Source organism: Streptomyces sp. NBC_00859, from assembly GCF_045161865.1.
Classification (GTDB): domain Bacteria; phylum Actinomycetota; class Actinomycetes; order Streptomycetales; family Streptomycetaceae; genus Streptomyces.
On sequence record NZ_CP108826.1, the window covers coordinates 5554045 to 6015417 of the forward strand.

The window sequence follows — 461373 nt, forward strand, 5'->3', positions numbered from 1 at the left end:
CTCCTCCGCCGTCCACGCCTTCGCGCCCGAGATCGCCGCAGCCTTCTTCACCGCCCTGCGCACGGGCGACCACGCCCGCCTGGACGCCCTGCTGCGCGGCTTCTACGTCCCGCTCGTCGAACTGCGCGACCGGGTACCCGGCTACGCCGTATCCCTGGTCAAGGCCGCGGCCCGGCTGCGGGGCCATCCGGTCGGCCCGGTACGCGCACCACTGACCGACCCTGGACCCGACGACCTCGCGGACCTGGACACCCTGCTGACTGCCGGACTCGACCTCGTAGGAGCCACCCGATGACCCCGAACCCGACCGGGCCGGATCCGCAGAGCACGACCATCGCCGAAGTCCGCCTCACCCCGGTGCTCATAGCGGACCCTCCGCTGCTCAACGTGCACGGTGTGCACCAGCCGTACACCCCGCGCCTCATCGTCGAGGTCGTCACCGACGGCGGCGTCACCGGCATCGGCGAGACCTACGGCGACACGCGCTACCTGGACATCGCCCGCCCGTACGCGGACCTGCTCCCCGGCCACGCCCTCCACGACCTCAACACCATCGCGGCCCTCGCCCAACAGGTCGGCGTGGACGGGACGGAGGTGGCCGGCGCGGTCGACGTGGGCGGACTGCGCGGAGTACAGACCGCCGACAAGCTGCGGCTCTCCGTCTACTCGGCCTTCGAGGTCGCCTGCCTGGACGCACTGGGCAAGATCCGCGGCCTGCCGGTCCACGCCCTGCTCGGCGGGAAGGTACGGGACACGGTCGAGTACAGCGCGTACCTCTTCTACCGCTGGGCCGCACACCCCGCGGGCGCGGGCGAATCCGACACCTGGGGCGAGGCCGTCGACCCGGCCGGCATCGTCGCACAGGCGCGCCGCTTCGCCGACGACTACGGCTTCACCTCCTTCAAGCTCAAGGGCGGGGTCTTCCCGCCCGACGAGGAGGTCGCCGCGGTCCGGGCACTGGCCGAAGCGTTCCCCGGCCTGCCGCTGCGCCTCGACCCCAACGGCGGCTGGACGCCAAGCACCTCGCTGAAGGTCGCCGCCGAGCTCGCCGACGTACTCGAATACCTGGAGGACCCGGCAGCCGGCACCGCCGACATGGCCGAGGTGTCCGCGGGCACCGGCGTCCCGCTCGCCACCAACATGTGCGTGACGACGATCCCCGAGATCCGCGAGGCCTTCCTCACGGACGCGGTCCAGGTCGTGCTCTCCGACCACCACTACTGGGGCGGACTGCGCGCGACCCGCGAACTGGCCGCGATCTGCCGCACGTTCGGAGTCGGGCTCTCCATGCACTCCAACACGCACCTCGGTATCAGTCTCGCCGCGATGACCCACGTCGCGGCGACCGTCCCCAACCTGGACTACGCCTGTGACAGCCACTACCCCTGGCAGACCGACGACGTGATCACCACCCGCCATGTCTTCCGCGACGGCCGCCTCCCGGTCTGCGACGCTCCCGGGCTCGGCGTCACGCTCGACCGGGACCGGCTCGCGGCGCTGCACCGCCGCTGGCTCGACGACGACGGGACCATGCGCGACCGCGACGACGCCGCCGCGATGCGCAAGGCCGACGGCTACGAGAACTGGGCGGCTCCCGCTCTGCCGCGCTGGTAGCGGCGGACCGGGTGCGACATCGTGCAGACTGGCCTGATTGCACCGCAACCGGGGAGCGCAGGGTGGTTCACGACAACAAAGCACTCGACCCGCTGGACGGGCTCCGCGCCCCCCAGGATCCGGCCTGCGACGTCTTCCTCACCGGCACGGTCTTCCTGGACATCATCTTCACCGGCCTCGACAGCGCACCCGTACGCGGTACCGAGTCCTGGGCGCGCGGCATGGGTTCGAGTCCCGGCGGGGTGGCCAACATGGCCACCGCGCTGGCCCGGCTCGGGCTGCACACCTCGCTCGCCGCGGCCTTCGGCGACGACCACTACGGCGAGTACTGCTGGGACGCCCTGGAGCAGGGCGAGCAGATCGACCTCTCGCGCTCCCACACCGTGCCGGGCTGGCACTCCCCGGTCACGGTCTCCATGGCGTACGAGGGCGAGCGCACCATGGTCTCGCACGGCCACGAGGCGCCGCCGCCCTCCGGCAGCACGTACCCCAACTGCCCGCCGCGCGCACGGGCCGCCATCGCCTCGCTGGGCCCCGGCAGCCGCGAGGAATGGGTCCTGCACGCAGCCAAACGCGGCACGAAGGTCTTCGCCGACGTCGGATGGGACGAGACGGGCCGCTGGGACCTGGCGGGCCTCGCCGACCTGGAGCACTGCGAGGCGTTCCTGCCCAACGCCGAGGAGGCGATGCGCTACACCCGCACCGACTGCCCGCGCGCCGCGGCCCACGCGCTCGCCGAGAAGGTCCCGCTGGCCGTCGTCACGCTGGGGGCCGAAGGGGCCTACGCGGTCGACGGATCGACCGGCGAAGCCGCGTCGGTGCCCGCCATCGGCGTCGAGGCGCTCGACCCGACCGGCGCGGGCGATGTCTTCGTCGCGGGCTTCGTCACCGGGACACTGGCGGGCTGGCCGCTCGCCGACCGGCTCGCCTTCGCGGGGCTCACGGCCGCGCTCTCGGTCCAGGAGTTCGGCGGCTCGCTCTCGGCGCCCGGCTGGGCCGAGATCGCCGCCTGGTGGCAGCAGGTACGCACCTGCCAGGGCCAGGACCCGGCCGCGCTGCGCCGGTACGCCTTCCTTGAGGAGCTGCTGCCCGCGAGTGCCCGTTCCTGGCCGCTGCGCAGGGCCGTACCGACCATCGGCTTCCGCGCGCCGTGACGCCCCCGGCGCGCGGCGGCCGGCGTCCGCCCGGTCCGCGGGGACGCCGCCCGCCGCACACCCGGCCGTAAAAGCCGTGGCGTTGTCGGTGCGGCGTCGTAGGCTGGGTGGTCCAGAGGTTGTCGAGCAGCGAGAACCCCGCAACGGGAGGTATGCGCAGGCCCGAGGGCCGGCCCATGACTCAGACACCAACACAGCCCCCGGCGCGCGCCCACATCACGATCCCCGCCGCACACCCCATGGTGATGCTGCTCGGTTCGGGCGACTCGCTGCTGCGCGTGATCGAAACGGCGTTCCCGGCGGCCGACATCCATGTCCGGGGCAATGAGATCAGTGCCACAGGCGCGGCGGCCGATGTCGCCCTCATCCAGCGCCTGTTCGACGAGATGATGCTGGTGCTCCGCACTGGGCAGCCGATGACGGAGGACGCTGTGGAACGCTCGATCGCCATGCTCCGGGCCAGCGAGAACGGCGAAGGGTCCCCCGGGGGCGAGACGCCCGCCGACGTCCTCACGCAGAACATCCTCTCCAGCCGCGGCCGTACGATCCGCCCCAAGACGCTCAACCAGAAGCGGTACGTCGACGCCATCGACAAGAACACCATCGTCTTCGGCATCGGCCCCGCGGGCACCGGAAAGACCTACCTCGCGATGGCCAAGGCGGTCCAGGCGCTGCAGTCCAAGCAGGTCAGCCGGATCATCCTGACCCGCCCCGCCGTCGAGGCGGGGGAGCGGCTCGGCTTTCTGCCCGGCACGCTCTTCGACAAGATCGACCCGTATCTGCGGCCGCTCTACGACGCGCTCCACGACATGCTGGACCCGGACTCGATCCCCCGGCTGATGGCGGCCGGAACGATCGAGGTGGCGCCGCTGGCGTACATGCGGGGCCGGGCGCAGCCTGTCTTCACCAATGTTCTGACGCCGGACGGCTGGCGTCCGATCGGCGAGCTGAAGGTGGGCGACCTGGTCGTCGGTTCGAACGGCGAGCCGACCCCGGTTCTCGGCGTGTACCCGCAGGGCGAGAAGGACGTCTACCGTGTGACCGCCCAGGACGGCTCCTGGACCCTCTGCTGCGGCGAGCACCTGTGGACGGTCCGCACGGCCTCGGACAAGCGTCGCGACAAGCCGTGGCGGGTCCTGGAGACCACGGACATGATCGGCAACCTTGGTGCCGCGCACGCCCGCCGCTACGAACTTCCGATGCTGACCGCCCCCGTCAGCTTTCCTCGCCGTGACGTTCCTATGGACCCGTACGCCCTCGGACTGCTTCTCGGTGACGGTTGCCTGACAGGTCGTACCACCCCGTCCTTCGCCACCGCTGACCCGGAACTTGTTTCCGCGCTGGAGCCGGCAGCGCCCGGCATCACGGTGCGTCACAAGGACCGGTGTGATTACGTCCCCAATCGCACGAGCGCCCCCGGCGATGTGATCACGCTGGAGAATCCGGTGACCGGAGCACTCCGCGCTCTCGATCTCCTCGGCTCCAGGTCCCATTCGAAGTCCGTCCCGGACGGCTACCTCCGCAACGCGGCGGACGTCCGGCTGGCTCTGCTCCAGGGGCTGCTGGATTCCGACGGCGAGCCGGTGACTCAGTCCGACCGGACATGCCGCGTTCAGTACACGACGACATCGATCCTGCTCCGGGACGACGTCATCGAGCTGGTCCAGTCGCTGGGTGGAGTGGCCTGCACACGTCACAGGGCTGCCGAAGGGCGTAAGCCCGGCAGGGCGAACGGGCGTGATGTCCCGTACCGCTACGACGCGCATATCGTCGACATCAGGCTCCCGGACGGCGTCGAACCCTTCAGGCTCAAAAGGAAGCTGGAGAAGTACGAGGCCGCCGGCGGTGGGGGCCGCCCGATGCGCTTCATCGACAGCATCGAGCCGGCGGGCAGCGAAGAGACGGTCTGCATCCAGGTCGCAGCGGAGGACTCGCTCTACGTCACCCAGGACTACCTGCTGACACACAACACGCTCAATGAGGCGTTCATCATCCTGGACGAGGCGCAGAACACCAGCGCCGAGCAGATGAAGATGTTCCTCACCCGCCTCGGCTTCGACTCGAAGATCGTCGTCACCGGCGACGTCACCCAGGTCGACCTCCCGAGCGGTACCAAGAGCGGGCTGCGCCAGGTGCAGGACATCCTGGAGGGCATCGACGACGTGCACTTCTCCCGGCTCACCTCCCAGGATGTCGTCCGGCACAAGCTCGTCGGCCGTATCGTCGACGCATACGAGAAGCACGACAGCCAGAAACAGCTGTGAGCACAGCAGCTGCAGGCACAGACCGAAAGAGTCAGCAGGCCCCATGTCGATCGACGTCAACAACGAGTCCGGAACCGAGGTCGACGAGCAGGCGATCCTCGACATCGCCCGCTACGCCCTCGCACGGATGCGGATCCACCCGCTCTCCGAACTGTCCGTGATCGTCGTGGACACCGAGGCCATGGAGCAGCTGCACATCCAGTGGATGGACCTGCCGGGCCCCACGGATGTCATGTCCTTCCCGATGGACGAACTGCGTCCGCCGGCCAAGGACGACGAGGAGCCCCCGCAGGGACTCCTCGGTGACATCGTGCTCTGCCCCGAGGTCGCCAAGCAGCAGGGCGCGGACGCCCCGACGCAGCACTCCATGGACGAGGAGCTCCAGCTGCTGACCGTCCACGGGGTGCTGCACCTGCTGGGCTACGACCACGAGGAACCCGACGAGAAGGCCGAGATGTTCGGTCTCCAGGCCGCGATCGTCGACGGCTGGCGGGCGGAGAAGGGACACACCGGACCCTCCCCGGCGCCGACCGTCTCATGACCGCGCAGCTCATCGTCGGTGCTGTCGCGCTGGTCGTGGTGGCCTGGCTGGCCGCCTGCGCCGAGACGGGCATCGCCCGTACGTCGAGTTTCCGGGCCGCCGAGGCCGTACGGTCGGGGCGGCGCGGCAGCGAGAAGCTGGCGCAGATCGCCGCCGATCCCACCCGGTACCTCAATGTGGCGCTGCTCGTGCGGGTCGCCTGTGAAATGGCGTCCGGAGTCCTCGTCACCTATGTCTGCCTCCGGGAACTGTCCGAGACCTGGCAGGCGCTGGCCCTGGCCATCGGCCTGATGGTGCTGGTGAGTTATGTGGCGGTCGGCGTCTCACCGCGCACCATCGGCCGCCAGCACCCGCTCAACACGGCGACAGCGGCGGCCTATGTGCTGCTGCCGCTCGCCCGGGTGATGGGTCCCGTCCCGCAGCTGCTGATCCTCATCGGCAACGCGCTGACCCCCGGAAAAGGCTTCCGCAAGGGCCCGTTCGCATCCGAGGCCGAGCTGCGCGCGATGGTGGACCTCGCCGAGCAGGAGTCGCTGATCGAGGACGACGAGCGCCGGATGGTGCACTCCGTCTTCGAGCTGGGCGACACCCTGGTCCGCGAGGTGATGGTCCCGCGCACGGACCTGGTCTGCATCGAACGCTCCAAGACGGTCCGCCAGGCCACCACGCTGGCCCTGCGCTCGGGTTTCTCGCGGATCCCGGTGACCGGGGAGAACGAGGACGACATCGTCGGCATCGTCTACCTCAAGGACCTGGTCAGGAAGACCCACATCAGCCGCGACGCGGAGACCGACCTCGTCTCCACGGTGATGCGTCCCGCCGCCTTCGTGCCCGACACCAAGAACGCCGGTGACCTCCTCCGCGAGATGCAGCAGGAGCGCAGCCACGTCGCCGTCGTCATCGACGAGTACGGCGGCACGGCGGGAATCGTCACCATCGAGGACATCCTCGAAGAGATCGTCGGCGAGATCACCGACGAGTACGACCGTGAAGTGCCGCAGGTGGAGGAGGTGGGCGAGGGCAGTTTCCGGGTCACCGCGCGCCTCGACATCGACGACCTGGGCGAGCTCTACGGCCTCGACGAATACGACGACGAGGACGTGGAGACAGTCGGCGGCCTGCTGGCCAAGGCCCTCGGCCGGGTGCCGATCGCGGGCGCGTCCGCGATCGTCGACCTGCCGGACGGCAGGCGGCTGCGGCTCACCGCCGAGTCCCCTGCGGGCCGCCGGAACAAGATCGTGACCGTACTTGCCGAGCCGGTGGCCGAAGTGGAGGAGGCGGCGGGATGACACCGCAGGAGCTCAGGGCGTTCTGTCTGGAATTCAACGCGGCGGCCGAGGAGTTCCCGTTCGGGCCGGAGACCTCGGTCTTCAAGGTGTGCGGAAAGGTCTTCGGCCTGAGTCACCTGGACGGCGACCCCCTGCAGATCTCACTCAAGTGCGACCCGGACGAAGCGGTCCGGCTGCGCGCCGAGCACGAGGCGATCGTCCCCGGCTGGCACCTCAACAAACGCCACTGGAACACGGTGACGGTCGGGCCGCTGCCCGACCGTCAGGTCCGTGAACTCATCGAGGATTCGTACGATCTGGTGGTGGCCGGTCTGCCGAAGGCGGAGCGGCTGCGGCTCGACCGGGCCTGACCGCACAGGGATCAGAGGTCCCGGCCGCGGTCCCGGCCGCCCCTCCTGAGGGCCGCGGCCACCAGCACCGCCGTCCCGACGAGGACCGCCGCGCTGATGCCCAGCACGGCGCGTACCCCGCTGAAGAGGTCGGCCGGGGTGGTGGCCAGCACGCCGAGCAGCGGGATGCCTACAGTCATACCGACCTGCTGGGTCGTGGTGACGAGCCCGGTGGCCAGGCCCTGTTCGGCGTCGGGCACACCGGATGTGACGGTCAGTCCGTACGAGATGATCGCGCCCAGGTGCGCCATGCTGGCCACCGACACGGCGACCGTGGCCAGCCAGATACCCGAGTCGGCGCCCAGCCCCAGCATCGCGGCGATGAACAGCCCCTGGGCGAGCAGCGAACCGACCAGCACCCGGCGGGCACCGAACCTGCCGATGACCTTCGGGGCGGCCATTCCGGCGACGACCGACGCCAGGCCCTGGACGCCGAAGATCAGGCCGGTGCGGAAGCTGGACAGGTGCAGGACCTCCTGGAAGTACAGAGTCAGGACGAAGACCACGGTCGACATCATCGAGAAGGTGACGAGTCCGCCGAGGTTGCCCCAGGCCACGGTGCGCCGCTTCAGCATCGGCAGGGACACCAGGGGAGCGTCGGAGCGGGACTCGACGAAGACGAAGGCCGCCAGCAGCGCGATGCCCAGTACCAGCGACACCACGACGTCCGCGTGACCGAAGCCGCGCTGGGCCGCTGTCGAGAGGGCGTAGATCATCGCGAGCAGTCCGCCGGTGACGGTCACCGCTCCGGGGATGTCGAGGCGCGGCCGCTCCGGGTGGCGTGACTCGGTGAGCAGCCCCGGCGCCAGGGCGATGACGACCACCGCTGCCCCGCCCAGCAGGCCCATGGTGGAGCGCCAGCCCAGTGTGTCGGTCATGACCCCGCCGAGCACCATGCCGACGGTGAAGCCGAGCGAGAGCAGGGTTCCGCTGATGCCCAGAGCCCGGTCACGCTGCGGGCCCTCGGGGAACGTGGTGGTCAGCAGGGACATACCGGTCGGCACGATGACCGCAGCGCCCAGCCCCTGGAGCGCCCGGCCGGTGAGGAAGACCTCCTGGTTCCATGCGAAGGTCGCGACCAGTGAGGCCGCGCCGAAGACGGCGAGCCCGGTGAGGAACAGCTTGCGCCGGCCGACGAGGTCGGCGATCCGGCCGAAGAGCAGCAGGAAGCCGCCGGAGGGCAGGGCGAAAGCGGTGACGGCCCACTGCAGCCCGGAACGGGTCATGCCCAGGTCCTTGCCGAGGACGGGGAGCGCCACATTCAGTACGGAGAAGTCCAGCGCCACCATGAACTGGGCCGCGCACAGGACGAGAAGGACGAGCCTGGCCCGGCCGGTGAGCCGTTCGGCTGCGGGCGGGGCGGGAGCGGGGGCAGGTGTGGTGGAGACGTCGATCGCCATGACAAGAGCTTCGGGCGCCGGGAACAATCGTGGGGAGCGGCAACTTATGCTGGTGGCCGCACCACCAGGCAGCCGGACAGGGGGAGATGGCGTGGCGAGTCCGATCGAGGCGGGGGCGGACGGGCCGAGGCCCGGCACGAAGGCACACCGGCTCAGTGAGCTGCGGGAGTTCCTGATGAGCCGGCGGGCCAGGATCAGCCCGGCCGATGCGGGCCTGCCCGACGGCGGCGCCCGGCGCCGTACACCGGGGCTGCGCCGTGAGGAGGTCGCCGTCCTCGCGGGGGTGGGCGTCTCCTGGTACCAGTGGCTGGAGCAGGGCCGGGACATCACGGTGTCGCCGCAGGTGCTGGACTCGGTGGGCCGGGTGCTGAAGCTGAGCAGTGCCGAGCGCCGCCATCTGTATGTGCTGGCCGGGCTGAACCCGCCGCCGCCGGAGGTCGATCCGGCCAACAGCGACATGTGCGAGGGGCTCAAGCGGCTGATCGACGCCTGGATGCCTTTCCCGGCGCACATCATGGACCAGTACTGGAACACGATCGTCTACAACGACGCGGCGGCGATGACGCTGGGGATGCGTCCGGGGATCGTGCAGAACTGTCTGATCGCGTTCTTCACCGACCCCGTCTACCGGGCCCGCACGAAGGGCTGGGAGGCGATCGCGCACAAGGTGGTCGCGCAGTTCCGCGCCGCCTGCTCGGAGCGGACCGACGACGAGGGCTACCAGGCGATCGTCGATGAAGTGCGGGACCTCAGTCCGGAGTTCGCCGAGCTGTGGGCCCGTCGTGACATCGCGCCCGGTGGGCAGATCCGCAAGGAACTCGCACACCCGGTGGTCGGCGCGCTGTTCGTCGAGTCCACTCAGCTGAGGGTGCCGGCCCGGCCCGATCTGGCGATCGTGCTGCACACTCCGCTGCCCGACACCGGGACGGAGGCCAAGCTCCAGTGGCTGGCATCGCCCGAGGGCCGCAGGGGCTCGATGTACCCGGTCGCCAACTGACCGTTCCCGCCTCTTTATGCTCTGCCCATGAGCGACGACGCAGCGAACAGCGCAGACAGCGGCAAGGACAGCGGTACGGGCGGCGGCACCGCAGCCGGGTCCGCGGTCCCCGATGCCGAGGACCGCAAGATCATCACGCTGGCCCGCAGCGCCCGTGCCCGTAACGGGGTGCCCGAGGGCGCCGCCGTCCGCGACGAGACGGGGCGTACGTACGTCGCGGGCACCGTCGCCCTCGACTCGCTGAAACTCTCCGCGCTGCGGACCGCCGTCGCGATGGCGGTGGCGAGCGGCGCGGAGTCCCTGGAGGCCGCCGCCGTGGTCAGCGCCGCCGGAGACGTGTCCGACGAGGACCGTGCCGCGGTCCGGGACCTGGGCGGTCCCGGCACACCGGTGCTGCTCGCCGGTCCCGACGGCGCGCTGCGCACTACGGTGACGGCCGGCTGAAGCGGGAGGGCGGTCCGGCCGGCACCGGCCGGCCGGTCAACGGGACGCAGGCGTTGCGGGGCTGTCGCGTTCGCGTCCGGCACACCTGTTCCGCCCGAGCGATGAGTTCGGGCCGCCGAACTGGTCTGCCCTGGTATGACTCGAATCATCGCTGACATCTCGGTCTCCCTCGACGGCTTCGTCACCGGGCCCGGCCCAGGCCCTGACAGTGGTCTGGGCGCCGGCGGCGAGGCCCTGCACACCTGGGCGTTCTCCGATGACCCCGAGGAGCGCAGGCTCCTGCGCGAGGGGACCGCGCGCTCGGGTGCCGTCGTTCTCGGCCGCCGGCTCTTCGACATCGTCGACGGGCCGAACGGCTGGGGCGACGAGCGCGGCTACGGCGCGGGTGAGGTCGGCAAGCCCGCGTTCATCGTCGTGACGAGCTCGCCGCCGGAGTCGGTGCGGCTCACCGGCCTCGACTGGACGTTCGTCACCACCGGTCTGTCCGACGCGGTCACCGCTGCGCGCGAGCGCGCCGAGACGGCGTCGTCGGAAAGCGGCAAGGACCTCGACGTCGTTCTCATGGGCGGCGGCGCGACGGTCGGCTCGGCGCTGGACGCCGGGCTGGTCGACGAGCTGACACTGCACCTGGCACCCGTCGTGCTGGGTGCCGGGACGCGCCTGTTCACCGGCGGGGTGCCGCGCACTCTGGTGCAGCGGAGCGTGACCTCGACATCCTCGGCGACACATCTGACCTACGACGTCCTGACGTTGCCGTAGTGGACCCGGCAGGAACAAGCGGTTCCCGGCCCGGCGCACGCCACGGCCGGGCGGCTGCCGCAGGCGAACCGGTTTCCGCTGCCCACCGGCCGTTCAGAGAGCGTCGGGGCCCCGCTCGCCCGTCCTGACGCGTACGACCGACTCGACCGGTACGGCCCAGACCTTGCCGTCACCGATCTTGCCGGTCTGGGCGGCCCGTACGACCGCGTCGATGACGACCTCGCTCTCCGCGTCGTCGACGACCACTTCGATCCGGACCTTCGGGACGAGGTCGATGCGGTACTCGGCGCCCCGGTAGACCTCGGTGTGCCCGCGCTGTCTGCCGTATCCGCTCGCCTCGGTGACCGTGAGCCCGTTGACGCCGAGTTCCTGGAGTGCCGTCTTCACGTCGTCCAGCTTGTGCGGCTTGACGACCGCGGTGATCAGCTTCATGGCCTGGCCTTCTGCGTCGCTGAGGCGGAGAGCGGGGCTCCGTGGCCCAGCACGCCGTGATCGTAGGCGCTCTCGGCGTGCACCGTCAGGTCCAGCCCCCGCTGCTCGTGCTCCTCCTCGGCCCGGAATCCGGTCAGCCGGTCGATGGCCCTGCCGATGCCGTACGTGACGGCGAACGCGTAGACGGCGACCACCAGCACACCGAGGGTCTGCCGGCCCAGCTGCCCGAAACCGCCGCCGTACAGCAGTCCCCGCGCCCCGCCCGTCATCGCCGATGTGGCGAACAGCCCGATCAGCAGGGTTCCGACGACCCCGCCCACGAGGTGCACTCCGACGACATCCAGCGAGTCGTCGTAGTTGAGCCGGAACTTCCAGCCGACCGCGTACGAGCAGAGCACCCCGGCGACGAGCCCCACGGCCAGCGCCCCGACCAGCCCGACCGCACCGCAGGCAGGGGTGATCGCGACGAGCCCGGCCACGGCGCCGGACGCCGCGCCCAGGGTGGTCGGATGACCGTCGCGCTTCTGCTCGACGAAGAGCCAGCCGAGGAGACCGGTGCAGCCCGCGGCGAGTGTGTTGAGGAAGGCGGCCGCCGCCATCCCGTTGGCGCCGAGGGCGGAGCCCGCGTTGAAGCCGAACCAGCCGAACCAGAGCAGTCCGGCGCCCATCACCACCATCGGAAGGTTGTGCGGGCGCATCGAGTCCTTCTTGAAGCCGAGCCGCGGCCCGAGGACCAGACAGAGCGCGAGCCCGGAGGAGCCCGAGACGATCTCGACGGGCATACCGCCCGCGAAGTCCAGCGCCTTCAGACCAGTGAGGATCCAGCCGCCCGGCCCCCACACCCAGTGCGCCACGGGGACGTATACGAGCAGCGTCCACACGGGAACGAATACCAGCCACGCGCCGAATCTCGCCCGGTCCGCGATGGCCCCGCTGATCAGGGCGGCCGTGATGATCGCGAAGGTGAGCTGGAAGGTGGCGAAGAGCAGCGTCGGGACGGAGCCCCGCACACTGCCGGGGCCGATACCGGCCATTCCGGCGTGACCGAGCCCGCCGATCAGCCCGCCGAACGAGTCGGGGCCGTAGACCAGCGAGTAGCCCGCAAGCAGCCAGACCACGGTGACGAGCGCGATCGACACGAAGCTCATCATCAGCATGTTCAGCACGCTCTTGGTGCGGACCATGCCTCCGTAGAAGAGCGCGAGGCCCGGCGTCATCAGCAGCACCAGCGCGGTCGCGGCGAGCAGCCAGGCGGTGTCGCCGGTGTCGATACGGGCGGCCAGGGTGGTCAGTGGTGCGTGGGGTATCGCAGGCGTCACTGCGGGGGTCACCTTCTCCCGGTACGGTCCGTAGAGGTTGCCGTCTCCGCGTTTCCGGTCGGCTGCACCCGTGTTTCGTCCGTATTTCGTATTGCGGGACGGTTACCGGGAACTCACCGTGGGGCCACCTGGTCGGCGCCCAGCGGCCGATCGGGGAGAATGGGCGCCATGAGCGTTCACACCCAGTCATCCGAAGCCGCCCACCGGGCTGGTTTCGCCTGCTTCGTCGGCCGTCCCAACGCGGGCAAGTCCACTCTCACGAACGCTCTCGTCGGCAAGAAGGTGGCAATCACCTCCAGCCGGCCGCAGACCACCCGCCACACCGTGCGCGGCATCGTGCACCGCCCCGACGCGCAGCTGATCCTCGTGGACACTCCGGGCCTCCACAAGCCGCGCACGCTGCTGGGCGAGCGGCTCAACGACGTCGTACGGACCACCTGGGCCGAGGTCGACGTCATCGGCTTCTGCGTCCCCGCCGACCAGAAGCTCGGTCCGGGCGACAAGTTCATCGCCAAGGAACTCGCCGGGATCAAGAAGACCCCGAAGATCGCCGTGGTCACCAAGACCGACCTCGTCGACAGCAAGCAGCTCGCCGAGCAGCTCATCGCCATCGACCAGCTCGCCACGGAGCTCGGCTTCGAGTGGGCGGAGATCATCCCGGTCTCCGCCGTCGGCGACCAGCAGGTCTCGCTCCTCGCCGACCTGATCGCCCCGCTGCTCCCGCTGAGTCCGCCGCTCTACCCGGAGGGCGACCTCACGGACGAGCCCGAGATGGTGATGGTCGCGGAGCTGATCCGGGAGGCCGCGCTGGAGGGTGTACGGGACGAGCTGCCGCACTCCATCGCCGTCGTCGTCGAGGAGATGCTGCCCCGCGAGAACCGGCCCGCCGACAAGCCTCTCCTCGACATCCACGCGAACGTGTACATCGAGCGGCCGAGCCAGAAGGGCATCATCATCGGCCCCAAGGGTGCCCGGCTGAAGGATGTCGGGATGAAGTCGCGCAAGCAGATCGAGGCGCTGCTGGGCACGCCGGTCTTCCTGGACCTGCATGTGAAGGTGGCGAAGGACTGGCAGCGGGACCCGAAGCAGCTGCGCAAGCTCGGGTTCTGACTCCGGGCCACCCGGCCTCTGCCCCTGAGCAGACAGGCCCCGGGGGACGCCAGGACGGCTCCCGGGGTTCCCGCGGCGGGAGTTGCCGCCGCCGCCCGGTCGGTTCCCGGTCCCTGGCGCGTCAGACGCTGATGAGCCGGACCGGCCGCCGCGGAGCCCCGCGATGCCGTCGATGCCGGACGTCAGGAGCGCGACGGGGGCCGGGCTCCCGCAGAGGGCTTCGGCGACCGTGGCGGCGATGGCGTACTTCTGCCCGTGCAGTCCGGCCGCCGCCACGCGTCGACCGTACTTGCGGTACAGCCGTCACAGGCTGTGGCAGTGCGCGGCTTCCTGCCCCGTGGCCAGGACAGAGGCCGTCGGGCGCCCAAGCCGGACGCGTCAGTTCACGCGCCTTCCTTCAGCACCCGCGAGATGAGCGTCCGCTGCGCGTCGCTCAGCCGCGGATCGGTGCAGAACACCGTGCGGCTGTCCACCGTGATGCGGTAGTTGAATCCGTCGGGCACCCCCGGGGGAGGGGCGTCGTGGCCCGACGCGACCGCCTGTTCGGCCAGCTCGTGCCACTCACCCGCATCGGGCCGGGCCGAGGTGTCCACCTCGGCCCGGCGCTCGATGCCGGCGAAACCTCCCGTGCGCCTTACCTGGATACGCATGGGACCTGTCTACCCCCTACGCGCCCGTAGGGACACCGACCGTGGACCAGGCCTTGGTCACGGCCTCCTCCTCGTCCCCGCTGCCGAAGCGGGAGCGCGCGGATGCGACCGTCAGCCGGGCGAAGTCGGCGAAGCTCGCACCGGCCGCCAGCTCGCCGCCGGTCAGGGTGTCGTACCAGACCTGCCCGGCCCGCTCCCAGGCCTTGCCGCCCAGGGCGGTCGCCAGCAGGTAGAAGGCGTGGTTGGGGATACCGGAGTTGAGGTGGACGCCGCCGTTGTCGTCGGTGGTCCTGACGTAGCCCTTCATCGTGGCGGGCTGGGGGTCCTTCCCGAGCACATCGTCGTCGTACGCGGTGCCGGGCGCCTTCATCGAGCGCAGCGCGACCCCGGATACGCGCGGCGCGAGCAGCCCGGCGCCGATGAGCCAGTCGGCCTGGTCCGCGGTCTGTCCCAGGGCGTACTGCTTGATGAGCGAGCCGAATACGTCCGAGACGGACTCGTTGAGCGCGCCGGACTGGCCGGAGTACGCCAGGTTCGCGGTGTACTGCGTGACGCCGTGGGTGAGCTCGTGGCCGATGACGTCCACCGGGATCGTGAAGTCGAGGAACACCTCGCCGTCCCCGTCGCCGAAGACCATCTGGCTGCCGTCCCAGAAGGCGTTGTTGTACTTCCGGTCGTAGTGGACGCTCGCATCGAGGGCCAGCCCCTTGCCGTCGATCGAGTGCCGCCCGTACGCCTTCAGGTACAGGTCGAAGGTGGCGCCGAGCCCCGCGTACGCCCGGTTGACCGTCGCATCCTTGCCGGGCTGCCCGCCCTCCGCGCGCACCTCGGTACCGGGCAGCTGCGTGCCGTGCCCGGCGTCGTAGATGGTGCGCTTCGGTGTCTTCCCGGCCGCGTCCGCCTGCGCGGGTCCGGCGGCCCCGCGCACGGTGGCGGCCGCGGCCGTCCGGCGGGTGCGGTGCGAGGAGTCCGCTTCGATGGTGCGGCGGGCGGGCCCGGAGAGCACCGGGTCCTCGGCACCGGCCAGCTTGTCGAGGATGTGCGGCGGGACGATGGTGCAGAAGACGGAGTGAGCAGTCGTGCCAGAGGTATCAGTCATGTCTTCGAATGTGGCACTGAGTAAGGGAGTTGTCACTGGTTGCGACGATTATTGATGAGAATGAGTGACCCGGCACATCGTGGACCTGACATCCGGGGTGTCCCGCATACTGATACGGGGGCGGCGTTCCCGGTGCCGCTGGGCTAGGCTGCGGAACATCATGCGTTTCGGGCTGCTTCTCCTTAGCTGCCGCGGCGAGGGCCTGTAGTCGTAGGTCGACCCCCTCCCCGCGGAGTCTGGTGCTGCAGCGGCACAGTCGGCCTTCCCCCGCTGGATTCCGAGGAGCCCCACGCAGATGTCGCACCCCACGCCGATCACCAATGCCACCCGGACGCAGAAGCCCTCCGGAATGCCGGTGCACAAGTACGGCCAGTACGAAGCCGTCGAGATCCCCGACCGCACCTGGCCCGACAACCGGATCACCAGGGCCCCCCGCTGGCTGTCCACCGATCTGCGCGACGGCAATCAGGCCCTGATCGACCCGATGTCACCCGCCCGCAAGCGCGAGATGTTCGACCTGCTGGTGAAGATGGGCTACAAGGAGATCGAGGTCGGCTTCCCGGCCTCCGGCGAGACCGACTTCAACTTCGTACGCTCGATCATCGAGGAAGAGGGCGCGATCCCCGAGGACGTGACCATCTCCGTCCTGACCCAGGCCCGTGAGGACCTGATCGAGCGCACTGTCGAGTCGCTGCGCGGCGCGCACCGGGCGAGCGTGCACCTGTACAACGCGACCGCGCCGACCTTCCGCAGGGTCGTCTTCCGCGGCTCCAAGGACGACATCAAGCAGATCGCCGTGGACGGCACCCGCCTGGTGATGGAGTACGCCGAGAAGATCCTCGGCCCGGAGACGACCTTCGGCTACCAGTACAGCCCGGAGATCTTCACCGACACCGAGCTGGACTTCGCCCTGGAGGTCTGCGAGGCCGTCATGGACGTCTGGCAGCCCGAGGCCGGGCGCGAGATCATCCTCAACCTGCCGGCCACCGTGGAGCGTTCGACGCCTTCCACGCACGCGGACCGCTTCGAGTGGATGTCGCGCAACCTGTCGCGCCGCGAGTACGTATGCCTGTCGGCGCACCCGCACAACGACCGCGGCACCGCCGTCGCAGCCGCCGAGCTGGCCGTCATGGCGGGCGCCGACCGCATCGAGGGCTGCCTGTTCGGGCAGGGCGAGCGCACCGGCAACGTCGACCTGGTCACCCTGGGCATGAACCTCTTCAGCCAGGGCGTCGACCCGCAGATCGACTTCTCGCAGATCGACGAGGTGCGCCGCACCGCCGAGTACTGCAATCAGATGGAGATCCACCCCCGCCACCCCTACGCGGGCGACCTGGTCTACACGTCCTTCTCCGGCTCCCACCAGGACGCCATCAAGAAGGGCTTCGACGCCATGGAGGCCGACGCGGCCGCGCAGGGCAGGACGGTCGACGACATCGAGTGGGCCGTCCCGTACCTGCCGATCGACCCGAAGGACGTGGGCCGCTCGTACGAGGCCGTGATCCGGGTCAACTCGCAGTCCGGCAAGGGCGGTATCGCCTACGTCCTGAAGAACGAGCACAAGCTGGACCTGCCGCGCCGGATGCAGATCGAGTTCTCGAAGATCATCCAGACGAAGACCGACGCGGACGGCGGCGAGGTCACACCGAAGGACATCTGGGCGATCTTCCAGGACGAGTACCTGCCCAGCTCCGTCGACGGTGACGCCCGCTGGGGCCGCATCCAGCTGCGCTCCGGTCAGACCACCACGGACACCGACGGCAGGGACACCCTGACCGTTGAGGCCGTCGTCGACGGTGTCGAGACGGCGCTGTCGGGCACCGGCAACGGTCCGATCTCGGCCTTCTTCGCCGCTCTGTCCGAGACCGGCGTGGACGCCCGGCTGCTGGACTACCAGGAGCACACGATGAGCGAGGGCGCCAGCGCGCTGGCCGCCTCGTACATCGAGTGCGCGATCGACGGCAAGGTCATGTGGGGCATCGGAATCGACGCCAACACCACCCGGGCCTCGCTGAAGGCGGTCGTCTCCGCGGTCAACCGGGCCGCCCGCTGACCCTGCGCGTCCCCACGTGAGCGGGGTCGTACCCGAGGCGTTCTTACGGGTACGGCCCCGCTTGCGGAATTTCGGCGTTCTCGGCCGCACGGACCCCATTTGACCTCATCGTTTCCCGTCCACGGCCGTACTCGGCGAGGGTCGGGACCCAGCCATCTCCTGTCAGGGTGCTGACGCCACATCATCGATGTGGCTAACATCACGTCCACATGGCGGCCCTGTGTCCGGCGGATCAACCGCGGGACGCAGGCGTGGTGGAGCGCAACGCAACGGAGCGTTGCCGGTGTTACGGAGGTGAGCCGTGCTGTCAGTCCGTGGACGAAACGGCAAGAAGTCGATCATCTGGGCCGTCCGCACCTCCTGGGACACGGTCGGCGACGGCGAGTTCTTCTGCGCGGACTGCGGGGGAGACCGCAACTACCGCCGGCTGACCGGTCGCCGCAGACTCACCGTGCTGGGCCTGCCGCTCGTCTCACGCGGCAGCACCGGCCCGGTGGTCGAATGCGCCGCCTGCTGGACACAGTTCTCCACCGACACCCTCGACCGCCCCACCACGACGCGTTTCTCGGCGATGCTGCGCGACGCCGTCCACACGGTGACGCTCGCCGTCCTCACGGCAGGGGGCACCAGCTCCCACGCGGTCATCGAGACCGCCGTCTCCACGGTCCGGGCCGCCGGATTCGACGAGTGCGGCGAGGAGCAGCTGACCGCCCTGGTCGACGCGCTCGCGGCGGACACCGGCCGCTTCGTCACCGACGCCGAACCGTGCGGCGCGGCGCTCACCATCGAGCTGCACGAGTCACTGCAGCCGCTGGCTCCGCACCTGGCCCCGGCGGGCCGGGAGTCGATCCTGTTGCAGGGCGCCCGGATCGCGCTCGCCGACGGCCCCTACAGCCCTGCGGAGCGGGAGGTGCTCGCGACGGTCGGCGGCGCACTCCAGCTCTGCACCGAGGACACGGCCCGGCTGCTGGCGGCAGCGGCACGGATGCCTTCCTGACCGGATGCCTTCCTCACCGGGCGCTCCCGGCCGGAGCCCGGCCGGGTCCGGAGGCCCTGCTCGCACACGGGGCAAGCGGGACATCGGCGCGGGCTCCTGAAGGCCGGGCCCCCTCGGGTGCCCGGCCGGCCTCGCGCGTACGGGACAATGGGGCCCATGAGTCTTTTCCGTGACGACGGGGTCGTCCTGCGGACTCAGAAGCTGGGTGAGGCCGACCGCATCATCACGCTGCTGACCCGGGGCCACGGGCGGGTGCGCGCCGTCGCGCGGGGCGTACGGCGCACCAAGTCCAAATTCGGGGCGCGGCTCGAACCGTTCTCGCACGTCGACGTGCAGTTCTTCGCCCGCGGCAGCGAGCTGATCGGCCGCGGACTCCCGCTGTGCACCCAGAGTGAGACCATCGCTCCGTACGGTGGCGGGATCGTCAGTGACTACGCCCGTTACACGGCGGGCACGGCCATGCTGGAGACGGCGGAGCGCTTCACCGACCACGAGGGCGAGCCGTCCGTCCAGCAGTACCTGCTGCTCGTCGGCGGGCTGCGGACCCTGGCCCGCGGTGAACACGCCCCGAATCTGATCCTCGACGCCTTCCTGCTGCGCTCGCTCGCCGTCAACGGGTACGCGCCCAGCTTCGAGGACTGCGCGAAGTGCGGCATGGAAGGGCCGAACCGGTTCTTCTCCGTGGCGGGCGGCGGGGCGGTATGCGGCGACTGCCGGGTCCCCGGCAGCGTCGTACCCTCTGCGGAGGCCGTCGGGCTGCTCAGCGCACTGCTGACGGGGGACTGGACGACGGCCGACGCGGCCGAGCCGCGGCACGTCAGGGAGGGCAGCGGGCTCGTATCGGCCTACCTGCACTGGCACTTGGAGCGCGGGCTGCGCTCGTTGCGGTACGTAGAGAAGTAGCGAGAGGGAGACGAGCACATGGCACGACGCGGGATTCTGGGGCGTAACAAGCCGGAGTACAAAACCCCCGAACTGCACCCGTCGGGCGCCCGGCCGCCGAAGATCCCCGGCGAGCTGGTGCCGAACCACGTGGCGATTGTCATGGACGGCAACGGCCGGTGGGCCAAGGACCGGGGCCTGCCGCGCACCGAGGGGCACAAGATCGGCGAGTCCACCGTCCTCGAAGTGCTCAACGGCTGCATCGAGATGGGCGTCAAGAACCTGTCGCTGTACGCCTTCTCGACCGAGAACTGGAAGCGCTCGCCCGAAGAGGTGCGCTTCCTGATGAACTTCAACCGCGACGTCATCAGGCGCCGCCGTGACGAGATGGACGAGCTCGGGATCCGGATCCGCTGGGTGGGCCGGATGCCCAAGCTGTGGAAGTCGGTCGTCGAGGAGCTCCAGGTCGCGCAGGAGCAGACCAAGGACAACGACGCCATGACGCTGTACTTCTGCGTCAACTACGGCGGGCGCGCGGAGATCGCCGACGCGGCGCAGGCCATCGCCCGCGATGTGGCCGCGGGCAAGCTGGACCCGGCGAAGGTCAACGAGAAGACCTTCGCGAAATACATCTACTACCCGGACATGCCGGACGTCGATCTCTTCCTGCGCCCCAGCGGCGAGCAGCGCACGTCCAACTACCTGATCTGGCAGAGCGCCTACGCCGAGATGGTGTTCCAGGACGTCCTCTGGCCGGACTTCGACCGCCGGGACCTGTGGCGCGCCTGCCTCGAATTCGCCCAGCGGGACCGGCGGTTCGGCGGCGCGATCGAGGAGGCGTCCGGCTGAGCCGCCGGCGGTACGCCGCGTCAGCCCGCCGGGGGCGGGCGTACGGCGTACCCGGCCGGGCCTCCGCCGGGCAGCCCGGCCGATCCACCGCACCATCGGGTCCGGCCCCCCGGCGGGGGGCCGGACGCCTCAGCTCTCCTTGGTGGTGGCCGCACACTCCGAGCAGGTCCCGAAGACCTCCACCGTGTGCGCCACGTTCACATACCCGTGCTGCGCCGCGATCGACTCCGCCCACTTCTCCACCGCGGGCCCCTCGACCTCGACGGCCTTGCCGCACGTGCGGCAGACCAGGTGGTGGTGGTGCTCCCCGGTCGAGCAGCGCCGGTACACCGACTCGCCGTCGCCCGTGCGCAGCACATCGACCTCGCCCGCGTCGGCCAGCGACTGGAGCGTCCGGTAGACCGTCGTGAGACCGACCGAGTCGCCGCGGTGCTTGAGCACGTCGTGCAGCTCCTGGGCGCTGCGGAACTCGTCCACCTCGTCGAGCGCCGCAGCCACCGCGGCCCGCTGCCGGGTCGACCGGCCTCGTACTGGTGCTCCCGCAGCCACAGGTGCCTCCTCGCCGTCGCCCGCCCGTGTGTCGGGCCATTGTGCCAGCTCCGTCAGGTCCTGGCTGATTCCACCGGCCGCCGTGCCGCCGGGACCCCGGCGCCGCACTCGGCCTCCGCCGCCTCGGCGGCCCGCGCCCGCCGCTTCGCCAGGGGAGCGGCGAGTGCGGTCAGGGCGACGAAGACCGCGATGGCCAGCAGCACAATTGTCGCTCCCGGCGGAACGTCCTGGTAGTACGACGTGATGGTGCCGGAGAGCGTCACCGCGGTGCCGATCACCACGGCCAGCGTGAAGGTGACAGCGAACGACTTCGTCAGCTGCTGTGCCGCCGCCACCGGGACGACCATCAGCGCGCTCACCAGCAGCAGCCCGACCACCCGCATCGCGACGGTGACGGTGACGGCCGCTGTGACCGCGATGAGCAGGTTCAGCACCCGTACGGGCAGCCCGGTGACCCGGGCGAACTCCTCGTCCTGGCTGACCGCGAAGAGCTGCCTGCGCAGCCCGAGCGTCACGAGGATCACGAACGCGGCCAGTACGCAGATCGCGGTGACATCGCTCTGCGACACGGTGGCGAGCGAGCCGAAGAGATACGAGGAGAGGTTGGCGTTCGAGCCGGTCGGGGACAGGTTGATCAGCAGCACTCCGCCCGACATGCCTCCGTAGAAGAGCATGGCCAGCGCGACGTCGCCGCGCATGCGGCCGTAGCTGCGGATCAGCTCCATCGAGACGGCGCCGACGACCGAGACCAGCGTCGCCATCCACACCGGACTCGAATTGAGCAGGAAGCCGAGTCCGACCCCGGTCATCGCGATGTGGCCGATGCCGTCGCCCATCAGGGCCTGGCGGCGCTGGACGAGGTAGATGCCGATGGCGGGGGCGGTGATGCCGACCAGTACTGCGGCGAGCAAGGCCCGCTGCATCAGGGGGCTCTGGAGAAGTTCCATGATCAGCTCAGCAGTCCTGTCCTGGCCGGCTCGGCCGCCGCGTGCGGATGTACGTGGTCGTGGCCGGGCGTGGGGGCCCCTCCCTGCTCGAACGCAGTTGAGAGCTTGGGGGAATGCTGGCCCAGGGCCTCGGGCGGGGGGCCGTCGTGGGTGACGCAGCCGTCCCGCAGGACGACGGCGCGGTCGATCAGCGGCTCCAGGGGCCCCAGCTCGTGCAGGACCAGCAGCACCGTCGTCCGCGCCGCTACCTGCTCGCGCAGGGTCGAGGCGAGGATCTCCTGGCTGGCCAGGTCGACCCCGGCCATCGGCTCGTCCATGATCAGCAGCTCGGGTTCGGAGGCCAGCGCCCTGGCGATCAGCACCCGCTGGTGCTGACCCCCGGAGAGTGCGCCCACGGAGTCGCCCGCGCGGTCTCCGAGCCCCACCAGGTCGATGGCGCGGGAAACGGCCGCCCGGTCGGCCTTCGAGGGCCACCGCAGCTTCGTACGGGCGAGGCGGCCGGACGAGACGATCTCGCGCACCGTCGCGGGCACCCCGCCAGCCGCTGTGGTGCGCTGCGGCACGTATCCGATGCGCGCCCACTGCCTGAACCGGCCCAGCGGGGTGCCGAAGAGTTCGATCGAGCCGCCGGTGAGGGGGACCTGCCCGATCACCGCGCGTACGGCGGTCGACTTGCCCGAACCGTTGGCGCCGAGCAGGGCGACGACCTCGCCCCGGCCCACACGCAGATCGATGCCGCGCAGTACGGGGCGGGCGCCGAGCGCGGCGGTGGCGCCGCGCACCGAGATGACGGGTTCGTGTTCCATGTTCATGGCGCTGCCTCCGGTGCGGTCGCAGATGCGTACGGGCCTGTGCGGGGAGTGGTCACTTCGCGCCGAGCGCCCTCTGGAGCGCGGCGAGGTTGGACTGCATGACCTGGATGTAGTCGCGGCCCCTCGACTTGTCCGTGATCCCCTCCAGCGGGTCCAGCACGCCGGTCTTCACGTGCAGGTCCCCGGCGAGGGTCCTGGCGGTGTCCGGGTTCGCGATGGTCTCGAAGAAGACCGTGGAGACGTGGTGCTTCGCGGCCAGGCTGTGCAGGTCCTTCATGCGCGAGACGCTGGGCTCGCTCTCCGGGTCGATGCCGCTGATGGCCTCCTCGGTGAGGCCGTAGCGCTCGGCGAGGTAGCCGAAGGCGGCGTGCGTGGTGACGAAGGTGTCGGACGTGCGGCTCTTGAGGCCCTCCGCGTACTGCTTGTTGAGGGCGTCCAGCTTCTTCACCAGGGCGTCGGTGTTCTTGCGGTAGTCGGCCTTGTGCGCCGGGTCCGCGGCGGCGAGCGTCCTGTCCACGCCCCTGGCGACCTGGGCGTAGCGCACCGGGTCGAGCCAGATGTGCGGGTCGAGCCCGGCTTCGCTCTCCGAGTGCGAGGCGTTGTCGCCGGTCGTGTGGTGGTGGCCGTCGACCTCGGTGCCGTGCTTTTCGAGCGTGGTCATCGCGGCGGCGTCCGCGGTGTGCTTCACACCGGACTGCTTGATCGCCTCGTCCACGGCGGGCTGGAGGCCCTTGAGGTAGATGATCGCGTCCTCGCGGGACAGGGCGACGGTCTGCCTCGGGCTGAGCTCGAGGTCGTGCGGCTCGACGCCCGGCTTCGTCAGGTTGGTGACCGAGACGTGGTCGCCGCCTATCTGCTGCGTCAGGTACTGGAGCGGGTAGAACGACGCCACGACGTGCAGCTTGCCGTCGTTGTGGCCGGCGGTGGAGGAACCGGAGCAGGCGGCGAGGGCGATCAGTCCGGCGGCGACCGCCGCGGAGACGGCTGTGAGGGGTATGAGGCGGCGTACGTTCATGACAGTCATTTTCAACAAAAGTGGAAACGATTGTCAACAAGGGGTCCCTGCGGGGGGCGGCGGAGGGCTGGTCCCGGACCGGTGCCCGGTCCGCTCCTGGCGTGATCTCCACCGGAACAGGTAACCGATTTGATCCTGGGGGTGCAGCCGCCGGTAACCTGAGGCATTCCGCTGTTCGCAATCGTCGTAATGAAGAGAGCACCGTGGCCGCCGACAAGATCGAGACCATCGTCAGCCTGAGCAAGCGCCGTGGCTTCGTCTACCCCTCCAGCGAGATCTACGGCGGTCAGCGTGCCGCCTGGGACTACGGGCCGCTGGGTGTCGAGCTGAAGGAGAACCTCAAGCGCCAGTGGTGGCGTTACATGGTCACCGCGCGCGAGGACGTGGTCGGTCTCGACTCGTCGGTCATCCTGGCCTCCGAGACCTGGGAGGCGTCCGGTCACGTCGCGACCTTCTCCGACCCGCTGACCGAATGCACCTCCTGCCACAAGCGTTTCCGCGCGGACCACCTGGAGGAGGCGTACGAGGAGAAGCACGGCCACGCCCCCGCGAACGGCCTCGCCGACCTCAACTGCCCGAACTGCGGCAACAAGGGCACCTTCACCGAGCCCAAGAACTTCTCGGGCCTGCTCTCCACCCACCTCGGCCCGACCCAGGACAGCGGCTCCGTCGCCTACCTGCGCCCCGAGACGGCCCAGGGCATCTTCACCAACTTCGGCCAGGTGCTGCAGACTTCGCGCAAGAAGCCGCCGTTCGGCATCGCGCAGATGGGCAAGTCCTTCCGGAACGAGATCACGCCGGGCAACTTCATCTTCCGCACCCGCGAGTTCGAGCAGATGGAGATGGAGTTCTTCGTCAAGCCGGGCGAGGACGAGCAGTGGCAGGAATACTGGATGGAGCAGCGCTGGAACTGGTACCGCGACCTCGGTATGCGCGAGGAGAACATGCGCTGGTACGAGCACCCGAAGGAGAAGCTCTCCCACTACTCGAAGCGCACCGCCGACATCGAGTACCGCTTCCGCTTCGGCGGCAGTGAGTGGGGCGAGCTGGAAGGCGTCGCCAACCGCACCGACTACGACCTGGGCGCGCACTCCAAGGCGTCGGGCACCGACCTCTCCTACTTCGACCAGGAGAAGGGCGAGCGCTGGACCCCGTACGTCATCGAGCCCGCGGCGGGTGTCGGCCGCGCGATGCTGGCCTTCATGCTCGACGCGTACATCGAGGACGAGGCGCCCAACGCCAAGGGCGTCATGGAGAAGCGCACCGTGATGCGCCTCGACCCGCGCCTCGCGCCGGTCAAGGTCGCGGTCCTGCCGCTCTCCCGCAACCCGCAGCTCTCGCCGAAGGCCAAGGGCCTGGCGACCGACCTGCGCCGCAACTGGAACATCGAGTTCGACGACGCGGGCGCCATCGGCCGCCGCTACCGCCGCCAGGACGAGATCGGTACGCCGTTCTGCGTCACGGTGGACTTCGACACCCTCGACGACAACGCGGTGACGGTCCGCGAGCGCGACACGATGAAGCAGGAGCGTGTCTCACTGGACCAGATCCAGTCCTACCTGGGCGGCCGCCTGCTGGGCTGCTGACCTGGCGTGACGCGTGCGTCACCCGTCACTCGTGCATGACCGAGGGCCCCGGTCCCGCTTCGGCGGGGGTGGGGCCCTCGGTCATGACGCGGCCCGAGCCGATGCGGTGGAGGGGGCGAGAACGCCCACGGGTGTGACCACCTGGGAGTGGATGACCGCGTCGAACCAGTCCGCGAGTGATCCGCCGGAAAGGCGGTGGGCGTCGTCGTGCTCCGGGTCGTAGGCGGTGCCGATCACCCGGGTCCTGGACGGGGCGTCGAGCCATGCCCGTACGGGGCGGGGCCGTCGGCACGAGGGATTCCGGCGTCCGGGAGATGCCGAGATCCTCGACGAAACGGACCGGGTCGTCCTGGTTCCGCTGGTTGCAGGAGCGCATCCAGCGGATGACGTCCAGGATCTCCTGGGTCCGCCAGAACGACCGGGCGCCGGACAGCAGTTCCTCCGGGTCTCCCGTGCCGGTTCGGATGTAGGCGCCGAGTCCGAGCCGCATGGCATCGTCGCCTTCCAGGGGCAGCGAACGGAATCCCTGTCGCTCGACGAGGAACCGGAGCACCCTGTGCGCGGCGGTGGACAGTTCATGGGCCTGGCGGGTCGAGGCGCCCGTGGTGACGACCTTGGCATCGCGTACGAGGCCGGCCAGCGGCAGGAGGCCGGTCAGCGGGGTCTGCGGGTCCAAGGTGTCGATCGGGTGGGCGTGTTGCCTGATCCACTGGGTCACTGCCTCCGTCGCCATGCGCGCTCCCTCCATCTGCTTGTCGTGATCGGCTCGCTCGGCGTGATGCGTTGCGAACGCGGCCCAGGCCCTCTGGCATGGAGCCTCGTACATGAACCGCGGTTGAGGTCAATCAGCTTCGGCGGCAGTCCGTCCGACGGGCGGTCGCGGCGCAGTGCGGACGCGCCCAGGTGCCTCCAACTCCGTCTGGTTCGAGGACTGTTGCGGGAATCCCGTGCCGGACTGAGCTGGGTCTGCATTGTCACTGGCTCCTTGTACGGTGACTGCGGCGCGGCACTGATCAAGAGGAGGGGGGCGGCAGTGCTCAGGCACTACTACCGTCTTGTGTACTGGAAGCGAAGACTCACCCGGGCGATACCCGGGGCAGGCCCTCCGGCGCGCGCCCAGAAGCGGCGGCTGCGCCGGGCGGCCGGACGGTTCCGGCCGCTCATGGTGTTCGCCGCGATCGTCGCGGTGGTGCTCGCCGTCTCGTACGGCATCGGCACGTGGGAGAGCAGCGGCCCGACGCAGCAGCCCCGTTCGGCGGACCTCCGGGCGGTCTGCGAGCAACAGCTCACGCACGACTGCCCCGGGACCGCGCACGACACCCGCCGGCAGTTCCTCGCGCAGGCCCAGGAGTCCCGCTCCGTCATCGACGGGCCGCAGGGACAGTCGCTCACGCTGGTCAGGGGCCACGACCACGACTGACGATCCCGACCGGCCGTCCGGCGACACCGCCCCTGCGCGAGCCCCGGTCCCACGAGTCACCCGCATCTTCCTGGCGACGGCCCTGGTCCTGACGGCACCAGGAGGGTGGTGGCCTGCGCCGCACTGATCGGCCGCCGCTGACATCGGCCCGGGGCGCGGCGGGATCAGGGCACGACGGGATCAGGGCGGGAGCCGGGGCGGGGCCGGATCAGGGGGTGACCATGGGGAAATCCGGGTCGGGGGCGTCCAGCAGGCTGCTGAACTCCGCGAGGGCCATGGCGTCGCCGTCGATGGCGACGGTGCCTGCGGTGATCTCGTCGGCGAAGGTCGTCAGCCTGCCCAGGACGGCGTTCAGCGTGGTGCGCGCCAGTCGCAGCCCCGCTTGCGGCCGTTCACCGCGCGGTGCGTCCCCCGCCATGGCGGTGAGGGCACCGTTGGAGAGCAGCAGTGTCCAGGCCTCACCCGTGTCGGTGAACTCCCAGCGCAGCACCAGCCGTCCTGCTGCGGCCGCGCGCGGCCCGTTGATCCGTACGGCCATGGACTGGAAGACCTGCTCGGCGGTCAGGGCGGCGAGGACGTCGGGAGCGCTGCGGGTGGGGGTGGCGATGATGCCGCCGCGGAGTTCGGCCGCTCCCATCAGGTAGAAGTTGCGCCAGGGGCCCGACTCGGAAGCCCTGCCCAGCAGTTCGAAGGTGTCCGCCTGCAGGGATCGGGCCTCGGCGTTGGCCGGGTCGGCGAACAGCACATGGTTCACGACCTCGGCGACCCAGCGGAGGTCTCCGTCCTCGAAGGACTTCCTCGCCTTGGCGAGTACGGCGTCGGCCCCGCCCATGAACTCCACGTACCGGCCTGCGGCTTCGACCGGCGGGTGCGGCCACAGGTGGGCCGGGTTGCCGTCGAACCAGCCCATGTACCGCTGGTAGACGGCCTTGGCGTTGTGGCTGAGGGTGCCGTAGTAGCCGCGGGCGTGCCAGGCGCGGTCGAGGGCTTCGGGGAAGCGGAGTTCCTCGGCTATCTCGGCCCCGGTCAGACCGGCGTTGATGAGCCGTACGGACTGATCGTGCAGATAGGCGTACGTGTCCCGCTGCTCCTCCAGGAAGCGCACTGCCCGCTCCTGCCCCCAGGTCGGCCAGTGGTGGGAGGCGAAGACGGTGTCGAAATCGCCGGCGAAGAGCCGCAGGGTCTCCGTCAGATAGCGCGCCCAGGCGCTGGGGTCGCGGACGAGCGCACCGCGCAGGGTAAGCACATTGTGCAGGGTGTGGCACGCGTTCTCGGCGACACACAGCGTCCGCAAGTCGGGGAAGTGGAAGTTCATCTCCGACGGGGCCTCGGTGCCGGGCGTGAGCTGGAAGACCATACGGACCCCGTCGACGGTCTCCTCCTGGCCGGTCCTCGTGATGCCGAGCGTCGGTGCGATCAGCCCGACGCTGCCCAGTGAGGTCGTCATGCCCAGCCCGCAGCCGATCTGCCCTGCCGGCCCCTTGGGCAGTGCGGCTCCGTACATGTAGGAGGAGCGGCGGCTCATCGCCGGCCCCGTGAACACGTTCTCGCTCACGGCGTGCTCCATGAACCCCGCCGGTGCGAGCACCGGCACCGCGCCGGATGCCACGTCGGCGGCGTCCACCACACCCCGTACCCCGCCGAAATGGTCGACGTGCGAGTGGCTGTAGATCACGGCCGTCACCGGCCGTTCCCCCCGGTGCTCGCGGTAGAGCCCGAGTGCGGCTGCGGCGACCTCCTTGCTGATGAGCGGGTCGACGACGATGACGCCGCGCTCGCCCTCGACGAAAGTGATGTTGGACAGGTCGAGTCCGCGCACCTGATAGATGCCGGGCACCACCTCGTACAGGCCCTGCTTCACCGTCAGCCGGCTCTGGCGCCACAGGGACGGATGGGCTGTCGGCGGTGCGTCCTGCTCCAGTGCGAGGAAGGCGTAGGCGTCGTTGTCCCAGATGAGCCGCCCGTCCGCGTCCCGCACGACGCAGGGGTCCAGGCGTCCGAGGAAACCACGGTCGGCGTCGGCGAAGTCCTGGTCGTCGTCCCAGGGGAGATGATCGGTGCTGCTGGTGGTCATCGGGCTCACATCTCTTTCCGTACGGGGGCGGGGCGGCCGGAATGCCGGGCAGGGTGCCGGGCCGGGACGCTTCGGGAGATCGTGTTCAACTGCCGCTGGTGGAAGGCCGGACCGCCCAGGGCGACGGCGACCAGGAGCCCGGCGGCGGTGATCGTGGCGGGTTCGGGGACCCTTGTCCTGAGCAGCCAGTCGCAGCACAGCGCGGCCCCGACGAGTACCACTTTCAGCGCCACCAGACGACGCAACGGCACCTGATGCGACGCTGCCGCGCCGAAGCGCCGCTCGCGCCGGCGGCGTACGAGGTGGATGACCGGCGGGATCACCAGGACCACCACGAGCACCCGCAGTGCGTGCTCCCACGCCGGTGACCCGGCGCCGCGGAGCCACATGCCCGCCATCACCAGCCCGGCGATCGGATACCCGGCACGCACCGCGCGTCCCGGCCGTCCGGACCTCGGGACACCGGCCGGGCCGGCGTCGGGGGGACCTCCCCGGCCGGGCCCGGGGGTCTCTCCCCGCCCGGTTCCGCGCCCGGCTCCGCGAGGCTCACCGGCTGGCTCGGTGCTCTGCATGCGTGACTCCTCAGGGGACGGCTCACGAAGAAAACTCACGAAGACGGTCCACGTGGGGGCGGTTCACGTGGGGATGGTTCGCGGGGCGGTTCGCAGGGGCAGTTGGCAGCGGTGGACCGTGGGGACGGATCGCAGTCGGGGCAGCTCACGAAGGCAGCTCACGAAGGCAGCTCACGAAGACAACTCAGGAGGATGGCTCGTGAGGACAGCCAGGGACGCTGGCAACCGTAAAGTGTCAGTACTGACTTTTTCTAGTGCCCGAGAGCTTTCCCCGGCAGAAGTGTCATGAATGACAGACGGCGGCCCGCGTGCCACAATCGCTCAACGTGAGCACGATGAATCCCCCGGAGCCGGAGCCGGAGCCGGGGCTGCGCGAGCAGAAGAAGGCGGCCACCCGGCTGGCCCTCCAGCGCGCGGCTCTGCGCATGTTCGAGGAGAACGGCTACGGAAGGACGACCGTCCGGGACATCGCCGCCGCCGCGAACGTCACCGAGCGCACCTTCTTCCGGTACTTCCCCTCCAAGGAACACCTGGTCTTCAGCGAGATCACCGACTTGCTGCCCCCGCTGTGCGCCGAGATCCGAGCCCGCCCTGCCGGGGAACCCCCGTTGACCGCTGTACTGAACGCCCTGCTCGCGCTCGGCGAGAAGCGCCCCGAGACCGGGTTGGTACTTCTCTTCAGCGGCCCCCCGGCCCGTTTCGCCCCGCGCGCCTCCCGCCCCGCGCTCGCCGTCCTGTTCGACTTCGAGATCGGCGTCGCCGCCGCACTCGCGGAACGCCTGGGCGAGCACACGGGGGTCTCTGACGGTTCCCCGCCGTCCCTGCGGTCTGCGGTACTCGCTCGTGCCGCTGTCGCCGCCGTCCGCAGTGCGGTGATCGCGCACAGCGACCTGGGCGACGTTCAGCCCGTCCCCGGGTCGGTCAACCCGCTGCTTCGTGAGGCGTTCGCCGTCCTCGGCCCGTGAGCCCTGCCTCCGGCGCTGGAGCCGGTGGACCCGGTCGGGTTCCAGCTGACAGCGCAGGATCACGGGTGTTGCCGCCACTGGGCCCGGGTGAGTGCGTACTCGACCTCGCCCTGATCGGAGCCCTCGATGGCGTCGGGCCAGTCTCCGGTGAAGCTGCGGAGGAGCGTTAGGCCCGCTTTCTCCATCACGCGCCGGGAACGGGTGTTGACCGCCATGGTGTTGGCGGTCACCCGCTCCACACCGAAATCCGTGAACCCCTTGCGGATCAGCGCCCGTGATCCCTCTGTGGCGTAACCAGTGCCCCAGGCAGCCTTGTTCAGCCGGTAACCGAGCTCGACCACTGCGGCACTGCGGCCGTCCAGGGGACGGAACTCGAACCAGCCCAGAAAGACCCCGGTGGCCTTCTCCTCCGCGGCCCAGTAGCCGCGCGTCCCGAAGCACATGTGATCGTGGAGGAGCCGCGGCAGGACCTGCGACCGGACCGTCCCGCGGTTCGCCGGCCGGCCGCCGTTGATGAAGCGCATCACGTCGGGGTCGTTGTCCAGGGCGAAGAGGTGGTCGGCGTCGGCCTCGGTGAACGGGCGCAGCGCGAGCCGACCGGTCTCCAGGAAGATGTCCATGCCCGGATCCTCACCGCGGACGTCCGGGACTGCCACCGGATATTCGCTTCGCGGCGGGTCCGGTGCGGGGCTCCTCGCCCCGTCCTCTCGCCTCGTCCTCTCGCCCCGTGGCTGCCCCTCGCTCCGTCTCCCCTCGCTCCGGTGTCCCGGCCCGCACCCGTGCGACGCCCGTCGCGCGAGGGCCGAAGCGGGCTTGCGGGGCTGAGGCGGCGGCGGGTTCACGTGCCCAATGGCTGCCCCTACGGGTCCAGGCCGCTGCCGCTGCCTCGGCCCAGGCCCCTGCTCCGGCTCCGGTACGGAGCGTTGTTCGCCGCCAGGCCGGTGTCAGCCGTGGACCAGATCCAGCTCTCCGACCGTCTGGCCGCCGCTGATCTCTCCCGTGAGCCGGAACCCGAGCCCCAGGTAGAAGCCCTCGGGGCCGGCCGCGCCCGGGTGCCAGGTGGCCGTGAGGCGGGTGCCGCCCCGTCGGCGGATCTCGGCTGCCACGGACTGGACCGCGAACCGGCCGTAGCCGCGCCCCTGTTCGCCCGCCGCGATGTTGAGGCGCCAGAGCCCGGAACGGATGTCCGGGCCCGCCCCCGCTCCCGTGAATTCGGTGTCGAGAAAGGCCATGAGGAAGCCGACGGGGCGGTCCCCGTCGAGGATCAGGCGTGGCCAGGCGGTACCGGGGTGGACGTACGCCTCAGCGAGGGACTTCACCACCGGTGCGACCAAGTGCTCCTGATCGGCTCGTACTTTCAGGCTGATCGCGGCGTCGAGGTTGCCGGCGGTGATGCGCTCCAGGCGCAGGGTGTTCGTCGTACGGAGACGCTGGAACGACGGGTCCACCGTGGTCCGTGCCGCGACACCGGACCAGTCGATCTCGTAGTACGTGACCCGCTCGTCCTCCCCGACAGGTGTCATGCCCACGGAGGCCATCACGCGATGGGACGCGGCGTTTTCGTGGTCGGCATCTCCCTTCACCCGGGCGAAACCCCGCTCACGTGCCGAAGCGAGCAGTGCGCGGACCGCTTCGGACGCGTAGCCGTTGCCCTGCGCAGCCGGGACCAGGCCGTAGCCGATCGTGACGCTGCCCTGGGCATCCGGCGGGCCGTGGAAGTCCACACCACCGATCGCGTATCCGTCCTCGCGTCGGCGGATCTCGTACGCACCGGGGTGCGCCGCGCCAAGACCCACCGCGCAGGCATCCAGGAACCGCCGCGCTGCGGAGACGTCCCCGTCCAGGGGATATCCGTCCGCCCAGAGGTCGTTCCTGCCCGGCCGGCGCGCCACCAGCCGCGCCGATTCGCCCGCGGTCAGAGGGTGGAGCACGAGCCGCGCTGTCACAAGGTCGCCCATGACACTGCTGACTATCACGCGGGCCCGGAGGAAGGCACTCGCATTTGCGCGCCGTGCGGGTCGCGTGCGGACCCGGGCGGAGGCGGTCCGATTGTTTCCGCGTCCCCGCCCGCCGGCCGCGGCCCGGGGCGGGCGCCCATCACGGACGAGTAAGGTAACCCTAACTATGCTTGGTCAGCGTCCCGCTGTGGCAGCCTCTCACGGTACGGAGCACCCCTTGTCGCCGGGCGATTGCCCTCAACAGCGTTGATTTTCCGCTGCCGTTCGGGCCGATGAGTGCGGTGACCCGCCCTCGTGGAAGGCGGAGGTCCGCCTCGTGCACGACATCGACACCGTCGTAGGCGACCGTGATCCCCGTGGCGGCGAGACCGTACGGAACGTCGGCTTCCGCAGCGCTCTCGGCGCTCACGGCAGATGTGCCGGGGTCGTCGGACGTGGTGTGGCGGGGTCGGGTGGTGTCTTCTCGGGTGGGTGCAGTCGCGATCACTCGACAAAGGTTAGCCTAACCTAAGTCGCGATCGATGGTCGGCTCCGATGTGGAGCCATTGACTGAAAAATAAACCCGGCCGATGCGCTGTGCTGTGGGACGACCACTGTGCTGCGAGCCGATCGTGGCTTCCGTCGCGTCCGGCACCGGCTTCCTCCCGAACGGGAGGAAGCCGGTCGGTGGGGCGTCTGGTGAGCCTGATCGTCCGGGATCAGAGCGCGGGCTCCGCCTTCGGCTGGTCTGCCGGAGCGGCCGGAGACCTGGTCGGCAGGTCGCGGGCGCGGCGGATCGGCGAGAAGAAGAGGAGTGACGCGGCTGCGGGGAGTGCTGCGATGGTGATCCACAGGGCCGTGCGGGTGCCCAGTGCCTCGCCGAGTGCGCCCCCGAGGACTGCGCCGAGCGGGATGGTGCCGTAGTTGAGGAACGCAGCCGATGCGGAGATCCGGCCGAGCATGTCCTTGGGGCAGTACTGCTGACGGAAGGTCGAGGAGAGTATGTTCCCCGCGATCACACCGAAGGACACCGAGGTGTAGCCGATCACGAACAGCACCAGGCCGAACCCCGCTGTGGTCAGCGGAATCAGCAGAGCCAGTGAGGGCACCGCCAGCTCGAAGAAGATCAGGGCGCGGGCGCTGCCGATCCGGGCAGCGACCCGGCGGGCGGCGAATGCGCCGACGATGCCTCCGATGCCACCGCCGGTCATCAGCACACCGATGGTCCCTGAGGACAGATGGACTTCGCGGACCAGGAAAACCACCAGGATCGACTGGTACGCCATCAGTGCCAGGTTGGCCGCACCGCCCGACACCGCCATGGCGCGCAGATACGGGTCACCGAAGGTCAGCCGCAGCCCCGCGCCGATCTCCCGGCCGAGAGCCCCGCGAGAACGCTCGGCCATCGCACCGCGCGGCTCCCGGTGCTTGATGCGCAGGACGCAGAGGAAGGACACCGCGAACGTCGCGGCGTTCACGAACAGGCCGTTCGCGGCACCGACCATCTGGACCAGGAAGCCACCGGAACCGTAGCCGGCGAGCTGGGCCGCCGACTCGCTGCCGTGCAGTTTCGAGTTGCCCTCCGCCTGGTCCTCGGACGCGACGAGGTGGGGGAGCAGCGCGGTGTACGCGGTCTGGAAGAAGACGGTCGCTGTGCCGACCAGTACGGCCGTGGCGAGCAGGTAGCCCATCGAGAGTACTTGCAGCCAGGCGGCCACGGGTATCGCGGCAAAGAGCAGCATCGCGGCGGCGTCGGCGATGAGCATGACCGGTCGGCGCGGCAGTCTGTCGACCCAGGCCCCGGCCGGCAGCCCGATCAGCAGCCAGGGAAGCCAGGTTGCCGCGGTGAGCAGGCCCACCTGGAAGGTGGAGGCGTGCAGCAGGGTGACGGCGACCAGCGGCAGCGCGACCGAAGTGACTGACGCGCCGTACTTGCCGGTGGTCGAGCCCGTCCAGAGGCGGCGGAAGTCGCGGTTGCGCAGCAGCAGGCTGCGTGAGGTGGCGCGCGCTGTCGTACCCGTAGTCGGCATGTGTATGAAGATAGCTTGCAGAGAACTCTCTGCAAAGGGGTTTGCAGAGAGTTCTCTGCATTGTTGGGGAGGGGGTTTGCCTCAGCCCCTGCCGTCGTGGCGCGCGAACGACTGGAGCTGGACGCTGACCGGCAGTGATCCGGGTGCGGCAGGTTCCCCCTCCGCCGGGTAGTACTTGTCGACCACGGCCATCAGCTCGTCGTTCAGTTCCCGTAGCCGGGTCGGGGTCAGCCGGAGGTCGTCCCAGTTGGCGATGGTGCCCGCGCTCTCCCACTCGGCGGGCCACTTCTCCGCCGCATACGCGGAAGCCCGTTGGAAGTACAGCTGGATGAGCTCCTGGACGTACGCGTCCACGACTACGCCCGCCGAGGGATCCTCCTTGCTCAACTGCGCGGGGCGCAGCACCTGTCGGTCCTCCACCGCCCGCCACCAGCGCTCCCGCTTGGTGCCCCGCTCCACGTCCTCCTCGATGAAGTGGTGCTCGGCCAGCTGTCGCAGATGCCAGCTCACCGTGCCGGTGCTCTCGCCGAACTCCTCGGCGAGAGTGGTCGACGTCGCGGGGCCGTCGCGGCGCAGGGACTCCATGATGCGCACCCGCAGTGGATGTGCCAGGGCGCGCAGGCTTCGTGCATCTATCGTCCGTACCGGCTTGTGGCTGGGCATACCGGCAGCGTAGCGGGGTCGGTGCCCCGCTCTGCCCGCCCCCGCCCTGACTCACGACTGCCGTCGTGGCCGCGATCGCAACTGCGTGGTCCATGCGGCCCGGGTGCATACCAGGCCCTCCTTCTGCGCCGTTGAGTGTTGCCCGTCCTTACGCACACCGTGCGGAGCCCCGCCGCACAGCCAGTGCCGCGCATATCGCGGCCAGCGGAAGCTCCGCGCAGACCGCGAGTGTGACTGCGCCGGTCAGCTGCGGTCCGGGCGCAGACGTCGTCACGTCGAACCAGGCGTCCATCAGCAGGAGCGCCCCGGTGGCCCCCGCAGCACTCGCGGCGCGTGGGTCCTTCCGCTTGAGCAGATAGCCCGTGCCGCCGAGCCCGACCGCGAGAAGGGCGTCGAGACCGACCCAGGCCGTTGACCAGTTGGACACCTCCGTTGTGCGGGGGAGGGTCTTGGCGAGGACGAACATCCAGGGGACCAGGGCCGCGCCGCAGCAGGTGAGCACCGTCGAGAGGTGCGGTCTACGCAGTGCGCGGGGAAACCGGGCGGCGGGGGCGGTGCCGATGGCCGGGGCGATCTTGGTGGGTGGGGCAAACGGAGACATGAGCGCTGAACTCCTTCCGGGGCCCGCCTGATCGGGCACGTCAACAAGGTTCGTCGCCGGAGCACTCCAGGTCAGTAACGCGTGGGTCCGTCCTTGGGTGGTGCCAGTACCACCCCGGATTCGGGCAGCAGCGTGATGGAGCCGTCAGGAGCCGTCCCTCTACGGTGTCCCCATGTCAATGCGCCCTACTTCCTGGGCAGCCGGGCATGCACCCTGGTCGGCCTGGGCCTGGCGTAACACCGCCTTCGCCGCCGCCGGGCTGCCGCTCGCGCTGCCGGCCGTACTAGCCGTAGCCACCGTGATCATGCTGCCTGGGCACCTTCCCGGCGGGCCGGTCGTCCTGCTCGCACTGTGCCCGTTTCTGACCGGGCTGCAGCGCAGCCGGTTCTGGTCGCTGGTCGGGCTCGATGTGCCCGGAATCGTCTGGCGGGAGAGACAGTTCCACTGGAAGGGGCTGGCGGAGCGCCTGCGTTCCGACGCGACCTGGCGGCAGTTCGGTTACCACCTGCTGGCATCGCCTCTGGCCGCGGCCGGAGGGGCGCTGGTGGTCTGCGCCTGGGGTGCCGGGTTCGCCGGCGTGTTTGTCTTCTCCTGGATCTGGGCGCTGCCGCTCGACGCACGGTTGCCCGGCTGGACCGGGCAGTACGTCCTGCTCACGGTCTTCGGTGTACTGCTGCTCCTGCTCACGCCCTGGCTGGCCGCCGCTGTGGCCAGGCTGGACGTGAGTGCGGCCGCGGCGCTCCTCGGCCCCAACCGGGCCAAGGAACTGGAGCGCCGGGTGGAGAACCTCGCCGAGAGCAGAGCGGGCGTCGTGGACGCGGCCGATGCCGAACGGCGGCGCATCGAAAGGGACTTGCACGACGGCGCTCAGCAGCGTCTGGTCTCGCTCGCCATGAACCTCGGCATAGCGCGAGCGGCTCTCACCGATCTCCCACCAGAGGCACGGCAGGTCATCGACGAGGCCCACCGGGAGGCCAAGGAAGCGATCGAGGAGCTCAACAACCTGGTGCGGGGCCTGCACCCTGCCGTACTCGACGACCGCGGTCTGGACGCCGCGCTCTCCGGGATCGCCGCGCGGGCGCCGCTGCCCGTCGACCTGACCGTCGAGATCGGGCGCCGGCCGACGCCCACGGTGGAAGCCGTTGCCTACTTCGTCGTCTCCGAGGCACTCGCCAACGTCGCGAAACACGCCCGCGCCCGCTGGGTTTCCGTGGAGCTGCGAAGCCGCGGTGACCTGCTCCGTATAAACGTCGTTGACGACGGCCGAGGGGGCGCCGATCCCTCGGGCGGCACCGGCCTCGCCGGGCTTGCGCAACGCGTAGGGTCGGTCGACGGAACGTTTTCGATCAACAGCCCCGCCGGGGGCCCGACTGTCATCACTGTGGAGCTGCCGTGCGGGCCGTGATCGCCGAGGACTCGGTGCTGCTCAGAATCGGCCTGGTCAAGGTCCTGGAGATGGCGGGCTTCGAAGTGGCCGCCGAGACGGCCGACGCGGAAGCGCTGTTGGCGGCGGTCGGCGAACACAGGCCGCAACTGGCCCTCGTCGACGTCCGGATGCCGCCCGGCTTCAGCGACGAGGGGGTGAAGGCAGCGCTGATGATCCGGCGGCAGTGGCCCGAGACCGCGGTGCTGCTCCTCTCCCAGTACGTCGAGGAGCGGTATGCGGCCGATCTGCTGTCCGCGCAGACGGGCGGCATCGGCTACCTGCTGAAGCAACGTGTCGCGGACGTAGAGGAGTTCATGGATGCCCTGAAGCGGGTGGCTGCGGGCGGAACCGCGCTCGACCCGCAGGTGGTCGCACAGCTGCTGCTCCGCCGTCGAGGGGCTGACCCGCTGGACCGGCTGACCCCGCGGGAGCGTGAGGTTCTCGCGCTGATGGCCGAAGGCCGTTCCAACGCGGGTATCGCCGAGCAACTCGTGGTCAGTGAGAGTGCCGTGGCGAAGCACATCAACAACATCTTCGCCAAACTCGATCTGGGCCAGGCGGATGGCGACCACCGGCGGGTACTCGCGGTGCTGCGATTCCTGGACGGCTCATGACCACCGGCGACGGCCTCCGCCGCCGTCGCGGAACCTGGATCGGCGTTGCGGTGCTGAGCGCGCTGCTTCTTGTCATTCCGGTCGGAGCCGAAGCGTGGGCGCAACTCGCCCGCCAGACCCGGTCATTCACCAGCACGGAGACGGTCGAGCAGCACGCGGTGCGGGCCGTCGATGTGGACTCCGGCAGCTCCGATGTGTCGATCAGCGCGGGAACGGGCCGCGAGGTACGCATTCATCAGGAGCTGAACTGGTCGCTGCGCAGGCCTGTCGTCGACCGGTACTGGGACGGCACCACGCTGCGTGTACGCACCCGTTGCGACGGCACGTTGGCGCTGACCAGCCTCGGCTGCTCGGTGCGGCTCGACCTGGCGGTGCCCCCGGGAGTAGCGGTACGCGTGGTCTCCGGATCGGGCCAGGTCAGGGTGAGCGGGCTCATCGGGTCCGTGGATCTGAGGTCGGGCTCCGGCGGGTTGCAGCTGTACGGGGTGGCGGGGCCGGTGAAGGTCCGTACCGGATCGGGTGCGGTCGAGGGGATCGCCCTCACGTCGAAAACCGTCGATGCCGGGACGGGATCGGGTGACGCGAGGCTTGAATTCGCCGCCCCGCCCGAGAAGCTGACCGGTTCGGTGGGGGCCGGGGTGTTCTCCGCGACCGTGCCGCTGGGCTCGCACTACCGGGTGCGAGGTGGTACGCGCTCGGGGACCTGGTCGGTCGAGAAGGGCGTTGACGACCCGGCTGCGGACCATCGCGTCGATGTCTCGTCCCGCGCCGGGACGGTCCATATCGGATACCCCGGCTGGTGACCGATGGCATACGCGACACTGACCGCACTCGTCCAGATGAGGGTCGTACGCGGTCCACCACCAGCACGGTCGGCAGACGACGTGACTCCGATGGCCTGGAACATGGCGTACGGATGCAGAAGGCAGCGGCGCAGAGGCCGTTGCTCTGCGACACGTGTGGCCTGCGCCAGGAGGCCCGGTTCCTTCCCCGGCTCAAGGCCGAGGAACATCTGGCCGAAGCCCGCGGGGCGACCGCGCAAACCGCGGCGCGTCCCGGCCGGGGCTCCGGCCCGTCGGCCCCCGGAGTCCAGCCACCGCCCGATCAGCGAGCCCTGAGCCCGCTCAGCAACAGATTCCGTACGGCGGCGAAGTCGTCCTCGATGCCGGGGCGGCCCCACTCCGCCGCGTAGACCGGGTCGTGGAAGCGGTTGGTGGCGTCGAAGACCGCACGGGCCGACACCGTGAAGTCCACGCCGGAAGCGGTGAACTCGCCCTGCGAGCAGCCGTCCTCGATGATCCGGGCCAGCTGGCCGACCAGCGTTCCGATGTGGCGGTCGACGACCCCGCTGTTCTCTTCGGTCAGCACCCCGAAGGTCGCGAACAGCTCGGGATCGCCGCCCGCTTTGTGTCGCTTCGCCGCGAAAAGGCTCGCCAGCCAGTTCTCCAGCCGGGCCGGTGCGGAGGTCGCACGGTCGTCCGCGAACTGGGCCAGCGCCGCCTCCGACTTGTGCAGCCAGCGCTCGGTGACCGCCTCGCGCAGCGCCGCCTTGGTCCGGAAGTGGCGGTAGACGCTGCCGTGGCTCACCCCGAGCACCCGCGCCACATCGACCACCGTCGCCTTGGCCGGGCCGTATCGGCGCAGCACGTCCTCGGTCGCCTCAAGAATGCGCTCAGGTGTCAGAGCTTCGGGGGTCATCGCGCCTGCGCTGCCTTTCGGTGCTGCGCCGCCTTGCGGGGGGACGCGCTGCCGGCGGTCGGGAGAGTGGGACGCTGCCGGCGGGTCGGAAGTCGTACGCTCCCGACCGTACCGGGGCCTCAGCGTTCGCTGTCCAGGTGGGCCATCTGACCGGCCGGGTAGCGCTCACCCGCGGCGGATCCGGCCGGGACGGCGTCCTCGATGGCGGTGATGTCCGCTGCGTCCAGCGTGATGTCCAACGAGCCGAGGGCCTCGGTCAGCCGGTCGCGTGTCCGGGCGCCGATCAGCGGGACGATGTCCTCGCCGCGGGCCGAGACCCAGGCGATGGCGGTCTGGGCGACGGAGACGCCCTTCTGCTCGGCGACCTTCCGCAGCGCGTCGACCAGGTCGAGGTTGTGCTGGAGGTTCTCACCCTGGAAGCGGGGGCTCGTGCTGCGGAAGTCGCCCGGGGTCAGCTCGCGGTCGCGGGTGAAGTGGCCGCTGATCAGACCGCGGGAGAGCACGCCGTACGCGGTGATGCCGATGCCCAGCTCACGGGTGGTGGGCAGGATCTCCGCCTCGATGCCACGGGAGAGCAGCGAGTACTCGATCTGGAGGTCCGCGATCGGTGCGGTCGCCGCGGCCCGGCGGATCGTGTCGGCGCCGACCTCGGAGAGCCCCACGTACCGCACATGGCCCGCTTCGATCAGCTCCGCGATGGCGCCGACGGTCTCCTCGATCGGCACGTCCGGGTCGACGCGCGCGATGCGGTAGATGTCGATGTGGTCGGTGCCGAGCCGCTGGAGCGAGTAGGCGGCGAAGTTCTTGACCGCGTTCGGCCGGCCGTCATAGCCGGTGAACGCGCCTTCGACGGTGCGCAGAGCGCCGAACTTGACGCTGGTGAGCGCCTGTTCGCGGCGGGTGGCCGGCGCGGTGCGCAGGGCCTCGCCGATCAGCAGCTCATTGTGGCCCATGCCGTAGAAGTCGCCCGTGTCGAGCAGCGTCACCCCCGCGTCGAGCGCGGCGTGGACGGTGGCGATCGATTCGGCACGGTCGGCGGTGCCGTACAGCGCTGACATTCCCATGCAGCCGAGACCAAGGGTGGAGGTCAACGGTCCTGCCGTGCCGAGGGTGCGGGTGGGTACGGGGGCGGTCGCCATGTGGAGCTCCTAGCTGGAGTCGGACGCTGGTTGTCGGACGCTGGTTCTCGGACCTGGAATCGGGCCGGACATCGGGACGGACATCGGGACGGGAGCCGGACCTGAAAGCGGACCTGAAAAAATCGGATCGTGAGTTCCGGGATCAGCCCTGGGCGCACGGCTGGGCTGGGCTGGGATCGGATCGGATCGGCAGCTGCCGGAAACCGGCGCAGAGCGACTATGGCATGACGGGTGACAGATTTCAATATCTGTCACCCGTCATGCCGGGGTGGAGGCGTCCCGCCGGCCCGGCTCCCCGGCGGGGTGGGCGCTACGCCGGGGTGGGCGCTACGCCGGGGAGCCGGAGCTGAAACGGCGGACCAGCGGGGACAGCACAAGGACGGACTTGGTGCGCTCCACGAACGGTTCGCCCGCGATGCGTTCCAGGACCCGCTCGAAATGGCGCACGTCCTCGGCGTAGATCTGCACCACGGCGTCCGCCTCACCGGTGACGGTCGAGGCGGACGCCACCTCCGGATAGCGGGACATGCCGCGCCGGATGTCCTCGGGCGACGTGTTGTGGCGGCAGTGGATCTCGACGAACGCCTCGGTCTCCCACCCCAGTGCGGCGGGGTCCACCCGCACGGTGAATCCGGTGATGGCGCCGGAGGCGAGGAGCCGGTCGACCCTGCGCTTGACGGCGGGTGCGGACAGGCCGACCCGGTCGCCGATGTCGGCGTAGGAGCGGCGCGCGTCCTCGGCGAGGGCGTGGACGATGCGTTCGTCGAGATCGTTCAGTCGCAAGGCGGGTGGATCACACTTCTTCTCGGGCGGTCGCGCCGTCGCGGCCGGGCGCGTCTTCGCGGGCGAGCTGGGAGCGGCGCATGCCGTATCCGAAGTACAGCACGAGACCGGCGGCCATCCAGATTCCGAACCACACCCAGGTCTTGGCGCCGAGGCTCGTCATCATCCACAGGCAGAGCGCGAAACCGATGGCCGGGGTGACCGGCGAGAACGCCACCCGGAAGGTCCGCGGCATATCGGGGCGGGTCCTGCGGAGCACGATGACGGCCACGTTGACCAGAGCGAAGGCGAAGAGCGTGCCGATGCTGGTGGCGTTGGCCAGCTCGCCCAGCGGGACGACGGCGGCGAGGACGCCGCAGAACAGCGAGACGATCACCGTGTTGGCGACGGGCGCCCCGGTCCGCGGCCCGACCTTGGCGAAGACCTTGGGCACCAGACCGTCGCGGGCCATGGAGAAGAGGATGCGGGTCTGCCCGTAGAGAACGGTCAGCACCACGCTGGCGATGGCGATGACCGCCCCGGCGGCGAGCAGCACGGCCCAGAAGCTCTGGCCCGTGACGTCACGCATGATCTGGGCTAGGGCGGCGTCCGCGTTGTGGAAGTGCTGCCACGGCATGGCGCCGACGGCGATCAGGGCCACCAGGCAGTACAGCGCGGTGACGATCAGCAGCGAGAGCATGATCGCGCGCGGCATGTCGCGCTTTGGGTTGCGGGCCTCCTCGCCGGCGGTGGAGGCGGCGTCGAAGCCGATGTACGAGAAGAAGAGGCTGGCACCCGCCGCGCTGACGCCGGTCATACCGAGCGGCATGAAGGGCTTGTAGTTGCCCGCCTTGATGCCCGATGCGGCGACCGCGCAGAAGAGGATCAGTGAGGCGATCTTCACGACCACCATGATCGTGTTGGCGCGGGCGCTCTCCCGGGCACCGCCGAGCAGGAAGGCCATCGCCAGCAGGACGACGAGCAGGGCGGGGATGTTGACGATGCCACCGTCCCCGGGCGGGGCCGACAGGGCGGTGGGGATCGTGACCCCGATGGTGCCGTCCAGGAACTCGTTGAGGTACTGGCCCCAGCCGACGGCCACGGCCGCGACGGACACCCCGTACTCCAGCATCAGACACCAGCCGCAGATCCAGGCGATGAACTCGCCCATCGTGGCGTAGGTGTACGAGTACGACGATCCGGAGACCGGGATGGTGCCGGCCAGCTCGGCGTACGACAGCGCGGAGAAGAGGGCGGTGAGTCCTGCGATCACGAAGGAGATGACGACGGCGGGCCCGGCCTTGGGGACCGCCTCGCCGAGGACCACGAAGATTCCGGTGCCCAGGGTGGCCCCGATGCTGATCATGGTGAGTTGCCACATGCCGAGCGAGCGCCTGAGCTGCCCGCCCTCGCCCTGGCCGCCCTCGGCGATCAGGCGCTCCACGGGCTTGCGCCGTACCAGCCGGGCGCCGATGCCACCACCGCCCGGCCTGGGACCGGGGCCACCGGGGGCCGACCGGTCCCGGGTGGTCGGCGCTGCGTCAGGTCGTGCCACGGTGAGGCTCCTTCATCGCTGCCTGCTCTGACGACGGGGACCTCCTGCGCAGACGGCACCGTCTGCGGGTGCGCGTCCCGGCGCACAGCAGGTGGGACCGCCGAGCCTGGGGTCTCCACCGCTCCACGTACAGGGCAGAACCTTACGAGGCGTGCGTAGTGCCCCGTAATGCAGGTTCCTTGTGCATCTGCGGCGATTCGTTGCGCACATCCGCGGGGAACGGTTGATCGTGTACGCCTCAGGTGGAACCGGTGCGGCCGAAAATGCGGTAGGGCCGCCGCGGGTGCGCCCGGTACTCTGACCAGCATGGCAAAGAGTCGCAACAACCTTCTTGGCGTGGGCGGGCAGCGCAAGAAGATGCCCCGTTCCGGAGCACAGAGCTCGGCCGCCGCCGGCGCCGAGGACCGCAGGTCAGCTGCTGATCAGAAGCACGAACTGCTCCAGAAGATGCGTGAGCGGGCCGAGGGGGCCGGGGTCACTGAAGGCCCCGAAGCCCAGGGCTGACATACGGCCGGGGGTGACATCACCCGGCAGCCCCGGAACAGCGTGAGAGCAGCACACTGGACGGCCCGGCAACATGACGGTGGGGTCCGGTCGTCACCACGACCGGACCCCACCGTCATGTCCGGGCCGGGCGGCGCCGCGGCAGACCGGTGCGCCGGGGCAACGCCGACGCGCTCTTCCGCCTCCCGGGTGCCCGTCGCCGCGAACGCCCGCGCCCCCTGCGAGAGAGACCCCCGCAGGCCGCCAGCGGTGGGCGCCGGTCTGCCGCGGCGCCCACCGAGGCCGGGCCCACCGCGGCGGGCCTCTCTGGGGGCAGCAGTCCGTCGGCGCTCTGTCGGCAGCCTGTCGGTGCGATGTCGGCCGGCAGATGCAGACTTGTCCGCATGACTGAGCCTCTCGCATCGGCCGATGACGTAGCGCCCATCACCACTCTCGACGACGGATCAGGGCCGACCCTGCTGGTGGTCCATCCCGGCGGCGGAGACGCGACAACGTGGGACGGTGTCACCCGCCATCTGACCGACGACTTCCGTGTCGTAAGGATGCACCGGCGCATCTACGCTCCCGGGGCAGTCATCGCACTTCCCCACTCGATGGCGGCTGAGGCGGCGGACATCCTTGCCGTCGCCGGACTCCTCGAATCCCCTGTGCTTCTCGTGGGACATTCCTCAGGAGCCGTCGCCGCGCTGGAAGCCGCATTGCTCGACCCGTCGGCGTTCGCGGGACTCTTCCTCTACGAGCCTCCTCTGCCCACCCGCGAGCTGATCGCCGGTGCGGCGGGCGTGCGTGCCCGTGCGGCGCTCGACGCGGGCGACCCGGTCGAGGCGATGCGGATCCATATGCGCGACATCGTCCGTATGCCCGCGAGCACGGTCGACGCGATGTTCGCCGACCAGTCCGTACGAGCGCTCTTCGCGGCCTACGCGGCGGCGCAGATCGCGGAGGACGAGGCGATCGACGCGCTCGGTGTGGGCATCGGCCGTTTCGCGGGCCTCGAGACGCCGACGACCCTGATCGAGGGAGACCTCAGCCCGGCCCACTTGCGCGGACGCCTGACCGACCTGGCGGCAACCCTGCCGAACGCGCGGATCGTCACGCTCTCCGGCCAGGGACACATCGCCCACCTCAGCGCCCCGGACATCCTGGCCGACGCGGTCCGGGACATGGCCGAGCACGTCCTCCACAGGTGAGCGTCCGGTGAGTCCACTGCGCCCGGCCCGCACGGACATCGTCCGCTCCGCACGGAAAACCGTCCGCCCCGCACGGGAAGTGCCGCCGGCCCGCGGAGGGAGCTTCGCCGGCCGCGGTGTCACCGCACCGTGCGTGGCAGCCGCAGGCTGAGCAGTGCGGTGACGGCGACCGTGGCCAGCTGCAGCAGCAGCGTCACCGTCAGCGCCTCCCGCATCCCCAGCGACGGGGTCAGGGAAAGGAAGAGTGAGCCGAGCGTGGCCACTCCCAGTGCGAGCGAGGCCTGTTGCGTCGTTGTCATCACGCCGCCACCCACCCCGGCCCGCTCGGCCGGTACGTCGGAGAGCACGATCCGGAACAGCACCGGCAGCTGGAGCCCCTGGCCGAATCCGGCCAGGGCGGTACCCGGGGCCAGGGCGGCGATGCCGAGGCCGGACCAGCCCCACCACACGGTCGCCGCGATGACCGCGACGCCCACGGCCTGGATGATCCCGCCGGCGGTCACGACCCGGCTGGCGTACCTGCCGACGAGCCGGGGGCCCGCCAGCGACGCGGCGAAGAAGGCCGCAGCCATCGGCGCGAGTGCGAGTCCCGCCGTCACCGGTCCCATCCGCAGCCCCTGCTGGAGGGCGACCGCGATGACGAACATGAAGCCGCCGAAACCGATCGAGAACGGCACCACCAGCGTGAGCCCGCGCCGCAGTGAATCGAGGCGCAGCAGGCTGGGCGGCACCAGAGGCACCTCGCCCCTGCGGTCCGCCGCCCGCTCGGTGAGGTAGAAGGCGGCAGCTGCGAAGGGGAAGACCCCCAGTGACACCCAGGTCCACAGGGGCCACCCGGCGGCCCGGCCCTCCGTCAGCGGAGCGAGGAGCGTCACCAGCGAGAGCCCGAGCAGCAGGGTGCCCGGTATGTCGACGGGCGCGGGCTTCTCGGACCGGGTCTCCGGGACGGAGCGGACTGCCAGCACCAGACCGAGGACCGCCACCGGCACATTGACCAGGAAGATCGACCGCCAGCCGGTGCCCGCCACGTCCGCCGCGACCAGTACGCCGCCGACGATCTGCCCGGCCACCATGGAGAGCCCGGCCGTGGCTCCGTACAGCCCCATCGCCTTCGCCCGGCGCGGGCCCGCCGTCGTCGCCTGGATGGTGGCGAGCACCTGCGGCAGCATCAGCGCCGACGAGGCCCCCTGCGCGACCCGCGCGCCGACCAGTGTCCAGGCGTTGGGCGAGAGGCCGCAGGCGAGCGAGGTGAGGCCGAAGAGGGCCATCCCGAGCAGGAAGAGCCTGCGCCGGCCGGCCATGTCACCGAGCCGGCCGCCGAGTACGAGCAGAACCGCGTAGGCGACGCCGTATCCGGCGACGACCAGCTCCAGCATCGCGGGACCCGCGTCCAGATCGTGGTCGATGGTGGGCAGGGCGACATTGACGATGAAGAAGTCGATCAGCGGCAGCGCCGCCCCGAGCAGCACCGTGAACAGGCCCAGCGTGCCGAGTACCGGGGTGGGGTGGTCGTGCAGGGAACCGGTCCGGGGGAGGGTGGATGAGGTTCGTACCGTCGTATTGCTCACGGAGACGAGCATCCGCCCTCGCTCAACCTGGTACCAGAGTCTCCTTATCCTGGTATCAGGAGTACCTGGCAATGGGCTGCGCGGTGCTGCAGTCTGGATCCATGACCACCATGGCACCGGAGACCGATGTCCGCAGGCATGAGCTCGCCGGCTTTCTGCGCAGCCGCCGGGAGCGCATCACCCCCGAGCAGGTCGGGCTGGCCCCCGGCTCCCGCAGGCGGACACCGGGTCTGCGCCGCGAGGAGGTCGCCCAGCTCTCCGCGGTCGGGGTCACCTGGTACACGTGGCTGGAGCAGGCACGGGACATCCAGGTCTCGCCGCAGGTCCTCGACGCCATCGCCCGCTCCCTGCTGCTCGACCCCAGCGAGCGGACGCATCTCTTCGCACTCGCCGGAGCGGTCGACCCGGCGCCCGGCGCGACCTGCGCGGGCATCACGCCCGCACTGTCGGCGTTGCTCGAACAGCTCGACCCGATTCCCGCCTGTATCCAGAACAGCCGCTACGACATCCTCGCGTACAACCGCACCTATGGCCGGCTGCTCTGCGACCTCGACGCGGTCGCGCCCGAGGACCGCAACTGCCTGCTGCTCGCCTTCACCAACGAGGCGTGGCGGTCCTCCATCGTCGACCTCGACGGGGCGCACCGGGTGATGGCAGCCAAGTTCCGGGCCTCGATGGCCGGGCACCTCGCGGAGCCGCCGTGGAAGGCGCTGCTCAAACGGCTGGAGACCGCGTCTCCGGAGTTCCGCGAGATCTGGGCCCGGCACGAGGTCGTGGGCGTCGGCGACAAGACCAAGTGGTTCCACAACCGCGAGGTCGGGCCGCTGAAGGTGGACCACACCAGCCTCTGGCTCGGGCCGCTGTCGGGGCCGCGCCTGGTGACCTACGTACCGGCCGACACGGAGTCCCGTGAACGCCTGGAGCGGCTCTACACCTTGGCGTCGACCGCCGCCTGAGCCGTCTCGGGGGCGTCCAGCCGCTCCGCGGTCCGGCGGGCCGAGCGCTGAGCCCACTTCCCGCTGGTCAGCAGACCGAAGACCAGGACGGCCAGACCGCACCCGGTGATGATCCACCAGGCAGTTCTGCTGGCTGCGGCGAAGCCCTCGGTGTGTGACGCACCGCTCACGCCCGAGGCCAGCACGGCCCCGATGACGGCGACCCCCAGCGTCGAACCGATCTGCCGGCTGGTCGACGCGACGGCCGCCGCGACGCCGGCCTGCGCGCGGGGCATTCCGGAGACTGCGGTGTTGGTGATCGGGGCGTTCACCATGCCGAAGCCGATCCCGAACAGTACGTATCCGGTGAAGAGCAGCGCCGTGTTCGTCTCCGCGTCGAGAACCGCGAAAACCAGACCGCTCAGCGCCATCGCCACCCCGGCGGCGAGCAGCGAGATACGGGGCCCCCGGTTGCCCACCAGGCGTCCCGACAGCGGGGCGCAGACAAAGGTCAGCACGGCCATCGGCAGCATGTAGAGGCCGGCGTGCAGGGCGGACAGACCGCGGACGTTCTGGAGATAGAGCGTGTTGAGGAAGAGGAAACCGCCGAGCGCGGCGAAGCCGCAGACCGCGATGACCGTGGCCCCGCTGAACGGAGCGCTGCGGAAGAAGCGCAGATCGATCAGGGGCTCGGGGCGCCTCGGCTCGTACAGCACGAGTCCCACCAGCGCGAGAAGTGCCACACCCGCGAAGGACAGGATCAGCGGTGACGTCCACCCCGCCGACGGCGCCTCGATGATCGCGTAGGTCACCGAGCCCAGCAGCGCGATGACGAACAGCTGGCCCACCGGGTCCGGCCTGCGGCCCTTCGGAGCCCGCGACTCGGGCACGTAGCGCCAGGTGAGCACCAGAGCGGCCAGGCCCACCGGAAGGTTGATCCAGAAGATCGAACGCCAGCCGACCGAGTCCACCAGGAGGCCGCCCACGATCGGGCCTGCCGCCATCGAGATCCCCACGACGCCGCCCCAGACGCCGATGGCGCGAGCGCGTTCGCGTGGCTCGGTGAAGGTGTTGGTGATGATCGACATCGCGACAGGGTTGAGCATGGAGCCGCCGATGGCCTGCACCATCCGGAAGATGATCAGTGATTCCAGATTCGGTGCGACCGAGCAGAGGGCGGAGCCGAGGGTGAATATCACCAGGCCCGCCTTGAAGACCCTGCGGCGGCCGATCCGGTCGGCCGTCGAGCCGGCGAGCATCAGCAGCGAGGCCAGGACCAGTGTGTATGCGTCGATCGTCCACTGGAGTCCGGAGACCGACGAGTGCAGCTCCTTCTGCATCGAGGGGAGGGCGACGTTCAGGACGGTGTTGTCGAGGCTGACGATCAGCAGGCTCATGCAGCAGATCGCGAGCACCAGCATCCGCCGGCGGTGGTTGAGCTCGGGCATGCATGAATAGTACGGCTAACTAACGACTTTCGTGTACGCGACAATGGATGCATGACCACGCTCTCCATCGGCCCGCACTCCGTGCAGCCGCCCGTCGTGCTCGCCCCCATGGCGGGTATCACCAACGCCCCCTTCCGCACGCTCTGCCGTGAATTCAGCGGCGGCAAGGGCCTGTTCGTCAGCGAAATGATCACGACGCGGGCGCTGGTGGAGCGCAACGCCAAGACCATGCAGCTGATCCACTTCGACAAGACCGAGACGCCGCGCTCGATCCAGCTGTACGGAGTGGATCCGGTCACGGTCGGCAAGGCGGTCCGCATGATCGTCGATGAGGATCTCGCCGACCACATCGACCTGAACTTCGGCTGCCCGGTCCCCAAGGTCACCCGCAAGGGCGGCGGCTCCGCGCTCCCGTTCAAGCGGCCGCTGCTGCGCGCGATCCTGAACGAAGCGGTCTCCAACGCGGGCGCGGTCCCGGTCACCATCAAGATGCGCAAGGGCATCAACGACGACCACCTCACCTATCTCGACGCGGGGCGGATCGCGGTGGAGGAGGGCGTCACCGCCGTCGCGCTGCACGGCAGGACGGCCGCCCAGCACTACGGCGGCACCGCCGACTGGGACGCCATCGCCCGGCTCAAGGAGCATGTCCCGGAGATTCCCGTCCTCGGCAACGGCGACATCTGGTGCGCGGACGACGCGCTGCGGATGATGCGCGAGACAGGCTGCGACGGTGTGGTCGTGGGGCGTGGCTGCCTGGGGCGGCCCTGGCTCTTCGCCGACCTGGTGAGCGGCTTCGAGGGGACGCCGACCCGGCAGGCGCCGACGCTGCGCGAGGTCGCCGCTGTCATGCTGCGCCACGCGACGCTGCTGGGGGAGTGGATCGGTGACGAGACGCACGGCGTGATCGACTTCCGCAAGCATGTGGCCTGGTACCTGAAGGGGTTCTCGGTCGGCTCCGAGATGCGCAAGAAGCTCGCCGTCACTTCGTCGCTCGACGAGCTGGGCACGCAGCTGCACGAGCTGAACCTGGATCAGCCGTGGCCGGACGGCGCCGACGGGCCGCGAGGGCGTACGTCGGGCAACAACCGGGTCGTCCTCCCCGACGGCTGGCTGAAGGATCCGTACGACTGCGCCGGCGTGGGCGCCGATGCCGAACTCGACACGTCGGGCGGCTGAACCCGGCCCGTCGCCTTCCTGGCCTCCGGTCACTTCCCCCACCCCCGGCCGCCGCTCATAAGAGCGGCGGCCGGGGGTGGGGCCGTCAGTCATGGGAAACGGCTGGAAAATGGGCCTCACCAGCCCTGGGGATGCGCCATCGCCGCGGCACTGAGTGCAGGTTGCCCATTAATCGCCATGAACTGTCCGTTTATCGAACAGGCGGAGTCCGAATAGTGGCATCAGGGCCGAGTAGGTGGCGTGATTCTCGCCACCTCTGATCGCAAGGCTGCTCAGATGAGCGATTAAACCTGGGGTGTACTTCTCAAAGGCTGGCACTGGGTGCCAGGCGTGAACCGTTCCTTCTGTGAAGCCGACATCGCCCTGTGTGGCTGAAACTGGACCCACGTCACTACGTACAGCTGTGAAGCCTTCAAGAGTTGAACTCATGGGTGGGTGGCCCCCGGTCTTCCGATCGCTTTCGATCTGCTGGCAGACGAGTGGTTACGGCCGTACGACGCACAGGTGGACGTACCCAGGGGCCTTCGATCTGGGTATGTTCCTCGCCGTCAGGGCAGCCAGTCCGCGAGGAGTCGAGTCCCGTGCCGGAATCGAAGAACGCAGAACCCCACGTAACTCAGGCGCAAGCGCCGCAGAAGTTCGTTTATGACTTCACAGAAGGCAACCGCAACCTCAAGGACCTGCTCGGTGGGAAGGGTGCCAACCTCGCCGAGATGACCAACCTCGGTCTTCCCGTCCCTCCGGGTTTCACCATTACGACCGAGGCGTGCAAGACCTACCTCGACAGCGGCGACGAGCCCGTGGAACTCCGCGACGAGGTGAGTGCACACCTCGCTGCCCTGGAGAAGACGATGGGCAAGGAGCTCGGCCAGGCCGGCAACCCGCTTCTCGTCTCGGTCCGTTCGGGTGCCAAGTTCTCCATGCCGGGCATGATGGACACCGTCCTGAACATCGGCCTCTCGGACAAGTCCGTGGTCGGCCTCACCAAGCAGTCCGGTGACGAGCGGTTCGCCTGGGACTCCTACCGCCGGCTCATCCAGATGTTCGGCAAGACCGTCCTCGACGTCGACGGCGACCTCTTCGAGGAGGCCCTGGAGGCCGCGAAGAAGGCCAAGAAGGTCAGCGTCGACACCGATCTGGAAGCGTCCGACCTGAAGAAGCTGGTCGGACGGTTCAAGAAGATCGTCAAGCAGGCCGCGGGCCGGGACTTCCCGCAGGACCCGCGCGAGCAGATGGACCTCGCCATAAGGGCCGTCTTCGAGTCGTGGAACACCGACCGCGCCAAGCTCTACCGGCGCCAGGAGCGCATTCCCGGTGACCTCGGTACCGCGGTCAACATCTGCTCGATGGTCTTCGGGAACCTGGGCCCCGACTCCGGTACGGGCGTCGCCTTCACCCGCGACCCCGCCAGCGGTCACCAGGGCGTCTACGGCGACTACTTGCAGAACGCGCAGGGCGAGGACGTCGTCGCGGGTATCCGCAACACCGTTGCCCTCGCCGATCTCGAAAAGATCGACAAGAAGTCGTACGACCAGCTCATGCAGATCATGGAGACCCTGGAGACCCACTACAAGGATCTCTGCGACATCGAATTCACCATCGAGCGCGGCCAGTTGTGGATGCTCCAGACCCGCGTCGGCAAGCGCACCGCCGGTGCCGCGTTCCGGATCGCCACCCAGCTCGTCGACCAGGGGCTGATCGACGAGGCCGAGGCGCTCCAGCGGGTGAACGGGGCGCAGCTCGCGCAGCTGATGTTCCCGCGCTTCGACGGCCAGGCCAAGGCGGACCTGCTCGGGCGCGGCATCGCCGCTTCGCCGGGCGCAGCCGTGGGCAAGGCGGTCTTCGACTCGTACACCGCGATCAAGTGGTCGCGTTCGGGCGAGAAGGTCATCCTGATCCGCCGCGAGACCAACCCGGACGACCTGGACGGCATGATCGCCGCCGAGGGCATCCTCACCTCACGCGGTGGCAAGACCTCGCACGCGGCCGTGGTCGCCCGGGGCATGGGCAAGACCTGTGTCTGCGGCGCCGAGGAGATCGAGGTCGACACCAAGCGCCGCCGGATGACCGCACCGAACGGGGTGGTCATCGAGGAGGGCGACGTCGTCTCGATCGACGGTTCGTCCGGCAAGGTGTACGCGGGCGAGGTGCCGGTCGTCCCGTCGCCGGTCGTCGAGTACTTCGAGGGCCGGATGCACGCGGGCGCCGACGACGCGGACGAACTGGTCGAGGCGGTCCACCGGATCATGGCGTACGCGGACCGGCGCCGCCGCCTGCGGGTGCGGGCCAACGCGGACAACGCCGAGGACGCCTTGCGCGCCCGGCGGTTCGGCGCCCAGGGCATCGGGCTCTGCCGTACCGAGCACATGTTCCTCGGCGAGCGCCGCGAGCTGGTCGAGCGGCTGATCCTGGCCGACACGGACGACGAGCGCGACAAGGCACTGGGAGCGCTGCTGCCGCTCCAGAAGAAGGACTTCATCGAGCTGTTCGAGGCGATGGACGGGCTTCCCGTCACGGTCCGTCTCCTCGACCCGCCGCTGCACGAGTTCCTTCCGGACATCACCGAGCTCTCGGTGCGCGTCGCTCTCGCCGAGTCCCGCAAGGACGCCAACGAGAACGATCTGCGTCTCCTCCAGGCCGTGCACAAGCTCCACGAGCAGAACCCGATGCTGGGCCTGCGCGGGGTGCGCCTCGGGCTGGTCATCCCCGGCCTGTTCGCCATGCAGGTCAAGGCCATCGCCGAGGCGGCGGCCGCCCGCAAGGCCGCCAAGGGCGACCCGCGTGCGGAGATCATGATCCCGCTGGTGGGCACCGTCCAGGAGCTGGAGATCGTCCGCGAGGAGGCGGACCGGGTCATCGCGGAGGTGGAGGCGGCCACCGGCACGGATCTGATACTGACCATCGGCACCATGATCGAACTGCCGCGCGCCGCCCTCACGGCGGGCCAGATCGCCGAGGCGGCGCAGTTCTTCTCCTTCGGCACCAACGACCTCACGCAGACGGTCTGGGGCTTCTCCCGCGACGACGTGGAGGCGTCGTTCTTCACCGCGTACCTGGAGAAGGGCATCTTCGGGGTCTCCCCGTTCGAGACGATCGACCGTGACGGGGTCGGCGCTCTGGTCCGCAGCGCCTGTGAGGCGGGCCGCGCGACGCGCCCCGACCTCAAGCTGGGCGTCTGCGGCGAACACGGCGGCGACCCGGAGTCGGTGCACTTCTTCCACCAGGTGGGCCTGGACTACGTCTCGTGCTCCCCGTTCCGCATCCCGGTGGCCAGGCTCGAAGCCGGCCGGGCGGCGGCCCAGTCGGACGGCAGCGACAGCCGCTGACAGACCCCCGGAGCCGCCGTCGGGTTCACCCCGACCCTCACCGACCCCGCCGGTGGCTCCGGTGCACCAGCCAGGAGGGGCGGCACCCGTGCGGGGATGCCGCCCCTCCTGCTGCGTGGGGCGTTGGGGCCCAGGGGGAGTCGGCCCCGGCGGCCGCTTCTCCGCAGGCGCGGAGCCCGCGGCCCCGGCTCTCGGCGGCCCGGAGCATGTCGCGGAGCGGTTCGGCCGGCCGGGCGGCCGGACAGCGGAACTCGACGGCGGGCACCCCCTGTTCGGCCGTCAAGACACGTGCCTGGCGCGGGAGTCGAGCGGCCGTGCGCAGCTGCATCGCCTCCGCACTGTCGGCCAAGGAGGCCATGGACCGGCCGCCGTCGGTCGACAGGCAGCACGGCCCTCCTTCCGGCCCTGTCCGCGGGAGCGATCGATGTCCGGGAACCCGGGAGGCGTTGAGAGAGGAATCCGGCACCGGATGGCTCTCCCGGTGCCTGGACGAAGGAGGCGGATTCCGCCCTGGATGATCGGTTCCAAGGGGTTCGGTGGTTGCGGGTGGTCAGGGCTCGCACGACCGGTTGGCCGGTGCGATCGCGCCTTATCCACCGCACCCGCGTCATCGCCCGATCGAGCCGTCGATCTGCTCGCGCAGGATGTCCGCGTGACCGGCGTGCCGGGCGGTCTCCTCGATCATGTGGACCAGTACCCAGCGCATCGACGGCGGCGGGGTCTCGCGCAGCGAACGGGCGCCGGGGCGGTCCAGTTCGGTGCAGGTGAGGACGGTCTCATTGGCCCGAGCAACCGCCTCGCGATAGGCGTCCGCCAAGTCCGATGCGGTGTCGTCGGCGGACACCGGACCCTCGTCGTCCCATTGCTCGTGGTCGGCGCCGGCGTAGGCCCAGATGAACCAGTTGAGCTCGACGGCCGTCAGGTGCTTGAGCAGTTGGAGCAGGCTGGTCCCGGAGGGGACGCCGGCCGTGCGGACCGCAGGCTCCGCGACGTCGGCCACCTTCGCGAGGACGGACTGGCGCAGGTAGTCCAGGAAGGTCAGCAGGGTGGTCTTCTCGTCCGCGTTCAGGCCGGGGGGCCGAAGATCGGGGCGGGGCTTCACGGTTGTCATGGCGGAACCGTAGATGATCGGTGGAAGCCGTCAGCGGTCGTATGCGGTCAGCGATCGTATGGCGGGGTGGCCGGTGTGCTGGTTGTGCCGCACGGCGGCGGTCGGCGCGAGGGGGCACCCAGGTCTGCCCACCCTGACTCCCGCCCCCGGTCGGCCGGAATGTCGTGGGAACTTCCCTTCGCCACGATCTGCTTCCGGTTGCCCCGGCCTTCGGCGGGTTCTGGTGAACGCGTTCAGTCTTCTCCGGCCCCGGTCGCCGGGCGATGGTGCTGCCGGGTGAGTACCGGTGTACCTGAGCTCCGGGTCGCTGGTGGAGCTGCCTCCACCTCACGGGGGTTTGAACCGCCCATCAGTCGTCGATCCCCGACCGCTCCACCCCCGCCACGATGTGCCGTTGCAGCAGCAGGAACACCACCAGCAGCGGCAGGATCGACACCGCCGCCGCGATGAACAGCTCGTGGATATTGACCACTTGACCCGTCGTGAAGGTCGAGAGCGCCACCTGGACCGTCCATGCGTTCCGGTCCTGGCCGATCACCAGGGGCCAGAGGAAGGCGTTCCACGCGCCGATGAAGACGATCGTGCCGACCGCCGCGAAGACCGGGCGGGAGTTGGGCACCACGATGCGCCAGTACGTGCGCCAGTAACCCAGGCCGTCGACCTTGGCCGCGTCCTCCAGCTCCTGCGGGAAGCCCAGGAAGTACTGCCGGAAGATGAAGCAGGCGAACGCCGAGAACAGCGTCGGGACGATCAGCCCGCGCAGCGTGGAGATCCAGCCGAGTGTGGACACCAGGACGAAGCTCGGTACGAAGGTCACCGCGGCCGGGACCATCAGGGTGCCGAGGATCGCGTAGAACACCTTGTTCGCGTGGCGGTACGGGATACGGGCCAGACCGTATCCGGCCAGCGAGGCGAGCAGGACCGTGCCGAGAGTCGTCGCCACCGCGATCAGGGCCGAGTTGAGCAGGGAGCGGGCCATCGGCACCGCCGGGTCGTCGAACAACTCGCGGATGTTCGACCACTGCAGGCTGGAGGGGAAGAACGTCCACTGCGGTGAGGTGATGTCCTGCTCGGTCGAGAGACCGTTCCGCAGGAGCAGATAGAAGGGGATCAGGAAGAGCGCCGCCAGTGCGATCAGCAGGACGGTCCGCAGAGCGCGCCCCGCCCGTACGATGCCGTCGTCACGGCGGACGGTGCCGGTGTTGCGACGCATGTCAGTCCTCCCTCCTGCCGAGCCCGAACCAGCGGGCCTGGACGATCGTCACCACCGCGATGATCAGGGCGAGGATGACCGCTCCCGCACTGCCGAGACCGAGATTCTGCCCCTGTCCGAGCGCCGTGTAGTAGAGGTACACGAGCGGTGGACGCGCGTAGGGCGGATAGCCGCGGGCGTCGCTCAGCAGGTTGTAGAACTCGTCGAACGCCTGGAACGCGTTGATCACCAGGAGCAGCACCACGGCGACCGAGGTCGCCCGCAACTGCGGGAACGTGATGTGCCGGAACACCTGCCAGCCGGGCCGCGCGCCGTCGACTGCGGCCGCCTCGTACAGCTGCGGCGGGATCCGCTGGAGCCCGGCGAGGAACAGCACCATGTAGAACCCCGCCTGGAGCCAGAGCCGCAGGGTCACGATCACCAGCCAGTACCAGGGCGGATGGGTCGTCGACAGCCACGCGGTCTGGTCCTCGCCGAACCAGCCGAGCACGGTGTTCGCCAGCCCGAACCGGACCCCGTTGAAGACCGAGAGCTTCCAGATCAGGGAGGCGACCACGTAGGAGCAGGCCGCGGGGAGGAAGAAGACCGACCGGAAGAAGGACTGCGCGAACCGCAGCCGGTTCACCATCAGCGCCAGGGCGAGCGAGAGCGCGTACGTCGCCGGGACGATGAACAGCGAGAAGACCGCGAAGGTCCACAGACTGGAGGTGAACGCGCCGTCGCTCAGCATCGATGTGTAGTTGTCGAGCCCGACGAACTTCGTCGGCGAGACCGTGTTGTGGGCGTCGAAGAAACTCAGGTACAGACTCCACAGCAGCGGTACGTACGTGAAGAGCGCGAGGCCGGCGGCGAAGGGGCCGACGAAGACCCAGAACCAGAGCGTGCGGTGTCTCACTGGTCCCTCACGACTTCTTCTGTACCCGCTGGAGCTCACTGTTGGTCTTGCGGACGACCGCCTTCAGCTCGGTCTCCGGGTTGGCGCCGTCCTTGATGATCCGGTTGAGGGCGTCCTGGTACGCCGTCTGGCAGGCGGTTGTCCACAGCAGTGGCTGGGCCCAGCCGCTCTCGGTCGCGTACCGGACCGCGTCCGCCGCCGCGCCGTCGCGCAGCTTCGCCGCCTTCTTCGCGAGGGAGATCCGCGCCGGGATGTGGAACCCGTAGGCGAGTGCGAAGTCCTCCTGGTACGCGGTCCGGTCGATCCACAGCCACTTGGCGAACGCCTTGGCCTCCGCGCGGTGCTTGCTGCGCGCGCTGACCGCCGAGCTGTACGCGCCGACCGGAACCGATGGCTTTCCGGCGGCGCCGTCCGCGGGGAAGGGCAGCACCCCGAAGTCGTCCCCCAGGGCCTTCTTGACCGCAGGCAGCGCCCACAGCCCCGACCACTGCATGGCGGTGAGGCCCTGGATGAACGCCGAGGGGTCGGACCAGTCGGCCGGGGCACCGAGCAGCAGTGACTTGTCGGCGTACAGCCGGTGGAACTTGCCGAGGGTGCGGGCCGCCGCGGGATCGTCGAAGCCGGTCCTCCCCTCGTCGGTGACAAGGCTCAGCCCGGCCGAGTAGAGCGGGGTGCCGCCGAGGACTCCGGCGCCGCCGTCATTGCCGAGGAACAGCCCCTTGACCTTCTTGTCGGTCAACTCCTTGGCAGCGTCCACGAGTTCGTCGAGCGTGCGCGGCGGCCGCACATTCGCGTCCTTGAGCAGGCTCTTGCGGTAGTAGAGCAACTGCGTGTCGATGGTCTGCGGGATGCCCCAGATCTTCCCGTCGTGGGTCTTCGGCGCGAGTACGGCCGGATTGAAGTCGTCCTTGACCCCGTCGAAGAGGGCGGTCAGATCGATGACCTGGCCGCCCTGGATCTGGTCGAGGGTGGGGCCGTTCACCTCGAAGACGTCGGGGCCCGACGAGGTCAGCAGCGCGGCCGCGGTCTGCTGGTCGTAGTTGCCGGGCCGCCACTGGATCTTGACGTCCGCCCGGTGGTAGGCGGCGGCGTACCGGCGCACGGCCTGCTCGGTGCCCGCTTCGCCGTACTGGTGGTACCACTGCTGGAGCGTGGGCCCGCCACTCCCGCCGGACGAAGAGTCTTTGTCCCGGCCTGTGTTGGACCCGCACGCGGCGGCGAGTGCCCCGGTCAGTGCGAGGCTGCCACTGGTGGCGAGCAGTCGCCTGCGGCTGATGGTCATGGTGCGTCCCCCTGGATCCGTCGGCGTCAGTCGTCGTCGCACGCCCCAACGATCAACCATGGTGCGGAATTACGACAGGGGTGTTGCACGCGTATGTCGGCCCCGGCGGACTGTCTTCCGTGGGACCGATGAGTTTCGGGGCGCCCTGCCGTCTACCTTCTCGAACGGCGCGCCGCGGGGCGGGCCGCGGCAGCCTTTACACGGAAGAAGGACTCGCAATGCCCCAGATGATCTTCGTCAATCTGCCGGTCAAGGACCTGGATGTCTCCAAGGCCTTCTTCACCGCACTCGGATACACGATCAATCCGCAGTTCACGGATGAGAACGCGGCGTGCGTCGTCATCAGTGACTCGATCTTCACGATGCTGATCACGGAACCGTTCTTCAAGCAGTTCACCAAGAAGGAGATCGCCGACGCGACCAGGACCACCGAGGTGCTGGTCTGTCTCAGCGAGGAGAGCAGAGAGGCGGTCGACCGGCTGGTCGAAACCGCCCTGGCCTCCGGCGGCTCGCCCGCGAACGACACGCAGGATCACGGGCCGATGTACGGGCGTTCCTTCCAGGACCCGGACGGTCACATCTGGGAGGTCATGTGGATGGACCCCGCCGCAGTTCAGGGCTGACCGGTCCAGGGCCCGGCCGGTCCGGGGCTGACCGGTCCGGGGCGGGGAGCGGGAGCGGGCCGAGCCGACGTGGGGCGGGCGGCGGCGCCCCCGCCCGCCCCCTCGCGGGCCGCCGCGCTCCCCGTCGTACCTCATCGGGCCCGATCAGGCCCCGCGCGGCCCCTGCCCGCCGGGGGTGTCGAGTCCCTCGTACGTCACCCCCGTGAGCTGCTCGGACGCCGTCCAGAGCAGCTCGCCCGCCAGATCGTTCGTCGTCCACTTCGTCCGCCCGGACGGGCCGGGCTCCCCGCGCCAGCCCAGGAACCTGGGGCCGGTGAAGGAGTCGGGACGTACGTCCGGCGCGGTGGCCGCGTACAGCGAGGGCAGCGCACCGGCCTCGGCGGGCTGGGCGAACACGCGGTTGCCCAGCTCCACCAGCCGCTCGGCGCCCTTGCGGCCCTCCATCCTCACTCCGGCCGTCTGGAGGTTCGTGGACGCGTAGCCGGGGTGCGAGGCTGCCGCGACGAGCCCGGACCCGGCGGCGGCGATACGCCGCGCCAGCTCGTGCACGAAGAGCAGATTCGCCGTCTTGGAACGGCCGTAGGCGATCCAGCGGCGGTAGTTCCGCTCACTGTTGAGATCGTTGATGTCGATGTTGGCGATCGCGTGGAGGCCACTGGAGACACTCACCACCCGGGCGCCCGGAGTGTCCAGCAGCTTCGGGAGCAGCAGCCCGGTGAGTGCGAAGTGCCCGAGATGGTTCACACCGAACTGCGTCTCGAAACCGTCGGCAGTCGTGCCTTGCGGCAGGGCCATCACGCCGGCGTTGTTGATGAGCAGATCGAGCCGCTCGGCCCGGAACGCGGACGCGAACGCTCTGACGGACGACAGGTCCGCGAGATCCAGAGGTACGAACTCGGTGTCCGCGTCCGGCACGTCGCGCCGGATCACGGCCTCCGCCTCCTTGCCGCGTGTCTCACTGCGACAGGCGAGCACGACCCGTGCGCCGCGCCGGGCCAGCTCTCGTGCGGTGACGAGACCGATCCCGCTGTTGGCCCCGGTGACGACCGCGGTGCGCCCGCTCTGGTCGGGGATGTCGTTCGCGTTCCAGCCCTTGGTCATGGCTCCAGCGTACGGCCGGGGCCGCCGCCGGGGGGCCGCGCCACGGTCTCCCGCCGGCTCGGTCCCCGCCGTGCCGCCTTCGCAGCCGTGTCCTGTTCCGCGGTCCGGACGGTGAAAGCCGGTACGGAGACCGTCGCGTCGTCGAGGCAGACCCCCGTCTCCAGGTCGAAGCGCTGCTTGAGCAGCGGCGACGCGACGAATGTCCGGCCGCCGTGGGTGCCGATGAGCCCGCGCGAGAGCACCTGCGCCCCGCTGAAGGGGTCGCGGTTGCCGATGGCGTACGGCCGGGCGGCGCGGTCCAGGAACAGTGCCGCCTGGCGGCCGTCGGGGAGCAGCGCGGCCACCCCGCGCCCCGGTGTCAGATCGGCGCGGTCGCAGAGCGTCAGCCAGTCGTCGTGCCAGAGCAGCTGGAGCGTCATCGTGTCGTCGTCCCTTCCAGGGTGAGGAGTGCCAGGTCCGGTTTGATCTGGTCGCGCTCCGGTACGAAGGCGATGGTCGGGTCCGGGGCGCCGGGGGCGTTGACGAAGGAGACGAAGCGCCGCAGCCGCTCGGGATCGCCGAGGGTCTCGGCCCACTCGTCGCGGTAGCCGGACACGTGCGCGGCCATCAGCGCCTCCAGCTCGTCGCACAGGCCCAGCGAATCGCGGACGACCACGTCACGCAGGTGCTCCAGGCCGCCGTCCAGCCGTTCCAGCCAGGCCGCCGTGCGTTCGAGCCGGTCGGCGGTTCGGATGTAGAACATCAGGAACCGGTCGGTCAGGCGCACCAGTTCGGCGTCCGAGAGGTCCTGGGCCAGCAGGTCCGCGTGGCGTGGCGAGGCTCCGCCGTTGCCGCCGACGTACAGGTTCCAGCCACTGGCCGTCGCGATCACCCCGAAGTCCTTGGACTGTGCCTCGGCGCACTCCCGCGCGCACCCCGAGACCGCCGACTTGAGCTTGTGCGGGGCTCGCAGGCCCCGGTAGCGCAGCTCGAGGCCGATGGCCATCCGTACCGAGTCCTGCACGCCGTAACGGCACCAGGTCTGCCCCACGCAGGACTTCACCGTGCGCAGCGCCTTGCCGTAGGCGTGGCCCGACTCGAAGCCCGCGTCGACCAGCCGTGTCCAGATCAGCGGCAGCTGCTCGACCCGCGCGCCGAAGAGGTCGATGCGCTGACCGCCGGTGATCTTGGTGTAGAGGTTGAAGTCGCGGGCCACCTCGCCGATCACGATCAGTTTCTCCGGGGTGACCTCACCGCCGGGGATGCGTGGCACGACCGAGTAGGAACCGTTCCGCTGCAGGTTCGCCAGGAAGTGGTCGTTCGTGTCCTGGAGGGCGGCCTGCTCGCCGTCCAGGACGTAACCGCTCGCTCCGGTGACCGGGGCCAGGCTCGCCAGGACCGAGCCGACCGCCGGTTTGCAGATCTCGCAGCCGTCACCCCCGCGTGCCTGCTCGCGGCCGTGGCTGTCGAGGAGCGCGCCGAACGAGGTGGTCCCCAGGGTGCGGGCGATCTCGTACAGCTCGCTGCGGCTGTGCGGGAAGCAGCCGCACAGCCCGCCGTCCCCGGTCTCCGGCAGCAGCTGCCCGATCAGCTTGACGCAACTGCCGCAGCCCGTACCGGCCTTGGTGCACCGTTTGACCTCGGGCAGTGTGGCGCAGGCGGTGACGGCCGCCTTGGTGACGTTGTGACAGTTGCAGACCACCGCGTCGTCCGGCAGGGCGGACGGGCCGAGCACCACCGCGGCCCCGGCCGGCGCGATCAGCTGCTCGGGGGCGACGGGCGGTACGGTCCCGGTCAGCGGGCGCAGCATCGCATAGGCGTCCGCGTCGCCCACCAGGATGCCGCCGAGCAGTTCTCCGCCGGAGGAGACCACCAGCTTCTTGTAGACGCCCGAGCGGGAGTCGGAGTAGACGACGTCCAGCGCACCGTCGGTGTGGCCGTGCGCGTCGCCGAACGACGCCACATCCACCCCGAGCAGCTTCAGCTTGGTGGAGAGATCAGCGCCGGAGAACGACATGGGCTCCGCTCCGGCTGCCGCACCGGGCCTCGTCGCGTGAGCTGTCGCGACGGCTGCCGCCGCAGTCTCGGCCATCTCGTATCCCGGCGCCACCAGGCCGTACACCCGGCCGTCCGATGCCTGCGCGCATTCACCGATCGCGAACACGGCCGGGTCGGACGTGCGGCACTGCCCGTCGACCGTGACGCCGCCGCGCTCGCCCACCGCCAGACCGCACTCTCGGGCCAGCTGGTCGCGGGGCCGCACCCCGGCGGAGAAGACCACCAGGTCGGTGCCGAGCGTGGAGCCGTCCGACAGCACCGCGCCGTCCACCGCGCCGTCCGCACGCGTCGTCACCTGTTGCGTTCCGACACCGGTGTGGACGGTGAGCCCCATGGAGCTGATGGTGCGCAGCAGCGCCGCCCCACCGCCCTCGTCGATCTGCACGGGCATGAGTCGTGGTGCGAACTCCACGATGTGGGTGTCCAGTCCGATCCCGCTCAGCGCTCCCGCGGCCTCGAGGCCGAGCAGACCGCCGCCGACCACCACCCCGGTCCGCGCGCCCCTCGCGTACTCCTCGATGGCCAGCAGGTCGTCGATGGTGCGGTAGACGAAGCAGCCGGGCGCGTCCCGGCCGGGGACGGGAGGCACGAAGGGGTACGAGCCGGTCGCGAGGACGAGAGTGTCGTACGGGAGGACCCCGCCGGAGCGGGACGTCACCGTACGGGCGGCGCGGTCGATGCCCGTGGCCGGGTCGCCCAGCCGCAGCTCGATGCCGTTGCGCTCCATGAAACCGTCCTCGACCAGCGAGAGTTTGTCGGGCGTCCGGCCGGAGAAGTACGAGGTGAGCCCGACCCGGTCGTAGGCGGGGCGGGACTCCTCGCAGAACACCACCACCCGGGCGCGGCCGGTGACGCCGTGATCGGCGAGTGCTTCGAGGAATCGCTGGCCGACCATCCCGTGGCCGACGACCACGATCGTGGGTGTGGACATCTCAGTAGCCTCCAAGGAGATGGAACAGCGGTGTGGAGGGGAGCGGTTCGTCGCCCTCCCAGGTACGGGCGAGCTCACCGACAGCGCTGAGGTCACCGAGCAGCACACCCCCGACGAGCCGGTCACCGCGGACGACGGCCGTGCGGTACGCGCCACGCGTGGCGTCCGCGAGGCGCACCACGTCGTCACCGGGAAGCGGGGTCGGCTCACCGAAGGCGGCCAGGTCGAGAGGGGCCGCGCCGGGGAGCGTCAGCCGGGTCAGGGCCCGGGTCCCGGTGTACGCGGCCGGGGACCCGGTCAACTGGGCCGCCAGTACGTCGGCCTGCTCGACGGCCGGGCCCGCGAGGCCGTACACCTGGCCGCGGTGCTCAGCGCAGTCGCCGATGGCGCGGATGGCCGGGTCCGACGTGCGGAGGCCGTCGTCGACGACGATGCCGTGCCGTACGGCGAGTCCGGCCGCCCGCGCCAGTCCGGTCCTCGGGCGCACCCCGCAGGCCAGCACCGTGAGGTCGGACTCCAGTACGTATCCGTCGGCCAGTTCTACATCCCGTCCGCGCAGACCACGCATCCGGCAGCCGGTGTGCACCTCGACACCGAGCGCCTCCAGATGGCCGCACAGCAATTCGCCTGCGCGAGCGTCGAGATGGCGGGCCATCAAGTATTCGCCCTGCTGGACGAGGACGACCCGGGCGCCGCGTCCGGCCAGCGCGCGCGCCGCCGACACGCCGAGCAGTCCGCCGCCGACGACGACCGCGCGGGTGGAGCCGCACACCGCGGAGCCGAGCGCCAGCGCGTCATCCAGCGTGCGGAACGGGTGCACCCCGTCGGGCAGTTCCCCGTCGAACCCGCGCAGTGGCGGCATTACCGGATTCGACCCGGTGGCGAGCACCAGCGTCCCGTACGGGACCGCCCCGCCGTCGTCGCAGCGCACCACCCGTTCGGCCCGGTCGATCCGGACGGCGCGCACCCCGCGCCGCTCCCCGGCCGAGGGGAGCGCGATGTCCCCGGGGTCGCAGCGCCCGGCGAGCACGTCGGTCAGAAGGACCCGGTTGTACGGGGCGTGAACTTCCTCCCCGAGCACGGTGACCCGGGCACCGGCGCCCAGTTGCCGGGCCAGCCGGGAGCCGGCCGTGCCGCAGCCGATCACCACGATGTCCTCGTCCTTGTGCATGGCTCCAGGCTGCGGGGCCGCTGTTACCCGGCCGGATCCCGGCTGTTTCCCCGGTGGCACTTCGGGCTCAGCACGGGCGCGCCCCCGCTGTGAGGGGCCGAGGCAGGCCCTCCTGAATCTCCTCCGCCGGTGCCGACGCGTAGACCTCCGACACCCTCCGCGTCAGCTCTTCGTCGACCGTGAACTCCGTGGTGTCGATCCGGCAGACCGGTGCAATGCCGCGTGCGTTGGTCACGAAGGCCGACCTGTACGCCCCCAGACCGTCCAGGGTCACCCGGCGGCGGACCGATGGCAGGCCCGGTTCGAGCAGCGCCATGGTGGTCCCGGCCAGTGCGGGCGAGTCCGGCCAGACGAGCGAAGTTCCGTCCCAGAAGCCGATGTTGCTGCTCGCTCCTTCCGTGACCACGCCGCCGGGACCGGTCAGCAGCGCATCGTCGAAGCCCGCCCGCACGGCGGCCCTGCTGTAGTGGATCTGCGCGAAACTGCCCAGATGCTTGATGTGGGGGACCGGCCGTTGGTACGGGACGGACATCAGGCTCCGTGGTTCCCCCGACGGCTCGGCGGGCGGCCCCACCGTGACCGTTACGGTGGGGGCCTCGTTCCCGTCGGGCCAGTGCACGTACACCCGCGTCGAGGCGTCCCGTACCCCTGCCCCGTCCAGTGCGTGCAGGATCAGACGGCGTACGTGCCCCGCGTCGAGCCCCGTGCCGAACAGCTCGCGGGTCGCCGAGTCCAGCCTGGCGAGGTGCAGTACGAGACCGCGCACCCGGCGGTCGTCGACCTGCATGGCGGTGTAGTGACCGTAGTTGAGGAAGGCTGGTGCGCTGAGGGAGTCGTCGCTGACGGCCCGGCCGTCGATTTCCATGTGCATGAGATCACGGTAGGAGGCTGTGCCGGTGTGTCTCTTGCGCATCTCCTTTCTCGATGGCGCTTGACCTCAACCGTGCTTGATATATGACGCTCCCGTCATGGACCTCATCACGCGCCCCTTGAATCTGACCGTCGTCGTCGCCAGCAACCGCGCCGGCCGCTTCGGACCCACCGTCGCCGACTGGTTCCTCTCCCACGTCCGGCCCCGTGCCGACCTCACCCTCGATGTCGTCGACCTCGCCGAGGTCGATTTGCCCACCGCGCTCTCCCGCAACCCCCCGCCCGAGGTGCGCGACGTGCTCGCCCGGGTCGGTCCGCAGCTGGACTCCGCCGACGCCTTCGTCGTCCTGACCCCCGAGTACAACCACTCATTCCCCGCCTCCCTCAAGAACCTCATCGACTGGCACTTCGGCCAGTGGCAGGCCAAGCCGGTCGGGTTCGTCTCGTACGGCGGCGTATCCGGCGGTCTGCGCGCGGTCGAGCAGCTGCGGCAGGTCTTCGCCGAGCTGCACGCGGTCACCGTCCGCGACACGGTGAGCTTCCACCACGCGCACGGCCACTTCGACGAGGACGGCACGCACAAGGACCCCCAGGCCGCTGAGGCCGCAGCCAAGGTCATGCTCGACCAGCTCGTCTGGTGGGGGCTGGCGCTGCGGGACGCGAAGGAGGCGCGGCCGTACGGAGGCTGACGGCCGGACCGGGCGACCGGCTCAGATGTCCGGCGCCGCTTCCACCCGTACCGCGCACACCTTGAACTCAGGCATGCGGGACGCCGGGTCCAGTGCGGGGTTGGTGACCGTGTTGGCGCGGCCGGCGCCCGGCCAGTGGAAGGGCATGAAGACGGTGTCCGGCCGGATCGCACGGGTGATCCGGGCCGGAGCCACCGCCCGTCCGCGCCGCGAGACCACGGCCAGCCGCTGCCCCTCCACCACCCCGATCCGGTCGGCGAGCCTCGGGTGCAGCTCCACGAAGGGACCGGGCGCCGCCGCGTTCAGCTCGTCCACCCGCCGGGTCTGCGCGCCCGACTGGTACTGGGACACGACGCGGCCCGTCGTGAGGAACACCGGGTATTGGGCGTCCGGTTCCTCGGCTGACGGGCGGTGCGAGACGGGTACGAAGCGCGCCCGCCCGTCGTCGGTGGCGAACCGGTCGAGGAAGAGCCGTGGAGTGCCGGGGTGCGCCGGGTCCGGGCACGGCCAGAAGACACCGTCCGCCTCGGCGATACGGCGGTAGCTGATCCCCGCGTAGTCGGCGGGGCCCCCGGCCGACGCCCTGCGCAGCTCGTCGAAGACCTCCTCCGGCTCGGTGGGGAAACCCTTCTCGTGCCCGAGGAGACCGGCGAGGCCGTGGAGCACATCGAGGTCGCTGCGGACACCGGCCGGAGCCCGCACCGCCGCACGCCGCAGGAGAACCCGTCCCTCCAGGCTGGTCGTCGTCCCTGTCTCCTCGGCCCACTGCGTCACAGGCAGGACCACATCGGCGAGTGCCGCCGTCTCGGACAGCACCACATCGGCCACGGCCAGGAAGTCCAGCGAGCGGATCCTGCCCTCGACATGAGCTGCCCGCGGCGCCGAGACGACCGGATTGGACCCCATCAGCAGCAGAGACCTGACCTCCCCTCCCAGCGCGTCGAGCAGCTCGTAGGCGCTGCGCCCGGGACCCGGCAGCGTATCGGGGCCGACGCCCCACACTCCGGCCACATGCCGGCGGGCGGCAGGGTCCGTGATCTTCCGGTAGCCGGGCAACTGGTCCGCCTTCTGGCCGTGTTCGCGCCCGCCCTGACCGTTTCCCTGTCCGGTGAGACAGCCGTAACCGGAGAACGGGCGCCCGGCCCTCCCGGCCGCCAGACAGAGGTTGATCCACGCGCCGACCGTGTCGGTCCCCTTGGAGTGCTGCTCCGGGCCGCGCGCCGTGAGCACCATCGCCGACTCAGCGTCGCCGAACATGGAGACCGCCGAGCGCAGTTGGGGGAGCGGTACCCCGGTGATCCGCTCCACCAGTTCGGGCCAGTGCGCCATCGCGGCCGCCCGCGCCTCCTCCCAGCCCGACGTCCTGGCCGCGATGAAGGCGTCGTCGGTCCGGCCCTCCGCGACCAGTATCTGCAGCATCCCGAGCGCGAGGGCCAGATCCGTCCCCGGCCGGGGCGCCAGATGCAGGTCCGCCTGCTCGGCGGTCCTGGTGCGGCGCGGGTCGACGACGATGAGCCTGCCGCCGTTCTCCCGCAGCGCGGTGAGGTGGCGGAGCGCGGGAGGCATGGTCTCCGCGATGTTGGAGCCGACGAGGATCAGGCACCCCGTACGCCCGACGTCCTCCAGCGGGAACGGGAGCCCCCGGTCGAGGCCGAACGCCCGCTGATGCGCGGTGGCCGCGGAGGACATGCAGAACCGGCCGTTGTAGTCGATCTGCGAGGTCCCGAGCACGACCCGGGCGAACTTCCCCAGGGCGTAGGCCTTCTCATTGGTGAGCCCACCGCCCCCGAAGACCCCGACAGCGTCCGCGCCGTGAGCGGTACGGGTGCGCCGCAGTCCGTCGGCGACGAGCCCCAGCGCCTCGTCCCAGCCGGCCGGTTCGAGCCGTCCGGTGGCGCGGCGCCGTACGAGGGGCTCGGTCAGCCGCACCCGTGACGAGAGCACCGCGGGCGCCGAACGCCCCTTCCCGCACAGGGCGCCGCGGTTGACCGGGAAGTCCGCGCGTTCGACGACCTCCACCACGGCCGGGCCGCCGGGCGTGGGCCGGAGCCCCATCCCGCACTGGAGAGCGCAGTAGGGGCAGTGGGTCGGGACGGCCGCGGGGCCGCGCGGGGTTCCGGCGGCCGGCTCGTCGGGGCGGGCAGTCGCTGAAGGCATGGGCCCAGCGTGGTCCGGCCGTGTTACGGCGCCGGCCGCGGCGCATTACGCACCGGGTACGCCCGCCTCCGCCCGCCCCGGCCCGCGGTGTGAGCGGGGGCGGGCCGGGGCACGGCGCCGCGGCCGGGCGCGCCGGCGGCAGTCGGCGGGCCGGTCCGGCGGTCAGCCGTCCAGAGCCCGTGCGACACCCTTCTCGCGGTGGCCGAGGAAGTGCGGGTCCGGTTTGAAAACCGCGTCCAGGGCGGCTTTCCCCGCTGCCAGGACCTCACGGGCGCCGCCGTAGTACCAGGTCACGTCGTGGGCGTCGGCCACCGCGACCCCGTACGACTCGATACCGGCCGACTGGCAGAGCGCGATGGCTCTGCGGATGTGGAAGCCCTGGCTGACCAGGACGGCCCGGTGGACCCCGAATATCCTCCTGGCCCGCGCACAGGAGTCCCAGGTGTCGAACCCGGCGAAGTCCCTGACCACCTTGCGGCCCGGCACCCCGTGCCGTACGAGATAGGTGCGCATAGCGTCCGGTTCGTCGTACGCGGTCCGGCTGTTGTCACCGGTGACCAGCACCACCTTCACGGTTCCCGCCCGGTACAGGCCGGCGGCGGCGTCGAGCCGGTGGGCGAGGTACGGCGAAGGACTGCCCTGCCGCAGGCCCGCGCCGAATACCACGGCGACATCGGCGGCCGGGACGTCGGCCGCTGTCCGCACCCGGCCGTCCGCGGCGGCGAACATCCAGGTGGCGGGCGTGAGCGCCAGCACACAGCCGAGCACCACGGCCTGCACGGCCCGGCGCCGGCCGCGCCTGCTCCTCGGTAGCCGCAGCCGCAGCCGCAGCAGTCGTAGCCCGCCCGGCCGCGGGCGCGGGCGTCGTACGCGGGGCAGCGCGGGTCTGTGCATGGGTGGCCTTCCGACGCCGGACGTGTCGGACGGACGGACGCGCGGGAGGGGGCGTTCGGTTCGCCCCGGCCCGGCCGGGGCGCCGGAGCCCGGCCGTTCGGCGTCACCGCAGGGTGTACGTCAGATGAGTCACGCCCGTCCCCTCGATCACCGTGGGGCCCTGCAACGCACGGGGCGAGTCCCGCAGGTTGTCGAGGAAACGCACGCCCGAACCGAGCAGCAGCGGCACCAGATCGATGACCAGTTCGTCCAGCAGCCCGCCGTTGATGCACTGCTGGGTGACATCGGCGCTGCCGACAGAGACGGTCTTCTCTCCCGCCGTCGCCCTGGCCTGGGCGATCGCACTCTCGACGCCGTCGGTGACGAAGGTCAGCGGAGTGTCCGCCCGCGGCCAGCCGTCCGGGATGCTGTGGCTGACGACGATGACGGGCTTGCCCAGGGGGTGCCCGCCGATCCACCCGCCCGCGTCGTCGAACGTACGCCTCCCGTAGACCATCGCACCGATCTCCGCCAGCCCGTGCTCCAGCCGCCGGGCGCTGGCCTCGGACACCTGGAAGGTCATGCCGGGGTCCGCCGTCCTGACGGTGACGTCCCCGTTGCCGTACCACCGGAACAGCTGGTCGATACCGTCGGTGGGGTGGGAGACGAACCCGTCCAGCGACATGGACATGTTGGCGCTCACCTTGGCCATCGGCTCTCTCCGCTCTGTTCGGCCGTCCCTCCGTCCACGTTCCTCCGGTGCGGGCGGTCCGGCGACCCGGAGACACACCCCGGCCTCCAGGTCGGCCCCTGAACCGCCGCCCTGGCGGGCCAGGCCGCGTCCACGGCGCGGAACTCAGTACTGTCGGAGCATGGAAGGCACCGCGTACACCCCGACCGACCTCGAACGCTGGGACACCGAACCGGACAAGAGGCCGGGCCGTACCGCCTTCCAGCGCGACCGCGCACGTGTGCTGCACTCCGGTGCGCTGCGCAGGCTCGCGGGAAAGACCCAGGTGGTCACGCCGGGCTCGCTCCCGCAGGCGCGCGGTGCCGTCAGGGCGGGGGAGACCCCGTTCCAGATCTGGGACTCCAGCCCGCGTACCCGCCTCACGCACTCCCTGGAGTGCGCCCAGGTCGGACGGGAACTCGGCGCCGCGCTCGGCTGCGACCCCGACCTTGTCGAGACCGCCTGCCTCGCCCACGACCTGGGCCATCCGCCGTTCGGCCACAACGGCGAACTGGCACTCAACGACTTCGCCGGGGACTGCGGCGGTTTCGAGGGCAATGCCCAGTCGCTGCGCCTGCTGACCCGCATCGAACCCAAGCGGTTCGTCACGTTGCGGGCCACCGGCGAGCCGGTCAGCGTCGGTCTCAACCTCACCCGGGCCGCCCTCGACGCGGCCACCAAGTACCCCTGGCCGCGTGGCGCCCACCCCACCGAACCCGGCTCGGTGAAGTTCGGGGTGTACGAGGACGACCTGCCCGTCTTCGCCTGGGCCAGGCTCGGCGCCCCGGCCGACCGCAAGTGCTTCGAGGCCCAGGTGATGGACTGGTCCGACGACGTCGCCTACTCGGTGCACGACGTCGAGGACGGTCTGCACGCCGGGCACATCGACCCCGCCGTTCTGACCTCCGGGCCCGAGCGGGACGCCATCATGGCGGTGGCCGTCGGCCGTTACGTACCCGGTGACACCGATCCCGCTGAACTCACCGACGCACTCGACGGGCTCCTCGCCCAGGAGTGGTGGCCGCACGGCTACGACGGGACCGCCGTCGCGCAGGCCCGGCTGAAGGACGCCACCAGCCAGCTCATCGGCCGGTTCTGTCTGGCGGCCGAGAGCGCGACCCGCGCGTCGTACGGCGCGGGCCCGCTCACCAGATACGCGGCGGAACTGGTCGTTCCACACCGGGCGCGCCTGGAGTGTGCCGTCCTCAAGGCCGTCGCCGACCGCTATGTGATGCAGCGGGAGGAGCAGGAACGGCTCCGCATCGACCAGCGCATCGTCCTCGCCGAGCTGGCCGGCGCACTCACGGCCCGCGCGCCCGAAGGCCTCGACCCGCAGTTCCGGGCGCTCTTCGACGCGGCGGCCTCGGATCGTGACCGCAAACGTGTGATCGTCGACCAGATCGCCTCGCTCACGGACACCTCGGCGCGCTCGCTGCACGCGCGGCTGACCCTCCGTCACTGAAGGTGACCACTCGCCCGGCATCCCGTACAACTGTCCGGCCGGACGGGCGCCCGTCCGGCCGGACATGCCATCATGACCGGCCATTCCTGACCGTGAGTGAGCCTCAACACCTCACACCTCTTCCCCCATCACACTCCGTGCGGGACGCTCGCTAGTGGCGCCAGCACTACAAGGAGGCATCAAGTGGTCGACGCACATCTGACGTTCGTCATCATCGGCGGAGGGCTCGCGGGGGCGAAGGCCGCCGAAACGCTCCGCACCGAAGGGTTCGCGGGCCGCGTGATCCTCATCGGGGACGAACGCGACCACCCCTATGAACGCCCGCCGCTGTCCAAGGGGTATCTGTCGGGCAAGGACGAGCGCGACACCGTCTACGTCCATGAGACGGCGTGGTACGCACAGGCCGACATCGAGCTCCACCTGGGCCAGACCGTCGTCTCCATCGACCGGGACGTCAAGGTCGTACGCCTCGGTGACGACACCGCCATCCACTACGACAAGCTGCTGCTGGCCACCGGCGCCGAGCCGCGCCGCCTGGACGTCCCCGGCACCGGGCTCGCGGGCGTGCACCACCTGCGTCGCCTCGCCCACGCCGACCGGTTGCGGAACGTGCTGGCCGCACTCGGCCGGGACAACGGTCACCTGGTGATCGCGGGAGCCGGCTGGATCGGCCTGGAGGTGGCCGCCGCCGCACGCGGCTACGGCGCCGAGGTCACCGTCGTCGAAGCACACCGGACCCCGCTGCACTCCGTCATCGGGCCGGAGCTCGGCCAGATCTTCACCGATCTGCACGCCGAGCACGGTGTCCGCTTCCACTTCGGCGCGCGCCTCACCGAGATCACCGGCCAGGACGGCATGGTCCTCGCCGTCCAGACCGACGACGGCGAGGAGCACCCGGCCCACGACGTCCTCGCCGCGATCGGCGCGGCCCCCCGCGTCTCGCTCGCCGAGGCGGCGGGGCTGGAGCTCGTCGACCGGGCGGACGGCGGCGGCATCGCCGTCGACTCCTCGCTGCGGACCTCCGACCCGGACATCTACGCGGCGGGCGACGTCGCGGCGGCCCGGCACCCGCTGCTCGGCACCCGGCTGCGCGTCGAGCACTGGGCGAACGCGCTCAACGGCGGCCCGGCGGCAGCCCGCGCGATGCTCGGCCAGGGCGTGGCGTACGACCGGATCCCGTACTTCTTCTCCGACCAGTACGACCTGGGCCTGGAGTATTCGGGATGGGCGCCGCCCGGCTCCTACGACCAGGTGCTGATCCGGGGAGACGCGGGGAAGCGGCAGTTCATCGCCTTCTGGATGAAGGACGGCCGGATGCTGGCCGGGATGAACGTCAATGTGTGGGACGTCACCGAACAGATCCAGCGGCTGATCCGCTCCGGGGCGGTCCTGGACCCCGAGGCGCTGTCGGACCCGTCGGTCGACCTGGCGACGCTGGGGACCTGAGGCGGCTGGGGCGGCTCCGGCCGGACGGGGGCGGGCCCGCCGACGGGCCGGGGCCCGGCTCCGGTGCCCGGCCGGCAGGCCGCCGCCCGCACAGCGGCCCGGACAGGCCGTACGGAGTGTCCGAGCCGGACCGTAGACTTCACCCGTGGCAGGCAGGATCAACGATGACGACGTGAAGGCGGTCCGGGACGCGGTCCCGATCGACGCCGTCGTTTCCGAGTACCTCCAGCTGAGGAACGCGGGCGGCGGAAACCTGAAGGGCCTCTGCCCCTTCCACGACGAGAAGTCCCCCTCCTTCCAGGTGAGCCCGGCCAAGGGCCTCTTCCACTGCTTCGGCTGCCAGGAGGGCGGGGACACCCTCGCCTTCATCATGAAGATCGACCACCTCTCGTTCACCGAGGCCGTCGAGCGGCTCGCGGGCACGGGGGGCATCACCCTCCGGTACGAGGAGGGCGGCTACACCCCCAACAGCCAGCGCGGCGAGCGCATCCGGCTGGTGGAGGCGCACAAGGCCGCCGCGCAGTTCTACGTCGAGCAGCTGGACAGCGCCGAGGCGGAGATCGGCCGGAAGTTCCTGGCCGAGCGCGGATTCGACCAGGCGGCGGCCACCCACTTCAGCGTCGGTTACAGCCCGGCCGGATGGGACCACCTGACCCGCTACCTGCGCGGCAAGGGGTTCTCCGACAAGGAGCTCATCACCTCCGGGCTCTCCCAGGAGGCCCGCGGCGGCAAGCCGATCGACCGCTTCCGGGGCAGGCTGATGTGGCCGATCCGCGACATCAGCGGCGAGGTCGTCGGCTTCGGCGCGCGCAAGCTGCGCGACGACGACAACGGACCGAAGTACCTCAACACCCCCGAGACGTCGATCTACAAGAAGTCCCAGGTCCTCTACGGGATCGACCTGGCCAAGAAGGACATCGCGAAGTCCAGCAGGGCCGTCGTCGTCGAGGGGTACACCGACGTCATGGCCTGCCACCTGGCCGGGGTGACCACTGCCGTCGCCACCTGCGGCACGGCCTTCGGCACCGACCACATCAAGATCCTCCGCCGTCTGCTGATGGACAACGGCAGCGCCCGCGTGATCTTCACGTTCGACGGCGACGCGGCCGGCCAGAAGGCCGCCCTGCGTGCCTTCGAGGACGACCAGAAGTTCGCCGCCGAGACCTACATCGCCATCGCCCCCGACGGGATGGACCCCTGCGACCTGCGGCTCGCCCAGGGCGACGAATCGGTGCGCAGCCTGGTCGAACCCCGAACGCCGCTCTTCGAGTTCGCGCTCCGCCAGATCGTCTCGCGCTACGACCTGGAGACCCCGGCCGGCCGGGCGACAGCGCTCGACGAGGCGGCGCCCGTGGTCGCCCGGATCAAGAACACCGCCTCGCAGCACGAGGTCGCCGTGCAGCTGGCCGGCATGGTCGGCATTCTCGACACCCAGTTCGTGGTGAAGCGCATCAGCCAGCTCGCCCAGTGGGCCCGCGGCCGGGGTAGCGCGCCGGCGCCCTCACGCGGCGGCCGCACCCCGCAGCAGGCCGATGCGCCCCGCCCCGCGGTGGGCGGCCCGGCGCTCCACCTCCGCAGCCCCGCCCACCGCACCGAGCGCGAGCTGCTGAAGCTGGCCCTCCAGCGGCCCGAGCTGGTCTCGCCGGCCTTCGACGCCTACGGCGCCGACGAGTTCACCGCCCCGCCGTACGCCGCCGTACGCGAAGCCATCATGGAGGCGGGCGGCGCCGAAGAGGGCATCACCGACTCCTTCGAGTACCTCACCCGGGTCCGCGCCGCGGCGCCGGACGACACGGTCCGCTCCGTGGTCACCGAGCTGGCCGTTGAGCCGATCATGCGCCGCACGGTCGACGAGCTGTACGCGGGTGAGCAGCTGGTCCACGTCCGGCTGCGTGCGGTCGACCGGCGGATCACGGACGTCCAGGGCACGCTGGCCCGAGCCTCCACCCAGGGCGACGCCGCCAAGTACGCCGCGGTCCAGAGCGAGTTGTGGACCCTTCAGCAGTACGGCCGGTCCCTGCGCAACCACGGCGCCGAAGCGCTCTGAGGGGTCCTGAGGCGGGCCGCGCGCCCCCTCTTCCGGCCGGAGCCCCCCCGGCCGTCCGGTGGCGTTCCCATAACCTCCGGGTCACGAACCGGACTCAGAAAGTCACCGCACACCCCTCGTGGCCGCACTGTGTCGTGCCCCACACTGGACTGCGGTGCCTGGTACCCCGGAGCGCGGCCGGCCCACCGACAGTGGGCCACGCACCCCCGCGGATCCGATCACCGTGTACGGGACGGAAGGCGGCCCGGCCGCCGGTGTCCCGCTGCCGCACGCCCCCGATCCGGCAGTCATCCTGGAGGCCGCCCCCGTGCAGACCCGGACCCTGACCGAAACCGACGTGGCCCCGGCAGCCCCCTCGCAGGGCCCGGCACCCGGCCATCCCGAGACCGGAGGGCGGGGAACCGGACGGGCCGCCCCCGAGGCCGTCATGGAGGACCCGGACGCCGGGCCCGCGCCGTCGCGCAGCAGGGCCGGGGAGACCGGCGGCCCCTCGTCGGACCTCTTCCGCCAGTACTTACGGGAGATCGGACGCATACCGCTGCTCACCGCGGCCGACGAGGTGGACCTCGCACGCCGGGTCGAGGCGGGCCTCTTCGCCGAGGAGCGGCTGGGAAATCCGTCCGGTCTCGACACCCGGCTCGCCCTGGACCTGGACCGGCTCGTGGTGCTCGGCCGGATGGCCAAACGCCGCCTCATCGAAGCCAATCTCCGCCTCGTGGTCTCGGTGGCCAAGCGGTACGTGGGCCGCGGGCTGACCATGCTCGACCTGGTCCAGGAGGGGAACCTCGGCCTGATCAGGGCAGTGGAGAAGTTCGACTACGCGCGCGGCTTCAAGTTCTCCACGTACGCGACCTGGTGGATCCGGCAGGCGATGTCCCGGGCCCTGGCCGACCAGGCACGGACGATACGAGTCCCCGTCCACGTGGTCGAGTTGATCAACCGGGTGGTCCGGGCGCAGCGCCGGATGCTCCAGGAGCGCGGATACGAACCAACGGCCGAGGAGGTCGCGGCCCAGCTCGAACTCACCCCCGAACGCGTCGGCGAGGTACTGCGGCTGGCCCAGGAACCGGTATCGCTGCACGCCCCCGTGGGGGAGGAGGACGAGGTGTCGCTGGGTGATCTGATCGAGGACGGCGACGCCGCGTCCCCCGTGGAGTCCGCGGCCTTCCTGCTGCTGCGGCAGCACCTGGAAACGGTGCTCTCGACGCTCGGCGAACGGGAGCGCAAGGTCGTACAGCTGCGGTACGGGCTGGTGGACGGGCGGGCCCGCACGCTGGAGGAGATCGGGCGGATCTTCGGGGTGACGCGGGAGCGCATCCGGCAGATCGAGTCCAAGACACTGAACAAACTGCGCGACCACGCGTTCGCCGACCAGCTGCGGGGCTACCTGGACTGAGCGCGAGCGCAGCCGGGGGTGCCGCCGGTGTGACGGGCGGGCAGCGCGAGAGAGGGGGCGGGGAGCAGGTCGTCTCCACCGCCTGCCGTGCCCCGCCCCCTCCACCCGCGCACCCTGGTCGGCCCGCGCCAAGGGTTCCTCGCTCTATGCCCCGTCCGGCCCACGCGACCTCATCGGACGCTCACAGTGCAAGGACCCCTAATCCACTTCCACCACCGCCTGGGCGAACTGCGCCGCGTACAGCCGCGCGTACGCCCCGTCGGCGGCCAGCAGCTCCTCGTGCGAACCCTGTTCCACGATCGCCCCGTTCTCCATCACCAGAATCACGTCGGCGTCCCGGATGGTGGAGAGCCGGTGCGCGATGACGAAGCTCGTGCGGCCGTGCGCCAGGCGGGCCATCGCCTTCTGGATCAGGACCTCGGTACGGGTGTCGACCGAGCTCGTCGCCTCGTCGAGCACCAGGATCACCGGGTCGGAAAGGAAGGCGCGCGCGATCGTGATCAGCTGCTTCTCACCCGCGCTCACCCCTGTGCCCTCGTCGTCGATCACCGTGTCGTAGCCCTCGGGGAGCGTGCGGATGAAGCGGTCGGCGTGCGCCGCGCGGGCCGCCTCCTCGATCTCCTCGCGGGTGACGGCGTGCGCGGAGCCGTACGCGATGTTGTCCGCGATCGTGCCGCCGAAGAGCCAGGTGTCCTGCAGCACCATGCCGATCCCGGAGCGCAGGTCCTCGCGGGTCATCCTGGCGATGTCGGTTCCGTCGAGCGTGATCTGCCCGCCGGTCACCTCGTAGAACCGCATGATCAGATTGACCAGCGTCGTCTTGCCAGCACCGGTGGGCCCGACGATCGCGACCGTGTGTCCCGGTTCGACCGAGAGCGACAGACCGTCGATGAGCGGCTTGTCCGCCTCGTACCTGAAGGCGACCTTGTCCAGCGAGATGCTGCCGCGCAGCGCCTCCGGGCGCTCGGGGGTGGCCGAGTCGGGCTCCTGCTCCTCCGCGTCGAGCAGTTCGAAGATCCGCTCCGCGGACGCCACACCGGACTGCACCAGGTTGGCCATCGATGCGACCTGGGTCAGCGGCTGCGAGAACTGCCGCGAGTACTGGATGAAGGCCTGCACGTCACCGATCGACAGCGAACCGGAAGCGACCCGCAGCCCGCCGATGACCGCCACCAGCACATAGTTGAGGTTGGAGACGAACATCATCAGCGGCTGCATGACACCGCTGTTGAACTGGGCCTTGAACCCCGCTTCGTACAGCGCGTCGTTCTGCTCGCGGAAGGCCTCGGCCGACTCCGCCTGCCGCCCGAAGATCTTTACCAGGGCGTGCCCGGTGTACATCTCCTCGATATGGGCGTTGAGCTTGCCCGTGACCTTCCACTGCTGCACGAACTGCGGCTGGGACCGCTTCCCGACGCGGGTCGCCACCAGCACCGAGAGCGGTACGGTCACCAGCGCGACCAGCGCCAGGATCCAGGAGATCCAGAACATCATCGCCAGCACGCCGATGATGGTGAGCAGCGAGTTCAGCAGCTGTCCCATCGTCTGCTGCATCGTCTGGCCGATGTTGTCGACGTCGTTGGTCGTCCGGCTGAGCACCTCGCCGCGCTTCGCCTTGTCGAAGTACGACAGCGGCAGCCGAGAGAGCTTCGCCTGGATGTCCTCACGCATCCGGTACATGGCCTGGTTGATGATCCGGGCCGCGAGCCGGGTGGTGACGAGCATCAGCAGACCCGCGCAGGCGAAGGCCACGAGCGCGAGCAGCAGGATCTGCCCCACCTGGGAGAAGTCGATGCCCTTGCCCGGAGTGAAGTCCACACCCGAGAGCATGTCGGCCATCGCGCCCTGGCCCTTGGCGTGCAGAGCCTTCAGGGCCTGCGCCTTGGTCGTGCCGGCGGGCAGCTGCTGCCCGATGATCCCGGCGAAGATCAGGTCGGTCGCCCGGCCCAGGATCTTCGGTCCCACGACCGAGAGAGCGACGCTGCAGACCACGGATATCAGCATCGAGAGCAGCGCGGGACGGTCTTGCGCGAGCATCCGCAGCAGTCGTTTGCCCGACCCCTTGAAGTCCATGGACTTCTGGGTCGGTCCCGCCATCATGCGTCCACCAGGACCGGCCATCAGGCTGCCTCCGCCTCGGTCAGCTGGGAGAGCACGATCTCCCGGTATGTCTCATTGCCGTCCATCAGCTCGTGATGGCGGCCGGTTCCGACGACCCGGCCTTCGTCCATGACGACGATCCGGTCCGCGTCGCGGATGGTCGAGACGCGCTGGGCGACGATCACCACCGTGGCCTCCGCCGTCTCGCGCCGCAGAGCAGTCCGCAGTGCCGCGTCGGTCGCGTAGTCCAGAGCCGAGAACGAGTCGTCGAAGAGATAGATCTCCGGCTGCTGCACGAGCGTCCTGGCGATCGCCAGCCGCTGACGCTGACCGCCGGAGACGTTGGTACCGCCCTGGGCGATCGGTGCGTTCAGCCTGCCTTCGAGCTTCTCGACGAACCCCTTGGCCTGCGCCACCTCCAGCGCGTGCCACAGCTCCTCGTCGGTCGCGTCCGGGTTCCCGTAACGCAGGTTCGTCGCGACGGTCCCGGAGAACAGATACGGCTTCTGCGGCACCAGGGACACCGTTTTCGCCAGCAGCACGGGGTCGAGCGTGCGTACGTCGGTGCCGTCCACCAGCACCTCCCCGCCCGTGGCGTCGAACAGCCGGGGTACGAGCCCGAGCAGCGTCGACTTCCCGCTGCCGGTCGACCCGATCACCGCGGTCGTCTCACCGGGCAGCGCCTCCAGAGCGACCTCCTGCAGCACCGAGGCCTCGGCGCCGGGGTACTTGAACCCGGCCCCGCGGATTTCCAGATGGCCGTGCCTGGCCAGCTCCGTGACCGGCTCCAGCGGCGGCACCACGCTGGAGTCGGTGCCGAGGACCTCCTGGATCCGTTCGGCGCAGACCTCCGCGCGCGGCACCATCATGAACATGAAGGTGGCCATCATCACGGACATCACGATCTGCATCAGATAGGAGAGGAACGCGGTGAGGGCCCCGATCTGCATCGCGCCGCTGTCGATGCGGTGCGCGCCGAACCAGACCACCGCGATCGACGACACGTTCACCACGGTCATGACCGTCGGGAACATCAGGGCCATCAGCCGCGCGGTCCCCAGGGACACTTCGGTCAGATCGCTGTTGGCGCCCTCGAAGCGCTCCTTCTCGTACGCGTCCTTCACGAAGGCGCGGATGACGCGGTTACCGGTGATCTGCTCACGCAGCACCCGGTTCACCGCGTCGAGCCGGACCTGCATCTTGCGGAACAGCGGACGCATCCGCCGGACGATCAGGGAAACGAGCACGAGCATGACCGGGACCACCGCGATCAGCACGAGCGAGAGCGGCACGTCCTGCCCGAGCGCCAGCACGATGGCGCCCACGCACATGATCGGCGCCGAGGCCATCAGGGTGAACGACATCAGGACCAGCATCTGGATCTGCTGGACGTCATTGGTCGTGCGGGTGATGAGTGAGGGTGCGCCGAAGTGCCCGACCTCACGGGCGGAGAAGGACTGCACCCGGTCGAAGACTCCGGCGCGGATGTCCCGGCCGAGCGCGGCGGCCGTACGGGCCCCGAAGTAGACGGCGCCCATGTTGCAGATCACCTGGACCACGCTGATGGCGATCATGAGACCGCCGAAGCTCAGGATGTAACCCGAGTCGCCCTTCACGACACCGTTGTCAATGATGTCCGCGTTGAGCGTCGGCAGATAGAGGGTGGCGCAGGTCTGGAACAGCTGAAGCAGCGCCAGCAGAGCCATGGGTTTCTTGTACGGGCGCAAATAGGCCCGCAGAAGTGAAATGAGCACGTGCAGTCTCTCGGGTCGGCGGTCCGGCGGGGCTTCCGGCATGGGAGGACGGTGAGCGGTCCACCCAGTTTCCGGCACCGCGCGACCCGATACGAACCGTTTTCCTCAAACCGCGGTCAAGAACCCTGCCATCAGGACGGGTCTCCGAAAGCTCCTGGATGGATCTGGTCACGCGTCGCCGCGTACTGCTTACGCACCGCTTGCCCCACCGCGAGCCCGTCGCCCGGTTCGAATACCTGTGCGGCGGCGCCCTGCCAGGCGGGCGGTGTCTCCGCGTCCAGGGTGCCTTCGGACACCCCGAGTGCCCACGCCGCCTGCCGGGCCGCACCGACAGCCGCGTAGTCGGCGGGCTGCGGTACGACGACCTGCGCCCCGAAGATGCCGGGTGCCGCGGCCTGGACGGCCGGCAGCTCGGCGGCCGCCCCCAGCATGAACACGCGGCGGACCTCGACCCCGCGGTCCCGCAGCACGTCCATCGCGTCCGCCAGTGAGCAGAGCATGCCCTCGAAGGCCGCCCGCGCCAGATGCTCGCGCTTCATCGACTCGCGCCGCAGCCCCGACAGGGTGCCCGCGGTGTGCGGAAGCTGCGGGGTGCGCTCACCCTCCAGGTACGGCAGGAGCACGAGCCCGGAAGCACCCGGTGTGGAGGTCAGCGCGAGCGCGGACAGGGCGTCCAGATCCTCCACGCCCAGCAGTTCGGCGGTGCCGCGCAGAGCCCGTACGGCGTTGAGCGTGTGCACCACCGGCAGGTGCATCCCGGTGGCGTCGGCGAAGGAGGTGATCATGCCCGACGGATCGGACAGCGCCTCGTGATGTACGGCCATCACCGACCCCGAGGCGCCGAGCGACACGACGACGTCGCCCGCCGAGACCCCCAGACCGAAGGCCGCGGCCATCGTCTCGCCGGTACCCGCCGAGATCAGCAGACCCTCCGGCGTGGTCCCCGCGGCGTCGGAAGGACCGAGCACCTCCGGCAGTGCCGCCGGATGGCCGAGGGCCAGCTCCACCAGATCGGGCCGGTAGGCGCCGGTCGCGGCCGACCAGTAGCCGGTGCCCGAAGCGGCGCCCCGGTCGGTGATCCGCCGCGCAGGCCGCCCCAGCAGCTGCCACACGAGCCAGTCGTGCGGCTGGAGCAGCGCGGCGATCTTCGCGGCGGCCTCCGGCTCCTGCCGCACGAGCCACCGCAGCTTCGCCACCGGCTGCGCCGCGTGCGGAACCGAGCCGACGGCCTCGGCCCACGCGGTACGGCCGCCGAGCGAATCCACGAGATCCGCTGCGGCGACCTGCGCCCGCTTGTCGTTGCCCACCAGTGCCGGCCGCACGAGATTGCCCTGCCGGTCCAGTGGCACCAGGCCGTGCTGCTGGGCCGACACGCCGATGGCCTGCACACCTTCCAGCAGACCGCCGGACGCCGCCTCGCCGAGCGAGAGCAGCCAGCTCTGCGGATCGGCTTCGTGCTTGCTGGCTGTGTTGTCCTTGCTGGCCTCAGCCGCCTGCGGGTGCGGCGCATACCCCTGGCGCAGCACGGCACCTGTGTCCGTGTCGCACACGACGATGCGCGTGAAGGCGGCTGAGCTGTCAAGACCGGCGACTATCCCCATGCGGCCCGATTGTGCCGCACGCGGCGTCCTCAGGTGTTGGTGGTGCCCCAGTCGTCCTCGACAGTGCCGTTCCGCTCCCGCATCGACCTGACCCGGTGGGCCATCGCGTCGGGCATCCTGTCGCCCATCTTCTCGCTCACCGAGTGGAGCGCCTTGCCCGCGACATCCCGCCCGTTCTGCGCCGCGGCCTCGGCCGCGTTGCGCACGGCGGGGTTCTCCGCGACCTGGCGTGCGCCCTTCTTCAACTGCTCGTAACGCTCCCGTCCGGCACGTGTGCCGATCACATAACCGAGAGCGAGTCCTACGACGAACGTCAGCTTGTACCGCATGGCTGCCTTCCCTTGTGCCGGTGCTGCCCGCCTACCCGGCAAGCGCGTGATCACCCGGGGCGGAACCGATTGGCGGAGCACCCCCCTGCTTGCGCTAATGTATGTGTCGCAGCGAGCACACGCCCCCCGGGAACGCTTCGGTGGGTACGTTCGGTGCACAGCAGCAATCCCCTGTAGCTCAATTGGCAGAGCAGCCGGCTGTTAACCGGCAGGTTACTGGTTCGAGTCCAGTCGGGGGAGCGCGGTCCCCTGTAGCTCAATTGGCAGAGCATTCGGCTGTTAACCGGAGGGTTACTGGTTCGAGTCCAGTCGGGGGAGCACATGACGGAAGAGGGCCCTACGGGGCCCTTTTTCGTGCTCTTTTCCACCGGGGTGGAACCGTCCCGGCCACGGCGCAGTCCTCATGATCGAGCGATGCCGACCATCCGAGGCAGGAGATCGTATGAGCGGCTATGCTGCGGCAGACGGCGCGCACACATGTACGCGCCACGCCGTAAAGGGGCGGTAGCTCAGCCGGTTAGAGCAGCGGACTCATAATCCGTCGGCCGTGGGTTCGAGTCCCACCCGCCCCACCGAGTATCCCCAGGCAGAATCGTTCTGACCTGGGGAAACGTGTTTTTCGGGGGCTGTTTTGTGTGTGGCGGACGCCTAACGGGGGTGTGGCGAATGGGCGTCTTCGCGTGCCGAAGAGAGTCTTTGGCTGCTGTGACCTGGGGTTTTGTCGTGGCGCCTCCATGGGATGCGTGAAGGGGCGTCCCACCCGCCCGTTTCGATAGTTGGGTGGTTGGGCTGTCGCCCCCGCGCTGCCTGAGGGTTGCTCCGAAGGGCGCCGGTTCTGCGTCGGCAGATTGGGGTGGACCGGGTGTCCCGTGGGCGAACTGCGCCCGCGGGGATGCTCCGCACAGTGCGAACCTGCCCATCGTTGCCTCGCGGTCGGCCCCGTGCTGTCGGGGTGTTGGCCTGATGGATCGTCGGTAGTGATCAAGACGGCGTGTGGTGCGGTGGGGGTGGCAATATTCCGAGCGAATGAAAACGGCCCTGCCGCCGGACAACGCCCCAGGTCAAGAAGTGTTGACCCGCGCCTGCGGGGATGGTCCGTCAGCTCCAGCGCGACGCGGGCCGACGGTCCCGTTGACCCCGCGCCTGCGGGGATGGTCCGGTGCGCGGTCGCTGACTCACGCACCACCGACCGTTGACCCCGCGCCTGCGGGGATGGTCCGTGGGTGTCCTTGGGCGCCTACAAGTTCACCTCCACCCCGAGCTTGAGCCTGTCAAACTTCACCCCCGACGGCACCGCCGATTCCGACGTAGCCTTCGGCGCCATCGCCTTCCAGCCGGTAACTGGTACGTTCGTCAACCGCACCATGACCGCGGCCTCGGTCTTCGACCCGAACCAGGAGCTCAACTCCAACTGGCCCGTCACCGACCTCAACACTCCCATTCGGTCAGAGAAATCACTCTACGACTGGGCGATCTAACAGTCCCACGGCACGGACAGCGGCCCGCTGTGGGACGGCTCCCCCCAGCGACTCCGTATCATCCGCGGGCCTCACCGGTTGGGATCGCTGCACGAGCACGGTAACGGAGACATGCACGGGCCAGCGGACCTACGACGCGGCCGAGCAGTGGTACCAGAACGTCAAGCAGGGTGGCTACAAGCCGACCGCTGACGGATCGGCGCCCGCGATGTCCGTTCCTGTATGGATGGGTATGTCCAACCATCGCCCGAGCCCGTCGGAAACGCCCTCCCAGGCGTATCAGGACGCGAACAGCTACAAGATCAAGAGCGATGTCAGCGTGACGTTCGTGAAGGATTCCACTGGCCATATCATCGCGGGCAGCGAAGGTGCGAACTACCAGGTCAAGGTCGGAAACGCTCACTTGCCCACCTTCGTCACCACGCTGATCAAGGCGATCTCGGCGGACTATAAAATTCCGGCTCCCGACCTGACCTATACCACGCCCGACGCCCTGGAATACGGACGCACCTACACCGCTGACCCCCTCAAGGGCGGGGACACCCCGGGGCAAGCCTACTTTCCGCACTTCCGGGGCGCGCGACTGAACTCCGACCAGACGTGCGTGGAATTCGCGCGGTAGGAGGCGGTGTTCATGGATACCGCGCCATGATCGGCCATCGCTCCATCAACGACAACGTCAAAGCATGGCTCGACAAAATCAACGCCAGCCCCGATACCAACTGCGCGGTGCGCCGTTCTGCGGGAGATATCTACTCGATGTTCTTCCACAACTCGGGCGACTGGAACAACAACATGTGGGGCACCATGATCGGCAATGCTCCGCCAATCTGGCACGACATCGCCGCCGCCTTCTGTGCGGACGGCGGGGTGAAGCCAACGCACGAAGAGGATAACGGGGACGCCACGCCGGACAACGGCATCATGTTCCAGAGCTATATGCCTGACCTCTACGTCTACATCGACGGGAAGATGACCGACGACCTCGGCCGTCCCTCCAGCGCGAAGGTGCACGGCGGTGACTGGAAGAACTTCTCCAACTTCCCAGCCACCGCTCCCTACGGCAACGCGTTCGGAAGCTGCGACGCCTTCAACCGAGGAAGCGGAGGCAACCCATGGAGCGTCGCACCACCCGTCCCGGTCCTTGGCGACGGCCCGGGAATCGACCGTCGAGTGTCGTTCACTGTGACGAGCCAGCGACCAAGTTCACCACCACGTGACGTCGTGACGTCAGATGGTTGAATAATCGGGGGCCGGGTGACAGCTCGGCCCCCGATCTAGGTGAGAGGAAGCGACATGGGCGCAGGATTCATATTCATCTTCGTCCCGCTGTTCTTGTACTTGACTCCCGTGACTCTGCTGTGCGTGAAAATCGCCGACAGGACATCGTGGAAGATGGGTCTCGTCTTCGCGAGCGGTCTCATATTCCTTCCCGCTGTATTTGTCGGGAGCTGGATCCTCACTGAATCCGGCATCTGGTAAATCGAAGGACTGAAGAGCCGTGACAGTTATTTCCCTCGCCCTGGCATTGGCAATTATCGTTACTTCCTATGTCTGGCCTATCGTGCCGTTGATCGTCTACCCGATGCGTAGACGGCGTGGACTATTGGCCGCACTGTACTGCGGCGCTCTCGGCCTGGTATGTGCAGTGGAGTTCCGTGACTTCCATTACATGGTCGGCGACTTTTTCAAAGCTTCCGTCTTCACCGCCGTTACAAGGGTGGTCGTTGAAATCACCGGGGTCGCGGAACCGGCGCGCAGAAGTCGGGAAGCAGCGCGCCGTTCGCAGTCGTAGTGACCCTGGGGATGCCGCGTACTGGCGCTTGTAGATCTCTGAGCCGAAGCAGACGGGCCGGCTGCCGCCGCTGCCGCGGCGTTTGCGGTTGGCCCGCTGGGCCTTTGGCTCGCGGGAATCGTGTGCTTGATCCGGTCAAGCCGCCCCGGGACCGTCTGGGCCCCTCGTCGGGCCGGTGTTCTCGGGCATCGATCTTTCTTCGGGACGTGTAGTGCCTTCTTTTGGGCCCCGGCGGCCACCGGCATGCGGATGGGCTCGGCAGGAAGTGGAGTCGACGCTGACCGTCGACCAGTCGAGCCTGCCTGCCAGTTCAGCGTCGGCTTGGACGGCACACAGGATCCGGCCCCACGTGCCTTTCGACCAGCGGCGGTGACGTTCGTTAGCGGTCTTCCAACTGCCGAGACGCTCAGGAAAATCCCGCCACAGTATGCTGGTCCGCACCCGAAAAGGAATCCCGTTGACCACCCTTCGGTGGTCGCACCAGCGACTACCGCGTCGTCCAACCAACGACGGAAGCGGCTCCAGTCGGACCCGCTCCGCATTCGTCGAATCGCCCCGCCCCATGCCGAGCACAACTACCCGCCAGCCAGACAGTCACATGGTCCGCCGGACGGGATCTAGACGAGACGGCGCCGGAGTTGATGCCGCGCCCGCGGGGGACAGCCCGAACTGCGACGCGTCATGCTGCCCGCCCAACTGGTTGACCCTGTGCCCGCGTAGATGGACCGAACGATACTGAACTTGATCGGGTGATGTCGGGCTGCTCGCCAGACAGCGTGAAGGTGACCTCGGTAGTCCTCGTTCGGTGAGATATCCGCAGGGCGGCGGCTTGACCGACGTCGAGAGAGACGCGCGGGAGCGGGTCCGGAGCCAGGCCGTGACGTGCTTCGAGGCTGGTGGGAAGAACCGGGAGATCGCTGTCATGCTGCGGGTCTCGGAACGGTCGGTGGAACGTTGGCGACGCCAGTGGCGCGAGGGCGGCCACGCCGGAGTGGCCTCCAAGGGGTCGCCTGGTCGAACCCGACTGTCTGACGCGCAGATGGCCAGGTTGGAGCGGGAGTTGGAGCGCGGTCCGCTGGCACATGGGTGGGCCGACCAGCGGTGGACGCTGGCCCGCGTGAAGACGGTGATCGGCCGGCTGTTCCACGTCTCGTACATTGTGGAGGGCAGGTGGCGACCGCTGCGGCGCTATGGCTGATCCTGGCAGCAGCCGACCCGGCGTGCGATCGACCGTGACGATGACGCAGTGGAGTTATGGAAACGAGAGGTGTGGCCGCGGGTAAGAGCACCGCGGCGGCGAACAGCGGTTGGGTGGTCTTTGAAGACGAGGCCGGCCAGTCGATGACGCCGCCGCGTGCCAGGACCTGGGGCCGCAGGGGCCGCACTCCAGTCGTCCGCGTGCGCGGGCGGGGATCGGGCCGAGTCTCCATGGCGGGGATGATCTGCTACAAGCCGGGTGAGCGATCCCGTTTGTTCTACCCGATTCGTGAGTGCCGGGGCCGCAAGAGCGAGCCGAAGGGCTTCGGCTGGAAGCACTACCGCGACCTCGTCATCCGCGCCCACGCACAGCTCGGCGGCCCGATCGTGCTGGTGTGGGACAACCTGCGCATGTGGTCTGGCGTATGAGCGAGGCTCGGACCATTGCGAGTTGCCGACCGACTCGACGGATCCGCCGCGCAGTCGTCCGCTACGGAACGTAGCGGTGTTCGTCGGGGAAACTGGTGCGGCGAACGCCTAACCGAATCCGATCGAGCTGGATCGAGGAGGGTGTAGCCGGATGGAAACGGGTGTCTATGTCCGTTGTCTCGGCATCGTCGCAGGTGAGAAGCGTCACCGGTTTGGGTTCGAGTCCCACCCGCCCCACCGAGTATCCCCAGGCAGAATCGTTCTGACCTGGTGAGACGTGTTTTCCGGGGGCGTTTTTGTGTGCAGCGTTCGCCGCACGGAGGTGCGGTGAACATGGGTCCCCGCGCATCACAGACGAGCTCTGCATGGCTTTGAACTGGCCTTTTGCGGCGACGCCTCGGTGGGAGCGTCATTGAACGGTCCCATGGCCGTTGAGGGAGGCTTCGCGCTCCGTCAACGGCCGCCATACCCGCATGATGTCCTGCTGTTCCTGCTGTTCCTGCTGTTCCTGCTGTTCCTGCCGTGCCCGGTCTGCTCCGTGCAGGCCGAGCCGACGCCGTCCGGCTTTCTGAACGGCCCGCGGAACCGTGATCAACGCGGGGTGACGCCGTGGTTCTGCGCTGGGGCGTCCGACCCATCGTTCGGTGCCAGGCCGACGTGGCGCCGCAGGTGTTTCCTCAGCGTGGTGGCGTCCGCGAACCCCGACGCCGACGCGATCACGCCGACCAGACCGGTCGACTCCAGCAGCAGCCGGGCTCCGGGTCGGGATCACCGATCCGCGCGACCCAACACTCCCGTACCTGGCACGAGCACCGGCATTCGGCCCTGACCGGTCTCGGTGAACAGGGCGCCTCGCCGTTGATGCTGACGGCGAAGTCCGACACAAGGAGCCGGAGAGTGTTCGCCTCTGTCGAACCGTCTCCCGCATCGATCGCCGGGCTCACGCGCCGGCTCCCGCCGGGCGGCGGTAATCGCTGGGCCGCGTTCCTCGATCCCTCTCGGTGGCGACGGCGGAGGCGGAAAGGAGAGTCGCGGCTGCGAGGCTGCCCCAGAGGGCGGCCGAGCCGCGGGAGGCGAGAGCAGTGACGATCGCCGGGGAGACGGCGAGGCCGAAGCCCGTGGAGAGTTGGAAGCGGGCGAGGGAACGTCCCAGGCCATGGGCCGGGGCGAGGGCAGTGACGAGCGCGGTGGCGCTGCCGGCGTAGATGATCTCGCCGATGGTGCAGACCACGGACACCACGGCGACGGCCGGGGCACCCCAGCCGTGTCCCAGGGAGGTGGCCGCGAGGAAGCCGAGGTAGGACGCGGCCAGCACCACGCCGGAGAGGGCCAGCACGGTCCGCCGGGCGAAGCGGGACATGAAGACGGTGACCGGAACCTGCAGGGTGACCACCAGCACAGTGTTTGCCACGAAAATGGCCCCCGACCACACCGGGGACGCGTACAACTGTGTCACCAGGACCAGGGGAAGGGCGATTTCGGGGATGTTGAGGCAGAAGACGTAGATCACGTTGGCAGCCAGCAGCACGCGCATCCGGGGTGCGGGCTCGTCCTCCCGGTCCTTGGCCGCGGCAACGGCCGGATACGCGCGCAGATGGACCGACCATGCCAAGGCCGCCGCGGCGAGGTAGGCGAGGCCGGTGACGGCTGCCAGCGCCTGCAACGCGGTCGTGCCACCCGTCAGGCACGCGGTGGCCAACAGTCCACCGGCGCCCAGGCCCGCGTTGCGCAGCGCACGGCCCCCTGCGAGGGCGGCGTCGCGTTCGCGGCCGTGGGCGACCGTGGCCACCAGGGCCGCATGGGCGGCCGGCCAGGACTGGTTGCCGATGCCGAGGAAGAGCGCAGCCGCCATGAACAGCCACGGGCGCCCCGCCGGGGCGGCCAGCAGTAGCGCCACTCCCAGCACCCGTACCAGCATCGACGCTGCCACGACCGTGCTGCGTGCGCCCCGGTCCAGCCATCGCCCCACCGCGGGCATGCACACCAGAGCCACGACGCTGCTTGCCGTCATGGCGATGCCGGTGGCCGACACGGACAGCTTCAGCACCGCCACCCCGTAGAGCAGCAGGAAGGGACGCAGCAAGCCGGTGCCGAGCGCGTCCACGGCCAGGGCGACGGCATAGCGGGGGCCTCCGGAGGCACGGACGAGAGCGCGCGGCTGGATCTTGGTAGTGGTTGCCATGGCGTCAAGGGTGTGTTCGGTCGCCGGGCCGGGGCGCGTCGGTTGACGGACACCGTCAATCGACGCGGTCGTCGCCATGTGACCGTCGATGATGAGGGGATGACGTTGAGAATCGACATCGGCGGTCCGCCGTCGGGGCAACTGCGGTTCGCCGCCTCCCCGCTGGCCGAGCTGACCGCGATGCTGCACGTGCTGGCCGAGCCCGCGCATCACCCGCAACTCGCCGGCTGGGCCGGGGACGTCTGGGCCGGGCTGCGGCCGGAACTGGCCGAGCGGCTCAGGGAAGCGGAGTTCCTCTGGCGTTCCTCACGAGCCGACTTCCTGGTTCCCGCCCGTCCCCGGCCGACCCTCGCCGAGGAGTTGGACGACGTGGACCGGATCGACGACGAAACCTACGTGAGCGCAGCGCTCATCACTACGTGCGGCAGCAACCGGGTCCACTTCGCCGGACCGTCGCCGCTCGCCGACGCGACGGCGCGCGAGCGCGCCCTGGACCTGGCCCAGGCCCGCGGCGCACTCCAGGAGGCCTTCGCGGAACGGCTGCTCGCGGACCCGGCCGCTGTGCGGGCACGGGTGCGTCACACCCTCGAACAGTGCGCCGAGGCATTCTTCGACGCCGCCTGGACGGGCGTCGCCGTGCAACTCGCCACCGATCTGCGCCTGAAGAACGACCTGTTGAAGCGCCAGGGCGTCGGGGCGGCGCTCGCATCGGTCTCCGGCGCCGTCACCCTGGCACCGGACGGCGACTGCATCATCGTGGACAAGCTCCAGGACAGAGCGACCACCGCCCACGGCACCGGGGTCACGTTCGTCCCCAGCGTCTTCGGCCGCCCGCACCTGGTAGCGGTCCACGCGCCCGGGTGGCACCCGGTGGTGCAGTACCCCGTGACCGAGCCGACCCCCTCGGAGCCGGTGCCGCTGGAAACAGTCACGCTACGACTGGAAGCACTCGCGCATCCGGTACGGCTGCGGCTGCTGCGCACCCTGGCCCGCGGCCCGCACACCACCGGTGAACTGGCGCATGCCTGGGAACTCTCGCCCCCGGAGGTCTCCCGCCACCTCGCTGTCCTGCGCCGCGCGGGCCTGCTCGCGACCCGGCGACACGGGCGCTACGTCCAGTACACCCTCAACCTGCCCGAGATGACGACGCTGGGCACGGACCTGCTGGCGGCCGTCCTGCGCTGAGCAGTTGCGTTCTGCCAGAACGCGAGCGACCGCCTCTTTCGTGACATCGTCCTACTCGGCAGGGCGCCGAGCCGCCCGTCGCGACCGCCGGCCGCCCCCGGGCAGCCGGGCAGCGCACCGGCTGCATCCGCCCCGGCCGTATCGCGCCGGGCCATGACTCACGACCTTGCCTACCGCTGAACTTCACGGCCTCGGCTTCACCTTCGGCTTCCTGCTGGGCGAGACGATCCGCCACTCCGACGGCCGCGGTGTGGACCGGCTGGTGCGCGAGGAGATCGCCGGACCACTCGGAATTCCCCCGGAGGAGCTGGCTCTCGGTCTGCCGCCCGAATTCCTGAACCGGGTGGCCACGCACGCCGACGGGGACGACACCGACGACACGGCAGCGGCCGGAACACCGGACGGCCCGGACGTACCCCTGACCGGCATGCGCCTGACATCGCTTCCGGACCACCCGAGGTACCTCACGGCATGCGCTCCCGGCACCGGCACGGGCACCGCTCGCGGCCTGGGCCGCCTGTACGGCGCGCTGGCCTGCGGAGGAGCGCTCGACGGCGCACGGCTGATGTCCGCCGAGCGGTTACGGACAGCGGCTGTTCGCAGAGTCGGCGGCATGGATACGATCCTGCACAAGCGCGTCGACCGGTCCCTCGGCTACTCGCAGGGCTCCCCGGATCGGCCATGGGGCCGGGCACCTTCGGCCACGAAGGAATGGGCGGCTCCATGGGATTCGCCGACTCGCCGACTCGCCGACCCGGCGAGCCGCTTCTCCTTCGCCCTGACCAAGAACAGGCTGGTGGAGGATTTCTCGGAGACCGGCGCCGCCGGCCGCATCTTGCACGTTCTGCGGCAGGCCCTCAACCTGGGGCTGTGACCCGTGTACGGCGACTTGTTGCAGCGTCTGGTGCTGTGAGCGGAAACGGTCACTGGCTTGGCCGCAGGACTCGTACTCGCCCCATGGGGACCATGGAGGCTCTACCGCTGTCCGGCGAAGTCAAGGCTGGGCGGGGCCGATATCGCCATGAGGGCGGCCTCATGGGCGGACCGGGTTTCACGTCGGATCACCCGGGCGAGCCGACGTCAGTAAGTGTGCGCGACGGTCGAGGGAGGGAGTTGTCCCGGTGACGGACAACGGCTTGGCGTGGATCGGGGAGCACTGGTACAGCGGTGCGATCGTCAAGGACGGGATGCTCTCGGACATCAGCCTCACAGCGGTGCGTGGCGTGGACCCGGTGGACTTTGTGGTGCGCCTCGGCGCCGACCGGGGCATGGCCGAACGGCCGCCACATTTCAAGGACTTCGACAGGCTGAGCGTGAGACCGGGCGACAGCGTGGCGATGTTCGGCCGGAGCGGCGAGTGGACGTATGTCCTGGAGGCCGAGCGGTCCACCTGGCACCTCGTCCTCCTCGACCGGCTGGGCCAGGACACCTTGGTGGAGGAGGGTGTCGAACTCGTTTGCCTGGACCGCTTTCTGCACGAGTCCCCATGGGTGTGTCACGTCGACGCAGCCGGCGAAGTGAGTTCCGGCGAGCCCGGCGACAGTCTGCTGGAGACCGCTGTCCCGCCCGTGGACCGGTTCGGGACGTTCGCCGCGCTGGACGCGGCCGTGCGCCGGGCCGGGGCGGTACGGGACACCTTCCCCGGCTGCGACGACCCCGATGACGAGGACGAGGGGTTGACGAAGCGGCTGTTCGCGGCGGTGGGTGAGCATCTCGGGCTGTCGCTGCCGCGCCGGGAGATCGAGCTGGGGATGCTGCCCGCGGTGCACCTGCCCTCGCCGGTGTGAACCGGTAGCAAGCCGAGGGCGCGCCGCGCCCTCCCGGCGCGGCGCCCCCTGTGAGCGGGGTGGTGCTACTGGGTCTTCGCGGCCGTGACGCGCCGCACTTCACCGTCGTGCCGTCGAGGGCGCTGGTGCCACCGCCGACCGCGCCCATCCGGCGGGGCGGACCACTGTGCGGTCGCCGCTGATGTCTCCGGCGGGCAGGAGACGCAGCGGCTGCTGCCGTGACGGCTGGCCGGCCGGTGCTGGATCAGCCGGGCGTGCGGTGAGACTTGCCGGTACTTCGCCGCGTTCAAGGTGCAGGGCCGACTCGTGGTTGTGGAACACACAGCCGGTCGTCCGGACCGCCGGACCCCGGCATCTTCGGGTTACCCCGCAGCGCGACCGCGACGCCGAACTTCATCACCTGGGGACTGGTGATGTCCGGCCCGTGGCCTCCGGTCCGTGGCCTCCGGCCCCGGAGACGTCCGCGGCCGCGCTGTGGCTGTCGCCGGGCACTCATGAGGCCATGCCCGTCCAGCCGCTGACGTTCTGGACGCCGTGGTTCCCCGAGGGGGTTTTCGTCAGGGGCGGACGGTGCAGACAGCCAGCAGACAGAAGTTCGCCCCCTGTGTGTTGCTGGGGCCGCCGGAGCTGCTCCCGCGGCCTTGGTCGCCGACGGTGCAACGAGCCAGGAGACAGAAGTTGACCCCCTGTATGCCGCGGTAGGCGTCCGAGAGTGACGGCTTGGCCGGTGCCTGCCGCGCCGTGCTGTGTGCTGGGACTGTGCTCGCCCGCCCCGTGGCAGGGGCGGACGCCGCGGCTCCGCCCGCGGACGCCAGCAACAGCAGACCGGCGACCGCGGTGGCGGTCCCCCAACGGGGCCTGGAAAAACGGGGCCTGGAAATGGGAATCCTCAAGGGGGTTCTCCAACTCTCATAGGTCTATATGTCTTTCGCGGTCATTCGGTGCGGGCACCGGCCTGGTTTGGTGGCCGGTGCGTGCGGTTGTGACCCGGCTCGGCCCCGTCGTGCCCAAGTGACCCGCCCGGTGGTGCATAAGTCCGATTGGTTCACCGTGCGGCATGAAAATGTGATCTAAGGCACAGCTCCAGTCCATGGCGCTCGCAGCTCCGAACGGTTTGTCGATAGCGCATGTGAGGCGATGTCGGCATCGGAGGCAGAAGCTGTGGTTCGTCGTGAAGGGGCTGGAGTGCCGACCGGGCGAAAGATCCGGCGACGCTCATTTCGAAGGCGGCGCGAATAGCCGCGCACGTATCGGGCCGGTCCACCGGATGAGCCCGCTACCGCCTGTTCCCCCCTCCGCAGCCGGCACTTGTACGCCCTCGTCGGCCGTCCGGCGTCCCCCCAGCCCGAGGTGAGTTGCGCGTGACCCATGCACAGATCGACGACAGCCGTGCCGACGGCAGCCGCGGAGTTGTCCTTCCGCTGACTGCCGCTCAGCGGGGGCTCTGGTTCGCGCAGAAACTCGACCCGGGCAATCCGTCGTACAACGTGGCGGAGTACGCGGCCATCCCCGGCAGGGTCGATGCCGTGCTCCTCCGGGAAGCCGTCCGGCACGTCGCCGACGAGACGGAGGCGATGCGGCTGACCTTCGGTGAGCGCGACGGAGTCCCCCACCAACGGGTCGGCCCGCACAGCGGTATCGAGGTCCCGCTGGTGGACCTCTCCGGTCACCCGGAGCCGGAGGGTGAAGCGCGGCGCCTGATGGCCGCCGACCTGGCGACCGCGGCCGACCCGGCCGAGGGGCCGCTGGTGCGGATGACGCTCTACCGGCTGGCCGACGACCGTCACTTCTTCCACCAGCAGGTGCATCACCTCGCCCTGGACGGCTACAGCGCGGTGCTCGCACTGGGCCGTATCGCCGACGCATACACGCACTTGGCCCAGCCGGACGCGGAACCCCCCGAGTCGCTGCCTGCGCCGCTGGGGCCGCTGATCGCCGAGGACCGGGACTACGAGTCGTCCGGACTCCGTTCAGCCGACAAGGAGTTCTGGTCCGGGTACCTCGACGGAGCCCCCGCTGCTGCGGGCCTCGCCGGGGAGGAGACGGCCACCCCCGGGCACGGGTTCCGCGCCGCGAGCGGGGAGATCGGCCCGGCCGGGGCCGAGCGGCTGCGCGTGGCTGCCCGTGCCTCCGGTGTCGCCTGGCCCACCTTCTTCATGGCAGCCGTGGCGGCCTACCTCCAGCGGAGCCGGGGCGTGCGCGAGGTCGTGCTCGGGCTACCGGTCACGGGCCGGCGGACCGCCGTGTCCCGTACGACGCCGGGCATGCTCTCCAACATCCTGCCGATGCGGCTGCCGGTGTCCCCGTCCGACCGGGTGAGCGACGTGGCGAAGCGCGCGTCGGCCGAGGCCCGCAAGGTGCTGCGGCACCAGCGCTACCCCGCCGAGGATCTCCGCCACGACCGCGGGCTCTCCGGCGTGGGCGGCCGTCTGGCCGGTCCCTCGGTCAATGTGCTGGCATTCGACGACACGCTCCGCTTCGGGCCGCACACGGCCACCCTGCACAACCTCTCCGTCGGCCCGGTCGACGACATGGTGGTGGCCGTGCACGCCTCGTACGGGGGCGGGGGGCTGCGGATCGATCTGCTGGGCAACCCCCGGCTGTACACCCAGCGGGAGCTGGAGGATCATCACGACCGCCTGCTGCGTCTGATCGGGCGCTTCACCGATGACCCCACCCGGCAGATCGGCACGCTGCGGACCGTCGGAGATCCGGAGCAGCGGCGCCTCATCGGCCTGGGCTCGGGGGACACCGCGGAGCCCGGCCCCGTCCCGGCCGCATCCGCCACCGGGACGCTGCCCGAGCAGTTCGCCGCTCGGGCCCGCGAGCGGCCGCAGGACACGGCTGTGGTCTCCGGTGCCGTCCAGCTGACCTTCGGCGCACTCGACGCACGGGTGAACGCCCTCGCCGCGCGGCTCACGGACAGTGGCGCGGGGCCGGGTACCCGGGTCGCGGTCGGACTCTCCCGTTCGGCGGAGCTGGTGGTCGCGATGCTGGCGGTCATGCGGACCGGCGCCGCCTATCTGCCGCTCGACCCGACCTATCCGGCCGACCGGCTCGCCTACATGATCGAGGACTCCCGCCCGGTCGCGCTGGTCGCGACGCGGGAGTCGGCGGACCGCACCGACCCGGCGGGCGTGCTGCCGCTGGTGGAGCCGGACCCGGTGGAACCCGCCGTACCGCTGCCCGCCCCGGCCCGCTCGACGCTGCCCGGACCGCGCGACCCCGCGTACGTCATCTACACCTCGGGCTCCACGGGCCGCCCCAAGGGGGTGGTCGTCGAACACCGTTCCCTGACCAACCTGCTGGCGCACCACCGCAGGGAGGCCCACACCCTGGCGGAACGCGCGCTCGGCCGCAGACTGCGGGTCGCCCTCACGGCCGCCACCTCGTTCGACGCGTCCTGGGACCCGGTCCTGTGGATGCTGGCCGGACACGAACTGCACGTCGTGGACGACGACACCCGCAGGGACCCCGAGGCGCTGGTCGCGTTCCTGGTGGACCGGCGTATCGACGCCATCGAGACCACGCCCAGCTACCTCCGCCAGATGATCACGGCCGGACTGCTCCGTTCTTCCGTGCACCGCCCCAGGGTCGTCGCGCTCGGCGGGGAAGCGGTCGATGACGAACTCTGGAGCCAACTCGCCTCTCACAAGGACCTGTTGGTCTTCAACTTCTATGGCCCCACCGAGACGACGGTCGACGCGGTCACCACCCGGATCTCCGGCGGCACCCCGACCATCGGCCGCCCGGTGTCCGGTGCGCTCGCCTACGTCCTGGACTCGGCGCTCCACCCGCTGCCCGTCGGAATGACCGGTGAGCTCTACCTCGCGGGTGAGGGTGTCGCCCGCGGCTACTCCGGCCGGCCCGGCCTGACGGCGGACCGCTTCCTGCCCGACCCGTTCGGCGCGCCCGGCAGCCGGATGTACCGCACCGGGGACCTGGCGAGCTGGAGCGACGACGGCACTCTGGAGTTCGCGGGCCGCAGCGATCAGCAGATCAAGGTGCGCGGTTACCGCGTCGAGACCGGCGAGATCGAGTCCGCGCTGCGCTCGCTGCCGGGAATCGACGGGGCGGCGGTCACGCTCTCCGCTCCCGAGGGCGGGGGAGTGGAGCGGCTCGCCGCCTACCTGGTGAGCCACGCGGACCCCGGCCCGGTCCTCTCCGAGGTGCGCGACGCGCTCGCGGACGTACTGCCCGAGCACATGGTGCCCACCGCCTATGCCGCCGTCGAACGGCTGCCGCTCACCCCGAACGGCAAGCTGGACGCCGCCCGGCTCCCGCACGCCGCACCCGTGGCGGGCCAGGCCGGCGGCGAACCGCGCACGCCCGACGAGGCCGCCATGTGCGTTCTCTTCGCGGAGTGCCTGGAACTGCCCCGGGCGGGCCGCGACGACAACTTCTTCGCGCTGGGCGGCCACTCCCTCCTCGCCACCCGGCTGATCAGCCGGGTGCGTGCGCACTTCGGTGCCGAGCTTCCGATCCGCTCGCTGTTCGAAGCGCCCACCCCGGCCGGTCTTGCCGCGCTGCTGGACACCGCGCACGGAGCGCGCCCCGCCGTGGCGCCCGCGGTGCCGCGACCCGGGCGGATTCCGCTGTCCTTCGGCCAGCAGCGGCTGTGGCTGCTGGAGCGGATGGGCGAGGGCGGCCGCGCCTACCACCTGCCGATCGCGCTGCGGCTGACCGGCTCGCTCGACCGGGACGCGCTGGCCGGTGCGCTGCACGACGTCGTGCGGCGGCACGAGAGCCTGCGCACCGTGTTCGCCGAGGACGCCGACGGGCCTCATCAGCGGGTCCTCGCCCCTGAGGACATCGGGGTCCCCCTGCTGACGCCGGGTGCGGCCACCGGGAACGGCCGCACCGGCTTCGCCCTGGACCGGGACATCCCGCTGCGGGCGGAGTTGACCGCCACCGGCGCCGACAGCTTTCTCCTGGTCCTGACGTTGCATCACATCGCCGCCGACGGCTGGTCGATGGGCCCGCTGCTCCGCGATCTGTCGGACGCCTACGCGGCGCGGTGCGACGGTACGGAGCCGGACTGGGCTCCGCTGCCGGTGCAGTACGCCGACTACGCGCTCTGGCAGCGCGCGCTGCTCGGCGACCCCGCCGACCCGCAGAGCCTGGCGGGAAGTCAGCTGGAGCACTGGTCAGCAGCCCTGGACGGACTGCCCGCCGAGATTTCCTTCCCGGCCGACCGCCCCCGCCCGGCGCGTCCCTCAGGGCGCGGTGCCACCGTTCCGCTGCGGATCGACGCCGCCACCCACCGGGCTCTCACCGAGCTGGCGGCGCACGACGGCGCGAGCAGCTTCATGGCGCTGCACACGGTGCTCGCCGCCCTGATGGCACGGCTGGGTGCCGGGGACGACATCGCGGTGGGCACCCCGGTCGCCGGCCGCACCGACGAGAGCCTCGCCGAACTGGTCGGGTTCTTCGTCAACACCCTCGTCCTGCGGACCGACACCTCGGGCTCGCCCGGCTTCCGCGAACTGCTGGGGCGTACCAGAGGCGCCGACCTGAGCGCCTACGCCCATCAGGACCTGCCCTTCGAGCGGCTGGTCGAAGAGCTCAACCCGCCGCGCACCCCGGCACGGCACCCGCTCTTCCAGGTCATGATCAGCCTCAACAACGCTCCGGCGCCGGTGGTGTCCCTGCCGGGACTCCGGGCCCGGCACGACGCGGCGGTCGGACGCACCGGCGCGAAGTTCGACCTGACCTGGGACCTGGCCGAGCAGTACGACTCGACCGGCGCGCCGGCCGGAATCAGCGGTGAACTGGAGTACAGCGAGGACCTCTTCGACCGCGAGAGCGCCGAACGCTTCGCGGACCACTACGCCCGCTTCCTGACCGCCCTGCTGCGCGACCCGGACCGGCCCGTCACCGACGTGGACTTCCTGACGGACGCCGAGCGCACGGCCGCACTCGGCGACCCGGTGGACGGAGCGGTGCCCGCACGGGACCGGGGCTCCGACCCCGAGGACACGTTCGGCACCGTCGTCGACGTGCTGACCACCCGGGCCGTCGTCACCCCCGGCCGCACAGCCGTGGTGGACGGCGGCGGCGCCCTCAGCTTCGGCGACCTGCGCGACCGTACGGAACAACTGGCCCTGCTGCTGCACGAGTCGGGCATCCGGCACGGAGACCGGGTCGCCGTCGCACTGCCGCGGACCGTGCTGCACATCGTGGCGCTGTTCGGAGTGCTGCGCGCCGGCGCGGTCTATGTGCCGCTCGACCCCTCGCACCCGCACGCCCGCAACCAGCTGATCCTGGACACCGCCGAACCCGCCCTGGTCCTCACGTCCGGCACGACGGCCGGTGACCTCCCCGAAACCGGTCACCCCAGGCTCCTCATCGGCGACCGCGTCCCGCAGCCCCGCACGGCCGGACCGGTGCCGCAGCCGCCCCGGCCCCGTGATGCCGCGTACGTGCTGTACACCTCGGGGTCCACCGGGCTCCCCAAGGGCGTAGTGGTCGAACACCGGGCGCTCGCCAGTCTGCTCGCCAGCCACCAGGAGCGGCTCATCGGGCCGGCGGAGCGCGCCAACAACGGACTCGCGCTGCGTGTCGCGCTCACCGCGGCAGCCACCTTCGACGCGTCGTGGGACCCGCTGCTGTGGATGGCCGCGGGGCATGAACTCCACCTGGTGGACGACGCGGCACGGCGCGACCCCGAAGCACTCACCGCGTATCTGCACAACCGCGCGATCGACGTATTGGAGACCACCCCCTCCTTCCTCGAACAGCTCCGCGCCTGCGGCCTGTTCGCACCGGGACGTGCCCGCCCGCGGGTGCTGGCCCTGGGCGGCGAAGCGGTCAACGAGGCGCTCTGGAACGACCTGGCGGAGCTGGAGGATGTCGCCGTCTGGAATCTGTACGGGCCCACCGAGACCACCGTCGACAGCGTCATGGGACAGATCACCGCCGGAACCCGGCCGCACATCGGACGGCCTGTCGACCGGATGCGCGCCAGGGTACTCGACGCCCGTCTGCGCCCCGCAGCGCCGGGCGTGACCGGTGAGCTGTATCTGTCCGGCGCCGGGGTCGCCCGTGGATACGAGAACCGGGCGGCTGCCACCGCCGCACGCTTCCTGCCCGATCCCTACGGCCGGCCCGGAGCGCGCATGTACCGGACCGGCGATCTGGTGCGCCGCTGTTCGGGATATCTGGAGTACGTCGGCCGGGCCGACGGCCAGGTCAAGGTCCGAGGATTCCGCGTCGAGACGGGTGAGGTCGAGGCGGCGCTCCTGCGGCACGCCGGGGTGGCCCAGGCCGCCGTGGCCGTGCGCCCCGACGCGTCCGGCGCGGGTCGGCTCGTGGCGTGGGCCGTCCCCTGCGACGGCCAGGACCTCTCACCGCGCACCCTGCGCACCTTCGTGGCCGGGCGGCTCCCGTCGTACATGGTGCCCTCCTCGGTCGTCCCCGTCGCGGGGTTGCCGCTGACCGTGCACGGCAAGGTCGACTTCGACTCCCTGCCGGACGGGGCAGCCGAGTGCGACGAGACGGCGGACCCGCCGCACTCGGCGCAGGAGGAGATCCTGTGCGCCCTGTTCGCCGAGACACTCGGACACACACGAGTGGCCCGCACCGCCGACTTCTTCGACCTCGGCGGTCACTCCCTGCTGGCCACCCGCCTCGTCGGCCGGATCCGCTCCGCCTTCGGCGTCGAACTTCCCGTCCGTACCCTCTTCGAGGCCACCACCCCCGCCGCACTGGCGGAGCGGCTCGGCGATGCCGGCGCCGCGCGGCCCGCGCTGCGCAGGGCGGCCCGCCCCGACCGGCTGCCGCTCTCACCGGCCCAGCAACGGCTGTGGTTCCTGCACCGCATGGACCCGGACGACGCCGCCTACCACATCCCCGTCGCCGTCCGGCTGACCGGAGCACTGGACCGCGAAGCCCTGCGCTGTGCGCTGGCCGACGTGGTGGCCCGGCACGAGAGCCTGCGCACCCTCATCCAGGAGACCGGCGGCGAGCCCCACCAGACCGTGCTGGCCCCCGGCGGCGCCCGCCCCGAACTCCCGGTGACGGCGGCCGACCGGACCGGGATCGAGGACGCACTCCGCGCGTCCTCGGTGCGGAGCTTCGACCTGGCGCATGAACTGCCCCTGCGGGCCGAGCTGTTCGCGCTCGCCGACGACCAGCACGTGCTGCTGCTGACGGTGCACCACATCGCCGCGGACGGCTGGTCGATGGGCCCGCTCGCCCAGGACCTGGCCGGTGCCTACAGCGCCCGGATGGCGGGCCGCGCCCCCGCCTGGACACCGCTCCCCGTGCAGTACGCCGACTACGCGCTGTGGCAGCGCGCCGTACTCGGCGCCGCCGATCGGTCCGACAGCCTCGCGGCGCGCCAGCTCGCCCACTGGCGCAAGCAGCTGGAATCGGCACCGGCGGAGATCGCGCTGCCTGCCGACCGGCCCCGGCCAGTACGTCCCAGTGGCCGGGGCGGCACCGTCGCCCTGCGGTTCTCGCCGGAGACCACCGAAGCGGTCTCCCGCCTCGCCCGCTCATCGGGCACCAGCACCTTCATGGTGCTGCACGCCGCGCTGACCGCCCTGCTGCACCGGGTCGGCGGGGGCGACGACATCGTGGTGGGGACACCGGTCGCCGGACGCACCGACGAGGCGCTGGACGGACTCGTCGGGTTCTTCGTCAACACCCTCGCCCTGCGTGTCCGCACCGAAGGCGCGCCCACCTTCCGGGAGCTGCTGGGGCGGGTGCGCGAGACCGATCTGGCGGCCTACGCCCATCAGGACATCCCCTTCGAGCGCCTCGTCGAAGAGCTCAAACCCGACCGCTCGCTCAGCAGGCACCCGCTCTTCCAGGTCATGCTCACACTCAACAACACGGCCCAGCCCCAGCTGGAACTCCCCGGCCTCCAGGCGCAAATGAGCGGAATCGGCACCGGGGGAGCCAAGTTCGACCTGTCCCTGAGCCTGACCGAGCAGCGCGAGGCCGGCGTCCACCGGCTCGAAGGAACCCTCGAGTTCAGCCGGGACCTCTTCGACACCGGGACCGCCCGCGACCTCGCGGACTGGTTCACCCGGCTCGTGGCGGACGCGGCCGCCGCACCGGACACCTCCGTCCGCGACCTCGCCCTGATCCCCGCCGCCGAGCAGACCCGGCTGACCGCCCTCGGCGAAGGGCGGCCCGCTCCGGACGGAGCCGGCACCGTACTCGACCGGTTCGCCAGGACCGTCGCCGCCGCGCGCACCAGCGACATCGCTGTCACCGCCCCCGACGGCAGCCTCTCCTTCACCGAGCTCGACTCCCGCTCCGACCGCATCGCGGCCCTCCTCACCGACAGCGGGGTACTCCCGGGCGAGCCGGTCGCCGTCCTGCTGCCCCGCTCCACCGACTCCCTCGCCACGCTCATCGGCGTACTCAAAGCGGGCGCCGTGCACGCGCCGGTGGACGAGAGCCTGCCCACGGCGCGCATCACCGCGATCCTCGACGACGCCCGGCCGCGCACCGTCGTCACCGTTGCGGACACCGAGGAGCGGATACCCGGGCAGTGGCCCCGGACGGTCCTCGACAGCGACCGGTCGGCGCGCGCCCTGGCCCTGCCCGCCCCGGCCCCCGCACACCGCCCCGCACCGGACGACCCCGCCTACCTGATCCACACCTCGGGTACGACGGGCCGCCCCAAGGGGGTGCTCGTCGCGCACCGCTCCCTGGCCAGCCTGCTGGAACACCACCGCGACCAGGTTTTCGCTCCTGCCGCGCGCGCGGCGGGCCGGCCTCGCCTGACCGCCGCGCTCACCGCGACGCTCTCCTTCGACGCGGCCTGGGACCCGGTGCTCTGGATGTTCGACGGGCACCGTCTGCACCTCGTGGACGACCTCACACGCCGTGACCCCGAAGCCCTGGTCGCGAGCGTGCGGGCGGACCGGCTCGACGTCCTGGAGACCACGCCCACCCATGCCCGGCAGCTCCTGGACAGCGGACTGCTCGCCGATGGAGCGCACCACCCCGCCGTGCTGATCCTGGGCGGCGAAGCCGTTCCGCAGGAACTCTGGGGCGAGCTGCGCTCCGCCCCCAGAACACAGTGCTGGAACTTCTACGGGCCGACCGAGGCCACCGTCGACACCCTGGAGACCCGGTTGACGGCAGCGGCCCGCCCGGTGCTCGGCGCACCCGTGACCGGTACCCGGGTCCACGTCCTGGACGACGCGCTGCGCCCCGCACCCGCCGGAATCGCCGGCGACCTCTACCTCGCGGGCGACAGCCTCGCCCTGGGGTACCTGGGCCGCCCGGCGGAAACCGCCCGCACATTCCTGCCCGACCCGTACGGGCCGCCCGGCAGCCGGATGTACCGCACCGGCGACCGGGCACGCCGTACCCGCGACGGTGAGCTGGAGTTCGCGGGACGCTCAGACAACCAGGCCAAGATCCGCGGCTTCCGCGTCGAACCGGACGAGATCGCCGCCGTACTCGCGGCGCACCCGCAGGTCGAGGCGGCGGCAGTGGCCGTGCACGGGGGTGATGGCGCCGGGGCCGCACTGGCCGCCTACGTGGTACCGGCGGACCGCGCCGCACCGGCCGACTCCGCTCTGCTCCGGGACCACGCGGCGCGCCAACTGCCCTCGTACATGGTGCCGTCCAGCTGGCTCACGCTGGACCGGCTGCCGCTGACCCCGAGCGGCAAGCTCGACCGTGGAGCGCTGCCGACGCCGACGCCGCGCATCCGGGACGGAGAGAGCGGCCGGGTGCCGCGCACCCCGCGCGAGGACGTGCTCTGCCAGCTCTTCGCCGAAGTGCTCGGACTCGACCAGGTCCTGATCGACGACGACTTCTTCGCGCTCGGCGGGCACTCCCTGCTGGCCACCCGCCTCATCGGCCGGATCCGGACGGCGCTCGGCGTGGAACTCGGCATCCGGGCCCTGTTCGAGGCCCCGACCCCGGCCGGGCTCGCGGAGCGGCTCGACAGCGCGGCCGGCAACCCGCTGGCCACCCTGCTGCCGCTGCGCACGGCGGGCAGCCTTCCCCCACTGTTCTGCGTCCACCCCGCGGGCGGCCTCGCCTGGTCGTACGCGGGCCTGCTGCCGCACCTGGACGAGGGCCGGCCGCTGTACGGACTCCAGACCCCGAACCTGGACGGTGAGGCCCCGTTCCCCGAAAGCATCGAGGCCATGGCCGCCGTCTACGTGACGGAGCTGCGGACGGTCCAGCCGCACGGCCCCTACCACCTGTTCGGCTGGTCCTTCGGCGGGAACGTCGTCCAGGAAGTCGCGGTCCAGCTCCAGGAGGCGGGGGAGCGCGTCGCCCTGCTCACCATCCTCGACGCGTTCCCGGTCGCGCCCCTCGACGACCTGGACAGCGCCGACCGGGACACCGTCTTCCGGGCACTGCTCGGGAACCTCGGCGTGGACGGCGCGGCGCTCGACGGGGCAGCCGCTGTGGACGCCACGACGGTACGCGACGAGTTCCGGCGCACCGGCAGTCCACTGGGGGCACTCGAACCGGCCACGATCGATCACATGGTGGACAACTTCGCGGGCCAGGCGCGGCTGATGCGGGTCTACACCCCCCGTACCTTCCACGGCCCCGCGCTCTTCTTCACCGCCGCGGAAGGCCGCCCCGCCGGCACCTTCGGCACGGACCTCTGGGCGCCGTACATCACAGGCCCGGTCGTGAACCACGACGTGGCCTGCGCCCACGCCCGGATGATGCAGCCCGCAGCCCGCGAGCAGATCGGAACCACGGTGGCCGCAGCCCTGCGCGCCACTCACCGCACCGCACAAGGAGACCTGCCATGACCAACCCCTTCGACGACCCGCAGACCCAGCACCGCGTCGTGGTCAACGACGAGGGACAGCACGCGCTCTGGCCCTCGTTCGCAGTGGTGCCCGCCGGGTGGGACGCGGTGTACGGACCCGCCGAGCACGGTGCCTGCCTGACCTACGTCGACCAGAACTGGACCGACCTGACACCGCGCAGCGCGCGTATCCCCGTCGGCTGACGCCGCGCGCCGGGGAAGCCCGGCCTGCGGGACCCGCGCGATACATCCGACGAGAGGCAGTTGATGACGGCTCAGCCGACGTCCCCAGCGATCCACGCGGAAGGGATCACCAAGAGATTCGGTGCCAAACAGGCCCTGGGGGGTGTCGATCTGGAGGCCCCCGCCGGGACCGTACTCGGCGTACTCGGTCCGAACGGGGCGGGCAAGACCACCATGGTCCGGATCCTGTCGACCCTGCTGAGACCGGACGCGGGGCATGCCCGGATAGCCGGGCGCGATGTGGTCGGGGACCCCGAGGGGGTGCGCCGCAGGCTCGGCCTCTCCGGCCAGTACGCCGCCGTGGACGAGAAACTCACCGGACGCGAGAACCTGTATCTGGTGGCCCGCCTCTACGGAATGCGCCGGGCCGCCGCACGGCGCCGGGCGGCCGAGCTCCTCGACGGTTTCCGCCTCGAGGAGGCGGCCGACCGGCCGAGCGGAACGTACTCCGGCGGCATGCGCCGGCGCCTCGACCTGGCGGGCGCCCTGGTGGCCCGGCCGCCGGTGGTCGTCCTGGACGAGCCCACCACCGGGCTCGACCCCCGTGGCCGGGCCGACACCTGGCACTCCATCCGGGAACTGGTCGGGGCGGGCACCACCGTGCTGCTCACCACCCAGTACCTCGAAGAGGCCGACCAACTGGCCGACAGCATCCTGGTCATCGACCGGGGCACCGCCATCGCACGCGGCTCGGCTGCCCAACTCAAGGCGGCGGTCGGCGGCGAACGCCTCGCGCTGACCGTCACCGACCCGGACGCCAGATCACAGGCGTACGTGATACTCGATTCGCTCGGCGCCCATGAACCCGAACTGGACCGGCGCACCGGCCGGTTCACGGTCACGACCGATTACGGGGCGCAGACCCTGGAGTACGCGCTGGGGTGTCTGCGGCTCGCTTGCATCGGGGTGCAGGACGTGGAACTGGCACCGCCGACCCTCGACGACGTCTTTCTCGCGCTGACCGGCGGCCCGTCGCGCGAGGCCGCCGGGGGCGGCGCGCGGACCGCGCGGGCGGATCCGACGGCTGGCGGCGGGCCGGCGACCGAGCCGATGGCCGCGGTCGTACCCGCCGGGGGAGTACCCGGCCGGGCAACAGATGAGGAGCAGCCGTGGCAGCGTTGAACCGGGTGGCGCGCGACGCCACGATCATCGCCTGGCGCAATCTGCTCAACCTGCGCCGGACACCGGGGTCGGTGATCGCCGCACTGGTCCAGCCGGTGATGTTCGTCCTGCTGCTGGCCTATGTGTTCGGCGGGAGCCTCGGAGGCGCGCACTACCGCACCTTCCTGATGGGCGGGATCTTCGCGCAGGCCGTCACCTTCAACGCGGCCTTCACCGCGCTCGGACTCGCCCACGACATGGACAAGGGCATCATCGACCGGTTCCGCTCGCTGCCGATGCCCAGAATGGCGGTGATCCTGGGCCGTACCCTGTCCGACCTGACCATGAGCGTCGTCACGCTCACCGTCACCTCGCTCTGCGGCCTGCTCGTCGGATGGCGCATCGCCAACTCGGTCGGCGAGGCGGCTCTCGCCTATCTGCTCGTGCTGCTCTTCGCGTTCGCCATGTCCTGGGTCGGCGCCACCATCGGGCTGATGGCCCGCAGCGTGGAGGTGGCACAGAGCGCCGGGCTGATCTGGCTCTTCCCGGTGACCTTCATTTCGTCGGCCTTCGTCTCCACGGACACCATGCCGGGGCCGCTCAGGACCGTCGCGGAGTGGAATCCGGTGTCGGCTACCGCCACAGCGGTCCGCGCGCTCTTCGGCAACCCGCCGCCGGGCGGACTGCCGGCGGACGGAGCGTGGCCGGTCGTGCACGCGCTGCCGTACGCGCTGCTGTGCGCCTGCGCGATCACCGGCGCCTTCATGGCGCTGGCACTGCGGCGCTTCCACCGGATCACGCTGCGCTGACCACGACTTCCGTGGGCAGGATTCCGACGCCGGCCGATGGGGGGCTGTTCAGGCAGCGGCCTTCTCATGCTCCCACCGCCGCACCTCGTGGGAGGAGCCGACCGAGTGGAGCGGCGTGACATCCGCTCGCACAAACAGGTTCAGTTCCCGCCGCCTGGGGTTGCTGTGGTGGGAAGAACGCGACGGCCTCACTACCGGGGGCGATTGATGCGGCCTGCGCACCGGGCGCTACCGCCCGGCACTGGGCCGCACGGTCATGCGGAGCCTTTCAGCGTGGCGAGGGCTGTGCGGGCCTCGGTCGCGTACAGCGGGCTGAAGTGGGGGTTGATGACCAGGGCCCGGGTCAGGTCCTTGCGAGCCGCTGCGCTGTCGCCGAGCGCCTTTTCGATCATCCCCCGGTGGTAGTGGAAGAGGGCGTTGCGCATTCCGGGTGCGAGTGCCTGGTTGGCTTCACCAAGTGCTTCCTGGTCGCGGCCGTTGGCGTGCAGGGCCCAGGCGAGTGCGTCGTGAGTCTCGAGGAAGGGGCGGGTGCGGAGGCCTTTGCGGGCGATGGCCAGGGCTTGCTCCGGGTTGCCGTGGTCGGCTTCGAAGAGCGCCGCGTCGGAGTCGAGGGCGACGCCGTTGGTGGTGAAGAGCTGCTGCTCGGCGCGGAAGATCCGGTACTGCTCATCGGCTTGCTTGGTGCGCCCCAGGGACTGGTAGAGCTCGCCGAGTTGGAGGATGTACTCGGGTTGGGGTACGCGCTGTACCGCCCGGCTGAGGTCGGCGATGGCCGCGCCGGTCTTCCCGAGCGCGGCTTCGGCCCTCGCTTTCGCCTGGAACAGGGCGGTGTAGGAGGGCGCGACCCGCAGCCCCGCTGCGGCCTCCTTCAGCTCGGTGGCCGGGTCCCCGTTGTTGAAGGCGAGTTCGCCCAGGTAGTAGTGGGCGAACGCCTGGTCCGCCGGGCCCGCCGAGTCGTTCAGGGCCCGCCGCATGTCGGTCCTGGCCGTGGGGACGTCTCCCCGCAGCTCCGCCACGTAGGACGCACGGGACAGGGAGGGCGCTCCGGGCTTGAGGTCGACCATCCGCTGGGTCGCGTGGGCTGCCTCGGAGTAGCGGCCGAGCTGGGTGTAGGCGTCGGCGAGCGTCCCGTACAGAGGGGAGCTGTACGGATTGACCGCGACGGCTTGTTCGGCCCAGTCCAGCGCCTGGGTGAAGCGGTGGCGGCCGGCCTCCAGTGCGGCCATCCCGCCCATGGCGGTGAAGTTGTCCTTCCTCTGGCTCGCCAGTGAGCGTTTGAGGACGCCTTCGGCCTTGGGGTAATAGGTCGGGTCGGCCGTGGATTTGGCCTGCTGGACGTAGTCCAGTCCGAGAGTGGCCAGGGCCACTGCGTCTTGCGGGCTCGTGCGGAGGTGGCGTTGAAGTCCGGTGATGTCCGCCGCCAGCGGGTCGGCGCCGGCGGCGGGGCCGCTCGCGGTGCTGGACGACCCCGTGCTCCGGTCGCTCTGCGTTTCGTTCCAGGGGGCGAGTGCCAGTCCGCCGCCGAGGAAGAGTCCCACGCCGAGGACGGTGGCAGTACCTGCTGCCAGGAGGGTGCGGCGGCGCGAGGGGTGTCGGGGGTCGGACGTGTTCAATTCCCGCTCCGGGTGGGGGTGGTGTGGCTCGGTGTGGAGAGAGCGGCGAAGACGACCACGTTGTCGCGGTATCCGCCGTGGTCCCGGTCGTAGGTGCCACCGCAGGTGATCAGCCGCAGTGCCGGTGCTCCGGTGGTGACGTAGACCTGGTCGTCCGGGAAGTCGTTCTTGTCGTACTGGCGCAGGGCCCGGACGGTGAATGTGACGTGGGAGTGGTCGGCGCGGTCGACGGTTATCTCGTCACCGGGGCGCAGAGCGGAGATGTTGTAGAACGCGGCGGGGCCGGTCGCCGAATCGACATGGCCGACGAACACCGCTGCTCCTGGGTCGCCGGGGCGGGGGCCGTCGCTCCACCAGCCGACCTGGCCGGGATCCTCGGGGGCGTCGAGGTGTCCGTCCTGGCCCACGTCGAGACCGGTGAGGGAGTGGTCCAGGCTGATGCCCGGTATTCGTATGCGCTCGGGAACCGACGCGGGCGACGCGGGTGAGGCCGGTGCGGTCTGCGGCATCGGGAGGGCCCCGATGTCGGCCGCGGTGCGGTGGGGTGCCGGCCGGGCGCCGACGAGCGCGGAGGTGCCGGCGCCGGCCAGGCCCATGCCGGCGGCGACAGCGATGGCCGCGACCAGCCGCCGGGGGCGGACCGGGTGGAAGCGGCGGACGCGCCGCGGCCGCCCGCCCTCCGGAGAGGAGGACGGGCGGCCCGGTGCGGCGGGGGTGCTCACATGCGGCTCGCACGCCGGCGGCGCAGGACCAGCGCTCCGGCCACTGCCAGCATGGCGCCACCGGTCAGAGCCGTCACGGCTACGACGGGGAAGCCGCCCGTGAGCGCGGTGCCGCCCAGGCCTGCTCCGACGCCACCGTCGGGGTGGAGGGAGTCGGCCTGGTTGACGGCTGCCGTGTTGGGGAGCGCCACGTACGGGAAGGAGGAAGTCGGCTGACGGTACGGGGCGTTGACGGCGTCACCGGCGGCGAGCGCCGGCACGATCTTTCCGGTCTGAGCGGCGCCTTCCAGGGCCTGGAGCTCGATGTCGACGACGTCGTCGTTCAGCCGGCGGCCGTTGGGGAAGCCGGCCAGGTCCTTGCCGAGAACGCCGAGCCGGTTGGGGTCGGCCGAGGTGGGCACTGCCATGTTCAGCCGCAGTTCCTCGGACGGCACGAACCCGCTCTTCTTCACATCGGCGTTCAACTGCTGCGAGTTCAGGTCGGCCTGGATGGGGCCGCACGCCTTGCAGATGCCGGAGAGGAAGATCTCGGACAGGTCCTTGCGGGGCGTCGCGGGGGCGGGGACGCCGTAGATGTTCTGGATGAGCTTGGGCACGATCGGATCGAGGACCGCGTTGACCACCGGTGTGACCGTGTGGTCGACGTCAGGGGCGATCGAGTTGAACGCGTCCTTGTACTTCAGCGGCACGACCACCTCGTTGACCAGGGGGTTGCCGAGCCGCGAGACCTGATGCCAGTCCGCCCGCATGCTGGGTCCGCCCTTGGCGGATGCGGGCTCGCTGCCCTTGGTCTGCCCGCTGTCGGCTTCCTGGTCCGCGACCGCCGCGCCCTTTCGGTCGGTGGTGGACCACACACCGATGACGGGGTTGCGGGTGGCGTCGCCGTTGAGCGCCAGGTCCTTCTTCGGGACCTGCAGAGCAATGGTGTTGACGTTGTACCCGGCGAGCGTGTTGTGGCCGCTCTCCTTGAGGTTCCCGCCGTACAGCAGGTCGAAGACCCGCAGGTCGAGGAAGAACGGGTCGGACGCCTGCCCGGCGTAGGTCAGGCCGCCGTTCGGCAGTGACCTGGTGGCCTGCTTGCGCAGGGACGCGTAGTCCGGCATCGAGGCCTTGCCCACGTTCGAGGGGGCCGCGGGCGCGTCCTTGAGGAGCGTCTTGGTGTGACCCCCGGCGTCGGTGGCGGTCAGCGTGTAGGTCTGGCGGAAGTTCAGGGTCTCGTCGTCGAGGGTCTTCACGACGCCCGTGTTGTACAGGAACTGATTCGCGGAGTCGCGGATGTGGTCGGTGAACGCCCAGGTGTACGTGGTGTCGGGCTTGCCGTTCCCGTCGCTGTCGATCTTGATGTTGTAGCGAGCGTCATTGGCGAACGGGTAGAAGTTCGGGCCGCCGTTGGGCTCCTCGAACGGGATCCAGTTCGCCACCAGCGTCACCGTGTCCGCGTTGTCCGGGCTGGTGAAGGCGTACACGTCGGTGTTGTCCGCCTTCGGGTCGCCCGCGGTCAGCGGAGCCTCACGGTGGCTGGACGCGGAACTGACGCCGGGCGCCAGTCCCGCCACGGTGCCGGCTGTGACCAGAGCGAGTATGCCGACGGACGCGAGTACGCCCTCGGCACGGCGGACCGTAGGCCTTCGGAGAGGCAGACGGAAGGGCTGCATGATTGATCCGTTTCCGGTGGAGCCGTGCCTCCGGTGACGGGGGTCGCGGCAGCGTGCGGGAGGATGCTCGAAACCCCACACGGACCACCTCGGGCGAGCCCGACTCGGCGCCGGCCGCTCAGTAAATGTGTCCGCAATGCGGCTTAAGCTATGAATAAATCACCATGGATGGCGCCGGGCCGCCACGCTCGGGAGCCGAACGGGGGCAGTCCGAAGCCCAAATGGACCCAGTTCGCTGCCGATGCCACGGGAGCGGGGCGGGGATGGGGTTATCGGCGCTCGTCCTGCGCACGCAGAGCCAGGCCCGGCTTCCTTATTGCGAGTCTTGCGCAATAAGGAAGCCGGTGCACCTCTTCATCGGCTGCGAGGGTGGCATGAGGGCCGACCGGGTGCTTGAAGTGCGCCAAGCGAGTGGAGGAACTCCCCCTGGCGGCGCGCGCCCGGCGGAACCGGTAAGGAGTCAGGTCGTTGTGCCCGGCTGCCCGCCAGGTGTCCGGCAGCCATGAGTGACGCCTCGCGCGCCCGGCTCCTTGCTGCCGTAGCAGCCCCGGGACCGGCATGGCCCCCACCGACGTCCCAGGAGGCAGCCCATGACCTACCGCCGGCTCACGTGGCGAGTGGCGGCTGCGGTCGGCGGTGTCCTGTGGCTGCTCGGCGTAACGGCCCCCGCCGCGCAGGCTCACCCGCTCGGTAACTTCTCCGTCAACCACTACACCGGATTCACCCTGCACCCGGACCACCTCGACGTCCTGGCCGTCACCGACACCGCGGAGATCCCCACCCTCCAGGCGGCGCCGCGCGTCGACAGCAACGGCGACGGCACCCCGAGCCCCGCCGAGCGCGCCGCGTGGGCGTCGGCGCGCTGTGCCGAGGCAGCCGTAGGGCTCCAGGTCACCACCCCGCGCCGCCTGCACTGGAAGGTCGCTTCCGCCACCTTCGAGTACCGGCCCGGACAGGCCCGCCTGCGTACGAGTCGCCTCGAATGCCGCCTCAAGGCGCCGCTGGACCTCACCGGCAACCCAGTGAGCCTGCGGGTCCAGACCGGCGCGGACCGGACCAGGGTCGGCTGGAACGAGATCACGGCAAAGGGCCAGGGAGTGCAGCTCAAGCACTCCTCCGTCGCCCAGTCGTCCTCCTCCGACGAACTCCGCAACTACCCCCGCGACCTGCTCCAGACACCGCGCGGAGACTTCCACGCACAGATCACAGCCGTCGCGGGCAGCGGGCCGTCACTCACCGCTGGGGCTGGATCAGGAGCCGCACAGGACCGCGGGCTCACCGGGCGCGTCGAGGCGCTGTCGCGGCACCTGACATCACTCGCCGGAGCCGAGCACCTGACCGTACCGGTCGGGCTGCTGGCAGTCCTGCTCTCCGTGATCCTGGGTGCCGGACACGCGATGCTGCCCGGCCACGGCAAGACCGTCATGGCCGCCTATCTGGCCGGGCGCCGGGGCAGCACCCGCGACGCCATCACCGTCGGCGCCACCGTCACCATCACCCACACCGCCGGAGTCCTGGTGATCGGCCTCTGCCTGACCACGTTCTCCTCGCTCGCAGGCGACACCGTACTGGGCTGGCTCGGCGTCATCAGCGGTGCACTCGTGGCCCTCGTCGGGGCGGGACTGCTGGCCGACGCCGTACGGCGCGCACGGCCAACCGTGCCGTCCGGTCCCATGGTTGATGCCCCGTCACCCGCCGGGCCGGGACCCGTACTGGTCGGCGTGCACGGTCAGGCGGAAGCGGCCCTCACCGCCGGCCTCCCGCACGCCCACGGCCATCACCACACCGATCACCACCACGGCCCCGCACCCGAGCCGGACCACACCCACGTGCACGAACCGCATCCCGCACCCGCCCACTCCCACCCGCATCGCGGCAACGCGCACAGCGACAGACACAGCCACGATCATGCGGCGCCGCACCGCCACGGTCTGCTCGGGCGGCCGCACACCCACGCGCCCGTCAACGCCGACGCCCAGCCCTTCAGCCTCCGCGGGCTGATCGGCCTCGGAATCGCCGGCGGCCTGGTCCCCAGCCCCTCCGCGCTGGTCGTACTCCTGGGCGCCGTCGCCCTGGGCCGCACCGCATTCGGCGCCACCCTCGTATTGGCGTACGGGCTCGGCATGGCAGCCACACTCACCGCGGTCGGCCTGCTGCTCGTCAAGCTCGGCAGCAGAGCGGGCGGCCTTGCCGACCGCCCGCTGTTCGCACTCGTCCGACGGCTGGCTCCGCACATGGCGATCCTGACCGCCCTCCTCGTCCTCATCGTCGGACTCGGCCTGATGGTCCGCAGCCTGCCCCCCGTCCTGTGACATCTGGAGCCCCCGTGGAAACTCCCCGCCGCGCGCGCCTCGCCGCGCTGCTCGCCGCGCTGGTCCTGACCGGCTGCTCGTCCACGCACGGCGGTTCGCTGGACGCCCAGTCCGGCACACCGTCCCCCACCTGTCTGGTGCACCAGACGAAAGTACCCGCGAGCCGCTACACCGCGGGCTCCCGCTCCGACCCGCGCTCCGTCCTTGAGCTGATGCACTACTTCACGGCCAACGGCACCAAGACCTACTGCGACGGCAAACCGCCCACCCGCACCGACCGGCACTGGATGGACCTCTACGGCAAACTCGGCGGCGCACCCGGCCACCTGGCCGCGAAGGGTCACCGAGCACGCTGAGGTCCGTGCCCCGTGCGTTGGCACAGAGCCGCTCAAGCACGGCCAGGCCCCGGGGGCCTGCGCCGACGATGCAAACGACGTGCTGTCCGGCGATCATGTGCTCTGTCCATCCTGGGTTTCGGTTCGGGTGGCGGGTGCACCGTCACCAAGGCGAATCCGGACGGGACCAGCAGCTGCACGACGCCGTAAAGGCGCCTGCCCGGGTTCCTGCCGGGAGCAGGCGCGTTCGTCGTTCTGCTGTGCGGCGGCCGGGGCCGCGGCTGTCCGGCCGGGTGGTGCTACCGCTCGCGGGCGTCCCGGATCGCGGTCGCCAGTCCGGTGACGAGGTTCGCCCGCTCCGCCATGGAGCCGACGACCAGATACTCGTGGTCGGCATGGGCGCCACCACCGACGGCCCCCAGGCCGTCGAGTGTCGGCACCCCCAACGCGGCCGTGAAATTACCGTCGCTGCCGCCACCGACCGCTTTGCCCTCGATGCCGGGCAGCAGCCTCCGCGCCATCTCGAACAACCCGGCCGCCGCCGTCTCCGGCATCGGGGGCCGGCCGACGGCGCCCGTCACCACGATCTCGGCCTCGTCCAGATACGGAACCAGCGCCGCGAACGCCGACTCGATCCGTTCCTTCTCCGCGGCCGACTCGACGCGTACGTCGACGATCACCGTGGCCTGAGCCGGGACCACATTGTCCAGCGTGCCCGCCGATGCCACCGTCGGTGTCACGGTCGTCCCGATGTCCGGCCGGCTCAGCGCCGCGATGTCGAGGACCTGACGCGCCGACTCGATCAACGCGTTGACCCCGGCCGCCGGTTCGAGTCCTGCGTGCGAGGCCCGGCCCGTGATGGACACCTGGAAGGTGCCGCAGCCCTTGCGGCCCGTCTTCAGGCCCCCGCCGTCGGCCGCGCCCTCGAACACGAGCACAGCACCACAGGCACGGGCCCGCTCCTCGATCAGGGTCCGGGAGGAAGCCGAACCGACCTCCTCGTCGCACGTCACCAGGATTTCCACACCGGACCGATCGTCCAGCGCCGCCAGACCGTGAACGGCCTGGACCAGACCGCCGAGCATGTCGAAGACACCGGGCCCCGTCGCGTGGCCGTCCGCCACCCGGAACGGGCGCCGCTCCAGGGTGCCGAGCGGGAAGACCGTGTCGTGGTGGCCGAGGACCAGCACGCGTGGTTCACCGCCACCGGACCAGTGCACGTGCGGCCCGGCCTCGCCGGTCACCAGGGCGGCCTTCCCGCCCAGCCGGTCCTCGATGAACGCGGCCACGGTCTTCGCGGACGCGTTCAGCGCTTCGAGATCACGCGAGGGGGACTCGACCTCGACGAGGATCCGCAGGTCCTCGAGCATCGCCTCAACACTGACCTCGGTGCGCTTGTCCATCGTCATCTCCCAAGGTTAGAGCGGCCTGTCCCGGTCACGGACGCCAGGACCGGCACCCCTCACGGTGAGGCCGCCCTCCGAGTGGCACCGCCGGCACCGGCAGAGGCTGGAAGACCGTGCCGCAACTCTGTTCAAGTTTCATACCTGCTGGTAATTTTCGTCGCTGTTACCGCTAGGTAACACGCGTCTGTCATCCCTGTGATCCATGAGTCGAATCCGAGGGAACCCATGCACCGAATCGCCATCGGGAAGCTGGCAACTGCCGCCGTCGTCAGCGTCCTGACCGCTACGGCCGTCCCAGCGGCCACGGCTGTGGCCGCCCCTTCCGCCTCGTCGGCAGTCGCGGCGGAAGACTCCTTCTACACCTACGACGGCAGCAAGCCCTTGTCCTCGTACGCGCCGGGCGCCGTGCTCAAGACGCGGACGCTGCAGTACCACGTCCTGGGCATTCCTACGCCGGTCAAAGCGATCCAGCTGCTGTTCCGCACCGTCGATGCCCAGGGCCGCCCGTCCGCCGGGGTGACTTCGATCGTGCGCAGCCCCAACGGCGATGGCGGCAAAGCCGTTTCGTACCAGTCGTTCTACGATTCCCTCAATCCCGCGGACTCGCCGTCCCGGGCGATCGCGGGTGACGTCTCGCTCGGCGGCCTGATCGCGAACGGCGAGTCCCTCCTCCTGGCGCCGCTGCTGCTGGCGGGCTACAACGTCGTCGTCCCGGACAGCGAGGGGCAGACCGCCGACTTCGCGGCCGGCCCGGAGTACGGAACGAACACGCTGGACTCGATCCGGGCCGCGAGCCAGTCCCCGGAGACCGGTCTGAACTCCGCGACCCGGGTCGGTCTGGCCGGCTACTCGGGCGGAGCCATCGCCACGCACTGGGCGGCAGCCCTCGCACCGAGCTACGCACCGGACGTCGACAAGAGACTGGTGGGCTTCACCGAAGGGGGGCTGCTCGTCGACCCTGCGCACAACCTCAAGTACATCGGCGGCAGTTCCACCTGGGCGGGCGTCGCGCCGATGGCCGTCATCGGGGCCGCGCGCTCCTACGACATCGACTTCAAGCCCTATCTGAACGACTACGGCACGCAGGTGTTCAAGAAGCTGGAGCACGCGTCGATCATCAACGCCCTGGGCCAGTACCCGGGACTGACGTGGAAGAAGATGGTGAAGCCGCAGTACGCGGACCCGAATTCGGTACCTCCCTTCGTCGAGGCGGTGAACAAGCTCAACCTCGGCTCGGCCCCCACCCCGGACGCGCCGGGGTTCATCGTGCAGGGCAGCGGGGGCGTCCTGGAGGGCACCCTCAGCAACCTCCCGGGCATCGGCAGGGGCGACGGGGTCATGGTCGCGGGAGACGTGCGCGCGCTGGCCCGGCAGTACTGCGACAAGGGCAGCACATCGATCAAGTACCAGCAGTACGACCTGCTCAGCCATGTCGGTGCCGCCGTGCCGTGGGCGCCCGCCGCTCTCGGCTGGCTCAATGACAGGTTCGCGGGCAAGACACCCCCGTCGGACTGCGGCCGTATCCCCGCGGGCAACTCACTCGCGCCGGAGGTGCCGACGACGGGGAACTGACGACCTGCGCGCCCCGATGGGGAGGCCCCCGGGGCGCGCAGACGAAATCCCGGCCCGCAGCGAAGCCCGGCCGGACGGACCGGCCGGACGGTACGAGCCCGTCATGTGCCCCGCACCCGGCCAGGGCGGGCCGTCGCCGGTCCGCCCTGGCCGGGTGCCGGGCAACCCGGGCCGATGACCGGGGGCGGATCATCCCGGTGCGGGCCGCTCCGCGAGGCCACGTGTCCGGGCGTAGTGGACGGCGGCGGCCCTGTCCCGGCCTCCGGTCTTGGCGAAGATGCGGTTGATGTGCGTCTGCACGGTGGCTTCTGTGACCAGCAAGGTGCGTGCGATCTCCTGGTTGGTCTGCCCCTGCACGATCAGCCGCAGCACGTGATTCTCGCGCGCGGTCAGGCCGTCGGGACCCCGTGGCACCAGCGGGACCTGGGGCGGTGGCGCGGACGCTGTCTTCACGCACGACCTGCCTGCCCATCGCGGCGAGTAGGTCACCGCGCAGGTGCTCGACGGGGACCGGTCGATCGCCTTCGAACAGGTGGAGAACAAGATGCACAGTGCCATGGCGGTCCTGGAGTGGGTCCGTTCCGAACGGCGGTGAGGTCGGCGCCGTCCCTTCGGCAGAGGACGCGGACAAGGCGGGGGAGTGCTTCCCAGGTGCGGAGGCACTGACGCTCCACGGCCCTCGTGAGGGCCCGTGGACGAGGCCACTTCCCGGGCCCGCAGCAACCCTCTCGCGGACAGAGGGTGACCGGATGGAAGCAGGGCGTCGGTCTCGTTCCGATCCGCGGACGGCTTCGGGGCCCCGCGACTGTGAGCCCGCCCATAGGACCTATGTCATGTACGAAGCACGGCAGTAGGGGCTGTGGAAAGCGCGTCGATCGCGCAGCGGGCTCGTTCCCGCCACTCCGGGCCCACGCTACGTACACGGGTAGTAAGGGGCCTCGTTGCCTCTGCCTTCCAGCGGGGCTAACCATGGCTCGAGTCCCGGGGAGCCGAGTGCCGGACCGGGCGGGCGCCGCCCGCTCCCGCTGCTCCGGCCCACGACGCGTAGCTCCGCTCCGCTGTCGCCGGACCCCGCGACTTCCCAAGACACCCCGAAGGAAGAGGTACGTCCGTATGCCCGCCAGTACCCATGGCGCCACCGGCCGAACCGCCAGCATCCGTAAGGCCTCCGTCACCGGTATCGCCGTCCTCGGCGCCGCCGCTGCGGCTCTGAGCGTCGCGCCGTCCGCCCACGCCGCGGAACCGGCGTCGCACAGCGCCTCGTCCTCACACGTACCGGCAGCCGCCGTCTCCGCGCAGGCCCACGCCGCCACCGAGAAGGCGGGCAAGGCGCCGTCCTACCCCGACAACCTGGACGGCTGGATCCGGCATTCGCTGGCCATCATGAAGGCCAAGGGCATCCCCGGCAGCTACGACGGACTGCACCGCAACATCATCCGTGAGTCCGGCGGCAACCCGCAGGCCAGCAACAACTGGGACATCAACGCCCAGAACGGCACGCCGTCCAAGGGTCTGCTCCAGGTCATCCAGCCGGTCTTCGAGCAGTACCACGTGGCCGGCACCTCGCACGACCTGACCGACCCGGTCGCCAACATCACCGCGGCCGCGGACTACGCCGCCCACAAGTACGGCTCCATCGACAACGTCGACTCCGCCTACTGAGCGCCCGCGCACAGCTGACAGAGCACACACACGACAGCGAGCCGAAGGACTGATGACTGATGTCGTACGAGAGCGGCAACACGACACCCGGGCCCGTCGGCCCCGAGCCGGACGGCGGGGGTGTGCCCGAAAGGCGGCCCCCGCGCCGCAGAGCGCTGCGGATAACCGCCTGGGCCGCCCTCGGCGTACTGGCGGTGGGAGGAGCGGGTGCGGCTTATCTCTGGTCGCACCTCAACGGCAACGTCAAGGGTGTCGACATCAACTCCGCCCTCGGACACGACCGGCCCAGTGACGCGCACAACGGCGCGATGAACATTCTCCTCCTCGGGTCCGACTCGCGGGCGGGGACGCACGGCGAGTACGGAACGGGCGTCAGCGGAGCCCGGTCCGACACGACGATGGTTCTGCACGTCGACAAGTCCCACCGCAAGGCGAGCGTCGTCAGCATCCCGCGGGACACGATGGTGGACCGTCCCTCGTGCCCGAAGCCGCACGGCGGCACCGTACCGGGCGCGCATCAGGCGATGTTCAACGAGTCCTACGCGGTGGGTGGTCCGGGCTGCACCGTGAAGACGGTCGAGAAGATGTCCGGTGTCCGCATGGACCACTACCTCGAAGTCGACTTCAACGGTTTCAAGAAGCTGATCGACCAGCTGGGCGGTGTCGACATCACCACCCGTCAGGCGGTGAGTGACAACGACAGCCACCTCAGCCTGCCCGCGGGCAAGCACACTCTCAAGGGCGAGCAGGCACTCAGCCTGGTGCGGACCCGCCACGGTGTGGGTGACGGCAGTGACCTCGGCCGCATCCAGCTCCAGCAGGCGTTCATCAAGGCGCTGACCCAACGGGTCGACAACGTCGGCATGTTCAGTAATCCGGCCAAGCTCTACGGCCTCGCCAACACCGCGACCCGGACCGTCAGCGCGGACTCCGGGCTGGCTTCGGCGGGCAAGCTGCTGGGCCTGGCCAAGGACCTCAAGGGCCTCAACCCCAAGAACATGGACATGGTCACCATGCCGGTCACCTACGACCGTCAGGCTCCGGACCGGGTGCTGCCACTCACCAAGGATTCCCAGCAGGTGTGGCAGGCACTTCGGAACGACCGGCCGATACCGAAGTCCGCGGTGCAGAACTCGGTGGGCGACAAGGGCAGGACGCCGGTCACCGCGAGCTCTTGAACGGTGCCGCCCGCGGGAGCCGGAGCCTGTGGCTCCTCTCCGCGAGGTGGCACCGCTCCCGCTCACCCGGACGGGCGGAGCTGCTCGCGCACCCACGCAGCATCGGGGTTCACGTGCGGCCGGCCCGCCACGAGGACAGTCGGCACGGTCTCATTGCCGTCGTTGGCCGACCTCACCACCGCTGCTGCCACGGGGTCACGCCATATGTCGACCCAGTGTGCCCGGCGTGCGTCACGGCCCAGCCGCATGCGCAGTCGCAGGCAGTACGTACAGCCCGACCGCCAGAAGACGACTGGCATGCCGTCGGCCGCGCTGCGGCGTCGCGCCTCCTCCGTGCTGATGGACCTCGGGAAGACCAGAGGCGAGTTCACCGCTCCGGCCAGCACGAACGCCAGCAGGAGCGCTGCCGCCGCGACAGGAATCCCTCTGCGGAACAGACCATTCGCAGCGACCGAGCCGCAGAGCACGATCAGTATCGGCGGGAACCAGGTGCGCGTCATGATGAAGCAGGCTACCGACGAGCCGTCGTACTCCCGAACCCGCCTGCTGATCCGGGCGTTCGCCGGACGCGGGAACGGCCCCTTCATCCGGGCCGCTTCGTCGCCCCGCGGGTCACGCAGCCGCCCGGTGCCATGCAGTGCCCGGTCGCTACTGAAGTCCCGCGTTGTGCTCCGAAGCCCGGGACACCTCCGCGTCGGTGAGCGTCGCGGGGGCAATCGCGTGAGTCATGCACCAGTGCTTGCCGACCGGGCAGCGGGCGTACCTGCGTGTCGGTCCCAGACGTACGGATCGCAGACCGACCAGGGGGACCCATTTCGCGGTGAAGAGGTGGCCGTCGGAGCAGCGGACGAGGGTGTCGGAGGACATGGAGGCTGTCCCTGCCTTTCCTGGCGGTCGGCCTTCCGGGCGGGCACAGGGCCAGAGGGCCCCGTGTCCCCCAGTGTGCGCCCGGCGCAAGGCAGTCGCTGCGGAAGAGGCTCAAGGAAATCGGACGCCCGGAGCCTGTGACGGACCGGTCTGAGCCGTAGGGTCTCGGGCATGCTGCATGCAGGCAGCCCTCCGGAACCCAGTGCCCTTCTGATCAACGGGACCGTCGGGGTCGGCAAGACATCGGTGGCCGAAGCCGTGGGCGGACTTCTCAGCGATGCCAGGATGCGCGTGCGGCTCGGAACGCCGGGACGTACGACTGCCCGGACGCGCCGCGCATCCGGCGCCCCGGATGTGTTCGAACCATCCGACGAGCCGGCGGCCCGCGCTTCCAGATCACCGGCGCAGGGCAGCCGTCATGTCTTCCTGATGTCCTTGAGATGGGCGAACGCGACCACGTTGGCGCCGTACCCGGTCTTCTTGTTGAAGGTGCCGCCGCAGGTCAGCAGCCTGAGCTCGGGGCGGCCCGTGTTCCCGTAGACCTTGGAGTTCGGGAAGTCCTTCCTCTTGTACGTCTTCACCGAGTCGACGCTGAAGACCGCCGTCCGGTGGTCGGCTCGCGAGATGTTGACGAGATCGCCGGAGTGCAGGGCGTTGAGGTTCAAGAAGATGGCGGGTCCGGTACGGGTGTCCCGGTGCCCGACGATGACCGCTGTTCCCGCCGCGCCGGGGACCGAGCCCCCTCGGTACCAGCCGACTTCGTGGGGTCTGCTCATCGGGGGCGTGTTCAGCCGGCCCTGCCGGTCGAGTCTCAGGCCGATGACCGGAGCTTCGATCACCAGCGAGGGAATGGCCAGCTTCACCGGCGCTGCCGGCGGGCCCGGCGCACGCGCCGCGGCAGCAGGCCGCCCGGGGCGTGGTGTGCGTGCTGCGCGGGTGACCCGTGCGGCAGGGGGTCCAGGGTGCGGCGCGCTCGCCGCGCGGGTGACCGGCGCAGCGGGCGGCCCGGGGTGCGGCGCGCTCGCTGCGCTGGTGACCGGCGGTTCGTCGGGTGAGTCGCCGCACGCCCAGACGATGCCGGTCACCAGGGAGAACGTCACGCTTGCCGTGATGGAGAGACGGCAGGCGCGACTCGGTCCCCGTCGGCGGCGGTAGGGCGGATTACGCCGCACCATGGGCGCGACGGCGAGCGCGGCGGACGAAGATCAGACCTGCTGCTCCGAGCGCACCCGTGACGAGCAGCGGACCGACGGGCGAGCCGGTGTCTGCTGCGGCGTTCTGGACGTCGGGGACCCCGCCGCCTCCGGCGTGGACCGCGCCGAGCGGAGTCCGGTGGTGGCTGACCGTGTGGCTGCTGCCGGGGTGTCCTTGCTGGGGGCACTCGACCTTGAAGCTCTTGGACTTGGCCCCGGGTGCGGTCCAGGTGAGCTGGTACTGGCCGTTGGGGAGCGCGAGGTTCGTGGTGGCCCCGGTGCCGTTCAGCACCGGCAGGCTGCTCACCAGGGACGGCAGGTTCGGATTCGGCGGGGCCGGCTTGATCGTCCAGGGGATCGTCGCCAGGTCCGGCCCGAAGTTGGAGGCCGCAAGGTTGAACTTGCAGACCGTGGTCGCGTCGCGGGTGTCGGTCGCGCTGGTTCCCGGCTTGTGGATGCGTACGTCTCCGCTGTCGCCGGGGGCGGCAGTGGCGGACGAGGCTCCCACCAGAGAGACACCCGTCAGCGCCAGGGCGCCGAGAGCGGCCATGCCCGTGCGGACGGCAGAGGGGCGGGAGGAGGGGCTGGTGGTGGTCATGCGGGGCTCCTTCAAGCCGAGACGATTGTCATACAAATAACTGACACCTGACTAGATGTCATAGCTCGGGCCAAAAAGAAGCGATGCCACGTGAATAACGCATAAATAGCCCCCGTTCGGCGCAAAGGAGCCCGCTGCCGCGCAGTCCGCGGACCGTCAACGCCTCGTGGCGAGCCTCCGGGGGAGGCCGTCCGCAGGTACGTCCGGAGCGGCGATTACGGCTGCTCCGGGGCCCGGCGGGTCGGCCCTCCTGGCGTGGCCGTCTCTGCCGTCTCCACCCGTCAGGGGGTGGAGACGGCAGAGACGGCGCTGTCCACGCTCGCGGCTCCCAGGGGTTGCGGACTGCCCGGAGACGGCTGATGCGGCCGCCGGTGACCGTCACCGCGGCGGCCTTGGTCACGACGGCGCCGGTGTGCTGGGCGACCGGACCGGGCCGGCTGTGGACCGTAGGCTCCAGGAGGGCCGGTCCGGGCCTGTCGGCGATGTCGGTCAGGTACCGCGCGATGCTCCTGCCGCCCGCGGGGTCTGCGGTGCTGCCTCGTGCGGACGTACGCCGCGAGGCGGACCTGTATCGAGTCCGGCCCGGACGGAGGCCGCGCCGGAAGGAGGAGGTGCCTGGCGGAGGCAGGGTGCAACAGGGGCCGCTGCCGGGGTGTTTGGCCGGCCGGGCTGAAGGAATCCTTCCGCTTGATCGGCACGGCGAGCGGCCGTTGTCGGCAGGTATGGTCCTCACCCGGACCACAACAGGCAGCAGGGCAGGGGCCGGTGACATCCGCAGGGCCCGACCCCTGCCGTGCGCCTCTTGTCCCGTTTCACTCAGGGTATGCGCCACGACATGAGGAGAGCTGAACGTGAGCGACCGATCAGACTTCGAGAAAGAGATCCGTTCCGGTGTGCCGCATTCCGCCCGCGTATGGAACTACTGGATCGGTGGCAAGGACCACTACCCGGTGGACCAGAAACTCGGTGACCAGGTCATCGCCAGCTACCCGCAGATGCGGGAACTCGCCCGCGCGTCAAGGGCGTTCCAGGCCCGTGCCGTGCGGTACCTGGCTACCGAGGCCGGCATCACGCAGTTCCTCGACATCGGGACCGGGCTGCCGGTGCAGAACAGCACCCACGAGGTCGCCCAGCAGTGCGCACCGGCGGCACGTGTCGTCTACGTGGACAACGATCCCCTGGTGCTGGCGCACGCCCGCGCCCTGCTGACCAGTGCGCCGGGCGGGACGACCGATTACGTGCACGCCGATCTGCTCGACGCCGGACAGGTGCTGAAGGACGCGTCGCGGACGCTGGACCTGGCGCAGCCCGTCGCGGTGATGCTGCTTTCCACCCTGGGGCACGTGGCGCCCGACGACGGGATCGAACTCGTCCGCCGGTACATGGCCGGTACGGCCGCAGGCAGCTACCTGGTGTTGTGCGACACGGTCGCCACACCCGCGACGCTGGCCGCGCAGGAGGCTTACGCCGACAGTGAGACTCAGCCCTACCTGGTGCGCAGGCCCGAGCAGATCCTGGCGTCGGCAGAGGGGATGGAGCTGGTCGAGCCCGGATTCGGCTCGATCACCCTGTGGCGTGCGGGCGAGGACCACGACGAGCCCGTGGACCAGTGGGGATTCGTCGCCCGCAAGCCGTAACCGGCCGGGAGGGCATCCGCTGCGCCGTTCGCAGTACCGCTCGGGCTGTCGGATCGCGGAGCGTACGCCCGTCTCCGAGGGTGGGAGGCACCGCATCCGCTCACCGTAGGGGTAGGAACATGATTCGTCGTGCCGCCATCGTTCTCACCGGTCTCGCCGTCGCGGGACTTCTCGCCACCGGGTCCGCCGCCGCCGCGCCCGCAGACGGCGGGCACCGGCTCACGGAGAAGGAAAAGGCCGGTCTCCACTTCGCGGGCGATGTTCTCGGCTCTCTTTTCGGAGGCGCGAACCAGTCCCTGGGCCGCGGTCTCTGAACCGCAGCCGGGCGCCGGCCGGAAGCCGGTGCCCGGCAACAGCCCTCGCTCCTGTGGACGGGAGACCGCCGGTGTGGCGCGTCCCGCTCGTATCCCGTTCCCGCCCTGGGCCGGACGGCAGCCGCGGTGCCGGGCAACTAGAGTGCCGGAATGCCGTCGTACAGCATTGGCCAGGCCGCAGGGCTGCTGGCTGTGAGTCCCGAGACCGTCCGCCGCTGGGCCGACGGAGGCCAGATCGCCATGGCCCGGGACGGCTCGGGGAACCGCGTCATCGACGGTGCCAGCCTCGCGGCGTTCGCCAAGGGCCGCGCCCAGGGGCTGCATCCCGTACCGGGGGAGGTGCACACCTCCGTACGGAACTCGTTCGCCGGGATCGTCACTCGGGTCACCGTGGACGATGTGGTCGCCCAGGTCGAAATCCAGTCGGGGCCGCACCGGCTCGTCTCCCTCGTCAGCAGGGAGGCCGTCGACGAGCTGGGCATCGTGGTCGGGGTGACCGCGACGGCACGCGTGAAGTCGACGAACGTGCATATCGACAGGCAGTGACGGGCCCGCGGCAGCCGCAGGGGACAGGGCGGCAGCCAGTGGGCGGGCCGGCGGCGGACAGGCCGGAGCGACGCGCCCGGCGGGGCGTGTTCCAGGCGTGCTTCAGCGGCACTTCAGCGCGGCGTGCAGATCCAGTTTGTGGTCGAGGCGGGAGAGTTCGCGGCCGGTGAGTGCCTCCACGCGCTGGATGCGGTAGTGGACCGTGTTGACGTGCAGGTGCAGGGCCTCCGCCGTGCGGGTCCAGGAGCAGTTGTGCGCCAGGAAGGCCTCCAGCGTCTCCAGGAGCACGCGGTACGAACCGTTCGAGTCGTCGGCAAGCGGGCCCAGGGTGTTGGAGCTGAAGGCCGCGCGCACGTCGGTGGGTATGCCTGCCAGCAGTGCGTCCAGTGAGGTCAGGTCGTCGACCGCGGTGACCCGGGAGGCTCCTGCCGCCGTGGTGGCGGACGCGGCCAGGGCGTAACGCGCCTGCGCGAGAGCGGAGTTGAGGCCGCCGGGCCCCTGGGTGCTGTCGCTGATGCCGGCGTGCAGCGGCGTTTCCGGGGCGCGGGCGTGCAGCAGGGCCCAGACCTCGTCGATGGCAGGCCGCCCCGAGTCCCCGTCCCGGCCGGTGTGCAGGACGGCCACCGCCGAGCCGCCGGGGCGCAGCCCGACGGCGAACGGGCCGGCCGGGGAGTGGCTCAGCGCCTCGGTGAGGGCGGCCGCCGCGCCCGCCGCCTCGGCGTTCTGCGTGCCGCAGACGCCCAGTGCCGCGACGATCACCCGGTAGTGACCGCGCGCCGGGAGACCGCAGGCGGCCAGTGCGGCGTCCAGGGCCGTAGCGTCGGACACCGGGGAGTCGACGAGGGCCAGCAGTGCGTCGGCCGCCCGCCGCTCTGCCGCCCGGTGCCGGTCCCGGGCATGGCGGTACTGGGCCATCACGTCGGCGATTTCGTGGAGTACGCGCGGCGGGGCCTCCGCCGGGTCCGGCAGATACAGGTACCACGTGTCGTAGGGGCCCGACTCCGCCTCGATGCGCAGGGAGATCCGGGTGGGGTCACGCGCGGTGTCCCTGAGCAGCGTCGCGGCGCGCTCGACCGGCAGTTCGGCGGCGGACGGCGTACGGCCCAGGGTGCGGCCCCCGGCCGTCAGGAGGTAGCAGGGCAGCCGGCCGAGATGGGCGAAGGCGCGGTCCAGCAGTTCGGCCGGGCCCGCGCCGTCCGAGAGCAGGCGGGCCAGCTCGGTCCGCACATTCTCGGGCAGTGCGTAGTGGTGCGCCGGGCGGCGGCTGAGGTCCCCCCACTGGCGCAGATAGACCGCCTCGGTGATGGCCCGGAAGCTGGTCCGCGCGGGCACGGCGAGCAGGGGGACGCCGTGCTCACGGCAGGAGTCGATCAGGGCGCCGGGGATGGCGCCATGGGTCTCCTCGCCCGCGAGGAGCGCGGTCGCTCCGGCCGAGCGGAGCGCGGAGACGAAGCGGTCGGTCTTCGCCGGGCCGTCGTCCGGGCTCCACCAGACCAGCCCGCTCAGCACGATCTCGCCCTGCTGGAGAAAGCGCGCGGGGTCCTCCAGGTCGGTGGCGGTGACCCCGCTGATCTCCCGGGCGAGGAGCGGGCGCTCCCCCCAGAGGAGGGTCAGGTCGAGTGATTCGAGCTGGAGAAGGTGGTCCACGTGCATGGTCTGGCTCCTAGTACGGCGCCGGACCCCTGAGGATCCGGCATCTCACATTCACGAGGCGAGTGCGAGTGAAGACATCGTAAATGCCAGGGCGCTGCGCCGGAATGTCTCTTGGTTGATCAACCAAGCATCGGGCCGGGGGAGCGGCGGTTTTCCGTGGCTGGAACCAGTCGTGCCGGAGCTCGGCGCGTTGCTTCACTGGCGGTGCACGTGACAGCGGGGCGAGCGCCGGCCGCAGCGGCGGCCCGCAGCCGGAGCCCGGCGGCGGGTGCGGCTGCCGGAGAGAAGGAAGGGGAGCGGAATGGACCTCAACACGGTGGCCGATGTGTGCGACGCACGTACCCGGCCGGCCTGGCGGCCGGGCGACTACTGGCTGGGTGGCGGCACCTACCTCTTCTCCGAGCCCCAGCCTCTGCTGCGGCGCCTGGTCGATCTCAGCCGGATGGGCTGGGAACCGTTGCAGGTGCTGCCGAACGGTGATCTGGAGATCGCTGCGACCTGCACGATCGCGCAGCTCTCCCGTTTCGGGAAGACCTGGCCCGCCACCGCGGCGCCGCTCGTCGAACAGTGCTGCCGGGCGTTCCTCGCCTCGTTCAAGATCTGGAACATGGCGACCCTCGGGGGGAACCTCTGCAACGGGCTGCCCGCCGGTCCGATGATCTCGCTCACCGCCGCACTCGACGGCGTGTGTCTGCTCCGGGCACAGGACGGGTCGCTGCGCCGGCTGCCGGTCACGGAGTTCGTCATCGGTGCCGGGCGCAAGAACCTGGGGCAGGGGGAGCTGCTGCGCTCGGTCACCCTGCCCGCCCGTGCGCTCACCTGCCGTACGGCGTACCGGCAGGCCTCCCTCTACGGACTCGGCCGCTCCGGCGCCCTGATCGTCGGAACCCTTGACCCGCTGGACGGATCGCTGGCGATCACGGTCACGGCGGCGACCGTACGGCCCTTCCGGTTCTGGTTCCCGCTGCCGCCCACGGCGGCGGAACTGCGCGCTGAGATCCTGCGCGCCGTCGGGGACGACGAATGGTTCGACGACATTCACGGGCTCCCCGAGTGGCGCCGCCACATGGCGCTCCGGCTGGCCGAGGAGATCCGTTCCGAACTCACCGAGGGCGGTGTGCGATGACATTCGAGATCGAAGTGAACGAGCAGCGGTTCGACGCGGACCCCCGCCCCGGACAGTGTCTGCGTACCTATCTGCGCGACCGCGGCTGGTTCGGTGTGAAGAAGGGGTGCGACGCGGGCGACTGCGGGGCCTGCACGGTGCATGTCGACGGCGAGCCCGTGCACAGCTGTCTCTACCCCGCTGTACGGGCCGAAGGCCGCTCCGTCACCACGGTGGAGGGGCTCGCCAAGGACGGCGAACTCCACCCCGTGCAGCAGAAGTTCCTCGACGCGCAGGGCTTCCAGTGCGGGTTCTGCACCGCCGGGTTCCTGATGACCACGTCGAAGCTCGACGAGGACCAGCTGACCGATCTGCCCAGGGCGCTCAAGGGAAACCTGTGCCGTTGCACGGGCTACCGGGCGATCGAGGACTCCATCCGGGGCGTCAAACACGCGGAGGCGCCCTGCGCGGGCAAGGCCGTCGGCCGCAACCTGCCCGCTCCGGCGGGGCCGCAGGTGGTCACCGGCACCGCGCGCTACACCTTCGACATCGCGGTGCCGGGGCTGCTGCACATGAAGCTGCTGCGCTCCCCGCACGCACACGCCCGGATCGTCTCCATCGACACCTCGGCCGCCCTGCGGGTGCCCGGTGTGCACCTGGTCCTGACCCACTACGACGCGCCGGAGCAGCTCTACTCCACGGGGCGTCACGAACACCCGGAGGAGGACCCGGACGACACCCGGCTGCTCGACGACACGGTGCGCTACGTCGGCCAGCGCGTCGCGGCTGTCGTCGCGGACAGCGAAGGCGCGGCCGAGGAGGGCTGCCGCCGGATCGAGGTCACGTACGACGTCCTGCCCGCCGTGTTCGACCCGGAGGAGGCGATGCTGCCCGGCGCCCCCGTAGTCCACGCCAAGGACGCGCAGCGGGCCCGGATCAGCCGCCCGCAGGACAACGTGGTCGGTGAGACGCACGGCGAGATCGGCGATGTGGAGGCCGGCTTCGCCGAGGCCGACCTGGTGTACGAGCAGGACTTCCGGACCCAGCGGGTGCAGCACGCCAGCCTGGAGACGCACGGCGCGGTCGCCTGGTTCGAGGACATGGACGAGAGCGGGCGCGGCGAGACGGGCTCCGCGGTGGGGGTCGACAGGATCAGCAGGACCGGCGGCACGGACGAGGCGGCCCGCCCCGACGGCGCCGAAGAGCAGACCGGCAGCACTGAGGCAGAGGCGTCCGGCGCGGAAGCGGAAGCAGGGGAAGGGGGCCCCGTCCGCACGGCCGGGCTGCCCGCTCCGCCCGAAGGGCAGCGGCTGCTCGTACGGACCAGCAGCCAGACCCCGTTCCTGACCCGGCGCGCGCTCTGCGTCCTCTTCGAACTGCCGTTGGAGAAGGTGCGCGTGGTCGCGGGCCGGGTAGGCGGCGGGTTCGGCGGCAAGCAGGAGATGATCGTCGAGGACATCGTCGCGCTCGCCGCGATGCGCACGGGCCGCCCGGTCAAACTGGAGTACACCCGCGCCGAGCAGTTCTACGGCGCCACCACCCGCCACCCGTTCCGCATCCGCATCAAGGCCGGGGCCAAGCGGGACGGCACCCTCACCGCCCTCCAGCTGCGGGTGGTGTCCAACACGGGGGCGTACGGGAACCACGGCCCGTCGGTGATGTTCCACGCCTGCGGCGAGTCCCTCGCGGTGTACCGCTGCCCCAACAAGAGGGCGGACGGCTACTCGGTCTACACCCACACCGTTCCGGCGGGTGCGTTCCGGGGGTACGGGCTCGGACAGGTCGTCTTCGGCATGGAGTCCGTACTCGACGAGCTGGCCAGGCAGCTGGACATGGACCCGCTGGAGCTGAAGGCGCGGAACATCATCAAGGCGGGCGATCCCATGATCACTGCCGACGGTGAGGAGGAGGACCTGCACATCGCGAGCTACGGGCTCGACCAGTGCCTCGCCGTCGTCCGCGCGGCACAGGAGCAGGAGAGGAAGAAGGAGCAGGGCAGGGAGTGGGGGCGGGACGCTCCGGGCGGATCCGTGCCCGACGGGTGGCTCGTCGGTGAGGGCTCGGCGCTCTCGATGATCGCCACAGCGCCGCCCGGCGGCCACTTCGCGGACGTGCGCGTCAAGCTGCTCGCCGACGGCACCTTCGATCTCGCCGTCGGTACGGCCGAGTTCGGCAACGGCACGACCACCGTGCACCGGCAGATCGCCGCGGGGGAGCTGGGCACCACTGTCGAGCAGATCGCCGTCCGTCAGTCGGACACGGACGTGGTGCGCCACGACACGGGCGCCTTCGGCTCGGCCGGCACCGTGGTGGCGGGCAAGGCGACCCTGCTGGCCTCGCAGGCCCTCGCGGCGTCGCTGCTGAGCTTCGCCGCCGAGCGGCTGGGCGCGGCCCCTGGCGACTGCCGGCTGGTCGAGGAGGCCGTGGAGTGCGGTGACAGCCGGCTGCTGCTCAAGGAGCTGTACGCCGAAGCCCAGTCCGTGGGGCGCGAACTGGCCGAGGACGGGCACTTCGGCGGCACGCCCCGTTCGGTGGCCTTCGACGCCCAGTGGTTCCGGATCGCCGTCGATCCGGGCAGCGGTGAGATCCGTATCCTGCGCAGCGTGCACGCGGCGGACGCGGGCAAGGTGATGAACCCGATGCAGTGCCGCGGCCAGGTCGAGGGAGGGGTGGCCCAGGCGCTGGGTGCCACGCTCTTCGAGAACGTGCGGATCGGCGACCGGGGCCAGGTCACCACGCCTGCCTTCCGTATGTACCGGCTGCCCGCCTACGCCGACGTACCGCGCACCGAGGTGCACTTCACGGAGACCGACGACGCGATCGGCCCGCTGGGTGCGAAGTCCATGAGCGAGAGCCCCTTCAACCCGGTCGCCCCGGCCCTGGCGAACGCGCTGCGGGACGCCACCGGTATCCGCTTCACCGAACTCCCGGTCACCCGTGACCGGGTATGGCTCGCCATGGACCGGCGGGCGAGGGGCCTGGATGAGTAGCGCCGACGCGCGGCAATTCCCGCTTCTGCTGCCTATTCCGGCTCTTTCCTCTCCTATCAGCGAGGCCGATAAGGCGAACCGAGCCGCACATGTGGTTCACCCGCCGATGCGCTGGGCATCATGGGCATCAGATGAAGGCAGATGCCGACCGGCCGGCCCGGAGGGGAAACCTGATGAGCGGAATCAGTTCACCGTCACGCCCTGCCCGTGCTGTTTCCGTGGCGCCCAAGCCCCTCGTGCTCACGGGCGAGTTGATACGGCCTGCCGCTCTGACGGTCGCGGATCTGCGGACCCGGTGGGGGCAGCGCCGGGCGGAAGTGGTCTTCGAATGCGCCAAGCGGGGCCCACAGCGTCACACCTTCGAAGGGCCGCTGCTGCGCGACGTGGTCGGCGACGCGCGGCCGTCCTTCGACGCCACGCGGCGCAAGGACCGCTCCCGCTTCCTGCTGGCCGTCACCGGCGGGGACGGGCACCGCACCGTGCTCTCCTGGGCGGAGATCGACGCGGATTTCGCCGACTCGCCGATCCTGCTGGCCACCGCCATGGACGGGCGCGGTCTGGATCTTTCGGGCAGCCAGCTGGTGGTGCCGTCCGACCGTTGCGGGGCGCGCTACATCAGCGCGATCACGAGTGTGTGGGTCGGCGCCTGCGCCTTTCCGCAGACCTAGCCGGAGCTGTGCCCGCAGCTGTGGCCGGAGCCGGAGCGGCGGCCCCGCGTGGGCGGAGCCGTATGTCCTCCTTGTGGTATATCGTCCTGCGCGGCGCGGGTGTGTTTCCCGTCGCCGGAGGCCGCTTCGGGTCTTCCTCCAAGGTGGGTAGCATCTGCCATATAGGTTCGCCCTATGAATTGCAAATGCTAGCCAACTGGGCATATCTTTCCGCATATGCAGTCCTACACGATCGGTCAGGCGGCGCGTCTGCTCGGCGTCAGCCCAGACACCGCTCGGCGCTGGGCGGATGCCGGCAGAGTCGCGACCCACCGCGATGAAGTCGGCCGCCGTCTCATCGACGGACGTGCTCTGGCCGCCTTCTCCATCGAGATCGGGCAGAGCGCCGCGGGGGAGGACGACGCGTCCTACACCTCGGCGCGCAACGCCTTCCCCGGCATCGTCACCGCTGTGAAACTCGGCGATGTGGCAGCCCAGGTGGAGATCCAGGCCGGCCCGCACCGACTGGTGTCCCTGCTGACCCGCGAGGCCGTCGAGGAGCTCGGCCTGGAAGTCGGAATGCAGGCAACCGCACGCGTCAAATCGACCAGCGTGCACATTGACCGCACCTGAGCCCCGTCCGGCTCGGGTGCCCCACTTGCCCAACAGCTCCCCAACCCAGCGGCGTCGCCCTTCCCCGCACTCTCGGGTCAGCCCGAGCCGGGAGGCCCCCCATCCGGCGTGGCTCATCCCCATCCGCTCGGGCAGCAGCACTGCCGCCCGTCCCCCAAGGAGTTCCACCCTCATGTCCCGTACCTTCACCCGCCGCCGCACCGCCGCCGCGATAGTGACCGCTGCCGTGCTGCTGCCACTGGCCGCCTGCGGCGGTAACGACGACAGCAAGGACGACAGCAAGAAGGACACCGGCGCCAAGTCCTCCGCGACCGGTACGCCGAAGGCCGACCTGACCGTCCTCGCGGCCTCGTCGCTGACCGACGTGTTCGCCACCGCGAAGAAGACGTACGAGAAGGAGCACCCCGGCACGAAGATCACCTACTCCTTCGCCGGCTCCCAGGAGCTGGCGACCCAGGTGAAGCAGGGCGCTCCGGCCGACGCGCTGGTCACGGCGGACACCAAGACCATGGACGGTCTGAAGTCCGACGTCGGCACGCCGAAGATCATCGCCAAGAACCGTCTGGTCATAGCCACCGGCAAGGGCAACCCGGACAAGGTCGAGAACCTGAAGGACCTCTCCGACAGCAAGCTGAAGGTCGTCCTCGCCGCTCCCGAGGTGCCCGTCGGCCGCTACAGCAAGCAGGTGCTCGACGCTCAGAAGATCAAGGTGAAGCCGGTCTCGCAGGAGGTGAACGTCCGCGCCGTCCTGTCCAAGGTCGAACTGGGCGAGGCCGACGCGGGCATCGTCTACAAGACGGACGCCGCCACGGCGCCCGGCAAGGTCCAGGCGGTCGACATTCCCGACGCCCAGAACGCCGTCGCCTCCTACCCGGCGGCGACCCTGAAGACGTCGAAGCACTCGGCCGCGGCCGCCGCGTTCGTCGCCTGGCTCTCCACCCCCGAGGCGCAGAAGATCCTCCAGGGCGCGGGCTTCCAGAAGCCGTAGTACGCACACGCCGCAGCACGGGGCTGTCCTCACCGCACAAACGGTGGACAGCCCCGTCCGCGCTCGCCTTGTATGGACCCCTGCTCCGGTGCTCCCGCCACCGGTGTCCCGGCCCCAGGTACCCCGGCATCCGATCTCAGGAACCCCGATGAGAAGCATCCGCGTCCGCGCCCGCACACCGCGCACCGGTACCCCCGTGGCGCTCGCCGTGCCCGCGCTGATCGCGATCGCGTTCCTCCTCATGCCGCTGATCGGCATCCTGGCACGCACCTCATGGAGCGACCTCGGTACCCATCTGACCAGCCCGGACGTGACCCTGGCGCTACGGCTTTCGCTGCTGGTCTCCTTCTGGGCCCTGGGCCTTTCGCTGCTCCTGGGGGTGCCGCTGGCCTGGCTGCTCGCGCGGGTCGACTTCCCGGGCAAGACGTTCGTACGCTCACTCGTCCTGCTGCCGATGGTGCTGCCGCCGACCGTCGGCGGAGTGGCACTGCTGCTCGGATTCGGCCGCCGGGGACTGCTCGGCCCCTGGCTGGAGAACACCTTCGGCATCACACTGCCCTTCCACACATCGGGGGCGGTGGTCGCGGCGACCTTCGTGGCGATGCCGTTCCTGGTCATCAGCCTGGAGGGCACGCTCGCCGGGCTGCGCCCCAGCTACGAGGAGACCGCCGCCTCGCTCGGAGCCTCACCGGTCCGGGTGTTCTGCACCGTCACCCTGCCCATGGTCGCGCCGGGACTCGCCGCGGGCGCCGCGCTGACCTGGGCGCGGGCGCTCGGCGAGTTCGGGGCGACCATCACCTTCGCCGGGAACCTCCCCGGCACCACGCAGACCCTGCCGCTGCAGGTGTATCTGCTGCTGCAGGACTCTCCCGAGGCCGCGACCTCGGTATCGCTCCTGCTGCTCGTCATCGCGATGGCCGTCCTGGTGGCCCTGCGCGGGCGGTGGACCGGCGCGACGGCCGAGCGGACCAGGAAGCCCGCACCGGTGGACGAAACCGAGCAGCCGCCGCCGGGATTCGCGCAGCCCGCTTCCGCACCGTCCGCCGCCGAACCGGCGGGCGGGCTCTCCAAGTCCCGTACGGCGCAGGAGCGGTGGCCGCTGCACGCGGTCGTCACCGGCTTCAACGAGCTGACCCTCGAAGCGGATCCGGGCACCACCATCGCCGTAGTCGGCCCCAACGGCGCCGGCAAGACCACCCTGCTGCGTGCCCTCCTCGGTCTCACCCCGCGCGCCCGCGCTGAACTGCGGCTCGGCGACACCGACGTCAGCCCGCTGCCGCCGCACCGCCGCGGGGTTGCCTGGGTCCCTCAGGACGGGGCGCTCTTCCCGCACTTGAGCGCGCTCACCAACACCGCCTACGGCCTCCGGTCCCACCGGGTGCCGCGCGCCGAGGCACGCCGGGAGGCCGCCCTGTGGCTGGAGCGGCTCGGCGTCGGCCACCTCGCGGCCCGCAAGCCCTCGCAGCTCTCCGGCGGCCAGGCACAGCGCGTCGCACTCGCCAGGGCGCTCGCCGCCCGCCCCCGCCTGCTGCTCCTCGACGAACCGCTCGCCGCGCTCGACCAGACGACCCGGGCCCACGTCCGGCACACGCTGCGCACCCACCTCAGCGGCTTCGGCGGTGTCTGCCTGATCGTCACCCACGACCCGGTGGAGGCGGTCTCGCTGGCCGACCGGGTCCTCGTCCTCGACGACGGGCGCGCGCTCCAGGACGCACCGCCCGCCGAGGTCACCCGCCACCCGCGGTCGCCGTGGGTGGCCCGGATGCTCGGCCGCAACGCCTGGCCCGGCACCGCGTCCGGCGACGGCCTCTCGCTCACCGGCGGCGGCCGGCTCGTCGTCGCCGACGGGCTCGGCGAGGGCGTCAGGGCGCTGGCGATCATCGCGCCCGAAGCGGTGTCCGTCCACCGCGACAGGCCGACGGGCAGCCCGCGCAACGTCTGGCCCGGCACCGTACGGGAGATCACATCGGCCGGCAGCCGGCTGCGCGTCCTCATCACGTCGGCCGAGGCGCCCGATCTGGTGGCGGAGATCACCCCGCAGGCCGCCGTCGAACTCGGCCTGGCGGACGGCGTACCGGTGTGGACCAGCGTCAAGGCCACCGAGATCACCCTGGTCGAGGTCTGAGGGAGCCCCGCGGTACGCGCGGCCCCCGCGCCGGCCGCGGCACGAGGACGGTTAGCATCCCCTGTGACCCAGATACGCCCGCCCAAGGAGGCGCCGATACGTCGGCGCATACTCGCCGACCTCACCCCGCTGCGCACATCCCCCGACTTCCGGCGGCTCTGGTTCGGCAACACCGTCTCCTGGGTCGGGCAGGGCATGACCGCCCTCGCGATCTCGCTCCAGGTCTACGACCTCACCCGCTCCAGCTTCTCCGTCGGCCTCGTCGGCCTCTTCTCGCTGGTGCCGCTGGTCGTGTTCGGTCTCTACGGCGGGGCTGTCGCCGACACACTCGACCGCCGCAAACTCGGGCTCTACAGCGCCCTCGGCTCCGCGGCCCTCTCGGTGGGGCTCTCGTCGGCCGCGTTCGCCGGATTCCACCATGTCTGGTTCCTGTACGGCATCGTGGCCCTCCAGTCCGTCTGCGCCGCGCTCAACGCCCCCGCCAGGTCCGCCATGATCCCCCGGCTGCTGCCCGCCGGACAGCTGCCCGCGGCCAACGCACTGTCCTCGATGACCAGCACCTTCGGGACACTGATCGGCCCGATGCTCGGCGGCCTCATCGTCGGCTTCTGGGGCTACCAGGCCGCGTATCTGATCGACGCGATCTCCTTCCTGGCCGCCCTGTACGCGATGTGGCGGCTGCCCTCGATGCTTCCCGACCGGGCCCCCGGATCGAAGAGCCGCGCCTCGGTCCTGGACGGGCTGCGCTTCCTGGCGACCCGGCCCAACCTGCGGATGACGTTCTTCTCCGACTTCTGCGCGATGATCCTGGCCCAGCCGCGGGCGCTGTTCCCCGCGGTGGCCGTCCTCTGGTACGGGGGCGACGCCCGCACCACGGGACTGCTGGTGGCGGCGCCCGCGGTGGGCGCGCTGCTCGGCGGGGTCTTCTCCGGCTGGCTGGGCGGCATCCACCGGCACGGGCTTGCGATCGTGCTCGCGGTGGCCGGGTGGGGCCTGGCCATCGCGGTGTTCGGCCTGACCAGGAACCTCTGGCTCGGGCTGGGCTTCCTCGCCCTGGCCGGTGCGGCGGACACCGTGTCCATGGTCTTCCGCAACACGATGATGCAGGTCGCCGCGCCGGACGAGATGCGCGGCAGGCTCCAGGGGGTCTTCATCGTGGTCGTGGCGGGCGGCCCGCGTCTGGGCGACTTCCTCGCGGGCTCGGCGGGCGACCTGGCGACGCCGGGCGTGGCCGTGGTCGGCGGCGGTATCGCCTGTGTCCTCGCGGTCACCGCGCTCGGCCTGACCCGGCGCGGTTTCCTCCGCTACGACGCACGGTCGCCGGTGCCTTAGGGGTCCTTGCGCTATGCCCGTCCGGCCCGGGTCGGACGCTCATAGTGCAAGGCCCCTCAGCGGGGCAGGCGGGTGCCCGCCGGGACCGCGGCTACCGCGCCTCCCACTCCAGGGTGTTCCCCGCCTCGCCCTCCGGCGTCCCGTCGTGGGTGACGGTCAGCCGTACCGGGTCCTCCCGCGCGTCGACCACCACCGAGACCTGCGAGACGCCGCGCACCCGGTGTGCGCGGGCGAGGGCCCGGCGCAGGGCGGCCAGCAGTTCCTCGCCCGCCTGGTCGGTGACCCGCGAGTCCACCGGACCGAGGAAGTGCACCGACGGGGCGAAGCCCAGCAGCACCCGAGCGCCGTCCGTGTCCCGCAGCACCCGGCCGCGCAGCGTCGACGGCGCGTCCGCGGGCTGCTGCTGGAGAGCGAAGATCGCGGTCCTGACATCCTGGATCGTCGAGTCGAGTTCGTCGACCGCCCGGCCGAGCAGCTCGCCGAGCTCGGTGCCGGCCGCCCGCCGCTTGGCCGACTCCAGCATCATCTCCGTCGCGAAGAGCCGCTGGACGACGAGGTCGTGGAGATCGCGGGCGATCCGGTCGCGGTCCTCGTACACCGCGAGCCGCTCGCGATTCTGCTGCGCGTCGGCCAGTACCAGCGCGAGCGCGGCCTGTGAGGCGAACTGCAGAGCCAGCGTCCGGTCCGCCGCGTTGTAGGGGCGGCCGCTGCGCCGCCGCGGCAGCGCGAGCGTGCCGATCAGCTTGCCGCCGCTCTGCAGCGGCAGCATCATGCTCGGCCCGAAACGGGCCCGCACCAGGGTGGTCATCCGGGGATCGGTCGACGAGTCCTCGATGTACACCGGGTCCCCGTTGAGCAGCTGTACGAGTACGGGGGAGCCCGGCGCGATCGTGGTCCCGATGAGGTCGCCCGGGTCCTCGAAGGTGGAGGCGGCGACGATCTCCATGCCGCCGGCATCGGTGGGCAGCAGCACCACACCGGCGACCGCGTCGGCGAGGCCCCGGGCCTGTTCGGCGACCGTGGTCAGCGCGTCGGTCGCGCTCTCACCGGTGAGCAGCGCGTTGGTGACGGCCGCCGCGCCCTTGATCCAGCGCTCCCGGAGCCTGGCCGTGTCGTACAGCCGGGTGTTGCCGATCGCGATGCCCGCCTGTGCGGCGAGCACCCGGAGCAGCCCCTCGTCGTCCTCGTCGAAGTCCCCCTCGCGCTTCCCGGCCAGATGCAGGGTCCCGACGGTCTGATGGTGCACACGGACGGAGAGCCGCAGCAGCCCGCGGGTGCCGTCGGGAAGACCGATCAGGGCGTCCCCGTCGTCGCCGGTCGTGAACAGCTCGGCCAGCCGGTCGCGCTCGGGGTCGACGACCCCGAGCGCCCCGCTCCGCGCGCCCGTCAGCCGGATCGCTGAGTCCACGATGTGCTGGAGCGTGCCGCGCAGTTCGAGATCGGTGCCGACGCCCAGTACCGCTTCGAGGAGCAGCGGCAGCCGTGTGTCGTCGGTCATCGTGTCCCCCGGTCCGGTTGTCGCAGGCCCTGCGGTGCCGCTCGGAGGTGGGCGCGGCAGCCCGTCCGCCGAACGCTCACCCGGCCGGTCAGCTGGTCAGCGGGGCCAGCGTCATGGGTTCGATCTTCCCCTCGAGCATCGCGCCGAGACCGAGGACCGTGCAGATGTCGGGCCGCTCGGCGACGTTCACGGGCATCCCCGTCGCGTTGCGCAGCATCTGTTCGAGGCCCGGGAGCAGTGCGCTCCCGCCGACCATCATGATGCCTCGGTCCGACAGGTCGGCCACCAGATCCGGCGGGCAGCCGCGCAGTACCCGGCCGATGCCGTCGAGTACGGCGGTCAGCGGGGTGTTGATGGCCTCCCGTACCGCCGCTGTCTCGACCCGGACCGAACGGGCGAGGCCGGTGGCCACGTCCCTGCCGTGGATCTCGGTGGACTCGGGCCCGTCCAGGAAGAGCCCGTTGCCGCTGAGCGCCAGCTGCAGGGGGCGTACGGACTGGCTCGGCAGCAGCAGCTCGTGGTGCTGGCGCAGGTGCTGCACGACGGCGCGGTCGATGGCCTCGCCGCCGACCGGGATCCGCTCCGCGGTGACGATCGAACCGAGCGAGAGCACGGCGATCTGGGTGGTCGCCGCACCGCAGACCATGATCATGGTGGCCGTCGGCTGCTCGACGGGGAGCCCGCAGCCGACGGCCGCGGCGATCAGGGTGTCGACCAGCTCGACCCGCCGGGCACCGAGACCGACGAGGGTCTCGACCGTGGCGCGCTGTGCCAGCGGGTCGGACTCGTGCGGGGTGCACGCGGCGGCGCGCAGGTTCGGGGTGCGCCGCAGCCTGCGCCGCAGCTTGTCGCCGAGCAGCTGGCCCAGCATGCGCCGGGCCATGTCGATGTCGACGACGGTGCCGCCCGATACGGGGCGCACCACCCGGATGTAGCCGGGGGTGCGGCCGGTCATCTGCTCGGCGAAGGTTCCGACGGCGAGCAGGGAGCCCGTCCGGGTGTTCACCGCGGCGACACTCGGCTCGTCCACGACGAGACCCATGCCCTTGACGAACACCCGGGTCCGCGCGGCCCCGAGATCGACGGCTACCTGGCAACGGCGCAACTGCTCAAGACTGACGGTCACGGCACGATCTCCCGAGAAATGCAGAGGTGGAGCACCGGCGGAGGCCGGTCCTCATCGCATCGTGCGGCGGCCGTGCAAGGTGCGCGCGCTGGGATGAGCCGGTCGGGTGCCGGGCTGGGCCGGCCGGGTGGTGTGCTGACGTCACTGCCGGAGGGCTGGGGCCGCTGGGCCGCGTCCGTGAAAAGTCTCGTCGTCGCCCGGCGGGCGGGCGCGCGGCGTTGCGGACACGGTCTAACGGGTTGTGCCGGCCGGTTGTACGTCCTGTAGCAGCCCCCAGGTGAAGTCGGCGACGGCGGGGCGTCCGCCGGGCGGTGTGAAGGCGAGCCGCCACCGGGTCGGTGCGGTGCCCTCCATCGGCCGCGCGGGGGCGAAGGCGCGGGCGACCTCGTCCACCGTGCACGACCAGGGCCGCAGGTCATCCGCTGTCCGCAGGACGGGTGCGGGGGCGCCCGGAGCGCGGACCAGCCACTCGTTCCACACCGCGCCGCCGCTCGCGGTCAGCACCTCGAAGCGCAGATCGGGCCAGAGCGGCACCGGCCACTGGAGGGCGTCGCACTCCAGGTCGCCGATCCGCCTGCGGGCGGTTGCCGACGGCTCGCCGAGCACCGAGCGGTAGCGCTGTGCGGCCCCGCGGGACCGGGGGGAGCGGACCATCGCCTGCCAGCGCTTGTTGGCCTCGCGCATCGCGGCGAGCGGGACGCCGAGCTCCTGACGGGCGTCGTAGACGAGGACCGGCTGGTGGTCGGCCATGCGGCGCAGCAGCACCAGCTGGAAGTCGAGCGGCCCGAACGGGGTCTGTGATGGTGCCATGCACCCATCCTGCCCGTACGGCGCGCGCGGCTGCCCCGGTGGTGGGCGACGGCCTGGCCGGACCCCGCGTCCGGGATCTGATGCGCGCGGACGGCCCCTACTCCTGCGGGCGGCCCAGCATCCGCTTCAGCAGGTCCCGCAGCACGGTGCGCTCCCCGGCCGACAGCTCGCCCAGCGGTTCGCGCGCGAAGTCCATCGAGGCGCGCAGCTCCCGGGAGGTCCGCCTGCCGGCGTCGGTGGCGGCCGCGAGCTTGACCCGGCGGTCGGCGGGGTCGGGGCGCCGCTCGGCCAGGCCGCGCGCTTCGAGCCGGTCGACGATCCCCGTGACGTTCGACGGCTCGCACTTCAGATGTCCGGCGAGCCGGCGCATGGGCATCGCCTCGATGGACAGCAGACCCAGTACCCGTGCCTGGGCCCCCGTGAGGGAGTGCAGGGCCGCGGCTTCGTCGTACTCCTCGTAGTACCGGGCGACGACGTCACCGATCAGCTCGACGACTTCCAGGGTCAGCGGGTCTGTACGAGTGGCCATGCCCACCATCGTACCTGCATGCTTGACAATCTAAAATATCCAGGCGCATGGTTGTTTCAGACGGTAGATATTTCACGTCATGAAGCTTTGCTCAGGAGGTTGTACCCGATGTCCGCACTCCCCGCGACCGGTCGCGAATGGCACCTCGTCGCCCGTCCGAACGGCTGGCCCACCCCGGCGGACTTCGCCCTGCGCGAGGCCCCGGTGTCCGAACCGGCCGAGGGCCGGATCCTGGTCCGCAACCTCTACTTCTCGGTCGACCCGTACATGCGCGGCCGGATGAACGACGTGAAGTCGTACACGCCGCCCTTCCAGCTCGACAAGCCGATGGAGGGCGGCGCGGTCGGCGAGGTCGTCGCGTCGAACGCCGACGGCTTCGCGGTGGGCGACCACGTCCTGCACGGGCTCGGCTGGCGTGAGTACGCGCACGTGCCCGCCAAGCACGCCACCAAGGTCGACCCCTCGGCCGCCCCGCTCTCCGCCTACCTCGGAGTGCTCGGCATGACGGGCCTCACGGCCTACGCCGGCCTCTTCGACGTCGCCTCCTTCAAGGAGGGCGAGACGGTCTTCGTCTCCGGCGCCGCGGGAGCCGTCGGCAGCCAGGTCGGCCAGATGGCCCGCATCAAGGGCGCCGCGCGCGTCATCGGCTCGGCGGGGTCCGACGAGAAGGTCAAGCACCTCGTCGACGACCTCGGCTTCGACGCGGCGTTCAACTACAAGAGCGGCCCTGTGTCGGACCAGCTGCGGAAGGCCGCACCGGACGGCATCGACGTCTACTTCGACAACGTCGGCGGCGAGCACCTCGAAGCGGCCCTCACCTCGTTCAACGTGCACGGCCGCGCCACGATCTGCGGAATGATCTCGCAGTACAACAACACCGAGGCGGCCCCGGCCCCGCGCAACCTCGCGCTGGTCATCGGCAAGCGGCTGCGGCTGCAGGGGATGCTCGTCGGGGACCACGCCGCGCTCCAGCCGCAGTTCGTCAAGGACGTCGCCGGGTGGATCGCCTCCGGTGAGCTGAAGTACCAGGAAACGGTCGTCGAAGGGGTCGAGCAGGGCGTCGAGGCGTTTCTCGGTCTGCTCCGCGGTGAGAACACCGGGAAGATGATCGTCGCCGTCAACCAGTAGGCTCGGCTCCAGGCCGCCGCGGTCGTGGGCGCGAGTCGCGGCGTACACAACAGAAGGAACTCTCATGGCTATCCAGAAGATCGATGTCGCGTACACCGCTGTCGCCACCGCCGAGAACGGCCGTGACGGCCGGGTCTCGTCCAACGACGGCAACCTCGACGTCGTCGTCAACCCGCCGAAGGAGATGGGCGGAAGCGGTGCGGGCACCAACCCGGAGCAGCTCTTCGCCGCCGGTTACAGCGCCTGCTTCCAGGGTGCGCTCGGTGTCGTCGCCCGCCAGGAGAAGGCCGACATCTCCGGCTCGACCGTGACCGCGGCCGTCTCCATCGGCAAGACCGAGGCGGGCGGCTTCGGCCTGGAGGTCACCATCACGGCCTCCATCCCGAACGTCGACACCGCCACCGCGCAGTCGCTGATCGAGAAGGCCCACCAGGTGTGCCCCTACTCGAACGCGACCCGCGGCAACATCAAGGTCGACCTGGCCGTCGCCTGACCAGGACCGCTTGATCCCGGCTCCGGCCGGGACGCGAAGGGCCGCACCCGCTCCGGCGGGGGCGGCCCTTTGTCCGTACAGCGGGTGGTTCGGGCGTATTCCGTCGCCGGGCCCGGCCCTCTGCGGCCATTGCCCGCCGAACTGGGCTGTGCGTACCGTGTGTTCGTGATCCCGACCATCGGCCGGAGTTTCGAACGGTGCAGTACCGAACAGAAGGGTTGGGTGGACCACCATGGGACGACTGGTCCCGGCGGTGACCAGGGCGCTGGACATACTGGAGCTCTTCCTCGAGGGGGACGGCTCGCTGTCCGCGCCCGATGTGACCCGCAGGCTTCAGCTGCCGCGCACCACCGTGCACGAACTGCTCACCACCCTCGCGGCCCGCGCCTACCTGGTGCCGGTCCCCGAGCAGCCCGGCCACTACCGGCTCGGCGTACGCACGTACCAGCTCGGCAGCCGGTACGCGGAACAGCTCGACCTCGCCGCGGAAGGGCAGCAGGTCGCGCGTGAGGTCGCCCAGACCTGCGACGAGACCGTCCATGTCGCCGTCCTGGAGGACGCCGACGTCATCTACATCGCGAAGGTCGACTCCACCCACGCCGTCCGGATGGTCTCGGGCGCCGGACGGCGGCTGCCCGCGCACTGCACCTCCGTCGGCAAGATGCTGCTCGCCTCGCTGCCCGACGCCGAGCTGACCGCGCGGATATCGGGGCGGGAGCTCACCGCGATGACGCCCGACAGCGTGACCGACCCCGCCGTCCTGCGGGAGGCGCTCGCCGTGGTCCGCGAGCGCGGTGTCGCGGTCGAACACCGCGAGTCCAACCCGGATGTGAACTGCGTGGCCGCACCGGTGCGCGACAGCGCCGGGACGGTCGTCGCCGCACTCTCCATCTCGGTACCGGTGATCCGCTGGAGCGAGGAGCGCGAGAGCGAGCTGGAAAAGCTGGCTCTGGGGGGAGCCGCCGAACTCTCCACCCGCCTCGGCCACCGGGGGCCCGCGTGAGGCAGGCCGATGTGGCGGTACGCGAGCGGGCCGTGCTGGGCGAGGGCCCGACCTGGGACGCGGCGGCCGGCCGGCTGATCTGGGTGGACATCCTCTCCGCGCGCATCCACACCTACGATCCGGCTACCGGCCGCCGCACGGTCATGGCGACCGAACAGCACGTCGGGGCCGCGAAGCCGCGCGCAACCGGAGGCCTGGTGGCGAACCTCAGGGACGGTGTGGGGCTCTACGCGGCCGACGGCGCCTTCTCCTGGCTGGTGCACGACCCGGTGCCGGGGCGGCGGGCCAACGACGCGGCGGTCGCTCCGGACGGCGCGCTCTGGGCCGGGACCATGCGCTACGCGGAGGGGGGAACCGGCGGCGGAACACTGAGCCGGATCGCACCGGACGGCGCGGTCTCCGGGACACTGCCGGTCAGTGTCTCCAACGGCACGGGCTGGAGCCCCGACGGCTCCCTCATGTACTACGTCGACACCCCGACCCGGCGCATCGACGTCTTCGACTTCGACGGTGAACTCCCGCACAGCCGGCGCGAGTTCGTCTCGTTCGAGCCTGCTGCCGGTTTCCCGGACGGGCTCACCGTCGACGCGGAGGGCTGCGTCTGGGTGGCGCTCTGGGACGGCTCGGCCGTCCGCCGCTACACCCCGGCCGGTGCCCTGGACCGTACGGTCGCACTGCCCGTGCGGCGCCCCACCGCCTGCGCGTTCGGCGGACGGGACCTTCGCGACCTCTACATCAGTACGGCCCGCGGCGGACTTCCCGCCCCGCACCCGCTCTCCGGCTCGCTGCTGGTCGTCCCCGGCGCGGGACAGGGCCTGCCGCAGCCGTCCTTCGCGGGCTGAGGAGAGGAAAGCGCTGTGCCCCGCAGGCCTTCTGCGGGGCACAGCGGCGAAAGCCCTTGCCGGGCAACGGAGCTACGAGCCGACCCGGCGCTTGTTGTAGACGTCGAAGCCGACCGCTGCCAGCAGCACCAGGCCCTTGATGACCTGCTGGTAGTCGCTGCCGATACCGACCAGGGACATGCCGTTGTTCAGCACTCCGAGCACCAGGCCGCCGATGATGGCACCGAAGACCGTGCCGACACCGCCGCTCATCGACGCGCCGCCGATGAACGAGGCGGCGATGGCTTCCAGTTCGAAGTTCACGCCGGCATTGGGCGTACCCGCGTTGAGGCGGGCCGCGAAGACGATGCCGGCGAGCGCGGCCAGCACGCCCATGTTCACGAAGACCAGGAAGGTCACCCGCTTGTCCTTGACGCCGGACAGCTTGGCCGCGGGCTGGTTGCCGCCGAGTGCGTACACATGGCGTCCGACGACCGCGTTGCGCATCACGAAGCCGAGGCCGATGAGCAGGGCCGCCAGCAGCAGCAGTACCACCGGCACGCCGCGGTAGCTCGCGAGTGTCATGGTGAAGGCCACCACGGCCGCCACCATGGCCGTGCACTTGGTGAGGAAGACGCCGCGCGGGAGGACGTCGAGCTCGTACTCCTTCTCCCGGCGCCGTGAGCGGACCTCCTGCACCAGCACGACCACGATCAGTACGAGTCCCAGCAGGAGCGTGAGGTTGTGGTAGTTCGTGTCCGGGCCCACCGCGGGCAGGTATCCGGTGGAGATCTTCTGGAACCCCTCGGGGAACGGACTCAGCGACTGTGAACCGAGCAGGATCTGGGTGGCGCCCCGGAAGATCAGCATCCCCGCGAGTGTGACGATGAAGGAGGGTATCCCCACATACGCGATCCAGAAGCCCTGCCAGGCCCCGGCGACCGCGCCGATGAGCAGCGCCACGACCAGCGCGAGCACCCAGGGGACCTTGTGCTCGACCATCATCACGGCACAGGCCGCGGAGACGAAGGCAGCCAGGGAGCCGACGGAGAGGTCGATGTGGCCCGCGATGATGACGATCATCATCCCGATGGCAAGAACCAGGATGTAGCTGTTCTGGAGGACCAGGTTGGTGACGTTGTTCGGCTTGAGCAGCACGCCTCCGGTCCAGATCTGGAAGAGGACGACGATCAGGCCGAGCGCGATCAGCATCCCGTACTGACGCATGTTGCGGCGCGCGGCGTCCAGCAGGAGGGCTCCGGTGGTGGAGCGCGGGGAGGGCGGCGCCGGCGGAGCGCCCTTCGGGGTGTCGGTGGCGACGGGACCCATGGCGGCTACCTCTTGTCCGTGGTCATGTGGCGCATCAGCACTTCCTGGTTCGCTTCCGCCCGCGCGACCTCACCGGTGAGCCGGCCGGCCGCCATCGTGTAGATGCGGTCGCACATGCCGAGCAGTTCGGGGAGTTCGGACGAGATGAAGACGACGGCTCTGCCCTCTGCGGCGAGCTGGTCGATGACGGTGTAGATCTCGTACTTGGCGCCGACGTCGATACCGCGCGTCGGCTCGTCGAGGATGAGCACATCCGGCCCCGCGAAGATCCACTTGCTGAGGACGACCTTCTGCTGATTGCCGCCGGACAGCCGCCCGACCTGCTCGAAGACGGTCGGGGCCTTGATGTTCATGGAGCGGCGGTACGACTCGGCGACCCGGGTCTCCTCGTGCTCGTCGACCACACCGCGCCGGGAGACCTTCGACAGGGCGCTCATGGTGATGTTGCGGCTGATGGTGTCGATGAGATTGAGGCCGTACTGCTTGCGGTCCTCGGTGACATAGGCGATGCCGTGCCGGACCGCCTCGGGCACGGTTCTGGTGCGGATCTCCCGGCCGTCCTTGAGTACGGTGCCGCTGATGCTGCGCCCGTACGAACGGCCGAAGAGACTCATCGCGAGTTCGGTACGGCCGGCGCCCATCAGCCCGGCGATGCCGACGATCTCGCCCCTGCGCACGTGCAGCGAGACGTCGTCCACCACCTTGCGCTGCTGGTCGATGGGGTGGTGGGCGGTCCAGCCCCGCACTTCGAGCGCGGGGTGCGCGCCCGGATCACCTGTGTATGGGGTGCGTTCGGGGAAGCGGTGGTCGAGGTCGCGGCCGACCATGCCCCTGATGATCCGGTCCTCGGTCGTCTCGGGGGCCTTCACGTCGAGGGTCGCGATGGTGCGGCCGTCCCGGATGATGGTGACGGAGTCAGCGACCGCCGAGATCTCGTTGAGCTTGTGCGAGATGATGATCGAGGTGATGCCCTGCTGCTTCAACTCGATGATGAGGCGGAGCAGTTGCGCGGAGTCGTCGTCGTTCAGGGCCGCGGTCGGCTCGTCCAGGATGAGGAGCTTCACCTCCTTGGACAGTGCCTTGGCGATCTCCACCAGCTGCTGTTTGCCGACCCCGATGTCCGCGACCCTGGTCTGCGGATGCTCGCGGAGACCGACCCGTTTGAGCAGCCTCGCGGCGTGCTTCAGCGTCTCGTTCCAGCTGATGACACCCCGGGTGGCGTGCTCGTTGCCGAGGAAGATGTTCTCGGCGATCGACAGATAGGGGATGAGCGCCAGCTCCTGGTGGATGATGACGATCCCGCGCTCCTCACTGCCCCGGATGTCCCGGAAAGCGCAGTCCTCGCCCCGGAAGAGGATGTCCCCCTCGTAACTCCCGTGCGGATGAACACCGCTGAGCACCTTCATCAGCGTCGACTTGCCCGCGCCGTTCTCCCCGCAGATGGCGTGCACCTCACCCTCCGCGACGGTCAGCGACACATCGGAGAGGGCCCGGACACCCGAAAACGTCTTGACGATCGAGCGCATCTCCAGGACCGGCGTGGCGCTCACCGCGGGCTTCGCGGTGCCTTCCGGGGCCCGCGTGCCGCCGCTCACTTCAGCTCACTCGCCTTGATGTAGCCGGAATCGACCAGCTGCGCGCGGTAGTTGGACTTGTCGACGCTGACGGGCCTGAGGAGATAGGCGGGGACGATCTTCTTCTCGTTGTTGTAGGTGGTTGTGTCGTTCACCTGCGGCTTCTTCTTGTTGAGCATCGCGTCGGCCATCTGTACGGCCTGCTTGGCGAGCGCCCTGGTGTCCTTGTAGACGGTCTGGGTCTGCTGGCCCGCGATGATCGACTTCACCGATGCCACCTCGGCGTCCGACCCGGTGACGACCGGATACGGCTTGGCGGGCGTCCCGTAGCCGTCCGACTTCAGCGAGGACAGGATGCCGATGGATATCCCGTCGTACGGCGAGAGGACCGCGTCCACCCGGGCCGACGCGTACGACTTGGTGAGCAGGTCGTCCATCCGCTTCTGCGCGGTGGCGCCGTCCCAGCGCAGCGTGGTGAGCTGGTCGAGCCTGGTCTGCCCGCTCCGCACGACGAGCTGCTTCTTGTCGATGTAGGGCTTGAGCGTCTTCATCGCGCCGTTGAAGAAGTAGCGGGTGTTGTTGTCGTCGGGGGAGCCCGCGAACAGCTCGATGTTGAACGGGCCCTTCTTGCCCTTCCTGAGCCCCAGTTTGTCGATGAGGTACGTCGCCTGCAGGACACCCACCTTCTCGTTGTCGAAGGAGGCGTAGTAGTCGACGTTCGGGGTGCCGAGGATCAGACGGTCGTAGGAGACCACCTTGATGTGCTGGTCGGCGGCCTGCTGGAGGACATCGGTGAGGGCCTTGCCGTCGATGGCCGCGATCACCAGGACGTCGGCCCCCTTGGTGATCATGTTCTCGATCTGCGACACCTGGTGGTCGACGTCGTCCTCGCCGTACTGGAGATCCGTCTTGTAGCCCAGGGCCTTGAACTGCTTGACCATGTTGGTTCCGTCGGCGATCCAGCGCTCGGACGACTTGGTCGGCATGGCGATCCCGATGGTGGAGCCCTTGCCACCGCTCTTGGTCTCCTTGCTGCCGCCCTCGCTGCTCTGCCCGCAGGCGGTGAGAGCGAGGACCAGGGATCCGGCGACGAGGGTGAACGCGGCTCGGCGGGTGTGGCGCATGGCGGTCATCAGTCCTTCTCGGGGGAGGGGCGGGAGGGTGCAGCCGGGGCGGTGAAACGGGTGAGGGGTCCCGGCAGCCGTGAGCCGAGCGGCGACATACCGCCGTCGGCGCCGTGCCTGGCGAGCAGATCGAGGGCGAGCCTGCCGCGCCTGACCCGCTCACGCGCGGTGCTGAGGGCGAGGTCGCGCAGCTGCCCGCCGTACGGGTAGATACCGGGCGATTTCGAGAGGCCGAACTTCAGATAGATCGGGGCGCCGCGCCGGATCAGCTCGGCGGTCTCGTACATCCGGACGTAGCCGCCGAGGTCGTCGGGTGCCTCGATGTAGAGGTCCATCGGGGCGGCGCAGACCCGCCGGATCTCGGTGAAGTGGGCCAGGGTGAGATCGGAGGGGATATTGACGGAGTCGGCGCCCAGCTGCTCGAAGACCGCGTACGACGCCGGGTTGACCGGGCCGATCAGCGCCGAGACCTTGAACGTGGTGTCGGCCGGGAGGATGCCCGCGACGCGGAGCCTGTGCAGTGACCAGAGCACCCCTTCGTCCGCGACGAGCAGGCACTTGACCCCGAGGTCCGTGGCGCGCACGGCGTCTTCCAGCGCACCTGCCACCGCGTCGTGGCCCCGGGCGCGGAGCCCGCCGCCGCCCGAGTCCGTGCGGGTGGACGCACCGATGTCCCAGGTGCCGCGCGGCCCGGTGAACAGGCAGAGCTCGACGGACGCCTCCGCGCAGGCGTCCACCATCTCGGTGATCTCGGTGTCCGTCAGCATCCAGACACCGCTTCCCTGGCTGACGCGGTGGACCGGCACACCGAGCCGGGCCGCTTCCGCCAGTACGGCAGCGAGTGCCTCCGGGCCCTCCACGGACGGGACTTCGGTGCGCCAGGAGCCGCCGTCGGGGAAGCGGTACGCAGAGGCGTCGGCGGGGTCGGGCGCCGGTGCGGCGAGGCCGAGCGCGGCGAGTGCCGGTTCGCCGGGGCGGCGGGGGACGGGGGCGGAGGCGTCGGTCACGGGCGGGTTCCTCGCAGGTTCGGGGTCGGGGTCGGGTGCGGGTCCGCGTTCGATCTGTTCGGGATATCGAACGAGGTTCGGTTCATTGGGCATGGGTCAGGGCCGGAGGCAGGCGTGGCTCAGGGCCGCAGCAGCACCTTCCCGGTAGACGGATCGCCACCGCCGACGAGCGCGACGGCTTCGGCGTACCGCTCCAGCGGGAACTCGTGCGTGATCAGCGGCGCGGGATCGAGGATGCCGGCGGTGAACGCGCGCACCGCGAAGGACCAGGCGGCGGACGGTGCGCCGAAGACGCTCCGCAGGGTGAGCTGGTTCAGCGCCAGATGTACCGGGTCGATGCCGGTGGCGCCGGGGGTGAACATCCCGGTGAGCAGCACCCGGCCGCCGCGCCGCGCGAGGAGGCAGGAGTCTGCCGCGGTGGTGGGTGCGCCCGCGGTCTCGATCACCAGGTCGTAGCTGCCGCGCTCCGCTTCCGATTCCCCGGGGGAGCAGGCGGCGCTCGCCCCGAAGTCCAGGGCCAGGCGGGCCCGTTCGGTGCGCGGGTCGATGACCGTGAGTGCCGAGGGCGACGCCGCGGCGATGAGCTGTACGGCGAGCAGGCCGAGCGTTCCGGCGCCGACCACGGCGACCCGCTCGCCGGGCTCGGGCCGCCCGGCCCGCACCGCGGCAGCCACCACGGCGGCCGGCTCGATCAGTGCGGCGGCGCGCAGGTCCGCCCCGTCCGCGAGCGGGTGCAACAGCCGTGCGGGCAGCACGAGATGGTCGGCGAATGCTCCGGGGCAGGTGAACCCGGTCTCCGCGTATCCGGCGTCGCAGAGCGAGGTCTCGCCCGCCCGGCAGCGCTCGCACGCCCCGCAGGACCGGAAGCCCTCGGCCACCACCGGGCGCCCGGTGAGTACGGGATCCACCCCGTCGCCCACCGCGTCGACGGTCCCCGCCCACTCGTGGCCGGGAGTGACCGGGTAGCGCACATGGGCCGGATCGCGCCGGCCGTCGTACACCTCGCGGTCGCTCATGCAGATCCCGGCGGCGGCCACCCGGATCCGGACCTCGCCGGGGCCCGGTTCCGGCCGGGCACCACTGACCAGCCGTGCGGCGCCCGGCGCGTCGACGACGACGGCGCGGCTGCCGGTCATCCGGCGGCCCCGGGCGAGCGCTTCTCCCAGCCGTCCGCCCACAGGTCGAACCGGGCCTGCTGCTGCGGGAACTCGGCGGCGGCGTCCACATCCAGCTCGACCCCGAGACCGGGGGCGTCCGGCAGTTCGAAGTAGCCGTCGACGACCTGCGGGGCCCCCTTCACGACCGTCTTGATGGCGGCGTCCGCGAAGTCGTTGAAGTGTTCAAGGATCTTGAAGTTGGGTGTGCAGCCCGCCACTTGGAGCGAAGCGGCGGTCAGTACCGAGCCGCCCACGTTGTGCGGGGCGACCAGCATGTAGTGCGTCTCGGCCGTGGCGGCGAGCTTGCGGGTCTCCAGGATGCCGCCGAGGTGGCCGACGTCCGGCTGGATGATGTCGGCCGCCTGGGATTCGAAGAGCTCCCGGAACTCGATCCGGTCATGGATGCGTTCGCCGGTGGCGACCGGGATGTCCACCTTCGCCGCGACCTTCTCCAGCGCCCTGAGGTTCTCCGGCGGGACCGGCTCCTCCAGCCAGGCGGGGCGGAAGGGGGCGAGGTCGCGGGCCAGGCGCACCGCGGTGGACGGTGAGAACCGCCCGTGCATCTCCAGCATCAGCTCGGTGTCGGGGCCGATCGCGTCGCGTACCGCCTCGATGAGCGACACCGAGTAGTTCGTCTGTGCCTGGTCCAGCTCGAAGTGCCCGGTTCCGAACGGGTCGATCTTCAGGGCGCGGTAGCCCCGCTCCATCACGCCCAGGGCGGCCTCGTGGTACGCCTCGGGGGTGCGCTCGGTGGTGTACCAGCCGTTCGCGTACGCCTTCACCCGGTCGGTGACCCGGCCGCCGAGCAGCTGCCAGACGGGGACGCCCAGTGCTTTGCCCTTGATGTCCCAGCAGGCCATCTCCACGACGGCGATGCCGGACATGACGATCTCGCCGGCCCGCCCGTAGTCGCCGTACTTCATCCGCCTGACCAGGTCTTCGAGCGCGAACGGGTCCGAGCCCTTGATGTGGTTGGCCTCGGCCTCCCGCAGATACCCGACGAGGGCGTCGGTACGGCCGAGCATCCGGGTCTCGCCGACGCCGGTGAGACCTTCGTCGGTGTGGACCTGGACGTAGGTGAGATTGCGCCAGGGTGTTCCGACGACGTGGGTGCTGATTCCTGTGATGCGCAAGGCAGTTGCCCCCGGTGTGTTCGATATTTCGTCATGCGTTCGAAATCCTGGCGTGACCGTAATGGGGTGACGCACGCCACGTCAATGGCCCGGCGGCGGTTGCGGTTCTGCTCCCTCCCCGGCCGCGGCGGGACCCGCCTGCGTGGAGCACGGCGGCACGGGGCCCCGATAGGCTGCGCCGCATGGGTGATCTCGGCGCGGGCTTCGGCTATCTGGTGAAGGGGCAGCGCTGGGTCGGCCGGCGCGGCAGGCAGTACGGTTTCGGACTGCTGCCGGGGCTGATCACCCTGGTCCTCTACGCGGCGGCGCTGGTCGCGCTCGCGTTCTGGGCGGACGACGCCGTCAGCTGGGCGACACCGTTCGCCGACACCTGGAGCACGCTCTGGGCCGACGTCCTGCGGGGCTTTCTGACCGTGCTGCTCTGGGCGCTCGCCCTGCTGCTCGCCGTCGTCTCGTTCACCGCGACGACCCTGCTGGTCGGCCAGCCCTTCTACGAAGCCATCTCTGAGCGGGTCGACGCCTCGGAGGGCCCCGACGTCCCCGAATCCGGCCTTCCCCTGTGGCGGGAGCTCTGGATCTCCGCACGCGACAGCCTCCGCGTCCTGGTGCGGGTCGCCTTCTACGGCCTCCTGCTCTTCGCGGCCGGTTTCCTCCCGGTCGTCGGCCAGACCGTGGTGCCGGTGATCGGCTTCTGCGTGTCCGGCTTCTTCCTGGCGGAGGAGCTGACAGCGGTCGCGCTGCAGCGCCGAGGCATGGACTTCCGGGAGCGGCTGGCGCTGCTGAGGAGCCGGCGGCTGCTCGCTCTCGGCTTCGGGGTCCCGCTGACGCTCTGCTTCCTGGTACCGCTCGTGGCGGTCTTCCTCATGCCGGGCGCGGTGGCGGGGGCGACGCTGCTGGCGCGCGACCTGACGGGCGAGGCGGAACCGGACCCTGCGCCGGCCGCCTCCGGGGACGGGGCGGCGGGCCCGCGTGGCGCGGACGACGTGAACGGTGCGTCCGCGGGGGCCGTGCCGCCGCCGTCCGCACCGTCCACCACGCCTCCGCCCACCCGGTCCTGGACCGCGTGAGGGCTGATCCCACGGCGGAGCAGCGGGCCGCCGGCGCGGCACCGGGCCGCTCCCGGGTCACTCGGGGGTGCTGCCTCCGAGCAGCGCCGTGAAGGCCCGGAAGGCGGTCGGCATGTCCACCGACTCCGGGTCGAGCAGCCACTGGTACTGCAAGCCGTCCATCACCGCCACCAGCAGCGGCGCCACCTCCTCCGGGGTCAGCCCACCCGGCAGCCGGTCCCCGAACTCGCCGCGCAGCGTGGCCGCCATCGACCCCCGTACCTGCACATAGCGGCGGGTGAAGAACTCGCGCGCCGGGTGTCCGTCCGTGACGCTCTCGCCGAGCAGGGCGGCGAAGGTCTGCACGATTCCCGGCCGCATCGCGTTGTACTCCACCAGGGAGCCGAGCAGTTCGAGCGGCCACGCCTCACCGGAGCGTGCGGAGGCGCCCGGGTCCCAGCGGTCGCGCGCTTCCAGTACGGCGACGAGCAGCGCCTCCTTGCTCGGGAAGTAGTGCAGCAGCCCCTGCTGGGTGAGGCCCACGCGCTCGGCGACCGCGCCGAGCGTCGTCCCGCGGTAACCGCGCTCCGCGATGACCTCCAGGGCCGCACGGAGGATCTCCGCGCGCCGCCCCTCGCCTCTGGCGCTGCCCATCCACCGGCTCCTTTCCCGTACGTGTTCTCCGAGGACCGTACGACATCCGCCATCACGAAGAGGTAACGAAACCTACCGCTCTACCGGTAGGAGCGTCAGGATGGAGACATCACGCACGGGACTTCAGCACTTCAGCGCTTCTACGCAGCAGCATTTCGACGCGGAGGTACGACGGTGGCAGCCACCCCCATCAACGACGCGGACTCGGTCCGCGAGGCCGCGGTCGAGGCCGCGCTCGGCGGACTCGACCTCGACACCAAGGCCCGGCTTCTCTCCGGGCAGGACTTCTGGACCCTCCCGGCCGTCCCGGAGATCGGACTGAAGTCCCTCGTCATGTCGGACGGCCCGATCGGGGTCCGCGGCGTGCGCTGGACCGCCGACGACCCGTCGATCGCTCTGCCGTCACCCACCGCGCTCGCCGCCACCTGGGACCCCGGACTCGCGCACAGGGCCGGCGTACTCCTCGCCCAGGAAGCCCGGCGCAAGGGTGTGCACGTGCTGCTCGCGCCGACCGTCAACCTGCACCGCTCGCCCCTCGGCGGCCGGCACTTCGAGTGCTACTCGGAGGACCCGTACCTGACCGGGGAGATCGGCGCCGGTTATGTCCGGGGCGTGCAGAGCGGCGGCGTCGGCACCACGGTCAAGCACTTCGTCGGCAACGACGCGGAGACCGACCGGTTCACCGTCGACAACCTCATCGCACCGCGACCGCTGCGCGAGCTGTACCTGGCGCCCTTCGAGGCGATCGTCAGGAACGCCCACCCCTGGGGGATCATGACCGCGTACAACACGGTCAACGGCACGACCATGACCGAACACCGCTACCTGGTCAACGAAGTCCTGCGCGGCGCCTGGGGCTTCGACGGATTCAACGTGTCCGACTGGACGGCCGCCCGCTCCACCGCCGGCGACATCCTCGGCGGTCTCGACGTCGCGATGCCGGGACCGGTCACCCCGTACGGCGAGCCGCTGGCCGCCGCCGTCAGGTCCGGCGAGGTCCCGGAGAGCGCGGTCGACGACGCCGTACGGAACGTCCTGCGGCTCGCCGCCCGGGTCGGCATCCTCGACGGCGCCCCGCCGGCCGTCACGGACCTGCCCGCCGAGACCGACGGGCGTGAGCTGTCCCGTGAGATCGCCCGCCGTGCCTTCGTGCTCGTGAGGAACGAGGGCGGGGCGCTGCCGCTCGACGCGTCCCGAATCCGCAAGGTGGCGCTCATCGGCGCCGCCGCCCGCGATGCCCGCATCCTCGGCGGGGGCTCCGCGACCGTCTTCCCGACCAGGGTGGTGTCCCCGCTCGACGGGCTGGCCGCGGCGCTGCCCGAAGGCGCCGTCAGCTACACGGTCGGCGCGGACCCTAGCGGCCAACTGGCCGCAGCCGGGAAGGGGTTCGCCCTGCACGCGGTCTGCCGTGACAAGGCCGGGCGGATCATCGGCACCGCATCGGTCCCCGGCGGACGCATCCAGTGGGTCGGCAGTGACCTGCCCGACGGAGTGACGCACGAGGCGCTGCACACCATCGAGGTCAAGGGGACGTTCACGCCCCGGGAGAGCGGCGAGCACACCTTCGGCACCCGGGGACTCGGCGGTTTCCGGCTGACCGTGGATGAGCGGGTCCTCTTCGACGGGGACGAGCTGCCCGACGACGTGACGGACCCGTTCGCCGCGGTCTTCGGGGCCCCGGCCGAGCGCGGCACCGTCCCGCTCACCGCCGGTGAGTCGGTCGCCATCGGTCTCGAATACACCGTGTTCAAGAGCCCGGGAGCCCGGCTCCAGGCCATCGGCTTCTCCCTCATGCACCGCGACCCGCAGCGTGACGCCGACGAAATGATCGCCGAGGCGGTGGCCGCGGCGCGCGAGGCCGACACCGCCGTCGTGGTCGTCGCCACCACCGAGGAGGTCGAGTCCGAGGGCTTCGACCGCAAGGACCTCAGGCTGCCCGGCCGGCAGGACGACCTGGTGCGCGCGGTGGCCGCGGCCAACCCGAACACGGTCGTGGTCGTCAACGCGGGCTCCCCGGTGGAGCTGCCCTGGCGCGAGGACGTGGCGGCGGTGCTGCTCAGCTGGTTCCCGGGCCAGGAGGGCGGCTCGGCGCTCGCCGACGTCCTCACCGGAGACGCGGAGCCCGGCGGCCGGCTGCCCACCACCTGGCCCGCGGTGCTGGCGGACGCCCCGGTCAGCAGGGTCGAACCGGAGGACGGTGAACTCCCGTACGAGGAAGGTGTGTTCATCGGTTACCGGGCCTGGGACAGGGCGGGCACCACACCCGCTTACGCCTTCGGCCACGGCCTCGGCTACACGCAGTGGAGCTACGAGTCCCTGGACGCGACCACCGCCACCGCCACCGTCCGTATCCGTAACACCGGTGCCCGTACCGGGCGCGAGACGGTCCAGGTCTATGCCGCCCCTGCCGATCCGGGCACGGACCGTGCCACCCGCCAGCTGGCCGGTTTCGCCGGCGTCGAAGCGGCGCCGGGAGAGACGGTGGAGGTGACCGTCGAGCTCTCCCCCCGGGCCTTCGGGACCTGGGACGAGGAAGCCGGAGCCTGGACACACCGGGCCGGCAGCTACGAGATCCAGGCCGGCCGCTCCGTCACCGACACCCGGCTGACCACCACGGCAAAGGCCTGACAGGCGGCCTGCGGCGCCGCTCACCCGCACCGGACGCACGCTCGTGCCCCGCGGGGGAGCGCCGCACCGGCGTCCACCGGGCGGAGAGCTACCGCTCGGAGAAAACTACCGCGCGGAGAACCCGTACACCGTCTCGGAGACGAAAGCGCAGTCCGGCCGGAGCACCGCACCAGGAAACTCCGGCCGGTTCGGCGTGTCGGGGAAGCGCTGGGTCTCCAGCGCGATCCCGTCACCCGGCCCGTACGGCCCGTCGTCGATGTGGTCACCGGTGTAGAGCTGTACACCCGGCTCGCTCGTCGTGATGGTCAGGACCCGTCCGGACGCCGGATCGGACAGCTCGGCCGCATCCGGCCCGTCGAGCACGTAGTTGTGGTCGTAGCCGGAGCCCACCTTCCGGGACTGCCGGAAGTCGAAGCGCGTTCCCGCTACCGGGGCCAGCTCGCCGGTCGGGATGAGATCCGCGTCCACGGGCGTCACGCGCGAGGCCGCGATACGCAGTTCGTGCCCGGCGGCGCTGCCGGAGCCCGCGCCGGCCAGGTTCCAGTACGAGTGGTTGGTGAGGCTCACCACGGTCGGCGCGTCCGTCGTCGCCTCGTACGCGATCCGCAGCGCGCCGTTCTCCGTCAGGCTGTAGGTCGCGGTGACGGCCAGCCGCCCCGGAAAGCCCTCCTCGCCGTCCGGACTGACCCGGGAGAGCCGCACCCCGTGCCCGGTGGCCTCCGCGTCCCACACCCGCTTGTCGAACCCCCGGCTGCCGCCGTGCAGGCTGTTGGGCGGATTGTTGCGGGCCAGCCGGTACGTCCGTCCGTCGAGCTCGAAGGCCCCGCCCGCGATGCGGTTCGCGTACCGTCCGATCAGCGCCCCGAAGTAGGGCCCGGGGGAGGCCAGATACCCGGCCAGGTCCGGGAACCCCAGAGCCACCCCGGCCACCGTGCCCGCCCGGTCGGGCACCTCGACCGACTGCAGGATGCCGCCGTACGTGAGGACGCGCACCCGCGTGCCGCCACGCTCCAGGGTCCAGCGATGGACTGGGGTGCCGTCACCGAGACGGCCGAAGGTCTCCGGCTGCGCGCTGCTCATGAACGGACCCTACGCCGGGGGCCGTGCGGCTGTGATGGTGCGGTACGCGATCTCCGCCAGGTGCTCCTGCCCGTCCCTGCCCGGATGGAACCAGTCCCAGTGGCTCAGCTGCGCCCCGGTGAAACGGAAGTCGAACACCGCCCCGCCGTCGTAGCGGCAGTGCCGGTCCGACGCGCACCCGTCCTTGAGGACCTCGTTGTACGCGACGACCCGCTCCCGCACGGCTGCCCGTCGCCGCACGGCTGCCGGATCCATCGCGTCGGCGTCCCGCAGCATCGAGCCGCAGAACCCCAGTTTCCAGATCTCCTTGCCCAGCGGGTTGCCGCGCCCCTGCGACCACAGGCGCTTCAGGTCCGGCACGCTCGACACGTAGACCTCGCTCTTGGGCAGCGTCGTGCGCAAACGTTTCAGCGCCGTCTCAAAAGATGTTCGGAATTCATCCACCGGTGTCATGTGCGATACCGAGTCCCGGCATGCGTCATTGGCACCTGCCATGATCGTCACCAGTTCGGGTCTGTGCGCCGCCGCCGCGGCGATCTGACCCGGCACATCGGCCATCAGGGCGCCGGTCCTGGCGACGTTCCAGCCCTTCTTCACCCCGAGCCGGGACACCAGACTGCGGACCCGGGCGTCCGATCCGGTCGCCCAGGACGCCGTGGGGCAGTCGGCGAGCACCGAACACGCATCGAAGGCGCGGGTGATGGAATCACCGACTGCGGCGACCGACCTGGGGGACCTGTCCCAGGTGGGAGTAGGTGAGGGGGAAGCACCCCGATGCCCCGTCGCGGCCTTCGAGCCGCTGTCGGAAGAGTCACAGCCGGCCAGTGCGCCCAACGGGATGAGGAGCGCGGCCGCCAGCGCCGCGGCAGCGGTGGCACGGCCGCGGCGGCTCCGGGCGGATTCCGGCATCCTCTGCACCGTCTGCACCCTCCAAGTGGCCGACCCGGACGTCCTGCCGAGTGAAAGCTGTGTGTTCAACGGGGTCACGACCGACAGTACGTCACACGAGTGCGGCCGCCGCGCGGTAGTTTTTCCCCGTCGAACCAGTGGCAACTTCGCCCACCAGCGGCTCCGGTAAATTACATCACGTCACATACTGTCCCATTTCAGGAGATTAACTCCCGATGCTGTTTACTGTTGCACCCCGGGGCAGAACGGGCGAGAGGCCGCTGGGGAAGGCGAACCTCGAACCGCACTGGAGGTCCCGGTGACGACACGTGGAGTTCTGTACCTGCACTCCGCACCGCGCGCGCTGTGCCCGCACGTTGAGTGGGCTGTGGCGGGCGTTCTGGGTGCGCGGGTGAATCTCGACTGGATCAGGCAGCCTGCCTCTCCCGGCACCTGGAGATCCGAATTCTCCTGGAAGGGCGGAGCGGGCACCGCGTCCCAGCTCGCCTCCGCGCTGCGGGGCTGGAACCTGCTGCGTTTCGAAGTGACGTCGGAGCCGTGCCCCGCGGCCGAGGGCGAGCGCTACAGCGCCACGCCCGAGCTGGGCATCTTCCACGCCGTCACCGGAATCCACGGCGACATCCTGATCCCCGAGGACCGGCTGCGGGCCGCACTGGCCCGTTCGCTGGGCGGCGAGAGCGACCTCGAAGCCGAGATCGCCCGCCTGCTCGGCAAGCCGTGGGACGACGAGCTGGAGCCGTTCAGGTACGCGGGCGAAGGAGCGCCGGTGCGCTGGCTGCATCAGGTCGTGTAATCCGCTTTACGGTGGAGTCATGGCTGACAACACCTCAGTAGCTGTCCTCGGTACCGGCATCATGGGCGCCGCGATGGCGCGCAACCTCTGCCGCGCCGGACTCGACGTCCGTGTCTGGAACCGGACCCGCTCCAAGGCCGAGCCGCTCGCCGGGGCCGGGGCCCGTGTCACCGGCACGCCCGGCGAGGCGGTCGAGGGCGCGGACGTGATCATCACCATGCTGTACGACGGTCCCGCGGCCCTCGACGCGATGACCGCTGCCGCGCCCTCGCTGAGTCAGGGCGCCGTCTGGCTCCAGTCCACGACGGCCGGCACCGAGGGACTCCTCCCGCTGGCAGCGCTGGCCAGGAAGCACGGGCTGGTCTTCGTGGACGCGCCGGTGCTCGGCACCAAGGCGCCTGCGGAGAAGGGGCAGCTCACGATCCTGGCGGCCGGTCCCGGCTCCGTACGCGACGACGTGGCGCCCGTTCTGGACGCGATCGGCTCCCGCACGGTCTGGGTCGCGGACGACGGCTCGACGGCGGCTGCCACCCGGCTCAAACTCGTCTGCAACAGCTGGGTCCTGGCCCTGACGAACGGCACGGCGGAGGCCATGGCCCTGGCAGCGGGGCTCGGTGTGGATCCCGCGAGTTTCCTGGACGCGGTGGGCGGCGGCTCGCTGGACTGCGGCTATCTGCACCTCAAGGCGCAGACGATCCTCACCGAGGACTACACCCCGAGCTTCTCGGTCACCACAGCGGCCAAGGACGCCCGGCTGATCGTCGAGGCGGGGCGTGCGGCGGGCGTGCGGCTGGACGTGGCCGCTGCGGGAGGCGAGCGGTTCCGCCGGGCGGAGGCGCTGGGGCACGGGGACGACGACATGGCCGCGTCGTACTTCGCGAGCTTCGAGGCCTGAACGCGCAGGCCCGCCCCTCCCGGACGGGGGAGGGGCGGGCCCGGTACCGGCGCGCCGCGTGATCAGACCGAGCGGAACGCCAGCATCACGTTGTGACCGCCGAACCCGAACGAGTTGTTGACCGCAGAGATCGGACCCTGCGGCAGCGTCCGCGGCTTGTCCCGCACGATGTCCGCGTCGACCTCGTCGTCGAGGTCGTCGATGTTGATGGTCGGCGGCGCCGTGCGGTGGTACAGCGCCAGCACCGTGGCGACGGTCTCGATACCGCCGGCGCCGCCGAGCAGATGCCCGGTCATCGACTTCGTCGCGGAGATCGCGACATGGTCGAGATCGTCGCCCAGCACCTGGCGGAGCGCCTTGATCTCGGCGATGTCGCCCTGCGGGGTCGATGTGGCGTGCGCGTTGACGTGCACGACCTCGGCCGGCTTCACATCGGTCGTCTCCAGCATGTGCCGCAGCGCCGCCGCGATGCCCCGGCCGGTCGGCTCGGGCTGCGCGATGTGGTGCGCGTCCGACGACAGGCCCTGGCCCACGAGTTCGCAGTAGACCTTGGCGCCCCGCGCGGCGGCGTGTTCGGCGGACTCCAGGACCACGATGCCGGCGCCCTCGCCGAGCACGAAGCCGTCGCGGCCCTTGTCGTACGGGCGGGAGGCCGTCTCGGGGTTCTCGTTGTTCTTGGACATCGCCATCATGTTGGCGAAGGCCGCGATGGGCAGCGGGTGGATGGTCGCCTCGGTGCCACCGGCGACGACGACGTCGGCGCGGCCCGAACGGATCATCTCAGCCGCGTAGCCGACCGCCTCGGCGCCGGACGCACACGCGCTGACCAGCGCGTGGACACCCGCCTGCGCACCGAGTTCGAGCCCGACGTTGGCGGACGGGCCGTTCGGCATGAGCATGGGGACGGTGTGCGGGGAGACGCGGCGTACGCCCTTCTCCTTCAGCACGTCGTACTGGTCGAGCAGGGTCGTGATGCCGCCGATACCGGAGGCGACGACCGTGCCCAGCCGCTCGGGGCGGATGGCGTCGTCCTCGCCGGCCTTCGCGGTGAAGCCCGCGTCGGCCCACGCCTCACGGGCCGCGATCACGGCGAACTGGGCCGAACGGTCCAGCTTGCGGGCGAGAGGACGCGCGAGGACCTCACTCGGGTCGACAGCCACCGGGGCGGCGATGCGGACCGGGAGCTCGGCAAAGCGCTCTTCGGTGAGCGGCTTGACACCGGAACGGCCTGCGAGCAGTCCGTCCCAGGTCGATGCGCTGTCGCCACCCAGCGGTGTGGTTGCGCCGATACCGGTGACGACCACGGTGCGATTGGTCGGGCTCACTGGAATTTCTTCTCCACGTGTAGAGGGATCTGAATCACGGCGCCACCGCCGGGTGGCGTCAGCCGCGGGCCTGGGTCAGGCCTGGTGCTTCGAGATGTAGTCGGCAGCGTCGCCGACCGTCTTGAGGTTCTTGACGTCGTCGTCGGGGATCTTGACGTCGAAGCGCTCTTCGGCGGCGACGACGACCTCGACCATGGACAGCGAGTCGACGTCCAGGTCGTCGGTGAAGGACTTGTCCAGCTGGACGTCCTCGACCGGGATACCGGCGATCTCGTTGACGATCTCGGCGAGACCGGTGACGATCTCTTCCTGAGTGGCGGCCATGATGGCGCTCCTTCGGTGTGTAGCGGTGTGTGTCGGGGACTGCTCGGGGTGTTCGAACGAACCGGATTCCTCCGGAATGCCCTAGGGGAGGGTAACGACAGTCGCGGCGTAGACGAGACCCGCCCCGAAGCCGATGACCAGCGCTGTGTCGCCGCTCTTCGCCTGCCCGGTCGCCAGGAGCCGCTCCATCGCGAGCGGAATCGAGGCTGCGGAGGTGTTGCCGGTGGTCTCGACGTCACGGGCGACCGTGACGTGGTCCGGCAGTTTGAGGGTCTTCACCATCGAGTCGATGATCCGCATATTCGCCTGGTGCGGGATGAAGACGTCCAGGTCGGCCGCGGCGATACCGGCGGCGTCCAGCGCCTGCTGGGCGACCTTCGCCATCTCGAACACGGCCCAGCGGAAGACCGCCTGGCCCTCCTGTGTGATCGCGGGGAACTTGGCGCGGCCCTTGCCGTCGCGGTAGTCCGACCACGGCACGGTCTGCTTGATCGTCTCGGACTTGTCGCCTTCGGAGCCCCATACCGTGGGCCCTATGTGCGGCTCCTTGGAGGGGCCGACCACGACCGCGCCCGCGCCGTCGCCGAAGAGGAACGCCGTCGCGCGGTCCTCCAGGTCGGTGAGGTCGCTGAGCCGCTCGACGCCGATGACCAGTACGTACTCGGCGGAACCCTCGACGACCATGCCCTTGGCGAGCGTCAGGCCGTAGCCGAAGCCGGCGCAGCCCGCCGAGATGTCGAAGGCCGGGGCCTTGTCCGTGCCGAGCTTGTACGCGATCTCCGTCGCGATGGCCGGCGTCTGGGAGAAGTGCGAGACCGTCGACACGACCACGGCGCCGATCCGGTCCGCGGTGATTCCCGCGTCCGCGATGGCCTTGCCGGAGGCCTCGATCGACATCGCGGCCACAGTCTCCTCGTCGGAGGCCCAGTGGCGGGTCGCGATGCCGGAGCGGGAGCGGATCCACTCGTCGGACGAGTCGATCGTCTCCAGGATCACCTCGTTCGGCACCACCCGGGTCGGGCGGTAACCGCCGACACCCATGATGCGCGCGTACGGGGAGCCCTGGCTGGGCTTGATCTTCGCCATGCTCTCTCGGGCTCCTTAGGCGCCCGCCGCGTCAGCGGCAGGTGATTGGGTCTCGGCGATGAGGGCGCGAGCCGCGTCGAGGTCGTCGGGTGTCTTCAGCGCCAGCGTCCGCACGCCGGGCATGGCGCGCTTGGCGATGCCCACCAGCGTCCCACCGGGGCAGACCTCGATGAGTGCGGTGGCGCCCAGTCCCGCTGCGGTCTCCATGCACAGGTCCCAGCGGACCGGGTTGGAGACCTGGTTGACGAGCCGGGCGACGACGTCGGCGCCGGTCGTGACGACCTTGCCGTCCGCGTTCGAGAGGTACGGGACGGCCGGGTCGGCGACGACCAGGTCCTGCGCCGCCCTGCCGAGCCCGGCGACCGCCGGAGCCATGTGGTGCGTGTGGAAGGCGCCGGCCACCTTGAGCGGCATGACCCGGCGTACGCCTTCGGGCTTGTCGTCGACGAGTGCGGCGATCTGCTCGGCTGTACCCGCGGCGACGATCTGACCGGCACCGTTCACGTTCGCCGGGGTCAGCCCCAGCTTCTCCAGATGCGGCAGGACGATCTCGGGGTCGCCGCCGAGGAGCGCGGCCATCCCGGTCTCCGTGACAGCGGCGGCCTCGGCCATGGCCAGTCCACGGGTCCGTACGAAACCGAGCGCGGCGGCGTCGTCGAGAACGCCCGCGAAAGCGGCGGCCGTGATCTCACCGACGCTGTGCCCGGCGACGGCGCCGGGCACGAAGTCACCCAGCGCGGCGGCGGACAGCAGGCCCGCCGCGACCAGCAGCGGCTGTGCCACCGCGGTGTCACGGATGGCGTCGGCGTCGGCCTTCGTGCCGTAGTGGGCAAGGTCGAGCCCGATGGCGTCCGACCACGCGGCGACGCGGTCGGCCGCACCGGGGAGGTCGAGCCAGGGAGTCAGGAAGCCGGGCGACTGAGCGCCTTGGCCGGGAGCGACGAGTACGAGCACCCTCACACTCTCTCTTGTGGACGGCTCCGTGCGCCCGTGGGGACAGGGACCAAGAACCGTCGGGGTAATTGTTGGTGTCCGACAAAAGTCTAGAGCTGCGTATCCCCGTCGGCCAGGCGCCCCAGGATCAGAGCGATGCGCAGAGTGAATGCGGAGCGCACATCGGAGGGTGACCAGCCGGTGACGTCCGTCACACGTCGCAGCCGGTAGCGGACGGTGTTGGGGTGTACGAAGAGCATCCTGGCCGCGCCCTCCAGGCTGCTCGCCTGCTCCAGATAGACACTCAGCGTTTCCAGGAGCGCCGACCCCGCTTCCTCCAGGGGCCTGTAGATCTCCTCCACCAACTGCTCTCGCGCCGCAGGGTCCGAAGCGATGGCGCGCTCCGGCAGCAGGTCGTCGGCGAGCACCGGGCGCGGGGCGTCCTGCCAGGCGTAACCGGCCTTCAGCCCCGCTGCCGCCGCCTGCGCGGACCGGGTGGCCGCGAGCAGGTCGGGCACGATCGGCCCGGCGACCACCGGCCCCGCCGCGTACGGTCCGATCAGGGCCTTGGCCACCTGGAGCGGGTTGTCGTTGCCGCCCGCGATGACGACGAGCCGGTTGCCGAGCACGCCGGTCAGCACCTGGACCTTGGCGTGCCGCGCGGCGCGGCGGATCGCCTCGACCGTCAGCTCGCTGTCGCCTTCGGGCGCGGTGCCGAGAATCACACAGACATGGTCGGGAGAGTTCCAGCCGAGTGCGGCGGCACGGGACACCGCGCCCTCGTCGGCCTCGCCGGACAGCACCGCGTTGACCACCAGGGATTCGAGGCGGGCGTCCCAGGCCCCGCGGGCCTCGGCCGCCTGTGCGTACACCTGTGCGGTCGCGAAGGCGATCTCCCTGGCGTAGACGAGCAGCGCCTCGCGGAGGATCGACTCGTCGCCCGGTGCGGCGACTTCCTCGATCGCGGTCTCCATGACCTCGATCGTGGTGCGCACCATCTCCACCGTCTGCCGCAGGGTGATGGCGCGGGTCAGTTCGCGCGGGGCGGTGCCGAAGACGTCGGTGGAGATCGCCTGGGGGGCCTCCGGGTGCCGGAACCACTCGGTGAACGCCGCGATACCGGCCTGGGCCACCAGGCCGATCCAGGACCTGTTCTCCGGTGGCATCGCCCGGTACCACGGCAGCGTCTCGTCCATACGGGCGATGGCGTTCGCGGAGAGCCGGCCGGAGGACTGCTCCAGCCGCTTCAGGGTCGCGGCATGCGGATGTGCGGGAGGGGGTCCGGGCTGTGCGTTATCGGATGGGGGCACGTGGACAAGACTGCCTTATCGGGACTCCGGCATGGCGTGGCGGGGCTACGGTGGACGGCGTGATGGATGTCGTGATGGACGTACGGCGCTCCGGCGAGCGCTACCGCGGGGGCGACCCCGCAGCCGGTATCGACTCCCGCCACGCCTTTTCGTTCGGTACGTTCTACGACCCGGACAACCTGCGTTTCGGGCCGGTCCTGGCCTGCAATGAGGAGCGGCTCGCGCCGGGGGCGGGTTTCGACGAACACCCGCACAGCCACACCGAGATCGTCACCTGGGTGGTCGAGGGCGAACTGACCCACCGCGACTCGACGGGCCGCGCCACGGTCGTACGGGCCGGGGACGTCCAGCACCTCTCGTCGGCGGGCGGGGTGCGCCACGAGGAGCGCAACGAGGGCGCGGACCCGCTGGTCTTCGTCCAGATGTGGCTGGCGCCGCTGGAGCCGGGCGGCGAGCCCGCGTACGGGATCGTGCACGGCATCGCGGACGCCACGCCCTACGCGGTCCCGGCGGCGGGCGCGCTGCTCTCCGTCCGCAGGCCGTCCCCTGGCGAGCGGGTGGCGGTGCCGGATGGGGCGGGGGTGTACCTGCATGTCGTCCGGGGTGAAGTGCGTCTGGGGAGTACGGAGTTGGAACCGGGCGACTCGGTGCGGATCACGGGGGGCGAGGGGCTGGAGCTGGTGGCGGCGACGGCCGCCGAGGTGTTGATCTGGGAGTTCTAGCGGAGCCCGGCCACGAAGGTCTGCCAGGCTGCGGCGTGGACGAACAGGGTGGGTCCGGCCGGGTTCTTGCTGTCGCGGACCGGCACGGTACCGGGGAGGCCGGCGGCTACCTCGACGCAGTCGCCGCCGTTGGTGCCGCTGTAGGACGACTTCCGCCAGGCCGCGCCGTCGGTCACCGTGCACTCGACGCATTCGCCGCCGGTGCTGCCGCTGTAACTGGACTTACGCCACCGCGCGTTCTTCAGGTCGCGACCGGTCTCCATAACGCTCCTCCATCACGCGGTTGATCAGCGCTGCCGAATCCTCGACGGAGAGTGCGGCGGCCTGCAAGTGAGCGTAACGGCGGGAGGCTTCACGGATGGTCTCGGGGCTAGCAGTCATGTGGCCGGAGATGAGGTCCTCGGTGTAGATGATGTCCGGGTCCTCGTTGAAACGCATGACGGTGAACGACCCGTCCAGGCTGGCGTGTTCACCTGCCGTGAAGGGCAACACCTGGACGCGTGTCCATCGGTGACCGGGGCAGTCCAACAACCGGCCCAGTTGGTTCCGCATGACATCCCGGCCGCCGATCGGCCGGTACAGTGCCGCCTCGTCGAGGATCACCCAGGCGAGCGGTGGCCGTTCCCGTTCCAGGATGCGCTGCCGCTCCAGCCTGGCAGCCACCAGGCCTTCGAGGTCGTCCGGCTGACCGGTGGCCAGCACCGCCCGCGCGTACTCCTCCGTCTGCAACAGCCCGTACACCAACTGCGCCTGGTACGTGGAGATGTACGCCGCCCGCGCCTCCATCTCCGCGTACGGCTGGAACCAGGTAGGCAGCTGGCTGCGCAGGACCAGGCCGACCAGGCGGGAGAACACCCCGTCCGTGCCGAGCGCCGCGTCCACCCGTTCGGCGAAGTCGCGGGTGGGGATCTTCTTCGTGGTCTCGATCTGGCCGACCAGGGAGCCGGTGCAGAAGATGATGTCGCCGAGCTGCCCCTGCTTCAGGTCGTTGGCCTCTCGCTGCCGGCGCAGCTCCCAGCCGAAGTAGTCCAGCGGGGAAGCGCTCGGGTCGAGCGAGTGGATGTTGGCCACGTGGGCACCTCCGGCCTGCAACGCCGCGCGGCGTTCGGTTCAGTACGTAGCCGAGCGTAATCGGCGCACTGCACGCTGGTGGCATGAATGACGTAACCGGTTCCCTGGCGGACGCCGCGCAGGGCCGCTACCGTGCGGCCTTCGCGGTGAGCGAGCACTCCGCCCGGCATCTGCGCCGCATCCTGCGCATGTACCTCACCCGCTGGGGCCTCCTCGACGTGGCCGAAGCCGCCGAACTGGCGCTCACCGAGCTGATCGCGAACGTCGTACGGCATGTCCCCGGCCGCCGCTGCCAGACGTACATCGTGCTGCTCCCGGCCGGGGGTGTGCGAGTCGAGGTCGCGGACGACTGCCCCCTGCTGCCCTGCGCGGTCACGGGTGATGAACTCGACGAGGGCGGAAGAGGGCTGCTCCTGGTCGGCGCGCTCACCGACGGCTGGGGCGTGGAGCCGCGCCGTGACGGGTGCGGCAAGACGGTGTGGTTCGAGTGCCTGGCCGCGAAGCCGGCCGACGTGCCGGTGCCGACCGGGCCGTGATGTGTCACCGCCCGGCGGAGGCGATCTCCGCCAGCACCGCCTCGGTGAACGGCGGCCAGGCGTCGACCGCCCACGGCCCGAAGTCCCGGTCGGTCAGTGCCACGCAGGCGACCCCCGCCTCCGGGTCGACCCAGAGGAACGTCCCCGACTGGCCGAAGTGGCCGAAGGTGCGCGGGGACGACGAACTGCCCGTCCAGTGCGGGGACTTGGTTCCCCTGATCTCGAAGCCGAGGCCCCAGTCGTTCGGGTTCTGCAGACCGTATCCGGGCAGCACGCCCTTGAGACCCGGGTGCACCACCGAGGTGGCCTCGGCCACGGTGCGCGGGTCGAGCAGCCGGGGCGCCTGGAGCTCGGCTGCGAACCGGGCCAGGTCGTCGGCGGTGGAGACGCCGTCCTTGGCGGGGGAGCCCTCCAGCGAGGTGTCCGCCATCCCGAGCGGTTCGAGCACCCCTTCGCGGAGGTACTCGGGGAAGGGGATACCGGTGGCAGCGGCGATGTGGTCACCGAGCGCCTCGAACCCCGCGTTGGAGTAGATCCGGCGCTCGCCGGGGGCGGCCATCACCCGGTCCTCGTCGAAGGCGAGACCGCTGGTGTGGGCGAGCAGATGGCGGACCGTGGAGCCGGGCGGCCCGGCGGGCTCGTCCAGCTCGACCGCGCCCTCCTCGTACGCCATGAGTGCGGCGTACGCGGCGAGCGGCTTGGTGACCGAGGCGAGTGGGAAGCGCTGCCCGGTCGGGCCGTGCGTACCGGCGACGCTGCCGTCCGCTCGTACGACAGCGGCGGCCACCGTGGGTACCGGCCAGTTCTCGGTCATCGCCAGGCTCTTCATGAGGGACGAGCCTAACTACAGCGTCAGCCGCATCGCCGGATCGGGGGTCCTGGCGAAGCCGAGGGACGCGTAGAGGGGCTCGGCACCGGCCGACGCGCGCAGGTCGACCCTGGTGACACCGCGCTCCCGGAACCAGCCGAGCAGTGCCTCCATACAGGCCCGCGAGTACCCCCGGCGGCGCATGTCCGGGTCGGTCGCGACGCTGAAGACGTAACCGCTCGTACCGTGCGGATTGCCGGGGCCGCCCAGCCGGTACTCGACGGTGCCGACCACGCAGGCCGCGAGACCGCCGTCCGGCCTGTCCACGACGAACGCGGTGAGATCGGCCCCGGGGTCCTTGAGCTTCCGGCGGAGCGTCTCCACGGCCGCGGGCTGCCAACCGGTGTCCGAGTGTGGCCGCCCGGCCATGGAGTCCTGCATCACCTTGCGCAGGCGGACGAGTTCGACGGCGTCATCGGGGGTCGCGCGACGGGCTGTACTCATGATCCGGGAGGGTACGGGAACCGCATCGGAAGTTCCGCCCTGTTTCGCTTGCCTGGAGTGCACTCCAAGGATCTAGTTTTGGTGGTGTCGCGAGGACGAAGGAGCTGGGACCGCATGACTGTGACCGAGACCGTGCCCGTGTCGGACCCCTTGCAGAGCTGTGCGGCGCCGCCGGTCCCGGGCAGGCGCCCCGACGGCCGTGATCAGTACACGATCAGCGAAGTCGTCGCCTTCACCGGTCTCACCGCGCACACCTTGCGCTGGTACGAGAGGATCGGGCTGATGCCGCATGTCGACCGGTCGCACACCGGCCAGCGCCGTTTCTCCAACCGCGACCTGGACTGGCTCGCCCTCGTCGGCAAACTGCGGCTGACCGGAATGCCGGTGGCGAAGATGGTCCGCTACGCCGAACTCGTACGCGAGGGTGTGGAGACCCTGGAGGAGCGGCAGGAACTCCTGGAGGAGACCCGCAGGGATGTGCGAACCCGCATCGCGGAACTCCAGGACACGCTCTCCGTACTCGATTTCAAGATTGACTCCTATGCGGACGCCCGGCGGGCGTCGGAGAGGTTCTGAACCTGATGAGCATCGAAAAGATCGACAGGGTACGGCTCGGCCAGGACGGCCCCGAGGCCGGCGTGCAGGGCTTCGGCGCCATGGGCATCAGCGAGTTCTACGGAGACACCGACGAGGTGGCGGCCAGGGACACCCTGGAGGCCGCCGTCGATGCGGGCGTCACTCTGATCGACACGGCCGACATCTACGGCCAGGGCGCCAACGAGACCTTCCTGGCGCCGTTCGTCAGCGCGCACCGCGACGAGATCACGCTGGCCACCAAGTTCTCCATCGAGCGGCGTGCCGACGACCCGCACTACCGGGGGGTGCGCAACGACGCCCCGTACATCCGGCAGGCCGTCGAGGAGAGCCTGCGCCGGCTGAAGGTCGATGTCATCGACCTCTACTACATGCACCGCCGCAACCCCGATGTGCCGCTGGCCGAGTCCATCGGCGCCATGGGCGAGCTGGTGGCGGCGGGCAAGGTCAAGTACCTGGGTCTGAGCGAGGTGACCGGCCCCGAACTGCGCGAGGCGCACGCCGTGCACCCCATCACCGCCGTGCAGTCCGAGTGGTCGCTGTTCAGCCGCGATGTGGAGCTGAGCCTGGTCGGCGCGGCCGCCGAACTCGGGGTGGGCATCGTGCCGTACTCCCCGCTAGGCCGGGGCTTCCTCACCGGTTCCTTCGCTGACGCGTCCAAGGACCTCGGGGGCGGCGACTTCCGGCAGTTCCAGCCGCGCTTCACCGGTGACAACGCCAAGGCCAACGCGGCGCTCCTGGAGCCGGTGCACAAGATCGCGGCGGCGCACGGCGCGACGGCCGCGCAGGTGGCCCTCGCCTGGGTGCAGCAGCGGGCCGAGGTGCATGGCCTCTCCGCGGTGGTGCCGATCCCCGGCACCCGCAAGCGGGCCCGGCTCCTTGAGAACACCGGCGCCACCCGGCTGAGGCTGACGGCCGAGGAGCTGGCGCTCCTCGAACCGATCGCGGGCGAGGTCAAGGGCGACCGTTACCCGGACATGTCGTCGACGTCGAAGGCCCGCGAGTAACCGCGCCGTCGTCGCGACAACCGGAGGGGGCCCGCGGTGCGGGCCCCCTCCGGACGCGGCCTAGAGTTCCGCGAGCAGTTCGGCCTTCTTCGCGCTGAACTCGTCGTCCGTGACCAGGCCGGAGTGGTGCAGCTCGCCCAGGTGCCGTATTCGTTCGGCGATGTCCGCAGGGTCACGCCGCCCGGTGGCGACGGCGGGCACCGGCACCGTCCTGGAGTGACGGGCCGCGCCCAGGACGGCGGCGGCGAAGGGCAGCGACTCGTGGACCGGCCCGTAACCGAGTCCGAAGACGACAGCAGAGGGGTCCTGGTCCGCCTGGTCCGCACCCGGCTCGCCCTGCCGCAGTACGCGCAGATACCCGTCGAACGCCTCGGGGGAGCGCCAGTCCACGCCGGTCAGTTCGGCCACCGGGAAGTTCTGGTCGCCGCATTTCCATTTGGCCGACGACGCACCGGTCCGTGACCACCTGAAGGAGACCCGGGCTCCGTCGAAGGAGGCCTTGCCGTCGTACGCCTTGAAGTGGAGCGGTCCCTCGGGCGCCGCGACCAGGAACCGCTCGGCCGGCTCGGCCGCGTCAGCTGCCAGCCGGGCCGTCAGCTCGTCCGCGTAGTACTCCGCGAGCGTCCGCTGCGATGCGGGCAGCACCAGCCGGTACGGATCGCACCCTTCCTTCAGCTGCCCGGACGCCGCCTCCATCAGCGGATCGGCGCCCGCGCGCGGCGCCGCGCGCAGCACGACCGTTCCCCGTCTGCCCTCGGCCACCGTCACCGACCCCAGCGCCTCGTGGGGGATACGCCGCTGTCGCAGCGCCTGGAAGAGCTTCGGCGTGCGAATCCCCCGTTCGAAGCGGATGAGCACGGAGTCGGTCGCGAACTCCCAGGTGGCTTGAATTCCCGCCAGCACATCACCCATGTGCCACATCGTAGGCGGCGGGCGCCCGCTCGTCGCCCCTCTGCGGGGGACCTCATGACGGGCTTCTACGCGCGTGAACCTCCCCGGTCACCGCAAAATCAGCTGTGACAGGTGTCCCCGCCGTTGGCACACGACACCGAACCGAACTCGCCGGTGCCGACCGCCGCGAAGTTGTGCAGGCTCTCGGTCCCCGGCGCGAAATAGCCGGTGTGGCCCTGGGCCGCGCCCGCCGCTACGACGCGTGCGCCGAACTGCGGTGAGACGGGGTCGGCGCCGTGGCCGAGACCGCCGACGTCCAGATGCGGCACGTCCTGGATCCAGTCGTCGCTGTCGCGCATCGCCCACACCCGGGCGTCCGTGCCCAGTTGCGCGGCGTTCTCGACGCGCATCCCCGGGCTTCCCGCGACCGCGATGTCGCTGACCCGCGACGGGAGGTTGCGGGCGGCGACACCGCAGAGCACCGAACCGTAGCTGTGGCAGAACAGCGCCACGGGCGCCCGGCCCGGCAGCGCGTCGACGAGTGAGTGCAGCCTCAGCGAGCCCTCGGCGGCGAGCCTGCCGATGGCGGCGTCCACGCCGAGACCGGCAGGCGCGGTGTAGTCGGCCCAGGCGATGACGGCGTTGTGCGATCCGGGGGCCGCCGTGTGCTCGGCGCCGTACAGCGATGTGGCCATGCCGACGGGCGCGGTGTAGGAGCGATCAGTCTTCTGAAAGGTCATCAGATTGGTGTCGACGCCCGGTACCACGATGGAGATGTGCTGGGCGCGCTGGAGATCGCCCATCACCTCGGCGACCCGGCCGGTGCCGGTCGGGTCGAAGGCGAGGATCTGCCTGCCGGGCTGCGCCAGTGTGTTGTAGCGGTCATAGGTCTGGCGCGCGTCCTGCTGGCCCAGCTTGTTCAGCGTGGGGTCGGTCAGCCGCTCGTGCTCCTGCCCGGCGGCCTGCTCCAGGGCGCGCTGGTTGGCCTGGTACCGCAGCGTCACCGGGGCGCCGTTGAGGTTTCCGACGACCAGCGGGTAGTGGTCGGCGAGACGGTCACGGTCGGCCGCGCTGAGCGAGGCGAAGAACCGCGCCAGCAGGTGCGGCGACGCGTTGGCCGAGGGAAGGTGGTGGCCCGCGACGGAGCCCCTGCCCCAGGCGGCCAGCGCGGCTTGGCGCGGTCCGTCGGTTCTCTGGTGGTGAACGGCGGTCCAGCCGGTCGTGGCCAGCATGACGAAAACCACCGCGAGCGCGAGCAGCGTGCGCCAGACGGTGAGAGTGGGGGAGGAGTCGAAGGAAGTCACTGACCGCCACCCTAGGAGACGGGGGCGGATGCTTGCGAAGTCAGTGAGGCACATCACGTTTCAGGTACGAAATGTAGCCGTATGACTACTCCTGGTGTGCGCCTGTCGTACGCCAGTTCCCGGCCAATGCCGGTCCGATCTGGTCGAGATGAGTCAGCGTCAGTGCCCGCATGGACGCGATGCTCAGATCCTGGCCCTTTCCCCAGATCCGGCCGGTCGCCCGCATCACACCGTCGAACGCGGCGACGGCCACGCGCGGCCGCGGATCGGTCTCCGGGTCGAGCCCCTCGCGCTCCGCGATGAGGTGGGCGATCCTGTCCTCCAGCTCGGCGGAGCGGCGCAGGTGGATCGCGAGCAGGGCCGGGGACGACTCGATGACCTGGCAGATCCGCATGTACAGATCCACCGGGACCACGTCCTCGATGGTCAGGCTGATGCCGTCCCAGGAGGCCAGTACCGCGTTGCGCATCGCGTCGAACGGGCTCTCCTGCGGCGGGCGGGCCTCAAGCGCGGTGAAGAACTGTGACTCCACCAGATCATGCACCGCGAAGGCCGCATCCTCCTTGCCGGCGAAGTACCGGAAGAAGGTGCGCTGGGAGACCTCGACGGCGTCGGCGATCTCGTCGACGGTGGTCTGCTCGTACCCCTTCGCCGTGAAGAGTTCGAGCGCTACGCGCAGCAGGGCCTCGCGGGTGCGCTGCTTCTTGCGCTCCCGCAGTCCGGCCGGCGTGCCCGGCGTCGACGGCTCCGTCTGCTCCAGCGTCACGTTCGGGTCCTCTTTCGGTGTGCGGTGTGCGGTGTGCGGTGTGCGGTGTGCGAGGCGATGTGGCCTGCACGGCTTCCGGTTTGGGTGCTTTGTCGCTCCAGGTTACCTGTGAGCTACGTGACAGCTACCGACTTGTGAAATGGTTTGTCAACTGTCAGCGGCTGACACTAATCTGACTCGTATGACTAGTCAGACCACTGTCGACCAGGCGCCGCAGGACGTTGCGGCACCGCCGGCCAAGGGGCTCCGCGGCCACCCTTGGCTGACGCTCTTCTCCGTGGCCATCGGCGTGATGATGGTCGCGCTCGACGGCACGATCGTCGCGATCGCCAACCCGGCCATCCAGAAGGATCTCGGAGCCACCTTCGCCCAGATCCAGTGGATCACGAATGGCTACTTCCTCGCCCTCGCGGTGGCACTGATCACCGCGGGCAAGCTCGGTGACCGCTTCGGCCACCGCCAGACGTTCCTGATCGGGGTCGTCGGCTTCGCCGCCGCGTCCGGCGCCATCGGCTTCTCCAACAGCGTCAGCCTGGTCGTGACCTTCCGCGTCCTCCAGGGGCTGTTCGGCGCACTGCTGATGCCTGCCGCGCTCGGCCTGCTGCGCGCCACCTTCCCCGCCGAGAAGCTCAACATGGCCATCGGCCTCTGGGGCATGGTCATCGGCGCATCCACCGCCGGCGGTCCCATCATCGGCGGCCTGCTCGTCCAGCACGTCAGCTGGCAGTCAGTCTTCTTCATCAATGTGCCGGTCGGTGTGATCGCGCTCGTCGTCGGTGCGTTCATCCTCAAGGACCACCGCGCGGCGAACGCCCCGAAGTCCTTCGACATCCTGGGCATCCTGCTGCTCTCGGCGGCCATGTTCTGTCTGGTCTGGGCGCTCATCAAGGCCCCGGCGTGGGGCTGGGGCGACGGCAAGGTCTGGGCGTTCCTGGCTGTCTCGGTGGTCTGTTTCGCCGCCTTCGCGTTCTGGGAGACGAAGGTCAGGGAGCCCCTCATCCCGATGGCGCTCTTCCGCTCGGTACCGCTCTCCGCGGGTGTGGTGCTGATGGTCCTCATGGCCATCGCCTTCATGGGCGGTCTCTTCTTCGTCACCTTCTATCTCCAGAACGTGCACGGCATGAGCCCGGTCGACGCCGGGCTCCACCTGCTGCCGCTCACCGGCATGATGATCGTCGCCTCCCCGATCGCGGGCGCGCTGATCACCAAGGTGGGGCCGCGTATCCCGCTGGCCGGCGGCATGCTCTGCACGGCGGTCGCCATGTACGGCATGTCCACACTGGAGACCGACACCGGCAGCGTCCCGATGTCGATCTGGTTCGCACTGCTGGGCATGGGCCTCGCCCCGGTCATGGTCGGCGCGACCGAGGTCATCGTCGGCAACGCCCCGATGGAGCTCTCCGGCGTCGCTGGCGGTCTCCAGCAGGCCGCCATGCAGATCGGCGGCAGCCTCGGTACTGCGGTGCTCGGCGCGGTCATGGCCTCCAAGGTCGACAGCGCCCTGCCGGACAACTGGGCCGGTGCCAAACTTCCTCCGTTCGGGCCCGGTCAGCTGGATCAGGCGTCGCAGGCCGTCCAGGTCGGCATGGCCCCGGTCCCGCCCCACGCGCCGGCCGGACTCGCAGCGAAGATCACCGGTGTCGCGCACGACACCTTCATGTCGGGCATGGGCCTGGCCTGCCTGGTCGCCGCCGGTGTCGCCGTCGTGGCCATCTTCGTGGCCCTGCTCACCAAGCGCGGTGACAACCCGGAAGCCGCCGCGGGAGCGGCCCACATCTGACGCTTCAGCGTCAACTCTGCGCCACCACAGCCCCGCCGGACCCTTCCGGCGGGGCTGTCGCCTATCAGGGTGGTGCGGGCAGCTGGCTCTTCCGGCGGCAGGTGATCACGGGCCATCCTGCGTCCATCGATCCGTACGACGCTCTGCACGGGGGACCACCATGAACACCACGCTCACCAAGAACGCCCTGCCCGCGAAGAACACAGCGCCCAGGAAGAACACGGCGCCCGCGAAGCCCCCGGCGCCCACCGGCGCCGTGCGCAAGGCGCTGCTGCGCACGACCGTCACGGCCGGGATCGTCACCGCCACCGTGTTCGCCGCGCCCCAGGCACTCGCACCGCGCACCGCGCTGGCCGCGTCGCAGCCCCGGATGGGGGACTGCGCGACCGGTGAGCTGTGTCTCTGGGAAAAGGGTGACTTCAAGGGCGCCCGCAGGACCTACGACCTCGCCGGCACCGGCATCGAAAGCTGCACGCCGCTCCCCGCCGGAGCGACCGCCCAGTCCGTGGCCAACCGCACCGGCCGCCCGGTCACCACGTACCAGTCGGTGGAGTGCGAGGAGACCGGAGAGTTCGAGACGTACCCCGGAGGCGGCACCTGGCTGCCGCGCTCCCCTTACCAGGTGAGGGCGTTCAAGATCTGGGAGAACTGAGTACGCGGGAGGGCGGCGGGACCACAGTGGTCCCGCCGCCCTCCCGCTTCCGCCGTTACCGGCCGCGCTGCTACGCGTCGCCGCCCGCCGCGCCCGGGTCGGCCGAGGCCACGTCCAGGAGCTGGTAGCGGTCGATGGCCTGCTTGAGCGCCGAGCGGTCCACCTTGCCCTGCTTGGCCAGCTCGGTCAGGACCGTGACCACGATCGACTGCGCGTCGATGTGGAAGAAGCGGCGCGCCGCGCCGCGGGTGTCCGCGAAGCCGAAGCCGTCGGCGCCCAGCGACTGGTACGGGCCCGGGACCCAGCGCGAGATCTGGTCCGGCACCGAGCGCATCCAGTCCGACACGGCCACGAACGGGCCCTCGGACCCGGAGAGCTTGCGTGTGACGTACGGGACGCGCTGCTCCTCCTCGGGGTGGAGCAGGTTGTGCCGCTCCACCTCCACGGCCTCACGGCGCAGCTCGTTCCAGGAGGTCGCCGACCAGACATCGGCCTTCACGTTCCACTCCTCGGCGAGGATGCGCTGGGCCTCCACCGCCCATGGAACCGCGACGCCCGACGCCATGATCTGTGCCGGGATCTGCCCCTGCTCGCCCGGCTTGAAGCGGTGGATGCCCTGGAGGATGCCCTCGACGTCGACATCGGCGGGTTCCGCCGGGTGCTGGATGGGCTCGTTGTAAACGGTGAGGTAGTAGAAGACGTCCTCGCCCGCCCTGCCGTCCGCCGTCTCGCCGTACATCCTGCGCATACCGTCCTGGACGATGTACGCGATCTCAAAACCGAACGCCGGGTCGTAGGCGACACAGGCCGGGTTGGTCGAGGCGAGCAGCTGCGAATGGCCGTCCGCGTGCTGGAGGCCCTCACCCGTCAGTGTCGTGCGCCCGGCGGTCGCGCCGAGCACGAACCCGCGCGCCAGCTGGTCGGCCATCTGCCAGAACTGGTCGCCGGTGCGCTGGAACCCGAACATCGAGTAGAAGACGTAGACCGGGATCAGCGGCTCGCCGTGCGTGGCGTACGCGGAACCGGCCGCGATCAGCGACGCCGTGCAGCCGGCCTCGGAGATGCCGTCGTGCAGCATCTGGCCGGTCGGCGACTCCTTGTACGCGAGCAGCAGCTCGCGGTCCACCGACTCGTACTGCTGGCCGAGCGGGTTGTAGATCTTCGCACTCGGGAAGAACGCGTCCATACCGAAGGTGCGGTACTCGTCGGGGGCGATCAGCACGAAACGCTTGCCGATCTCCTTGTCCCGCATGAGGTCCTTCAGGACACGGACGAAGGCCATGGTGGTGGCGATCGACTGGTGCCCCGAACCCTTCTTCGCGATGGCGTACGTCTTGTCGGCGGGCAGCGGCAGTGGCTTGGCCCGCACCACCCTGGTCGGTACGTAACCGCCGCAGGACTTGCGGTGGTCATGCATGTACTGGATCTCTTCGGAGTCCCGGCCCGGGTGGTAGTACGGCGGGTTGCCGTCCTCCAGCTCCTTGTCCGCGATCGGCAGGTGCAGCCGGTCCCGGAAGCGCTTGAGGTCGTCGGCCGTCAGCTTCTTCATCTGGTGGGTCGCGTTGCGGCCCTCGAAGTTCGGCCCCAGGGTCCAGCCCTTGATGGTCTGGGCGAGGATCACCGTCGGCTGGCCCTTGTGCGCCTTGGCCGCCGTGTAAGCCGCGAAGACCTTCCGGTGGTCGTGCCCGCCGCGTCCGAGGTGCAGGACCTGCTCGTCGGACATGTTCTCGACCATCTTGCGCAGCCGCTGGTCGGTGCCGAAGAAGTGCTCACGGATGTACGCGCCGCTCTCGGTCGCGTACGTCTGGAACTGGCCGTCCGGCGTGGTGTTCATCTTGTTGACCAGGGTGCCGTCCCGGTCCTGGGCCAGCAGCGGGTCCCAGCTCCGGTCCCAGACCAGTTTGATGACGTTCCAGCCGGCGCCGCGGAACTGCGACTCCAGCTCCTGGATGATCTTGCCGTTGCCGCGCACCGGGCCGTCGAGGCGCTGGAGGTTGCAGTTGACGACGAAGGTCAGGTTGTCCAGGCCCTCGCGGGCGGCGATGGAGAGCTGGCCGAGCGACTCGGGCTCGTCCATCTCGCCGTCGCCGAGGTAGGCCCACACATGGGACTTGGAGGTGTCCGCGATCCCGCGCGCCTCCATGTAGCGGTTCATCCGTGCCTGGTAGATCGCGCCGAGCGGGCCGAGACCCATCGAGACGGTCGGGAACTCCCAGAAGTCCGGCATCAGCCGCGGGTGCGGGTAGCTGGACAGACCGTGCGGAGCCTTCGACTTCTCCTGGCGGAACCCGTCGAGCTGCTGCTCGGTGAGCCTGTCGAGCAGGAAGGCGCGGGCGTAGATACCGGGGGACGCGTGCCCCTGGAAGAAGACCTGGTCCCCGCCGAGACCGTCGTCCTTGCCGCGGAAGAAGTGGTTGAAGCCCACGTCGTAGAGCGAGGCGGACGAGGCGAAGGTGGCGATGTGGCCGCCGACCCCGATACCGGGGCGCTGGGCGCGCGAGACCATCACGGCCGCGTTCCAGCGGGTGGCGTTCAGGACCTTGCGCTCGATCTCCTCGTTGCCCGGGAAGAACGGCTCGTCCCGGGTGGCGATCGTGTTGACGTAGTCGGTGCTGCGCATCTCGGGCACGGCCACACGCTTCTCGCGCGCGCGCTCGATCAGGCGGAGCATCAGATAACGGGCACGCTCACGGCCACGCTCGTCGACGGCGGCGTCGAGGGAGTCGAGCCATTCCTGGGTCTCTTCTGGATCGAAGTCCGGGACCTGGCTCGGAAGGCCGCCAATGATGATCGGGTTGCGATCGGATCCGGAAACCACGCTGTTCCTTCGCTGTTCGGTCATGCGGTATCGGGACGTACGCCGCCACCATCGTGTACCGCGAAGCCACAAACGTCATCTCTACCCAGGGGTAACCGCCACTCGGCGAGACGTCCCCTGCGCGGGCCGCGGCTGGGTCCGGCGAAATCGCAACCTTACGCCCGGCCCGCTCAGGCATTCCCGAAGCGAGACGGGGCACAATTGACGTATCCGGAGTGCGGAACCCCGCAAATACGGATGAACGGTGTGGGATGAATCACCGGATGCCGCCAGAACCTGCCTGAGGTTGGGATGAGGTGCCAGGAAACGTCACCGTTTCGGCTGTCTCGACCGCTGGGTACTTGCGCGATCGGTCCCGCCCGTGTGGACTACGGCCAACGCCCCGCGCACGCGCGTGGCTGGTGCATTTCCAAAAACGATCAGGAGGCAAACCGTGAGCGCGACCGCGGACCACGCGGAGGAGCGGACCAATCAGGCAGCACGCCTGGGGTTCGAGCCCGGACAAGTGGTCCAGGAGATCGGCTACGACGACGACGTCGAGCAGGAACTCCGTGAGGGTATTGAGAGCGTCATCGGCCAGGAACTCGTCGACGAGGACTACGACGACGTGGCTGACGCTGTCGTGTTGTGGTTCCGCGACGAGGACGGCGACCTTACGGACGCGCTGGTGGACGCGATCGGTCTGGTCGACGACGGCGGCGCGGTCTGGCTGCTGACCCCCAAGACCGGCCGTGACGGTTACGTCGAGCCGAGCGACATCAACGAGGCATCTCAGACAGCCGGTCTGGCACAGACCAAGAGCATCAATGCCGGCAAGGACTGGACGGGGAGCCGTCTGGTCACACCGGCGAGGTCCGGCAAGCGCTGAGTCGCCACAAGCCCCGAGAAGCCCCCGTCGGCAGTCCTGCCGGCGGGGGCTTCTCCCTGTCCCGCCCCGCGCCGGCCCGGCGGGATCCCGCTCAGGCCGCCGGGAATCTGCCCCGCTCCGCGTCCGGCCCGCGCCCGGTGGGCCGGACAGCGAGGCCATAGGGTGGGCATCATTCGAATGGCCCCACCGAAGGGAAGCGTTTTCATGGCGATCGAGGTCGGCACCGAGGCCCCGGATTTCGAGCTGAAGGACAACCACGGCCGGACCGTCCGCCTCTCGGACCTCCGCGGCGAGAAGAACGTGGTGCTGCTCTTCTACCCCTTCGCTTTCACCGGCGTGTGCACCGGTGAGCTCTGCGCCCTCCGTGACGAGCTGCCGAAGTTCGTCAACGACGATGTGCAGCTGCTCGCCGTCTCCAACGACTCCATCCACACGCTGCGCGTCTTCGCCGAGCAGGAGGGCCTCGAATACCCGCTGCTCTCGGACTTCTGGCCGCACGGCGAGGCCTCGCGGGCCTACGGCGTCTTCGACGAGGACAAGGGGTGCGCGGTGCGCGGGACCTTCATCATCGACAAGGAGGGCGTCGTCCGCTGGACGGTCGTCAACGGCCTGCCCGACGCTCGTGACCTGAACGAGTACGTCAAGGCGCTCGACACCCTCTGACCCGGTCGGCCAAGAGCCTGCCGTGTCCGGGAACCGGTCACTAGGATCGATTCGTTGATCCGATGCCACGTAAAACGGGGGCAGGGCCCTCCTCGGCCCCTCGAAACCAATTGGGAGGACTCGTGGGAGTCAGCCTCAGCAAGGGCGGCAACGTCTCGCTGACCAAGGCCGCACCCAATCTGACCGCGGTAATCGTCGGTCTCGGATGGGATGCACGCACCACCACAGGTGGTGACTTCGACCTCGACGCCAGCGCGCTGCTGACGAACGAAGAGGGCAAGGTCGCCAACGACTCGAACTTCGTCTTTTTCAACAATCTCAAGAGCCCCGACGGTTCGGTCGAGCACACCGGGGACAACCTCACCGGTGAGGGTGAGGGCGACGACGAGGTCATCAAGGTGAACCTCGCCGGCGTTCCCGCCGATGTCGCGAAGATCGTCTTCCCGGTCTCGATCTACGAGGCCGAGAGCCGCCAGCAGAGCTTCGGCCAGGTCCGCAACGCGTACATCCGCGTGGTGAACGAGGCCGACAACTCCGAGCTGGCGCGCTACGACCTCAGCGAGGACGCGTCGACGGAGACCGCCATGGTCTTCGGCGAGCTCTACCGCAACGGCACGGAGTGGAAGTTCCGCGCCATCGGCCAGGGGTACGCCTCCGGGCTGCGCGGCATCGCGCAGGACTTCGGCGTCAACGTCTGAGGCTTCGGCGTCAGCGATCGAGCAGGAGTACTCCGTCCGGCGCCGCACCTGTGTGCGGCGCCGGACGCGCTAGTCAACGTTCACACCTCGGGGAGGACCAGCGATCATGGGCGTCACGCTCGCCAAGGGAGGCAATGTCTCCCTCTCGAAGGCCGCACCCAACCTCACGCAAGTACTGGTCGGGCTCGGCTGGGACGCACGCTCCACCACCGGAGCGGACTTCGACCTCGACGCCAGCGCGCTGCTGTGCCAGTCGGGCCGGGTTCTCGGCGACGAGTGGTTCATCTTTTACAACCAGCTGACCAGTCCGGACGGCTCCGTGGAGCACACCGGGGACAACCTCACGGGTGAGGGCGAGGGCGACGACGAGTCGATCATCGTCGACCTCTCCAAGGTGCCCGCCCACTGCGACAAGATCGTGTTCCCGGTCTCGATCCACGACGCGGACAGCCGTGGACAGACGTTCGGGCAGGTCGCCAACGCTTTCATCCGTGTGGTGAACCAGGCGGACGGGCAGGAGCTTGCGCGGTACGACCTCAGCGAGGACGCGTCGACGGAGACCGCGATGATCTTCGGCGAGCTCTACCGGTACGGCGGCGAATGGAAGTTCCGGGCCGTGGGCCAGGGGTACGCGTCGGGGCTGCGGGGCATCGCTCTAGACTTCGGGGTCAATGTTTCCTAAAGCATTTCTCCGGCATGGTTCAAGTCCGGGACGCCTCCCGGGTTTCGTGTGGGGAGTCCAGGGTTCGCACCCCCGGGGAATGCAGTGCCAGACCGCGCCCGGCGCGGGGGAACCCGTTACACACACGATGGGGTAGCCAGTGCTTCTGAAAACCTTCGGGTGGTCATTCGTGATCACCGTGATCGGTCTTGCCGTGGCGGTGATCTACGACGGATGGACCGCCCTCGGCATTGTGGCGATCCTGGGCGTCCTGGAGATCTCGCTGTCCTTCGACAACGCGGTGATCAACGCCGGCATCCTGAAGAAGATGAGCGCCTTCTGGCAGAAGATCTTCCTCACGGTCGGCGTGCTCATCGCCGTCTTCGGCATGCGGCTGATCTTCCCCGTCGTGATCGTCGCCATCAGCGCCAAGATCAACCCGGTCGAGGCGGTGAAGCTGGCCTTCAACGAGAAGGACCACTATCAGCAGCTGGTCACCGACGCCCACCCGTCGATCGCCGCCTTCGGTGGCATGTTCCTGATGATGATCTTCCTGGACTTCATCTTCGAGGACCGCGACATCCAGTGGCTGCGCTGGATCGAGCGCCCGCTCGCCAAGCTCGGCAAGGTCGACATGCTGTCGGTCTGCATCGCGCTCGCCGTGCTGCTGATCTCCTCCTTCACCTTCGCCACCCACGCCCACCAGCACGGTGGCGCGCACGCCGACAAGGCGCAGACGGTCCTCATCTCCGGTATCGCCGGGCTCATCACCTACCTCGTGGTGGGCGGGCTCTCCGGTTACTTCGAGAACCGGCTGGAGGAGGACGAGGAGCGCGAGCAGGAGGCCGAGGAAGAGGCCAGGAAGTCCGGCTCGAACGTCCCGGCGGTCATGATGGCCGGCAAGGCCGCGTTCTTCATGTTCCTCTACCTGGAAGTCCTCGACGCCTCCTTCTCCTTCGACGGGGTCATCGGCGCCTTCGCCATCACGAACGACATCGTGCTGATGGCGCTCGGCCTCGGTATCGGCGCCATGTACGTCAGGTCACTCACCGTCTACCTGGTCCGCCAGGGCACGCTGGACGACTACGTCTACCTGGAGCACGGCGCGCACTACGCGATCGGCGCGCTCTCGGTGATCCTCCTCGTCACCATCCAGTACGAGATCAACGAGGTCGTCACCGGCCTCGTCGGAGTCGTGCTGATCGCCTGGTCCTTCTGGTCGTCGGTCCGCAGGAACAAGCGGATCGCGGCGGAGGGCGGGGACAGCGCCGACGGCCAGAGAGAAGTCCCGTCCGGGGTGTGACCCGTACCGGATTGCGGAACGCTCTGAACGGGGCGGTCAGGATGCGAAAGCCTCCTGACCGCCCCGTGCGCGTGGGGGAAGAAGAAGCCCGGCAGGAAAACCGGGGAAGAGTCACCGAGCGAGCTGGGGGTGGGACATGGCCTTCTGGGACAGTCTCCGACAGAACAAGTCGCCGCACTTCGATTCCGGGAGCGCGGCGTCCAACTCGATCGAGCTGACCAAACGGCACCCGGTCGTCTCACTGACCAAACAGGGCGCCACCACCGGAAATCTGCGCGTCAACCTGTCCTGGCGGATGCGCTCCTCGGACTTCGGGGGCAGATCACAGCGCGGCAGCCTGCTGCGCCATCCGTCCAAGATGTTCCAGCCGGACGTCGTCCAGGCGCACACCCAGGGCGTCGTCAACGTCGACCTCGACCTCGGGTGCCTCTACGAGCTGGAGGACGGCACCAAAGGGGTGGTGCAGCCACTCGGCCATTTCCTCGGCGGGCTCAACGAAGCGCCATACGTACAGCTCAGCGGCGACGACCGGTTCGGGTCACCGTCAGGCGAGACCCTCTTCGTCAACCTCGACCACCGCGACGAGATCAAGCGGCTGCTGGTCTTCGTCTACATCTACGACCAGACACCCGCGTTCGACCGTACGCACGCCGTGGTGACGCTGTACCCCAGCAACGGCCCGCGCATCGAGATCCAGCTGGACGAGCGCCATCCGCAGGCCCGCTCGTGCGCGGTCTTCTCCATCGAGAAGGTCAAGGGCGACATGGTGGTGCGCCGCGAAGTCAAGTTCGTCTACGGCTTCCAGGCGGAGCTGGACCGGCTGTACGGCTGGGGGCTCCAGTGGGGCCGCGGCTACAAGAGCAAGATCTGAGACCGGCCTGCCCGGCGTCTCCCGCTCCGGTCACCCGGGCAGGAACTGCGGCCCCATGGGCGGCATCCTGAAGTACGGGTCGGGGGCAGGGGCCGCCGCGGCGGCAGCCGGCTGGGCCGCGGGATGTGCGGGGACGGCCTGCGGGTAGCCGTAGCCGGGCGGCGGTGACTGCGGAGGCGGCGGGAAGGCGGCCGGAGCCGGGGGAGCCGCACCGGTTGCCGGAACGGGCTGCGTGGGAGGTTCGGGCCCGGTGCCCTCGGCTTCCGCGGCCCCGGCTGCTTCGGCGTTCTCGTCCACCGAGATGCCGTACGCCGTGGCCAGCCCGACCAGACCGGTCGGGTACCCCTGCCCCACCGCCCGGAACTTCCAGCCGTCCCCGCGGCGGTACAGCTCGCCGCAGATCATCGCCGTCTCCTCGCCGGTCTCCGGCTGTACGTCGAACACGGCCAGGGCCGGTGCCCCGTCCCCGGCCGCCGCGTCGTACAGCAGGATGCGCAGATCACGCACGGACCGGAAGGACGCGTCGTCGGAGGACGCCGCCAGCACCACCTGCTCGACCGAGGGGTCCAGGGCGGCGAGATCGGCCTCGACGGTGTCGGTGAGCCCCTCGGCCACCCGCTTCTTCGGCAGCCGCCGCACCAGGCCCGACGGATGGCGCGGCTGGTTGTAGAAGACGAAGTCCTCGTCGGAGCGCACACGGCCGCCGGGCCCGAGGAGCAGGGCCGAAGCGTCGATGTCGGGGACGTCGGGGCCCGGGGTCCAGCGCAGGACGGCCCGTACCGCCAAGGCGTCCAGCGGGACGTTCGAACCCTTCATCATCGCGTGCGTCATGCCGGTCATCCTGCCTTCCCCGCGCGGCCGCGGACAACGTGGGGGCGCTTTGCGGCGAGTTCGGTACATCCCAGCGGAACGGGTGGCCGGCTGTTGTCCAGGGTCTGAATTTCCTCCCCGTGGGAACTAGCGGCATACGTCCCTACGTACTATTACCGGCCACGCGTCATCAGGACGGTCTGGCACTATGGGGGGAACTTTATGCATCATTTCGGGCATATATCGCCCCAGGTCCGGGCGGAGCTCTTCCACCAGGAGCCCGCCGACTTCACATCGGATTCCCCGGCACCCGTCCTCTCCGCCGCCCTCGGAGCCACGCTCTACAGCCCGGCGACGCGCCCGCAGCTCGCCGACGACGTGCGGAAACAGGCGGCGCGCGGGGTGGTCTCCATGGTGCTGTGCCTGGAGGACTCCATCGACGACGCCGACGTGACGGCGGGCGAGGCCAATCTGGTGCGTCAGTTCGCCGCGCTGGACGCCGGATACTCCGGGCGCTCCGGAGAGCCGGACGACGTGCCGCTGCTCTTCATCCGGGTCCGCCGGCCGCATCAGATACCCGACCTGGTCCACAGGCTGGGCGCCACATCGCGGCTGCTGTCCGGATTCGTACTGCCGAAATTCACCGAGGAACGCGGCACGGCCTTCCTGGAGGCCCTCGCCGAGGCGGAGGCCGCAGCCGGCCGGAGGCTGTTCGCCATGCCGGTCCTCGAATCGCCCGAGCTGCTGCACCTGGAGACGCGGGCGGAGAGCCTTGCCGGGGTGGCCCGTACGGTCGACAAGTACCGGGAGCGCATCCTCGCACTCCGGCTGGGCGTCACCGACTTCTGCTCCGCCTACGGGCTGCGCAGGGCACCGGACATGACCGCGTACGACGTCCAGATCGTCGCCGCAGTCATCGCTGACGTGGTGAACGTCCTGGGCCGCTCGGACGGTACCGGCTTCACGATCACCGGCCCGGTCTGGGAGTACTTCCGTGTCCAGGAACGCATGTTCAAGCCGCAGCTGCGCCGCAGCCCCTTCATGGAGGGCAGCGCCGACCAGCTCCGCACGGCTCTGATCGAGCACGACCTGGACGGCCTGCTGCGCGAGATCGGACTCGACCGTGCCAACGGCCTGCTCGGAAAGACCTGCATCCACCCCTCGCACGTGATGCCGGTGCACGCGCTCTCGGTCGTCAGCCATGAGGAGTTCAGCGACGCCCGCGACATCCTCAGGACGGACCGGGACGGCGGCGGAGTGCTGCGTTCCGCCTATACGAACAAGATGAACGAGGTGAAACCGCACCGGGCCTGGGCCGAGCGGACCCTGCTGCGCGCCGAGGTCTTCGGCGTGGCCAGGGAAGACATCGGCTTTGTCGAGCTGCTCACGGCCGGACTCTCCGGCTGATGGGAACACGGACGCGGACACCGGCGCCGGCGGCGAAGCCCGCGCCGGTGCCAACCGGAGGAGAGACGGACGAAGTGGTCTGGTCGGGAACATGGGTCGCGGACCGGCTCGGTGTGCGGCTCGCCGGGGACGACGGCCTCCGGGAACTGCTGGGCCTCGCTTTGCGGCGCAATCCGAAACGTGCCCATCTGCTGGTGTCGAACGTACTGGGCAAGCATGTGCCGCAGCGCCCGTCGACGGTGTACGGCCACGGCCACCGGCTCGGTGTCGAGGTACGGCGGCTGCTGGGCGACGAGGCAGCGAGCCGGGCCGTCGTCCTCGGCTACGCGGAGACCGCGACCGGGCTCGGTCACTCGGTCGCCGACGGGGTGGTACTCGCCCCGTATCTCCACTCCACCCGCCGCGAGGTCGCAGGAGTGGCGCGGGCGGGCGGCTTCGAGGAGTCGCACTCGCACGCCACCTCGCATCTGCTGCTGCCGGAGGACCCGGCCCTGCTGGCGGGCAACGGCCCCCTCGTCCTCGTCGACGACGAGTTCTCCACCGGCAACACCGTGCTCAACACCATTCGTGACCTGCACGAACGGTATCCGCGTCAGTGGTACGTGGTCGTCGCGCTGGTGGACATGCGCTCGGCCGCCGACCGGGAGCGGCTGGCGGAATTCGCCCGGGAGATTGACGCCCGGGTCGACCTCCTGACCTCGGTGCGCGGAGTGGTGGAACTGCCCGACGGCGTACTGGAGAAGGGCCGCCGCCTCGTCGAGGAGCACGAGGGGCACGAGGCACAGCGGAAGCACGCGGAACACGGCAAGCACCAGGCGCACGGGAAGGGCGGGCCCGCCGCTCCCGCCGTGCACGACGACCAGCCGCACCCGGAAGGGCCCGGAGGCGCCGGTCCGGTCCGGGTGGAGCTCGGCTGGCCCCTCGGGCTGCCGGACGGCGGCCGGCACGGCTTCACTCCCCGCCACCGCACCGCGCTGGAGGCCGCCCTGCCGGACATGGCGGCGCGGCTCGCGGACGCACTGGCGCGCGGCGCCGGTGTACCCGGTCCCGGCCTGCCGGCCGCCGGCACCGCGCGCGTTCTCGTCCTCGGCTTCGAGGAGCTGATGTACGCGCCGCTCCGGCTCGCGCTGGAGCTGGAGCAGGCCGGGTACGACGTGCGCTCATCGACCACCACCCGCTCACCCGTACTCGCCGTGGACGACCCCGGCTACGCGATCCGGACCGGACTGGCCTTCCCCGCACACGACGACCCGGGCGACGGGCCGGGCGAGCGCTACGCGTACAACGTGGCGGGCGGTGGTTTCGACGCCGTGGTCCTGGTCGTCGACTCCGCCGGGGACACCCCCGGACTGCACGCACCGGACGGTCTCCTGGCACAACTCGCCGCCCACGTCCCGCGAGTGCTGCTCGCGGTCGTCCCGTCGTACGTCCCCGAACAGCAGGAAGCAGCCCCCATGCCCGAGCCGTTGCGCGGCCCCGCCTTCTCCTCCTACGCCGCCCAGGACGTCGGCTGGCTGCTCCAGGACCTCTCCGACGTCGAGCTCGAGGCGCCCACCGAGGAGCGGGAGGAGGCGATACAGACGGGCGGCGCGCACTACGCCGAGTCGCTGCCCGTCGAGTACCAGCCGAGCGAGCAGTACCAGGAACTGTTCAGGGCGGCGCTCGAAACCTCGGCGCCCCGCATCGCACAGGCCGTGGGCACCGTGACCGAGACCGTGCTCGCCGAGCGTTCCGCACGGCCGGTCCTGGTCTCCCTCGCTCGCGCCGGGACGCCCGTCGGTGTGCTGATGCGCCGCTGGGCGCAGCACCGCCACGGCCTGGACCTGCCGCACTACGCGGTGTCCATCGTGCGCGGCCGGGGCATCGACGCCAACGCGCTGCGCTGGCTGGCCGCGCACCACGACCCTGCCGACATCGTCTTCGTCGACGGCTGGACCGGCAAGGGCGCCATCACCCGTGAACTGGCCGAAGCGCTGGCGGAGTTCCCCGGCTTCGACCCGGAGATCGCCGTCCTCGCCGACCCGGGCGGCTGCGTCCGCACATACGGCACCAGGGAGGACTTCCTCATCCCGTCCGCCTGCCTCAACTCCACGGTTTCCGGACTGATCTCGCGCACCGTCCTGCGCGCCGATCTGGTCGGTCCCGACGACTTCCACGGCGCGAAGTTCTACCGGGAACTGGCGGCCTCCGACGTCTCGGCCGACTTCACCGACGCCGTCGCCGCCCGCTTCGACGAGGTGTCCGGCGCGGTGGACAGGGAGACGAAGGAGCAACTGGCCGCGGACCGCCGGCCGACCTGGGAGGGGTGGGCGGCCGTCGAGCGGATCAGCGAGGAGTACGGCATCCACGACGTCAACCTCGTCAAGCCGGGCGTCGGCGAGACCACCCGCGTCCTGCTCCGCCGCGTCCCGTGGAAGATCCTGGCCAGGAGCGGGGCGGGCGCCGATCTGGACCACGTACGGCTCCTCGCGGAGCAGCGCGGCGTCCCGGTCGAGGAGGTCGAAGGCCTGCCCTACACCTGTGTCGGCCTGATCCACCCGCGCTTCACACGCGGCGCGACCGGCGCCGACGGTACAGCGGCGGTGACCGGATGAGCCGGACAGCGCCCGTAGTCGTCGCCAGCGACCTCGACCGCACCCTCATCTACTCGGCGCCCGCGCTGGATCTGGGTATGCCGGACGCCGAAGCTCCGAGGCTGCTGTGTGTCGAGGTGTACGAGAGCAGGCCGCTCTCGTACCTCACGGAGACAGCGGCCGGGCTGCTCGCGGAACTCGCGGCCGGGACCGTCCTCGTGCCGACGACCACACGGACGCGAGAGCAGTACCACCGCATCCGGCTTCCCTGCCCGCCGCCGCGGTTCGCGATCTGTGCCAACGGCGGCCATCTGCTGGTGGACGGCGTCTCCGACCCGGACTGGCAGTGCGCCGTGGCCCGGCGGCTGGCCGCGGAGTGCGCGCCGCTGGCCGAGGTGCGCGCCCACCTGGTGGCCGCCGCGAGCCCCGACTGGCTGCTCAAGGAACGGGTGGCCGAGGACCTCTTCGCGTATCTGGTCGTCGACCGGGCCCTGCTGCCCGACGGCTGGGTGAAGGAACTGTCCGCCTGGGCCGGTGCGCGCGGCTGGACGGTCTCGCTCCAGGGCCGCAAGCTCTACGCGGTGCCGAAGCCGCTCACCAAGAGTGCGGCGATGCGGGAGGTGGTCCGCCGCACAGGTGCCGGACTCGCCCTGGCGGCAGGCGATTCACTCCTCGACGCGGATCTCCTGCTGGCCGCCGACCGGGGCTGGCGCCCCGCCCACGGTGAGCTCGCCGACGCGGGCTGGAACGCGCCGCACGTCGCGGTGACGGCCGCGCGCGGGGTCGCGGCCGGCGAGGAGATCCTGCGGGAGTTCACCCGCGCCGCACACGGTCACGGGCGCTGACCGGGGGCGGCGCGGCCGCGGTCACCCGCAGCAGCCCCCGCCGCAGCAACCGCCTCCGCCCCCACCACCGCCGCCGGACGGGGCGCCCGCCGAGGTCCCTCCGACGGCTACCGCGGACAGCAGTTTGACCGTGTCCTGGTGGCCGTCGGGGCAGGTGGCGGGTGCCGAGGACTCGGCCATCGGACGGCTGACTTCGAATGTGTCGCCGCAGGAGCGGCAGCGGAACTCGTAACGGGGCATGGGGCCAGATTAGAGGGGCCTGGCCCCGCGGCGCATCACCTCAGCGCACCACGGTGCCCGGCTCCGCCGCAAGCAGCCCCAGCTCGGCCCGCGTCGGCGCGCCCTCCCAGTCGCCGGAGGCGGCCACCGCGAACGCCCCGGTGGTCACCGCACGGTCGAGCCGTGCCGCCGTGTCCGATCCGTCGAGCAGCGCGGAGAGATACCCGGCGACGAACGCGTCGCCCGCACCGACCGGGTCCACGGCCGGCACTGTGCGGGCGGGCACATGCAGCTCGCCCTGCAGGGTGTACGCCGTGGCACCCGCCGCACCGAGCTTGACCACGACCTCACCCGCCCCGGCCTCCAGGAGCGCCTCCGCGCGCAGGGCGGGGTCCTCAGCGGCGCCTTCCGCGAAGCCCTCCGGGAGACACAGGGGCAGCTCGTCGTCGGAGGCGATCAGTACGTCGGCGCGCGGCGCCCAGTCCCGCATGACCGCCGATGCCTCATCCGTACTCCACAGCCGGGAGCGATAGTTGACGTCGAGGCTGATCAGCACGTCGTGCTCGGAGGCCAGTTCCATGGCGCGCACGGCCGCGGAACGGGCCGCGGACGAGAGGGCCGCGGTGATGCCCGTCAGATGCAGCACGCGCACCGGATCGCCGCCGGCGCCTTCTCCGGCCCCGGCCCGCAGGAACGCGGTGAAGGCCCGTTCGACGTCGTCGGCCGCGACCCTCGAACCGGCCGATCCCGCACGGTAGTAGTGGACCCGGGTGACACCGGGCAGCCGCGGCTCGAAGAGCACCAGGCCGGTGGGCGCGGCATCGTCACGCGTGGCACCCTCCACACCGACGCCCTCGGCGCGCAGCGTCCGCACCACGAGTTCACCGGCTTCGTCGGCGCCGACCGCGCCCGCCCAGCACACCGGGTGCCCCAGCCGGGCCAGGCCGATGGCCACATTCGACTCGGCGCCCGCGACCGAGACGGCCATCGTGCCGCCCAGCTTCAGCTGGCCGTCGCCGCGCAGCGAGACCATCGTCTCGCCGAAGGTGAACACGCTCATGACCGGACCGCCCGGCCCACTGCCGCCCGCGCCGTCTCCACGACGTTCAGGAACTCCGCAGCCCGCTTCCGCAGCGCGCCCAGGTCTCCGCCGTCCGCGGCGTCACCGATCAGCGGCGAGCCGACGCCCACGGCAACCGCGCCCAGCGCCAGGTACTCGGCGGCGGCCGCCGCGTCCACCCCGCCCACCGGTACGAACGGGACGTCGGGGAAGGGGGCCCGCAGAGCCTTCAGGTAGGAGGGGCCGCCGACCGAGGCCGGGAAGAGCTTCAGCGCGGCGGCGCCCGCCGCGACACCGGCGATGACCTCGGTGGGGGTGACTACTCCGGACAGCACCGGGAGCCCCAGCCGTACCGACTCGTCGACGCCCGCTCCGAGCCCCGGTGTCACGATGAAACCGGCGCCGGCGTCCGCCGCCCGCCGTGCGTCGTCGGCGGTGAGCACGGTGCCCGCCCCCAGCCACGCGCCGTCCCCGAGGGCGGCCCGCGCCCGGCGGATGACCCCGGGGGCGTCCGCGCCGCTGAGCGAGACCTCGACCAGGGGTATCCCGCTCTCGACGAGCGTCATGACCGTCCTGAGGGACGCCTCGGGGTCCGAGCCGCGGACGATGGCGACCAGCCGCTCGTCCCCGAGGCTCGCGGTGAAGTCCGTGCGGTCCATGCTGTTCTCTTCCTGTGCTGGTGCTGGTGCTGGTGCTGGTGCTGGTACTGCGCTGCTTCTGTCCTGGGTCCGTCCTGGGACGACGGGCCCGGAGCTCACCATTCCGCGAACGCCCCGTCCGCATGCCGCCACACCGGGTTGCGCCACGCATGGCCCGACCTGTCGGCGGCCCGTACCGCCGCCTCGTCGATCTCCACACCGAGCCCGGGGCGCTCCGTCCGCACCAGCGAACCCTCGCGGAAGCGGAAGGGTTCGGGGTCGGCGACATAGTCCAGCAGTTCGGCGCCCCGGTTGTAGTGGATGCCGATCGACTGCTCCTGGATCAGGAAGTTGGGTGTGGTGAAGGCGACTTGGAGGCTCGCGGCCAGAGCGACCGGGCCCAGCGGGCAGTGCGGAGCGATCTGGGCCCCGTACACCTCGGCGAGCGCGGCGATCCGGCGCAGCTCCGATATGCCGCCCGCGTGCGAGATGTCGGGCTGTACGACGGCCACCCCTGCCTGGAGGGCGCGCAGGAACTCGTGGCGCGCGAAGAGGCGCTCGCCGAGCGCGACCGGGATGTTGGAGGCGTTCACCAGGTCGGGTACGGCGTGCAGCTGCTCCGAGAGCACCGGCTCCTCGACGAACAGCGGCGCGGCCTCGGTGAGCAGCGGCAGCAGCCGTCGTGCGTTGGCGGCGGAGACCCGTCCATGGAAGTCGAGGGCGAAGTCCCGTTCCTCTCCCAGTACTTCCCGTGCGGTCTCGGCGCGCCGTACGGCGGCCCGGATCTCGCCCCGGGTGGCGATGGCGGTCATCCGGCCACTGCCGTTCATCTTGACCGCCGTGAAACCGGCCTCGACCTGCTCCGTTATCGCCTCGCGGAGCGCGCTCGGCTCGTCGCCGCCCACCCAGGCGTACGCCCTGATGCTGTCCCGGACGGGGCCGCCCAGCAACTGGTGCACGGGCTGTCCGTACGCCTTGCCCTTGATGTCCCACAGGGCCTGGTCGAGGCCCGCGACGGCGCTGGAGAGCACGGGGCCGCCCCGGTAGAAGCCGCCCTTGGTCATGACCTGCCAGTGGTCCTCGGTCCGCATCGGATCCTCGCCGACGAGATACTCCGCGAGCACGTCGACGGCCGCGCGCACCGGCTCGGCCCGCCCCTCGACGACAGGTTCACCCCAGCCGACGACGCCCTCGTCGGTCTCCACCCGGACGAACATCCAGCGTGGCGGGGCCATGAACGTCTCGATACGGCTGATCTTCACGGCGTACTTCCTCCCGCTGGTGCCACCGGTGTGGCCGCTGTCGCTGTCGTGTCTGCCCTGGCGGCTGCCATGGCTGCGGCGGGTTCCCCTGCCGCAGTGGTGTGGTGGTCGTGTCTGCCGGCGTCGAGCAGCCGGACCATCGCGAGGGACGCGCCGTCCTGGTCCCGGGCGCGTACCCGGTCCGCCACGGCCACGTGGGTGGGGAGCGGGTGTTCGGGACTGCCCGCGTGCACGACGCGGTCACGTTCGATGAGAGCCGGGATCATCACGCGCTGCATCTGTACGAAGAAACGGTTGTGGGATGCGGCGAGCAACGCCGTGTGGAACGCCGCGTCGGCGGGCACGAGCCCCACCGGATCGCTGCCGGCCCGCTCCATCGCGCCGAGCGCCGTGGTGAGAGCGGCGAGATCGTCGTCGGTGCGGTGCTGGGCCGCGAGCGCGGCGGCGGCCGGTTCGACGGAGCGGCGCAGCTCGAAGAGCTCGTCGAAGAGCCGCTCGTCGCGGGCGCCGGAAGCCACGCGCCAGCGCAGTACGTCGCTGTCGAGGAGGTTCCAGTTCTCCCTGGCGCGGACGAACGTGCCGCGCCGTTGCCGGGCGTCGAGCAGCCCCTTGACGGTGAGGACCTTGATCGCCTCACGCAGCACGGTCTGGCTGACGTCCAGCTCGGCCATCAGCTGCGGCAGATCGACAGTGGCGCCCTCGGCGTAGGTCCCGTCGAAGATCCGCAGCGCCAGGGCTTCCACGGCGAACCGGTGGACGCCGCGGCCGATGTACGACGGGTCGGGCGCGGCTGCGGATGTGGGGCCCGGTGCGGCCATGTCGGGCCCTTTCGGTCGTGCCGGTGATCCGGGGCAAGACTCGCACGGGTGCTGGTTAATTATCAATTATTGCGGCAGGCGGCAGGCGGCAGGCGGCAGGCGGTGTGGGGTGTGGCGTATGCGGCTGCGGCCGGTGGTGCGGCGAGGTGATGGTGCGGCGGCCAGCGGCGTGGCGGGCAGCGGCGTGGCGGGCGGCAGACATCACGGCTGGCCCTCCCCGTCCGTGCCCACCCGCCCGTCCGTGTCCGCCCACCTGCCCGTGCCCCACCCGGCCGGGGTGGGAACGCGCCGCTCCCTGTCCGGACCGTCCCGGGGTCGCCCGCTCAGTGCCCGGCGCCGCGCTCCTCGCGGATCTGCTCGACCACATGCGTGGCGGTCTTCCGTACGTCCTCGGTCTCCGTGAGGAAGTGCCAGTAATCGGGGTGCCGTCCCTCCAGGCCCGCCACCGCCCGGTCCAGCCGCTCCACCGCGAGGTCCAGCGGGCGGGCGTGCCGGGGATCCGGGGTGTTGCGGCCCGCCATCGCCAGCCGCTGGGCGTCCCGGATCGCGAACCTGGTCCGCTCGATCTCCTGCTGCGGATCCTTCGCCACGGAGTTCAGCCTGTCGAGCCGCGCGCCGGCGGCCGAGACCGCCTCGTCGGTACTGTTGAGCAGCGCTCTGACCGTCGTGAGCAGGGACGTCGCGTCCGGCCAGCGCTGCTGTTCGCGCGCCGCGGTAGCTTCCCTGAGTTTCTCCTCGGCCTGCTGCACGGATGCGGCGGCCTGTTCGGGTACGTGCTGCAGGTCCTGCCAGCACGGCGCGGTGAACCGCCGCCGCAGCTCGCTCAGGACCGGGGCGACCGTCCCGGCCCGGGTGGTGAGCGCCTGGGCGCGGGTGCGCAGCGACACCAGGCGCCGATCGATCTCGGAGGCCCGCTCCGGCAACCGGACGGCCTCGGCCCGTACGGCCTCAGCGTCACGCAGTACCTGGTCGGCGCGTTGCAGGGTGGCTGTCACGCCGTGCCGGCCCGCCCCCTGGTTGAGCTTGGTCAGCTCGGGCCCCAGCTGCGCGAGGCGGGTGGCCAGGTCATCGGCCTTCAGGCCGGAGTCCCGCACCGCGTCGAGTGCGTTGCTCGCGGAGAGCAGCGCCTGCCGCGCCCGCTCCACCGCGGGCGCGAGCCGGGCGAGCTGCGTCTCCGCCTTGCCGAGCAGTGGGCCCAGCCCCTGCCCGAACCGGTCGAGCTCGCCCTTCACACGTACGAGGTTGTCCTTGGCCCGGGTCAGTTCCGTACGCGCCTGGGACAGAGCGGAACCTTCCAGGTCGTCCCGGTCCAGGTCATGGGCGTCGACCGCGGTGATGTACTCCGTGCTGACCTCGTCGATCCGCCGGCCCAGAGACTCGAAATCGGACACGGCCTTGCGCGCTTCGGGCGCGTTGTCCACCGCGGAGATCGTCTCGATCGAGATCCGCAGATCGCGCTGAGCGGTGTCCAGATCGTAGAAGGCCGCCGCCGCAGCGTCCTTGGCGGCCTGCGCGTCGGCCCGCTGGCTCTCGCCCCGCCCCCCGAACCAGCGCCGGGTGCCCCCGCCCGCGAAGGCCCCGGCCAGACCGGCCAGCAAAGGCACCGGAAGGACCATGAGCGTCAGGACATCCCGAACGGCACTCGATCGCGCATACGGCTGCCCGTCTCTTGCCGTCACATCCCTCTCCCGTGCTGGTCCACCCTGCCCCGGCCATTCTCCCACCAGGTAAGGACGAACACACGGGCCGGTCAGTTCGCGCTTCGAACGGTGACCTTTCCGTTGTCACTGCGCGCACTCACCCGGTGACCGCTGGCATCGTCGGTGGGCACGCTGACCTTGGTGCTCCCATTACCGCTCCGGGTCTCCACCTTGTACGCGAGCCCCGGCTTCTTCGGCAGTGTCACATCGATCGAGCCGTTGTCGCTGACGCTCTCCACCTGGTCGGGAACCGCAGCGAGCGACAGCCGTACCGAACCGTTGTCGGAGTCCGCCCTGACCTGCCGGGACGAGACCCCGTACGCGTTGACGGACCCGTTGTTGCTGCTCAGGTCCAGTGCCCCACTGGAGTCGTGGACGGTGACCTTGCCGTTGGAGGAGCGGAGCTTCAGCGCGCTGTGGAAGCCGGAGGCGGACACGGACCCGTTGTCGTCCGTCAGCACCACGGAGACCCCGCGCGGCACCTTGATCTGGTGCCGGGCCTCGCAGTCACTGATGATGGCGGTGCACTTCAGTTTCAGACTGAGCGTGTCGTCCCGCATGGACCAGGTGGCATGCGGCCCGTTGCCCAGAAAGACCCATCCGTCGACGCGCCGGGTGACCTGCACGGACTTCACATCGGCCGGCACCAGCTCGATGGCGGAGTTCCCCGCGTCGATGGTCAGCGTCTTCCCGCTCAGCGCGAACGACTTGTGGTCGGCGGGCGCGTCCGAAGGGTCGGCGCCGCAGCCGGTGAGCGCGAGGGACACCAGAGCGGCCCCTCCGGCCATGACGAGCGTACGGGTGCGGAGCGCCACGATGATCATTCCCCCAGATCGAACCGAACCAACCGAACGAGCACCACGCTACGGACCGTTCCCGGCACGCACGATCCAGTGACCCACCGGACCCGGGGTGGGGTTAACCCCCGGCCCGCCGGCTGTCTGCCGGTCTTCCCCGGCCCTCTTCCAGCCCCTCGCCGCCTCCGCCCTTCGCCCCTCTGCCGGCTTCACACCTCCGCCCTCCCCGGCTGCTCCCGGGGCCGTGCGACAGATTGCGAGCGGAGGCCTGGGGCCATGTACCCTGTTGCTTCATCCACGGGTGCGTAGCTCAGGGGTAGAGCGCTGCTCTTACAAAGCAGATGTCGGCAGTTCGAAACTGCCCGCGCCCACCAGTGCAGAGGCCCCCAACCGATCATGGTTGGGGGCCTCTGGTGTCCCGGGCGTCATGCTGACGGTCTCCAGGCACGCTGCTTTCTGCTCGGCAGGCTCGTTCTCGCCAGTCATCGTCCAGCTTCCAGCCGGCGTCGAGGATCGCGGCGTGCACGGCGGCGACAATCATTGTGATGGCGAGAACGCCACCCATCCACTTCTTCGGGTTGCCGAGAGTCGGCCCAAGGGCACTGGAGCCGTGGACGAGCACTGCGTAGACCACAGGTACAACCGTGCTGACGACGCGCTTCTTGGCTGCGATGAAGAACAGGGGTGGCGCCAGGAGGCCGACCGACACCACTACCACTACCACTGCTACCCGAAGGCTGTAAGCGGCGCGGACGCCCTCCGATCGGATGCCTGAGGCACGGGCCCGGCGTAGCTGCGGTGTCATGCCGCTCGCGGTCCGTCGGTGTGAGCCGGCGGCTCCGATCGGGAACGGGACCCCAGGCGGCCGTACGTTCCCCCACAACCCCGCAACCCCGCAACCCCGCAACGCCGCACTGGCTACGTGGCCAGTTTTGGTATGCCGTGGGGCGAGGCGGAGCTGCTAGCTTCCCAGCCGTTCGGCCGCGACAACTGCGGTCCAGCAACGGGGGATTCAGAAAAAGTAGTTCGGTCCGGTGCGCTATGACGGCAGGCGCGCGGTTCTCAATCGCTGGACGCCGTCCTGATTTCCCCCAGGGAGTGCGCGTACGCCTCCGGCGGTGTGCGCGCACCTGACGACGGAACACCTGAAGGTCCCGCAGCGAAGGGACGTTCGGCCCTGCCCGCGAGGGTTGGGTCCGGTTCAGGAACCCGAAGGGAGACGGACGAATGAAGACCTCACGGCGTACGCATTTTGACGCACGCCTCTCATTGTCGTCGAGCGGGAAGCGCTCGACGCGTATCCGGGGGCTGCTGGCGAGGTTCGTGGTCCTGGTGCTTGCCGCCGCGTCCTCGCTGGTCGTCCTGGCAGGCAGCGCGGATGCCACGCCGTACCAGTGCCGCTACCAGGGCGGCGAGTACCGCTCGCAGTGCGCCGATGTCACCGGGCTCGGCAGTGGGACATCGCTGCCGCTCCAACTCGGTCCGGGCTACGGCAACACGGTCCCCGCGACCGCCTACCACAACGGCGACTCGCTGGCCCTGTCGTGCTGGACGACCGGGCCGGGGGACGCAGGCGGGCATGGGGACACCTACTGGTTCGAGGTCTTCGACGTCAACGACACCTCGATCCTTGGCTACGTCAACGACTACAGCCTGACCACCGGGCAGCCCGCTGACTGGAAGTCGCACGTCACACAGTGCACCAGCCCGCCACCAGCCACGGGAAAGCCATACAAGTGCCGTAGGCAGGGCGGGGAATACCGCTCGTGGTGCGCGAATGTCACCGCCGTCGCCGAGGACTCCTATCTGCCCCTGGACAAGCAGCCGGACTACGGCCACGGCGTCGTCGGTGGAACCGCTTACCACAACGGCGACTCGCTCGCTCTGTCGTGCTGGACGACGGGCCCACAGGACAGCGGCCATCACGGTGACACGTACTGGTTCCAGGTCTTCGACCCCGACGACCCGTCAATAGAGGGTTACGTCAACGACTACCAGCTGGCCACCGGCGGTCCGGCCGACTGGAAGCCGGTGGTCGACCCGTGCACGACTACGCCACCGCCGCCGCCCACGCACAAGGGCCCGCAGCTGGTGGGTGATCACAGCGAAGAGGGGCCTGCTGCTGTGCTGGCAAAGCGCCTCGGGCACGTTTCGGTCGCGGGTATGTTCCGCCGAGCTCCTGGCGAGTTCCCGCGAGCGGTCCAGCCCCTGCGACGACCTTCCTGCGCCTACGAACACTTGTGGTCCGGCGAGATGGTGACACCCCGCAGTGGCGTGTCCGACGGCTTCTGCTGGCCTGCGTCCGATGAGTACACCGAATCGTGGTCGGACCACGAAGGGGTCAAGTCCATCAAGTGGGCCCCGCAAGGGATCTCGTCAAGCGTGGACGCGGCTCCCGGTGGAACCTATGAGGGGCATCGGTACCTGGCGGTCAGCTGGCACGGAGACAAGGGCTCGGCCAAGAAGGATGCCAACTATCGGTCCAAGGTGACCTTCGTGAGCATGGACGGTGTCCGGGTCCTCCAGCATGTGCTCCTGGTCGAGCCGAACGAGAGCGGCACCGGGTGCACGCCTGTCCACCTCCACGCAGGCAGCTTGGTCTGGTACGGCAACAAGCTCCTCGTGGGCGACGACGGGGCCCACGGCATCAGTGTCTTCGACCTCGGCAACCTGGCCAGGGCCCAGGCGGGCAAGGGCTGTGACGGTGGCAATTACGGTTATGTGCTGCCGCAGAGCGGGACGTACAAGCCCCCGAAATTCCCCGGTTCCATGCGGCTGAACTCCATGTCGCTGGACCGGGAGGGGGCAGGCGCACCCACACTGACCGTAGGCGAGTACGCCGTCAGCGGCACCGCGAACACCAGCCTGGCCCGGTACCGGATGGACAGCGGCACGCACCTGCCGGCCGAGGGGAGCGATCACCGGGCGTCCCCCACGAAGGTGCTGCACACCGGGATCGCGGGCATGCAGGGTGTGCTGTACCACGGGGGCCGCTACTACTTTTCCACCTCCAACGGCGACGACTACGGCACCCTCTACAGCTGGGACGGGAATCCCAGTCACAAGAAGAAGCGCACGCCATGGGCCAAGGACGCCGAGAACCTGACCTATTGGGGTGGTGGCTCAATGTGGAGTCTGACTGAACTCCAGGGCCACCGGACGGTGTTCAAGGTTCCTCTGTCGCACTTCTCGTAACAGATCGCAACCCGGCGGACGGTGCGCGCGCCTTCTCCTTTGGCCCGCGCGCCGTGTCGGTCGGCGGGCAACAGGGGCCGGCATCATTACGGGGACCCCAGCCGGGCCCGCTCCATGAGGTCGATAACGTAGTGCACGACCTCCACGGGGGAGGCCGTGGCCGCGAACGCCCGTCGGTCCACGCCCCGCTCCTGGTCTACGTGCGCAGCATGGATCACTACGGGCAGATCAATGTTCCGGCGTTCGAGTTCCCTCAGCATGGTGATGCCTGCCTGCGGGTCGTCCGCCCGGCCCATGTCGCTGAGGATGACGTCGTACGACTGACGCCGCAGAGCGGCAAGGGCTTCGGCGGTCGACCGCGCGGTGTCGACGGCCATGCCGACGGACCGGAAGAGCCGGGTCAGCGTGGTGTTGTTCTCCGGATGGTCGTCCACCCAGAGGATCCTTCCGCCCCGCAGCACGTCCGCAGCGTGCTCCATTCTGCCCAGGGCGCCACTTCTGTCCTGAGGTGTGACGTCCACGTGTGCTTCGTCGGCAGCCTGCGCGAGCAGCGCACCCGCCATCTCGAACTCGAAGCCCAGCGCTCGGAACACCGTTAATCGAGGAATCACGGACCGGACGAGGGGGCCACGTAATGCGAGGAACACGATGGTCGCGAAGGCTGCCCACAGAACACTTGGCAGAGTGCCGATGAGTTGGATCCAGATCGACTCAGACATCTGTACATTCTCACCGGAATCGGGGCCCGAGCGATGCGGCGCGTGAATTTTCCGAGGCGGGAGCTGACCCCCGAAGACGCCGAACTCATCGAGTTCGCCCGGAAGATGGTCAGACCGTACCGGTGTCCCGTCCCGGCCCATGGGGGCTGAGCCCGGCCGTCCACTTCTCCTCGATGCGGCCGAACTTCCAGATCGCCATGGCCACCAGCCACGTCACGAAGAACAGCCCGACGATGACGAAGCCGACGATGTTCAGATCCAGTCCGCCGACCCAGTCCCAGAAGAAGCCGTGCAGGCCGAGCTTCTCGGTGAGCAGGCCTAGCAGTTCGACGGTGCCGATGATGAAGGCGACCGCGACCGAGAGGCCGGTGATCGTGAGGTTGTAGTAGACCTTCCGGACAGGCTTCGAGAACGCCCAGCCGTACGCGAAGTTCATGAACGATCCGTCGATGGTGTCCAGCAGGCACATCCCGGCGGCGAACAGCACCGGCAGGCAGAGGATCGCGTACCAGGGCAGCCCGGACGCGGCACCGGAGCCCGCAAGGACGAGCAGGGCGATCTCCGTGGCGGTGTCGAAGCCGAGCCCGAAGAGCAGCCCGAGCGGGTACATCTGCCAGGGCCTGGTGATCGACTTCATCAGACGCCCCAGGAGCCTGTTCATCAGGCCCCGGTTGTTCAGGTGCTCCTCCAGCGCGGCCTCGTCGAAGTCGCCCGAGCGCATCTTCCGGAAGACCTTCCAGATACCCACGAGGATCAGGACGTTGATGCCGGCGATCAGGTAGAGGAAGAACCCCGAGACGGTCGTACCGATGAGGCCCGTCACGTTGTGCAGCTGGGAGCTGTCGTCGCGTACCGGTCCCGCGATCGCCTTGACGCCCATGGACAGCAGGAACGCCAGGGCGAACACGATGCTGGAGTGCCCGAGCGAGAACCAGAAGCCCACGGACAGGGGCCGCTGCTTCTCGTTCATCAGCTTGCGGGTGGTGTTGTCGATCGCGGCGATGTGATCCGCGTCGAAGGCGTGCCGCATGCCCAGGGTGTACGCGGTCACGCCGATCCCGATGCCGAACGACTTCGTGCCGAGGCTGTAGTGCTCGGGGGCCACGATCGTCACCAGCGTGAGCCACCCCACGACGTGCAGCGCCAGGATGAAGGCACCCATACCGCCCAGCCGGATCCACTCCTGGCGCGTCATCGACATCCGCAGACGCCGGACCCGGGAGGGGGCCGCGGGTGGTGAGGTGGATGTGGTGGTCACGGGTACTGCCTTCCGGTCGATGAACCGTAGACAGCTAATTGCATGGCTGTCGCAATTGCAATCAAGGGGCAGTAAAGGCAGGTCAGAGGGGTGCCGGAGCAGCGGCACGGCGGCGTCGTCCTGGCGCGGGCCCGCCGGGGATGCTGCCCCGGTTCCTTGCGCCGGGACTCCAGCGCGGTCTCGGGAGCGCCGTCGCCCGGCGGCTGGTGCGGCACCCCGGTCCTTCCAGGACCTGCGGGGGACCTGTGCGCGACCCTGGTGTGAAGCAGCGCGCCGCCCTTCCGGGGCCTGTACGCGACCCGTGTGTGAAACCGAACACCCCCATGGGGCAGTCTCTGTTGACGTGTACTCACTCCCGCATCAGAGCCAACAGGACGCACCCGAGGGCCACATGATCGTCTGTGGCGACGACGGCCTGGCCCACCGGCTCGCCGTCGAACTGCGGGGTGTGTACCGGGAGACGGTGACCCTCGTCGTACCGCCCGCCGGTACCGCGGGCACCCCGGAACATACCCAGCTCACCCCGGCCGGGCGGGCCTCCGCCCTGTTCGGGCGGATGTCACGCGTCGTCGCGGGGCCGGCGTCCGGCGACCGTGACCCGGTGGCCGACCGGCTGCTCGAAACGCCGGGTCTTGACGATGATGTGCTGATGCGCGCCGGGGTGGACCAGGCGTCCGCACTGGCGCTCGTCCACCAGGACGACGAGGTGAACATCCGGGCCGCACTCGCCGCCCGGCGTCTCAACCCCCGGCTCCGGCTGGTGATCCGCCTCTACAACCGCAAGCTCGGCCAGCATCTGGAGGAGCTGCTCGACCAGGCGGCAGCCGTCAGCGCGCCCGACCTGGACCGGGACGAGGTCGACGCATCCACAACGGTGCTGTCGGACGCGGACACCGCGGCGCCCTCGCTCGCCGCGACCGCCGTCGCGGGTACGAGCAAGGTCGTACAGGCCGACGGGCTGCTGCTGCGCGCCGTGGAGCGGCCGCCCGCCCGTGGTTCCGGCCGGGCAGCCGACCCCGGCCTGTGCACCCTGGCGCTGCTCTCGTGCACCACGGGTGACCCGGCCGGAGCCGACGGTTCGGACAGCGGCGACACGGGGCCCCGGCTTCTGCCCGACGAGGCCACTGTCCGGGCGGCGACCGGGCGCGGCACGGTCGTACTGGAGGCGGTCACCTACGGCGGCCCCGATCTCTCCCCGAGCCGGCTGGCCGGGCGCGGCGCCCCCCTCGCGCAGCTGTTCTCGCGGCGGCTGCGCTGGTCCCTCCTCGGGATCCTCGCCTCGGTGCTGGGCCTGACCGTCGCCTCATCGCTGACTACGGGGGAGTCCGCCAGGCATGCCGCGTATCTGACCATCCTCGACATCTTCGCGATCGGTGATCCCGCGGTCGGGCAGCCCACCAGCCGCCAGGTCATCCAGATGCTGTCCGGGCTGACCGGTCTGCTGCTGCTGCCGGTGCTGGTCGCCGCCGTGCTGGAAGGGCTCGGTACGTTCCGCACCGCCGCCACGCTGCGCCGTCCGCCGCGCGGGCTCTCCGGGCATGTCGTCCTGCTCGGCCTCGGCAAGATCGGCTCACGGGTGCTGTCGAGGCTGCGGGAGCTGGACATCCCCGTGGTGTGCGTGGAGGCCGACCCGGACGCGCGCGGCATCGCCCTGGCGCGGCGGCTGCGGGTGCCGATCGTGATCGGTGACGTGACCACGGAGGGTGTGCTGGAAGCCGCCAAGATCGAGCGGGCCCGCGCTCTTCTCGCGCTCACCAGCGCGGACATCACCAATCTGGAAGCCGCCCTGTACGCCCGCACGGTGAAGCCCGATCTGCGGGTGGCGATGCGGCTCTTCGACGACGCGTTCGCCTCCGCGGTCTTCCGTACGCTGCGGGCCGCCCACCCGCAGGCCGTCACCCGGAGCCGGAGCGTCTCCACGCTGGCCGCGCCCGCCTTCGCCGCAGCGATGATGGGCCGCCAGATCCTCGGCGCCATGCCGGTCGAGCGCCAAGTGCTGCTCTTCGCGGCGGTGGATGTCGCGGGGCACCCCCTGCTGGAGGGCCGTACCCTCGGCGAGGTGTTCCGCGAGGGAGCCTGGCGGATACTCGCGCTGGACCTCGCGGCGCCCGGCGAGCGCCGCGCCGATCTGTCGGCGCCCCGCTCCCCGTACGGCGACGACCGCCGGGCCGAGCTGGTCTGGAACCTACCGCAGAGCTATGTCCTGGGCCCCGATGACCGGGTCGTCATCGCGGGAACCCGGCAGGGTCTGGCCGATCTGCTGGGCAGGCGGCGGCCGGGAGTCCCGGCCACGCCGTAGGGCTGGGGTCATGGGCCCCAGCTTGGGCGGGGGCCCGCAGTGGGGCAGGAGCGGCCCGCAGTGGGCCGGAGCGGGGTCCGGCGGAGGCGGCCCTATCTGCCGTCCCGGCGCCCGTCAGCCGTCACCCGAACGGCCGCGCTCCGGTGGTTGCGCGGACTCCGCTCGCGGAGGCTCGGAACTCACCGGGAGAGCAGTGGCACGGCGCTCACCACGGCCGGGACACCTCACCGGACTGCGGCGGAAGCGTGGAGCCCGAGGGGCCCCGCATCCGCCTCCGCGCTCCCGCGCTCTCCGCGCGGCCGAGAGGAGTCCGAAGTGACCGATCGAGCCGACCGCCCCGGTCACGCCGACCAGCCGGAACACCCGGACCAGCCGGAACACCCGGACCGGGCTGATCGCGCCGGTCTCTCGGGACCTGCCGATCGCGCAGGTCATGACAGTACGGCCGCCCCCTCGGATCTCGCCGGGCTGGCAGCCGACGCGTATGTCTACGGCTATCCGCTGGTCTTCGACCTGTCGATGGTCCAGGCCGCGCTCCACGAGGGTTTCGGTTCGCTGCCGTCCGCCTCCTTCAACGAATTCGCGCACTCGTCGCAGCTCGCCACGCCGGACGCGCGGTTCGTGTCCGTGAACAACGACACGGTGTACTCGATCGCCCAGCTCGACCTCTCCGGCGGCCCCCTGCTGCTGCACGTGCCCGACACGCTGGGCGCGTACTTCGTGCTGCAGTTCGTCGACGCGTGGACCAACAACTTCGCCTATGTTGGCCGCCGGGCCACCGGCACGGCCGAGACCAAGTGGCTGATCGTGCCGCCGGGCTGGGCCGGTGAGACCCCCGAAGGGATGACCGGCGTGATCGACGCGCCGACCGCCGTCGTCTCCGTCGTCGGACGCTTCGCCTGCGCGGGCCCCGCCGACCTGCCGCGGGTGCACGGACTCCAGAAGCGGCTCACGCTCAAGGTGCTCGAAGCCGTCATGCACCACACCTGGCTGCCCTCCACGGACCCCGATGTGCCGGAGCCGCTGCACTTCTTCGAGAAGCTCAGGGTCTGGATGGCGGCCTTCCCGCCGGCGGCCGACGACTGCGCGTACCAGGACCGCTTCCAGCCGCTGCAGCTCCTGGAGGAGGGGCCTTCGCCGTACGCCCACGCCGCCCCGGAGCTCGTACAGGCGCTCACCGAAGGCCTGAGGCGCGGTGCGGCACGGGTCGAGAAGGCGAGCCGGACAGGGGAGGGCGGCGGCCGGGCGCCCGGTGCCTGGGACATGAACCCGCACCTCTTCGACTACAACCTCGACTGGTTCGGAGCCGGGACCGTCGACTCCCCGGAGTGGCGGATCGCGGACCGTACCTCGTCGTACCTGACCCGGGCGGTGGCCGCGCGGATCGGCCTGTGGGGCAACCACGGCTACGAAGCGGTGTACGCACACACCTCCGAGGACGCGGACGGCCACTGGCTCAACGGTTCCAGGAGCTACACCCTCCGCTTCGACAGCCCGCCGCCCGTGCAGTCGTTCTGGTCTGTGACCATGTACGACTCACCGGACTACTACCTCGTCGCCAACCCCGCGGACCGCTACTCCGTCGGCGACCGGACACCGGGCCTGGTGTACGGCGACGACGGGTCGCTGACACTGCACATCCAGAAGGACCGGCCGGCCGACCCGGCGGAGGCCGCCAACTGGCTGCCCGCACCTGACGGCGACTTCCGGCCGATGCTGCGCCTGTACACGCCGGAGCAGGCGGTACTGGACGGGAGTTACGTCATTCCGCCCATCACCCCGAAACGGGAGCCGGGAACTGCGTGACACTGGAGGTATGTGCCGCAGTATCAAGACCCTCCGTCCGCCCGTCCTCCCCGGAGAAGCGACCGATGAGGACATCAGGGCCGCCGCGCTTCAGTACGTGAGGAAGGTGTCCGGATTCCGGGCCCCGGCCGCGCACAACCGGGCGGTGTTCGACAGTGCGGTGGACGAGATCGCCCGTGCGACGCAGACACTGCTCGACGGGCTGGAGGTCCGGGGAGGCGGGTCGGGGACGGCGAAGGAACCCGCGAGGGGGGCCGCCGAGAAGACGGGGTGAAGCCGCTGGTCAGAGGGGTGCACGGACGGTGCGAATGACACGTGTGCGTGCAGGCGGGACGCGTGGCCTGCCGGGAGATGTGTGCAGGCGTGCTGAGTGACCGGCGGGGTCACGGAGCCGGGGCCGCCACCGGTGCCGGACGCCGTATCAGCAGCGCGGCAACCGAGCCCGCGCCGAACAGCGCGAAGAGCGAGACCGCCGTGCCCAGCCAGCTCGTGCCCAGCCACTGCCCGCCGAAGTAGCCGAGCCCCACGCTGTAACCCGCCCAGGCCACGCCCGCCAGCGCCGACCAGGGCAGGAACTCCTTGGCCCTGCGGTGTGCGGCGCCCGCCCCCAGCGAGACGATCGAGCGTCCCGCCGGCGCGAACCGCGCTATCACGACCAGCAGACCGCCTCCCCGCGCCAGCGCCGTGCCGAGACGCTCCTGCGCCGAGGTCAGACGCCGGGAGCGCGCGATGGCCCGGTCCAGCCGTTCGCCGCCACGCCAGGCGAGCCGGTACGCCACCAGGTCGCCCACGACCGACGCGGCAGCGGCGCAGGCGGTGAGGACCAGCAGATCCGGGACGTTGTGCGGGACTTCACCGGCCACAGTGGTCGAGCCGGCGGCGGCGCCGGTGGCCGCCGTGATCACCAGAACCCCGCTGGGAAGCAGTGGTACGAAGACGTCGAGGACGACGGAGAGCGCGACCACGGCATAGATCCATGGACTGTCGGTCAGCGACCGCACACTCTCGAACACCCGGACTCCCCGTTTCTGAACAGCGCCGCGGCGTCGCAGGGGAGCGGCAGGTGCGGCAGTACAGCCATACAGCGTACGCGGGCGGGTTCCCCGCGGATCCGCCGGGGCCGGTGACGTTCGAAAGGGCCGTGTTCACCCGTATGGCTGCTCCCGTGCGGGGGTTCGGCCGTGAGGGACACAGGCTGGGGCCGTACAGCTGCGGAGCAGCAGGGAACGAGCACGAGGAGCGGACGATGGTGGTGGCAGGCGTACTGGCCGGAGCGGCGGCGCTGGCGATGCTGACGGGTGGTGGAGGGGCGACCGCCGCGGGGGCTGCGCCCGGCGGGCCGGGGCCCACGGGGAGCGCGCCCGCCGGGGTGTACTGGCAGCGGGTCCATGCGCGGTTCGCGCCGCCCACGGCGTTCATCCCGTCGTCCGCGGTGACCTACGACATGCAGCTGGTGCCCGCGGCCTCCGAGATCGAGGTCGAGCAGACCACGGATCCCTCGGGCACCCGGGTGACGGCACGGCTGACCGGGCTGAAGCCCGGCCACGCGTACGGCATGGGGGTGCACACCCAACCCTGCGGCAGTACCCCCGCCGCGGCGGGCCTGCGGTACTCCAGTGGCAGTGCGGACGGCCGGACGCCGGGCCCCGACGCCGAGATGCTGCTGGACTTCACCACCGACACGAAGGGCGCGGCCTCGGTGACCGAACGCCGCAGCTGGAACTTCCGCCCCGGCGGCGCCCGGTCCGTGGTGATCGACGGGGTCCGGCGCGGTGCGGCGAACCCCGTCGCGTGTTTCACGGTCCCGTTCGGACCGGTGGCCGGCCCCGCCACGTGAGACACGCGGGCGGGGCCGGGCCGTGAGTATCAGGCCACGACGGCCGGGGCGGGCCCGGTGCGCCGGCGTGTGACGAGCACGGAGTCCAGCGCCAGCGCACCGGGGCCGGTGAAGACGAGCAGCAGGAAGGCCCAGCAGAACATCGCCGACGCTTCACCGCCGTTCTGGATCGGCCACAGGGCGTTGGGCTGGTGCACGTGGAAGTACGCGAAGGCCATCGAGCCGGACGCGATGAATGCGGCCGGGCGCGTCAGCAGCCCGGTCAGCACCAGCACGCCGCCCACGAGTTGGATGACGGCCGCGTATCCGGCGGGCCAGCTGCCCGCCGGCACCGTGCCGCCGCCCGAGGCGCCGCCGAGCACACCGAAGAGAGCTGCGGCGCCGTGGCAGGCGAAGAGCAGGCCGACCACGGCGCGGAAGAGTGCCAGGGCGTAGGGGCGTGCCCGGTCGGTCTGTTGGTCGAGCGCGGAGAACGCGCTGGATATGGCTGAAGGCATGACAGGGGAACTCCTTCGGTGGGGGACCGAGAGCAGCCTTAGATTAGGTATGCCTGACTAGAACTTGCAAGTTCAACATTCGGTCAGCTTTTCCGGTCCCCGCCCGGCCGGTGCCCCTCATTTCCTCCCTTTGTCCTCGTGACTGCCGGTCAGCGCTTCACCGGCCCGTCGCCGGGTCCGGCCCGGCCCCGGTCAGTTCCCGGTCCAGTACGGTCTCCAGCCGGCCGGTCTCACCGTCGTGCCGCGCCTGCACCATCCGCAGCCGGGAGGAGCGGCCCTGCAGATCGAGTGTCATCAGCTGGTTGCCGAACCACGGTCCGCCGCCGTCCTTGGCCCAGCTGACCGGCGTCTTCTCCAGCCGCCCGTGCCTGCGCAGGACCTGGCCGAGCGCCCGGCCCGCGCGGCTCCAGCCGAACCGGAAGACGAAACGCATGTACGCCGGAACGCTGTTGTGCACGGGGGAGCAGGTCAGCTGGAGTACCAGGGAGTCCGGCGCGGGCGAGGTGCCGTCCGGCCAGCGCGCTTCGGCGGCGTACGCGTGGTGGACGTCGCCCGACAGCACACAGATCGTCGCGGGGGCCCCCTCGCCCGTGCCCGCTTCGGCGATCAGCCGGGTCAACTCGCCGAAGGAGTCGGGGAAGGCCGCCCAGTGCTCCAGGTCCGCCGCCCTGCGCAGTTTCTCGCCCCGCCGTGCCCAGCGGTGACCGCGGACCCCCGCGCAGAGCGCCGCGTCCCAGTTCTCGGCGTCATGGACGAGTGGCGGGAGCAGCCAGGGCAGCGATGTCCCGATCAGGAGGTGGTCGTACGCGGCCCGGCCGTCCAGCGCCTGTTCGCGCAGCCACCGCGTCCCGGCGGAGTCGAGCATCGCCCGGTTCTGTTCGTCCAGGACGCGGGCGGCGCGGGAGTCGACCATCAGCAGCCGGGTGCGGCCGAAGTCGCGGCGGTAGCTCCAGCGGGTGAAGGCGTGATCGGCGTCGGCCGCCGCGGCGAACTTCCGCAGCGCCTCGGTGCCGTCCGGCTCCGCGCGCACCGTCGCGTACAGCTCGTCCGCCGCGAGTTCGGCGGGGGACAGGTTGCCGAGGTGCTGGTGGACCCAGTACGACATCAGCGCGCTGAGGATCCGCTCCTGCCACCAGGGCGTGGCGCGCATCTCCCGCTGCCAGGCGGCGCTGGTGTTCCAGTCGTCGATGACATCGTGGTCGTCGAAGATCATGCAGCTGGGGACGGTGGAGAGCAGCCAGCGCACCTCGGGGTCGAGCCAGGACTCGTAGTAGAGCCGGGTGTACTCCTCGTAGTCCGCGACCTCGGCACCCGGGGGTTCGCGCAGATCGCGGCGGGCCGCGAGCCAGTCGCGCGTGTCCGCCGACACCTCGTCCGCGTACACCTGGTCCCCGAGGAGCAGCAGTACGTCGGGCCGTTCGGCCGGGTCACCACCGGCCAGGGAGGCGGCGAGCGTGTCCAGTGCGTCGGGGCCGACCGGATCGGGCTCGCCCTGGGCGGGTGCGGCCCAGCGGCAGGACCCGAAGGAGACCCGTACATCCGGCGCTCCTGCCGGGCCCGCTGCCTCCGCACCGGGGTCCGGGGTCCGGATGGTGCTCGGGGGGAAGTGCGAGTCCGGTGGCGGCCACACCTGCTCGCCGTCGAGCCATATCCCGTACGGGGTTTCCGTTCCCGGGGAGAGTCCGGTCACCGGGACGAGCGCGTAGTGGTGTCCGGCGATCCGGAACGTGGGTGACTCGCCGCCCGCCCCGTCCGGACACCGGACCTCGACCGTGCGGGGCCCGTCGGCCTCGACCCAGACGGTGGCCGACTCCCCCCGGTCCCAGTCGACGTACCTCAGCAGTGGCCCCAGGCGCAGACCGGCCATGAATGTCCTCCTCCGTCGTTCCGTACCGTACGGACGTCGCCCAGTACCGTACGGAACAAGGCGGCGGAGGGGCATGGACGGGTGTCCGGCCCGCGGGCCGGGGGCGGCCGCGGCACAGTCGCACCGCGGCCGTTTCGGGGTGGGCCGGGAGTCCCTCCCGGTGCGGGCCCGGCACGCGGGGAGGGATTCCCGGCCCGCCCGGCAGCCGTTCAGCCGTCGGGCAGTACCACTGCTCAGCAGCCGTTCAGCACCCCCTGGAGTGCCGTCTTCTCGGCGGAGTCGACCGTGAGCTTGTAGTAGTGCTTCACCTCCACCCAGGCCCGGACGTAGGTGCACTGGTAGGCGGTGCGTGAGGGCAGCCACTCGGCCGGGTCCTTGTCGCCCTTGGACTGGTTGACGTTGTCCGTCACCGCGATGAGCTGCGGCCTGGTCAGGTCGTTCGCGTACGCCTGCCGCTGAGCGGTGGTCCAGCTGCTGGCGCCCGAGCGCCAGGCTTCGGCGAGCGGGACCATGTGGTCGATGTCCACGTCGGACGACGCCGTCCAGGTGGCGCCGTCGTACTCGGAGTACCAACTGCCGCTCGTCGCGGCGCAGGTGGAGCTCTGGACGACGTTCGTGCCGTCCCGCTTGAGTACGTCCTCGCGGGTGTCGCAGGATCCGGACTGGGTGATCCAGTGCGGGAACTTGTCCCGGCTGTAGCCGCTGGACGAGCCTTCGGCGGCGACGGTGAGGGAGCCGAGGTAGGTCCGTGCGGTGGCCGCGGACACCGGGGTGGGCAGGGCGGCCTGGGCGGCAGGTGCGGTGACGAGGCCGGCGAGGGTGATCCCGGCGGTCGTGGCGAGTACGGCTATTCGACGCGCGTAGACACCTGTGACTCGTGACATGCGAACTCCCGTGGGGTGGAGGGGCTTTGCCGGTCCGGCTCGCCCATTGTGGTGGCGCCCGATTGCCGTGGGGTGGGCGCTGGGTAACAGCCTGGCGACATGGGCACGTCACATTCAAGAGGGGCGTCGAGGTTTGACGTCCCGGCAGATTCCTCGTACGGGTGTGCGGTTGGGGTCGCAGGCGCACCGTGGGTGCGGACTCCGGGCCGTCCGCGGAGTGCTTCCGCTGGTCGCGGGCCCGGTGGCCGCCCCCGCCCGGACGGGCCGCGCCCGCGGAGCCCCTTGGCCCGGGGCGCGTGAGGCGGTTCCACGGGTGGCTGTCGGACTTTTGCTCGGCCGGGTCGTTCGTTCGGGTATTTCGCCGGATTTATGGCGTTGTGAGCGCCTTTCGGGTGGTGCGCCGGATGCGGATTCCCGCCGTGCGGTCCGACCGGTGCCCGCCTGTGGATCCGGTCACTCTCCCCGGCGCTCCAGCCGGCCGGCGAGTGTGCGACGTCCGCCGTAAGAGGCCGCTGTGGCGGGGCTGTTACGGCGGTCCTGCCCGGTGAGGCGCGGGCGGCCGTGACCGCTCCGGGGCTGGAGTGGGCGGTCGTCGGACGGATATGCCCCCGGTCGGTGCCGTATCGTGTACGGAGCAGAAGGGGAGTAGCTCTTCGCCGGAACGTCGACATACTGCCGAACCTCGGTTCGGCCGGCGCCCGGAGGCGGATCTTCTTGGAGACCCGCCAGCGAGACCTTCGGCAGCAGTGTCCTGTTGACGCTGCCGTGCCGAAGCGATCCCTTTTCTCTCTGAGTCAGGTCCTCTCGGTGCGGTCGGCTCGAACCGATTGAGGAACCATCCCATGATCAGCTTTACGATCCTGGCGATCACCTTCGGCGTGGTCTTTCTCGCCGAACTCCCCGACAAGACCGCGCTCGCCGGGCTGATGCTGGGCACCCGGTACCGGGCCTCGTACGTCTTCGTGGGGGTCGCGGCGGCGTTCGCCGTCCATGTCGCGCTGGCCATCGCCGCGGGCAGCGTGCTGACCCTCATCCCGCACCGGCTGCTCCAGGCGATCGTCGGTGCGCTCTTCCTCGCCGGCGCGGCGATGCTGCTCTTCAAGAAGGACGAGGAGGAGGAAGAGGTGAAGGCCCCCGCCGACCAGTCCTTCTGGAAGGTGGCGGGCGCCGGCTTCACGCTGATTCTCGTCGCGGAGTTCGGTGACCTGACCCAGATCATGACGGCCAACCTGGCCGCCCGCTACGACAGCCCCGTATCGGTGGGCATCGGCGCGGTGCTCGCGCTGTGGGCGGTGGGAGGCCTGGGAATCCTCGGTGGCCGCAAGCTGATGAAGCATGTGCCGCTGAAGCTGATCACGAAGATCGCCGCCGCGCTGATGCTGCTGCTCGCCGGATTCAGCCTGTACGAGGCCATCGCGGGCTGAGCCCGGACCGGGCGGGGCCGTGTCGTGGCTCCCCGGTGAGGGTCCCGGTGCGGGCCCGCACCGGGCCGGCAGTCCTCGCGCCCGTCAGCCCGCGACGTGGATCAGCAGCGAGCCGTCGTCCGCCCGCTCGACGCGAATGTGCGTCAGGTCGGGCACCTGAGCCGTCGGCCGGTGGGCGGCGGCCCGCGGGCCCACGCCCACGACCCGCATCCCCGCGGCCCTGCCCGCGGCGATTCCCGCCTCCGAGTCCTCCAGGACAACGCACTCCGCGGGGGTGAAGCCCAGTTCGGCCGCGCCCTTGAGGAAGCCCTCCGGGTCCGGCTTGCTGGCGCCGACGTTCTCCGCGGTGACCCGGACCTCCGGCATCGACAGACCGGCGGCCGTCATCCGGGCCCGCGCGAGCGCCGCGTCGGCCGACGTGACGAGGGCGTGCGGCAGGCCCGCGAGGGACGCCATGAAGGCCGGAGCGCCGGGGATCGGTACGACGCCCTCGGTGTCGGCCGTCTCCAGGGCGAGCATCTCGCGGTTGTCGGCGTAGTTCTCCTCGACGGGCCTTTCCGGGAGGAGGATGGCCATCGTCGCGTAGCCCTGGCGGCCGTGCACCACCTTGAGCGCCTCGTGCGGGTCCAGGCCGTGGGAGACGGCCCAGCGGTGCCAGATGCGCTCGACCACGGCGTCCGAGTTCACCAGCGTCCCGTCCATGTCGAGGAGCAGTGCGCGTGCGGGCAGGACGGTCATCAGGAACTCCAGAGGTGCGGGAGCGGGAACAAGGCGGTCCCGCCCGCCGGTCAGGGTGTACGGGCGGAACCACTTTGTTTCAGTAGGGTACAAAACAAAGTGTGCCGTACGCCAGCTGTCCTGGTCACGCCCACCGGTCGTACCCCGGCAGCACCGGCCCTACGGCTGTCGCGTCGTCGCCTCCAGCGCGCGTCGGGTCCGTGTCCCGTAGACGCCCGGCGGATCGTCCTTGAGGCCCATCCAGGACTGATAGGTGCGTACCGCCTCCACGACGTCCTGGTCGAACAGGCCGTCGGCGGGGTCGCGGTACAGGTAGAGCTGCGTCAGCCGCTGCTGGAGCTCCACGACATCGGGGCCGCTGTCGCCCTGGCGCAGTACGGCGGCGGGTGGCGCGACGGACCGGGGCGGGCGCGCGCCGGCGGTCCCGTCGGACCCCGGCGCGGGGGAGCGCGAGGGCGTCGGGGCCGTAGCGGAAGCCTGCCCCGACGTGGCCGTGGGCGAGGGACCACCGGAGGGAGTGCCGGTGGCGGACGGGGCCGGCAGCGCCGGCGTGGTCGGCGTGGACGCCGTGCCGGTGCGGGACCTGGGCGTCGCGGACGCCGACGGCGGGGCGGACGGCCCGGCCGGTATGTGCGGGGCGCTCGTCACCACGTCGGGCAGGGCCTCGTCCCGGGGCGGACCCTGCGGAGAGAACAGCCCGGCGGCGAACGCCGCGCCGCCCAGTACCGCTACCGCCGCCACCCCGCCCGCGATCACGGTGAAGGGTCTTCGCCGCCCTGCCGGCGGCTCCGGTGTCCCGCCGGGACCCGTGACCGTGTCCGGTTCCGCGCCCCGCCCGGCGCCGGGCTCCGTCACCCGCACGGCGGCGAGCGGCACGGTCGGGTACGCGGCCCCCACCACATCGTCCGCCGGATCCGGCGGCGGATCCGGCAGCCGCACATACGGTCGTATGCGCAGCGGATCAAATTCCTCGTGCTCCTCATGGCTCACTTGGCCACCCCCTTGAACTCGCGGCGATTATGCCGCAGCACCAGGATGGGAGACATGGCTCAGGAAACCCCGGCACCCCCGGCGGCGCCGGCGGCGGCCGACGGTCAGCCCCAGCGGTCGGTCCTCGTGGCGATCGGCGCCCTGCTGCTCGGAATGCTTCTCGCCGCCCTCGACCAGACGATCGTCTCCACCGCGCTGCCCACGATCGTCAGCGACCTCGGCGGCATGGAGCACCTGTCCTGGGTGGTCACGGCGTACATGCTGGCCTCGACGGCGGCCACGCCGCTCTGGGGGAAGCTCGGCGACCAGTACGGCCGCAAAAAGCTCTTCCAGACAGCCATTGTCATCTTCCTGATCGGCTCCGTCCTGTGCGGCGTCGCGCAGAACATGCCGCAGCTCATCGGCTTCCGGGCCCTTCAGGGCCTCGGCGGCGGCGGCCTGATGGTGCTGTCGATGGCCGTTGTCGGCGACATCGTCCCGCCTCGCGAACGCGGCAAGTACCAGGGGCTGTTCGGCGCCGTGTTCGGTGCGACGAGCGTCCTCGGGCCGCTGCTCGGCGGGGTCTTCACCGAGCACCTCACCTGGCGCTGGGTGTTCTACATCAACCTCCCCATCGGCGTGATCGCCCTCGGGGTCATCGCCGCCGTGCTGCACATCCCGGTCCGCTCCACGAAGCACACCATCGACTACCTCGGTACGTTCCTCATCGCCTCCGTCGCGACCTGCCTGGTGCTCGTCGCCTCGCTCGGCGGGTCCACCTGGGCCTGGGACTCGGCGCAGATCATCGGGCTCGCGGTGCTCGCGGTGGTGCTGCTCGCGGCTTTCCTGCGCGTGGAGCGCGCCGCCGCCGAGCCCGTACTGCCCCTGAAGCTCTTCCGTATCAGGACGTTCGTGCTCTGCTCGCTCATCAGCTTCATCGTCGGCTTCTCGATGTTCGGTGCGATGACCTATCTGCCGACCTTCCTCCAGGTCGTCCAGGGCGTATCGCCCACCATGTCCGGCGTGCACATGCTGCCGATGGTGTTCGGTCTGCTGCTCTCGTCGACCGTTTCGGGGCAGATCGTCAGCCGCACCGGCCGCTGGAAGGTCTTCCCGATCGCGGGGACAGGCATCACCGCGATCGGGCTCGCGCTCCTGCACCGGCTGACCGAACACAGCTCCACCTGGTCGATGAGCGCCAGCTTCTTCGTGTTCGGGCTCGGGCTGGGGCTTGTGATGCAGGTGCTGGTCCTCGTCGTGCAGAACGCGGTGAGCTACCAGGACCTCGGTGTCGCCACCTCGGGAGCGACCTTCTTCCGTTCGATCGGCGCTTCCTTCGGCGTCGCCATCTTCGGCACCATCTTCACCACCCGGCTGCACGGAAAACTCAGCGACGCCCTGGCCGGCCGGCCGCTGCCGCCGGGGGTGAGCACGGACAGTCTGCAGGCCGACCCGCGTGCCATCGCCGCGCTCCCGCCGAGTCTGCGCCCGCAGGTGCTGCACGCCTACGCCTCGTCCATCACCGACGTCTTCCTGTACGCGGTCCCCGTGGTGCTCCTCGCCTTCGTCGTCGCCTGGTTCCTCAAGGAGGACAAGCTGCGCGGCTCGGTGACCACCCCGGAGGCCAGCGAGACGCTCGCGTCCAACCCCGTCCAGCGGTCGTCCTACGACGAGGTGATGCGGGCCCTGTCGGTGCTCGGCAGCCGGGAGGGCCGCCGGGAGATCTACGAGACCATCACCGCGAAGGCCGGCTACGACCTGCTTCCCGCCACGAGCTGGCTGCTGCTGCGCATCAAGCGCCACGGTCTGGTCGAGCCCGGCCAGCTGGCCGAGATGGCGCCGGTCCCGCTGCGGGTCATCACCGAGGCGGCCCGGCAGGCCGAGGAGCGGGGCCTCGCGGTACGCGAGGGGGTGCAGCTCGCCCTGACCGATCCGGGCGTGAACGCCGCTGCCCGGCTCGCCAAGGCACGCGAGGATTCCCTCTCCGAGCTGCTCGGCGACTGGTGGGGCCCTGAAAGGCCGACCGACCTGGTCGTCCTGGTCGAGGAGCTGAACAGCGAACTGTGCGGCTCGGACGCCGAATGGCCCCGCGAGCACCGGACGGTCTGAGGGTCCGGCCCGGCCTCCTCCGCCCTCCACGGACCGGTCCGCGCGACCCTGAAGGGGCGTCGTGCAAGGACCCCTTGCAGGTCAGCCAGGTCCCTTACAGGTCAGTCAGGTCCTTGCCGTACCAGATCTCCATGTACGGGCCCGTCGTGTACGCCGGTATCTCCCGGTATCCGTGGCGTACGTAGAGTCCGCGCGCCTCGACGAGATCGAGCCGGGTGTTCAGCACCATCCTGGTCGCCCCGAGCTTCCGCGCCGCGTCCTCCAGCCCGGCGAGCAGCAGCGCGCCGCCGCCCGTGCCGCGCTTTCCGGGGCGGGTGTAGACGCGGGTGAGCTCGGCGGTCGTGGCGTCGAGCAGGAGCACCCCGCCGCAGGAAGCGGGCCCGCCCCCGTGCCGTCCGACGAGGAACTCCCCGGTAGGGAAGGACAGTTGCTCGACGCCGTCGTCCGCCAGGCCCTCGTCGATCTCCTGCTCGGTGGCGGCCCGCCGCCAGTAACGGCTCGCCACCTCGTCGTAGTAGGAGCGGCGCAGGGCGTACGCGTCGGCGCTGTCGAAGGGCTCAGGGGCCACGATCCAGGTCACCGGAGACAGTGTGGCCGGTGTGCGGCTGTTTGACACTCGAATTCCGGGCAACTCGAACGACGTACGAATTACCGCACGTCCGCGAGGAGGAAGGCACCCATGTCCACAGTCCTGATCGTCGCAGTGATCGTGGTGTTCGTCGCCGTTGTCGCCGCTTTTCTGCACTTCGGGCCCGGCCGGGGGACCGGCCGTGGCAGCCTGAGACGACGTTTCGGCCCGGAGTACGACCGGGTGCTGGCACGTCATGACGGAGACACCAAAGCCACCGAGGCCGAGCTCGGCGCGCGGGTCGAACGGCACGGTTCGCTGACGGTGAGCCGGCTGACCCCGGAGACGCGTGAACGGTATGTGGCCCGGTGGACCGGGCTCCAGGAGCAGTTCGTCGACGCGCCGCAGCAGGCGGCCTACGAGGCCGAGCGACTGGTCGGCGCACTGGCCCACGAGCGGGGTTTTCCGGCCGCCGATGACCAGGAGAACCATCTCGACGCGCTGTCGGTCCACCACCCCCATCACGTCAACGGCTACCGCACGCTGCACAGTTCGGTACGGGACGGCGGGGGGACCGAGGAGCTGCGCGCCGCGTTCCTCGAGGCGCGCGGACTCTTCGGTGAACTGGTGTCCACGAGGGACCACGATCCGGACCGCGGGCCCGGCCGGGCCCCCGGCAGGCAGAAGGTGCTGCCGGTGCGGCATCACGCGAAAGGAGAGGGTGCGTAATGGCGTACGAACAGGAGAGGCCTGAGCGGTTCGATCTGCCGGAGCGGCCGGAAACGCCGCCGGCGCGGGCCGGGGACAGGCGTGCCGGGCAGGTGCCCGATCCGACGGCCGGTGTCCACTACCCGGCCGACGCGAGCGGCCCCGACGGCGGCGCGCCCGCTTCCAGGGCCGGTTCGGGCGGGCCCGCCTCGGGCCTGCGCACCCCGGACGTACGCGGCGACGGCTTCGAAGCGGCTGCGCCCGGCGGGCACGGGACCCCGCACGTGCCGGACTCCGTCGCGGAGTCGGGCGCGGACCCCAGCGCGGATGTGCGGGGGAGCGGGTATGCGACCGAGGACGCCGGCCGGCACGCGACCGGACATACCGGCGGGCACGCCAGGGGGCCGGCCGACCCGGCGGTCGCCGCAGCCCCGGTGGGCGCCGGACTCCTGCCCGCCGGTGAACGCGAGAAGCTGGAGCACCGTCTGCACGGAGCTGTCAGTGGCTTCGTCGACACCCCGCGCGAGGCCGTCGAGGAGGCCGACCGGGTCCTCGACGAGACGGTGACGAGAGTGACCGGCCTCCTCGCCGAGCGCGTCGGCGCCCTGCGGACGTCCTGGCACGACGCGGGCCGGGAGTCGCAGACGGAAGAGCTGAGGCTCGCGCTCCGCACCTACCGTGAGGTGACGGAGCATCTGCTGAAGCTGTGATCAGCCGTTCTTCGGGGCGGCCTGCTGGACGACCTCGAAGGACCACAGGGATGAGCCGGAGGCGGCGGGCTTTGGACGCTCGCCGCCTTCGCCGTTCCCGGCGTGGGCGCCGCGCATGGACGTCGCCATCCACTTCTCGAAGTCGGCCTCGCTGGCCCAGCGGGTGTAGACGAGGTACTGGTCGGTGCCCTCGACCGGGCGCAGCAGCTCGAACCACTCGAAGCCGTCGGAGTTCTCGACGGATCCCGCGCGGGAAGCGAACCGCTTCTCCAGGATCTCGCGCTGCTCGTCGGGCACGGACAGGACATTGATCTTCACGATGCTCATATCGCCCATCCTGCCGTACCGGCCGGACGCCGTGCCGGACGGGTCAGGCGAGCACCTGCGCCAGGACGAAACCGTCGTAGCCCTTGCTGCCCACCGTCTGGAGCGCGGTCGCGCTGAGCTTCGGGTGCTCGGCGATCATCTCGATCAGCGCCCGGGTGCCCTGGACCCGCGGGTCCGTGCTCCCCGGGTCGACGACCGCGCCGTCGCGCACCACGTTGTCCCCGATGATCACGCTCCCCGGCCGGGTCAGCTTCAGGGCCCATTCGAGGTAGTGCGGGTTGTTCGGCTTGTCGGCGTCGATGAAGACCAGGTCGAACGGGCCGGCGCCCTCGGCGGCGAGCTGCGGCAGGGTGTCGAGGGCCGCGCCCGTCCTGACTTCGGCGATGGCGTCGAGCCCGGCGCGCGCCAGATTGGCACGGGCCACATCGGCAGCCGCCGGGTCCGCCTCCAGGGAGACGAGGCGGCCGTCGGACGGGAGCGCCCTGGCCAGCCAGATGGTGCTGTAGCCGCCGAGCGTGCCGAATTCGAGGATGGTGCGCGCGCCCTGGATGCGGGCCAGCAGATGCAGCAGCTTTCCCTGGTTCGGGGCGACGTTGATCGGGAGCAGTCCGGCGGCGTCACTGGAGGCCAGGGCTGCGTCCAGGGCGTCGTCGGCGGGGGCCAGGTGGTCGGTGAAGTAGCGGTCGACCTCGGTCCACTGGTCCTGGTCCTGGTGCTGGGGCATGGATTCCTCTCGGACGGTCCAGGTGGGTTCCTGTTGGGAACTCACTCCTAATCTACTGGTGGACCGAACACGCGGCCGGAGGGGGGCGGTTCAGGAGACCGGCGGTGGCGCATGCACCGGCGCCGGGGGTGCCACCGGGCGGCGGCGCGCGGCGGATACGAGGAGCAGCGCCGCCACCACGAGTACCACCAGGACACCGCCGGCGGTCAGGAGCCAGACGGGCACCCCGCCCGCGGTCAGCAGCTTCTCGTCGTGGATGACCCGTTGGTACGGCCGGTCGGACGCGGTCCGCCGCAGTTCGTGGTCGCCGTCGATCCGGGACGGCACGGGGAAGCTCTGCTCCAGCGCGGTCAGATACCGCTCGCCACCCGCGAACCGGCCCAGCGCACCCCCGGACGGGACCTTCCCCGCGTAGGTCACATCGGGCGGCAGTCCGCCGATAGCGCTCCGGGGCTCCATGCGGTGGGCGGCCAGCACATACAGCCCCAGCGTCTGGGGCGTCCGCGCGCGCCGGGACAGCCGCATCGGATAGACCAGCCGGTCGCTGGCGAAGTCCAGCCGCAGCGGGTCGAGGACGCCCGCCAGTGCCGCGCCCTTGCGGTCGGGGGCCAGCCGCACCGCGACGTACTCCCACTTCTGGGCGACATACGGCTGGAGGTCCTTCGGCATGCCGCCGGGCAGCCGGAAGCCGTTCAGCCGCAGCCAGCTGTCCAGAGCTCCGGGGTCCGTCGCTGTCAGCCTGGCGACATCGAAGGGCCCCAGCCGTTCGCGGCCGACGACTCCGACGGCGGGGGCGCCCGCGGCCCGGTGCGGAGCGCCGTACGAACCGTCCCCGGACCCGGTGCCGAAGGGCCAGTCGCCGCTCCGCGGCCAGAAGTGGTCACGGGTGCGGTGCACCGGGGCCGTGACCGAATCCAGCGCGTCGAAGAGTGCGTTGTCACCGAGCGAGACAGTGGCCCGGTGCGGGACCGGCATGATCCAGGCGGCCTGCGCCGCGTCTCCCGAGACCGTCAGGCTCATCACGATCTGTTCGCTGTGGCCGTCCCAGCGCACGGCCGAGGTTTCCCGGTCCACATTCAGCCGGGACGACGGGTCGTGCACCAGCGCCCCGCAACCGCAGGCGTACGCCGGTGCCATCAGCGACCCGAGCTGTACCCCCAGCAGCGCGAGCACCACCAGCAGCGTGCGGCTCCGGAGCCGCCGTGCCGGCCGCCGTGTCCGCGAGGGCTGCAGGCTCCACCCCCGTGCGCCTGCGCCCCGTGTTCGTATCCGCCGCACCAGTGCCCCCTGTACCCGCGTCCCCCGCGGCCCTCCGCGCCGTGCCGCGGTGCCGTCGTCCGACACGAGCACAGACGGCGCCCGCAGCAGGTCGGTTCCGGACAACCCGGCGCCCCTCGCGCGGCTGTGAGCGTACGGCGAACCGGGGGGTCCACGGACCGGCGCCCTCAGCGGGCGGAGCCGGGCAGTGCTTGAATGGCCCGGCGAGGGGGGCCGGTCGCCGACCGGCCGGGGCGGCGAGCCCCGCGGCGGGTATCTCCGCACTCCCAACGGTTCTCGTCACCGCGATCCTTGGCCGGAAACGACCGGGCCGGGTCAGGTGAACAGGGGGTTGCCTGCGTCCCTACCCCGGAGCAGTGCGAGTCTCTATCAGACACAGGGACCGGGTATTTCCGGGTATGAGGACGGGTGGAGGGCCGACGCGGCGTGGCGAACGACGGGCACAGCGGTACGCGGACTGCGGTGGACGCAGGCGCGGGAATCGAGCGGGCACGGGCGGTGCTCTGGCTGGTCGTCGCCGCACTGGCGGTCCGGCAGGTGACAGCCATACTGCGGTTGCCGCCCAGCAGGCGTCTCACCGACCTGGAGACGTGGACGGGCGCGGACGGCGTGCTGCACCTCGGCGGCCCGCTCTACGCGACCGGGAAGTTCACCGGTACCCCGTTCGCCGGTCTCGTGCTGAAACCGCTCACCCGCTCCGCGGAGCAGAGCCTCGGCGTCGCCTGGACGTTCGGGTCCCTGCTGCTCGTCGTCATCCTCGGTATGGTCGCCTCGCGTGCGCTGCCGGGCGGCGCCTCCCGGCGCACTTCGCTGCTCGCCGCCCCCGTCGCGATCAGTCTGCTGATGCTCTCGCTGCCGGTGCGCAACGCGTTCCACCTCGGCCAGACCAGCATCATCCCGGTCCTGCTCGTCCTGCTGGGGTGCTTCACCGTGCGGGACGAGCGGGGCTCCGGACTGCTCATCGGGCTCGGAGCGGCGCTCCAGCCCACCGTCCTGCTCTTCGTACCGCTCCTCTGGCTGACCGGCCGCAGACGCGCGGCCCTCACCGCGGCCGCCTCGTTCGCCGTCTGCACGGGGCTCGCCTGGGCCGTGATGGCGCGAGACTCCTGGACGTACTGGATCCACCACGTCGCGGGAGCCGGTCTCGGTTCGCATCCGGACGGTCTCGCCAACCAGTCCATGCACGGCGCGCTGCTCCGCTTCGGGCTGCACGGCCCGCTGGAGATCGTGGTCTTCCTGGTCCTCGCCGTCGTCGTCTCGGTACTCGCGCTGCGGCGCGCGGTGCGGTACGCGAACGACGGACAGCTGCTGCTCGCCGTCGCGGTGACCGGCTGCGCCGCGGTCGCCGTCTCGCCGACCGCCTGGCAGCACCAGCTGCTGTGGGTGCTGCTTGCGGTCGTCGGCCGGGTCGGCCGGCGCGCCGCCGACCGGATGGTCTGGCCCGTGGTCGTCGTGCTGGTGAGCACCCTGCCGGGCACCATGCTGCTGCCCAACATGGCGGCTCTGTACCCGGTGCGGGACAACGTGGTGCTGCTGACCGCACTGGCGGCGGCCTGCGCGGTGCCGTTCATGGAGCGCACCGCGCAGGGCTGGAACGCCGCGGTGCCCACCGTGTACGCCACGCCTGTCCCGGCCCGCTGGAGCCGGGTCCCGCTGGTGCCGTTCTGGCGCCGGGTGCTGGCCCGTCCCAATCTCCTGCTCGAACTTCTCGCGATCCGCGTCGGCTACTCGGTGTACTCGCACATCAGGGCGGCCGCGACCGGCGGCCGGCCCACTGCCGAGGCGCACGGCCGCACGGTCGTGTCGATCGAGAAGGCCCTGCACATCAACATCGAGCACTGGGCCAACCACTCGGTGGCGAAGGTCCACTGGCTCGAATCGTTCTTCAACTTCTACTACGAGTCGTTCCACTTCGTGGTGCCGCTGGCGATCCTCGCCGTGCTGTACGTCCGCCGTCCCAGTGACTACCGCTGGGCGCGTACCTCGCTCTCGTTCGCCACCCTGCTCGGTCTGGTCGGGTTCTACTTCTTCCCGCTGGCTCCGCCGCGGCTGATGCCGGGCCTGGGATTCATCGACTCGGTCCACGGGGTGCAGGACCTGGCGCACCCGGACTACGGTGCGATGACCGCGATGACCAACCAGTACGCGGCGATGCCCTCACTGCACTTCGGCTGGGCGCTGTGGTGCGGGATCACCGTTGCGGTCCTGGTCCCGAAGCGCTGGATGAAGGCGGTCGCGCTGCTGCACCCGCTCTTCACCGTCAGCGCGATCATCGCCACCGCCAACCACTGGGTGCTCGACGCGATCGGCGGAGCGACAGTGGTGGCACTCGGCTTCGGACTCACCTACCTCCTGGCCGGCCCGCGCAGCCTGCAGGTGCCGGCGGAAGCGGCCGACGGCGGGACGGCGGGCGGGGCGAAGGCCGATACCAAGGCGGGCATCAGCGACAAGGCTGACCTCGGCAGCAAGAGCGACGAGGCCGGCGAGGCCGGCGAGGCCGACAAGGCAGAGGTCAAGGGCGGACGCGGAGCCCGCGGCCCGGCCGGCGAGGGGCCGGTGCGCGGGAGCGGCGCCGGACGCACTCGGCCCGTCCCCGCTCCGTCGCCGGAAACGGGCGGGCGGCCCGAGGCGGAACCCGAGGCGGCCGGCGCCGGCTGACCGTCAGCCCAGTTCGGTGTCGCCGAGTGAGACGAGGAGCCGGCGCAGCCCGGCGCCGAGAGCGTCCCGCTCGGCCGGGGCCAGGCCGGACAGCATCCGGTCCTCGTTCTCCACATGCGTCACGACCGCGGCTTCCACCAGGTCGAAACCCTCGGTGGTGAGCCGTACGTTGACCGCGCGCCGGTCGGTGGGGTGGGCGCCGCGGGTGCACAGGCCGCTACCGGCTGGGCACCGACGAACTGGTCGTCGGCCCCGACGGTGGCTCGTCGATCTCGATGGAGGACCTGGCGGTCGTGCTGCTCGACGAGGCCGAGCAGCCCCGGCACCACCGGGTCAGGTTCACCGCCGGGTACTGAGGCCCCCGCAGGGGTCCGTCCCGACGGCCGCAGCCCGGACCGGCGGCCGCTCCCGCGTTGCGGTCAGCCGCGGTTCACCTGGAGCTCTTTGATCCCGTTCAGCCAGGCCGAGCGCAGCCGGCGTGGGTCGCCGGTCAGTCTCAGGTCCGGCAGTACGTCGGCGATGGCGTTGAAGATCAGGTTGATCTCCAGTACCGCGAGCGACTTGCCCAGGCAGAAGTGCGGGCCCCCGCCGCCGAAGCCGAGGTGCGGGTTGGGGTCGCGGGTGATGTCGAACTGCTCCGGGTTCTCGAAGACTTCGGGGTCGTTGTTGGCCGACGAGTAGAAGATGCCCACCCGCTCACCGGCCTTGATCCGCTGCCCGCCCAGTTCCAGGTCCTGGGTCGCGGTGCGCTGGAAGGAGACCACCGGAGTGGCCCACCGCACGATCTCCTCGGCCGTCGTGTCGGGTCGTTCGGCCTTGTAGCGCTCCCACTGCTCGGGGTGGGTGAGGAAGGCGTGCATACCGTGGCTGATCGCGTTGCGGGTGGTCTCGTTGCCCGCGACGGCGAGCAGGATGACGAAGAAGCCGAACTCGTCCGAGGAGAGGTTCCCCTCGCCCTCGGCGGCGACCAGTGTGGAGACGATGTCCTTGGCCGGGCACTCCTTGCGGTCCGCCGCGAGGTTCATCGCGTACGAGACGATCTCCATCGCCGCCTCGGTTCCGACCTCCTCCGTGATCGCGTACTCCGGATCGTCGTACGAAGCCATCTTGTTGGACCAGTCGAAGATCTTGGAGCGGTCCTGCTGCGGTACGCCGATGAGTTCCGCGATGGCCTGCAGCGGCAGCTCCACCGCGATGTTGGTCACGAAGTCGAAGGACCCGTCGTCCGCCGCGCCCGCCAGCGCGGTCTCGACGATGGAGCGGGCCCGGTCGCGCAGCGCGTCCTCCAGTGAACGGATGGCGCGCGGGGTGAAGCCGCGCTGGACGATCTGGCGGACCCGGGTGTGCTCAGGCGGGTCCATATTGAGCATGATCAGCCGCTGGACGTCGATCTGGTCGCGGCTGATCGACTCGTTGAACCGGATGACCGCCGTGTTGGTGTTCGACGAGAACAGCTCCGGGTGTGTGGAGACGTATTTGACGTCGGCGTGCCGGGTGACCGCCCAGTACCCCTCATCGCTGAAGCCCGCGATCCCGGCCGGCTGGGCGCACCACCAGACCGGTGCGGTCTGCCGGAGCTGTGTGAACTCCGGGTGCGGGACCCGGGCCTGGAGAAGGTCCGGATCCGTGAAGTCGAACCCTTCGGGCAGATGGGGGCAGTGCATCGGCTCCTCCAACTCCAGGCCTGGCTGACTGTGTCTGACCGCTGACTGTCTGACGACCCATCAGAATCTGCCCGAAAGATAGTAACGAGTTCTACAAGGAGCAAGGGGTCCGGGCCGAGTTGTTGCGCGCGAAGCCGGTGCCCGGAGCCGCAAGACCCGTGCAAGGCCCTTGCGTACCGGGGGTAGCACTCATAAGACTGAACGGAGAACTAGAACGCGTATCAGTTCTTCCGTGCGGGCGCCGGGACGCCCCAGCGGATGTGGAGGAGAGGACGAGCTCATGGCCGCGGAACCCGTCATCGTCGAAGCCGTACGTACCCCGATCGGGAGGCGCGGAGGCGCCCTCGCCAATCTCCATCCCGCCTACCTGCTGGGCGAGACCTACCGTGAACTCCTGGGCCGTACCGGCATCCACGCCGACTGCGTCGAGCAGATCGTCGGCGGCACGGTGACCCACGCGGGGGAGCAGTCCATGAATCCGGCACGCAACGCGTGGCTGGCGATGGGGCTGCCGTACGAGACGGCCGCGACCACCGTCGACTGCCAGTGCGGGTCCTCGCAGCAGGCCAGCCACATGGTGGCCAACATGATCGCGGGCGGGGTCGTGGACGTCGGCATCAGCTGCGGTGTCGAGGCGATGTCCCGGGTGCCGCTGGGCAGCGGCTCCAAGCACGGCCCGGGGAAGCCCTTTCCCGATGAGTGGAACGTCGACCTGCCGAACCAGTTCGAGGCCGCCGAGCGGATCGCGCGCCGCCGGAACCTCACCCGTGAGAACGTCGACTCGCTCGGGCTCATCTCGCAGGAGCGAGCCGCCGCGGCCTGGGCCGAGGAGCGTTTCAAACGGGAGACGTTCGCCGTCCAGGTGCCCACGACCGAGGACGAACAGGCCGCAGGGCAGGGCATGTGGCGGCTCGTCGACCGCGACGAGGGGCTGCGCGACACCACCATGGAAGGGCTCGCCGGGCTCAAGCCGGTGATGCCGGTCGCCGTGCACACCGCGGGCAACTCCTCGCAGATATCCGACGGCGCCTGCGCGATCATGTGGGCGTCCAAGCGGATGGCGCGCGCGCTCAAGCTCAGGCCGCGGGCACGGATCGTCGCCCAGGCACTGGTGGGTTCGGACCCGCACTTCCATCTGGACGGCCCGGTCGACGCGACGCGTGCGGTACTCGGGAAGGCGGGCATGTCGCTCAAGGACATCGACATCGTCGAGATCAACGAGGCCTTCGCGTCGGTGGTGCTGAGCTGGGCGCAGGTCTTCGAGCAGGACCTGGAGAAGGTCAATGTGAACGGCGGGGCGATCGCGCTGGGACACCCGGTGGGGGCGACGGGGGCGCGGCTGATCACCACCGCGCTGCACGAGCTGGAGCGCAGGGACAAGGAGTTCGCGCTGATCACGATGTGCGCGGGCGGCGCACTGGCCACGGGCACGATCATCCAGCGGCTCTAGGCTGCGCCCGCGGAGTCGCGCCTGGCGTGCGACGCCCGGTACGCGCTTTCGCCGCACCGGGCGAAAGCGCCGAGTACGCTCCGTACGAGGGCTTCCGCCCGGCCCGCCCAGAGCACGCACCGGTCGCCGCGCGCCCGCCCCGTGCGACGGCGCGACGTCGCGGACACGGCCTGGTCCGAGGCGAGCGGCCAGGGGCCCGCCGGTGGCCGCAGTGGGTTCTGCCCGCCTCGGGTCCTGTTGATCCCTGTGCAAGGACCCCTGAGGGAGACGGTCTGTGTGAACAGTGCTCCGCGGCGATCTTCGGTCCGGTGTCCCCTGGCCGTGGCGATGGTGCTCGTCCTGGCGTCCGCTGCGGGCTGTGGCTCCGGTGGGCCTGGGGCCGCATCCTGTGCGGCGGCGATCAAATTCGACGAACGGACCTATCTGGGAATGGGGGTGGGCATAAAATTTCACATCGGGAGGCGATTGGGCACAGCTCCCACGGTGACCTGCAACGACACCGGGCGAAAGTCTGGGCGTAGTGAAGAGTCGTATCTCGCTGTGTACGAAATCAATGAGCTGGACAGGGCGGACGCTGTGGGAGTCGGAGAGAAGGAGAATCCCGCTCTGTACGTTGCTCAGGACGGCGGTCACCTTCCGCCCGAAGTGAGCAGACTGTTGAAAGGCTCGCGGAACTGATCGTCAGGCGTCGCACGGGTGATGTCTTCCCGGCGGTGATCGCTGGTGTGCGACATCGGGCGCGGCCACGTAGGCGATCAGGCGAAGTCCCCGCTTCGGAGGTATCGGCGGCGGTGGAGCCGGCGACGAAGCCATGGCTTGCGGCAGTGGGGCGAAACAGAACCTCTTCACCCCGAGGAGTCGCACTCGGAGATGGCCGACCGCCGGCAGGGGCGTCCCTTGCGTGCGCTGGAGGTCTACTCCGCTGACGGGCAGCGACTCGGCGCCGACGACACCACCGTCCGCAAAATCGGCCGACCGGGACTCCTGAAGGGCCTGATCGTGGGTTGTCTGCCACCGGCGGAAACCCAGGTGGCCTCGGCGCGCGATCCGGGTAGAGTCGCGCCATGCCCGAGCTGAAGCGGCTGCACACCGGCCACGCCCCGGCGGTCCTGGCCTTCGAGCTGGCGAACCGCGCCTACTTCGCTGTCTCGATCTCCGACCGCGGCGACGACTACTTCGACCGGTTCACCGACCGGTACAACGCCGCGCTGGCCGAGCAGGAGGCGGGCATCTGCGCCTTCTACGTACTCCTCGCCGAGGACGGCTCGGTACTCGGCAGGTTCAACCTGTACGACTTGGAGGACGGCGCTGCCCGACTCGGCTACCGGGTCGCGGAGCGGGTCGCGGGCCGCGGCGTGGCGACCGCGGCCGTCCGGGAACTGTGCCGGATCGCGCCGGCGACGCACGGTCTGCGCACGCTGCGGGCAGCCACCTCTCACGACAACGCCGCGTCCCGGAACGTCTTGGCCAAGGCCGGGTTCGTCCCGGTCGGCCCTGCCGCCCCGTCCGATCTCGGCGGTGAGTCGGGCACTTGGTACCAGCGCGACCTCCAGCCATAGCCCCGTTCTTCCGGCTGAAGGCAGTCGCGCCGGTCTCGGGGCCGTACGACCTCGAAGGCGCCGAGGTGCCCGGCATGTTCAACGGCAGCGTCAACAACACCAGTGCGGTCTTCTGCATGGCGTACTTCGTGACCGCGCAGAACCGGGTCCACCCGCTCTGCAAGACCCCCGCCGATGCCTTCCGCCGACCCTACGACAGGACGGCCGAGTCGCTCTTCGACGGCCTTCACGAGGACGAGGACATCGTCAAGGACGAGGACATCGTCAGGGCGCTGCCCTCCACCCTGAAGGACCTGTTCACACCGGAGTTCTACGCGCGGATCAAGCAGCCCGCCGGCGCTTTCAAGGACGTCCTGCGGGCCAACGACGGTACCTGTGACTGGAAGCCCGCCGTGCCCGTGCACCTCTTCAGCGCGAGCGGCGACACCGACGTGCCGATCGCCAACGCCCGTAACTGCGCCGGCCGGCTCGCCGCGCACGGCACGCACGCCCCGGTGACCGACCAGGGTGCGGTCGACCACAACCGCACCTTCATGAAGTCGGCGCCGCAGACAGTCAGCTTCTTCGACCGGGTGGCCGGCCGGGACTGACACCGGCTCCGGGCGTGGCCGGCGGCCAGGAGCCCTCCTCCGCCCCGGCGGCCTCATTCGCGCCGGAGTCCGCCTCCGCTTCGAAGGAGGCCCCGGCTTCGAAGGCCGCACGCCGGGTCGCCCTGCGCAGCGCCTTGAGCACGGTCGGGCCGATGGCAAGAGTCAGCACCACCGTGACCGCCGCACGACCCAGGTCCCAGCCGAGGGAGGTCGCCGCGCAGTACGCGAAGAAGCGCGTCAGGTTCGCTCCGACCGCGTCACCGGGATGGAAGGAGATACCCGTGGAGAGTCCGCCGATGTACGTCCAGCCCTGCAGGTTCATGACGGTGCCGTACGCGAACGCCGCCGCGCAGCCGTACCCGGCGAGCATCAGCAACTCGGCGCGCCCGCGCAGCCGCCGTGCACCGGGCAGCAGCCCGGCGCACATCGTGAACCAGCCCATCGCCAGCATCTGGAAAGGCATCCAGGGCCCGACACCACCGGTCAGCAGTGCGGAGGCGAACATCGTCACCGAGCCCAGCACGAAGCCGAATCCGGGGCCGAGCACCCGACCGCTCAGCACCATCAGGAAGAACATCGGCTCAAGGCCCGCCGTGCCCGCGCCGAGTGGACGCAGGGCGGCGCCGACGGCCGCCAGCACTCCGAGCATCGCCACCGCCTTCGCGTCGATACCGGCGTCGGCGATGGTCGCCACGACCACGCCCACCAGGAGCGGGAGCAGAGCGGCGAACAGCCACGGGGCGTCCTGCGAGTGCGCGAGCCCGGAAGCGGAGTCGGCGAGCAGCGGCCAGCCGAACGCGAACACTCCGATCACCGTGATCAGCACAAGCGCGGCAACCGAGCGGGGCCCGAGCCCGATGGCCCTCACAGCGCCTCCCGGACCTGGGCCACCGTCAGCCAGTCCTGCGGCGCGAGGATCTTCGATACCTGCGGTGCGAAGGACGGGGAGGAAACCACGACCTCCGGAGTCGGCCCGTCCGCGACGATCTCGCCGTCGGCCAGGATGACGACCCGGTCGGCGAGTTCGGCTGCCAGCTCCACGTCATGGGTGGCGAGGACGATGGCATGCCCGTCCCGCGCCAGTGCGCGCAGTACTCCGACCAGCCTGCCCTTCGCCGCGTAGTCCAGGCCCCGTGTCGGCTCGTCGAGCAGCAGGAGCGGAGGGCGGCCGGTCAGCACGATCGCGAGGGCCAGCGCGAGCCGCTGGCCTTCGGAGAGGTCACGCGGATGGGTGGAGTCCGGTACTCCGGGAAGCAGCTCGCAGACGAGCGTCCGGCAACTGCCCGGATCGGCGCCGGCGTCGGCGTCGGCCGCCGCGCACTCGGCGGCGACCGTGTCCGCGTACAACAGGTCGCGCGGCTCCTGCGGTACCAGCCCCACTCGGCGGATCATCTCGCGCGGAGGCGTCCGGTGCGGGGTCCTGCCCCCGACCCGCACCGCCCCGGACGACGGCTCGTGCATCCCGACGAGGGTGCCGAGCAGTGTCGACTTGCCCGCCCCGTTGCGGCCCATCAGGGCGACGGTCTCGCCGGGCCGCACCGAGAGGGAGATCTGCCGCAGCGCCTCGACCCGGCCGCGCCGCAGCCCCAGCCGCTCGGTGGTGGCGACAGGACCGGCGGGCGGGGGAGCGGGCGGGTCGGTGCGGGTGCGGCCGTCCAGCCGTTCGCGCAGTGCGCCCGCCCGGCGCCGTGCGTCCCGCACGGACAGCGGCAGCGGGTCCCAGCCCGCCAGCCTGCCCAGTGCCACGACCGGCGGGAACACCGGGGACGCCGCCATCACCTCGGCCGGAGCGCCGATGACCGGAGCCTCGCCGGGGCCGGGCAGCAGGATCACCTGGTCCGCGTACTGCACCACCCGCTCCAGCCTGTGCTCGGCCATCAGCACGGTGGTGCCGAGGTCGTGCACCAGCCGCTGCAGGACGGCCAGTACCTCCTCGGCGGCGGCGGGGTCCAGCGCGGACGTGGGTTCGTCGAGCACCAGCACCTTGGGGTGCGGGGTGAGCACGGAGCCGATCGCCACCCGCTGCTGCTGACCGCCGGAGAGCGTCGCGATCGGGCGGTCACGCAGCTCGGTGAGGCCCAGCAGATCGAGGGTCTCCTCCACCCGCCTGCGCATCACGTCCGGTGCGACACCCAGCGACTCCATGCCGTACGCCAGCTCGTCCTCGACGGTGTCCGTCACGAAGTGGGCGAGCGGATCCTGCCCCACCGTCCCCACCAGATCGGCGAGTTCACGTGGCTTGTGGGTGCGGGTGTCCCGCCCGTCGACGGTGACCCGGCCGCGCAGTACCCCACCTGTGAAGTGCGGCACCAGACCGGACACCGCACCGAGCAGCGTCGACTTGCCGACGCCCGACGGGCCGACGAGCAGCACCAGTTCGCCCTCGGGCACGGTGAGATCGACCCCCCGGACGGCGGGCTCCGCGGCATCGGCGTAGGTGACCGACACCTGCTCGAAGCGGATCACTTACATCCCCTCCTTCGGTGTGGGGTCCTGCGCTACTGGGTCCCTCTGCGCCGGGCCCCTCGGCACGGGCCCCGTCGGTACGGGCGTCTTCGGCATGGGCGTCTTCGGCACGGGCGCCTCCGGTGTGGGGGCAACGAAGGCGGGAAGCAGGCCGATCAGTACGGCGGCCGCCGGCCACAGCGGCAGTCCGGGGGCGACCAGCGGCACCACCCCGGGGTGCAGAGCCACCGCATCACCGGAGCCCGCCCAGATCATCAGCGCGGCCACCGCGGCCCCCGAGCCAGCGACCAGCCAGGCGCGTGGCCCCCACCGGTCGGGCCGGTAGCGCGTACGCACGGACCTGCGGCCGCCCAGCCTGAGCCCGGCGAGCGCGGCCAGGAGCCCCACGCCGAGTACCGGCAGACCGTACGAAGCGCCCTCCGCGGCCAGCAGCCCGTACGTCCCCGCACAGACCCCCAGCAGCCCGCCCAGGGTCAGCACGGTCGTGGTGTGCCGTACCGCACGCGGCACCTGCGCGGTACGGCCGTAGCCGCGCGCGTCCATCGAGGCCGCGACGGCGACCGACCGCTCCAGAGCCCCCTCCAGGACCGGCAGCCCGATCTGCAGCACGGCCTTCACGCCGCCGGTGGGACGGCCGCGCAGCCGCCGCGCGGTCCGCAGCCGCACCACGTCCGCGACCATGTTCGGCGCGAAGGTCATGGCGACGACGACGGCCACCCCGACCTCGTACAGGGCGCCGGGCAGGGACTTGAGGAGCCGGGCCGGATTGGCGAGCGCGTTGGCGGCGCCCACACAGATCAGCAGTGTGGCCAGCTTGGCACCGTCGTACAGCGCGAAGACCAGCTGCTCCGCCGTCACCCGGCCACCGACCCGCACCCCCTGCGCCCAGTGCGGGAGCGGGAGTTCGGGCAGGGTGAACAGCGTGTGCGAGCCGGGTACCGGGGAGCCGAGCACCACGGAGAACACCAGCCGGACACCGATGACGAACAGCCCGAGCCGCACGAACGTGCCGTACGAGCGGGCCCACGGCGCGTCCGTGCGCCGGGCCGCCACCACATAGCCCGCGACGCCCACGAGCAGACCCAGCAGCAGCGGATTGGTCGTGCGGGACGCGGCGGTGGCCAGCCCCAGCGCCCACAGCCACCAGGCCCCCGCATGGAGGCTGTTACTGCGGCCGACGGCAGGGGCGCGGAGCGATACCGTCATCCGCTGTTTCGCCTGCGGCGTGCCTGCCACGCACCGGCCGCGCCCAGCACGACCACCGCGGCGATCCCGCCGACGAGCCCCGCGGACGGCCCGCCGCTGTCACCGCCGCCGTCGGCGTGACCCTGCGCGGCGCCGTCCGCCGGCTTACCGCTGCTGTCCGGGTGGGTCCGCGACACCTGCTCGCCGCAGCCGGTCCTGGGGTAGCCCGCGATCGAGCAGAGCAGCGCGTCACTGTTGTAGCGCAGTGGCCTGGCGACGGCGGCGAGCGCCTCGGCGCTGGTCGCGTCCCCGCCGACCCGGGCACACACGGTGCGCTCGGCAGGCGGCTTCCCGCTGTCCGGGGCGTCGGCCGCCGTACCGAAGTCGATGACCAGCGCGACCCGCTTGGAACCGCCCTTCGCCGGGGTTTTCGCGCAGATGCCGTCGAAGGTGAGGGCGCCGCTCCGCGCGGGGACGCGTGGCTTGGTCGCGTCCTGGGAGTCGGCACTGACGGCGAACCGGAACCCCTGTACGTCCCCGTCGGCGGGCCGGGCCGTCGACGGGCCCTGCGTGGCGTACTGCCAGCCGTTGCCCGACCGGTCCCAGAACGACCAGTACCGGTACCCGGCGGCCTGCGCGGGAGCCGCCCCGAGCACGGTGAGTGCGGCGAGCGAGGCCAGCGCGAGGACGGCCGTGCCGGTCAGCAGGGCCGGGCCCCTCCCTCCGTCGTGTGTACGGGGCATCGGGCGGCGTATCCGGCGGCGCATCAGACCTGCCGCTTCCTGCCGCGCTTGCTGAGCAGGAAACCGATACCGACCCCGGCGACCAGCCCGATGCCGACGATCCACCAGATGCTGATGGACGTACTGTCGCTGTCCTGCTTCGAGTCGGGGGCCTTCGCCGAAGCGGCGGGGGCCGGGCCGGTCGCGTTGAGCTGCTTGACCAGGTCCGCTCCGCCGAAGTCGTGCGGGTCGGCCCCGTTGGCACGGGCCGCGAAGATCAGCTGGGCGTACGCGGCGGGGCCGCTCTGTCTGGCCCAGGCGGCCGTGTGCTGCTCCAGCCAGGCAAGTGGCTGCTTCGCCTGCGCGGTCAGGCCGTCGGCGCCGAGTGCCGTCACCGCGTCGGCGGTGTTGCCGTAGTCGGGCTGGTCGTCGGCGCCCGGCATCGCGGACTTCAGGTAGGCCTTGCCCGCGGTCGCACCGGCGAGGTACGTGGCGCCGTTGTGCGCGGTCTGCGCGGGAGTGGAGGCGTTCAGACAGCCGGTGCCGCCGGCGTCCTTGCCGCCCGGTCGCGGTGCCAGGCCCGCGCCCAGGGTGCCCAGCACGGCGGCGCCTGTCGCGTCGGCGTTGGCGTACAGCTTCCCGGACTTCTTGTCGGGCTGGTACGCGAAGCCGCCTCCGCCCTCCTTGGCGTCGCACGGGATCGAGAGCGAGACCAGCACCTTCTTGGCTTTCGCCGTCGGCTCCCCGGCCGCTGCGAGGGCGCCGATCACCACGGATGTGGAGTTCGCGTCACTCGCGCCGCCCGGGTTGTAGCTCCAGCCGCCGTCCTTGCCCGCCACGGACTTCAGCCACCCGGCGCCCTTCTTCACGGCGGCGTCGTGGCCGCCGAGCGCGGACAGCGCCTGTACGGCGGCCGCCGTGGCGTTGGTGTCCATGAGGTCCTTCTCGCCGCACGGCTTCGTCGCGTCGGCGCGGAAGGAGGCGAAGCCGCCGTCGGCGCACTGCTGCCCGGTCAGCCAGTCGACCGCCTTCGCGGCGGGGCGCACCCCGTTGGCGTCCTGCGCGATCAGCGCGAGCGACTGCCGCCAGACACCGTCGTACTTGGGGTCCGTCTTGCCGTAGAGACCGGAGGGGAGCGCGGCGGCCGACGGTGCGGGGGAGTCGGCGAATGCCGTCGGGGCAGCGGCCGCGCAGAGTACGGCGGATGCGGCGAGCGCGGTGGCGCTGCGGCGAAGGGTCATGGCGGGCGGGGCCTCTCCTGCGGGGAAGCCGGGGGACACGGGCCCCACTGGGGCACCGGGCTCCGGCTCCGTGTACCTCGACGGTGCCGGCCACCGGAGGCTTCCGGTGGCGCGAGCCGGTCACTTCCGTGCGGGACGGTCCGGCTCACCGCCGGGAGGGGCGGCTGCCGATCGGGGTCTCCCCTGGCCGAGCGGGCCCGAGAGCCCGGGAAGGGGCCGACGCCGGATTTGCACCGGCTTCCCCCTGCGCGGGTGTGATGACGACCTTCCTACTGTACCGGCCGCCCTGGGCCCTCCCCGGGGGTGGTCCCGGCCCGCTCCCGCCCCGGGAAGCGCTCCGCGCCGACACGAACGGGGACGGCGGGGCGGACATCGGAACCGCGGGTGGAACCGGCGGCGGGGGCGCGTACGCAGACGGACGGCGGCGCACCGCTGGATCCGGTGCGCCGCCGTCCGTTGCTGCCCTGTGCGGCCCGTCGGCAGACCGGGCCGCCCGTGCCTACTTGATGTCGATCGGCCCGTTGTCGCCGTTGCCGTCCCCGGTCTTCCCGCCGAGGTAGCGCTGGATCTCGGCACCCCGGCCACCCTGGTGACCTTCGGCGTCCCGCGCGCCCAGGTTCTTCCGCACCGAGTCGAGGATCGTCAGACCCTGGCCCACGAGCCCGGCCGCGATCTCGCCCAGGCCGTCCGCGCCGTTGAGCACGTTCACATTGGCGCCCGCGAGACCGGATGCGGCCTCCTTGACGATCTGCGGAAGCTGGTCGATCAGCATCCGGTCGAGGGCGACCCGGTCGTACGACGCGGCAGCAGCGGCCTGGATCTTCATCCGCTCGGCCTCGGCCACGGCCAGTACCCTGATGCGCTCGGCGTCCGCCTCGGCGGGCTTCACGATCTCGGCGACGAGCTGCTGCTGACGCAACTGGGCGGCGCGCTCGGCCAGTTCGGTCTGGGCCGCGAGCACCTCCTGCTGGGCGTGCGCCTGGGCGAGCGGGCCGGCCTGGGCGGCCTCCGCCTGCGCCCGGTCCACCTCGGCCGAGTACTGGGCCTGCACGACGGCGGTCTGCCGCTGGTACTCGGCCTGGTTACGGGTGGCTTCCTGCTGCGCCTCGACGGAGGCCTGGGTGGCCTGCGCCTGGGCGATCTGCGCCTGACGCTGGATGGCCGCCGTGTGCGGGGCGGACATGGCCGAGATGTAGCCCGTCTCGCCGTCGTCGATCGACTGGATCTGGAGCGAGTCCACGATGAGGCCGATCTTGGCCATCTCCGTCTTCGAGGTCTCCAGTACCTCGGTGGCGAGCTTCTGCCGCTCGGTGACGATCTCCTCGACGGTCATCGAGCCGATGATCGACCGGAGGTGACCGGAGAAGATCCGGCCCGTCAGCACCGACATCTGGTCCTGGTCGGAGAGGAAGCGCTGACCGGCGTTGACGATGCTCTCGGTGTCGTTGCCGACCTTGAACGCGATGACGGCCCGCACGGTCAGCACGATGCCCTGGCGCGTCACACAGGTCTCGGCGACCTCCGCCTCGCACATCGCGAGCGTCAGGAAGCGGGTCTTGCGGAAGACCGGAAGCACGAACTTGCCGTGGCCGGTCACGACCCTGAAGGGCGCACCGCCCAGACCACGCCTGCCTCCGGAGATGAGCATGGCCTCGTCCGGCGCTGGAACGCGATAACCCAACATCCTTGGTCTCCTTAGTCGGTGTCGCCGGGGTCGAGGGTCAGCGCATCCAGCGGATCCACGGGATCGGCCCACTCGATGACGTCGACCTGGCGAGTACCACGGGATTCGATCACGAGCACTGTCGCCCCGTACGACAAGGGCTCTTCGGACCAGGCGAGGAAGGCCTCCCAGCCGCCCCTGACCTGGACCAGAACCTCACCTGGGCCGGCGGGTCCGCGCGTGGCCAGGACCAGCTTCCCCGTGCAGCCGATCACAGCCTCGTCCGGCGCCATTCGGCGGCCGCCCCCCTCGTGATGTGCGGTACTGAGAGCATGACCCTAACGCTACTCCGACCAGCGGACTATCCTCCGCTGGTCCCGAGTTCGGCGGTGGCTGACGGGCGGGCCGCCGCATGGCCGCCGGCGCCGGGCGCGGGCGTCCGCGACCCCGGACCCCGTTTCCGGCTATACCGCCGCATAGGTGACGGGGTCGCCGCCGGGCAGGGCCTCCACCCGCCCCAGCTTCACCAGCCGGCGCAGATGGGCCTCGGCCTCCGAGACCGCGATGTTGCGTGAGCCGTGCGGAATCTGCTCCCAGGGGCGGTTCCACTCCATCCGCTCGGCGATCTGCCAGAGGGTGAACGGCCGGGCCAGCAGGGCCAGCAGGTCCCGGAGCCGGTCCTCGTGGTGGGCGAGCAACTCCCGTACCCGCGCCGGTGCGTCGGTGAACGCGTACTGATGGGCGGGCAGTACCTCGGCCGGTGCCAGCCGGCCGATCCGCTCCAGCGAGTCCAGGTAGTCGCCAAGGGGGTCCCCCCGCTCGGACGGAGCTGAGAGCGGGGGCGGGCCCCCCGGCCCGGCCGCGGCCGGGAACGGGCCGCCGGAGACCGTGGCGTCGTCGGGATCCTCGTAGAGGCCGATGTGCGGGGTGATGCCCGGCAGCAGATGGTCGCCCGAGAAGAGCCGCCCGTTGCCCGGCCGGTTCGCCGGGTGCTCCTCGTCCAGATGGAGGCAGACGTGGCCGGGTGTGTGTCCTGGTGTCCAGACGGCGCGCAGTCTGCGGCCGGGCAGCGGCAGCAGGTCGCCGGGGATGATCTCGCGGTCGGGGACGGCGGGTCGCAGCCCCGGCAGCGTCCGGGTCCGGCCGGCCGCGCGCAGCGGTGCGAGGTGTTCCTCGGGCGCCCCGGCGGCGGTGAGTTTGCGGTGGAGATATTCCAGCCAGGCCGCCGGTTCGGAGCCGCGGGCGCGCTTGACGATCTCGGTGTCGGCCGCGTGCATCGCCAGCCACGCCCCCGAGGCCTCGCGCACCTGCCCGGAGAGGCCGTGGTGGTCGGGGTGGTGGTGGGTGATGAGGACGCCGTGGATGTCCGTGACCGGGATCGAGAGGGCTGCGAGGCCCGCGGTCAGGGCGTCCCAGGACGTGGGGTCGTCCCAGCCCGTGTCGATCAGTACGGGGCCGCTGTCCGTCTCGACGACGTGGACCAGGGTGTGGCCCAGGGGGTTGTCCGGAATGGGGACCTCGATGGACCAGACGCCCCCGCCGTGCTCGGTCACCTGCGCCATGGCGTCCTCAACTCTCGTCCGGGGCACGTCCCGAGGACCGGCGCACCGTCCGGTCCCGCTCGCGGCTCACTATAACTAGAACTGGTTTCAATGAACCTGTGGGCCACCCCGTGCTCCCTGGGGGTTCCGGATGCGAAGTAGAACTGGTATCAGTTTCTGATACAGCGTCAGAAAGCGTTCCCCGGGAGGCAGTCAGTCATGACCGAGCTTGTGGAACACCGGCAGCTCTTCATCGGCGGGGAGTGGGTGGAACCGCTCGGCACCGAAGTCATCGAAGTCGTCTCGCCCCACACCGAGCAGGTCATCGGGCGCGTGCCGCACGCCTCCGAGGCCGACGTGGACCGCGCCGTCGCCGTGGCGAGGCAGGCCTTCGACGACGGGCCCTGGCCCCGGATGCCACTCGACGAGCGCATCGAGGTGATCACCCGGATCAAGGACGCGTTCGCCGTACGGTACGAGGAGATCGCCCGGGTCGTCAGTTCGCAGAACGGCACCCCGTACACCTCCAGCGTGATGGTGCAGGCGCTCGCGGCGATGATGGTGTGGGAAGCGGCGATCACGACCGCCCGCGCCTTCCCGTACGAGGAGCGGCGGGACGGCGCACTCGGCAAGCTGCTCGTACGGCGCGAACCGGTCGGGGTGGTGGCCGCGGTCGTGCCGTGGAACGTCCCGCAGTTCACGGCCGCGGCCAAGCTCGCCCCCGCGCTGCTCGCGGGCTGCCCCGCGATCCTGAAGGTCTCGCCCGAGACCCCGCTGGACGCCTATGTGCTCGCCGGCATCGTCAGCGAGGCCGGGCTGCCGCAGGGGGTCCTCTCGATCCTCCCGGCCGATCGCGAGGTGAGCGAGTACCTCGTCGGACACCCCGGCGTCGACAAGGTGTCGTTCACCGGATCGGTCGCCGCGGGCAAGCGCGTGATGGAGGTCGCGGCGCGCAATCTCACCCGGGTGACACTGGAGCTGGGCGGGAAGTCGGCGGCGATCATCCTGCCGGACGCGGACCTGGAGTCGACGGTGGCGGGCATTGTGCCGTTCGCCTGGATGATCAACGGGCAGGCGTGCGTGGCCCAGACCCGGATCCTGGTCCCGCGCAGCCGGTACGACGAGATCTCCGAGGCGTTCGCCGCCGCGGCGGGTGCGCTGAAGGTCGGCGACCCGCTCGACCCGGCGACCGAGGTCGGCCCGCTGGTGGCGCGCCGCCAGCAGCAGCGCTCACTGGACTACATCCGCATCGGCCAGGAGGAAGGCGCCAAGATCCTCACCGGTGGCGGCCGTCCTGCGGGCCTCGACAGCGGCTGGTACGTCGAGCCGACGCTCTTCGGGGACGTCGACAACTCGATGCGCGTAGCCCGCGAGGAGATCTTCGGCCCGGTGATCTGCCTGCTGCCCTACGGGGACGAGGCGGAGGCCGTGAAGATCGCCAACGACTCCGAATACGGCCTGAGCGGCAGTGTGTGGACGGCGGACGTGGAGCACGGCATCGAGATCGCGCGTCAGGTCAGGACCGGCACTTACAGCGTGAACACCTTCAGCCTGGACATGCTCGGGCCGTTCGGCGGCTACAAGAACTCCGGGGTGGGGCGGGAGTTCGGGCCCGAGGGGTACGGCGAGTACTTCGAGCACAAGATGATCCACCTCCCCGCCGGGTACGAACCGGCGGCGGGCGAGGGGGAGTAATGGGGGACCGCTGGCACGTGGAGGTCGACCGGTCGGTCTGCATCGGCTCCGGGATGTGTGTGAACCACGCCCCGGACGGCTTCACGCTCGACTCGGCCCGCCAGTCCCACCCGTGTTCGCCGGACACCGACGCCGGCGAGAAGGTGCTGGCCGCGGCGGAGGGCTGCCCGGTCGAGGCCATCGTGATCACGCTGCTCGGCAGCGGCGAGGCGGTTTTCCCGCCCGACGAATAGCCGCCGCCGGGGCCTGCGGAGACCGGCCGGGCATGTCCGCGAGGTCGCGTCGCCGCGGGCGTGGCGAGAGTGCGTATCGGGCGTCGCGCGCCAGGCGCGACGCTGCGGACGCGGCCTAGCGCTGTTCGTTCACGTCCGGCCGGTCAGGGCTGCCGTCCTGGCCGGTCAGGTCGATGAGGCGGCAGACCGTCTCGATGTCGATCTTCACCTGGGCGATCGAGGCCCGCCCCGAGAGCCAGGTGATCAGCGCGGAGTGCCAGGTGTGCTCGATGACCCGGACGGCCGAGAGCTGCTCCGGGGTCGGGTGCTCCAGGCCCATGGCGTCCAGGATGATCGCCGTCGTCAGCCGGGAGACCGTGTCCACCTCGGGGCTGACGCTCCGGTCGGCGAAGGTCAGCGCCCTGACCATGGCGTCCGCCAGGTGGGGCTCGCGCTGCAGCGCACGGAAGGCGCCCATCAGAGTCGACGCGACACGCTCTGCGGGGGTGTCGCCGGCGGGGGGCCGTTTGCGGAGGGCGGTGTGCAGATGCTGGAGCTGGTCCTGCATGGTGGCGACCAGCAGGTGGATCTTCGAGGGGAAGTACCGGTAGAGCGTGCCGAGCGCCACCGACGAGGACTCGGCCACCTCGCGCATCTGCACCGCGTCGAAGCCGCCGCGGCTGGCCAGCTGCGCGCTCGCGTGCAGAATCCGGCGGCGGCGCGCCTCCTGCCGCTCCGTCAGGGGTGGCGACGCCGGCTTGGCTTCCACAGTCATCTGTCCCATCCGCTCCCGCCGTGGCGCGAATCACCTGATCCGGCTGTTACGACGGTGCTACCTGCCGGTAGATTCGAAGCTCATCGAACGATCAAAGTCTGGCCGGGTTCTACCCGGGTTCTTCCGGGGCGCCCTCGGGGCACCGGGCTTGCAAGAACTTGTTCTAGATTAGCGTGGGCGACTACGCTCCGCCGAAACTGCAGTGAGAAGGGGGCCGAGTGTGACCGCTGAGGCCATAGAAGCGGACCCCCTTGCCGGCGGAGCCGCCGCCGGCGCCCGGGGCCCGCTGCGTATCGCGCTCCTCACGTACAAGGGCAACCCGTACTGCGGAGGCCAGGGCGTCTACGTCCGGCATCTCTCGCGGGAGCTGGCCCGGCTCGGGCACAGCGTCGAGGTGATCGGTGCCCAGCCCTTCCCCGTGCTCGACGAGGGCGTCCCGCTCACCGAGCTGCCCAGTCTCGACCTCTACCGCAGCCCGGACCCCTTCCGCACCCCCGGGCGTGACGAGTACCGCGACTGGATCGACGCCGTCGAGGTGGCCACCATGTGGACCGGCGGCTTCCCCGAGCCGCTGACGTTCTCGCTGCGGGCCCGGCGTCATCTCCTCGCCAGGCGGGGCGAGTTCGACGTCATCCACGACAACCAGACACTCGGGTACGGACTGCTCGGCGACCTCGGAGCGCCGCTGGTCACCACCGTCCACCACCCCATCACCGTCGACCGGCGGCTCGACCTGGCGGCCGCCGGCGGCCGGCGCCGCCGCGCCTCAGTACGCCGCTGGTACGGCTTCACGCGCATGCAGAAGCGGGTCGCCCGCAGGCTGCCGTCCGTCCTCACCGTCTCCGGCTCCTCGCAGCTGGAGATCATCGAGGACCTCGGAGTGCGCAGGGACCGTATCCACGTCGTGCACATCGGCGCCGACACCGAACTCTGGTCGCCCGACCCGGCCGTGGCCGAAGTGCCCGGCCGCATCGTGACGACGTCGAGCGCCGACGTACCGCTCAAGGGCCTCGTCCATCTCGTCGAGGCGCTCGCCAAGCTCCGTACCGAGTACCCGGCAGCCCATCTCGTCGTCGTCGGCAGACGCGCCGAGGACGGACCGGTCGCGCAGGCCATCGAGAGGTACGGACTCGACGGCGCCGTCCGGTTCGTCAAGGGCATCAGCGACGAGGAGCTCGTCGATCTGGTGCGCGGCGCGCAGATCGCCTGCGTGCCCTCGCTCTACGAAGGCTTCTCGCTGCCCGCCGCCGAGGCGATGGCCACCGGCACCCCGCTGGTCGCGACGACCGGCGGAGCCATCCCCGAGGTCACCGGCGCCGACGGCGAGACCTGTCTGGCGGTGCCCCCCGGCGACGCCGGTGCTCTGGCCGGCGCTCTCTCCCGGCTGCTCGCCGATCCCCTGCTCCGCACCCGCCTCGGCACGGCGGGACGGGAGCGCGTCCTGGCCCGCTTCACCTGGAAGCAGGCCGCCATCGGCACCGCGGAGCGCTACCGCGAAGCCATCGCGGCCCGTCGCGCAGGCGCCCCGGCACAGGCCGTACCCCCTCTCTCATCCCCCTCCTAGCGAAGAAGGCAGACCCCCGTGCTGACCGTGGACTTCTCCCGCTTCCCGCTCGCTCCGGGCGACCGTGTGCTCGACCTCGGCTGCGGCGCGGGCCGGCATGCCTTCGAGTGCTACCGGCGCGGTGCGCAGGTGGTGGCGCTCGACCAGAACGGCGAGGAGATCCGCGAGGTCGCCAAGTGGTTCGCCGCCATGAAGGAGGAGGGCGAGGCCCCCGCCGGCGCCACGGCCACCGCCATGGAGGGCGACGCGCTCAACCTGCCGTTCCCCGACGCCTCCTTCGACGTCGTGATCATCTCCGAGGTCATGGAGCACATCCCGGACGACAAGGGAGTGCTCGCCGAGATGGTGCGGGTGCTGAAGCCGGGCGGCCGGATCGCGATCACGGTCCCCCGGTACGGGCCCGAGAAGGTCTGCTGGGCACTCTCCGACGCGTACCACGAGGTCGAGGGCGGTCACATCCGCATCTACAAGGCGGACGAGCTGCTCGGCAAGATCCGTGAGGCCGGGCTGCGCCCGTACGGCAGCCACCACGCGCACGCGCTGCACGCGCCGTACTGGTGGCTGAAGTGTGCCTTCGGCGTCGACAACGACAAGGCGCTGCCGGTACGCGCCTACCACCAGCTGCTGGTCTGGGACATCATGAAGAAGCCGCTCGCCACCCGGCTCGCCGAGCGCGCGCTGAACCCGGTGGTCGGCAAGAGCTTCGTGGCGTACGCGACCAAGCCGCACACTCCGCGGGTGGGCGCGTGACCTCACCGGGCCGTACGGAGCATCTGGTCCTGCCCGGAGTCCTCACGGCAGAGCAGGCCGCGCTGACGGTCGCAGGGATCCTCGCCGTCCAGCGCGAGGACGGCGCCATCCCGTGGTTCCGCGGGCACCACCTCGACCCGTGGGACCACACCGAGGCGGCCATGGCGCTGGACGCCGCGGGCGAGCACGAGGCCGCGGAGCGTGCGTACGGCTGGCTCGCCCGGCACCAGAACGAGGACGGCTCCTGGTACGCCGCCTACCAGGACGGTGACGCGGACCGGATCACCGACCGCAGCCGGGAGACCAACTTCTGCGCGTACGTCGCGGTGGGCGTCTGGCACCACTATCTCGCCACCGGCGACGACATGTTCGCCGACCGGATGTGGCCCGTGGTGCACGGCGCGGTCGAGTTCGTACTGCAACTCCAGCAGCCGGGCGGCGAGATCGGCTGGAAGCGGGAACCCGCCGAAGAGGGCGGAGCGGCTGTCGCGGACGCCCTGCTGACCGGTTCCTCGTCGGTCTACCAGGCGCTGCGCTGTGCGCTCGCGCTAGCTGACGCGCGTGAGGAGCCGCAGCCCGACTGGGAGTTGGCCACCGGCGCGCTGGGGCACGCGATCCGCAGCCACCCCGAGCGTTTCCTGGACAAGAGCCGCTACTCGATGGACTGGTACTACCCGGTGCTCGGCGGCGCGGTCGGCGGAGCGGCGGCGAAGCAGCGCATCGACGCCGGGTGGGACCGCTTCGTCGTTCCCGGCCTCGGGGTGCGCTGCGTGCTGCCCAACAACTGGGTGACCGGTGGCGAGAGCTGTGAACTCGCCCTGACGCTCTGGGCGATGGGGGAGTCGGACCGTGCGCTGGAGATCCTCCAGTCCATCCGGCACCTGCGCGCGGACGACGGCCTGTACTGGACGGGGTACGTCTTCGACGACCGGGCGCTGTGGCCGCTGGAGCGCACCAGCTGGACGGCGGGATCGCTGCTGCTCGCGGTGGCCGCCCTCGGCGGGGACGAGGCGACCACCGCGGTCTTCGGTGCGGAGCGGCTGCCGGCGGGGCTCGAACCGGACTGCTGCCGCTGACGGTGCACCGCGGTCGCTGCCGCCGGCCGCGGTGCTCGCCCCGCAGGCCGGCGGCTCAGTGCCGGCGTACCCGGCCCGCGACCAGGTGGCCGATGAAGAGGTACACGACCGCCGCGAGACCGTAGCCCGCGACGACGCGGGCCCACGCCTTGTCGAAGGTGAACAGGTCGCGGGACCAGCCGGCCAGCCAGTCGGCCGTGTTGTGGACGAAGGTCACCAGGTCATTGGCCCGGTTCGCGTCCAGCAGATACATCAGGATCCACAGGCCCAGGATGAAGGCCATGACATCGGCGATCACCATGATGACGTTCGCCGCCGGACTGCTGCCGTTCGAATATCTGGACATGGTCGAACGTGTTGCCGCTTGTGCGTGCGTGAAACCCGTGGCTCGAAAACCCGTACGGCCCTTCCCGGCTCGCGGTGGGTGCACGGCCGGGTGACGCTGCGGCAGTACGGGGTCGCGCGCCGCGCGTCCCGCCCAGTCCCGGTCCCCGGAGGTCCCGTGGTCACCCCAGCCCCGCTCCGTCGCTCCGTCGTCGCCGTGGCCCTGTCCGGTGCGCTGCTGGCCGGAGGTACGGCCTGCTCCAGCACCGGCGCCAGGAACACCGCCGCGCCGCAGGCGGCCCATGCGTCACCGACCAGCACGGCCCAGAAGCAGAAGCTCGCCAAGACGCGCTTCATCGCCAACGCGGGACTCGCGGCCGGTGCGACCTACCAGTGGATCGTGAAGCCGTACAAGAAGGGGAAGTTCAAGAAGGGTGCGAACGGCAGGACCTTCACGGTCATCAAGGCGGGGCTGGCCGGTACGTTCGCGTACAACAGGCTCAAGGCCGCGCTGAAGAACGCCAAGGGCGACCCGCTCCTGTCCAAGGCGGTCGCGCCGCTGACGGCCGGTGTCGCGTCGCTGAAGAGCCTGCCGAGCAAGCTGCGCAAGGGCGACGGCAACGCGGCGAGCACGTTCGACGGGGTGATCAACTCGGTGAAGGACGCGGGGAAGAGCGCGGGCGCCGACGTCAAGGACAAGGTGCCGTCCACCGGCCAGCTGTCCGGGGGCTGACCAACTCCTGGGGGCCGCCCCGGAGCCGCGGTACGCGGACCTGTCTGCCCGCGGTTCCGGCGGGGCCCCGGGAACGACTTCGCGCGCCCGCCGTGGAACGGCGGGCGCGCGAAGTCGGAAAGGGAGTCGCTAGGCGACCGGGGCGTGGCCGAGGTCGATGTCGAAGCCCGCCTGGTCGGCGCCGTTGACCCGCAGAGACGTGGCGACAGGCGCGAACCCGCTGGCGATCACGGTGTACTCGCCCTCGTCCAGATCGGTGAAGCCGTAGGTGCCGTCCGAGCCGGTGGTGACCGTGTCGATCACGTTCCCGGCCAGATCGATCAGCGTGACGTTGGCCTCCTCCAGCGCCTGACCGCCGGGGTTGCGCACGGTACCGCTGATCCGGGCGCCGGGTGAGAGCGCCACCTCGTACCAGTTCGACGCGCCGCTGGCGACCTCGGCGGGCATTGCCGCCGGGCGGTACCCGGCAGAGCTGACCGCCAGGGTGTAGCTGCCCGCGACGAGCTCGCGCAGTTCGAAGCCGCCGTCGGCACCGGTCGGGCCGGAGGCGATGACCTCGCCCCGGTGATCGGTGGCCACCACGAGGGCGCCGGTCAGTGTCCCGCCGCGCGCCGCGTCCCGGACCACGCCGGAGAGCGCCGCAGCGCCGCTGAGCAGCAGGTCGAAGCTGAGGGGCTCGGCCCCCACAGCCACGGTGGCCGCCTGCGGCTGACGGGCTCCCGCGGAACCGATCAGGATGTAGGTCCCGCTGCCGGGCGTACCGAGTGCGTAGCGCCCGTCGTCACCGGTCACCGTGCGGCCGAGCTGACGGCCGCCGACGTCGATGAGGGTGACCACCGCCTCCCGGACCACGCCGCCGTCGCTGTCGCGGACCAGGCCGTGCACCGGAGGCCCCGTGAGGTCCGGCCCCGCGTCCTGGAGGAGCAGTGTGTCGTCGGGGCGGCGGTGGTGGCCGTGGCCCGTACCGCCGAGCCCGGCGACCGCCGCCGGGTCCGCCCCGGTGACCCCGGCGAGCGCTGCCGTCGCGGTCTCGTCGGGTGCCGGTGCAGCCGGGGCGGCCCCGGCACTCTCGCCCGCCTTCGCGGCGTCCTCCGCCGCGCGTGCCTCAAGACCGGAGACCTGGCGCAGCGGCACCTCCTTGATGAACAGCACCAGCAGGAAGGCCAGCACGATGACGCCGGCACCCAGCAGGAAGACGACGTGCATGGAGTCGGCGAAGCCCTGCTTGAACGGCATGGCCAGGCGCGGGTCCAGCTTCTGGATGAACGAGGAGTCGCTGAGGACGCTCGAACCGCCGCCCCCGCCCGGGTTCTTCAGCATGTCGAACACCGGCTTGTTGGCCGGGTTCGACACTACGGACGGGTCGTGCAGCGCAGCCTGGAACTGCTGCGTGTGCGAGGCGGCCCTGAACGCCGAGGAGATCTTGTCGCCGACGTTGCTGAACAGCACCGACAGGAAGATCGCGGTACCTGCCGTGGCGCCCATCTGCCGGAAGAAGGTGGACGAGGCGGTCGCGACGCCCATGTCCTTCGGCGGCACCGCGTTCTGCACCGCGAGTACCAGCGTCTGCATGCAGCAGCCCAGGCCGAGCCCGAAGACCAGCATGTAGATCATGGTCTGCCACAGCGGCGTGTCCCACTGCACCTGGAAGTGGAACAGCAGCATCGCTGCGACCATCAGCACCGTGCCGATGACCGGGAAGATCTTGTAGCGGCCGGTCTTCGAAGTGACCTGGCCTGCCGCGATCGAGCTGATGATCATGCCCAGCATCAACGGCAGCATTTCCAGGCCGGACTTGGTCGGACTGGCGCCCTTCACGATCTGGAGGTACTGCGGGATCATCAGCATCCCGCCGAACATGCCCATACCGATGAGCACGGCGAGCACGCTGGTCTTGCTGAACGTCCCGTTGCGGAACAGCCGCATCGGGATCAGCGCGTCGTCCCCCATCCAGCGTTCCACGAAGATCCAGGCGATGATGCCGACGGCGCCGATCCCGTAACAGGCGAGCGACCGCGTCGCACCCCAGCCCCAGTCCCGGCCCTGCTCGGCGACGAGCAGCAGCGGAACCACACCGATGGCGATGGTCACCGCACCCCACCAGTCGATCCGGTGGTTGCGGCGGACATGGGGGATGTTCAGCACCTTCGCGACGACGAACAGCGCGATGATGCCGATCGGCACGTTCACCAGGAAGACCCAGCGCCATCCGGTGATGCCCAGGATGGTGTCCTGACCGGCCAGGAAGCCGCCGATCAGCGGGCCCGCCACGCTGGACGTGGCGAAGGTGGCGAGCATGTAGCCCTGGTAGCGCGCCCGTTCGCGCGGCGGCACGATGTCACCGATGATCGCCAGCGCGAGCGACATCAGGCCACCCGCACCGATGCCCTGGAAGGCACGGAACGCGGCCAGCTCGTTCATCGAGGTGGAGAAGGTGCACATCGCCGAACCGACGATGAAGATGGTGATCGCGGCCAGGAAGTACGGCTTGCGCCCGTGAAGGTCGGACAGCTTGCCGTACAGCGGCGTGGTGATCGTCGAGGTGATCAGGTAGGCGGTGGTCGCCCAGGCCTGCGCACTCAGTCCGTGCAGGTCGTCAGCGATCGTCCTGATCGAGGTGCTGACGATGGTCTGGTCCAGAGCGGCCAGGAACATGCCCAGCATCAGACCGCTCAGGATGGTCAGGATCTGCCGGTGGCTCAGTCCGCCCGGCGTCGGTATCGCCTTCGCCTCCACGGCGGGCGGGGATGTGGTGCTACTCATTCGTGCTTTCTCCCTGCTGTGCAGCTCTGCCCGAGTCCCCTCCGGTCCCCAGCTGCATGTGTTGATGTCTCACCAAGTCGTCGGTCAAGCGGGCCAGCAGCCGCATCAGCTGATAGCGGTCCTCGCCGGGCCAGGCCTGCAGGAACGTGGCAAGCTCGGCGTCCCGCTGGCTGCGGTACTCCTCGAACCTCGTGCGCCCGGCTTCGGTCGCGGAGAGCAGCGAGCCCCGGCGGTCCTCCGGATCGGTGTGGCGCTCCACCAGGCCGCGCTCCACCAGGGAGCGCACCTGCCGGCTGACCGTCGACAGGTCGAGGAACGCGTCCGCGGCCAGGTCGGTCGCCCTGCGTGAGCCGTCGTTCACCAGCCGGGCGAGCAACACCCGGTCGGCAGCGCCCGCCTCGGTCCTGGCGCGGTGCTTCCACGCCGTGATCAGGCGGGTCATCCGGACCAGTTCCGCGCCCAGCACGGAAGCGGTCTCCTCGGCACTCGCGGTGCCCTCGGCGGCGACTGGCCGCGCCGTCCGCGCACCGCTCTCAGCCGTACTTTTGATCATCGCAGTCCATTTAATTGCTTGTACCTAGCAAGTTATCGTAATGCATGCCTGAGGTAACTGTCTCCGGGCTTGCACGGGGGACAGGTGTACGGCTGAGCCCCCGGTGCGGCCGGCCGTCCGCACCGCCCGGTCACGTGCTCCCGGGGTCATTAGGGTGGTGCCATGACGTCACTGGGACATGACCGCTACTGCGGCGAACTGCTCCGGCAGACCGACCTGTTCAGGGAAGCGCTCGCGGGCGCCGACCTGACGGCGAAGGTGCCGACGTGCCCGGAGTGGAGCCTGGGCGAGCTGGCCCGTCATGTCGGCCGGGCGCACCGCTGGGCCGGGACCATTGTACGGACCCGGGCCACCGAGGTCGTACCGGACCAGCAGGTGCCGGACAGGGCGGGCCCCGCCGACGACGAGCCGGCCGCCCTGGACGCATGGCTGGCAGCAGGTGCCGCGGAGCTGGGGGCGGCGCTGCGGGAGTCCGGCCCCGACGCCCGGGTGTGGACGTGGGCGGCCGAGCAGCGCGCCGGTTTCTGGGCGCGCCGGATGGTTCACGAGACGGTGATCCACCGGGCGGACGCGGCCCTGGCGGCCGGTGTGCCCTTCGAGGTGGAGGCGGAGGTCGCCGCGGACACCGTCGACGAGTGGCTGGAGATCCTGGCCTTCGCCCAGGCGTCCGGCGACGAGGACGTCGCGGAACTGCGGGGAGCGGGCCGCTCGCTCCATCTGCACGCCACGGACGTGGCCGGGGCGGAGTGGCTGATCGAGTTCGCCGATGACGGGTTCAGCTGGCGCCGGGCACACGAGAAGGCCACGGTGGCGCTGCGGGGACCCCTGGTAGAGGTGGTCCAGGTCTTCTACCGGCGGCTGCCTGCGGACAGCGCCGGGGTGGAGGTGCTGGGGGACAGGGAGCTGCTGGACTTCTGGCTGGAGCGGGCTTCGTTCTAGTCGCCGCTCCAGGTCCATTCACGAACGCATCACTCGGGGAGCCGTTCCCTGTCTCGTCCGTCCCAAGAGATCTGAGCCGGGTCAGGGTGACGGGTCACCCTGAACTGCCCACGGTCTGACGGGGACGGGCCCAGGCGGTACGGGTTGTAAACCACGCCGCGACAATGAGCAGAAGCAGCCCGACGGTCGCCGCGGTGGCAATCCAGAGGCCAGGCAGCGCGTGAAGCGCGACCAGGCCGTTGGCCTGCTGCAGGGCATCTTCGGTCGTGTGCATCCTGGTCGCGGCCTGCGCCAGGGTGTATGGATCCCTGAATAGTTCAGCCACCGGTCCGAGAGCCGTATACGCACAAGCACCCGAGAGCATCCCCACAGCGCTGTCAGTGGAGCAGGCCCAAGCCGCGAGAAGCCCAATCCCCGCGATGAGGACGGTGAGCACAATCACTTGCGCCGCCCATTGCGCGGGGTAGTCGGACACGAGACAGCAGGAATCGAGTCGGGTGGTTCTGGTGGCGCCGTTCTCCGCCAACCTCACCGTCACGATGTCTTCCTGCCAAGGCAGCCATCTTCCGATGATCCAGGCACCTGCACAGATCACACTCAGGCCCGCCCAGCCGGCACTTGCCCAGGTAACCCGAAAGCGCAGGTCCCCGGTCCGCTTCAGGGACATCACGGCCACCACCGCTCCGGCGGTGGTGAGCACGGCCGAGGCGATCCCCCAGTAGAACCCCGGTGCGGGTGCGTAGAAATCCTGGGCCCCGGACGGCCCGGAACGGAGCGCGGACACCCAGTCCTGAATGTACGTGGCGGGATAGAGGAGCCCACTGACCGCGCAGATCCAGAGGCCGAGTCGGGCACTGCGCCTCATCGCCACGAGCAGGCTCCCGGCGATCACAATCGTGATCAGGGAAATGTTGAACGCCAAGTCGGAGCCATTGTCATGGAGCTTGTAGGACCCTCCCGACACGCCGACAAGCGCGTAGGTCGTGCGCACCTGGATCACCGCGCACAGAGCCGCTGCCGGCCCTGCTCCGACCGCTCCATGGCGCAGTCCGGGACGAGGCTTCTCCGAAGGTCCACGTCTGGTGGCCGGCGAAGTGTCCGGGCGCGATGCCGCCGTTACGGTCCTGGTCGGTGCTGACGCCTTGGGCGTACGCGGCGTGAGTTCGGCCAGGGCGGCTTGAGCGGTGGGCCGGTCGGCGAGGTCCTTGGCCAGCAGCCGGACGATGAGGTCGGCCAGCTCCTCGGCGTGCTGCGGAGGCTCGGGGTGGTGGGCGACGACGGCAGCGAGGGATGCCTTGGGGGTGTCGCGCTGGAATGGAGAGAAGCCCTCCACCGCGTGGTAGAGCGTCACTCCGAGGGAAAACAGATCACCGGCGGGGCCGTCACTGCCGCGTTCGATGCGCTCAGGGGCTACGTAGTCCAGCGAACCGATCAGCACGCCGCTGCTGGTGATCCTCGTGTCGCTCTCGTGCACGGCGAGGCCGAAATCGGCGAGCAGGATCCGGCCGTCGTCGGCCAGCAGCACATTGGATGGCTTGACATCCCGGTGCACGATGTCCGCCGAGTGCGCAGCCTCCAGTGCCGACAGCACCCCTGCCGCGATCGTCCGCACGCGTCCGACCGGAAGGCGGCCGTGGGCGCGTATCTCATCAGCGAGTGTGTGCCCGGAGACGAGTTCCATGACGATCCACGGGACATTTCCCTCGACTACCACGTCGTGGACGGCAACGATGTTGGGTCGAGTGCGCAGTTGGGCGGCGTTACGCGCCTCTCGCATGGCCCGAGCTGCCCGTTGCGCCCGTTCCTGATCGGATCCGTCCGCGGGAAGCGAGACCGCTTTGACCGCGACGTCGACGCGTAAGTTTTCGTCCCGAGCCTTCCATACGCGCCCGAACCCGCCCGATCCCAGTTCGCATATGAGCCGGTAGCGCCCGGCGACAAGCACACCCGGCTCACCCTCGTCCGCCACTCTTGCCCCCGCTGATCGCCAACCCCAGGACCAGCGCACAGCATGGCACAGCCCAACAAGAGCCCTGGCGCGGTCCGTGCCGACCTGGTGCCTTCCAGATCGCGCGCCATCACGGGGCGAACGTTGCCCGCCGCGGGCCCAGCGGCGCCGCGGCAGGCTCCCCTCGGCTGATGGACCTGGCCCGCACTGGATTCCGGCAGCCGCTCCGGACACCCGTGGGCGAGCTGTCCGTGCCCCGGGCCTGCGTTGTCCGGCCCGGCCCCGGACTCAGCTGTTCAGCTCCGCCAGTACCCGTAGCGTCGTGAGGTCGGGTGCTGTCACCAGCAGGTCCGTCACCGGGCCCTTGCGCCACAACTCCAGTCGCTCCGCGATACGTTGGCGCGGGCCCACCAAGGAGATCTCGTCGGCGAACGCGTCCGGGACCGCCATGACCGCCTCCTCCTTGCGGCCCGCCAGGAACAGCTCCTGGATCCGGTGGGCCTCCGCCTCGAACCCCATCCGCGCCATCAGGTCGGCGTGGAAGTTGCGGGCAGCGTGGCCCATGCCGCCGATGTAGAAGCCGAGCATCGCCTTCACCGGGAGCAGGCCGTCCGCCACGCTGTCGCACACATGGGCACGGGCCATCGGGGCGATCATGAAGTCCTCCGGGAGCCCGGTGAGCGCCGCCTCGTAGACGTCGGCGCGGGTCGGCGACCAGTACAGGGGGAGCCAGCCGTCCGCGATGCGGGTGGTCTGGGCGATGTTCTTCGGGCCCTCCGCGCCCAGCAGGACGGGGAGCCCGGCCCGCAGCGGGTGGGTGATCGGCTTGAGGGGCTTGCCGGTCCCGGTGCCGTCGGCCCCCCGGTACGGGTGCGAGTGGAAACGGCCGTCCAGCGCCACGGGAGCCTCGCGCCTGAAGACCTGGCGGATGACGTCGACGTACTCGCGGGTGGCGGTGAGCGGACTGCTGGGGAACGGGCGGCCGTACCAGCCTTCCACCACCTGTGGCCCCGAAAGCCCCAGCCCCAGCATCATCCGGCCGCCGGAGAGGTGGTCGAGGGTCAGTGCGTGCATCGCGGTGGCCGTGGGGGTGCGGGCTGCCATCTGCGCGATCGCGGTGCCCAGCTTGATGCGGGAGGTGTGAGCCGCTATCCAGGCCAGGGGGGTGAAGGCGTCGGACCCCCAGGCCTCGGCGGTCCAGACGGAGGCGTAGCCGAGGCGTTCGGCCTCCTGGGCCAGTTCGAGATGACCGGGGTCGGGGCCGCGGCCCCAGTAGCCGAGGGCGAGTCCTAGACGCATCGTGAAGCCTCCCGGTCGCAAGGTATCTGACGGGTCGTCAGGCGACTGTAAGGGCAACGGCCCCCGCCCGGAAGGGGCGAGGGCCGTGAGGCGCAGGACCGGTCGGACCGTCCTGATCCGGAGGGAAGAGGCTATCCGCGCTGGATGCCCGTGGTGTCCTGCAGTACGCCGCGGCGGCCGTCCTGCGTCTGCGCGATCAGACCAGGACCGCGCTGCTCGACCGCGAGGTACCAGGTGCCCGGTGCCAGCTCCGCGATGGGTGTCGGCGAACCGTCCTCCGCGTACAGCGGGCGGGCCACCGGAACCGCGAACCAGAACGGTGCGAACTCCCCGGCGGGAGCGTCACCGGCGGGCTGCGCCTGCTGTGCGGCCGGGGGCTGCTGGGTGTCCTGCGGCTGGCCGGGCTGACCGCCGAACGCGGCGGGCTGAGGCTGGCCGGGCTGCGGCTGGGCGCCGTAGGGGTGCTGGGCCTGCGCGCCCGGGTATCCGTAGCCCTGGCCCGGCGCGCCGGCTGCCTGCACGCCGTACGGGGACGGGGTCACGGCGGCCGGACGCGGGGCGCTCATCAGCGGGGCCTTGAGGGCGGGGAGGAGCGGTCCGGCGACAGCCGCACCCGCGAGCACCAGGGCCGCGATGAACCCGAGGATGAGGCCGGCCCCCCGGCTCGAAGCGTCGATCAGGGTCCAGAAACCGGTCCAGGCGGCGAAGATGGTGAACGCGACGCCGAACTGGGCCATGTCCAGACCGGCGACCTTGCGCGGCTGGGGCAGGGAGCGGGCCACGGTGATCAGGGCTGCCCCGATGACGCCTGCCACGTAGATGGCCATCAGTGTGCCCAGCGAGTCCCATGCGGTGGGGTTGCTGAGGTTCGAGCAGTAGGAACCGCTGCACTGGTTGCCGTAGGAGGTGAGGTCGAGGAACGAGGCGATGAACAGCACCACCGCTGCTCCGATCACCACGCCGTCGCCTCGTGTGAGGGAGCGGATGTTCACGTAGGAATCCTTTGTAGTCGGCTCGTCGGGGCGGCGTGGAGCTCGGGGGCGGCTCCCCGTCGTAGGGGTGAATCTATCGTCTGCCCCGGTGGGTCGTGTGCCGGGTCTCGTCACTCCGCGTGGAGAAAGCTGCTGATGCCGTCCGCGATCCCCTGGGCGGCCTTCTGGCGCCAGCTTCCACTGGTCAGCAGAGCGGCATCCTTGGGGTCACGCATATTGCCGCATTCGATGAACACTTTGGGGACGGTTGAGAGATTGAGCCCCCCGAGATCGCCACGGGTGTCCAACCCCGTACCTCCGCCGATGTAGTTGGAGGGCGCACTTCCGGTTTCCCGGACGAAGTTCCCGGCGATGCGGGAGCCGAGGTCGTGAGACGGGGCCACGATGCGCGCGGTGTTGGCCCCGCCCGCCTTCACTCGCGCGGGAAGGATCACGTGGAAGCCGCGGTGGCCGACCGCTGAGCCGTCGGCGTGCACGGAGACGGCGGCGTCCGCTTTCGCCGTATTGCCGACCGCGGCCCGTTCGGTCACACAGGGGCCGAAACTGTGGTCGTCGTCCTGGGTCAGTCTGACCTTGGCTCCCTGCTTTTCGAGCAGGGAGCGCAGCCGGTGCGAAACGTCGAGCGTGAAACGGGCCTCGGCATAACCGTTATTGGTCGAAGTGCCGGTGGTGTCGCACTCTGTTGTGCCATTACCGATATTTACCCGTCGATTGATTTCGGTCGGGTGGCGGTAGTTGTTCGGGTTGTGCCCCGGGTCGATCACGACCACTTTCCCGGCGAGGGGCCGGTGCCCGGCGGGCTCGCCGTTGCCGGGCTTGGCGTCGCCGCCCGCCGCGTGCGAGCGGGCGGGCTGCGCGGGGGTGGTGCCCGCACCGTGGCCGGGTGCGCCGTCCCCGGCCTGTCCGGCTCCGGCGGGCGGCCGGCCCGACTCCTTCGCCGACGTGCTGTCGGCGGGCCCGTCCACGGCGTGCCAGATCAGCCAGCCCGCGAGACAGGCGGTCACGAGGGCGGCGACCGTGATCACCGCCGGGGATCTGCCGAGGCGGCGCGAGAGGGAGGGACGGTTGTCGTCATCGTCGTACAGCACGGCGCGAGCTTAGACCCACCGGCAGTTGAGGGTGCGGCGTCGCAGGCCTCGCGCGCGCTCAGATTCCCTTACCGGTGCGGCGCAGGACGCGGAGCGAGCCGGTCACCGAGACCTCCGCGAAAGCGCCGGACGCGAGGGCCCTGAGGTAGATGCGGTACGGGGCCTGGCCGCCGTCCGCCGGGTCCGGAAAGACATCGTGGATGAGCAGGAGCCCGCCGTCCGCGAGGTGCGGGGCCCAGCCCTCGTAGTCGCCGCTCGCGTGCTCGTCGGTGTGGCCGCCGTCCACGAAGACCAGACCGAGCGGACCGCTCCACGCCTTCGCGACCTGCGGGGACCGGCCGACCATGGCGATCACATGGTCTTCGAGCCCGGCCTTGTGCAGGGTGCGGCGGAATGTGGGGAGCGTGTCCATGAGGCCGGTCTCGGGGTCCACGACGGAGGGGTCGTGGTACTCCCAGCCGGGCTGCTGCTCCTCGCTGCCGCGATGGTGGTCGACGGTGATCGCGGTGACCCCGGCCGCCCGCGCGGCGTCGGCGATGAGCAGGGTGGAGCGGCCGCAGTAGGTGCCCACCTCCAGGAGCGGGAGGCCGAGCCCCGCGGCCTGCCCGGCCGCTTCGTACAGCGCCAGCCCTTCGTGCGTGGGCATGAACCCCTTGGCGGCCTCGAATGCGGCCAGGGTCGCCGGCGTGGGGGCGGCCATGGGGAACCTCCTGTGGGGGTGGGGCGGATGAGGTACGGCTGGACTGGGCTGGGCAATGGTAGTGCGGGTGCCCCGGGGGCCCTGTGCGTGCCCCCGGTCTCCCGCCGCCGTTCGTTCCGCGGGCCGTTCCGGCCCGCCCCGCCCGTCTCTCCTACCGGGTCGCGCTCGCCGGCACGGCCGAGCCCAGCCGCAGGTCCACCGCCACCAGTTCGTCCACGCTCGTGTACGCGACATGGGTGGCCAGCGGCGGACGTCCGGGCGCCGTGACGGCCAGGATGTACGCCCCGGCCGAGCGCGCGGCGAGGGCGAAAGCGCCCGCTCCGTCCGCCACCACGATGCCCGCCTGCCGGCCGCGGTGGTCGATCAGGGTGACCGTGGCGCGCGGTACCGGGGAGCTGTCGGCGTCGAGCACCCTGCCCCGGAACCCGCGGAAGTCCTGGCCGGCGGGGAGGGTCCGGATGTCGGAGAAGCTCTGCTCGCCGGGCACCGCGATGTCGGAGACGGGGGCCGTGCCGGTCGCACTCGTGGAGACGGGCTGCTGCGCGGTGGCCGCGCGCTTGCGTGAGGGCAGGAACGCCGCGAACACCAGGCCCACGGCCACCGCGACGGTCGCGATCAGGAACGAGGTGCGGAAGCCGCTCATGCTCGGTACGGAGACCGGGCCGATCGCGACCGAGGAGTGGGCGAGCACCATGCCGATCACCGCGCTCGACACCGAGGTGCCGATGGAACGCATCAGGGTGTTCAGGCCGGTTGCCGCGCCCGTCTCGGAGGGGTCGACCGCACCGATGATCAGCGCGGGGAGCGAGGAGTAGGCGAGGCCGATGCCCGCGCCGACGACGACCGAGATGATGATGGTCTGCCAGGGCGCGCTCATCAGACCGAGCCCCGCCCCGTAGCCGATCGCGATGATCAGCATGCCGATCATCAGCGAGACCTTGGCGCCGTACTTCGCGGCGATCCGGGCGTAGATCGGTGCGGTGAGCATCATGGTGAGCCCGAGCGGCGCCACGCACAGGCCGGCGACCACCATTGACTGGCCGAGGCCGTAGCCGGTCGACTCCGGCAGCTGGAGCAGCTGCGGCAGGACCAGGGATATGGCGTAGAAGGCGACACCGACCATGATCGACGCCAGGTTGGTGAGCAGCACCTCGCGGCGGGCGGTGGTGCGCAGGTCGACCAGCGGGGCCGCCACCCGCAGCTCCATCACGCCCCACAGCAGCAGGATGGCGATCGCCGCGGCGAAGAGGCCGAGTGTGGTGCCCGAGGTCCAGCCCCAGTCGGAGCCCTTGGTGACGGGCAGCAGCAGGCAGACCAGACCTGCCGAGAGGCCCAGCGCGCCGAAGGTGTCGAAGCTGCCACGGGCGCGGGTCGAGGACTCCGGTACGAAGATGAGGGTGAGTGCCATCGATACGACGCCGAGTCCCGCGGCGCCGAAGAACAGGGCGTGCCAGTCGGCGTGCTGCGCCACGAGAGCGGCGGCCGGCAGGGCGAGCCCGCCGCCGACGCCGATGGAGGAGCTCATCAGCGCCATGGCCGAGCCGAGCTTCTCGCGGGGCAGCTCGTCACGCATGATGCCGATGCCGAGCGGGATGGCGCCCATGGCGAATCCCTGGAGGGCGCGCCCGACGATCATGACCAGCAGGTTGTCGGTGAACCCGCAGATCAGCGAGCCGATCACCATGACGGAGAGACTGGCGAGAAGCATCCGCCGCTTGCCGTAGAGGTCCCCGAGCCGTCCCATGATCGGGGTGGATATCGCACCCGCGAGCAGCGTGGCGGTCATGACCCAGGTGGCGTTCGACGGGGCGGTGTCCAGCAGCGTCGGCAGGTCCTTGATGACCGGGACGAGCAGCGTCTGCATGACTGCCACGACGATGCCTGCGAAGGCGAGGACGGGCACGATGCCGCCCCTGCCGCGGGGTGCGCGCGGTTCCTCGGTGGTTGTCTCGGGCAGCGAGGGAGCGGCCTGTGTCATGCGTGAAGCCTCCGGGGGCGTGAGAGCGACCGGTCTGCGACCGGTCGTTGCATGGTGAAAGCTTCTGGAGGGGTCGTGTATTCCGGTAAACGCCGGATAAGTGTCGCGTGATCTGTGTCACCCGCCCCGGTCCCGGTATCTGACCTTCCGTCAGAATGGAACGTGTTCTAGTCTCCCTGGGTATGGGCATCGGAATCACGCAGGAGCACAGGGAGTTGGCCGACGCCGTGCGCGGGCTTCTGGCGCGGGAGGCTCCGCCAGGGAAGGTCCGCGAACTGCTCGACGCGCCCCCCGGCAGCGTCGGGCGGCCCGCCCACTGGACCGCACTGGCCGGGCAGGGGCTGCTGGGCGCCCATCTGCCCGAGGCGTACGGGGGCGGGGGCGGAGGTCTGCCGGAGCAGGCGGTCATCCTGGAGGAGGCGGGCCGCGCGGCGCTGCCCGGCCCGTATCTGCCGACCGTACTGGCCTCCGCCGTCCTGCACCGGGCGGGCCGCCCCGATCTCGCGGCGCCGCTCGCGGACGGACGGCGGACCGGCGCGGTGGCGTTCGGCGACGTGAGTGACCCCGTGCTCGGCGGTGCGGAGGCCGATCTGGTCCTGCTGCGCCACGAGGGGGGCTGGGCCGCCGTGGACGCCGGCGGTCTCGAGGTGCGCGCCCAGGAGAGCGTGGACCCGACCAGACCGACCGCGCGGGTGCGGCTGCGGGCGGATGTCCCCGCAGGCCGGCTGCTGACGCTCGACGCCACGCTCGTCACCGACCTGGCAGCCGTCCTGTTCGCCGCCGACGCCTGCGGCACGGCCGCCTGGGCGCTGCACACAGCGACCGAACACGCCAAGGTGCGCGAACAGTTCGGGCGGCCCATCGGCCAGTTCCAGGCCGTCAAGCACCTCTGCGCCGACATGCTCCTGCGGGTCGAGCAGGCCAGGGCGCTGACCTGGGACGCGGCGCGCGCCGCCGACGAAGGAACGACCACCGGCGAAGTGCGCGGGCTCGTCGCCTCACTCGCGGCCGCCACCGCGCTGGACGCCGCCCACAGCTGTGCCAAGGACTGCATCCAGATCCTCGGCGGCACCGGCTTCACGTGGGAACACGACGCGCACCTCCATCTGCGCCGCGCCATGGTCGCCCGGCAGCTGCTCGGGCCCGGTGACACCCACCGGGCCCGTGCGGTACGGCTCGCGGGCGCAGGCGCGCGCAGGGAACTGCGCCTGGAGCTCCCCGCCGAAGCCGCGCCGTACCGGGAGCGGGCCCGCCAGGTGATCGGCGCCGCACGCGGCCTGGACCCCGCAGCGGCCCGCCGCGCCCTCGCCCCCACCGGATACGCGGCGCCCCATCTCGCCGAGCCGTACGGGCTCGGCGCGGGCCCGGTGCAACAGCTCGCCGTGCAGCAGGAGCTGGCGGACGCCGGGGTGAAGGTCAGTGAGCTGGGAATCGCGACCTGGGTGGTGCCCTCGCTGCTCGCGTACGGGACGGACGAGCAGCGCGCACGCCATCTGGCCCCGACGCTCAGCGGCGAAGCGCTCTGGTGCCAGCTCTTCTCGGAGCCCGGGGCCGGATCCGACCTCGCCTCGCTGCGCACCCGCGCGGACCGGGTCGAAGGCGGCTGGCTGGTCAACGGCCAGAAGCTCTGGACCTCGGCCGCCCAGTGGGCCGACTACGGAATCCTCCTCGCCCGGACCGACCAGGAGGCACCCCGGCACAAGGGGCTCACCTACTTCCTGGTGGACATGAAGCGGGCCTCCGGGATCGACATCAGGCCACTCAAGGAGATCACCGGCGACTCGCTCTTCAACGAGGTGTACTTCGACGATGTACTGCTGCCCGACGACGCGGTCCTCGGCGAGGTCCACGACGGCTGGCGGGTCGCCCGTAACACCCTGGGCAACGAACGGGTCCACATGGCCGACCAGTTGACGTTTCCCACCGGCCTCGAAGCGCTGATCGCGCGGTCGGAAGCGCTGGACGGCGCCCATCGCGCCCGGATCGGCGCGCTCGCCGCCGAGGCGCACGCCCTCGCCTGCATCGGGCTGCGCACCACGCTCCAGCAGGTGTCCGGCATCGAACCGGGAGCGGGCGCCTCCGTGCGGAAGCTGGTGCAGACCCCGCACCAGCAGAAGGTCGCCGAACTCACCCTGGAACTGCTCGGCCCGGCCGGAGCGGTCCGCGAAGGCGAGGGGGAGCGGGCGGTCCACGGCTTCCTCATGTCGCGGTGCCTGACCATCGCGGGCGGAACCACCCAGGTGCAGCTCAACGTCGTCGCCGAGCGTCTGCTCGGCCTGCCGCGCGACCCGTGAGACGGGGCCGGCAGGCTGCGGGCCCGGCGTACGACCGGCGCCGGCCGGGAGGGAAGCACTGCCCGGCGCGGAGCGGGCACGGTCCTGTCAGGACATGCTCCAGGCCCAGAACTTCCCCTTCGCGATGTACTTGAGGAGGGTGTTGAAATCGTCCTTGACGTCCTGCGGTGTCTTGTCCTGCGGAAACAGGGGCACGATCCGCTGCCGGTCGAGTGCGTCGGCCGCCAGCCGCTGCTTGTACCGGTTGTAGACCTTCGCGATGTCGCTGCGCACCGTTTCGCCCCTGGCGGTGCCGGGCACGGGGAGGCCGCGTGTGCGGTCGTCATTGGTGGCGGCGATGGAGGCGATGTCCATCAGGAAGCAGTCGATGAGGTCGGTGACGTCCTGTTCCCGGGCGCCGGGCTGCTTGTTCTGCACGTCCTTGAGCAGCAGATCCGCCATTTCCAGTGTGACATCGCGGTAGACGGTGAAGCGCGGGCTGCCGGGAATCGCCCCGAGCACATGGTCCGCCTGCTTGGCCTTGTCCGAGTTCATCGAAGCGAACCCGTCCGGCCCTCCCCTCTCCTCGCCCTCCAGCCCCGGCACGGGGAAGGGCATGCCCCGGAAGCCCGCCTCCTCCCCCCGCAGGCCGGACTTGCTCTCCGCCAGCGGGTGGATACCGAACTCGTGGCAGAGCATGCCGGCGATGTGTCCCATGCCGTAGTTCTCGAAGTAGTAGGAGGCGAGAGTGACGAAGACACCCTTGTCCCCCTTGTCGGTCACATCGGCCGGGGAGTCCGTGGTGCGCTGCTCCAGGGTGATTTCGCAGGTACGGCCGTTGATGTACTGCATGATGGCGGTGTGCGACGTGAGGAGCTGGATGATCCGGCTGGCCTTCTCGTGGTACTCCGGGTATTTGGCCGACACGTTGGTGAACGCGACAGTGCCACTGGCCACCCGCATCCGCTGCACGGCGGGCACGGCCCGCTGCACACCGCCCGCGCCGCCTCCAGGGGCAGGCTCCGGCCGGCTCTCCTGCGGTACGGGGGCCGACATGACCCGCGACGCGTTGGCTTCCGCCTCCCGCTCGAACCTGTCCGAGGGGTCCGAGACGTGCAGACCGCTGCCGTTGTCGCTGCCGGCGACCGGTCCCTGGCGCTGCTGGATGACGTGGGTGAGCTCGTGGGCGAGTGTGTGCTGATCGGACCCGCCCTCGCCGATGACGACGTGATGGCCGGAGGTGTAGGCGCGGGCACCGACCTCGGCGGCCGACGTGCGGGCCGCGCTGTCGGTGTGGACACGGACCTCCGAGAAGTCGGCGCCCAGCCGGGCCTCCATGTCGGTGCGGACGCCGTCGTCGAGGGGCCGGCCGCCGGAGCGCAGGACCTCGTGGACGGCGGAGCGCTGGACGGAGGCCGGCCCGGCCGGCAGATGACCGCAGCCCGCGCCGTGCCGGTGCGCCTCCTGGGCCGCGGCCGGGCCGCTCTGCTCGGTCCGGCGCAGCATCTGGACGACGGCGGCGTTGCCCGCGGTGCGCTGCAGGGCGGAGAGGGTCAGTGGTGACCCGTCCCCGCCGCGGGACGCGGCCGGCCGGCCTGCGGGGACGTGGCCCGGTGCCCGCTCGGTGTTCGTGCCGTCGGGTGTCCTGGCAGTGTCTCGGGCGTGCATGGGGAACTCTTCCGACAGCGGGAGGCGACCCTCCCTGGATACCGCGTGCGCGCCCTGTTGCGCCAGGGACGCAAGGGCAGCGGACACCGTCTGAAGAGGCAGAGTCCGGCGCCCGGCCGCCCGCAGCCGCCGCTGCGGCCGGGCGCTTCGGTATCCGTCGCCGCGGGGGGGGGGGCTCCTGGCCGCAGGGGCGCCGGACCCTGCTTCCCGGAACGGCACCCGCCGTACGACAGGCTGAGGGACGGTACGCGAACGAGCAGACCCGCACAGGAGGCACTCCATGGCCGAACACCCCGCCCCGCACCCCGGCATCACGCCGGGAGCCGACCCCGGTGCGCCCGCCGCGTCCCCGCTTTCCGGCCTGCGCGTCGTCGACCTGTCGAAGATCCTCGCCGGTCCCTACGTCACCATGTCGCTCGCCGATCTCGGCGCCGAGGTCATCAAGGTCGAGCACCCCGAAGGCGGCGATCCGACACGGCGGTGGGGGCCGCCCTTCAACGGTCCGGACGCCACCTACTTCCTCGCGGCCAACCGCAACAAGCGCTCCATCGCCCTCGACCTCAAGTCCCCGGCCGGGCAGGAGGCGGTGCACCGGCTGCTGGCGAGCGCCGATGTCCTCGTGGAGAACTTCCGGCCCGGCAGCTCCCTCGCCGCAATCTTCGACTACGAGCTGCTGAGCGCCCGCTATCCGCGCCTGGTGCTGCTGCACATCTCCGCGTTCGGCGAGACCGGCCCGCTGCGCGACGACCCCGGCTACGACATGGTCGCGCAGGCGTCCGCCGGACTGATGTCGCTGACCGGCGAGCCCGACGGGCCGCCGCTCAAGGCCGGTTACGCGATGGGTGACCTCGGCGCCGCCCTCTTCGGTCTGATCGGTGTCACATCGGCGCTGGTGGAGCGGGAACGCACCGGCCGCGGCCAGTACGTGACCACCTCGCTCTACGAGTCGCAGCTCGCCCTGCACATCAACTGGGCAACCGGGTACTTCGCCACCGGCGAGCGCCCGGCACGGCTCGGCTCCGGGCACCCCAGCCTCGTTCCGTACCAGGCATATCCGGCCGCCGACGGGCATTTCGTGATCGCCGTCGGCAGTGACGGGCTGTTCCGCAGGCTCTGCGCCGCGCTCGACCGCCCCGACCTGGCGGACGACCCGCGCTTCAGTACCAACCGTGACCGCGTCGCCCACCGCGGCGAACTCAACGCCGAGCTGGAACGGATCCTGGGCACGGCCGATGTCGCGCACTGGTGCGAGACCCTCAAGGCGGCCGGCGTACCCGCAGCCGCGATCCGCACCCTCGACGAGGTGTACGACTGCCCGCAGACCGCGGCCCTCGGCATGGTCCAGGAGGTCGACCGCCCGGACGCCGGCCCGCTCCAGCAGGTCGCCTTCCCCGTCAGCTTCCGGGGCGAGCGGCCCTCCGTACGCACCGCGCCGCCGGCCCTCGGGCAGCACAGCCGCGAGATCCTCGCCGAACTCGGCTACGGAGAGGCCGAGATCGACCTGCTCACCCGGGGCCCGTCGGACTGAGCCCGCGCTGCCCGCGCACACGTCGGCCGTCAGGGCGGACACACCGCGGACCGCACGGCACCCCACCGCAATGCCGCACACCGTCACGCCCGCGCCGGGCGCCCACCGCACACACGGCCTTCCGCTGAGCGCCTGCCGCTGTCACTATCTATGAATCTGACGGAGCGTCAGAAATCACCGCCCGCGCCGGGCACCGGACGGCGCGGGCGCGCCCGGAAGGCGGGACAGGACCATGAAGGCGTACATCGTCGGCGTCGGGATGACCAAGTTCGAGAAGCCGGAGAGCCGGGACTGGCAGTACTGGGACATGGCGAAGGAGGCGGGCACCCAGGCACTCGCCGACGCCGGGGTCGGCTACGAACAGGTGGAGCAGGTGCCCGTCGGATACTGCTTCCAGGCCTCCACGGCCGGACAGCGCGCCGCCTACGAACTGGGGCTCACCGGGATACCCGTCTACAACGTCAGCAACAACTGCGCCACCGGATCGACGGCGCTGATGATGGCGCGCCAGTTCGTCGAGGGCGGGATCTCGGACTGTGTGCTCGCGCTGGGCTTCGAGAAGATGAAGCGCGGCGCGCTCGGGGGCGGCGCGGACAGCGGCGACTTCAAGACCTCGCCGGTCGCCAGGCACTACGGGATCATGGCCGCCGGACACGGCTTCGAGATGTCGCCGCCCACCGCGCAGATCTTCGGCAACGCGGCGCGGGAGCACATGGAGCGGTACGGGACGACCGCCGCGCAGCTGGCCGCCGTCGGCGCCAAGAACCACCGGCACTCGGCGGGCAACCCGCGCGCCCAGTTCCAGGACGTCTACACGGTCGACGAGGTGCTGGCGGCGAAGACCATCCACCGGCCGCTCACCAGACTCCAGTGCTCACCGACCTCGGACGGCTCGGCCGCCGCGGTCGTCGTGTCCGAGCGGTTCGTCGTCGAGCACGGACTGCACGACAAGGCGGTCGAGATCGCCGGGCAGGCGATGACGACGGACACCGGTGAGAGCTTCGCGTCCGGTTCGTGCATCGACGCGGTGGGGCGGCCGATGTCACGCGATGCGGCACGGCAGGCGTACGAGCGGTCCGGGCTCGGCATCGAGGACGTGGACGTCGTCGAGCTGCACGACTGCTTCTCGGTGAATGAACTGCTGACCTACGAGGCGCTGGGCATGTGCGCCGACGGGGAGTCCGGCAAGCTCGTGGAGAGCGGCGCCACGACGTACGGCGGCCGGTGGGTGGTGAACCCGTCGGGCGGCCTCATCTCCAAGGGCCACCCACTCGGAGCGACGGGCCTGGCCCAGGCGGCGGAGCTCGTCTGGCAGCTGCGTGGCGAGGCGGGCGCCCGGCAGGTGGCGGGCGCCAGGACCGGGCTCGCGCACAACATCGGTCTCGGCGGAGCGGCGGTGGTGACGCTGTTGCGGCGGGGATGACGGCGCCGTGACGGCCGGGGAGGCGGTGCGGCCCTGCGGTGCTCCGCCCCACGGGAGCGGGCACGAGGCCGGTCCGCACCCCAGGACCTGCCGACCAGGGGCGCTGCGCCACTGCGCCACTGCGCCGCTGCACCGATATACGGATGCACCCTGCAACGAATGGGTGTCACGATGGCACTCATGCTGCGAACATCACCGGACGCCCGCACCGCCGTGCCACGGCCCGCCCCCACCCGTACCTGGCTGGTGGTGCTCGCCGCCTGCGCGGGGCAGTTCCTCGTTGTTCTGGATGTCTCCGTCGTCAACGTCGCCCTGCCCTCGATGCGTACCGGTCTGGGCCTCAGCGGCCCCGGCCTGCAGTGGGTGGTGAATGCCTACGCCATCGCCTTCGCCGGTTTCATGCTGCTGGGCGGACGCGCCGGTGATCTCTTCGGCCGCAAGCGGATGTTCCTCGTCGGGCTCGGGCTCTTCACGCTCGCCTCACTGGCCGGGGGACTCGCCCAGGAAGGGTGGCAACTGCTCGCCGCGCGCGCGGTGCAGGGCCTCGGCGCGGCCGTGCTGGCCCCCTCGACCCTCACCATCCTCACGTCGGCCGTCCCGGAGGGCGCGGCCCGTGCGCGGGCCATCGCCACCTGGACCGCTGTCGGTGCGGGCGGTGGCGCGGCGGGCGGCCTGGTCGGCGGGGCGCTGACCGACGCGCTGTCCTGGCGCTGGGTCCTGCTGATCAACGTGCCGGTCGGCGTACTCGTCCTGGCGGGCGCGGCCCGCTGGATCACCGAGAGCCGGGCGGGCGGCGCCCGGCGGCTCGACCTGCCCGGCGCGGTGCTCGTCACCGCGGGTACGGCCACCCTCGCGTACGGGATCGTGCAGACCGAGGCCAAGGGGTGGACGGCCGCTGCGACGCTGGTGCCGCTGCTCGCAGGACTGGCGTTCCTCGGCCTGTTCCTGGTTGTCGAGGCGCGCACCCCGAAGCCCCTGATGCCGCTGAAGCTGTTCAGGGTGCGCTCGGTGGCCGCCGCCAACGCGGCGATGTTCGTGTGCGGCGCGGGCAGCTTCGGCATGTGGTTCTTCATGACGCTGTACGCCCAGAACGTGCTCGGCTACACACCGTTCGGCGCCGGACTCGCCCTCATACCCAGCTCCCTGAGCGTCGTCGCCGGGTCCAAGTCCGCACCGCGGCTGATGCCGCGCTTCGGGGCGAAGAACGTGGCGGTCACCGGCATCCTGATCACCGCGGCCGGATTCGGCTGGCAGTCCACGATGACCGCGCACGGCGCGTACCTCACGTCGATCATGCTGCCGGGCATGCTGATGATGGCGGGCGCCGGTCTCGCCATGACGCCGCTCGCCTCGCTCGCCACGTCGGGTGCGGCGCCCGGCGATGCGGGCCTGGTCTCCGGGCTGGTCAACACGTCCCGCACACTGGGCGGTTCACTCGGCCTCGCGGTCCTCTCCACCGTGGCCGCGTCCCGCACCGGGGGACACGCCGGGACGGAGGCGCTCACCGCGGGGTACGCCCTGGCGTTCCGGTGGGGCGGGTTCATCCTGCTCGCCGGCGTGGTGCTGATGCTGCTGTGGATGCCCGGGGACCGCAGGCCGGTCATCGGCCGCCCGGCCTCCTCGCCTGAACCGTCCGGCGACTGACCGGGCCGCACCCGTGCCTCCGGCTACAGCCAGCCCTGCCGGCGGGCCGACCGTACGGCCTCCATCCGGTTGCGGGTGCCGGTCTTGCCGATCGCCGACGAGAGGTAGTTGCGGACCGTCGACTCCGAGAGATGCAGCTTCCCGGCGATGTCGGAGACGGTCGCCCCGTCCACCGAGGCGTTCAGCACATCGCACTCCCGCGCGGTGAGCGGACTGGGCCCCGCGCTGAGTGCGGCCGCGGCCAGGGCGGGGTCGATGACCGTCTCACCGGCCAGCACGCGGCGGATCGCGGCGGCAAGCTCCTCCACCGGCCCGTCCTTGACCAGGAAGCCCGCCGCGCCCGCCTCCATCGCTCGGCGCAGATAGCCGGGCCTGCCGAACGTGGTGAGGATCAGGACCCGGCACCCCGGGGCCCGGGTACGCAGATCGGCGGCGGCGTCGAGCCCACTGCGGCCCGGCAGTTCGATGTCGAGCAGAGCCACATCGGGCTTCGCGTCGAGGACCGCGGGCACGATCGCGTCGCCGGTGGCCACCTGGGCGACCACCTCGATGTCCTCCTCGAGGCCGAGGAGCAGAGCGAGTGCGCCCCGCATCATGCCCTGGTCCTCGGCGAGGAGGACTCGTACACACTTCGCGGGGCGCTGGTCCTGCGGCATCTCGTTCACGGGGTACAGGGTAGGGGCGGCCGGTCATTCGCCTCTCTCCCGTGCACGGCCCTCCCCGCAGGCCTCAGCCGGCGCCGTGCACCGCGCCCGGAGCCGTGTCCGGTGCGGTGGTCTCCACCGGCAGCTCGGCCACCAGACGGAAGCCGGACCGCGGTCCGGGGCCCGCCTCCAGCGAGCCGCCCGCCGCCGCGAGACGTTCGGTCAGGCCCTTCAGCCCGCTGCCGGGCTTCGCCTCGCCCACGCCGCGGCCGTTGTCACTGACCACCAGCCGGACGCGTTCGGGGTCACCGCCGTCCACGGTGATCTCGCACCGGGTGGCCTTGCTGTGCCGCACGGCGTTGGTGACGGCCTCTCTGACCACCCAGCCGAGCAGCGAGGCGCTCTGGGGTTCCAGCGGCGGCCCCGACTGCCGTACGACGGGTTCGATGGCGGCGGCGGTCAACGCGGAGCGCGCGCTGTCCAGTTCACTGGCCAGGCTGGCGTCCCGGTATCCGGTGACGGCCTCCCGGATCTCCGTGAGGGCCTGCCTGCCGACGGTCTCGATGTCGGAGATCTGGCCGAGGGCCGCGTCGATGTCGCGCGGTGCGAGCCGCCGGGCCGCTTCCGACTTCACCACGATCACCGAGAGAGTGTGGCCGAGCAGATCGTGCAGGTCGCGGGAGAAGCGCAGCCGCTCCTTCTCGACGGCCGAACGGGCCAGCTCCTGACGGGTGGAGTGCAGCTCCATGACTGTCTCGGACAGCGTCAGGATCGCGGCGGTCACCGCCCCCGAGATGAAGGTGCCGTACCCGAGCGTCCAGGGGTCCCACGGGCTGTGCCCCTCGCGGCCGGAGATGTAACCGGCGGAGGCGGAGAGGACCATCAGGGTGAAGCCCAGCCGCCGGTCGCGCAGGGTGGTGCCGACGGCCAGCGAGAGCAGCGGGAAGAACAGCAGCCAGCTGCCCCCGTAGCTGATGGCCAGGCCGTAGGTGATGGCGGCCAGGGTGCCGAGCAGCCAGAGCGTCGTACGGCTCTGGCGCTTCTTCTTGTCGAACGCCCGGAACGCGATCGAGATGTAGAGGGAGTTGAAGGCCAGCAGCCCGGCCCCGCCGATCCACGGGTTCGGCCCCTCGCCGCCGATCAGATTGGAGAAACTGCCCAGCCCGAGCAGCAGCCACGGCAGCAGCGAGAACGCGTTCGGCGGGCCCGGCCGTCTCCGCGCCCTGATGTCCTTGCGCCGCTGCGCGCAGTTTCTGTGGTGCCGCCGCAGCCGGTCCAGCTTCGCGTGCATGATCTCTCCCGTCACACGGTCCTCGCGGACCGACGGTACGAGATCACCGCGTACGTACCGAACACCAGCAGCCAGGCGGCCAGCACGGCCACCGTGCCGAGGGCCGGGGCGCTGCCCTGTGTGGTGGACCAGCCGAGGTCGGCGAAGCGGTTGGTCGGGGTGTAGCGGGCGACGGACCGCAGCCAGCCGGGGAAGGCGTCGACCGGGAACCACAGGCCGCCCACGATCGCGAGCCCCATCAGGCAGGCCACGTTCACCACACCCGTGGTCTGGGCGGTGAGCCGGTACCCGTTGCCGATCCCGAGCAGCGTGAACGGCAGCGCGCCGATCCACAGCAGCAGGGTGAGGACGGCCCACTGCCAGGCGTCGATCCTCACGCCGTTGACCAGCGCCCCGGCCAGCAGCACCGCCAGAATGCCCGGGAGCACGGTCACGGAACCGGAGATCGCCCGGCCCAGCACCACCTGCGACGGCGGCAGCGGAGTCACCCGCAACTGGCGCAGCCACCCGAGGGACTTGTCCGACGCGACTCCGGTACCGACACCGAGGGCCGCGCCCAGCGCGCCGTACGCGGCCATGCCGACCATCGAGGTGACCCGCCAGGCCGCCGAGTCGGAGTCGCTCGGGCCGATATTGGTGAACAGCAGATACATCACCACCGGCATGCCGATGCCGAAGATGACGAACCCGGCGTCGCGCAGCGTCCGCCGCACTTCGAGCTTCACGTATTCCAGCATCAGACCGCTGCTTCCTGTGTCGTGCGGGGCGGGTTCCCGGCGGTTCCCGCGATGGGCGAGCCGCCGTCGGCCGGGCTGTCCTGCGAGGTGAGGGCGAGGAAGGCGTCCTCCAGCGTCGCCGGTGCCACCGCGAGGCCGCGGATCGCGTTCCGCTCCGCCAGCGCGAGGACGGTGGCGTCCGAGTCGTCCGTACGCAGTGAGGCCCGGTCCCCGCGGATCTCCACGGATGTGACGCCGGGCAGCCCCTGGAGCCCCTCCGTGCCGGTGCCCGCGAGGTCGAAGGAGACCAGGCTGCCGCCCGCCGAGCGCTTGAGCAGCTCGGAGCTGCCGTCGGCGACGATGCGGCCCTGGTGGATGACCACGATGCGGTCGGCGTTGCTGTCGGCCTCCTCCAGGTAGTGGGTGGAGAAGAGCACCGTGTTCCCGCGGCGTGCGTACGCCCGCATCGAGTCCCAGAACGCCCGCCTGGCCTCCACGTCGAGCGCCGCGGTCGGCTCGTCGAGGACGATCAGCTCCGGATTCCCGGAGAGCGCGACGGCGAACCTGACCCGCTGCATCTGGCCGCCGGAGAGCTTGTCGACCCGGCGCGCCCCGTACTCACCGAGCCCGGCCATGTCCAGCGCCTCGGCGACCGGGAGCGGGTGCGGATACGTACTGGCCACGAAGGCCACCAGCTCCCGCACCGTCACGCGGGGTATCGGCTGTCCCGCCTGGAGCATCGCACCCACCCGACCGGCCCTGACCGCCTGCTCGGGTGTCCGGCCGAAGAGCCGCACCGTCCCGCTGTCGGGCTGGTCGAGGCCGAGCAGCAGACTGATCGTGGTGGACTTCCCGGCGCCGTTGCGGCCCAGGAGCGCGACGGTCTCGCCGCGGTGGATCTCCAGGTCGGCGCCGTCCACGGCGCGCACCGCCCCGAAGGTCTTGACCGCTCCCGTGAAGCTCACCGCGGGCCCGGTGTCTGCTGTCTGCGTCATGCGCCCCACGGTACGGAGCGGGGCGGCCCCCGGGGCAGATGCGGTTGTACCGAACCGCCCGGGACAAATGTCACGGGCCGCCACGGGCGTGGCCGTGGCCGGATGCCGTGGGCCACGCCGACGGCCCGTATCTGACGTAGCGTCAGCGGACTTCACAACTCATGAGGGGTGCGTTATACATGGGGCCATCGGCCTAGAACGCGTTCTACAAAGGGCGCGGGGGGCCGGTCCCGTACGACCTCGGTGCGCCTGACGGTGCGGACGGTCGCACCGAGGTCTTTCCACCGTCAAGGAGCGCCTGCCCCATGCCCATTGATGCCGCAGAGGCCATCGCAGCGGAGCCCCGCTCCGGCGAGATCGCCTGGGACCACAAGGACATCCAGCTCTACCACCTGGGCATCGGCGCGGGCCGGCCGGCCACCGGCGCCGACGAGCTGCGCTACACGCTGGAGTCCAGGCTCCACGTCCTGCCCAGCTTCGCCACCGTCGCGGGCGCCCGCATGGCCCTGATGGGAGGGCTCGCCGCGCCCGGTATCGACGTGAACCTGGCGGCGGTCCTGCACGGCGGGCAGACCGTCGTCCTGCACCGGCCGATCCCCGTCGATGGGACCGCGGTGTCCACCTCCCGGGTCCAGGCGGTGTACGACAAGGGCAAGGCGGCCGTCATCGTGCTGCGCTCCGAAGTCTCCGACGAGCAGGGCCCGTTGTGGACCAATGACTCGCAGATCTTCGTACGGGGCGAGGGCGGCTTCGGCGGCGAGCGCGGACCCTCGAACCGGCTCGGCCTCCCGGACCGGGCTCCCGACCGCACCGAGGACCGCCCGATCAGGGAGGACCAGGCGCTGCTCTACCGGCTGTCGGGCGACTGGAACCCACTGCACGCAGACCCGGAGTTCGCCGAACTCGCCGGTTTCGACCGGCCGATCCTGCACGGGCTCTGCTCGTACGGGATGACGCTCAAGGCGGTGGTCGACACGGCGCTGGGCGGCGATGTGGCGCGCGTCGACTCGTACACCACCCGGTTCGCCGGTGTCGTGTTCCCCGGTGAGACCCTCCGGATCCGGATGTGGCAGTCGCCCGGCCGGGTCCAGGTGGCGGTCTCGGCCGTGGAGCGGGACGAGGCGCCCGTCCTCGCCGACACCGTCGTCACCCACCACTGAACCCCGCCGTCACCCACTGACCTCACCCACCACGCACCCCACCCAGCACACACCCCGCCCGCCAACGACGCCGCTCACCGTTGCCGTCGTCCGACCCGGATCCACCCGACCCAGCCGTATGTGAGGAGCCGCACCATGCGCGCAGCCGTACTGCACGAGATTGGCCAGGACAAGCTCGAAGTCCTCGACGACATCGAGGCGGTGGGCTTCGGGCCCGGCAAGGTCAGGATCAGGGTCCGGGCCACCGGCCTCTGTCACTCGGACGTCTCGGCGATGAACGGGGTGCTGCCGCAGCCCGCGCCGTTCGTGCCCGGCCACGAGGGGGCCGGCGAGATCCTCGACGTCGGCGACGGCGTGACGGGCGTCGAGCAGGGCGACCGGGTGGTGATCTGCTGGCTGCCCGCCTGTGGAGCCTGCCCGGCCTGCAAGCGCGGCCAGACCGAGCTCTGTCTCGCCGGGTTCATGAACGCCGGCACCCCCAACTTCAAGCGCCCCGGCGGCGATGTCTTCGGCTTCGCCGGAACCGGCACCTTCACCGAGGAGGTCGTCGTGGGCGCCGGGTGCGCGGTGCCGATCCCGGACGACGTGCCCTTCGAGATCGCGGCGCTCATCGGCTGCGGAGTGACCACCGGCCTGGGCGCCGCCATCAACACGGCGGATGTGGAGGCCGGTTCGTCGGTCGTCGTGATCGGCTGCGGGGGCGTCGGCATCTCCGCCATCCAGGGTGCCCGGCTCAGGGGCGCGTCGCAGATCGTCGCCGTGGACCCGGTGGCCTCCCGCCGGGAGGCCGCACTCAGGTTCGGCGCTACGGAGGCGGTCGCGCCGGACGCACTGAACGACGCGAAGCAGCGCATCACGGCGGGGGAGGGCTTCGACTACGTCTTCGAGGTGGTCGGCAAGTCGGCCACCGCCCGCACGGCGTACGAGACGACCCGGCGCGGCGGCACCCTCTGCATCGTCGGCGCGGGCGCCATGGACGACTTCCTGCAGCTCAACATGTTCGAGCTGTTCTTCGACGAGAAGCGGATCCTGCCCTCCATGTACGGCGGCGGAGACGTGGTCCGTTCGTACGAGCGGGCCATCTCGCTCTGGCGCTCGGGCCGTATCGACCTCGAAGGCCTGATCACCCACCGGGTGAAACTCGCCGGGATCAACGACGCCCTGGCCCAGATGCGCTCCGGTGAGGCGCTGCGCACCTGCATCGAGATCTGACCACTTCCTGCGGACCGGACCGGACCGGCAGTCGCTGTCGCGCGCCGCATCGCACACGGCGCTGCCCCGCAGACCGTACGGAGACCTGTAAGGAGAGCTCGTCCATGTCCTTGCCACTTGATGGCCTGTCCGCGATCGTCACTGGGGCCGGCCGCGGCCTCGGCCGGGCCGAGGCCCTCGAACTCGCCCGGCTCGGTGCGAGTGTCGTCGTCAACGACTTCGGCCGTCCCGGCCGCGACGGCTCCGGTGAGGCGTCCGCCGCACCCGCCGACGAGGTCGTCACCGAGATCCGCGCGGCCGGCGGACACGCGGTCGCCCACTTCGGTGATGTCGCGGACCACGAACAGGCCCGCTCACTCGTCCGGTTGGCCGTCGACACCTACGGAAAGCTCGACATCCTGGTCAACAACGCGGGCATCCTGCGGGACCGGATGGTCTTCTCGATGAGTGAGCACGAGTGGGACTCGGTGATCCGGGTCCACCTCAAGGGGCACTTCAACACCACCCACTTCGCTTCGGTGCACTGGCGCGAGCGGTCGAAGGCGGCCGGCGGACCGGTGTACGGGCGGATCGTCAACACCTCGTCGGAAGCGTTCCTCGCGGGCTCGGCGGGACAGCCGAACTACGCGGCGGCCAAGGGTGGCATCGTGGGGCTCACCACGTCGACTGCGCTGGCCCTCGCCAAGTACGGCGTCACGGCCAATGTGATCTGCCCGCGCGCCAGGACCCGCATGACCGAGGACGTGTTCGCGGGCTTCGGCGAGCCGGAAGCGGGGGAGCTGGACCCACTGGCACCCGAACACGTCTCGCCGCTCGTCGGCTATCTCGCGTCCCCGGCGGCCGCCAGGGTCAACGGTCAGCTGCTGGTGGTGCACGGTGGCATGGTCGCCGTGGTGGAGCGCCCCAGGGTCGCGGCGAAGTTCGACACGGCGAAGACGGTGTTCTCGTACGAGGAGCTGGACGAGGTGATCTCGCCGTACTACGCGGACCGGCCTGCGAACGAGACCTTCGCTGCGGCAGAGGTCCTGGGGCTCAAGCACGGCTGACCGCGGGGCAAGGCGTCCTTGCGCCACGCCCGCCCGGGTCGCTCCTGGTTGCAAGGCCCCCAAGGCCCAGGGACCGCCTGACGGACCGGACAGTGGAAGGGCCGGCCCCGCGTGAGCGGGAACCGGCCCTTCCGGCGGTGCCTACGGCGCCGCTGTGTGCTGTGCGGTCAGTCAGGCCGCGTTCCGGTGCTGCTCCGCCGCGCGGCGATGGCGGCCGTTTGTCTCCGCCTCGGACGCCTCGGTGGACGCGGCACCCCCTCGGTGCTTTCCGGAGCCTCCGGCTTCGCCCCGGTCGGCGGCCGCAGGCTGCGGGCGCGACTGGGCGGTGTCGGTCCTGGCTTCAGACATGATGGGAAATCTCCCCCGTCAAATCGCTTGATCACTACCTGTCATGACGTGCCGTGACGAGCCGTGACCACCCAGAAGTGATCACTGCTGCGTGTGCAGGCCCGCGATTCTAACCAGGCTGGGAGCGGCTCGTCAGAGGCGCCTGCTGCAACGGTACGGGCCGGCACACTTCAGGAGTCACCAGGGCCCCGCACGGTCCCTGACCAGCGGCTTCCGTTTGTGCGGGTTCTGTGATCACGTCTCCCGAAGGCGTCATCCGCGGGTCGAGCGGAAGCCCGCCGAGCGGCTCCAGGTCCACCACGCCGGCCGGCGCCGAACCGCCGGCCCGGGGCAGCCGCAGGACCCCCTCCGCGCTCCACAGTCCCGCGCCCGCCAACCACCCCTCGGGGGCGGCCAGTTGCAGCAGTCTCCGGCTGGCGGGACGCCACACCCCGAGCCAGCTGCCCGATGCGCCGGCCGGGTGCTCCGCGCTCCTGATCCGCAGCGCGACCCCGCAGCTCTCCGGCATGAGCACCTGGCCCGGCTGTACGGCGAAGGGCGTCACCACCGCGTCCTCCAGCCGCAGGCACTCCGGGAACCGGATGGGCCGCCGGCTCCCCAGCACCCCCCAGCCCAGCCGCTCCTGCCCCGGCGCGTCCGACCGTACGAGCAGCAGACCGCTGTCCGGGTCGGCGAGAAGCAGCCGGTCGTCGCTGCCGTCGGCGATCTGGAGCAGCGGAGTGACCTCGCCGCCCCGCTCCAGGTCGACCGCGACCGTCTTGGTGACCCCGTCCGCCTCCCGGTCCAGTGCCAGCATCCGCCCCGACCGGTCCAGCCACACCCCGCCGGTGCAGCGCCCCGGCACATCGGCGACGTACTCGGGCCCGAAGGAGCCCCCCGCCACCAGCCAGACCGCGGTCGTGCGGGCGCCGGGGGCCAGTGCGTACGCGCGGCTCCCGCCCGGTGCCGGCGGCAGCAGCGTCAGCCGCTCGCACTCGACGGCGCCGAGGGCCAGTTCCCCGGTGCCGGGTCCGGTCGGGTACAGCAGCGAGAACACGTGCCGGTCCTCCACGGAGCGCCGGATCAGCACCCGCCCGTCGGCCATCGGCAGTACGTCGGAGCCGGGTTCCTCGGGCTGATGGCCGGGCAGCTCCACCACATACGGCTCGGGGCCGTCCAGCGTCCAGCGCTCGGGGAACCAGGAGTCCCCGGAGCGGCGCGCCAGGCGTGCCGCGTAGGACCCGTCGCGGGCGATGGTGAAGCCGCCCTGTGAGAGCGTTCCGCCCTCTTCGGCGTGCTCCGCGGCGTGCTCCTCCTCCGCCGGGTCGTCCGGTGCGGTCTCCGTCGTGGTTTCCGTCGCGGTCTTCGTGGCCGGGGCCATCATGAATCGGTCACCTCCGGACACCGAAGCTAGTTTTCGTACGTCCTGCCGAGCCGGTCGAGGCCCGTCGCTTCATTCGTAAGGGTGGCTGTCCCGGGGTTCGCCTGAGGGGGAGGGGGCGGGTGTGCTCGCCGTAACGGGTGATGGTTAAGGTAAGGCACACCTAAGTGGTCCCTGTCAGGAGCTCCGCCATGTCCGTACGTCGCCGCAGCGCCGCTGCCGCCGCCCTCGCGCTCACCGGCGCCCTCGCCCTCACCGCCTGTGGAAGCAGCGGTGACGGCGGACCGGGCTCGGGCAAGGACGGCTCGGCGGCGAAGAAGGACGTCGCCACCGGAGGCAAGGACTTCGGTGACGCTGCGAAGAAGACCGCAGCGCTCGGCACGGACGCGAAGCCCGGCCGGTTCCCGCGCACCGTCACCCAGGCCATGGGCAAGACCGTGATCAAGGCGAAGCCGAAGCGCGTCGTGGTGCTCGACGTCGGCGAGCTGGACAACGTCGTCTCGCTCGGCATCAAGCCGGTCGGCTACGCGCCCACCGAGGGCAGCGAGGGCATCCCCGGCTACCTGAAGAAGAACGCGGGCAACCCGAAGAACGTCGGCACCATCAACAGCCTGAACCTGGAGGCCATCGCCAACCTCCACCCGGACCTGATCCTCGGCAGCCAGCTGCGCGCGGCGGACAAGTACGACCAGCTCAAGAAGATCGCCCCGACCGTCTTCTCCATCCGCCCCGGTTTCACCTGGAAGCAGAACTATCTGCTGAACGCCGCGGCGCTGGACCGGACCGACCGGGCCGAGGCCGAGCTCGGCGCGTACGAGAAGCGCGCGCGGAAGCTGGGCTCCGACGTCGGCGCCCACAAGCCGGTCATCTCGATGGTCCGCTACATGCCGGACCGGATCCGGCTGTACGCCGAGGACTCCTTCATCGGCACGATCCTCAAGGACGCCGGGCTGCCGCGGCCCAGGAGCCAGCAGGTCGAGGACCTCGCGGTGGAGGTCAGCCCCGAGAAGATCGACTCGGCCGACGCGGACTGGATCTTCACCGGCGTGTACGGCGACCCCAAGGCCACCAAGCGCGACACCGTCCAGGCCAACCCGCTCTGGAAGAACCTCAGGGCGGTCAAGGACGGGCAGGCGAAGAACGTCCCGGACGAGACCTGGTACCTCGGTCTCGGTGTGACCGCGGCCAACAGGGTCCTCGACGACCTCCAGGGCTACCTCGTCAAGTAGGTCAGCAGGTCCCCCGGGACCGACCGGCAGCCGGGGTACGGAGCGCGGGTAACCTGTAACCGTGCCCCGTCTGTCTGAAGTCCTCTCCGCCCTCGACGCCCTGTGGCCGCCCGAGCGCGCCGAATCCTGGGACGCCGTCGGCACGGTCTGCGGCGACCCCGGTGACACCGTCGACCGTGTCCTGTTCGCCGTCGACCCCGTACAGGAGATCGCCGACGAGGCCGTGAGGCTCGGCGCCCAGCTGATCGTGACGCACCACCCGCTGTACCTGCGCGGTACGACGACGGTCGCCGCCGGCACCTTCAAGGGCCGGGTCGTCCACACCCTGATCAGGCACGGCATTGCCCTGCACGTCGCGCACACCAACGCCGACACCGCCGACCCCGGTGTCTCCGACGCGCTCGCGGGCGCGCTGGACCTGCGGGTCGTGGGCCCGCTCGTGCCCGACCCCACCGATCCGCTCGGCCGCCGCGGTCTCGGCCGGATCTGTGAGCTGGACCACCCGCTGCCGCTGCGGGAGTTCGCCGCGCTGGCCGCGGCCCGGCTCCCCGCCACCGCGCAGGGCGTCCGCGCCGCGGGCGACCCCGACAGCCTCGTGCACACCGTCGCGGTGAGCGGCGGCTCCGGCGACAGCCTCTTCGACCAGGTACGCGCTGCCGGAGTCGACGCCTTCCTCACCGCGGACCTGCGCCACCACCCGGTGTCGGAGGCCGTGCAGCAGTCGCCGCTCGGGCTGCTCGACGCGGCGCACTGGGCCACCGAGTGGCCCTGGTGCACCCAGGCCGCCGCCCAGCTCGACGAGATTTCCGACCGCAACGGATGGGGTCTGCGCACCCACGTGTCCCGTACGGTCACAGACCCCTGGACCGCCCACGCGGCGTCCACCGCAACCGATCATTCTGGAGCCCCCAACTGAACGCCGCGCACGCCGACCAGATCCGACTCCTCGACGTCCAGTCCCTCGACGTACGCCTGTCGCAGCTCGCGCACAAGCGCAAGTCGCTGCCGGAGCACGCCGAGATCGACTCCCTGACCAAGGACCTCACCCAGCTCCGTGACCTGCGCGTCGCCGTGCAGACCGAGGAGAGCGACACCGCCCGCGAGCAGACCAAGGCCGAGCAGGACGTCGACCAGGTCCGCCAGCGCTCGCTCCGCGACCAGCAGCGTCTCGACTCCGGTGCGGTCAGCTCGCCCAAGGACCTGGAGAACCTCCAGCGCGAGATCACCTCACTGGCCAAGCGCCAGGGTGACCTGGAGGACGTGGTCCTGGAGGTCATGGAGCGCCGCGAGTCCGCCCAGGAGCGGGCCACCGAGCTCACCGAGCGCGTCGCGTCCGTCGAGACCAAGGCGGCCGACGCCACCGAGCGCCGGGACGTGGCCGCCACCGAGATCGACCGGGAGGTCGCCTCGCTCTCCAAGGAGCGCGAGATCGTGGCCGGTTCGGTCCCCGCCGACCTGATGAAGCTCTACGAGAAGCTGCGGGAGCAGCAGGGCGGCGTCGGAGCCGCCTTGCTCTACCAGCGCCGCTGCGAGGGCTGCCGCCTCGAGCTCAACATCACCGAGGTGAACGAGGTCAAGGCCGCGTCCCCCGACACGGTGCTGCGGTGCGAGAACTGCCGCCGCATCCTGGTGCGTACGGCCGACTCGGGTATCTGATGCGGGAGTTCGTCGTCGAGGCGGACGGCGGCTCCCGGGGCAATCCGGGGCCGGCGGGCTACGGCGCTGTCGTACTCGACCCGGCCACCGGGGAGACCCTCGCCGAGGCCGCGGAGTACCTCGGCGTCGCCACGAACAACGTGGCCGAGTACCGGGGCCTGATCGCCGGCCTGCGCGCAGCCGCCGCGCTGGACCCGTCGGCCCGGGTCCGGGTGCGGATGGACTCCAAGCTCGTCGTCGAGCAGATGTCGGGGCGCTGGCAGATCAAGCACCCCGACATGAAACCGCTGGCCGCCGAGGCGGCCACGGTGCTGCCCCGGGAGCAGGTGACGTACGAGTGGATCCCCCGCGCGCAGAACAAGCACGCGGACAGGCTCGCCAACGAGGCGATGGACGCGGGCCGGGACGGCAGGCAGTGGGAGGCGTCCGGCTCGACGGCGGAACTCGCCGGCCGCGAGGGGTCCGCGGCGGCCGCCGGGCGGACGCCCGCCGGAACCGGCGCGGCGCCCTCCGTCGGCTGGGCGGCCCCCGCCGACCTGGGCGCCCCCGCGACCTTCGTCCTGCTGCGCCACGGCGAGACGCTGCTCACGCCGCAGAAGCGGTTCTCCGGCAGCGGGGGTACGGATCCCGAGCTGTCCGCCGTCGGCCGCGGGCAGGCGGCCGACGCCGCCACCGCCTTCGCGGCCCGCTCCACGATCGGGGCGGTCGTCTCCTCGCCCCTGCGCCGCTGCCGCGAGACAGCCCGGACGGTCGCCGACCGGCTGGGCCTTGAGGTACGGATCGAAGACGGCCTGCGCGAGACGGACTTCGGGGCCTGGGAGGGGCTGACCTTCGGCGAGGTGCGCGAACAGTACCCGGCCGATCTGGACGCCTGGCTGGCCTCACCGGAGGCGGCGCCGACGGGCGGCGGCGAGAGCTTCGCGACGGTGACCCGCCGGGTCGCCGCGGCACGCGACCGCCTGATCGAAGGCCACCGCGGCACCACAGTTCTGGTGGTCACGCACGTCACACCGATCAAGACGCTGGTACGGCTCGCGCTGGGCGCACCTCCGGAGTCCCTTTTCAGGATGGAACTCTCGGCGGCATCGGTGTCGACGGTCGCCTACTACGCGGACGGCAACGCGTCGGTACGGCTGCTGAACGACACCTCGCACCTGCGCTGAGCCACTGGCGGGCCGGGGGACGGCCGTGCGGGACCGGCCCCCGGCGGTTCAGCCGCGCAGTGCCGCGGCGCCCCGGGCCAGCTGCTCCACCCGGTCCCAGTCCCGCGCGGCCAGCGCATCGGCCGGCAGCATCCAGGTGCCGCCCACGCACGCCACGTTCGGCAGTGCCAGGTACGAGGGCGCCGACGCCAGTGAGATGCCGCCGGTGGGGCAGAACCGCGCCTGCGGGAGGGGCCCGCCGAGGGACTTCAGATAGGCCGTGCCACCCGCGGCCTCCGCGGGGAAGAACTTCATCCCGGTGATCCCGCGCTCCAGGAGCTCCACGACCTCCGACGTCGTGGACACCCCCGGCAGGAACGGCACGCCGGATTCGGTCATCGCACCGAGCAGCCGGTCCGACCAGCCGGGGCTGACCAGGAACCTGGACCCCGCGGACACGGCCTGCGCGACGCCGTCGGGGGAGATCACGGTGCCGGCACCGACCACGGCCTCCGGTACTTCGGCGGCGATGGCACGGATCGCGTCCAGCGCTGCGGGTGTCCGCAACGTCACCTCGATCGCGGGCAGCCCGCCCGAGACCAGGGCCCGCGCCAGCGGTACGGCATCGGCGGCATCGTCGATGACGACAACAGGGACGACAGGGGCAAGGTCAAGCACGGAAGTCATACCGGCATCCTGCCCCGTCGCACACGCCCTGCGCAACGCGCGTTGCACACCGCGCAACGGGCAGCCGGGCCGGTCAGTGAATCTCGTCCACCAGCACATCCAGCTGCAGGGGCTTCCCCGGCTTCACCGGACCGGGGATCTCCACCTCGTAACCCAGCTCCCGCAACGCCTCCACCAGCTCGTCGGGCCCGGCCGGAACGCCGCCCGTGAGCAGCAGATCCCGCACGATCCGCCCTTTCGTCGCTTTGTTGAAGTGGCTGACGACCTTCCGGGTCGGTGCGTGGAGCACGCGTACCGACGCCGTACGGTCGGCGACCTCGCCCTTCGGCTTCCAGGCCGCGGTGTAGGCGGCCGACCGGAGATCGAGTACCAGGCCCTCGCCCGCGGCCTCCGGCATGACGTCGGCCATCGGCCCGCGCCAGTAGGAGCCCAGTGCCCCGAGCCCCGGGAGCTTCACGCCCATCGAGCAGCGGTACGAGGGAATCCGGTCGGTGATCCGTACCGCGCCCCACAGCCCCGAGAAGACCAGCAGCGACGCCTCGGCCCGCCGCCGCGCCGCTGCGTCCAGCGAGGCGAGGTCCAGTGCGTCGTACAGCACCCCGGTGTAGATCTGCCCGGCGGGCCGGGCGCCCGTCGTCCGCAGCCCCGCGTTCTTGGCGACCTCGCCGCGCAGCCCCTCGCTCAGCCCGAGAACCTCGCGCGCCTTCTCCTCGTCGGCCGCGCACAGCTCGACGAGCTCGTCCAGTACCGCGGCCCGTGCGTCCGCCAGTCCGGGCAGCGAGAGGGACTCCGGCTTCAGCGGAGTACCGGAGCCGCTCGCGGCCTTTCCCTCGGACGGCGGCAAGAGCACGAGCACGGCGGGTCTCCTTCGTACGTACAACAGCGACTGCCAGGGTAATCGGGCCTCGCAGCCGAGCCGGGCCCCGGCTGCGGCGGCCCGCGGCGGCCCGCCGTCCGTCATTTCCGACGCCTCCGGGACCGGAACTCCCGGCAGCCCTCCGCCGGTGTCGACGTGTGCCACGATCGGGGGAAGATCTCCCATCTCACGGACGGTGGAGCAGCCGATGTCCCACTCTGGCGAGCGACCGAGGAAGGGGCGTGACATGACTGCCATGCCGCATGAACCGCTCACGCAGGCAGAGGTCCTGCTGGAGGGCTTCCTGGCGCTGGAGACGCCGGAGGGCTTCCGCGCGGAGCTGATCGAGGGGGAGATTGTCGTGACGCCGCCGCCGGACGGGGATCATGAGGACTACATCAACCTGGTGGTGAAGCAGGTGACCAGACGTTCGCGAACGGACATGGACTTCTCCGGGAACAAGGGTCTTAAGCTGAAGAGCGGCGGAGCCTGCCCCAAGAACCATGCCATCCCCGACGCCACGTTCGCCCCCACCGCTCAGCGGCTGTTCCGGGGAGCCGAGCCGTGGATGCCCTGCGACGGCGTGGCCCTGGTGGTCGAGGTCACCTCCAGCAAGCCGCGGGCCGACCGGGAGGGCAAGCGCCGCTGCTACGCACGCGGGGCCATCCCTATCCATCTTCTGGTCGACCGCGAGCAGTCCTCGGTGACGCTGTTCAGCGATCCGGAGGCCGACGACTACCGGCAGCTCCGCACCATCCCGTTCGGCAAGTCCCTGGCCCTCCCGGAGCCCTTCGGTTTCGAGCTGGAGACCGCCGACTTCGTCTGACGTCCTGGTCCGGGCGGCCCCTGCCCGGCGGGTAGCATGACCCACACGGCAGACGAGTCGGCCGGACGGCCGCGTGAGGATCTTCTGGACCCTCCCGAGGAACGTCCGGGCTCCACAGAGCAAGGTGGTGGCTAACGGCCACCCGGGGTGACCCGCGGGACAGTGCCACAGAAAACAGACCGCCGGGGTCCGCAAGGCCCCCGGTAAGGGTGAAACGGTGGTGTAAGAGACCACCAGCGCCTGAGGTGACTCAGGCGGCTAGGTAAACCCCACCTGGAGCAAGGTCAAGAGAGGCCGTCGCGAGACGGCTTTGCGCGGACGTCCGAGGGCTGCTCGCCCGAGTTCGCGGGTAGACCGCAGGAGGCCGGCAGCAATGCCGGTCGTAGATGGATGGCCGTCTCCCCGGCGACCGCGAGGTCTCCGGGCGACAGAACCCGGCGTACAGGCCGGCTCGTCTGCCCCTGAAGCCTCTGACCAGGTGTTTTTTTGGTTGGGCCCTATTGCTTGCCTTCTCACGGGGTTCCCTACAACCCGACACACGGGCAGAAACGGGTTCGTGTGGCTACGTACGTAGCCATGAAAGTAGCCATGAGAAGAGGGGTTGGGTCCGGGCGTAGGCAGGGCCTGATCGGGTCAACATGGCCGCTGTTCTGGGCCGCTGCTTCGAGGTCCACCATGTGGGTCGAAAGGCGGCTCGGCGGCTTCAGGCGTGAACCTCCCCGACAGCCCTGCTCGGCGGAATCCGTGAACGCGCTGGCGTACCGCGGGGATGGGCTTGGCGGAGCCGCGGGGCCGAGAACGCGAAGCGGGGCTGAGGCCGGTCATCGGCCTCAGCCCCGCTGAGAGACGGCAGGTCGTTGAGGGCTACGCCGCGTCGCGCACGATGGTCAACTTCGGTCGACGGTCAACTGCATACACAACTCTCGCTGTACCTCATTAGGTAAAACGGTGCCCGTCAGCCGATATCGAATTCAGTTCCCGTGCCGACGAAGGCTCCGGCTCCGTCAGACGCCGTTTTCCCATCGTGCGCGATGACATTGACACTTCCTTTCGCCTTGGCCACACTCAGGGCCGAAGTCAATGCGATCCGAAGGCGGATGTTCCTCGTCTTATTTGCCGGAAGAGGGAGGGTCGAGATAACTGGAATACTACTCACAGTCCTATCGGACCCTTCTCCCCACCCCGTTACGCTGGATTGCACATCCGTCCATTTTGTGCCATTCCGCCATTGTAGCCGGTAGACCGAATCCAGATCAGCTTCGCCCTTCGCGCACCGGGTAACATTACTACCGGTGCAGGTCTCATCCACGCGTACCGTTACAGCGGGATAAGAAATATCCGAAACATTCTTTAGAGAGAAATTGAGTTCAGTCCAAGCGTCTTTTTTTCGAACGCTAGTCGGAACCTTTCCTGTTTCGAATGAGGCAAACCTGATTGGGGAGGAAGCCTTCCCCTCCGCCAAGGATTTCCCGTTTTCCCTCAGTGTCGCCCGCGCCGATAGCGTTCCTGTCGAGACTTTCGGCGTGACGCGGAGCTGTTGTTTGCTAGTACCCGACGGAATAACGCTAGAATACGCACCCTCTATTTTGGTTCCCGGCGCATCAGCCTGCTGGGTCATTGGGATCTTAACCCACCTTTTACTGGTTGCCTCGTGCTGCTCTACGGAAATGTGTGGCTCATCGAACTGAAGCATGACTTTCACGTTCCGGGCCTTCCCGCGATTTTTAATCGTTAGGCTAACAATGCTTCGCGAGGCTCCGGGAACGACTGAAGGGAGAGACACAGCAACAGACACGCCACTGGGTGCGTCAGATTTCGTGGGGGTAGCCGGGGAACGACTGGCGTGGCTACGCGAAGAGGTTCCGCCGCCACTGCAAGCGCTTGCAAATATTGCCAGGACAGCGACGGCTGAGCCAAGCGCGAACCGCAAGTTTCCCATTCGGTCAACCCTCTCATTTATTGCGCATTAAGTAGATTCTCTATATCTGCCGCCAACGGGACGAATCGAGCCAGTAGGCGAACGGGAGTAAATCTCCAGAAAACCATAACCGTATCCCGCATTCATCGCGCGCGTGAAATTCGTGAATACATGAGGCGAGTCACGATATGTGTCCACATGTTGGCCGCGTGGTCGGGTGCTTGTCCGCCACCGCGCACCCCAAGCGTCAGTCCCCGCAGCTGCGGCGACACTCCCCGGCGTACAGGCCGGCTCGTCTGCCCCTGAAGCCTCTGACCCATATCCCCGGACCGGTGGACCCATGAGGCAGAGTAGGTGCATGGCTACGTACGGGACGATGCCGTTCCACCTAGAGACCGAGCGGCTGATACTGCGGCCGTGGGCCCAGTCGGACGCCGCTGAGTTCAGCGCCCTTCTCGGCGAACGCGGCAAGGGGACGCCCACGGTCGAGCACACCCGGGGGTCCATCGCGGAGCTGCTCGGCGCGACGGCGACGACCGGGTTCGCCCTGCTGCCCATCCAGCGCCGCGACGAAGGCGACTTCATCGGCTACTGCGGGTTGATCATCGGCCGCTCCACCGTGGAGGAGCCCGAAATCGCGTATGAGCTGTTCGAGCGTGTGCATGGGAACGGCTATGCCACCGAGGCGGCCGGTGCGGTGCTCGAAGCCGCTGCCGCGACCGGGCGCAAACGTCTCTGGTCGACCGTCGGCGCGTGGAACACGCCGTCGCTCCGGGTCCTGGAGAAGGTCGGGTTCGAGCGGGATCACGTTTCCACGGAGGACAGCGGCGAAGTGGTGTGGCTCACACGCTCATTGCCGTGACACGGGGGGCTGCCCCGCGGCCTGCCGTCCTTGTGCCCCGGTCCTTCACTTGTGCTTGAGGCGGCTCGCGCCGATGTCCGTCAGAGCCCCCACCAGCGCGGCGACCACGAAGGCGACCGACACGATCAGGCCGTGGTCGTACGCAGTCGGCCAGCCGTCCGCCACCTGGGCGAAGAAGACGGAGCCCACCGCCGCGATGCCGACGGCCGAGCCCACCCGCTGGCCGGTCTGGAGCGTGCCTCCCGCGCTGCCGCCCATCGCCACCGGTACCTCGGAGAGCGTCAGCGTCTGGTTGGGGGCGATCACCAGGCCGCTCCCCAGCCCCGCCAGCAGCAGCGGCGCTGCCATCGCCCAGCCCGCTCCGCGGCCGGGCACCATGTGCACCGCCAGGGCCGTGCCCCCCAGCCCGATCACCACCATGGTCAGCCCGGTGGCGATGAGGGGCCGGCCGAAACGGCTCACCAGCCGGCCCCCCAGGATCGCCGTGGCTCCCGAGCCGAGCGCGAAGGGGGTGATGGCCAGCCCGGCGAGCAGCGCGCTGTAGTGCAGTCCGCTCTGCAGGTAGAGCGTGCTGATGAAGAAGATGGACGTGAACCCGGCGAAGTACAGCAGGATCAGCAGACATCCCAGCCAGTACGAACGCACCCGGAAGAGCTCCAGATTCAGTACGGGCTGGATGCCACGCGAAGAGCAGCGGGACTCCCACCACGCGAAAGCGCCGAGCAGCAGCAGTGCGACCGGGAGCAGCAGCCACTTCTGCCATCCGTGCCACTGCTGGGCCTGTACGAACGGCAGCAGCAGCGCCAGTACGCCGGCGCCGAGCAGGAACACCCCGAGCGGGTCGAGGTCGCGCAGCCGCACATGGCCGGCTTCCGGGGTGTCGGGCAGAAGCCGTCGGGCCAGCGGGAGGCAGACCGCGCCCAGCGGAAGGTTGACGTAGAAGACCCATCGCCAGCCCTCGTCCGGGCCCGCCGCCTGGATCAGCAGACCGCCGAGGAGCGGTCCCACAGCTGTCGAAATACCCACCACCGTGCCGAACATCCCGAAGGCCCTGCCGCGCTCACGGCCCGAGAACATCTGCTGGATCAGTGCGGAGACCTGGGGTGAGATCAGGCCGCCGGCCAGGCCCTGCACCAGCCGTGCGACCACCAGCCACGTACTCGACTGCGCCGCGCCACAGGCCGCCGACGCGACGGTGAAGAGGGCGAGGCCCGCCATGAACACCGCCCGCCGGCCCCTCGCGTCGCCCAGCCGTCCTGCCGGGATGAGGAACAGGCCGAAAGAGAGCGCGTAACCGGACAGCACCCACTGCAGATCGGATTCCGGGGTGTGCAGGCCTTCGCGGATCGAGGGCAGGGCGACGTTGACGATGGATACATCCAGGAGCGTCATGAAGCCGGCGATCAGGCACACCCCGAGCGCCTTCCAGCGCCGCGGGTCGGGGTCCGCCGGGCTTCCGGATGTGCCGTGCTGTTCCGGACCTGAACCGCTCAGGGACTGCGAAGCCACAGCATTCAACCTTTCCTCGGTGGTCTCCCCTCCAGGCTGACGCCGAGAGCCGTCGCTCCCCGGCCGGAGGACCGGGCGCCGGGCCGGGCCGCAGGCCGGTCCGGCCCGGCTTCCATGATCTTGGCGCCTGTTCCGTCCTGCCACCCGCACGCCGGCTCACCGGCGTGGCCCCGCCCCCGGCGCCTCCTGTGCCCGCGTACGGGGTGCCGAAGCGCCGGCGGCGACCACGTCATGCGGGCAGGCCGTCCTTCGCCTGTGCTTCAGGGGCCGCATCGCTCACCGTGCCGCGCGACACCGCCGAGACGGCGAACATCACGAGAGTGTTGGCCACGAGCGCGATGACGCCGACGTTCAGGTCCTTGACGGCCTGTGGCAGCCCCGGAAGCAGGCTGCCGACGGTGGCGCCGGTGACGGTCACCGCGCCGACGATCAGGACACCCACGACGATGCCCGCGGCCGCGCCCTGTTTGCTGACCACCTTGCGCGGCGCCAGGCTGAGCAGCAGCGCCGGGAAGAGCTGGGTCACCAGGGAGTAGCCCATGAGCATCAGATTCACGATGCTGCTGCCGCCGTTGAAGGTGAAGAAGAGCGCGATCAGGGCCAGTACGGGCACCAGCAGCCTGGCCAGCCGGCCCACCGACTGATCCGTCGTGGCGGGCCGGGCGAGCTTGTAGACGTTCTTGGCCAGGCAGGTCGCCGAGGTCAGCAGGAGCAGGGACCCGGGGACGAGCGCGGTGAGCACACCGGCACCGCCGACGACCCCCACGAACCAGGGATCGAACGACTTGACCGTGATCCGCAGCAGCGACAGGTCGGCGTCGGCTCCCTTGAGGCCGGGAACGGCGATGAGCGCGGCGAAACCGGCCAGGAAGACGAAGAGCAGGACGAGTTGGTAGAGCGGCATGAAGATGGCGTTCCGGCGGAACACGCGCTCGTTCTGCGCGCTGTAGGAGGCGCTGAACGAGTGCGGCCACATGTAGAACCCCAGAGTGGACAGCAGGACCGTCGAGATGAACCAGGACGGACTGAGTCCGCTGTGCTGGAGGGTCAGGAACCCGGGCTTCGCCGAGTCGATGGTGTGGAACATGCGGCCCGCCCCGCCGGAGTAGTGCAACGGCAGATAGATGCCGAGGAACAGGACGACCGACAGGATCAGGACGTCCTTGAGGACCGCGGTCCAGGCCGAGCCGTGGATGCCGGAGATGGTCACGTACACGGTCAGGGCGACAGTGCCGATGATAACCGCGAGGGTCTTGGAGATATGACCGTACGAGGCCTCCGAGACGATGATGCCCATGCCGGTCAGCTGGAGGACCAGGTACGGGACCATCGCCACGACACCGACCAGGGCGACCAGCGCGCCGAGCAGGGGGCTGTCGAACTTCCTGGCGAAGAAGTCGGACTGCGAGACGAGCCGGTGCTCCTTGGCGTAGCGCCAGATCGTCGGGAGCAGCCAGTACGACATCACGTAGGCCAGTGCGGCGTAGCACAGGATGTAGAGGGCGGGGCCGCCCTTCCCGTACGCCCAGCCCGAGGCGCCGAGGAAGGTGAAGGTCGTGTAGATCTCGCCGGCGAGCAGCAGGAAGACGAAGGTCGTCCCGAAGCTGCGCCCGCCGACGGACCACTCTTCGAGATTCATGTCCTTGCCGCGGCGCGCCTGCAGGCCGAGGCAGATGGCGACCAGGAGGAAGCCGAGGATGACGACGAGTGCGGTCATGCCTGGTGCTCCTCGCGGTTGCGGGGGTCGAGCTTGTAGATCACGGCCATGACCACCGAGATCAGGGCCACCCACAGAACGATCCAGAACAGGATGAAAGGCATTCCGAGGACGTAGGGCGTGACGCGGTTGGCGAACCGGATTCCGCCGAGGATTCCGATGAACGGGACCGCCGCGAGCATGGGGAGAAGGATGCTGCCGGCCGGACGGGGCTTGCGCGCAGGGGGCATGTGTCGTCCCGGGGTAGTGGTGAGCGCTGTTATTCCACTATGCGGAATCGTGTTTCCGATTCGAGACTAGCGTCCGATGACGGAACACTGTCAACCCTCAGGCAGGGTGTCATGATCCCGACGGAAAATCCCGCATCCCGCATCCCGCATCGCGGCGGGAGCGGGTCGGCCGGGGGAGCCGACCCGTTCGGACCGCGGAGCCCGAACGGCTCCGGGCCCCGCCGGAGATGAGTCGGAGGGGCCCGTGACGCGTGGTGAGGTCCGGTGCGCGCCGCTGGGCGGGCTACGGATCAGGCGGCGAGGACGACATCGCTGTCCTTGCTGTTCAGCAGCAGCGAACTCACCCGCACCACTGCGTCCAGCAGGGCCTGGGTGCCGAGAACCAGCTGATTGTCGGGGGTGTGTTCCCGGTTGGAGTGGGAGAACCCTCCCGTGGAGGGGACGAACAGCATCGCCGTCGGCAGCCGGGTGCTGATGACGCTCGCGTCGTGACCCGCGTACGAAAGCAGCGGCTCGCACGCCGTCGTACGGCTCCGGCACACGTCGTCCACGGTGTCCACCAGCCGCTTGTCGAACCGTGCGGCGGGCTTCGCGGATGTGCGCTCCAGGGCCGCGGTGCAGGACTCCTCCACGGCGACCTGTGCGAGCCGGTCCCGGAGCTCCGCCTCGATGAGGTCGAGGATGCTCTCCTCGCCGGCCCGGATCTCGATCTCGGTCCGCGCCGTACCGGGCACCACGTTCGCCGCTCCGGGGCCGAACTCGATGACCCCGGCGTTGCCGATGGAGAACGGGTCCGCCTCGGTGCAGATGTCCCGCAGGGCCGCCGCCATACGGGAGGCGACGCGCCCCGCGTCGGACCGCAGATGGAACGGTGTGGTCCCCGCGTGGTTCTCCTGGCCGCGGGCGGTGAGGGTGTAGCGGCGCACGCCGACGATGCCGGTCACCGGGGACAGTTCGAGTCCGGACGCCTCCATCCGCGGGCCCTGTTCCACATGGAGTTCCAGATAGCCGATCAGTTCCTCGGCGTGCGGGTCCCGGGTGAGCGCGGTCGAGCCGACGAGCCCGCCGTTCGAGGCCGGTGTCACGCCCTCCTCGTCGAACCAGGCGACGGTCTCCACGTGGTCGGCCATGGGGTGGCCCGTCTCGTGCAGGGTGCGCAGTACCTCCATCGCCGCGATCACCCCGTACGCGCCGTCGAGATGACCGCCTCCCGGCACGGTGTCGGCGTGGGAGCCGATCAGCAGCCAGGGGCCGCCGCTGGTCTTCCTTCTGGCGAAGACATTGCCGGTGTCGTCGTAGTACGAGTGAAGCCCCTCCACCCGCATGGTCTTGTCGATCCAGTCACGTCCGGCCCAGTCGGCCTTGTTCCCGGCGATGCGGTGGATCGAGCCGTCGGGGCCGGCTCCGATCTGGGAGAGGTGGGTGAGGTCGGTGAGCAGCCGCTGGGCGTTGATGCCGGGTACAGGTGCGTTGTCCATGGTGCGTGATGTCCTTGCGGGTCTGGGAAGTCGGTTCGGGGCCGGTTCGGGAGCCGTTGCGCTGGTGTGTGTCCGACGGGTCGCGTGGTCGGCACGGTGCGGTGCGGCGCTCCTCAGTTCTTCTTGCCGGTTTTCTTGCCGGCGCCGAGCGCGATGCCGGTGATGATCAGCGCCATGCAGACGACCTGCATCCCGCTGGTGGCCTCCCCCAGGGCGAGGTAGGAGACGATCGCGACGAAGACGGGCTGGAGGTAGTAGATGATTCCGGCCCGCGCCGCACCGATCAGGTCGATTGCCTTGTTCCAGGTGAAGTACGCGACGGCCGAAGAGGCGACACCGATGTAGAGCAGCGCGCCGACCGTGCCGCCCGTCGGTGTGAAACCGCCCTGGACGACCAGGCTCACCACATAGACGGGGGCGAGGATCGCCGTACCCAGCACGAAGGTCGTGAACAGGAACGAGATGCCGGTGATCCCGTCGGGCCTGCGCCGCAGGAGAGCGGTGTACCCGGCGAAGGTGGCGGTCGCGGCAAGCATCCACAGGTCGCCGACGGCGAAGTCCATGTGCAGCAGGACCGAGAGCGAACCCTTGGACACCAGCGCGACGACACCGACGAGCGCCACCACCATGCCGACGGCACGCCGGCCCGTGACCTTCTCGCCACCGCGGCCGATCATTCCGAACAACACGATCAGCACGGGTGAGGCGGCGGCGATCAACGCGAGGTTCGTGGCGCTGGTGGACCGTCCTGCCTGGTAGATCAGGGTGTTGAACAAGGTGACGCCCAGCAGTGCGGCGGCGACGAGATAGCGCAAGTGGGTGCGGATCAGATGGCGTTGCTGCCACACGGCCTTCGCGGCGAAGGGCAGCACCGCCAGCATCGCGATGATCCACCGCCAGAACGCGGTCTGTACGGGGGCCACGTCCTCGTGCAGCGCGCGGGCGATGACGAAGTTCCCGGACCAGATGAGTGTGGCGACGGTCGCAAGGACCGGGCCGAGCCACACCATCGTGCGGGCCGCCCGCGTCCCGGCCGCCTCGGCCGGGACGGTCGCCCCGGGCGCCGGTGCGGTCCGGGCCTGCGCGGTCTCCGGGGGCGGTGCGGACTCCTCGGCCGGGACCGGCTCCACGGGCGTTTCCAACTGCTGCATCACAAATCTCTCTTTACGTGGTCTCTGTATTCGGATGGCGGGGCTTTCCCGGGTGCCCCCACGGGTCAGTCCCAGCCGATGCTGCTCTTGTTCTCCTGAGGAGTGGCGCTGTCCCAGCCGATGCCCGTGGCGCCGGCCGCTGCCACTGTGTGCGCGGCCCGGAGGTGACCGGGCGCGGTCCCCTGGTCCGCCGCCGCTCCACCGGTGAGTCCGGTGAGTCCGGTGAGTCCGGTGAGTCCGGTGAAGGCGAGAGCGGCGACAGCGGAAACGGCGGAAACAGTGGCAATGCGGCGTGTGGCGGACATAGTGGTACCCCAAGTCGAGAGCAGTGATCGTTCCGGGAAGTTCTCCCAGAGGGGCGCCGGTTGCGTCGTTTCCGGTCCGGCGCGCCGCCCTGGTGATGAACAGACTTCCCGATCCGCTCGGGCGGGGACAGGGGTTCCGGGTGGCAGCTACTGCACTCGGCACGCTCATGCCGTCATTGCCGCAGGTCACCGTCCGATGCGGGACACGGGTGGCAGAACCCGGCCAGGGCCGCGGGCCCGGCGCCGGACCGGCCGGCCCGCGAACTCGGCGCACACGGCCTACTGCTCCTCGTCGAGCCAGCCCCGCTGCACCGCCCGCGCACCCGCCTCGAAGCGTGAACGGGCGTCCAGACGGCTCATCAGGTCGGCCATCATGCGCCGCACGGTCCGCAGTCCGATGCCGAGCCGGCGGGCCGCGATCTCGTCGGTCAGCCCCTGCGAGAGCAGCCGCAGGAGCTGGGCTTCCTGCCCGGTGAGCCCCTCGTCGTTGAGCTCACGGTCGCGGTCGGTACCGAAGGGCGCGGCGCGCTGCCACACCGCGTCGAACAAGGACACCAGGGCCACGATCACCCCCGGACCGCCCAACTGGACAGCTCCGCGTCGGGTGTTGTCGGGATCGACCGGCAGCAGGGCGGCCCGGTCGTCGAAGAGCACCATACGGACCGGCAGGACCGGGGCGGTGCGGACCTGCCCGCCGAGCTGCGTCAGCCACTGCGCGTACGCGAGCGAGGCCGGGTCGTTGCGGACGCTGTCCTGGTAGACGGTGAGGAGCTCGACGCCTCTCTCCAGGGCGGACCGGTCCAGCGGTCTGCTCGCCTTCAGGCTCGCCGCCGACTGCGCGCCACCGGGCATGAACGAGATGACCCGTGAGGTGCAGGAGTGGGCGAGCTGTTCGAGACGGTCTTGGATGGCGTCGATGCCGACCAGCTGCTCCATGTCATGACGGGCCGCCCCGCGGTCGGCGTACTCCTCCAGCAGCCGCATGGCCGCGGCCTGGGTCTCGGCGAACTGCTGCTGTGTACGCAGCACTTGGCGCTCCTGCTCGGCGAGCAGGAGCGGAATACCCACAGCGGGGTTGATCGGGCGGAGCGAACCCTCGGTCAGGAGCGATGAACGCAGCAGATTCAGCTCGGCCAGCCGGTCGAGGGCGACGCGGACCTCGGTCTCGGGCAGCCCCAGATGTGCGGCGATCTCGGCGACGCCCCAGTCGGACCGGTCGAGCATGAGCCGGTAGACGGCCTCGGCACGCTCGTCGATGCCCAGCGCGGACAGCAAGACAAACCCCCTCGTACTGCACATAGTGGGATGTCCTGTCCGCCCCCGGAACACATTGATCTTCGCAGTTGCCTGCCGGGTCGGGCAACCTCTTGCCGCGAGCACTTCATGCCAGCTCCCACCCCTACCGACCCGCATCGCACGGCCGGAGGATCGCCGGAGCAGACCGATTTCACCTCCTCTCTGCTTCCTCATCCTTTGCATGTGCTTCTTGTTTCCTTCTCGTCCCCGATCGCCCATGCCCATGCTGCTCCCCTCCCGACGGAGGTCGGTCGATGCACATCGTCACAGTCACCCTCACACCCCACGGGAACCCGCCGCCGCGCACCGTGCTCTCGCCGGGCGACGTGGACCTCTTCTGGGTGTCCGCCCTCCCGGGGGACGGCCTGGAACATCTCCATCTGCACCCCGGAGCGGCCCGCGCCCACCTCACCTTCTTCATCAAGGCATCCGACGCGGGGGCGGCCACCGATGCCGCTCGGAACATCGCCCGGCGGGCGACCGAGACCTCGCCCGCTCTCCGGGGATGGCAGGCCGCACGGGTGTGAGACACAGCCGGACCGGGCTTGGGTACATCCGTACGATCCGCCCCCCGGCGCACACGGGCCCGGCTCCGGTTCGTACGATCCCTCAGTGACCAGCGACGCTTCGCCCTCCCGGCGCGCAGTGCTCGGCCTCGCCGCCGCTGCCGTGCCCGCCGCGCTCCTCGCCACCGGGGCCACCCCTGCCTCGGCCGCCACCACCGTGGGTGGTGAGCGGCTCGGCCTCGACGGCATACAGGTACGGCGAGCCGCCGGAGCGCCCCCGGTTCCGCATGCCGCGGCCCGGTCGTGGCTCGTCGCCGACTACGAGAGCGGGGACATCCTGGCGGCCTACCGGGCGCACCACCGGCTGCCGCCCGCCTCCACGCTGAAGATGCTCTTCGCGGACACCGTGCTCCCCAAGTTCGACAAGGCACGCAAGCACCGGGTCACCGCGGCCGATCTGGCGGGCATACCGGAGGGCAGCAGCCTGGTGGGCGTCGAGGCCGGAACCTCGTACACCGTCGACCAGCTGTGGCACGGGGTCTTCCTGCGCTCCGGCAACGACGCCGTCCATGTGCTGAGCGCCATGAACGGCGGTGTGGCCTCCACCGTGCGCGAGATGGCGGCCAAGGCCGTGGACCTGCAGGCCCTCGACACGCATGTGGTCAGCCCGGACGGATACGACCACGCCGGGCAGGTGTCATCGGCGTACGACCTGTCGCTATTCGCCCGGCACGGGCTGCGGAACACCGACTTCCGGGGCTACTGCGCCACCCGGACCGCGGAGTTCCCCGCGAGGGGCGGCAAGAAGTTCCAGATCCAGAACACCGACCGGCTGCTCGGTGTGTACCAGGGGATGATCGGCGTCAAGAACGGATACACCACGCACGCCGGGAACACCTTCACCGGCGCCGCCACCCGGGACGGCCGCACCCTGCTGGTCACCGTCATGCACCCGGTGAACGGGTACGACCTGGTGTACAAGGACACCTCGGCGCTCCTCGACTGGGGTTTCCGGGCCGCCGGCCGGGTGGCCCCGGTCGGGACCCTTGTCGCCCCGGTCAGTGAGGGCGGCCGCCCGTCGGCATCCGCGGCCGCCCCGGCGCCCGGCCCGAACGGGGCGCCGTCCGGCTCCGGTGGCTCCGGCGACTCCTCCTGGCCGCTGCTCGGCGCGGGCGGTGGGATGGCCGCGCTGCTCGCCGCCGGCGCGGTGACCCTGCGCAACCGCAAGCCTCGCCGCGTCCGCAAGCACTGACCTGGCCGCCGGGCGCCCCGTCAGCTGCTCTCCGGGATGCGGGCGCCGGTGCCGCTCACCCGTACCCGGGCGTCGTCCGCCCGCAGTGTGACGGTCAGTTCGCCGGGGCGGCCCATGTCCGCGCCCTGGCGGAGCGTGAGCACGGCGTCCGCCGCGACGATGCCCAGCTCGCGGGCGTACGCACCGAACGCGGCGGCGGCGGCTCCGGTCGCCGGGTCCTCGACCACCCCGCCCACCGGGAACGGATCCCGCACGTGGAAGACGGTCCCCGACTCTCGCCACACCAGCTGGAGGGTGGTCAGGTCCAGGGTGCGCATGAAGGCGGCCAGCCGGTCGAAGTCGTACGAGAGTTCCGCCAGCCTGGACCGGGCCGAGGCGGCCAGCACCAGGTGGCGCGCGCCCGCGTAGGCGATCCGGGGCGGGAAGGCCGGGTCGAGTTCGGACCGCTGCCAGCCGAGCGCCCGAAGCGCCTCGTCGATGTCGTCGTCACCCACATCGAGGACAGCGGGCTCGACGCTCGTCAGCGTCGCACGCAGCGCGCCGCCCTCCTCGGCCACCGTGACCGGCACGGTGCCCGCACGGGTGGCGAGGAGGAGATCACCGGGGCCGTGCCGTTCGGCGAACGCGATGGCGGTGGCGACCGTCGCGTGCCCGCAGAACGGGACCTCGGCCTGCGGGCTGAAGTACCGGACGGTGAACGCGCGCCCCGGCTCCCCGCCGAGCCCTTCCGGCGGCGCCGTCAGGAAGGCGGTCTCGCTGTAGCCGAGCTCCGCCGCGATCGCGAGCTGCGCCGCGTCGTCGAGACCGGTGGCGTCCAGAACGACCCCGGCGGGGTTGCCGCCTGCCGGGTCGGTGGAGAAGGCGGTGTAGCGGAGGATCTCGGGACGCGGGTGAGGGTGTGACGTCATGTCCGTCGCCAACCGCCGCGCCACCCCGCTCATTCCCGGCGGCCGTCGCCCTCGCGGGGGAGCTGCCCCGGCCGCCCCAGGGAGCGGTCCGCGACCCGCTCCAGATGTCCGGCGAAGACCCCGGCCGCGTCCGGGGTCAGCGTGCGCAGGGCCACCATCGCCGTCACGATCACGTCGCACAGCTCGGCCTCCACGTCCTGCCAGCTGTGCGACGCGCCCTTGCGGGGGTTCTGGCCGGTGGCGCCGATGAGCGCCTGGGCGACCTCGCCGACCTCCTCCGACAGCTTGAGGACCCGGAACAGGGCCTCCTCCCGAGGGGGAAGCGGCGCGGACTCGGCCAGCCAGGCGTGGAGTTGAGCGACGGTGGTCCAGGCTTGTTCGTCCATGCGCGGAACCCTGCCACGCCCCGGCCCCTGCCGGTGGACTCAGCCCCCGGCCCCTGCCGGTGGGCTCAGCCGGTCAGCTGGTGACGTACCCCTTGCCTGGGTGCGACCACGAGACGCTGTCCTTCTTCTTGCCCTTGGAGTCCGCCAGCGTCGCGGTGTCGCGGTCGTTGTTCCACACATACGCGCCGCGTCCCTGGTACTTGGACGCCGTCGTGTTCTTGCCCTTGCCGGTGTACACGGTGACCGACTGATTCCGCTTCAGCGTGACGCTGCCGAAGGTGTAGGTGTGCCGGCTCGCGTCGGTCACCTTCCAGCCCTTGATGCTGACGGTGCCCTTGCTCCGGTTCTGGAGCCGTACCCACTCGCCGTTGAGGCTCTTGGTGGTACGGGTGTCCTTGCCCGGCGAGTCGTACTGGACCTTGCTGATCTGCACGGGCGATGTGGCCGCCGAGGCGCTCGGCGCGGCAGCGAGCAGCGCTCCCGCGAGGGCGGCGACGATCAGTGCGGCGGGAGCCGTGGAACGTATGCGCAAGGTGCGCTCCTGGTGAGGGAAATGTGAAGAAAGCTTGAAGTAATGGAGTGTAAAGGGCGGGAGTGACGGCCGTGGCTCTTTCCGCCAACTCCCTCCGCCAACTCCCTCCGCCAACTCCCCTCGCCCTCAGCGGATCCCGCCGCCCGCACCTCACGCGCGCACCCGGCGGAGCCGCCGGTCAGCCGCGCCCCACGTACGGCATCGCCGTCGCCAGCACGGTCGCGAACTGCACGTTCGCCTCCAGCGGCAGCTCCGCCATGTGCAGCACCGTGCGTGCGACGTCCGCCGTGTCCATTACCGGTTCGGCCAGCAGCTCACCGTTCGCCTGCTTGATTCCGCTGCGCATCCGCTCGGTCATCTCGGTGGCCGCGTTGCCGATGTCGATCTGCCCGCAGGCGATGCGGTACGGACGTCCGTCCAGGGAAAGGGACTTGGTGAGACCTGTCAGGGCGTGCTTCGTGGCGGTGTACGCGATCGAGTCCGGGCGCGGGGCGTGCGCCGAGATGGAGCCGTTGTTGATGATCCGGCCGCCCTGGGGGTGCTGTTCCTTCATCAGGCGGAAGGCCGCCTGCGCGCACAGGAACGAACCCGTCAGATTGGTGTCGACGACCTGCCGCCACGCCTCGTAGGGGAGGTCCTCGACCGGTACCCCGCCGGGGCCCGACGTGCCCGCGTTGTTGAAGAGCAGACCCAGCCGCCCCCATCGTTCCCGCACCGCGCCGAAGAGCGCGCCCACCTCGTCCGGGGATGTGACGTCCGTCGGTACGGTGAAGGTCTCGCCGGTGGTGAGCGCCGCGGTCGCGGCCAGTTTGTCCGCACGGCGGCCGGCCAGCGCCACCGACCAGCCGGCCTCCGCCAGGGCGAGCGCGACGGCGCGGCCGATGCCGGAGCCCGCGCCGGTGACGACCGCTGTCTTCCGAGAAGTGTTCATGGTGGCGCAGATTACGACAGGGCCGGCCCGGCGGTGGCGACTGCCCGCCGGCGCGGTCGCACGCACCCGCGGGCAGCCCTGCCGCAGCTGCCGCTTCAGCCCGGTGCGACGTCCGCCGGGTACCGCACCCCGGTCAGCTCCCGTACCGCGTCGAGCGTCCGCATCACGGCGATGGTGCCCGCCAGCGGCACCAGCGGGGACTCGGTCTCACCCGCGCGCAGGGCGCGCATCACCTCGGCGGCCTCGTGCTGCATCCCGTGCAGCCCGCTTCCGTGCTGCCCTGCGGTGAATTCCTCCGGCTCCCGGCCGGTCCTGTGCAGGACGAACCGCTGCGGCTGGAAGAAGCCCCGCGGGATCTCGATGCGGCCCGCGGTCCCCGTCACGGCCGCGGTCCGGGGGGTGTCCGCCGTCACGGAGCAGCTCAGCAGCGCGGTCGCCCCGCTCTCCCAGCCGAGCAGTACCGAGGTGTCCAGGTCGACTCCCTCCGGCGAGAGCAGCGCGTCGGCCCGCACCCGGTCGGGCTCGCCGAGCAGCAGCTGCGCGAACGACACCGGATAGACACCGAGGTCCAGCAGCGCGCCGCCGCCCTGCGCCGGGTCGCGCAGCCGGTGGCCCGCGGCGAAGGGTCCCTCCAGGCCGAAGTCGGCCTGCACGGTGCGGATCTGGCCGACCGCCCCATCCCGTACGAGCTCCGTCAGGCGGCGGACCAGCGGGTCGCAGTACATCCACATCGCTTCCATCAGGAAGCTGCCGCCGGAGCGGGCGATACCGGCGAGTTCAGCGGCCTCCCGCGCGTTCAGCGTGAACGCCTTCTCGCACAGCACCGCACGCCCCGCCTCCAGGAAGAGCCCGGCCGCTGCCCGGTGCGCGGAGTGCGGGGTGGCCACGTACACCACGTCGATGTCCGGGTCGGCCGCCAGCTCGTCCCAGCTGCCGCAGGCGCGCGGGATGCCGAAGCGCCCGGCGAACGCCTTCGCGGACCCGAGTGTGCGGGACGCCACTGCGGCCACCTCGGCACCCGGAAGTCCTTGCAGGTCAGCGGTGAACGCGGCGGCTATACCACCCGTGCCGACCACGCCCCAGCGCACATTTCTTTCCATCCGCGCTCCCAGATTGTCCATACCACACCATGTGAGCTGAGAGCATAGGGGGCATGCCGAAGACCGCTGCCCCGGCGCACATACGCGCCGGGCTCCCCGCCCCTGCCCCCACCCGGACCACCGGAATCCTCGTCACCCTCGTCCTCGGCGGGCTCACCGCGCTGCCCGCGCTCTCGATGGACATGTATCTCCCCGCGCTGCCCGAGGTCACGGACGCGCTGCACTCGCCCGCCGCCACCGTCCAGCTCACGCTCACCGCCTGCCTGATCGGCATGGCGCTCGGCCAGCTCGTCGTCGGCCCGATGAGCGACAAGTGGGGGCGGAGGCGGCCGCTGCTCGCCGGCATGGTGGTGTACGTCGCGGCCACCGCGGTCTGCGCCCTCGCGTCCAGCGTCGAACTGCTCATCGCCTTCCGGCTCTTGCAGGGGCTCGCGGGCTCCGCCGGTATCGTCATCGCCCGCGCGGTGGTGCGTGATCTCTACGACGGCATGGAGATGGCGCGGTTCTTCTCCACCCTGATGCTGATCTCGGGGGTCGCCCCGATCGTCGCCCCGCTCATCGGCGGCCAGATCCTCCAGATCACCGACTGGCGTGGAGTCTTCGTCCTGCTCACCGTGGTCGGCACGCTGCTGACCCTCGTGGTGTGGAAGTGGCTGCACGAGACGCTGCCGCCCGAGCGGCGGCACACCGGAGGTGTCGGTCACGCGCTCCGGACGATGCGCTCGCTGCTCGCCGACCGGGTCTTCACCGGTTATCTGCTCGCGGGCGGTCTCGCCTTCGGGGCGCTCTTCGCCTATATCAGCGCGTCGCCGTTCGTCGTACAGGACATCTACGGCGCGTCGCCGCAGACGTTCAGCCTGCTCTTCGGGATCAACTCGGTCGGCCTCGTCGCGGTCGGCCAGATCAACGGCAAGCTGCTCGTCGGCCGGGTCAGCCTCGACAAGGCGCTCGGATTCGGGCTGACGGTCATCACGCTCGCCGCCACGGCGCTGCTGCTGATGACGGCCGGGGTCTTCGGCCACGTCGGCCTCTTCCCGATCGCCGCGGCGCTCTTCGTCCTGATGTCGGCGATGGGCCTCGCCATGCCGAACACCAACGCGCAGGCGCTGATGCGCACCCCGCACGCCGCGGGGTCGGCCTCGGCCCTGATCGGCTCCTCCACGTTCCTGCTCGGCGCGGTGGCGTCCCCGCTGGTCGGTATCGCGGGCGAGGCGACGGCCGCTCCGATGGCCGTGGTCCAGCTGGCGTGCGGGGTGGGCGCCATGACCTGCTTCCTGGTGCTGTGCCGGCCGTGGCAGCGCAGGGCGCACGCGGTTCCCGCCGGGCTGTAGGCGGCTCGGCGCGCGGGACCGGGGCCGCTTTCGGCCGTGGTCCGGTCCCGGCCGCCGTGTCCCAGGTCCCGGCCGCTGCGTTGCAGGTCATGACGGTGCGGGCACGCCTGTCGAACGGATGAACAAGGGCCACCCGTTCGGCCCCGTCCTGCGAAACCCTTCCCCACCCGATGCCGTTCTGCTGCCGCAGACAGCGGACGATCGAGGGGGGACGGGGTGGCTCTGGTCGAGTCGGTGGCCGGTTGGGCGCCGCCGAGGCGGGTGACCGACGACGACTTACCCGCGCACGGGGGCGTGGACGACACCTGGGGGAGGGCCCGTACGGGGATCGTGGCCCGCCGCCGGGGCGGTCCCGGCGTGTCCACCGGCGACCTGGCCCACGAGGCGGCCCGGCCGGTCGTGGAGCGGGCCGGAGAACTGCTCGGCTTCGACCTGGGCAGCGACGGCACCGGACACGACCTGATGACCGTGGTGGGCGGCGGCTCCCGGACACGGGCCTCGCAGAAGGCCGCGGAGCCGCAGGACGGCTGCTTCCGGAGGCGCGGCCGGGCCGTCCGCCGGCGGGCCGTCGAGCGCATGACCGGCTCCTGCCGGAGCCTGCTCGCCGAGTTGCGCCGGGACCCCGGGCGGGCCGACCGCTTCGTGGGGCACCAGGCGAACGGCCGGATCCCGAGCGCGGTCGCCGAACCGCTGGGGACCGGCCCCGCGCGGTGTGTGACCCACCCGGACCGTGTCGGCAACACCGGCGCCGCCTCCATCCCGCCCGCGCTCGCCGACGCGGATGCCAGAGGCACCCTGCGGACCGGCGAACGCGTGCTGCTGACGGCCTTCGGCGGCGGTCCGACCAGGGGACCGGCGGCGCTGCGCTGGGGCGGTCCGTCCGCGGCCCCCGCCTCGTCCGGCTCCGCCCGCTCTTCCGCTTCCCGCACCGCCGCGGCGCGGGAAGCCGCGACCGCACTCTCCGAGGAGCTCTCATGAGGACACCCGACATCGCTGTGACCGGCCTTGGGATGATCACCCCGGGTGGCGCCGGTGCGGCCGAGACGTGGGAAACGGTCTGCGCGGGCCGGCCGGTCGCCCGCCGGCTGCCCGGACTGCGCGGCCTGCCGGTCGACTTCGGCTGTCCGGTGGAAGGTGTCGATCTCGACGCCGCGGTCGGCGGACGCAAGACCTGGCGCATGCACCGGTTCGTCAAACTGGCGCTGATCGCCGCCCGGCAGGCCGTCGCGGACGCCGGCCTCGATCCCGAGCGCTGGGACGCCTGCCGGGTGGGTGTCGTCATCGGTGTCGGGGTCGGCGGGGTCTCCGTACTCACCGACAACGCCCTTCGGCTGCACACCGAGGGCCCGGAGGCGGTGTCTCCGCTGCTGGTGCCGATGATGATCCCCAACGCGGCCGCGGGCGAGGTCGCCATCGCGCTGCAGGCCCGGGGCCCGAGTCTGGCGCCCGCCACCGCCTGCGCCTCCGGAGCCACGGCCATCGCGGTCGCCCGCGACCTGCTCGTCTCCGGGCAGTGCGACGTGGTGGTGGCCGGGGGAGCGGAGTCGGTCCTGGAGCCGCTGGTGATGTCCGGCTTCGCGAAGATGGGCGCGCTGTCGAGGCGCTGCGACAACCCGGCCGGCGCCTCCCGGCCGTTCGCGGCCGACCGGGACGGGTTCGTCATCGCCGAGGGCGCCGGCGTGCTGGTCCTGGAGCGGGCCGCCGACGCGGCCGCCCGCGGACGGCACCCGAGGGCGCTGCTCGCCGGAGTGGGCGCCACCACCGACGCCCTCCACCCCACAGCCCCCGATCCGCAGGGGCGCTACGCGCAGGCCGCTGTCGAGGGGGCGCTGCGGGACGCCGGCTGGAGTCCGTACGACGTCGGGCATGTGAACGCGCACGGGACCTCCACCCCGCTGAACGACGCGATGGAGGCCGCCGTGATCTCGCGCGTCTTCCCGCACTGGCCGCCGGTGACCTCGGCGAAGGGCGTCCTGGGGCACTCGCTCGCCGCGGCGGGCGCGATCGAGGCCGCGCTGACCGTACTGACCCTGGAGGAGGGCATCGTCCCGCCCGTCGGCAACCTGGACGCCCCCGCTGCCGAGTTCGACCTGAACTGCGTGACCAAGCAGGCGCGCAGTGAGGACGTGGAGCGGGCCGTCAGCCACTCCTTCGGCTTCGGCGGGCACAACGTGGTGCTGGCCTTCCAGCGCGGAGCGTGAGGCATGACCGCGGCCACCACAACCAGGAACACGGACATTGACACCACGGCGGAGCACACCACAGCGCGGAACGCCGCCGCCGAGGACCCCGGGGCCGCCGTGCGTGGTGAGCTCGTCCGGGTGCTGTTCGGCGACGAGCACCGGGCCACCCACGGCCCCTGGCGGGCGCTCCTCACCACGGAGCCCTTCCGGCGCAGGTCCGATCCGGCTCCGGCGGAGCGGCTCCAGCTGGCGTACGGGCGGCTGCGCACCCTCAACTCCACGCTGGACAGCGCCTTCCGGCTGGCCGCCGACCCGGTGGCCCTGGCGAACATGCACGAGTGGCTCAGCCCGGTCGACACCGCGCTGACCACGGTCGCCGGCATCCACTACAACCTGTTCCTCGGCACCCTGCTGGACCACGACGGCGACGTACTGCGGGACCTGTCCGCCTTCGCGGACCTCAGCCGTGTCGGGACCTTCCTGTGCACCGAACTCGCCCACGGCAACGACGCGACGGCGCTGGAGACGACCGCGGACTACGACCGCGCCAGGGACGGATTCCTGCTGCGCACACCGCACGCGGGCGCCCAGAAGTTCATGCCCAACACCAGTACCGCGGGCGGCCCGAAGAGCGGAGTGGTGGCGGCCCGGCTGCTGGTCGACGGCCGGGACCTCGGCGTCTTCCTGTTCCTGACCCCGCTGACCACGGCCGGAGGGCCGCTGCCCGGCGTACGCGTGAGGCTGCTGCCCCGACGCCTGGGCAGCGCCGTCGACCACTGTCTGACCTCGTTCGACGACGTATTCGTCCCGCGGGACGCGCTGCTCTCCGGCTCCCAGGGCCGGCTCGATGCCGAGGGCGTCTTCACCAGCGATGTGGTCAACCGGCGCAGCCGCTTCCTGCTGTCGATCGGCAGGGTCACCGCGGGAAAGCTGAGCATGAGTGCCTGTGCCGTGGGGTCCGTACGGGCGGCCCTGGCGGTGGCCGTCCGGTACAGCGCGCACCGGCTGATCGGCGGGGTACGGGCGGCCGAGCGGGTGCCCGTCATGGCCCACCGCAGCCACTACGCCCCCCTCGCGGGCGGGCTGGCCACGGCGTACGCGATGACGCTGCTGCACCGCGCGGTCCTGCGCGCCTGGACGGAGCACGGAGCGGCGGGCCGGGCGGACGCGGAGAGACTGGTCGCCGTCGCCAAGGCGTGGATCACCTGGGAGGCGCGCGCTGTCATCACCGAGTGCCGCGAACGGTGCGGCGCCCAGGGGCTGTTGGAGAACAACGGGCTGGCCGCGCTGGTGACCGGCATCGAGGGTGCGATCACCGCCGAGGGCGACAACCTCGCCATCCACGCCAAGGCGGCGGCCGGCATGGTGGCGGGCCACCGCCCGCCGCGCCCAGCAGCGGCCCCCGCGGGGCGTGAACTGACCGACCCGGTGTTCCTCCGTGAGCTGCTGGCCGCAGTCGAGTGCGTCGAACTCGACCGGGCCCGCGCAGGTATGCGCGACGCCGCGCCCGGGGACGCGCTCGGCAGGTGGAACGCGGGCGCGACCGCCGCACTGCGGGCTGCCACCGCGCACGCCCAGCTGCGGGCCGCCGAGGCTGTCGCCGAAGCGGCGGACGCACTTGTACCGGGCTCCGCCGCCCGGGAACTGCTGGACACCCTGGGCCGGCTCTTCGCCCTGGAGCGCATCGCACCCCGGAGCGGGGATCTGCTGAACGGGGGTTTCGTCGACGGCCGTCACATCGTCGGACTCCCGGCCGAGGTGGACCGGCTCACCGCCGTGGTCGCGGGGCAGGCGCAGACGCTGGCCGGTGCGTTCGACCTGCCGGACGAGTGGCTGGCGGACGTACCGGTCACGGACGCCGGGTACGCCGCCGCGTACGACGACCCCGGAGGGCCCTGGCACCGTACGGCCGGGCAGGCGCAGCGGTGAGCCGGCTCCTGCTGCGGACGGTTCTGATCGCGTACTGGGGCACGACCCACGTACTGTCCCGCTTCTGCCGCCAGGACCTGGTGCCCGGCGCGGCTTCAGGCGCTGCTCCAGGTGGTCGCACGGGCGGCTGTCCATGACGGGGCGGCTGCCCGCGGGCGGGGCGGGAGCGGACGTCCCGGGGGCCCGCTGGTGCGGCGACCTGCGGTGTTCCCGTCGCGGAACATCGTCAGGGGCTGTGAAAAAACCTTCCCTCATCGCGTAACCGGAAGATCGTTCAGCCGTTGGACCGACGTCCATGGTGTGCGATTCATGCGCATTCATACGTTTTGTGTGAAGGGGAATGTCATGTCCGAGCTGCACCCGACCCTCGTCGATGTCCTGACCAACACCTTCAAGGTCCCCGCCGTCGAACTCCGCCCCGAGGCCACCATGGACGACCTGGAGATGGACTCCCTCGCCGTCGCCGAGCTCGGTGTCATCGTCAAGGAGACCCTCGGTGTCGACGCCGACGCGGACGCCGCCTACAAGGGAGCCACGCTGGGCCGGATCAGCGACTTCCTGGCGGCTTCCACCGCTTCCACCGCGCCGACCGCGGCCGGCTCCCGATGACGCTCCCTCCCGTCGCCGTCACCGGCCTGGGGATGATCACCCCGGCCGGCCACGACACGGAATCCACCTGGCGGGGTGTGTGCACCGGCACCTCCATGGCCCGTACGGTCCCCGAACTGGGCGGCTGTGCGATCGACTTCGCCTGTCAGGTGACCGGGATCGATCTGTCGGACGCCGTGGGCGGGCGGACGGCCTACCGGATGGGGCGCTATGTCAGGCTCGCGGTGCTGGCCGCCGCCGAAGCCGTCGCCGATGCCGGACTCGTGCCGGAAGCCTGGGACGGCACGCGGGTCGCCGTCGTCATCGGGACCAGCAGCGCGGGCTCGACCGGACTGTACGAGCAGTCGGTCGCGCTGGAACTGCGGGGGCCCGATTCGACCTCGCCGCTGGGAACCCTGCTCACTATCCCCAATATGGCGGCCGCCGAGGTCGCCATCCGGCTGCGGACCACCGGTCCGAGCCTGGCGCCCTGCACGGCCTGCTCGTCCGGTGCCACGGCGATCTCGGTGGCCCGTGATCTGCTGGTCACGGGCCAGTGCGACATCGCCGTCGCGGGAGCCACCGAGTCGATCGTCGACAAGCTGGCACTGACCGGCTTCGCACGGTCCGGGGCCGGAGCGGTGCGGGCCGGGGAGGAGCCTTCGGCCGTGAGCCGGCCGTTCGCGGCCGACCGGCGGGGTCTTGTGATGGGGGAGGGGGCCGCCGTCATGGTCCTGGAGCGCGAGGCCGATGCCCTGGCCCGGGGGGTGGCCCCGCGGGCTCTGCTGGCCGGAACCGGTGCCACCACCGACGCGTACCACCCCACCCGCCCCCGTCCCGACGGGGCCGTCGCCGAGGCGGCGGTGGACGCGGCGCTGCGCGACGCCGGCTGGCGCGCCACGGATGTCGGACACGTCAACGCCCACGGCACCTCGACCCTGCTCAACGACGCCACCGAGGCCGGGCTGATCGCCCGTGCCTACCCGCACCGTCCCCCGGTGACCGCGCCCAAGGGTGTGCTCGGTCACTGCATGGGAGCTGCGGGTGCCATCGAGGCGGGGCTGACCGTCCTCACCATCCAGCACGGACTCGTGCCGCCGGTCGCCAATCTGACGGCCCCCGCGCCCGAGTTCGACATCGACTGCGTGACCAAACAGCCCCGCCGGGTGCGGGTGTCGCGCGCGGTCAGCCACTCCTTCGGCTTCGGCGGCCACAACGCCGTACTCGCCTTCCAGCGGGCCTGACGGCCAGGGCGGGCCCGGTGCCCGCGGCGGGCGGCGTCCGTCCCGCCGCGGGCACCGGGCCGTGTCCGCGAAGGAGCGCCTGGCGTGCGACGCCCTCCGGGCGGCGACGCGACTTCGCGGACACGGCCTAGACTCCTTCGGTGAACGACTCCCTCCGCACCGCCGAAGCCCTGCGCACCGCCCTCGCCGGGCTCCTCGACGGGCTGCCGTCCAAACAGGCCGCCCAGGCCGTCGAGCGGCTGATCGCCAACTACCGCGGGACCACTCCCACCGGCACGCCGATCCTGCGCGACCGCTCGGACGTCGCCGCGTACGCCGCGTACCGGATGCCCGCCACCTTCGAAGCGGTACGGTCCGCGCTCGACGCCTTCCGCGCCGCGGTGCCGGGGTGGGTGCCGTCCCGGCACACCGACGTCGGTGGGGGCACCGGTGCGGCGAGCTGGGCGGTGGCCGGGGCCTGGGACGGGGCAGAGGGAGCGGGCGGGGACGGGGCCGGCGCGGCAGCGGACCGCCGTACCACCGTGCTGGACTGGGCGGAGCCGGCGCTCGCGCTCGGCCGTGAACTCGCCGCGCAGTCGGGCTCGTCCGCGCTGCGCGGTGCCGAATGGCGCAGCGCGCGTATCGGGCCTGGGCTCACTCTGGAGAGCACTGACCTGGTGACGGTCTCCTATGTCCTGGGGGAGCTGACCGAGGCCGGACGCACCGCAGTCGTGGACGCCGCGGCCCAGGCGGCCCAGGCGGTAGTCGTCGTCGAACCCGGCACACCCGACGGCTATCTGCGGATCATGGCGGCCCGGGACCGGCTGACCGCGGCGGGGCTGCGGACCGCCGCACCGTGCCCGCACAGCGACGCCTGCCCCATCGAGCGCGGCACCGACTGGTGCCATTTCTCCACGCGGGTCAGCAGGTCCTCGCTGCACCGGCAGATCAAGGGCGGCTCGCTGGCGTACGAGGACGAGAAGTTCAGCTACGTCGCCGCGTTCCGGGGCGGAACGGAGACCGTCCCGGCCCGGGTCGTGCGCAAGCCCCAGATCCGCAAGGGCCTGGTCCAGTTGGAACTGTGCACGGACGCGGGCGAGCTCGCCCGCCGGACCGTCTCCAAGCGCCAGGGCGACCTCTACCGCGCGGCACGGGACACCGCGTGGGGCGACGGATGGCCGCAGCCCCACGCGTAGGCCCTGCCCGGCCGGACCTCACCTACCGCCGGCCGGCAGCGCTGGACACCGCCGGGCTACGAACGCAGCTCCTGCGTACAGCACTTGACGCTTCCGCCACCCTTGAGCAGTTCGCTCAGGTCCATGCCGAGCGGTTCGAAACCGCGGGCACGCAGCGGAGCGAAGAGGCCGACAGCCGTCTGCGGCAGCAGCACGTTGCGGCCGTCGCTCACCGCGTTCAGTCCCAGCGCGGCGGCGTCCTCAGGAGCCGCGGTCAGCGCGTCGGGAAACAGCCGTTCCAGGACCGAGCGGCTGCCGGGGGAGAACGCGTCCGGGTAGTACATGACCTCGTCCGCCTCGTCGTCCAGGACGCTCAGCGCCGTATCGAGGTGGTAGTAGCGCGGATCGACCAGATCCAGGCCGATCACCGGGCGGCCGAAGAACTCCTGGGCCTCGTCGTGCGAGAGGGTGCTGGAGCGGAATCCCCGCCCGGCCAGGATGTACGAGGCGGTGACGGCGAAGTCGCCCTCTCCCTCGTTGACATGGGACGGCCGGTGGATTCCGGTGAAGCCGTGGGCGCGGAACCACTCCAGGTGCGCCTCGGCCTCCGGGACGCGTTCCGCATGGGCGAAGCGGGCGCCGAGCACGCGCCCGTCGATCACCGTCGCGCCGTTGGCCGCGAAGACCATGTCGGGCAGGCCGGGCCCGGGGTCCAGGATCTCGACCGTGTGGCCGAGTGCGCGGTACCGGTCGCGCAGGTCCTCCCACTGGGCGAGGGCCAGGGGCAGGTCGACCGGTTTTGAAGGGTCCATCCACGGGTTGATGGAGTACGTCACCCTGAAGTGTGCTGGTGGGCACATCAGATAGCGCCGGGGTCTGGCGTCACGAGGCAATGAGGGCTCCTCACGGCGGACATGAGCTGCGGGTGTGCAGCCGACTGCTGCCCATGGTCCGCCCCGCGGGGCCTGCGCGCTGTGCACCGATCGGGTGGTTCACGCACCGTGGCCGGGGGCCCCGGTGCGGGCGGTGCGGTGGTACGGAGCGTCACATCACACGGATACCGAGACGATACGTATCGGATCAGGCGATGTTAGATTCCCGTCCATGGCCGACTCCCCGTCTCCCGCCCTGCCGCCCGAAACGAAGCCGCCCGGCAGGGCGCCGGACTCCACCCGCCGCAGCGAACGCTCGCACCGGGCGATCCTCGACGCGGCACTCGCCCTGGTCGCGGAGGTCGGCTACAACAAGCTGACCGTCGAGGCCATCGCCGCCCGCGCGGGAGTCGGAAAGCAGACGATCTACCGCTGGTGGCCGTCGAAGGCGGCCGTCCTGCTCGACGCCTGCGTCGCGCTCACCGGGGACGCCGAGGCCGAGGGCGAGTGGAGCGGCTTCCCCGACACCGGGGACATCGCCGCCGACCTCAAGCATGTGCTGCGGCTCACTGTCGACCAGTTCAACGACGAGAAGTACGACGCTCCGGCCCGCGCACTGACCGCTGCCGGGTCGACCGACCCGGAACTCGGCAGACGTTTCACGCGCGAGCTGCTCGAACCCGCACTCGGGCTGTACGAGGAGCGGCTGCGGGCCGGTGTGGCCGCCGGGCACATCGGCGCTGACGTGGACATCCGGATCGCCGTGGAGATGCTGGTCGGGCCCCTCACCCATCGCTGGCTCCAGCGCACGAACCCGCTCACCCACGCCTTCGCGGACACCTGCGTGGACCAGGTGCTCCGCGGGATCGGGGCCCGCCCGGACAGTGGCTGAACCACCCCGGCCGGTAAGTGTGGTCACCCGGGGCGCAGGATGGTGGCAGCATGGAGGGTCCGTGGAGCATGAGCGGAAGCGGCGAGGTGAGGGGATAGATGGGAACAGAGTTCGGCCGAGACCGTGGCCCGGCGAGCAGGATGCCCCAGTGGCTGCGCCGCCGCCCCAGACAGTCCCCCGACGACAACCTCAACCGCGAGAAGCTCTTCGTCGCCGCCGCCGAAGCCGGGCTGCCCCTCTCGCCTGCCGCCCACCCCGTCGGATACCGGTGTTCCTGCGACCGTGTGGGCTGTCCCACCCCGGCCAGGCACCCCCTCTCCTTCGCCTGGCAGACACAGTCCACGACCGACCGCGCCCAGGTCGAGCGCTGGGTCCGTAACCAGCCCGACGCCAACTTCATCACCGCGACCGGCATGGTCCTCGACTGCCTCGATGTGCCGCTCGACGCGGGGCGCAGCGCGCTGGAGCGGCTGCTCGCCGACGGGATCGAAGTGGGGCCCGTCGCCCAGTCCGGCAACGACCGGATGCTCTTCTTCACCGCCACTCGCGGCACCCCCGAGGACGAGGACGAGTGGTGGCCGTGTGAGCTGGACTGCCACCCGGAGACGATGGACGAGCACCCGGGGCTGCGCTGGCACTGCCGGGGCAGCTATGTGCTCGTACCGCCCGCGCGGCTGCCCGGCGGGGCCGGGGTGGACTGGGTCCGCGGACTCGAACACCCGCTGCCCGACCCGCTGACCCTGCTGGAGACGCTCACCGACGCCTGCGCGCGCTTCGCCGGCGACGACCAGGACGCCCATGCGGTGGCCTGGCCACTAGGCCGCTGAACCGCACCCGGCCCGCCGCATGGCGGGCCGGAGCACGTCCCGCGTCCACGGGTACCGCGCAGGCCCTGCGAACGGCCCCGAGCCCAGCCCGCTCCGGGTGCCCTACGAACCCTTCGCGGCCGTCAGCCCCGCCAGCCGGTTGAGGATGACGACCTGGCCCTTCGCCGGTACCAGCGCGACCTGGCTGGATATGCGCTCCTTGGTGATGGTGGTCTTCGCGTCACCGGTCGTCAGCGCCTTCACATCCGCCGGCACCGTCAGATGCAGACCCTTCGCCGCGGTCTGCTGCTCGTAGTGCCGGGTGGAGAAGAAGACCAGAGCCCCGCCACCCCGGATCGTGAGAGCCAGCGGCCGGTAGTCGCCGTCGGTCAGCGCACGGTCCACGTACTGCGTGGAGAGGCCCAGCCGATTCGCGTCCTTCTGCCGCGACTGCCGCCAGACGGTGGTGTCCGCACCAGGGGCGAAGTGGTCCGGCTTCCCGCTCTTCAGATACGCGGCGTACTGCCCGCTGAGTCTCTCCGGAGCCACCGCGAGCGAGGAGTCGGCGGGCTCGGCGGCCCGCGCCCAGCCGTCCTTGTCCGTGACGAAGCCGGGGACCGCCGACGGGGCGAGGACCGAGAGATAGGCGGCCTTCCACGGCTGACCGGCCGCGTCCCGTACGAACACCACGAGCCAGCGGGTGTCCCCACGGCCGCCGTCCCGGTCCCGGTTGGAGTCCGTGTCGGCGACGAACCACCGGGGCCATCCGGCCTTCTTGGGGATGACGAACTTCGCGTCGGTGAGTTTCAGGTCCGAGTGCTGTGCGTTCCCGGCGGGGGTGGTGACGTGATGTGCCTTCAGGCCCGCCTGGTTGATGGCCCCGAGCGGACCGGTGACCCGGCCCTCGTCGAGAGCCGGGTCGTACGCCTTGTCCGCCTTGTTGTACGCGACGGTGAAGGCGGCGAGTGCTCGGGCCGCGTCAGCCCTCGTCGCTGACGGTACGACCTCCAGCTCGCCGTGCACCGTCATGCACCCGCTCGCCGTCAGCGATATCGCCGCTGTCGTCGCGAGCCCCGCCGTCAGCCGCCCCAGCCTGCCCATGAGTTGCCTTCTGCTCCTGCGATCCCGCTGCCTTCGAGGACGTGGTGAACCCTACCGGGGCGAAGAAGAGCGCGAGCGTGGGGACCAGATACAGCACCCATACCGTTGCCTGGAGCACCGTCGGGTCGGGCTGGAAGTTGAACACGCCCTTCAGGAGCGTGCCGTACCAGCTGTCCGGCGGGACGGCCGAGCTGATGTCGAACGCCAGGCTCTGCAGACCGGGGATGAAATCGGCCTCCTGCAGATCGTGGACGCCGTACGCCAGCACACCCGCGGCCACGATCACCAGCATCCCGCCGGTCCACGTGAAGAACTTCGACAGGTTGATGCGGACCGCACCCCGGTAGAAGAGCCACCCGAGCACCACGGCGCTGAGGATGCCGAGCAGCGCGCCGATCATCGGCCCCTGGGCGCCGTCGGTCGAGGTGTGCACCGAGGACCAGATGAACAGCGCAGTCTCCAGACCCTCCCGGCCCACGGCCAGGAACGCCGTCGCGACCAGCGCGCCCGTGCCCATCTGCAGCGCGGTGTCGAGCTTGCCGTGGAGTTCGGCCTTCAGATGCCGTGCGGTGCGCCGCATCCAGAAGACCATCCAGGTCACCAGACCGACGGCGACGATCGACAGTGAACCGCCCAGCGCCTCCTGGGCCTTGAACGTCAGCTCCTGCGAACCGAATTCGAGCGCGAAGCCGAAGGCGAGCGCCACCACGACCGCTGTGACGATGCCGGTCCACACCGGCCGCAGCGCGTCGCGCCGCCCGGTCTTGACCAGATAGGCGATGAGGATGCACACGACCAGGCTGGCTTCGAGGCCTTCGCGCAGACCGATCAGATAGTTGCCGAACACGTCGGGTCCTTTCTGGTTGCAGGAACCGGGTTACGAGGACGACGGCAGGGAAACGGACGGGCGCCGGGGCGGGACGTGTCAGGCGAACAGGCCACGGCCCCACCAGTCGCCCTTGCCGCGGACACCCGGCGGAACGGCGAAATGCGCCGAACCCACGTGCTGGATGTATTCGTTGAGTGCGTCATGCCGGGCCAGACCGCGCTGGAGCGGGATGAATCCCTGTCGCGTGTCCCGCTGGTACGCAAGGAAGAAGAGCCCCGCGTCCAGCCGTCCAAGGCCGTCCGTGCCGTCGGTGAAGGAGTAGCCGCGGCGCAGGATGCGAATCCCGTGGTTGCTGTCCGGATGGGCGAGACGTACGTGCGACGTCGGCAGCATCGCCTTCAGGAAGGGTGCGTCACGCTCCTTGGCCTTGCCGACCGGGGCGCCCTCGCCCTTGTCGCGGCCGAAGACGTCCTCCTGCTCCTGGAGCGAGGCTCGGTCCCAGGTCTCGATGTGCATCCGGATGCGGCGGGCCACCAGATAGGAGCCGCCGGTCATCCAGGCCGCCCGGCCCTTCTCCGCCGCCCATACGTGCTGTTTCAGCGCGGCCGCGTCGGTGCCCGCGATGTTCCGGGTGCCGTCCTTGAACCCCATCATGTTGCGCGGGGTCTGGGCGTCGGGGGTGGTCGACGAGGTCTTGCCGAACCCCAGCTGCGACCAGCGGATCGCGATCTTCCCGAAGCCGATCCTGGCCAGGTTGCGGATCGCGTGCACCGCCACCTGCGGGTCGTCCGCGCACGCCTGGACACACAGGTCCCCGCCGCTGCGCGTCGCTTCGAGGTTGTCACCGGGGAACTCCGGCAGGTCGACCAGAGCTTCGGGGCGCCTGTCCTCCAGGCCGAACCGGCCCTTCTCGAACAGCTTGGGGCCGAAGCCCACCGTCAGCGTCAGCCGGGACGGCTTCAGCCCGAGTGCCTCGCCGGTGTCGTCGGGCGGGGCCTCGGCGAGACCGCCGTACGCCCCGTCGCCCACGGTGTGCCCCTGCGTCATCAGGGCCGCGGCCGCCGTCCAGTCCTTGAGCAGCTGGATCAGCTCGGCCCGGTCGTCGGTCGTCACGTCGAACGAGGCGAAGTGCAGCCGGTCCTGGACCGCGGTGGCGATACCGGCCTGGTGCGCGCCGTGGAACGGCACGGCGGCCCCCGACTCCGCGACGGGCGCGGCGTCGTCACCGGTGCGCAGCGCGGCGGCGGCGCCGCCCGCCGCGACCGCTCCGATCGCGAGTCCGGCGCCGCCCCAGCCGATCAGGGACCGCCGGGAGGGGGCCGTGGCACCGGACTCGTCGGCCATGACAGGCTCCTGGCTCTCCGGCTCCGCCGCCTTGCCTTCGGCCTTGCCTGCAGCCTTCTCCGGGCGGGCCATTACTTGGAGACCACGGCCGCTGCGAGCTTCGACAGCGGTTCGGCCAGCGCGTTGACGGCGTCCGACAGCTTCTTGCGGTCGGCCTCGGAGACCTTGTCGTACGACGTGAAGTCGTACGAGGTCTTGTCGCTGCGGTAGTGGTCGAGCAGTGAGTTCAGCGCTGTGAACTGCTTGTCCAGTTCCTTGGTCAGCGCGGGCTCGTTCTTCGCCGCGACCGGCTTCAGCAGCTCGTACGCCTGCTGCGCGCCCTCGACGTTCGCCTTGAAGTCCACCAGGTCGGTGTGGCTGTAGCGGTCCTCCTCACCGGTGATCTTCCCGGTGGCGACCTCGTCGAGGAGTTCCTTGGCGCCGTTGGCCATCGAGGTCGGGGTGATCGCGGCGGTGCCCACGCGCTTCTGCCAGTCGGCCAGGTCGGTGTCCAGCTCGGTCGCCAGCGACTTCTCGGTGGCGCCGATCTTCTTGTCCTGCCAGAGCGACTTCTCCAGGCGGTGCCAGCCGGTCCACTTCTGGCCCTTCTCCAGGCCGTCCGCGCGGGTGTCGGTCTTCGGGTCGATGTCACCGAAGGACTCGGCGACCGGCTCGGTGCGCTCCCAGCCGATGCGTGAGGGGGCGTACGCCTTCTTGGCCGCCGCCAGGTCGCCCTTGCGGATGGCGTCGGTGAAGGTCTTCACCTTCGGCAGCGTCTCGTCCGCCTGCTCCTGCGCGTACTTGCGGTACGCGGCGACCGCGGCGTCCAGCTTCGGGTCGCGCTTCGCGGCCTGGCCGCCGGTGACGGTGACCTTCTGGCGGATGCCGTTGCCCTTCATCCCGGGCTTGCAGGCGACTTCGTACGAGCCGGCCTTGACCTCTGCGGTCAGGGTCTGCTTCAGGCCGGGACCTATGTTCTCGCGCTCCGCGACGATACGGTCGTCGGGGAAGAGCAGGTAGACCTCGGTGACCTTGGAGCCCTTGTTCTCCAGGGCGAACTGCACGTGCCCCGCGGGGAAGCGGGTCCTGGAGACCTTGCAGGAGGAATCGCTCGCGGTGACGGCGACGGCGCCGCTGCCCCCCGCCTTGGCATCGCTCTTCTCGGCACAGCCCGTGACGGCGGTCAGAGCGGCCAGGGCCGTGACGGCGGTGACGACGGAGAGTCGGACGGGTCGCATACGGGCTCCACGCTGGGTGAATGGTCGAGTGAGGCAGCCCTAACTTAACCGAGGCTTACCTCAGTGATACCCACTCGTGCAGTGATTCAGATCTCATTCCGCGGGCCTGGTCACAACCCCGTCACGGCAGGGCCATATCCGGGTCAAGCCGCTCACGGCGGCGGCCGTTCCGGGACGATCGGGGCGCTCGGCTGCCCGGGTGCCGGGATGCGTCCGCCCCGGGCGACCTTGGCAGGGCAGCGGCAGTCGCCCCCGGCCCCGACGTCTCCGCGCGGGTGCCAACTCGGTTCTGTCCCCAGGCGAGATGGCCATGATCATGGACGGGGCCGCGGTACCGGGCGACGAGCGGGGTCCGGCGGCGCGGCCGGGGCGCCGGGGCTCACTCCATCGGGCCGTCTGGAGTGGCAGGTCCGCCGGGCTCTCGTAGCGTCGAAAGCGCGGCCTTCGCCGTGCCCGACTCCACTCATGATCTGCCCGAACTGCCGAAACGAGGCGTCCATGGTCGGCCAGCCCGTGTCCCTGTACGGAGATGAACGCCTGGCCGCCCCACCTGCCGACGCCTCGGCCGGCGCCGGCGCGGGGCGCCTCGCTCCGCTCTTCCGGCCCTTCCCCCGAATCCGGTGACGCCCGCATCCACGGCCGTCCCCGGCGTGCGGATGTCCCCGCAGCTGTCCCTGGTGATCGGTCTGCAGCTGATGGACCCCGGGTTTCCGGGTGGCGGGTGCCACCCGGCCTACCAGTGGGACTGCCTGGTCCAGCCGGAGCGGGTCGGCCCGGACGGCCTGGGGCCCCTGCTCCACGCCCTGCTGCGCCGGGGCATCGGGCCCTCCGACGCCACGGCCGTCGCGCTCGCCCACGCCGCCGCGTCGGAGCGCTGCTGGGGCGAGGTGGCCGAGATCGACGAACGGCTGTACGCGGCGACGCTCAGTCAGGAGCAGCGGGCGGCCGCGGTCCGGACCGGGCGGCGGATGCTCGACACGGGCCGAGCCGTCTTTCCCTGCGAGGCCGTGGAGGAGTACGCGGCTCTGGTCGCACGGCGGGAGGCACCGGGCAACCGGGCGGTGGTCTCCGCGGTCATCCAGGCCGGAGCGGGGGTGCCCGTCCAACAGGCGGTGGCCGCTGAGCTGTTCGCGTTCTGCGCCGCCTTCGCCGGAGCGGCCCGGCGGACAGGTGCGGCCGGCCACCGCGCGTCGCAACTGCTGCTGCGTGGCGCCGCGCCGGTGGTCGAGGAGGTGACGGTGGACGCGCTCCGCCGTGGACTCGCCGATCTGGGCGGCTGCGTGCCTGCGGCCGACGCGCTGTACGGGCGTCCCGGCCGCGCGACCGCGTGAGTGAGTGCGGCTGAGCGGCCACGAGCGCACGACCTGCCGGCCCACCGGCCGCGGGAGACCCGGGAAATCCGGAGAGGAATCACCATGAACGACAAGGTGGCGACCACGGCCGGCGGCCGAGCCGAACTCTCTGTGCCGGACGTCCGGCACGGGGCGGTGGCCTGATATGGCGCTTGTGACGGACGAGGGGCCCGAAGCGTCGGGGACGGGGCGGTCGCAGACCCGGTCGCGGCTCTCCGCGGCGCACCACACCCCGGGCCGCGTACCTCCCGAGGTGGCACGTCACGCCCGGGACGCCGACGGCGCGGCCGGTGCGGACCCGCCCGCCAGGGTCGGCCTGCTGGAGATGGGTTTCGAGCGGATCAGCGGACGCACCGAGCTGGTCCGCCGCTACGGCAGGATGCCGCTGCGGACCGGCCGGGCCCAGTACGCGGACCCGTTGAGGCCGCAGATGGCGTTCGTGCGGCTGATGCCCGCCGAGGGCGGCATGCTCCAGGAGGACCGCCAGCGCGTCGACGTCTGCTGCGGCGCCGAGAGCGAGGTGCATCTCACGACGGGGGCGGTGACCGAGGTCCGCGGCATGGAGAGCGGCTACGCGACCCGGCTGGTCAATCTCTCGGCAGGCCCCGACGCGTATCTGGAGTACCTGCCCGAGCCGTTGCTCCCCTTTCCCGGCGCCCGGCTCTACCAGCGCACCGTGATCACGGCCGACCCCACCGCCACTGTCGTCATCGGCGAGACGGTGGCCAAAGGACGGACGGGATCCGGCGCACGCCACGCGTACGACGTCCTCGGCCTGGACCTGGAGGTCCGGCGGCCCGACGGCAGGCTGCTCGCACTCGACGCGCTAAGGCTGTGCCCGGACCGGGACGACGTGACGGGGCCGGGTGTGCCGGCCGGGAGCACCCACCTGGCATCGCTCTTCGTCGTGACCGGCCGGTGCGCGGCGACCGAGGTGGCCGATGCCCTGCACGGCGCACTCGGCGGTCGCGGACTGGCGTACGGAGTGAGCGTGCTGCCGCACGGCTGCGGCGCCTGGCTGCGGGTACTCGGCGACGACGGGACAGCGGTCGCGGCCGCCCGGTACGCGGGCTGGGACGCCGCGCGCCGGCTGCTCACCGGCTCGCGCGCGCCCCGGCCCGCCTGAGCCGCACGGAACGGCTCAGGCGCTGAGCGGGGTGAACTCCCGGCCCAGCTCGCGAAGGACCTGGATGTTCAGCGCGAAGGCCTGCTTGCACTCGTCCACGATCCGCCGCTTCTCCAGCTCGTCCGCGTCCACCGCGTCCAGCATTTCCCGGTAACCACGCTTGAACTCGGCCGGGTTGGGGATCCCGTCGAAGACGTAGAACCGCACGCCGTCGCCCTTGCGCGTGAAGCCCCAGGTCTTCTCCGCCGCGTCGCGGACGATCTGACCGCCGGACAGGTCACCCATGTAACGCGTGTAGTGGTGCGCGACATAGCCGCCGGGCCAGCTCCGCGCGCAGTGCGCCACCCGCTCCGTATAGGCGGTGGTGGCGGGCAGCGGCGTCAGCCCGGTGCGCCAGCCGGGGCCCCGCAGATGTGCCAGGTCCTGCTCCAGTGCGGCCGTGCGCATCAGCTCCGGGAGGATGAACGGACCGGCCACGGGGTCCGCAGCGAGCCGCTCGGCGCCCTCCTCCAGCGCCCGGTAGACGAACCACAGTTGCTCGGTGTAGCGGGCGTAGGCGTCCACCCCGAGCGTGCCGCCGAGCATGTCGCCGATGAACGTCGCGGAGTTGGCCTCGGTGTGCTGGTCGTGCGAGGCGGTGCGGATGAGCGTCGAAAAGGCGTCCATGGCGGACCTCCGGGGCCGAGGGGGACGGAAACCTGGGTCGAGCTCCCGTGCTCAGGGTTACCTGAGTCAATGGGTTCCCGACGTCCTGTCGGCAAAACACGTACCCGCCCCGGCCCCTGGCCAATCCGGATCAGGGCAGCGTCAGGACCTCCGCCCCCGTCTCCGTCACCACGAGCGTGTGCTCGAACTGCGCCGTCCGCCTGCGGTCCTTGGTGACCACGGTCCAGCCGTCGTCCCACATGTCGTACTCGTGCGTGCCGAGGGTGAGCATCGGCTCGATCGTGAACGTCATGCCGGGCCGGATCAGCTCCGTGGCGTACGGGCTGTCGTAGTGCGGCACGATCAGCCCGGAGTGGAACGAGGTGCTGATGCCGTGCCCGGTGAAGTCCTTGACGACGCCGTAACCGAAGCGCTTGGCGTACGACTCGATGACCCGCCCGATGACATTGATCTGGCGGCCGGGCCTCACCGCCTTGATGGCCCGGTCGAGCGATTCGCGGGTCCGCTCGACCAGGAGCCGGGACTCCTCGTCGACGTCCCCGCAGAGATAGGTGGCGTTGTTGTCCCCGTGCACGCCGTTGATGTACGCCGTGACGTCGAGGTTCACGATGTCGCCGTCCCGGAGCACCGTGGAGTCCGGAATCCCGTGGCAGATGACTTCGTTGACGGAGGTGCAGAGCGACTTCTTGAACCCGCGGTAGCCGAGGGTCGACGGGTAGGCCCCGTGGTCGCACATGAAGGTGTGGGCGACCCGGTCGAGTTCATCCGTCGTCACACCGGGCACGATGTGCTTGGCGGCCTCCGCCATCGCCTGCGCGGCGATACGGCCTGCGACGCGCATGCGCTCGACGGTGTCGTCATCCTGGACTTCCGGTCCGGTGTACGGCGTCGGCGCGGGCTTGCCCACGTACTCGGGACGCCGGATGTTTCCGGGTACGGAACGGGTGGGAGAGAGCTCCCCTGGTACGAGCAGTGACTGGCCAGACATGCCAGCGAGTGTATGAGAGAGGAGCCGACCATGGCTTTGTTCAAGAAGCGCGCGGCCGCGAAACCGGGCGAGTGGTACTACTGCCTCCAGCACAAGAAGGCCGAAGAGGGGCCCGAGTGCCCCTCCAAGAACCGTTTCGGCCCGTACGCCACCCGCGAGGAGGCGACCCACGCCATGGAGACGGCGGCCGAGCGCAACGTGGAGTGGGACACCGACCCCAAGTGGCACGACAGGAGCGCGACCGACGAGGAGAAGTGACCGGCCGCCCGGCCGCCGTCCCGGCCGGACCGCGCTGATCAGACCGCCGCCGCAGCCGTCGCCGCCTCCTTCTGGGCGCGGCGCTGCTGTGCGTCGGCGTCCGTGCCCGCGTCGTACGTCAGCAGCTTCGGCAGGACAGCGGCGAGTACCCCCACCGAAGCGACGCAGGCCAGCCCCCCGCTCCAGATCGCGGTCCGTGTCCCCGTCCAGCCGGCCAGCGTTCCCGCCCTCACCTGGCCCAGCTGCGGACCGACGCTGTACGAGAGCACTTCGATGCCTGCCAGCCGGCCGCGCAGCTCCTCCGGGATGGTCTGGTTCCAGATGGTGGAGCGGCCGAGCCCGCTGAGCATGTCGCCCGCGCCCGCGAAGGCCAGGCACAGGAGCACCAGCCAGATGTTGGTGAACCAGCCGGCCGCCGTGATCGCCAGGCCCCAGCCCGCCGCTCCGAAGACGACGAAGAGCCCGTGCCGCCTGACCCGCGACGTCCAGCCGCTGGTCAGGCTGAGGAGCACCGACCCCACCGATCCGGCCGCATACATCAGGCCGAGTGCCCACGTGGCATGCAGATCGTCGGCGAGGAAGGGGAAGACCGTGTTCGGATACGCGAAGAACATCGCGGCCAGGTCGACCGCGTACGTCCCGAGCAGCACCGGGCGGCTCCAGGCGTACCGCGCGCCCTCCGCGATCCCGCGCAGCGACGGTCTCGCGGCACCGTGCGAGGGCGGGGCGGGCGACAGCCGGGAGCACATGGCGACCGACACGGCGAAACCGAGCACCGTGACGCTGTACGCGGTGGGGTACCCGGCGTACGCCACCACCACCCCGGCCAGCGCAGGACCCGCGATCGCACCGGTCTGCCAGCGCAGGGCGTTCAGCGCGGCGGCCGCGGTGAGCTGGTCGTGCGGCACGATCCGCGCCATCAGCGAGTCGAGTGCGGGCCGCTGCAGCCCGGCGAGGGCCGACACCCCCGCGGCCACGACGTACAGCGGCCAGAGCATCGGCGTGGCCAGCAGCGAATTCACCAGCAGCAGGGAGGCCAGCAGACCGAGCCCCGCCTCGGTGGCCAGAATGACCTTTCGCCGGTCCGCGGCGTCGGCGAGCGCACCGCCGTACAGGCCGAAGACGACGAGCGGCACCAGTTCGACCGCGCCCATCGCACCGACTGCGGCCGGTGACTCGGTGAGTTCCTTGATCTGGAGCGGCAGCGCGATGAGCGCCATGGAGCTGCCGAAGAAGGCGATCAGGCCTTGTATCCACAGCAGCCGGAACTCCCGGGAGGAGCGCCAGGGGGTGAGATCGGGGAGTATCGCGCCGAGCCGCGTGCCAGGGGCCACGAGAGGTCATGCTCGGTCGCGCCGCCCCCGCGCGCAAGCCGATTACCAGCGGCTCGGCGGAGGAGCTGTCAGCTGCTCGGCGAGGCGCGACAGGCGGTCCCGGAACCGCGGCCTGCCTCGCTGCGCGGGGAGGCCGTTCTCCCCGGCTGCGGCGCTGACCAGGTGCTGCACGGTGTCCAGATCCACCTCGTCGCCGTCCGTCACGGTGAGCGCCTCATGGGCCAGACCGTGCACCTCCGGGTGCCCGCCGTCCAGCGCCAGCACGGTGGCCCCCGCCCGCCGCGCCCCGTGCACCCGCTCCAGGAGCCCGTCGCCCGGCAGCTCCGGGGCGACGACCAGCAGCGTCGCCCCGCGCCCCGCCGCCTCGATCCGCCCGAGCCCCACGGAGAGGTGCGCGGGCTCACCGCCCGCGATCCGGTGGCGTACCAGCGTGGGCGCCAGCTCGGGCAGTCCCGACCAGGCGGCCTCGTCGACGAGGTGCGCGGCCAGGTGCCACGGCTCGTACGTCCGGGTCCCTACCAGGAGCAGCCCCCCGCCACGCGGCACGACGGACGAGCGCAGCGCGGTGGCGAACCGGCGGGTGGCGCGAGGCCACTCCGTCCCCGCGAGTACCTCCCGCAGCAGAGCTACGCGTACGGCGTCCATGGCCCGGCATCCTGCCGTAAAGGGCCCGCGACCGGGGGTCCGTCGGGCCCCTGTCATCCGTACGAGTGCCGGGTACCAGCGAGTAGGGTCGGCCCATGACTTCCTCCGACAGTGCACAGCAGCCCGCAGCCAGGGACCCCTGGGACCTTCCCGACGTCTCGGACCTGGTCGTCGGCGTCCTCGGCGGCACCGGTGACCAGGGGCGCGGGCTCGCCTACCGGCTGGCCAGGGCGGGCCAGAAAGTGATCATCGGCTCGCGTGCGGCCGAGCGGGCACAGGCCGCGGCAGAGGAGCTCGGGCACGGTGTCGAGGGCGCCGCGAACGCCGAGTGCGCGCGCCGCAGCGACGTGGTGATCGTGGCCGTGCCCTGGGACGGGCACGCCAAGACGCTGGAGTCGCTGCGCACGGAGCTGGCAGGCAAGCTCGTCGTCGACTGCGTCAACCCGCTCGGCTTCGACAAGAAGGGCGCGTACGCCCTGAAGCCCGAGGAGGGCAGCGCCGCCGAGCAGGCCGCCGCCCTGCTCCCGGAAGCCCGGGTGACCGCCGCCTTCCACCACCTGTCGGCCGTCCTGCTGCAGGACCCGGAGATCGAAGAGATCGACACCGATGTGATGGTGCTGGGCGAGGAGCGCGCCGACGTCGAGACCGTGCAGGCGCTCGCCGGGCGGATCGCCGGGATGCGCGGAGTCTTCGCCGGACGGCTGCGCAACGCCCACCAGGTCGAGTCGCTGGTCGCCAACCTGATCTCGGTCAACCGCCGCTACAAGGCCCACGCGGGGCTGCGCGTCACCGACGTGTGAGTGCGTCCGGGGCATGGGGGACACTGGGGAACAGAAATCTTCGCCCCCGGACAGGAGCCGCACCCATGCCCCGCCTCGCTCTGTACGCCCTCGTCGTCTGTGCCCTCGCCGTGGCAGCGGCCGTGGTCTCCTTCGTCCAGGGCAGCTTCATCGGGATCGTCTGGATCCTGCTGGCGGGACTCTCGTCGAACATGGCCTGGTACTACCTGCGCAGGAACCGCGCGGCGAAGCCGGCGAGCACCCCCGCCACCGACTGACCGCCACCGACCGACCGCCACCGACCGACCGCAGCCGGATCCGGCCTCCGCGGGTTACCCGGCCGGGCAGAAGAACCCGTCGGGCCTGCCCTGCCAGAAGCGGTAGAAGTTCTGCCCGCAGTACGTGTCCTGGTCGCTGACCCCGACACCGCGCAGGATCGCGTCGATCAGGTCGAAGAAGGCGTGGTTCACGGACGGGATCCACAGCAGCGCGAAGACCGCCACCATCCCGATCTGCCCGAACGGCTCGACCTGGCGGCGGACGCTGTTCGGCAGCCAGGGCTCGACCACGCCGTACCCGTCGAGACCCGGCACCGGCAGGAAGTTCAGGATCGCCGCCGTGAACTGCAGCAGCCCGATGAAGCCCAGCGCGTAGCGGAACAGCGCAGGTACGCCGTCCAGTGCGTGCAGCCAGAACGGCGCCGTGCAGACGAACGCGAACAGGACGTTCGTCAGCGGACCCGCCGCCGAGATCAGACTGTGCCGCCAGCGGCCCCTGATCCGGCCCCGCTCGATGAAGACGGCGCCACCGGGCAGACCGATCCCGCCCAGGACCAGGAAGACCAGCGGAAGCACGATGGAGAGCATCGCGTGGGTGTACTTCATCGGGTTGAGGGTGAGATAGCCCTTCGCGCCGATCGAGATGTCACCGCTGTGCAGAGCGCTGCGTGCGTGCGCGTACTCGTGCAGACAGAGCGAGACCACCCATGCCGACGTCACGAAGAGGAACAGGGCGAAGCCGGGGACCTTCGCGGCGTTCGCCCACACCGCCCAGCCGGTGACCGCCATGACGGCCACGATCCCCAGGAAGACCGGGCTGATCCGCCGTTCGCTGCGGCGGGTGGGGACGGTGGTCATCGAGGGAGCTCCTGATACGTGGGGGCCGGGCATCGAGAGCCCGACCGTACAGGTGACACGCGGTAAACGTCTCGCGGCCGGACGGGAGTTCCGGGCAGGGTGGGGTCATGACCGTATGGCAGGTGGTTTACGCGGACTGGGAGATGGAGTGCTGCGGCACACCGTTCTCGGTGGGTGACGAGGTCACCTGGACCGTGGGGCCGCACGGGGGCGTCGGCCCCGATGTGCCGGAAGGGGCGCTGTGCGTCTCGAACCACAGCATGGGCGGCTCGGAGGCGGAGCAGGTGACGGCGTACGTCCGGTCGATCCAGGTGATGACGGTGGAGTTCGCGCAGGCCTCGGGCACATCGGTGTACGAGCCCGTGCCGGGCCGGCTGAGGCTGCGCCCCGTGCGGCGCTGCCCGAAGTGGTTCAGCCGTGAGGCGGACCGGACGGGCGGCCCGGACCGGCCGGGCCACGAGAGCCGCGCGACCGGCGTGCTCGTCGAGCTGGAGGGACCGGGCGGCTGAAGTGTGCGCGGTAACGGACAATGGGCCCGTGCGCTACCGGATCCTCTCGACCACACAGGCGTTCCGCCCCGACGGCTCGGCCGTCGCCATCGGCGGGGCGCGGCTGCGTGCCCTGCTGACCGTGCTGGCGCTGCGCGTCGGGCGGACCGTGCCCGCAGCCGTCCTCGTCGCCGAGGTGTGGGACGGCGAACCGCCCGCTGACGCCACCGGCGCGCTCCAGGCGCTCGTGGCCCGGCTGCGGCGGGCGCTCGGCCACGCGGCCGTCGGCTCGGTCGACGGCGGGTACCGGCTGTGCGCCGATCCGGACGACATCGACCTGTACCGGTTCGAGCGGCTCGTGGGGGAGGGCACGCGGGCCCTCGACGAGGGCGACCCCGCCAAGGCCGCCGCCCTCCTGGAGGACGCGCTGGCGCTGTGGCGGGGCATGGTGCTCGCCGACCTCCCCGACCGCGCGGCCGTGGCGGCCCGCTGGGAGGCCCGGCGGCTGGACGCGCGCCGGGCGGCGCTCGCCGCCGCGCTGGCTCTCGGCCGGGCCGAGGAGACGCTGCCCGAGCTGGCCGCGCTCTGCGGCGACCATCCGATCGACGAACCGCTCCAGGCCCTGCGGATCCGGGCGCTGCGGGACGCGGGGCGGACGGCGGAGGCGCTCGCGGCGTACGAGGAGGTGCGACGCGGTCTCGTCGAGCGGCTCGGCGCCGACCCCGGCCCCGGACTGCGCTCGCTGTACGCCGAGTTGCTCTCGCCCGACGGGCCGTCGGCGGCCCGGAACGGCCAGGACCCGTCCTTCGCCGGCCGTTTCGCCCCGGAGCGGGACACCGCAGCTCCGTACACATCGGCGCCGGACATCCCGGCGCCCGGTACCGAGGAGCGCGGGCCCGGCAACCTCCGGGCCCGGCTGACCAGCTTCGTCGGACGCGAGAGCGACATCGACGCGCTGCGAGGAGACCTCGGAGCGGCCCGGCTCGTCACGCTGCTCGGTCCCGGCGGGGCCGGGAAGACCCGGCTCTCGCAGGAGGCGGCCGAGACCGCGGCCGCCTCCTGGCCCGACGGGGTGTGGCTGGCCGAACTGGCTCCGGTGGACGACCCGGAGACCGTGCCCGAAGTGGTGCTCGGCGCACTCGGCGCCCGCCAGACGGTGCTGCGCGGCGCGGGGGCCGAGGAGATACGGGCCGCCGACCGGCAAGCGGACGACCCGCTCGTCCGGCTGGCCGAGCACTGCTCCGGGCGCCGGATGCTGATCCTGCTCGACAACTGCGAGCACGTCGTCGCGGCAGCAGCCGCCCTGGTGGAGGAACTCCTGGCCCGCTGCCCCGGGTTGACGGTCATCGCCACCAGCAGGGAGCCGCTCGGGGTGCCCGGCGAAGTCGTACGCCCGGTCGAGCCGCTGCCCGAGCCGTCGGCGCTGCGGCTGTTCGCCGAGCGCGGGAGCGCCGCACGGCCCGGCTTCCGGATCGACGACGATCCGGAAGCCGCCACCGAGATCTGCCGACGCCTCGACGGACTGCCGCTCGCCATCGAACTCGCGGCGGCCCGGCTGAGGATGCTCTCGCCGCGGCAGATCGCCGACCGGCTGGACGACCGGTTCAGGCTGCTGACCGGAGGCGCCCGTACGAACCTGCCGCGCCAGCAGACGCTGCGTGCGGTCGTCGACTGGTCCTGGGACCTGCTGGACGGGCCGGAGCGCACCGTGCTGCGCAGGCTCTCCGTCTTCTCCGGCGGCTGCGGGCTCCCGGCGGTGGAGGCGGTGTGCGGCGCCGACGCGCTGGACGTGCTGGGGTCGCTGGTCGACAAGTCCCTTGTGGTGGCCGCCCCTTCGGACGGCGGCGACATGCGCTACCGCCTCCTCGAAACCGTCGGCGAGTACGCGGCCGAGCGGCTCGACGAGGCCGGGGACCGGGCCGACGCCGAACACCGCCACCTGGTGCACTACCGCGAGGTGGCCCGGCTGACCGACCCCGAACTGCGCGGACACGGGCAGCGCGCCGCGATCGATCTGCTGGTGCGCGAGTACGAGAACCTGCGCACCGCGCTGCGCCGGGCCGTCTCGGCGGGCGAGGAGCACGAAGCGCTGATCCTGGTGCACGCCCTCTCCTGGTTCTGGCAGATGCGTGATCTGCGCAGCGACGCGCGGCACTGGGCGGGTGCGACAGCGGAGATGGGCCCCGACCCGTTCGAGCCGCCGGTCGCCCAGGCGCCGCCGCTGCCCGAGCGGTGCACGGACGCCCCGCCGCCGATGGGCCCCGAGCTGCTCGAAGAGGCGCGGCGCGGGGTACGGCTGATCCATCTGGCCTCCGCCGACCACGAGTTCGAGGACTGGACCACACCGTCGAGCAGGGAGCGGCTCAGCCGGGTGGTGGACGCCTACCGGCCGGGGCTCCCGCAGACCTGCCGGGCCCCGGCCTCGCTCTGGTTCTTCGCCATCATGCTCACCGGCGACCCCGGGCGGCTGCGTGAGGTACTCGACGAGACCGTACGGGCCTGCCGGGAGTTCGGGTACGACTGGGAGCTGGCCTCCGCCCTGCAGATGCGGGCCAACGTCCTGGCCAACCGCAGCGACTGGGCGGGCGACGCGGCCAGGGACGCCGACGAGGCCCTGGAGATCTTCATCCGGCTCGGTGACGCCTGGGGCGCCGCCGAGGCGCTCTCGGCCAGGGGCGAGGCGCGCGAGCGGCGCGGTGACTTCCTGCGCGCCGGCGAGGACTACCGGATGGCGTTCGGCTACGCCGCTCGGCTCGGCGCGCGGACGCAGGTCGCGGTGTTGCGGGCGAGATACGCGGGAGTGCTCCTCGAAGCGGGCCGTGGCGAGGAGGGCGAGACGATCCTGCGGCAGCTCCTGGCGGGCGAGAAGGGGCCCGACATCGGGCACGAGGTCTGGCCGGTGGCCCGGATGTTCCTCGCCACCTGGCTCGGCCGCACCGGCCGGCTGGCCGAGGCGCGGGCCGAACTGGATTTGCTGCAGGAGAAGTTCAAACTGGGCCCGCTCGCCATCTTCCAGGGCATCCTGCTCGGCCTGGTGGCCTGGCTGGACAACGAGGAGGGTCTCTACGAGGAGGGCCGCGAGAAGGCACGGCACGCGCTGTCCAGGACCCGTGACCCGCTGTCGCTGATGGTGGCCCCGCAGATGCCCGCAACGCATCTGGTGACGTACGCCTGGTCGCTGGCGGGCCCCGGCGACCCCGAGGACGCACGGTTCGCGGTGAGCCTGCTGGCCGCGTCGGACGCACAGCTGCCGCCGGGCTACTTCAGCGCGTACATGGAGCGCTCCAACCGGGAGAAGGCCGAGTCGGCCGCCCGCGCCGTCCTGGGGGACGCGGAGTACGAGCGCGCGTACGCCGAGGGCGGCGGCCTCACCCCGGAGGAGGCCGCCGCCCTGGTGGAACGACGCGAGCGCTGAACGGGACCGCCGGGCCACCTGGCCCGGCTGCCGGATCAGGTCTTCTTGCGGAACTTCCGGATCGCCAGTGGCGCGGTGACCGCGGTGATCGCCACCGACCAGCCCAGCGTCATCAGGACCGAGTGGGCGACCGGGCCGCCGTTCACCAGGTTCCGCGCGGCGTCCGCGAGGTTGGAGAGCGGGTTGTAGTCGGTGAACGCCTGGAGCCAGCCGGGCATCGTGGTCGGCGGGGCGAAGATCGACGATCCGAACTGGAGCGGCATCAGGACCAGCATGGCCATCCCCTGGACGGCCTGAGCCGTCTTCATGGTCAGTCCGAGCAGGATGAAGATCCACATCAGTGAGGCGCCGAACGCGAGCGCGAGGCCGATCGCCGCGAAGAGCGAGAGTACCGACGTGTGGATGGTGAGGCCCAGGATGAAGCCGACGGTCAGCAGGATCGCGATGGCGACCATCATCCGGCCGATCTCCACCACGATCTTCGCGATGAGGACGGACGACCGGGCGATGGGCATACTGCGGAACCGGTCCATCACCCCCTTCTTGAAGTCGTCGTTGACCCCGGAGCCGACGGCCATGGCGATGTTCATGCCCATCATCGCCATCAGCCCGGGGACCACGTAGTCCACGTACTGCGTCTGGTTGCCCTTGCCCGCGATGGCGCCGCCGAAGACGAACACGAACAGCAGGGTGAAGATGATCGGCATCAGCAGGACGTCGAACATCGACTCCGGGTCCGCCTTGATCTGCAGCGCGTTGCGCCGGGCCAGGGCTCCGATGTGCCGGAGGTTGCCCCGCAGCCCGATCCGCCCCTCGGCGGCTCCGGCCGCCGCGGTCACCGCGGGTGCCGGCTTCTCGATCGTTGCCGTGCTCATACCGCGGCCTCCTGAACCTGCGCTGTGCTGGTGTCGAACCCGTCCTGCACCGTGGGCTTCTGGCCGGTGATGGCCAGGAACACCTCGTCCAGGCTGGGCAGATGGGTGCCGATGTTGGTGATCCCGAAGCCGCGCGACGCCAGCAGGCCGACCACAGCTGTCAGCTGCTCGTCGCTGAGGATCGGCACGTTGAGCAGGCCTGCGTCGGGCACCGCCTGCGAGCCGGCCGCACCGTCGAGCCCGGCCTCGGCCAGGGCGCGCGCCATGGCGGGCAGCTGTCCGGGGTCGCTCGGCTGGATCTGCAGGGTGCGGCCGCCGACCTTCGCCTTCAGCTCGTTCACCTTGCCGTTGGCGATGACCTTGCCCTTGTCGATGACCGTCAGCTCGTTGGCGAGCTGCTCGGCCTCCTCCATGTACTGGGTGGTGATGAGCACGGTCGCCCCCTCCGCGACCATCCTCTGCACCTCGTCCCAGACCTCGTTGCGGGTGCGGGGGTCGAGACCGGTCGTCGGCTCGTCGAGGAAGAGCACCGACGGCCTGCCGATCATGGAAGCGGCCAGGTCGAGCCTGCGGCGCATCCCGCCCGAGTAGTTCATCGCGGCCTTCTTGGCCGCCTCGGTCAGCGAGAACCGTTCCAGCAGCTCGTCCGCGCGGCGCCTGGCGTCCTTGCGGGGGAGGTCGAGCAGCCTGCCGATCATGTAGAGGTTCTCCCAGCCGGAGAGCTTCTCGTCGACCGATGCGTACTGACCGGTGAGACCGATGACCCGGCGCAGCTGGCGGGGCTGGGTCAGCACGTTGTAGCCGGCCACGGTGGCGGTGCCCGAGTCGGGCTGCAGCAGGGTGGAGAGGACTCGTACGAGGGTGGTCTTGCCGGCTCCGTTCGGCCCGAGGACACCGAGGACGGTGCCCTCTCGGACGTCCAGGTCCACCCCGTCCAGGGCCCTGGTCTCCCCGTAGTGTTTCAGCAGCCCCCGCACCTGTACGGCGCTCGCGCCGTTTCCGGGGTTCTTGTCGATTCGCGTCATGCAGGACATCAGACCAGCCGCCACTGACAGCTCACCGACAGAATGCCGACAGCCCGCCGGCGGTGGATGCCGGCGGGCTGTCGGTCCGGCCGCTGGAGGGGGCCGGCCGGCGATTGCTGCTGCGCAGAGGTCTGTGGAGCGGCAACGGCTACGACGAGATCGTCCGCCTTGCCACAGCCCCCTCGCCCACCACTCTTCTTCGGTGACGGCAGATCACGAGGGTGATCGCCGCGATGAGGAGCACTGTCCAGATCCCCAGCTCCGGCGCCCCCACCATGCCGCCGAGCAAGAGCAGAAGCAGAAAGAAGACCGCCACTACTCCGACGATCTTCAAGGCGAGACTCCGCTTGATGATCAGGGCGAAACCGCTCATATCTGTCAGTCCCCTCCACCCGGGCCGGTGTATGAGTATCCACCGCTTCCCTTGACCCTAATCTTGATCCAGGGGTGCACGGTCGCGCAGCAGCCATATATGGCCACACGCGGATTCAGGCTGCACTTCATGAATGACGTTGAGGCGCTGGAGGGCACTCCGGTCTTCTCGTTCACTCACGCGATGGACTCTCCTTGTCCGCGTGGGGGCTTTCCACGCCTCCGGGTATCGCCAGTGGCAGAGTGCCGACAGCCCGCCGACGGTGGATGTCGGCGGGCTGTCGGTGCGTACGGCACTGGTCCGGGAGCCGCCCGGTGCGGCGGCCGCGGCTCAGTGGAAGGTGTGCTGCTCCAGCGGGAACGTTCCGCCGACGACCTCGTCCGCGAACTCCTTCGCGGCGTCGCCGAGGGTCCGGCGGAGGTCCGCGTACTGCTTGGTGAAGCGCGGCACCTTGCCCCCAGTCAGTCCGACCATGTCGGTGTAGACGAGTACCTGCGCGTCGCACTCGGGGCCGGCGCCGATTCCGACCGTGGGAATGTGCAGGATGCGGGTGACCTCGGCGGCCAGCTCCGCGGGTACGAGTTCGAGGACGACGGCGAAGGCGCCCGCGTCCTGCACGGCCTTGGCGTCACGCAGCAGCTGCTGCGCGGCCTCCTCGCCGCGGCCCTGCACCCGGTAGCCCATCGAGTTGACCGACTGCGGGGTCAGACCGATGTGCGCCATGACCGGGATGCCGGACTGCACGAGCAGCTCGATCTGCTGGTGGGAGCGCTCGCCGCCCTCCAGTTTCACGGCGCCCACGCCGGCGTCCTTGACCAGGCGCATCGCGCTGCGCAGGGCCTGCACGGGGCCCTCCTGGTAGGTGCCGAAGGGCAGGTCGCCGACGATGAGGGCCCGCGAGGTGCCCCGGACGACGGCAGCCGAGAGCATCGTCATCTCGTCGAGGGTGACCGGGACGGTGGTGTCGTAACCGAGGTGGCAGTTGCCCATCGAGTCACCGACGAGCATCACCGGGATGCCCGCCTCGTCGAATACGGACGCGGTCATCGCGTCGTACGCGGTGAGCATGGGCCACTTCTCGCCCCGCTCCTTGGCGCCGCCGATGTCGTGGACGGTGATGCGCCTGCTGCTCCGGCCGCCGTACAGCGCCTTGCTGTCGGCGGGCTGCTGCGGGGAAGCACCGGGTGCGGAGGGACAGCCCTGAGGGTTCAGAGGGTTCGGCGGGTTCGACGCGCGCGTCATCGCAACGCTCCTGTTCGTCATCTCGAGGCGCCCTGACGGCGTCCCCGGACCGCCTCCATCGTCGCACCACATCGGCGCCGCACGGAAGTGGGCCCCGCACCGGCTGCGGGCCGCCGGGTAAAATCTTTTCGATACGAGACGGTCTCGTATCGAAAATGCTCTAGCCTGTCCGTCATGACCAACTCCACGGGGCCAGTCGCAGCGCCCCGCATACCCGAAGCCGTGCACCGGCGCCGCTGGGCGATCCTGGCCGCGTTGATGCTGAGCCTGCTGATCGTGGTGCTCGACAACTCGATCCTGAATGTGGCGGTCAAGACGATCGCCGCCCCCGCGCCGAGCGGCCTCGGCGCCACCCAGAGCCAGCTGGAATGGGCGATCAACTCCTACACGCTGGTCTTCGCCGGGCTCCTCTTCACCGCCGGCCTCCTCGGTGACCGCCTGGGCCGCAAGAAGATCCTGCTCTTCGGACTCGCGGTCTTCGGCGTCGGCTCGGTGCTCGCCGCCATCTCGACCTCACCGGCCGAACTCATCGCCTTCCGGGCCGTGATGGGTCTGGGCGGGGCCTTCGTGATGCCCGCGACCCTCGCCGTGCTCATGAACGTCTTCGAGCGGGACGAGCAGCCCAAGGCCATCGGCATCTGGGCGGGCGGTGTCGGGCTCGCCATCGCCATCGGCCCGATCACCGGCGGGGTGCTCCTCGAACACTTCTGGTGGGGCTCGGTCTTCCTGGTCAACGTCCCCGTGGTGGTGGTCGCGCTGATCGCGATGGTGCTGCTGGTCCCCGACTCCAGGGACCCCGCCCCCGGCCACATCGACCCGGTGGGCGTGAGCCTGTCCGTCATCGGTCTGGTGCTGCTGGTGTACGGGATCATCCGCGGCGGTGAACTGGCCGACTTCACCGCGCCGTCCGTGCTGCTGACCACGCTCGGCGGCCTGGCCGTACTGATCGGCTTCGTGGTCTACGAGAAGCGCAGCAGCCACCCCGCCATCGACGTCACCTACTTCAAGAACCCGGCGTTCTCCGCGGCTGTCGCGGCCATCGCGCTGGTCTTCTTCGCGCTGATGGGCGTCACGTTCTTCTCCGCCTTCTACATGCAGAGCGTCCGCGGCTACAGCGCCCTGGAGTCCGGCGTCCTGCTGCTCCCGCTCGCCGCGGCCCAGATGATCTTCTCGCCCAGGGCCAGGCTCGTCGTCGAGCGCTTCGGCGCCCGCGCCGTGTGCACGACCGGCATGGTGCTGGTCGCCGCGGGCCTCGGCTGTTTCGCGTTCTTCGGGACCGGTACGCCCATCTGGGTGATGGAGGTCGTCTTCTTCGTCATGGGCACGGGAATGGCGCACATCATGCCGCCGGTCACCGTCTCGATCATGCAGTCGCTGCCACGCGAGAAGGCCGGTTCCGGTTCCGCGATCAACAACACCTTCCGTCAGGTCGGCGGTGCGCTCGGAGTCGCGGTCCTCGGGTCGGTGCTCTCCGCCTCGTACCGCGGCGACATCGAGGGCCACCTGGGCGCCGTGCCGCCCGGCGCCCGCAAGGCGGCGGGGGAGTCGATCGAGGCCACCCTGGGTATCGCGGAGAAGCTCGGTCCCGCGGGCCGGGCGCTCGCGGGCCAGGCGGACAACGCGTTCCTGCACGCCATGCACGTGACGGCCCTCGGCTCGGCGGGCGTCGCGCTCCTCGGCGCCGTCGTGGTCGTGCTCTTCCTTCCGGGCAGGACCAGGACAGGTGCGACCGGGGAAGCGGCGGCGGAGGCCGTGCCTGTGTCGGCGACAATCAGCACGGACTGAATCAGCGCGGACTGAACGCACAGGGAACGGCGAGAGGCGGAGCGGGAGTGCCCCCGACAGATCAGCAGAACAGGCCGCACGAACACCGGCGCGGCCGGCCGCGCTCGGAGGCGGTCGAGCGGTCGATCGTCGAGGCCGTGGTGAAGCTGCTGGAGGAGGGTGCTCCGCTCGCCGCGGTGTCGATCGAGCGCGTCGCCCGTACCGCGGGGGTCGGCAAGGCGACGATCTACCGCCGCTGGAAGGGCAAGGAGGAGCTCTTCATCGACGTACTGAAGAGCATCGAGCCCCTGGACCCCGAGCTGCCCGGCACCTCGGCCCGCGACGACCTGGTCGCCATGCTCGAATCGCTGCGCCTGCGGGGCCTGGCCAAGCGCTCGTCGGCGCTGCTGTACAACGTCTTCGCGCAGATGCAGAACTATCCCGAACTCTGGCGGGCCTACCACGACACGGTCGTCGAGGCCCGGCGCCGCAGGGGTCTGGAGATCGTGAGCCGGGGCATGGCCAGGGGCGAGATCCGCTCCGACCTGGCCCCGGAACTGGTCAACGACCTCTTCGTCGGGCCCATGCTGCTCCGTACCGTGCTGCGGCCCGAGGCACAGCTCGACGACGACCTGGCCGCGCAGGTCGTGGACACCGTCCTGGAAGGGCTCACACCGCCCGGCGATCGGGGCCGGCGGAGCTGAAGTCTGCGTGATCCGTCACAACCGGAACTCCCTGCGGTACTTGCCACGTCCTCGTGTCAGTACGGCCGTGTCACCACGGCGCGGAAGTGCGGGCCGATCGCTTAGTGTCAAGGGCGGGACGGCGTGCACGGCAAGGCAGCGAGGGCAACGGTATGGCGCAGGCGCACTTCACGGAGACGGAACACGGCAGCTCGGAGCCCGGTCCCTCCGATTCCGGCGCCCGGGGCCTGTTCGGCGGGCGCTGGCGGGGTGACCGCGGCATCTGGCGCCGCGGCATCGTGCTCGCCTGCGTCGCCGTTCTGCTCACGCTGACGATGCTCTTCCACGCCCAGATCCCCAACGACATCGGCAACCTCGGCAGCCTCACCGAGACCTTCCTGCCCTGGCTGGGCATCGTCCTCATCCCGGTCCTGCTCGTCCTCGCGCTGCTGCGCCGGTCGGCCACCGCCCTGGTCGTCCTGCTGCTGCCGGTCATCGTGTGGTTCAACGTCTTCGGCGGCCTGCTCACCGACAAGTCGGCCACCGGCGGCGACCTGGTGGTCGCCACCCACAACGTGAACGCGGAGAACCCCGACCCGGTGGGCACCGCGAAGAAGGTCGCCGCTTCGGGCGCCGACGTGGTCGCCCTGGAGGAACTGGCCGCGGGCAAGGTCTCGACGTACACGAGCGCCCTCGCCGCCACCTATCCGTACCACTCGGTCCAGGGCACGGTCGGCCTGTGGAGCAAGTACCCGATGACCAGCACCGCCCCCGTCGACATAAGGCTCGGCTGGGTCCGCGCCATGCGGTCCACGATCGCCACACCCAAGGGCAAGGTCGCCGTCTACGTCGCGCACCTCCCCTCGGTACGCGTGAAGCTCGACGCCGGGTTCACCGCCTCCCAGCGCGACGAGAGCGCGGACGCGCTGGGTGCGGCCATCCGCAGGGAACCGCTGCACGACGTGGTGCTCCTCGGCGACCTCAACGGCACGATGAACGACCGTTCACTGAACGCGGTGACCGCGCAGATGCGCTCGACGCAGGGCGCCGCGGGCAATGGCTTCGGCTTCAGCTGGCCCGCGGGTTTCCCGATGGCGCGGATCGACCAGATCATGGTCAAGGGCGCCGACCCGGTCTCCTCCTGGACGCTGCCCAGGACCGGCAGCGACCATCTGCCGATCGCGGCCCGCATCAGGCTCTGAGCGGCGGCCACGGGCGGCGGGCAGGGCCGCAGGAGCCGGAGAACAGGGTCATCCGGAGAGATACGCGTCACGTAACTCCACGTTCACCTGCCGGAACAAGGCGGCTGGGAGACTTTGTTCACCAGGAGAACTTAAGCTGGTCTCCCGTCCCCGTTTCCGCTCTCGTAAGAGAAGGTCCCCCTCCATGCCCCTGGCCCTGCTCGCGCTGGCCATCTCCGCGTTCGGCATCGGCACCACCGAGTTCGTGATGATGGGCCTGCTGCCCAACGTCGCCGACGACCTGGGCACATCCGTGCCCACCGCGGGCTACCTCGTCTCGGCCTACGCGGTCGGCGTCGTCGTAGGAGCCCCGCTCCTCACCGCCCTCGGCTCGCGCATCCCGCGCAAGCGGATGCTGCTGCTCCTGATGGGCCTGTTCACCGTCGGCAACCTGGCGTCCGCCTTCGCCCCCGGCTTCGGCTGGCTGCTGGCCGGGCGGGTACTCGCGGGCCTGCCGCACGGCGCCTTCTTCGGGGTCGGCGCCGTCGTCGCCTCAGGACTGGTCGAGGAGGGCAGGCGCGGTCGCGCCGTCGCCACCATGTTCCTCGGCCTGACCATCGCCAACATCGTCGGAGTGCCCGCGGCGACCCTGCTCGGCCAGCACCTCGGCTGGCGCGCCACCTTCGTCGTGGTCGGCGTGATCGGCCTGGTGGCGCTGGCCGCACTGGCCAGGCTGATTCCGTACGTACCCGTCGACGCGCACCAGAGCCTGCGCCGTGAGGTGCGGGCCCTCGGCAACCGCCAGGTGATCCTCGGGCTGCTCACCGCGGTCTTCGGCTTCGCCGGTGTCTTCGCCGTGTACAGCTACCTCGCCTCGATCACCACCGAGGTCATGGGGTTCTCGGAGTCCTCGGTGACCCTGGTGCTCGCGCTCTTCGGTATCGGGATGACGCTGGGCGCGCTGGCCGCGGGGCCGCTGAGCGACCGGGCGCTGCGGCCCACGGTGTACGGCTCGCTGGGCGCCCTCGCCGTCGTACTGATCACCTTCGACTTCACCGTCCACGTCAAGTGGGCCGCGCTGGTCAGCGTGGTCCTCCTGGGCGCGGTCGGTTTCATGACCACGACACCGCTGCAGATGCTGGTGATGAAGAAGGCCAGTTCCGCGCCGACGCTGGCGTCGGCCTCCAACCACTCCGCGTTCAACCTGGCCAACGCCGGCGGCGCCTGGCTCGGCGGGGTCGCCATCGCGGCCGGCTGGGGCTGGATGTCCCCGACCCTGGTGGGCGCGGGGCTCGCCGTGATCGGCCTCGCCATCGCGGTGACCGCGGGCGTACTCGACCGCAGTACGCCGAAGGGGACCTCCCGCGTGGTCGCGGAAGGCCCCCGTACGGAGCGGGCGCTCAGCTCGTCTCGCGCCAGCGGTTCGTGATCGGCAGCCGCCGGTCCTTGCCGAACCCCTTCGCCGAGATCTTGGTGCCCGGCGGATACTGACGGCGCTTGTACTCCGCGGTGTCCACCATCCGGAGTGTCTTCGCCACCAGCTCCGCGTCGAACCCGGCCGCGACAATGGTGTCGAGGCCCTGGTCCGCGTCGACGTACCGCGACAGGATCGCGTCGAGCACCTCGTAGTCGGGGAGCGAGTCCGTGTCGACCTGGCCGGGGCGCAGCTCGGCGCTGGGCGGCTTGGAGATCGAGTTCTCCGGGATCGGCGGTGCCTGGCCCCGCTCGGCCGCCGCCCGGTTGCGCCACCCGGCGAGCCGGAAGATCGACGTCTTGTAGACGTCCTTGATCGGTCCGTACGCGCCGACCGAGTCGCCGTAGAGCGTCGAATACCCCACCGCCAGCTCGGACTTGTTGCCCGGCGCGAGCACGATCTGGCCCTCCTGGTTGGAGATGGCCATCAGCGTGGTGCCGCGCAGCCGCGACTGGAGGTTCTCCTCGGCGAGACCGGTGAGCGAGAGGGACTCCATGTACGCGTCGAACATCGGCGCGATCTCCACGGTCCGGTAGTTCAGCCCGGTGCGCCTCGCCAGCTCGGCCGCGTCGCCCCTGGAGTGGTCCGACGAGTACTTGGACGGCATGGAGACGCCGTACACGTTCTTCGCGCCGAGCGCGTCGCAGGCGATGGCCGCGACGAGCGCCGAGTCGATACCGCCGGACAGGCCGATCAGGACCGATGAGAAGCCGTTCTTCGCGGCGTACGCCCGCAGGCCCACGACCAGCGCGGTGTACAGCTCCTCGTCGTCGTCGAGCCGGTCGGCGTAGCCGCCGGGCAGCTCGGCCTCGTACGCCGGGACCGGCTCGGTGGAGAGCGTGACGTGCTCGATGCGCAGCCCGTCGGCCACCACACCCGACGGCACCTGCCCCGCGGCCGGCAGCTCCAGGTCGACGACCACACAGCCCTCGGTGAACTGCGGGGCCCGCGCGACGACCTCGCCGTCCTTGTCGACCACGATCGAGTCGCCGTCGTAGACCAGCTCGTCCTGGCCGCCCGTCATCGCGACGTACGCGGTGGTGCAGCCGGCCTCCTTGGCCCGCCTGCGGACCAGCTCCAGCCGCTGGTCGTCCTTCTTCAGCTCGTACGGCGAGGCGTTGATGGAGACCAGCAGCCCGGCGCCCGCGGACCGCGTCGCGGGGACCCGGCCGCCGTCCTGCCACAGGTCCTCGCAGATCGCGAGCGCGACGTCGACGCCGCGCACCCGGATCACCGGGAGGGTCTCGCCGGGTACGAAGTAGCGGAACTCGTCGAAGACGCCGTAGTTCGGCAGGTGGTGTTTGGAGAAGGTCAGCGCGACCTCCCCGCGGTGCAGCACGGCCCCGGCGTCACGGGGGGCTCCCGCCGGCTGCCCGTAGCGGGGCTGGGCCTTCTCGGTGCGGTCGAGATAGCCGACGACGACGGGGGTCTCCCCGAACCCCTCGGCGGCCAGCCGCGCGGCGAGCGCGCGCAGGGCGGCCCGGGACGCGTCGACGAAGGACGACCGCAGGGCCAGGTCCTCGACGGGGTATCCGGTCAGCATCATCTCGGGGAACGCCACCAGGTGAGCGCCCTGCTCGATGGAGCGCCGGGTCCAGTGGACGACCGCCTCGGCGTTGCCGGCGAGGTCACCGACGGTCGAGTCGATCTGATTCAGTGCGAGGCGTAGTTGAGGCACGGGGCCAGTGTAATCGTCTCTCTGACGCGATGTCCTGCCGGGAGGGGTGCGCCGTATGTCACTGCGCGCCTCACAGCGAAGCCGCCCCCGCTCCCGCCCGGGAGACGGGCGGGAGCGGGGGCGGCAGACACGTCACCGCGTGCCGCTACGCGCGAGCGTGGCGGCAGGGGCCGGTGGTCAGCGCCGTGCGAACGAGCTGATGTAGGTGCGTCCCGGACTGCCGACACCCGTCACGTCGTCGTAACCGACGGTCGCGACCAGCGAGGAGTCCGCGCCGAGCGTACGCAGCGAGGTCAGCAGGCCGCCGCTCGCGTCGACACTGTTGGCGAAGTCGACCCGGACGACCGACTGGGTGTGACCCGCGCCCAGCGGGTGGTCGGTGACGTCGTGGTACGCCGCCGTGCCGTAGCGGGAGTAGATCGACGGGTTCGCGAACCCGATCGGAACCCCGTGCTGCGCCTGCTGCGCCAGCGCCTGGACACCCGCGATGACCGGAGCCGCCAGCGAGGTGCCGCCGATGCGGTACTCGCTGTACTGCTGCGAGTTGTCGGGGAAGGTCTGCGTCTGCCCCACCAGGAAACCGGTGTTGGGGTCGGCGACCGCCGAGATGTCGGGAATGGTGCGCATGGGGGTCTTGCCGCCGTTGAACTTGGCGAGTTTACCGGGCACCACGCCGCGCTGGTAGAACGGCTGCGCCACGGTCTTGCTGGTGCCGCCGCCCGCGCCGCCGTTGTAAGTGCCGGGGAAGCCCGCCCAGTTGCTGTTGTCGGCCGAGAGGGTCGACTTCAGCGTGCCCCAGCCGGTCTCCCACTGGTACTTGTCGCCCTTGCCGACGGCGAGCGAGGTACCGCCGACCGCCGTCACCCAGGCGGAGTTGGCGGGCGTGTCGACCTGCTTCGTACCGGTGTTGGCGACCTCGTCACCGTTGTCGCCGGTGGAGAAGTAGAAGCCGATGCCCTCGACGGCGCCCAGCTGGAACACCTGGTCGTAGGCCGCGGCCGAGGCCGGCGTCTGGTTGCCCTCGATGTCGCCCCACGAGTTCGAGACGATGTCGGCGAGGTGGTTGTCGACGACCTTGCCGAGCGAGTCGAGCAGGGCGTTGTCGTCGCAGGACGCGGCGCCGACGTACACGATGTCGGACTTGGGCGCCACCGCGTGCACGGCCTGGACGTCGAGGGTCTCCTCGCCGTACCAGCCGGCCGCGCCGCACTCGTCGATGTCGGTGTAGTCGCTCGGCAGCACCTGGGACAGCTGGCCCTTGGCGTACTTGGCGTCGCCGTTGCGCTGCGCGTACTTGGCCGAGTCCTCGGCGATGGTCGGCGAGGCGTAGGCGTCGGTGATGGCGACCGTGACGCCCTTGCCGGTCTTGTCGCCCGCGCCGTAGACGGCGCGCAGCTGCTTGCCCGTGTAGCCCTTGATCGCGTAGGGGGCCTTCTCGCCGTACGCGTTCGGCAGCTTCTTGTTGACCTTCGAGCCGTAGTACGACGACATCGGCCCGGCGTTCTTGAAGACGGCGCTCGGCGGCGGCAGCGTGGTCGTGTCGTGCTTGACCACGTGCGGGGCGTTGTCGAGGCCCACGACCGTCAGCACCGCGCCCTGGAGCGAAGCCGGCGCGGAGGCCGTCGCCGTCGGGGCCCGGTAGGTCTTGCTGCCCTTGCGGTAGTTGTGCAGCTGGGTGGAGAACGCCTTCTCGGCCGCGCTGACGTCACCGCTGACCGAGACGTAGTGCTCGTTCGACCCGGTGACCTTCAGGCCCGCCGACTTCAGCCAGGCCGTGACCTGCTTGATCTGCGCGGGCGTCGCGCCGAAGCGGGTCTTGGCCTGCTTCGCGCTCAGGTACTTGCCGTAGGAGGCGGACTGCGGGTCCGACACCTCCTTCGCGTACGCCGCCAGGCCCTGGGCGTCGCGCCCGGCCAGATAGACGCGTGCGTTCACCTGGCTCGAGTCGGCGCTGGCTCCACGGTCGGCGGAGGCCTTCGCCCACAACGGCTTGGTGCCCTGGATCGCGTGGCGGCTGCCCGTACCGGAGTCGGCGTTGGCGCTGGGTATGGACAGAGCCAGCGCGCCGGCGAGCAGTGGCAGTGTCGCTGCCACGCTCAGCCCGGCGCGCATTTTCGAGCGGCTGGATCTCATGGAACCCCCTGTTGTGCGGTTCGTCGCAGATACGCGTGTACGCGACACCCTGCCCGATGAACTGCTCACGCCAGGGGCATGCGATGACCAAGAAGATCTCAAGGAACGGTCATGAACCGGCAGTTGATCCCGATGTGGCCGAAGCGCCCCTTTCCTTCAGCAGATCGGCCATGAGCTGCACTTCGGACTGCTGCGCCGCCACCATGCCCTGCGCCAGCTTCTTCTCCGCGCCGACCTTGCAGAGCTGCACACAGCCCTCCGCCATGTGGATGCCGCCCTTGTGATGGGCCGTCATCAGCTGCAGATAGAGGATCTCCGCCTTCTTGCCGCTCAGCTTCCGCAGGGTGCCGAGCTGGGCCGTGGTGGCCATACCGGGCATCAGCGCCCCGTCGGTCGAGGGCTGCTGGCCCATCCCCATCCACTGCATCGGCTCCCGGGCCGCGTCGCTCACCGGCAGCCCCCAGAGGTTCAGCCAGCCCATCATCATGCCGCGCTGGTTGGCCTGGGTGTTGGCGATGTCGTACGCGAGGCGGCGCACGTCGGCGTTCCGCGTGCGGTCCCGCACGATGAACGACATCTCCACGGCCTGCTGGTGGTGGACCGACATGTCACGGGCGAAGCCGGCGTCGGCGGAGGCCTCGGTGGGCGTGTGCGCGGCCGGAGCGGTGTGCGTGCCACCGTCGCGGGTGGTGAAGGCCATGGTCGCGGCGGCCGCGCAGAGCAGTACGAGTACGGCGGCGGCGGCGGTCAGCAGCCGGGTGCTCCTGGTCACTGGCCGTCCAGTCCGCCCGTGCACGCCGCACCCGGTTCCGGGGTCTGCGGGCCCTGCACGTACTTCGTGAAGAACTGGTTCACCCTCGGGTCGTCGGCGCCGTTCACCGTCACCTGCTTGCCCCAGGCGCTGAGCATGATCGTGCCCGACTGGCCGGGGTAGGGGCTCATCAGCGAGTACGGGGTCCTGGCCACCTTCGCGCCGAGCTTCTTCACGTCGGCCGCCGGAGCCTTGTCCGTGTAGGTGACCCAGACCGAGCCGTGCTCCAGGGAGTGGACCGCGTTCATGTCGGGGAGCGGCTTGGTGTAGACGTTCCCGTTGCAGTTCATCCAGACCTGGTTGTGGTTCCCGCCCACCGGCGGTGTCATCGGGTAGTTCACCTTCGTGGTGACGTGCGTGCGGCCGAGCTTCTTGATGTCCCAGTCCTTCTCGCCCTTGATCGGCCCGGCTGTCGTACCGCCGTCCGCCTTGCTGTCGGACGCGCTGCTGCTCTTGTCCGAGCTGTTGCTGACGAGATACGTGCCGAAGCCGACCAGGCCCGCCACGGCGACCGCCGCCACCGTGATCACGGCTATGCGTACACGCCGCTCGCGCGACTTCTGGGCGCGGCGCATCTCCTCTATACGGGTCTTGCGATCGTTCTTCGAGCTCTGGGTCGAAGCCATCGATGAGTCCTCAAGTCCTTGTGGGTACGGACGGGCCGGGGGCTCAGATCGTAATGGCGGGGCAGGCGGCACGGCAGAGGGGCCGGCGACCCTGACTCGTTCACGGTCCCCGGGTGACCCACAATGGAATCCGCGGTACACCCGAGCGGGGTGAGATGTTCGGACGAGGGTTCGCAACATGCCGGAAATCGTGTGGTGGGATGCTCATGAGCCCCGGTGTCTCCGGAGGCGTGGGAGCAGGTGGCTGACCAGCAAGGATAGGTAGGAACGGTATGGATAAACAGCAGGAATTCGTGCTCCGTACGCTGGAGGAGCGCGACATCCGCTTTGTGCGCCTGTGGTTCACCGACGTCCTCGGGTTCCTGAAGTCGGTCGCCGTGGCACCCGCCGAGCTGGAGCAGGCCTTCGACGAGGGCATCGGTTTCGACGGGTCGGCCATCGAGGGCTTCGCGCGGGTCTACGAGTCCGACATGATCGCCAAGCCGGACCCCAGCACCTTCCAGATCCTGCCCTGGCGCGCGGAGGCCCCCGGTACCGCTCGGATGTTCTGCGACATCCTGATGCCGGACGGCTCTCCGTCCTTCGCCGACCCCCGCTATGTACTGAAGCGGATCCTGGCCAAGACCTCCGACCTGGGCTTCACGTTCTACACGCACCCGGAGATCGAGTTCTATCTCCTGAAGGACAAGCCGCTCGACGGGACCCGCCCCACCCCCGCCGACAACTCCGGCTACTTCGACCACACCCCGCAGAACGTCGGGATGGACTTCCGCCGCCAGGCGATCACCATGCTCGAATCCATGGGCATCTCGGTCGAGTTCAGCCACCACGAGGGCGCCCCGGGCCAGCAGGAGATCGACCTGCGGTACGCGGACGCGCTGTCGACAGCCGACAACATCATGACCTTCCGGCTGGTCATGAAGCAGGTGGCGCTGGAGCAGGGGGTGCAGGCCACCTTCATGCCGAAGCCGTTCAGCGAGTACCCCGGCTCGGGCATGCACACCCACCTCTCCCTCTTCGAGGGCGACCGCAACGCCTTCTACGAGTCGGGCTCCGAGTACCAGCTCTCCAAAGTCGGGCGCTCCTTCATCGCGGGCCTGCTGAAGCACGCCGCTGAGGTCTGCGCGGTCACCAACCAGTGGGTCAACTCGTACAAGCGCATCTGGGGCGGCTCGGCTCGCAGCGCGGGAGCGGGCGGCGAGGCGCCCTCGTACATCTGCTGGGGGCACAACAACCGCTCGGCGCTGATCCGCGTCCCCATGTACAAGCCGGGCAAGACCGGCTCGGCGCGGGTCGAGGTCCGCTCCATCGACTCCGGCGCCAACCCGTATCTGACCTACGCGCTGCTGCTCGCGGCCGGTCTGAAGGGCATCGAGGAGAGCTACGAGCTCCCGGCCGGTGCCGACGACGACGTCTGGGCGCTCTCCGACTCCGAGCGGCGTGCGATGGGCATCGAGCCGCTGCCGCAGAACCTGGGCGAGGCGATCGAGCTGATGGAGCGCAGCGAGCTGGTCGCCGAGACGCTCGGCGAGCATGTCTTCGACTTCTTCCTCCGCAACAAGAAGCAGGAGTGGGAGGAGTACCGCAGCGAGGTCACCGCCTTCGAGCTGCGGAAGAACCTGCCGGTGCTGTAGGGGGCCTTGCACGATGAGCGTCCGATGAGGTCGCGTGGCCTGGTGCGCCGTGTATCGCAGGGCGCACGAGAAATCCCGCCCGGTCGTCCGACCGGGCGGGATTTCCGTTGTCCGGACGTCGCTCAGTCGCTCTTGGACTTTGGCGGTGCAGCACTTGTCTTTTCGTCACCAGCCGTTGACGCGACGTCAGTTGATGCATGAACGTGCTTGTTCAACGGCATCGGTGGACAGAACCGCTCACCGGCCTGCACGTCGTGAACGCCATCAGTGAACGCCATCAGTGAACTCCACCCCACGTAGGAGACACACATGCGGATGCGGCACCTGCTCACCACAGGAACACTGGCCACGGCGGCGGGCGCCGCCGTGCTGCTCATGGGGCCCGCGGCCTCCGTCCAGGCCGCCGACACCGGCCAGACACCGGGCACGTACGCCTACTGGAGCGCGCCGTCGGACGTCACATCGGTCTCCATCCCGATGACGCTCCAGCACTCACCCGGCAACTACAACGCGTACTGGTCGACCCAGTTCGACTTCACCGGCAGCGGGGCCTCCGGTTACATGGGCTTCCAGACGCACGCGGACGGCGGCGGGATGTTCCTCGTCTCGGTCTGGAACGGCACGGAGGCCACCGCCGGCGGCTCCGGCACCTACTGCCAGGACTTCGACGAGGGAGGCACCGGCAAGACCTGCCGTCTCGACCAGCGCCCGGTCGAAGGGCATCAGTACGCGATGGAGGCCGCCCAGCAGTCCGGCTCGTACTGGAAGTACTCCATCGTCGACAAGACCGCGGGGACCACCACGGTCCTCGGGAACATCAAGATCGACGGGGACCACCCGATGGCCGGGTCCGGCTTCAACAGCTGGACCGAGTACTTCGACTGGAACAACCCCGCGACCGTGTGCGCCGACGCCAAGTACTCCAAGCTGCTGTTCGGGATTCCCACCACCAGTGCGGGCAAGGGCACCTTCAACTCGTCCAGCCTCAGCGACACCTGCCAGTCCATCGCCAAGGTGACCCTGGACGGCTCCGGAGCGACGGAGGAGAACGGCATCGGGCAGTAGCGGGCGGGCGGCTCCCGGCAGGCGTGATCGCCCACTCGCCCGCCGGGGCCGTCCGGCCCGCCGCCCCCCTGCTCGTGCCGCGCCGCGTGAGGCGACGCGGCGGCGCCGCCGCGGCCCGCTGCGACTACGCTCGGAACCGGATTTCGATCAACCGTTGTTCCGATGAGCAGGGTGTGACGTGACGAAAGGCGGCAGCATGAGCGTGCCGGGACGCAGGGGCAGTACGTTCACCCGGCTGCTCCGGCACGGTTTCACCGACCCGTCGGCCGCCGAGCGGCTCCTGGGCGCGCCGGAGCTCGCCTCCGTGCGTGCCGACCCCGTCATCCTCGACGCGCTCGGTGCCACCGCCGACCCCGACCTCGGCCTTCTCGGCCTTGTCCGCATGGCCGAGGCCCAGCAGCCCGACGAGCTGCGGACCCTGCTGGACACGCTGATCGCGGCGAAGCCGCTGCGCGACCGGCTGCTCGGGGTGCTCGGGGCCTCCGAGGCGCTCGGCGACCACCTGGCACGCCACCCGCACGACTGGCACGCCCTCGTCACGTACGAGACGGCCGACCTGCACCCCGGAGTCCCCGAATTCGAGCTGGGTCTCGCCGAGGCGAGAGACGCGGTCTCCCTGCGGATCGCCTACCGGCGGTGTCTGCTGGCCATCGCGGCCCGGGACGTCTGCGGGACGACCGATGTCAGGGAGGCCGCCGCCGAGCTGGCCGACCTGGCCACCGCCACCCTGCGCGCCGCCCTCGCGATCGCATCGGCCGAGGCCCCCGAGGACGCCGCGCTCTGCCGGCTCGCTGTCGTCGCGATGGGCAAATGCGGCGGACACGAGCTCAACTACGTGTCCGATGTGGACGTCATCTTCGTCGCCGAGCCCGTCGAGTCCGCCGGGGAAAACGGCGACAACGGGAACGCCGACGAGACCCGGGCGATGCAGGCCGCCACCAGGCTCGCCGCGCGCATGATGCGGGTCTGCTCGGACACCAACATCGAAGGCACCATCTGGCCCGTCGACGCGAACCTGCGCCCCGAGGGGCGTAACGGACCGCTGGTCCGTACGCTCTCCAGCCACCTTGCGTACTACGACCGCTGGGCCAAGACGTGGGAGTTCCAGGCGCTGCTCAAGGCGCGTGCCGTCGCCGGTGACGCGGCGCTCGGCGCCCAGTACACCGAAGCGGTCGGCCCCCTGGTGTGGCAGGCGTCCGAGCGCGAGAACTTCGTCGCCGACGCCCAGAAGATGCGCCGTCGTGTCATCGACAACATTCCCCCTGCCATCGTCGACCGCGAGCTGAAACTGGGGCCCGGCGGGCTGCGGGACGTCGAGTTCGCCGTCCAGCTGCTCCAGCTCGTGCACGGCCGCAACGACGCGACCCTGCGCAGCGGGAACACCCTGGACGCCCTGGCCGCGCTGGCGGCCGGCGGCTATGTGGGCCGCACCGACGCCGCCCAGTTCGACGAGGCCTACCGCTTCCTGCGGGCCATGGAGCACCGGATCCAGCTGTACCGGCTCCGGCGCACCCACCTGATGCCGGACGACCCGGCCGAGCTGCGCAGGCTCGGGCGTTCACTGGGACTGCGGACCGAGCCCGTAGCGGAACTCACCAAGGCGTGGAAGCGCCACGCGGCGGTCGTCAGGCGGCTCCACGAGAAGCTCTTCTACCGGCCGCTCCTCGACGCCGTCGCCCAGCTGGCGCCCGGCGAGACCCGGCTCAGCCCGCGGGCGGCAGGACAGCGTCTGGAAGCGCTCGGCTACGCCGACCCGGCCGGGGCCCTGCGGCATCTGGAGGCGCTGGCCTCCGGGGTCTCCAGGAAAGCCGCCATCCAGCGCACCCTGCTGCCCGTGCTGCTCGGCTGGTTCGCGGACTCCGCCGACCCGGACGCGGGGCTTCTCGGCTTCCGCAAGGTCTCCGACGCGCTGGGCAAGACCCCCTGGTACCTGCGGCTGCTGCGCGACGAAGGCGCCGCGGCCGAGAACCTCGCCCGGGTCCTCTCGGCCGGCCGGCTCGCCCCAGACCTGCTGCTCCGCGCCCCCGAAGCCGTCTCGCTGCTCGGTGCGCGCGGCGGGCTCGAACCGCGCGGCCGGGACATCCTGGAGCAGGAGGTGCTGTCGGCCGTGGGCCGCGCCGAGACCGCCGAAGGCGCCGTCGCGTCGGCGCGCGGGGTGCGCCGGCGCGAGCTGTTCCGCACCGCCGCAGCCGATCTCATCGGCTCGTACGGAACCGAGGAGAACCCGGCGGAATCGGACCCGGGAGCCCTGGTCGACCGGGTCGGCAACGCCGTCACCGACCTGAACGCCGCCACCCTCGCCGGCGCGTTGCGGGCCGCCGTACGGGCGCACTGGGGCGACACCCTGCCCACCCGGTTCGCGGTCATCGGCATGGGCCGCTTCGGCGGCCACGAGCTGAGCTACGGCTCGGACGCCGACGTGCTCTTCCTGCACGCGCCGCGCGAGGGCGTGGACGACCAGGAAGCGGCCAGGGCGGCGAACGCCGTCGTCGCGGAGATGCGCAGGCTCCTCCAGCTGCCGACCGCGGACCCGCCCCTGCTGATCGACGCGGATCTGCGCCCCGAGGGCAAGAGCGGCCCGCTGGTGCGGACGCTGGCCTCCTACGCCGCTTACTACCGGCGCTGGTCGGGCGTCTGGGAGAGCCAGGCGCTGCTGCGGGCCGAGCCGATGGCGGGTGACGCGGACCTGGGCCGCGACTTCATCGAGCTGGTCGACCCGCTGCGCTATCCCGCTGACGGGCTCGGCGAGGACGCCGTACGTGAGATCCGCCGTCTCAAGGCGCGGATGGAGTCCGAACGCATGCCGCGCGGAGCCGACCCCACACTCCACGCGAAGCTGGGCCGGGGCGGGCTCAGCGACGTGGAGTGGACCGTGCAGCTGCTGCAGATGCAGCACGGCTGGGAGGTTCCGGGGCTGCGGACCACCCGCACACGCGCCGCCCTTGCCGCGGCCCGAACCGCGGACCTGCTCTCCGCCGAGGACGTGCAGACGCTGGACGAGGCGTGGGTGCTGGCCTCGCGGGTGCGCAACGCGGTGATGCTGGTGCGGGGGAGGGCCGGCGACACGTTTCCGTCGGACGGGCGGGAGCTCGCAGCGATGGCGCGGTACCTCGGGTACGAGACGGGGCACGTGGGGGACATGCTGGACGACTACCGCAGGGCGACGAGGCGGGCGCGCGGAGTGATGGAGGAGCGGTTCTACGGGGGGTAGGGCACGCGGTGCCTGTGTGCGGTGCCCGCGGGCTGTCCGCGCGGAGCCCCGCCCCGGCCCTGGTCGCCGGAGCCCCGGGTTTCGCCGGGAGACGCCCCCGGGCGGGCTTGTGCCGGGGCTCAGCGCCGCGCGGGCTGGATTTCCGGCTTCAGGGCCGGGTTCGCGGGGTCCTGAGCTTCGCAGGGGCTCGCATGCGGCCCTCAGCGGTCCGACTGGGCCGACTTCGCCGGGACCGGTTTCAGCGTGCCGTGGATGCCCGGGGTGAAGGTGCCGCCCGCTCTGACCTTCTCAGGTACCCGCGGCAGCCGGTGCGGAAGCGCTCCGTACCAGGTGTACGAGAGCCCCGCCCCGAAGGCCAGGCAGAGCACTCCGCCGACCGCGTCCAGCCAGAAGTGGTTGGCCGTCGAGACGATCACCAGGAGGGTCACCGCGGGGTACAGGAGGCCCAGGATCCGCACCCACGGGGCGGAGGCGAGCGCGAAGATGATCAGGCCGCACCAGAGGGACCAGCCGATGTGCATCGACGGCATCGCCGCGTACTGGTTCGACATGTTCTTGAGGTTCCCCGAGGCCATCGAGCCCCAGGTCTGGTGCACCAGCACGGTGTCGACGAAGTGGCTGCCGTTCATCAGGCGCGGTGGGGCCAGCGGGAACAGGTAGTAGCCGGCCAGCGCCACGGCTGTCGTCGCGAAGAGCGCGAGACGGGCCGCCGCGTAGCGTCCTGGATGGAAGTGGAACAGCCAGATCAGGACGCCGATGGTCATGATGAAGTGCAGTGTCGCGTAGTAGTAGTTCATCGAGACGATCAGCCATGTCACCGCGTTGACGGCGTGGTTGATGTTCTGCTCGACCGAGATACCGAGAAGGTGCTCGGCGCGCCAGATCCAGTCCGCGTTGCGCAGCGCCTCCGCCTTCTGTTCCGGTACCGCGTTGCGGATCAGGGAGTAACCCCAGTAACTCACCGCGATCAGCAGTACTTCGAACCAGATGCGGGGGCGGCGCGGCGCACGCAGTCGCCCGATGAATGAGCTGCGATGCTCCTTGGCCACGACGGGTGACGCGGTGGCCGTTTGGCCGTCCAGTGTCTTCACGGTCGTTTCACCCATAGGGGAAGAGTCTGCCAGAAACTCGGCTTCCCCCAGATCATCCCTCGGGAGGGCCGTGCGCGCACCCGCTACGCCTTGTTGACGTCCCCGGCCCGCGATACCGGGCCGGGAGCGGTTCCCGGCCCGGACGCGGTGGAACCACGGACCACCAGCTCGGTCATAAAGACGAATTCGCTGTGCGGTGCGGGAGTGCCGCCGATCTCCTCGAGCAGGGTGCGGACGGCTGCCTGCCCCATGGCGGTGACCGGCTGCCTGATCGTGGTCATCGGCGGATCCGTGAACGCTATGAGCGGGGAGTCGTCGAAACCGACCACCGAGATGTCGCGCGGAACCTCGTACCCCAGCTGACGGGCAGCCCGGATGGCACCGAGTGCCATCATGTCGCTGGCGCAGACCACAGCCGTGCAGCCCGACGCGATGAGCTCGGACGCGGCCGCCTGGCCGCCCTCCAGCGTGTACAGCGAGTGCTGGATCAGTTTCCCGCTCTCGGCCGGGGACAGTCCGAACCTTGCCTGCATCTCGGCCTGGAAGCCCTCCGTCTTGCGCAGCACGGGCACGAAGCGCCGCGGCCCCAGCGCGAGCCCGATCCGGGTGTGCCCGAGCGACGCGAGGTGGGTGACTGCCAGCCGCATCGCCGCGCGGTCGTCGGGCGAGATGAAGGGCGCCTGCACCTTCGGCGAGAAACCGTTGACCAGGACGTACGGGACGCCCTGGGCGCGCAGCTGTTCGTAGCGCCGCATATCGGCCGTGGTGTCCGCGTGCAGACCGGACACGAAGATGATGCCCGCGACCCCGCGCTCCACCAGCATCTCGGTGAGCTCGTCCTCGGTGGAGCCCCCGGGAGTCTGGGTGGCAAGCACCGGGGTGTAACCCTGGCGGGTCAGGGCCTGGCCGATGACCTGGGCCAGCGCCGGGAAGATCGGGTTCTCCAGCTCGGGCGTGATCAGGCCGACCAGGCCGGCGCTGCGCTGGCGCAGGCGCACCGGGCGTTCGTAGCCGAGTACGTCGAGAGCGGCGAGGACGGACTCACGGGTGGCCGCGGCTACCCCCGGTTTGCCGTTCAGGACCCGGCTGACCGTCGCTTCGCTGACCCCCGCCTGGGTTGCGATGTCGGCAAGCCGTGCGGTCATGGGAGGGGACTTTACCGGGCGCATGTCAGATTGCCCACCAGGTGCAGGAATCGCCGGGAATGCGCACCGATTCACCGGAGATGTCCGGGGCGGACGTGGAGAGCAGCGGCCTTCCGGGCGCGGGGAGTTCGACAGCGGCTGACAGCGTGTTGACGGTGCAGACGAATCCCGGCCGGGCGAAGGCGAGCACCCCGGCCGGTGCGTCGAGCCAGTGCATCGGGCCGTCGCCCAGGCCGGCGAGACGGCGCCGGAGCGCGAGCGCCTCGCGGTACAACTCCAGTGTCGATCCGGGGTTCCCGGTCTGGGCCCGGACGGAGCACTCCCCCCAGCCGTCCGGCTGCGGCAGCCATCCCGCGCCCGGCCCGAAACCGTACGAGGGGCCGTCCTCGGCCCAGGGGATCGGCACCCGGCAGCCGTCCCGCAGCCCCTCCTGCCCGGAGCTGCGGAAGAACGACGGGTCCTCGCGGAGCTCGTCGGGGAGGTCGGTGACTTCGGGCAGCCCGAGTTCCTCGCCCTGGTAGAGGTACGCGGAGCCGGGCAGCGCCAGCATCAGCAGCGCGGCGGCGCGGGCCCGGCGCAGCCCGGTGGTGCCGCCTCCGTACCGCGTCACATGGCGTACGACATCGTGGTTGGAGAGGACCCACGTGGTGGGTGCGCCGACCGACGCCGTCGCGGCCAGCGACTCGTCCACGACCGTGCGCATCGCCGGCGCGTCCCAGGGGCACCGCAGGAACTGGAAGTTGAACGCCTGGTGCAGCTCGTCGGGGCGCACGTACAGGGCCAGGCGCTCGGCGGAGGGCGCCCACGCCTCGGCGACACCGATGCGTTCGCCCGCGTACGAGTCGAGCAGCTCGCGCCAGCCGCGATGGATCTCGTGCACACCGTCCTGGTCGAAGAAGGGAAGGGTCTGCGAGCCGATCATCCGCACCTGCTCCGGGGTGCCGATGTCGGGCAGCCCGGCGGCCTTGACCATGCCGTGCGCGACATCGATACGGAACCCGTCCACGCCCCCGCCGCCGAGCTCGAGCCAGAACCGCAGGATCGCATCGAACTCCGCGCGTACCTCCTGGTTCTCCCAGTTGAGATCGGGCTGCTCCGGCGCGAAGAGATGGAGGTACCAGGAGCCGTCGGGCACGCGGGTCCACGCGGGTCCGCCGAACACCGACTGCCAGTCGTTCGGGGGGAGTCCGCCATCGGCACCCGTTCCAGGGCGGAAGTGGTAGCGCTCCCGCGCAGGGCCGCCCGCGAGGGCGTCCCTGAACCACACGTGCCGGTCCGACGTGTGGTTGGGGACCACGTCCACGATCACCCGCAGCCCCAGTGCGTGCGCGGCACCCAGGAGTGACTCGGCGTCGGCCAGCGTCCCGAACAGCGGGTCGACGACGCGGTAGTCCGCGACGTCGTAGCCGCCGTCCGCCTGGGGCGACGCGTAGAAGGGGGTGAGCCACACGGCGTCGGCGCCGAGCTCCGCGAGGTAGGGCAGCCGCTCCTCGATGCCCCGCAGGTCACCGATGCCGTCACCGTCGCTGTCCGCGAAGGACCGCACGTACACCTGGTAGATGACCGCGTCCCGCCACCATCGGGTGCGGGTCCCGGATGCGGTGGCCGCGCCGGTGAGCTGCTGCGTCATGGGGTGATCCCTTTCGGATGGCTTGCAACGTACGGGACAACGCCGGTGCACCCCGAAAGTAACAGTCTTGCAAGTCCTTGCGAAGGCTGTGGATCTCCTCGGAAGAGGGCTGGAAGAGCCCAGGCAGCCTGTTTGACAAGGGTCGAGACGGCAACCTTGCGGACACGTCGAGGTAACGAAGGCGGCTCCTTGCAGAAATTCTTCGCAAGGTCTTTCGGTCCTCTTTCATCCTTGTTACGTTCCTCGACGACCCGGAGCCGTGATGGAGCGGCACCCCTTGAAGGAGTTCACATGCGACGTGGCATAGCGGCCACCGCTCTGGTTGCGACCCTGGCGCTCGCGGCGACGGCTTGCGGCGGCGGCAGCGGCAGTGGCAAGGCGGACGGTCCCACCACCATCACCTGGTGGGACACCTCGAACGCGACCAACGAGGCCCCGACCTACCGGGCGCTGGTCAAGGAGTTCGAGGCGGCGAACAAGGGCATCAAGGTCACCTACGTCAACGTCCCCTTCGACCAGGCGCAGAACAAGTTCGACACCGCGGCCGGTGCGAAGGGCGCCCCGGACGTGCTGCGCTCCGAGGTCGGCTGGACGCCCGCCTTCGCCAAGAAGGGCTACTTCCTGCCGCTGGACGGCACCGACGCCCTCAAGGACAAGGCGAAGTTCGCCCCCAACCTGCTGAAGCAGGCGCAGTTCGACGGCAAGACGTACGGTGTCCCGCTGGTCACGGACACCCTCGCCTTCGTCTACAACAAGGCGCTCTTCGCCAAGGCCGGGATCACCAGGGCACCCGCCACATGGGGCGAGCTGAAGAGCGACGCGGCCGCGGTCAAGGCGAAGGCGAAGGTCGACGGCTACTGGGCCAGCACGGCCGGGTACTACGCCCAGCCCTTCCTGTACGGCGAGGGCACCGACACGGTCGACCTGGCACACAAGAAGGTCACCATCGCCGGCGCCCCCGCCCTCAAGGGCCTGGAGACCTGGAAGGGCCTCTTCGACGGCCCCGGCCTGCACAAGGCGGACACCACCGCCGACGCCTACGCCCACCAGCAGGACGCCTTCGTCAACGGCAAGGTCGCATCGATCATCCAGGGGCCCTGGGAGATCACGAACTTCTACAAGGGCTCGGCCTTCAAGGACAAGAAGAACCTGGGCATCGCCACCGTCCCGGCCGGCTCCACCGGCAAGGCGGGCGCCCCGACCGGCGGCCACAACCTCACCGTCTACGCGGGCTCGGACAAGGCACACCAGGCGGCGTCCCTGAAGTTCATCGACTTCATGACGTCGGCGAAGAGCCAGGAGCAGATCGCGCTCAAGAACTCGACACTGCCCACCCGTTCCGACGCCTACACCGCCAAGGTCACGGCCGACCCCGGCATCGCCGGGTTCCAGAGGGTGCTCAGCGCCTCGCAGCCGCGGCCGGAGCTGCCCGAGTACAGCTCGCTCTGGGGCCCCATGGACACCGAGCTGCCCAAGGTCGCCGACGGCAAGGAATCGCTCCGGACCGGGGTCCAGGCGCTGAACGAGGCCATGGCCAAGCTGGTCCCCGACTTCACCAAGTGATCCGCAGACCGCCGGACCCGCGCACCGCACGGGCCCGGCGGCCCGGCACGGCGTCCGCGCCGCGGCGCGTGCCGCCGAACTCCCCCGAAGAACTGAACTCCCTGATGAAGAGGCATAGATGACCGTCGCCGTCGCAGGCGCCGGCCCCAAGCGTCGTGGGCCGGCGGAGCGCCTCAAGCAGTCCTGGCAGAAGCACTGGTACGCCTACGTGATGGTGGCGCCCGTCGTCGTCGTCCTCGGCGTCCTGGTGGGCTATCCGCTGGTCCAGGGCCTCTACCTCACGCTGACCGACGCGAACAGCCTCAACTCCGCCCGCACCATCGGCGTCAACCACATCGACGCCACCTACAGGTTCATCGGTCTGCACAACTACGCGGACATCCTCTGGGGGCCGACGGCCTGGGACCGCTTCTGGTCCCACTTCCTGTGGACCGTCGTGTGGACCGCGGCCTGTGTGACCCTGCACTACTGCATCGGTCTCGGCCTGGCCCTGCTGCTCAACCAGAAACTCCGCGGGCGCACCTTCTACCGGATGATCCTGATCCTGCCCTGGGCCGTACCGACGTTCGTCACGGTCTTCTCCTGGCGCATCATGCTCGGCGACTCCGGCATCGTGAACTCCGTGCTCGGCGGCCTCCATCTGCCCCAGCCGGCCTGGCTGGAGGAGCCGCACTTCCAGCAGCTCGCCGCGATCGTCGTCAACACCTGGTGCGGTGTGCCCTTCATGATGGTGTCGCTCCTCGGCGGACTCCAGTCGATCTCCGCCGACCTGTACGAGGCAGCCGAGATGGACGGCGCCAGTCCCTGGCAGCGCTTCCTCAACGTCACCCTGCCCGGACTGCGGTCGGTGAGCTCCACCGTCGTCCTGCTCGGCATCATCTGGACGTTCAACCAGTTCGCCATCATCTTCCTGCTGTTCGGCAACGGCGCACCGGACGCCCAGATCCTCGTCACCTGGGCCTACCGCCTCGGCTTCGGCCAGCAGCCCAGGGACTATGCCCAGTCCGCCGCGTACGGCGTGCTGCTGCTGTCCATCCTGATCGTCTTCACCTCCTTCTACCGGCGCTGGCTGGCCCGTAGCGAGAAGGCCAACAGCTGAGACCGGCCGGAACCAAGAAGGCAGGATCCCGATGACGACCCTCACCACACAGACCTCCCCCGCGGAGCAGGCGCCACCGGCCGTGCGGCGCCCCGCCCGTACGGTCCGGCGCGACAGGCCCGGCCGCCGGGCCACCGTGCTCTCCCACACGGCCCTGGGCATCGCCAGTCTCATCGCGCTCTTCCCGATCGCCTGGCTGGCCTACCTCTCGCTCGGCCCCGACAAGAGCGACTACCTGCACCCGGGCCGGATCTGGGCCAAGGTCTCCTTCTCCAACTACTCGTTCGTCCTGGAGCACACCCGGTTCTTCACCTGGCTCGGCAACACCGCCCTGATCGCCGTCGCGACCAGCGTCATCGGTGTGTTCATGGCCGCAACCGCCGGATACGCGGTCTCGCGCATGCGGTTCCCCGGCTACAAGAAGCTCATGTGGGTCCTGCTGGTCACCCAGATGTTCCCGGTCGCCGTCCTGATGGTGCCGATGTACGTGATTCTCGCGGACCTCGGTCTCATCGACACCTTCGGTGCGCTGATCCTGGTGTACTGCTCCACCGCCGTGCCGTACTGCGCCTGGATGCTCAAGGGGTACTTCGACACCATCCCCTACGAGATCGACGAGGCGGGCCGCGTCGACGGGCTGAGCCCCTTCGGCACCTTCTGGCGGCTCATCCTGCCGCTCGCCAGGCCCGGCCTCGCGGTGGCCGCCTTCTACACCTGCCTGACCGCCTGGGGCGAGGTGGCCTTCGCCTCGACGTTCATGCTCGACGACAGCAAGTACACCCTCGCCGTGGGCCTCTCCAGCTTCGTCAGCGAGCACGACGCCCAGTGGAACTACATGGCGGCGACCGCCGTACTCATCGCCATCCCCGTCTCCGTCATCTTCTACCTGGTGCAGAAGCACCTGGTCACGGGCTTGACGGCGGGCGGGACCAAGGGCTGAGCCCCGCGCCCCCTCCCGTACGCCCCATGAACGCCTCACGCGTCCGACACCTCCAGGGAAGACATGACTCAGCACTTCGCCGGCCCCTGCGCCCCGACGACCGGTAACCGGACCGGCTGGTGGCGGGACGCGGTGATCTACCAGGTCTATCCGCGCAGCTTCGCCGACAGCAACGGCGACGGCATGGGCGACCTCGAAGGCGTCCGCAGCCGGCTGCCCTACCTGCGCGACCTCGGGGTCGACGCGGTCTGGCTCTCGCCGTTCTACGCTTCCCCGCAGGCCGACGCCGGGTACGACGTCGCCGACTACCGGGCCATCGACCCCATGTTCGGCACGCTCCTCGACGCCGACGCGCTGATCCGCGACGCCCATGACCTGGGGCTGCGGATCATCGTCGACGTGGTGCCCAACCACTCGTCCGACCAGTACGAATGGTTCAGGCGCGCCATCGGTGACGGCCCCGCCTCGCCGCTGCGGGACCGGTACCACTTCCGTGAGGGAAAGGGCGAGAACGGCGAACTCCCGCCCAACGACTGGGAGTCCATCTTCGGCGGCCCGGCCTGGACCCGGGTAGCCGACGGCGCCTGGTACCTCCACCTCTTCGCCCCGGAGCAGCCCGACCTCAACTGGGACAACCCGGCCGTCGCCGACGAGTTCCGCTCGATCCTGCGGTTCTGGCTCGACATGGGCGTGGACGGCTTCCGGGTCGACGTCGCCCACGGCCTGGTCAAGGCCCCGGGCCTGCCCGACCTCGGCGGGACCGACCAGCTCCGGCTGCTCGGCAATGACGTCATGCCGTTCTTCGACCAGGACGGCGTCCACGAGATCTACCGGTCCTGGCGCACGGTCCTCGACGAGTACCCGGGCGAGCGGATAGCCGTGGCCGAGGCATGGACACCGACGGTGGAGCGCACCGCCAACTACGTACGCCCCGACGAGCTGCACCAGGCGTTCAACTTCCAGTACCTGGGCACCCACTGGGATGCGGCCGAGCTGCGCGACGTCATCGACGCCTCACTGGCCGCGATGCGCCCAGTGGGCGCACCCGCCACCTGGGTGCTCTCCAACCACGACGTCACCCGGCACACGACCCGCTTCGCCAACCCGCCGGCCGGCACCCAGATCCGCACCCCAGGTGACCGGGCGCTGGGGCTGCGGCGGGCCCGCGCGGCGACCCTGCTGATGCTGGCGCTGCCCGGCTCCGCATACCTCTACCAGGGCGAGGAGCTGGGCCTCCCGGACGTCACCGACCTCCCGGACGAGGTGCGGCAGGACCCGTCGTTCTTCCGCGCGGCAGGCCAGGACGGCTTCCGCGACGGCTGCCGGGTACCGATCCCGTGGACTGCGGAAGGCACCTCGTACGGGTTCGGCAGCGGCGGCAGCTGGCTCCCGCAGCCCGCGAGCTGGGGGGCCCTGAGCGTCGAGGCGCAGACCGGCGACACCGGGTCCACCCTGGAGCTGTACCGCGCTGCCCTGTCGGCGCGCCGGGAGCTGCCGGGCCTGGGCGCCGGCGAATCCGTCGACTGGCTGCCCGGCACCCCGGCCGGAGTGCTGGCGTTCGCCCGCCCCGGCTTCCGCTGCACGGTCAACACCACGAGCAGCCCCGTGCGCCTTCCCGCGCCGGGCCGGATGGTGCTTGCCAGTGCTGAAGTCACCGTGCGGGAAGGCGAGTTCGAGCTTCCCGCGGACAGCACCGTCTGGTGGTCGGTGTGACCGCACCACCCCGGCTCGCGCACATCGCAGCGCAGGCCGCCGTCAGCGAGGCCACGGTGAGCCGGGTGCTCAACGGGAAGCCGGGCGTCGCGGACACCACGCGCCAGCGGGTGCTCGCCGCGCTCGACGTCCTCGGCTACGAGCGGCCCGTGCGGCTGCGCCAGCGCAGCGCGGGCCTGATCGGTCTGGTGACCCCGGAACTGACCAACCCCATCTTCCCGGCCTTCGCCCAGGCCGTGGAACAGGTGCTGGTGGGATACGGCTACACCCCGGTGCTCTGCACCCAGATGCCGGGCGGCGCCACCGAGGACGAGCTGGTCGAACAGCTGGTGGAGCGTGGGGTGGGTGGCATCGTCTTCCTCTCCGGGCTGCACGCCGACACCTCGTCGGACCCCGCCCGGTACGCGAGCCTCGCGGAGCGCGGGGTGCCGTTCGTCCTGATCAACGGCTACAACGAGCGCATCAGCGCACCCTTCGTCTCGCCCGACGACCACGCGGCCGCCCACATGGCCGTGCGCCACCTCTCCGACCTGGGGCACCGCCGGATCGGCCTGGCGGTCGGCCCACCGCGCTATGTGCCGTCGCGCCGCAAACGCGAGGGCTTCATCGAAGCGGTGGCGGTGCGCCTGGGCCAGTCCGAGCAGGAGGCCGAAGCCCGGATCCAGCACACCCTGTTCAGCGTCGAGGGCGGCCGGGCCGCGGCGGGCGCACTGTTCGACCAGGGGTGTACGGCCGTGGTCTGCGGCAGCGACCTGATGGCACTGGGCGTCGTACGGGCCGCCCGCGAGCGCGGTCTCGAAGTCCCCGACGACATCTCGGTGGTCGGCTTCGACGACTCGCAGCTGATCGCCTTCACCAACCCTCCGCTGACGACCGTCCGCCAGCCCGTCCAGGCGATGGCGGCAGCGGCGGTGGGTGCGCTCCTGGAGGAGATAGGGGGCAACCCGGTCCAGCGCACGGAGTTCGTCTTCCAGCCCGAACTGGTGGTGCGGGCATCGACGGCCCGGCACGCCGGCTGAGCGGCCGGACGCGGAGCGCATGACGCCCCGGTAAGCCAGGACATGTCCCCAGCCGCAGTCCGCTCCCCGCCCCTCAGGGGTCCTTGCACTACGAGCGCAAGGACCCCTTACTGACCGGCCTCGTACTGGAAGACCTCGTACTGACAGACCTCGTACGCACAGAGGAGTGCCCTTCAGTGAGCCCGTTTCTCCCGCGCCCCTTCCCACACCGTCACCCGCGAAGAACAGCCGCGGCCGTTGTGCTGACGCTCTGCGCGGCTCTCGCGCCCGCGATACCGTCCGCTGCCGCCACCCGTACGCCCGCCCATCCGGTGGCCGCCCCCGTACCGGCCGGGACCGACCTCACGAAGTCGGAGGCCCAGTGGATCGACCGCGACACGGTGGTCTGGAAGGTGCACGCCACGGCGTCCACCGGCCAGCAGCTGCTGTACGCGCCGGACGGCGGCATGACCGTCAGGGACGGAGACCTCTCCCCGGCGGGACAGCGGCGGCTGCGGCTCGCCCCGGCCGCGCTGACCGTGGCGCAGCGTGCCAAGTACCCGCATCTGAAGGACTATCCGGCCTTCCGGGTGGATGCCCGCGACCGCGGCCGGACCGATGAGGCGCTGAAGGGCCAGCTCATCGCCGTGCAGCGGGGCGCCGGCGGTGCGCTGCTCGCCGCCACGGGCGTACAGACCCAGGGGGTCCTCGACGCCGTGTACGGTCCGGCGGCGCGCAGGGCGGCGCTCGGACCGGTCTTCAGGAACGGCAGGCCCACCCTTTCCGTCTGGGCCCCGACGGCACACTCGGTCGCCCTGGAGATCGACGGCAGGACGGTGCGGATGAAACGCAACGCCGCCGACGGGGTCTGGTCGGTCACCGGCCCCGCGAGCTGGAAGGGCCTGCCGTACCGCTACAGCGTCCGGGTCTGGGCCCCCAGCGTGCGAGAGCTCGTCACCAACAAGGTGACCGACCCGTACTCGACCGCGCTCACCACCGACTCGAAGCGCAGCCTTGTCGTCGACCTGGAAGATCGAGCACTGGCCCCCGCGGGGTGGTCCACGCTCAGGAAACCCGCGGCACGCCCGCTGCGCGACGCGGAGATCCAGGAGCTCCAGATCCGCGACTTCTCCGTCGCGGACCCGACGTCGAAGCACCCCGGCACCTACCTGGCCTTCACCGACAAGGGCTCGGACGGGATGAAGCACCTGAGGCGCCTCGCCTCGTCCGGCACCTCCTACGTCCACCTCCTGCCGGCCTTCGACTTCGCGACCGTCCCCGAGCGGAAGCCGGCACAGCGGACCCCGGACTGCGACCTCACGGCCTACGCACCGGACTCGGAGGCACAACAGGCCTGCACAGCGAAGTCCGCCGCCGACGACGGCTACAACTGGGGCTACGACCCACTGCACTTCACTGTGCCCGAAGGCTCGTACGCCACCGACCCCGACGGCCCCCGGCGCACCCTCGAATTCCGGCGGATGGTCCAGGGCATCAACGGAGCCGGGCTGCGGACCGTCATGGACGTCGTGTACAACCACACGGCGGCGAGCGGCCAGGCCGACGCGTCCGTCCTCGACAGGATCGTCCCCGGCTACTACCAGCGGCTCCTGGACGACGGCACCGTGGCCACCTCCACCTGCTGCGCGGGCACCGCCCCGGAGAACACCATGATGGGCAAACTGGTGGTGGACTCGATCGTCACCTGGGCCAGGCAGTACAAGGTCGACGGCTTCCGCTTCGACCTCATGGGCCACCACCCCAAGGCCAACATCATGGCCGTACGCAAGGCACTCGACGCGCTGACCCCGGGCAGGGACGGGGTGGACGGCAAGAAGATCATCCTCTACGGCGAGGGCTGGAACTTCGGCGAGGCCGCCGACGACGCCCGCTTCGTCCAGGCCACCCAGAAGAACATGGCGGGCACCGGCATCGCCACCTTCTCCGACCGGTCCCGCGACGCCATACGCGGCGGCAGCCCCTTCGACGACGACCCCGGGGTGCAGGGCTTCGCCAGCGGCCTGTACACCGACCCCAACGGCTCGGCGGCCAACGGCACCCCCGCTCAGCAGAAGGACCGGCTGCTGCACTACCAGGACCTGATCGAGGTCGGGCTCACCGGGAACCTCGCCGCCTACCGCTTCACCGACTCCGCCGGAGCCGAGGTCGAGGGCGCCGGCATCGACTACAACGGCGCCCCCGCCGGATACGCGGACGCCCCCGGCGACGCGCTCTCCTACGCCGACGCCCACGACAACGAATCCCTCTACGACGCGCTCGCCTTCAAACTGCCCGCCTCGACCACACCGGGCGACCGCTCCCGGATGCAGGTACTGGCCATGGCGACCGCCGCGCTCTCCCAGGGGCCTTCACTCTCCCAGGCCGGCACGGACCTGCTCCGCTCCAAGTCCCTGGACCGCAACTCCTTCGACAGCGGCGACTGGTTCAACGCGATCCACTGGAACTGCCGGGACGGCAACGGCTTCGGGCGTGGGCTGCCGCCGGCCGCGGACAACCAGGCCAAGTGGCCGTACGCGAAACCGCTGCTCGCCGCCGTGCAGCCCGCGGGGTGTCCCACCATGGCGGCGACGTCCGCCGCCTACCAGGACCTGCTGAGGATCCGCACCACCGAACCGGCCTTCGGCCTCGCCACTGCAGAACAGGTCCAGTCGGCGCTCTCGTTCCCGCTCTCCGGCAGGAACGAGACGCCCGGTGTCATCACCATGCGGCTCGCGGACCTCGTGGTGGTTATCAACGCCACCCCGGCCACCACGTCCCAGCGGGTGCCCGCCCTCGCCGGCCGGCCGTACGCCCTGCACCCCGTACAGGCCCATGGTTCGGACCCCACCGTCACATCGGCCCGCTACAGCCGGGGCCCCGGCACCTTCACGGTGCCCGCCCGCACGGTCGCCGTCTTCAAGGCGGCCCACTGACCTCCCGCTCCACCGGCGTGCGAGGCTGAGCGGTGGCAGCGCGCCGCTCAGCCCTGCCGCCGGGACCGGACGCCGTCCGCCCCGGACCAGACACCGGCCGGGAGGAAACCGCCATGCCCCAGATCACCGTCGAGTACTCCGAGTCCCTGGAGGACGCCTTCGACCGCAGGGGCTTCGCGCTCGGCCTGCACCCGGTCGTCGTGGAGACGGTCGCCGCCGGACTGCCCGCCTGCAAGACGCGCTTCGTGAGAACGGCGGAGTTCGTCGCGGGTGACGGCACCGCCGACGACGCCATCGTGCACGTGGAGATCGCGCTGCTCGCCGGCCGCACCGACGAGGCCAAGGCGCGGCTGAGCGAGGCGGTGCTCGACGTCGTACGGGAGCACCTGAAGCCCACCGGGAGCACCGTGCACCTCTCCGCGGAGATCCGCGATCTGGACGGGTCCTACCGCAAGGGCTGAGTACCCGCGAGTGTTCATGAACTCCGGGGGAACCCGGACCCCATGACGCAGACCGAGCCGGAGACGGAACAGGAGACGAAGCGGGAGCGCCCAGGCCCGCGACGCTCCTGGTGGATCAAGGCACCGGTGACCCTGGTCCTGGTGATCGCGTTGCTCCTCATCGGCAGCAGGCTCGATCTGCTGCCGGGGCTCGGCGACGTGTTCGGCGAGAAGACCCAGGACCGTTCGGGCCCCGCGCTGCTCAAGTCGATCCAGGACATGAGCCGGTACGAGGCGGCGTCCGGCAACTTCCAGGTCGTCGTCGACCTGGAGAAGGACGCCAAGTTCCTGCCGGACGCGATCCGCGGCTCCCGGATGCTGTACGTCGGCGCGGGCACCGTCGGCTCCTACGTCGACCTCGGCCGGACCGGCAAGGGTGCCGTGACCGTGAACAAGGACCGCACGGCGGCGACCCTCCGGCTGCCGCACGCGGTGCTCGCCAAGCCCGCGATCGATCCGGACCGCTCGTACGCCGTCTCCAAGCAGCGTGGACTGCTGGACCGGCTCGGCGACTTCTTCTCGGACAACCCCAACAACGAGCACGCGGTGCAGAAGCTCGCCGCACAGCACATCGGCGAGGCCGCCAAGGACAGCGGCCTGGTGGCGCGCGCCGAGAAGAACACCACCAGCATGCTCCAGGGACTGCTGCACTCGCTGGGCTTCAAGACCGTCACGGTGGTCTACGGGGCGCCCTGACCTGCCGGGGCTCAGCCGGTCCGCTGGCCGGGAAGCTCCGCCGCCGGCAGGGGGGCCAGCGAGAACAGCCGCCCGACCAGGTCGCCGAACGGCCCGTCGGCGGGCTCGTCGCCCAGTATCCGCCGCACGATCTCGGCCATCGGGGTGTCGTAGGCCGCGCTCACCGCCGCCAGCGCGGCGAAGTCGTGCACCAGCTGCAGCTCCAGCTCGGCCCGGGGAATGGTGCGGCCGTCCAGCCAGATCAGCGCGGTCGACTCGGCGAGCGAGACCCAGGAGCGGACGACCAACTGGAGCCTGACGGGCGGATCCTGGACGTCCAGGTGCGACACGATCTGCAGATACGCGGCGTTGCGGACCTCGTCGATCATCGCGTTGGTGGTGCTGGACCCCACGGCGGGGCCGCCGCGCATCAGCGCCGAGAACCCGGGCCCGTGCTCATCGACGAAGTCGAAGAACCGCTGCATCACCCGCAGCAGCCGCGCCCCGAGCGGGCCTTCGCGCGGCTCGACGAACCGCTCGGCCAGCTCGTCGGCCGCCCGGCGCAGCGCCGCCTCGTACAGACTCTGCTTGCCGGGGAAGTAGTGGTAGACGAGTGGCCGCGAAATGCCCGCCGCGGCGGCGATCTCGTCGATGGAGACATCGTCGGGGGAGCGGTGGCTGAACAGGTCGAGGGCGACGCTGATCAGCTGCTGCCTGCGCTCTTCGACGCCCATCCTGCGGCGTACCCCGGTCGTCATACGAACAGCGTACCGACTGGGCCCGGCCGGAGGGTTGGCCGTACCCGGGTCGGCTGCGTCACACGCCGCGGGCCGTCGCGGGCCGCGTCCGCGGGCACCAGGGGCGTTACGCCGCGAAGTCCCATCCGAACCGGGCGAGGCAGTGCCACACCCGCTTGAGGGCCTGCGGGTCGTGGCGGCCGGTACGTACGGCGTCCCCGATGATCCGGGGCGTGAGGAGCCCGTCCCGGGCGATCTCGGCTCCGAGCGCGACATGTTCGGGGCCGCGGTACCCGGGATGCCGCCGCAGCTCGTCGACCCGGAGCCGGAACCCGGGATGCCACTCGACGGGGAACGGGAGCCGCGCGGCCGCGTCCGCCACCGCGGTCCCGCGGAAGCTCGGGTCGAGTACCAGGGCCTCGACGTCGCGGCTCAGCACGAGGGGCCCGTGGACATGCGCCTCGACACAGTCGTCGAGCGGGTCCCGGTCGTCGGCCTCGGCGCGGACCACGAGGTCCAGCGCACCGGCGACGCCGAAGTGGGCCGGCTCCAGAGCACTGTCCGGATAGCAGAAGGTGGTTCGCGCCAGTGCCCGGGGAGCCAGCCTCAGGTGCGCGGAGCCGAACCGCGGAGCCCCGCCGACCGGGCGGTTCCGGTAGTTGAGCGCCCCGTACACCGGACGCTGCCGCGCCGGCGCTTCGTCGTAGGCCCCGCCGAAGATCCGGCTCTCCCATCGCCAGCGGTCACCGCCGGGGCGGGCGGTGAGGCCGCCGTTGCTGGTGCCGGTGACGAACTGGGAGTAGTAGACGCCGTCCCTGGCGAGCGCCCGCAGCAGCGGCACACGGCCGGCCGGGCGGTCGGGGTGGAAGTTGAGCGTCACGCGGAGCGCAGGGTCTACGGGGGACCCGGCCGCGAGTGACGCCACATGGCGGATGGCCCGCTCGTGCGGCGGCCGGGTGCTGTCGGCGGTCATCGGGACAGTGTGCGCGAGACGGGCCGCCGTGGCACGGGAATTCCCGTGCCACGGCGGCCCGTCGGCCGGTGGTCCGAAGGTCAGCCGGCAGCCACCGCGAAGACGTGCAGCACGCCCCCGTCCGTCGTGGCGGGCAGCGTCACGCTCGCCAGCTGCTTGCCTGCCTGGAGCGTGATCGGCGCGGTCGAGAAGATGTCCGTGCCGACCTGGTCCGTACCGTCGCCCTGGACGTCGCGGTACGCGGTGTGGACCGCGACCGTGTTGCCGAACGACGGCTTGTCCGCCCCGCCGCCCAGCGTCCAGTCGCTGAAGCCGATGTCCGCCTTCTGCGTGGTGCCGTCGATGTACGTCAGCGTCGCCGACCCGCTGGCCGAGCCCTCCGCCGCGCTGCCCAGGAAGCTGAGCTTGGTGGCGCCCGCAGCCGACGGCACGTTCAGCACCTGCGGGGTGTCCCCGGCCACCTCTATGTTGTCGGGGCCTCCGGCTGCCACCTTCGGCCAGGTGAAGTCGAAGCCGCCCGACGAGACGGTGCCGCCCGGTACGGCGCCCGCGGCTGCGAGCGCCTTGGCCGAGTAACTCCAGCCCTCACCGTCGAAGTTGGCCTGCGGGTTGTTGTCGTCGGTGGAGATCGCGGTGCTGTTGCGGTTCCACAGCATGCTGTTCTTCGCCGCGACGGTCACCGCCACCGATGTCTTCGGCAGCTCCTTGCCGGTGGACGATTTCAGCGTGACCGGGACCGTGTAGCGGCCCTCGGCCGTGCCTGCCGCCGCCGAGACGGAGAGCTTCGCGCTCACCGAGCCGCCGGCCGGGACCGTGAAGTCGCCCTGCGAGGGCTGGACAGTGACACCGGCGGGCGGCGTCGCGGTCCAGTGCACCTTGGCCGGCTTCTTCTCCAGCGTCTGCACCTTGACGGTGGTGTCCGCACCGCCGGCCCCGGGCTCGATCTTCAGCTGCTCGGGGGTGGCACCCGTGAAGTACTTCACGCCGCCGCCCGGGAAGGACGGCGGGGCGTCGGCCGCCGCGCTGCCCCAGGAGGTGTCAGCCTGGGCGCCCAGGGTGTAGTCGAGGGTGCCCCCGCGGGTGACGAGCGAGGCGGGGACCCACGGCTTGTCCGACGTCCTGCCGTTGACCTTCAGGCCCTGGATGTAGGTGTTGTCCGCCGATGCCGCCGGCGCGTTGACCGTGATGGTGCGCCCGTGACCGGTGTGCACCACCGCGTGCGGGAACAGCGGGGCCGACAGTGTCATGTCGGCACGGCTGGGGTTCTGCGGGTACATGCCCAGCGCGGAGAAGACGTACCAGGACGACATGGTCCCCGCGTCGTCGTTGCCCGGGATGCCGCCCGGGGCGTCGGTCCACAGCTGGTCCATCTCGGCGCGGACCGTCTCCTGCGTCTTGTACGGGGCCCCCAGGTAGTCGTACAGGTAGGGTGTGTTGATGTCGGGCTCGTTGGTCGCGTCGTAGCGCGTGTCGTCCTTCGCCGAGAAGTCGAACTTCCCGTCCGGCGTGCGGAAGAAGGCGTCGAGCCGCTTGGCCGCGCTGTCGTCACCGCCCATCGCGGATGCGAGGCCCGCCACGTCCGAGTACACCATCCAGGTGTAGCGGGCGCTGGTCCCCTCGACGAAGCCGCTGCCGGTGCCGGGCGAGAAGGTGCCCGCCCAGGTGCCGTCGGACTTGCGGTCGCGGATGTAGCCGCCCTGCGGGGTGGCGTTGGCGTCGAAGACGTTCGTCCAGTTCCCCGAACGGTCCAGGAACTTCTTCGCGTCGGCGCTCTTCCCGGTCTGCCGGGACAGCTCGGAGAGGCCGTAGTCGGCCGCCGCGTCCTCCAGCGTCTCGGCCGCGCCGCCCCAGCAGTGGCAGTTGTCGGACGGTACGTACCCGAGGTCCAGGTACTTGTCGAGCGCGGGACGCTGGCCCACGCACTCGACGTTGCAGCCCGCACTGTCCGAGTCGTTGGCCGTCGGTACGGTCGCCGCCTTGACCAGCGACTTCAGGGCGCCCTTGACGTCGAAGTCATGGCCGCCGAAGGCGTAGATCCCGGCGAGGGCGGCGTCGGACGGGTCGCCCGACATGACGCTCGTCTTGCCGTTCTCCAGGAGCCAGCGGTCCCACTCGCCGCCGCGCTGGCCCGCGTAGTTGTAGAGCGACTGGGCGTAGTCGCTGCCCGCCCGCGGGTTGAGCAGCGTCATCAGCTGCACCTGGGCGCGGTACTGGTCCCAGCCGGAGAAGGTGCCGTACTGGGCCTTCTGCCCCTTGGCCAGCTTGTGCGGCTTGCGGTCGGCGCCCAGGTAGCGGCCGTCGACGTCGCTGGTGAGCGTGGGCTCCAGCATCGAGTGGTAGAGCGCGGTGTAGAAGGTGGAGCGCTGGGCGCCGGTGCCGCCGCCCACCTCGACCGACTTCAGCGCCTTGTTCCAGGCTCCGGCCGCCTGCGACTTCACGGAGCCGAAGCTCTTGCGGGGTGCGTTCTCGGCGCGGAGGTTGGCCTCGGCGTTCCGCGCGCTGACGTAGGAGACGGCGACCTTGGCCTGAGCCTCGGTGGTCCCGTCGGCGAAGGTGACGTACGCGCCCGAGCCCTTGCCCTCCGCGGCGTTGCCGGACGAGCTGTAGCCCGTACCGCCGGACGCGGAGGTGGAGCCGGGGCTGACCGTGCTGTCCTTCCAGGTGCCGACCTCGGCGAACGCCTTGTCGAAGTGGGCCGTGAAGTACAGCGTGTACAGGTCGTGCCGGTTGTTCGCGCTCTGCGGCCCGCAGAAGTTGCCCGCGGTGACGGAGCCCGTCACGGTCCGGGCCTTCTTGTCGACCTTCACGGTGGCGTCCGTGCTGCCGCTCTCCGAGTTCGATGTGCGGAAGAGCATGCTGGCCGGCTTGTCCTTGGGGAAGCCGAACTGTCCGGATCCGGTCCGCGCGGTCGTGGTGAGCGCGGCGGACGCGCCGTTGTCCAGGCCGACCTTGTAATAGCCGGGTGAGGCGGTCTCGTTGTCGTGCGAGAAGGTGCTGGCGTATTTGGCGTCGGTGGTGTCCGCGCTGGGCGAGGAGTCGACGTCGCCGGTGTACGGCATGATCGGGATGTCGCCGTTCGCACCCGAGCAGCCCACTCCGTTGAGGTGGGTCAGGCTGAATCCACGGATCTTCGTGGCGTCGTACTGATAGCCGCCGGGCGCCGGTGTGGAGACCTGCTTGCCCTTGGAGTTCTGCGGGCTCCAGGCCAGCATCCCGAAGGGCTGCACCGCGCCGGGATAGGTGTTGCCCGCGTTGGCGGAGCCGATCAGCGGGTTGACGTACGACACCGGGTCCTTGACGGTGCCGTGCGGGGATACGGCCGATGCGGGGGCGGCGGTGGCCGCCATCCCCAGGGCGGCCATGGCGGTCACCACGACGGAGCTGACCACTCCGATCCCGGTGCGCGTCCGACGGTTGTGCGTGTCTGACACCCGTTCCTGCCCTTCGTGTGTGACGGACGGTCAACGCGGCGGGAAGGGGTGCGCCGTTGACCACTCAGGAACGGCGCGCCACCCGACAACGTTGTCAACGACGTGAGGATGCTCCTCCTGCCGGTCCGGGGTGTCAAGGCTCCCCGGACCCCGCCCGTTGGCCGCCCGCTGCCGGCCAGTGGTTCCGGCGGGCCCGGGGGCCTGGCTCCTACAGGTCGAGGACCAGCCGGCCGCCGCGCGCCCGCGACACGCAGATCAGCATGGAGTCCTCCCGCTCCGCATCCGTCAGCAGCTCGTCCCGGTGGTCCACCCGGCCCTCGACGACGCGCTGTTGGCAGGTGCCGCAGAAGCCCTGCTCGCAGGAGTACGCGACATCCGGCACCGCCGTGCGGACGGCGGCCAGCACCGTGGAGCCGGGTGCGACCGTGACCGTGCGTCCGGAGCGGCGCAGCTCGACGTCGAAGCTGTCCGCGTCCGCCGCGGTGCGGGCCTGCGGTGCGAAGCGCTCCAGGTGGAGCTCCGCTCCGGCAGGGAGCGCGGCCGAGACCGCTCCGAGCAGGCCTTCCGGGCCGCAGCAGTAGTACGCGGTTCCCGGCGGGTCGGCCCCGAACTCCAGCTCCGGATAGCCCGCTTCGTCCTGCGGGACCACGGTCACGCGGCCCGCGCCACCGCCGCGCTCCGAGCTCCTCGCGAGCGCCGCGACCTCGGCCAGGAAGGGCATCGAGGCGCGGGTGCGCCCGCAGTAGACCAGCCGCCACTGTGCGCCCGCCTCTTCGGCCGCCCGGAGCATCGGCAGGACCGGCGTGATGCCGATGCCGCCGGCGACGAAGACGTACGAAGCGGCCCCGGCGAGCGGGAATCGGTTGCGAGGGCCGCGGGTCTCGATCTCCGCGCCCTGGCGGAGCTGTTCATGGACTTCGCGGGAGCCGCCCCGGCCGTCCTCGACCAGCCGGGTGGCGACCGTGTACGCGTTCCGGTCCGCCGGGTCCCCGCACAGCGAGTACTGGCGCACCAGGCCGGACGGCAGCACCAGATCCAGATGGGCGCCCGGCGTCCAGGAGGCGAGGCGCTCGCCGGACGCGCTCGCCAGGCGGAGCCGCACCACACCGTCGGCCACCTGGGCGCGCTCGGTGATCAGCAGCCGCCGGACGGCCGTGCGGTGCCGGCCGCGGCCCGAGACCGGGGTCTCCAGGGCGGGCAGCGGCCAGAGCGGGGAAGCGGCGATACGGCGGTGCAGCGCGCGCTTGGCGAGCAGGGCCGCGCCGGCGACCAGGGCGACCGTGCGCACGCGGGGCAGGGGCGGTGCCATCTCAGTGCGCTCCGTTCGCGGCGGGGGAGTTGGCGAGATAGGCCACGGCCTGCGCCGTACTGCCTTCCTGCGAGGGGTGGTACGTACGGCTCAGATAGCCGGGCACCGACCGTGCGATGGCCCCGGTCGTGGGCAGCAGTCCCTGCCGGCCGCGCCGGTGGTACGCGCGCAGTGTCGCCCTGCCGTCCACCAGCAGCGGATCGTTCTCCATGAAGAAGCGGACTCCGCGCTGCCAGAGGAAGACCAGGGCGGAGAACGCGGTCGCCCAGGTGCGGACCCTGCGGCGGTAGCCGCCGTCGATGTGCTGGAAGACCTCGAAGGCGACCGAGCGGTGTTCGACCTCCTCGGCGCCGTGCCAGCGCAGCAGATCCAGCATCGTGGGATCCGCCCCGCGCCGGTCCAGGGCCTCCGCGTTGAGCACCCAGTCGCCGAGGAAGGCCGTGTAGTGCTCGATCGCGGCGATCGTCGCGACCCGTTCCCTCAGCCACCACCTGCTCGCTCTGCCGGGCGGCAGCGTCCGGTCGCCGAGCAGTTTCTCGAAGAGCCAGTCGACCTGGGCGGTGTACGGGGTCGGGTCAAGACCCTGCGCCGCGAGATGGGGGAGTACGTCGTCGTGGGCCTGTGAGTGCATCGCCTCCTGGCCGATGAACCCGATGACGTCCGCACGCAGCCGCTCGTCCCGGATCAGTGGCAGGACCTGCTTGTAGACATGCACGAACCAGCGCTCGCCCGCCGGGAGCAGCAGGTGCAGCACATTGATGGTGTGCGTGGTGAACGGATCACCGGGCACCCAGTGCAGCGGGGTGTCCTCCCAGTCGAAGGAGACCTTGCGGGCCTTGAGGGCTATGTGCTCCGAAGCCACCGGGGCGGGCTGCGTATTAGACATGGCGTCAATGTACCGACGGGTACGCCCGAGGAACAGGGCCTTGCGGCAGTCGTTCAGCGGCAGCCGCAGCGGTGGCTTGCGGAGTACCGCTCCGTGGCCGGCGGCAGGGCCAGGGCTGCGACGGCGAACCTCACGTCACCGCAGCGAACCGACACGGGCACCGTCTGCCAGGCGTCCCGACAGCTGCGCCTTCGCGCCCTGCGCCGCCGGTACGGCGAGCAGCCGGCCTGCCGCGCTGCCCGACACCCCGCCCGTGGCGGCCAGCGACGCGAACTGCGTGCTGCCCGCGGCCAGCACGTACCACTGCCCGCCGCGCGCCTTCCACAGCACACCCGCGAGGACGCGGGGCTGCCGCTTCCCGCACGCCGGTGAGTCCTCGGCGCGGGCGACGACGGTGTCGGGCGCCTGCCCCCGGCCATCGGGGACCCGGAACTGCGCGAGGATCCGGCTCCCCGCGCCGCGCCAGGTATCCGCGCGGGTGCAGAGCCAGACGGCCCGGTCCTCCGCTCCGGGCAGCGGCTGGTCGGCGAACTGCCAGGAGTTCACCGTGCGTACGCCGTGCGAGCGGACCGCCGGGAGCAGACAGGCGGTGTGCGCCCAGCTCGCCCGGTCCGCCGCTCCCGTCACATCGTGCGGACCGGCCGGCGGACCCGCGAGCAGCCGGGCGGGGGGAAGCTCACCGAGGTCGGTCAGCAGGTGCGTGCCCGCGCTGTCGCTCAGCGCAAGCGCGTTCCAGGAGGTGCATGCGCGTGAGACCCCCGGGCCGGGCACCGGGTCGGTGACACCGTCCGCGGACAGGGGCAGCGGACGCGCCCCAGCCGCGGGGGTGAGCAGATCCCGCACCCCCGCGTCCCGTACCCAGGGCGCCGTGAGATAGCGGACGTTGCCGTCGGTCCGGCCTGCGACCAGCGCGTCGGACGAGGCCTCGTCGGCGCCGTCCACCCGCGCGAAGTCGAGCGCGGCGCCTCCCACGCCGTCCTTCGCCTCGGCATAGCGCACCACACGCAGACCGTCGTAGAACAGCACGACCACCGCGTCGTCCACCGCGCCCGCGAACAGCAGCTGCGGGGCGCCCATGGGTGGCCCGGAGGGCGTACCGGGGGTCGACGAGACCTGCACCGAGTCGTCGGGGCGGGCCCAGACGGCGAGTGCGCGCCGCAGCAGGGCGGTGTCCCCGGCGCGGTCGCCGCGGGCGGGCCACACGGAGAAGTCGGTACGGGGCGACGTCTTCCACGCCCCGGCCGCGACCCGCGTCAGCCTCGCCGGATTCAGCGCCTGCCCGGCCGGCGTGCTGCCCGTGGGCGCCGGGGGAGCGGCCTTCCCCGCGCCCAGCCCGCCGTCCGGCAGCGCGAGCAGCGTCCCGCACACCAGCACAGCGGCCGCCGCGGCCAGCGCGCCCCTGCCACGGCGTCTGCGCCGCAGCAGATCGGTCGGTCTGGCCTGGAGCGAGCAGGGGTCGAACGCGGCGGACGCCAGCAGCCCGTACTGCGCCGCCGGGCCGTCCGCGCGGTCCAGTGCCGTCCGCGGGTCGGCCACCCCCGCCGCCTGGAGCACCTGCCGTACCCGGGTGTCGTCGAGTCCTTCGAGGCCGCGCAGCGCGTACGCGGCGCGTGCGGGTCCCGAGAGTGCCGAAAGCCGCTGGTCCAGGGCGAGTTCATCCGCGCCGCCGGAGCGCGTGAAGAGCCGCAGGCCCCATACCTGAGGCAGCAGCGGCGGCAGCTGGACACGGCGCGGCAAGGCCTTCCACCGCCGGGGCCGGGTTGCCTCCAGCGCCGCCGTGACCACCCGTCCCCGTACATACGCGTAGGCCGGGTCGCAGTCGTCCGCCCGGCGCGGCGAGGGGATGGCATCGGCGGCGCCCGGCCTGCGCCCCCGCGGCAGCGCACGCTGCGCGAGGGAGTGTGCGGTCAGCACCCGGCGGTTGCGGCCGAGCGAGGGAGGCAGGATCAGATACGCCAGCCGGACAAGGCGGGGGTAGTGCTCGACGAGCGCGGCCTCCGCCTGCTCGGTATCGACGGCGGTCGGATCGGGCACGGAGCGGCGGGCGACATCCTGTGACTGCACATTCAGCAGAACGAGCGAATCGTGGGATGGTCACCGGGGCCCACGGCTCCCCGCGTGCTCCGCGGGCCCCTCCGGCCGGCCGGCGCCGCCCGGCCCTGACCTCAACTCACCGACCAGGAACTGAAGTCCACGGTGCCGCGCGCCCCGTTGCCTCCGTTCGTCGCGCTCATGAAGATTCCCACGTCCTGGCTGCCCGCGGCGCCCGGCACGTTGACGGTGGCGACCGTCCGCCAACTGGCGCCGTCCGTCGAGCAGGAGCCGGTGTACGCCGTGCCGGACCGGGAGAGCCGCAGGACGACCGGTGCCTTGATCCCGGTGATGCGCTTGTAGGTGTCCAGCGTCCCGTCGCCGTTCGTGTCGTACGACAGCACGACGCCCTGGCCGGGGGTCACCGCAAGGTTCAGGAAGCCCGCCGAGCCCTGGGTGGAGAGGCTGTTGCGCACGACAAGCCCGCACCGGGCCCAGCTCCCGGTGTTCTCCTGCGAGTCCACCCGTACGGTCACACTCGTGCCGTCCGTCATCGCGCCGGGACGGAACGCGGTACCGAACTGGGTGGTGCCCTTCCACAGGTCCTGCCCGCCGCCGTTGATCGCCAGCTGCCCGCCCAGCTGTCCGAACACGGCGTCGTTACCGGTGTAGGTCCGCCAGTCGCCGTCGAGCGGGGCGGCCACGTACACCGCGCTCCGCTCCCGCACGTCCACCGCCTTCTCGCCCCGGGGCCCGAACCGGGTGAGCAGGGTGTAGGGCATGGGGCGCAGCGGGGTGGTCAGCGGCTCGGAGGGGGCCGTGACCTGCCAGGAGACCGAGCCGGACGCACCGGGTCCGACTCCCTGCAGCGAGGTGGCGCCCTTCGCCTCGGCGTCCAGGCCGGTCAGGGTGAAGTCGACCCGGCCGGTCGCGCGCAGCCCGTTGAGATTGCGGAAGCCGGCCGTGACCGTCCCGGTGCTGCCCGGAGTGAACACCACAGGCAGCGCGGAAACCGTGGCGGTGCCCTGGTAGGGGGCGGTGGACAGGGTGTCGTACACCCGCTGCGCCGTGCGGCGTGCGTCGCCGGTCGCCTTCACGGGATAGGAGTCCGTCCGGTGGGTCCAGGCTTCCTCGTCCGGGAACCAGTCGAACGCCTTGGCGTCCCGGCCCTCGGCGAGCGCGGCCGCCAGCTCGTCCAGGTAGGCCTGCCACTGCGGGAGGTGGACGTCGTTCAGCAGCCCGTGCCAGTCGCGGTTGGCGTAGTTGCTGAGGTTGTCGGCGGCCGTGCGGTCCCCCCAGGTGGTGATGAGGGTGCGGGCCGTCCACTCCAGCTGTACCGCCTCGGCCGGGCTGGTGGCGAAACGCTTGGCCTCCTCCAGCCAGGGACCGAGCAGGAAGCCCCGGTGGCAGCCCGCCATGGTGTCGGCGAGCCGCATCAGTTTCAGCCAGAGCGCGGACAGCGTACGGAGTGTGGCGGCGTCCTTGCCGGTGTAGGCGGCGCGCAGTTGCGGCAGCAGGATCCGGCCCCGGTCGGCGAGCGCCTGCCGGGCGAGATCGGTGAGGTCGTACTGGTAGGCGTCCGAGCCGCGCAGTGACGCGCCGACCCCGAGCAGCGCGGCGAAGGCCGTATCGAACTGCGCGGTGTCGAACGCGTACTTGACGGATGCGGTGAGGCTGGGCCTGCGGGCGAAGTTCGAGTCGACGGGGCGGCCGTCGGTGGTCGTCAGCTGGTACGCGGTCGTGGCGAGGGCGGCGAACGCCGCCCTCGCGTCCCGGTCGTCGCCGCCGTAGCGCAGCCCGGCGTACCGGCTGAACCACGCGGCCCTGTCGATCTTCTCGGTGCGCCAGGCCAGCTCGCTGAAGAGCTCGAAGGCGGCCGGGTCGCGCTCGGCGGCCTCCGGCATGTACGCGGTGCCGGCGAGCGCGCTGCCCGGCTTGTCGCGCCAGGCCGTGAACTTCTCGGTCCAGCGGTCGGTGTCGGCACCGATGGTCGTGCGGCCGCCGAAGTCGGGGATGGAGCCGAAGGCGTACGGTGCGCCGCCCCAGTCCTTCTCGCGGTCGGTGACGGTGTCGATGTCGGAGAGCCCGTCGACGATCAGCACCCGGCTGGTGTCGACGGCCCCGAGCAGCTGGCTGCGGGGGTTGGCACCCCAGCCGAGGATGACCCAGGTGGCGTCGGGGTGTGCGGTGTGCAGGGATGCCTCGACCGACCGTGCGGCGTCGGCGACGGGGACGTCGCCCGCGGTGCCGCCCTCGTGGAGGAGGTCCATCTTGAAGTGCGACGCGTCGCCGAAGAGTTCGGACTGGTGCCGGTAGAAGGCCGCTGCGACCTGGCCGAACACCTCGGTCCTCGGGTCGAGCCAGTCGGGCCGCCGCAGACCGTTCCAGGTGCCCTGCGGCACGACGTCGGCGCCGGGGTTGCGGTCGGGGAACCCGTCCGGGACGGTACCGAAATAGCCGGGGAAGACCGGGTGCATGCCCAGCTCCCGCAGCCGGTCGGCGATCTGCCGGCCCAGGGCGGCGCGCCGGTCGATCAGCGCGGGGGAGAGCGGGCCGCCGTATCCGCTCATGTTCTGGAGGAGCCACCACGGCTGGTGGGAGGGGGCCGGCAGCCAGGTGCGGGCCTCTGTGTCGGAGTATCCGAAGTCCTGCAGCAGCCGGTGGTACACGGCCTCCTGGCCGGCTGTCACGAGGACTTCGTTGCAGCCGTGCAGGGCCAGGACGTCGATCGTCCGTTCCCAGTGCGCCCAGTCCGCGTACGGGGCGGTGTAGCCGTCGTGGGTGTCGTTGAGGGCGAAGCGGTGCGGGACGGTCGCCGTCTGCTGGACGGCCGGTCCTGGAGCGGGCAGCCGTTTGGGGAGGCCGAGCTGCGAGGTGTTCCACGAGATGTGGGCCCGGCAGACGTACTTGAGGTACCAGTGGACGCCGGTGAGCGCGACGGCCGGGCTGGTGGCGGCGACCTCGATCCGGCCCGCGGAACCCGTGACCCGGAAGCGTTCGGGGCCGGTGAGCAGTGTGAGCCTGAACTGGTCTGCGTGGAGCGGCAGCAGACGCTTCAGCGCGGCACGGGCCGGGCCGGTGTCGAGTGGGGCCGGCGCGGCGGGGGAGAGGCTACGGGAGGGGGTGGCCGGCGTGGCTGCGGCTGCCGCGGGTGTCTGCGCGCCCATGGCGACTCCTGCTCCGATCGCCCCCGCGGTGCTCAGCAGCGTACGTCTGGACAGCTCGTGCATCGGCACTCCTCGTGTTGCGCGTCAATGCTGCTGACGGTCCGTGCGACGACAGATGCATGCGATGCGCACGGTAATGACGAGGAGGTGGCGGAGCAATGGGGCGCACAGGTTTACGTGTGTAAAAGCGGCCCGGTTCCATCTTTCGGCCCGTCCGGGTGCAGGATTGACCGTCCATGGGGCTGGGTATTACGGCGAACAGGAATAGGGCACTTTTGTTCCGTTCGTCGGTGTTCGGGACCCGTGGTGATTGAAACAGGTAAAGTGCCCAAGCCGTTGGTGACTTGCGTGACATTGATATGGATTTTGCGCCCGGGTTCACTTCCGCCGCTGGATCCGTAAATCAGGCTCGGTCGGTTCGCCGTCAGGCGGACGTGCTGTCACGAAGCTCGTGCGCCCGCTCAAGAACAAGATCAGGCCCGAGAGCAGGTCCCAGATCAGGTCCGAGATCAGGCCCGAGAAGGGCCTGAAGTCGTACGCCTGGTACATCAGGTAGTGACCTGCGAAGTATTCGTGTGGTACCCGGCGATTCCGCCGTCCCGCCGGGTGCAGGCCGCTTGTCCCTGGAGATGAGCGGTGAACATTTCCGGAACACACAGGAGTGCCCGGACCGCGGTCTTCACGCCGGGAATCGAAGATCTCCTGAGCAGGTGCCGGGGTTCGGATGCATTCCGTCTTGATCCTGGCGCCGTCGGTGTCACGGAGCCCGAACCGATCGGCAAACTTCTCCGCAGCAGACCGGCCAATTTATTCGAGCGGCAGGCAATCAAACCCCTCAATGGGCGCTCCGTCAGCGGCCCGAATGGTCCGTGCTCTCGCGGGCCATTTCCCAGGACGTCGGAGCAGCGCTGAAAGGCGGATCACCCTTCGCCGACGACGTGTCCAGCCGGGACATCCTGCTGCGGACACTCCGGCTGCTGCTCTGCCGCCGCCCCGGCCCTGCCGCGTCTCCCCGCCCCGGAACTTGCCGTGCGGGGCGCCGCAGGGGGCCACGAAGTCCGCCGCGCCGGGCCTGTCTACCCCCGGTCGAGATAGGCGAGTACCGCGAGGACGCGACGGTTGTCGTCGTCCGACACCGGCAGGCTCAGCTTGCCGAAGATGTTCGACGTGTGCTTCGCCACCGCCCGTTCGGTCACGACGAGTTGACCCGCGATCGCGGCATTGGAACGCCCCTGCGCCATCAGCTCCATGACCTCCAGCTCGCGCGGGGTGAGGCTGCCCACCGGCTTGTCCTGGGCCCGCCGTGACAGCAGTTGCTGGATCACCTGCGGGTCCATCGCGGTGCCGCCCGCGGCCACCCGGCGTACCGCGTCGATGAACTGGTCGGCGTCGAACACCCGGTCCTTCAGCAGATATCCCACGCCACCCGTGCCGTCAGCCAGCAGCTCGCGGGCGTACAACTGCTCCACATGCTGCGACAGGACCAGGACCGGCAGCCCGGGTCTCGCCCGGCGGGCCGCCAGGGCGCACTGGAGGCCCTCGTCCGTGTGGGACGGCGGCAGCCGGACGTCGACCACGGCGACGTCCGGCTGCAATTCGGCAAAGGCTCTGGTGAGTTCGGGCCCGGTCTCCACCGCTGCGGCGATCTCGAAGTCGTACGCCTCCAGCATCCGGACCAGGCCGTCTCTCAGCAGGAAGAGGTCTTCGGCGAGGACAACGCGCACGGAATCTCCATCGTCACCATGGTCGGGCCACCCACAGGGCTGTTGACGGCCAGTACGCCGTCGAATGTACCCAGTCGGCGTTCGATTCCGCTCAGCCCCGACCCCGCCCCGGCCGACGCGCCCCCGCGGCCGTCGTCGGTGACCGACATGCGCAGCATCCCTTCGGCATGGTGGATGTCGACCCAGATCCGGTCCGCCCCCGCATGCTTGACGGCGTTCGTCAGGATCTCGCTGACGGCGAAGTACGCCGCCGACTCGACCGGAGCCTCCGCGCGGCCCGCCATGTCCACCTCGACCTCGGTCGCGACCGGCAGCCGCAGGGCCAGGGCCCTGACCGCGTCCCCGAGGCCGCGCTCGGCGAGCACCGGCGGGTGGATGCCGCGCACCAGGTCCCGCAGCTCGGTGAGGGCCTCGGCCGACGACTCGCGGGCCATCGACAGCATCTTCTTGGCCTGTGCGGGGTTCTTCTCGATCAGCGCCTCGACGGTGGAGAGGTTCATGCCCATCGCGACGAGCCTGGCCTGCGCGCCGTCGTGCAGGTCCCTCTCGATCCGGCGCAGTTCGGCAGCGGACGAGTCCACCGCGTCGTGCCGAGTCTCGGTGAGCCGGTCGATGCGCTCACCCAGCTCGGCCTCCCTGGTGAGGGTCAGGGACGACCTGGTGATGCTGAAGTGGACGCCGATCAGAGCACGGCCGAAACGCAGCCCGACCGCGATCCAGCAGGCGCCGAGCAGTGCCGCGAACGACGCTGTGGTCCAGCCGTCGACCCGGATGAACTCGTACCAGTAGCCGCCGCCCGCGTGGACGATCGGCTGCCACAGGCCCAGCACGAGCAGGATGCCGAACAGCCCCTCGGCCAGCAGCGACACCGGCAGCAGCGCGGTGACCGCGCCCGCCGTCATGTCGATCAGCAGCCAGCGCAGATCGCGCCACGTCGCAGGGGACTTCACCAGCAGCGTGCAGCGCTCCACCTGACCGGCGATGCCGGCCCGCGGCTGCCGGGGAAGCGGACGGCGCGGGAGCGGTATACGGACCCCCGCCCACTTGGCGGCCAGCAGCCGCCGGCGGTCGGCGTGTGAGCGGACCAGGTCCAGCAGTGCGGGCGTGGTGAAGACACCGACACCGACCGGGATCAGTGCGATCGACGTGATGGCGAGCGTGAAGAGTGTGATCGAGCCGATGAGTGACATCCCGGCCAGCGCCAGGCCCTGTGCGGCCGCCAGCCCGGCGTCGCGTGCCTTCGTCGCAATCATTCGGTGTCCCTCTCGTCCCTGGCCGGGTGACCTCCGGCCCTGGACACCAGTGTGGCCGCAGCGTGGCGCCGGGGCATTGGGTCCCGCACCCGGATCAAGGTGTACCTGGCACCACCCCGTGACCGTCGCCCTACGGCTCCGCACAGGGGGCTCCGGCGGCTGGGGCCTTCCCCGTCCCGTTCCTAGCGTAGGAGACCGATCAACCGACGCTCAGACCGGTCGGCGGCGGGGTGACCGCCCCGCCCCATCGACCGGTCCTACTTCTGGGGGCAGAACGCCATGAGGCGCAATCTCGCGGCACGTATCGGTGTGTGGAGCGCCCACCACCGCAAAACGGCCGTTCTCGGCTGGCTGGTGTTCGTGGTGCTCGCCATGGGTATCGGCGGTGCCTCCGGCATGGTGAACATGTCGGATTCGGAGAACGGCGCGGGCGACTCGGCGCGCGCCACCCGGATCCTGGAGGACGCGGGTCTCAGCCGGCCGGCCGGCGAGATGATCATGGTGTCGGGCAGGGGCGCCGGTGACTGGAAGGCCACGGCCCGCGCGGTCACGACCGCTGTCGGGAGGACCGGGGCGGTACGGAACATCGCGGCGCCCGTCCCCTCGAAGGACGGCAGGGACGCCCTGATCACCTTCGACATGAAGGGCGCGGCGGACACCGCGGCGGACCGGGTGGGGCCGGTGCTCGACGCGGTGTCCGCGGTGCGGGCCGGCCGGCCCGATGTGCGGATCTACCAGTTCGGCGACGCCAGCGCGGGCAAGTGGCTGTCCGACCTGCTCTCCACGGACCTCCGTTCGGCCGAATTCACCGCCGTACCGCTGGCTTTGGGCATTCTGCTGGTGGCCTTCGGAGCCGTGGTGGCCGCGCTGCTGCCTGTCGGGCTCGCACTGACGGCGTGCATGGCGGCATTCGGCCTGCTGTCGCTGGCCAGCCACGAGCTGCACCTCTCCCAGACCACGTACTCGGTGATGTTCCTGATGGGCTTCGCAGTCGGCGTCGACTACTGCCTCTTCTACCTGCGGCGCGAGCGGGACGAGCGGGCTGCGGGGCACGACGCCGAGACCGCCCTGAGTATCGCGGCGGCCACCAGCGGACGGGCCGTGCTCGTCTCCGGGGTGACCGTGATGGTGGCGATGGCCGGGATGTTCCTGTCCGGCCTGATGCTGTTCAAGGGGTTCGCGCTCGCCACGATCACCGTGGTCCTCATCGCGATGCTCGGCTCGGTGACGGTGCTTCCCGCGCTGCTCTCCTGGCTGGGGGACCGGATCAACGCGGGCCGGGTGCCGCTGCTGAACCGGCGCGGCAGGCGCGGTGCGCGGCAGAGCGGCGCGACCGCGGGCCGGCTGCTGAAGCCGGTCCTCGCCCGCCCGGCGGTCTTCGCGGCCGGAGCGGTGGTCGTGCTGCTCGCCCTGGCGGCGCCCGCACTGGGCATGAAGACGGAAGAGCTCGGCCTTGAGCAGCAGTTCGGCTCGTCGTCCGAGCTGTCCGTCGCCTACCGGCACATCGCGGAGACCTTCCCCGGCGGCCCCGCCCCTGCCACGGTCGTGGTCACGGCCGACGACATCGGATCGGCGGGCGTACGCAAGGCACTCGCGGGCTTCGACGGGGTCACCGTGCACAGCAGCCGGAACGTCGCCGAGATCGAGGTCCCGCTGCCCGCAGGCGGTGCCGATCTGGCGAAGCTGCGGAACGTACGGCTGCCCGCCGCCTTCGACGGGACCGGCGCCCACGTCTACGTCACCGGGGAACTGGCGAGCTCGGCCGACTTCAACGACCAGCTGAAACACGGCATCGTCCCGGTCTTCGCCTTCATCACGGCGGTGACCTTCCTGCTGATGCTCTTCTGCTTCCGTTCGTACGTCATCGCACTGACATCGGTCCTCCTCAACCTCCTCTCGGTGGCGGCCGCCTACGGAGTGATGGTCGCCGTCTTCCAGCACGGCTGGGGCGCGTCGCTGATCGGCTCGGAGAAGACCGGCGTCATCGAATCCTGGATGCCGCTCTTCGTGCTGGTCGTCCTCTTCGGCCTGTCGATGGACTACCACGTGTTCGTCGTGTCCCGGATCCGGGAGGCGCGCCAACGCGGGCTGAGCACCAGGGACGCCGTCGACGAGGGCATCCGGCGGACCGCCGGCGCGGTGACCGGTGCGGCCGTGATCATGGTCGCGGTGTTCTCGGTCTTCGGCTCGCTGTCGATGCAGGACATGCAGCAGATGGGCGTCGGCCTCGCGGTGGCGGTCCTGCTGGACGCGACCGTGGTGCGGATGGTGCTGCTGCCCGCCCTGATGACGATGCTGGGCGAGCGCAACTGGCGTACACCCAGAGGACTTTCCCGGCTGCCCGGCCTCGAAGGCGCCGAAGTTCCGAAGATCCCGGCAGCGGTCTGACCGTACGCGCCCGGCGTGTACGGGCCGGGCGCCCGGCCCGTACGGCACAGCAGGAGCAGCGCCCTCCCGGGCAGTGGACACAGCCCGGGAGGGCGACGCGGGTACTCATCGGCGCACCGGCGGGATCAGGGTGCGTACTTGTACCCGACGCGGCGCACCGTACGGATCGTGTGCCGGTGCTCGGCGCCCAGCTTGCGCCGCAGCCGCGCCACGTGGACGTCGACCGTCCTGCCGTCGCCCACGTGCCCGTAACCCCACACCGTGGTCACCAACTGGTCGCGGCTGTGCACGCGGTGGGGGTGCGCCACGAGATGCGCGAGCAGCTCGAACTCCAGATAGGTCAGGTCCAGCGTCCGGCCGTCCACCGAAGCGGTCCGCTCGTCGCTGTCGATCCGTACCGCCCCATCGGAGGCGGCGGGAGCCGGTGCCGGTGCCGGGACCTGCTGGTGATCGGCGGGCACGAGCACCAGATAGCCGATCATCGGCGGTTGCCCCGGCACGGCGGGCAGGGTGTGCTGGGGAGCCGGGAGCCAGGTGGCGCCCGGCGGGAGGAAGTCGGCGACCGGGACGACCTCGTCACGGTCCACCGACCGCAGCCGGTGCCGGTGGGACGCGAGAGGTGTGGGGGTCGCGGCGGCCGTTGCGGTCGCGGCGGAGAAGGAACGGGTGTCAGCCATGAGTGGTCAGCTCTTTCGCGCGGAGAGGTCGTCGATGGACGTACGTCGTGCGCGCCGGCCGAAGGCTTCGAAGCGGAAGAGGCGTTAGAGGGCCGGCGCCTGTGTCGCACGGCAACACACTCGGTCGAAGTCGTGATGCTGACGGGACGGCCAGAACGGTTCGAGGTCGAAGCGACCGGTCGAGGTGTTCTGGGGGCGGGCCATGCGCCTATTGAACCAGATGCAGTGGGGCAGCAGCAGGGGCTGCCGGGAAAAGGAACGCCCCTGGGCACCTGCCGATGGGGCGTCGCGCCCCGCTGGGGACGTGCTGCGCCTCACCGGACGAGGGCGCGCGGGACCCGTGGCCGAACGGCAACCGGCTCCCACCCGGCCGCCGGACGGGGCAGAGGGCGTTGCCGGCGTCGCGAGGATCAGGACAAGGCCGCGGCGGCGTATTCCCGCACCGCGGATCGCCCGACGCCGCGGCCGGTGTTCACCCCGGCTGCGGCGCGGCAACGTCCGGGTCCACCAGCAGTCCGGTGCGGCCCCTCCGCCCTCCCGGGTTCCGGCTCGGTGTGCGATGGCTGACACTGGCCGGTATGACGCATTCAGCTGGGAAGTCATCCGCTACGAGGCCGCGCGTCGGTCTGCTCGGCACCGGCCCCTGGGCGCAGTCCACCCACGCCCCGGCGCTCGCCGCCCACCCGGAGATCGAGTTCAGCGGGGTCTGGGGCAGGCGGCCGGAGGCGGCGGCCGAGCTCGCCGGCGCGCACGGGACGAGCGCGTACGACGAAGTGGACGCACTCTTCGCAGCGAGTGACGCGGTCGCCCTGGCTCTCCCGCCCGACATCCAGGCCCCGCTCGCGGCCCGTGCGGCGGCGGCCGGCTGCCATCTGCTGCTCGACAAACCGGTTGCCACCACGGTCGCCGGAGCACGCGAGGTCGTTGCCGCGGCTGAGCGCTCCGGTGTCGCGTCCGTGGTCTTCTGCACACTGCGCTTCACACCAGGGGTGGCCGAGTGGATCGCCGGACAGGCCGCTGTGGAGGGCTGGTTCACCGGCCGCGCGGAGTGGCTCGGCGCCCTGTTCTCACCAGGCGCCGACAGTCCCTTCGCGGCCTCGCCGTGGCGCAGGGAGAAGGGCGGGCTGTGGGACGTGGGCCCGCACGCCCTCTCCGTCCTGCTGCCGGTGCTCGGGGACGCGACGGAGGTGACGGCGGCAGGCGGCGCCGATGACACCGTGCACCTGGCTCTGCGGCACACGTCGGGTGCCTCCAGTTCGGCGACGCTCAGCCTGAGCGCACCCACCGAAGCCGCGGGCGCGACCGTCGAATTCCGCGGTGCCCACGGGGTGGCGGTGCTGCCGGACGGCCGTGGCGGCGGCGCCGGGGTGCCGTTCGCCGCAGCGGTCGACGCGCTGCTCGCCGCCGTACGCACCGGGGAGCCGCATCCGTGCGACGTGCGGTTCGGCCTGCGGCTCACGGAGATCCTGGCGGAGGCGGAGCGGCAACTGACCTCCACCCGGGCCCCGTCGGCCCCCTGAGCCGTCGGGCCAACGGGCAGTCGAGTCATCGGCAGTCGGGTTGCGGGGCTGCGGCGCGGCGGGGCCGCAGCCCCGGTCAACGCCGCCCCCTCACCGCCCGAGAGCGTCCCGTACCGCTTCCTCCGTACGCGCCACCACCGCGGTCCCGTCGTCCGCCGTGATGATCGGGCGCTGGAGCAGCTTCGGATGTCCGGCCAGCGCGGCGATCCACCGGTCCCGCGACTCCGCGTCGCGCGGCCAGTCCTTCAGGCCGAGCTCCTTCGCGTCCGCCTCCTGGGTGCGGGTGATGTCCCACGGTTCGAGTCCGAGCCTGCCGAGCACGGCCCGGATCTCGTCCTCGTCCGGGGCGTCCTCCAGGTATCGGCGGACGGTGTACGAGGCCCCTTCGGCGTCCAGCAGGTCCACCGCAGCGCGGCACTTCGAGCATGCGGGATTGATCCAGATCTCCATGGGGCCAAAGGTACGCGAGAGGCTGCTTGGAGCCCTCCTGGCCTGGGCCTTCTGTCAGTGCCGGGCAGTAAAATGGAGGCAGTTAGTGAGGGTCCGTGAGGGCCCCTTCACCAGCGCCTGGAGGTCGCCGATGGCTGTAGCCGTGCTCCCGACTGAGTCCCTGGCCAAGAAGCCGCTGCCCGCAGGAAGGCCACGTGACTGGTACGTCTCGCACAACCGCAGGCTGAAGGCGATGCGCCTGGCCATCGCCCTGCTCGACACCGGTGTCTACCGTCCTGAGCAGGCACCGAACCGCAAGATACGCTCCACCGCCGCCCTGGCGGGCATCCACCCGCCGTCCGACGCGACCTGCAGGATGGTCCGCCTCCTGATCCGCTACGGGCGCTGAGCCCTTCGCCTCACCGGCCGTCCGGCCGGTGAGGCGACCCCACGCCCATCGGCGTCGACCTGGACGCCGGTCAGGGGGCGCTGCCTGCCCCGATGCCGCGTGTCCCGATGACCACTGTCGCGTACCGCTCCGCGCAGTCGGCCACCCGCGCGGTCAACCCGTCCCGCGTGACGGTCCGTACGGCCGCTGCCGCCTGCCGTTCGCTGGTCTCGAAGAGCAGATGCCCGCCGGGTGCCAGCCAGTCCAGCGCGGACGCCGTCACCCGCCGCAGTACGTCAAGACCGTCTGCGCCTCCGTCGAGTGCGACGCGCGCCTCGTGCACCCGCGCCTCGGCGGGCAGCAGTCCGATCTCCTCGGTGGGTACGTACGGCACATTGGCCAGCAGGATGGCGACGCGCCCGCGCAGCGACGCCGGCAGCGGATCGTAGAGATCGCCCTCGTACACCCGGCCCGCTGCTCCGGCGACGTTGCGGCGGGCACAGCGCACCGCTGCCGGATCGACGTCGGACGCGTGCAGTTCGGCCGCGTCCAGAGCGGATACGAGCGCGGCGCCCAGAGCGCCCGAGCCGCAGCACAGGTCGACGACAACGGCGTCCGGCGGGGCGAGGGCGACGGCCTGCTCGACCAGGAACTCGGTGCGCCGGCGCGGCACGAAGACACCGGGGTCGACAGCGACGCGCAGCCCGCAGAACTCGGCCCACCCCAGGACGTGTTCGAGGGGGAGGCCCTGGACACGCCGGTCGACCATGGAGGCCAGGCCGGCGGCGTCCCGGGCGGTCGAGACGAGCAGTTCCGCCTCGTCCTCGGCGAAGACGCAGCCCGCGGCCCGGAGCCTGTCGACGACAGCGGAGAACGGAAGAGCCTGCTGAGGTGCGCGGGGCGGGAGAGGTGACGATGGGACCGGCATATGAGCCTTTCGGGAGACCTGCGGGGCTCCCTCGGTCACCTGTGTCAGATGAACCGCACGGTCGTGAGGGGGAGCGCCCGTCCTGCTGCAGCGTTGATGGGGCTCACCTCCTCGGTACGGTCCACTGGTGTGGAGGGGCAACAGTACATGAGCGGGGGCGGAGGCCATCCGAGCCGTCCGGCGCGGCCGGTGGGACTCAGGGGTCCTCGCACGGTGCCGGCCCGCGTGACCCGGGCGGGCACCGTGCAAGGACCCCTCAACCGGCCGCGCCGGGACGATGTCGTACCGGCCCGGCAGGGTGCGGCCCGCGGGATGCCCTACGAAGTGGCAGCGGTGTCCAGTGCGAGTACCCCCTTCGCCGGGACCGTCGCCGTCACCTTGCCGTCGTCGCCGACCGTCACGGTGTTGCCCGCGCAGTTGTCCGGGGACGCCTTGGCGACGTTGCAGTACGTGCCGCCGGGCAGCGAGGTGGTGAACGTCTGCTGGAGGTCGCCGTCCCCGTTGTTGAGGGCGACGAAGCCCTTGGCGCCCCGGCCGAACGCGATGGCGCTGCCCTGCGACCACCAGTCGGTCACCGCCGCGTCGCCCACGGCGTTGTGGAAGCCGACCATGCCGGTGATCTCGGGGTCCGCGTGCATGTTGGTCCAGCCGTCGCTGCCGCTGGGAGGGCCGGCGTCCTTGTCGGACCACTCGTAGCCGGAGAAGACGTTGGGCGAGCCGTAGGGGTGGGCCAGCATGAAGGCGTTGGCGAGCTTGTAGGTGGCGCCGTCCTTGTAGCTGAGCGTCGAGCCGTTGCGCTCGGTGTCCCAGTCGTCGACGAACGTGGCGGCCTGGCCGCCCGCCAGCTTTCCGTCGGCGACGTTCTGCAGACCGCTGAGATTCCCGCCCTGGAAGGCGCTCTTGAGGTGCGTGCCGTAGCGGAACTCGTCGACGTCGCCGAGGCCCGTGTACTCCTCGGGCTGCACTGCCTCACCGCTGCCGTAGATGACCTCGGAGACCCAGAATCCGGGGTCGGCCATCTTGCTCTTGATGCCCTGCATGTCGGCGGCGGCCATGTGCTTCGCCGCGTCGATGCGGAACCCGTCGACCCCCATGTTCCGCAGGCCGGTCAGATAGGCGGCGATGGTGGACCGCACGTAGTCGCTGCCCGTGTCGAGGTCGGCCAGGCCGACCAGTTCGCAGGTCTGGACGTTCTCGCGGTTGGTGTAGTCGGTGATGTCCTGGCGGCAGGTGTGGAAGTCCGCGTCGCTGTAGGTCCCCGGATAGTTGTACTTGCTGTACTGCGTGCCGCCGGTTCCGGTGCCCGACCCGGACGACATGTGGTTGATGACCGCGTCGGCGATCACCTTGACGCCGGCCGCGTGGCAGGCGCTCACCATGGACTGGAACGCGTTCGCGTCCCCGAGGCGTCCGGCGATCCGGTAACTCACCGGCTGGTAGGAGGTCCACCACTGGGGGCCCGCGATGTGCTCGGTGGCGGGTGACACCTCGACGTATCCGTAGCCGGCCGGGCCGAGCGAGTCCGTGCATATCCTGCCGACGTCCGTGTACGGGCGCTCGAAGAGGGTTGCGGTGACGGTCCGGTCGCCGGGAGGCGCGGCCTGCGCCTGCCAGGGGGTGAGGGCGAGCAGACCGCCGGCGGCCAGGACCCCGGCCATGGACACACCGATCAGACGGTTGCGCATCGTTGCGGCTCCTTCGTTGCGGGCAGTGCTGTGTCCCGGGCGGCCGCGTGCCGGTGACCACCGTGGGGGGAGACGCAGAGGAGCCTGCCGCTAAGGCATGGGCACTTCAAGAGTTCGCGCAAAACTTTCCTGCAAGTTACAGAAATCTCTTGCCGTCCGGGGTGGCGCCGTCGCCGCTCACGAGCCGGGACGTTCGCCGAGCGGATGGCGCAGGACGCAGTCGCCGCAGAGGCCGCCCCCGGGGGTCCGGTAGTACAGGCAGCAGCTGTTGCGCAGGAACGCGAAGCCCAGTCCTTCCTCGACGATGAAGTCGCCGCTGCCGGTGAGGGGTTCGCGTGCCAGCAGGGCGGCCGCCAGCGCGGTGGCCGGAGCCTCTGTGTCCGGCCGCCGGCCGGTCAGTACGCGTACCGCCCCGACCAGTGCGGATGCCGCGTTGCCCCGCAGGATGTGGGGCGAGAGGCCGTACCGCGTCCGCAGGGCCGTGTGGAACGGATGCAGATGGCCGAGGGCCACGGCGCCCAGTACGGCGTCGGCCGGGTGGTCCGGCCGCGCCGCCGGTGGCGCGAGCGCCGGTACGGGCAGCCACAGTTCGAGCGGGTCGTCGCCGGTGAGGCGTACCCGCAGCCGGTCCGGAGACAGGTCGGGCAGGCGCCCGGAGAGCACGGCCGAACCGAGCGCGAGCGACCACAGGCGCGATGCCAGTCCCAGCTGCAGGGTGGAGGCCGCCACCCTGGGCTGATCGGTGCGCATCCGCCGGGCGTACACCCGCACGTACGCGGCGAGCGGGTCCGCGTCGCCGTGTTCCGCGCCGTGGGGATCCGACGGGCCGTAGAGATCCGACAGGGGGACGAACCCTTCCGGGTCCGGCCGCTCGCCGTGCCGCACGGTGAAGTACGGCCCGACGGAGTCGAGTTGGGCGAGTACGGCGGAGGCGTCATTCACGGGCGCACCAGAGGGGTCGAAGGGCGCGGCTCTTCGGGCCGCGGGCGGGTCAGCCTAAGGGGTCCTTGCACTGTGCCCGTCCGGCCTCGTCGGACGCTCCTGGTCCGGGGACCCCTGAAGGCGGGACGCCGGCCCCGTGCGCGCGTCCCGCGATCCCGGCTGCGGGCGCGCGCCCGCCCCCGGCGCCGGGCTCCGGGCAGGTCGTTCAGCAGGTGGGACGGGCGGGTTACTTCAGCAGCCGGGACATCCGCCGGTCGGCCAGAATCCTGCCGCCGGTCTGGCAGGTGGGGCAGTACTGCATCGAGGAGTCGCTGAAGGACACCTCGCGGATCGTGTCCCCGCAGACGGGGCACGGCTCTCCGGCGCGCCCGTGCACGCGCAGCCCGCTCTTCTTCTCCGCCTTCAGGCTGCGCAGGGCCAGCCCGCGGGACCGCTCGACCGCCTCACCGAGCGTCGTCCCGATGGCCGTGTACAGCACCGCCACCTCGTCGTCGGAGAGTTTGGCGGCCAGCCGGAACGGTGACATCCGTGCCGCGTGCAGGATCTCGTCCGAGTACGCGTTGCCGATCCCGGCGATCATGCTCTGGTCGCGCAGTACGCCCTTGATCTGGCGGCGTTCGCCCCGCAGCAGGGCGGTGAAGGCCGCCGGCGTGAAGGAGTCGGCGAGGGGGTCGGGGCCCAGGCGTGCGATGCCGGGCACCTCCAGCGGATCACGGACGACGTACACCGCCAGCCGCTTCTGGGTGCCCGCCTCGGTGACGTCGAAACCCGCGCCCTCCGGCTCCGTCAGCCTGACCCGCAGTGCGAGCGGGCCCTTGCCCGGACGGGGCGGCGCGTCCGGCAGCCGCTCGCTCCAGCGGACCCAGCCCGCCCTGGCGAGGTGCATGACCAGATGCACCCCGCCGATACGGAGATCGAGGAACTTTCCGTGCCGGGTCACCCCGTCGAACGAATGGCCCTCCAGGGCCGTGAGGGGCGGGTCGTACGTCTTGAGGGCGTGGATGGCCACCGGTTGGACACGGGCGACGGTACGGCCGACGACATGGTCGCCCAGGAACCGGGTGAGGGACTCGACCTCCGGCAATTCAGGCATAACGCCATTCTGCCTCGGGTCGGCGGGATCGGACCGCGGGGCGCGGCCCGTCCTGGGCGCCATGCCAGGTCGTGTCCGGGGCGGGCCGCTGCCTCAGCTCGCGGGAACGCGGTCCAGGAGGCCGTGCACCGTGCGGACGCGGCCGTCATCGGCGAGCGCGATCACGTCGAACCCCGCGACCGGCGCCGAGCCGCCGGTCAGGGACACCACTTCCCAACGGCTTCCGCCTGCCGTGCGTACGCGGAGGGGTCGATTACGCCGTGGGTGATGGAGCCCGCGCGGGCAGGCGCGCCGGGCGGTCACCGGGTCTCACAGCCACCGCTGCGCCGCCTCGACGCTGTCGCCCCCACTGGTGTTGAACGCGACAGCGGCCTGGGGTGCGTGCTGGCGGATCATATTCACCACCTGCTCGAAGAGCGTGAGGAGCGGCTCGGGCTTGCGGATGCCGCCGCCGACCACCACGACGTCCCAGGCCCGTGCGGTCAGCGCCGAGGTCATCGCGGGACCCGCCGACTCGTCGAGCGCGATCAGCGTCATGGACGCGTCGATACCGAGGTCGCCGAAACGGGTCAGCTCACTCTCGAGTCCGGCGCGAACACCGTCCGCGTCGATACCGGGCACCGCGTGCGGATCAATACCGAGAACAAGTACGGAAGACATCGGGGCAGCCTACGGGGGCCCGGTGACGCCCTCGCCCCGGACCCGGCCCGGGGGAGCCGGCTGCCGCAGAGCATCCAGCCAGCCGTGCCCCGGACAGGTCAGGGCCAGGAACCCGGCCAGGGCCGTGCGTTGGGCACCGGACAGCAGGGGCAGGGTGGCGGCGAAGTCCCGCTCGTCCTTGGGGCGGGGGCGCGCGGCCTTGAAGAGCAGCACCAACTGGACCGGCCGTGAATCTTTGCCGACGCAATGGCTCTGGTCCTTCGCCCTTTCAGGTGGAGCTGACACACTGTCCGATCAGATGGCGCCGGGACATCGAGGCCCGTCTCCGCTCAGGAGATCCCACCCGCCCCGTTCTGTACGAGCAGAACCCGAGCGCTGCCCCCCATCACCAACCCGGCGTCCGCGAGGCGAATCGACAGAGGTCCCGCAGAAGGCGTTCCGGGAACAGTCGCACGGAAGGGAAAACCCTTGCACAAGCGAAAAGGGAAGCGGTGGCTGCCTGCGGCCGTCCTCGGCGGCACCCTGGCCGCAGGAGCCCTCGCCTTCCTGCCTGCCATTGCCCAGGCGGGGAACGAGGACGACGCGAAACAGCCTGCCGCGCAGGCCGACTTCGCGGCTGCCGCCGCCGAGTTCAAGGTCCCGGTCTCCGTCCTCCAGGGCGTCGCGCACGAGGAGTCCGGCTGGCAGCAGCACACCGGATACAGCGACACAGGTGGCTGGGGTCTGATGAACCTCACCGATGTGACAGCGGCGATGGTGGCGGACGGCGCGGCAGGCGCCGCGGGGCGCTCCGACCTCGCCTCCTTCACCGGCCACCCCGGACTGCACACCCTGCGGACTGCGGCGAAGCTGACCGGCATCCCGGTGGCACGGCTCCAGCACGACCGGAGGGACAACATCCGGGGCGGGGCGGCGCTGCTCGCCTCGTACCAGAAGAAGCTCACCGGCGGCACGTCGGGCGATCCGTCGCAGTGGACCGGGGCGATCGCCGAGTACAGCCGGATGTCCGACCTGAAGGCGGCCACGTCGTACGTCCACGACGTGTTCGCCACCATCGTGTCCGGCGCGCGGCAGCGGTCCGAGGCACTCACGGGGTCGCTCGCGGTCACGATGCAGCCCGTGCCGTCGGCGAAGCCGGTCACCGGTCAGCTGAAGAAGCTGGGGCTGAAGGACGTCTCCTCGCCCAGCGCCGAATGCCCGCAGTCGATGAACTGCCGCTTCGTCGCGGCGGACCCGTCCAACGGCCAGGTGTCCGACCGGCCGGCCAACGGCATGAAGATCACCCAGATCATCATCCACACGACGGAGGGGTCGTACGACGGCTCCATCAGGACGTTCCAGACGCCGGGCGGCGCCTCGGCCCACTACGTGATGCGTTCGTCGGACGGCGCGGTCACCCAGATGCTGCCGGACAAGGATGTCGCGTTCGGCGACGGCAACTACGACAGCAACCTCCACGCGGTCCAGATCGAGCACGAGGGCTTCTCCGCGCACGGCGCCGACTGGTACACCACGGCGGCCTACGAGCGGACGGCCGAGCTGGTGAAGTATCTGGCCGGCCGCTACGGCGTCCCGCTGGACCGTCAGCACATCCTCGGCCACGACAACGTACCGGGACCGTCGGACACCACCCTCGCGGGCATGCACTGGGACCCGGCCGACGGCTGGGACTGGACGCGTTTCATGGGGCTGCTCGGCACGTCGTTCGACCTCGGCGAGCGCGGTGACGCACCCGTCGGGTCCGCGGTGACCATCACCCCCGGGTTCAGCGAGAACCGGCAGACGTACACCGTCTGTCCGGCGGACGACCCGACGGGCGCCATCACCACCTGCACCCCGGTGACCGGCCCTTCGAGCGCCCTGTTCGTACGCCGCGCACCGAGCGACGACGCCCCGCTCCTCCTCGACCCGGTCGTCCACACGGCGCACGGGGCCAAGGGCGGCACCGACGGTGTCAGCGACTGGACCGACACGGTCCAGGCCGGGCAGCAGTTCGTCGTGGCCGGGCAGCAGGGCGACTGGACGGCGATCTGGTACGACGGCCAGAAGGGCTGGATCCACAACCCCGGAGGCGGCAACACCACGCCTGCCTCCGGCGTACGGATCATCAGGCCGGCCGGCACCGGCGCCGCTCCGGTCTACGGCACGGCGTACCCGGAGGCATCCGAGTACCCGGACGGGCTGTCCCCGTCGAAGCAGGCTCCGCTGACAGCGAAGAACTACTCGATCCCGGCCGGTCAGGCCTATGTGGCGGCCCAGCCACCGATCGGCAGCGAGGACTTCTTCCCCACGGGCGGAGAGGTGGTCACCGGGGCCGAGCAGTACTACACGATCCAGTTCAACCACCGGTACGTCCTGGTCAACGCGGCTGACGTCAAGGCGACGCGGACAGCGCGCCGCTGACAGCCCTTAACCCCGCACCGGACGGTGCGGACGTGCGGACGGCGAGCCCGGGGTCCCGAAGGCCCCGGGCTCGCCGTCTCCTGCACATGACCGAGGAGACCGGGCGACCGGCAGGGTCACGCGGACATCATCCGGGAAGCCCTCGACGGCAGCTCCGGCGTCCGACGCCCCGGACCCGGGGCCTCCGGTTCCTGTGGGCCGGTCGCCTTGTCCGGGAACGCAGTTGGACTCGCACCGAGGGAACCGGGTGCGGGAGCCGGGCCCGCCCTGCCTCAAGGGATCCGGTACTCCTGCTCGGGCCGGCCCGTGGCCCCGTACCGCAGCTTCATCCTCAGCAGCCCGCCGGTGACCAGCCCCGCGAGATAGCGCTGCGCGGTGGCGCGCGATACCCCGATGAGGGCTCCGACCTCGCCCGCCGACAGCGGGGCAGCCGAACCCCGTACCGCCGAGAGCACCGCGTCGCCGGTCACCGTACGGGCCACGGGCCGGCGTGCCGGGCGGTTCCCGGCCGGGCTCCGCAGTGCCGCGTACGCACTCTCGACCGCGCCCTGGTCGACGATCTCCGCGTCGGTCAGCTGCCGGAACCGGGCGTAGCCGTGCAGCTTCTCGGCAAGCAGCTCCGGCGCGAACGGCTTGACGAGATACGCGAGCGCCCCCGCCGACACCGCGCGCCGCACCATCGCTCCCTCGGCGGCGGCGCTGAGGACGAAGGCGTCGCACTCCAGAGTGCGCAGCAGGCCGATCCCGGAGCCGTCCGGCAGATACAGGTCGACCAGCGCCAGGTCCACAGGCTCCCCGGCGACGGCCCGGAGCGCCGCCCCGGCCGAGTTCGCCGTGGTGACGGCACGGAATCCGGGGACCGCGTCCACCAGCGACGCATGGATCCCGGCCACCCGGAAGTCGTCGTCCACGACGAGGACGGAGAGGGGTTCACCTACGGTCATCCGAAATCCTCCTCCGTGGCCGCCGGGGCCGTGGGCTCCATGACTCCGGGCAGCCGCGCCACGAACACCGCGCCGCCCGAGGCCCTCCCCCGGCCGGCGCCGCCCTGGCCGGGCGCGGAGGCAGTTGCCTCCAGTGAGTCCGGCGGAGCGCCGTGCTCGGCGAGACGGACGTCGCCGCCCCTGGCCCGCGCGATCTGCCGGGCCAGCGGCAGCCCGATGCCCCGGCCGCCGACGGCCGACGCGTGGTCCTTCGTCGACATGCCCTCGCGGAAGACGTCCTCGGCAGGTCCTGACGGGACGCCGTCGCCCGTGTCGGCGACGGTGACGAGGAGGGTGGTGCCCTCGGCCATCAGCTCCACCTCGACGAGGGAAGGAGTGCGCGCCCCCTGCCGGGCGGCGTCGATCGCGTTGTCGACGAGATTGCCGAACACCGTAGTGACATCCACCGGCGCCGCCACTGTCCCGTCCGACCAGGTCGCCTCGCCGATCACCAGGGTCACCCCGCTCTCCCGCGCCTGAGCGGCCTTCGCGGACAGGAAGGCCCGCACATAGGAATCCCGGACCGCGTCGATACCGGGCAGGGCCTCCCCGAGCGGGCCCGTGCCGAGCAGAGTGCCGATGTACTCCGATGTCTCGGCGAGGTGACCGCCGTGGGCCAGGGCGGACACCACATGCAGCCGGTTGGCGAACTCATGACGCTGGGCGCGCAGCGCCGAGCTCATCGCCTGGACCGCGTCGAGCTGGCGGGTCAGCGACTCGACGTCGGTGCGGTCCTGCACGGTCAGCAGCGTGCCGAGATCCTGCCCGTCGCGTTCGACCCGGCGTGCCGAGAGCACCAGGACACGCTCGCCGACCGCCGCCATGACAGGGCCGCCGACGGGTGAACGGACCGTCTCCAGCACCCGCTCCGTCAGTCCCAGCGACTCCACGGGCCGCCCGGCTCGGGCCGGGACCGCCAGCAGCCGCCGTGCCTCGTCGTTGACCACGGTGACGGTTCCACCGTTGTCGACGGCGAGAACGCCTTCGCCGATGCCGTGCAGGACGGCTTCCTGCTCCTGCACCAGACCCGCCAGCTCCTCCGGTTCGAGACCGAGCGTCAGCCGCTTCCAGCGGCGGGCCAGCAGTGCCGACGCGCCGACTCCGAGCAGCAGGGCGACGACCAGCCAGCCGAGCCCGCCCAGCAGGTCCCGGATCAGCTGGGCCCGGACGTCGGCGACGGCGACACCCGCGTTCGCCTCGCCGACGACCCGGTGCGAGCCCGGTGCGTACACCGGGACCTTCGCGACCACCTCCTCGCCGAGATGCGCGTGATCCCGCGCCAGCACCTCGTGTCCGGAGAGGGCCCCGCTGGGGTCGGTGCTGACCATCCTGCCCAGCTGCGACCGCTCCGGGTGCGCCAGCCGGATGCCCCGGTCGTCGGTGACCACCACGAACAGTGACCCCGTCCGGGTACGGGCCGCCTCCGCCGCCGTCTGCACCGGTCCGGCGGCGAGCCTCGCGCGCGGTGTGCCGGCGGCCCCGCCGCCGGGCCGGGCACCGGCCGCGGAATACTGCGCCGCGCCGCGCCGTACTGCGGGCTGGGCGGCGACCGTACGGGCCACCGCGAGCGCACGCAGCTGGTACTCGTGGTCGAGCCGGTGCTCGTTGGTGAAGGCGAAGGCACCGAACGCGACGGCCAGCGTCACCGCGACGACCGCGCACTGCAGCAGCAGCACCTGGGTCCGCAGCCGCACCCGCCCCCGGCGGCGTGCGGAGGACCGCCGGGCCGGCGGTTCGAAGAATCTCACCCCGTCGACGGTAACCGGCTCCGCCTCGGTGCACAGAACGCACACAACGCGCGGATCAGGGCTTACGCGGGTTGTGCGCAGAACCTGGAGAGCGGTGGCAGGTGCCGGATAGCTTCCGCCCGGGACACAACGAGCCGCACCAGGAGTTCTCTTGCTGAAGATACCGGGCCCCGGACGACAGGACCGTTCGCCTCGCACCCGCGGGGGCCGACTGTGACCGGCCACACCTGGACCCTGCTGATCATCCTGGCGGCCGCGATCGCCGTGCTGATCCTGCTGATCAACTCACGGCTGCGGTTCCACCCCTTCGTGGCGCTGATGACCGTGTCGATCGGTGTCGCGCTGGCGGCGGGCCAGCCCGTCGAAAAGATCGCCGAGTCACTGGAGTCGGGGGCCGGCGGCATCCTCGGCGATGTGGGCGTGACCCTGGCCTTCGGCGCCATGCTGGGCAGGCTGCTGTCGGGGTCGGGTGCCACGGACAAGATCGCCCGCCTGATCGTGGACCGGTCCGGTGAACGCTCCCTGCCCTGGTACATGGCAGGCGCCGCCTTCATCATCGGCATCCCGATGTTCTTCGAGATCGGGCTGATCGTGCTGCTTCCGCTTATCTTCAGCGTGGCCCGGCGCCTCCAGGACACCCACAAGGTCAAGGGCTCGCCCTACGTCTACCTGGCCACCCCCGCGATCGCCGCGCTGTCGACGCTCCACGGCATGGTGGCCCCGCACCCCGGCCCGCTGGTCGCGGTGGAGGGACTGCACGCCAACCTGGGCCCCACGATCGTGGTGGGCCTGATCTGCGCGATCCCGACGATCATCATCGCCGGACCCGTGTACGGCCGGTGGATCGCACCGCGGCTGGACGTACACCCCGACCCGGAACTGGTCGCGAAGTTCACCGGTGCCGTGGCCGGGACCGGCAGCGGCACGGGGACCGGGAGCGCGGACGGCGCCACGGGTGCGGGGAGCGGGCGCGCGGACGACGGAGCAGGGACCCCTGCCGACGGGTCCGCGGCCCCCGTCAACAAGGTCCGTACCGGATGGGCATTGGCCGCTGTGCTCGTCCCGGTGGTGCTGATGCTGCTGCGCACCCTCGCGGAGCTGATGTACGAGGAGTCCAGCCCGGTACGGCATGTCCTGACCTTCACCGGTGAGCCGGTGATCGCCATGCTCGCGGGCTTCCTCTTCGCGCTGTTCGCACTCGGATACCGCAGCGGCATGACGCCCGACGCGATCCGCTCGTCGCTGGCGGACAGCCTCAAGGCGGTGGCGAGCATCCTGCTGATCATCGCGGGCGGCGGAGCGTTCAATCAGGTCCTGGAGGACTCGGGCATCGGCAAGGCCGTCGAGTCCGCGGCTTCGGGGATGCACATCAACGTCCTTGTCCTGGGCTGGCTGCTCGCCCTCCTCCTGTCGTTCTCGACCGGCTCGGCCACCGTGGGGATCGTCGCGGCGACGGGCATCCTGGCCCCCCTGACGGCCTCGGGCAACAGCCTGCACACCGCGCTGCTCGTGGTCGCGATCGGCGCGGGCTCGATCGGCCTGAACTACGTGAACCACGCGGGATTCTGGCTGGTCAAGGAGTCCTTCGGCATGACACTCGGCCAGGCCACGAAATCCCATACGGCGATCCAGACGATCGTGAGCGTCTGCGGCCTGCTGATGGCGCTGCTGATCTCGGTCGTGGTCTGACCAACTGCCGTACGGGGCGGGGCGCCCCGCACGGTACACACCGGCCGAGCCCGGTGGGCGGAAAAACTGTTGGCCGTCGCCTGCCGGGCCGGGATACTCCGTATGTTCCGTATGTCCGGACACGGGGGAGCAGTACATGGCCGTCTTCGCGTGCACGGGGTGCGGTGCTGTGCTGACCGCCCCTGTGTCACGGGTCGCGCTCCCCGTACACGCTCACCACCGCCACGGGCACACGCTGCTTCCCCCTCTGATGGAACCGGGAACGTACGCCGTCGACCAGGAACCCTCCGGTCCGCCGTGGCTGCCCTGGAGCGAGGCCCGGACGGACGAAGCGGAAACCCGTGGCTTCTTCGCACCGGTGGACGTCCTCCCCATGGGGCCGCCGGGAGAGGTCGTCGTCGCACCGGGCGACTCCCGCGGCACCGTCCTCATCCCTGAGCGATGTGACGGCTGCTGCATGGGCCTTGACGGCCGGGACGGCCCCAATCTGGCGTGCGCGCAATGCGGGCAGGAGGTGGCGACCCGCATCGACGATTGCTCCCTCTGGCAGGCTGTGCGGTTTGTTCCGCACGCCGTACACCGCCACTCCGCGGCCGTCCCCGTGCCGTGTGCAACAGGGTGGGCGACCCCGCCGGGCCAGAGCCGGGGCGCGCCACCCGTCGGGCCCTCCGGGGCGTGGAGCCCCCTGTGGGAGGCCGCGGCCGGGGCGGCGCTGGCCCACTTGCTGGTGGTCTCGGCGGGCATGTCCGTCGAGGTCCCCGGCGGTCTGGCCGCGCACATATTCGGACGCTCACTGGACGCGCTGCTCCCGAAGGGGCCACCGGTGAAGCGTGCGGCCCTGGCCGGGCCGGGTCTGCCTGCTCCGGACTCCACCCCGGACATCGCCCTGGTGCCGCGGCACCCGCAGACAGGGGAGGCGTGGCGGCCCCCCGGTACCTCGGACACGGTGCCGGTGGAGGCGGGCGTATGGACACGTCTGGCCTTTCCCCGTGAGGGGTTGCCCGTCCCCGCAGCAGGCGGAATGCCCGACGGCGTGTTCCGTGACGACCCGCTGCCGCCGCACCCGTGGGAGCTCTTCCGGCCGGACCCGGAGGTGCTCCTCCACACGCTGGCAAGGCTGCCCGCGGTTCGTCAGCCGTGGCTGCGCGAGATTTACGACCGCGTCAGGGGAAACCCGTACGGCCATCCGTTCCAGTAGGTCCTGTGCGGGGGTCCTGATCCGTTGCTTCCGGCCTCCTGACTGTCGCCAAAATGCTTGCAGAACCATGCAATCAACCCGAGTTCTCCGGACGGCTGCGTTGATGGGCCGCAGGTCGTGGTGCATCCGGTGGAGCCCGGACCGGCTCTCCCTTCGGTGACGGTCCGCTGGGACGGTCCCCTGGCTGACGCCCGTACGGGTCCTCTGTGGTCACGCTGCTGGGAGCCGGCCCCGGGCGGAAGCCGCCCGGTCAGCCGTACATCCCCACGCGGTAGAGCGCAGCGAGCGCCTCGTCGATGGGATGAGGCTGCGGCCTGCCCAGCGAGTCGAGTCTGTTCCACCTCTGCAGGTTCACCGCGACGGACATCTGCCGTCGGCCGTCGGCACGGGTCATGGCCAGCGCGCCGGCTCCCCAGACCGTGCCGCCGTGGCCCCAGAAGGTGCCCTGGCCGGGGGCCTCCATCGGATGCAGGCCGAGGCCGTAGTCGATCGTCCTGCCCTCCTGGGAGACGACCGGGACGGTGCGCTGCATCTGCGTCAGTGAGGACGGGCCGACGATCTCGCCGGCGAGCAGCATGCCGAAGAAGCGGTTGAGGTCGGAGACGGTCGAAATCAGTGAGGCGGCCGGGCCCACCCACGACATGTCGTAGACGCTGTAGTCGCGCGGCGGGTCGATCATGCCGAACCACGCCTCGTAGATCCGCGAGTGCGGCCCTTCGACGTACGGGCCGGAGGGGAATTCGGTGTCCTGGAGGCCGGCACGCTCGATGACGTTCCGGGCGATGTACCGCTCTGCGGTGGTGCCGGTCACTTCCTCCAGGAGCTCGCCGAGGAGCAGGTAGTTGGTGTTGGAGTACACCCCTGGTGTGCCGCCCGGGGCGCCGACGGCTGGTGCGGTGACCCCCATCCCGATCAGTTCCGCGCGGTCGAACCGGGTGAGCCGGTTGTCGTCGAAACTCTGGGGCCCGGTGTCCGCGAGGACGGGAAACGCCTTCAGGGACGGATAGGCGTACGGGAGGTACTCGGCGAGGCCGCTGGTGTGGTTGACCAGCATCCGGACCGTGATCGCCTCACCGCGTTCTCCGGGAACCAGTCGCGGAAGGTACCGGCCGATCGGCGCGTCAAGACGGATGTGACCGCTCTCGACCTGCTGCATGACCGCGGCGGCGGTGAAGGTCTTGGTGATGCTGCCGACCCGGTGCCGCATACCGGCGTCGACGGGGCGGCCGGTGGCGGTATCGGCGACCCCGGCGGCGCCGCGCCAGACCTGGTCGCCGTCACGCACCTCGGCGAACAGGCCCGGTATCCCGGCTCGGCGGACGTTCTCGATGGCGGCGTTCAGTTTCGCGGGATCCAGTGGGTTCCTCACGACATGAGTCCTTTCGTATTCCCCGGGGGGTGCGCTCCACGTCGGCTGACCGACCCGGGTTACCGGGCACGAGTGGCACGCCGGACCGCCTGCTGAAGGGATGCTCGGCACGCCCATGCCTCCATTATGCACGCAGTGCGTGCAACACCAAGTGCATAAGTTAGGCTGAGTCCGGAAGAGTGCGGAAGAGAGGTGCGGGATGACAGGGCGAAGGCGCTGGTCGACCGAGGAGATCCTGGACGCGGCTGCGGAGCTGCTGCGCACGGGCGACGCCGAGTCGTTCAGCGTGCGCAAGCTGGCCGCGGTACTCGGGACGGATTCCTCCAGCCTCTACCGGCACTTCCGCAGCAAGACCGAGCTGTTGCGCGCGGTCGCCGACCGGATCCTCCTGGCCGCCATGGAGGGGCACCGTCCGGAGGGTGACTGGAAGCAGCGCATCATGGCCCTGGCCCTGCGCGTGAGAGAGGCCTTCGGCCGGCAGCCCCAGCTCGCCGCTGTCTGGGGGCGCTATGCGTCGAGCGGTACGGGTTCCCGGCTGGTCATGGAAGAGGCGCTGCAGGCTCTGCGCGCGTCGGGGCTGCCCGACGAGGAGATCCCGGCGCGCTACCACCGGATCGCGGTCCTCATCGCTGCCTTGATCGCCTCCGAGGCCGGGGTCAGCACCGTCACCCCCGAGGAGCACGAACAGGGCATGGAGCTGTTCCGTGTCGCGGTGCTCGGCGCCGACCCCGAACGTTTCCCGGCCCTGGCCCACTTCGCCCGCGACGTCCGCCCTCTGGGGGCGGACCGCCGCGCAGCGTTCGAGGAGATCCTCGCCGCGCAGATCGCCGACATCGAGTCCGCGGTCTGATCGAGGCGGCGCGGTGGCGGGCAGCGTCCGCCCGTGCGAAGCGCTGTCCTCGCTGCCGAGCCCGAGCCCGAGCCCGAGCCCGAGCCCGAGCCTGAAGCCCGATCCTGAGCCCGAGCCCGATTCCGTTCCCGAGCCCGAGCCCGAGCCCGATTCCGTTCCCGAGCCTGAAGCCCGATCCTGAGCCCGAGCCGATCGCGACGGGCTGATGGCCCGCACGGCAAACCAGCGAGGGCTGCCGCCCCGACCGGGGTGGCAGCCCTCGCTGATGTCTCGCGGACGTCACGTCAGGGGAGTGGCCGAGCGGTGCACGCGCGGTGCACCTGGCCCTCGCGGGCAGCCTGGCCGGCCCCTTCGGCGGACGTGTTTAGAGGTCGAAGTACAGCTCGAACTCGTGCGGGTGCGGGCGCAGCTGGATCGGGGCGATCTCCTGCGTGCGCTTGTAGTCGACCCACGTCTCGATCAGGTCGGACGTGAAGACTCCGCCGGCCTGGAGGTACTCGTTGTCGGCCTCCAGCGCGTCGAGGACCGCCGGGAGCGAGGTCGGGACCTGGGCGACGCCCGCGTGCTCCTCGGGAGCCAGCTCGTAGAGGTCCTTGTCGATCGGCTCCGCCGGCTCGATCTTGTTCTTGACGCCGTCCAGGCCGGCCATCAGCAGCGCCGAGAAGGCCAGGTACGGGTTGGACGACGGGTCCGGCGCACGGAACTCGACGCGCTTGGCCTTCGGGTTCGAGCCGGTGATCGGGATACGCATCGCAGCCGAGCGGTTGCGCTGCGAGTACACCAGGTTGACCGGGGCCTCGAAGCCGGGGACCAGGCGGTGGTAGGAGTTCACCGTCGGGTTGGTGAAGGCCAGCAGCGACGGGGCGTGCTTCAGGATGCCGCCGATGTAGTAGCGGGCCATGTCCGAGAGGCCCGCGTAGCCCTGCTCGTCGTAGAAGAGCGGCGAGCCGCCGCTCCACAGCGACTGGTGGACGTGCATGCCCGAGCCGTTGTCGCCGAAGATCGGCTTCGGCATGAAGGTCGCGGTCTTGTTGTTGCGCCACGCGACGTTCTTCACGATGTACTTGAAGAGCATCAGGTCGTCGGCCGCGGCGAGCAGCGTGTTGAACTTGTAGTTGATCTCGGCCTGGCCCGCGGTGCCGACCTCGTGGTGCTGGCGCTCGACCTGGAGGCCGTTCTTGTCCAGCTCCAGGGAGATCTCGGCACGCAGGTCGGCGAAGTGGTCGACCGGCGGGGCCGGGAAGTAACCGCCCTTGTAGCGGACCTTGTAGCCGCGGTTGTTCACCTCCGAGCCGGTGTTCCAGGCTCCGGCCTCGGAGTCGATGTGGTAGAAGCTCTGGTTCGCCGACGTCTCGAAGCGGACGCTGTCGAACACGTAGAACTCGGCCTCAGGACCGAAGTACGCGGTGTCCGCGATTCCGGTGGAGGCAAGGTACGCCTCGGCCTTCTTCGCCACGTTCCGCGGGTCACGGCTGTACTGCTCGCCGGTGATCGGGTCGTGGATGAAGAAGTTGATGTTGACGGTCTTGTCGCGGCGGAAGGGGTCGACCCGGGCGGTCGACAGGTCCGCGCGCAGCGCCATGTCGGACTCGTGGATGGCCTGGAAGCCGCGGATCGACGAGCCGTCGAACGCAAGCTCCTCGGACGGGTCGAAGACCGCCGCCGGGATGGTGAAGTGCTGCATCACACCGGGCAGGTCACAGAACCGGACATCGATGAACTTGACGTCTTCGTCGGTGATGAACTTCTTCACGTCGTCGGCGTTCTGGAACATCCAACTCCTCCTACTCCCGACCCGGGAGGGGCGGGGTTGTGGCTCGTTGTGGCGCCAGGGCGGTGGCACACGCTGGACCTGACCATAGGGACACCGGATTTCTCAAGCATGACCCATTTGTTTCGCTGAAGTTAACCGGGCCGGGTGCGATACGGCCGCCACGACCCCCGACCGTACTGATCCAAAACGGGCCGCAGTACCGTGGACGCGTGGACAACAGGCAAGCAGTCGGATCGTGGCTCTCCGGGCCTGGCGAGGCCGCGAAAGAGATGGGTGCCGACTTCGGCTACCGGGGCAAGCGGCTCGGGCTGCCGGAGGAGGGGCCGGGCGCGATCGCACCGCTGGGCCGCCGTTTCGGGGCCGTTTTCATCGACTGGGCACTCTGCATGCTTATCGCATACGGGCTCATTTCGCGCGGCGGGCAGCAGTCGGCGGGCAACTGGGCCCTGCTCGTCTTCTTCGTGCTGAGCCTGCTCACCGTATCGACGGTCGGATTCACCCCGGGCAAGCGGCTGCTCGGCCTGCGGGTCGTCGCGGAGGGCGGCGGACGCCTGGGCGCGGGCCGGGTCTTCGTACGCAGTCTGCTGCTCTGCGTGGCCATCCCGGCGCTGATCTGGGACCGGGACGGCCGTGGCCTCCACGACCGGCTGGCCCGCGCGGTCCAGGTGCGGATCTGAGGGACCGGCCCCCCGGCATCCCTGCCGCGGCGCCGACAGACGAGGCGGCCCGGACCTGGTGGTCCGGGCCGCCTTCCGCGTGTGTGGCGAGGGTCAGCGCATCTTTCCGCCGCGCGGGGCGCGCGCGCTCTTCGGCATGGGGCCCTTGGGGAGCGGCATGTTCGACATCAGGTCGCCCATCGCCCGCAGCCGGTCGTTGGCCGCCGTGACCTGGGCGCCGGTCAGGACACGCGGGAGCTTCAGCAGGGTGGTGCGCACCTTCTTCAGCGGCACCTGGCCCTCGCCGTCGCCCACGATGATGTCGTGCACCGGCACGTCCACCACGATGCGCGCCATCTTCCGCTTCTCGGCGGCCAGCAGGGACTTCACCCGGTTCGGGTTGCCCTCGGCCACCAGGACCACGCCGGCCTTGCCGACCGCGCGGTGCACGACGTCCTGGCTGCGGTTCATCGCGATGGCCGGGGTCGTGGTCCAGCCGCGGCCCACGTTTTCGAGCACCGCCGCCGCAGCGCCGGGCTTGCCCTCCATCTGCCCGAAGGCCGCTCGCTCGGCGCGGCGTCCGAAGACGATCGCCATCGCGAGGAAGGCCAGCAGGAAACCCAGGATGCCCAGGTAGATGGGGTGACCGATCAGGAAGCCGACGCCGAGAATGACGCCGAAGACGACGATTCCCAGACCACCGACGACAAGACCGACCTTGGGATCGGCCTTGCGGGTCATCTTGTAGGTCAGGGCGATCTGCTTGAGCCGCCCGGTGTTCTCAGAGTCTGCGTTTGCCTTCCTCGCCATGGCCAGAAGTTTACGCGGACTAAGAAGTGCGGGCGGCCACGGCCTCCAGTACATGCTGTGCGTCGACCCGGTCCTTGGCCCGGCGGCGGTCCTCCAGGACCGATGTCCAGGCGTTCCTGCGGGCGATGCGCTGACCGTTGCTCAGCAGCAGGGACTCGACCGCACGGAGTGCTCCGGCGACGGTCGGGATGGCGGTGGCGCGTACGGACTGGGTCGCGGCCTGCATGATGGGGCCCCTCGGGACGGCAGCGGATACACGGCGGATACAGCGGATACAGCAGATAAAGCGGTACACGCGTGGTGCGGCGCGGTACGGGGAGCCGTACCGCGGCGTGCGCGGGGCCGGCGGGGGGAAGCGGTGCTCCCCGGACCGGACACCGGACCGTCCGCCGGGCCGGGAGGCGGTCCGGAGCGGGCGGTGCGTAATTCCAGAGTCACTGATTGTTGTTACCAAGGCATGTCCGGGCGGTCAAACGCCCGTGAAGGCCCGGTGCCCTCCGTGGAACGGCCGACGCGGCTCGTACCCGCCCCCGACCTGCGAGGACCGTACGAGCCGCGTCTCACGGCCATTACCGCACAGTAGTTGCTTGTGCGCAGTTTCACACAGCGGCGGCGCCGCGCCGGTCCATCGCCTGGCGGAAGAGACGGCCCGCGCGGTACGAGGACCGGACCAGCGGACCCGACATGACGCCGGAGTAGCCGATCTCCTCGGCCTCCTGCTGGAGCTCGACGAATTCAGCCGGCTTCACCCACCGCTCGACCGGGTGGTGGCGCGGGGACGGGCGCAGGTACTGCGTGATGGTGATGAGCTCGCAGCCCGCGTCGTACAGGTCCTGGAGCGCCTGGCTGATCTCCTCGCGCTCCTCGCCCATGCCCAGGATGAGGTTCGACTTGGTGACCAGGCCGGCCTCACGGGCCTTCGTGATGACTTCCAGGGACCGCTCGTAGCGGAAGCCGGGGCGGATCCGCTTGAAGATGCGCGGCACCGTCTCCACGTTGTGCGCGAGGACCTCGGGGCGGGACGAGAAGACCTCGGCCAGCTGCTCGGGGACCGCGTTGAAGTCGGGGATGAGCAGCTCGACCTTGGTGCGGCCCTCGGCCCGCTCGGCCGTCATCGCGTGGATCTGCCGCACGGTCTCCGCGTACAGCCAGGCGCCGCCGTCCTCCAGGTCGTCGCGGGCGACGCCGGTGATGGTCGCGTAGTTCAGGTCCATCGTGACGACGGACTCACCCACCCGGCGCGGCTCGTCCAGGTCCAGGGCGGCCGGCTTGCCGGTGTCGATCTGGCAGAAGTCGCAGCGCCGTGTGCACTGGTCGCCGCCGATGAGGAAGGTGGCCTCGCGGTCCTCCCAGCATTCGTAGATGTTGGGACAGCCCGCCTCCTGGCAGACCGTGTGCAGCCCCTCGGATTTCACCAGGGCCTGCATCTTGGTGTACTCGGGGCCCATCTTCGCGCGGGTCTTGATCCACTCGGGCTTGCGCTCGATGGGGGTCTGGCTGTTCCGGACCTCCAGACGCAACATCTTGCGCCCGTCGGGTGCGACAGCGGACACGTCCGGCTCCCTACAGCTTCGATTCTTCGGCGAACACCAGGGTACGCCCGTCATATGTATGGCTTGTCTTCCGGCCAACCCGTGGCCGCTGAGGCGCATTCCCCCGAACGGCCGGGGCCGCTCCTGTTCCGGCCGGGGACGGGCCGCCCGGAACGAGCCGCCGACGCGGGCCGGTCGCCGCCGGCCGGGTTACGCGATGGCACCCTCGACCGTACGCGGCGCGGTCGCCGCGTTCTCCAGGACGTCCCGCAGATGTTTCTCCACGACGGGGAGAGCCTCGGCGATCGTGACCTCGCGGCCCAGCTCGTACGAGAGCGATGTCACTCCCGCGTCCCGGATGCCGCACGGCACGATCCGGTCGAACCAGGTGGTGTCCGGATTGCAGTTCAGCGCGAACCCGTGCATGGTCACGCCCTTCGCGACCCGGATGCCCATGGCGGCGATCTTCCGGTCCTCGCGGCGCTGCCCGGCGTTGGACGGGGCGTACTCCGGACCGTTCATCCGGGGGTCGAACTCCTCGTCCTGCAGACGTGGGTCCAGGTCCAGCGAGAGGCCGCCGATCGACGGGCGCTGCTCGACGGGGTCACCCAGCACCCACACGCCCGCGCGGCCCTCGACCCGGCTGGTCTCGACGCCGAACTCGGCGCAGGCCCGGATCAGTGCCTCCTCCAGGCGCCGCAGATGCGCGATGACGTCCACCGGGCGCGGCAGCTTCTGGATCGGGTAGCCGATCAGCTGGCCGTAACCGTGCCAGGTGATCTTGCCGCCGCGGTCCACGTCCACCACCGGCGTCCCGTCGAGAGGGCGCTCGTTGTCCGCCGTGCGCCGCCCCGCCGTGTACACGGGCGGATGCTCCAGGAGCAGCACGGTGTCCGGTGTCTCGTCGGCGAACCGGGCCGCGTGCACCTCGCGCTGCTTCTGCCAGGCCTCCCGGTACTCGACGGCTTCCTCGCCGAACCCCAGACGCACAAACCGCAGCTCACTCACGGCAGCTCCTCATCGCATACGGACAGCGCGCCCCGGAGGGCGCCACTCAGCAACTGTACGACCGCCTCGAACGGCACCTCTGAGCGGGCAGAAACGACACCTCCTCACACGATCGGATGAATCCGGGGCGAAGGTGGCGGAACGAGCGGTGATGCCCGCTAAATTCGCGCCGTTCCATGAGGGCTGCTCCCGGCCCGGAAGGCAGGAGACCGCACAGCTGATGACGGAACGAACCCCGCAGCGCCCGTCCAACCGCCAGCTCGCCGCACTCATCGGAGAGGCAGGGTTCTCCAACGCGGGGCTGGCCAGGAGAGTCGACCAGCTCGGCCTGGAGCACGGTCTCGACCTGCGGTACGACAAGACGTCGGTGACCCGCTGGCTCCGTGGTCAGCAGCCGCGCGGCACCACGCCCGCCCTGATCGCCGAGGTCTTCACCAGGCGTCTGGGGCGCAGGCTCTCCGCCCAGGATCTGGGGCTCGACGCGTGCGCGCCGGTCTACGCGGGGCTGGAATTCGCCGGTACGCCGGAGGAAGCCGTAGACATCGTCGCCGGTCTCTGGCGCAAGGACTCCGGCAGCCATGCCGAACTGCGCAAGATCGCCTTCACCCCGGCCGGGCTCGTCGTGCCCAGCCGGGACTGGCTGATCGGCCGCCCGGACGACTGGGGCACCCCCGGTTCGGCCGGTGGAGTGAGGCCGGGGCAGAGCGGTCGCGGTGACCCGAAGAACTCCGGCTCCCGGAGCCCCTCGGCCCGCGGGAGCGTGCCGCGCCAGCGGCAGACCGACCGGGCACCCGGGCAGCGGGTCGGCGCCGGGGACATCGCGGCCCTGCGGTCGGTGGGGGACCTGTTCCGCACGCTCGACCACGCCTACGGCGGGGGCCACGCCCGGCAGGCCCTGGTGCGGTACCTGGAGCACGAGGCGGAGCCCATGCTCCGCGGGACGTACGGCGAGGCGACCGGCCGGCGGCTCTTCGCGGCCGCCGCGGATCTGACCCGGCTCGCCGGCTGGACCTCGTACGACATCGCGGCCCACGGCCTCGCCCAGCGCTACTTCGTCCAGGCCCTTCGGCTCTCGCAGGCGGCCGGGGACCGGGCGTACGGCTCGTACGTGCTCGTCACGATGAGCAGGCAGGCCGTCTACCTCGGCCACGGGCGGGAGGCCGTCCAGCTGGCGCGCGTGGCCCAGCAGGGCATCGGGACCTCGGCGCCGCCGGTCGTCCAGGCACTTCTGCACGCCGTGGAGGCGCGCGGACACGGGGTGCTGGGCGAGGTACGGGCCTGCACCGCCTCTCTCGTACGGGCCGAGCGCGCCATGGCGGGGGTGCGCCCCGGCGACGAAGTGCCGCACTGGGCACGGTTCTTCGACGAGGCGCAGCTGGCGGACGAATTCGGCCACTGCCACCGCGACCTCCAGCAGTACCGGCCCGCAGCGCAGTACGCGGAACGCTCGCTCCAGCTGCGCGCCCCCGCGTTCGCGCGCTCCCGCCTGTTCTGCCGGGTGGTGCTCGCCACCGCCCGGCTCGGCCTCGGCGAGCTGGACCAGGCGTGTGCGCTGGGGGCCGAGTCGGCGCAGCAGGCGGGGGAGATGCGGTCGGTACGGGCCGTGGAGTACGTGCGGGAGTTCGAGCGGCGGCTGGAGCCCTACCGGGACGCGGCGGCGGTACGGGGCTACCGGGACCGGGTCGCGGCGATGGCCGAGGCATGACGGGGCGCCGGGACGCGACGGCGGCCGGTGCACCGGCCGCTCCCTACTCGCGGAGGCACGGGCCGGCCGGGCCGGATCCGCGGTCGCCGCTGCTGAGGGCGTCCGCCCGGCGCATGGCACGGCCCGCGTACCGCCGGGACCGCGTCCGCGCCGGGTGCCTGTGCCCGTGCGCCGGAGGAACCGGTGCGGGGCCGGGCGGGCCCGGTGCGGTACGCGCCCGGCCTGGGCGCCGTGAGGCGGGCCGGCGTCACGCGGCGAGCGGGAACCCGTCCGCCGCGACGTCCGGTTTGATGCCGAAGTCCCGCATCACCGCCTGGGCGGCGCGGCGGCCGGAGGCGAGGGCGCCCTGTGCGGTGCCCGTGTCGCGGTGGTCCCCGCACACGTACAGCCCTGCCAGCAGCCGCACCGGGCGCCGCGCGTCGTGGGGCGCGGGCATCGCGGGGACCGCGTCGGGGGAGTGGTGGACGGCGAGGAGCTCCCAGCCGTCCGCCGGTGTGCCGTGGAGCGCGGACAGCTGGGCGCGCGCCGCACGGTCCAGGCCGGGCCAGGGTGCGTCGAGCACCGTCGACGAGATCAGCGCACGGCCGTCCGGGGCGCGTGAGGGGTCGACCTCGCTCATGACCGCGGTGTGCGAGACAGGGCCCGACCGGTCGGCGTCCAGGACCAGGGCCGTGCCGGTGGACGGCGGCGCGGGGGCGGCGTGGTGAAGGACCGTCACCGGGTGGAAGTCCGGCAGCCGCAGACCGGGCAGCAGCCGGGTGGCCGAGCGGGCGTCGGTCGCGACGATGAGCGCACGGCAGCCCAGTGTGCCCAGCTCGGCCGTGGTGACCGAGTCGATGGACGCGGCGGTGACGCGCACCCCGGTGGACACCGTGCCCGGCGGCAGGGTGGCCGCCAGCCGCGCCGGCAGGACGGACGCGCCGCCCGCCGGCACACACAGCCGTCCGCGGGCGAACCCGCGCAGGGCGAGATCCGCGCAGCGGCTCGACGTGGTCAGCCCGGGGTCGCAGAGCAGCGCGGACAGCAGGGGTTTGAGGAATCCGTCGGCGGTACGCGGCGGCAGGCCGCTCGAACGCAGCGCGTCCAGCGCGGTCTGCTCGGGGCGGGCCAGCAACCGCTCCACCGGGGTGGCCGCGAGACGGGCCAGCGCTCCACCCAGCCTGGCCCGGTCCAGCGCACCGCTCACGAGCGCACCACCGGCGAGCGGGCCGCTCAGGGGGGCGCGCGAGGCGCTTCGCAGGGCGCGCGCAGCACCGAGTGCGCCCCGCGTGCCCCGGACTTCGCCCGTCCGGTGCAGACGTCCCCCGCTGTGCACGAGAACGCCCGGTGAGAAGAGCCTGAGGTCCGTCTCGCCCAGGCACGGAGCGCGGAGCAGCTCCGGGTACGAGGTGTTGAGGAGCCCTGGGGAGCGGTCCAGGCGGAAACCGCCGGTCAGCTCGGTCGACATACGGCCGCCCGGCACGGGGGCGGCCTCCAGGACACTGACGGACACACCGGCACTGGTCAGCCGGTGAGCGGCTGACAGGCCGGCGAGCCCGGCTCCGACGATGATGACGTCGGCATGGTGTGCGGTACTGAGCACGAGCCCCTCCCCGAGGTCGGCGCGGCCGCGGTGTTCCGTGGAGGCTGATTCCCCCAACGGGCCGCGGAAATGCCCTGATCCGGGTCGAGACTATGGAGCGGGCCGGTGCGGGGCAGGCGCGCGGCGCGGGGGCACGGATGCGCGGGGTCGCACAGGGCCCGCGCGCCCATGCCCCGGGCACCCGTCCCCGGCCACCGGAGGGGCTGCGGCCGGCTCCCGGGCGCTACCGGGCAGCCCCGATGGCCTCGTCGATCCCCGGGAACGCGAAGGTGAAGCCCGACTCCAGCAGCTTCGCGGGCAGTACGCGCTGGCTCCCCAGAACGTCTCCCGCAAACTCGCCCAGCGCGATCCGCAGCGCGGGCGCCGGGGCCGTGAACAGGGTGGGGCGGTGCAGCACCCGGCCCATGGCCGCGGTCACCTCGCGGTTGGTGACCGGCCGTGGTCCCGTCAGGTTCACCGGACCCGACAGTGTCTCCGTGTCCAGGATGTGGCGCAGCGCCGCGACATGGTCGTGCAGCGCGATGAAACTCCAATACTGGCTGCCGTCGCCCATCCGGCCGCCGAGCCCCGCCCTGAACAGCGGGAAGAGCCTGCCCCAGGCCCCGCCCTCCTTGGCCACCACCAGCCCCGTCCGGGCGAACGCCGTGCGGACGCCCGCTTCTTCGGCCGCGCGGGCCGACTCCTCCCACTCGACGCAGAGCGAGGCGAGGAAGCCCTCACCGGGGGGCGCGCTCTCGTCCACCGCGCGGTCGCCCGTGTCCCCGTAGTAGCCGAGCGCACTCCCGGCCAGGAACACCCGCGGTGGGGCGTCCAGCGAGGCGACGGCCTCCGCGAGGGTGGCGGTGCCCAGGACCCGGCTGTCCCGCAGCTCCTTCTTGTACGCGTCCGTCCAGCGGTGGTCGCCGACCCCCGCCCCCGCCAGGTTGACCACCGCGTCGCACCCGGCCAGGCCCGCCGTGTCCACAAACTCGCGGGCCGGGTCCCACTCCACCTCGTCCGCGTCCCGGGCGGTGCGGCGGACCAGCCGCACCACCTCGTGTCCGTCGGTGCGCAGGGAGCGGCCCAGCGCCGTACCGATCAGTCCTGATGCTCCGGCAATCGCGATACGCATGGACCCATCCTCACGCACCCCGGCGAAAACGTGCGGCGCCCTCGCCCGCCGCCGTGGCAGAGTGGCGCGCATGCCCGACCCGAACATACGTGTGGCCGTGTCCGATGACGACGAGGCGCTCGGTGAGCTCGACCGTGCGACCTGGTCCACGCTGCACGAGGTCATGCCGCCGGCCCAGCCGCCGTACCGGCCCTTCTTCGACGAGGAGCACCGTCCCGAGGACCATCTGGTCGCCGAGGTGGCGGGCGAGGTCGTGGGCTACATCCGGCTGGTGCGGCCCACTCCGCTCGTCAGCAACGCCCATGTACGCCAGATCCGGGGCCTGGCAGTCGCCGGAACGGCGCGCGGACAGGGTGTGGGCCGGGCGCTGCTCAGGGGCGCCTGCGCCGAGGCGAGGCGCCAGGGCGCCACCCGGATCACCCTGCGGGTGCTCGGGCACAACACTCCGGCCCGCAGCCTCTACGCCGCCGAGGGGTTCGCGGTGGAGGGAGTACTGCCGGGCGAATTCCATCTGGCGGGCCGGTACGTCGACGACGTACTGATGGGGCGCGGCCTCACCACGTACTGATGGGGCGCGGCCTCACCACGTACTGACGGGGTGCGGCCTCACCACGGGACCGCGTGGGAGCTCAGGAGCCGAACCGCTCCCACAGCCGGGGATACCGCTCGGCGAGCGCCTCGTCGTCGAAGTCGACCGGTGTCCCCTCGGCGTCCGCGGCCTGCGGGGGGATGCCCAGGTCGGGGGTGGGCGCCCCGGTGAGCTGCTCGTACGCCTCGTCCGCCGCGTAGCCCAGCTCCTCGCCGTCCCCGTCGATCTCCTCGTCGAAGTCGTCGAGCAGATCGGCCAGGGCATCCGGGTCCTGGAGCGCCCCCTCGAAGATCTCCCGTCCCTGGCCGATGAGCCAGCAGCGGAAGTAGTCGAAGGAGTCGCTGTCGCTCTCACCGAGCAGCACGACCGCGGCGCCCCACAGGTCCCAGCGGTACGCGCGGTTGTAGCGGGTCTCGAAGTACCGGGCGAACTCCAGCACGGACTCCGGGTCGAGCTGGGCCAGTCGCTCGGTAAGCAGGTCGGCATGGTCCTCGGGGTCGCCGTCGGCGGCCGCGCGGGTGCTGTCGATGGTCTCCCAGAACTCCGTCTCGTCCCTCACGCGTCCAGCATCGTGGTTGACGGGGCGCCGCGCACGCGGAGCGCCGATCAGCGGCCCTCTTGTTACCAGGCGATGTGACCGTCCGATCATTCACTCGTTTGACGGCCGTAGGGATTCCGATCACTCACCCCAAAGGGGTCGTCCCCGTCATGCGAACGCAAGAGCAACCGGAAGGAACGCGGTCCGGCGCCGCCCGAGTGGGCGTGGAACAGGCCGAAGCCGCACTCGTCGAGCATTATCCGCGACTCGTCCGCCTCGCCTACATCACACTGCCGCCGTCACTCGGCCGCCATCGCCGTGTGCTCACCGCCCATGCGGCCGTCCAGCGCGCGCTGCCCGCAGCGGGCCGGGGCGACGGGCCCGCGGAACCGCGCGTACCCGTCCAGCGCGGCGCCCGGGAGAGCCCCGGTTACGTCCTGGTGAGGCGGCGGGTACTGGAGACCGTCCTGGCGTACGGGCGGCGCCCCGGCTGGTGGCCCCGGCGGCTGCCCGCCCCGCGCGCGCTCCGGCCCGTGCTGCCCGCGGTCTTCGGCCTGCGGGTCTTCCCCCGGTCCGGTGGCGCCGACGGACTCGCCCTGGAGCAGGCGCTGTCGGGAACCACGGCGGCCGCCAGGGCCGCGCTCGTACTGCACCGCATCGAGGGCCTGGGCGAAGGGGCCACACGTACGCTGCTGACGGAGGCCGGCGTCACGGACGCGGGGTCCGCGCTGCGCACGGCGCTCCGGCTGGCCCGCACGCCGGGGGAGACGGGCGCCGACGCGCTGCTGTGCTCCGACGAGTTCGACCCGTGTCTGGTGCACACCCGGCCCACCGATCTGATCCGGCGCAGACAGCGGATCAGGTTCGCGCGGTGGGTGGGCGTCGTCGTCACCGTGCTCGCCGTGACGCTGGTCGTGGTGGACCGGGCCGCGCCCCCCGCGCCGTCCGCCGCGACGGGCCCGCTCGACACCGCCGTCGGCGCCCGCGCCGTCGATCCCGCTCTCCTGCTGCGCGCCCCGGCCCAGGAGTGGGCCGACAGCTCACGCGTCGACTTCACCGTCTGGCCCGCGCGCGGCGCCCGCAAGGACGACAAGGCGCTCCTCGGCCGGGCCCTGAAGGTCTGGGCCAGTCCGGCCCGCCGGGTACGGATCGCCGCCACCCACGGCACCGCGACCGTGCCCCCCGCCCAGCCGCCCCGGCTCCTCTACGCGGGCGATGTGGACGGCGCGGCCGTGGTCCTGCTGGCCGACGGGGACCGGGTCGTCCGGTACGCCGAGTCCACCGAAGGCAAGGGCGCACCCGCGCTCGACTTCGCCCGCACCGATGACGCGGACATCACCACGGGGGCCGCGGTGGTCATCAGCCGCACCGACGGCAACGCCCGTTTCCTGCTGGCGCCCTGGGTCGCCGAGTCCACCACCCGCGACCTCCTCGCCCCCGACACCGCCGCGCGACCGCTCGACGTGGGCAAGGACGGGGTCACGTCCCCGGTTGCGGGCCCGGCCGTTCCACCGGGCGGCGCCGGATGCGGCTCCTGGCCCGCACTGCAGCTCCGGTCGTCCAGCAAGGTCGCGGAGAAGCACGCGTTCCTCCTCACCGACCTCGGCGACCTCACACCCGTCCACCTCACGTACACCCCGCCGCCGGCCGCCGGGGTGCCGGCGAGGCAGCCGAGGGAGGCGACCGGCGGCCAGGCGCTGGTCAGCTGGGCGCACACGGCCTGCTCGCTCGCCGGTATCCGCAGCAGCGGCGTGCGCTCCGTGAACAACTGGGAGTACGCGCGCCAGCAGCTCCCCGAGAACGGTGGCCGGGCCTCCTGGGTGTGCACGAGGGCGGACACCTGGCAGGGCTCCGGCAGGGTCTCCGTGCAGCTCCAGCTTCCCGCCGGGCCGGCGTCCCGGCCGGGCGCGGTCGTGGCGCAGCAGAAGAACACCGCGCTGTGCAGCCGCTTCGGCCAGAACGTACTGGCGGGCGCCAAGTGGAGGTCCAGGTCGGGGAAGTGGTACCTGCTGGCGGCAGGCAGCCGGGAGGTCCGCGCGATCAGGGCGGCCGGCGGCGTGCGGGCCACGGCCGACGGTACGACGATGGCGGTGCGGGCGGGCAGGAGCGACCGGGCCGTCATGACGGGCCGGCTCGCCGACGGGGACACGCTGAAGGCGCTGGGCTGACAGGCGGCCCGTGATCCCCCGGGAAACCGGACAGAAGCTGTCGGGTATGGGTGGCACGGTGCCCCGTATGGAGACAGAGAAGCCTTTGACGGGACGAGTAGCCCTGGTTGCCGGAGCCACCCGGGGCGCGGGCCGGGCGATAGCCGTGCAGCTGGCGGCGGCGGGAGCCACCGTGTACGCGACGGGTCGCACCACCCGCGAGAAGCGCAGCGAGATGGGGCGCGCCGAGACCATCGAGGAGACGGCCGAGCTGATCGGCGCCGCGGGCGGGACCGGGTTCGCCGTGCCCGCCGACCACTTGGAGGAGGAGCAGGTACGGGCCGTTGCCGAGCGGATCGACCGCGAGCAGGGGCGGCTGGACATCCTGGTCAACAACGTCTGGGGCGGGGACCGGCTCGTCGGGTTCGGCGAGGCGAACAGGATGTGGGAGATCCGTCTTGAGGACGGCCTCCGCATGCTGGAGCTCGGCGTGAAGAGCCACATCGTCACCAGCAGCGTCGCGCTCCCGCTGCTGGTCCGCACCCGTGGCGGTCTGGTGGTCGAAATGACCGACGGGACCGCTGAGTCCAACCGGGACTACCGGGAGAACTTCTACTTCGACCTGGCCAAGAACGCGCCGGTCCGGATGGCTTCCAACCTCGCCCACGAGCTGGAATCCGTCGGCGGCACGGCTGTCTGTGTCACCCCCGGCTTCCTGCGCTCGGAGGCGATGCTCGACCACTTCGGTGTGACCGAGCCGACCTGGCGGGACGCCATCGCCGATGAGCCGCACTTCGCGATCGCGGAGTCCCCGGTGTTCGTGGGCCGTGCGGTGGCGGCGGTGGCCGCCGACGCGGACCGGGCACGGTGGAACGGGCAGTCGCTCTCCAGCGGACAACTGGCCGCTGAGTACGGATTCACGGACACCGACGGCAGCCGCCCGGACGCCTGGCGGTACATCTCGGAGGTGGCACTCGGCGGGGCGGACCGGTCGGCGGACGATTACCGGTAGCCGCCGGTAGCCGCCGGTAGCCGCCGGTAGCCGCCGGTAGCCGCCGGTGGAAGCCGGGCGCTGCGGGGCCTGCGGCGGACGGGCGCGCGGCACGGTGATGCGCGCGGGGCTCCCGGCCGCTCACGCGTACAGCCGCGCCGCGGCCGTCAGCGCCTCCGCGAAGCGGGCCCGCAGCTCAGGCGGCTCCAGGACCTCCGCCTCCGGCCCCAGTGCCAGCAGCTGCCCGTAGGCCACGTCCAGCGACTCGACCGGCAGCACGACCGTCACCCGGCCGAGGTCGTCGGGGGCGGAGGCCGCGGTCAGCGCCTCGTTCGCCGCCGAGCGATCCACCACGTACGGCAGGGACTCGGCGCCGGACGGGGAGACCCGGACCACCACTTCGGCCCGGAGCAGCGACCTGGCGAAGCCGGCGGCACGCTGCTGCCAGAAGGCGGGCAGGTCGAACGCCTCGTCCCGCACGAAAGGGCTGTCCTCGTGAGGCGCGAGCGCGGTGAAACGGTCGACGCGGTACACCCGGAAATCGGCCTGGTCGCGCGGAGAGGCCACCGCGGACGAATCCGTGGGGGCGGGCGGAGCGGTCCGCTCCCCGGCCGCGTCCCGCGCACCGTCTTCCGCGCGGGCGCAGACGTACCAGACACCGGCCTTCAGCACGAGGCCGTACGGCTCCAGACCACGCTCCGCCTCCGAGCCGTCCCGGCGGCGGTAGCGGGCCGATATCCGCCGGTCCGACCAGACCGCGTCGGCCACCGCGGGCAGCAGCTCCGGGGTGGCCGGCTCCTGGTACCAGCCGGGTGCGTCCAGGTGGAAGCGCTGGGCCGCGGACGCCGGTGCGTTCCGCAGCGAGGGCAGGAGCGCCGCCGACACCTTCAGACGGGCGGCCGACGCGGCGTCGTCGAGTCCCATCTCCCGCAACGCTCCGGGCAGTCCTGAGAGGAACAGCGCCTCCGCCTCCGTGCGGGCCAGACCGGTCAGCCGGGTGCGGTAACCGCCGATCAGCCGGTACCCACCGGACCGCCCCCGCTCCGCATACACCGGAACGCCTGCCTCCGACAGGGCGAGCGCGTCCCGCGTGACGGTGCGCTCGGACACATCGAGCTCCTGCGCCAGCTCGGTCGCCGTCATCTGCGCCCGGGACTGGAGCAGGAGCACCATCTTGATGAGTCGGGCAGCGCGCATGGAATCAGCATGCACGCCACCACTGACAACGGGCGCGTGACATCGGGCACCCCCGAGTCACGCGCCCGTTGTCGCGTCAGGCCTTCACACCTGGTGTGTCAGGATCACAGGCCGTAGCGCTCGCGTGCGTCCTTGACCGCCGACACGGGGACCTCGCCGCGCTTGGCGAGCGCGGCCAGCGCCGCGACGACGACCGACTGCGCGTCGACACCGAAGTGGCGGCGGGCCGCCTCACGGGTGTCCGAGATGCCGAAGCCGTCCGTGCCGAGCGAGGTCCAGTCCTGCTCGACCCACTGGCTGATCTGGTCCGGGACCTGTCGCATCCAGTCGCTCACCGCGAGCACCGGGCCCGGGGCACCGGCCAGCGCCTGGGTGACGTACGGAGTGCGCTGCTCGCCACGGAGCATCGCCTCGTCGCACTCCAGCGCGTCGCGGCGCAGCTCGCCCCACGAGGTCGCCGACCAGACATCGGCCGTGACACCCCAGTCGGCAGCGAGCAGCTCCTGGGCCTCCAGGGCCCAGTGGATCGCCGTACCGGAGCCGAGCAGCTGTATCCGCGGGCCGCCGGCTGCCGCCGCGCCCTCCTTGAAGCGGTAGAGACCGCGGCGGATGCCCTCCTCGACGCCCTCGGGCATCGCGGGCTGCCGCATCGGCTCGTTGTAGACCGTCAGGTAGTAGAAGACGTTCTCCGCGTCCGGGCCGTACATCCGGCGCAGACCGTCCTTGACGATCACCGCGATCTCGAACGCGAACGCCGGGTCGTAGTTGAGCGACGCCGGGTTGGTGGAGGCGATCAGATGCGAGTGGCCGTCCGCGTGCTGGAGCCCCTCACCGGTCAGCGTGGTGCGTCCCGCGGTGGCGCCGACGATGAAGCCGCGGCCGAGCTGGTCGCCCAGCTGCCACATCTGGTCGGCGGTGCGCTGCCAGCCGAACATCGAGTAGAAGATGTAGAAGGGGACCATCGGCTCGCCGTGCGTCGCGTACGACGTGGCGGCGGCGATGAAGTCGGCCATGGCGCCGGCCTCGGTGATCCCCTCGTTGAGGATCTGGCCGTCGGTGGCTTCCTTGTAGTACATCAGCTGGTCACGGTCGACCGCGTCGTACGTCTGCCCCTTCGGCGAGTAGATACCGGCCGACGGGAACAGCGACTCCATACCGAACGTACGGGCCTCGTCGGGGACGATCGGCACCCAGCGCTTGCCGGTCTGCTTGTCCCGCATCAGGTCCTTCATCAGCCGGACGAAGGCCATCGTGGTGGCCATCTCCTGCTGTCCCGAACCCTTGATGAGCGCCTTGAAAGCGCGCTCCTCGGGCTCCGGGAGCACGACCTGGTGCACCCGGCGGGCCGGGGCGGGGCCGCCGAGCTCGGCACGGCGCTCCTGGAGGTAGCGGACCTCGGGGGAGTCGGCGCCGGGGTGGCCGTAGGGCACCAGACCCTCGTCCAGCTTCGCGTCCGGGATCGGCAGCTCCAGCAGGTCGCGCATGGTGCGGAACTGCTTGCCGTCCAGCTTCTTCATCTGGTGGTTCGCGTTACGGGACTCGAAGCCCTCACCGAGGGTGTAGCCCTTCACGGTCTGCGCGAGGATCACGGTCGGCGCGCCCTTGAACTCCAGGGCCGCCTTGTACGCCGCGTACACCTTGCGGGCCTCGTGGCCGCCGCGCGAGGTGTGGAAGCACTCGGCGATCTTCGCGTCGGTGAGCAGCTTCGCCAGCTCGGTGAGCGCGGGCTCGGCGCCGAAGAAGTGCTGGCGGATGTAGGCCACGTCGCGCGTCGCGTACGTCTGGAACTGCGCGTCCGGCACCTCGCGCAGGCGGCGGATCAGCGCGCCCGTGGTGTCGAGCTGGAACAGCTCGTCCCAGGCGGAGCCCCAGAGCGTCTTGACGACGTTCCAGCCGGCGCCGCGGAACTGGGCCTCCAGCTCCTGCACGACCCGGAAGTTGGCCCGCACCGGACCGTCGAGGCGCTGCAGGTTGCAGTTGATGACGAAGGTCAGGTTGTCGAGACCCTCACGGGCGGCCAGGGTGAGCGCGGTCGTCGACTCGGGCTCGTCCATCTCGCCGTCGCCGAGGAAGGCCCAGACGTGCGAGTTCGAGGTGTCCTTGATGCCGCGGCCGGACAGGTAGCGGTTGAACCGGGCCTGGTAGATCGAGGAGATCGGGCCCAGGCCCATCGAGACCGTGGGGAACTCCCAGAGCCAGGGCAGCCGGCGCGGGTGCGGGTAGGACGGCAGGCCGTCGCCGCCCGCCTCCTGGCGGAAGTTGTCGAGCTGCTGCTCGCTGAGGCGTCCGTCGAGGAAGGCGCGGGCGTAGATGCCGGGCGAGGCGTGACCCTGGATGTAGAGCTGGTCGCCGGAGCCGTCGCCCTCCTTGCCGCGGAAGAAGTGGTTGAAGCCGGTCTCGTACAGCCAGGCGGCCGATGCGAAGGTGGCGATGTGGCCGCCGACGCCGAACCGGGAGCCGCGGGTGACCATCGCGGCCGCGTTCCAGCGGTTCCACGCGGTGATCCGGCTCTCCATCGCCAGGTCGCCGTCGAAGGCGGGCTCGGCGGAAGTCGGAATGGTGTTGACGTAGTCGGTCTCCAGCAGCTTCGGCAGCGCGAGACCGGCGCCGTCGGCCCGCTCCAGCGTGCGGCGCATCAGATATGCGGCACGGTGGGGGCCTGCGGCCTTGGTGACGGCGTCCAGGGATGCCGCCCACTCGGCGGTCTCCTCGGGATCGCGGTCCGGGAGCTGGTCGAGCTCGCTGGGAAGCTTGCCTACGGGGTCGGTCATGGTCGCCGCCTTCCGGACAGAACAGGGGGTGAAGAAAGGCCCGGTCTGGCAGGACAGGGCGACGGGCTGGGTGAAGCCCTCCGGAGACTGTAAATCGCTGATCGATGATCGATCAAAGGGTAAGAGGAAAAATCTTTCCACAACGTAAAAAGTCGGCATGCGGTGTCATCAACAGGGGCACGCGGTGCCGCGAAATGGCCCCCGATCAGGCGCGCGGCGCACATCCGAGCACGTGGTCCTTCACCAGAGGGCCGATCTGCGGGTCCTTCCGCCGGAAGGCTTCGACCAGCGCGTCGTGTTCCTCCGCGTACGACTTCTGCACCGTTCCCAGCCAGCGGATCGACAGCGCGGTGAACACCTCGATCCCCAGCGATTCCCAGGTGTGCATCAGCACGCTGTTCCCGGCCGCCCGCACCAGCTCCCTGTGGAAGGCCACCGTGTGCCTGACCTGCGCCGCGCTGTCACCCGCCCGGTCGGCCAGGTAGAGGGCGGCGACCGATGGCTCCAGCGGGGACACATCGGCGGCCAGCCGGTCCGCGGCCAGTTCGGCGGCGATCTGCTCTAGACCCGCCCGGACGGGATAGCTCTCCTCCAGGTCGGCCGCGGTCAGATTCCGTACACGTACGCCCTTGTTGGGGGCCGACTCGATCAGCCGCAGTGACTCCAGCTCGCGCAGCGCCTCCCGTACGGGCGTCTGGCTGACCTCCAGCTCGACGGCGATCCGCCGCTCGACGATCCGTTCGCCGGGCTGCCACCGCCCGCGGACGATGCCCTCCACGATGTGCTCGCGAATCTGCTCGCGCAGGGAGTGGATGACGGGCGGCGTCATTTAGTGCTCCTTCGGACCGTATTGGTCTGGGCGGGGGCGGCTGCTCGGGCCAGGCCCCCCATGACAATACGGCGGCGCCCCCGCCCGGAAGTGATCCGGACGGGGGCGCCGCAGGTGAGGCTGGTTACAGGCCGAGCTCGACCTCGAACTCGCCCGCCTCCAGGATCGCCTTGACCGTCGTCAGGTAACGGGCCGCGTCGGCGCCGTCCACCAGGCGGTGGTCGTAGGAGAGAGCCAGGTACGTCATGTCGCGGACGCCGATGACGGTGCCCTCGGCGGTCTCGATGACGGCCGGGCGCTTGACGGTCGCGCCGATGCCCAGGATGGCCGCCTGGTTCGGCGGGACGATGACCGTGTCGAACAGCGCACCGCGCGAACCGGTGTTGCTGATCGTGAAGGTCGCACCGGACAGCTCGTCCGGGCTGATCTTGCTGGAGCGGACCTTGCCCGCCAGCTCCGCGGTCTTCTTCGAGATGCCGGCGAGGTTGAGGTCGCCCGCGTCCTTGATGACCGGGGTCATCAGACCCTTCTCGGAGTCCACCGCGATACCGATGTTCTCGGTGTCGAAGTAGGTGATCGTCCCCTCGTCCTCGTTGATCCGGGCGTTGACGACCGGGTGGGCCTTCAGCGCCTGGGCAGCGGCCTTGACGAAGAACGGCATCGGGGACAGCTTGACGCCCTCACGGGCGGCGAAGCTCTCCTTGGCCTGGTTGCGCAGCTTCATCAGCTTGGTGATGTCCACCTCGACCACGGTGGTCAGCTGAGCCTGGCTGTGCAGGGCCTTCATCATGTTGTCGCCGATGACCTTGCGCATGCGGGTCATCTTGACGGTCTGGCCGCGCAGCGGAGAGGCCTCCAGCTTCGGCGCCTTGGCGGCGGCGGCCGGAGCGGCGGACGGCGCCGGGGCGGCGGCCCTGGCGGCCTCCGCGGCGGTGATGACGTCCTGCTTGCGGATGCGGCCACCGACGCCGGTGCCCTTGACCGAGCCCAGCTCGACGCCGTTCTCGGAGGCGAGCTTGCGGACCAGCGGGGTCACATAGGCGCTGTCGTCACCGGAGGTCGCGGCCGGAGCCGGGGCCGGGGTGACGGGGGCGGGCGCCGGGGAAGCGGCCGGTGCGGGCACCGGTGCCGGAGCCGCGGGTGCGGCGGCCGGTGCCGGGGCCTGCTGGGCGGGTGCCGGAGCGGGTGCGGCGGCGGGGGCCGGGGCGGCCGGGGCGGCCGGGGCGGCCGGAGCCGGTGCCGGTGCGGCGGCGGGTGCCGGGGCGGCCTGAGCGGGGGCCGCGGCCGGGGCCGCACCCTTCGCGCCGACGACGGCGAGACGGGCGCCGACCTCGGCGGTCTCGTCCTCGCCGACCAGGATCTCCAGCAGGGTGCCCGCCACGGGCGACGGGATCTCGGTGTCGACCTTGTCGGTCGAGACCTCCAGCAGCGGCTCGTCCTCGGCGACATCGTCGCCGACTTCCTTGAGCCAGCGGGTGACGGTGCCCTCGGTGACGCTCTCGCCGAGCGCCGGGAGGGTGACGTCGGTGCCCTCGGCGGAACCGCCGGCGGCGGGGGCCTCGGCAGCCGGAGCCTCGGCCGCGGGGGCCGGGGTCTCGGCGGCGGGCGCGGGGGCTTCGGCGGCGGGCGCCTCGGCGGCCGGTGCGGAGGCGGCAGCGGAGCCGCCCGTGCCGTCGTCGATGACGGCCAGCTCGGCGCCGACCTCGACGGTCTCGTCCTCGGCGACCTTGATGGAGGCCAGTACGCCGGCTGCCGGAGCCGGGATCTCGGTGTCGACCTTGTCGGTCGAGACCTCGAGCAGCGGCTCGTCGGCCTCGACGCGCTCGCCCTCGGCCTTGAGCCAGCGGGTGACGGTGCCCTCGGTGACGCTCTCGCCGAGCGCCGGCAGGGTTACGGAAACCGACATGGTTTCAGTTGCTCCTATCGGAAAGTGCGGAAGTGGTCGTCGCGGCCCTGGGACTGAGTGCCCGGAAGGGGCTACTAGTCGTGGGAGTGAAGCGGCTTGCCGGCCAGGGCCAGGTGGGCCTCGCCGAGCGCCTCGCTCTGGGTCGGGTGCGCGTGGATGAGCTGCGCGACCTCGGCCGGCAGAGCTTCCCAGTTGTAGATCAGCTGGGCTTCGCCGACCTGCTCGCCCATCCGGTCACCGACCATGTGGACACCGACGACGGCACCGTCCTTGACCTGGACGAGCTTGATCTCGCCCGCGGTCTTGAGGATCTTGCTACGGCCGTTGCCCGCGAGGCTGTACTTGAGTGCGACGACCTTGTCCGCGCCGTACACCTCCTTGGCCTTGGCCTCGGAGAGACCCACCGACGCGACCTCGGGGTGGCAGTACGTCACCTTCGGCACACCGTCGTAGTCGATCGGCACGGTCTTCAGGCCCGCCAGACGCTCCGCGACGAGGATGCCCTCGGCGAAGCCGACGTGCGCGAGCTGAAGGGTCGGGGCCAGGTCACCGACTGCCGAGATCGTCTCGACGTTGGTACGCATGTACTCGTCGACCAGGACATAGCCCCGGTCCATCGCGACGCCCTGCTCCTCGTAACCGAGGCCCTGCGAGACCGGTCCGCGGCCGATGGCCACGAGCAGAAGCTCGGCCTCGAACTCCTTGCCGTCGGCCAGCGTGACCTTGACACCCTTGTCGGTGTACTCGGCCTTGTCGAAGAAGGTACCCAGGTTGAACTTGATACCGCGCTTGCGGAACGCACGCTCCAGGAGCTTCGAGCTGTTCTCGTCCTCGACCGGCACCAGGTGCTTCAGACCCTCGACGACCGTCACGTCGGTGCCGAAGGACTTCCACGCCGAGGCGAACTCGACGCCGATGACGCCGCCGCCCAGGATGATCGCGGACTCCGGGACCCGGTCAAGGGTCAGCGCGTGGTCGGAGGAGATGATGCGGTTGCCGTCGATCTCCAGGCCGGGCAGCGACTTCGGTACGGAGCCGGTGGCCAGGAGGATGTGGCGGCCCTGGATGCGCTTGCCGTCCACATCGACGGAGGTGGGGGAGGAGAGACGCCCCTCGCCCTCGATGTAGGTCACCTTGCGGGAGGCGACCAGTCCCTGCAGGCCCTTGTAGAGGCCCGCGATCACGTCGTCCTTGTACTTGTGGACCCCGGCGATGTCGATGCCCTCGAAGGTGGCCTTGACACCGAACTGCTCGCTCTCGCGCGCCTGGTCGGCGATCTCGCCGGCGTGCAGCAGGGCCTTGGTGGGGATGCAGCCGTTGTGCAGGCAGGTACCACCGAGCTTGTTCTTCTCGATCAGGGCGACGTCGAGACCGAGCTGCGCCCCGCGCAGCGCCGCGGCGTAACCGCCGCTACCGCCGCCGAGAATCACTAGGTCGAAAACGGTGCTGGCGTCGTTCGCCACGTCACGTCCTCCATGCATGGTGCGCCGGCTCCGGTCTTCCCTGACCGGGCGGCGGCGGGTGTACGGCCGCTTTATTTCGGCCCTGTGGTGGGGGCCCTGTCCTGCCGAAGACCCATCTTCGCACTTGTCGGCCGCCGACGGGACGCCGGGCCGCAGTGTGGTACGTCCCATCCGCCGTCCGGGCCCCTCGCTCGGGCGTACACACGTACGGATTTCGTTCAGGGCGAACACCGGCAAAGACAGGGCAAAACCGTAAGGCCCCGGGCGGAGGCCCGGGGCCTTACGGGAGGTGACTGGCGCGGATCAGCCGAGGTCGCCGTCGGCGGTGAGCTCCGCGAGCCGCACCAGGGTGCGGATCGCCGAGCCGGTGCCGCCCTTGGGGGTGTAACCGAAGGGGCCCGCCTCGTTGAAGGCCGGGCCCGCGATGTCCAGGTGGGCCCAGGTGATGCCCTCGCCGACGAACTCCTTCAGGAACAGGCCGGCGACCAGGCCGCCGCCCATCCGCTCGCCCATGTTGGCGATGTCCGCGGTGGGGGAGTCCATGCCCTTGCGCAGGTCCGTGGGGAGCGGCATGGGCCAGGACGGCTCGCCGACCTCGTCCGCGATCTCGTGCAGCTCGGTACGGAAGGCGTCGTCGTTGGACATGATGCCGAAGGTCCGGTTGCCCAGCGCCAGCACCATCGCGCCGGTCAGCGTCGCCACGTCGACGATCGCGTCGGGCGTCTCCTCGGAGGCCTTCGCCAGCGCGTCGGCCAGCACCAGGCGGCCCTCGGCGTCGGTGTTGAGGACCTCGACGGTCTTGCCGCTGTACATCCGCAGGACGTCACCGGGGCGGGTGGCCGAGCCCGACGGCATGTTCTCGGCGAGGGCCAGCCAGCCGGTGACGTTGACCTGGAGGCCCAGGCGGGCGGCGGCGACGACGGCGGCGAACACGGCGGCCGCGCCGGCCATGTCGCACTTCATCGTCTCGTTGTGACCCGCCGGCTTGAGCGAGATGCCGCCCGAGTCGTAGGTGATGCCCTTGCCCACGAAGGCGAGTGACTTCTCGGCCTTGGAGTGCGTGTAGGAGAGCTTCACCAGGCGCGGCGGGGCCTCCGACCCGACACCGACACCGAGGATGCCTCCGTAGCCGCCCTTGGCGAGCGCCTTCTCGTCGAGTACCTGCACCTTGATGCCGTGCTGCTTGCCCGCCGCGGTGGCGGCAGCGGCGAAGGAGGCCGGGTTCAGCTCGTTCGGCGGGGTGTTGACCAGGTCGCGCGCGCGGTTGATCTCCTCGGCGACGGTCACGGCGCGCTCGACGGCGGCCTTGTGGGCCTTGTCGCGCGGCTTGGCACCGAGCAGGGTGGCCTCGCCGAGCGGGCCCTTGGCGTTCTTGGGGACGGCCTGGAAGGCGGTGAAGGCGTACGAGCCGAGCAGCGCGCCCTCGCCGATCGCCTGGACGTCCTCGGCGGTCGTGACGGGCAGGGCGAAGGCAGCCTTCTTCGCGCCGGCCAGCGCACGTGCGGCGACACCGGCCGCGCGGCGCAGCGCCTCCTCGGCGTACTCGCCTTCGGCGTCCGTCGTGTCCGGTACGGCGCCGAGCCCGACGGCCAGGACCAGCGGGGCCTTGAGGCCGGCGGGGGCGGGGACCTTGGTCGCCTCGCCCTCTCCGCCGGTGGCGCCGAGGGTCTCCAGAACGGCGGCGAGCTTCCCGCCGAACGCCTTGTCCACGGCTTCGGCGCCCTGCGCGACCACGGGGCCCTTGGCGCCCTGCGCCACGCCTACGACGACGGCGTCGGCGCGCAGCGTCGCGGCGCCGGCCGTGCTGAGAGTGAGAGCAGTCACGGTGGTGAAATCTCGCTTCCGTTGAGTTCTGTCGGTGGCCGATGGATGGGGCCGCCCCGCCGCAGAGCCTACGCTCGGTGACGGAAATCGCCCACGCGGGCTGCCGATTGGACGGACCGGTCCAGGTCCGCCCCCGGATACGTCCCGCCCGTGGCGGGCCGCTATCCGAACGTCAGCGCCACGAGGGCCGCCGTCGCTGCCGTCTCGGCCACCGCACCGAAGACGTCCCCTGTGACCCCTCCGAAGCGGCGCACGCAGTGCCGCAGCAGCAGTTGGGCGGCGCCGAGCGCGATCAGTACGGCCAGTGCCTGACGCAGCGCGCCGTACGGCCCGAGGAGCGCGCCCGCCGCCGCGCACACCGCCGTGACGCCGGCCGCCGCACCCAGTGCGGCCACCGCGGGTACGGTCCCGGCCACCGCGGCGCCCAGTCCGTCGGGGCGGGCGGCGGGAACACCCCGGCGGCAGGCGAGAGTCAGCGCCAGCCGGGCCGCCAGCGCGCAGACGACCGCCCCGGCCGCCCCGTCCGCCCAGCCCTCCGCGTACAGCCGGGCCAGCGCGGCGGCCTGGACGAGCAGGACGAGGACCAGTGTCACGACCCCGAACGGGCCGATGTCCGACTGCTTCATGACGCGCAGCGCGTCATCGGCCGGCTTGGCGCTGCCCAGCCCGTCGGCGACGTCCGCGAGTCCGTCCAGATGCAGACCGCGGGTGAGGGCCGCGGGTACGGCCACGCTCACCACGGCGGCGAGCAGCGGCCCCGGACCGAGCAGCAGCACCGGGGCGCCGAGCGCCGCCGCACACACCCCCACGACCAGGCCTGCCAGCGGAGCACAGAGCATGCCCGAGCGCGCCGCGCGCCGGTCCCAGCGCGTCACGCGGACCGGGAGGACCGTGAGCGTGCCGAAGGCGAAACGTATGCCGTCCATGGCGCGCAGGCTATCCGCTGCCGAGGACGGATAAGTTATGCATAACGCGCAAAAGGGAAGCAGGTGGCATGGGTCACTGGTGGGTGCGGAACATCGTGGAGCCGGGCAAACTCCCGCTGACGCTGGCGCTGTTCTCCTTCGTGCTGTCCTTCATGGTCGTGCGGTCCATCGCCCGGCTGATCCGGGCGGGCCGCGGACCGTTCAGGAACGTGACTCCGGGCGGCATGCACATCCATCACGTGGTGCCCGGCGTCATCCTGGTGGTCATCGGCGGCTTCGGCGCGGCGGCCAGCGGGAGGTACGGGGTGGGGGCCTCCGTCTGCGCGGTCATCTTCGGGACCGGGGCGGGCCTGGTCCTCGACGAGTTCGCGCTGCTCCTCCACCTGGCCGACGTGTACTGGAGCGAACAGGGCCGCAAGAGCGTCGAGATCGTGGTCCTCACCGCTGCCCTGGTGGCGCTGTTGCTGGGGGGCTTCCTGCCGTTCGGGGTGAACGAGCTGTCCGCCCGGGAGACGCATGACCGCGGGGTGTTCGCGGTGAACACCGGAGTGAACTTCGCCCTCGCGCTCATCGCGCTGAGCAAGGGCAAGCCCCGGACCGCCCTGATCGGCGGCGTGGTCCCGTTCGTCGCCCTGATCGGCGCCGTACGGCTGGCCCGGCCGGTGTCCCCGTGGGCCAAGAGGTTCTACCGCCACAGGCACCGGGCCCGCGCCAGGGCGATCCGGCGCGCCTACCGTCACGACAGACGCTGGGCGGGCCCCCGGCGGCGGCTGGAGGAATTCATCGGCGGAGCCCCCGACCAGGACCTGGCCGCGATCCCGGGACGCGACGAAGGGCCGCCCCCCTGACGCCGGTCCCGCCAGGCCGCCGCCGCGCACAGCGCCAGCGCCGCCAGGATCGCCGCCAGATGCTCCTTGCCCGCCAGGTTGTCCTTGAGGACGAGCTCCAGGACCATGCCGACGATCACCGCGCCCATCGTCCACCGGGCGCGCAGCCGCCAGCAGAGGAAGATGGCGAGACCGACGACGGCGGCCGACGGGCCGGTGTCGACGATCTGCGCGTCCGACGCCTTCACGCCGAGGACGCCGCCGGGTCCCAGCGCGATGGCCGCGCGGGCGTACAGCGTCCCGGCGAGCGTGGTGACGTACGAGATCACCAGCGTCCGCCACCAGCCGATGCAGATCTCCGCGATGCCGAACACCAGCAGAATCTGCAGCAGCGCGCCCCAGACCGGCAGATCCAGCGCCGGTACGAACAGCGAGAGCGGGGTACGCAGCAGGGCGAGCCACAGCGGGTCCATCGCCCGGACGAACCCGATGTCGCGCACCGGACCCAGCCCCCACGACTGGTTCTGCACGATCTGGAAGCCCGCCGTCAGGGCGACGGCGCCGAGCGTCAGCGGAGCGGCACGCCACTTCCTGGTGACGAGCGCCGTCCGGACCGCGGTGAACACCGGCCTCCACTCGCGCCGGGCCGCGGCGCGCAGAGCACCCCGGTTCACCGTCTGTTCCCGAGCGGCTTGCGGTGCAGCCACCCGGGGAGCCCCGGGGCCTCCAGGAAGCCTTCGGCGCGCGCCGAGGCGACAGCGATGCGCAGCAGGTCCGCGCTCTTCTCGAACAGCATGAAACGGGGCTCCCAGATCGGCCGGTACTTGGCGTTGGCGCGGTACAGCGACTCGATCTGCCACCACCGTGAGAAGAAGGTGAGGAACGAGCGCCAGAGCCTCAGTACGGGCCCGGCCCCGAGTTTCGAGCCACGTTCGAAGACCGACCTGAACATCGCGAAGTTCAGTGACACCTGAGTGATCCCGATCTCCCCGGCCCTCTGCAGGAGTTCGATGACCATGAACTCCATCAAGCCGTTCCCGGCATCCCGGTCGCGGCGCATCAGATCCAGTGAGAGGCCCCGGTGACCCCACGGTACGAAACTCAGTACGGCCCGTAACTCCCCTTCTCCATCCGTGCATTCGAGCATCACGCAGCGTCCGTCGGCCGGATCGCCGAGTCGCCCGAGAGCCATGGAGAAGCCCCGCTCGGTGGCTCCGTCACGCCAGTCGTCGGCCCGGTGCAGCAGGTGCTCCATCTCGGCGTCCGGGATCGCTTCGTGGCGCCGGACCCGGACCGTGTACCCGGCGCGCTTCACCCGGTTGTACGCCTGGCGCACGGTCCGCATGGCCCGCCCGTCCAGGGTGAACTCCGCGGTGTCCACGATCGCTTCGTCCCCGAACTCCAGCGCGTCGAGGCCGTGCCGTGCGTAGACGGTGCCGGCCTCCTCGCTCGCGCCCATCACCGCGGGCAGCCACCCGTGCTCGCGCGCCTCGGCCAGCCACGGCTCGATCGCTCCCGGCCACGCCTCCGGATCGCCGATCGGGTCACCGGAGGCGAGCGAGACCCCGCCCAGCACCCGGTAGGCGACCGCGGCCTTGCCCGTGGGGGACCAGACGACGCTCTTGTCCCGGCGCAGCGAGAAGTATCCGAGCGAGTCGCGTTCGCCGTGCCGCTCCAGGAGGGCGCGCAGCCGCTCCTCGTCGCCGGGGGTGATCGGGTCGACCGCGCGCCGGGAGCGGAAGGCGGCGAAGAGCACCGCGAGCAGCAGCAGGGTGGAGAGCACGTTGATGAAGACATCGACCCACGCGGGGGTCTCGATGCCCCGGATGCGCGAGTCGTCGGGGACCAGCGAGATCAGCCGCATCACGCCGTACCGCCAGCGGTCCGGATACGTCGAACGGTACGTGTCGTGCGCCGTGTTGGTGACGGTGACCAGCAGGGAGGAGAGCAACGACGAGACCAGCAGCCCGCCCACTGCGACGGCGGCGGCCAGCTTCGGGTTGGAGCGGTCACCCTTCGCGTAGTACTCACGCCTGCCGGCCAGCAGCGACAGCACGAAGGCCGCGGTCAGCCCCAGCGAGATCCAGTTCTGCGCGTACTGGCGGAAGTCCGCAAAGCACATGGCGAGCACGAGGACCAGCAGGAAGAGTCCGCCCATGACGAGGTTGAGCAGCCAGGCGGCCCGTTTGCGGCGGCGCATGGTGATCGCCAGGAACAGGGAGAAGGCGCCCGACGCGAAACCGGCGGTGAGCAGATAGGGCGTGAAGAAGTACTCGGTGTTGTGGCGGCGGAGATCCTGGCCCAGGGAGACCCACGCCGCGCCCAGCAGGTTGATGAACGTCACGGCGCGCAGATACCAGACGGCGAACGCCGCGCAGCGGCGCGACCGGACGGTGGTCAGGGGGCTGCCCCCGGCGGATGTGCGGACTTCTGCCATGAAACGCGATGATATGGGGCGTCGGGTGTCCCGCCGGGAAGTGCTGCGGCCGACGGCAGGCCGCCGGCCGCGGTGCTGCCCGCCACCGTCTCCCGCCGATGGTCCGGACGCCGTCGAAGTCGCGTCGTCCCCGGCCCGGTTCGGCCGTTTCCCGGCCGGATCCGAACGGTGGACCCGGGCGGGCACGGTGCAAGGACCCCTTAGGCGGGGGGCTCTTCGGCGGGCGGCTCCACGGCATGCGCCCCCAGCACGGGAGCCTGCGCGCCGGGCGCCGCGACGGCTCCGGCCGCTACACCGTCCGTACCCGTCGCGTCTTCGACGCCGTCGGTCGCCTCCGGTGCGAGTTCCGGCAGCTCGGCCGCGAGCGCTGCCGCGGCCTGGACGAGCGGCAGCGCCAGCAGTGCCCCCGTGCCCTCGCCGACCGTCACGCCCTGGTCGAGCAGCGGGGTGAGCGCCATCCGGTCCAGCGCCTTCGCCTGGGCCGGTTCCCCGCTGATCTGGCCGGCCAGCCAGGACTCGGGGGCGCGGAAGGCGGCCCGCTGGCCCACCAGCGCGCACGCCGCCGAGACCACCCCGTCGAGGATCACCGGCAGTTTCCGCACCGCGCACTGGAGCAGGAAGCCCGTCATCGCGGCCAGATCCGCGCCGCCGACCGCGGCGAGCAGCTCCAACTGGTCGCCCAGGACGGGGCGGGCCCGTCGGAGCGCGTCCCTGATCGCCGCGCACTTGCGCATCCAGACGAGATCGTCGATCGCCGCTCCGCCGCGACCGGTGACGACCGACGCGTCCGTGCCGCAGAGCGCGGCGATCAGCGTGGCGGCGGCCGTGGTGCCGCCCACGCTCAGATCGCCCAGTACGACCAGGCCGGTGCCGGAATCGGCCTCGTCGTCCGCGATGGCCATGCCGAGACGTACGGCCTGCTCGGCCTCTTCGGCGGTCAGGGCGTCCTCGATGTCGATCCGCCCCGAGCCGCGCCGCACCCGGTGCCGTACGACCTCGTCGGGCAGCAGCGCCGGATCGCAGTCGAGACCGGCGTCGATGATCCGTACCGGCGCACCGAACCGGCGGGCCAGCACCGCGACCGGGCTCTCCCCGTCGAGCACGGACCGTACGAGCAGGTGCGCGCTGCCGGCGGGACGCGCCGACACACCGAGTCCGGCGACCCCGTGGTCACCCGCGAAGAGCACCACGCGCACGTTGTCGACGGGCCTGACCGGAACGGCGGACTGTGCGGCCGAGAGCCACTCACCCAGTTCGTCGAGGCGGCCGAGTGCGCCGGGCGGGACAGCCAGCCGCTCCCGGCGTTCCTCGGCGTCGCGCCGTACGCCGCTGTCGGGGCGTTCGATCAGATCGGAGAAGTCGTCGAGATTCAGCGAGCTCATTCGCCGAACAGTACCGGCAGCTTTCCTGGCGAGATGTCCACGGACCACCGCGCGGCCCATACGTTCCACTGTGCGCCGGATTGTCGGGTGGTGCCGTCAGCCGCGCAGCACGACCGCCTGCCCGGCGACGGTCAGGAGGACGTGCTCGCACTCGGCGGCGAACGCCGCGTTCAGCCGGCCCAGTTCGTCGCGGAACCGCCGGCCGGACGCGGTCGCGGGCACCACACCGGACCCCACCTCGTTGCTGACGGCGACGACGATGCGCCCGGTGGCCCGGACCGCTGCGACCAGCTCGCTCACCCGCGCGTGCAGTGCGGCCTCGCCACCGTCCGCCCACCGGTCGTCGTCCCAGGCGCCCACCCGGTCCATCGCGTCGGTCAGCCACAGCGACAGGCAGTCGATCAGCAGCGGCGGCCCGTCATCCGCGAGCAGCGGCAGCAGCTCGCAGGTCTCGTCGGTCCGCCAGGAGGCGGGCCTGCGCTCGCGGTGCAACCGTACCCGGGACCCCCACTCGGTGTCTCCTTCCCGGGAGCCGCCCGTCGCCACGTACACCACACCGGGGAAGCTCTCCAGGCGCCGCTCGGCCTCCACCGACTTCCCCGAGCGCGCCCCGCCGAGCACGAGGGTGCGGCGCGGCAGGTCGGGCACCGCGTGGTACTCGCCGACGATCAGTGTCGTCCCGTCGGGCACCGCCCGCGCGCCCGCCGCGGCCAGCCGTCTGACCAGCTCGGGGCCCGGCGGCACCTCGTGGCCGATGTGGACGGCGAGCACATCGGTGGTGGCGCCGACGGCCCCGGTCGCCCGCAGCCTGGCCAGGGCGTCCGGCCGCCCGACGGCGTCGGCGGCCACCATCTCGTACGGGGCCGAGCCGTCGCCCTCCGCCAGCCCGGCCGGTGAGGCGCCGGGCGGCAGGTACAGGAGCCGCTCGCCCTCCGGCGACGTCACCTCGTACCCGGTGCCGGGGGAGTCCATCGGCACCGCCCGCACCCGGTGCCCGCTGATCAGCGTCAGCACACGTCCGTCGGCCACCCGGCCTGCCGGCGGCAGCCCGGCCGGCAGTTCCACCGGGGGCCCGCCGTGCGGATGGGTGAGCAGCACCTGGCGCACACCGGCCAGCGAATGCCCGGCGCGAGCGGCGGCCAGCGCGGCTCCCGGAGTGAGGTCGAGCAGCAGTACGCCGTCGACGAGCAGAGCGGTCGCCGCCCGCGCCCGGTCGCCCCGGGCGGCCGCACAGGCGGCGCAGGGACAGTCCGGAAGGGGAAGCCCGTCGGGGGCGCCGGTGCCGAGGAGAGTGAGTTCCACAGGAAGATCCTCCCGCGCCGCCGCTCGCGGTGCGCGCCCGGCTACGCTGCCAGCAGGCTGTGACCCGCCGGGGCGACCCGCGCGGGGCCGCGGCCGGCCGAAGACAGCGTGGCATCCAGGAGGCGGACATGGCATGGACGTGGCGGTTCGAGAAGTCCGACGGTACGGAGACCGAGCCGGCGGTGGCGCCCGATGAGTTCACCACGCAGGGGGACGCGGAGTCCTGGGTCGGCGAGGTGTGGAAGGAGCTCGCCGAGGGGGGCGCCGACCAGGTGACGCTCTTCGAGGACGCGACCAAGATCTACGGCCCGATGAGCCTGCACCCGCAGGAGACGGCGGGCGGGGCCGCGGACGGCTCGGCCGACGGGGCCGACGGGACGGATTCGGCCGGTCCGGCCTGAGGCACCTTCCGGCAGCGGTGCGGGGCGGGGCCCGCCGGCCCCGCCCCGCACCGCTGCCGAGTACCTGCCCGGCTCCTCCTACATCGTGCCGAGCGTGACCTCGGCCGTCTTCGCGCTGCTGCCGCGTTCGTAGCCGACCTTGACTTTCTGGCCCGGCTTGCGCGACGCCAGCGCCTCGGAGAGCTCCGTCAGCGATTTGACCGGGGTGGCGGCCACCCGGGTGACGATGTCCCCGGTCCGCAGTCCGGCGGCGGTCGCCGCGCCGCCCTTCGTGAGGGAGACGACCGCGACGCCCGCGGGCCGGAACCCGGCCCCGACGACGGTGCGCCCGGTGATCCCCAGGGCGGCCCGGCCCGAGTTGGTGACCTTGCCGTCCTTGATGATCTGGTCCGCGATGTTGGTCACCATGGTCGAGGGGATGGCGAAGCCGATACCGGGTGCGGCGCCGCTGCCTAGCTGCGGGTCGGTCGCCGCCAGGGTGGGGATGCCGATGACCTTCCCGTCCAGGCCGACCAGTGCGCCGCCGCTGTTGCCGGGGTTGATCGCGGCCGAGGTCTGCACCATGTTCCCGATGGTGGCCCCGGTACCACCGCCGGAGCTGCCCTCGCTGACGGTGCGCCCGGTGGCGGAGACGATCCCCTGGGTGACGCTGCTGGAGAGTCCGAGAGGCGAACCCAGCGCCAGCACGATCCGGCCCATGTCGATCTTGGCCGACTGGCTGAAGGAAGCGGCCTTCAGCCCCGAAGGCACCTTGTCGAGCTTGATGACCGCCAGGTCCTGCGCGGGGTACGCGGCGACCAGCCGGGCGTGCAGCTGGCTGCCGCCGGTGGCCGATGTGACCTTGAACTGCTTGGCCTTGCCGACCACATGGGCGTTGGTGACGATGTCGCCCTTGCTGTCGTAGACGATCCCCGAGCCGAGTTCGCTGCCCGACTCGATCTGGACGACCGACGGCAGCACGTTCTTGATCACCTGCTCGTAGTTGCTCTGCAGGGCGTCCCCGCCGGTGGCCGCGGCGGTCGTGCCGGAGTCGGGCGCGGGTGAGGAGGACGGGCCGGAGCGGGCGGCCGGGGTGGACGATGAAACGGAACCTGAGCAGCCGCCGACCAGGGCGACGGCACAGACCCCTGCGGTCAGCGGCAGCAGCAGCCGGTGAGCACTGCAACGGACACGGCCACGGGTACGCGAGGAATCCATGCCCGTAGTGTCGCTTTTGCCGTACGGGGTCTGCCTGCGGTGCGCCGCCGATCAGGGGAAGACGTCCGGGCGGCGGCACCGGCAGGAAACCGGGGCGGGCGCCGGTGCGGACGGCGGGGCTTCAGCCCCGTACACCGCAGAGGTGCAGCAGGGCCGCCACGCTCTTGTACGGTTCCGTGCGTCCGGCGCGGTCCTCGGCCGCCAGCAGCCGGTCCAGCTCATGGGCGGACGGCAGCTCCTGGTCGTTGCCCACGTTGTCCGTGAACACCCGCACCCCGTACCAGGCATGCAGTGGCGCGGCGATCCCGGCCAGGGTCGCGGTCAGGGCCTCGAGCCGGTCGGCGCGCACGGTCAGACCCAGCCGGTTGGTGTAGGTGCCGCTGTCGAAGGAGGCCAGCGCGCCAGGCCAGTCACCGGACATCCCCGGCCGCATGGCCAGTGCGTCGGCGTTCCGCACCAGCAGCGAGAGCAGTCCTCCGGGTGCCAGCATCCGGGCCAGCCCGGCCAGCATCGCGTCCGGCTCCTCGACGTACATCAGCACGCCGTGGCAGAGCACCACGTCGAAACTGCCGGGCAGGAAGTGCGCACCGGTCTCCCGGCCGTCTCCGTCCAGCAGCCGCATCCGCTCGCGGATGCCCTCGGGCTCGGTGGCCAGCGCGTCCCGGGCGACCTTCAGCATCGCCGGGTCGGACTCCAGGCCGGTCACCGTGTGGCCCGCGCGGGCCAGGCGCAGGGCCTGGGTGCCCTGGCCCGTGCCGACGTCGAGGATGCGCAGCCGCTGACCCACCGGGAACCGCGCCGCGAGCTGCTCGTCGAGCTGACGGGCGACGAGCTCCTGGCGGACGGTGTTGCGCAGACCTCCGAGGCCCTTCAGCCATGCGGCCGAAGCGCCCCGGAAACCCGATACGCCCGTGCTCAGGGCCGCTCTCCGCGCTTGACCTGCGGCTTCGGAAGGCGCATCCGGCGCATCTGGAGCGTGCGCATCAGGCCGTACGCCAGGGCGCCGCGCTTGGGCTCGTTCGGGAAGCGCTCGTTCATCTGCTTCCTCATCCGGAACCAGATGCCCGCCGAGTCGATGATGATCAGCACGATCACAATGAGCCAGAGCAGCAGGGCGATGCTCTGCACGCCCGGCAGCTGGATGACGCTCAGTACCAGGATGACCACGGCGAGCGGCAGGAAGAACTCGGCGAGACACCAGCGCGAGTCCACGTAATCCCGCGCGAAGCGGCGGACAGGGCCCTTGTCCCGGGCCGGCAGATAGCGCTCGTCGCCGCTGGCGAGAGCCGCACGCTGCTTCGCCATGTCCGTGCGGCGGGCCTCGCGCTGACGCTTGGAGGCCTCCTTGCGGTCGGTCGTGGGAGTGACCGCGCGGCGTCGCTGGGACTGCGCATCATTCCGCTTGGGGGTGGGGCGACCCTTGGGAGCCTGCGGGTCGCGGGGCTGCTTGGAGAGGTCCGGCGTCACCTTGGAGGTGCGGACCTTCTCTTCATTGGCGCGGCTTCGGAACACAAAACCCAAGGGTACGGGGTGCTGTGCGGGGCACCAGGACCGAGGGGGAACGATCCCGCAACGGTCTGCGCGGCACGCAGTTCGCGGTGGAGCCCGCCCCCGGCCGCCCGCAGGGCCCCCTGCGGGCGGCCGGGCCCTGTTTTCCGCCACCGTTTCTCCCGGTTCCCCCGGATTCCCGCGTGTTCTCCCGGAGGTGCCCCTACTCCCTGCGCGGGAGCGGATCGGGCACAGGTCGTCCTGGAGGAGGAGCGCATCCGCTCCCGAACAGTGCGGTAATGGATGCAGGCCCCGTAGTGTGGGTTCAAGTGCTGGAGCTGAAGTCCGTCAGAAGGGGGCGCGCGAAGCCCATGAGCGGTGTCATGAAGCGTATGGGAATGATCTTCCGCGCGAAGGCCAACAAGGCCCTGGACCGGGCCGAGGATCCGCGCGAGACCCTCGATTACTCGTACCAGAAGCAGCTCGAACTGCTCCAGAAGGTACGCCGCGGGGTCGCCGACGTGGCCACCTCGCGCAAGCGTCTCGAACTGCAGCTGAACCAGCTGCAGGGGCAGTCCTCCAAGCTGGAGGACCAGGGGCGCAAGGCCCTCGCGCTGGGCCGTGAGGACCTGGCCCGGGAGGCGCTGTCGCGCCGTGCCGCACTGCAGCAGCAGGTCACGGACCTGGAGACGCAGCACCAGACGCTGCAGGGCGAGGAGGAGAAGCTCACTCTCGCTGCCCAGCGTCTGCAGGCCAAGGTCGACGCCTTCCGTACGAAGAAGGAGACCATCAAGGCCACCTACACGGCGGCCCAGGCGCAGACCCGGATCGCCGAGTCCTTCTCGGGGATCTCCGAGGAGATGGGCGACGTCGGCCAGGCCATCGCACGGGCCGAGGACAAGACCGCCCAGCTGCAGGCCAGGGCGGGCGCGATCGACGAGCTGCTCGCTTCGGGCGCCCTGGACGACCAGTCCGGCATGGGCAAGGACGACATCTCCGCCGAGCTGGACCGGATCTCCGGTGGTACGGATGTGGAGCTGGAACTGCAGCGCATGAAGGCCGAGCTGGCAGGCGGGTCGTCCTCGTCCCAGCAGGCCATCGAAGGCAGTGAGCCGCAGGACAAGCCCCATCCGAATCTGGACAAGCAGTAGGGACGCGTCATGATCGTACGGATCATGGGTGAAGGCCAGATGGAGCTGGCCGACAGCCACCTCACCGAGCTCAACAAGCTGGACGACGATCTGCTCGTCCAGGTGCAGGGCGGCGACGAAGCAGGCTTCCGTCGCACACTCCACGCCCTGCTCGACAAGGTCCGGGAGCTCGGCACGCCGCTCCCCGACGACTCCCTGGCCCCGTCGGAGCTGATCCTGCCGCCCGCCGACGCGACGCTGGCCGACGTCAGGGAGATGCTCAACGACGACGGTCTGATCCCGGGCTGAGCCGCTTCCCGGCCCGGTCGGACCTGCCGGGCGGGATCACGCCCTGTGCCCCGCCCCGCCCTGTTCCTCCTCCGCGAGGACGGCGCAGGGCGGGGCGCCGTGCTGTCCACGGGGTTCCCCCCGCGGCAGGCGGGTGGGACGGGCCGGCCGGACCACGCCGCGGCACGCCGTACCGTTGCTGGACGTGACCTCCCCGTCAAAAGCAGGCACCCGCTACGTCCGGGCCGGCGACTGGCTCCGCGCCCACCCGGTGGCGCTCGACGCCGTCCTGGCTCTCGGCGTGCTCGTCTGCATGACCATCGGTTCGTTCGCCGACACCGGCGGGCCGGACGGCCCGACCTTCGGCACCAGGAGCCCCGAGTTCCGCAGCGTCGTTCTGATGGTCGTGGGGGCCGCGGCCCTGGTGCTGCGCCGCCGCAGCCCGATGCCGGTGCTCGCGGTGACCGGTGCGGTCACCATGGTCGAACTGGTCGCGGGCGAGCCGCCGGCCCCGGTGGCGATGAGTGCGGTCATCGCGCTCTACACGGTCGCGTCACGCACCGACCGCCCCACCACCTGGCGGGTCGGGCTGCTCACCATGGCTGTGCTGACGGCGTCGGCGATGTGTTTCAGCCGGACCCCCTGGTACTCCCAGGAGAACCTCGGGATCTTCGCCTGGACCGGAATGGCATCGGCCGCGGGCGACGCCGTACGCAGCCGCCGCGCTTTCGTCGACGCCATCAGGGAGCGCGCGGAACGGGCGGAGCGCACCCGCGACGAGGAGGCCAGGCGCCGGGTCGCCGAGGAACGGCTGCGGATCGCCCGTGACCTCCACGACGTGGTCGCCCACCACATCGCCCTGGTCAACGTCCAGGCCGGGGTCGCGGCCCACGTCATGGACAAACGCCCCGACCAGGCCAAGGAGGCGCTCGCACACGTGCGGGAGGCCAGCCGGTCCGCGCTCAACGAACTGCGCGCCACCGTCGGCCTGCTGCGCCAGTCCGGCGACCCCGAAGCGCCCACCGAACCGGCCCCGGGCCTCGCCGTGCTCGACGAACTGGTCGACACCTTCCGTAACGCGGGGCTCCCGGTCGAGGTGGCCTGCGGCCACGAGGGGGCCGGTATGCCCGCCGCCGTCGACCTGGCCGCGTACCGGATCATCCAGGAGGCGCTGACCAACGTGCGCAAGCACGCGGGGCCCGGCGCGAGGGCGGAGGTCAGCGTCGTACGGGTGGGGCCGGCCGTGGAGGTCACCGTCCTCGACAACGGCGCGGGCGCGGACGGTGCACTCGGTCCGGAAGGCTCCGGGCACGGCACCCGTGCGGACGGCGGGGGCCACGGTCTGATCGGCATGCGCGAACGCGCCGTGGCACTGCGGGGCTCCTGCTCGGCGGGGCCCCGCTACGGCGGTGGCTTCCGGGTACAGGCGATACTGCCGGTCACGGCCGGAGCGGGGGAGGACGTATGACGATCAGGGTGTTGCTCGCCGACGACCAGACGCTGCTGCGCAGCGCCTTCCGGGTGCTCGTGGACTCGGAACCGGACATGGAGGTGGTCGGGGAGGCGGCGGACGGCGCGCAGGCGGTGGCACTCGCCCGGTCGGAATCCGCCGATGTCGTCCTGATGGACATCCGGATGCCCGGCACTGACGGACTCGCCGCCACCCGCATGATCAGCGAGGACCCCGAACTGGCCGCGGTACGCGTGGTGATGCTCACGACGTTCGAGGTGGACGAGTACGTGATCCAGTCCCTGCGGGCCGGCGCGTCCGGGTTCCTCGGGAAGGGCGCCGAGCCGGAGGAGCTGCTCAGCGCGATCCGTATCGCGGCGGCGGGGGAGGCCCTGCTCTCCCCGGTGGCCACCAAGGGGCTCATCGCGCGATTCCTTGCCCAGGGCGGGAGTTCGGACGGATCGGACCCCGAGGCGTACGCGGGACGGCTGGCAGCGCTCACCGTCCGCGAACGCGAGGTCCTCGTCCAAGTCGGCGGCGGCCACTCCAACGACGAGATCGCGGAGCGGCTGGCCGTCAGCCCGCTCACGGTCAAGACGCACGTGAACCGCGCGATGGCGAAGCTCGGCGCCCGCGACCGGGCCCAATTGGTGGTAATCGCCTACGAATCGGGCCTGGTCCACCCAAGGGCGTAGCGGCGGCCTACTCCAGCTGCGGTATGCGCTGGATAAGTAAGGCACCTGGGAGCGACGAATCCGGCCTGCCGGATGACTGAAGGTAGGGGTGGGCCACAGATGCCCCCTCATCCCTTCGGCTCCACCTGCCTCGCACGCCACAGAAGAGAGACCCCATGTCCTGGCTGTCCAGATTCAGCCTCGCGCAACGGGCCCTGATCGGGCTGATATCGATCGTCGCCGTCGTCTTCGGGGCGATCGCGATACCGCAGCTCAAGCAGCAGCTGCTGCCCACCATCGAACTGCCGATGGTCTCGGTGCTCGCCCCGTACCAGGGCGCGTCGCCCGACGTGGTCGAGAAGCAGGTCGTCGAGCCGCTGGAAGACACCATCAAGGCTGTCGACGGCATCAAGGGTGTGACCTCGACGGCGAGCGAGGGCAACGCCGTGATCATGGCCCAGTTCGACTACGGCAACGGCACCAAGCAGCTCGTCGCCGACGTCCAGCAGGCCGTGAACCGGGCCCGGGTGAAGATCCCCGACTCGGTCGACCCGCAGGTCGTCGCCGGTTCGACCGACGACATCCCGACGGTCGTCCTGGCCGTCACATCCGACAAGGACCAGCAGGCGCTCTCCGACCAGCTCGACCGCTCGGTCGTCCCGGTCCTCCAGAACATCGACGGCGTCGGCCAGGTCAGCGTCGACGGCGTGCGGGACCTCCAGGTCACCGTCACCCCCGACCCCAAGAAGCTGGCCGCCGCGGGGCTGAACGCTGCCACGCTCAGCCAGGCCCTCCAGGCGGGCGGCGCCGCGCTCCCGGCCGGAGCGTTCTCCGAGGACGGTAAGAGCCGTACGGTCCAGGTCGGCGGCGGCTACACCTCGCTGAAGCAGATCCAGGACCTGCGCGTCACCGGCCAGGCCGCCCCCGGCGGCGCCTCCGCTCAGGGACGGGCCCCCAAGCCGGTGCGCCTCGGTGACATCGCCAAGGTCGCCGAGCAGCCCGCGAACGCGGTCTCCATCACCCGTACGGACGGCAGGCCCAGCCTCTCCCTCTCGCTGACGATGGACCAGGACGGCAGCGCCGTCGCGATCTCCGACGCGGTCAAGGACAAGCTTCCCGAGCTGCGCAAGACCCTCGGATCCGACAGCGAGCTGAAGGTCATCTTCGACCAGGGCCCGTCCGTGTCGAAGTCGATCTCGGGCCTCACCACCGAGGGCGCCCTGGGCCTCCTCTTCGCCGTGATCGTCATCCTGATCTTCCTGGCGTCGCTCCGCTCCACCCTGGTCACCGCGCTCTCCATCCCGCTCTCGGTGCTCCTCGCGCTGATCGTGCTGTGGACCCGCGACCTCTCGCTCAACGTGCTCACCCTCGGCGCGCTCACCATCGCGATCGGCCGGGTGGTCGACGACTCGATCGTCGTCCTGGAGAACATCAAGCGGCACCTGAGCTACGGCGAGGAACGGCAGGCGGCGATCATCGGCGCGGTCCGTGAGGTCGCGGGCGCGGTCACCTCCTCCACGCTGACGACCGTTGCGGTCTTCCTGCCGATCGGCCTCGTCGGCGGCATGGTGGGCCAGCTCTTCGGCTCGTTCTCCATCACGGTCACCGCCGCGCTGCTCGCCTCGCTGCTTGTCTCGCTCACCGTGGTGCCGGTCTTCTCGTACTGGTTCCTGCGCGCCCCCAAGGGCTCGGCCGGCGTCGACCCGCAGGAGCTGCGCCGCAGGGCCGAGGAGAAGGAGGAGCGCAGCCGCCTCCAGCGGTTCTACGTTCCGGTGCTCCGCTTCGCGACCCGGCGCCGTATCACCAGCCTGGTCATCGCGGCGGTGGTGCTCGTCGCCACCTTCGGCATGGCCCCGCTGCTCAAGACCAACTTCTTCGACCAGGGCGACCAGGACACCCTCTCGCTCACCCAGAAGCTCGACCCGGGCACCAGCCTGCAGGCCGCCGACACCGCGGCCAAAAAGGTCGAGAAGGTGCTCGACGGCATCGACACGATCAAGGACTACCAGGTCACGGTCGGCTCCTCCGGCTTCGCGGCTGCCTTCGGCGGCGGTACGGGCGCCAACCAGGCCTCGTACCAGGTGACCCTGAAGAACGCGTCGGACTACGACAGGACACAGGACCGTATCGAGAAGGGCCTGGCCGGTCTGCGCGGCATCGGCGACGCCAGTGTCGGCAGCGGCGGCGGCTTCGGTGACCAGGACCTGAGCGTCGTGGTCAAGGCCGGCGACGGCGACACCCTGAAGAAGGCGTCCGAGCAGGTACGGGCCGCCGTGGCCAAGCTCGACCACGTCAAGGACGTGGAGAGCGACCTCTCGCAGAGCGTGCCGCGGATCTCCGTGCAGACCAACGACAAGGCGGCTGCCGCGGGCTTCAACGAGACGACGCTCGGCGCTGCCGTGGGCCAGGCGGTCCAGGGCACCACGTCGGCGACCAAGGCGATCCTCGACGACACCGAGCGCGATGTCGTCGTGAAGTCGGCGCAGCCTGCCACCACCCTCGCCCAGCTGAAGAACCTCAGCCTCGGGGCGGTCAAGCTCGGCGACATCGCCACCGTGAAGCTGGTCCCGGGACCGGTCTCGATGACCCGTATCGACGGTGCCCGCGCCGCGACGATCACGGCGAAGCCGACCGGTGACAACACGGGCGCGGTCACCACCGCACTCCAGTCGAAGATCGACGACGTCAAGAAGGAGCTGCCCAGCGGCGCGACCGTCGAGATCGGCGGTGTCTCGTCCGACCAGGGCGACGCGTTCAAGAACCTCGCGCTGGCCATGCTGGCCGCCATCGCGATCGTCTTCATGCTCCTGGTGGCGACGTTCCGCTCGCTGGTCCAGCCGCTGATCCTGCTGGTGTCGATCCCGTTCGCGGCCACCGGCGCCATCGGTCTGCTGCTCGTCACCGGCACCCCGATGGGTGTCCCGGCGATGATCGGCATGCTGATGCTGATCGGCATCGTGGTCACCAACGCGATCGTGCTGATCGACCTGATCAACCAGTACCGCTCGCAGGGTCTCGGCGTCGTCGAGGCGGTCGTGGAGGGCGGCAGGCACCGTCTGCGGCCGATCCTGATGACCGCGCTCGCGACGATCTTCGCACTGCTCCCGATGGCGCTCGGCGTCACCGGCGAGGGCGGCTTCATCTCGCAGCCGCTGGCCGTGGTGGTGATCGGTGGTCTGATCACTTCGACGCTGCTGACGCTGCTGCTGGTGCCGACGCTGTACGCGCTGGTGGAGCTCCGCAAGGAGCGCCGCGCGAAGAAGAAGGCCGCCAAGCGCGAGCAGAAGCCGGGCGAAGCGGCTCCGGCGGGCGCCGACTCGTCGTCGGACGAGCCCGAGCCGGCGAACGTCTGACCCCGGGCACGACCGCCGGAGCACGAAACGAGCGGGCCCCGCACACAGCCGTCACAGCTGGGTGCGGGGCCCGCCCGCGTGGTCCGTACGGCCTGAACCGCTTCGGCCCGGCAGGGCGCGGGGCCTACGGCAGCGCCAGCATCCGCTCCAGCGCCATCTTCGCGTACTTCTCGGTCTCCGGATCGACCTCGATCCTGTTCACCGTGGTGCCGTCGGCCAGCGACTCCAGCGTCCACACCAGATGCGGCAGATCGATCCGGTTCATCGTCGAGCAGAAGCACACCGTCTTGTCGAGGAAGACGATCTCCTTGTCCGGGTGGGCGTTGGCCACCCGGCGCACCAGGTTGAGCTCGGTCCCGATCGCCCACTTGGACCCGGCGGGCGCCGCGTCGAGCGCCTTGATGATGTACTCGGTCGATCCCACCTCGTCGGCCGCCGAGACGACCTCGTGCTTGCACTCGGGGTGGACCAGTACCCGTACGCCGGGTATGCGTTCGCGGACGTCGTTGACCGAGTCCAGCGAGAACCGTCCGTGCACCGAGCAGTGCCCGCGCCACAGGATCATCTTCGCGCCGCGCAGCTGCTCGGCGGTGAGGCCGCCGTTCGGCTTGTGCGGGTTGTAGAGGACGCAGTCGTCGAGCGACATCCCCAGGTCCCGGACCGCGGTGTTGCGGCCCAGGTGCTGGTCGGGGAGGAACAGAACCTGCTCGCCCTGCTCGAAGGCCCACTCCAGGGCCCGCTTCGCGTTCGACGAGGTGCAGATCGTGCCGCCGTGCCGGCCGGTGAAGGCCTTGATGTCGGCCGAGGAGTTCATGTACGAGACGGGAACGACGCGCTCGGCGATACCGGCGTCGGTCAGCACGTCCCAGCACTCCGCGACCTGCTCGGCGGTGGCCATGTCGGCCATCGAACAGCCGGCGGCCAGGTCCGGCAGGACGACCTTCTGGTCGTCCGTGGTCAGGATGTCCGCCGACTCGGCCATGAAGTGCACGCCGCAGAAGACGATGTACTCGGCCTCCGGCCTGGCGGCCGCGTCGCGGGCGAGCTTGAAGGAGTCGCCGGTGACGTCGGCGAACTGGATGACCTCGTCGCGCTGGTAGTGGTGGCCGAGCACGAAGACCTTGTCCCCGAGCTTCTCCTTGGCGGCGCGGGCGCGTTCCACCAGGTCAGGGTCGGACGGGGACGGCAGGTCACCCGGGCACTCCACGCCGCGCTCGCTCTTCGGGTCGGCCTCGCGGCCGAGCAGCAGCAGCGCGAGCGGCGACGGCTGTACATCGAGATCCTGGCGGGGCTGGGCGGTGGTCACCACACGCACCCTTTCTTCTCAAGAAACACGCGCGGCTTGTGCCGCTCCGGTGGAGCCGGTGCTGGCACCGGGCCTTCTCGTCGAAATGACGTTATCTATCATAGCCGCTTCACGTCACCTTGACGATGTCGATCTCGTCGATGTGACGTATCCCTGGCCGCCCGGTCCTGTGACGCGGAGGAAAGGGTGTGCGAGCATGAAGGGGCAAAGAGAAGTGCCAGGCCCGGAATGAATCCGCGGCCCTGCCGGTTGCAATGGTCGGCAAGCAGTCCGTACTTCCCCTGCCTCGGCGGGGAGACCCCATCCCGGGAGTGAAGCAGATGTCCGTATCGGACGAGAAGACCACGGTGAGCGACGGCATCCTCCTGTCCGACGCCGCCGCGTCCAAGGTCAAGGCCCTGCTCGACCAGGAAGGCCGTGACGACCTCGCGCTCCGCGTCGCCGTCCAGCCCGGTGGCTGCTCAGGCCTCCGGTATCAGCTCTTCTTCGACGAGCGCTCGCTCGACGGCGATGTGGTCAAGGACTTCGGCGGAGTCAAGGTCGTCACCGACCGGATGAGCGCCCCGTACCTGGGCGGCGCCTCCGTCGACTTCGTCGACACCATCGAGAAGCAGGGCTTCACCATCGACAACCCGAACGCCACCGGCTCGTGCGCCTGCGGCGACTCGTTCAGCTAGCCGGGCCGGGCCGCTCCGTGTGACGCGGCCCGAAGGCACTCGAAGGCGGCGGCCCCGGATCATCCGGGGCCGCCGCCTCTCGCTGTCGCGGAGTCCCTGCCGACTCGGATCCGCGCGGCTCAACTCTGCAGTCACATCTGCGGCACGCGGTCCCCGGTCGCCGCGTCCAGGACCTGGCGGCCGCCCAGCGGCCGGCCCAGTTCCACCTTCTGCGTCATCGCGCCGATGATGTCGGGGCAGACCGTGCCGGGCTTCCGGTGCTGGGCGCCGATCGTCACGCGCACCGTCTTGTCGTCCTCGGTGGTCCGGACGGCGTACTTGCCGCACAGCCGGCCCGTGATGCTCAGCGTGAGACTCCGCCCGTCAGCGCGGTAGGCCGTCGGGCTCTGGCCCGAGCCACCCGGGCTGTTCCCGCCCCCGGACGGTCCCGGCTGCGCCAGATAGCGGCCATCGACCGCCGTCGCGGTGACCGTCCCCGGCTGCGCCGCTCCGGTGGGCCGGGTCTCGAAGAGCCACGAGGGTACGAGGATCTGCCGTCCCCCGGACAGCCGCACCGCGAGCCCGAGTTCCGCGTGGCGGACGGTCACCCGCTGGGGGGCTGCGCTCTTGGACGACGGCGCGCAGGACGCGGACGGCGATGCGCCCGCCGGGCCCCCGGTCAGAGGTTTCATGGTGGCGCAGCCGCCGGTTCCGGCCCCGCCGGCGCCGGCCGTGGGCGTGTTCAGCTGCTTCAGTGCGCCGGCCGCGCTGATCAGCGGATACTCCGCACCCTTGGCGAGGTTCTTCAACGGTCCGCTGCCACGGGTCAGTTGACCGTCCGGTCCGATCTGGAGCCCGGTGGTCCAGCCGTAGGTGGGCAGCCCGCCGACCTTCGGATCGGCGTTCACCACCCGCACCGAACCCATCACCCGGCCGGCGTCGAGCTTCGCGTCACTCTCGCCCAGCGCCTTCAGCAGGGGGGCGGCCGCCGCCTTCGCGGCCTGCTCGCTCACGGCCTTCCCGCCGCCGGCCACGGCGGCGCCTCCGCCCGAACACTCCTTGCCACTGGGGCAGTTGTCGCTTCCGCCGCTGCCGAACCGGGTGAACGTCCAGGTGCCCGGCGCGTGGAGCGCGACCTGGAGCAGCGGGCCGGAACCGTCCTTGCCGGCGCCCACCCGCCAGTCCGTGCCCACGAGCCGGGGTGTACCCGACACGCCGAGCGCACGGGCGAGCCGCGTCACGTCGGCGGCGGTGACGGTTCCGTCGGGGCGGTACACCGGCGCCGACTTCGGCGCGGCCGGCAGAGGCCCGTCGGAGCGGTAGACGCTGCCGTGCGGATCGGGTTCCCCGGGCGCTATACCCGCGGAACCGCCGCCCGGCGCCGACTGGTCCAGCGCGAGGGGGGCGGGCCCCCTCGAATGCGCCGTGCTGCCGGAGCTGCCGGTCTCCGTGCCGCCGCTGTCGTGACCGGCCGCGGTCGCCGCCCAGTAGGCCCCGCCGCCTCCCGCCAGCAGCACCGCCGCCGCTACCGAGGTGACGGCGGCGGGAGACCGCCGCCGACGGGTACGTGCCGTGTCGTGCTCGGGTCGCTCGCTGCTCACCGCATGCTCCTTCGACTCCGCTGCCGTCCACTGCCGTAAGGCTGTTCCCCCGTACGGGGGAACACGGATGGGACGGGGCGGGGGAGCGCACGGTTCCCTCGGCCGGCGGTCCGCCGCCGGGCCGGGCGCTTCCGCGGGGCCCGTCAGTCCCCGTACTCGGACATGGAGTCGATGAGCCGCGCGGACGCGGGCGGCACCGTGATCCCGTGGATCAGGGACGGCGGAACAGGCGTGGGGGCGGGCCCGGCGGGCACCACCCAGTGCGGGGCCATGCGCGCACAGTCGCCGCGCAGGTCGGTCAGGTCGGCTTCGGACTCGGACGGGACTGCGGGGTTCGGCGCGATGGAGTTCGGCATATCTGCACCGTAGGCACGGTGGAGCCGGAGTAGAAAGACCTACTATCGGGTAGTTTCTGCCCTTCGAGCCGAGGCGGCCGAAACGGTAGCGTGAGGTGTCAGCCTCCCTCCTCCACAGGAGTGTCCTCGCCGTGCGCATCGCAGTCACCGGCTCCATCGCCACCGACCACCTCATGACCTTCCCCGGCCGCTTCGCCGACCAGCTGGTCGCCGATCAGCTCCACACGGTCTCCCTCTCCTTCCTGGTCGACACCCTCGACGTACGGCGGGGAGGTGTCGGCGCCAACATCTGCTTCGGTATGGGGCAGCTCGGCACGGCCCCGATCCTGGTCGGCGCCGCGGGCGCGGACTTCGACGAGTACCGCGTCTGGCTCGACCGGCACGGTGTGGACACCGGGTCGGTCCGGATCTCCGAGGTCCTGCACACCGCCCGCTTCGTGTGCACCACGGACGCCGACCACAACCAGATCGGCTCGTTCTACACGGGCGCGATGAGCGAGGCCCGCCAGATCGAGCTCCAGTCGGTCGCCGAGCGGGTCGGCGGTCTCGACCTGGTGCTGATCGGCGCGGACGACCCCGAGGCGATGCTCCGCCATACGGAGGAGTGCCGCACCCGGTCGATCCCGTTCGCGGCAGATTTCTCCCAGCAGATCGCCCGGATGACCGGTGAGGACATCAGGACCCTGCTCGCGGGTGCGACGTACCTCTTCTCCAACGAGTACGAGAAGGGGCTCATCGAGTCCAAGACCGGCTGGACCGAGGACGAGATCCTCGCCAGGGTCGGCCACCGGGTCACCACGCTCGGTGCCCGCGGCGTACGGATCGACCGCAGGGGCGATGAGCCGATCGTGGTCGGCTGCGCGGAGGAGGAGGCCAAGGTCGACCCCACGGGTGTGGGCGACGCGTTCCGCGCCGGCTTCCTGTCGGGGCTCTCGTGGGGGGTGAATCTGGAGCGGGCGGCGCAGATCGGCTGCATGCTGGCCACGCTGGTGATCGAGACGCTGGGCACGCAGGAGTACACCCTGCGCCGCGCCAACTTCATGGACCGCTTCACCAAGGCCTACGGCCACGACGCGGCGGAAGAGGTCAGGACCCACCTCAAGTAGGCGCGCGCCCCCGGATTCCCGACCGTGCCGCTCCGGAATCCGGGGCGGCCTCGTCCGGGTCCGGCCGGCCGCGGCGTCACAGGGCCCGGCCGTCTCACGACACGCGGCGCACCCGGAAGGCGGTACCCCCGTCGACCGGGTGCGCTCCCTCGTAGCCCTGCCCCCGCATCTCGCACCACGCCGGCACATCGAGCCGCGCGGCCTCGTCGTCCGAGAGCACCGTCACCACGCCGCCCACGGGCACATCCCCGATCACCTTGGCGAGCTCGATCACCGGGATCGGGCACCGCTTCCCGAGCGCGTCCACGACGAACTCCGCCGCGGGGCCCGCGCCGGGGGGCACCCCGGCCCCCGCGTCCGGCTCCGCCGTGACATCCGCCGCGGCCCCCGCCTGCGTGCCACGCACCTGCCCCGGAGCCCCGGCCGCCGAGGCCCCGGCGCCCAGCCGCTCACGTACCGAACGGACCACCCCCGGGAGCACCTCCAGGAATCGGTCCACCTCCGCCTCCGCCGCACCGAGGGGCAGCGAGACGCGGACGTTCCCCTCCGAGAGCACCCCCATCGCCCGCAGCACATGACTGGGCGTCAGCGTGCTGCTGGTGCAGGACGAACCGGATGACACGGAGAAACCGGCCATATCCAGCTCGTGCAGCAGGGTCTCCCCGTCGACATAGAGACAGGAGAACGTCACGAGATGCGGCAGCCGCCGCACCGGATCGCCGACCACCTCGACATCAGGCACCAGCTCGCGCACCGAGGCCCTGATCCGGTCCACGAGCCCCCGCAGCCGCGCCGACTCGGCCTCCGCCCCGGCCCGTACGGCCCTCAGTGACGCCGCGGCGGCCACGATCGCCGGGACGTTCTCGAAGCCGGCCGCCCGCCCGGACTCCCGCTCGTCCGCCGGGCCTTGGGGGACGAACCTCACACCTTTCCGTACGGCGAGGAGTCCCACCCCGGCCGGGCCGCCCCACTTGTGCGCGCTGGCGGTGAGCAGTGACCAGTCCCCGCCGACCGGCCCCCAGCCCAGCGACTGGGCCGCGTCCACCAGAAGCGGCACCCCCGCGGCCCGGCAGGCGCCGGCGACCTCGGCCACCGGCTGCTCGGTGCCGACCTCGTGGTTGGCGGACTGCAGACAGGCCAGTGCCGTCCCCGCGTTCAGTGCGGCCGCGAAGGTGCCGGGGTCCACCGCCCCGGTCCGCCCGACCGCCACCTCGGCCACCGAACCGCCCCTCGCCTCATGGGCGGCCGCCGAATGGAGCACGGACGAGTGTTCGACCGCAGACACCACCAGATGGCCGCCGACACGCCGACGGCCAGAAAGAGCGCCGGCAATTCCGGAGTGGACCGCCCGGGTCCCCGACGAGGTGAATACGAGCTCGTCCGGGCGGCATCCGACCGCTTCGGCAGCCGCCTCCCGGGCCGCGTCGAGCAACAGCCGCACCCGCCTGCCCTCCCGGTACAGGCGGGCCGGATCGGCCCAGCCGTCGTCCAGGGAGGCTTGCAGGGCCTGACGTGCGACGGGGTGCAGGGGTGCGGAGGACGCGACATCGAAGTAGGGCACGGCGTCACGCTAGCCGCCGGGCGCGGACGGGCCGTCCGCCGTCCCCGGGGAGGGACCGTCAGATGCCCGCCGGAAGCCGGGATTCCACCCCTTCGGGGTGTCGGACGGCGCGTTGGGCACCCTCCCCGCGCGGCCCCAAATGGCCTCCAGTAGGGTTTGGTCCGCATAAACATCCAAACCCCTGCCCGAGCAGGACCGGCGACCGACCTCGATGCGGCCGCAGCCGGCCGCACGGGCGAGACTCTCGGGAAGGCGCTACGTGAGTCCCAACGGCTCCGACCGCTCGTCGCGGCGCCCGATGCGGCGGAAGCTGCCGCAGGTGCTGACTGCGGGCCTGATCCTTGTAACCGCTACCGGTTGCTCGTACAAGGATTTCCCCCGCCTTGGTATGCCCACCCCGGTAACGGAAGAGGCACCTCGGATCCTCTCCCTCTGGCAGGGCTCGTGGGCGGCAGCGCTCGCCACGGGCGTGCTGGTGTGGGGGCTGATCATCTGGAGTGTCATCTTCCACCGGCGTAGCCGGACCAAGGTGGAGGTACCTCCGCAGACCCGGTACAACATGCCCATCGAGGCCTTGTACACCGTGGTCCCTCTCATCATCGTCTCGGTGCTCTTCTACTTCACCGCGCGCGATGAGTCGAAGATCCTCAATCTCTCGCCGAAACCCGCCCACACGGTCAACGTGGTCGGATTCCAGTGGAGCTGGGGCTTCAACTACGTGGAGGACGTGGACGGCAACCCGTCCACGGGCAACGCGGCGAAGACCACAGAGCTGTCCGACATTCCGGACCGCTTCACCAAGCAATTCCCCAAGGGAGCCGAAGGCGTCTACGACGTCGGCACGCCGGCCTCCAAGAACCCGCAGACCGGCAACCCGGGGCCGACCCTCTGGCTGCCCAAGGGCGAGAAGGTCCGCTTCGTTCTCACGTCGCGCGACGTCATCCATGACTTCTGGGTGGTGCCGTTCCTCATGAAGATGGACGTTGTCCCGGGCCACACCAACTCCTTCGAGGTGACCCCCAACCAGGAGGGCACCTTCCTGGGCAAGTGCGCTGAGCTGTGCGGCGTAGACCACTCCCGGATGCTCTTCAACGTGAAGGTCGTCTCCCCGGAGCGCTACAAGCAGCACCTCAAGGACCTGGCGACCAAGCAGCACCAGAACGGCTACATCCCCGCCGGGATCGCGCAGACTGGCCACGCCAAGAACGCGGAGACGAACAACCTGTGAGCATCCTCAACGAACCTCAGGGTGCCGCCGCAGCAGACGACTCCTACGAGAGCGAGCTGCCGGTACGGCGCAAAGAGCCGGGAAACATCGTCATCAAGTGGATGACCACCACTGATCACAAGACGATCGGCACGATGTATCTGGTCACATCGTTCGCCTTCTTCTGCATCGGCGGTGTGCTGGCGCTCGTCATGCGCGCCGAGCTGGCCCGTCCGGGTACGCAGATCGTGTCGAACGAGCAGTTCAACCAGGCGTTCACGATGCACGGCACGATCATGCTGCTGATGTTCGCGACGCCGCTCTTCGCCGGGTTCGCGAACTGGATCATGCCGTTGCAGATCGGGGCGCCCGATGTGGCGTTCCCGCGGCTGAACATGTTCGCGTACTGGCTGTACCTCTTCGGCTCGCTCATCGCGGTCGGTGGATTCATCACCCCGGACGGCGCGGCCGACTTCGGCTGGTTCGCCTACTCCCCGCTGTCGGACGCAGTCCGGTCACCGGGTGTCGGCGCCGATATGTGGATCATGGGTCTGGCCTTCTCGGGCTTCGGCACGATCCTCGGCTCGGTCAACTTCATCACCACGATCATCTGCATGCGCGCGCCCGGCATGACGATGTTCCGTATGCCGATCTTCGTGTGGAACGTCCTGCTGACCGGTGTCCTGGTCCTGCTGGCCTTCCCGGTACTCGCCGCCGCACTCTTCGCGCTGGAGGCGGACCGCAAGTTCGGCGCTCATGTATTCGATGCGTCAAATGGCGGCGCGCTCCTATGGCAACACCTCTTCTGGTTCTTCGGCCATCCAGAGGTGTACATCATCGCGCTGCCATTCTTCGGAATTATTTCCGAAGTGATTCCAGTGTTCTCCAGAAAGCCGATGTTCGGATACATCGGCCTGGTCGCCGCGACGATTTCGATCGCCGGTCTCTCCGTGACGGTGTGGGCCCACCACATGTACGTCACCGGCGGTGTGCTCCTGCCGTTCTTCTCCTTCATGACCTTCCTGATCGCAGTGCCGACCGGTGTGAAGTTCTTCAACTGGATCGGCACGATGTGGAAGGGGTCGCTGTCCTTCGAGACACCGATGCTCTGGGCCGTCGGCTTCCTGATCACCTTCACCTTCGGTGGTCTGACCGGCGTCATCCTGGCTTCGCCCCCGATGGACTTCCACGTCTCCGACTCGTACTTCGTCGTCGCGCACTTCCACTACGTCATCTTCGGCACCGTGGTCTTCGCGATGTTCTCCGGATTCCACTTCTGGTGGCCGAAGTTCACGGGCAAGATGCTGGACGAGCGGCTCGGCAAGATCACCTTCTGGACGCTGTTCGTGGGCTTCCACGGGACGTTCCTGGTGCAGCACTGGCTGGGTGTCGAGGGCATGCCGCGCCGCTACGCGGACTACCTGGCAGCTGACGGCTTCACCACGCTGAACACCATCTCGACCATCAGCTCCTTCCTGCTGGGCCTGTCGATCCTGCCGTTCTTCTACAACGTCTGGAAGACCGCCAAGTACGGCAAGAAGGTCGAGGTCGACGACCCGTGGGGCTACGGCCGTTCGCTCGAATGGGCGACGTCCTGCCCGCCGCCCCGGCACAACTTCACGACCCTCCCGAGGATCCGCTCCGAATCCCCGGCGTTCGACCTGCACCACCCGGAGATCGCGGCTCTCGACCAGCTCGAGAACCACGGTTCCGGTGACAAGGTCCTGTCCGGCGGCAAGGAGGCGGGCAAGTGAAGGTCCAAGGCAAGATGTTCATCGGGCTGGCCATCTTCATCCTCGCCTCGGCGGTCGTCTACGGCGTGTGGTCGAAGGAGGCAGCCGGAACGACGGCCCTCTTCATGGCCTTCGGGCTGAGCATCATGATCGGCTTCTACCTGGCCTTCACGGCCAGGCGGATCGACGCCGGCGCGATGGACAACAAGGAGGCCGACGTCGCGGACGACGCCGGTGAGGTGGGCTTCTTCGCCCCGCACAGCTGGCAGCCGATCTCGCTGGCCGTGGGTGGTGCGCTCGCCTTCCTGGCCATCGCCATGGGCTGGTGGCTGCTGTACTTCTCGGCACCGCTCGTAGTGGTCGGCCTCTGGGGCTGGGTCTTCGAGTTCTACCGCGGGGAGAACCAGAACCAGTAGGGGCTGCTCGCTCCACCGCTGGACCGAACGAGGGGCCCGGACGCCGATCAGGTGTCCGGGCCCCCTCGTTTGCAGTCATCCGGCGTGCCGTTACCAGGCAATCTTCATAACGTGTGCATATGAGACAAGCACCTCGAATCCGTACGGTCCTGAGCTGCACGCTGCTGGTCGTGTCCCTTGGGGCGGCGGCTACCGCGTGCGGCACGTCCGGCAGTAATCCGCTCGCCGCTTCGCCGTTCAACGCGGGTGATTCGATATCCGTCAACGGCCCCTCGGGTGACGGCAAGGCCAACCCCGACAAGCCGCTCGAAATCACCTCCAAGGGTGACGGTGGCCGCATCACCGATGTGACGGCCACGGACGGCACAGGGCGCCAGCTGGCGGGCGAACTCTCCGCCGACGGCACCAGGTGGCACAACACCGTCCCGCTGGCCGCAGGTGTGCACTACACGGTCCGGGTCGCCACCGAGGACGACGACGGCGCGCCGGGCAACCGGACGATGACCTTCGACACCGCCTCCGCCTCCCACCGGCTCAACGTCACATTCGGCCCCAAGGGGGGCGAGTACGGCGTCGGCCAGCCGGTCACCGCCCAACTCAGCGCCCCGGTCAAGGGCAAGGCCGCCCGCGCCCAGGTCGAGCGCGCCCTGAAGGTGGACTCGATGCCCTCCGTCGAAGGCGCCTGGTACTGGGTGGACAGCAAGACGCTGCACTACCGGCCCAAGGAGTACTGGCCCGCGCACGCCACGATCAACGTGCACAGCAACCTCAACGGGATCAAGGTGGCCGACAAGCTCTACGGCGGCGCCGCCAAGCCGCTGAGGCTGAGGACGGGGGACCGGCTGGAGGCCATAACGGACGCCTCGTCCCACGAGATGACGGTCAAGCGCGACGGTCAGGTGATCAACACCATCCCGGTGACCACCGGCAAGCCGGGCTTCTCCACCCGTAACGGCGTCAAGGTCGTGCTGGGCAAGACGTACTTCATCCGCATGACCAGTTCCAGCATCGGGATAGCCGCCGGCAGCTCCGACTCGTACGACCTGCCGGTCTACTACGCGACGCAGGTCACACTCAGCGGTGAGTACGTGCACGCCGCGCCCTGGTCCGAAGGATCCCAGGGCTCCGCCAACACCAGCCACGGCTGCACCGGTATGAGCACGGGCAACGCCGCCTGGTTCTTCAACCACGTGCGCCAGGGCGACATAGTCAAGGTCGTCGGCAGCGACGGCGACACCATGACGCCCTTCGACAACGGCTACGGCGACTGGAACGTGTCCTGGGCCAAATGGGCGAAGGGCAGCGCCCTGACGGACGGGAAGCAGAACACCGGGACCCCCGCGCAGACGGACCGGCTGCGGCCCGCCGCGCTCTGATCCCCGGCGGCTCCGTGCCTCCGCGGGGGAGGGTGTCGATTCCCCTGGTCCCGAATGGCCCCGACCGGTCAGGACCGGATCAGGACCCCGCGGAGACGGTGCCCGCCGAGAGCCGGCCACGCACCAGGGCGGCCAGTGTGCCCGCGAACTCCACCGGCTCCACCGGAAGGGTCACCGCAGCGTCCGCGCGGCTCCAGGTGGCCAGCCAGGCGTCCTGCGGACGCCCGATCAGCAGCAGCACGGGCGGGCAGTGGAAGATCTCGTCCTTGATCTGCCTGCAGACGCCCATACCGCCCGCGGGAACCGACTCGCCGTCCAGTACGCAGACGTCGATCCCGCCGTTGTCCAGGGCGCCGAGCACCGCGTCGAGCGTCGCGCACTCCAGGTACTGCACCGGCGGCACGTCCGAAGCCGGCCTGCGACCCGCCGCGAGCCGAACCTGTTCACGGGTGTTCGCGTTGTCGCTGTAGACCAGGACCGTGGCGCTCGGCTGCATTGTTCCTCCGTGACGGCTGTGTCTGCGGGGTCTGCGGGATCTGCGGGGCCCGCGGGGCCCGTTGGGCTTGGACCTTGGCGCGGATGCTACTCCGTCCGACACCTCGTCAACACCGTTACGGACCTGCTCGCGATGGGCCGTTCGGGCTGGACACGAGCCGCTGACACACCGAACGGCACCCCCCAGGGTGAGGGCGGGATAAGCGACCGACATAATGTCGGTCGTGGCGACAGCAACGACAGTAGAAACCGGGCACGCGCACCCGTCGGTCAATCGGCCGAACCTCACCAGCGTCGGAACCATCATCTGGTTGAGTTCCGAGCTGATGTTCTTCGCGGCCCTCTTCGCGATGTACTTCACCCTGCGATCGGTGACGGGTCCCGAGCACTGGAAGGATATGGCGTCCTCGCTGAACGTTCCTTTCTCGGCGACGAACACCACGATCCTTGTGCTCTCTTCCCTCACATGCCAGCTCGGCGTCTTCGCCGCCGAGCGCGGCGATGTGAAGAAGTTGCGCTCGTGGTTCTCGATCACGTTCGTGATGGGTGCGATCTTCATCGGAGGCCAGATCTTCGAGTACACCAGCCTGGTGAAGGAGGACGGCCTCTCGCTCTCCTCCGACCCGTACGGCTCGGTGTTCTACCTGACTACCGGCTTCCACGGCTTGCACGTGACAGGCGGCCTGATCGCCTTCCTGTTCGTACTCGGCAGGACATACGCGGCCAAGAGATTCACGCACCAGCAGGCAACCGCAGCCATCGTCGTGTCCTATTACTGGCACTTCGTCGATGTCGTGTGGATCGGCCTCTTCGCGACGATTTACCTGATCAAGTAATCGGGCCCGACGCCCCACTCATCCAGCAAGCACCGACGCAGAAGATCCTGACACCGGGGTAATCCGTGAAAAAGCTCTCCGCACGACGACGCCACCCGTTGGCGGCGGTCGTCGTCCTACTCCTCGCGCTGGCGGCCACCGGGGGGCTGTATGCCGCGTTCGCGCCCGCGGGCAAGGCGCAGGCCGACGACACCTCCCAGTCCCTCGCCATCAGTGAGGGCAAGAAGCTGTTCTCCGTGGGCTGCGCAAGCTGCCACGGAATGGGCGGCCAGGGCACGTCCGACGGCCCCAGCCTGGTCGGCGTCGGCTCAGCCGCCGTGGACTTCCAGGTCGGCACCGGCCGTATGCCCGCGCAGCAGCCCGGCGCCCAGGTGCCGAAGAAGAAGGTCATCTACTCGCAGGGCGACATCGACCAGCTCGCCGCCTACGTGGCTTCCCTCGGCGCCGGACCCATCGCGCCGACCTCGAAGCAGTACAGCGACAAGGGCGCCGACGTCGCAGCCGGTGGCCAGCTCTTCCGCACCAACTGCGCCCAGTGCCACAACTTCACGGGTGAGGGCGGTGCTCTGACGCACGGCAAGTTCGCCCCGAGCCTTGAAGGCGTGGACCCGAAGCACATCTACGAGGCCATGCAGACCGGCCCGCAGAACATGCCGAACTTCCCCGACACGACGATGCCGGAGAAGCAGAAGCAGAACATCATCGCATTCGTCAAGACCGTCAACGGCGACAACTCCGCCAGCGAGGGCGGCCTCAAGCTGGGCGGCCTCGGCCCGGTCAGCGAAGGTCTGTTCGGCTGGATCTTCGGACTCGGTGCGCTGATCGCGGTTGCCATCTGGGTCGCGGCCCACACCGCTAAGGCCAAGAAGTCATGAGTAGCCAAGAGAATTCCGAAGAGAACCTGCCGAGTGAGCAGGATGCCGCGCACGGCGCGGTGGAGACCGCGAAGGATCCGTTCGCGGATCCGGGACTGCCGGCCCACAAGCCGCGTATCCAGGACATCGACGAGCGGGCAGCCAAGCGCTCCGAGCGCGTGGTCGCCTTCCTGTTCACGCTCTCGATGCTGGCGACGATCGCGTTCATCGCGTCCTACGTGATCTTCCCGGTCGACAAGATCGTCTTCATCTTCCCGTTCGGGCACGTGAGCGCGCTCAACTTCTCCCTGGGGCTGACCCTGGGCGTGGCGCTCTTCACGATCGGCGCGGGCGCGGTCCACTGGGCCCGCACGCTGATGTCGGACGTCGAGATGCCGGCCGAGCGCCACCCGATCGAGGCCCCGGCCGAGGTCAAGGCGCAGGTCATGGCGGACTTCGCGGCAGGCGCCGCCGAGTCCGGCTTCGGCCGCCGCAAGCTGATCCGCACCACGCTGTTCGGCGCGATGGCCATGGTGCCGCTCGCCGGTGTGATGCTGCTGCGCGACCTCGGTCCGCTGCCGGAGAAGAAGCTCCGCAAGACCCTTTGGGCGCGCGGCAAGGTGCTCATCAACATGAACACCAACCAGCCTCTGCGCCCCGAGGACGTGGCCGTCGGTTCGCTGACGTTCGCCATGCCCCAGGGTCTCGAGGAGTCCGACGAGGACTTCCAGACGCAGATCGCCAAGGCTGCCCTGATGATCGTCCGTATCCAGCCGGACAACATCAAGGACAAGAAGGAACGCGAGTGGGCCCACGACGGCATCGTCGCGTTCTCGAAGATCTGCACCCACGTCGGCTGCCCGATCAGCCTGTACGAGCAGCAGACGCACCACGTGCTCTGCCCGTGCCACCAGTCCACCTTCGACCTGTCCGACGGCGCCCGCGTCATCTTCGGCCCGGCCGGCCACGCCCTTCCGCAGCTGCGGATCGGTGTGAACGGCGAGGGTAATCTCGAAGCGCTCGGCGACTTCGCAGAGCCCGTCGGTCCTGCCTTCTGGGAGCGCGGATGAGCACCGTGACGGATTCACAGCGCAAGGCGCCCGCCGGCGAGCGGGTGGCCGACTGGGCCGACGGCCGTCTGGGCATCTACGGCCTGGCCAAGACCAACATGCGCAAGATCTTCCCGGACCACTGGTCCTTCATGCTCGGGGAGATCTGCCTCTACAGCTTCATCATCATCATCCTCACGGGTGTGTATCTGACGCTGTTCTTCCACCCGAGCATGAACGAGGTCGTCTACGACGGCCCGTACGTGCCGCTCCAGGGCATCCACATGTCCGAGGCGTACGCCTCGACGGTGAACATCAGCCTGGAGGTCCGCGGCGGACTGCTCATCCGGCAGATCCACCACTGGGCGGCGCTGGTCTTCCTGGCCGGCATGCTGGTGCACATGATGCGCGTGTTCTTCACGGGCGCCTTCCGCAAGCCGCGCGAGATCAACTGGCTCTTCGGCTTCCTGCTGCTGGTGCTCGGGATGTTCACCGGGTTCACCGGCTACTCCCTCCCGGACGACCTGCTGTCCGGCACGGGTGTGCGGTTCATGGAGGGCGTCATGCTCTCCATCCCGATCGTCGGCTCGTACCTGTCGATGTTCCTGTACGGCGGTGAGTTCCCCGGCGGCGACTTCGTCTCGCGGTTCTACTCGGTCCACGTACTGCTGCTGCCGGGCATCATGCTCGGGCTGCTGGTCGGCCACCTGATCCTGGTCTTCTACCACAAGCACACGCAGTTCGCGGGTCCGGGCAAGTCCAACAAGAACGTGGTCGGCATGCCGCTGCTGCCGGTCTACATGGCCAAGGCCGGGGGCTTCTTCTTCCTGGTCTTCGGTGTCATCGCGGCGATGGCGGCGATCGCCTCGATCAACCCGATCTGGGAGATCGGCCCGTACCGCCCGGACCAGGTGTCGACCGGCGCCCAGCCCGACTGGTACATGGGCTTCTCCGAAGGACTCGTCCGCATCATGCCGGGCTGGGAGATCAACGCCTGGGGTCACACGCTCGTCCTGGGTGTGTTCATCCCGATCGTGGTCTTCCCGCTGGTCCTGGTCGGGATCGGTGTCTACCCCTTCATCGAGTCCTGGATCACCGGGGACAAGCGCGAGCACCACATCCTGGACCGCCCGCGCAACGCCCCGACGCGTACGGGTCTCGGCGTCGCCTGGATCACGCTGTATCTGATCCTGCTCGTCGGTGGCGGCAACGACCTCTGGGCGACGCACTTCGATCTGTCGATCAACGCGATCACCTGGTTCGTACGGATCGGGATGTTCGTCGGACCGGTCATCGCCTTCATCGTGGCCAAGCGCTGGTGCCTGGGTCTTCAGCGCCGTGACCGGGAGAAGGTGCTGCACGGGCGTGAGTCCGGCATCATCAAGCGCCTCCCGCACGGTGAGTTCATCGAGGTCCACGAGCCGCTCAAGGCCGAGCAGCTGCACACCCTGACCGCGCACGAGCAGTACCAGCCGCTCGAGATCGGCCCAGAGGTCGACGAGAACGGTGTCGCGCGCAAGGTGTCCCGCCTGACCAAGGTCCGCGCCAAGCTGAGCAAGGGCTACTACGGCGAGCACAACCAGATCGAGAAGCCCACTGCCGAGGAGTACAAGGAGATCACCAGCGGCCACGGTCACCACTGATCACCTGACCGACTGAGAAGTCGCCACAGCAGGAGCCCCGTCCATTCGATGGACGGGGCTCTTCGCTGTCCACGGAGCTGGCTAAGCTGGCTCCAGCCCTGTTCGACGGCGTACCCAGGAGTGGACCATGAGCGTTGAGACCCCTGTCGGCGGCGACAGCGTGGCGGCGCACTCCTGGCCGGGCGTACTCGACGCCCTGCTCAGCGGCGTCGACCAGAGTGCGGACGCCACAGCCTGGGCCATGGACCGCATCATGAGCGGCGAGGCGACCGACGCCCAGATCGCCGGCTTCGTGGTCGCTCTGCGCGCCAAGGGGGAGACCGTCGCGGAGATCAGCGGCCTCGTCCGGGCGATGTACGCGCACGCCAGGCTGATCGACGTGCCGGGGCCGAGCGTGGACATCGTCGGGACCGGCGGCGACGGTGCGAACACCGTGAACATCTCCACCATGTCGTCCATCGTCGTGGCGGGCACCGGCGCCAGGGTCGTCAAGCACGGCAACCGCGCGGCGTCGTCCCAGAGCGGGGCGTCCGATGTCCTGGAGAAGCTCGGCGTCAATCTGCAGCTGACCCCGGAGCGGGTCGTGGAGGTCGCGGGCGAGGCGGGGATCACCTACTGCTTCGCGGTGAAGTTCCACCCCGCGCTGCGCTACGTGGCCGCGGCGCGCAGGGAGCTGGGCATCCGCACCACCTTCAACTTCCTCGGGCCGCTCACCAACCCGGCGAAGGTCGGGGCGCAGGCGACCGGTGTCTCCGACGCGCGGGTGGCGCCCATCATCGCGGGCGTGCTCGCCGAGCGCGGATCGTCCGCCCTGGTGTTCCGCGGTGACGACGGGCTGGACGAACTCACCACCACCGCCACCTCCAGGGTCTGGACCGTGGCAGGCGGCACGGTGCGTGAGGAGTCCTTCGACCCGCGCGACGTGGGCATCGGACTGGTTCCGGTGGAGGCGCTCCGCGGCGGGGACGCGTCGTACAACGCGGATGTGGCCCGCAGGCTGCTGGCCGGCGAATCCGGTCCGGTACGGGACGCGGTGCTGCTCAACTCGGCGGCGGCGCTGGTCGCGCTGGACCCGGGCCGCGGGACCCTCAACGAGCAGATCGCGGCGGGCGTCGCCCGAGCGGCCGAGTCCATCGACTCGGGTGCGGCGGGCCGGGCGCTGGAGCGCTGGGTCGCCGCCAGCAACGCCTGAGCCCCTCCGCGGACGTGCCGGGGAGCGGTTCCGCAGCCCCTCCGGCCGGGTACACCGGTCTCATGCTGTGGACTGCGCCTTGGCGCGTCCGTGGACGTATGGCAGGATTCTCTTCAGGTCATGAGTGACAGCGACTACGGCCCCAGCCCGCTGTCCGGCAACCCTCCGTCCGTGGCGGGGTGCCCTGGGTGAAGACCAGGCCGTGGGCAGCGAAGTCCTCGGCAAGCGCGGATCCCTCGACAGGGATCCTGGTCGTCGAGGGAGTTCTTCCGTGGTTCAGCGAATGCGATAGGGCACTAGCCCCCTTCTCCGCACCTTTCTCCGCACTGCCGCGTGTGGCACGCGTTCAGTGCATTCGCCTGCCTTTTTCCGGGAGTTCGTCATGTCTGTCCCCACCGCTGCCGCCGACTCGTCGGTTTGTCAGGATTCCTCCGAGAACCTCCCCGTTCTCGGCAGGGATGTCCTCGTCCCGCTCGTCACCGGTGGCGAGGTCACCTACGCGGCGCTGGACTACGCGGCGAGCGCCCCGGCCCTGCAGCGGGTCTGGGACGACGTGGCGGCGTACGCCCCGTACTACGGCAGCGTGCACCGCGGTGCGGGTTACCTCTCGCAGCTCTCCACCGACCTCTTCGAGAACAGCCGGGTGACCGTCGCCGAGTTCCTCGGCTGCCGCCCGGACGACCAGGTCGTCTTCACCCGTTCCACGACGGACTCGCTCAATCTGCTGGCCGCTGTGGTCCCGGCCGACTGCGAGGTCTTCGTGTTCGAGACCGAGCACCACGCCTCGCTGCTGCCCTGGCGCAACGCGACCGTCACCTACCTGAACGCCCCGCGCACCCCTCAGCAGGCGGTCGAGACGCTGGAGCGCGCGCTGGAGGCCCGTACGGACCGGCGGACGCCCGCCCTGGTCTGCGTCACGGGCGCCTCGAACGTCACCGGCGAGCTGTGGCCGGTGAAGGAGCTCGCCGCCGCCGCGCACGCCCACGGAGCCCGCATCGTGCTGGACGCCGCGCAGCTGGCGCCGCACCACCCCGTCGACATCGAGGAGCTGGACGTCGACTGGGTCGCCTTCTCCGGTCACAAGCTGTACGCGCCGTTCGGCTCCGGGGTCCTCGCGGGCCGCTCGGACTGGCTGCGCGACGCCGAGCCTTACCTCGCGGGCGGCGGTGCCTCCCGCACGGTGGCCAGGCGCACCGACGGTGGTGTCGACGTCGAGTGGCACACCACGGCCGCCCGCCACGAGGCCGGGTCGCCCAACGTCATCGGCGTCCACTCCATCGCCTCCGCCTGCCGGGCCCTCACCGAGGCGGGCTTCGACTCCCTGGTCGAGCGCGAGCAGACGCTGGTCAGCAAGGTCCTCGGAGGGCTCGCCGAGGTCGAGGCGGTCAAGGTGCTCTCGCTCTTCGGTGACGACGCCCCGCGGGTCGGTGTCATCTCGTTCGTGGTGGACGGCTGGAACAGCTCGCACTTCGCCGCCGCGCTCTCCGCCGAGTACGGCATCGGGGTGCGCGACGGTCTGTTCTGCGCCCACCCGCTCGTCCGGACCCTGCTCGGCAGTGACCCGCAGGACCAGGGGGAGTGCGGGGCCCCGGAGGGCGAGCCCGGCGAGCGCTCGCTCAACGCCGTCCGGGTGAGCTTCGGCGCCGGTACGCCCGACGAGCACGTGGAGCGCTTCGTGGGAGCGGTGAAGGAACTGGTGCGCAACGGCGCCCGCTGGAACTACCGCACCGAGGACGGACGCTGCGTGCCGGCTGTCTGACCGCGACGACGCCGGTAACTTGCCGCCCACCGGCCGTCCCGCCGCGACGGAGCCTCACGGCCCCGCCCGGCAGGGCGGCCGTTACGCGTCCAGGCCGATGGCGAAGGCGGCTTCCAGGTCGTGCTGCGAGTACGTACGGAAGGCCACATGCGTGTCCGTCGCCTCCACCCCCGGGATCTTGCTGATCCGGCCGGGGATGATGTCCGCCAGATCGTCGTGGCGGGCCACCCTGACCAGCGCGATCAGGTCGTACGTACCGGTGACGGAGTAGACCTCGCTGATGTTCTCCAGAGCGGCGAGCGATTCGGCGATCTCGGGGATCCGGTCCACGCTGGTCTTGATGAGCACGATCGCGGTGATCACGGCTTGCTTTCTCCCTCGGTGGCCCTCGCTGGGAGTTTCACTCTAGTCGTACGCCAGTACCTCACCGCCGCGTAGCCGAAGCCCAGCGAGAACCCCACCAGATGTGCCGTATAGGCGACCCCGGGGCCGGTGCCGCTCTGCTGTCCGGCCGCCAGCCACTGCAGGACGAACCAGAAGACGAGCACGATCCAGGCGGGGAAGCGCAGCGGCAGGAACAGCAGGAACGGGAAGATGCTCGTGACCCGGGCCCGGGGGAAGAGGCTCAGGAAGGCGCCGAGCACCGCAGAGATCGCACCCGAAGCTCCCACCAGGGTCTGGTCCGACGCCGAGTGCGTGAGCGCGTACGCCGCCAGGGCGATGTAGCCGCTCACGAGGTAGAAGACCGCGAAGTGCAGGCGCCCCATGCGCTCCTCGGCCATCGCGCCGAAGACGTAGAGGAACAGCATGTTGCCGAGCAGATGCAGCCAGTTGGCGTGGATGAAGAGCGCGGTGAGCGGGGTGAGGAGGGCCCCCGCCGCCCCGCTCATCAGTTCGGTGGGGACGACGCCCCAGTGTTCGAAGTACGCGCTCTGCGCCGCAAGGAGATTGTCCCCGGTGCCGTAGGCCGGATCGAGGCCCGAGACGGGGCTCATCAGGAAGACCAGGCAGCAGAGGCCGATGAGGCCGTACGTCACCACCGGGCCGCCGGGCGGTTCACCGCTCCGCCTCGGTGCCTTCCCTCGCGGTGCATGCCGCCACGTGAACATTCACCGAGCATGGCCCAACCGGACGCAATCGGGCAGATCGCCTCGCCGGGCTCCCCCCGGCCGGCAGGTCCGCCCCCGGGGTATGCCGTAGGCCGTAGGGTTGCGGGGAGTACATCCGCAGTTCGATGGCGCACCGCGACCGACGCAGTACGAACGAAGAGGACGGCACGTATGACGACGGTTCCCATGCCGACCGCCGATACCCGGTGGCGCTGCACGCTCTGCGGCAATCTCACGCGTTTCGATGTGACGCGCTCGTCGAAGGTTGTCGAGTACATACATCTTGACCTGGCCGGTGAGCCCAAGGTGGAGGAGCGCGAGGTGGTCAGTGAGACCATCGAGTCGGTGCGCTGCCGCTGGTGCAACGCGGTGGATCAGATCGAGCTGGTGGACAGGCCGGGCGGCGGCTCCTGAGGGAGCCCCCTGAAGAGTGACAGTGGGGTGACGGATGGTGGAGGCTGAACGCGGTGCGGAGCCGGCCGGTGCGGCCGGTGACGCCGCAGAGGCGCTCGACCGTCCGCTGCCGGAGGCGGTGCGGCGGCGCGTCGTCGCGCTCGTCTCCGACGCCTTCGGCGGACTGACCGTCCCCGAACTCCCTGCGCAGTTGCGGCAGTACGCGCGGTTCACTCCCACCAGGCGTGCCAAGTTCGCGGGCAACGCGATGGCTGCGGCCCTGGCGGGCGACCCCGCTTTCCGGCGGCGCATCGGCGAGCGGCTGAAGGAGTCCCAGACCGAACTGGCCGGGGCGCTGGAAGCCGGCTCGCCGCCCGCCGCCGCCGACCCGGTGGATGTGGCCGCCGCCGCGTACGTGCTGCGCCCGGCCGGCTGGGTGAAGCTGGTGGAGGCCGCGGGCGAGGAGGCCGAACGCGCCGTCGCCGAACGCGCGGACGAGGCGGCCCAGGAGGAGCTGGAGCGGCTGCGCGCGGAACTCGCCGAAGCGCGGGCGCAGACCAGGTCCGAGAACGAGCGGCTGCGTGCTGAGCTGGATACGGCCCGCAGGGATGCTGAATCGCTTCAGCGCAAGCTGCGCAGCGCGCAGAGCGACGTGAAGCGCGGCGAGGCGGCGCTCCGCCGCTCCGGCTCCGAGATCGACGCGATCAGGTCCGACGCCGCGTCCCGGGTCGCCGCGTCGGAGAGCGAGTCGCGGCGCCTGAAGGCGCGGCTCGGCGAGGCCGAGGCGGCGGTCGAGGCCGGCCGCCGCTCCGTGCGCGAGGGGCGTTCCGTCGAGGACATGCGGCTGCGTCTGCTGCTGGACACGGTGCTCGACGCGGCCCAGGGGCTGCGCCGTGAACTGGCCCTGCCGCCCGTGACGTTGCGCCCGGCGGACTCCGTCGACGCGGTCGAGCCCGGCCGGCTCTCGCCCAAGGACGTCGCGGCCAGGGCGCTTTCGGACACCGACCCGGCCCTGCTGGACCAGCTGCTCTCGCTGCCGCAGGCCCACCTGGTGGTGGACGGCTACAACGTCACCAAGACCGGCTATCCGCAGCTGCCGCTGGAGAAGCAGCGGCTGCGCCTGCTCGGCGGCCTCTCGATGCTCGCCGCGCAGACGGGCGCCGAGATGACCTGTGTCTTCGACGGGGCCGAGCTGGCGGCGCCGGTGCTGCTCGCGCCGCCGCGCGGCGTGCGGGTGCTCTTCAGCAAGCCCGGCGTCACCGCGGACGAGGTGATCCGTCAGCTCGTCAGGGCCGAGCCGTCCGGGCGTCCCGTGGTCGTCGTGTCGGCCGACCGGGAGGTCGCCGACGGTGTGGCCAGGTCGGGTGCGAGGCCCGTCGCGTCCGTCTTGTTGCTGAAGAGGCTTTCGCGCGTCTAGTAACTCCTGTGGCCAATGCCCGACTTCGTGGCGCACGGTGTTCGGCGGAGCGTCAAGTGACCGTTACTGCCCGTGCGATGTCTGCAAAATATGCATGCGATGACCGAGATTTTTGGCAACAGGATTTGAACTGATCACAAGAAGGTCACTAAGGTCGAGCCTCGAACCTTCGCGCGGTCGACCACTCATTCGGAGTGGCAGCGAAGGGACCGCCGATGTCTCACGGTTCAGTTACGTGTTCGGCGGCTCTGAGGAAGAAGGAGCTCGCCTCCGTGGCGTCCCACCGTCGTCCCAAGCCTGCGAGCCGCACTCGTGTGACCGTGCTCACCGCGACCGCTGCCGCAGCCGTGGCCCTGACCGCCCAGTCCGCGCACGCCGACCCCAAGCCGACCAAGAGCGAGGTCAAGGCGAAGGTCGACAAGCTCTACGAGGACGTCGACGCGGTCAGCCAGAAGTACGACGGCGCCAAGGACCAGCAGGACAAGCTCAAGAAGCAGGTCGACGACCTCCAGGACAACGTGGCCCGGGGTCAGGGCGACCTCAACAAGCTGCGGGGCGAGCTCGGTTCGATGGCGAGCGCCCAGTACCGCTCGGGCGGCATCGACCCGTCGGTCCAGCTCTTCCTCTCGTCCGACCCGGACACCTTCCTGGACAAGGCCACCGCGCAGGACCAGCTCAGCGGCCAGCAGGCCGACGCGGTCAAGAAGATCCAGGCCAAGCAGCGCACCCTCGCCCAGCAGCGTTCCGAGGCGCAGGACAAGCTCAAGGACCTGGCGTCGACGCGCAAGGAACTCGGCAAGAAGAAGCAGGAAGTCCAGGACAAGCTCGCCGACGCGCGCAAGCTGCTCAGCAGCCTGACCGCCGCGGAGCGCGCCTCGATAGCCCAGGAGAACGCGCGCGCCAACCGCACCAGCAACCGTGTGGACCTCGGCGACTCGGTGCCCGCCTCCGCCCGGGGCGCCGAAGCCCTCAACGCGGCGAAGACCCAGATGGGCAAGCCGTATGTGTACGGCGCCACGGGCCCCGCGTCCTTCGACTGCTCCGGGCTGACGTCCTGGGCGTACGCGCAGGCCGGTGTCTCGATCCCGCGCACCTCGCAGGCCCAGGCCAACGCCGGACAGCGCATCTACTCGCAGAGCGCCCTCAAGCCCGGCGACCTGGTGCTCTTCTACGGCGACCTGCACCACATCGGCATCTACGCCGGCAACGGCCAGGTGCTGCACGCACCGCACACCGGTGCGGTCGTCCGGTACGAGGCGATGGGCAACATGCCCTTCCAGTTCGGCGTCCGCATCTGATCCGTACCGTCCCGTACAGCGCTGCCGACACCGCCCAATCGGGCGAATTACGGCGCCGCTCGCTGACTCCCCGCCCCGTCGGTGACCTTGTGGTCTCCGGCGGGGCGTCACTCTTCGTACCCAACGGGTCTTTGGCCACAGCGTGATCGCACGGCTACTGTCCGGCGTGCGGTTCCCGGTAAACGGTCCGCCCATCCGGGCGGCAGGGGGTCGCACGCAGCGGAAGGAGTGCGGCGCCTGTGGTGTCCCATCGCCGTGCCACCCAGTCCGGCCTCGCGCAGAGTGCCCGGATCACCGTGCTGTCCGCCGCGCTGGCGACGGCCGCGGCAGGACTCGGTGCCGCACCGGCGGGCGCCGTGCCGCACGAATCCCCGACGGCCGCCAAGAGCGAGGTCGACGGCCTGTACGCCCAGGCCGAGCGGGCCACCCAGCAGTACGACAAGGCCGACGAGCAGGCCACACACCTGCGTCACCAGGTCGCCGATGCCCAGGACGGCGTGGCACGCGGCCAGGAGCGGCTCAACCGGATGCGCGGGGCGCTGGGCGCACTGGCAGGAGCGCAGTACCGCGCCGGGGGTATCGACCCCTCGCTCGCCCTGCTGCTCTCGTCGGACCCCGACTCGTACCTCGACAAGGCCGCTGCCCTGGCCCAGATCGGTGACGTCCAGGCGGGTGAACTGCACCGCGTCCAGCAGGCCCAGCGCGATCTGGCCCAGCGGCGCGCCGACGCGACCCGCAAGCTCGGCGAACTCCGGCACAGCCGCACCGAAGTGGCCCGCCACAAGCGGACGGTGGAGGGCAAGCTCGCCCGAGCGCGCCGGCTTCTCGACGCGCTGCCCGGCGCTCAGCGCGACCGGTACGGCCAGGTGTCGCGCTCGGAGCGGGGCGCCCTGCCCGCGCTCGGCGCGCTGCCGGTTTCCGGCCGGACCGGGGCCGCGGTGGCCGCGGCCCGCAGCGCCCTCGGCAAGCCGTACGTATGGGGCGCGAGCGGCCCCTCCGGATTCGACTGCTCGGGGCTGATGCAGTGGGCGTACGCGCACGCGGGCGTCTCCCTGCCCCGCACCTCCCAGGAGCAGCGGTACGCGGGCCGGCAGATCCCGCTCTCGCAGGCCCGCCCGGGTGACCTGGTGGTGTACCGCAGCGACGCCAGCCACGTCGCGATGTACATGGGCAGCGGCCAGGTCCTGCACGCGCCGTATCCGGGCGCCAGGGTCCGCTACGACCCGGTCGGCATGATGCCCGTCTCGTCGGTGACCAGGGTCTGACGCGCACCGGGCGCCGGTCCTGCCCGCCGGCCCGCCACGTACGATCGGCGGCGTGACAGGACGGGGGAGCAGGACGGCACGCGGCCGGGCCGCGGGCTGCGCGCTCGCCCTCCTGCTGCTGTCCGCGTGCACCGTGCCCGGCGCCCCCGGCGACGGCAGCGCCGACCGCGGAATCCGCCGGACCCTCGACCGGCGGGCCGCCGCTGTTCTCGGCCATGACGAGAGCGGGTACCTGTCCGTGGTCGACCCACGGGCGAAGGGCCTGCGGACGGCGCAGCGCGCGGAGTTCCGCAATCTCGCCGCCGTGCCGCTGAGCTCCTGGGAGTACCGCGTCGGCGACGTGGAGCGGCAGGGCTCCACCGCCACCGCACGGGTCGAGCTGCGGTACCGGATCACCGGCTACGACAGCGCGCCGGTGGCGGCCGGGCGCACGCTGAAGCTGGTCGAGCGCGACGGCCGCTGGTACATCGACGACGACAGCCCGGACGGCGGCACCGGGCAGCAGCTCTGGCAGCAGGGCCCGGTGCGGACCGCCCGCGGCAAGCACAGCCTGGTGCTCGGCGTCGGCGGCTCCGGCTCCCTGCTCCGGCAGGTCGCCGCCGTCGCGGACCGGGCCGTTCCCGCCGTCGACGCGGCGTGGCACCGGAAGTGGGCGGGACGGGTGGTGGTGCTCGTACCGGCGTCGCTGGATTCGATGGGCGCCCTGCTCGGCTCGCCCGCGGCCACCTACCGGGGCATCGCGGCGGTCACCACCGGAGAGGCGGGCGGTGCCGGGGCCGCGCCGGCGGACCGGGTCATCGTCAACCCCGAGGCGTACGCCCTGCTGGGCTCACTGGGGCGGCAGGTGGTCATCACCCACGAGACCACTCATGTCGCCACCCGCACCGCGACGTCCACGGCTACTCCGCTCTGGCTCTCCGAGGGGTTCGCCGACTGGGTCGCCTACCGGGACACCGGCAGCACCCCCCGGGAGACGGCGCCGGAGCTGCAGCGGGCGGTCCGCGGCGGCCGGCTGCCCGCCGCGCTGCCCACCGACGCGGACTTCGGCTTCAGCGACGGCGCCGACCGGCTGGCGCGGGCATACGAGGGCGGCTGGCTGGCCTGCAGGATGATCGCCGGGCAGTGGGGCGAGCAGAAGCTGACCGACTTCTACCGCGCGGTCGGGGCCGACGGACAGCGCGACGGCGCGGTGGAGAAGGCCATGAACGACGTGCTCGGCACTGATCCGGCCGCTTTCACCGCGCGGTGGCGCGACTACCTCAGGGCGCAGCTGGACTGAGCGGCTCACTGCCCGCTCCCGGCTCACCCTCACCCGCACGCCCGGTGGGCCCGTCCGGACCGCCGGGCGCGGCCTCCCGCCCGCCGGGCCGGGACGTCCGCGACGCGCGGCGCGGGACCGTGTGCCGCCACAGCAGGCGCGCCGCGGTCAGCGCGGCCGCGACCAGCAGCCCGTTCCGCAGGAACATCAGCGCCAGGCCTGTCGCGTCCCCGGCCACCACATGGTCGAACCCGAGAGGGAACTCCAGGAAGGTCACGCCGGTGGCAGCCACCACCAGCAGCGCGGGGACCGCCATCCGGCTGGTGCGGAAGACCAGGCAGACGGCGCCGAGCCCGAGCAGCCACACCAGGTACTGGGGGCTGATCACCCGGCTCGTCGTGGTGAAGAGCAGGACGGTGGTGAAAGCTGCGTCGCACGGGGTCGCGGCGGCGGCCTCCCCGGCCCGCAGCCGCCAGATCAGCAGCCAGCCGAAGGCCGCAGCGGTCAGCCCGAGCGCGACGGCGCTCACCAGGTGGACGTACGGTCCGACGAACTCCACCGAGCCGTAGGTGAGCAGTACCTGCCCCTGCCAGCCGAGCTGCCGCGCCACCTGGAAGACCAGCCCGCCCAGCGACTCGACCTCGGTGCCCCGCTCGCGCTGGAAGGTCAGAAAGGCGAAGGCGCCGGGCATCGTCACCCCGGCGAGCAGCAGCAGCCCGGCTGCCGTGGCCGCGAAAGCCGTCCAGGACACACGGGTCGCACGGCCGCGTGGCACGCCCGCGAGCAGCAGTGCGGGCCAGACCTTCATCAGGGCGCCGAGCGCGGCCAGCGCGCCCATGGTGCGCGGCCGGGCGGCCCCGGCGAGCAGCGCCGCCACCGCGACCGCGGTCACCATCAGGTCGTACCTGGCGTACGCCGTCGGGCCGAGCAGCGGTACACCCGCCACCCACACCCAGACCCCGGCCGGCCGTCTGCCGGGCCGGAGAGCCGTGCGCAGCAGCAGGACGAGTACCAGGGCGTCCGCGACGAGGGTCAGCAGGTAGAAGGCCGGTGCGTAGCCCAGGAACGGCAGCAGAGCGGGGGAGAGGATCGCGAGCGCGGCACCGGGCGGGTACTGCCAGGTGACGTCGGACAGCGGGAATCCGCCGGTCCGCAGCACCTCGTACCAGCCGTGGTAGATCCCCGAGACGTCGGCGGTGACATCGGCCCCGGGCAGAGTCAGCACCTTGAACACGCAGAGCAGCAGCAGCGCTCTGGTGGCGGCCCAGACCACGAGGGCCGGGACCACGAGGGAGAGCGCCGCGCCGCGTGCGCTCCAGGTGGCAGTCCTGTCCGCTGTGACGGCGTGCGCCGTGGTGTGCTCCGACATCGGGGACATGATGCGGGCGGGACCGCGCGCGAGCGGTGAGGCAGGGCCGTTGGGTACTGTCGGCGGCGATGCACAAGACGTTGATCGTGACCAATGACTTCCCGCCGCGGCCCGGCGGTATCCAGGCTTTCCTGCACAACATGGCGCTGCGGCTGGAACCCGGCCGAATCGTCGTCTACGCCTCCACGTGGAAGCGCGGCAGCGAGGGCGCGGCGGCCACCGCGGCGTTCGACGCGGACCAGCCGTTCACGGTCGTACGGGACCGGAGCACGATGCTCCTGCCCACCCCCCGGGTCACGGCGAGGGCGAGCGGGCTACTGCGCGAACACGGCTGTACGGCGGTGTGGTTCGGGGCGGCTGCCCCGCTCGGCCTGATGGCTCCGGCCCTGCGCAGGGCCGGAGCCGAACGGATCGTCGCGACCACGCACGGCCACGAGGCCGGCTGGGCTCAGCTGCCCGGGGCCCGGCAGCTGTTGCGGCGGATCGGCCGGGGGACGGACACGCTCACCTACCTCGGCGAGTACACGCGCTCGCGGATCGCCGGGGCGCTGACCCCGGAGGCCGCCGCCCGCATGGTCCAGCTGCCCCCCGGTGTCGACGAGGAGACCTTCCACCCCGGCTCGGGCGGTGCGCAGGTGCGCGCGCGCCTCGGCCTCACCGACCGGCCGGTGGTCGTGTGCGTCTCGCGGCTCGTACCGCGCAAGGGCCAGGACACCCTGATCCTCGCGATGCCCCGGATCCTGCGGCAGGTTCCGGACGCGGTCCTGCTGATCGTGGGCGGCGGGCCGTACGCAGGGGACCTGGAGAAACTGGCGGCGGACACCGGCGTAGCGGGCTCGGTGCGCTTCACCGGCCCCGTGCCCTGGGCGGAGCTGCCCGCGCACTTCGGCGCGGGCGACGTCTTCGCCATGCCGTGCCGCACGCGCAGGGGCGGGCTCGACGTCGAGGGTCTCGGCATCGTCTATCTGGAGGCGTCGGCGACCGGGCTGCCGGTGGTGGCGGGGGACTCGGGCGGCGCGCCCGACGCGGTGCTCGACGGCGAGACCGGCTGGGTGGTGCGGGGCGGTTCGGCCGACGACGCCGCGGACCGGATCGTGACGCTGCTCCAGGACCCGGGGCTGCGGCGGCGGATGGGCGAGCGCGGCCGGGCCTGGGTCGAGGAGAAGTGGCGCTGGGACCTGCTGGCCGGGAAGCTCAGGGAGCTGCTCTGACAGGACCGGGCGCGGGCCGCAGCGGCCCGCACCCGGTCCTGCCGTACGGCTCCGTCAGCCGCGGTAGATCGCTTCGATCTCGTCGGCGAAGTCCTTCGCCACCACTGTGCGCTTGAGTTTCAGCGACGGTGTGATGTGCCCCGCCTCCTCGGTGAACTGCGCCGGGAGGACGCGGAACTTACGGACGGACTCGGCCTTGGAGACCGCCGCGTTGCCGTCGTCCACCGCCCGCTGGATCTCGGCGAGCAGCTCCGCGTCGTCGCGCAGCGAGAGCGCGGTGGATCCCACGGGCTTGCCGTTCTCCTCGGCCCACCGCACGAGGAACTCCTCGTCCAGCGTGACGAGCGCACCGATGAACGGCCGTCCGTCGCCGACCACCATGCACTCGGCGACCAGGGCATGTGCCCGGATCCGGTCCTCGATCACCGCGGGAGCGACGTTCTTGCCGCCCGCCGTGACGATGATCTCCTTCTTGCGGCCGGTGATCGCGAGGTAGCCGTCCTCGTCGAGCGTGCCGATGTCGCCGGTGTGGAACCAGCCGTCGGCCAGCGCATCCGATGTCGCCGTCTCGTTGTTCCAGTAACCGCTGAAGAGATGCTCGCCGTGCAGCAGGACCTCGCCGTCGTCCGCGATCCGTACGACCGAACCCGGCAGCGGCTGACCGACCGTGCCGATCTTCTGCCGGTCCCAGGGGTTGAACGCGGTCGCCGCACAGGACTCGGTGAGGCCGTACCCCTCAAGGACCGTGAAGCCGATGCCGCGGTAGAAGTGGCCGAGGCGCTCGCCCAGCGGTGCGCCGCCGGAGATCGCGTACTCGCCGCGTCCGCCGAGCACCGCCCGCAGCTTGCTGAAGACCAGCCGGTCGAAGACCTTGTGCTTGATCCGCAGCCCGGCGGACGGACCCTGCGGGGTGCCGAGTGCGCGGCTGTAGGCGATGGCGGTGGCCGCGGCCTTGTCGAAGATCTTTCCCTTGCCGTCGGCCTGCGCCTTGGCGCGGGCCGAGTTGTAGACCTTCTCGAAGACGCGGGGGACGCCGAGGATGAGCGTCGGCCTGAAGGAGGCCAGTTCGTCCGTGAGGTTCTTGATGTCCGGTACGCAGCCGATCTTGATCGGCGCCATCACGGACGAGACCTCCACCAGCCGGCCGAAGACGTGCGCCGCGGGCAGGAAGAGCAGCACCGAGCACTCACCGGTACGGAACAGCGGCTTCAGCCGCTCCACGATGTTGCCGCACTCGGCGAAGAAGCTGCGGTGGGTGAGCACACACCCCTTCGGGCGGCCGGTGGTCCCCGAGGTGTAGACGATGGTCGCCGGGTCGTCGGCACGCGCCCGGGAGCTGCGCTCGTCCACCGTCGCGTCCGAGACCTCGCCGCCGCCGGCCCTGAGGTCGTCGACGGCGCCCTTGTCTATCTGCCAGACGTGCTTCAGGAGGGGCAGTGAGTGCCGCACCGACTCGACGGTCGCGGTGTGCGCGTCGCTCTCCACGAGCACCGCGACGGCGCCGGAGTCGCCGAGTATCCACTGCACCTGTTCGGCCGAGCTGGTCTCGTACACCGGAACGGTGATCGCGCCCGCGCTCCAGATCGCGAAGTCCAGCTGGACCCACTCGTACCGG

396 protein-coding genes, 4 tRNA genes, 1 other RNA gene, 6 pseudogenes and 1 riboswitch (2 of these 408 cut by a window edge) are annotated in these 461373 nt (G+C 70.8%); of the genes and pseudogenes, 193 read left to right on the forward strand and 214 right to left on the reverse strand.

Annotated features, from left to right (window positions below):
- The 7 genes from OG584_RS24295 to OG584_RS24325 form a co-directional block, all read left to right on the forward strand.
- On the forward strand, positions 1-295 hold the final stretch of the coding sequence (locus OG584_RS24295; protein ID WP_405784252.1) for a 5-dehydro-4-deoxyglucarate dehydratase. 668 nt of this gene lie to the left of the window's left edge; only the last 295 of its 963 coding nucleotides appear in the window; its start codon lies beyond the left edge, outside the window; its stop codon occupies positions 293-295.
- Positions 292-1614: a glucarate dehydratase family protein gene (locus tag OG584_RS24300; RefSeq protein ID WP_405780888.1), complete on the forward strand. Its 1323-nt coding sequence runs from the start codon at positions 292-294 to the stop codon at positions 1612-1614. Before OG584_RS24295 ends, OG584_RS24300 begins: the two co-directional genes overlap by 4 nt.
- A gap of 62 nt (positions 1615-1676) precedes the next feature.
- Entirely contained in the window at positions 1677-2768 is a 1092-nt protein-coding gene (locus OG584_RS24305; RefSeq protein WP_405780889.1) for a carbohydrate kinase family protein, read from the forward strand.
- A 176-nt stretch (positions 2769-2944) separates the two neighbouring features.
- The gene (locus OG584_RS24310) at positions 2945-5032 is read left to right on the forward strand and encodes a PhoH family protein (protein ID WP_405780891.1); all 2088 of its coding nucleotides are present in this window, start codon (positions 2945-2947) and stop codon (positions 5030-5032) included.
- A 43-nt stretch (positions 5033-5075) separates the two neighbouring features.
- Positions 5076-5573, forward strand: coding sequence for an rRNA maturation RNase YbeY (gene ybeY, locus OG584_RS24315; protein ID WP_405780893.1), 498 nt, complete (start codon positions 5076-5078; stop codon positions 5571-5573).
- Positions 5570-6862: a hemolysin family protein gene (locus tag OG584_RS24320; RefSeq protein WP_405780895.1), complete on the forward strand. Its 1293-nt coding sequence runs from the start codon at positions 5570-5572 to the stop codon at positions 6860-6862. Before ybeY ends, OG584_RS24320 begins: the two co-directional genes overlap by 4 nt.
- Entirely contained in the window at positions 6859-7212 is a 354-nt protein-coding gene (locus tag OG584_RS24325) for an MmcQ/YjbR family DNA-binding protein (RefSeq protein WP_405780897.1), read from the forward strand. Before OG584_RS24320 ends, OG584_RS24325 begins: the two co-directional genes overlap by 4 nt.
- An 11-nt stretch (positions 7213-7223) precedes the next feature.
- Here the strand turns inward: OG584_RS24325 and OG584_RS24330 are convergent, their stop codons facing one another.
- Complete coding sequence (locus OG584_RS24330) at positions 7224-8651, reverse strand: MFS transporter (RefSeq protein ID WP_405780899.1); 1428 nt, start codon at positions 8649-8651, stop codon at positions 7224-7226.
- Between the two features lie 175 nt (positions 8652-8826).
- On the opposite strand from OG584_RS24330, the gene OG584_RS24335 reads away from it, so the two are divergent.
- The 3 genes from OG584_RS24335 (at position 8827) to OG584_RS24345 (ending at position 10851) form a co-directional block, all read left to right on the forward strand.
- The gene (locus tag OG584_RS24335; protein WP_405784254.1) at positions 8827-9648 is read left to right on the forward strand and encodes a helix-turn-helix transcriptional regulator; all 822 of its coding nucleotides are present in this window, start codon (positions 8827-8829) and stop codon (positions 9646-9648) included.
- 27 nt (positions 9649-9675) lie between these two features.
- The gene (locus OG584_RS24340; RefSeq protein ID WP_405780901.1) at positions 9676-10092 is read left to right on the forward strand and encodes a cytidine deaminase; all 417 of its coding nucleotides are present in this window, start codon (positions 9676-9678) and stop codon (positions 10090-10092) included.
- Positions 10093-10227: 135 nt separating this feature from the next.
- A complete protein-coding gene (locus tag OG584_RS24345; protein WP_405780903.1) occupies positions 10228-10851 on the forward strand; it encodes a dihydrofolate reductase family protein in 624 nt (207 codons plus the stop codon).
- Between the two features lie 93 nt (positions 10852-10944).
- On the opposite strand, the gene OG584_RS24350 is transcribed toward OG584_RS24345, so the two are convergent.
- Both OG584_RS24350 and OG584_RS24355 read right to left on the reverse strand, forming a co-directional pair.
- Positions 10945-11283, reverse strand: a complete 339-nt coding sequence (locus OG584_RS24350) for a P-II family nitrogen regulator (RefSeq protein WP_405780904.1) — start codon at positions 11281-11283, stop codon at positions 10945-10947.
- On the reverse strand, positions 11280-12602 hold the full coding sequence (locus OG584_RS24355) for an ammonium transporter (protein ID WP_405780906.1): 1323 nt from the start codon (positions 12600-12602) through the stop codon (positions 11280-11282). The genes OG584_RS24350 and OG584_RS24355 overlap by 4 nt, the downstream gene beginning before the upstream one ends.
- A gap of 159 nt (positions 12603-12761) precedes the next feature.
- Between OG584_RS24355 and era the strand changes: the two genes are divergently transcribed.
- Complete coding sequence (gene era / locus OG584_RS24360) at positions 12762-13712, forward strand: GTPase Era (RefSeq protein WP_405780907.1); 951 nt, start codon at positions 12762-12764, stop codon at positions 13710-13712.
- A gap of 383 nt (positions 13713-14095) precedes the next feature.
- On the opposite strand, the gene OG584_RS24365 is transcribed toward era, so the two are convergent.
- Positions 14096-14362, reverse strand: a complete 267-nt coding sequence (locus OG584_RS24365; RefSeq protein WP_405780909.1) for a protealysin inhibitor emfourin — start codon at positions 14360-14362, stop codon at positions 14096-14098.
- 16 nt (positions 14363-14378) lie between these two features.
- Positions 14379-15461, reverse strand: coding sequence for a M4 family metallopeptidase (locus OG584_RS24370; protein WP_405780911.1), 1083 nt, complete (start codon positions 15459-15461; stop codon positions 14379-14381).
- A 295-nt stretch (positions 15462-15756) separates the two neighbouring features.
- Between OG584_RS24370 and leuA the strand changes: the two genes are divergently transcribed.
- From leuA to OG584_RS24390, 4 genes are all read left to right on the forward strand, one after another.
- Entirely contained in the window at positions 15757-17514 is a 1758-nt protein-coding gene (gene leuA / locus OG584_RS24375) for a 2-isopropylmalate synthase (RefSeq protein WP_405780913.1), read from the forward strand.
- A 301-nt stretch (positions 17515-17815) separates the two neighbouring features.
- Positions 17816-18511, forward strand: coding sequence for a TerB family tellurite resistance protein (locus OG584_RS24380; protein WP_405780914.1), 696 nt, complete (start codon positions 17816-17818; stop codon positions 18509-18511).
- Positions 18512-18667: 156 nt separating this feature from the next.
- Positions 18668-19414 (forward strand): DNA repair protein RecO, encoded by a 747-nt coding sequence (recO, locus tag OG584_RS24385; RefSeq protein ID WP_405780916.1) that lies wholly within the window; start codon positions 18668-18670, stop codon positions 19412-19414.
- Between the two features lie 18 nt (positions 19415-19432).
- Positions 19433-20242 carry an isoprenyl transferase gene (locus OG584_RS24390; protein WP_405780917.1) on the forward strand — a complete coding sequence of 270 codons (810 nt, stop codon included), beginning with the start codon at positions 19433-19435 and terminating at the stop codon, positions 20240-20242.
- Positions 20243-20371: 129 nt separating this feature from the next.
- Here the strand turns inward: OG584_RS24390 and OG584_RS24395 are convergent, their stop codons facing one another.
- From OG584_RS24395 to OG584_RS24410, 4 genes are read right to left on the reverse strand one after another with little or no spacing between them, the layout of a single operon-like run.
- On the reverse strand, positions 20372-20791 hold the full coding sequence (locus OG584_RS24395; RefSeq protein WP_405780919.1) for a Fur family transcriptional regulator: 420 nt from the start codon (positions 20789-20791) through the stop codon (positions 20372-20374).
- A 53-nt stretch (positions 20792-20844) separates the two neighbouring features.
- Positions 20845-21738 (reverse strand): metal ABC transporter permease, encoded by an 894-nt coding sequence (locus OG584_RS24400; RefSeq protein WP_405780921.1) that lies wholly within the window; start codon positions 21736-21738, stop codon positions 20845-20847.
- Between the two features lie 2 nt (positions 21739-21740).
- Complete coding sequence (locus OG584_RS24405) at positions 21741-22550, reverse strand: metal ABC transporter ATP-binding protein (protein ID WP_405780922.1); 810 nt, start codon at positions 22548-22550, stop codon at positions 21741-21743.
- Between the two features lie 52 nt (positions 22551-22602).
- A complete protein-coding gene (locus OG584_RS24410; protein ID WP_405780924.1) occupies positions 22603-23565 on the reverse strand; it encodes a metal ABC transporter substrate-binding protein in 963 nt (320 codons plus the stop codon).
- Positions 23566-23768: 203 nt separating this feature from the next.
- Between OG584_RS24410 and OG584_RS24415 the strand changes: the two genes are divergently transcribed.
- Positions 23769-25151 carry a glycine--tRNA ligase gene (locus tag OG584_RS24415; RefSeq protein WP_405780926.1) on the forward strand — a complete coding sequence of 461 codons (1383 nt, stop codon included), beginning with the start codon at positions 23769-23771 and terminating at the stop codon, positions 25149-25151.
- Positions 25152-25176: 25 nt separating this feature from the next.
- On the opposite strand, the gene OG584_RS24420 is transcribed toward OG584_RS24415, so the two are convergent.
- Positions 25177-25884, reverse strand: a complete 708-nt coding sequence (locus OG584_RS24420) for an erythromycin esterase family protein (protein ID WP_405780928.1) — start codon at positions 25882-25884, stop codon at positions 25177-25179.
- 300 nt (positions 25885-26184) lie between these two features.
- Here OG584_RS24420 and OG584_RS24425 point away from each other — a divergent pair, with 300 nt between their 5' ends.
- Entirely contained in the window at positions 26185-26571 is a 387-nt protein-coding gene (locus OG584_RS24425; protein ID WP_405780930.1) for a hypothetical protein, read from the forward strand.
- A gap of 208 nt (positions 26572-26779) precedes the next feature.
- On the opposite strand, the gene OG584_RS24430 is transcribed toward OG584_RS24425, so the two are convergent.
- Both OG584_RS24430 and OG584_RS24435 read right to left on the reverse strand, forming a co-directional pair.
- On the reverse strand, positions 26780-28645 hold the full coding sequence (locus OG584_RS24430) for an alkyl/aryl-sulfatase (protein WP_405780931.1): 1866 nt from the start codon (positions 28643-28645) through the stop codon (positions 26780-26782).
- Between the two features lie 5 nt (positions 28646-28650).
- On the reverse strand, positions 28651-29076 hold the full coding sequence (locus OG584_RS24435) for a hypothetical protein (protein WP_405780933.1): 426 nt from the start codon (positions 29074-29076) through the stop codon (positions 28651-28653).
- A 476-nt stretch (positions 29077-29552) separates the two neighbouring features.
- Here OG584_RS24435 and OG584_RS24440 point away from each other — a divergent pair, with 476 nt between their 5' ends.
- Positions 29553-30182, forward strand: a complete 630-nt coding sequence (locus OG584_RS24440; protein ID WP_405784256.1) for a TetR/AcrR family transcriptional regulator — start codon at positions 29553-29555, stop codon at positions 30180-30182.
- Between the two features lie 59 nt (positions 30183-30241).
- On the opposite strand, the gene OG584_RS24445 is transcribed toward OG584_RS24440, so the two are convergent.
- The 7 genes and pseudogenes from OG584_RS24445 to OG584_RS24475 all read right to left on the reverse strand — a co-directional run bounded on the left by OG584_RS24445 (position 30242) and on the right by OG584_RS24475 (position 35413).
- Entirely contained in the window at positions 30242-30802 is a 561-nt protein-coding gene (locus OG584_RS24445) for a GNAT family N-acetyltransferase (RefSeq protein WP_405780934.1), read from the reverse strand.
- Positions 30803-31126: 324 nt separating this feature from the next.
- Entirely contained in the window at positions 31127-31630 is a 504-nt protein-coding gene (locus OG584_RS24450; protein ID WP_405784258.1) for a GNAT family N-acetyltransferase, read from the reverse strand.
- A gap of 81 nt (positions 31631-31711) precedes the next feature.
- Positions 31712-32140, reverse strand: a pseudogene (locus OG584_RS24455) (GNAT family N-acetyltransferase); the annotation flags it as partial.
- A 223-nt stretch (positions 32141-32363) separates the two neighbouring features.
- Positions 32364-32549 (reverse strand): annotated as a pseudogene (locus OG584_RS24460) (ATP-binding cassette domain-containing protein); the annotation flags it as partial.
- 289 nt (positions 32550-32838) lie between these two features.
- Complete coding sequence (locus OG584_RS24465; protein ID WP_405780936.1) at positions 32839-34149, reverse strand: MFS transporter; 1311 nt, start codon at positions 34147-34149, stop codon at positions 32839-32841.
- Positions 34150-34230: 81 nt separating this feature from the next.
- Positions 34231-34812, reverse strand: a complete 582-nt coding sequence (locus OG584_RS24470) for an ArsR/SmtB family transcription factor (protein ID WP_405780938.1) — start codon at positions 34810-34812, stop codon at positions 34231-34233.
- 148 nt (positions 34813-34960) lie between these two features.
- Complete coding sequence (locus OG584_RS24475; RefSeq protein WP_405780940.1) at positions 34961-35413, reverse strand: hypothetical protein; 453 nt, start codon at positions 35411-35413, stop codon at positions 34961-34963.
- 178 nt (positions 35414-35591) lie between these two features.
- On the opposite strand from OG584_RS24475, the gene OG584_RS24480 reads away from it, so the two are divergent.
- From OG584_RS24480 to OG584_RS24490, 3 genes are read left to right on the forward strand one after another with little or no spacing between them, the layout of a single operon-like run.
- Entirely contained in the window at positions 35592-36818 is a 1227-nt protein-coding gene (locus OG584_RS24480) for a histidine kinase (protein ID WP_405784259.1), read from the forward strand.
- On the forward strand, positions 36806-37453 hold the full coding sequence (locus OG584_RS24485; RefSeq protein WP_405780941.1) for a response regulator: 648 nt from the start codon (positions 36806-36808) through the stop codon (positions 37451-37453). Before OG584_RS24480 ends, OG584_RS24485 begins: the two co-directional genes overlap by 13 nt.
- Positions 37450-38256 (forward strand): hypothetical protein, encoded by an 807-nt coding sequence (locus tag OG584_RS24490; protein ID WP_405780942.1) that lies wholly within the window; start codon positions 37450-37452, stop codon positions 38254-38256. Before OG584_RS24485 ends, OG584_RS24490 begins: the two co-directional genes overlap by 4 nt.
- A gap of 301 nt (positions 38257-38557) precedes the next feature.
- Here the strand turns inward: OG584_RS24490 and OG584_RS24495 are convergent, their stop codons facing one another.
- The 4 genes from OG584_RS24495 to OG584_RS24510 all read right to left on the reverse strand — a co-directional run bounded on the left by OG584_RS24495 (position 38558) and on the right by OG584_RS24510 (position 42607).
- On the reverse strand, positions 38558-39151 hold the full coding sequence (locus OG584_RS24495) for a TetR/AcrR family transcriptional regulator (protein WP_405780944.1): 594 nt from the start codon (positions 39149-39151) through the stop codon (positions 38558-38560).
- 119 nt (positions 39152-39270) lie between these two features.
- Positions 39271-40290, reverse strand: coding sequence for an aldo/keto reductase (locus OG584_RS24500; RefSeq protein ID WP_405780946.1), 1020 nt, complete (start codon positions 40288-40290; stop codon positions 39271-39273).
- Between the two features lie 327 nt (positions 40291-40617).
- Positions 40618-41073 (reverse strand): Lrp/AsnC family transcriptional regulator, encoded by a 456-nt coding sequence (locus OG584_RS24505; protein WP_405780948.1) that lies wholly within the window; start codon positions 41071-41073, stop codon positions 40618-40620.
- A 10-nt stretch (positions 41074-41083) separates the two neighbouring features.
- Positions 41084-42607, reverse strand: a complete 1524-nt coding sequence (locus OG584_RS24510) for an amino acid permease (protein ID WP_405780949.1) — start codon at positions 42605-42607, stop codon at positions 41084-41086.
- 306 nt (positions 42608-42913) lie between these two features.
- Here OG584_RS24510 and OG584_RS24515 point away from each other — a divergent pair, with 306 nt between their 5' ends.
- Both OG584_RS24515 and OG584_RS24520 read left to right on the forward strand, forming a co-directional pair.
- Entirely contained in the window at positions 42914-43111 is a 198-nt protein-coding gene (locus OG584_RS24515; RefSeq protein ID WP_405780950.1) for a DUF6243 family protein, read from the forward strand.
- Between the two features lie 383 nt (positions 43112-43494).
- Positions 43495-44301, forward strand: coding sequence for an alpha/beta fold hydrolase (locus OG584_RS24520; protein ID WP_405780951.1), 807 nt, complete (start codon positions 43495-43497; stop codon positions 44299-44301).
- Between the two features lie 119 nt (positions 44302-44420).
- On the opposite strand, the gene OG584_RS24525 is transcribed toward OG584_RS24520, so the two are convergent.
- Positions 44421-45881, reverse strand: coding sequence for an MFS transporter (locus tag OG584_RS24525; protein ID WP_405780953.1), 1461 nt, complete (start codon positions 45879-45881; stop codon positions 44421-44423).
- Between the two features lie 89 nt (positions 45882-45970).
- On the opposite strand from OG584_RS24525, the gene OG584_RS24530 reads away from it, so the two are divergent.
- Positions 45971-46825, forward strand: a complete 855-nt coding sequence (locus OG584_RS24530; RefSeq protein ID WP_405780955.1) for a helix-turn-helix transcriptional regulator — start codon at positions 45971-45973, stop codon at positions 46823-46825.
- Here OG584_RS24530 and OG584_RS24535 read toward each other — a convergent pair.
- Positions 46798-48252 (reverse strand): MFS transporter, encoded by a 1455-nt coding sequence (locus OG584_RS24535; RefSeq protein WP_405780956.1) that lies wholly within the window; start codon positions 48250-48252, stop codon positions 46798-46800. The two genes, OG584_RS24530 and OG584_RS24535, sit on opposite strands and share 28 nt — an antisense overlap.
- 51 nt (positions 48253-48303) lie before the next feature.
- On the opposite strand from OG584_RS24535, the gene dusB reads away from it, so the two are divergent.
- Together dusB and ppdK are read left to right on the forward strand one after the other, a co-directional pair.
- Positions 48304-49431: a tRNA dihydrouridine synthase DusB gene (dusB, locus tag OG584_RS24540; RefSeq protein WP_405780958.1), complete on the forward strand. Its 1128-nt coding sequence runs from the start codon at positions 48304-48306 to the stop codon at positions 49429-49431.
- A gap of 581 nt (positions 49432-50012) precedes the next feature.
- A complete protein-coding gene (gene ppdK, locus OG584_RS24545) occupies positions 50013-52757 on the forward strand; it encodes a pyruvate, phosphate dikinase (protein WP_405780959.1) in 2745 nt (914 codons plus the stop codon).
- 607 nt (positions 52758-53364) lie between these two features.
- Here the strand turns inward: ppdK and OG584_RS24550 are convergent.
- The 4 genes from OG584_RS24550 to OG584_RS24565 all read right to left on the reverse strand — a co-directional run bounded on the left by OG584_RS24550 (position 53365) and on the right by OG584_RS24565 (position 57258).
- Complete coding sequence (locus OG584_RS24550; protein ID WP_405780960.1) at positions 53365-53868, reverse strand: DinB family protein; 504 nt, start codon at positions 53866-53868, stop codon at positions 53365-53367.
- 349 nt (positions 53869-54217) lie between these two features.
- Entirely contained in the window at positions 54218-55081 is an 864-nt protein-coding gene (locus OG584_RS24555) for a carbohydrate ABC transporter permease (protein WP_405780962.1), read from the reverse strand.
- 1 nt (position 55082) lies between these two features.
- Positions 55083-56015 carry a carbohydrate ABC transporter permease gene (locus OG584_RS24560; protein ID WP_405780964.1) on the reverse strand — a complete coding sequence of 311 codons (933 nt, stop codon included), beginning with the start codon at positions 56013-56015 and terminating at the stop codon, positions 55083-55085.
- A complete protein-coding gene (locus tag OG584_RS24565) occupies positions 55984-57258 on the reverse strand; it encodes an ABC transporter substrate-binding protein (protein WP_405780966.1) in 1275 nt (424 codons plus the stop codon). Before OG584_RS24565 ends, OG584_RS24560 begins: the two co-directional genes overlap by 32 nt.
- A gap of 218 nt (positions 57259-57476) precedes the next feature.
- Here OG584_RS24565 and OG584_RS24570 point away from each other — a divergent pair, with 218 nt between their 5' ends.
- Positions 57477-57881 (forward strand): VOC family protein, encoded by a 405-nt coding sequence (locus OG584_RS24570; RefSeq protein WP_405780968.1) that lies wholly within the window; start codon positions 57477-57479, stop codon positions 57879-57881.
- Positions 57882-58025: 144 nt separating this feature from the next.
- On the opposite strand, the gene OG584_RS24575 is transcribed toward OG584_RS24570, so the two are convergent.
- From OG584_RS24575 to OG584_RS24595, 5 genes and pseudogenes are all read right to left on the reverse strand, one after another.
- Positions 58026-58982 (reverse strand): oxidoreductase, encoded by a 957-nt coding sequence (locus OG584_RS24575; protein ID WP_405780969.1) that lies wholly within the window; start codon positions 58980-58982, stop codon positions 58026-58028.
- A 104-nt stretch (positions 58983-59086) separates the two neighbouring features.
- Positions 59087-59401, reverse strand: a pseudogene (gene nirD / locus OG584_RS24580) (nitrite reductase small subunit NirD); the annotation flags it as partial.
- Positions 59398-61950 (reverse strand): nitrite reductase large subunit NirB, encoded by a 2553-nt coding sequence (gene nirB / locus OG584_RS24585; protein WP_405780971.1) that lies wholly within the window; start codon positions 61948-61950, stop codon positions 59398-59400. The pseudogene nirD and the gene nirB, both read right to left, overlap by 4 nt.
- Position 61951: 1 nt before the next feature.
- Positions 61952-63121: an NAD(P)/FAD-dependent oxidoreductase gene (locus tag OG584_RS24590; RefSeq protein WP_405780973.1), complete on the reverse strand. Its 1170-nt coding sequence runs from the start codon at positions 63119-63121 to the stop codon at positions 61952-61954.
- Between the two features lie 67 nt (positions 63122-63188).
- A complete protein-coding gene (locus OG584_RS24595) occupies positions 63189-63992 on the reverse strand; it encodes an aminotransferase class IV (protein ID WP_405780975.1) in 804 nt (267 codons plus the stop codon).
- A 97-nt stretch (positions 63993-64089) separates the two neighbouring features.
- Between OG584_RS24595 and OG584_RS24600 the strand changes: the two genes are divergently transcribed.
- The gene (locus OG584_RS24600) at positions 64090-64680 is read left to right on the forward strand and encodes an NADPH-dependent FMN reductase (protein WP_405780976.1); all 591 of its coding nucleotides are present in this window, start codon (positions 64090-64092) and stop codon (positions 64678-64680) included.
- Positions 64681-64701: 21 nt separating this feature from the next.
- Here OG584_RS24600 and OG584_RS24605 read toward each other — a convergent pair whose 3' ends face one another.
- The 3 genes from OG584_RS24605 to OG584_RS24615 all read right to left on the reverse strand — a co-directional run bounded on the left by OG584_RS24605 (position 64702) and on the right by OG584_RS24615 (position 68422).
- A complete protein-coding gene (locus tag OG584_RS24605) occupies positions 64702-66837 on the reverse strand; it encodes a molybdopterin oxidoreductase family protein (RefSeq protein WP_405780978.1) in 2136 nt (711 codons plus the stop codon).
- 162 nt (positions 66838-66999) lie between these two features.
- Positions 67000-67731: a vancomycin high temperature exclusion protein gene (locus tag OG584_RS24610; RefSeq protein WP_405780980.1), complete on the reverse strand. Its 732-nt coding sequence runs from the start codon at positions 67729-67731 to the stop codon at positions 67000-67002.
- Positions 67732-67834: 103 nt separating this feature from the next.
- Positions 67835-68422 (reverse strand): dihydrofolate reductase family protein, encoded by a 588-nt coding sequence (locus OG584_RS24615; RefSeq protein WP_405780982.1) that lies wholly within the window; start codon positions 68420-68422, stop codon positions 67835-67837.
- Between the two features lie 160 nt (positions 68423-68582).
- Between OG584_RS24615 and OG584_RS24620 the strand changes: the two genes are divergently transcribed.
- From OG584_RS24620 to OG584_RS24635, 4 genes are all read left to right on the forward strand, one after another.
- Positions 68583-69902 (forward strand): deoxyguanosinetriphosphate triphosphohydrolase, encoded by a 1320-nt coding sequence (locus OG584_RS24620; protein WP_405780983.1) that lies wholly within the window; start codon positions 68583-68585, stop codon positions 69900-69902.
- 183 nt (positions 69903-70085) lie between these two features.
- On the forward strand, positions 70086-71348 hold the full coding sequence (locus tag OG584_RS24625; RefSeq protein ID WP_405780984.1) for an NAD(P)/FAD-dependent oxidoreductase: 1263 nt from the start codon (positions 70086-70088) through the stop codon (positions 71346-71348).
- Positions 71349-71493: 145 nt separating this feature from the next.
- Positions 71494-73395 carry a DNA primase gene (gene dnaG, locus OG584_RS24630; protein WP_405780985.1) on the forward strand — a complete coding sequence of 634 codons (1902 nt, stop codon included), beginning with the start codon at positions 71494-71496 and terminating at the stop codon, positions 73393-73395.
- A 154-nt stretch (positions 73396-73549) separates the two neighbouring features.
- Positions 73550-74791, forward strand: coding sequence for a sigma-70 family RNA polymerase sigma factor (locus tag OG584_RS24635; RefSeq protein ID WP_405780986.1), 1242 nt, complete (start codon positions 73550-73552; stop codon positions 74789-74791).
- Positions 74792-74989: 198 nt separating this feature from the next.
- Here OG584_RS24635 and OG584_RS24640 read toward each other — a convergent pair whose 3' ends face one another.
- The 4 genes from OG584_RS24640 to OG584_RS24655 all read right to left on the reverse strand — a co-directional run bounded on the left by OG584_RS24640 (position 74990) and on the right by OG584_RS24655 (position 80575).
- Entirely contained in the window at positions 74990-76912 is a 1923-nt protein-coding gene (locus OG584_RS24640; protein WP_405780987.1) for an ABC transporter ATP-binding protein, read from the reverse strand.
- The gene (locus OG584_RS24645) at positions 76912-78645 is read right to left on the reverse strand and encodes an ABC transporter ATP-binding protein (RefSeq protein ID WP_405780988.1); all 1734 of its coding nucleotides are present in this window, start codon (positions 78643-78645) and stop codon (positions 76912-76914) included. The genes OG584_RS24640 and OG584_RS24645 overlap by 1 nt, the downstream gene beginning before the upstream one ends.
- 131 nt (positions 78646-78776) lie before the next feature.
- Positions 78777-80246: an FGGY family carbohydrate kinase gene (locus OG584_RS24650; protein WP_405780989.1), complete on the reverse strand. Its 1470-nt coding sequence runs from the start codon at positions 80244-80246 to the stop codon at positions 78777-78779.
- Between the two features lie 29 nt (positions 80247-80275).
- Positions 80276-80575 (reverse strand): YtxH domain-containing protein, encoded by a 300-nt coding sequence (locus tag OG584_RS24655; protein ID WP_405780990.1) that lies wholly within the window; start codon positions 80573-80575, stop codon positions 80276-80278.
- 167 nt (positions 80576-80742) lie between these two features.
- Here OG584_RS24655 and OG584_RS24660 point away from each other — a divergent pair.
- The 7 genes from OG584_RS24660 (at position 80743) to OG584_RS24690 (ending at position 83848) form a co-directional block, all read left to right on the forward strand.
- Positions 80743-80815, forward strand: a tRNA-Asn gene (locus OG584_RS24660).
- 5 nt (positions 80816-80820) lie between these two features.
- Positions 80821-80893: transfer RNA gene (locus tag OG584_RS24665), tRNA-Asn, on the forward strand.
- A gap of 180 nt (positions 80894-81073) precedes the next feature.
- A tRNA-Ile gene (locus OG584_RS24670) sits at positions 81074-81147 on the forward strand.
- A 690-nt stretch (positions 81148-81837) separates the two neighbouring features.
- Positions 81838-82053, forward strand: coding sequence for a hypothetical protein (locus OG584_RS24675; protein ID WP_405780992.1), 216 nt, complete (start codon positions 81838-81840; stop codon positions 82051-82053).
- A gap of 232 nt (positions 82054-82285) precedes the next feature.
- Positions 82286-82675, forward strand: a complete 390-nt coding sequence (locus tag OG584_RS24680) for a hypothetical protein (protein ID WP_405780994.1) — start codon at positions 82286-82288, stop codon at positions 82673-82675.
- A 26-nt stretch (positions 82676-82701) separates the two neighbouring features.
- Positions 82702-83295: a hypothetical protein gene (locus OG584_RS24685; RefSeq protein WP_405780995.1), complete on the forward strand. Its 594-nt coding sequence runs from the start codon at positions 82702-82704 to the stop codon at positions 83293-83295.
- 259 nt (positions 83296-83554) lie between these two features.
- The gene (locus OG584_RS24690; RefSeq protein WP_405784439.1) at positions 83555-83848 is read left to right on the forward strand and encodes a hypothetical protein; all 294 of its coding nucleotides are present in this window, start codon (positions 83555-83557) and stop codon (positions 83846-83848) included.
- Between the two features lie 133 nt (positions 83849-83981).
- On the opposite strand, the pseudogene OG584_RS24695 reads toward OG584_RS24690, so the two are convergent.
- Positions 83982-84412 (reverse strand): annotated as a pseudogene (locus OG584_RS24695) (transposase); the annotation flags it as partial.
- Positions 84413-84653: 241 nt separating this feature from the next.
- On the opposite strand from OG584_RS24695, the gene OG584_RS24700 reads away from it, so the two are divergent.
- Complete coding sequence (locus OG584_RS24700) at positions 84654-85046, forward strand: helix-turn-helix domain-containing protein (protein ID WP_405780997.1); 393 nt, start codon at positions 84654-84656, stop codon at positions 85044-85046.
- 56 nt (positions 85047-85102) lie between these two features.
- Positions 85103-85474, forward strand: coding sequence for a transposase (locus OG584_RS24705; RefSeq protein WP_405780998.1), 372 nt, complete (start codon positions 85103-85105; stop codon positions 85472-85474).
- Positions 85475-86414: 940 nt separating this feature from the next.
- Here OG584_RS24705 and OG584_RS24710 read toward each other — a convergent pair.
- Positions 86415-87656 carry an MFS transporter gene (locus OG584_RS24710; protein ID WP_405780999.1) on the reverse strand — a complete coding sequence of 414 codons (1242 nt, stop codon included), beginning with the start codon at positions 87654-87656 and terminating at the stop codon, positions 86415-86417.
- 99 nt (positions 87657-87755) lie between these two features.
- Between OG584_RS24710 and OG584_RS24715 the strand changes: the two genes are divergently transcribed.
- From OG584_RS24715 to OG584_RS24745, 7 genes are all read left to right on the forward strand, one after another.
- On the forward strand, positions 87756-88841 hold the full coding sequence (locus tag OG584_RS24715) for a DUF5937 family protein (RefSeq protein ID WP_405781001.1): 1086 nt from the start codon (positions 87756-87758) through the stop codon (positions 88839-88841).
- 166 nt (positions 88842-89007) lie between these two features.
- Entirely contained in the window at positions 89008-89715 is a 708-nt protein-coding gene (locus OG584_RS24720) for a serine hydrolase (RefSeq protein WP_405781003.1), read from the forward strand.
- Between the two features lie 247 nt (positions 89716-89962).
- Positions 89963-90628 carry a hypothetical protein gene (locus tag OG584_RS24725; protein WP_405781004.1) on the forward strand — a complete coding sequence of 222 codons (666 nt, stop codon included), beginning with the start codon at positions 89963-89965 and terminating at the stop codon, positions 90626-90628.
- 1376 nt (positions 90629-92004) lie between these two features.
- Positions 92005-102378 (forward strand): amino acid adenylation domain-containing protein, encoded by a 10374-nt coding sequence (locus tag OG584_RS24730; RefSeq protein WP_405784261.1) that lies wholly within the window; start codon positions 92005-92007, stop codon positions 102376-102378.
- Complete coding sequence (locus OG584_RS24735) at positions 102375-102581, forward strand: MbtH family protein (RefSeq protein ID WP_405781006.1); 207 nt, start codon at positions 102375-102377, stop codon at positions 102579-102581. Before OG584_RS24730 ends, OG584_RS24735 begins: the two co-directional genes overlap by 4 nt.
- Before the next feature lie 63 nt (positions 102582-102644).
- A complete protein-coding gene (locus OG584_RS24740) occupies positions 102645-103742 on the forward strand; it encodes an ATP-binding cassette domain-containing protein (RefSeq protein ID WP_405781007.1) in 1098 nt (365 codons plus the stop codon).
- Positions 103730-104530: an ABC transporter permease gene (locus OG584_RS24745; RefSeq protein WP_405781008.1), complete on the forward strand. Its 801-nt coding sequence runs from the start codon at positions 103730-103732 to the stop codon at positions 104528-104530. The genes OG584_RS24740 and OG584_RS24745 overlap by 13 nt, the downstream gene beginning before the upstream one ends.
- Before the next feature lie 254 nt (positions 104531-104784).
- Here the strand turns inward: OG584_RS24745 and OG584_RS24750 are convergent, their stop codons facing one another.
- The 3 genes from OG584_RS24750 to OG584_RS24760 are packed head-to-tail and all read right to left on the reverse strand — an operon-like array spanning position 104785 to position 108520.
- Positions 104785-106143, reverse strand: coding sequence for a tetratricopeptide repeat protein (locus OG584_RS24750; RefSeq protein ID WP_405781010.1), 1359 nt, complete (start codon positions 106141-106143; stop codon positions 104785-104787).
- Positions 106140-106865 (reverse strand): class F sortase, encoded by a 726-nt coding sequence (locus OG584_RS24755; protein ID WP_405781012.1) that lies wholly within the window; start codon positions 106863-106865, stop codon positions 106140-106142. Before OG584_RS24755 ends, OG584_RS24750 begins: the two co-directional genes overlap by 4 nt.
- Complete coding sequence (locus OG584_RS24760) at positions 106862-108520, reverse strand: DUF4331 domain-containing protein (RefSeq protein WP_405781013.1); 1659 nt, start codon at positions 108518-108520, stop codon at positions 106862-106864. Before OG584_RS24760 ends, OG584_RS24755 begins: the two co-directional genes overlap by 4 nt.
- Before the next feature lie 590 nt (positions 108521-109110).
- On the opposite strand from OG584_RS24760, the gene OG584_RS24765 reads away from it, so the two are divergent.
- Both OG584_RS24765 and OG584_RS24770 read left to right on the forward strand, forming a co-directional pair.
- Positions 109111-110832: a nickel/cobalt transporter gene (locus OG584_RS24765; protein ID WP_405781015.1), complete on the forward strand. Its 1722-nt coding sequence runs from the start codon at positions 109111-109113 to the stop codon at positions 110830-110832.
- A gap of 14 nt (positions 110833-110846) precedes the next feature.
- Entirely contained in the window at positions 110847-111188 is a 342-nt protein-coding gene (locus tag OG584_RS24770; RefSeq protein WP_405784441.1) for a hypothetical protein, read from the forward strand.
- On the opposite strand, the pseudogene OG584_RS24775 reads toward OG584_RS24770, so the two are convergent.
- Positions 111142-111285, reverse strand: a pseudogene (locus OG584_RS24775) (FAD/NAD(P)-binding protein); the annotation flags it as partial. The gene OG584_RS24770 and the pseudogene OG584_RS24775 overlap by 47 nt on opposite strands.
- A gap of 181 nt (positions 111286-111466) precedes the next feature.
- Complete coding sequence (locus OG584_RS24780; protein ID WP_405781017.1) at positions 111467-112576, reverse strand: M20 family metallopeptidase; 1110 nt, start codon at positions 112574-112576, stop codon at positions 111467-111469.
- 222 nt (positions 112577-112798) lie between these two features.
- On the opposite strand from OG584_RS24780, the gene OG584_RS24785 reads away from it, so the two are divergent.
- Positions 112799-114145, forward strand: coding sequence for a lipase family protein (locus OG584_RS24785; protein ID WP_405781019.1), 1347 nt, complete (start codon positions 112799-112801; stop codon positions 114143-114145).
- A gap of 189 nt (positions 114146-114334) precedes the next feature.
- On the opposite strand, the gene OG584_RS24790 is transcribed toward OG584_RS24785, so the two are convergent.
- Positions 114335-114598: a response regulator transcription factor gene (locus OG584_RS24790; RefSeq protein ID WP_405781021.1), complete on the reverse strand. Its 264-nt coding sequence runs from the start codon at positions 114596-114598 to the stop codon at positions 114335-114337.
- Between OG584_RS24790 and OG584_RS24795 the strand changes: the two are divergent.
- The 3 genes and pseudogenes from OG584_RS24795 to OG584_RS24805 all read left to right on the forward strand — a co-directional run.
- Positions 114585-114740, forward strand: a pseudogene (locus OG584_RS24795) (ornithine carbamoyltransferase); the annotation flags it as partial. The gene OG584_RS24790 and the pseudogene OG584_RS24795 sit on opposite strands and share 14 nt — an antisense overlap.
- Before the next feature lie 518 nt (positions 114741-115258).
- Positions 115259-115807 carry a transglycosylase SLT domain-containing protein gene (locus OG584_RS24800; protein WP_405781022.1) on the forward strand — a complete coding sequence of 183 codons (549 nt, stop codon included), beginning with the start codon at positions 115259-115261 and terminating at the stop codon, positions 115805-115807.
- Between the two features lie 59 nt (positions 115808-115866).
- Positions 115867-116985, forward strand: coding sequence for an LCP family protein (locus OG584_RS24805; RefSeq protein WP_405781024.1), 1119 nt, complete (start codon positions 115867-115869; stop codon positions 116983-116985).
- A 62-nt stretch (positions 116986-117047) separates the two neighbouring features.
- Here OG584_RS24805 and OG584_RS24810 read toward each other — a convergent pair whose 3' ends face one another.
- The 4 genes from OG584_RS24810 to OG584_RS24825 all read right to left on the reverse strand — a co-directional run bounded on the left by OG584_RS24810 (position 117048) and on the right by OG584_RS24825 (position 119643).
- Entirely contained in the window at positions 117048-117485 is a 438-nt protein-coding gene (locus OG584_RS24810) for a glutaredoxin domain-containing protein (protein WP_405781025.1), read from the reverse strand.
- Positions 117486-117633: 148 nt separating this feature from the next.
- Complete coding sequence (locus tag OG584_RS24815) at positions 117634-117852, reverse strand: hypothetical protein (protein ID WP_405781027.1); 219 nt, start codon at positions 117850-117852, stop codon at positions 117634-117636.
- A 416-nt stretch (positions 117853-118268) separates the two neighbouring features.
- Positions 118269-118964, reverse strand: a complete 696-nt coding sequence (locus tag OG584_RS24820; RefSeq protein ID WP_405784263.1) for a class F sortase — start codon at positions 118962-118964, stop codon at positions 118269-118271.
- A gap of 49 nt (positions 118965-119013) precedes the next feature.
- Positions 119014-119643: a hypothetical protein gene (locus OG584_RS24825; protein ID WP_405781028.1), complete on the reverse strand. Its 630-nt coding sequence runs from the start codon at positions 119641-119643 to the stop codon at positions 119014-119016.
- An 851-nt stretch (positions 119644-120494) separates the two neighbouring features.
- Between OG584_RS24825 and OG584_RS24830 the strand changes: the two genes are divergently transcribed.
- From OG584_RS24830 to OG584_RS24840, 3 genes are all read left to right on the forward strand, one after another.
- Complete coding sequence (locus OG584_RS24830) at positions 120495-121280, forward strand: SAM-dependent methyltransferase (protein WP_405781029.1); 786 nt, start codon at positions 120495-120497, stop codon at positions 121278-121280.
- 119 nt (positions 121281-121399) lie between these two features.
- Positions 121400-121594, forward strand: a complete 195-nt coding sequence (locus OG584_RS24835) for a hypothetical protein (RefSeq protein ID WP_405781031.1) — start codon at positions 121400-121402, stop codon at positions 121592-121594.
- Between the two features lie 150 nt (positions 121595-121744).
- A complete protein-coding gene (locus tag OG584_RS24840; protein WP_405781032.1) occupies positions 121745-122140 on the forward strand; it encodes a molybdopterin-binding protein in 396 nt (131 codons plus the stop codon).
- Positions 122141-122242: 102 nt separating this feature from the next.
- Here OG584_RS24840 and OG584_RS24845 read toward each other — a convergent pair whose 3' ends face one another.
- On the reverse strand, positions 122243-123793 hold the full coding sequence (locus OG584_RS24845) for a PucR family transcriptional regulator (protein ID WP_405781034.1): 1551 nt from the start codon (positions 123791-123793) through the stop codon (positions 122243-122245).
- A 301-nt stretch (positions 123794-124094) separates the two neighbouring features.
- Here OG584_RS24845 and OG584_RS24850 point away from each other — a divergent pair, with 301 nt between their 5' ends.
- From OG584_RS24850 to OG584_RS24880, 7 genes are all read left to right on the forward strand, one after another.
- Positions 124095-124919 carry an FAD binding domain-containing protein gene (locus OG584_RS24850; RefSeq protein WP_405781035.1) on the forward strand — a complete coding sequence of 275 codons (825 nt, stop codon included), beginning with the start codon at positions 124095-124097 and terminating at the stop codon, positions 124917-124919.
- On the forward strand, positions 124916-127888 hold the full coding sequence (locus OG584_RS24855; protein ID WP_405781036.1) for a molybdopterin-dependent oxidoreductase: 2973 nt from the start codon (positions 124916-124918) through the stop codon (positions 127886-127888). The genes OG584_RS24850 and OG584_RS24855 overlap by 4 nt, the downstream gene beginning before the upstream one ends.
- A gap of 173 nt (positions 127889-128061) precedes the next feature.
- Positions 128062-128556, forward strand: coding sequence for a molybdopterin-dependent oxidoreductase (locus OG584_RS24860; RefSeq protein ID WP_405781038.1), 495 nt, complete (start codon positions 128062-128064; stop codon positions 128554-128556).
- 216 nt (positions 128557-128772) lie between these two features.
- The gene (locus OG584_RS24865) at positions 128773-129168 is read left to right on the forward strand and encodes a molybdopterin-binding protein (protein ID WP_405781039.1); all 396 of its coding nucleotides are present in this window, start codon (positions 128773-128775) and stop codon (positions 129166-129168) included.
- A gap of 172 nt (positions 129169-129340) precedes the next feature.
- Entirely contained in the window at positions 129341-130156 is an 816-nt protein-coding gene (gene modA, locus OG584_RS24870; protein ID WP_405781040.1) for a molybdate ABC transporter substrate-binding protein, read from the forward strand.
- A 148-nt stretch (positions 130157-130304) separates the two neighbouring features.
- On the forward strand, positions 130305-132281 hold the full coding sequence (locus OG584_RS24875) for an ABC transporter permease (RefSeq protein ID WP_405781042.1): 1977 nt from the start codon (positions 130305-130307) through the stop codon (positions 132279-132281).
- 63 nt (positions 132282-132344) lie between these two features.
- A complete protein-coding gene (locus OG584_RS24880) occupies positions 132345-133613 on the forward strand; it encodes an MFS transporter (protein ID WP_405781044.1) in 1269 nt (422 codons plus the stop codon).
- Between the two features lie 91 nt (positions 133614-133704).
- On the opposite strand, the gene OG584_RS24885 is transcribed toward OG584_RS24880, so the two are convergent.
- From OG584_RS24885 to OG584_RS24900, 4 genes are all read right to left on the reverse strand, one after another.
- Positions 133705-135111, reverse strand: coding sequence for a GAF domain-containing protein (locus tag OG584_RS24885; RefSeq protein ID WP_405781045.1), 1407 nt, complete (start codon positions 135109-135111; stop codon positions 133705-133707).
- An 88-nt stretch (positions 135112-135199) separates the two neighbouring features.
- Complete coding sequence (locus OG584_RS24890; protein ID WP_405781047.1) at positions 135200-136237, reverse strand: rod shape-determining protein; 1038 nt, start codon at positions 136235-136237, stop codon at positions 135200-135202.
- A 231-nt stretch (positions 136238-136468) separates the two neighbouring features.
- The gene (locus OG584_RS24895; protein WP_405781049.1) at positions 136469-137047 is read right to left on the reverse strand and encodes a hypothetical protein; all 579 of its coding nucleotides are present in this window, start codon (positions 137045-137047) and stop codon (positions 136469-136471) included.
- Between the two features lie 97 nt (positions 137048-137144).
- Positions 137145-137576, reverse strand: coding sequence for a MarR family winged helix-turn-helix transcriptional regulator (locus OG584_RS24900; RefSeq protein ID WP_405781051.1), 432 nt, complete (start codon positions 137574-137576; stop codon positions 137145-137147).
- Between the two features lie 108 nt (positions 137577-137684).
- On the opposite strand from OG584_RS24900, the gene OG584_RS24905 reads away from it, so the two are divergent.
- From OG584_RS24905 to OG584_RS24920, 4 genes are all read left to right on the forward strand, one after another.
- Complete coding sequence (locus tag OG584_RS24905) at positions 137685-138704, forward strand: NADP-dependent oxidoreductase (RefSeq protein WP_405781052.1); 1020 nt, start codon at positions 137685-137687, stop codon at positions 138702-138704.
- 64 nt (positions 138705-138768) lie between these two features.
- Positions 138769-139197 carry an organic hydroperoxide resistance protein gene (locus tag OG584_RS24910; protein WP_405781053.1) on the forward strand — a complete coding sequence of 143 codons (429 nt, stop codon included), beginning with the start codon at positions 138769-138771 and terminating at the stop codon, positions 139195-139197.
- Between the two features lie 232 nt (positions 139198-139429).
- A complete protein-coding gene (locus tag OG584_RS24915; protein ID WP_405781054.1) occupies positions 139430-140200 on the forward strand; it encodes an IclR family transcriptional regulator in 771 nt (256 codons plus the stop codon).
- Positions 140197-141042 carry an SMP-30/gluconolactonase/LRE family protein gene (locus tag OG584_RS24920; RefSeq protein WP_405781056.1) on the forward strand — a complete coding sequence of 282 codons (846 nt, stop codon included), beginning with the start codon at positions 140197-140199 and terminating at the stop codon, positions 141040-141042. The genes OG584_RS24915 and OG584_RS24920 overlap by 4 nt, the downstream gene beginning before the upstream one ends.
- A gap of 72 nt (positions 141043-141114) precedes the next feature.
- On the opposite strand, the gene mmsB is transcribed toward OG584_RS24920, so the two are convergent.
- The 6 genes from mmsB to OG584_RS24950 form a co-directional block, all read right to left on the reverse strand.
- On the reverse strand, positions 141115-142350 hold the full coding sequence (gene mmsB, locus OG584_RS24925) for a multiple monosaccharide ABC transporter permease (RefSeq protein ID WP_405781058.1): 1236 nt from the start codon (positions 142348-142350) through the stop codon (positions 141115-141117).
- Between the two features lie 5 nt (positions 142351-142355).
- Positions 142356-143876, reverse strand: a complete 1521-nt coding sequence (gene mmsA, locus OG584_RS24930; RefSeq protein WP_405784264.1) for a multiple monosaccharide ABC transporter ATP-binding protein — start codon at positions 143874-143876, stop codon at positions 142356-142358.
- A 65-nt stretch (positions 143877-143941) separates the two neighbouring features.
- Positions 143942-145048 (reverse strand): multiple monosaccharide ABC transporter substrate-binding protein, encoded by a 1107-nt coding sequence (gene chvE, locus OG584_RS24935; protein ID WP_405784265.1) that lies wholly within the window; start codon positions 145046-145048, stop codon positions 143942-143944.
- An 8-nt stretch (positions 145049-145056) separates the two neighbouring features.
- Entirely contained in the window at positions 145057-146055 is a 999-nt protein-coding gene (locus OG584_RS24940) for a hypothetical protein (protein WP_405781060.1), read from the reverse strand.
- Positions 146056-146174: 119 nt separating this feature from the next.
- Positions 146175-147191, reverse strand: coding sequence for a zinc-binding dehydrogenase (locus OG584_RS24945; RefSeq protein ID WP_405781062.1), 1017 nt, complete (start codon positions 147189-147191; stop codon positions 146175-146177).
- A complete protein-coding gene (locus tag OG584_RS24950; RefSeq protein ID WP_405781063.1) occupies positions 147188-148345 on the reverse strand; it encodes a mandelate racemase/muconate lactonizing enzyme family protein in 1158 nt (385 codons plus the stop codon). The genes OG584_RS24945 and OG584_RS24950 overlap by 4 nt, the downstream gene beginning before the upstream one ends.
- 182 nt (positions 148346-148527) lie before the next feature.
- On the opposite strand from OG584_RS24950, the gene OG584_RS24955 reads away from it, so the two are divergent.
- Positions 148528-149412 carry an EI24 domain-containing protein gene (locus OG584_RS24955; protein ID WP_405781065.1) on the forward strand — a complete coding sequence of 295 codons (885 nt, stop codon included), beginning with the start codon at positions 148528-148530 and terminating at the stop codon, positions 149410-149412.
- Between the two features lie 57 nt (positions 149413-149469).
- On the opposite strand, the gene OG584_RS24960 is transcribed toward OG584_RS24955, so the two are convergent.
- On the reverse strand, positions 149470-150045 hold the full coding sequence (locus OG584_RS24960; RefSeq protein ID WP_405781067.1) for a TetR/AcrR family transcriptional regulator: 576 nt from the start codon (positions 150043-150045) through the stop codon (positions 149470-149472).
- Between the two features lie 174 nt (positions 150046-150219).
- Here OG584_RS24960 and OG584_RS24965 point away from each other — a divergent pair, with 174 nt between their 5' ends.
- The gene (locus OG584_RS24965) at positions 150220-152673 is read left to right on the forward strand and encodes a beta-glucosidase H (RefSeq protein WP_405781069.1); all 2454 of its coding nucleotides are present in this window, start codon (positions 150220-150222) and stop codon (positions 152671-152673) included.
- 105 nt (positions 152674-152778) lie between these two features.
- On the opposite strand, the gene OG584_RS24970 is transcribed toward OG584_RS24965, so the two are convergent.
- On the reverse strand, positions 152779-153753 hold the full coding sequence (locus OG584_RS24970) for an aldose epimerase family protein (RefSeq protein ID WP_405781070.1): 975 nt from the start codon (positions 153751-153753) through the stop codon (positions 152779-152781).
- A 9-nt stretch (positions 153754-153762) separates the two neighbouring features.
- Complete coding sequence (locus tag OG584_RS24975) at positions 153763-154662, reverse strand: SGNH/GDSL hydrolase family protein (protein ID WP_405781072.1); 900 nt, start codon at positions 154660-154662, stop codon at positions 153763-153765.
- Between the two features lie 298 nt (positions 154663-154960).
- Between OG584_RS24975 and OG584_RS24980 the strand changes: the two genes are divergently transcribed.
- Entirely contained in the window at positions 154961-155455 is a 495-nt protein-coding gene (locus tag OG584_RS24980) for a DUF3145 domain-containing protein (protein ID WP_405781073.1), read from the forward strand.
- Positions 155456-155474: 19 nt separating this feature from the next.
- On the forward strand, positions 155475-156350 hold the full coding sequence (locus OG584_RS24985; protein ID WP_405781075.1) for an NAD(P)-dependent oxidoreductase: 876 nt from the start codon (positions 155475-155477) through the stop codon (positions 156348-156350).
- Positions 156351-156412: 62 nt separating this feature from the next.
- Here OG584_RS24985 and fabF read toward each other — a convergent pair whose 3' ends face one another.
- The 5 genes from fabF to OG584_RS25010 form a co-directional block, all read right to left on the reverse strand.
- Positions 156413-157675 carry a beta-ketoacyl-ACP synthase II gene (gene fabF / locus OG584_RS24990; RefSeq protein WP_405781077.1) on the reverse strand — a complete coding sequence of 421 codons (1263 nt, stop codon included), beginning with the start codon at positions 157673-157675 and terminating at the stop codon, positions 156413-156415.
- A gap of 75 nt (positions 157676-157750) precedes the next feature.
- Positions 157751-157999: an acyl carrier protein gene (locus OG584_RS24995; protein ID WP_266857402.1), complete on the reverse strand. Its 249-nt coding sequence runs from the start codon at positions 157997-157999 to the stop codon at positions 157751-157753.
- Positions 158000-158080: 81 nt separating this feature from the next.
- The gene (locus OG584_RS25000; RefSeq protein ID WP_405781078.1) at positions 158081-159085 is read right to left on the reverse strand and encodes a ketoacyl-ACP synthase III; all 1005 of its coding nucleotides are present in this window, start codon (positions 159083-159085) and stop codon (positions 158081-158083) included.
- A 15-nt stretch (positions 159086-159100) separates the two neighbouring features.
- A complete protein-coding gene (locus OG584_RS25005; RefSeq protein WP_405784266.1) occupies positions 159101-160039 on the reverse strand; it encodes an ACP S-malonyltransferase in 939 nt (312 codons plus the stop codon).
- Positions 160040-160128: 89 nt separating this feature from the next.
- Positions 160129-161328, reverse strand: a complete 1200-nt coding sequence (locus OG584_RS25010) for a PucR family transcriptional regulator (protein WP_405781080.1) — start codon at positions 161326-161328, stop codon at positions 160129-160131.
- 62 nt (positions 161329-161390) lie between these two features.
- Here OG584_RS25010 and OG584_RS25015 point away from each other — a divergent pair, with 62 nt between their 5' ends.
- Positions 161391-162050, forward strand: a complete 660-nt coding sequence (locus tag OG584_RS25015) for a pirin family protein (protein WP_405784268.1) — start codon at positions 161391-161393, stop codon at positions 162048-162050.
- On the opposite strand, the gene OG584_RS25020 is transcribed toward OG584_RS25015, so the two are convergent.
- Positions 162047-162313, reverse strand: coding sequence for a DUF397 domain-containing protein (locus OG584_RS25020; protein ID WP_405781081.1), 267 nt, complete (start codon positions 162311-162313; stop codon positions 162047-162049). The two genes, OG584_RS25015 and OG584_RS25020, sit on opposite strands and share 4 nt — an antisense overlap.
- Positions 162273-163121, reverse strand: coding sequence for a helix-turn-helix transcriptional regulator (locus tag OG584_RS25025; RefSeq protein WP_405781083.1), 849 nt, complete (start codon positions 163119-163121; stop codon positions 162273-162275). Before OG584_RS25025 ends, OG584_RS25020 begins: the two co-directional genes overlap by 41 nt.
- Positions 163122-163204: 83 nt before the next feature.
- Between OG584_RS25025 and OG584_RS25030 the strand changes: the two genes are divergently transcribed.
- A complete protein-coding gene (locus OG584_RS25030) occupies positions 163205-163657 on the forward strand; it encodes an ATP-binding protein (RefSeq protein WP_405781085.1) in 453 nt (150 codons plus the stop codon).
- Positions 163658-163661: 4 nt separating this feature from the next.
- Here the strand turns inward: OG584_RS25030 and OG584_RS25035 are convergent, their stop codons facing one another.
- Both OG584_RS25035 and OG584_RS25040 read right to left on the reverse strand, forming a co-directional pair.
- A complete protein-coding gene (locus OG584_RS25035) occupies positions 163662-164486 on the reverse strand; it encodes a serine hydrolase domain-containing protein (RefSeq protein WP_405781086.1) in 825 nt (274 codons plus the stop codon).
- A gap of 15 nt (positions 164487-164501) precedes the next feature.
- Positions 164502-164969, reverse strand: a complete 468-nt coding sequence (locus OG584_RS25040; RefSeq protein WP_405781088.1) for a GNAT family N-acetyltransferase — start codon at positions 164967-164969, stop codon at positions 164502-164504.
- Positions 164970-165083: 114 nt separating this feature from the next.
- Here OG584_RS25040 and OG584_RS25045 point away from each other — a divergent pair, with 114 nt between their 5' ends.
- Positions 165084-165545, forward strand: a complete 462-nt coding sequence (locus tag OG584_RS25045; protein WP_405781090.1) for a MerR family transcriptional regulator — start codon at positions 165084-165086, stop codon at positions 165543-165545.
- A 5-nt stretch (positions 165546-165550) separates the two neighbouring features.
- The gene (locus OG584_RS25050; RefSeq protein WP_405781092.1) at positions 165551-166570 is read left to right on the forward strand and encodes an aldo/keto reductase; all 1020 of its coding nucleotides are present in this window, start codon (positions 165551-165553) and stop codon (positions 166568-166570) included.
- A 60-nt stretch (positions 166571-166630) separates the two neighbouring features.
- Here the strand turns inward: OG584_RS25050 and OG584_RS25055 are convergent, their stop codons facing one another.
- From OG584_RS25055 to OG584_RS25065, 3 genes are all read right to left on the reverse strand, one after another.
- Entirely contained in the window at positions 166631-167482 is an 852-nt protein-coding gene (locus OG584_RS25055; protein WP_405781093.1) for a DUF4429 domain-containing protein, read from the reverse strand.
- Between the two features lie 98 nt (positions 167483-167580).
- Entirely contained in the window at positions 167581-168765 is a 1185-nt protein-coding gene (locus OG584_RS25060) for an alpha/beta hydrolase (protein WP_405781095.1), read from the reverse strand.
- 85 nt (positions 168766-168850) lie between these two features.
- Positions 168851-169531 carry a TetR/AcrR family transcriptional regulator gene (locus OG584_RS25065; RefSeq protein WP_405781097.1) on the reverse strand — a complete coding sequence of 227 codons (681 nt, stop codon included), beginning with the start codon at positions 169529-169531 and terminating at the stop codon, positions 168851-168853.
- A gap of 181 nt (positions 169532-169712) precedes the next feature.
- On the opposite strand from OG584_RS25065, the gene OG584_RS25070 reads away from it, so the two are divergent.
- Positions 169713-171311: a DHA2 family efflux MFS transporter permease subunit gene (locus tag OG584_RS25070; protein ID WP_405781098.1), complete on the forward strand. Its 1599-nt coding sequence runs from the start codon at positions 169713-169715 to the stop codon at positions 171309-171311.
- Between the two features lie 271 nt (positions 171312-171582).
- On the forward strand, positions 171583-171963 hold the full coding sequence (locus tag OG584_RS25075) for a peptidase inhibitor family I36 protein (RefSeq protein WP_405784269.1): 381 nt from the start codon (positions 171583-171585) through the stop codon (positions 171961-171963).
- Between the two features lie 70 nt (positions 171964-172033).
- Here OG584_RS25075 and aceE (OG584_RS25080) read toward each other — a convergent pair whose 3' ends face one another.
- Positions 172034-174781, reverse strand: coding sequence for a pyruvate dehydrogenase (acetyl-transferring), homodimeric type (gene aceE / locus OG584_RS25080; protein WP_405781100.1), 2748 nt, complete (start codon positions 174779-174781; stop codon positions 172034-172036).
- Between the two features lie 433 nt (positions 174782-175214).
- Between aceE (OG584_RS25080) and OG584_RS25085 the strand changes: the two genes are divergently transcribed.
- The 6 genes from OG584_RS25085 to OG584_RS25110 all read left to right on the forward strand — a co-directional run bounded on the left by OG584_RS25085 (position 175215) and on the right by OG584_RS25110 (position 179845).
- The gene (locus OG584_RS25085) at positions 175215-175649 is read left to right on the forward strand and encodes a DUF3052 domain-containing protein (protein WP_405781101.1); all 435 of its coding nucleotides are present in this window, start codon (positions 175215-175217) and stop codon (positions 175647-175649) included.
- A 204-nt stretch (positions 175650-175853) separates the two neighbouring features.
- Positions 175854-176312 (forward strand): peroxiredoxin, encoded by a 459-nt coding sequence (locus OG584_RS25090; protein WP_405781102.1) that lies wholly within the window; start codon positions 175854-175856, stop codon positions 176310-176312.
- Between the two features lie 122 nt (positions 176313-176434).
- Entirely contained in the window at positions 176435-177010 is a 576-nt protein-coding gene (locus OG584_RS25095) for a TerD family protein (protein ID WP_405781104.1), read from the forward strand.
- A 106-nt stretch (positions 177011-177116) separates the two neighbouring features.
- Positions 177117-177692 carry a TerD family protein gene (locus OG584_RS25100; protein ID WP_405781105.1) on the forward strand — a complete coding sequence of 192 codons (576 nt, stop codon included), beginning with the start codon at positions 177117-177119 and terminating at the stop codon, positions 177690-177692.
- A gap of 139 nt (positions 177693-177831) precedes the next feature.
- Positions 177832-178974 (forward strand): DUF475 domain-containing protein, encoded by a 1143-nt coding sequence (locus OG584_RS25105; protein WP_405781107.1) that lies wholly within the window; start codon positions 177832-177834, stop codon positions 178972-178974.
- Between the two features lie 136 nt (positions 178975-179110).
- Positions 179111-179845: a Tellurium resistance gene (locus OG584_RS25110; RefSeq protein WP_405781108.1), complete on the forward strand. Its 735-nt coding sequence runs from the start codon at positions 179111-179113 to the stop codon at positions 179843-179845.
- Between the two features lie 30 nt (positions 179846-179875).
- On the opposite strand, the gene OG584_RS25115 is transcribed toward OG584_RS25110, so the two are convergent.
- Positions 179876-180676, reverse strand: a complete 801-nt coding sequence (locus OG584_RS25115; protein ID WP_405781109.1) for a TerD family protein — start codon at positions 180674-180676, stop codon at positions 179876-179878.
- A 201-nt stretch (positions 180677-180877) separates the two neighbouring features.
- Between OG584_RS25115 and OG584_RS25120 the strand changes: the two genes are divergently transcribed.
- The 3 genes from OG584_RS25120 to OG584_RS25130 are packed head-to-tail and all read left to right on the forward strand — an operon-like array spanning position 180878 to position 185480.
- Complete coding sequence (locus tag OG584_RS25120) at positions 180878-182062, forward strand: HpcH/HpaI aldolase/citrate lyase family protein (protein WP_405781111.1); 1185 nt, start codon at positions 180878-180880, stop codon at positions 182060-182062.
- 47 nt (positions 182063-182109) lie between these two features.
- Positions 182110-184656: a phosphoribosyltransferase gene (locus OG584_RS25125; RefSeq protein ID WP_405781112.1), complete on the forward strand. Its 2547-nt coding sequence runs from the start codon at positions 182110-182112 to the stop codon at positions 184654-184656.
- Positions 184653-185480: an HAD family hydrolase gene (locus OG584_RS25130; RefSeq protein WP_405781113.1), complete on the forward strand. Its 828-nt coding sequence runs from the start codon at positions 184653-184655 to the stop codon at positions 185478-185480. The genes OG584_RS25125 and OG584_RS25130 overlap by 4 nt, the downstream gene beginning before the upstream one ends.
- Positions 185481-185501: 21 nt before the next feature.
- Here the strand turns inward: OG584_RS25130 and OG584_RS25135 are convergent, their stop codons facing one another.
- The 7 genes from OG584_RS25135 to OG584_RS25165 all read right to left on the reverse strand — a co-directional run bounded on the left by OG584_RS25135 (position 185502) and on the right by OG584_RS25165 (position 192001).
- Positions 185502-185720, reverse strand: a complete 219-nt coding sequence (locus tag OG584_RS25135) for a zinc ribbon domain-containing protein (RefSeq protein ID WP_405781114.1) — start codon at positions 185718-185720, stop codon at positions 185502-185504.
- Positions 185721-185760: 40 nt separating this feature from the next.
- Positions 185761-186759 (reverse strand): sugar kinase, encoded by a 999-nt coding sequence (locus OG584_RS25140; RefSeq protein ID WP_405781116.1) that lies wholly within the window; start codon positions 186757-186759, stop codon positions 185761-185763.
- Complete coding sequence (locus tag OG584_RS25145; protein WP_405781118.1) at positions 186756-187418, reverse strand: bifunctional 4-hydroxy-2-oxoglutarate aldolase/2-dehydro-3-deoxy-phosphogluconate aldolase; 663 nt, start codon at positions 187416-187418, stop codon at positions 186756-186758. The genes OG584_RS25140 and OG584_RS25145 overlap by 4 nt, the downstream gene beginning before the upstream one ends.
- A gap of 95 nt (positions 187419-187513) precedes the next feature.
- Complete coding sequence (gene dgoD, locus OG584_RS25150) at positions 187514-188659, reverse strand: galactonate dehydratase (RefSeq protein WP_405781119.1); 1146 nt, start codon at positions 188657-188659, stop codon at positions 187514-187516.
- The gene (locus OG584_RS25155) at positions 188656-189477 is read right to left on the reverse strand and encodes a FadR/GntR family transcriptional regulator (protein WP_405781120.1); all 822 of its coding nucleotides are present in this window, start codon (positions 189475-189477) and stop codon (positions 188656-188658) included. Before OG584_RS25155 ends, dgoD begins: the two co-directional genes overlap by 4 nt.
- A 323-nt stretch (positions 189478-189800) precedes the next feature.
- Complete coding sequence (locus OG584_RS25160; RefSeq protein WP_405781122.1) at positions 189801-191156, reverse strand: hypothetical protein; 1356 nt, start codon at positions 191154-191156, stop codon at positions 189801-189803.
- 71 nt (positions 191157-191227) lie between these two features.
- On the reverse strand, positions 191228-192001 hold the full coding sequence (locus OG584_RS25165; protein WP_405781124.1) for a DUF4097 family beta strand repeat-containing protein: 774 nt from the start codon (positions 191999-192001) through the stop codon (positions 191228-191230).
- 272 nt (positions 192002-192273) lie between these two features.
- Between OG584_RS25165 and OG584_RS25170 the strand changes: the two genes are divergently transcribed.
- Positions 192274-192348 (forward strand) — tRNA-Val (locus OG584_RS25170).
- Between the two features lie 20 nt (positions 192349-192368).
- On the opposite strand, the gene OG584_RS25175 is transcribed toward OG584_RS25170, so the two are convergent.
- Complete coding sequence (locus tag OG584_RS25175; protein ID WP_405781125.1) at positions 192369-192686, reverse strand: hypothetical protein; 318 nt, start codon at positions 192684-192686, stop codon at positions 192369-192371.
- 515 nt (positions 192687-193201) lie between these two features.
- On the opposite strand from OG584_RS25175, the gene OG584_RS25180 reads away from it, so the two are divergent.
- Complete coding sequence (locus OG584_RS25180) at positions 193202-195169, forward strand: hypothetical protein (protein WP_405781127.1); 1968 nt, start codon at positions 193202-193204, stop codon at positions 195167-195169.
- An 86-nt stretch (positions 195170-195255) separates the two neighbouring features.
- Here the strand turns inward: OG584_RS25180 and OG584_RS25185 are convergent, their stop codons facing one another.
- Together OG584_RS25185 and OG584_RS25190 are read right to left on the reverse strand one after the other, a co-directional pair.
- The gene (locus OG584_RS25185; RefSeq protein ID WP_405781128.1) at positions 195256-195888 is read right to left on the reverse strand and encodes a response regulator; all 633 of its coding nucleotides are present in this window, start codon (positions 195886-195888) and stop codon (positions 195256-195258) included.
- Between the two features lie 109 nt (positions 195889-195997).
- Positions 195998-197083, reverse strand: a complete 1086-nt coding sequence (locus OG584_RS25190) for a HoxN/HupN/NixA family nickel/cobalt transporter (RefSeq protein ID WP_405784271.1) — start codon at positions 197081-197083, stop codon at positions 195998-196000.
- 454 nt (positions 197084-197537) lie between these two features.
- On the opposite strand from OG584_RS25190, the gene OG584_RS25195 reads away from it, so the two are divergent.
- From OG584_RS25195 to OG584_RS25205, 3 genes are all read left to right on the forward strand, one after another.
- Positions 197538-199445, forward strand: coding sequence for an NAD-binding protein (locus tag OG584_RS25195; protein ID WP_405784273.1), 1908 nt, complete (start codon positions 197538-197540; stop codon positions 199443-199445).
- Positions 199446-199760: 315 nt separating this feature from the next.
- Positions 199761-201251 (forward strand): DUF1254 domain-containing protein, encoded by a 1491-nt coding sequence (locus OG584_RS25200; protein WP_405781129.1) that lies wholly within the window; start codon positions 199761-199763, stop codon positions 201249-201251.
- 10 nt (positions 201252-201261) lie between these two features.
- Positions 201262-201525: a DUF2277 domain-containing protein gene (locus OG584_RS25205; RefSeq protein WP_405781130.1), complete on the forward strand. Its 264-nt coding sequence runs from the start codon at positions 201262-201264 to the stop codon at positions 201523-201525.
- A 109-nt stretch (positions 201526-201634) separates the two neighbouring features.
- Here OG584_RS25205 and OG584_RS25210 read toward each other — a convergent pair whose 3' ends face one another.
- On the reverse strand, positions 201635-202264 hold the full coding sequence (locus OG584_RS25210) for a DedA family protein (protein ID WP_405781131.1): 630 nt from the start codon (positions 202262-202264) through the stop codon (positions 201635-201637).
- 140 nt (positions 202265-202404) lie between these two features.
- Here OG584_RS25210 and OG584_RS25215 point away from each other — a divergent pair, with 140 nt between their 5' ends.
- A complete protein-coding gene (locus OG584_RS25215) occupies positions 202405-203088 on the forward strand; it encodes a superoxide dismutase family protein (protein WP_405781132.1) in 684 nt (227 codons plus the stop codon).
- Between the two features lie 29 nt (positions 203089-203117).
- On the opposite strand, the gene OG584_RS25220 is transcribed toward OG584_RS25215, so the two are convergent.
- From OG584_RS25220 to OG584_RS25230, 3 genes are all read right to left on the reverse strand, one after another.
- Positions 203118-203585 carry a DoxX family protein gene (locus OG584_RS25220; RefSeq protein ID WP_405781133.1) on the reverse strand — a complete coding sequence of 156 codons (468 nt, stop codon included), beginning with the start codon at positions 203583-203585 and terminating at the stop codon, positions 203118-203120.
- Between the two features lie 157 nt (positions 203586-203742).
- Positions 203743-205452 (reverse strand): alkaline phosphatase D family protein, encoded by a 1710-nt coding sequence (locus OG584_RS25225; RefSeq protein ID WP_405781134.1) that lies wholly within the window; start codon positions 205450-205452, stop codon positions 203743-203745.
- Positions 205453-205685: 233 nt separating this feature from the next.
- Positions 205686-206336 (reverse strand): HNH endonuclease family protein, encoded by a 651-nt coding sequence (locus OG584_RS25230; RefSeq protein WP_405781135.1) that lies wholly within the window; start codon positions 206334-206336, stop codon positions 205686-205688.
- Positions 206337-207178: 842 nt separating this feature from the next.
- Here OG584_RS25230 and OG584_RS25235 point away from each other — a divergent pair.
- Entirely contained in the window at positions 207179-207760 is a 582-nt protein-coding gene (locus OG584_RS25235; protein WP_405781136.1) for a TMEM165/GDT1 family protein, read from the forward strand.
- Between the two features lie 84 nt (positions 207761-207844).
- Here OG584_RS25235 and OG584_RS25240 read toward each other — a convergent pair whose 3' ends face one another.
- Both OG584_RS25240 and OG584_RS25245 read right to left on the reverse strand, forming a co-directional pair.
- Positions 207845-208498: an HAD-IA family hydrolase gene (locus OG584_RS25240; protein WP_405781137.1), complete on the reverse strand. Its 654-nt coding sequence runs from the start codon at positions 208496-208498 to the stop codon at positions 207845-207847.
- A 159-nt stretch (positions 208499-208657) separates the two neighbouring features.
- The gene (locus OG584_RS25245) at positions 208658-209488 is read right to left on the reverse strand and encodes a peptidoglycan-binding protein (protein WP_405781139.1); all 831 of its coding nucleotides are present in this window, start codon (positions 209486-209488) and stop codon (positions 208658-208660) included.
- Positions 209489-209542: 54 nt separating this feature from the next.
- On the opposite strand from OG584_RS25245, the gene OG584_RS25250 reads away from it, so the two are divergent.
- Positions 209543-211576 carry a DHA2 family efflux MFS transporter permease subunit gene (locus OG584_RS25250; protein ID WP_405781140.1) on the forward strand — a complete coding sequence of 678 codons (2034 nt, stop codon included), beginning with the start codon at positions 209543-209545 and terminating at the stop codon, positions 211574-211576.
- A gap of 94 nt (positions 211577-211670) precedes the next feature.
- On the opposite strand, the gene OG584_RS25255 is transcribed toward OG584_RS25250, so the two are convergent.
- Positions 211671-212156 (reverse strand): GNAT family N-acetyltransferase, encoded by a 486-nt coding sequence (locus OG584_RS25255; protein WP_405781141.1) that lies wholly within the window; start codon positions 212154-212156, stop codon positions 211671-211673.
- A gap of 99 nt (positions 212157-212255) precedes the next feature.
- Between OG584_RS25255 and OG584_RS25260 the strand changes: the two genes are divergently transcribed.
- A complete protein-coding gene (locus tag OG584_RS25260) occupies positions 212256-212873 on the forward strand; it encodes a hypothetical protein (protein WP_405781143.1) in 618 nt (205 codons plus the stop codon).
- On the forward strand, positions 212873-213562 hold the full coding sequence (locus OG584_RS25265; protein WP_405781144.1) for a hypothetical protein: 690 nt from the start codon (positions 212873-212875) through the stop codon (positions 213560-213562). Before OG584_RS25260 ends, OG584_RS25265 begins: the two co-directional genes overlap by 1 nt.
- Here OG584_RS25265 and OG584_RS25270 read toward each other — a convergent pair whose 3' ends face one another.
- From OG584_RS25270 to OG584_RS25280, 3 genes are all read right to left on the reverse strand, one after another.
- Positions 213563-213889, reverse strand: coding sequence for an antibiotic biosynthesis monooxygenase family protein (locus OG584_RS25270; protein ID WP_405781145.1), 327 nt, complete (start codon positions 213887-213889; stop codon positions 213563-213565).
- A 43-nt stretch (positions 213890-213932) separates the two neighbouring features.
- Positions 213933-214613, reverse strand: a complete 681-nt coding sequence (locus tag OG584_RS25275; protein ID WP_405781146.1) for an O-methyltransferase — start codon at positions 214611-214613, stop codon at positions 213933-213935.
- A 90-nt stretch (positions 214614-214703) separates the two neighbouring features.
- Positions 214704-215750 (reverse strand): DUF2330 domain-containing protein, encoded by a 1047-nt coding sequence (locus tag OG584_RS25280; RefSeq protein ID WP_405784275.1) that lies wholly within the window; start codon positions 215748-215750, stop codon positions 214704-214706.
- 603 nt (positions 215751-216353) lie between these two features.
- Between OG584_RS25280 and OG584_RS25285 the strand changes: the two genes are divergently transcribed.
- Positions 216354-218549 carry a bifunctional glycosyltransferase 87/phosphatase PAP2 family protein gene (locus OG584_RS25285; RefSeq protein ID WP_405784276.1) on the forward strand — a complete coding sequence of 732 codons (2196 nt, stop codon included), beginning with the start codon at positions 216354-216356 and terminating at the stop codon, positions 218547-218549.
- Between the two features lie 419 nt (positions 218550-218968).
- Here OG584_RS25285 and OG584_RS25290 read toward each other — a convergent pair whose 3' ends face one another.
- Positions 218969-220213, reverse strand: a complete 1245-nt coding sequence (locus tag OG584_RS25290) for a cytochrome P450 (protein ID WP_405781147.1) — start codon at positions 220211-220213, stop codon at positions 218969-218971.
- A 280-nt stretch (positions 220214-220493) separates the two neighbouring features.
- Here OG584_RS25290 and OG584_RS25295 point away from each other — a divergent pair, with 280 nt between their 5' ends.
- From OG584_RS25295 to OG584_RS25310, 4 genes are all read left to right on the forward strand, one after another.
- On the forward strand, positions 220494-221663 hold the full coding sequence (locus tag OG584_RS25295; protein ID WP_405781148.1) for a steroid 3-ketoacyl-CoA thiolase: 1170 nt from the start codon (positions 220494-220496) through the stop codon (positions 221661-221663).
- A gap of 327 nt (positions 221664-221990) precedes the next feature.
- Complete coding sequence (locus OG584_RS25300) at positions 221991-222341, forward strand: DUF6281 family protein (RefSeq protein ID WP_405784277.1); 351 nt, start codon at positions 221991-221993, stop codon at positions 222339-222341.
- 386 nt (positions 222342-222727) lie between these two features.
- Positions 222728-223222 (forward strand): GNAT family N-acetyltransferase, encoded by a 495-nt coding sequence (locus tag OG584_RS25305; protein WP_405781149.1) that lies wholly within the window; start codon positions 222728-222730, stop codon positions 223220-223222.
- Positions 223195-223812, forward strand: coding sequence for a hypothetical protein (locus OG584_RS25310; RefSeq protein WP_405781150.1), 618 nt, complete (start codon positions 223195-223197; stop codon positions 223810-223812). The genes OG584_RS25305 and OG584_RS25310 overlap by 28 nt, the downstream gene beginning before the upstream one ends.
- Here the strand turns inward: OG584_RS25310 and OG584_RS25315 are convergent.
- From OG584_RS25315 to OG584_RS25350, 8 genes are all read right to left on the reverse strand, one after another.
- Positions 223778-224713, reverse strand: a complete 936-nt coding sequence (locus OG584_RS25315; protein WP_405784279.1) for an ECF transporter S component — start codon at positions 224711-224713, stop codon at positions 223778-223780. The two genes, OG584_RS25310 and OG584_RS25315, sit on opposite strands and share 35 nt — an antisense overlap.
- Entirely contained in the window at positions 224677-226278 is a 1602-nt protein-coding gene (locus OG584_RS25320) for an ABC transporter ATP-binding protein (protein WP_405781152.1), read from the reverse strand. Before OG584_RS25320 ends, OG584_RS25315 begins: the two co-directional genes overlap by 37 nt.
- Positions 226279-227484, reverse strand: a complete 1206-nt coding sequence (locus OG584_RS25325) for an energy-coupling factor transporter transmembrane component T (protein WP_405781153.1) — start codon at positions 227482-227484, stop codon at positions 226279-226281.
- Complete coding sequence (locus OG584_RS25330) at positions 227481-228206, reverse strand: SCO2322 family protein (protein WP_405781154.1); 726 nt, start codon at positions 228204-228206, stop codon at positions 227481-227483. The genes OG584_RS25325 and OG584_RS25330 overlap by 4 nt, the downstream gene beginning before the upstream one ends.
- A gap of 23 nt (positions 228207-228229) precedes the next feature.
- Complete coding sequence (locus tag OG584_RS25335; protein ID WP_405781155.1) at positions 228230-229426, reverse strand: prenyltransferase/squalene oxidase repeat-containing protein; 1197 nt, start codon at positions 229424-229426, stop codon at positions 228230-228232.
- A 499-nt stretch (positions 229427-229925) separates the two neighbouring features.
- Positions 229926-231110 carry a flotillin family protein gene (locus OG584_RS25340; protein WP_405781156.1) on the reverse strand — a complete coding sequence of 395 codons (1185 nt, stop codon included), beginning with the start codon at positions 231108-231110 and terminating at the stop codon, positions 229926-229928.
- Positions 231111-231121: 11 nt separating this feature from the next.
- Positions 231122-231382: a hypothetical protein gene (locus tag OG584_RS25345; protein ID WP_405781158.1), complete on the reverse strand. Its 261-nt coding sequence runs from the start codon at positions 231380-231382 to the stop codon at positions 231122-231124.
- Positions 231383-231553: 171 nt separating this feature from the next.
- Complete coding sequence (locus tag OG584_RS25350; RefSeq protein ID WP_405781159.1) at positions 231554-232651, reverse strand: MBL fold metallo-hydrolase; 1098 nt, start codon at positions 232649-232651, stop codon at positions 231554-231556.
- Between the two features lie 198 nt (positions 232652-232849).
- On the opposite strand from OG584_RS25350, the gene OG584_RS25355 reads away from it, so the two are divergent.
- Together OG584_RS25355 and OG584_RS25360 are read left to right on the forward strand one after the other, a co-directional pair.
- Positions 232850-234325 (forward strand): aldehyde dehydrogenase, encoded by a 1476-nt coding sequence (locus OG584_RS25355; RefSeq protein WP_405781160.1) that lies wholly within the window; start codon positions 232850-232852, stop codon positions 234323-234325.
- Complete coding sequence (locus tag OG584_RS25360) at positions 234325-234558, forward strand: ferredoxin (RefSeq protein ID WP_405781161.1); 234 nt, start codon at positions 234325-234327, stop codon at positions 234556-234558. Before OG584_RS25355 ends, OG584_RS25360 begins: the two co-directional genes overlap by 1 nt.
- Before the next feature lie 115 nt (positions 234559-234673).
- Here the strand turns inward: OG584_RS25360 and OG584_RS25365 are convergent, their stop codons facing one another.
- Positions 234674-235312 (reverse strand): TetR family transcriptional regulator, encoded by a 639-nt coding sequence (locus OG584_RS25365; protein WP_405781162.1) that lies wholly within the window; start codon positions 235310-235312, stop codon positions 234674-234676.
- A gap of 220 nt (positions 235313-235532) precedes the next feature.
- On the opposite strand from OG584_RS25365, the gene OG584_RS25370 reads away from it, so the two are divergent.
- The 3 genes from OG584_RS25370 to OG584_RS25380 are packed head-to-tail and all read left to right on the forward strand — an operon-like array spanning position 235533 to position 238702.
- Positions 235533-236876, forward strand: a complete 1344-nt coding sequence (locus OG584_RS25370; RefSeq protein WP_405781163.1) for a glycosyltransferase family 4 protein — start codon at positions 235533-235535, stop codon at positions 236874-236876.
- Between the two features lie 18 nt (positions 236877-236894).
- Positions 236895-237626: a class I SAM-dependent methyltransferase gene (locus OG584_RS25375; protein WP_164265932.1), complete on the forward strand. Its 732-nt coding sequence runs from the start codon at positions 236895-236897 to the stop codon at positions 237624-237626.
- Complete coding sequence (locus OG584_RS25380; protein ID WP_405781164.1) at positions 237623-238702, forward strand: prenyltransferase/squalene oxidase repeat-containing protein; 1080 nt, start codon at positions 237623-237625, stop codon at positions 238700-238702. Before OG584_RS25375 ends, OG584_RS25380 begins: the two co-directional genes overlap by 4 nt.
- 55 nt (positions 238703-238757) lie before the next feature.
- Here the strand turns inward: OG584_RS25380 and OG584_RS25385 are convergent, their stop codons facing one another.
- Entirely contained in the window at positions 238758-239048 is a 291-nt protein-coding gene (locus tag OG584_RS25385) for a hypothetical protein (RefSeq protein WP_405781166.1), read from the reverse strand.
- A 156-nt stretch (positions 239049-239204) separates the two neighbouring features.
- On the opposite strand from OG584_RS25385, the gene OG584_RS25390 reads away from it, so the two are divergent.
- Positions 239205-239759, forward strand: a complete 555-nt coding sequence (locus tag OG584_RS25390) for a hypothetical protein (protein ID WP_405781167.1) — start codon at positions 239205-239207, stop codon at positions 239757-239759.
- Positions 239760-239888: 129 nt separating this feature from the next.
- Here OG584_RS25390 and OG584_RS25395 read toward each other — a convergent pair whose 3' ends face one another.
- Together OG584_RS25395 and OG584_RS25400 are read right to left on the reverse strand one after the other, a co-directional pair.
- A complete protein-coding gene (locus tag OG584_RS25395) occupies positions 239889-242522 on the reverse strand; it encodes an MFS transporter (RefSeq protein ID WP_405781169.1) in 2634 nt (877 codons plus the stop codon).
- Complete coding sequence (locus OG584_RS25400; RefSeq protein WP_405781170.1) at positions 242515-243075, reverse strand: MarR family winged helix-turn-helix transcriptional regulator; 561 nt, start codon at positions 243073-243075, stop codon at positions 242515-242517. The genes OG584_RS25395 and OG584_RS25400 overlap by 8 nt, the downstream gene beginning before the upstream one ends.
- Positions 243076-243237: 162 nt before the next feature.
- Between OG584_RS25400 and OG584_RS25405 the strand changes: the two genes are divergently transcribed.
- Positions 243238-244014, forward strand: a complete 777-nt coding sequence (locus OG584_RS25405; protein ID WP_405781171.1) for a maleylpyruvate isomerase family mycothiol-dependent enzyme — start codon at positions 243238-243240, stop codon at positions 244012-244014.
- A 94-nt stretch (positions 244015-244108) separates the two neighbouring features.
- Here the strand turns inward: OG584_RS25405 and OG584_RS25410 are convergent, their stop codons facing one another.
- The 6 genes from OG584_RS25410 to OG584_RS25435 all read right to left on the reverse strand — a co-directional run bounded on the left by OG584_RS25410 (position 244109) and on the right by OG584_RS25435 (position 251998).
- Complete coding sequence (locus tag OG584_RS25410) at positions 244109-245983, reverse strand: protein kinase domain-containing protein (protein WP_405781172.1); 1875 nt, start codon at positions 245981-245983, stop codon at positions 244109-244111.
- A gap of 267 nt (positions 245984-246250) precedes the next feature.
- Positions 246251-247261 (reverse strand): LLM class F420-dependent oxidoreductase, encoded by a 1011-nt coding sequence (locus tag OG584_RS25415; RefSeq protein WP_405781173.1) that lies wholly within the window; start codon positions 247259-247261, stop codon positions 246251-246253.
- A gap of 131 nt (positions 247262-247392) precedes the next feature.
- Complete coding sequence (locus tag OG584_RS25420; protein WP_405781175.1) at positions 247393-248253, reverse strand: hypothetical protein; 861 nt, start codon at positions 248251-248253, stop codon at positions 247393-247395.
- Positions 248254-248363: 110 nt separating this feature from the next.
- Positions 248364-249341 (reverse strand): N-acetylmuramoyl-L-alanine amidase, encoded by a 978-nt coding sequence (locus tag OG584_RS25425; protein WP_405781177.1) that lies wholly within the window; start codon positions 249339-249341, stop codon positions 248364-248366.
- A 58-nt stretch (positions 249342-249399) separates the two neighbouring features.
- The gene (locus tag OG584_RS25430) at positions 249400-250041 is read right to left on the reverse strand and encodes a class I SAM-dependent methyltransferase (protein WP_405781178.1); all 642 of its coding nucleotides are present in this window, start codon (positions 250039-250041) and stop codon (positions 249400-249402) included.
- 151 nt (positions 250042-250192) lie between these two features.
- On the reverse strand, positions 250193-251998 hold the full coding sequence (locus OG584_RS25435) for an MFS transporter (protein WP_405784280.1): 1806 nt from the start codon (positions 251996-251998) through the stop codon (positions 250193-250195).
- Between the two features lie 203 nt (positions 251999-252201).
- Between OG584_RS25435 and OG584_RS25440 the strand changes: the two genes are divergently transcribed.
- On the forward strand, positions 252202-254313 hold the full coding sequence (locus OG584_RS25440; protein WP_405781179.1) for an acyl-CoA dehydrogenase: 2112 nt from the start codon (positions 252202-252204) through the stop codon (positions 254311-254313).
- 87 nt (positions 254314-254400) lie between these two features.
- Here the strand turns inward: OG584_RS25440 and OG584_RS25445 are convergent, their stop codons facing one another.
- The gene (locus OG584_RS25445; RefSeq protein ID WP_405781181.1) at positions 254401-255960 is read right to left on the reverse strand and encodes a DUF4157 domain-containing protein; all 1560 of its coding nucleotides are present in this window, start codon (positions 255958-255960) and stop codon (positions 254401-254403) included.
- A 280-nt stretch (positions 255961-256240) separates the two neighbouring features.
- On the opposite strand from OG584_RS25445, the gene OG584_RS25450 reads away from it, so the two are divergent.
- The 3 genes from OG584_RS25450 to OG584_RS25460 all read left to right on the forward strand — a co-directional run bounded on the left by OG584_RS25450 (position 256241) and on the right by OG584_RS25460 (position 260555).
- Positions 256241-257488 (forward strand): CaiB/BaiF CoA transferase family protein, encoded by a 1248-nt coding sequence (locus tag OG584_RS25450; protein WP_405781183.1) that lies wholly within the window; start codon positions 256241-256243, stop codon positions 257486-257488.
- A 232-nt stretch (positions 257489-257720) separates the two neighbouring features.
- Positions 257721-258911, forward strand: coding sequence for a lipid-transfer protein (locus OG584_RS25455; protein WP_405781184.1), 1191 nt, complete (start codon positions 257721-257723; stop codon positions 258909-258911).
- Positions 258912-259091: 180 nt separating this feature from the next.
- Positions 259092-260555, forward strand: a complete 1464-nt coding sequence (locus OG584_RS25460; RefSeq protein ID WP_405781186.1) for an MFS transporter — start codon at positions 259092-259094, stop codon at positions 260553-260555.
- Between the two features lie 23 nt (positions 260556-260578).
- Here the strand turns inward: OG584_RS25460 and OG584_RS25465 are convergent, their stop codons facing one another.
- The 4 genes from OG584_RS25465 to OG584_RS25480 form a co-directional block, all read right to left on the reverse strand.
- Complete coding sequence (locus tag OG584_RS25465) at positions 260579-261211, reverse strand: response regulator (RefSeq protein WP_405784281.1); 633 nt, start codon at positions 261209-261211, stop codon at positions 260579-260581.
- Positions 261212-261284: 73 nt separating this feature from the next.
- A complete protein-coding gene (locus tag OG584_RS25470; protein ID WP_405781187.1) occupies positions 261285-262490 on the reverse strand; it encodes a sensor histidine kinase in 1206 nt (401 codons plus the stop codon).
- An 11-nt stretch (positions 262491-262501) separates the two neighbouring features.
- Positions 262502-263227 carry an ABC transporter permease gene (locus tag OG584_RS25475; protein WP_405781188.1) on the reverse strand — a complete coding sequence of 242 codons (726 nt, stop codon included), beginning with the start codon at positions 263225-263227 and terminating at the stop codon, positions 262502-262504.
- The gene (locus tag OG584_RS25480) at positions 263227-264201 is read right to left on the reverse strand and encodes an ABC transporter ATP-binding protein (protein WP_405781190.1); all 975 of its coding nucleotides are present in this window, start codon (positions 264199-264201) and stop codon (positions 263227-263229) included. Before OG584_RS25480 ends, OG584_RS25475 begins: the two co-directional genes overlap by 1 nt.
- 305 nt (positions 264202-264506) lie before the next feature.
- Here OG584_RS25480 and OG584_RS25485 point away from each other — a divergent pair, with 305 nt between their 5' ends.
- The 3 genes from OG584_RS25485 (at position 264507) to OG584_RS25495 (ending at position 267619) form a co-directional block, all read left to right on the forward strand.
- On the forward strand, positions 264507-265361 hold the full coding sequence (locus OG584_RS25485; protein WP_405781191.1) for a MaoC/PaaZ C-terminal domain-containing protein: 855 nt from the start codon (positions 264507-264509) through the stop codon (positions 265359-265361).
- Between the two features lie 135 nt (positions 265362-265496).
- Entirely contained in the window at positions 265497-266573 is a 1077-nt protein-coding gene (locus OG584_RS25490; RefSeq protein WP_405781193.1) for a Zn-dependent alcohol dehydrogenase, read from the forward strand.
- Positions 266574-266677: 104 nt separating this feature from the next.
- Positions 266678-267619, forward strand: coding sequence for a 3-oxoacyl-ACP reductase (locus OG584_RS25495; protein WP_405781194.1), 942 nt, complete (start codon positions 266678-266680; stop codon positions 267617-267619).
- Between the two features lie 171 nt (positions 267620-267790).
- Here the strand turns inward: OG584_RS25495 and OG584_RS25500 are convergent, their stop codons facing one another.
- Together OG584_RS25500 and OG584_RS25505 are read right to left on the reverse strand one after the other, a co-directional pair.
- Positions 267791-267967, reverse strand: coding sequence for a hypothetical protein (locus OG584_RS25500; RefSeq protein ID WP_405781196.1), 177 nt, complete (start codon positions 267965-267967; stop codon positions 267791-267793).
- A gap of 109 nt (positions 267968-268076) precedes the next feature.
- Positions 268077-269330: a hypothetical protein gene (locus OG584_RS25505; protein ID WP_405781197.1), complete on the reverse strand. Its 1254-nt coding sequence runs from the start codon at positions 269328-269330 to the stop codon at positions 268077-268079.
- A gap of 188 nt (positions 269331-269518) precedes the next feature.
- Between OG584_RS25505 and OG584_RS25510 the strand changes: the two genes are divergently transcribed.
- The 4 genes from OG584_RS25510 (at position 269519) to OG584_RS25525 (ending at position 273375) form a co-directional block, all read left to right on the forward strand.
- Positions 269519-270556, forward strand: a complete 1038-nt coding sequence (locus OG584_RS25510) for an ABC transporter substrate-binding protein (RefSeq protein WP_405781199.1) — start codon at positions 269519-269521, stop codon at positions 270554-270556.
- A gap of 61 nt (positions 270557-270617) precedes the next feature.
- A complete protein-coding gene (locus OG584_RS25515; protein ID WP_405781200.1) occupies positions 270618-271472 on the forward strand; it encodes a Nif3-like dinuclear metal center hexameric protein in 855 nt (284 codons plus the stop codon).
- On the forward strand, positions 271469-272212 hold the full coding sequence (locus tag OG584_RS25520) for a zinc ribbon domain-containing protein (protein ID WP_405784283.1): 744 nt from the start codon (positions 271469-271471) through the stop codon (positions 272210-272212). The genes OG584_RS25515 and OG584_RS25520 overlap by 4 nt, the downstream gene beginning before the upstream one ends.
- The gene (locus OG584_RS25525) at positions 272212-273375 is read left to right on the forward strand and encodes a bifunctional RNase H/acid phosphatase (RefSeq protein WP_405784285.1); all 1164 of its coding nucleotides are present in this window, start codon (positions 272212-272214) and stop codon (positions 273373-273375) included. The genes OG584_RS25520 and OG584_RS25525 overlap by 1 nt, the downstream gene beginning before the upstream one ends.
- Before the next feature lie 48 nt (positions 273376-273423).
- Here OG584_RS25525 and eda read toward each other — a convergent pair whose 3' ends face one another.
- Together eda and yaaA are read right to left on the reverse strand one after the other, a co-directional pair.
- Positions 273424-274041, reverse strand: coding sequence for a bifunctional 4-hydroxy-2-oxoglutarate aldolase/2-dehydro-3-deoxy-phosphogluconate aldolase (eda, locus tag OG584_RS25530; protein ID WP_405781201.1), 618 nt, complete (start codon positions 274039-274041; stop codon positions 273424-273426).
- A gap of 73 nt (positions 274042-274114) precedes the next feature.
- Positions 274115-274897: a peroxide stress protein YaaA gene (yaaA, locus tag OG584_RS25535; RefSeq protein WP_405781203.1), complete on the reverse strand. Its 783-nt coding sequence runs from the start codon at positions 274895-274897 to the stop codon at positions 274115-274117.
- A 256-nt stretch (positions 274898-275153) separates the two neighbouring features.
- Between yaaA and OG584_RS25540 the strand changes: the two genes are divergently transcribed.
- Together OG584_RS25540 and rnpB are read left to right on the forward strand one after the other, a co-directional pair.
- Positions 275154-275723, forward strand: a complete 570-nt coding sequence (locus tag OG584_RS25540; protein WP_405784287.1) for a Uma2 family endonuclease — start codon at positions 275154-275156, stop codon at positions 275721-275723.
- A 53-nt stretch (positions 275724-275776) separates the two neighbouring features.
- Positions 275777-276181, forward strand: an RNA gene (gene rnpB / locus OG584_RS25545) — RNase P RNA component class A.
- Positions 276182-276678: 497 nt separating this feature from the next.
- On the opposite strand, the gene OG584_RS25550 is transcribed toward rnpB, so the two are convergent.
- A complete protein-coding gene (locus OG584_RS25550; protein ID WP_405781204.1) occupies positions 276679-277341 on the reverse strand; it encodes a hypothetical protein in 663 nt (220 codons plus the stop codon).
- Between the two features lie 658 nt (positions 277342-277999).
- On the opposite strand from OG584_RS25550, the gene OG584_RS25555 reads away from it, so the two are divergent.
- Positions 278000-278503 carry a GNAT family N-acetyltransferase gene (locus OG584_RS25555; RefSeq protein WP_405781205.1) on the forward strand — a complete coding sequence of 168 codons (504 nt, stop codon included), beginning with the start codon at positions 278000-278002 and terminating at the stop codon, positions 278501-278503.
- A 45-nt stretch (positions 278504-278548) separates the two neighbouring features.
- Here OG584_RS25555 and OG584_RS25560 read toward each other — a convergent pair whose 3' ends face one another.
- The 7 genes from OG584_RS25560 to OG584_RS25590 form a co-directional block, all read right to left on the reverse strand.
- Positions 278549-279997 carry an MFS transporter gene (locus OG584_RS25560; RefSeq protein WP_405784288.1) on the reverse strand — a complete coding sequence of 483 codons (1449 nt, stop codon included), beginning with the start codon at positions 279995-279997 and terminating at the stop codon, positions 278549-278551.
- 244 nt (positions 279998-280241) lie between these two features.
- Positions 280242-281729 (reverse strand): sodium:solute symporter, encoded by a 1488-nt coding sequence (locus OG584_RS25565; protein WP_405781207.1) that lies wholly within the window; start codon positions 281727-281729, stop codon positions 280242-280244.
- A complete protein-coding gene (locus OG584_RS25570; RefSeq protein WP_405781208.1) occupies positions 281726-281911 on the reverse strand; it encodes a DUF3311 domain-containing protein in 186 nt (61 codons plus the stop codon). Before OG584_RS25570 ends, OG584_RS25565 begins: the two co-directional genes overlap by 4 nt.
- 338 nt (positions 281912-282249) lie before the next feature.
- The gene (locus OG584_RS25575) at positions 282250-283437 is read right to left on the reverse strand and encodes a M20/M25/M40 family metallo-hydrolase (protein ID WP_405781210.1); all 1188 of its coding nucleotides are present in this window, start codon (positions 283435-283437) and stop codon (positions 282250-282252) included.
- 113 nt (positions 283438-283550) lie between these two features.
- Positions 283551-284588, reverse strand: a complete 1038-nt coding sequence (locus OG584_RS25580) for a DMT family transporter (RefSeq protein WP_405781211.1) — start codon at positions 284586-284588, stop codon at positions 283551-283553.
- A 65-nt stretch (positions 284589-284653) separates the two neighbouring features.
- On the reverse strand, positions 284654-284893 hold the full coding sequence (locus tag OG584_RS25585; protein WP_405781212.1) for a hypothetical protein: 240 nt from the start codon (positions 284891-284893) through the stop codon (positions 284654-284656).
- Between the two features lie 279 nt (positions 284894-285172).
- Positions 285173-286168: a LuxR C-terminal-related transcriptional regulator gene (locus OG584_RS25590; RefSeq protein WP_405781214.1), complete on the reverse strand. Its 996-nt coding sequence runs from the start codon at positions 286166-286168 to the stop codon at positions 285173-285175.
- A gap of 275 nt (positions 286169-286443) precedes the next feature.
- On the opposite strand from OG584_RS25590, the gene OG584_RS25595 reads away from it, so the two are divergent.
- Together OG584_RS25595 and OG584_RS25600 are read left to right on the forward strand one after the other, a co-directional pair.
- Complete coding sequence (locus OG584_RS25595; protein ID WP_405781216.1) at positions 286444-286716, forward strand: hypothetical protein; 273 nt, start codon at positions 286444-286446, stop codon at positions 286714-286716.
- Between the two features lie 85 nt (positions 286717-286801).
- Positions 286802-287947 (forward strand): D-alanyl-D-alanine carboxypeptidase family protein, encoded by a 1146-nt coding sequence (locus OG584_RS25600; RefSeq protein WP_405781217.1) that lies wholly within the window; start codon positions 286802-286804, stop codon positions 287945-287947.
- 20 nt (positions 287948-287967) lie between these two features.
- On the opposite strand, the gene OG584_RS25605 is transcribed toward OG584_RS25600, so the two are convergent.
- The 5 genes from OG584_RS25605 to OG584_RS25625 all read right to left on the reverse strand — a co-directional run bounded on the left by OG584_RS25605 (position 287968) and on the right by OG584_RS25625 (position 291804).
- A complete protein-coding gene (locus tag OG584_RS25605; RefSeq protein WP_405781218.1) occupies positions 287968-288855 on the reverse strand; it encodes a PhzF family phenazine biosynthesis protein in 888 nt (295 codons plus the stop codon).
- A 29-nt stretch (positions 288856-288884) separates the two neighbouring features.
- Entirely contained in the window at positions 288885-289241 is a 357-nt protein-coding gene (locus tag OG584_RS25610; protein ID WP_405781220.1) for a MazG-like family protein, read from the reverse strand.
- Between the two features lie 73 nt (positions 289242-289314).
- Entirely contained in the window at positions 289315-289773 is a 459-nt protein-coding gene (locus tag OG584_RS25615; RefSeq protein ID WP_405781222.1) for a lamin tail domain-containing protein, read from the reverse strand.
- 178 nt (positions 289774-289951) lie between these two features.
- Positions 289952-290704 carry an SDR family oxidoreductase gene (locus OG584_RS25620; RefSeq protein WP_405781224.1) on the reverse strand — a complete coding sequence of 251 codons (753 nt, stop codon included), beginning with the start codon at positions 290702-290704 and terminating at the stop codon, positions 289952-289954.
- A gap of 95 nt (positions 290705-290799) precedes the next feature.
- Positions 290800-291804 carry a Gfo/Idh/MocA family protein gene (locus tag OG584_RS25625; RefSeq protein WP_405781225.1) on the reverse strand — a complete coding sequence of 335 codons (1005 nt, stop codon included), beginning with the start codon at positions 291802-291804 and terminating at the stop codon, positions 290800-290802.
- Between the two features lie 53 nt (positions 291805-291857).
- On the opposite strand from OG584_RS25625, the gene OG584_RS25630 reads away from it, so the two are divergent.
- The 7 genes from OG584_RS25630 to OG584_RS25660 all read left to right on the forward strand — a co-directional run bounded on the left by OG584_RS25630 (position 291858) and on the right by OG584_RS25660 (position 300254).
- On the forward strand, positions 291858-293135 hold the full coding sequence (locus tag OG584_RS25630; RefSeq protein WP_405781226.1) for a multidrug effflux MFS transporter: 1278 nt from the start codon (positions 291858-291860) through the stop codon (positions 293133-293135).
- A 216-nt stretch (positions 293136-293351) separates the two neighbouring features.
- Complete coding sequence (locus OG584_RS25635) at positions 293352-294113, forward strand: 3-oxoacyl-[acyl-carrier-protein] synthase III C-terminal domain-containing protein (RefSeq protein ID WP_405781227.1); 762 nt, start codon at positions 293352-293354, stop codon at positions 294111-294113.
- The gene (locus tag OG584_RS25640) at positions 294110-295336 is read left to right on the forward strand and encodes a beta-ketoacyl-[acyl-carrier-protein] synthase family protein (protein ID WP_405781229.1); all 1227 of its coding nucleotides are present in this window, start codon (positions 294110-294112) and stop codon (positions 295334-295336) included. The genes OG584_RS25635 and OG584_RS25640 overlap by 4 nt, the downstream gene beginning before the upstream one ends.
- A gap of 3 nt (positions 295337-295339) precedes the next feature.
- Positions 295340-297247, forward strand: a complete 1908-nt coding sequence (locus OG584_RS25645; protein WP_405781230.1) for an acyl-CoA dehydrogenase — start codon at positions 295340-295342, stop codon at positions 297245-297247.
- 345 nt (positions 297248-297592) lie between these two features.
- Positions 297593-297856 (forward strand): acyl carrier protein, encoded by a 264-nt coding sequence (locus tag OG584_RS25650; RefSeq protein ID WP_405781231.1) that lies wholly within the window; start codon positions 297593-297595, stop codon positions 297854-297856.
- Positions 297853-299079, forward strand: a complete 1227-nt coding sequence (locus OG584_RS25655; RefSeq protein ID WP_405781233.1) for a beta-ketoacyl-[acyl-carrier-protein] synthase family protein — start codon at positions 297853-297855, stop codon at positions 299077-299079. Before OG584_RS25650 ends, OG584_RS25655 begins: the two co-directional genes overlap by 4 nt.
- Before the next feature lie 140 nt (positions 299080-299219).
- Complete coding sequence (locus OG584_RS25660; protein ID WP_405781234.1) at positions 299220-300254, forward strand: small ribosomal subunit Rsm22 family protein; 1035 nt, start codon at positions 299220-299222, stop codon at positions 300252-300254.
- A gap of 56 nt (positions 300255-300310) precedes the next feature.
- Here the strand turns inward: OG584_RS25660 and ddaH are convergent, their stop codons facing one another.
- Entirely contained in the window at positions 300311-301213 is a 903-nt protein-coding gene (ddaH, locus tag OG584_RS25665) for a dimethylargininase (RefSeq protein ID WP_405781236.1), read from the reverse strand.
- A 124-nt stretch (positions 301214-301337) separates the two neighbouring features.
- Between ddaH and OG584_RS25670 the strand changes: the two genes are divergently transcribed.
- Together OG584_RS25670 and OG584_RS25675 are read left to right on the forward strand one after the other, a co-directional pair.
- Positions 301338-301997, forward strand: a complete 660-nt coding sequence (locus OG584_RS25670; protein ID WP_405781238.1) for a TetR/AcrR family transcriptional regulator — start codon at positions 301338-301340, stop codon at positions 301995-301997.
- 98 nt (positions 301998-302095) lie between these two features.
- A complete protein-coding gene (locus OG584_RS25675; RefSeq protein ID WP_405781240.1) occupies positions 302096-302824 on the forward strand; it encodes a bifunctional DNA primase/polymerase in 729 nt (242 codons plus the stop codon).
- Between the two features lie 102 nt (positions 302825-302926).
- Here OG584_RS25675 and OG584_RS25680 read toward each other — a convergent pair whose 3' ends face one another.
- The 4 genes from OG584_RS25680 to efeO form a co-directional block, all read right to left on the reverse strand.
- Positions 302927-303895: a hypothetical protein gene (locus OG584_RS25680; RefSeq protein WP_405784289.1), complete on the reverse strand. Its 969-nt coding sequence runs from the start codon at positions 303893-303895 to the stop codon at positions 302927-302929.
- Complete coding sequence (gene efeU, locus OG584_RS25685) at positions 303783-304751, reverse strand: iron uptake transporter permease EfeU (protein ID WP_405781241.1); 969 nt, start codon at positions 304749-304751, stop codon at positions 303783-303785. The genes OG584_RS25680 and efeU overlap by 113 nt, the downstream gene beginning before the upstream one ends.
- Positions 304752-304829: 78 nt before the next feature.
- Complete coding sequence (gene efeB, locus OG584_RS25690) at positions 304830-306077, reverse strand: iron uptake transporter deferrochelatase/peroxidase subunit (RefSeq protein ID WP_405781243.1); 1248 nt, start codon at positions 306075-306077, stop codon at positions 304830-304832.
- A gap of 71 nt (positions 306078-306148) precedes the next feature.
- Positions 306149-307294: an iron uptake system protein EfeO gene (gene efeO, locus OG584_RS25695; protein ID WP_405781245.1), complete on the reverse strand. Its 1146-nt coding sequence runs from the start codon at positions 307292-307294 to the stop codon at positions 306149-306151.
- 620 nt (positions 307295-307914) lie between these two features.
- Between efeO and OG584_RS25700 the strand changes: the two genes are divergently transcribed.
- Together OG584_RS25700 and OG584_RS25705 are read left to right on the forward strand one after the other, a co-directional pair.
- Positions 307915-308625, forward strand: coding sequence for an urease accessory protein UreF (locus tag OG584_RS25700; protein WP_405781247.1), 711 nt, complete (start codon positions 307915-307917; stop codon positions 308623-308625).
- Between the two features lie 166 nt (positions 308626-308791).
- Positions 308792-309772 (forward strand): urease accessory protein UreD, encoded by a 981-nt coding sequence (locus OG584_RS25705; protein ID WP_405781249.1) that lies wholly within the window; start codon positions 308792-308794, stop codon positions 309770-309772.
- A gap of 15 nt (positions 309773-309787) precedes the next feature.
- Here the strand turns inward: OG584_RS25705 and OG584_RS25710 are convergent, their stop codons facing one another.
- Complete coding sequence (locus OG584_RS25710; protein WP_405781251.1) at positions 309788-310438, reverse strand: heme oxygenase (biliverdin-producing); 651 nt, start codon at positions 310436-310438, stop codon at positions 309788-309790.
- Between the two features lie 130 nt (positions 310439-310568).
- Positions 310569-311426, reverse strand: a complete 858-nt coding sequence (gene map, locus OG584_RS25715; RefSeq protein WP_405781253.1) for a type I methionyl aminopeptidase — start codon at positions 311424-311426, stop codon at positions 310569-310571.
- Positions 311427-311456: 30 nt separating this feature from the next.
- Between map and OG584_RS25720 the strand changes: the two genes are divergently transcribed.
- Positions 311457-311684 (forward strand): hypothetical protein, encoded by a 228-nt coding sequence (locus tag OG584_RS25720; RefSeq protein WP_405781254.1) that lies wholly within the window; start codon positions 311457-311459, stop codon positions 311682-311684.
- Between the two features lie 38 nt (positions 311685-311722).
- Here the strand turns inward: OG584_RS25720 and OG584_RS25725 are convergent, their stop codons facing one another.
- Both OG584_RS25725 and OG584_RS25730 read right to left on the reverse strand, forming a co-directional pair.
- Positions 311723-313018, reverse strand: coding sequence for an MFS transporter (locus tag OG584_RS25725; RefSeq protein WP_405781256.1), 1296 nt, complete (start codon positions 313016-313018; stop codon positions 311723-311725).
- A gap of 42 nt (positions 313019-313060) precedes the next feature.
- A complete protein-coding gene (locus OG584_RS25730; protein WP_405781258.1) occupies positions 313061-313663 on the reverse strand; it encodes a hypothetical protein in 603 nt (200 codons plus the stop codon).
- 95 nt (positions 313664-313758) lie between these two features.
- On the opposite strand from OG584_RS25730, the gene npdG reads away from it, so the two are divergent.
- Both npdG and OG584_RS25740 read left to right on the forward strand, forming a co-directional pair.
- Positions 313759-314463 (forward strand): NADPH-dependent F420 reductase, encoded by a 705-nt coding sequence (gene npdG, locus OG584_RS25735; protein ID WP_405781259.1) that lies wholly within the window; start codon positions 313759-313761, stop codon positions 314461-314463.
- A gap of 65 nt (positions 314464-314528) precedes the next feature.
- Positions 314529-314720 (forward strand): hypothetical protein, encoded by a 192-nt coding sequence (locus OG584_RS25740; RefSeq protein WP_405781261.1) that lies wholly within the window; start codon positions 314529-314531, stop codon positions 314718-314720.
- Positions 314721-314774: 54 nt separating this feature from the next.
- Here OG584_RS25740 and OG584_RS25745 read toward each other — a convergent pair whose 3' ends face one another.
- The gene (locus OG584_RS25745) at positions 314775-315578 is read right to left on the reverse strand and encodes a site-2 protease family protein (protein ID WP_405781262.1); all 804 of its coding nucleotides are present in this window, start codon (positions 315576-315578) and stop codon (positions 314775-314777) included.
- Between the two features lie 107 nt (positions 315579-315685).
- On the opposite strand from OG584_RS25745, the gene OG584_RS25750 reads away from it, so the two are divergent.
- Together OG584_RS25750 and OG584_RS25755 are read left to right on the forward strand one after the other, a co-directional pair.
- The gene (locus tag OG584_RS25750; RefSeq protein ID WP_405781263.1) at positions 315686-316087 is read left to right on the forward strand and encodes a DUF6578 domain-containing protein; all 402 of its coding nucleotides are present in this window, start codon (positions 315686-315688) and stop codon (positions 316085-316087) included.
- 28 nt (positions 316088-316115) lie between these two features.
- Positions 316116-319481, forward strand: a complete 3366-nt coding sequence (locus tag OG584_RS25755; RefSeq protein WP_405781265.1) for an AfsR/SARP family transcriptional regulator — start codon at positions 316116-316118, stop codon at positions 319479-319481.
- A 35-nt stretch (positions 319482-319516) separates the two neighbouring features.
- Here OG584_RS25755 and OG584_RS25760 read toward each other — a convergent pair whose 3' ends face one another.
- The 4 genes from OG584_RS25760 to panB all read right to left on the reverse strand — a co-directional run bounded on the left by OG584_RS25760 (position 319517) and on the right by panB (position 322996).
- Entirely contained in the window at positions 319517-320356 is an 840-nt protein-coding gene (locus tag OG584_RS25760; protein WP_405781267.1) for an ABC transporter permease, read from the reverse strand.
- Positions 320353-321381, reverse strand: coding sequence for an ATP-binding cassette domain-containing protein (locus OG584_RS25765; protein WP_405781268.1), 1029 nt, complete (start codon positions 321379-321381; stop codon positions 320353-320355). Before OG584_RS25765 ends, OG584_RS25760 begins: the two co-directional genes overlap by 4 nt.
- A 148-nt stretch (positions 321382-321529) precedes the next feature.
- On the reverse strand, positions 321530-321754 hold the full coding sequence (locus OG584_RS25770) for a hypothetical protein (protein WP_405781270.1): 225 nt from the start codon (positions 321752-321754) through the stop codon (positions 321530-321532).
- A gap of 330 nt (positions 321755-322084) precedes the next feature.
- Complete coding sequence (panB, locus tag OG584_RS25775) at positions 322085-322996, reverse strand: 3-methyl-2-oxobutanoate hydroxymethyltransferase (protein ID WP_405781271.1); 912 nt, start codon at positions 322994-322996, stop codon at positions 322085-322087.
- Positions 322997-323170: 174 nt separating this feature from the next.
- Here panB and OG584_RS25780 point away from each other — a divergent pair, with 174 nt between their 5' ends.
- The 4 genes from OG584_RS25780 to OG584_RS25795 all read left to right on the forward strand — a co-directional run bounded on the left by OG584_RS25780 (position 323171) and on the right by OG584_RS25795 (position 328053).
- Entirely contained in the window at positions 323171-324781 is a 1611-nt protein-coding gene (locus tag OG584_RS25780; RefSeq protein ID WP_405781272.1) for an MFS transporter, read from the forward strand.
- Between the two features lie 47 nt (positions 324782-324828).
- On the forward strand, positions 324829-325464 hold the full coding sequence (locus OG584_RS25785; RefSeq protein ID WP_405781274.1) for a TetR/AcrR family transcriptional regulator: 636 nt from the start codon (positions 324829-324831) through the stop codon (positions 325462-325464).
- A 152-nt stretch (positions 325465-325616) separates the two neighbouring features.
- Complete coding sequence (locus OG584_RS25790) at positions 325617-326645, forward strand: endonuclease/exonuclease/phosphatase family protein (protein WP_405781275.1); 1029 nt, start codon at positions 325617-325619, stop codon at positions 326643-326645.
- A 184-nt stretch (positions 326646-326829) separates the two neighbouring features.
- Positions 326830-328053 (forward strand): MFS transporter, encoded by a 1224-nt coding sequence (locus tag OG584_RS25795; protein ID WP_405781277.1) that lies wholly within the window; start codon positions 326830-326832, stop codon positions 328051-328053.
- Here OG584_RS25795 and OG584_RS25800 read toward each other — a convergent pair.
- The 4 genes from OG584_RS25800 to OG584_RS25815 form a co-directional block, all read right to left on the reverse strand.
- A complete protein-coding gene (locus OG584_RS25800; RefSeq protein ID WP_405781278.1) occupies positions 328025-329776 on the reverse strand; it encodes an NAD+ synthase in 1752 nt (583 codons plus the stop codon). The genes OG584_RS25795 and OG584_RS25800 overlap by 29 nt on opposite strands.
- Before the next feature lie 177 nt (positions 329777-329953).
- Positions 329954-331909, reverse strand: coding sequence for a protease pro-enzyme activation domain-containing protein (locus OG584_RS25805; RefSeq protein ID WP_405781280.1), 1956 nt, complete (start codon positions 331907-331909; stop codon positions 329954-329956).
- Between the two features lie 109 nt (positions 331910-332018).
- Positions 332019-332681, reverse strand: coding sequence for a DUF305 domain-containing protein (locus OG584_RS25810; RefSeq protein ID WP_405781282.1), 663 nt, complete (start codon positions 332679-332681; stop codon positions 332019-332021).
- Positions 332678-333346 (reverse strand): DUF3105 domain-containing protein, encoded by a 669-nt coding sequence (locus tag OG584_RS25815; protein ID WP_405781283.1) that lies wholly within the window; start codon positions 333344-333346, stop codon positions 332678-332680. The genes OG584_RS25810 and OG584_RS25815 overlap by 4 nt, the downstream gene beginning before the upstream one ends.
- A gap of 272 nt (positions 333347-333618) precedes the next feature.
- On the opposite strand from OG584_RS25815, the gene OG584_RS25820 reads away from it, so the two are divergent.
- The 3 genes from OG584_RS25820 to OG584_RS25830 all read left to right on the forward strand — a co-directional run bounded on the left by OG584_RS25820 (position 333619) and on the right by OG584_RS25830 (position 339256).
- Complete coding sequence (locus tag OG584_RS25820; RefSeq protein WP_405781285.1) at positions 333619-334980, forward strand: glutamine synthetase family protein; 1362 nt, start codon at positions 333619-333621, stop codon at positions 334978-334980.
- Positions 334981-335289: 309 nt separating this feature from the next.
- Entirely contained in the window at positions 335290-336045 is a 756-nt protein-coding gene (locus OG584_RS25825) for a DUF3472 domain-containing protein (RefSeq protein ID WP_405781286.1), read from the forward strand.
- Positions 336046-336241: 196 nt separating this feature from the next.
- Positions 336242-339256 carry a bifunctional [glutamine synthetase] adenylyltransferase/[glutamine synthetase]-adenylyl-L-tyrosine phosphorylase gene (locus tag OG584_RS25830; protein WP_405781288.1) on the forward strand — a complete coding sequence of 1005 codons (3015 nt, stop codon included), beginning with the start codon at positions 336242-336244 and terminating at the stop codon, positions 339254-339256.
- Between the two features lie 200 nt (positions 339257-339456).
- On the opposite strand, the gene OG584_RS25835 is transcribed toward OG584_RS25830, so the two are convergent.
- The 3 genes from OG584_RS25835 to OG584_RS25845 form a co-directional block, all read right to left on the reverse strand.
- Positions 339457-340362 (reverse strand): phosphatase PAP2 family protein, encoded by a 906-nt coding sequence (locus OG584_RS25835; protein WP_405781289.1) that lies wholly within the window; start codon positions 340360-340362, stop codon positions 339457-339459.
- A gap of 68 nt (positions 340363-340430) precedes the next feature.
- Positions 340431-341492: a LacI family DNA-binding transcriptional regulator gene (locus tag OG584_RS25840; protein WP_405781291.1), complete on the reverse strand. Its 1062-nt coding sequence runs from the start codon at positions 341490-341492 to the stop codon at positions 340431-340433.
- Positions 341493-341517: 25 nt separating this feature from the next.
- A complete protein-coding gene (locus tag OG584_RS25845) occupies positions 341518-343122 on the reverse strand; it encodes a glycoside hydrolase family 13 protein (protein ID WP_405781293.1) in 1605 nt (534 codons plus the stop codon).
- 291 nt (positions 343123-343413) lie between these two features.
- Between OG584_RS25845 and OG584_RS25850 the strand changes: the two genes are divergently transcribed.
- The 8 genes from OG584_RS25850 (at position 343414) to OG584_RS25885 (ending at position 353564) form a co-directional block, all read left to right on the forward strand.
- Entirely contained in the window at positions 343414-344685 is a 1272-nt protein-coding gene (locus OG584_RS25850; protein ID WP_405781295.1) for an extracellular solute-binding protein, read from the forward strand.
- 118 nt (positions 344686-344803) lie between these two features.
- Positions 344804-345784 (forward strand): carbohydrate ABC transporter permease, encoded by a 981-nt coding sequence (locus OG584_RS25855; RefSeq protein ID WP_405781296.1) that lies wholly within the window; start codon positions 344804-344806, stop codon positions 345782-345784.
- Between the two features lie 31 nt (positions 345785-345815).
- Positions 345816-346724, forward strand: a complete 909-nt coding sequence (locus OG584_RS25860; RefSeq protein WP_405781297.1) for a sugar ABC transporter permease — start codon at positions 345816-345818, stop codon at positions 346722-346724.
- 63 nt (positions 346725-346787) lie between these two features.
- The gene (locus OG584_RS25865; protein WP_405781299.1) at positions 346788-348437 is read left to right on the forward strand and encodes a glycoside hydrolase family 13 protein; all 1650 of its coding nucleotides are present in this window, start codon (positions 346788-346790) and stop codon (positions 348435-348437) included.
- Positions 348434-349456, forward strand: coding sequence for a LacI family DNA-binding transcriptional regulator (locus OG584_RS25870; RefSeq protein ID WP_405781300.1), 1023 nt, complete (start codon positions 348434-348436; stop codon positions 349454-349456). Before OG584_RS25865 ends, OG584_RS25870 begins: the two co-directional genes overlap by 4 nt.
- Positions 349457-349632: 176 nt before the next feature.
- A complete protein-coding gene (gene pulA, locus OG584_RS25875; RefSeq protein WP_405781302.1) occupies positions 349633-352368 on the forward strand; it encodes a pullulanase-type alpha-1,6-glucosidase in 2736 nt (911 codons plus the stop codon).
- A gap of 113 nt (positions 352369-352481) precedes the next feature.
- Positions 352482-352829 (forward strand): 5-carboxymethyl-2-hydroxymuconate Delta-isomerase, encoded by a 348-nt coding sequence (locus OG584_RS25880; RefSeq protein ID WP_405781304.1) that lies wholly within the window; start codon positions 352482-352484, stop codon positions 352827-352829.
- A 42-nt stretch (positions 352830-352871) separates the two neighbouring features.
- Entirely contained in the window at positions 352872-353564 is a 693-nt protein-coding gene (locus OG584_RS25885; protein WP_405781305.1) for a DUF4230 domain-containing protein, read from the forward strand.
- A gap of 11 nt (positions 353565-353575) precedes the next feature.
- Here the strand turns inward: OG584_RS25885 and OG584_RS25890 are convergent, their stop codons facing one another.
- The 9 genes from OG584_RS25890 to OG584_RS25930 form a co-directional block, all read right to left on the reverse strand.
- The gene (locus OG584_RS25890; protein WP_405781306.1) at positions 353576-354301 is read right to left on the reverse strand and encodes a TetR/AcrR family transcriptional regulator; all 726 of its coding nucleotides are present in this window, start codon (positions 354299-354301) and stop codon (positions 353576-353578) included.
- Positions 354302-354407: 106 nt separating this feature from the next.
- Positions 354408-355253: a DUF3626 domain-containing protein gene (locus OG584_RS25895; protein WP_405781308.1), complete on the reverse strand. Its 846-nt coding sequence runs from the start codon at positions 355251-355253 to the stop codon at positions 354408-354410.
- Between the two features lie 80 nt (positions 355254-355333).
- The gene (locus OG584_RS25900; RefSeq protein WP_405784291.1) at positions 355334-358615 is read right to left on the reverse strand and encodes a GH92 family glycosyl hydrolase; all 3282 of its coding nucleotides are present in this window, start codon (positions 358613-358615) and stop codon (positions 355334-355336) included.
- A gap of 277 nt (positions 358616-358892) precedes the next feature.
- Positions 358893-359993 carry a PDR/VanB family oxidoreductase gene (locus OG584_RS25905; protein ID WP_405781309.1) on the reverse strand — a complete coding sequence of 367 codons (1101 nt, stop codon included), beginning with the start codon at positions 359991-359993 and terminating at the stop codon, positions 358893-358895.
- Position 359994: 1 nt separating this feature from the next.
- Positions 359995-360879, reverse strand: coding sequence for a metal-dependent hydrolase (locus tag OG584_RS25910; RefSeq protein WP_405781310.1), 885 nt, complete (start codon positions 360877-360879; stop codon positions 359995-359997).
- A 135-nt stretch (positions 360880-361014) separates the two neighbouring features.
- Positions 361015-362943, reverse strand: a complete 1929-nt coding sequence (locus OG584_RS25915) for a hypothetical protein (protein WP_405781311.1) — start codon at positions 362941-362943, stop codon at positions 361015-361017.
- 101 nt (positions 362944-363044) lie between these two features.
- Complete coding sequence (locus OG584_RS25920; RefSeq protein WP_405781313.1) at positions 363045-366140, reverse strand: alpha-N-acetylglucosaminidase; 3096 nt, start codon at positions 366138-366140, stop codon at positions 363045-363047.
- A 1013-nt stretch (positions 366141-367153) separates the two neighbouring features.
- Positions 367154-367801, reverse strand: a complete 648-nt coding sequence (locus tag OG584_RS25925; protein WP_405781314.1) for a LuxR C-terminal-related transcriptional regulator — start codon at positions 367799-367801, stop codon at positions 367154-367156.
- Entirely contained in the window at positions 367765-369054 is a 1290-nt protein-coding gene (locus OG584_RS25930) for a sensor histidine kinase (protein ID WP_405781316.1), read from the reverse strand. Before OG584_RS25930 ends, OG584_RS25925 begins: the two co-directional genes overlap by 37 nt.
- 279 nt (positions 369055-369333) lie before the next feature.
- Between OG584_RS25930 and OG584_RS25935 the strand changes: the two genes are divergently transcribed.
- A complete protein-coding gene (locus OG584_RS25935; RefSeq protein ID WP_405781318.1) occupies positions 369334-371442 on the forward strand; it encodes an MMPL family transporter in 2109 nt (702 codons plus the stop codon).
- Positions 371443-371567: 125 nt separating this feature from the next.
- Here the strand turns inward: OG584_RS25935 and OG584_RS25940 are convergent, their stop codons facing one another.
- Positions 371568-372119, reverse strand: coding sequence for a winged helix-turn-helix domain-containing protein (locus OG584_RS25940; RefSeq protein ID WP_405781320.1), 552 nt, complete (start codon positions 372117-372119; stop codon positions 371568-371570).
- A 578-nt stretch (positions 372120-372697) separates the two neighbouring features.
- On the opposite strand from OG584_RS25940, the gene OG584_RS25945 reads away from it, so the two are divergent.
- A complete protein-coding gene (locus tag OG584_RS25945) occupies positions 372698-373639 on the forward strand; it encodes a Gfo/Idh/MocA family protein (protein ID WP_405781322.1) in 942 nt (313 codons plus the stop codon).
- A gap of 90 nt (positions 373640-373729) precedes the next feature.
- On the opposite strand, the gene OG584_RS25950 is transcribed toward OG584_RS25945, so the two are convergent.
- Entirely contained in the window at positions 373730-374089 is a 360-nt protein-coding gene (locus OG584_RS25950; protein ID WP_405781324.1) for an arsenate reductase family protein, read from the reverse strand.
- Positions 374090-374219: 130 nt separating this feature from the next.
- Between OG584_RS25950 and OG584_RS25955 the strand changes: the two genes are divergently transcribed.
- On the forward strand, positions 374220-374477 hold the full coding sequence (locus tag OG584_RS25955; RefSeq protein WP_405781325.1) for a hypothetical protein: 258 nt from the start codon (positions 374220-374222) through the stop codon (positions 374475-374477).
- 70 nt (positions 374478-374547) lie between these two features.
- On the opposite strand, the gene OG584_RS25960 is transcribed toward OG584_RS25955, so the two are convergent.
- The 6 genes from OG584_RS25960 to OG584_RS25985 form a co-directional block, all read right to left on the reverse strand.
- On the reverse strand, positions 374548-375384 hold the full coding sequence (locus OG584_RS25960; RefSeq protein ID WP_405781327.1) for a putative protein N(5)-glutamine methyltransferase: 837 nt from the start codon (positions 375382-375384) through the stop codon (positions 374548-374550).
- Between the two features lie 317 nt (positions 375385-375701).
- On the reverse strand, positions 375702-377069 hold the full coding sequence (locus OG584_RS25965; protein ID WP_405781329.1) for an alpha-amylase family protein: 1368 nt from the start codon (positions 377067-377069) through the stop codon (positions 375702-375704).
- A 177-nt stretch (positions 377070-377246) separates the two neighbouring features.
- Positions 377247-378011, reverse strand: a complete 765-nt coding sequence (locus OG584_RS25970) for a (2Fe-2S)-binding protein (protein ID WP_405781331.1) — start codon at positions 378009-378011, stop codon at positions 377247-377249.
- A gap of 226 nt (positions 378012-378237) precedes the next feature.
- Positions 378238-379104, reverse strand: a complete 867-nt coding sequence (locus tag OG584_RS25975) for an Fpg/Nei family DNA glycosylase (RefSeq protein ID WP_405781333.1) — start codon at positions 379102-379104, stop codon at positions 378238-378240.
- A 309-nt stretch (positions 379105-379413) separates the two neighbouring features.
- Complete coding sequence (locus tag OG584_RS25980) at positions 379414-379764, reverse strand: hypothetical protein (protein WP_405781335.1); 351 nt, start codon at positions 379762-379764, stop codon at positions 379414-379416.
- A gap of 9 nt (positions 379765-379773) precedes the next feature.
- Complete coding sequence (locus tag OG584_RS25985) at positions 379774-380049, reverse strand: hypothetical protein (RefSeq protein WP_405781336.1); 276 nt, start codon at positions 380047-380049, stop codon at positions 379774-379776.
- Positions 380050-380232: 183 nt separating this feature from the next.
- Between OG584_RS25985 and OG584_RS25990 the strand changes: the two genes are divergently transcribed.
- Complete coding sequence (locus tag OG584_RS25990) at positions 380233-382167, forward strand: N-acetylmuramoyl-L-alanine amidase (protein WP_405781338.1); 1935 nt, start codon at positions 380233-380235, stop codon at positions 382165-382167.
- A gap of 272 nt (positions 382168-382439) precedes the next feature.
- Here the strand turns inward: OG584_RS25990 and OG584_RS25995 are convergent, their stop codons facing one another.
- The gene (locus OG584_RS25995) at positions 382440-383111 is read right to left on the reverse strand and encodes a response regulator (RefSeq protein WP_405781340.1); all 672 of its coding nucleotides are present in this window, start codon (positions 383109-383111) and stop codon (positions 382440-382442) included.
- Positions 383108-384898 carry an ATP-binding protein gene (locus tag OG584_RS26000; protein WP_405781342.1) on the reverse strand — a complete coding sequence of 597 codons (1791 nt, stop codon included), beginning with the start codon at positions 384896-384898 and terminating at the stop codon, positions 383108-383110. Before OG584_RS26000 ends, OG584_RS25995 begins: the two co-directional genes overlap by 4 nt.
- Positions 384899-385111: 213 nt before the next feature.
- Here OG584_RS26000 and OG584_RS26005 point away from each other — a divergent pair, with 213 nt between their 5' ends.
- Together OG584_RS26005 and OG584_RS26010 are read left to right on the forward strand one after the other, a co-directional pair.
- The gene (locus tag OG584_RS26005) at positions 385112-386587 is read left to right on the forward strand and encodes a GntP family permease (protein WP_405781343.1); all 1476 of its coding nucleotides are present in this window, start codon (positions 385112-385114) and stop codon (positions 386585-386587) included.
- Positions 386588-386723: 136 nt separating this feature from the next.
- Complete coding sequence (locus OG584_RS26010) at positions 386724-387785, forward strand: hypothetical protein (protein WP_405781344.1); 1062 nt, start codon at positions 386724-386726, stop codon at positions 387783-387785.
- Between the two features lie 250 nt (positions 387786-388035).
- Here OG584_RS26010 and OG584_RS26015 read toward each other — a convergent pair whose 3' ends face one another.
- Entirely contained in the window at positions 388036-389154 is a 1119-nt protein-coding gene (locus OG584_RS26015) for a serine hydrolase domain-containing protein (RefSeq protein ID WP_405781345.1), read from the reverse strand.
- Positions 389155-389353: 199 nt separating this feature from the next.
- On the opposite strand from OG584_RS26015, the gene OG584_RS26020 reads away from it, so the two are divergent.
- A complete protein-coding gene (locus OG584_RS26020) occupies positions 389354-390004 on the forward strand; it encodes a TetR/AcrR family transcriptional regulator (protein ID WP_405781346.1) in 651 nt (216 codons plus the stop codon).
- Between the two features lie 364 nt (positions 390005-390368).
- Here the strand turns inward: OG584_RS26020 and glnA are convergent, their stop codons facing one another.
- A complete protein-coding gene (glnA, locus tag OG584_RS26025) occupies positions 390369-391778 on the reverse strand; it encodes a type I glutamate--ammonia ligase (protein WP_405781347.1) in 1410 nt (469 codons plus the stop codon).
- 209 nt (positions 391779-391987) lie between these two features.
- Here glnA and OG584_RS26030 point away from each other — a divergent pair, with 209 nt between their 5' ends.
- A complete protein-coding gene (locus OG584_RS26030) occupies positions 391988-392455 on the forward strand; it encodes an RDD family protein (RefSeq protein WP_328317100.1) in 468 nt (155 codons plus the stop codon).
- A 93-nt stretch (positions 392456-392548) separates the two neighbouring features.
- On the opposite strand, the gene OG584_RS26035 is transcribed toward OG584_RS26030, so the two are convergent.
- The 4 genes from OG584_RS26035 to lipB form a co-directional block, all read right to left on the reverse strand.
- The gene (locus OG584_RS26035) at positions 392549-393244 is read right to left on the reverse strand and encodes a DUF4191 domain-containing protein (RefSeq protein WP_405781349.1); all 696 of its coding nucleotides are present in this window, start codon (positions 393242-393244) and stop codon (positions 392549-392551) included.
- Positions 393245-393263: 19 nt separating this feature from the next.
- The gene (locus OG584_RS26040) at positions 393264-393470 is read right to left on the reverse strand and encodes a hypothetical protein (protein ID WP_405781350.1); all 207 of its coding nucleotides are present in this window, start codon (positions 393468-393470) and stop codon (positions 393264-393266) included.
- Positions 393471-393843: 373 nt separating this feature from the next.
- Positions 393844-394797 carry a lipoyl synthase gene (gene lipA / locus OG584_RS26045; RefSeq protein WP_356825108.1) on the reverse strand — a complete coding sequence of 318 codons (954 nt, stop codon included), beginning with the start codon at positions 394795-394797 and terminating at the stop codon, positions 393844-393846.
- Between the two features lie 189 nt (positions 394798-394986).
- Positions 394987-395784: a lipoyl(octanoyl) transferase LipB gene (gene lipB / locus OG584_RS26050; RefSeq protein ID WP_405781352.1), complete on the reverse strand. Its 798-nt coding sequence runs from the start codon at positions 395782-395784 to the stop codon at positions 394987-394989.
- A gap of 220 nt (positions 395785-396004) precedes the next feature.
- Between lipB and OG584_RS26055 the strand changes: the two genes are divergently transcribed.
- Complete coding sequence (locus OG584_RS26055) at positions 396005-397489, forward strand: regulator (protein WP_405781354.1); 1485 nt, start codon at positions 396005-396007, stop codon at positions 397487-397489.
- 247 nt (positions 397490-397736) lie between these two features.
- Here OG584_RS26055 and OG584_RS26060 read toward each other — a convergent pair whose 3' ends face one another.
- The gene (locus OG584_RS26060; RefSeq protein ID WP_405781355.1) at positions 397737-399071 is read right to left on the reverse strand and encodes an NAD(P)/FAD-dependent oxidoreductase; all 1335 of its coding nucleotides are present in this window, start codon (positions 399069-399071) and stop codon (positions 397737-397739) included.
- A gap of 223 nt (positions 399072-399294) precedes the next feature.
- Complete coding sequence (locus OG584_RS26065; protein ID WP_405781357.1) at positions 399295-400182, reverse strand: TIGR01777 family oxidoreductase; 888 nt, start codon at positions 400180-400182, stop codon at positions 399295-399297.
- A 70-nt stretch (positions 400183-400252) separates the two neighbouring features.
- On the opposite strand from OG584_RS26065, the gene OG584_RS26070 reads away from it, so the two are divergent.
- Entirely contained in the window at positions 400253-400750 is a 498-nt protein-coding gene (locus tag OG584_RS26070; RefSeq protein ID WP_405781359.1) for a GNAT family N-acetyltransferase, read from the forward strand.
- Positions 400751-400811: 61 nt separating this feature from the next.
- Here the strand turns inward: OG584_RS26070 and OG584_RS26075 are convergent, their stop codons facing one another.
- Positions 400812-401330: a DUF4240 domain-containing protein gene (locus tag OG584_RS26075; RefSeq protein WP_405781361.1), complete on the reverse strand. Its 519-nt coding sequence runs from the start codon at positions 401328-401330 to the stop codon at positions 400812-400814.
- A 149-nt stretch (positions 401331-401479) separates the two neighbouring features.
- Here OG584_RS26075 and OG584_RS26080 point away from each other — a divergent pair, with 149 nt between their 5' ends.
- Both OG584_RS26080 and OG584_RS26085 read left to right on the forward strand, forming a co-directional pair.
- Positions 401480-403477: a hypothetical protein gene (locus OG584_RS26080; protein WP_405781362.1), complete on the forward strand. Its 1998-nt coding sequence runs from the start codon at positions 401480-401482 to the stop codon at positions 403475-403477.
- 67 nt (positions 403478-403544) lie between these two features.
- Positions 403545-404468 carry an SDR family oxidoreductase gene (locus tag OG584_RS26085; RefSeq protein WP_405781364.1) on the forward strand — a complete coding sequence of 308 codons (924 nt, stop codon included), beginning with the start codon at positions 403545-403547 and terminating at the stop codon, positions 404466-404468.
- A gap of 120 nt (positions 404469-404588) precedes the next feature.
- Here OG584_RS26085 and OG584_RS26090 read toward each other — a convergent pair whose 3' ends face one another.
- The 7 genes from OG584_RS26090 to OG584_RS26120 all read right to left on the reverse strand — a co-directional run bounded on the left by OG584_RS26090 (position 404589) and on the right by OG584_RS26120 (position 415363).
- Positions 404589-405644 (reverse strand): helix-turn-helix transcriptional regulator, encoded by a 1056-nt coding sequence (locus OG584_RS26090; protein ID WP_405781366.1) that lies wholly within the window; start codon positions 405642-405644, stop codon positions 404589-404591.
- Positions 405645-405748: 104 nt separating this feature from the next.
- Positions 405749-408415, reverse strand: a complete 2667-nt coding sequence (gene aceE, locus OG584_RS26095) for a pyruvate dehydrogenase (acetyl-transferring), homodimeric type (RefSeq protein WP_405781367.1) — start codon at positions 408413-408415, stop codon at positions 405749-405751.
- 205 nt (positions 408416-408620) lie between these two features.
- Positions 408621-409244: a GntR family transcriptional regulator gene (locus tag OG584_RS26100; protein ID WP_405781368.1), complete on the reverse strand. Its 624-nt coding sequence runs from the start codon at positions 409242-409244 to the stop codon at positions 408621-408623.
- Between the two features lie 124 nt (positions 409245-409368).
- A complete protein-coding gene (gene sucB / locus OG584_RS26105; RefSeq protein WP_405781370.1) occupies positions 409369-411150 on the reverse strand; it encodes a 2-oxoglutarate dehydrogenase, E2 component, dihydrolipoamide succinyltransferase in 1782 nt (593 codons plus the stop codon).
- Positions 411151-411224: 74 nt separating this feature from the next.
- Positions 411225-412613 (reverse strand): dihydrolipoyl dehydrogenase, encoded by a 1389-nt coding sequence (lpdA, locus tag OG584_RS26110; protein ID WP_405781371.1) that lies wholly within the window; start codon positions 412611-412613, stop codon positions 411225-411227.
- A gap of 303 nt (positions 412614-412916) precedes the next feature.
- A complete protein-coding gene (locus OG584_RS26115) occupies positions 412917-414437 on the reverse strand; it encodes a leucyl aminopeptidase (RefSeq protein ID WP_405781372.1) in 1521 nt (506 codons plus the stop codon).
- A 161-nt stretch (positions 414438-414598) separates the two neighbouring features.
- Entirely contained in the window at positions 414599-415363 is a 765-nt protein-coding gene (locus OG584_RS26120) for an adenosylcobinamide-GDP ribazoletransferase (protein ID WP_405781373.1), read from the reverse strand.
- A gap of 68 nt (positions 415364-415431) precedes the next feature.
- Between OG584_RS26120 and OG584_RS26125 the strand changes: the two genes are divergently transcribed.
- A complete protein-coding gene (locus OG584_RS26125) occupies positions 415432-416211 on the forward strand; it encodes a hypothetical protein (protein ID WP_405781375.1) in 780 nt (259 codons plus the stop codon).
- Here OG584_RS26125 and OG584_RS26130 read toward each other — a convergent pair.
- From OG584_RS26130 to OG584_RS26145, 4 genes are all read right to left on the reverse strand, one after another.
- Positions 416100-416864, reverse strand: coding sequence for a hypothetical protein (locus OG584_RS26130; RefSeq protein ID WP_405781377.1), 765 nt, complete (start codon positions 416862-416864; stop codon positions 416100-416102). The two genes, OG584_RS26125 and OG584_RS26130, sit on opposite strands and share 112 nt — an antisense overlap.
- On the reverse strand, positions 416861-418627 hold the full coding sequence (locus OG584_RS26135) for a phosphatidylglycerol lysyltransferase domain-containing protein (RefSeq protein ID WP_405781379.1): 1767 nt from the start codon (positions 418625-418627) through the stop codon (positions 416861-416863). Before OG584_RS26135 ends, OG584_RS26130 begins: the two co-directional genes overlap by 4 nt.
- 200 nt (positions 418628-418827) lie before the next feature.
- Entirely contained in the window at positions 418828-420000 is a 1173-nt protein-coding gene (gene cobT / locus OG584_RS26140) for a nicotinate-nucleotide--dimethylbenzimidazole phosphoribosyltransferase (protein ID WP_405784292.1), read from the reverse strand.
- 105 nt (positions 420001-420105) lie between these two features.
- Complete coding sequence (locus tag OG584_RS26145) at positions 420106-421311, reverse strand: bifunctional adenosylcobinamide kinase/adenosylcobinamide-phosphate guanylyltransferase (RefSeq protein ID WP_405781381.1); 1206 nt, start codon at positions 421309-421311, stop codon at positions 420106-420108.
- Positions 421312-421439: 128 nt separating this feature from the next.
- On the opposite strand from OG584_RS26145, the gene OG584_RS26150 reads away from it, so the two are divergent.
- Positions 421440-421712: a hypothetical protein gene (locus tag OG584_RS26150; RefSeq protein ID WP_405781383.1), complete on the forward strand. Its 273-nt coding sequence runs from the start codon at positions 421440-421442 to the stop codon at positions 421710-421712.
- 78 nt (positions 421713-421790) lie between these two features.
- Here the strand turns inward: OG584_RS26150 and OG584_RS26155 are convergent, their stop codons facing one another.
- The 3 genes from OG584_RS26155 to OG584_RS26165 all read right to left on the reverse strand — a co-directional run bounded on the left by OG584_RS26155 (position 421791) and on the right by OG584_RS26165 (position 424421).
- On the reverse strand, positions 421791-422909 hold the full coding sequence (locus OG584_RS26155; RefSeq protein WP_405781385.1) for a S1C family serine protease: 1119 nt from the start codon (positions 422907-422909) through the stop codon (positions 421791-421793).
- A 121-nt stretch (positions 422910-423030) separates the two neighbouring features.
- Positions 423031-423765: a class I SAM-dependent methyltransferase gene (locus OG584_RS26160; protein ID WP_405784294.1), complete on the reverse strand. Its 735-nt coding sequence runs from the start codon at positions 423763-423765 to the stop codon at positions 423031-423033.
- 59 nt (positions 423766-423824) lie between these two features.
- Positions 423825-424421 (reverse strand): DUF3043 domain-containing protein, encoded by a 597-nt coding sequence (locus OG584_RS26165; protein WP_405781387.1) that lies wholly within the window; start codon positions 424419-424421, stop codon positions 423825-423827.
- Positions 424422-424768: 347 nt separating this feature from the next.
- Here OG584_RS26165 and OG584_RS26170 point away from each other — a divergent pair, with 347 nt between their 5' ends.
- The 5 genes from OG584_RS26170 to OG584_RS26190 all read left to right on the forward strand — a co-directional run bounded on the left by OG584_RS26170 (position 424769) and on the right by OG584_RS26190 (position 431292).
- Positions 424769-425548, forward strand: a complete 780-nt coding sequence (locus OG584_RS26170) for a PspA/IM30 family protein (RefSeq protein WP_405781388.1) — start codon at positions 424769-424771, stop codon at positions 425546-425548.
- 9 nt (positions 425549-425557) lie between these two features.
- Complete coding sequence (locus OG584_RS26175; RefSeq protein ID WP_405781390.1) at positions 425558-425836, forward strand: hypothetical protein; 279 nt, start codon at positions 425558-425560, stop codon at positions 425834-425836.
- 175 nt (positions 425837-426011) lie between these two features.
- A complete protein-coding gene (locus OG584_RS26180) occupies positions 426012-427283 on the forward strand; it encodes a sensor histidine kinase (RefSeq protein WP_405781391.1) in 1272 nt (423 codons plus the stop codon).
- Complete coding sequence (locus OG584_RS26185) at positions 427280-427960, forward strand: response regulator (protein ID WP_405781393.1); 681 nt, start codon at positions 427280-427282, stop codon at positions 427958-427960. Before OG584_RS26180 ends, OG584_RS26185 begins: the two co-directional genes overlap by 4 nt.
- 155 nt (positions 427961-428115) lie before the next feature.
- On the forward strand, positions 428116-431292 hold the full coding sequence (locus OG584_RS26190; RefSeq protein ID WP_405781394.1) for an efflux RND transporter permease subunit: 3177 nt from the start codon (positions 428116-428118) through the stop codon (positions 431290-431292).
- Between the two features lie 124 nt (positions 431293-431416).
- Here OG584_RS26190 and nadA read toward each other — a convergent pair whose 3' ends face one another.
- A complete protein-coding gene (nadA, locus tag OG584_RS26195) occupies positions 431417-432607 on the reverse strand; it encodes a quinolinate synthase NadA (protein ID WP_405781396.1) in 1191 nt (396 codons plus the stop codon).
- A gap of 311 nt (positions 432608-432918) precedes the next feature.
- On the opposite strand from nadA, the gene OG584_RS26200 reads away from it, so the two are divergent.
- Positions 432919-433275 carry an iron-sulfur cluster assembly accessory protein gene (locus tag OG584_RS26200; RefSeq protein ID WP_164264231.1) on the forward strand — a complete coding sequence of 119 codons (357 nt, stop codon included), beginning with the start codon at positions 432919-432921 and terminating at the stop codon, positions 433273-433275.
- A gap of 131 nt (positions 433276-433406) precedes the next feature.
- On the opposite strand, the gene OG584_RS26205 is transcribed toward OG584_RS26200, so the two are convergent.
- Both OG584_RS26205 and OG584_RS26210 read right to left on the reverse strand, forming a co-directional pair.
- On the reverse strand, positions 433407-434855 hold the full coding sequence (locus OG584_RS26205) for a hypothetical protein (protein WP_405781398.1): 1449 nt from the start codon (positions 434853-434855) through the stop codon (positions 433407-433409).
- A gap of 143 nt (positions 434856-434998) precedes the next feature.
- Positions 434999-435211: a hypothetical protein gene (locus OG584_RS26210; RefSeq protein ID WP_405781400.1), complete on the reverse strand. Its 213-nt coding sequence runs from the start codon at positions 435209-435211 to the stop codon at positions 434999-435001.
- 131 nt (positions 435212-435342) lie between these two features.
- Here OG584_RS26210 and OG584_RS26215 point away from each other — a divergent pair, with 131 nt between their 5' ends.
- Positions 435343-436317: a carbohydrate kinase family protein gene (locus OG584_RS26215; RefSeq protein WP_405781402.1), complete on the forward strand. Its 975-nt coding sequence runs from the start codon at positions 435343-435345 to the stop codon at positions 436315-436317.
- Between the two features lie 94 nt (positions 436318-436411).
- Here OG584_RS26215 and OG584_RS26220 read toward each other — a convergent pair whose 3' ends face one another.
- Positions 436412-437878, reverse strand: coding sequence for a cysteine desulfurase/sulfurtransferase TusA family protein (locus OG584_RS26220; protein WP_405781404.1), 1467 nt, complete (start codon positions 437876-437878; stop codon positions 436412-436414).
- A 259-nt stretch (positions 437879-438137) separates the two neighbouring features.
- Here OG584_RS26220 and coxB point away from each other — a divergent pair, with 259 nt between their 5' ends.
- The 4 genes from coxB to OG584_RS26240 all read left to right on the forward strand — a co-directional run bounded on the left by coxB (position 438138) and on the right by OG584_RS26240 (position 442610).
- Entirely contained in the window at positions 438138-439106 is a 969-nt protein-coding gene (coxB, locus tag OG584_RS26225) for a cytochrome c oxidase subunit II (RefSeq protein WP_405781405.1), read from the forward strand.
- Entirely contained in the window at positions 439103-440839 is a 1737-nt protein-coding gene (ctaD, locus tag OG584_RS26230; protein WP_405781406.1) for a cytochrome c oxidase subunit I, read from the forward strand. Before coxB ends, ctaD begins: the two co-directional genes overlap by 4 nt.
- Entirely contained in the window at positions 440836-441234 is a 399-nt protein-coding gene (locus tag OG584_RS26235; protein ID WP_405781408.1) for a cytochrome c oxidase subunit 4, read from the forward strand. The genes ctaD and OG584_RS26235 overlap by 4 nt, the downstream gene beginning before the upstream one ends.
- Before the next feature lie 119 nt (positions 441235-441353).
- Positions 441354-442610 (forward strand): Ig-like domain-containing protein, encoded by a 1257-nt coding sequence (locus OG584_RS26240; protein ID WP_405781410.1) that lies wholly within the window; start codon positions 441354-441356, stop codon positions 442608-442610.
- A 79-nt stretch (positions 442611-442689) separates the two neighbouring features.
- Here the strand turns inward: OG584_RS26240 and OG584_RS26245 are convergent, their stop codons facing one another.
- Positions 442690-443106 carry a hypothetical protein gene (locus tag OG584_RS26245; protein ID WP_405781412.1) on the reverse strand — a complete coding sequence of 139 codons (417 nt, stop codon included), beginning with the start codon at positions 443104-443106 and terminating at the stop codon, positions 442690-442692.
- Positions 443107-443320: 214 nt separating this feature from the next.
- On the opposite strand from OG584_RS26245, the gene OG584_RS26250 reads away from it, so the two are divergent.
- The 6 genes from OG584_RS26250 (at position 443321) to OG584_RS26275 (ending at position 450438) form a co-directional block, all read left to right on the forward strand.
- The gene (locus OG584_RS26250) at positions 443321-443941 is read left to right on the forward strand and encodes a heme-copper oxidase subunit III (protein ID WP_164264241.1); all 621 of its coding nucleotides are present in this window, start codon (positions 443321-443323) and stop codon (positions 443939-443941) included.
- A 65-nt stretch (positions 443942-444006) separates the two neighbouring features.
- Complete coding sequence (locus tag OG584_RS26255; protein WP_405781413.1) at positions 444007-444816, forward strand: c-type cytochrome; 810 nt, start codon at positions 444007-444009, stop codon at positions 444814-444816.
- The gene (locus OG584_RS26260) at positions 444813-445865 is read left to right on the forward strand and encodes a Rieske 2Fe-2S domain-containing protein (protein WP_405781415.1); all 1053 of its coding nucleotides are present in this window, start codon (positions 444813-444815) and stop codon (positions 445863-445865) included. Before OG584_RS26255 ends, OG584_RS26260 begins: the two co-directional genes overlap by 4 nt.
- A complete protein-coding gene (locus OG584_RS26265) occupies positions 445862-447487 on the forward strand; it encodes a cytochrome bc complex cytochrome b subunit (protein WP_405781417.1) in 1626 nt (541 codons plus the stop codon). Before OG584_RS26260 ends, OG584_RS26265 begins: the two co-directional genes overlap by 4 nt.
- A 127-nt stretch (positions 447488-447614) precedes the next feature.
- Positions 447615-448679 (forward strand): anthranilate phosphoribosyltransferase, encoded by a 1065-nt coding sequence (trpD, locus tag OG584_RS26270; protein ID WP_405781418.1) that lies wholly within the window; start codon positions 447615-447617, stop codon positions 448677-448679.
- A 116-nt stretch (positions 448680-448795) separates the two neighbouring features.
- A riboswitch (SAM riboswitch) is annotated at positions 448796-448913 on the forward strand.
- Between the two features lie 148 nt (positions 448914-449061).
- On the forward strand, positions 449062-450438 hold the full coding sequence (locus tag OG584_RS26275; RefSeq protein WP_405781420.1) for an aminotransferase class V-fold PLP-dependent enzyme: 1377 nt from the start codon (positions 449062-449064) through the stop codon (positions 450436-450438).
- 81 nt (positions 450439-450519) lie between these two features.
- Here OG584_RS26275 and OG584_RS26280 read toward each other — a convergent pair whose 3' ends face one another.
- Together OG584_RS26280 and OG584_RS26285 are read right to left on the reverse strand one after the other, a co-directional pair.
- The gene (locus OG584_RS26280; protein ID WP_164264247.1) at positions 450520-450801 is read right to left on the reverse strand and encodes an Lrp/AsnC ligand binding domain-containing protein; all 282 of its coding nucleotides are present in this window, start codon (positions 450799-450801) and stop codon (positions 450520-450522) included.
- Positions 450798-451547 carry a rhomboid family intramembrane serine protease gene (locus OG584_RS26285; RefSeq protein WP_405781422.1) on the reverse strand — a complete coding sequence of 250 codons (750 nt, stop codon included), beginning with the start codon at positions 451545-451547 and terminating at the stop codon, positions 450798-450800. Before OG584_RS26285 ends, OG584_RS26280 begins: the two co-directional genes overlap by 4 nt.
- 171 nt (positions 451548-451718) lie before the next feature.
- Here OG584_RS26285 and OG584_RS26290 point away from each other — a divergent pair, with 171 nt between their 5' ends.
- The 5 genes from OG584_RS26290 to OG584_RS26310 all read left to right on the forward strand — a co-directional run bounded on the left by OG584_RS26290 (position 451719) and on the right by OG584_RS26310 (position 457199).
- A complete protein-coding gene (locus tag OG584_RS26290; RefSeq protein WP_164264249.1) occupies positions 451719-451961 on the forward strand; it encodes a hypothetical protein in 243 nt (80 codons plus the stop codon).
- A 34-nt stretch (positions 451962-451995) separates the two neighbouring features.
- The gene (locus tag OG584_RS26295; protein ID WP_405781424.1) at positions 451996-453357 is read left to right on the forward strand and encodes an NYN domain-containing protein; all 1362 of its coding nucleotides are present in this window, start codon (positions 451996-451998) and stop codon (positions 453355-453357) included.
- Between the two features lie 272 nt (positions 453358-453629).
- Complete coding sequence (locus tag OG584_RS26300) at positions 453630-454655, forward strand: NlpC/P60 family protein (RefSeq protein WP_405781426.1); 1026 nt, start codon at positions 453630-453632, stop codon at positions 454653-454655.
- Between the two features lie 239 nt (positions 454656-454894).
- Positions 454895-455920, forward strand: a complete 1026-nt coding sequence (locus OG584_RS26305) for an NlpC/P60 family protein (protein WP_405781428.1) — start codon at positions 454895-454897, stop codon at positions 455918-455920.
- A 52-nt stretch (positions 455921-455972) separates the two neighbouring features.
- Positions 455973-457199 carry a hypothetical protein gene (locus tag OG584_RS26310; protein ID WP_405781430.1) on the forward strand — a complete coding sequence of 409 codons (1227 nt, stop codon included), beginning with the start codon at positions 455973-455975 and terminating at the stop codon, positions 457197-457199.
- On the opposite strand, the gene OG584_RS26315 is transcribed toward OG584_RS26310, so the two are convergent.
- Positions 457180-458547 (reverse strand): glycosyltransferase 87 family protein, encoded by a 1368-nt coding sequence (locus tag OG584_RS26315; protein ID WP_405781432.1) that lies wholly within the window; start codon positions 458545-458547, stop codon positions 457180-457182. The two genes, OG584_RS26310 and OG584_RS26315, sit on opposite strands and share 20 nt — an antisense overlap.
- Positions 458548-458615: 68 nt before the next feature.
- Here OG584_RS26315 and OG584_RS26320 point away from each other — a divergent pair, with 68 nt between their 5' ends.
- Positions 458616-459758: a glycosyltransferase family 4 protein gene (locus OG584_RS26320; RefSeq protein ID WP_405781434.1), complete on the forward strand. Its 1143-nt coding sequence runs from the start codon at positions 458616-458618 to the stop codon at positions 459756-459758.
- Positions 459759-459812: 54 nt separating this feature from the next.
- On the opposite strand, the gene OG584_RS26325 is transcribed toward OG584_RS26320, so the two are convergent.
- On the reverse strand, positions 459813-461373 hold the 3' portion of the coding sequence (locus OG584_RS26325) for an AMP-dependent synthetase/ligase (RefSeq protein ID WP_405781435.1). It continues 236 nt past the right edge of the window; the window shows 1561 of its 1797 coding nt (coding positions 237-1797); its start codon lies beyond the right edge, outside the window; it ends in the stop codon at positions 459813-459815.

Bases quoted from the DNA above. Each gene is read 5' to 3' on its own strand.
- OG584_RS26190 (WP_405781394.1), top strand. From the start codon at position 428,116: ATGTCCTGGCTGTCCAGATTCAGCCTCGCGCAACGGGCCCTGATCGGG.
- OG584_RS25960 (WP_405781327.1), bottom strand. From the start codon at position 375,384: ATGCCGGTCCCATCGTCACCTCTCCCGCCCCGCGCACCTCAGCAGGCT.
- OG584_RS26295 (WP_405781424.1), top strand. From the start codon at position 451,996: ATGGTGGAGGCTGAACGCGGTGCGGAGCCGGCCGGTGCGGCCGGTGAC.
- OG584_RS26285 (WP_405781422.1), bottom strand. From the start codon at position 451,547: ATGTTCACGTGGCGGCATGCACCGCGAGGGAAGGCACCGAGGCGGAGC.
- OG584_RS25580 (WP_405781211.1), bottom strand. From the start codon at position 284,588: ATGCAGCAGTTGGAAACGCCCGTGGAGCCGGTCCCGGCCGAGGAGTCC.
- OG584_RS24970 (WP_405781070.1), bottom strand. From the start codon at position 153,753: ATGAGCAGCGCGCAGCCGGAGACCTTCGGCCGTCTCGGTGACGGCACC.
- OG584_RS25940 (WP_405781320.1), bottom strand. From the start codon at position 372,119: ATGGCTGACACCCGTTCCTTCTCCGCCGCGACCGCAACGGCCGCCGCG.
- OG584_RS25130 (WP_405781113.1), top strand. From the start codon at position 184,653: ATGAGCCGGACAGCGCCCGTAGTCGTCGCCAGCGACCTCGACCGCACC.
- OG584_RS25670 (WP_405781238.1), top strand. From the start codon at position 301,338: ATGGCCGACTCCCCGTCTCCCGCCCTGCCGCCCGAAACGAAGCCGCCC.
- OG584_RS25030 (WP_405781085.1), top strand. From the start codon at position 163,205: ATGAATGACGTAACCGGTTCCCTGGCGGACGCCGCGCAGGGCCGCTAC.
- OG584_RS26040 (WP_405781350.1), bottom strand. From the start codon at position 393,470: ATGCAGGCCGCGACCCAGTCCGTACGCGCCACCGCCATCCCGACCGTC.
- OG584_RS24550 (WP_405780960.1), bottom strand. From the start codon at position 53,868: ATGACAACCGTGAAGCCCCGCCCCGATCTTCGGCCCCCCGGCCTGAAC.
- OG584_RS25900 (WP_405784291.1), bottom strand. From the start codon at position 358,615: ATGGCCGCCCTGGGGATGGCGGCCACCGCCGCCCCCGCATCGGCCGTA.
- OG584_RS25965 (WP_405781329.1), bottom strand. From the start codon at position 377,069: ATGCGCAACCGTCTGATCGGTGTGTCCATGGCCGGGGTCCTGGCCGCC.
- npdG (WP_405781259.1), top strand. From the start codon at position 313,759: ATGACTTCCTCCGACAGTGCACAGCAGCCCGCAGCCAGGGACCCCTGG.
- OG584_RS25220 (WP_405781133.1), bottom strand. From the start codon at position 203,585: ATGCCTTCAGCCATATCCAGCGCGTTCTCCGCGCTCGACCAACAGACC.
- OG584_RS25865 (WP_405781299.1), top strand. From the start codon at position 346,788: ATGACTCAGCACTTCGCCGGCCCCTGCGCCCCGACGACCGGTAACCGG.
- OG584_RS25595 (WP_405781216.1), top strand. From the start codon at position 286,444: ATGCACATCGTCACAGTCACCCTCACACCCCACGGGAACCCGCCGCCG.
- OG584_RS24605 (WP_405780978.1), bottom strand. From the start codon at position 66,837: ATGCCTTCAGCGACTGCCCGCCCCGACGAGCCGGCCGCCGGAACCCCG.
- OG584_RS24405 (WP_405780922.1), bottom strand. From the start codon at position 22,550: ATGAACATGGAACACGAACCCGTCATCTCGGTGCGCGGCGCCACCGCC.
- OG584_RS24350 (WP_405780904.1), bottom strand. From the start codon at position 11,283: ATGAAGCTGATCACCGCGGTCGTCAAGCCGCACAAGCTGGACGACGTG.
- OG584_RS25760 (WP_405781267.1), bottom strand. From the start codon at position 320,356: ATGAGCACGGCAACGATCGAGAAGCCGGCACCCGCGGTGACCGCGGCG.
- mmsA (WP_405784264.1), bottom strand. From the start codon at position 143,876: ATGCGCTCGATCGTCAAGACGTTTTCGGGTGTCCGGGCCCTCTCCGAT.
- OG584_RS24955 (WP_405781065.1), top strand. From the start codon at position 148,528: ATGGGTGATCTCGGCGCGGGCTTCGGCTATCTGGTGAAGGGGCAGCGC.
- OG584_RS26175 (WP_405781390.1), top strand. From the start codon at position 425,558: ATGATCGTACGGATCATGGGTGAAGGCCAGATGGAGCTGGCCGACAGC.
- glnA (WP_405781347.1), bottom strand. From the start codon at position 391,778: ATGTTCCAGAACGCCGACGACGTGAAGAAGTTCATCACCGACGAAGAC.
- OG584_RS25480 (WP_405781190.1), bottom strand. From the start codon at position 264,201: ATGACGCAGACAGCAGACACCGGGCCCGCGGTGAGCTTCACGGGAGCG.
- OG584_RS25450 (WP_405781183.1), top strand. From the start codon at position 256,241: ATGGCCGAACACCCCGCCCCGCACCCCGGCATCACGCCGGGAGCCGAC.
- OG584_RS25165 (WP_405781124.1), bottom strand. From the start codon at position 192,001: ATGATCATCGTGGCGCTCCGCACCCGTACGCTCGTCATGGCCGGAGGG.
- OG584_RS25415 (WP_405781173.1), bottom strand. From the start codon at position 247,261: ATGCGTCTAGGACTCGCCCTCGGCTACTGGGGCCGCGGCCCCGACCCC.
- OG584_RS25100 (WP_405781105.1), top strand. From the start codon at position 177,117: ATGGGCGTCACGCTCGCCAAGGGAGGCAATGTCTCCCTCTCGAAGGCC.
- OG584_RS24390 (WP_405780917.1), top strand. From the start codon at position 19,433: ATGGCACGACGCGGGATTCTGGGGCGTAACAAGCCGGAGTACAAAACC.
- OG584_RS24325 (WP_405780897.1), top strand. From the start codon at position 6,859: ATGACACCGCAGGAGCTCAGGGCGTTCTGTCTGGAATTCAACGCGGCG.
- OG584_RS24570 (WP_405780968.1), top strand. From the start codon at position 57,477: ATGCCCCAGATGATCTTCGTCAATCTGCCGGTCAAGGACCTGGATGTC.
- OG584_RS24300 (WP_405780888.1), top strand. From the start codon at position 292: ATGACCCCGAACCCGACCGGGCCGGATCCGCAGAGCACGACCATCGCC.
- OG584_RS24985 (WP_405781075.1), top strand. From the start codon at position 155,475: ATGGCTGACAACACCTCAGTAGCTGTCCTCGGTACCGGCATCATGGGC.
- OG584_RS25650 (WP_405781231.1), top strand. From the start codon at position 297,593: ATGTCCGAGCTGCACCCGACCCTCGTCGATGTCCTGACCAACACCTTC.
- OG584_RS25265 (WP_405781144.1), top strand. From the start codon at position 212,873: ATGGCGTACGAACAGGAGAGGCCTGAGCGGTTCGATCTGCCGGAGCGG.
- OG584_RS25475 (WP_405781188.1), bottom strand. From the start codon at position 263,227: ATGCTGGAATACGTGAAGCTCGAAGTGCGGCGGACGCTGCGCGACGCC.
- OG584_RS25675 (WP_405781240.1), top strand. From the start codon at position 302,096: ATGGGAACAGAGTTCGGCCGAGACCGTGGCCCGGCGAGCAGGATGCCC.
- OG584_RS25645 (WP_405781230.1), top strand. From the start codon at position 295,340: ATGACCGCGGCCACCACAACCAGGAACACGGACATTGACACCACGGCG.
- recO (WP_405780916.1), top strand. From the start codon at position 18,668: ATGAGTCTTTTCCGTGACGACGGGGTCGTCCTGCGGACTCAGAAGCTG.
- OG584_RS25885 (WP_405781305.1), top strand. From the start codon at position 352,872: ATGACGCAGACCGAGCCGGAGACGGAACAGGAGACGAAGCGGGAGCGC.
- OG584_RS25050 (WP_405781092.1), top strand. From the start codon at position 165,551: ATGAGCATCGAAAAGATCGACAGGGTACGGCTCGGCCAGGACGGCCCC.
- OG584_RS25550 (WP_405781204.1), bottom strand. From the start codon at position 277,341: ATGACCCAGCAGGCTGATGCGCCGGGAACCAAAATAGAGGGTGCGTAT.
- OG584_RS24490 (WP_405780942.1), top strand. From the start codon at position 37,450: ATGACCACCGGCGACGGCCTCCGCCGCCGTCGCGGAACCTGGATCGGC.
- OG584_RS24710 (WP_405780999.1), bottom strand. From the start codon at position 87,656: ATGGCAACCACTACCAAGATCCAGCCGCGCGCTCTCGTCCGTGCCTCC.
- OG584_RS26250 (WP_164264241.1), top strand. From the start codon at position 443,321: ATGTCGGTCGTGGCGACAGCAACGACAGTAGAAACCGGGCACGCGCAC.
- OG584_RS25015 (WP_405784268.1), top strand. From the start codon at position 161,391: ATGGATGTCGTGATGGACGTACGGCGCTCCGGCGAGCGCTACCGCGGG.
- OG584_RS24480 (WP_405784259.1), top strand. From the start codon at position 35,592: ATGCGCCCTACTTCCTGGGCAGCCGGGCATGCACCCTGGTCGGCCTGG.
- OG584_RS24705 (WP_405780998.1), top strand. From the start codon at position 85,103: ATGGAAACGAGAGGTGTGGCCGCGGGTAAGAGCACCGCGGCGGCGAAC.
- OG584_RS25440 (WP_405781179.1), top strand. From the start codon at position 252,202: ATGGGCATCGGAATCACGCAGGAGCACAGGGAGTTGGCCGACGCCGTG.
- OG584_RS25895 (WP_405781308.1), bottom strand. From the start codon at position 355,253: ATGACCGCCGACAGCACCCGGCCGCCGCACGAGCGGGCCATCCGCCAT.
- OG584_RS24895 (WP_405781049.1), bottom strand. From the start codon at position 137,047: ATGGCACCATCACAGACCCCGTTCGGGCCGCTCGACTTCCAGCTGGTG.
- OG584_RS25295 (WP_405781148.1), top strand. From the start codon at position 220,494: ATGGCCGCGGAACCCGTCATCGTCGAAGCCGTACGTACCCCGATCGGG.
- OG584_RS24715 (WP_405781001.1), top strand. From the start codon at position 87,756: ATGACGTTGAGAATCGACATCGGCGGTCCGCCGTCGGGGCAACTGCGG.
- OG584_RS26010 (WP_405781344.1), top strand. From the start codon at position 386,724: ATGGCCGTCTTCGCGTGCACGGGGTGCGGTGCTGTGCTGACCGCCCCT.
- OG584_RS24400 (WP_405780921.1), bottom strand. From the start codon at position 21,738: ATGGAACTTCTCCAGAGCCCCCTGATGCAGCGGGCCTTGCTCGCCGCA.
- OG584_RS25935 (WP_405781318.1), top strand. From the start codon at position 369,334: ATGAGGCGCAATCTCGCGGCACGTATCGGTGTGTGGAGCGCCCACCAC.
- OG584_RS25240 (WP_405781137.1), bottom strand. From the start codon at position 208,498: ATGACCGTCCTGCCCGCACGCGCACTGCTCCTCGACATGGACGGGACG.
- OG584_RS24535 (WP_405780956.1), bottom strand. From the start codon at position 48,252: ATGCCCGAGCTCAACCACCGCCGGCGGATGCTGGTGCTCGCGATCTGC.
- OG584_RS25230 (WP_405781135.1), bottom strand. From the start codon at position 206,336: ATGTCACGAGTCACAGGTGTCTACGCGCGTCGAATAGCCGTACTCGCC.
- OG584_RS25035 (WP_405781086.1), bottom strand. From the start codon at position 164,486: ATGAAGAGCCTGGCGATGACCGAGAACTGGCCGGTACCCACGGTGGCC.
- OG584_RS24835 (WP_405781031.1), top strand. From the start codon at position 121,400: ATGATTCGTCGTGCCGCCATCGTTCTCACCGGTCTCGCCGTCGCGGGA.
- OG584_RS24910 (WP_405781053.1), top strand. From the start codon at position 138,769: ATGGCTATCCAGAAGATCGATGTCGCGTACACCGCTGTCGCCACCGCC.
- OG584_RS24530 (WP_405780955.1), top strand. From the start codon at position 45,971: ATGACCACCATGGCACCGGAGACCGATGTCCGCAGGCATGAGCTCGCC.
- OG584_RS25605 (WP_405781218.1), bottom strand. From the start codon at position 288,855: ATGACGTCACACCCTCACCCGCGTCCCGAGATCCTCCGCTACACCGCC.
- OG584_RS25980 (WP_405781335.1), bottom strand. From the start codon at position 379,764: ATGTCTTCCGTACTTGTTCTCGGTATTGATCCGCACGCGGTGCCCGGT.
- OG584_RS24945 (WP_405781062.1), bottom strand. From the start codon at position 147,191: ATGACCGGCAGCCGCGCCGTCGTCGTCGACGCGCCGGGCGCCGCACGG.
- OG584_RS25850 (WP_405781295.1), top strand. From the start codon at position 343,414: ATGCGACGTGGCATAGCGGCCACCGCTCTGGTTGCGACCCTGGCGCTC.
- OG584_RS25180 (WP_405781127.1), top strand. From the start codon at position 193,202: ATGAAGACCTCACGGCGTACGCATTTTGACGCACGCCTCTCATTGTCG.
- panB (WP_405781271.1), bottom strand. From the start codon at position 322,996: ATGACGCGCGCGTCGAACCCGCCGAACCCTCTGAACCCTCAGGGCTGT.
- OG584_RS24620 (WP_405780983.1), top strand. From the start codon at position 68,583: ATGGAAGGCACCGCGTACACCCCGACCGACCTCGAACGCTGGGACACC.
- OG584_RS25565 (WP_405781207.1), bottom strand. From the start codon at position 281,729: ATGACCGCACTCGTCGTCATCCTCGGCTTCCTCCTGGTCGCCATCTGC.
- OG584_RS25945 (WP_405781322.1), top strand. From the start codon at position 372,698: ATGACGCATTCAGCTGGGAAGTCATCCGCTACGAGGCCGCGCGTCGGT.
- OG584_RS25360 (WP_405781161.1), top strand. From the start codon at position 234,325: ATGGGGGACCGCTGGCACGTGGAGGTCGACCGGTCGGTCTGCATCGGC.
- OG584_RS24735 (WP_405781006.1), top strand. From the start codon at position 102,375: ATGACCAACCCCTTCGACGACCCGCAGACCCAGCACCGCGTCGTGGTC.
- eda (WP_405781201.1), bottom strand. From the start codon at position 274,041: ATGACTTCCGTGCTTGACCTTGCCCCTGTCGTCCCTGTTGTCGTCATC.
- OG584_RS25090 (WP_405781102.1), top strand. From the start codon at position 175,854: ATGGCGATCGAGGTCGGCACCGAGGCCCCGGATTTCGAGCTGAAGGAC.
- efeO (WP_405781245.1), bottom strand. From the start codon at position 307,294: ATGCGACCCGTCCGACTCTCCGTCGTCACCGCCGTCACGGCCCTGGCC.
- OG584_RS24875 (WP_405781042.1), top strand. From the start codon at position 130,305: ATGAGAAGCATCCGCGTCCGCGCCCGCACACCGCGCACCGGTACCCCC.
- OG584_RS26055 (WP_405781354.1), top strand. From the start codon at position 396,005: ATGACGGAACGAACCCCGCAGCGCCCGTCCAACCGCCAGCTCGCCGCA.
- OG584_RS25055 (WP_405781093.1), bottom strand. From the start codon at position 167,482: ATGGGTGATGTGCTGGCGGGAATTCAAGCCACCTGGGAGTTCGCGACC.
- OG584_RS24410 (WP_405780924.1), bottom strand. From the start codon at position 23,565: ATGAACGTACGCCGCCTCATACCCCTCACAGCCGTCTCCGCGGCGGTC.
- OG584_RS25455 (WP_405781184.1), top strand. From the start codon at position 257,721: ATGAAGGCGTACATCGTCGGCGTCGGGATGACCAAGTTCGAGAAGCCG.
- OG584_RS24515 (WP_405780950.1), top strand. From the start codon at position 42,914: ATGGCAAAGAGTCGCAACAACCTTCTTGGCGTGGGCGGGCAGCGCAAG.
- ybeY (WP_405780893.1), top strand. From the start codon at position 5,076: ATGTCGATCGACGTCAACAACGAGTCCGGAACCGAGGTCGACGAGCAG.
- OG584_RS25880 (WP_405781304.1), top strand. From the start codon at position 352,482: ATGCCCCAGATCACCGTCGAGTACTCCGAGTCCCTGGAGGACGCCTTC.
- OG584_RS24345 (WP_405780903.1), top strand. From the start codon at position 10,228: ATGACTCGAATCATCGCTGACATCTCGGTCTCCCTCGACGGCTTCGTC.
- OG584_RS24860 (WP_405781038.1), top strand. From the start codon at position 128,062: ATGAGCGGAATCAGTTCACCGTCACGCCCTGCCCGTGCTGTTTCCGTG.
- OG584_RS25205 (WP_405781130.1), top strand. From the start codon at position 201,262: ATGTGCCGCAGTATCAAGACCCTCCGTCCGCCCGTCCTCCCCGGAGAA.
- OG584_RS25120 (WP_405781111.1), top strand. From the start codon at position 180,878: ATGCATCATTTCGGGCATATATCGCCCCAGGTCCGGGCGGAGCTCTTC.
- OG584_RS25555 (WP_405781205.1), top strand. From the start codon at position 278,000: ATGGCTACGTACGGGACGATGCCGTTCCACCTAGAGACCGAGCGGCTG.
- OG584_RS24320 (WP_405780895.1), top strand. From the start codon at position 5,570: ATGACCGCGCAGCTCATCGTCGGTGCTGTCGCGCTGGTCGTGGTGGCC.
- OG584_RS25835 (WP_405781289.1), bottom strand. From the start codon at position 340,362: ATGGGTGAAACGACCGTGAAGACACTGGACGGCCAAACGGCCACCGCG.
- OG584_RS24680 (WP_405780994.1), top strand. From the start codon at position 82,286: ATGTCCAACCATCGCCCGAGCCCGTCGGAAACGCCCTCCCAGGCGTAT.
- OG584_RS25135 (WP_405781114.1), bottom strand. From the start codon at position 185,720: ATGCCCCGTTACGAGTTCCGCTGCCGCTCCTGCGGCGACACATTCGAA.
- OG584_RS25335 (WP_405781155.1), bottom strand. From the start codon at position 229,426: ATGACCCTTCGCCGCAGCGCCACCGCGCTCGCCGCATCCGCCGTACTC.
- OG584_RS25825 (WP_405781286.1), top strand. From the start codon at position 335,290: ATGCGGATGCGGCACCTGCTCACCACAGGAACACTGGCCACGGCGGCG.
- OG584_RS26155 (WP_405781385.1), bottom strand. From the start codon at position 422,909: ATGGATTCCTCGCGTACCCGTGGCCGTGTCCGTTGCAGTGCTCACCGG.
- aceE (WP_405781367.1), bottom strand. From the start codon at position 408,415: ATGACCGACCCCGTAGGCAAGCTTCCCAGCGAGCTCGACCAGCTCCCG.
- OG584_RS24655 (WP_405780990.1), bottom strand. From the start codon at position 80,575: ATGCGGTACAAGCTGACGTTCGTCGTAGGACTCGCTCTCGGTTATGTG.
- OG584_RS26315 (WP_405781432.1), bottom strand. From the start codon at position 458,547: ATGTCGGAGCACACCACGGCGCACGCCGTCACAGCGGACAGGACTGCC.
- OG584_RS24495 (WP_405780944.1), bottom strand. From the start codon at position 39,151: ATGACCCCCGAAGCTCTGACACCTGAGCGCATTCTTGAGGCGACCGAG.
- OG584_RS25655 (WP_405781233.1), top strand. From the start codon at position 297,853: ATGACGCTCCCTCCCGTCGCCGTCACCGGCCTGGGGATGATCACCCCG.
- OG584_RS24780 (WP_405781017.1), bottom strand. From the start codon at position 112,576: ATGACGATGGACAAGCGCACCGAGGTCAGTGTTGAGGCGATGCTCGAG.
- OG584_RS24310 (WP_405780891.1), top strand. From the start codon at position 2,945: ATGACTCAGACACCAACACAGCCCCCGGCGCGCGCCCACATCACGATC.
- OG584_RS24595 (WP_405780975.1), bottom strand. From the start codon at position 63,992: ATGCACATGGAAATCGACGGCCGGGCCGTCAGCGACGACTCCCTCAGC.
- OG584_RS25815 (WP_405781283.1), bottom strand. From the start codon at position 333,346: ATGGCTTCGACCCAGAGCTCGAAGAACGATCGCAAGACCCGTATAGAG.
- OG584_RS24520 (WP_405780951.1), top strand. From the start codon at position 43,495: ATGACTGAGCCTCTCGCATCGGCCGATGACGTAGCGCCCATCACCACT.
- OG584_RS25470 (WP_405781187.1), bottom strand. From the start codon at position 262,490: ATGCACGCGAAGCTGGACCGGCTGCGGCGGCACCACAGAAACTGCGCG.
- OG584_RS24650 (WP_405780989.1), bottom strand. From the start codon at position 80,246: ATGGGGATAGTCGCCGGTCTTGACAGCTCAGCCGCCTTCACGCGCATC.
- OG584_RS24590 (WP_405780973.1), bottom strand. From the start codon at position 63,121: ATGCACAAGGACGAGGACATCGTGGTGATCGGCTGCGGCACGGCCGGC.
- OG584_RS25720 (WP_405781254.1), top strand. From the start codon at position 311,457: ATGGCTTTGTTCAAGAAGCGCGCGGCCGCGAAACCGGGCGAGTGGTAC.
- OG584_RS26150 (WP_405781383.1), top strand. From the start codon at position 421,440: ATGGCATGGACGTGGCGGTTCGAGAAGTCCGACGGTACGGAGACCGAG.
- OG584_RS24865 (WP_405781039.1), top strand. From the start codon at position 128,773: ATGCAGTCCTACACGATCGGTCAGGCGGCGCGTCTGCTCGGCGTCAGC.
- OG584_RS24810 (WP_405781025.1), bottom strand. From the start codon at position 117,485: ATGACGCGCACCTGGTTCCCGCCGATACTGATCGTGCTCTGCGGCTCG.
- map (WP_405781253.1), bottom strand. From the start codon at position 311,426: ATGTCTGGCCAGTCACTGCTCGTACCAGGGGAGCTCTCTCCCACCCGT.
- OG584_RS25280 (WP_405784275.1), bottom strand. From the start codon at position 215,750: ATGGCACCGGCGTACGCCTGCGGTTGCGGGGCGCTGGTGCACGACCCG.
- OG584_RS26080 (WP_405781362.1), top strand. From the start codon at position 401,480: ATGCGAACGCAAGAGCAACCGGAAGGAACGCGGTCCGGCGCCGCCCGA.
- OG584_RS24840 (WP_405781032.1), top strand. From the start codon at position 121,745: ATGCCGTCGTACAGCATTGGCCAGGCCGCAGGGCTGCTGGCTGTGAGT.
- OG584_RS24465 (WP_405780936.1), bottom strand. From the start codon at position 34,149: ATGCCGACTACGGGTACGACAGCGCGCGCCACCTCACGCAGCCTGCTG.
- OG584_RS25145 (WP_405781118.1), bottom strand. From the start codon at position 187,418: ATGGACCGCACGGACTTCACCGCGAGCCTCGGGGACGAGCGGCTGGTC.
- OG584_RS25355 (WP_405781160.1), top strand. From the start codon at position 232,850: ATGACCGAGCTTGTGGAACACCGGCAGCTCTTCATCGGCGGGGAGTGG.
- OG584_RS25500 (WP_405781196.1), bottom strand. From the start codon at position 267,967: ATGTCTGAAGCCAGGACCGACACCGCCCAGTCGCGCCCGCAGCCTGCG.
- OG584_RS25195 (WP_405784273.1), top strand. From the start codon at position 197,538: ATGATCGTCTGTGGCGACGACGGCCTGGCCCACCGGCTCGCCGTCGAA.
- OG584_RS26265 (WP_405781417.1), top strand. From the start codon at position 445,862: ATGAGCACCGTGACGGATTCACAGCGCAAGGCGCCCGCCGGCGAGCGG.
- OG584_RS24365 (WP_405780909.1), bottom strand. From the start codon at position 14,362: ATGCGTATCCAGGTAAGGCGCACGGGAGGTTTCGCCGGCATCGAGCGC.
- OG584_RS25040 (WP_405781088.1), bottom strand. From the start codon at position 164,969: ATGAGTACAGCCCGTCGCGCGACCCCCGATGACGCCGTCGAACTCGTC.
- OG584_RS25745 (WP_405781262.1), bottom strand. From the start codon at position 315,578: ATGACCACCGTCCCCACCCGCCGCAGCGAACGGCGGATCAGCCCGGTC.
- OG584_RS25770 (WP_405781270.1), bottom strand. From the start codon at position 321,754: ATGAGCGGTTTCGCCCTGATCATCAAGCGGAGTCTCGCCTTGAAGATC.
- OG584_RS25330 (WP_405781154.1), bottom strand. From the start codon at position 228,206: ATGCCCCGTACACACGACGGAGGGAGGGGCCCGGCCCTGCTGACCGGC.
- OG584_RS25820 (WP_405781285.1), top strand. From the start codon at position 333,619: ATGGATAAACAGCAGGAATTCGTGCTCCGTACGCTGGAGGAGCGCGAC.
- dusB (WP_405780958.1), top strand. From the start codon at position 48,304: ATGACCACGCTCTCCATCGGCCCGCACTCCGTGCAGCCGCCCGTCGTG.
- OG584_RS25575 (WP_405781210.1), bottom strand. From the start codon at position 283,437: ATGGACAACGCACCTGTACCCGGCATCAACGCCCAGCGGCTGCTCACC.
- OG584_RS24855 (WP_405781036.1), top strand. From the start codon at position 124,916: ATGACATTCGAGATCGAAGTGAACGAGCAGCGGTTCGACGCGGACCCC.
- OG584_RS25465 (WP_405784281.1), bottom strand. From the start codon at position 261,211: ATGCCGCAGGACCAGCGCCCCGCGAAGTGTGTACGAGTCCTCCTCGCC.
- OG584_RS26065 (WP_405781357.1), bottom strand. From the start codon at position 400,182: ATGCGTATCGCGATTGCCGGAGCATCAGGACTGATCGGTACGGCGCTG.
- OG584_RS25300 (WP_405784277.1), top strand. From the start codon at position 221,991: ATGGTGCTCGTCCTGGCGTCCGCTGCGGGCTGTGGCTCCGGTGGGCCT.
- OG584_RS24615 (WP_405780982.1), bottom strand. From the start codon at position 68,422: ATGGCCAAGGTGAGCGCCAACATGTCCATGTCGCTGGACGGGTTCGTC.
- OG584_RS25185 (WP_405781128.1), bottom strand. From the start codon at position 195,888: ATGTCTGAGTCGATCTGGATCCAACTCATCGGCACTCTGCCAAGTGTT.
- OG584_RS25750 (WP_405781263.1), top strand. From the start codon at position 315,686: ATGACCGTATGGCAGGTGGTTTACGCGGACTGGGAGATGGAGTGCTGC.
- OG584_RS24370 (WP_405780911.1), bottom strand. From the start codon at position 15,461: ATGACTGATACCTCTGGCACGACTGCTCACTCCGTCTTCTGCACCATC.
- OG584_RS25405 (WP_405781171.1), top strand. From the start codon at position 243,238: ATGACGTCACTGGGACATGACCGCTACTGCGGCGAACTGCTCCGGCAG.
- OG584_RS26070 (WP_405781359.1), top strand. From the start codon at position 400,253: ATGCCCGACCCGAACATACGTGTGGCCGTGTCCGATGACGACGAGGCG.
- OG584_RS26020 (WP_405781346.1), top strand. From the start codon at position 389,354: ATGACAGGGCGAAGGCGCTGGTCGACCGAGGAGATCCTGGACGCGGCT.
- OG584_RS26135 (WP_405781379.1), bottom strand. From the start codon at position 418,627: ATGGCAGAAGTCCGCACATCCGCCGGGGGCAGCCCCCTGACCACCGTC.
- OG584_RS25920 (WP_405781313.1), bottom strand. From the start codon at position 366,140: ATGCACGAGCTGTCCAGACGTACGCTGCTGAGCACCGCGGGGGCGATC.
- OG584_RS25400 (WP_405781170.1), bottom strand. From the start codon at position 243,075: ATGATCAAAAGTACGGCTGAGAGCGGTGCGCGGACGGCGCGGCCAGTC.
- OG584_RS25325 (WP_405781153.1), bottom strand. From the start codon at position 227,484: ATGACGGTATCGCTCCGCGCCCCTGCCGTCGGCCGCAGTAACAGCCTC.
- OG584_RS26170 (WP_405781388.1), top strand. From the start codon at position 424,769: ATGAGCGGTGTCATGAAGCGTATGGGAATGATCTTCCGCGCGAAGGCC.
- OG584_RS24845 (WP_405781034.1), bottom strand. From the start codon at position 123,793: ATGCACGTGGACCACCTTCTCCAGCTCGAATCACTCGACCTGACCCTC.
- OG584_RS25975 (WP_405781333.1), bottom strand. From the start codon at position 379,104: ATGCCTGAATTGCCGGAGGTCGAGTCCCTCACCCGGTTCCTGGGCGAC.
- OG584_RS25955 (WP_405781325.1), top strand. From the start codon at position 374,220: ATGGCTGTAGCCGTGCTCCCGACTGAGTCCCTGGCCAAGAAGCCGCTG.
- OG584_RS25765 (WP_405781268.1), bottom strand. From the start codon at position 321,381: ATGACGCGAATCGACAAGAACCCCGGAAACGGCGCGAGCGCCGTACAG.
- OG584_RS26275 (WP_405781420.1), top strand. From the start codon at position 449,062: ATGTCTGTCCCCACCGCTGCCGCCGACTCGTCGGTTTGTCAGGATTCC.
- OG584_RS25705 (WP_405781249.1), top strand. From the start codon at position 308,792: ATGGCGCTTGTGACGGACGAGGGGCCCGAAGCGTCGGGGACGGGGCGG.
- OG584_RS25780 (WP_405781272.1), top strand. From the start codon at position 323,171: ATGACCAACTCCACGGGGCCAGTCGCAGCGCCCCGCATACCCGAAGCC.
- OG584_RS25930 (WP_405781316.1), bottom strand. From the start codon at position 369,054: ATGATTGCGACGAAGGCACGCGACGCCGGGCTGGCGGCCGCACAGGGC.
- OG584_RS25610 (WP_405781220.1), bottom strand. From the start codon at position 289,241: ATGGACGAACAAGCCTGGACCACCGTCGCTCAACTCCACGCCTGGCTG.
- OG584_RS25910 (WP_405781310.1), bottom strand. From the start codon at position 360,879: ATGTCTAATACGCAGCCCGCCCCGGTGGCTTCGGAGCACATAGCCCTC.
- OG584_RS24905 (WP_405781052.1), top strand. From the start codon at position 137,685: ATGTCCGCACTCCCCGCGACCGGTCGCGAATGGCACCTCGTCGCCCGT.
- OG584_RS24565 (WP_405780966.1), bottom strand. From the start codon at position 57,258: ATGACCATCAGCCGCAGGCGACTGCTCGCCACCAGTGGCAGCCTCGCA.
- OG584_RS26035 (WP_405781349.1), bottom strand. From the start codon at position 393,244: ATGGCGAGGAAGGCAAACGCAGACTCTGAGAACACCGGGCGGCTCAAG.
- OG584_RS24915 (WP_405781054.1), top strand. From the start codon at position 139,430: ATGGGACGACTGGTCCCGGCGGTGACCAGGGCGCTGGACATACTGGAG.
- OG584_RS25365 (WP_405781162.1), bottom strand. From the start codon at position 235,312: ATGACTGTGGAAGCCAAGCCGGCGTCGCCACCCCTGACGGAGCGGCAG.
- OG584_RS25585 (WP_405781212.1), bottom strand. From the start codon at position 284,893: ATGTCCGCCACACGCCGCATTGCCACTGTTTCCGCCGTTTCCGCTGTC.
- OG584_RS26290 (WP_164264249.1), top strand. From the start codon at position 451,719: ATGACGACGGTTCCCATGCCGACCGCCGATACCCGGTGGCGCTGCACG.
- OG584_RS24785 (WP_405781019.1), top strand. From the start codon at position 112,799: ATGCACCGAATCGCCATCGGGAAGCTGGCAACTGCCGCCGTCGTCAGC.
- OG584_RS24420 (WP_405780928.1), bottom strand. From the start codon at position 25,884: ATGGCGACGGAGGCAGTGACCCAGTGGATCAGGCAACACGCCCACCCG.
- OG584_RS26085 (WP_405781364.1), top strand. From the start codon at position 403,545: ATGGAGACAGAGAAGCCTTTGACGGGACGAGTAGCCCTGGTTGCCGGA.
- OG584_RS26320 (WP_405781434.1), top strand. From the start codon at position 458,616: ATGCACAAGACGTTGATCGTGACCAATGACTTCCCGCCGCGGCCCGGC.
- OG584_RS25395 (WP_405781169.1), bottom strand. From the start codon at position 242,522: ATGAGTAGCACCACATCCCCGCCCGCCGTGGAGGCGAAGGCGATACCG.
- modA (WP_405781040.1), top strand. From the start codon at position 129,341: ATGTCCCGTACCTTCACCCGCCGCCGCACCGCCGCCGCGATAGTGACC.
- OG584_RS25860 (WP_405781297.1), top strand. From the start codon at position 345,816: ATGACGACCCTCACCACACAGACCTCCCCCGCGGAGCAGGCGCCACCG.
- OG584_RS24470 (WP_405780938.1), bottom strand. From the start codon at position 34,812: ATGCCCAGCCACAAGCCGGTACGGACGATAGATGCACGAAGCCTGCGC.
- OG584_RS25625 (WP_405781225.1), bottom strand. From the start codon at position 291,804: ATGGAAAGAAATGTGCGCTGGGGCGTGGTCGGCACGGGTGGTATAGCC.
- OG584_RS25345 (WP_405781158.1), bottom strand. From the start codon at position 231,382: ATGGCGCCGGACGAGGCTGTGATCGGCTGCACGGGGAAGCTGGTCCTG.
- OG584_RS24525 (WP_405780953.1), bottom strand. From the start codon at position 45,881: ATGCTCGTCTCCGTGAGCAATACGACGGTACGAACCTCATCCACCCTC.
- OG584_RS24335 (WP_405784254.1), top strand. From the start codon at position 8,827: ATGAGCCGGCGGGCCAGGATCAGCCCGGCCGATGCGGGCCTGCCCGAC.
- OG584_RS24995 (WP_266857402.1), bottom strand. From the start codon at position 157,999: ATGGCCGCCACTCAGGAAGAGATCGTCACCGGTCTCGCCGAGATCGTC.
- OG584_RS24475 (WP_405780940.1), bottom strand. From the start codon at position 35,413: ATGTCTCCGTTTGCCCCACCCACCAAGATCGCCCCGGCCATCGGCACC.
- OG584_RS26120 (WP_405781373.1), bottom strand. From the start codon at position 415,363: ATGGACGGCATACGTTTCGCCTTCGGCACGCTCACGGTCCTCCCGGTC.
- OG584_RS25155 (WP_405781120.1), bottom strand. From the start codon at position 189,477: ATGGCCGCACCGGGCCCCACATCCGCAGCCGCGCCCGACCCGTCGTAC.
- OG584_RS24800 (WP_405781022.1), top strand. From the start codon at position 115,259: ATGCCCGCCAGTACCCATGGCGCCACCGGCCGAACCGCCAGCATCCGT.
- OG584_RS25890 (WP_405781306.1), bottom strand. From the start codon at position 354,301: ATGACGACCGGGGTACGCCGCAGGATGGGCGTCGAAGAGCGCAGGCAG.
- OG584_RS25905 (WP_405781309.1), bottom strand. From the start codon at position 359,993: ATGGCACCGCCCCTGCCCCGCGTGCGCACGGTCGCCCTGGTCGCCGGC.
- OG584_RS26185 (WP_405781393.1), top strand. From the start codon at position 427,280: ATGACGATCAGGGTGTTGCTCGCCGACGACCAGACGCTGCTGCGCAGC.
- OG584_RS26240 (WP_405781410.1), top strand. From the start codon at position 441,354: ATGAGACAAGCACCTCGAATCCGTACGGTCCTGAGCTGCACGCTGCTG.
- OG584_RS24850 (WP_405781035.1), top strand. From the start codon at position 124,095: ATGGACCTCAACACGGTGGCCGATGTGTGCGACGCACGTACCCGGCCG.
- OG584_RS25115 (WP_405781109.1), bottom strand. From the start codon at position 180,676: ATGACGCACGCGATGATGAAGGGTTCGAACGTCCCGCTGGACGCCTTG.
- OG584_RS24575 (WP_405780969.1), bottom strand. From the start codon at position 58,982: ATGACCAAGGGCTGGAACGCGAACGACATCCCCGACCAGAGCGGGCGC.
- OG584_RS25190 (WP_405784271.1), bottom strand. From the start codon at position 197,083: ATGACGCGCCAGGAGTGGATCCGGCTGGGCGGTATGGGTGCCTTCATC.
- OG584_RS24330 (WP_405780899.1), bottom strand. From the start codon at position 8,651: ATGGCGATCGACGTCTCCACCACACCTGCCCCCGCTCCCGCCCCGCCC.
- sucB (WP_405781370.1), bottom strand. From the start codon at position 411,150: ATGTCGGTTTCCGTAACCCTGCCGGCGCTCGGCGAGAGCGTCACCGAG.
- OG584_RS24430 (WP_405780931.1), bottom strand. From the start codon at position 28,645: ATGACCACCAGCAGCACCGATCATCTCCCCTGGGACGACGACCAGGAC.
- OG584_RS25490 (WP_405781193.1), top strand. From the start codon at position 265,497: ATGCGCGCAGCCGTACTGCACGAGATTGGCCAGGACAAGCTCGAAGTC.
- nirB (WP_405780971.1), bottom strand. From the start codon at position 61,950: ATGTCCACACCCACGATCGTGGTCGTCGGCCACGGGATGGTCGGCCAG.
- OG584_RS25505 (WP_405781197.1), bottom strand. From the start codon at position 269,330: ATGATGGCCCCGGCCACGAAGACCGCGACGGAAACCACGACGGAGACC.
- OG584_RS25235 (WP_405781136.1), top strand. From the start codon at position 207,179: ATGATCAGCTTTACGATCCTGGCGATCACCTTCGGCGTGGTCTTTCTC.
- OG584_RS24900 (WP_405781051.1), bottom strand. From the start codon at position 137,576: ATGGCCACTCGTACAGACCCGCTGACCCTGGAAGTCGTCGAGCTGATC.
- OG584_RS25270 (WP_405781145.1), bottom strand. From the start codon at position 213,889: ATGAGCATCGTGAAGATCAATGTCCTGTCCGTGCCCGACGAGCAGCGC.
- OG584_RS26100 (WP_405781368.1), bottom strand. From the start codon at position 409,244: ATGACGCCGCCCGTCATCCACTCCCTGCGCGAGCAGATTCGCGAGCAC.
- OG584_RS24640 (WP_405780987.1), bottom strand. From the start codon at position 76,912: ATGGCCGGTCCTGGTGGACGCATGATGGCGGGACCGACCCAGAAGTCC.
- OG584_RS24815 (WP_405781027.1), bottom strand. From the start codon at position 117,852: ATGTCCTCCGACACCCTCGTCCGCTGCTCCGACGGCCACCTCTTCACC.
- OG584_RS24340 (WP_405780901.1), top strand. From the start codon at position 9,676: ATGAGCGACGACGCAGCGAACAGCGCAGACAGCGGCAAGGACAGCGGT.
- OG584_RS24760 (WP_405781013.1), bottom strand. From the start codon at position 108,520: ATGCAGCCCTTCCGTCTGCCTCTCCGAAGGCCTACGGTCCGCCGTGCC.
- OG584_RS25020 (WP_405781081.1), bottom strand. From the start codon at position 162,313: ATGGAGACCGGTCGCGACCTGAAGAACGCGCGGTGGCGTAAGTCCAGT.
- OG584_RS24445 (WP_405780934.1), bottom strand. From the start codon at position 30,802: ATGGACATCTTCCTGGAGACCGGTCGGCTCGCGCTGCGCCCGTTCACC.
- OG584_RS24440 (WP_405784256.1), top strand. From the start codon at position 29,553: ATGAATCCCCCGGAGCCGGAGCCGGAGCCGGGGCTGCGCGAGCAGAAG.
- chvE (WP_405784265.1), bottom strand. From the start codon at position 145,048: ATGCGCCACACCCGCCGAGCCGCGTTCACCCTCGTCGCCGGATCCCTG.
- OG584_RS25620 (WP_405781224.1), bottom strand. From the start codon at position 290,704: ATGAACACTTCTCGGAAGACAGCGGTCGTCACCGGCGCGGGCTCCGGC.
- OG584_RS25510 (WP_405781199.1), top strand. From the start codon at position 269,519: ATGTCCGTACGTCGCCGCAGCGCCGCTGCCGCCGCCCTCGCGCTCACC.
- OG584_RS25995 (WP_405781340.1), bottom strand. From the start codon at position 383,111: ATGACCGTAGGTGAACCCCTCTCCGTCCTCGTCGTGGACGACGACTTC.
- OG584_RS25795 (WP_405781277.1), top strand. From the start codon at position 326,830: ATGCCCCTGGCCCTGCTCGCGCTGGCCATCTCCGCGTTCGGCATCGGC.
- era (WP_405780907.1), top strand. From the start codon at position 12,762: ATGGGCGCCATGAGCGTTCACACCCAGTCATCCGAAGCCGCCCACCGG.
- OG584_RS25855 (WP_405781296.1), top strand. From the start codon at position 344,804: ATGACCGTCGCCGTCGCAGGCGCCGGCCCCAAGCGTCGTGGGCCGGCG.
- OG584_RS24740 (WP_405781007.1), top strand. From the start codon at position 102,645: ATGACGGCTCAGCCGACGTCCCCAGCGATCCACGCGGAAGGGATCACC.
- OG584_RS25260 (WP_405781143.1), top strand. From the start codon at position 212,256: ATGTCCACAGTCCTGATCGTCGCAGTGATCGTGGTGTTCGTCGCCGTT.
- OG584_RS25840 (WP_405781291.1), bottom strand. From the start codon at position 341,492: ATGACCGCACGGCTTGCCGACATCGCAACCCAGGCGGGGGTCAGCGAA.
- OG584_RS25790 (WP_405781275.1), top strand. From the start codon at position 325,617: ATGGCGCAGGCGCACTTCACGGAGACGGAACACGGCAGCTCGGAGCCC.
- OG584_RS25445 (WP_405781181.1), bottom strand. From the start codon at position 255,960: ATGCACGCCCGAGACACTGCCAGGACACCCGACGGCACGAACACCGAG.
- OG584_RS24500 (WP_405780946.1), bottom strand. From the start codon at position 40,290: ATGGCGACCGCCCCCGTACCCACCCGCACCCTCGGCACGGCAGGACCG.
- OG584_RS26210 (WP_405781400.1), bottom strand. From the start codon at position 435,211: ATGCCGAACTCCATCGCGCCGAACCCCGCAGTCCCGTCCGAGTCCGAA.
- OG584_RS24975 (WP_405781072.1), bottom strand. From the start codon at position 154,662: ATGCCGGAATCCGCCCGGAGCCGCCGCGGCCGTGCCACCGCTGCCGCG.
- OG584_RS26125 (WP_405781375.1), top strand. From the start codon at position 415,432: ATGGGTCACTGGTGGGTGCGGAACATCGTGGAGCCGGGCAAACTCCCG.
- OG584_RS25640 (WP_405781229.1), top strand. From the start codon at position 294,110: ATGAGGACACCCGACATCGCTGTGACCGGCCTTGGGATGATCACCCCG.
- OG584_RS24805 (WP_405781024.1), top strand. From the start codon at position 115,867: ATGTCGTACGAGAGCGGCAACACGACACCCGGGCCCGTCGGCCCCGAG.
- OG584_RS25540 (WP_405784287.1), top strand. From the start codon at position 275,154: ATGCCGCATGAACCGCTCACGCAGGCAGAGGTCCTGCTGGAGGGCTTC.
- OG584_RS25710 (WP_405781251.1), bottom strand. From the start codon at position 310,438: ATGGACGCCTTTTCGACGCTCATCCGCACCGCCTCGCACGACCAGCAC.
- OG584_RS26090 (WP_405781366.1), bottom strand. From the start codon at position 405,644: ATGCGCGCTGCCCGACTCATCAAGATGGTGCTCCTGCTCCAGTCCCGG.
- efeB (WP_405781243.1), bottom strand. From the start codon at position 306,077: ATGGCCGACGAGTCCGGTGCCACGGCCCCCTCCCGGCGGTCCCTGATC.
- OG584_RS24685 (WP_405780995.1), top strand. From the start codon at position 82,702: ATGATCGGCCATCGCTCCATCAACGACAACGTCAAAGCATGGCTCGAC.
- OG584_RS24765 (WP_405781015.1), top strand. From the start codon at position 109,111: ATGACCTACCGCCGGCTCACGTGGCGAGTGGCGGCTGCGGTCGGCGGT.
- OG584_RS25845 (WP_405781293.1), bottom strand. From the start codon at position 343,122: ATGACGCAGCAGCTCACCGGCGCGGCCACCGCATCCGGGACCCGCACC.
- OG584_RS25305 (WP_405781149.1), top strand. From the start codon at position 222,728: ATGCCCGAGCTGAAGCGGCTGCACACCGGCCACGCCCCGGCGGTCCTG.
- OG584_RS24885 (WP_405781045.1), bottom strand. From the start codon at position 135,111: ATGACCGACGACACACGGCTGCCGCTGCTCCTCGAAGCGGTACTGGGC.
- OG584_RS25000 (WP_405781078.1), bottom strand. From the start codon at position 159,085: ATGGCGAAGATCAAGCCCAGCCAGGGCTCCCCGTACGCGCGCATCATG.
- mmsB (WP_405781058.1), bottom strand. From the start codon at position 142,350: ATGGGTCCCGTCGCCACCGACACCCCGAAGGGCGCTCCGCCGGCGCCG.
- OG584_RS25275 (WP_405781146.1), bottom strand. From the start codon at position 214,613: ATGCCCCAGCACCAGGACCAGGACCAGTGGACCGAGGTCGACCGCTAC.
- OG584_RS25950 (WP_405781324.1), bottom strand. From the start codon at position 374,089: ATGGAGATCTGGATCAATCCCGCATGCTCGAAGTGCCGCGCTGCGGTG.
- OG584_RS25525 (WP_405784285.1), top strand. From the start codon at position 272,212: ATGCGGGAGTTCGTCGTCGAGGCGGACGGCGGCTCCCGGGGCAATCCG.
- OG584_RS25250 (WP_405781140.1), top strand. From the start codon at position 209,543: ATGGCTCAGGAAACCCCGGCACCCCCGGCGGCGCCGGCGGCGGCCGAC.
- OG584_RS25730 (WP_405781258.1), bottom strand. From the start codon at position 313,663: ATGGACGCCGTACGCGTAGCTCTGCTGCGGGAGGTACTCGCGGGGACG.
- OG584_RS25385 (WP_405781166.1), bottom strand. From the start codon at position 239,048: ATGTCCAGATATTCGAACGGCAGCAGTCCGGCGGCGAACGTCATCATG.
- OG584_RS25495 (WP_405781194.1), top strand. From the start codon at position 266,678: ATGTCCTTGCCACTTGATGGCCTGTCCGCGATCGTCACTGGGGCCGGC.
- OG584_RS24610 (WP_405780980.1), bottom strand. From the start codon at position 67,731: ATGCACAGACCCGCGCTGCCCCGCGTACGACGCCCGCGCCCGCGGCCG.
- OG584_RS25140 (WP_405781116.1), bottom strand. From the start codon at position 186,759: ATGAGCGTGTTCACCTTCGGCGAGACGATGGTCTCGCTGCGCGGCGAC.
- OG584_RS25430 (WP_405781178.1), bottom strand. From the start codon at position 250,041: ATGGCCGCCCCCACGCCGGCGACCCTGGCCGCATTCGAGGCCGCCAAG.
- OG584_RS25570 (WP_405781208.1), bottom strand. From the start codon at position 281,911: ATGCTCGCGGCGGTCCCGTTCATCGGAATCCTCGGCGGAATCCGGTTC.
- OG584_RS24960 (WP_405781067.1), bottom strand. From the start codon at position 150,045: ATGGGCAGCGCCAGAGGCGAGGGGCGGCGCGCGGAGATCCTCCGTGCG.
- OG584_RS25070 (WP_405781098.1), top strand. From the start codon at position 169,713: ATGACTAGTCAGACCACTGTCGACCAGGCGCCGCAGGACGTTGCGGCA.
- OG584_RS24825 (WP_405781028.1), bottom strand. From the start codon at position 119,643: ATGACCACCACCAGCCCCTCCTCCCGCCCCTCTGCCGTCCGCACGGGC.
- OG584_RS25225 (WP_405781134.1), bottom strand. From the start codon at position 205,452: ATGGCCGGTCTGCGCCTGGGGCCACTGCTGAGGTACGTCGACTGGGAC.
- OG584_RS26245 (WP_405781412.1), bottom strand. From the start codon at position 443,106: ATGCAGCCGAGCGCCACGGTCCTGGTCTACAGCGACAACGCGAACACC.
- OG584_RS25830 (WP_405781288.1), top strand. From the start codon at position 336,242: ATGAGCGTGCCGGGACGCAGGGGCAGTACGTTCACCCGGCTGCTCCGG.
- OG584_RS24555 (WP_405780962.1), bottom strand. From the start codon at position 55,081: ATGCGTCGCAACACCGGCACCGTCCGCCGTGACGACGGCATCGTACGG.
- OG584_RS25110 (WP_405781108.1), top strand. From the start codon at position 179,111: ATGGCCTTCTGGGACAGTCTCCGACAGAACAAGTCGCCGCACTTCGAT.
- OG584_RS25350 (WP_405781159.1), bottom strand. From the start codon at position 232,651: ATGGCGCAGGTGACCGAGCACGGCGGGGGCGTCTGGTCCATCGAGGTC.
- trpD (WP_405781418.1), top strand. From the start codon at position 447,615: ATGAGCGTTGAGACCCCTGTCGGCGGCGACAGCGTGGCGGCGCACTCC.
- OG584_RS25805 (WP_405781280.1), bottom strand. From the start codon at position 331,909: ATGAGATCCAGCCGCTCGAAAATGCGCGCCGGGCTGAGCGTGGCAGCG.
- OG584_RS25740 (WP_405781261.1), top strand. From the start codon at position 314,529: ATGCCCCGCCTCGCTCTGTACGCCCTCGTCGTCTGTGCCCTCGCCGTG.
- OG584_RS26260 (WP_405781415.1), top strand. From the start codon at position 444,813: ATGAGTAGCCAAGAGAATTCCGAAGAGAACCTGCCGAGTGAGCAGGAT.
- OG584_RS25340 (WP_405781156.1), bottom strand. From the start codon at position 231,110: ATGTTGGGTTATCGCGTTCCAGCGCCGGACGAGGCCATGCTCATCTCC.
- OG584_RS25630 (WP_405781226.1), top strand. From the start codon at position 291,858: ATGCCGAAGACCGCTGCCCCGGCGCACATACGCGCCGGGCTCCCCGCC.
- OG584_RS25290 (WP_405781147.1), bottom strand. From the start codon at position 220,213: ATGCACTGCCCCCATCTGCCCGAAGGGTTCGACTTCACGGATCCGGAC.
- OG584_RS25485 (WP_405781191.1), top strand. From the start codon at position 264,507: ATGCCCATTGATGCCGCAGAGGCCATCGCAGCGGAGCCCCGCTCCGGC.
- OG584_RS25045 (WP_405781090.1), top strand. From the start codon at position 165,084: ATGACTGTGACCGAGACCGTGCCCGTGTCGGACCCCTTGCAGAGCTGT.
- OG584_RS25460 (WP_405781186.1), top strand. From the start codon at position 259,092: ATGCTGCGAACATCACCGGACGCCCGCACCGCCGTGCCACGGCCCGCC.
- OG584_RS25215 (WP_405781132.1), top strand. From the start codon at position 202,405: ATGGCTGCTCCCGTGCGGGGGTTCGGCCGTGAGGGACACAGGCTGGGG.
- OG584_RS24600 (WP_405780976.1), top strand. From the start codon at position 64,090: ATGGACCTCATCACGCGCCCCTTGAATCTGACCGTCGTCGTCGCCAGC.
- leuA (WP_405780913.1), top strand. From the start codon at position 15,757: ATGTCGCACCCCACGCCGATCACCAATGCCACCCGGACGCAGAAGCCC.
- OG584_RS26200 (WP_164264231.1), top strand. From the start codon at position 432,919: ATGTCCGTATCGGACGAGAAGACCACGGTGAGCGACGGCATCCTCCTG.